Source organism: Bifidobacterium pseudolongum subsp. globosum (genome assembly GCF_004155535.1).
Taxonomy (GTDB): Bacteria; Actinomycetota; Actinomycetes; order Actinomycetales; family Bifidobacteriaceae; genus Bifidobacterium; species Bifidobacterium pseudolongum_C.
The window spans coordinates 1-338,329 of record NZ_RYUH01000009.1; the positions used below are offsets into that span (position 1 = coordinate 1).

At 63.6% G+C, this 338,329-nt stretch carries 282 protein-coding genes, 8 tRNA genes, 8 pseudogenes and 5 riboswitches; of the genes and pseudogenes, 208 read left to right on the top strand and 90 right to left on the bottom strand.

The features are described from left to right. Positions 1 to 19 precede the first annotated feature (19 nt). From PG2093B_RS02695 to PG2093B_RS02710, 3 genes are all read right to left on the bottom strand, one after another. Positions 20 to 580, bottom strand: coding sequence for an IS1/IS1595 family N-terminal zinc-binding domain-containing protein (locus PG2093B_RS02695; RefSeq protein ID WP_129897085.1), 561 nt, complete (start codon positions 578 to 580; stop codon positions 20 to 22). Positions 581 to 790: 210 nt separating this feature from the next. After that, positions 791 to 2,710: a tetracycline resistance ribosomal protection protein Tet(W) gene (tet(W), locus tag PG2093B_RS02700; RefSeq protein ID WP_129897087.1), complete on the bottom strand. Its 1,920-nt coding sequence runs from the start codon at positions 2,708 to 2,710 to the stop codon at positions 791 to 793. A gap of 821 nt (positions 2,711 to 3,531) precedes the next feature. Next, a complete protein-coding gene (locus PG2093B_RS02710; RefSeq protein ID WP_129867570.1) occupies positions 3,532 to 4,698 on the bottom strand; it encodes an IS1249 family transposase in 1,167 nt (388 codons plus the stop codon). 215 nt (positions 4,699 to 4,913) lie between these two features. Between PG2093B_RS02710 and PG2093B_RS02715 the strand changes: the two genes are divergently transcribed. Beyond that, positions 4,914 to 5,711, top strand: coding sequence for a MerR family transcriptional regulator (locus PG2093B_RS02715; protein WP_165369685.1), 798 nt, complete (start codon positions 4,914 to 4,916; stop codon positions 5,709 to 5,711). A 6-nt stretch (positions 5,712 to 5,717) separates the two neighbouring features. Here PG2093B_RS02715 and PG2093B_RS02720 read toward each other — a convergent pair whose 3' ends face one another. After that, positions 5,718 to 6,752, bottom strand: coding sequence for a glycosyltransferase (locus PG2093B_RS02720; protein ID WP_129897091.1), 1,035 nt, complete (start codon positions 6,750 to 6,752; stop codon positions 5,718 to 5,720). Between the two features lie 151 nt (positions 6,753 to 6,903). On the opposite strand from PG2093B_RS02720, the gene PG2093B_RS02725 reads away from it, so the two are divergent. The 10 genes from PG2093B_RS02725 to PG2093B_RS02770 all read left to right on the top strand — a co-directional run bounded on the left by PG2093B_RS02725 (position 6,904) and on the right by PG2093B_RS02770 (position 19,102). Further along, entirely contained in the window at positions 6,904 to 8,433 is a 1,530-nt protein-coding gene (locus PG2093B_RS02725; protein WP_129897092.1) for an AI-2E family transporter, read from the top strand. Beyond that, the gene (locus tag PG2093B_RS02730; RefSeq protein WP_129897094.1) at positions 8,433 to 9,716 is read left to right on the top strand and encodes a glycosyltransferase family 2 protein; all 1,284 of its coding nucleotides are present in this window, start codon (positions 8,433 to 8,435) and stop codon (positions 9,714 to 9,716) included. Before PG2093B_RS02725 ends, PG2093B_RS02730 begins: the two co-directional genes overlap by 1 nt. Before the next feature lie 109 nt (positions 9,717 to 9,825). Continuing rightward, positions 9,826 to 10,731 (top strand): ABC transporter ATP-binding protein, encoded by a 906-nt coding sequence (locus tag PG2093B_RS02735; RefSeq protein ID WP_431520209.1) that lies wholly within the window; start codon positions 9,826 to 9,828, stop codon positions 10,729 to 10,731. Then, the gene (locus tag PG2093B_RS02740; RefSeq protein ID WP_129897096.1) at positions 10,728 to 12,377 is read left to right on the top strand and encodes an ABC transporter permease; all 1,650 of its coding nucleotides are present in this window, start codon (positions 10,728 to 10,730) and stop codon (positions 12,375 to 12,377) included. The genes PG2093B_RS02735 and PG2093B_RS02740 overlap by 4 nt, the downstream gene beginning before the upstream one ends. 60 nt (positions 12,378 to 12,437) lie before the next feature. Continuing rightward, positions 12,438 to 13,892: a D-alanyl-D-alanine carboxypeptidase/D-alanyl-D-alanine endopeptidase gene (gene dacB / locus PG2093B_RS02745; RefSeq protein WP_242502796.1), complete on the top strand. Its 1,455-nt coding sequence runs from the start codon at positions 12,438 to 12,440 to the stop codon at positions 13,890 to 13,892. Between the two features lie 7 nt (positions 13,893 to 13,899). After that, the gene (gene tilS, locus PG2093B_RS02750; protein WP_101430086.1) at positions 13,900 to 15,018 is read left to right on the top strand and encodes a tRNA lysidine(34) synthetase TilS; all 1,119 of its coding nucleotides are present in this window, start codon (positions 13,900 to 13,902) and stop codon (positions 15,016 to 15,018) included. Continuing rightward, on the top strand, positions 14,987 to 15,550 hold the full coding sequence (gene hpt, locus PG2093B_RS02755; protein WP_022858494.1) for a hypoxanthine phosphoribosyltransferase: 564 nt from the start codon (positions 14,987 to 14,989) through the stop codon (positions 15,548 to 15,550). The genes tilS and hpt overlap by 32 nt, the downstream gene beginning before the upstream one ends. After that, entirely contained in the window at positions 15,547 to 17,631 is a 2,085-nt protein-coding gene (gene ftsH / locus PG2093B_RS02760; protein WP_101398440.1) for an ATP-dependent zinc metalloprotease FtsH, read from the top strand. Before hpt ends, ftsH begins: the two co-directional genes overlap by 4 nt. Before the next feature lie 121 nt (positions 17,632 to 17,752). After that, a complete protein-coding gene (locus PG2093B_RS02765) occupies positions 17,753 to 18,586 on the top strand; it encodes a diguanylate cyclase (protein WP_129897098.1) in 834 nt (277 codons plus the stop codon). Further along, positions 18,587 to 19,102, top strand: a complete 516-nt coding sequence (locus PG2093B_RS02770) for a DUF3180 domain-containing protein (protein WP_095507539.1) — start codon at positions 18,587 to 18,589, stop codon at positions 19,100 to 19,102. It abuts the gene before it with no gap. A 31-nt stretch (positions 19,103 to 19,133) separates the two neighbouring features. Here PG2093B_RS02770 and PG2093B_RS02775 read toward each other — a convergent pair whose 3' ends face one another. Continuing rightward, complete coding sequence (locus tag PG2093B_RS02775; RefSeq protein ID WP_129897100.1) at positions 19,134 to 20,051, bottom strand: acyl-CoA thioesterase; 918 nt, start codon at positions 20,049 to 20,051, stop codon at positions 19,134 to 19,136. 182 nt (positions 20,052 to 20,233) lie between these two features. Further along, positions 20,234 to 21,910 carry an energy-dependent translational throttle protein EttA gene (gene ettA, locus PG2093B_RS02780; RefSeq protein WP_129897102.1) on the bottom strand — a complete coding sequence of 559 codons (1,677 nt, stop codon included), beginning with the start codon at positions 21,908 to 21,910 and terminating at the stop codon, positions 20,234 to 20,236. A 480-nt stretch (positions 21,911 to 22,390) separates the two neighbouring features. Here ettA and PG2093B_RS02785 point away from each other — a divergent pair, with 480 nt between their 5' ends. Then, positions 22,391 to 22,945 carry a hypothetical protein gene (locus tag PG2093B_RS02785; protein ID WP_129897104.1) on the top strand — a complete coding sequence of 185 codons (555 nt, stop codon included), beginning with the start codon at positions 22,391 to 22,393 and terminating at the stop codon, positions 22,943 to 22,945. A 67-nt stretch (positions 22,946 to 23,012) separates the two neighbouring features. Here PG2093B_RS02785 and PG2093B_RS02790 read toward each other — a convergent pair whose 3' ends face one another. Both PG2093B_RS02790 and PG2093B_RS02795 read right to left on the bottom strand, forming a co-directional pair. Continuing rightward, a complete protein-coding gene (locus tag PG2093B_RS02790) occupies positions 23,013 to 24,305 on the bottom strand; it encodes an O-acetylhomoserine aminocarboxypropyltransferase/cysteine synthase family protein (RefSeq protein ID WP_129897105.1) in 1,293 nt (430 codons plus the stop codon). A gap of 115 nt (positions 24,306 to 24,420) precedes the next feature. Then, entirely contained in the window at positions 24,421 to 25,704 is a 1,284-nt protein-coding gene (locus PG2093B_RS02795) for a hypothetical protein (protein WP_129897107.1), read from the bottom strand. Positions 25,705 to 26,162: 458 nt separating this feature from the next. Between PG2093B_RS02795 and PG2093B_RS02800 the strand changes: the two genes are divergently transcribed. The 3 genes from PG2093B_RS02800 to PG2093B_RS02810 all read left to right on the top strand — a co-directional run bounded on the left by PG2093B_RS02800 (position 26,163) and on the right by PG2093B_RS02810 (position 30,341). Next, positions 26,163 to 26,687, top strand: coding sequence for an NAD(P)H-dependent oxidoreductase (locus tag PG2093B_RS02800; protein WP_101398448.1), 525 nt, complete (start codon positions 26,163 to 26,165; stop codon positions 26,685 to 26,687). A 198-nt stretch (positions 26,688 to 26,885) separates the two neighbouring features. Next, positions 26,886 to 28,235: a xylose isomerase gene (xylA, locus tag PG2093B_RS02805; protein ID WP_101398449.1), complete on the top strand. Its 1,350-nt coding sequence runs from the start codon at positions 26,886 to 26,888 to the stop codon at positions 28,233 to 28,235. A 423-nt stretch (positions 28,236 to 28,658) separates the two neighbouring features. Then, positions 28,659 to 30,341, top strand: a complete 1,683-nt coding sequence (locus PG2093B_RS02810; protein ID WP_129897109.1) for a glycoside hydrolase family 43 protein — start codon at positions 28,659 to 28,661, stop codon at positions 30,339 to 30,341. Between the two features lie 11 nt (positions 30,342 to 30,352). On the opposite strand, the gene PG2093B_RS08940 is transcribed toward PG2093B_RS02810, so the two are convergent. After that, on the bottom strand, positions 30,353 to 30,505 hold the full coding sequence (locus PG2093B_RS08940) for a hypothetical protein (RefSeq protein ID WP_165369686.1): 153 nt from the start codon (positions 30,503 to 30,505) through the stop codon (positions 30,353 to 30,355). Next, complete coding sequence (locus tag PG2093B_RS02815; protein ID WP_129897111.1) at positions 30,505 to 31,521, bottom strand: LacI family DNA-binding transcriptional regulator; 1,017 nt, start codon at positions 31,519 to 31,521, stop codon at positions 30,505 to 30,507. The genes PG2093B_RS08940 and PG2093B_RS02815 overlap by 1 nt, the downstream gene beginning before the upstream one ends. 273 nt (positions 31,522 to 31,794) lie before the next feature. Here PG2093B_RS02815 and PG2093B_RS02820 point away from each other — a divergent pair, with 273 nt between their 5' ends. From PG2093B_RS02820 to PG2093B_RS02835, 4 genes are all read left to right on the top strand, one after another. Beyond that, on the top strand, positions 31,795 to 33,078 hold the full coding sequence (locus tag PG2093B_RS02820) for an ABC transporter substrate-binding protein (RefSeq protein ID WP_129897113.1): 1,284 nt from the start codon (positions 31,795 to 31,797) through the stop codon (positions 33,076 to 33,078). Positions 33,079 to 33,154: 76 nt separating this feature from the next. After that, positions 33,155 to 34,219 (top strand): carbohydrate ABC transporter permease, encoded by a 1,065-nt coding sequence (locus PG2093B_RS02825; protein ID WP_129897115.1) that lies wholly within the window; start codon positions 33,155 to 33,157, stop codon positions 34,217 to 34,219. Then, complete coding sequence (locus PG2093B_RS02830; RefSeq protein WP_129897117.1) at positions 34,216 to 35,124, top strand: carbohydrate ABC transporter permease; 909 nt, start codon at positions 34,216 to 34,218, stop codon at positions 35,122 to 35,124. Before PG2093B_RS02825 ends, PG2093B_RS02830 begins: the two co-directional genes overlap by 4 nt. Before the next feature lie 79 nt (positions 35,125 to 35,203). Beyond that, positions 35,204 to 36,835, top strand: a complete 1,632-nt coding sequence (locus tag PG2093B_RS02835) for a glycoside hydrolase family 43 protein (RefSeq protein WP_129897119.1) — start codon at positions 35,204 to 35,206, stop codon at positions 36,833 to 36,835. A 219-nt stretch (positions 36,836 to 37,054) separates the two neighbouring features. Here the strand turns inward: PG2093B_RS02835 and PG2093B_RS02840 are convergent, their stop codons facing one another. Then, positions 37,055 to 38,584 carry a xylulokinase gene (locus PG2093B_RS02840; RefSeq protein ID WP_129897121.1) on the bottom strand — a complete coding sequence of 510 codons (1,530 nt, stop codon included), beginning with the start codon at positions 38,582 to 38,584 and terminating at the stop codon, positions 37,055 to 37,057. A gap of 189 nt (positions 38,585 to 38,773) precedes the next feature. On the opposite strand from PG2093B_RS02840, the gene PG2093B_RS02845 reads away from it, so the two are divergent. The 23 genes from PG2093B_RS02845 (at position 38,774) to PG2093B_RS02955 (ending at position 68,346) form a co-directional block, all read left to right on the top strand. Next, positions 38,774 to 39,994, top strand: coding sequence for an ROK family transcriptional regulator (locus PG2093B_RS02845; RefSeq protein ID WP_129897123.1), 1,221 nt, complete (start codon positions 38,774 to 38,776; stop codon positions 39,992 to 39,994). A gap of 162 nt (positions 39,995 to 40,156) precedes the next feature. Beyond that, positions 40,157 to 40,816 carry an ECF transporter S component gene (locus PG2093B_RS02850; protein ID WP_022858515.1) on the top strand — a complete coding sequence of 220 codons (660 nt, stop codon included), beginning with the start codon at positions 40,157 to 40,159 and terminating at the stop codon, positions 40,814 to 40,816. 193 nt (positions 40,817 to 41,009) lie between these two features. Next, positions 41,010 to 41,924, top strand: a complete 915-nt coding sequence (locus PG2093B_RS02855) for a hypothetical protein (RefSeq protein ID WP_129897125.1) — start codon at positions 41,010 to 41,012, stop codon at positions 41,922 to 41,924. Between the two features lie 230 nt (positions 41,925 to 42,154). Next, positions 42,155 to 42,367 carry a 50S ribosomal protein L31 gene (gene rpmE / locus PG2093B_RS02860; protein WP_026643476.1) on the top strand — a complete coding sequence of 71 codons (213 nt, stop codon included), beginning with the start codon at positions 42,155 to 42,157 and terminating at the stop codon, positions 42,365 to 42,367. A gap of 338 nt (positions 42,368 to 42,705) precedes the next feature. After that, positions 42,706 to 42,779, top strand: a tRNA-Ile gene (locus tag PG2093B_RS02865). 158 nt (positions 42,780 to 42,937) lie between these two features. Further along, entirely contained in the window at positions 42,938 to 44,032 is a 1,095-nt protein-coding gene (gene prfA / locus PG2093B_RS02870; RefSeq protein WP_129897127.1) for a peptide chain release factor 1, read from the top strand. Between the two features lie 49 nt (positions 44,033 to 44,081). Beyond that, on the top strand, positions 44,082 to 45,014 hold the full coding sequence (gene prmC, locus PG2093B_RS02875) for a peptide chain release factor N(5)-glutamine methyltransferase (protein WP_431520210.1): 933 nt from the start codon (positions 44,082 to 44,084) through the stop codon (positions 45,012 to 45,014). An 81-nt stretch (positions 45,015 to 45,095) separates the two neighbouring features. Further along, positions 45,096 to 45,755, top strand: a complete 660-nt coding sequence (locus tag PG2093B_RS02880) for an L-threonylcarbamoyladenylate synthase (RefSeq protein WP_129897129.1) — start codon at positions 45,096 to 45,098, stop codon at positions 45,753 to 45,755. Further along, positions 45,752 to 46,933: an MraY family glycosyltransferase gene (locus tag PG2093B_RS02885; RefSeq protein ID WP_129897131.1), complete on the top strand. Its 1,182-nt coding sequence runs from the start codon at positions 45,752 to 45,754 to the stop codon at positions 46,931 to 46,933. Before PG2093B_RS02880 ends, PG2093B_RS02885 begins: the two co-directional genes overlap by 4 nt. A gap of 46 nt (positions 46,934 to 46,979) precedes the next feature. Further along, positions 46,980 to 48,521, top strand: a complete 1,542-nt coding sequence (gene guaB, locus PG2093B_RS02890) for an IMP dehydrogenase (protein ID WP_129897133.1) — start codon at positions 46,980 to 46,982, stop codon at positions 48,519 to 48,521. A 126-nt stretch (positions 48,522 to 48,647) separates the two neighbouring features. Then, positions 48,648 to 49,490 carry a hypothetical protein gene (locus tag PG2093B_RS02895; protein WP_129897135.1) on the top strand — a complete coding sequence of 281 codons (843 nt, stop codon included), beginning with the start codon at positions 48,648 to 48,650 and terminating at the stop codon, positions 49,488 to 49,490. Positions 49,491 to 49,667: 177 nt separating this feature from the next. Further along, on the top strand, positions 49,668 to 52,028 hold the full coding sequence (locus tag PG2093B_RS02900; RefSeq protein WP_129897137.1) for a vWA domain-containing protein: 2,361 nt from the start codon (positions 49,668 to 49,670) through the stop codon (positions 52,026 to 52,028). A gap of 199 nt (positions 52,029 to 52,227) precedes the next feature. Next, positions 52,228 to 52,875: an oligoribonuclease gene (gene orn / locus PG2093B_RS02905; RefSeq protein ID WP_129897139.1), complete on the top strand. Its 648-nt coding sequence runs from the start codon at positions 52,228 to 52,230 to the stop codon at positions 52,873 to 52,875. A gap of 18 nt (positions 52,876 to 52,893) precedes the next feature. Next, positions 52,894 to 53,736 carry a Cof-type HAD-IIB family hydrolase gene (locus PG2093B_RS02910; RefSeq protein ID WP_129897141.1) on the top strand — a complete coding sequence of 281 codons (843 nt, stop codon included), beginning with the start codon at positions 52,894 to 52,896 and terminating at the stop codon, positions 53,734 to 53,736. A gap of 1 nt (position 53,737) precedes the next feature. Then, on the top strand, positions 53,738 to 55,144 hold the full coding sequence (locus PG2093B_RS02915) for a PIF1 family DEAD/DEAH box helicase (RefSeq protein WP_129897143.1): 1,407 nt from the start codon (positions 53,738 to 53,740) through the stop codon (positions 55,142 to 55,144). 149 nt (positions 55,145 to 55,293) lie between these two features. Next, positions 55,294 to 55,719, top strand: coding sequence for a permease (locus tag PG2093B_RS02920; protein WP_129897145.1), 426 nt, complete (start codon positions 55,294 to 55,296; stop codon positions 55,717 to 55,719). Between the two features lie 223 nt (positions 55,720 to 55,942). Further along, positions 55,943 to 58,096, top strand: a complete 2,154-nt coding sequence (locus PG2093B_RS02925; protein WP_129897147.1) for a hypothetical protein — start codon at positions 55,943 to 55,945, stop codon at positions 58,094 to 58,096. A gap of 170 nt (positions 58,097 to 58,266) precedes the next feature. Further along, the gene (locus PG2093B_RS02930) at positions 58,267 to 59,850 is read left to right on the top strand and encodes an S-layer homology domain-containing protein (RefSeq protein WP_242502798.1); all 1,584 of its coding nucleotides are present in this window, start codon (positions 58,267 to 58,269) and stop codon (positions 59,848 to 59,850) included. A 274-nt stretch (positions 59,851 to 60,124) separates the two neighbouring features. Beyond that, entirely contained in the window at positions 60,125 to 62,167 is a 2,043-nt protein-coding gene (locus PG2093B_RS02935; protein WP_129897151.1) for a DUF4234 domain-containing protein, read from the top strand. A 20-nt stretch (positions 62,168 to 62,187) separates the two neighbouring features. Beyond that, the gene (locus tag PG2093B_RS02940) at positions 62,188 to 63,732 is read left to right on the top strand and encodes a TIR domain-containing protein (protein WP_129897153.1); all 1,545 of its coding nucleotides are present in this window, start codon (positions 62,188 to 62,190) and stop codon (positions 63,730 to 63,732) included. A 269-nt stretch (positions 63,733 to 64,001) separates the two neighbouring features. Beyond that, positions 64,002 to 65,555, top strand: coding sequence for an S-layer homology domain-containing protein (locus PG2093B_RS09040; protein ID WP_242502799.1), 1,554 nt, complete (start codon positions 64,002 to 64,004; stop codon positions 65,553 to 65,555). A 189-nt stretch (positions 65,556 to 65,744) separates the two neighbouring features. Beyond that, complete coding sequence (locus PG2093B_RS02950) at positions 65,745 to 67,550, top strand: proline--tRNA ligase (protein WP_165369687.1); 1,806 nt, start codon at positions 65,745 to 65,747, stop codon at positions 67,548 to 67,550. Between the two features lie 196 nt (positions 67,551 to 67,746). Then, positions 67,747 to 68,346, top strand: coding sequence for a single-stranded DNA-binding protein (locus tag PG2093B_RS02955; RefSeq protein WP_129897155.1), 600 nt, complete (start codon positions 67,747 to 67,749; stop codon positions 68,344 to 68,346). A 14-nt stretch (positions 68,347 to 68,360) separates the two neighbouring features. On the opposite strand, the gene PG2093B_RS02960 is transcribed toward PG2093B_RS02955, so the two are convergent. Continuing rightward, positions 68,361 to 70,460, bottom strand: coding sequence for a M13 family metallopeptidase (locus tag PG2093B_RS02960; protein ID WP_129897157.1), 2,100 nt, complete (start codon positions 70,458 to 70,460; stop codon positions 68,361 to 68,363). 295 nt (positions 70,461 to 70,755) lie between these two features. Here PG2093B_RS02960 and PG2093B_RS02965 point away from each other — a divergent pair, with 295 nt between their 5' ends. The 9 genes from PG2093B_RS02965 to PG2093B_RS03000 all read left to right on the top strand — a co-directional run bounded on the left by PG2093B_RS02965 (position 70,756) and on the right by PG2093B_RS03000 (position 78,917). Beyond that, positions 70,756 to 71,379 carry an HdeD family acid-resistance protein gene (locus PG2093B_RS02965; protein WP_129897159.1) on the top strand — a complete coding sequence of 208 codons (624 nt, stop codon included), beginning with the start codon at positions 70,756 to 70,758 and terminating at the stop codon, positions 71,377 to 71,379. 165 nt (positions 71,380 to 71,544) lie between these two features. Next, on the top strand, positions 71,545 to 72,351 hold the full coding sequence (map, locus tag PG2093B_RS02970; protein ID WP_129897161.1) for a type I methionyl aminopeptidase: 807 nt from the start codon (positions 71,545 to 71,547) through the stop codon (positions 72,349 to 72,351). Between the two features lie 238 nt (positions 72,352 to 72,589). Beyond that, positions 72,590 to 73,882, top strand: a complete 1,293-nt coding sequence (locus PG2093B_RS02975; RefSeq protein WP_129897163.1) for a citrate synthase — start codon at positions 72,590 to 72,592, stop codon at positions 73,880 to 73,882. Next, a complete protein-coding gene (locus tag PG2093B_RS02980; RefSeq protein WP_129897165.1) occupies positions 73,879 to 74,523 on the top strand; it encodes a LuxR C-terminal-related transcriptional regulator in 645 nt (214 codons plus the stop codon). Before PG2093B_RS02975 ends, PG2093B_RS02980 begins: the two co-directional genes overlap by 4 nt. 31 nt (positions 74,524 to 74,554) lie before the next feature. Then, the gene (locus tag PG2093B_RS02985) at positions 74,555 to 75,670 is read left to right on the top strand and encodes a hypothetical protein (RefSeq protein ID WP_129897167.1); all 1,116 of its coding nucleotides are present in this window, start codon (positions 74,555 to 74,557) and stop codon (positions 75,668 to 75,670) included. Positions 75,671 to 75,687: 17 nt separating this feature from the next. After that, positions 75,688 to 75,930, top strand: a complete 243-nt coding sequence (locus PG2093B_RS09045; protein WP_242502801.1) for a hypothetical protein — start codon at positions 75,688 to 75,690, stop codon at positions 75,928 to 75,930. After that, positions 75,890 to 76,141, top strand: coding sequence for a lactococcin 972 family bacteriocin (locus PG2093B_RS09125; protein ID WP_431520211.1), 252 nt, complete (start codon positions 75,890 to 75,892; stop codon positions 76,139 to 76,141). The genes PG2093B_RS09045 and PG2093B_RS09125 overlap by 41 nt, the downstream gene beginning before the upstream one ends. A 40-nt stretch (positions 76,142 to 76,181) precedes the next feature. Beyond that, positions 76,182 to 78,176, top strand: a complete 1,995-nt coding sequence (locus PG2093B_RS02995; RefSeq protein ID WP_129897171.1) for a hypothetical protein — start codon at positions 76,182 to 76,184, stop codon at positions 78,174 to 78,176. Positions 78,177 to 78,260: 84 nt separating this feature from the next. Next, positions 78,261 to 78,917 carry an ATP-binding cassette domain-containing protein gene (locus PG2093B_RS03000; protein ID WP_129897173.1) on the top strand — a complete coding sequence of 219 codons (657 nt, stop codon included), beginning with the start codon at positions 78,261 to 78,263 and terminating at the stop codon, positions 78,915 to 78,917. A gap of 24 nt (positions 78,918 to 78,941) precedes the next feature. Here the strand turns inward: PG2093B_RS03000 and rlmH are convergent, their stop codons facing one another. Both rlmH and dapD read right to left on the bottom strand, forming a co-directional pair. Next, complete coding sequence (gene rlmH, locus PG2093B_RS03005) at positions 78,942 to 79,421, bottom strand: 23S rRNA (pseudouridine(1915)-N(3))-methyltransferase RlmH (RefSeq protein ID WP_129897175.1); 480 nt, start codon at positions 79,419 to 79,421, stop codon at positions 78,942 to 78,944. A 109-nt stretch (positions 79,422 to 79,530) separates the two neighbouring features. After that, on the bottom strand, positions 79,531 to 80,520 hold the full coding sequence (gene dapD, locus PG2093B_RS03010) for a 2,3,4,5-tetrahydropyridine-2,6-dicarboxylate N-succinyltransferase (RefSeq protein WP_129897177.1): 990 nt from the start codon (positions 80,518 to 80,520) through the stop codon (positions 79,531 to 79,533). Between the two features lie 154 nt (positions 80,521 to 80,674). On the opposite strand from dapD, the gene PG2093B_RS09095 reads away from it, so the two are divergent. From PG2093B_RS09095 to smpB, 6 genes are all read left to right on the top strand, one after another. Continuing rightward, a complete protein-coding gene (locus PG2093B_RS09095) occupies positions 80,675 to 80,809 on the top strand; it encodes a hypothetical protein (RefSeq protein ID WP_022858536.1) in 135 nt (44 codons plus the stop codon). A 142-nt stretch (positions 80,810 to 80,951) separates the two neighbouring features. Beyond that, the gene (gene prfB, locus PG2093B_RS03015; protein WP_022858537.1) at positions 80,952 to 82,082 is read left to right on the top strand and encodes a peptide chain release factor 2; all 1,131 of its coding nucleotides are present in this window, start codon (positions 80,952 to 80,954) and stop codon (positions 82,080 to 82,082) included. A 42-nt stretch (positions 82,083 to 82,124) separates the two neighbouring features. Next, positions 82,125 to 83,342 carry a cell division ATP-binding protein FtsE gene (gene ftsE / locus PG2093B_RS03020; RefSeq protein ID WP_129897178.1) on the top strand — a complete coding sequence of 406 codons (1,218 nt, stop codon included), beginning with the start codon at positions 82,125 to 82,127 and terminating at the stop codon, positions 83,340 to 83,342. Then, positions 83,339 to 84,262 carry a permease-like cell division protein FtsX gene (ftsX, locus tag PG2093B_RS03025; RefSeq protein ID WP_129897180.1) on the top strand — a complete coding sequence of 308 codons (924 nt, stop codon included), beginning with the start codon at positions 83,339 to 83,341 and terminating at the stop codon, positions 84,260 to 84,262. The genes ftsE and ftsX overlap by 4 nt, the downstream gene beginning before the upstream one ends. Before the next feature lie 232 nt (positions 84,263 to 84,494). Next, on the top strand, positions 84,495 to 85,835 hold the full coding sequence (locus tag PG2093B_RS03030; RefSeq protein ID WP_242502819.1) for a CHAP domain-containing protein: 1,341 nt from the start codon (positions 84,495 to 84,497) through the stop codon (positions 85,833 to 85,835). Positions 85,836 to 85,868: 33 nt separating this feature from the next. Continuing rightward, entirely contained in the window at positions 85,869 to 86,363 is a 495-nt protein-coding gene (smpB, locus tag PG2093B_RS03035) for an SsrA-binding protein SmpB (protein ID WP_022858541.1), read from the top strand. A 68-nt stretch (positions 86,364 to 86,431) separates the two neighbouring features. Here the strand turns inward: smpB and PG2093B_RS03040 are convergent, their stop codons facing one another. Continuing rightward, the gene (locus PG2093B_RS03040; RefSeq protein ID WP_129897184.1) at positions 86,432 to 86,992 is read right to left on the bottom strand and encodes a GNAT family N-acetyltransferase; all 561 of its coding nucleotides are present in this window, start codon (positions 86,990 to 86,992) and stop codon (positions 86,432 to 86,434) included. Between the two features lie 231 nt (positions 86,993 to 87,223). Here PG2093B_RS03040 and PG2093B_RS09100 point away from each other — a divergent pair, with 231 nt between their 5' ends. Then, on the top strand, positions 87,224 to 87,346 hold the full coding sequence (locus PG2093B_RS09100; RefSeq protein WP_022858543.1) for a hypothetical protein: 123 nt from the start codon (positions 87,224 to 87,226) through the stop codon (positions 87,344 to 87,346). Between the two features lie 156 nt (positions 87,347 to 87,502). Further along, complete coding sequence (locus PG2093B_RS03045) at positions 87,503 to 88,219, top strand: DNA alkylation repair protein (protein WP_129897186.1); 717 nt, start codon at positions 87,503 to 87,505, stop codon at positions 88,217 to 88,219. A gap of 395 nt (positions 88,220 to 88,614) precedes the next feature. Here PG2093B_RS03045 and PG2093B_RS03050 read toward each other — a convergent pair whose 3' ends face one another. Further along, positions 88,615 to 89,193: a manganese efflux pump MntP gene (locus tag PG2093B_RS03050; protein ID WP_165369689.1), complete on the bottom strand. Its 579-nt coding sequence runs from the start codon at positions 89,191 to 89,193 to the stop codon at positions 88,615 to 88,617. A 203-nt stretch (positions 89,194 to 89,396) separates the two neighbouring features. Here PG2093B_RS03050 and PG2093B_RS03055 point away from each other — a divergent pair, with 203 nt between their 5' ends. After that, the gene (locus tag PG2093B_RS03055) at positions 89,397 to 89,747 is read left to right on the top strand and encodes a hypothetical protein (RefSeq protein WP_129897190.1); all 351 of its coding nucleotides are present in this window, start codon (positions 89,397 to 89,399) and stop codon (positions 89,745 to 89,747) included. Here the strand turns inward: PG2093B_RS03055 and PG2093B_RS03060 are convergent. Continuing rightward, complete coding sequence (locus tag PG2093B_RS03060; RefSeq protein ID WP_242502282.1) at positions 89,738 to 90,166, bottom strand: hypothetical protein; 429 nt, start codon at positions 90,164 to 90,166, stop codon at positions 89,738 to 89,740. The genes PG2093B_RS03055 and PG2093B_RS03060 overlap by 10 nt on opposite strands. A 105-nt stretch (positions 90,167 to 90,271) precedes the next feature. Here PG2093B_RS03060 and PG2093B_RS03065 point away from each other — a divergent pair, with 105 nt between their 5' ends. From PG2093B_RS03065 to PG2093B_RS03090, 6 genes are all read left to right on the top strand, one after another. Further along, positions 90,272 to 90,685 (top strand): (deoxy)nucleoside triphosphate pyrophosphohydrolase, encoded by a 414-nt coding sequence (locus PG2093B_RS03065; RefSeq protein ID WP_039171469.1) that lies wholly within the window; start codon positions 90,272 to 90,274, stop codon positions 90,683 to 90,685. An 87-nt stretch (positions 90,686 to 90,772) separates the two neighbouring features. Beyond that, positions 90,773 to 93,853, top strand: coding sequence for a DUF3427 domain-containing protein (locus tag PG2093B_RS03070; RefSeq protein ID WP_242502820.1), 3,081 nt, complete (start codon positions 90,773 to 90,775; stop codon positions 93,851 to 93,853). Between the two features lie 61 nt (positions 93,854 to 93,914). Continuing rightward, the gene (locus PG2093B_RS03075; RefSeq protein WP_129897194.1) at positions 93,915 to 94,535 is read left to right on the top strand and encodes a GNAT family N-acetyltransferase; all 621 of its coding nucleotides are present in this window, start codon (positions 93,915 to 93,917) and stop codon (positions 94,533 to 94,535) included. 9 nt (positions 94,536 to 94,544) lie between these two features. Next, positions 94,545 to 95,228, top strand: coding sequence for a pentapeptide repeat-containing protein (locus tag PG2093B_RS03080; protein ID WP_129897195.1), 684 nt, complete (start codon positions 94,545 to 94,547; stop codon positions 95,226 to 95,228). 57 nt (positions 95,229 to 95,285) lie between these two features. Further along, positions 95,286 to 95,798 (top strand): Panacea domain-containing protein, encoded by a 513-nt coding sequence (locus tag PG2093B_RS03085; protein ID WP_129897197.1) that lies wholly within the window; start codon positions 95,286 to 95,288, stop codon positions 95,796 to 95,798. A 17-nt stretch (positions 95,799 to 95,815) separates the two neighbouring features. Then, positions 95,816 to 96,310 (top strand): Fic family protein, encoded by a 495-nt coding sequence (locus PG2093B_RS03090; protein WP_242502803.1) that lies wholly within the window; start codon positions 95,816 to 95,818, stop codon positions 96,308 to 96,310. Here PG2093B_RS03090 and PG2093B_RS03095 read toward each other — a convergent pair. The 5 genes from PG2093B_RS03095 to PG2093B_RS03115 form a co-directional block, all read right to left on the bottom strand. Then, positions 96,307 to 96,570, bottom strand: a complete 264-nt coding sequence (locus tag PG2093B_RS03095) for a Txe/YoeB family addiction module toxin (protein WP_129897201.1) — start codon at positions 96,568 to 96,570, stop codon at positions 96,307 to 96,309. The two genes, PG2093B_RS03090 and PG2093B_RS03095, sit on opposite strands and share 4 nt — an antisense overlap. Positions 96,571 to 96,575: 5 nt before the next feature. Then, a complete protein-coding gene (locus tag PG2093B_RS03100; RefSeq protein WP_095507583.1) occupies positions 96,576 to 96,836 on the bottom strand; it encodes a type II toxin-antitoxin system Phd/YefM family antitoxin in 261 nt (86 codons plus the stop codon). A gap of 157 nt (positions 96,837 to 96,993) precedes the next feature. Further along, positions 96,994 to 97,473, bottom strand: coding sequence for a GNAT family N-acetyltransferase (locus PG2093B_RS03105; protein WP_129897203.1), 480 nt, complete (start codon positions 97,471 to 97,473; stop codon positions 96,994 to 96,996). A 46-nt stretch (positions 97,474 to 97,519) separates the two neighbouring features. Continuing rightward, a complete protein-coding gene (locus tag PG2093B_RS03110; RefSeq protein WP_129897205.1) occupies positions 97,520 to 98,317 on the bottom strand; it encodes a DUF1295 domain-containing protein in 798 nt (265 codons plus the stop codon). A gap of 241 nt (positions 98,318 to 98,558) precedes the next feature. Continuing rightward, positions 98,559 to 99,542 (bottom strand): hypothetical protein, encoded by a 984-nt coding sequence (locus PG2093B_RS03115; RefSeq protein ID WP_129897207.1) that lies wholly within the window; start codon positions 99,540 to 99,542, stop codon positions 98,559 to 98,561. Between the two features lie 496 nt (positions 99,543 to 100,038). Between PG2093B_RS03115 and PG2093B_RS03120 the strand changes: the two genes are divergently transcribed. The 4 genes from PG2093B_RS03120 to PG2093B_RS03135 all read left to right on the top strand — a co-directional run bounded on the left by PG2093B_RS03120 (position 100,039) and on the right by PG2093B_RS03135 (position 104,007). Continuing rightward, positions 100,039 to 100,977 carry an ABC transporter substrate-binding protein gene (locus tag PG2093B_RS03120; protein ID WP_129897209.1) on the top strand — a complete coding sequence of 313 codons (939 nt, stop codon included), beginning with the start codon at positions 100,039 to 100,041 and terminating at the stop codon, positions 100,975 to 100,977. A 216-nt stretch (positions 100,978 to 101,193) separates the two neighbouring features. Beyond that, entirely contained in the window at positions 101,194 to 102,117 is a 924-nt protein-coding gene (locus PG2093B_RS03125) for an ABC transporter substrate-binding protein (RefSeq protein WP_129897211.1), read from the top strand. 74 nt (positions 102,118 to 102,191) lie between these two features. Beyond that, positions 102,192 to 103,178: an amino acid ABC transporter permease gene (locus PG2093B_RS03130; protein WP_129897212.1), complete on the top strand. Its 987-nt coding sequence runs from the start codon at positions 102,192 to 102,194 to the stop codon at positions 103,176 to 103,178. Positions 103,179 to 103,200: 22 nt separating this feature from the next. Continuing rightward, positions 103,201 to 104,007: an amino acid ABC transporter ATP-binding protein gene (locus PG2093B_RS03135; protein ID WP_129897214.1), complete on the top strand. Its 807-nt coding sequence runs from the start codon at positions 103,201 to 103,203 to the stop codon at positions 104,005 to 104,007. Between the two features lie 258 nt (positions 104,008 to 104,265). Here the strand turns inward: PG2093B_RS03135 and PG2093B_RS03140 are convergent, their stop codons facing one another. Continuing rightward, positions 104,266 to 104,991, bottom strand: coding sequence for a response regulator transcription factor (locus PG2093B_RS03140; protein ID WP_165369690.1), 726 nt, complete (start codon positions 104,989 to 104,991; stop codon positions 104,266 to 104,268). Positions 104,992 to 105,160: 169 nt separating this feature from the next. Between PG2093B_RS03140 and glmS the strand changes: the two genes are divergently transcribed. The 4 genes from glmS to PG2093B_RS03160 all read left to right on the top strand — a co-directional run bounded on the left by glmS (position 105,161) and on the right by PG2093B_RS03160 (position 109,737). Then, positions 105,161 to 107,053: a glutamine--fructose-6-phosphate transaminase (isomerizing) gene (gene glmS, locus PG2093B_RS03145; RefSeq protein WP_101398502.1), complete on the top strand. Its 1,893-nt coding sequence runs from the start codon at positions 105,161 to 105,163 to the stop codon at positions 107,051 to 107,053. Positions 107,054 to 107,073: 20 nt separating this feature from the next. Further along, positions 107,074 to 107,817 carry a pseudouridine synthase gene (locus PG2093B_RS03150; RefSeq protein ID WP_129897420.1) on the top strand — a complete coding sequence of 248 codons (744 nt, stop codon included), beginning with the start codon at positions 107,074 to 107,076 and terminating at the stop codon, positions 107,815 to 107,817. Positions 107,818 to 107,889: 72 nt separating this feature from the next. Next, complete coding sequence (locus tag PG2093B_RS03155) at positions 107,890 to 108,288, top strand: hypothetical protein (protein ID WP_129897218.1); 399 nt, start codon at positions 107,890 to 107,892, stop codon at positions 108,286 to 108,288. A gap of 78 nt (positions 108,289 to 108,366) precedes the next feature. Then, positions 108,367 to 109,737 carry an ABC transporter substrate-binding protein gene (locus tag PG2093B_RS03160; RefSeq protein ID WP_129897421.1) on the top strand — a complete coding sequence of 457 codons (1,371 nt, stop codon included), beginning with the start codon at positions 108,367 to 108,369 and terminating at the stop codon, positions 109,735 to 109,737. Here PG2093B_RS03160 and PG2093B_RS03165 read toward each other — a convergent pair. Then, the gene (locus tag PG2093B_RS03165) at positions 109,734 to 110,492 is read right to left on the bottom strand and encodes a type III pantothenate kinase (protein ID WP_129897219.1); all 759 of its coding nucleotides are present in this window, start codon (positions 110,490 to 110,492) and stop codon (positions 109,734 to 109,736) included. The two genes, PG2093B_RS03160 and PG2093B_RS03165, sit on opposite strands and share 4 nt — an antisense overlap. 164 nt (positions 110,493 to 110,656) lie before the next feature. On the opposite strand from PG2093B_RS03165, the gene PG2093B_RS03170 reads away from it, so the two are divergent. The 7 genes from PG2093B_RS03170 to PG2093B_RS03200 all read left to right on the top strand — a co-directional run bounded on the left by PG2093B_RS03170 (position 110,657) and on the right by PG2093B_RS03200 (position 118,591). After that, positions 110,657 to 112,321, top strand: a complete 1,665-nt coding sequence (locus tag PG2093B_RS03170; RefSeq protein ID WP_129897221.1) for an ABC transporter substrate-binding protein — start codon at positions 110,657 to 110,659, stop codon at positions 112,319 to 112,321. A gap of 100 nt (positions 112,322 to 112,421) precedes the next feature. Further along, positions 112,422 to 113,372, top strand: coding sequence for an ABC transporter permease (locus tag PG2093B_RS03175; protein ID WP_129897223.1), 951 nt, complete (start codon positions 112,422 to 112,424; stop codon positions 113,370 to 113,372). 91 nt (positions 113,373 to 113,463) lie between these two features. Then, on the top strand, positions 113,464 to 114,288 hold the full coding sequence (locus PG2093B_RS03180; RefSeq protein ID WP_242502821.1) for an ABC transporter permease: 825 nt from the start codon (positions 113,464 to 113,466) through the stop codon (positions 114,286 to 114,288). Further along, positions 114,288 to 115,100: an ABC transporter ATP-binding protein gene (locus tag PG2093B_RS03185; protein WP_129897422.1), complete on the top strand. Its 813-nt coding sequence runs from the start codon at positions 114,288 to 114,290 to the stop codon at positions 115,098 to 115,100. The genes PG2093B_RS03180 and PG2093B_RS03185 overlap by 1 nt, the downstream gene beginning before the upstream one ends. After that, entirely contained in the window at positions 115,097 to 115,912 is an 816-nt protein-coding gene (locus PG2093B_RS03190; RefSeq protein ID WP_129897227.1) for an ABC transporter ATP-binding protein, read from the top strand. Before PG2093B_RS03185 ends, PG2093B_RS03190 begins: the two co-directional genes overlap by 4 nt. A gap of 408 nt (positions 115,913 to 116,320) precedes the next feature. Next, entirely contained in the window at positions 116,321 to 117,346 is a 1,026-nt protein-coding gene (locus tag PG2093B_RS03195) for a pyridoxal-phosphate dependent enzyme (RefSeq protein ID WP_026643420.1), read from the top strand. Positions 117,347 to 117,400: 54 nt separating this feature from the next. After that, positions 117,401 to 118,591 (top strand): cystathionine gamma-synthase, encoded by a 1,191-nt coding sequence (locus tag PG2093B_RS03200; RefSeq protein ID WP_129897229.1) that lies wholly within the window; start codon positions 117,401 to 117,403, stop codon positions 118,589 to 118,591. Here the strand turns inward: PG2093B_RS03200 and PG2093B_RS03205 are convergent. The 4 genes from PG2093B_RS03205 to PG2093B_RS03220 all read right to left on the bottom strand — a co-directional run bounded on the left by PG2093B_RS03205 (position 118,588) and on the right by PG2093B_RS03220 (position 124,449). Then, positions 118,588 to 120,015 carry a glycoside hydrolase family 30 protein gene (locus PG2093B_RS03205; RefSeq protein WP_129897231.1) on the bottom strand — a complete coding sequence of 476 codons (1,428 nt, stop codon included), beginning with the start codon at positions 120,013 to 120,015 and terminating at the stop codon, positions 118,588 to 118,590. The two genes, PG2093B_RS03200 and PG2093B_RS03205, sit on opposite strands and share 4 nt — an antisense overlap. A 71-nt stretch (positions 120,016 to 120,086) precedes the next feature. Continuing rightward, positions 120,087 to 122,057 (bottom strand): DNA helicase RecQ, encoded by a 1,971-nt coding sequence (gene recQ / locus PG2093B_RS03210; RefSeq protein ID WP_129897233.1) that lies wholly within the window; start codon positions 122,055 to 122,057, stop codon positions 120,087 to 120,089. A 64-nt stretch (positions 122,058 to 122,121) separates the two neighbouring features. Further along, positions 122,122 to 123,216 (bottom strand): iron-containing alcohol dehydrogenase family protein, encoded by a 1,095-nt coding sequence (locus PG2093B_RS03215; protein WP_129897235.1) that lies wholly within the window; start codon positions 123,214 to 123,216, stop codon positions 122,122 to 122,124. A 150-nt stretch (positions 123,217 to 123,366) separates the two neighbouring features. Continuing rightward, positions 123,367 to 124,449, bottom strand: coding sequence for an iron-containing alcohol dehydrogenase family protein (locus tag PG2093B_RS03220; protein WP_129897237.1), 1,083 nt, complete (start codon positions 124,447 to 124,449; stop codon positions 123,367 to 123,369). Positions 124,450 to 124,757: 308 nt separating this feature from the next. Here PG2093B_RS03220 and PG2093B_RS03225 point away from each other — a divergent pair, with 308 nt between their 5' ends. The 6 genes from PG2093B_RS03225 to PG2093B_RS03250 all read left to right on the top strand — a co-directional run bounded on the left by PG2093B_RS03225 (position 124,758) and on the right by PG2093B_RS03250 (position 132,099). Beyond that, complete coding sequence (locus PG2093B_RS03225) at positions 124,758 to 125,252, top strand: S-ribosylhomocysteine lyase (RefSeq protein WP_026643414.1); 495 nt, start codon at positions 124,758 to 124,760, stop codon at positions 125,250 to 125,252. Between the two features lie 90 nt (positions 125,253 to 125,342). Continuing rightward, positions 125,343 to 125,867, top strand: coding sequence for a GNAT family N-acetyltransferase (locus PG2093B_RS03230; protein WP_129897239.1), 525 nt, complete (start codon positions 125,343 to 125,345; stop codon positions 125,865 to 125,867). Between the two features lie 68 nt (positions 125,868 to 125,935). Beyond that, on the top strand, positions 125,936 to 127,294 hold the full coding sequence (gene alr, locus PG2093B_RS03235; RefSeq protein ID WP_129897241.1) for an alanine racemase: 1,359 nt from the start codon (positions 125,936 to 125,938) through the stop codon (positions 127,292 to 127,294). A gap of 55 nt (positions 127,295 to 127,349) precedes the next feature. Next, a complete protein-coding gene (locus tag PG2093B_RS03240) occupies positions 127,350 to 128,627 on the top strand; it encodes a deoxyguanosinetriphosphate triphosphohydrolase (RefSeq protein WP_129897243.1) in 1,278 nt (425 codons plus the stop codon). A 64-nt stretch (positions 128,628 to 128,691) separates the two neighbouring features. Continuing rightward, the gene (gene dnaG / locus PG2093B_RS03245; protein ID WP_129897244.1) at positions 128,692 to 130,743 is read left to right on the top strand and encodes a DNA primase; all 2,052 of its coding nucleotides are present in this window, start codon (positions 128,692 to 128,694) and stop codon (positions 130,741 to 130,743) included. A gap of 162 nt (positions 130,744 to 130,905) precedes the next feature. After that, positions 130,906 to 132,099 carry an SLC13 family permease gene (locus PG2093B_RS03250; RefSeq protein ID WP_129897246.1) on the top strand — a complete coding sequence of 398 codons (1,194 nt, stop codon included), beginning with the start codon at positions 130,906 to 130,908 and terminating at the stop codon, positions 132,097 to 132,099. 62 nt (positions 132,100 to 132,161) lie between these two features. On the opposite strand, the gene PG2093B_RS03255 is transcribed toward PG2093B_RS03250, so the two are convergent. The 4 genes from PG2093B_RS03255 to PG2093B_RS03270 form a co-directional block, all read right to left on the bottom strand. Next, positions 132,162 to 132,234 (bottom strand) — tRNA-Arg (locus PG2093B_RS03255). A gap of 46 nt (positions 132,235 to 132,280) precedes the next feature. Next, a complete protein-coding gene (locus PG2093B_RS03260; protein WP_129897248.1) occupies positions 132,281 to 132,727 on the bottom strand; it encodes a DUF3021 family protein in 447 nt (148 codons plus the stop codon). A gap of 41 nt (positions 132,728 to 132,768) precedes the next feature. After that, positions 132,769 to 133,251 carry a LytTR family DNA-binding domain-containing protein gene (locus tag PG2093B_RS03265; RefSeq protein WP_129897250.1) on the bottom strand — a complete coding sequence of 161 codons (483 nt, stop codon included), beginning with the start codon at positions 133,249 to 133,251 and terminating at the stop codon, positions 132,769 to 132,771. A gap of 141 nt (positions 133,252 to 133,392) precedes the next feature. Then, a complete protein-coding gene (locus PG2093B_RS03270; protein WP_129897252.1) occupies positions 133,393 to 135,243 on the bottom strand; it encodes a 1-deoxy-D-xylulose-5-phosphate synthase in 1,851 nt (616 codons plus the stop codon). A 188-nt stretch (positions 135,244 to 135,431) separates the two neighbouring features. On the opposite strand from PG2093B_RS03270, the gene PG2093B_RS03275 reads away from it, so the two are divergent. The 4 genes and pseudogenes from PG2093B_RS03275 to PG2093B_RS09050 all read left to right on the top strand — a co-directional run. Then, positions 135,432 to 136,433 carry a zinc-binding dehydrogenase gene (locus tag PG2093B_RS03275; RefSeq protein WP_129897254.1) on the top strand — a complete coding sequence of 334 codons (1,002 nt, stop codon included), beginning with the start codon at positions 135,432 to 135,434 and terminating at the stop codon, positions 136,431 to 136,433. A gap of 105 nt (positions 136,434 to 136,538) precedes the next feature. Then, complete coding sequence (gene purE / locus PG2093B_RS03280) at positions 136,539 to 137,036, top strand: 5-(carboxyamino)imidazole ribonucleotide mutase (RefSeq protein ID WP_129897256.1); 498 nt, start codon at positions 136,539 to 136,541, stop codon at positions 137,034 to 137,036. Continuing rightward, positions 137,020 to 138,183: a 5-(carboxyamino)imidazole ribonucleotide synthase gene (gene purK, locus PG2093B_RS03285; protein WP_129897258.1), complete on the top strand. Its 1,164-nt coding sequence runs from the start codon at positions 137,020 to 137,022 to the stop codon at positions 138,181 to 138,183. The genes purE and purK overlap by 17 nt, the downstream gene beginning before the upstream one ends. A 29-nt stretch (positions 138,184 to 138,212) precedes the next feature. Next, positions 138,213 to 138,596 (top strand): annotated as a pseudogene (locus PG2093B_RS09050) (Fur family transcriptional regulator); the annotation flags it as partial. 11 nt (positions 138,597 to 138,607) lie between these two features. Here the strand turns inward: PG2093B_RS09050 and PG2093B_RS03295 are convergent. Then, positions 138,608 to 141,268, bottom strand: a complete 2,661-nt coding sequence (locus PG2093B_RS03295; RefSeq protein WP_129897262.1) for a bifunctional lysylphosphatidylglycerol flippase/synthetase MprF — start codon at positions 141,266 to 141,268, stop codon at positions 138,608 to 138,610. Then, on the bottom strand, positions 141,265 to 142,650 hold the full coding sequence (locus PG2093B_RS03300; RefSeq protein WP_129897264.1) for an alpha/beta hydrolase: 1,386 nt from the start codon (positions 142,648 to 142,650) through the stop codon (positions 141,265 to 141,267). The genes PG2093B_RS03295 and PG2093B_RS03300 overlap by 4 nt, the downstream gene beginning before the upstream one ends. A 302-nt stretch (positions 142,651 to 142,952) precedes the next feature. Between PG2093B_RS03300 and PG2093B_RS03305 the strand changes: the two genes are divergently transcribed. Next, positions 142,953 to 145,022: an LTA synthase family protein gene (locus PG2093B_RS03305; RefSeq protein WP_129897265.1), complete on the top strand. Its 2,070-nt coding sequence runs from the start codon at positions 142,953 to 142,955 to the stop codon at positions 145,020 to 145,022. Between the two features lie 100 nt (positions 145,023 to 145,122). On the opposite strand, the gene purD is transcribed toward PG2093B_RS03305, so the two are convergent. The 3 genes from purD to purF all read right to left on the bottom strand — a co-directional run bounded on the left by purD (position 145,123) and on the right by purF (position 149,140). Next, positions 145,123 to 146,388, bottom strand: a complete 1,266-nt coding sequence (gene purD, locus PG2093B_RS03310) for a phosphoribosylamine--glycine ligase (RefSeq protein WP_129897267.1) — start codon at positions 146,386 to 146,388, stop codon at positions 145,123 to 145,125. Positions 146,389 to 146,443: 55 nt separating this feature from the next. Beyond that, positions 146,444 to 147,478, bottom strand: coding sequence for a phosphoribosylformylglycinamidine cyclo-ligase (purM, locus tag PG2093B_RS03315; RefSeq protein WP_129897269.1), 1,035 nt, complete (start codon positions 147,476 to 147,478; stop codon positions 146,444 to 146,446). A gap of 111 nt (positions 147,479 to 147,589) precedes the next feature. Next, positions 147,590 to 149,140, bottom strand: a complete 1,551-nt coding sequence (purF, locus tag PG2093B_RS03320; RefSeq protein ID WP_129897271.1) for an amidophosphoribosyltransferase — start codon at positions 149,138 to 149,140, stop codon at positions 147,590 to 147,592. 242 nt (positions 149,141 to 149,382) lie between these two features. On the opposite strand from purF, the gene PG2093B_RS03325 reads away from it, so the two are divergent. From PG2093B_RS03325 to PG2093B_RS03345, 5 genes and pseudogenes are all read left to right on the top strand, one after another. After that, complete coding sequence (locus tag PG2093B_RS03325) at positions 149,383 to 150,924, top strand: type VI secretion protein ImpB (protein WP_129897273.1); 1,542 nt, start codon at positions 149,383 to 149,385, stop codon at positions 150,922 to 150,924. Next, positions 150,921 to 151,109 (top strand): annotated as a pseudogene (locus PG2093B_RS09130) (hypothetical protein); the annotation flags it as partial. The gene PG2093B_RS03325 and the pseudogene PG2093B_RS09130, both read left to right, overlap by 4 nt. A 372-nt stretch (positions 151,110 to 151,481) precedes the next feature. After that, entirely contained in the window at positions 151,482 to 152,066 is a 585-nt protein-coding gene (locus PG2093B_RS03335) for a DUF6591 domain-containing protein (protein ID WP_129897277.1), read from the top strand. Between the two features lie 89 nt (positions 152,067 to 152,155). Beyond that, the gene (locus tag PG2093B_RS03340) at positions 152,156 to 153,379 is read left to right on the top strand and encodes a GTP-binding DUF697 domain-containing protein (protein ID WP_129897279.1); all 1,224 of its coding nucleotides are present in this window, start codon (positions 152,156 to 152,158) and stop codon (positions 153,377 to 153,379) included. Positions 153,380 to 153,594: 215 nt separating this feature from the next. Beyond that, positions 153,595 to 154,314: a hypothetical protein gene (locus PG2093B_RS03345; protein ID WP_242502804.1), complete on the top strand. Its 720-nt coding sequence runs from the start codon at positions 153,595 to 153,597 to the stop codon at positions 154,312 to 154,314. Positions 154,315 to 154,457: 143 nt separating this feature from the next. Here the strand turns inward: PG2093B_RS03345 and PG2093B_RS03350 are convergent, their stop codons facing one another. Both PG2093B_RS03350 and PG2093B_RS03355 read right to left on the bottom strand, forming a co-directional pair. After that, positions 154,458 to 155,774: a hypothetical protein gene (locus PG2093B_RS03350; protein WP_129897281.1), complete on the bottom strand. Its 1,317-nt coding sequence runs from the start codon at positions 155,772 to 155,774 to the stop codon at positions 154,458 to 154,460. 108 nt (positions 155,775 to 155,882) lie between these two features. After that, positions 155,883 to 156,593 (bottom strand): helix-turn-helix domain-containing protein, encoded by a 711-nt coding sequence (locus PG2093B_RS03355; RefSeq protein ID WP_242502805.1) that lies wholly within the window; start codon positions 156,591 to 156,593, stop codon positions 155,883 to 155,885. Positions 156,594 to 156,843: 250 nt separating this feature from the next. On the opposite strand from PG2093B_RS03355, the gene PG2093B_RS08945 reads away from it, so the two are divergent. The 5 genes from PG2093B_RS08945 (at position 156,844) to PG2093B_RS03375 (ending at position 161,258) form a co-directional block, all read left to right on the top strand. Next, complete coding sequence (locus PG2093B_RS08945) at positions 156,844 to 156,987, top strand: hypothetical protein (protein ID WP_165369693.1); 144 nt, start codon at positions 156,844 to 156,846, stop codon at positions 156,985 to 156,987. A 174-nt stretch (positions 156,988 to 157,161) separates the two neighbouring features. Next, entirely contained in the window at positions 157,162 to 158,664 is a 1,503-nt protein-coding gene (locus tag PG2093B_RS03360) for a DUF308 domain-containing protein (protein WP_242502806.1), read from the top strand. Between the two features lie 33 nt (positions 158,665 to 158,697). Then, positions 158,698 to 159,405 (top strand): hypothetical protein, encoded by a 708-nt coding sequence (locus tag PG2093B_RS03365; protein ID WP_129897285.1) that lies wholly within the window; start codon positions 158,698 to 158,700, stop codon positions 159,403 to 159,405. Positions 159,406 to 159,429: 24 nt separating this feature from the next. Beyond that, a complete protein-coding gene (locus PG2093B_RS03370; protein ID WP_129897287.1) occupies positions 159,430 to 160,008 on the top strand; it encodes a hypothetical protein in 579 nt (192 codons plus the stop codon). Positions 160,009 to 160,049: 41 nt separating this feature from the next. Next, positions 160,050 to 161,258, top strand: coding sequence for an SPFH domain-containing protein (locus tag PG2093B_RS03375; RefSeq protein WP_129897289.1), 1,209 nt, complete (start codon positions 160,050 to 160,052; stop codon positions 161,256 to 161,258). A 337-nt stretch (positions 161,259 to 161,595) separates the two neighbouring features. Here PG2093B_RS03375 and PG2093B_RS03380 read toward each other — a convergent pair whose 3' ends face one another. From PG2093B_RS03380 to purT, 3 genes are all read right to left on the bottom strand, one after another. Further along, positions 161,596 to 165,327 carry a phosphoribosylformylglycinamidine synthase gene (locus PG2093B_RS03380; protein ID WP_129897291.1) on the bottom strand — a complete coding sequence of 1,244 codons (3,732 nt, stop codon included), beginning with the start codon at positions 165,325 to 165,327 and terminating at the stop codon, positions 161,596 to 161,598. A gap of 69 nt (positions 165,328 to 165,396) precedes the next feature. Continuing rightward, positions 165,397 to 166,149: a phosphoribosylaminoimidazolesuccinocarboxamide synthase gene (purC, locus tag PG2093B_RS03385; protein WP_026643386.1), complete on the bottom strand. Its 753-nt coding sequence runs from the start codon at positions 166,147 to 166,149 to the stop codon at positions 165,397 to 165,399. Positions 166,150 to 166,251: 102 nt separating this feature from the next. Continuing rightward, positions 166,252 to 167,499 (bottom strand): formate-dependent phosphoribosylglycinamide formyltransferase, encoded by a 1,248-nt coding sequence (gene purT, locus PG2093B_RS03390; protein WP_129897293.1) that lies wholly within the window; start codon positions 167,497 to 167,499, stop codon positions 166,252 to 166,254. A gap of 91 nt (positions 167,500 to 167,590) precedes the next feature. Between purT and PG2093B_RS03395 the strand changes: the two genes are divergently transcribed. After that, positions 167,591 to 168,778 (top strand): glycosyltransferase, encoded by a 1,188-nt coding sequence (locus PG2093B_RS03395; RefSeq protein ID WP_129897295.1) that lies wholly within the window; start codon positions 167,591 to 167,593, stop codon positions 168,776 to 168,778. A 15-nt stretch (positions 168,779 to 168,793) separates the two neighbouring features. On the opposite strand, the gene PG2093B_RS03400 is transcribed toward PG2093B_RS03395, so the two are convergent. Then, entirely contained in the window at positions 168,794 to 169,819 is a 1,026-nt protein-coding gene (locus tag PG2093B_RS03400; protein WP_129897297.1) for a threonine aldolase family protein, read from the bottom strand. Between the two features lie 186 nt (positions 169,820 to 170,005). After that, positions 170,006 to 170,081 (bottom strand) — tRNA-His (locus PG2093B_RS03405). Between the two features lie 691 nt (positions 170,082 to 170,772). Between PG2093B_RS03405 and rpsL the strand changes: the two genes are divergently transcribed. From rpsL to tuf, 4 genes are all read left to right on the top strand, one after another. Beyond that, positions 170,773 to 171,144 (top strand): 30S ribosomal protein S12, encoded by a 372-nt coding sequence (rpsL, locus tag PG2093B_RS03410; RefSeq protein WP_004269067.1) that lies wholly within the window; start codon positions 170,773 to 170,775, stop codon positions 171,142 to 171,144. A gap of 5 nt (positions 171,145 to 171,149) precedes the next feature. Further along, positions 171,150 to 171,620 carry a 30S ribosomal protein S7 gene (gene rpsG, locus PG2093B_RS03415; RefSeq protein WP_003813834.1) on the top strand — a complete coding sequence of 157 codons (471 nt, stop codon included), beginning with the start codon at positions 171,150 to 171,152 and terminating at the stop codon, positions 171,618 to 171,620. A gap of 33 nt (positions 171,621 to 171,653) precedes the next feature. Beyond that, entirely contained in the window at positions 171,654 to 173,783 is a 2,130-nt protein-coding gene (gene fusA, locus PG2093B_RS03420) for an elongation factor G (RefSeq protein WP_101398542.1), read from the top strand. 168 nt (positions 173,784 to 173,951) lie between these two features. After that, entirely contained in the window at positions 173,952 to 175,151 is a 1,200-nt protein-coding gene (tuf, locus tag PG2093B_RS03425; protein ID WP_022857769.1) for an elongation factor Tu, read from the top strand. An 86-nt stretch (positions 175,152 to 175,237) separates the two neighbouring features. Here tuf and PG2093B_RS03430 read toward each other — a convergent pair whose 3' ends face one another. Both PG2093B_RS03430 and PG2093B_RS03435 read right to left on the bottom strand, forming a co-directional pair. Further along, on the bottom strand, positions 175,238 to 175,918 hold the full coding sequence (locus PG2093B_RS03430) for a Pr6Pr family membrane protein (RefSeq protein WP_129897299.1): 681 nt from the start codon (positions 175,916 to 175,918) through the stop codon (positions 175,238 to 175,240). Between the two features lie 185 nt (positions 175,919 to 176,103). Further along, positions 176,104 to 176,655 (bottom strand): hypothetical protein, encoded by a 552-nt coding sequence (locus tag PG2093B_RS03435; protein ID WP_129897301.1) that lies wholly within the window; start codon positions 176,653 to 176,655, stop codon positions 176,104 to 176,106. Between the two features lie 266 nt (positions 176,656 to 176,921). Between PG2093B_RS03435 and efp the strand changes: the two genes are divergently transcribed. From efp to gmk, 6 genes are all read left to right on the top strand, one after another. Then, positions 176,922 to 177,485, top strand: coding sequence for an elongation factor P (gene efp / locus PG2093B_RS03440; protein WP_022857767.1), 564 nt, complete (start codon positions 176,922 to 176,924; stop codon positions 177,483 to 177,485). Positions 177,486 to 177,511: 26 nt separating this feature from the next. Next, on the top strand, positions 177,512 to 177,940 hold the full coding sequence (gene nusB, locus PG2093B_RS03445) for a transcription antitermination factor NusB (protein ID WP_129897302.1): 429 nt from the start codon (positions 177,512 to 177,514) through the stop codon (positions 177,938 to 177,940). An 81-nt stretch (positions 177,941 to 178,021) separates the two neighbouring features. After that, on the top strand, positions 178,022 to 179,260 hold the full coding sequence (gene carA / locus PG2093B_RS03450) for a glutamine-hydrolyzing carbamoyl-phosphate synthase small subunit (protein ID WP_129897304.1): 1,239 nt from the start codon (positions 178,022 to 178,024) through the stop codon (positions 179,258 to 179,260). Then, a complete protein-coding gene (gene carB / locus PG2093B_RS03455; RefSeq protein ID WP_129897306.1) occupies positions 179,247 to 182,630 on the top strand; it encodes a carbamoyl-phosphate synthase large subunit in 3,384 nt (1,127 codons plus the stop codon). Before carA ends, carB begins: the two co-directional genes overlap by 14 nt. A 15-nt stretch (positions 182,631 to 182,645) precedes the next feature. Then, a complete protein-coding gene (pyrF, locus tag PG2093B_RS03460) occupies positions 182,646 to 183,563 on the top strand; it encodes an orotidine-5'-phosphate decarboxylase (protein ID WP_129897308.1) in 918 nt (305 codons plus the stop codon). A gap of 32 nt (positions 183,564 to 183,595) precedes the next feature. Further along, positions 183,596 to 184,159 carry a guanylate kinase gene (gmk, locus tag PG2093B_RS03465; protein WP_051125540.1) on the top strand — a complete coding sequence of 188 codons (564 nt, stop codon included), beginning with the start codon at positions 183,596 to 183,598 and terminating at the stop codon, positions 184,157 to 184,159. A 115-nt stretch (positions 184,160 to 184,274) separates the two neighbouring features. Here the strand turns inward: gmk and ilvD are convergent, their stop codons facing one another. Further along, complete coding sequence (gene ilvD / locus PG2093B_RS03470; RefSeq protein WP_026643376.1) at positions 184,275 to 186,134, bottom strand: dihydroxy-acid dehydratase; 1,860 nt, start codon at positions 186,132 to 186,134, stop codon at positions 184,275 to 184,277. Positions 186,135 to 186,314: 180 nt separating this feature from the next. Between ilvD and rpoZ the strand changes: the two genes are divergently transcribed. The 5 genes from rpoZ (at position 186,315) to fmt (ending at position 192,616) form a co-directional block, all read left to right on the top strand. Further along, on the top strand, positions 186,315 to 186,599 hold the full coding sequence (rpoZ, locus tag PG2093B_RS03475; RefSeq protein WP_022857762.1) for a DNA-directed RNA polymerase subunit omega: 285 nt from the start codon (positions 186,315 to 186,317) through the stop codon (positions 186,597 to 186,599). A 162-nt stretch (positions 186,600 to 186,761) separates the two neighbouring features. Next, entirely contained in the window at positions 186,762 to 187,988 is a 1,227-nt protein-coding gene (gene metK, locus PG2093B_RS03480) for a methionine adenosyltransferase (protein ID WP_129897310.1), read from the top strand. A 57-nt stretch (positions 187,989 to 188,045) separates the two neighbouring features. Further along, entirely contained in the window at positions 188,046 to 189,329 is a 1,284-nt protein-coding gene (locus PG2093B_RS03485) for a class I SAM-dependent methyltransferase (protein ID WP_129897312.1), read from the top strand. Positions 189,330 to 189,348: 19 nt separating this feature from the next. Beyond that, entirely contained in the window at positions 189,349 to 191,556 is a 2,208-nt protein-coding gene (locus tag PG2093B_RS03490; protein ID WP_129897314.1) for a primosomal protein N', read from the top strand. A gap of 91 nt (positions 191,557 to 191,647) precedes the next feature. Then, complete coding sequence (fmt, locus tag PG2093B_RS03495; protein ID WP_129897316.1) at positions 191,648 to 192,616, top strand: methionyl-tRNA formyltransferase; 969 nt, start codon at positions 191,648 to 191,650, stop codon at positions 192,614 to 192,616. A 20-nt stretch (positions 192,617 to 192,636) separates the two neighbouring features. On the opposite strand, the gene serB is transcribed toward fmt, so the two are convergent. After that, on the bottom strand, positions 192,637 to 193,320 hold the full coding sequence (gene serB / locus PG2093B_RS03500) for a phosphoserine phosphatase SerB (protein WP_242502807.1): 684 nt from the start codon (positions 193,318 to 193,320) through the stop codon (positions 192,637 to 192,639). 37 nt (positions 193,321 to 193,357) lie between these two features. Here serB and PG2093B_RS03505 point away from each other — a divergent pair, with 37 nt between their 5' ends. From PG2093B_RS03505 to PG2093B_RS03530, 6 genes are all read left to right on the top strand, one after another. Next, entirely contained in the window at positions 193,358 to 194,065 is a 708-nt protein-coding gene (locus PG2093B_RS03505) for a DedA family protein (RefSeq protein WP_242502808.1), read from the top strand. Between the two features lie 103 nt (positions 194,066 to 194,168). Continuing rightward, positions 194,169 to 195,740 (top strand): proteasome ATPase, encoded by a 1,572-nt coding sequence (gene arc, locus PG2093B_RS03510; RefSeq protein WP_129897320.1) that lies wholly within the window; start codon positions 194,169 to 194,171, stop codon positions 195,738 to 195,740. Continuing rightward, positions 195,737 to 197,317, top strand: a complete 1,581-nt coding sequence (dop, locus tag PG2093B_RS03515; RefSeq protein ID WP_165369694.1) for a depupylase/deamidase Dop — start codon at positions 195,737 to 195,739, stop codon at positions 197,315 to 197,317. The genes arc and dop overlap by 4 nt, the downstream gene beginning before the upstream one ends. 145 nt (positions 197,318 to 197,462) lie before the next feature. Next, positions 197,463 to 198,335 (top strand): inositol monophosphatase family protein, encoded by an 873-nt coding sequence (locus PG2093B_RS03520; RefSeq protein ID WP_129897322.1) that lies wholly within the window; start codon positions 197,463 to 197,465, stop codon positions 198,333 to 198,335. Between the two features lie 36 nt (positions 198,336 to 198,371). Further along, positions 198,372 to 198,557 (top strand): ubiquitin-like protein Pup, encoded by a 186-nt coding sequence (locus tag PG2093B_RS03525; RefSeq protein WP_129897324.1) that lies wholly within the window; start codon positions 198,372 to 198,374, stop codon positions 198,555 to 198,557. Then, entirely contained in the window at positions 198,557 to 200,011 is a 1,455-nt protein-coding gene (locus PG2093B_RS03530; protein ID WP_129897326.1) for a proteasome accessory factor PafA2 family protein, read from the top strand. The genes PG2093B_RS03525 and PG2093B_RS03530 overlap by 1 nt, the downstream gene beginning before the upstream one ends. Positions 200,012 to 200,101: 90 nt before the next feature. Here PG2093B_RS03530 and PG2093B_RS03535 read toward each other — a convergent pair whose 3' ends face one another. From PG2093B_RS03535 to PG2093B_RS03590, 12 genes are all read right to left on the bottom strand, one after another. After that, entirely contained in the window at positions 200,102 to 200,383 is a 282-nt protein-coding gene (locus tag PG2093B_RS03535) for an HU family DNA-binding protein (protein ID WP_022857750.1), read from the bottom strand. A gap of 158 nt (positions 200,384 to 200,541) precedes the next feature. After that, positions 200,542 to 203,019 carry a lysylphosphatidylglycerol synthase transmembrane domain-containing protein gene (locus tag PG2093B_RS03540; protein WP_129897329.1) on the bottom strand — a complete coding sequence of 826 codons (2,478 nt, stop codon included), beginning with the start codon at positions 203,017 to 203,019 and terminating at the stop codon, positions 200,542 to 200,544. A gap of 163 nt (positions 203,020 to 203,182) precedes the next feature. Next, positions 203,183 to 204,622: an adenylosuccinate lyase gene (purB, locus tag PG2093B_RS03545; RefSeq protein WP_129897331.1), complete on the bottom strand. Its 1,440-nt coding sequence runs from the start codon at positions 204,620 to 204,622 to the stop codon at positions 203,183 to 203,185. 72 nt (positions 204,623 to 204,694) lie between these two features. Continuing rightward, positions 204,695 to 206,188: an alpha/beta hydrolase gene (locus PG2093B_RS03550; protein ID WP_129897333.1), complete on the bottom strand. Its 1,494-nt coding sequence runs from the start codon at positions 206,186 to 206,188 to the stop codon at positions 204,695 to 204,697. Then, positions 206,185 to 206,550, bottom strand: coding sequence for a hypothetical protein (locus tag PG2093B_RS03555; protein ID WP_129897335.1), 366 nt, complete (start codon positions 206,548 to 206,550; stop codon positions 206,185 to 206,187). Before PG2093B_RS03555 ends, PG2093B_RS03550 begins: the two co-directional genes overlap by 4 nt. Positions 206,551 to 206,721: 171 nt before the next feature. Beyond that, positions 206,722 to 207,276, bottom strand: coding sequence for a DUF6466 family protein (locus PG2093B_RS03560; RefSeq protein ID WP_129897337.1), 555 nt, complete (start codon positions 207,274 to 207,276; stop codon positions 206,722 to 206,724). Then, a complete protein-coding gene (locus tag PG2093B_RS03565; protein ID WP_129897338.1) occupies positions 207,273 to 208,298 on the bottom strand; it encodes a vWA domain-containing protein in 1,026 nt (341 codons plus the stop codon). The genes PG2093B_RS03560 and PG2093B_RS03565 overlap by 4 nt, the downstream gene beginning before the upstream one ends. After that, positions 208,295 to 209,347 (bottom strand): VWA domain-containing protein, encoded by a 1,053-nt coding sequence (locus tag PG2093B_RS03570; RefSeq protein ID WP_129897339.1) that lies wholly within the window; start codon positions 209,345 to 209,347, stop codon positions 208,295 to 208,297. The genes PG2093B_RS03565 and PG2093B_RS03570 overlap by 4 nt, the downstream gene beginning before the upstream one ends. Before the next feature lies 1 nt (position 209,348). Then, positions 209,349 to 209,873 carry a hypothetical protein gene (locus PG2093B_RS03575; RefSeq protein ID WP_129897340.1) on the bottom strand — a complete coding sequence of 175 codons (525 nt, stop codon included), beginning with the start codon at positions 209,871 to 209,873 and terminating at the stop codon, positions 209,349 to 209,351. After that, positions 209,870 to 210,841, bottom strand: a complete 972-nt coding sequence (locus PG2093B_RS03580) for a DUF58 domain-containing protein (RefSeq protein ID WP_129897341.1) — start codon at positions 210,839 to 210,841, stop codon at positions 209,870 to 209,872. The genes PG2093B_RS03575 and PG2093B_RS03580 overlap by 4 nt, the downstream gene beginning before the upstream one ends. Beyond that, complete coding sequence (locus tag PG2093B_RS03585) at positions 210,838 to 211,902, bottom strand: AAA family ATPase (protein ID WP_129897342.1); 1,065 nt, start codon at positions 211,900 to 211,902, stop codon at positions 210,838 to 210,840. The genes PG2093B_RS03580 and PG2093B_RS03585 overlap by 4 nt, the downstream gene beginning before the upstream one ends. Before the next feature lie 83 nt (positions 211,903 to 211,985). Beyond that, entirely contained in the window at positions 211,986 to 212,687 is a 702-nt protein-coding gene (locus PG2093B_RS03590) for a uracil-DNA glycosylase (RefSeq protein ID WP_129897343.1), read from the bottom strand. Positions 212,688 to 212,826: 139 nt separating this feature from the next. Here PG2093B_RS03590 and PG2093B_RS03595 point away from each other — a divergent pair, with 139 nt between their 5' ends. The 3 genes from PG2093B_RS03595 (at position 212,827) to groL (ending at position 215,830) form a co-directional block, all read left to right on the top strand. Continuing rightward, a complete protein-coding gene (locus PG2093B_RS03595; protein ID WP_129897344.1) occupies positions 212,827 to 213,504 on the top strand; it encodes a LytR C-terminal domain-containing protein in 678 nt (225 codons plus the stop codon). Between the two features lie 259 nt (positions 213,505 to 213,763). Further along, on the top strand, positions 213,764 to 213,970 hold the full coding sequence (locus PG2093B_RS03600; protein WP_101398568.1) for a cold-shock protein: 207 nt from the start codon (positions 213,764 to 213,766) through the stop codon (positions 213,968 to 213,970). Between the two features lie 246 nt (positions 213,971 to 214,216). Beyond that, on the top strand, positions 214,217 to 215,830 hold the full coding sequence (gene groL / locus PG2093B_RS03605; RefSeq protein ID WP_101398569.1) for a chaperonin GroEL: 1,614 nt from the start codon (positions 214,217 to 214,219) through the stop codon (positions 215,828 to 215,830). Positions 215,831 to 215,938: 108 nt separating this feature from the next. On the opposite strand, the gene PG2093B_RS03610 is transcribed toward groL, so the two are convergent. Continuing rightward, positions 215,939 to 216,232: a WXG100 family type VII secretion target gene (locus PG2093B_RS03610; protein WP_026643350.1), complete on the bottom strand. Its 294-nt coding sequence runs from the start codon at positions 216,230 to 216,232 to the stop codon at positions 215,939 to 215,941. An 80-nt stretch (positions 216,233 to 216,312) separates the two neighbouring features. Between PG2093B_RS03610 and PG2093B_RS03615 the strand changes: the two genes are divergently transcribed. The 5 genes and pseudogenes from PG2093B_RS03615 to PG2093B_RS03635 all read left to right on the top strand — a co-directional run. Further along, positions 216,313 to 217,173, top strand: coding sequence for a TPM domain-containing protein (locus PG2093B_RS03615; RefSeq protein WP_129897345.1), 861 nt, complete (start codon positions 216,313 to 216,315; stop codon positions 217,171 to 217,173). Positions 217,174 to 217,225: 52 nt separating this feature from the next. Next, entirely contained in the window at positions 217,226 to 217,951 is a 726-nt protein-coding gene (locus PG2093B_RS03620; RefSeq protein ID WP_095507643.1) for a response regulator transcription factor, read from the top strand. A gap of 13 nt (positions 217,952 to 217,964) precedes the next feature. Next, positions 217,965 to 219,755 carry a sensor histidine kinase gene (locus PG2093B_RS03625; RefSeq protein WP_129897346.1) on the top strand — a complete coding sequence of 597 codons (1,791 nt, stop codon included), beginning with the start codon at positions 217,965 to 217,967 and terminating at the stop codon, positions 219,753 to 219,755. 155 nt (positions 219,756 to 219,910) lie between these two features. Then, positions 219,911 to 220,300 (top strand): cold-shock protein, encoded by a 390-nt coding sequence (locus PG2093B_RS03630; RefSeq protein ID WP_101398572.1) that lies wholly within the window; start codon positions 219,911 to 219,913, stop codon positions 220,298 to 220,300. 3 nt (positions 220,301 to 220,303) lie between these two features. Further along, positions 220,304 to 221,203, top strand: a pseudogene (locus PG2093B_RS03635) (DUF3027 domain-containing protein); the annotation flags it as partial. Between the two features lie 14 nt (positions 221,204 to 221,217). Here the strand turns inward: PG2093B_RS03635 and PG2093B_RS03640 are convergent. After that, on the bottom strand, positions 221,218 to 222,150 hold the full coding sequence (locus tag PG2093B_RS03640; protein ID WP_129897348.1) for a hypothetical protein: 933 nt from the start codon (positions 222,148 to 222,150) through the stop codon (positions 221,218 to 221,220). 109 nt (positions 222,151 to 222,259) lie between these two features. Then, entirely contained in the window at positions 222,260 to 223,237 is a 978-nt protein-coding gene (locus tag PG2093B_RS03645; RefSeq protein ID WP_129897349.1) for a universal stress protein, read from the bottom strand. Between the two features lie 140 nt (positions 223,238 to 223,377). Between PG2093B_RS03645 and PG2093B_RS03650 the strand changes: the two genes are divergently transcribed. Next, positions 223,378 to 225,924: an ATP-dependent Clp protease ATP-binding subunit gene (locus PG2093B_RS03650; RefSeq protein ID WP_129897350.1), complete on the top strand. Its 2,547-nt coding sequence runs from the start codon at positions 223,378 to 223,380 to the stop codon at positions 225,922 to 225,924. A gap of 134 nt (positions 225,925 to 226,058) precedes the next feature. Here the strand turns inward: PG2093B_RS03650 and PG2093B_RS03655 are convergent, their stop codons facing one another. Continuing rightward, positions 226,059 to 227,489 (bottom strand): DUF349 domain-containing protein, encoded by a 1,431-nt coding sequence (locus tag PG2093B_RS03655; RefSeq protein WP_129897351.1) that lies wholly within the window; start codon positions 227,487 to 227,489, stop codon positions 226,059 to 226,061. A gap of 121 nt (positions 227,490 to 227,610) precedes the next feature. On the opposite strand from PG2093B_RS03655, the gene hisS reads away from it, so the two are divergent. From hisS to PG2093B_RS03695, 8 genes are all read left to right on the top strand, one after another. Further along, positions 227,611 to 229,014 carry a histidine--tRNA ligase gene (gene hisS, locus PG2093B_RS03660; protein ID WP_101429454.1) on the top strand — a complete coding sequence of 468 codons (1,404 nt, stop codon included), beginning with the start codon at positions 227,611 to 227,613 and terminating at the stop codon, positions 229,012 to 229,014. Positions 229,015 to 229,102: 88 nt separating this feature from the next. Continuing rightward, on the top strand, positions 229,103 to 230,899 hold the full coding sequence (gene aspS / locus PG2093B_RS03665) for an aspartate--tRNA ligase (RefSeq protein ID WP_095507649.1): 1,797 nt from the start codon (positions 229,103 to 229,105) through the stop codon (positions 230,897 to 230,899). A gap of 163 nt (positions 230,900 to 231,062) precedes the next feature. Then, a complete protein-coding gene (locus PG2093B_RS03670; protein WP_129897352.1) occupies positions 231,063 to 231,845 on the top strand; it encodes an alpha/beta hydrolase family protein in 783 nt (260 codons plus the stop codon). Between the two features lie 99 nt (positions 231,846 to 231,944). After that, the gene (locus tag PG2093B_RS03675) at positions 231,945 to 232,730 is read left to right on the top strand and encodes an amino acid ABC transporter ATP-binding protein (RefSeq protein WP_129897353.1); all 786 of its coding nucleotides are present in this window, start codon (positions 231,945 to 231,947) and stop codon (positions 232,728 to 232,730) included. A gap of 38 nt (positions 232,731 to 232,768) precedes the next feature. Then, entirely contained in the window at positions 232,769 to 233,617 is an 849-nt protein-coding gene (locus PG2093B_RS03680; RefSeq protein WP_033488283.1) for a glutamate ABC transporter substrate-binding protein, read from the top strand. A 4-nt stretch (positions 233,618 to 233,621) separates the two neighbouring features. Then, on the top strand, positions 233,622 to 234,299 hold the full coding sequence (locus PG2093B_RS03685; RefSeq protein ID WP_129897354.1) for an amino acid ABC transporter permease: 678 nt from the start codon (positions 233,622 to 233,624) through the stop codon (positions 234,297 to 234,299). A gap of 3 nt (positions 234,300 to 234,302) precedes the next feature. Further along, entirely contained in the window at positions 234,303 to 235,433 is a 1,131-nt protein-coding gene (locus PG2093B_RS03690) for an amino acid ABC transporter permease (protein WP_129897355.1), read from the top strand. A 113-nt stretch (positions 235,434 to 235,546) separates the two neighbouring features. Continuing rightward, complete coding sequence (locus PG2093B_RS03695; RefSeq protein WP_129897356.1) at positions 235,547 to 236,524, top strand: PPK2 family polyphosphate kinase; 978 nt, start codon at positions 235,547 to 235,549, stop codon at positions 236,522 to 236,524. Between the two features lie 2 nt (positions 236,525 to 236,526). Here the strand turns inward: PG2093B_RS03695 and PG2093B_RS03700 are convergent, their stop codons facing one another. Beyond that, a complete protein-coding gene (locus PG2093B_RS03700; RefSeq protein ID WP_129897357.1) occupies positions 236,527 to 239,097 on the bottom strand; it encodes a DEAD/DEAH box helicase in 2,571 nt (856 codons plus the stop codon). A 90-nt stretch (positions 239,098 to 239,187) separates the two neighbouring features. On the opposite strand from PG2093B_RS03700, the gene PG2093B_RS03705 reads away from it, so the two are divergent. Both PG2093B_RS03705 and PG2093B_RS03710 read left to right on the top strand, forming a co-directional pair. Continuing rightward, complete coding sequence (locus tag PG2093B_RS03705) at positions 239,188 to 240,552, top strand: replication-associated recombination protein A (RefSeq protein ID WP_129897358.1); 1,365 nt, start codon at positions 239,188 to 239,190, stop codon at positions 240,550 to 240,552. After that, a complete protein-coding gene (locus PG2093B_RS03710) occupies positions 240,518 to 242,095 on the top strand; it encodes an MFS transporter (protein ID WP_129897426.1) in 1,578 nt (525 codons plus the stop codon). The genes PG2093B_RS03705 and PG2093B_RS03710 overlap by 35 nt, the downstream gene beginning before the upstream one ends. An 86-nt stretch (positions 242,096 to 242,181) precedes the next feature. Here the strand turns inward: PG2093B_RS03710 and PG2093B_RS03715 are convergent, their stop codons facing one another. Beyond that, entirely contained in the window at positions 242,182 to 244,062 is a 1,881-nt protein-coding gene (locus PG2093B_RS03715; protein ID WP_129897359.1) for an AMP-dependent synthetase/ligase, read from the bottom strand. A 354-nt stretch (positions 244,063 to 244,416) separates the two neighbouring features. Between PG2093B_RS03715 and PG2093B_RS03720 the strand changes: the two genes are divergently transcribed. The 4 genes from PG2093B_RS03720 (at position 244,417) to PG2093B_RS03735 (ending at position 247,833) form a co-directional block, all read left to right on the top strand. Further along, on the top strand, positions 244,417 to 245,925 hold the full coding sequence (locus PG2093B_RS03720; RefSeq protein WP_242502810.1) for a DUF6508 domain-containing protein: 1,509 nt from the start codon (positions 244,417 to 244,419) through the stop codon (positions 245,923 to 245,925). Positions 245,926 to 245,991: 66 nt separating this feature from the next. Then, on the top strand, positions 245,992 to 246,705 hold the full coding sequence (locus tag PG2093B_RS03725) for a GNAT family N-acetyltransferase (protein WP_129897360.1): 714 nt from the start codon (positions 245,992 to 245,994) through the stop codon (positions 246,703 to 246,705). An 11-nt stretch (positions 246,706 to 246,716) separates the two neighbouring features. Further along, a complete protein-coding gene (locus PG2093B_RS03730; protein ID WP_129897361.1) occupies positions 246,717 to 247,478 on the top strand; it encodes a MazG family protein in 762 nt (253 codons plus the stop codon). Then, positions 247,465 to 247,833: a metallopeptidase family protein gene (locus PG2093B_RS03735; protein ID WP_101398779.1), complete on the top strand. Its 369-nt coding sequence runs from the start codon at positions 247,465 to 247,467 to the stop codon at positions 247,831 to 247,833. The genes PG2093B_RS03730 and PG2093B_RS03735 overlap by 14 nt, the downstream gene beginning before the upstream one ends. A 13-nt stretch (positions 247,834 to 247,846) precedes the next feature. Here the strand turns inward: PG2093B_RS03735 and PG2093B_RS03740 are convergent, their stop codons facing one another. Then, positions 247,847 to 248,206, bottom strand: a complete 360-nt coding sequence (locus PG2093B_RS03740; RefSeq protein WP_129897362.1) for a YccF domain-containing protein — start codon at positions 248,204 to 248,206, stop codon at positions 247,847 to 247,849. A gap of 106 nt (positions 248,207 to 248,312) precedes the next feature. Beyond that, a riboswitch (TPP riboswitch) is annotated at positions 248,313 to 248,418 on the top strand. Between PG2093B_RS03740 and tenA the strand changes: the two genes are divergently transcribed. After that, positions 248,412 to 249,149: a thiaminase II gene (gene tenA, locus PG2093B_RS03745; RefSeq protein WP_129897363.1), complete on the top strand. Its 738-nt coding sequence runs from the start codon at positions 248,412 to 248,414 to the stop codon at positions 249,147 to 249,149. It overlaps the preceding riboswitch by 7 nt. 82 nt (positions 249,150 to 249,231) lie before the next feature. Here the strand turns inward: tenA and PG2093B_RS03750 are convergent, their stop codons facing one another. From PG2093B_RS03750 to PG2093B_RS03765, 5 genes and pseudogenes are all read right to left on the bottom strand, one after another. After that, positions 249,232 to 249,537: a YhbY family RNA-binding protein gene (locus tag PG2093B_RS03750; RefSeq protein WP_022857707.1), complete on the bottom strand. Its 306-nt coding sequence runs from the start codon at positions 249,535 to 249,537 to the stop codon at positions 249,232 to 249,234. Positions 249,538 to 249,627: 90 nt separating this feature from the next. After that, positions 249,628 to 250,458, bottom strand: a complete 831-nt coding sequence (locus PG2093B_RS03755; RefSeq protein ID WP_129897364.1) for an aldo/keto reductase — start codon at positions 250,456 to 250,458, stop codon at positions 249,628 to 249,630. Between the two features lie 349 nt (positions 250,459 to 250,807). After that, positions 250,808 to 252,448 carry a CbiQ family ECF transporter T component gene (locus tag PG2093B_RS03760; RefSeq protein WP_431520212.1) on the bottom strand — a complete coding sequence of 547 codons (1,641 nt, stop codon included), beginning with the start codon at positions 252,446 to 252,448 and terminating at the stop codon, positions 250,808 to 250,810. After that, positions 252,437 to 253,066, bottom strand: a pseudogene (locus tag PG2093B_RS09135) (energy-coupling factor ABC transporter ATP-binding protein); the annotation flags it as partial. The gene PG2093B_RS03760 and the pseudogene PG2093B_RS09135, both read right to left, overlap by 12 nt. Further along, positions 253,063 to 253,662: an ECF transporter S component gene (locus tag PG2093B_RS03765; RefSeq protein WP_129897366.1), complete on the bottom strand. Its 600-nt coding sequence runs from the start codon at positions 253,660 to 253,662 to the stop codon at positions 253,063 to 253,065. The gene PG2093B_RS03765 and the pseudogene PG2093B_RS09135, both read right to left, overlap by 4 nt. Before the next feature lie 8 nt (positions 253,663 to 253,670). Continuing rightward, positions 253,671 to 253,820: riboswitch (FMN riboswitch) on the bottom strand. 257 nt (positions 253,821 to 254,077) lie between these two features. On the opposite strand from PG2093B_RS03765, the gene ppgK reads away from it, so the two are divergent. After that, complete coding sequence (gene ppgK, locus PG2093B_RS03770; RefSeq protein WP_101398594.1) at positions 254,078 to 254,848, top strand: polyphosphate--glucose phosphotransferase; 771 nt, start codon at positions 254,078 to 254,080, stop codon at positions 254,846 to 254,848. 101 nt (positions 254,849 to 254,949) lie between these two features. After that, positions 254,950 to 256,113: a pyridoxal phosphate-dependent aminotransferase gene (locus PG2093B_RS03775; RefSeq protein ID WP_129897367.1), complete on the top strand. Its 1,164-nt coding sequence runs from the start codon at positions 254,950 to 254,952 to the stop codon at positions 256,111 to 256,113. Here the strand turns inward: PG2093B_RS03775 and PG2093B_RS03780 are convergent. Beyond that, positions 256,014 to 256,895: an ATP-binding cassette domain-containing protein gene (locus tag PG2093B_RS03780; RefSeq protein WP_129897368.1), complete on the bottom strand. Its 882-nt coding sequence runs from the start codon at positions 256,893 to 256,895 to the stop codon at positions 256,014 to 256,016. The two genes, PG2093B_RS03775 and PG2093B_RS03780, sit on opposite strands and share 100 nt — an antisense overlap. A 21-nt stretch (positions 256,896 to 256,916) precedes the next feature. Beyond that, a complete protein-coding gene (locus PG2093B_RS03785) occupies positions 256,917 to 259,010 on the bottom strand; it encodes a hypothetical protein (protein ID WP_207214995.1) in 2,094 nt (697 codons plus the stop codon). Positions 259,011 to 261,397: 2,387 nt separating this feature from the next. Here PG2093B_RS03785 and PG2093B_RS09140 point away from each other — a divergent pair. The 3 genes and pseudogenes from PG2093B_RS09140 to PG2093B_RS03800 all read left to right on the top strand — a co-directional run. After that, positions 261,398 to 262,249: pseudogene (locus PG2093B_RS09140) on the top strand (tetratricopeptide repeat protein); the annotation flags it as partial. A gap of 44 nt (positions 262,250 to 262,293) precedes the next feature. Further along, positions 262,294 to 264,849, top strand: a complete 2,556-nt coding sequence (gene ligA / locus PG2093B_RS03795; RefSeq protein ID WP_242502812.1) for an NAD-dependent DNA ligase LigA — start codon at positions 262,294 to 262,296, stop codon at positions 264,847 to 264,849. A 170-nt stretch (positions 264,850 to 265,019) separates the two neighbouring features. Continuing rightward, positions 265,020 to 266,381, top strand: a complete 1,362-nt coding sequence (locus tag PG2093B_RS03800) for a hypothetical protein (RefSeq protein WP_129897371.1) — start codon at positions 265,020 to 265,022, stop codon at positions 266,379 to 266,381. On the opposite strand, the gene PG2093B_RS03805 is transcribed toward PG2093B_RS03800, so the two are convergent. Beyond that, positions 266,342 to 267,499, bottom strand: a complete 1,158-nt coding sequence (locus PG2093B_RS03805; protein ID WP_129897372.1) for an Mrp/NBP35 family ATP-binding protein — start codon at positions 267,497 to 267,499, stop codon at positions 266,342 to 266,344. The genes PG2093B_RS03800 and PG2093B_RS03805 overlap by 40 nt on opposite strands. Positions 267,500 to 267,649: 150 nt before the next feature. Beyond that, positions 267,650 to 267,758, top strand: a riboswitch (TPP riboswitch). A gap of 6 nt (positions 267,759 to 267,764) precedes the next feature. Here PG2093B_RS03805 and PG2093B_RS03810 point away from each other — a divergent pair. After that, positions 267,765 to 268,357 (top strand): annotated as a pseudogene (locus tag PG2093B_RS03810) (ECF transporter S component). 418 nt (positions 268,358 to 268,775) lie between these two features. Continuing rightward, on the top strand, positions 268,776 to 269,378 hold the full coding sequence (locus PG2093B_RS03815) for an alpha/beta hydrolase (protein WP_101398601.1): 603 nt from the start codon (positions 268,776 to 268,778) through the stop codon (positions 269,376 to 269,378). A gap of 427 nt (positions 269,379 to 269,805) precedes the next feature. Here the strand turns inward: PG2093B_RS03815 and PG2093B_RS03820 are convergent. The 6 genes and pseudogenes from PG2093B_RS03820 to PG2093B_RS03845 all read right to left on the bottom strand — a co-directional run. Next, positions 269,806 to 270,356 (bottom strand): annotated as a pseudogene (locus PG2093B_RS03820) (iron-sulfur cluster assembly protein); the annotation flags it as partial. A gap of 181 nt (positions 270,357 to 270,537) precedes the next feature. Next, the gene (locus PG2093B_RS03825; protein WP_022857693.1) at positions 270,538 to 271,143 is read right to left on the bottom strand and encodes an ECF transporter S component; all 606 of its coding nucleotides are present in this window, start codon (positions 271,141 to 271,143) and stop codon (positions 270,538 to 270,540) included. Positions 271,144 to 271,183: 40 nt separating this feature from the next. Continuing rightward, positions 271,184 to 271,291, bottom strand: a riboswitch (TPP riboswitch). Between the two features lie 270 nt (positions 271,292 to 271,561). Continuing rightward, the gene (glnA, locus tag PG2093B_RS03830; protein WP_022857692.1) at positions 271,562 to 272,998 is read right to left on the bottom strand and encodes a type I glutamate--ammonia ligase; all 1,437 of its coding nucleotides are present in this window, start codon (positions 272,996 to 272,998) and stop codon (positions 271,562 to 271,564) included. 254 nt (positions 272,999 to 273,252) lie between these two features. Then, positions 273,253 to 274,041 (bottom strand): DUF4191 domain-containing protein, encoded by a 789-nt coding sequence (locus PG2093B_RS03835; RefSeq protein ID WP_129897373.1) that lies wholly within the window; start codon positions 274,039 to 274,041, stop codon positions 273,253 to 273,255. Between the two features lie 88 nt (positions 274,042 to 274,129). After that, positions 274,130 to 275,605 carry a dihydrolipoyl dehydrogenase gene (lpdA, locus tag PG2093B_RS03840; protein WP_129897374.1) on the bottom strand — a complete coding sequence of 492 codons (1,476 nt, stop codon included), beginning with the start codon at positions 275,603 to 275,605 and terminating at the stop codon, positions 274,130 to 274,132. A gap of 136 nt (positions 275,606 to 275,741) precedes the next feature. Then, positions 275,742 to 276,347, bottom strand: a complete 606-nt coding sequence (locus tag PG2093B_RS03845; RefSeq protein WP_129897375.1) for a DUF3043 domain-containing protein — start codon at positions 276,345 to 276,347, stop codon at positions 275,742 to 275,744. 100 nt (positions 276,348 to 276,447) lie between these two features. On the opposite strand from PG2093B_RS03845, the gene PG2093B_RS03850 reads away from it, so the two are divergent. From PG2093B_RS03850 to PG2093B_RS03855, 3 genes are all read left to right on the top strand, one after another. Then, complete coding sequence (locus PG2093B_RS03850) at positions 276,448 to 277,815, top strand: dipeptidase (RefSeq protein ID WP_129897376.1); 1,368 nt, start codon at positions 276,448 to 276,450, stop codon at positions 277,813 to 277,815. Positions 277,816 to 277,865: 50 nt separating this feature from the next. Continuing rightward, positions 277,866 to 278,027: a hypothetical protein gene (locus tag PG2093B_RS08950; protein WP_165369696.1), complete on the top strand. Its 162-nt coding sequence runs from the start codon at positions 277,866 to 277,868 to the stop codon at positions 278,025 to 278,027. 93 nt (positions 278,028 to 278,120) lie between these two features. Continuing rightward, entirely contained in the window at positions 278,121 to 279,263 is a 1,143-nt protein-coding gene (locus PG2093B_RS03855; RefSeq protein ID WP_129897377.1) for a sensor histidine kinase, read from the top strand. A gap of 9 nt (positions 279,264 to 279,272) precedes the next feature. Here PG2093B_RS03855 and PG2093B_RS09055 read toward each other — a convergent pair whose 3' ends face one another. Together PG2093B_RS09055 and PG2093B_RS03865 are read right to left on the bottom strand one after the other, a co-directional pair. Continuing rightward, positions 279,273 to 279,980 carry a hypothetical protein gene (locus tag PG2093B_RS09055; protein ID WP_242502813.1) on the bottom strand — a complete coding sequence of 236 codons (708 nt, stop codon included), beginning with the start codon at positions 279,978 to 279,980 and terminating at the stop codon, positions 279,273 to 279,275. Between the two features lie 116 nt (positions 279,981 to 280,096). Further along, entirely contained in the window at positions 280,097 to 280,732 is a 636-nt protein-coding gene (locus tag PG2093B_RS03865; protein ID WP_165369697.1) for a response regulator transcription factor, read from the bottom strand. 361 nt (positions 280,733 to 281,093) lie between these two features. On the opposite strand from PG2093B_RS03865, the gene PG2093B_RS03870 reads away from it, so the two are divergent. The 5 genes from PG2093B_RS03870 to PG2093B_RS03890 all read left to right on the top strand — a co-directional run bounded on the left by PG2093B_RS03870 (position 281,094) and on the right by PG2093B_RS03890 (position 287,340). Further along, on the top strand, positions 281,094 to 282,182 hold the full coding sequence (locus tag PG2093B_RS03870; protein ID WP_242502814.1) for a hypothetical protein: 1,089 nt from the start codon (positions 281,094 to 281,096) through the stop codon (positions 282,180 to 282,182). 5 nt (positions 282,183 to 282,187) lie between these two features. After that, a complete protein-coding gene (locus PG2093B_RS03875) occupies positions 282,188 to 282,799 on the top strand; it encodes an ATP-binding cassette domain-containing protein (RefSeq protein ID WP_129897379.1) in 612 nt (203 codons plus the stop codon). A gap of 14 nt (positions 282,800 to 282,813) precedes the next feature. Next, positions 282,814 to 283,899: a hypothetical protein gene (locus PG2093B_RS03880; RefSeq protein WP_129897380.1), complete on the top strand. Its 1,086-nt coding sequence runs from the start codon at positions 282,814 to 282,816 to the stop codon at positions 283,897 to 283,899. A 52-nt stretch (positions 283,900 to 283,951) separates the two neighbouring features. Next, positions 283,952 to 284,066: riboswitch (TPP riboswitch) on the top strand. Positions 284,067 to 284,125: 59 nt separating this feature from the next. Beyond that, positions 284,126 to 284,746 carry an ECF transporter S component gene (locus tag PG2093B_RS03885; RefSeq protein ID WP_129897381.1) on the top strand — a complete coding sequence of 207 codons (621 nt, stop codon included), beginning with the start codon at positions 284,126 to 284,128 and terminating at the stop codon, positions 284,744 to 284,746. A gap of 74 nt (positions 284,747 to 284,820) precedes the next feature. After that, on the top strand, positions 284,821 to 287,340 hold the full coding sequence (locus tag PG2093B_RS03890; RefSeq protein WP_129897382.1) for an ATP-binding cassette domain-containing protein: 2,520 nt from the start codon (positions 284,821 to 284,823) through the stop codon (positions 287,338 to 287,340). A gap of 1 nt (position 287,341) precedes the next feature. Here the strand turns inward: PG2093B_RS03890 and PG2093B_RS03895 are convergent. From PG2093B_RS03895 to PG2093B_RS09060, 3 genes and pseudogenes are all read right to left on the bottom strand, one after another. Then, a pseudogene (locus PG2093B_RS03895) lies at positions 287,342 to 287,797 on the bottom strand (ABC transporter ATP-binding protein); the annotation flags it as partial. Next, entirely contained in the window at positions 287,746 to 288,345 is a 600-nt protein-coding gene (locus tag PG2093B_RS03900) for an FtsX-like permease family protein (protein WP_129897383.1), read from the bottom strand. The pseudogene PG2093B_RS03895 and the gene PG2093B_RS03900, both read right to left, overlap by 52 nt. Next, complete coding sequence (locus tag PG2093B_RS09060) at positions 288,342 to 288,875, bottom strand: hypothetical protein (RefSeq protein ID WP_242502815.1); 534 nt, start codon at positions 288,873 to 288,875, stop codon at positions 288,342 to 288,344. Before PG2093B_RS09060 ends, PG2093B_RS03900 begins: the two co-directional genes overlap by 4 nt. Before the next feature lie 252 nt (positions 288,876 to 289,127). Between PG2093B_RS09060 and PG2093B_RS03910 the strand changes: the two genes are divergently transcribed. The 17 genes from PG2093B_RS03910 to PG2093B_RS03990 all read left to right on the top strand — a co-directional run bounded on the left by PG2093B_RS03910 (position 289,128) and on the right by PG2093B_RS03990 (position 309,042). Next, the gene (locus PG2093B_RS03910) at positions 289,128 to 289,997 is read left to right on the top strand and encodes a TrmH family RNA methyltransferase (RefSeq protein WP_129897384.1); all 870 of its coding nucleotides are present in this window, start codon (positions 289,128 to 289,130) and stop codon (positions 289,995 to 289,997) included. Between the two features lie 40 nt (positions 289,998 to 290,037). Next, complete coding sequence (gene pheS / locus PG2093B_RS03915; RefSeq protein WP_022857676.1) at positions 290,038 to 291,129, top strand: phenylalanine--tRNA ligase subunit alpha; 1,092 nt, start codon at positions 290,038 to 290,040, stop codon at positions 291,127 to 291,129. A 6-nt stretch (positions 291,130 to 291,135) separates the two neighbouring features. Next, positions 291,136 to 293,745 (top strand): phenylalanine--tRNA ligase subunit beta, encoded by a 2,610-nt coding sequence (gene pheT / locus PG2093B_RS03920; protein ID WP_129897385.1) that lies wholly within the window; start codon positions 291,136 to 291,138, stop codon positions 293,743 to 293,745. A gap of 29 nt (positions 293,746 to 293,774) precedes the next feature. Next, on the top strand, positions 293,775 to 294,467 hold the full coding sequence (locus tag PG2093B_RS03925) for a DUF4190 domain-containing protein (protein WP_242502816.1): 693 nt from the start codon (positions 293,775 to 293,777) through the stop codon (positions 294,465 to 294,467). Positions 294,468 to 294,573: 106 nt separating this feature from the next. After that, positions 294,574 to 295,668 (top strand): N-acetyl-gamma-glutamyl-phosphate reductase, encoded by a 1,095-nt coding sequence (argC, locus tag PG2093B_RS03930; RefSeq protein WP_129859314.1) that lies wholly within the window; start codon positions 294,574 to 294,576, stop codon positions 295,666 to 295,668. Further along, positions 295,665 to 296,837, top strand: coding sequence for a bifunctional glutamate N-acetyltransferase/amino-acid acetyltransferase ArgJ (gene argJ / locus PG2093B_RS03935; RefSeq protein WP_129897386.1), 1,173 nt, complete (start codon positions 295,665 to 295,667; stop codon positions 296,835 to 296,837). The genes argC and argJ overlap by 4 nt, the downstream gene beginning before the upstream one ends. 4 nt (positions 296,838 to 296,841) lie before the next feature. After that, positions 296,842 to 297,798, top strand: coding sequence for an acetylglutamate kinase (argB, locus tag PG2093B_RS03940; protein WP_022857671.1), 957 nt, complete (start codon positions 296,842 to 296,844; stop codon positions 297,796 to 297,798). After that, complete coding sequence (locus tag PG2093B_RS03945; protein ID WP_129897387.1) at positions 297,788 to 299,050, top strand: acetylornithine transaminase; 1,263 nt, start codon at positions 297,788 to 297,790, stop codon at positions 299,048 to 299,050. The genes argB and PG2093B_RS03945 overlap by 11 nt, the downstream gene beginning before the upstream one ends. A 42-nt stretch (positions 299,051 to 299,092) precedes the next feature. Continuing rightward, positions 299,093 to 300,058: an ornithine carbamoyltransferase gene (gene argF, locus PG2093B_RS03950; protein WP_129897388.1), complete on the top strand. Its 966-nt coding sequence runs from the start codon at positions 299,093 to 299,095 to the stop codon at positions 300,056 to 300,058. After that, on the top strand, positions 300,058 to 300,579 hold the full coding sequence (gene argR, locus PG2093B_RS03955; protein WP_129897389.1) for an arginine repressor: 522 nt from the start codon (positions 300,058 to 300,060) through the stop codon (positions 300,577 to 300,579). The genes argF and argR overlap by 1 nt, the downstream gene beginning before the upstream one ends. A gap of 93 nt (positions 300,580 to 300,672) precedes the next feature. Continuing rightward, the gene (locus PG2093B_RS03960) at positions 300,673 to 301,911 is read left to right on the top strand and encodes an argininosuccinate synthase (RefSeq protein ID WP_033488250.1); all 1,239 of its coding nucleotides are present in this window, start codon (positions 300,673 to 300,675) and stop codon (positions 301,909 to 301,911) included. 117 nt (positions 301,912 to 302,028) lie between these two features. After that, entirely contained in the window at positions 302,029 to 303,540 is a 1,512-nt protein-coding gene (gene argH / locus PG2093B_RS03965; RefSeq protein WP_120358998.1) for an argininosuccinate lyase, read from the top strand. Between the two features lie 75 nt (positions 303,541 to 303,615). After that, the gene (locus tag PG2093B_RS03970) at positions 303,616 to 304,110 is read left to right on the top strand and encodes an HD domain-containing protein (RefSeq protein ID WP_242502817.1); all 495 of its coding nucleotides are present in this window, start codon (positions 303,616 to 303,618) and stop codon (positions 304,108 to 304,110) included. Positions 304,111 to 304,204: 94 nt separating this feature from the next. Continuing rightward, complete coding sequence (tyrS, locus tag PG2093B_RS03975; RefSeq protein WP_129897390.1) at positions 304,205 to 305,527, top strand: tyrosine--tRNA ligase; 1,323 nt, start codon at positions 304,205 to 304,207, stop codon at positions 305,525 to 305,527. A gap of 113 nt (positions 305,528 to 305,640) precedes the next feature. Next, a complete protein-coding gene (locus tag PG2093B_RS03980) occupies positions 305,641 to 307,245 on the top strand; it encodes a tetratricopeptide repeat protein (RefSeq protein ID WP_129897391.1) in 1,605 nt (534 codons plus the stop codon). Positions 307,246 to 307,251: 6 nt separating this feature from the next. Further along, entirely contained in the window at positions 307,252 to 308,283 is a 1,032-nt protein-coding gene (locus tag PG2093B_RS03985; RefSeq protein WP_129897392.1) for an HAD-IIA family hydrolase, read from the top strand. An 18-nt stretch (positions 308,284 to 308,301) separates the two neighbouring features. After that, complete coding sequence (locus PG2093B_RS03990) at positions 308,302 to 309,042, top strand: TlyA family RNA methyltransferase (RefSeq protein WP_129897393.1); 741 nt, start codon at positions 308,302 to 308,304, stop codon at positions 309,040 to 309,042. An 11-nt stretch (positions 309,043 to 309,053) separates the two neighbouring features. Here PG2093B_RS03990 and PG2093B_RS03995 read toward each other — a convergent pair whose 3' ends face one another. Then, entirely contained in the window at positions 309,054 to 309,704 is a 651-nt protein-coding gene (locus PG2093B_RS03995; protein WP_129897394.1) for a potassium channel family protein, read from the bottom strand. 78 nt (positions 309,705 to 309,782) lie between these two features. Continuing rightward, the gene (locus PG2093B_RS04000) at positions 309,783 to 311,246 is read right to left on the bottom strand and encodes a TrkH family potassium uptake protein (protein ID WP_129897395.1); all 1,464 of its coding nucleotides are present in this window, start codon (positions 311,244 to 311,246) and stop codon (positions 309,783 to 309,785) included. Positions 311,247 to 311,417: 171 nt separating this feature from the next. On the opposite strand from PG2093B_RS04000, the gene PG2093B_RS04005 reads away from it, so the two are divergent. The 3 genes from PG2093B_RS04005 (at position 311,418) to PG2093B_RS04015 (ending at position 314,834) form a co-directional block, all read left to right on the top strand. After that, a complete protein-coding gene (locus tag PG2093B_RS04005) occupies positions 311,418 to 312,359 on the top strand; it encodes an NAD kinase (protein WP_129897396.1) in 942 nt (313 codons plus the stop codon). A 62-nt stretch (positions 312,360 to 312,421) separates the two neighbouring features. Further along, the gene (recN, locus tag PG2093B_RS04010; protein WP_129897397.1) at positions 312,422 to 314,179 is read left to right on the top strand and encodes a DNA repair protein RecN; all 1,758 of its coding nucleotides are present in this window, start codon (positions 312,422 to 312,424) and stop codon (positions 314,177 to 314,179) included. Then, positions 314,169 to 314,834 (top strand): HAD family hydrolase, encoded by a 666-nt coding sequence (locus PG2093B_RS04015; RefSeq protein ID WP_129897398.1) that lies wholly within the window; start codon positions 314,169 to 314,171, stop codon positions 314,832 to 314,834. The genes recN and PG2093B_RS04015 overlap by 11 nt, the downstream gene beginning before the upstream one ends. A gap of 63 nt (positions 314,835 to 314,897) precedes the next feature. Here PG2093B_RS04015 and thrC read toward each other — a convergent pair whose 3' ends face one another. Continuing rightward, entirely contained in the window at positions 314,898 to 316,385 is a 1,488-nt protein-coding gene (gene thrC / locus PG2093B_RS04020) for a threonine synthase (protein WP_129897399.1), read from the bottom strand. Positions 316,386 to 316,561: 176 nt separating this feature from the next. Here thrC and PG2093B_RS04025 point away from each other — a divergent pair, with 176 nt between their 5' ends. The 25 genes from PG2093B_RS04025 to PG2093B_RS04145 all read left to right on the top strand — a co-directional run bounded on the left by PG2093B_RS04025 (position 316,562) and on the right by PG2093B_RS04145 (position 337,927). Then, on the top strand, positions 316,562 to 317,878 hold the full coding sequence (locus PG2093B_RS04025; RefSeq protein WP_129897400.1) for a glutamate-5-semialdehyde dehydrogenase: 1,317 nt from the start codon (positions 316,562 to 316,564) through the stop codon (positions 317,876 to 317,878). Further along, positions 317,875 to 318,465, top strand: a complete 591-nt coding sequence (locus tag PG2093B_RS04030) for a hypothetical protein (protein ID WP_022857653.1) — start codon at positions 317,875 to 317,877, stop codon at positions 318,463 to 318,465. Before PG2093B_RS04025 ends, PG2093B_RS04030 begins: the two co-directional genes overlap by 4 nt. A 19-nt stretch (positions 318,466 to 318,484) precedes the next feature. Further along, on the top strand, positions 318,485 to 319,153 hold the full coding sequence (nadD, locus tag PG2093B_RS04035) for a nicotinate-nucleotide adenylyltransferase (RefSeq protein ID WP_026643270.1): 669 nt from the start codon (positions 318,485 to 318,487) through the stop codon (positions 319,151 to 319,153). A 51-nt stretch (positions 319,154 to 319,204) separates the two neighbouring features. After that, positions 319,205 to 320,263 carry a ribose-phosphate diphosphokinase gene (locus PG2093B_RS04040; protein WP_051591946.1) on the top strand — a complete coding sequence of 353 codons (1,059 nt, stop codon included), beginning with the start codon at positions 319,205 to 319,207 and terminating at the stop codon, positions 320,261 to 320,263. A gap of 89 nt (positions 320,264 to 320,352) precedes the next feature. After that, positions 320,353 to 320,423: transfer RNA gene (locus PG2093B_RS04045), tRNA-Gln, on the top strand. A gap of 75 nt (positions 320,424 to 320,498) precedes the next feature. After that, positions 320,499 to 321,890 (top strand): bifunctional UDP-N-acetylglucosamine diphosphorylase/glucosamine-1-phosphate N-acetyltransferase GlmU, encoded by a 1,392-nt coding sequence (gene glmU / locus PG2093B_RS04050; protein ID WP_129897401.1) that lies wholly within the window; start codon positions 320,499 to 320,501, stop codon positions 321,888 to 321,890. Then, positions 321,887 to 322,282, top strand: coding sequence for a ribosome silencing factor (rsfS, locus tag PG2093B_RS04055; protein WP_022857649.1), 396 nt, complete (start codon positions 321,887 to 321,889; stop codon positions 322,280 to 322,282). The genes glmU and rsfS overlap by 4 nt, the downstream gene beginning before the upstream one ends. A 2-nt stretch (positions 322,283 to 322,284) precedes the next feature. Continuing rightward, on the top strand, positions 322,285 to 322,989 hold the full coding sequence (locus PG2093B_RS04060) for a histidine phosphatase family protein (RefSeq protein ID WP_129897402.1): 705 nt from the start codon (positions 322,285 to 322,287) through the stop codon (positions 322,987 to 322,989). 16 nt (positions 322,990 to 323,005) lie between these two features. After that, positions 323,006 to 323,905, top strand: coding sequence for a hypothetical protein (locus PG2093B_RS04065; RefSeq protein WP_129897403.1), 900 nt, complete (start codon positions 323,006 to 323,008; stop codon positions 323,903 to 323,905). 124 nt (positions 323,906 to 324,029) lie between these two features. After that, positions 324,030 to 324,102, top strand: a tRNA-Ala gene (locus PG2093B_RS04070). Positions 324,103 to 324,136: 34 nt separating this feature from the next. After that, a tRNA-Ala gene (locus PG2093B_RS04075) sits at positions 324,137 to 324,209 on the top strand. Positions 324,210 to 324,342: 133 nt separating this feature from the next. Then, on the top strand, positions 324,343 to 324,747 hold the full coding sequence (locus PG2093B_RS04080; protein ID WP_129897404.1) for a pyridoxamine 5'-phosphate oxidase family protein: 405 nt from the start codon (positions 324,343 to 324,345) through the stop codon (positions 324,745 to 324,747). A gap of 128 nt (positions 324,748 to 324,875) precedes the next feature. Beyond that, positions 324,876 to 325,712, top strand: coding sequence for a histidine phosphatase family protein (locus PG2093B_RS04085; RefSeq protein WP_129897405.1), 837 nt, complete (start codon positions 324,876 to 324,878; stop codon positions 325,710 to 325,712). A 137-nt stretch (positions 325,713 to 325,849) separates the two neighbouring features. After that, positions 325,850 to 326,800: a magnesium transporter CorA family protein gene (locus PG2093B_RS04090; protein ID WP_026647779.1), complete on the top strand. Its 951-nt coding sequence runs from the start codon at positions 325,850 to 325,852 to the stop codon at positions 326,798 to 326,800. A 7-nt stretch (positions 326,801 to 326,807) separates the two neighbouring features. After that, positions 326,808 to 327,656 carry a transporter substrate-binding domain-containing protein gene (locus PG2093B_RS04095; protein WP_242502818.1) on the top strand — a complete coding sequence of 283 codons (849 nt, stop codon included), beginning with the start codon at positions 326,808 to 326,810 and terminating at the stop codon, positions 327,654 to 327,656. Positions 327,657 to 327,695: 39 nt separating this feature from the next. Then, positions 327,696 to 330,668 (top strand): leucine--tRNA ligase, encoded by a 2,973-nt coding sequence (leuS, locus tag PG2093B_RS04100; RefSeq protein WP_129897407.1) that lies wholly within the window; start codon positions 327,696 to 327,698, stop codon positions 330,666 to 330,668. 108 nt (positions 330,669 to 330,776) lie between these two features. Then, positions 330,777 to 331,550 carry a ComEA family DNA-binding protein gene (locus PG2093B_RS04105; RefSeq protein WP_165369700.1) on the top strand — a complete coding sequence of 258 codons (774 nt, stop codon included), beginning with the start codon at positions 330,777 to 330,779 and terminating at the stop codon, positions 331,548 to 331,550. A 43-nt stretch (positions 331,551 to 331,593) separates the two neighbouring features. Beyond that, positions 331,594 to 333,246 carry a ComEC/Rec2 family competence protein gene (locus tag PG2093B_RS04110; RefSeq protein WP_165369701.1) on the top strand — a complete coding sequence of 551 codons (1,653 nt, stop codon included), beginning with the start codon at positions 331,594 to 331,596 and terminating at the stop codon, positions 333,244 to 333,246. A 42-nt stretch (positions 333,247 to 333,288) separates the two neighbouring features. Beyond that, on the top strand, positions 333,289 to 334,257 hold the full coding sequence (gene holA / locus PG2093B_RS04115) for a DNA polymerase III subunit delta (protein ID WP_129897410.1): 969 nt from the start codon (positions 333,289 to 333,291) through the stop codon (positions 334,255 to 334,257). 9 nt (positions 334,258 to 334,266) lie between these two features. Continuing rightward, on the top strand, positions 334,267 to 334,872 hold the full coding sequence (tsaE, locus tag PG2093B_RS04120; RefSeq protein ID WP_129897411.1) for a tRNA (adenosine(37)-N6)-threonylcarbamoyltransferase complex ATPase subunit type 1 TsaE: 606 nt from the start codon (positions 334,267 to 334,269) through the stop codon (positions 334,870 to 334,872). A gap of 58 nt (positions 334,873 to 334,930) precedes the next feature. Then, positions 334,931 to 335,746 carry a tRNA (adenosine(37)-N6)-threonylcarbamoyltransferase complex dimerization subunit type 1 TsaB gene (gene tsaB, locus PG2093B_RS04125; protein ID WP_129897412.1) on the top strand — a complete coding sequence of 272 codons (816 nt, stop codon included), beginning with the start codon at positions 334,931 to 334,933 and terminating at the stop codon, positions 335,744 to 335,746. Continuing rightward, complete coding sequence (gene rimI, locus PG2093B_RS04130) at positions 335,743 to 336,243, top strand: ribosomal protein S18-alanine N-acetyltransferase (protein WP_129897413.1); 501 nt, start codon at positions 335,743 to 335,745, stop codon at positions 336,241 to 336,243. The genes tsaB and rimI overlap by 4 nt, the downstream gene beginning before the upstream one ends. An 18-nt stretch (positions 336,244 to 336,261) precedes the next feature. Then, positions 336,262 to 337,305 carry a tRNA (adenosine(37)-N6)-threonylcarbamoyltransferase complex transferase subunit TsaD gene (gene tsaD, locus PG2093B_RS04135; protein ID WP_129897414.1) on the top strand — a complete coding sequence of 348 codons (1,044 nt, stop codon included), beginning with the start codon at positions 336,262 to 336,264 and terminating at the stop codon, positions 337,303 to 337,305. 87 nt (positions 337,306 to 337,392) lie between these two features. Next, positions 337,393 to 337,468, top strand: a tRNA-Asn gene (locus PG2093B_RS04140). Positions 337,469 to 337,851: 383 nt separating this feature from the next. After that, a tRNA-Asn gene (locus PG2093B_RS04145) sits at positions 337,852 to 337,927 on the top strand. A 42-nt stretch (positions 337,928 to 337,969) separates the two neighbouring features. Here PG2093B_RS04145 and PG2093B_RS04150 read toward each other — a convergent pair. Continuing rightward, positions 337,970 to 338,158: a hypothetical protein gene (locus PG2093B_RS04150; RefSeq protein ID WP_207214996.1), complete on the bottom strand. Its 189-nt coding sequence runs from the start codon at positions 338,156 to 338,158 to the stop codon at positions 337,970 to 337,972. Between the last annotated feature and the right edge of the window lie 171 nt (positions 338,159 to 338,329).

Below are 338,329 nucleotides of genomic sequence, written 5' to 3' on the forward strand. Positions count from 1 at the left end.
CGACGCATGAGCGAAGCCCTCATGTTCGACCACACCAACAACCAATCAACCACGACCAGCATGCCCCAATGACCAAAACCGAAAAAACTACATGACCAAAACCAAAACACCGACTTGACAAAATACATACGAGCACGTCGGGCGGGGCCAACTGCGCGAACAGCGCCTTGTAGGCGGCCGTGCTCTCCCGGGCGCACCACTGCCAGGCGAGCACCTCGCCGTCCTCGCCGTCGACCGCCGTCAGCAGGCACCAGCCGTTCACGTAGGTGCCGTCGGCCATGACCACGCGGTGCACCACGCCATCAGGTTCGATGCGCGGCTCGAGCCGCCAGCACCAGTCCACGCGTTTGCGGAAGTTGCGCGCGCTCTCCGGGCGTTTGCGCTGCGGCGCGGCCTCGAGCAGCCAGTCCAGGAACTCCGCCAACTGGGTGCGGCGCCGTTTGGTGTTGTTCCTGGTGCCGGCGGTCAGCCTGCATTCATCGCACTGCCAACGCTGCCGGCCCATGCGGTCGTGTCCGTTCTTGCGCATCGGCGACTGGCAGACCGGGCATTTCTTCGCTTGCTTCGAACGTGTCCTCATGACACACATTGCACACGAAACCACGCAAGCAGATGGACACCGCCATCCGCAACAGGGCGACACGCTTACTGCCACAAAGGCAAACCGGAGTCTAAATCAATAACTTTAGTTCCTATATGCCCTTTTTTGCTTCCATTAAATCTTCCTTACTATATTCCATTGTTACCCTCCATAACTTCTGATTGTTGCCGTCTTGACGATTATGTATCTTTACATTACCTTCTGAAACATATGGCGCACCTTGTCCAGGCGGCTGTTTGGACGGCGGGGCTGGATGACCGGCTGACCGACAGCGGCCTGATATCCTTTCAGCTCTGTAAGGCATACGCTCCGCCCGTTGGTGTAAAAGGCCAGATCAGTACGGTATGCCTGTATACAGCGGGCGGGAATCTCGCCAGTAAAGACAACTTCATCCTTTTTTACCTGGACCGTTTCGATGGTGGCACAGTATTTCGGTGCATCATGATAAGCCCTGGAAAGATATTCCCGGGGCGCATAGAGGGTGAAGGAGAGATAAGGTTCCAGCAGCTGCGTCCCCGATTCCTTCAATGCCTGTTCCAATACAATCGGGGCCAATGAGCGGAAGTCCGCCGGCGTGCTGACCGGACTGTAATAAAGCCCGTATTCAAAGCAAATCTTACAGTCCGTTACGTTCCAGCCGAACAAGCCCTGCTCCAGCCCGTAACGGATACCATCCCTGACAGCGTTTTGAAAACTCTGGTTCAAGTATCCCAGCGAAACCCGGCTCTCGTATTGTACACCGGAGCCAAGCGGGAGTGGTGTAACAGACAGTCCGATGGATGCCCAAAACGGGTTGGGCGGCACCTCGATATGGATGGTGTGGCTGGCTGCTTTGAGCGGCCGCTCCATATAAATGACGGAGGGTTCCTTTACCACTGTTTCAAGCTTGTATTTTTCCGACAGCAAAGCGGAAACAACCTCCAACTGCACCCGGCCCAAAAAAGAAAGAATGATCTCATGGGTGATGGAATCCACCTCGCAACGCAAAAGCGGGTCAGTATCCGCAAGTTGCGTAAGAGCGTCCAGCAGCCGTTCTCTTTGCGCTGCCGTTTTCGGCGCAATCGACGTCCGCAGCATGGGGAGGGGGTCCTCACGCCACCTTTTACGAGGGAGCCGGGTTGGGTCCCCTAATACATCGTTTAACCTCACGCTGTCGCTGGGAAGGATAACAATTTCACCCGGATAAGCGGTGTCTGTCCGAACAATTTCCCCTTTGGATGGAATACGCATCTCTGTGATTTTCAGCTTTTCTCTCCCGGCCAGGGCCACCGTATCCCGCAGGCGCAGCGTTCCGCTGTATAACCGTAGATAGACACGCCGCTGGCCGCAATCGGTGTACTCAACCTTGAAAACGCTGCCGCATAGGGCGGCGCCCCCCTGTTCCCCAATCGGTTGGAACAGCCCTGTCACCGCATCCATCAACGGTTGAATGCCAAGGCCATTTTTGGCGCTGCCATAATAGACCGGGAACAGGGAGGCGTCTTGAACCCGCTGCTGTTCCTCCCGCGCAAGTTTTTCCCGGCTGATTGGTTCTCCTGCGATATACTTTTCCAATAATTCATCGTTATTTTCGATGACCGCATCCCATGCTTCTATGTCGGTATTTTCCTCCAGGACTATTTCCGGGGACAGCGACACCGTCTGCTTGATGATAATATCGGCGGAGAGCTTATCCCGAACAGACTGAACCACGCTCTGCAAATCAACGCCAGCCTGGTCGATCTTGTTGATAAAGATAACGGTGGGAATGTTCATTTTCCGCAGGGCATGGAACAGAATACGGGTCTGGGCCTGCACGCCATCTTTAGCGGAGATCACCAAGATGGCCCCATCTAAAACAGCCAAAGAGCGGTACACCTCCGCCAAAAAATCCATGTGGCCGGGCGTATCCACAATGTTAACTTTACATCTGTGCCACTGGAAGGAAGTGACTGCCGCTTGAATGGTAATCCCACGCTGCCGCTCCAAAAACATGGTGTCCGTCCTCGTTGTCCCTTTTTCGACGCTCCCCGGTTCTGAAATGGCTCCGCTGGCATATAGCAGGCTCTCCGTCAAGGTCGTCTTTCCAGCGTCTACATGGGCAAGAATTCCAATATTGATTATTTTCATGTGATTGTCCTCCCTTTACAGCCCCAAAGGGCATAAAAATCCCCAGCAGTAAAATACTTTTACCACTGGGGATTATAAGTTGCTGACATACACATATACAGCATACACCTGTTTGTGATTGCTGTTTTTGGGGATATGTCAAAATTGATAAGGCAAAAGTATTCTTAAATTGGGTACAAAAAACTAAGCCCCTACAAAAGGAGCTATCATAATCCTTTGTTCCCACTATTTGATTATAGTTTTATTTAAGAATACCTTGCCGCATATTTTTTACTCCTTTTCTGGATTAAATCATTGTATCACATCAGTTTTAGGAAAGCAAGTACCTAAAAGAAATTTTTCTTCCCCTTATATGTAACAATCATACCGGCTTCCTAGCGTTCAGAATGTTTTCTGCTGTCTGCTGTGGTGTTTGGTTGGAATTGTCCAACCAAAAGCCGATCCGTGGTGTTGTCTGCATTTTACTAAATACAAATTCAATGTATACAGAAAGATATAAGGAGTGGGAGGGATTCCGCCGTAGTTGGCATTGTAGGAAAATCCAAAAGTTTAGATTTTCCCACAATGCTTATCTTTTGGTCTTTGGTTCGGAATAGTGTAGTGCTGGCGGTCTATCTCTTGTTTTCGGTTGCTTGCTTCCTTACCGTACATGAGCATTCGCATATGGCGGGAAGCATGTCGTGGTTACGTTCGCGTAGCCGGTCGCGCACATGGGGCAACCGCGTTCCATGCGCAGCGCGGCCAGCTCGACGGCGCGTTCCGCTTTCTTGACGGCCTGCTGTTTTTCGGCATATAGGAACTAAAGTTATTGATTTAGACTCCTAGTCGGTGGTGTTTGGGTAGCGGGCGGCGGTGTGGAATTCGTTCCAGTCGATGCCAGTGCCGAGGATGGGTTGGCTCATGGGTTCGTCATCGTTGTTGTCGTGGTTGGTGCCGGTCTTGGCGTCCTGGCCGTGTTGTTTGAGGATGAGGGCGGGATCGGGTTTGGCGCTATGCATATAGCAGTGCCATTCGCAGGCGCGGCGCATGTGTGCCTCGGGCAGGCCGCGGTGGTTGACGAGCATGCGCTTGAGGGCGGCGTTGAGCCCTCCTTCGAGACGGTTGCCGTCGCGCGGCACGGAACCGGGGGCGGTCAGTGCGGGATCGAGGAAACAGAAAAGCGTGCCGTCCTTGAACAGGCGTTCGAGCCGTAGGTAGGCGCGGCGCAATGGCAAATGGGTCCACCACCATCCGCCCTTGCTTGTGGCTGCCCTGGGGTCGTCCGGGTTGTCCTTGGCGTACGTGCGTTCGGCGAGCATGTGCCTCCAGCGTTCGTGCCACGCGTTGAGTGCTTCGCCCCATCTGACGGCGGCTTCGGGATCGTGGATGCGGGTGAGCGCGTCGGCGAGTCTCTTGAGCTCCCGGCCGGCCTGCAGTCTGGGTCTGGAGGTCAGGTCGGCCCTGGTGTCGCGTTGCACGTGCACCAGACATCGTTGGACCCGCGTGTGCGGCCAGATTTGCGCGCGCGCCTTGAGAATGCCTTTCATGCCGTCGCATACGAGCACGTCGGGCGGGGCCAACTGCGCGAACAGCGCCTTGTAGGCGGCCGTGCTCTCCCGGGCGCACCACTGCCAGGCGAGCACCTCGCCGTCCTCGCCGTCGACCGCCGTCAGCAGGCACCAGCCGTTCACGTAGGTGCCGTCGGCCATGACCACGCGGTGCACCACGCCATCAGGTTCGATGCGCGGCTCGAGCCGCCAGCACCAGTCCACGCGTTTGCGGAAGTTGCGCGCGCTCTCCGGGCGTTTGCGCTGCGGCGCGGCCTCGAGCAGCCAGTCCAGGAACTCCGCCAACTGGGTGCGGCGCCGTTTGGTGTTGTTCCTGGTGCCGGCGGTCAGCCTGCATTCATCGCACTGCCAACGCTGCCGGCCCATGCGGTCGTGTCCGTTCTTGCGCATCGGCGACTGGCAGACCGGGCATTTCTTCGCTTGCTTCGAACGTGTCCTCATGACACACATTGCACACGAAACCACGCAAGCAGATGGACACCGCCATCCGCAACAGGGCGACACGCTTACTGCCACAAAGGCAAACCGGAGTCTAAATCAATAACTTTAGTTCCTATATGCCCATATTCGGGGCCATGTGGGCCGGCAGGGCAGTCGAATCGGCATCTCCGCCCGCACGTCAACCCGAATCAACACAGCATGGATGGAGCAACACCATGACCGAATCGACAACCGAATACACTTCCACCCAATACACCACCGGCGAATTGGCGAAACGGTGCGGTGTCTCGGTGCGCACCGTACAGTATTACGACAATCGCGGCGTGCTCGTGCCGAGCGAGGTGAGCAGCGGCGGCCGGCGCCTGTACGACGAACAGGACGTGCGCCGTCTTTCCGTGATCACGTTCCTGCGCGGACTGGGATTCTCAATCAGTCAGATCACCGAGCTGCTCGCCGACGACCAATCGGCGGCGTGCATCGATTCGCTGATTGTGGCGCAGCGCCTGCAGCTGAGCAAACAGATTGAACTGGACCAACGCCGCCTGCAGACGCTTGACGCCCTGCGCAGGATGCTTGGGCGGGTCGACGACGCCGACGGCCTGGACGTGCACGCGTTCTCCGACGCGGCGTATGTGACGCGCAGAACCCCCGGATTGCGCCGCATCCACGGTGTGATGCTCGCGCTGGGCGTGGTGTGCGACGTGGTGCAGATCGGCTTGCTCGTGGCGGCGTTGCGCTCCGGCAACTGGGTCCCGTTCTGCATTGGATTGGTGCTGGTCGTGGTCGTGTGCGCGGGCATCTCCGTGTACTACTCCAAGTCGGTGGCATACCTGTGCCCCAACTGCCATACGGTGTTCCGCCCGAAGTTCGCGAAGGCGTTCAGGGCCGCGCACACCACCTATTCACGCAAGCTCACCTGCCCGCATTGCGGGTACAACGGCTGGTGTCTGGAAGTGCCCGCCTCGTACACCGGCACGGATGTGGAGACAGGTGAGCCGATGGTGATCGTGTGACTGAGGTCAGCGCGCGCCGCCCTTGGCGGCGGTGCCTTCCGCGTTGGCGACCTTGGTGGCGTCTTCGTCGGTCTCATCGGTCGGAATGTCCTCGTTGACCTCGCTGATGCCGTCGATGTCGGTGGGGACTTCGTTGATGAATTCCTCGATGCCTGGCAGATCCTCCAGATTGTCGCCTTCTCGGCGGGCGAGATTCACCTGCTCGCGGAACCACATGCGCACGGCCGGATTGATGTCCTTCGCCTTCAGGTATTGCTGGTAGACAGGGAACAGCGCGTGCAGCCACGGGTACATCAAATACAGCGTGCGCTCGGACTTGTGGCTGCGCCAATGCTGCGGGTGGGCCTCGAAGGTGTTCTTGAACCGCTTCATGTAGTTGCGGAACGACTTGAACGAGGTATCCATGCGGCGCGCCGAGATGCCGCAGATCATGCGCTCCGAATACACCGTCTTGAGCCCGCGGCCAAGCAGGTGCAACGAGACGTCGATGTCCTCGTGCATCACATCCTCTTTGTCGAGGCACACCTCGTTCGCGATGAGTTTCCACGCGGAGGCGCGCAACGCCATGTTGGAGCCGAACAGCAGCACTTCGCCGCCGTCCGCGCGGTAGGTGTGGCGGCGCACGGAATCATCGCCGCGTAATGCCATGCGGCGCGCGGGCATATCGTAATACGTCACGGGGCCGGTGGCGCCCATCGCCTCGGGATCCTCGGTGAAGATGCCCGCCACCACTTCGACCCAATCGGGTTTGAGCATGCAGTCCGCGTCCACACGGCCCAGCACGTCACCGGTCGCATGGTTCAGCCCGTAGTTGCGTGTGGGGATCAGTCCCTGCTCCTCGTCCTGATGGAGCAGGCGAATCGGCGCCTCGGGGTGCTCCTGCATGTACTGCTGCACAATCGCCACGGTGTTGTCGGTGGATCGGTTGTCTACCACGATGACCTCGTGCGGCATGACCGTCTGTCTGAGCGCGTTGTCGAGACAGTCGGTGATGCGGTCCTGTTCATTCCACGTGGGGATGATAATCGATACATTCAACATACGCTCTAGAATATGTGTGCGCCCGTACACGGCATCATATATATAGTCTTGCGGCGCGCTTGTTCACTGTGCGCGTGCAATACGGCCCGCAGGCCGCCCAAATGGCTCAATGCCGGCTTTTCCAGTGACGGTTTGTGGTTAAATAAGGGGCATGAACGAGCAGAGCGCGAGCAATCAGAGGAAACTGGACGTCAATTCGCTGTTCCCGTCGAAGGGCGATCCGCGCAGGCCACCCGAATGGTATGGGCGGGCGCTGTTCTATGCCGTGATCGCCGTGTATCTGGGGTGGTTCGCCTTCACATCGTGGAGCAAGATCACCTACATCGTGTTCGACATCATCATCGCGCTCTTCCTCGCGCTTGCGGTCGAACCGCTCGTCATACGCCTGATCAAGCATGGATGGAAGCGCGCGGTGGCATCGGTCACCTGCCTCGTGGGACTCCTCGTCATCGTGGTTGTGTTGCTCGGCCTGTTCGGCAATATGTTCGTGCAACAGCTGATTTCGATGGTCAAGGGGTTGCCCGACCTCTACAATCAGTTCGCCGCGCTCGTCGCCGAGAAAACACAGTTCAAACTGCCTGAGATGACCGATCTGGGCGGCGAAATCATGAAGAACGTGAAGGGTTCGTGGGTCACTGATTTCGCCGGTCAGGCCGTGAGCACCACCATGGGCGTGCTGGGACAGATCCTCAACTTCACCACGGCGATCATGGTCGCGTTCTACATCTCGATCGCCGGCCCCAAGCTGCGCCGCAGCCTGTGCCAGTGGATCGCGCCGCGCTCACAGCGGCGGTTCCTGATGGTGTGGACCGTGGTTCAGGGCCAGATTTCCGGCTTCCTGTTCTCCCGCTCGATCCTCGCCGCGATCAACGCCGCGTGCACGTCGGTGTTCCTCATGATCATCAAAGTGCCGTATTGGCTGCCGCTTGCGCTGTTCTGCGGCGTTGTCTCCCAGTTCGTGCCCACGCTCGGCACCTATATCGGTGGTGCGCTGCCCGTCATGTTCGCGTGGGGCGAGCGCGGCTTGGGCTACGGCATTGGCGTCGTCGTGTTCATCACCGTCTACCAGCAGATCGAGAACCTGCTGCTTTCCCCGAAGATCTCCGAACGCACCATGGATCTCAACCCGTGCATCGCGTTCCTCACCGTGCTGCTCTTCGGCTCGTTGTTCGGCGCGTTGGGCGCGTTCCTGGCATTGCCGATCACCGCGAGCATCCAGGTGCTGCTCAAGGTCTCGATGAAGCGTTACCCGCTTGTGGACATGCCGTTGATGAACGACCCGCAGTCCAAGAAGAAGTCGAAGATGGTCGAGGCGGCGGATGCGATCAATGAGCATGTGATCAAGCCGGTGAGCGACCGCATCCCGCGCCAGGCCAAGGGGTCGAGCGGGCATGTGACCTTCGACGACCAGATCAAGGAACTGCAGCATCAGGTCTACGATTACCCCGACGACACCACACAGCCTGTGAGCGAGGATTCGCCGACTGTGGCGATTCCGAAGAACGTGTTCGACGCGCAGCACGCACCGCACGGCAGTGGTCTGGACGCACTGCGCGCGCAGTCCGCAGACGCAGCGGGCGCCGCCCATGACGAAGACGGGCACCCCGGCGCGTCGGGTGAGGATTCCGCCGGTGCAGGCAAAGACAGTGCGACGGACAACCCAAGGAGCCGCTGGCGCTGATGCTGTTACTGACGATTCTTGACATCCTGCTCATCGTCGTGGGCGGCGTGGGCATGCTCTATCAGGCCCTGTGCATCCTCATCTCACTGTTCGCCAAACCGGTCGTCTTCCCGGCGGCCCCGATGGACAAACGCTACGCCGTGCTGATCTCGGCGCGCAACGAGGAGGCGGTGATCGGCAATCTGATCCGCGACATTCAGCTGCAGTCCTACCCGACCCACCTCATCGACATCTGGGTCGTGGCGGACAACTGTACCGACTCCACCGCGCAAGTAGTGCGCGACTTGGGCGGCAACGTGGTCGAGCGGTTCGACACGACGCAGATCGGCAAAGGCTACGCGCTCACCTACCTGCTCAACACGATGATCGAATCACGCGCGGCCGACGCCTACGACGCGTTCTTTGTGTTCGACGCCGACAACCGGCTCGACGAGCATTACTTCGAAGAGATGAACAAGGGCTTCCAGTCCGGCTTCCGCATCCTCACAAGCTACCGCAATTCGGTGAACCTTTCCGAAAACTGGGTGTCGTCGGGTTCCGCGCTGTGGTTCATCCGCGAATCGCGCTTCCTGAGCGCCTCGCGCATGTGGCTCGGCAACAGTTGCCATGTGGGCGGCACGGGGTTCATGTTCTCGCAGAGTGTGATGCGCCGCAACAAGGGCTGGAAGTTCCACCTGCTCACCGAAGACCTCGAGTTCACGATGGATTCGCTGCTGCACGGCGACCGCATTGGGTATGTGGGCACGGCGATCCTCTACGACGAGCAGCCGGTCACGTTCGCGCAGAGCTGGCGGCAGCGCCTGCGCTGGAGCAAGGGGTTCCTGCAGGTGTTCCGCTACTATGGCCCCGCCTTGGTGCGCCGCGCGATCAAGGAACGCGATTTCGCGGCCATCGACTTCACGTTGCTGCTGTGCCCGTTCACGTTGCTGACGATGATCCGCATCGCGCTGGGCGCCATCTACGCCGCGTTCGGATTCGTGACGTGGCAGAGCCAGCTCGGTTCGCTGTTCAACTGGGTCAATGGCATTGTCTATTCGATCATCTTCATGATGGCGCTGGCGGCGCTCACGATCGTGGTGGAACGCAAGCAGATCGGCGCCACCAACAAGGAGCTGTTCGCCTATGTGCTGAGCTTCCCGATCTACATGCTCAGCTATGTGCCGATTTCGTTCCAGGCGGTGTTCGCCAAGGCGGAATGGAAGCCGATCGAGCACAAGGGTGGTTCTGCGGAGCCGGCGGTGGAATCGTCGGCGGAGCACGCGGTGGAATCCGCTGCGCAGTAAACCGCCCGTGCGTCGTTCCATCTCGTGAACCCAAACTGGTGTGCCCGTGGGTGCTTTGCTAAGGTGCCATATGACCTTGAAGCCGGACGAACCGGAAGAAACGGACAGTATGAGCACTCCAACCCCTACCGCAGCACCCACTCCAGCACCCATGGCGCCGGTCCAGGCGCCGATGCCCCCGGCCATGCAGCCCAACCCCGCCATGGCCGTTTCAATCCGGGGCCTGTTCAAACGCTTCGGCAACAAAGTGGCCGTGAACGGCCTGTCGCTTGACATCCCCACCGGCTCGTTCTACGGCCTGGTTGGCCCCAACGGTGCCGGCAAGACCACCACGATCAACATGCTCACCGGTCTGCTTGTACCGGACGGCGGTGTGGCGATGATCCTGGGGCACAACGTATGGCAGGACGTGAACGCCGCCAAACGCCTGATCGGCCTCATGCCGCAGCCCGAACAGATCTTCCCCACACTCACCGGCATGCAGCTGGTGGTCTACGCAGGAATGCTGCGTGGCATGCCGCGTGCCGAGGCCGCGGCCCGCGCGAAGGACCTGATCGCCGCGTTCGACCTGACGGCCGCCGCGAACATCATGGTGCGCGACTATTCCGCCGGCATGACCAAGAAGATCTGCTTGGCCACGGCGATGATCCACAGCCCGCGCATCCTTGTGCTCGACGAGCCTTTCGAATCGGTCGACCCGGTGTCGAGCGCGAACATCAAAGACATCCTCGTCGATTACGTGCACACCGGCGGCACCGTGGTCATCTCCTCGCATGTGATGGCGCTCGTGGAACGCATGTGCACCCATGTGGCCGTGGTCAACCAAGGCCAGGTTGTGGCCGCCGGCACGGTGGCGCAGGTCGCCGCCGGCGAGGACCTCGAAGAGCGCTTCCTGCAGCTTGTGGGCGGCCGCCATGGCGCCGCGCACATCGCATGGCTCGACGGCGGCGCGGACGCTCAGGCCGCGTCCCAGCCGGGCGTGCCGCAGACGCCGGCGGGGGAGGTGCGGCGATGAGCACACCGGCAACGCAACCGGCCACCGCCTCCGCCACGCCGTGGACGCTCGTGCGTCTGCGCTGGGCCCTCACGAACGCCGCGCTCAAGACATCACCGTGGCAGATTGTGGCCTATGTGCTGGCCTATCTGCTCGCGGCCGGCACCGTGGTGGGCACAGGCGTACTCGCCTTCGCCATGGGTCACGGCATGGCGCACGACGTGTGGCCGTACCTGCCGGTGATCATGCCGCTCGCGGGCACCGCCGGCATCCTGTTCGTGGCGCTGCTGCAGGCCATGTTCATCGGCGAGAACTCCACGATGAGCATGGACAAGTTCGCCCCCTACGGCATTCCGGACCGCACGCTGCAACTTGGCCTGCTGCTCGCAGGGCTCACCGGCATCCCGGCCATCACCGCGCTCGTGAGCTTCATGCTGTGGGCGATGGTGTACCGCGGGTTCGGTGCCGCGGCTGTGGCCAGCCAGCTGGTGGCCGCCCCGCTGATCGTGCTCACCGCGATGTGCGTCTCGAAGGCGCTGTTGGCGCTTGCGGACATCATCACGGATTCGCAGACCGGCAAGAACATCTTCTACATCGTGGTCATCATGCTGTTCGTGGTGTTGGCGCAGATGCCGAACATCCTCATGATCAACGAGGTCTCGGTCGATACGCATGCGCTCGCTCCCGCGGCCCGCGTATTCGGGTGGCTGCCGTTGGGTGCGCCGTTCATGCTGCCGTTCGACGCCGCCAATGGCCAATGGCTCTCCTGGGTGCTGCATGCGCTGTGCGCGTTGGCGCTGTGCGCCGTGTGCTTCCTCGTGTCGCAGTGGTGCCTGCACTGGCAGCGCACGCATAGCAGCGATGCCGTGCGTTCCAAGGCCGCCAAAGGCCTGGGCCTGTTCTCCCATATGCCCGACAGCCCCTCCGGCGCCGTCTCCGCGCGCTTGGGCAGCCTGTTGCGCCGCGACGCCCGGCAATCGATGATGTTCATCATGCCGCTGTTCTTTGTGGTGATCTTCGCGCTCGAAAACAAAGACATCGGAACATGGTTCGTGTGGATGGGGGTGCTCATGGGCGGCATGTTCATGTCGCTCACCGAATCGAACGGCCTCGCGTACGACGGCCAGGGGTTCGTCATGGAGGTCATCGCCGGCACGCGCGCGATCGACGACCGCACGGGGCGTGTGCGCATCTACCTGATCATCGACACGGTGTACATCGCGCTGCTTTCCGTGATCACCTTCATCATCACGGGCGACTGGTCGAGCCCAAGCGGACTGGCGACCGCCTTTACGTTCATCGCCGCCAGTTGGGGCTGGGCCGTGGCGTCGCTCGGCGTGGCCGAGATGTTCAACTGCTCGGTCCTCTACCCGGTGCCGTCAATGGCCAAGCCGTTCACGAACCCGCAGGGGCGCGGCGCCGCGCAGGCGTTCCTGCCGTTCCTGTACATGCTCGCGTCGCTCGCGAGCATCCTGCCCACGGCCGTCGCCGCGATCGTCATCTTCGCGACCGGCAATGGCGCGGCCTACCCGTGGATCATCCCCGTGGCGCTCGCCAATGGCGTAGTCTTCCTGTGCCTTGGTACATGGCTGGGCGCTAAGCTGTTGCGTACCCGCATGCTCAAAGTGGTCCAGACGCTGGACTCCTTTGCGGCATTGCAGCAATAAGCAGGCCTTGGGGCGCACGCCCGGGCCTGGCAGACGGATGTGTGGAAGGAAGGGCGCGCGGTGGAGCAGTTGACGGACGACGAGCGGCGCCAGTGGAAGCGCGCACGCGCACGCCGAGCCCTCACCGTGGCGCTCGCCGCGCTCGTCTCGCTCGCCCTGGCCGCCGGTGCCGTGGCCGGCGACCTGACCGATGTGATACCGGGCCCGCTCACCTTGCGGGAAGTCGCACAATCCGAAGTTCGCACAAGCGCCACCGTGCTCGAAGGCGGCACGATCACCCCGGCCGCCGACCTGACGCGCACTGTGGACGCCAAACGCGCCGCCGCGCTCGTCGACGCGCTGCGGCGCGCGCCCGGCGTGGGCAAGGACATCTCCGCCGCCGTGATCGACACGAACGGCACCGTGGTGGCCGCACATGGCGAATCGATGCCTCGCGAGCCCGCGTCTACACTCAAAACGCTGACCGCGCTCGCCGCCGCCTCCGTGCTCGACATGGGCGCCACGTTCACCACGCAGACGTTGTTCGTGCAACAGGCCAACGGCGCCGACACGGTGATCCTCAAAGGCGACGGCGACATGCTGCTCGGCGCCGGCGAAAGCGACCCACACCACGTCAACGGCCGCGCCGGGCTGGCCACACTCGCCAACGAGACGGCCCGCGCGCTCGAACAGCGTGGCATCTCGTCGATCACGCTCGCCTACGACGACACGCTGTTCGGCACCGACCGCACGCCGCCGGACATCGCGCAGAACAACCCCGGCAACCTCTATTACACGCCCGTCTCGTCGATGGCGATCGACGGTGGCCGCCTGCGCGCCACAACCGTGGACCCCGACCGGTTCGCGGACTACCCCGAACTGTCGCAGACGACCGCGCAAGACGTGGCGGCGCGCTTCGCCGCGTTGCTCGCCGAGCACGGCATCATCGTCACGAACACGACGCCGAAGGCCATGCAGGCGCCGGCCGACCGCACCGCGCTCGCCGCCGTGCACTCCGCGCCGCTGAGCGCGGTCATGGGCTTCATGCTGCAGCACTCCGACAACACGCTCGCCGAGGAATTCGGCCGTCTGCTCGCGTTGCGCACACACGCGCAGAACTCGCCGCAGGGCGCGGTCGATGCGGTCACCGCCGAACTGCGCGAGCTCGGCGTGCCGACCGAGGGCCTGCACATGGCCGATTGCTCGGGGCTTTCACCCGGTTCGCGCGTCACCGTGACGACGCTTGTGGATGTGCAGCAGCGCAACTTCACCGCCGGCGGGGCGGTGGCCGCCGCCGAGGGCCTCTCCGTGCCCGGGCTTGTCGGCACCGCCGTCGGGCGTCTCGCCAAAGACGACGCCGCCGGCCTGATGCGCGTCAAAACAGGCTCGCTCGGCGAAGTCACCTCCATGGCCGGCAACATCTCGCGCATCGACGGCGGTGCGCTCGCGTTCGCCGTCATCGTCAACAACCCCACCGACATCGGCAAGGCGCGCGAGGCGATCGACACGTTCATCGCCGGGCTCGCCGCATTGTGAGGCGCCGATGGCGTATTCCGCAGCGATGAAACAGGCGATCGGCGCCGTGCGCGAACAGCTCGCGGGCACCGGGTTCGGCTTGGCGGACAGCCGGTTCGCTCACCACGGCGTGCACAGCGTGGACCCGCACGCCCCGCTTGTGCTCGTGGCGTGCTCCGGCGGCCGCGATTCGCTTGCGCTCGCCGCCGTGGCGCATACCGTGGCTTCGGCATGGGGCATGCGGTGCGGCGCGGTCATCGTCGATCACGGCATGCAACCCGGTTCTGCGGTTGTGGCACAGCGCGCGGCCGCACAATGCGACCAGCTGGGCCTCGCGCCGGTGCTCGTGCGCACAGTGCATGTGCGCGTCGGCGGTGAGGGGGCGGAAGCGGCGGCACGTGACGCGCGCTATGAGGCGCTCGCCACAGCCGCCCGCGAGCTCGACGCGGCGGCCGTACTGCTCGCACACACGCGCGACGACCAAGCCGAAGGCGTGCTGATCGGACTGATCCGCACCGGTGGCGTCGACGCCGTCGCCGGCATGCCGGCACGGCAGACCGTGCATGGTGTGCGGTTCGTGCGCCCGTTGCTCGCGGTCTCGCGCGCACAGACGACCGCGATCTGCATGGATTTGGGCCTCGAGTGGTGGGACGACCCGACGAACGGCGATGCGTTCGCGCCCGACGAGCCACTGCCGGCAGACTATCCGCTTCGCTCGCGTGTGCGGCACACACTGCTGCCGTTCCTCAACAAATTCGCTGGGCGCGATATGGCGGAGCGCCTCGCGCAAGGCGCGCGCGTCGCCCGTCGTGACGTGGAGTGGCTCGACGAGTGCACAAGCCGTGTATTCGACGAATGCGTGCGGCTCGAGCGGCGGGGCGTCTCATGCGAGGCACGCATTGACGCCACGCGCCTCGCCACACAACCGCAGGCCTTGCGCTTTCGGGTGATCGCGCGCGTGCTCGCGATCTGCGCGCCCGGCAGCGGCACCGCGCATGTGGATGCGGTTGAGGCGCTCATCTCGCAATGGCACGGCCAAGGGCCGGTGCAGCTTCCCAGTAAACATTCAGCAAACCGCAAGAAACACGTCATTCGGGTGTGCGAAGATGTAACGCATGCGAATCGTCGACATTCAAGACAAGATTGACCATGAGCTGCTGAGCCATGATCAGATTATGGAGAAGATCAGCGAGGCGGCACAGCAGGCAAGTGAGGATTATGCGGGCCGGGTGCCCCTGCTCGTCTGCGTGCTCAAAGGTGCGGTGAACACCCTCACCGCATTCTCGCAGGCCATGTCCATCCCGCTCGAGATGGACTTCATGAGCTTGTCGAGCTACGGTTCCGGAACCTCCACGAGCGGCAAGGTCACCGTGCGGCAGGACCTGTCGACCGACGTGCGTGGCCGCGATGTGCTCATCGTCGAAGACATCGTCGATTCAGGTGTCACGTTGTCGTGGCTCGTCAACGAATTGAAGCGCCGCGGTGCGGCCTCTGTGGAGATTTTCGCGCTGCTGGAGAAACCCGCTCGCCATCAGGTGCAATTGGATGTGAAGTATAAGGGATTTGTGATTCCCGACGAGTTTGTAGTGGGATTCGGACTCGATTTTGACGAGGAATACCGGAACTTGGATTCCATCGCAGTCCTCAAACCCGAAGTGTATGAAGGAGAGCTTGCATGAGCGTTCCGCAAGGACCACAAAGCCCGCGCGGCAATGGGGGCAACCCATTCAGTCCGCGCGGCAACGGGAACAACCCCGACCAGAACAACCGGCGCAACCAGAACGCCGGCCCCGGCGGCCCCAAGGGCGTGATGCGCTCGCCGTGGCTGTGGGGCATCATCATCGTGCTGATGGTCGTGCTGCTGTTCCAGATGCTCAGCGGCAGGGGCCCACAGACGATCGACACCAAAGACGGCATGGACATCCTGACGAGTCAGGCTTCCGACGTGAAGTTCGCCAACATCGTCGACAACACGCGCCAGGTGCAGCTTGAGCTGAACAGCGACTACAAGAAGACCGACCCCGAGACCGGCAAGGAACGCAACTACGGCAAGGACGTGCAGTTCTACTACACGTACGCCCAAAGCGCGCAGGTGGTCAAGGCCGTGGAGAAGGCGAACCCGAAGAACGGGTGGACCGCCTCGATGAAAGAGACGAGCATGTGGACCTACATGCTCACCTCGATCCTGCCGTTCATCATCATCCTCGCGCTCTTCTGGTTCCTCATGAGCCGCATGGGCAGCGGCAGCGGCATGCTGGGCATGGGCGGCAAGAAGAACGCCGGCAAGCTGTCCGACGGCCAGATCCCCAAGACGAAGTTCTCCGACGTGGCCGGTGAGGAAGCCGCCGTGCAGGAGGTCGAGGAGATCAAGGACTTCCTGCAGGATCCGTCGAAGTACAAGGCGCTCGGCGCGCGCATCCCGCGCGGCGTGCTGCTCTATGGCCCTCCCGGCACCGGCAAGACGCTGCTCGCGCGCGCCATCGCCGGCGAGGCGGGCGTGCCGTTCTACTCGATGGCCGGCTCCGACTTCGTCGAGATGTTCGTCGGCCTCGGTGCCTCGCGTGTGCGTGACCTGTTCGACGAGGCGAAGAAGAACGCGCCGGCGATCATCTTCATCGACGAAATCGACGCCGTGGGCCGCAAGCGCGGCTCCGGCATGGGCGGCGGCCACGACGAACGCGAGCAGACGCTCAACCAGCTGCTCGTGGAGATGGACGGCTTCAACAACGACACGAACCTGATCATCATCGCCGCCACAAACCGCCCCGACGTGCTCGACCCCGCGCTGCTGCGCCCGGGCCGTTTCGACCGCCAGGTGGCTGTGGAAGCGCCTGATCTGGAAGGCCGTGAGGAGATTCTCAAGGTGCATGCCAAGGGCAAGCCGTTCGTGCCCGACATCGACCTGCACGCCATCGCCGTGCGCACGCCGGGCTTCACGGGCGCCGATCTGGCGAATGTGCTCAACGAAGCGGCGTTGCTGTGCGCCCGCGTTGGCGCCCAGCTCATCGACAACCGCGCGATCGACGAGGCGATCGACCGCGTGATGTCCGGCCCGCGCCGCCGTTCGAAGGGCATGGCGCTCGACGAGCTGCGCAACACCGCGTACCACGAAGGCGGCCATGCGCTTGTGGCCGCGGCGCTCAACAACACCGACCCGGTGACGAAGGTCACGATCCTGCCGCGCGGCCGCGCACTCGGCTACACGGCGGTCATGCCCACCGAGGACCGCTATTCGCAGTCCCGCAACGAGCTGCTCGACCAGATGGCCTACGCTATGGGCGGCCGCACCGCCGAGGAGATCGTGTTCCACGACCCGTCCACCGGCGCTTCGAACGACATCGAGAAGGCCACCAAGATTGCGCGCCGCATGGTCGGCGAGTTCGGATTCACCGACCAGCTGGGTGCGATCAAGTGGATCGACAGCGACGACGAGCAGGGCCTCGACGGCCTGCGCCCGCGCGAATACTCCGATGCCACGGCCCAGATGATCGACGAGCAGGTGATGAGCTTCGTGGAGACTGCGCACACCGAGGCGTGGCAGATCATCATGGACAACCGCGAGATCCTCGACGAGCTGGTGCGCCAGCTGCTCGTGAAGCAGACGCTCAACGAAAAGGAGCTCAAGGAGATCTTCGCGAACATCAAGAAGGCCCCGCAGCGCGAGGTCTGGCTGAGCAATCCGAACCGCCCCGATTCGGACAAGCCGCCGGTGCCGATCCCCGAGTCGCTCAAGCGGTCGGCGGGTCTGCCGCAGCAGTAGTGGGCACGCAGAGCCGCAACCGTATCGCAACGGGCCCGGCCGCATCACGCGGCCGGGCCCGTTGCAATACGGTGCGGGATCGGGGTGGTCCCAGACATACAGGTGTACACAGGGAGTGAGTATGGAGACGAATTCGGTGGCATTGCGCGGCGTGCGCGTAGAGCATGCACGCGTGGCGCAGATGCCGGGGGAACGGGCGGTGCATGTGGACGTGTGCTGCGCGCAGCCGCAGCGTAGTGCCCCAATCGATGAGCTGCTCGGCGCCGTTGTGGCGTACGTGCAGCAGGAGTCGGGTGAACCCGCCGCGCGCATCGCACACGCCGTGGCGGTGCGCATGGCGCAGCTTACCGAAAGTGCGGATGTGCAGGTGACGCTGCGTGTGGCGGGGGAAGGTGAAACGCCCGCATATGCCGGCGCGGAGTGGAACGTGCACGTGACCGACGCCGACGTGCAGCCGACCGACGACGCCACGCTCCCGGTGCGCACGGCGTGCCATGCGGCCGTCATCTCGCTCGAGAGCCGCGTGCCGAACGCCGCCGACGTGTTCCGCACAATGATCGTGGCGCTCGACGGCATACCGGGCAACCAGGTCGAAGGCATCTCGCCGCTCTACGCTGTGACCAACGCCGACGGGAGCGCCGGCCGTAGCGCCGTCGTCGCGTTGCAGACCACGATGAGCGCGGCCCAGCTTGAACGCGCGCTCACCGCGCTGCACGCCGCGCACGAGGGCGCCGTCACATGCCACGTCGTGCAGATGAGCGGCATCGGCGACGAGGAGCGCGCGGCGCTCGACACGGGCGACGCACAGCACCGCGCCGCCGTGCTCGCCCCGTGGATGGACATGGACCCGCAGGCCACGCTGCAAGGCGATCCGCTCGCGTTCCTGCTGGCTTCGGCGCCCGATGCCCCATTCGTCGGTATGGAGTCCGACCATTGGATTATCGGAGGCGAATAAATGAACGCACAACGTACACGCTGGTGGGAATACGCACTGGCGATCATTCTGGGCCTGCTCGCCGGCATCGGCATCGCCGTCATCGAATCGCACATGACCGTCTCACTGACCGGGGCGCCGTGGCCCGTGCCGGTCATCATGGTCATCATCGCGTTCATCGTGCTGTATTGCGCGTGGCAAGTGCACCGTTACGCCACGACCGAACCGCGCAAACGCGTGGGCATGAAGCGCATCGACCCGCAGCGGGCCGTCTATACGCTCGTCTTCGCGAAGACATTGGCGATCGCCGGCGCGCTGCTGCTCGGCTGGTATGGCGGTGAGATCATCATGACGCTCGGGCACCTCGACGCCACCTACTACCGTTCAATCGCCATCCAATGCGCGTTCGCGGCGGCGGCGAGCCTGTTCGACATGATCATCGGCATTGTGAGCGAAGGCCTGTGCCAGTTGCCGCCCACCGAAGGGCCGGAACACCCCAAGATGAAGGAACGGCGCCAACAGCAGGGAATCGCATAGCCGGCGCCGCGGGTACCGCGGTCAGGTCCGCTCAGTCCTGGTTGGGGGCAGGCTGCGGCACGCGCACCATCGCCTCCTGCACAATCGCGGCCACAAGCGTGCCGTCCTGCCGGTAGACCTTGGCGGTCGAAAGCCCGCGGCCATGACCCGCGGTCGGCGTGTCCTGCACATACAGATGCCATTGCGTCACATCCACGTCGCGGTACCACCACATGGAGTGGTCGATCGAGGCGAACGAGATGCCCGGCGTCATCACCGTCAACCCCGTGCGGCGCAGGATCGGTTCGAGCATGATCTGGTCACAGCCGAGCGCGAGCATGGCGCGGTGCATCGTCTGCGAGACGTCGCAGGAGCCGTCGGCGCGCATCCACACAAGCTGTTTGCCACTGTCCTCCTCGTGGCTGAGCTTGTCCGGACCGAGCAGGATCGGCTGCGAGATATAGCGGATGTCGAACGGTGAGTTGTATGCGTAGTACTTGGCGAAGCTTGATTTGTCCGCGAACGGCTCCATGAGTTCCTTGGAGCTCTTGAGTGATTCGGGATCGGGCACATCCGTGGGCATGGGGTCGGCATACTCCACGCCTTCCTGCCCCTTGGTCTGGAAACTCGCGATGGCGGTGAGGATCGACCCCTGCGATTGCGTCACATTCACGCGGCGCGAGGAGAACGAATGGCCGTCGCGCAGCGTCTCCACGTCGAACAGCAGGTCCTGATGGATGTCTCCCGGCGCGATGAAATACCCGTGGATCGAATGAGGCTCACGGTCGGGGGTCACCGTCTTCGACGCGGCGATGAGGGATTGCGCGATCACCTGCCCGCCGTAGACACGGCCGGTGGGGAAGTACATGCTTTCGCCGTTGATGTAGGTGTGGTCGCGGTATACGGAAGGCGAACCAAGGCTCAGCACGCTGATCAGGCGCTGCAGCGGGGTTCCGTTCTCGGTTGTCATGGCGGGCAGGTCCTTTCGAATCCAAAACAGCTGTGGTTGGGTTATGCTGTTGGCAGTCTATCGGGTCGGCGTTAAGAACAATGCGCGGAATGTTACGCTCGGCTGAAACACGGCACAACGCGATGTGGCGCACCACTGTGCAGTGGTGCGCCACATCAAGCCGTCGGTGTGTCCGCGCGCGGTCAGCGCGTGAGCTTGCGGTGCAGGCGGTGCGGACGGGCCGCGTCCTCGCCCAGACGCGCGATCTTGTTCTCCTGGTACGACTGGAAGTTGCCTTCGAACCAGTACCAGCGCGCCGGGTTCTCGTCGTCGCCCTCCCACGCGAGGATGTGTGTGGCGATGCGGTCGAGGAACCAACGGTCGTGCGAGATCACCACGGCGCAGCCGGGGAACTCGATCAGTGCGTTCTCGAGCGATTCGAGCGTCTCCACGTCCAGATCGTTCGTCGGCTCGTCGAGCAGCAGCAGGTTGCCACCCTGCTTCAGGGTCAACGCCAGGTTGAGGCGGTTGCGCTCGCCACCGGAAAGCACACCCGTGAGCTTCTGCTGGTCGGAGCCCTTGAACCCGAAACTCGCCACATAGGCGCGCGTCGGCACCTCCACGCCGCCGACCTCGATGAAGTCATTGCCGTCGGAGACCGCCTCCCACAGGTTCTTGTTGGGGTCAAGGCCGGCGCGGTTCTGGTCCACGTAGCTGATCTTGACCGTCTCGCCGATCTTGAGGTCGCCGCTCGTGAGCGGTTCGAGGCCCACGATCGTCTTGAACAGCGTGGACTTGCCCACGCCGTTGGGGCCGATCACGCCCACGATGCCGTTGCGCGGCAGCGTGAAGCTCAGGTCGTCGATGAGCACGCGGTCGCCGAAGGCCTTGTGGATATGTTCGGCCTCGAGCACCGTGGAGCCCAGGCGCGGTCCCGGCGGGATCTGGATCTCGGAGAAGTCGAGCTTCTTGGAGTTGCGTGCCTCCTGCTCCATCTGGTCGTAGCGTTCCAGACGGGCCTTGTTCTTGGCTTGGCGGGCCTTCGGTGACGAGCGCACCCAGTCGAGTTCGTTCTTGAGGCGCTTGGCGAGTTTGGCGTCCTTGGCGCCCTGGATCTCCATACGCTTCGCCTTCGTCTCCAAGTATGTGGTGTAGTTGCCCTTGTACGGGTAGAGCTGGCCGCGATCCACCTCGCAGATCCACTCCGCCACATTGTCCATGAAGTAACGGTCGTGGGTCACGGCGATCACGGCGCCGGGGTACTGGTGCAGGAACTTCTCGAGCCACAGGATCGATTCGGCGTCCAAGTGGTTGGTGGGCTCGTCGAGCAGCAGCAGATCGGGGGCCTCAAGCAGCAGCTTGCACAACGCCACGCGGCGGCGTTCGCCACCGGAGCACACGGAGACCGGGGTGTCGGGGTCGGGGCACTGCAGTGCGTCCATCGCCTGTTCGAGCTGCGAGTCGAGGTCCCAGCCGTTGGCTGCGTCGATCTCGGTCTGCAGCTTGCCCATCTCTTCCATGAGCGAGTCGAAGTCGGCGTCCGGGTTCGCCATCTCCTCGCCGATCTCGTTGAAGCGCGCGACCTTCTGCGCGACGTCGCCGAACGCCATCTTGATGTTCTCGCCCACGGTCTTGTCGTCGTCGAGCGGCGGCTCCTGCTGCAGGATGCCCACGGAGAAGCCCGGGGTCAGCGTCGCCTCGCCGTTGCTGACGGTGTCGAGGCCCGCCATGATTTTGAGCAGTGTGGACTTGCCCATGCCGTTGGGGCCGACCACACCGATTTTCGCGCCCGGCAGGAAGCTCAGCGTGACGTTGTCGAGAATCACGCGGTCTCCGTAAGCCTTACGGGCGTTGATCATCTGATAGATAAACTCAGCCAAAGTTGGTTCCGTTCTCTGTTGGATTGCTTCCTACATGGAAGCGGGCATACATACATCGCCCATTATTCCAAAAGAGGTCTACAGCGTCCACCATCGCACTCAAAGACGTATCCCGGACATAAGCGCAGTCTGACGTCGAGTCGAATCAGCGCGCCGCTGTGGCCCGATGGCGTTGTTTATGCCAATGTCTCAGCGGTAACATGGATATGCTTCAGATTCGGAATACTTACGATGATTATCGGAGCACGGAAGGTGTGGGATTGGCTCGTGTATTTCTTGCTCGGTTAGGCGCAATAGGCATGGTTGTTTGTCTTGCCTGCGGACTGCTTGCTGAGTGTGCTCCAGTGGGATGGATTCGGACAACGGCGTGGAAGGACAGCGCATTGCATCGTCCATGTCGGACCATGTGCAGTTGTTACTGGACCTGAATCAGAAGAACCTTGACGGACAGATAGGCGGTACGCCCATGGTGAGCATCAGGTGGCCATCCTGAAACGAGCACTGGCGGCCGGGGGAAGGGTTAGCCGGGCCGACTACGAGCAGGCATGGGTGAGCTACCGTCAATGCATCGTCAACAAAGGGTATGCTGCGCCGCCGATTATGAAGGTCGGTGAGTTCTACCAAGCACAATGGTCAATGGTATCTGTTGAAGGGCAGGAGGCGCGGGAGGAAAAACTGCGTGAGGATGACATGGCATGCGGCATAGCGGAGATGCTGAACGTGAACGAGGTATATCAACGCCAGAATTCGAACCCGAACCTATATCGGAATCCATCGGAGGGTGTGGTGGATTGCCTGCACCGCAACAATCTGGTGAAGACCTCGTACACTGCGAAGGAATACGATGAGGAGAACCGCAGATTCGACAAATACTGGAATGATCGCCGTATGGGACGTGCTCCTACTATCGCCGAGACGCACGGGCGTTTCAGTTTTGATTACAGCGATGTTGAAGCGGCCACGTGTCTGGCGAACAATCATGAGGCCATGGATGTTCAGGAATACAAACCGCCGGAATGGAAGCCATTCGGATAGGGGGGCGGAGATGGATGGCTCTCGCGATGGGGACCATCACAGAGACCATCCATCATCCGGATAGGAGCTAGTTGTTGGAGGGGAGCACGGCATCGAGCGCCTGTTTGACGTCCGCGATGATGTCCGCAGCGTTTTCGATGCCGCAGCTCAGACGCACCAGGTCGATGCCGACGCCCGCCTCTTCGAGCTGCTGTTCGGTCAGCTGGCGGTGCGTCGTGCCCGCCGGGTACAGCACACAGCTGCGCGCGTCGGCCACGTGCGTGGCGATCGAGATCATCTTGAGGTGGTCGAGGAACGCCGAGACCGTCTCACGGCCGCCGGGCACGCCGAACGCGATCACACCGCACGTGCCGTTGGGCATGTACTTCTCGGCGAGCGCATGGTAGCGGTCATCCGGCAGGCCAGGGAAGCTGACCCACGAGATGCGCGGATCGGCCTCGAGGAACTCGGCCACGGCCAGTGCGTTCGCGCAGTGGCGCTCCATGCGCACGCCCAGGGATTCAAGGTGCATGCCCATGATCCACGAGTTGATCGGCGCCGGGGTGGAGCCGAAGTCGCGCATGAGCTGCGCGGTGGCCTTGGTGATGAACGCGGCCTTGCCGAAGTCCTTGGCGTACACCACGCCGTGGTACGAATCGTCGGGGGTCGTCAGTCCCGGGAATTTCTCGGCGTGCGCCAGCCAATCGAAATTGCCGGAGTCCACAATCGCGCCGCCGACGCATGAGCCGTGGCCGTCCATGTATTTGGTCGTCGCGTGCGTCACGATGTCCACGCCGAATTCGATCGGGCGACAGTTGATCGGCGTGGGGAACGTGTTGTCGACGATGAGCGGCACGCCGTGGCGGTGCGCAGCCTCGGCGAACTTCTCGAAGTCGAGCACGATGAGCGCGGGATTGGCGATCGACTCGCCGAACACGGCCTTCGTGTTCGACTGGAACGCCGCTTCGAGTTCCTCTTCGGAACAGTCTGGGCTCACGAAGGTGCAGGTGATGCCCATTTTGCGCATCGTCACGTTGATGAGGTTGAACGTGCCGCCGTAGATGGCGCTCGAGGCGACGATGTGGTCGCCTTCGTTGCAGATGTTGAACAGCGCGAAGAAGTTGGCCGCCTGGCCGGACGAGGTGAGCATGGCCGCGACGCCGCCTTCCATCTCGCAGATCTTGGCGGCCACGGTGTCGTTCGTGGGGTTCTGCAGGCGCGTGTAGAAGTAACCGCTTTCGGAAAGGTCGAAGAGTCGGCTCATCTGCTCGCTCGAGGTGTATTTGAACGTCGTCGCCTGGATGATCGGCGGCGTGCGCGATTCGCCGTTGCCCGGCTGGTAGCCGCCCTGCACGCAGATGGTGTCAACATGTTCGCTCATGGATTCGTCTCCTCAACGGTCGGCCGCCCATGCGCGGGCGGCGTGGATGCCTGTGTGTGGTATTACACCACACACAGGCATGCCGCCGGCGTGCATGTCCGCATAGTGCGGCGGGTCAGTCCGCCGAGATGCTGCAGTGGCCGTCGTGCACGAGCTGCGCGGCGGTGTCGGAGGCGTCGGTCATCGTATACCATGGCGCGTTTTGCGCGCCCGAGTTCAGCACGTCGCGTTCCGCGCCGAAGTACAGGGTGGCGTAGCTGTTGGTGAGCGCCTCGTGATCCACGCGTAGTGCAGGGGCCGTGGTGCCGCAGATGCGGTAGATCATCGCGTGCGCCAGCTCGTGTTTCACGGCGTTCGGGTAGTACGATCCCGTCACGTCGTACGTCCAGTTGCGGGAGTTCTGGTTGATGTAGATGAGGTTCGGGGTGGCGGAGCAGAACGCGCCCAATGTGGTCTCGTCGGCAAGGCGCGTGGAGCCGGAGCAGTGGTCGTAGACCGACTTGAAGTCGTAGGTCGGGCTCAGCCCCACCGAGGCGATGAGCTGTTCGCCGGCGGCGAGGTAAGTGCCATCGGATCCCATCGCAATCGGTATGGCCTTGATCTTCTGCTCCCAGTCCGCGGTGAGCGTGGGGATGTCCGGCTGGGAAGACTTGAGGTCGAAGGCCCCCGTGTACAGGTCGCGCACATTGCCCTCGGAATCCCGCAGCGTGGCGTGGATGCCAAGGTCTTCGCCGTGCAGGAACTTCTGTTCCAATTCGTTGAGTGCGGTGGTCTGTGCGTTGTAATAGATGTCGATCTCGTTGGGGTCGGTCGTGGTGCGCTCGCCGGAGGCTTCGAGCTCCTGTTCGGCAGTGAGGAGGTATTTGAGCCATGCGCCGTAATACTCCACGCCCCGGTCGCTCAGTTCGGGCAGCAGCTTGATCGCGTCGTCGGGGGATTTGCTGTTGTATTCGCTGGATTTGCCCTCGAGCAGCTGCTTGTATTGCGTATAGCTGTCGGCTTCGGAGAACCGGTAGACCTTCTGGTCCTTCACCGTGCCGTCGTCGTTGAGGTAGTCCTCCGGCTCGTAGCCGCGTGCGCGCAGGTCCTCGAGCGCGCTCTGGGCGTAGTCGTCCGTGTCCATCGTCTGGTGCGCCGCGCGCCCGGCCGAGGAGACGACCGTGCCGATGCCGAAGAAGACAAGGAGCAGCAGCACCATAACGCCGGCGATGACGCCGATCACCACGGCGCCGGTGTGCTTGCGCGCCACGGTCGGCGCACCGGCGGCGCGGGGATCCATGGTGCTGGGCCCCATGGGGTAGCCCGGCCTGCTGTTCGCTCCCCATGTGGGGTACGGCGTGGTCTGGTATGGGGTGCCGGAGGTGAACGGATTGTGTGCGCTGGGATGCGCGCCTGGCATCGTGCCGGTGGCTGGCGCGGGGTAGACCGGCGTGTGGGGAGAGTGTGGTGAACTTTGTGGTGGGGCCCCGTACGGCGTTGTGGCGGGTGTTTGCGCGGCGGGTGTCTGCGCAGTGGGGCCTGTGGGGAAGGAGATCGGCGTCGGGCCGGGATGCGGCTGCTGCATCGGTTGGGGTGCCTGTGGTCGTGCATGCTGCTGGTACTGGTGTGGTGAGTTGGTGTTTGGCCCGCTCATCAATCCCCCTTGCTTGTGGTCGGCCGTTCGGCCATGGGCGTGCTCGGCGATGTGCGCCACATCGTAACAAAACCGGACTGCGGGGTTGTGCGCTTGTTCACGTTTTCCACCGCTTTCAGCGATGCGCGTAGCGCCGCCGGACGCGGCGCGGAGGACGGGCGGTAGTGTGAACAGTAGCGGTGCAGGCCATCCACGCCTCGCACCAGTCTGAACAGGAGTGATTCATGAAGACATCGGTGATGGTGTTCCATCCGAACATCGCGCGCTCGCGCATCAACGCGGCGCTCATGGAGCGCGCGCAGAACGAACCGGAGCTCGACCTGGTGGTGCGTGACATGTATGCGCTGTACCCGGATTTCCATATCAATGTGGAAGAGGAGCAACGTGTGGCCGATGGCGCGGACCGCCTGGTGTTCCAGTTCCCGTTCTACTGGTACAGCGCGCCCGCGCTGATGAAGCAGTGGGAGGATGAGGTGCTCAGCTCCGGTTGGGCATATGGGCCGGACGCGCGCATCGCCGGCAAGCGCATGATGCTCGCGGTCAGTACCGGCGGTCTGCAAGACACCTATTCGGTCGAGGGCAAGCACCACGCCGCCATGAGCGAACTGCTGCTGCCGTACCGCATCATGGCGCAGTATCTGGGTCTGGAGTTCGAGGAACCGTTCATTGTGCACGGCGCCTATGCGCCCGACCTCGACGACGGCGCGCTCGCCGCCGTATCACGGGAGTATGTTGCCCGTCTGCGCTGATTGATGCGTTTCCCCGGTATTGTTTTCTGCGCCCGGCGCGTCGTGGCGCAGTGAAAACCCAATGATTGCAAGGCGACACGCCATCTTCGGTTTTATAGTTAGACGATTTGACAAAGCGCCCGGACTTCGTTTACACTCTCTTTGTAAGACGAATGAACAATAGTTCGTCACAACGCACGATCAACAAAGGAGTGATCCATGGGACTGTGGGATATCGACAAGATCGAGTACGTCGGCCGCGGCAACGGCCCGGTCGAGGGACTCGGCTTCCAGTATTATGACGCCGACAAAGTGGTTGCCGGCAAGAAGATGAAGGACTGGCTGCGTTTCGGCGTCGCATGGTGGCACACCTTCGACGCGCCGCTCACCGACCCCTTCGGTGACGGCACCGCCCAGCGCCCGTGGGACGGCAAGTACTCCGACCCGATGGACAACGCGCTCGCCAAGGTGGACTACGCGTTCGAGTTCTTCACCAAGCTCGGCGCCGAGTACTTCTGCTTCCATGACCGCGACATTGCCCCGGAAGGCGATACGCTCCGCGAGACGAACGCCAACCTCGACCGCGTGGTCGACAAGATCGAGGAGAACATGCAGTCCACTGGCGTGAAGCTGCTGTGGAACACCTCGTCGCTCTTCACCAACCCGCGTTTCGTCGCCGGCGCATCCACCTCGCCGTTCGCTGACGTCTACGCCTATGCCGCCGCTCAGCTCAAGCACTCGCTCGAAATCGGCAAGCGTCTGGGCGCTGAGAACTATGTGTTCTGGGGTGGCCGCGAAGGCTACGAGAACCTGTGGATCACCGACATGAAGCGCGAGCAGGAGCACATGGCGAAGTTCTTCCACATGTGCGCCGACTACGCCAAGCAGATCGGCATGGACGCCCAGTTCCTCATCGAGCCGAAGGCCAAGGAACCGACGACGCACCAGTACGACTTCGACGCGGCCACGGCATGCAACTTCCTGCGCGCCTATGACCTGATCGACGTCTTCAAGCTTAACCTCGAAGGCAACCACGCGAACCTCGCCGGCCACACCTACCAGCACGAGATCCGTGTCGCGCGTGACAACGGCGTGCTCGGTTCGCTCGACGCCAACCAGGGCGACATGCTGCTTGGCTGGGATCTCGACGAGTTCCCGACCAACCTGTACGAGACCACCTCCGTGATGTGGGAAGTGCTCGACGAAGGCCAGATCGGCCCTCACGGCGGCCTCAACTTCGACGCCAAGCCGCGCCGCACCTCGTTCAGCGCCGAAGACCTGTTCCGCGCGCACATCGCCGGCATGGACACGTTCGCCGCCGGCCTGCTCGTGGCGGACAAGATGCATCAGGACAAGTACATCGAGGACCTCGTGGCCAACCGTTACGGCTCCTACGATTCGGGCATCGGCAAGTCGATCGACGATGGCACCGCGACCCTCGAATCGCTCAACGACTACGCCATCGACATGCCGCAGTCCGAGATCATCGCATCCACGCACCCCGATCACCTCGAGGACGTGAAGGCGACCATCAACAACTACATCATCGACGCCCTGGCCAACGCCTGACGTCACGCGGTCCGGCTGTCTGCCGCATGGACGGCCGGACCGTCCATCCAACCTCTGCGGTGCGCGGCATATGCAATGCACGCCGTATGGCATATGCCGCCAGTATTCTTCCTTTCCTTCCTTCCAATGAATCGCCGCCTGTTCTTTCCTTTCCTCTGCAGGCGCGATGCAGGCCCAGGGCCATCGGGCCACACCGTGCACCCATACGCTCCGCGCGCATCCTTCCCATCAAACACACCGCGGGGGGCACGGCGGTTCCCGGCGGCCCATGGGCTTTTTCCATACGGGCGGCACGACGGTGTGTTCGCCCTTTTGCTTGCGCAAGGCGCATGGCGCACCGCCGAACCGCCCTTATACCCTCCGGCCATGCTGCCGAACCGAATGTACTGATATGACCGACCACTACCGATATGGAGGACCGCGATGACCGCAACGACCGCGACCATGGACATCACCAATCCCGTACTGCGGGGCATGTACCCCGACCCAAGCTGGATGTGGGACGAGCGCGAGGAGCGCGTGGCCCTGGTGAATTCCTCATTCGAACTGGTGCCGGGACTGCCGATCCATGTCTCGGACGATATCGCGAACTGGGAGCTTGCTGTGAACGCCGTCGACGAGGCGATGGCGCAACGGCTGCTGATCCCCTTCGTGCTTGATTCTGGGGGATTGTATGCGCCGACATTGCGCATGATCCGCGGGAAGTACGTGATCGCATGCACCGTCGCCCGCATCGATCTGGACGCGGCCGCCGCAGCTGGGGTCGCCCCGGAGTCGATCGAGGCGGCCCGCGCGAGCCAGGGCAACTTCATCATCGAAGCCGATGCGCTTGGGGGGCCATGGCGCGGCCCGTACTGGATCGAGGGCGCCGAGGGGATCGATCCAGACATCTTCGAGGACCTTGACGGCTCCGTGTACTGGACGCAGACAAGGCCGGCCGTACGCCCGCGCTGGGAGGGGCAGACCGAGGTGTGGACCCAGCGGATCGACCCGGAGACGTGGCGGCTGTGCGCGTCGCATGACGCAGACGGTGACTATGGCAAGACGGTTCTCTGGACGGGATATGGCGTGGAGGCGGTGTGGGCCGAAGGACCGCACCTGTACCGCATCGGCGATTGGGTGTATCTGATGACCGCAGAAGGCGGCACAAGCTTCGACCACAGCGAGATGACCATGCGCACGTGGGCCCCCGACGGGCTCGGACCGGCGATCGAATCCCTGCAGGGCCAAGCGCACGCGGACGGGACCGAGCCGCGCGCGCCGCGTACCGACGAACGGTCGGTTGTGGGGCGGTATGCGCGACTGTTCCATCCGTGCAAGAAGAATCCGTTCCTGACACACAGGCATCTGGGTTTGGAGGAGCGCGTGCAGTGTGTGGGCCATGCCGATCTGCTGCATCATCCACGGCTTGGCTGGTGGGTCGCGTGCCTGGGTTCGCGCGAGACCCCCACCGCGGACCATGGGGCGCTCAGTTTCCTGGGCAGGGAGACCTTTGTGGCACCTGTCGACTGGCAGCACGATCCGGCGCAATGGTCGCTGGAATCCAATGGGCCCGCGCAAAGGCGGACCGATGACCCGGGCTGGCCGATACTCGCCGGGGGAGCGGGGCGTCTGGCGCAGACATTGCGCATCGATGCAGCGGACGGAACCCTGCTCGATATGTGCATCGGTCCTTGCGAATCGCAGGCTGTCGTCGATGCGCGCATGCCTTTTGCCGTCGGCGAGGGCGAAGCCGCTGCCGTGCGCGCGGATGGCGTGGTATACCGGCGTATGCCTGAAGACAGATGCGTCGTGCTGTGCCCACAGCGTGGTACGGTGCGCATCCGGCAGGACGGTCGCCATACACTGAGTTTGGCGACCGATGGGGCGTCGGTGCAGTGGGCGCTCGGCGAGGGGACGGAGCGCAGGGAGGGCATGGTGCCGATCCCCGAGGGGGAGCCGGGATCGGTTATGCTCGTCTTCGACAAAGGCATGGCACGTGTGGTCGTGGCGCAGTCCGCGGAACAGGCATGGACGGCGCCGGCCGTCGAGGTGATCGACGTGGCGCCGCTGAGCACCGAATGGTCCGGCGGCTTTGTGGGGTGCCTCGTCGGTTGTGAGGCGTAGGCGGCGGCGACTTAAGTGGATGGCTGGGCCGCTGTTGCGGCGGCCTTGGCCGGCTTGCCGTGCACCAGCCGCTGCCGTTTGCGCAGCAGCATCGCGAAATTGCCGAGCACCGGTATGAGCAGTCCGCATACCATGCCGATGTCGGAGGCGTGCTGGGCCGCCATCAGCGCGCCTCCGACGCCAAGCGGGCCGTGCTGCCGCGCACGACGAGCGTCGTCGGGAGGATCACATGGTGTTGCGTGGGGCGTCCCTCCGCCGTGTCGATGAGCATGCGCGTCGAGACCGCCGCCATGTCGTGCAATGGCTGGCGCACCGTGGTGAGCGCCGGACCCAGGAACGCGGAAGTCTGCACGTCGTCGAACCCGACCACCGAAAGGTCTTCGGGGATGCGCAGCCGGTTCTGCCGAGCGGCCTCATAGACGCCCATCGCCTGCAGGTCGCTGCCGGCGAAGATCGCGGTGGGGCGGTTCGGGTTCTCCAGCAACGCCATCGCCTGCGCATAGCCGCCTTCGGTCGTGAAATCGCCTTCCGTCACCAGTTCGGGGTCCAGTGCGATGCCCTGCTCGGCGAGCGCCGACGTGTAGCCGTCGAGCCTTGCGCGCGAACACATCATCTCTTCGGGGCCAGTGATGATGCCGATGCGCGTGTGGCCCAGCGCGAGCAAGTGACGCGTCGCGAGCACGCCGCCGGCCCAGTTGTCCGCTTGCACGGAGAAGTCGTCGTTCGACGGCTCGCCCGAAGGGTCGAAGATGACGTAGGGGATGCCATTGGCCTGTAATTTGGCTTTTTCGCTTTCAGTGAGATTGGCGAAGATGAAGATGACGCCGAATGGCCTGCGCCGCAACATCCCGGTGATCCAGTCGTCGTCGGGGTGTTGGCGTGTGCCACTTTCCGTTGTAATGACGCTGATGTCGGGGGAGCGCCTTGTCTCACGCAGCACGCCGCGCAGCACTTCGAGAGCCCAGATTGTGTCGAGGTCCTGGAAGACCACTTCGATGTACCGTTGGCCGGCGGTTTTCTGTCCGCGGCGCTGGTAGCCCGAGGCTTTGAGCGCCCGGTCGATGGCTGTGCGGGCTTCGGCCGATATGTCGGAGCGGCCATTGAGCGCCTTGGAGACAGTCGCCAATGAGTAGCCGGTGTTCTTCGCGATGTCCGCCAATCTGACTTTGGATTCCGACATATGGAGCTCCTTTGCCGCCAATGAATGGGTGTGATACTATCTGCCATAATAGCGAAAGTTTCGAACCTTTGCAAACGAAATGAGACGTTTGCTGTGAAAACGGCGGGCGAATGTATACAGAATTACGCGAAACGCCGAAAACACACTTTGTTTGACTATTTGACAAAGTAGGTTTACGATAGTTTCTAACGAAAACAACGTAAGTTTTCGGAACCATCATCAGCCGCATGGCACCCGGTCCAACGATGGAACGGGCGATCTAGGAGGAATAACATGAAGGTCAAGTCAGTATTCGCCGCAGTGGTCGCGGCTGCGACCATCGTTGGTGTGTCCGCGTGCGGAGGTGGCTCCGGCACCAACGCAGACGGCAAGACCGAAGTCGTGGTGTGGATGAACTCCACCACGGGCGACGGCAAGAAGTTCTGGGAGGACGCCGCCAAGGCGTTCGAGGACAAGAACCCGAACGTGGACATCAAGGTCGAGGCCATCCAGAACGAAGACATGGACGGCAAGCTCCAGACAGCGCTGCAGGATCCGTCGTCCGCGCCGGACGTGTTCCTGGCGCGAGGTGGCCAGAAGTTGCGCGATGTGGTGGAGGCCGGCCAGGTCATGGATCTGACCGACAAGATCTCCGATCAGGTTAAGACGCAGATGAAGACAGCGCTCGACACCACCACGATCGACGGCAAGGTCTATGGCGTGCCCCAAGCGGTGCTGCCTGGCGGCATCTGGTATTCGAAGGATCTGTTCAAGAAGGCCGGCATCGCCGAGACCCCCAAGACATGGGACGAATTCGCCACCGCCGTCAAGAAGCTCAAGGATGCCGGCATCACGCCGATCGCTCTGGGCGGCAAGGACGCTTGGCCGGCGGCGCACTGGTACTACTGGTTCGCGTTGCGCGAATGCTCGCAGGCGGCGTTTGACGAGGCCTCGAGCGACATGAAGTTCACGAACGAATGCTGGGTCAAGGCCGGTGACGACGTCAAGAGCCTGCTCGACCTCGATGGCTTCAACGAGGGCTTCCTGACCACATCCGCGCAGCAGGGCGCAAGCTCGTCGGCGGGCCTGCTCGCCAACCACATGGCCGCGATGGAGCTTATGGGCGGCTGGGAGCCTGGCGTTGTGCGTGACCTGACCCCTGACAAGAAGGACATGGCCGACCTTGGCTACTTCACATTCCCTGAGATGGAGGGTGGCGAAGGCGACCCGACGGCCATGCTCGCCGGTGCCGATGGCATGTCGGTCGGCGCATGGGCCCCGCAGGAGGCCGTGGACTTCCTCAACTTCATTTCCGAAAAGGAATGGCAGGAAAAGTACGCTGAGGCGTTCGTCACGATTCCCGCGGCGAAGAACGCGCAGTCCGTCGTCACGAACGAAGCCCTCAAGCAGGTGCTCAAGGTCTATGATGAGGCCTCCTCGGTCTCGCTGTGGCTCGACACGGTCTTCGGGCAGAACGTCGGCAACGCGCTCAACGAAGGCGTGGTCAACATGATGGCCGGCAAGGGCAATGCCGAAGACATCGTCAAGGGCATCGAGGCGGCCGCCAGCAAGGGCTGACGACGCTTCCCGGGGCCGGGCCTGAAAGGCCCGGCCCCTGTTTCACCAACGCAGTCATCATCTAGAGGAGTAAGCCATGTCAGTCGCAACCAGCATGCGGGCCAAGCGCGCCGGCCGCTCGCACAGCGACAAATTCCGCCAGCGCTTTGAAATGGGCGTCCTGTCCGTGCCCGCGCTCATCATGTTCGTCGGATTCGTGATCCTGCCCGTGTTCATGGCGGCCTATTACGGGTTCTACAAGTGGAAAGGCTTCGGCAAGCCCAATGTCAACGGCCAGTTCGTGGGGCTCGACAACTACCGCATCATTCTCACCGACCCCAACTTCCAGCAGGCGCTTGGCCACACGCTGTTCATCGCGGTCATGTCGCTCATCATCCAGGGGCCGCTCGCTATCCTGTTCGCCCTGCTGCTCAACCAGAAATTCAAAGGGCGCGGCCTCATCCGCACGCTCATCTTCGTGCCGTACGTGGTCTCCGAAGTCATCATCGGCACCGGTTGGAGCCTCATGCTGCAGCCGAACGGCGCGGTCAACGCGGTCATGAAGAACCTCGGGTTGAAAGGCGTGGACTGGATCGCCAACCCCAAGATCGCCATCTGGACCCTCATGTTCATCATCTCGTGGAAGTACATCGGTTTCGCCGTCATCCTCATGATCGCCGGCATGCAGGCCATCCCCGAAGAGCTCTATGAGGCGGCGCGCGTGGATGGTGCCGGCTTCTGGCGCCAGCAGTGGAGCATCACGCTGCCGCTTCTGGCCCCCACGATCCGCATGTGGGCCTTCATGTCGATCATCGGCTCGCTGCAGCTGTTCGACCTCGTCTACATCATCTGGGGCCAGTACGTCTCGTCCACGGCCGGCACCTCCACCATGGCCACCTACATGGTCAGGGAAGGCCGCCTGGCCAACAACTACGGTTATGGCTCCGCTGTCGCCGTCGTCATCTTCATCATCTCGCTCGTCATCGCCCTGCTGTACCAGCGCTTCGTACTCAACCGCGACCTCGCCGGTGCGGTGGAGAAGCGCGAACGCAAGCAGCTCGAACGCCGCATGAAGAAGCGCGAGCGCGAGCAGATGGGTCACGACGAGATCGAAAACGCAATCGCCCCGAAGAACGCTTCCATGGAGGTGGCACTATCATGACGTACACAGGTGAACGCATCGAACGCACCCTGCTGTTCGGCAAGCGCAAGCGCAAGAACGATCCATACGCATATCACAAGTCGGCGAAGACGCCGTGGGGCAATCCGATTGTCTACATCCTCTCGCTGCTCCTTGTGCTGATCTGCGTCGTGCCGGTCCTGTACATCATCCTCGGTGGCTTCCGCACGAACTCGCAGATCACGCGCGACCCTGCCGGCATGCCGAATCCTTGGAACTTCGGCAACTACGCGACCGTCGTCAGCTCGAGCACCTTCTGGGTCGAGCTCGTCAACTCGCTGATTGTCTCCGTGGGCACCATGGTCGGCGTCGTCGTGCTCGCGCTCATGGTGAGCTTCGTGATCGCGCGCTACCGCTTCCGCTTCAGCCGCATGCTCTACACGCTGTTCTCTGCGGGCATGATGTTCCCGATCACCGTAGCGATTACGCCGTTGTACCTGCTGCTGCGCAACCTGCACCTGATCAACAGCCAGCTCGGCATCATCCTGCCGCAGATCGCGTTCGGCCTGCCGCAGGCGATCATCATCCTCGTGCCGTTCCTGCAGTCGATCCCGATGGAGCTCGAAGAGGCGGCGCAGCTCGACGGCTGTTCGAGGCTCGGCTTCTTCGCCCGTATGGTGCTGCCGTTGAGCGGCCCCGGCGTGGCCACCATCGCGATCCTTTCGTTCGTGGCCAGCTGGAACGCCTACATGCTCCCGCTGTTCCTGCTCAACGACTCCACGAAGTACACGCTGCCGCTGGGCGTGCAGATGTTCAGCTCGCAGCATTCGGTCGACACCGCGCAGGTGCTTGCCTTCACATCGCTTTCGATGATCCCGGCGCTCATCTGCTTCACGATCTTCCAGAAGAAGATCGTCGGTGGCCTCGCCGGCGCGGTCAAGGGCTGAGTTAAGACACCGCGCGCACAACACGAAGCACGGCGGCCCGATCAACCATTGGGCCGCCGTTTCCCTTAAGGAGATCGTTATGAAGATCGAAAACCCGGTACTGCCCGGATTCAACGCCGATCCGTCGATGATCAGGGTCGGAGACACCTACTACATTGCGAATTCCACATTCGAATGGTGGCCTGGCGTACGTCTGCATGAGTCGAAGGACATGGTGCACTGGCGTCTGTTGCCAAGCCCGCTGAACCGTCGTTCGCAGATCGATATGCGCGGCAACCCGTCCTCCGGCGGCGTGTGGGCTCCCGACCTGTCCTATGCGGACGGCAAGTTCTGGCTTGTCTATGCGGATGTCAAGGTGGTCAACGGCGCGTTCAAGGACTGCACGAACTACCTCGTGACCGCCGAAGACATCCACGGGCCGTGGAGCGAACCCGTGCGGCTCAATGGCGTGGGGTTCGACGCGAGCCTGTTCCACGACGACGACGGGCGCAAATACCTTGTGCAGCAGACATGGGACTTCCGCGAATACCACAACCCGTTCAACGGCATCACGCTCACCGAATTCGATGTGCCCACGATGCGCCTCAAGCCCGAAACGGCGTGCACCATCTGGGGCGGCACCGACGTGAAGCTCGTCGAGGGCCCGCATCTGTACAAGATCGATGGCCTGTACTACCTGTTCTGCGCGGAAGGCGGCACCGTCTGGACCCACCAGGAGGTCGTGGCCCGCTCGGCCACACTCGAGGCCCATTCGTTCGAAGGCAGCCCGCTCAACCCGTTCCTCACGAATTTCGACACCCCACGCAACTATCTGCAGAAGCAGGGGCATGGCGCGCTCGTGAGCACGCCCGGCGGCGAATGGTATTACGCGTCGCTGTGCGCACGGCCCTGGCACCATGAGAACGAGTCGTTCACCGACCCGCGCGGCTGGTGCACGCTGGGGCGCGAGACCTCGATCCAAAAGGTGGAGTGGAACGCAGACGGCTGGCCCTACATCGTCGGCGGCCATGGCGGCGAACGGTTCGTCGACGCCCCCGCCGACGCGGTGGAGGACACCGGTGCCCCCACGTCGCGGGACCAGCACGACGATTTCACCGCGCCCACGCTCGGCGGCGACTGGAACACGCTGCGTGTGCCATTCGATGAGCGCATGGGGTCGGTCGGCGGCGGCGCGCTCACCTTGCGCGGCCAAGGGTCGTTGTGCAACCTGTTCGACCTTTCGCTTGTGGCACGCCGTTGGCAGGCCTTCGCGTTCGACGCCTCGGTGGGGGCGCGCTTCGACCCGCGCAACTACAACCAGATGGCCGGCCTGACGAACTACTACAACGACCTGTGCTGGTCGTGGGCCTTCGTGACGTGGGATGAGCGGCGCGCATGCCGGGTGATCGAAGTGGCGCAGAACGACTTCAACGCCTACACCTCGTTCCTGCGTGACAACGCCGTGCCGGTGCCGGACGACGTGCAGACGGTGTGGCTGCGCACGCGCTTGCGCACGCAGACCTACACCTATGACTACTCGTTCGACGGCGAGCATTGGCGGAACCTCGGTGTGGAGCTTGACGCCAAGATCCTTTCGGACGACTACGTGAACCAGCGCTACGGCGGCTTCTTCACCGGCGCGTTCGTGGGGCTTGCGGCGGTTGACCTTTCCGGATACAGCGCCGAAGCCGATTTCGTCGACTTCGAGTACCGCGAACTGCCGGCCGCATAGGGCTGCCGGGCGTGAGGACCCATACGGGGCGCCACCTGTTTGCATGCAGGTGGCGCCCCTGTTTTTTGTATTTCGGCTGAGGAGGAGCGTTTTCCTTGCGGGCAGCGGGTATCGCCCGCGGTATCAGGCCCCTCGCGGCCCCTGATACCTGCCCGTTCCAAAGAAAATGCTCCCTCCCAGCCGAATTCTGCTGGGAGGGAGCATTATGGCGCTTGTAGGTCAGCCGCGGGCCTGCACGTAGGCCTCGTAGACCTGCGGGGTGGGGGTACCGGTCTGCACCGCGTCGATCGAAATCGGCCAGTCGGGCGCGTCATCTACGCCGCTGAGCACCCAGGCAGCCTGCCTTGCCGCGCCGATCGCCACATATTCGTCGGTCGCCGGGCACGAGACATCCATGCCCAGGATGCACGGCGCAAGCGTGCGGATGGCCAAGGACTTGGCACCGCCGCCGATCAGCAGGATCCGGTCGATCTGCGCGCCGAGCGAGCGGATCAGTTCCATGCAGTCGCGCTGCGAGCACAGCAGGCCTTCCACGAAGGCGCGCGCCACGTTGCGGCGTTCGGTGTTGCGCAGCGTCATGCCACTCAGCGTGGCCGTGGCGTCGGGGCGGTTCGGCGTGCGTTCGCCGTCGAAATACGGCACGAGGGTCATGCCGCCGGCGCCGGGGTGCGAGTCGAGGGCGAGCTTGGTCAGCTCGTCGTAATCCACGTCGAGCATCGCGCGCGCGGCATCCAGGATGCGCGAGGCGTTGATCGTGCACGCGAGGGGCAGGAAGTGCCCGGTGCAGTCGGCGAATCCGGAGACCGAACCGCTCAGGTCGTAGACGAGCTGCTCGCTGATCGCAGCGGCCACGCCCGAGGTGCCAAGCGAGACGGATACATCGCCCACGGCCATGCCCAGGCCCAGCGAGGCCATCGCGTTGTCGCCGCCACCGGGCGCGATGATGCATCCGCCGGGCACTTGCGCGCCGGCGATGGATGGGTCCGCGTTGACCGGCGCCACTTGGTTCGGCCCAAGCACGCGGGGCAGCACGATGCGTTCGGCATGTTCGGTGGCGGCGGCGCCCGGTGTGGTGGCGTCGTCGGACTGCAGGCCCAGCGCGAGCAGGTCGCGGCGGTAGGTGTTGGATGCGGCGTCGAAGTACAGGGTGCCCGAAGCGTCGGAACGGTCGGTGAACAGGGCGTCGAGATGCGCGTTTTCGCCCGGCTGCACGGGGCCGAAGCCGGCGATGCGCCAGCTCAGCCAGTCGTGCGGCAGGCAGACGGCGGCGATGCGCGCCGCGTTCGCCGGCTCATGCTGCGCCACCCACTTGATCTTGGTGAGTGTGTACGAGGCGACAGGGGAGGAGCCGACGGCCTTCACCCAGCGTTCGACACCACGCGTGTGCGGATCTTCCGGTTCGCCCTCGGCGGCAGGGGTTGCGCCGAGCTCGTTGATGAGCGCTTCGGCCTGCGGTGCCGAGCTTGTGTCGTTCCACAGCATCGCGTCGCGGATCACGCGGCCCTGTTCGTCGAGCGCCACCATGCCGTGCTGCTGTCCGCCGACGGCGATCGCCGCCACGTCATCGAGGCCGCCGGCCTGCGAGGCGGCCTCCTGGAACGCGCGCCACCAGTGTTCGGGGTTGACGGTGGATCCGTCGGGGTGCTTGGCCTGGCCGAAGCGCACCAGTTCGCCGGTCGCGGCATCGGTGACGCGCACCTTGCATGATTGGGTCGAAGTGTCGACGCCGGCCACGAGAACTCTGTCCATGAGATGACTCCTTTACTCGCCCACCCGATGGCTGCGGCGCACTGCGGCGTGCGTGGCGCGACATGCGGGTGGCCTATATAGTTAGATGAATAAACTATAATGGGTAGTGTAGCATAACATATGTTGGCGTAGCAATATCCACGCGGGGTGGGGCGTGGCGCAACGATCAGGCAGAGCAAAGGAGTGTCCATGGCGGCTTTGAAGCGCATCAACCAGGATGACCTACGCAACCACAACCTCTCCGTGGTGCTCAACACGATGCTCCGTTCCACAAGCGCGTTCAGCCGCGCCGATCTGGCCAAGGAGACGGGGCTCACGAAGGCCACGATGTCGCTGCTTATCTCCATGCTCATCGAGCACCGCATCGTCAAGGAGGGCGCGCCGCTCGTCCAGTCGGTGTACGGCCGGCCCAGCACGCCGTTGAGCATCGCGGGCGGCAGTGTGTGCGGCATCGGCATCCAGATCAACACCGACGGCTACGGCTACGTGGTGCTCGACCTCGACGGCAGCGTGGTGGCAGAACGCTGGATCGCGCGCGACCTGCATGACGCCGACGCCGACGCGCTGTTCGGAGAACTTGACGCGATGCTCTCCGAACAGGAGAGGACGCTGCACGCGCAAAACTACATGATCGCCGGCGTGGGCCTTGCCCTGCCCGGTCTGGTGACCGAGGACGGCCACCTGCTGATGGCGCGCAACCTGGGATGGGAAGACCTCGACCTGAGCCGCTTCGACCTGATCCGCCATTTCGACGTGACCGTAGCGAACGAGTCCAACATGGCCGCTGTGGCGCAGCTGCCCGGGTACGCCACACAGCGCACCGACGAGGGGATCGTGGGGCCCAACGGGTCGTTCCTGTATGTCTCGACCGACATCGGCATCGGCGGCGCAATCGTGCGCGCCGGCCGCGTGGTGACCGGCGACCACGGCTTCGCCGGCGAGATTGGCCATCTTTCGGTGCAGATGGACGGCCCCGTCTGCCGTTGCGGGCGCCGCGGCTGCGTTGAGGCGTACGCGGGCCGGCGTTCGATGGTCGAGGCCGCCGGCGTGGCCACCGGCAACGACGCCGCGTCCCTTGAGGCGATCGACGAATTCACCCGGCGTGTGGAGGCGGGCGATCCGGTCGCCACCGCGGTGTTCGCCGACGCCGGCCATGCCATGACGTCGATGCTCACATCGGTCATCAACCTCGCCGACCTCGACACTGTGATCATCGGCGGCAATTGGGCCCGCGTGCCCGCAGACATGCTTGCGCGCATGGCGGCGCGCATCCAGGACCGCATCCTCGCGCGCGGCACGCTCAACGTGCGCCTGCTGCGCGCCTCGGGCGTCTCTCGCCCGGCGTTGTTCGGCGCCGCGCAGACCGGCCTGCGTGACTTCATCGACAACCCGCTGCGCTACCTCAACTGAACGCGTCCGCGCGTATCTCAGTATGCAGTCCGTATAGTGGCCGTCTCGCGGTGCGGTGCTACGCTGTCTTGCGGCGTCCCCGCCCGAGCTGCGCAGGTCAAGGGACGCCGGCAGATCGCCAAAGTCATGCTGTGCGCAGTGCCGTGAGGAAGAGGGACTTCCATGGTCGACCATACCCAACAACCAACCCCTGTCCGTTCCCGCGCCCGCCTGCGCTGGACGCCCGCCGACATCGCCGTGGCCGCCGCGCTCGGCGTGGCCGCCGGCATCATCTTCTGGGGATTCAATTTCGCATACAGTTCGATTTCGCCGGTCCTGGGAGGCCTGCTGCCGGGATTCGCGAGCATCCTGCACGGCGTCTGGTATTTCTCCGGCACGCTCGCCGTGCTCATCCTGCGCAAGCCCGGATCCGCGATCTTCGTCAACCTGGTGGGCTGCGCGGCCGAGATGGTGCTCGGCAACAGCTTCTCGTTCGGGTTCATCTTCCTTTCGGCGGCGCTGCAGGGCCTGTTCGCCGAATTGCCGTTCGCCGTCACGCGCTACCGCGTGTTCAATCTGCCGATGGCCATGCTTTCGGGCCTGTGCACGGGCATCGAATACGGCGTGTACCTGATGCTGTTCCGCTATCAGGGCGTGGCGTGGTTCAGCCCGCGCGGCATCATCCACATGATCAGCGAAGTGGTGGGCGGTGTGTTGATCGCCGGCGTGTTCTCGTGGTTCCTGTATATCGCCATCGCCAAGACGGGCGTGCTCGACCGCTTCGCCTCGGGGCGCGCGGTTCGCTTCGCCGACCGCCAGAAGGCCGTGCAACCGCTCGACTGAGCTGCGTTCCGTTCCATATTGTGCATGTATGACGCCCGCCCCCCGAGGTGGGCGTCATGCTTATGCGCGTATCACTACGCAAGATGGATTGTGCGCGGAAAGTACGCTCACGGCATACACTGGAATTGATCGTGCCCATCGCAGTGTCTGGGCGCGCGCCTGAGAGTGAGCGGAGAAGAAGTAAGGAAGGCTCATGCTTGACGATCGCACAATCCTGTACGCATCGCCCGAACCGGGTACGCAGACCGAGCTGATCAATCCCAACGAGATCGCGGCCATGGCGAAGAAGCCGGCCCCACGCAAGCCCGACCACGACGACGACCATCCGATGTACGTGCGCATGGTCCTCGGGTCGCTCGCTGTGCTCGCGGTATTCGCGCTGATCATGGTCGGCATCATGGTCGCCAACCAGCGCCGCGAACAGCAGGTCGCGCTCTACCGCACGCAATGCGAACACGCGATGAGCGGACTCGAAAGCAAGCGCACCGCCTACACCCAGCTGCGTGAAGGCGACGGCGCGCAGGCAGGCACCATTTCCGACATCCAGGTGGACGACACCGCCACCATCCGCGCGCTTGACGAACAGCTCAGCGCCACGATGCCCGAGCGGATCACCTGCGATGTGGCCAGCGCCGCGCAATACAACGACCGCCTGCGGCTCATCGACGAGCACAGCGAATGGTTCGACGCGCACACCGCATCGCTGCAGTCCGCGGTGGATGGCGTCACCGCGTCGAAGCAGAGCAAGGATCTGGCGGACCGCCGTGAGACATTCAGCGCGACGCTGCGCGAAGTGCAGACGACGCTCGACCTGACGCGCGGCAACGTGGCCGACAATGCGACGTGGGACGACCTGTCGAAGCTGCTCGCCTCGGCGCAGCAGGCGCATGACGCGGGGGACATGGGGCGCATGGAGGCGCTTGAAAGCGAACTGAGCGCCGCCGTCGAACGCGTGAACGCCTCGCGCGACCAGAAAATCGCCGACGACGAACGGAAGGCCGCCGAACAGCAGCGCCGCGCCGCCGAGGAGAAGACGAAGCAGGAGCAGCAACGCGCCGAACAGGACAAGCAGAAGCAAGACAAGCAGAACCAGCAGAAGAAGGACTGAGCCGCCGCGCCGTGTATCGCGCCTCGCCGGTTCGCAACGGTCCGGGAATACCACGGCCGCCGTGCTGTTGGGTAGTAATGGCGAGGCTGACCGGCATGCCCGACAGGGCGTGTGGGGAGGCTTTGGCCTGCGGCCCCCGTCCAACGGGGTCGTACAATGGCATGTATCCGGTTCACGCCTGCCATTGGGGCATGGCGACCCGGGTCCCCCGTATCTTTAGGAGACAAATTATGCAGCAGGGTATCCATCCTGATTATCACGCAGTGCAGGTCACTTGCTCGTGCGGTAACACCTTCGTCACCAAGTCGACCGCCAAGGGCGATCACATGACTGTTGACGTGTGCTCGAAGTGCCACCCGTTCTACACCGGCAAGCAGAAGATTCTCGACACCGGTGGCCGCGTGGCTCGCTTCGAGAAGCGCTACGGCAAGAAGAGCAACTGATTCTTCCGCGTGGTATGAACAACGCCAGCCTTCGGGCTGGCGTTGTTCATATCTGGTGGCATATGCCCCTATGCCGCATGCCCCATGGGCCCTATGCGGTCGCGCCGCCAATTGTCGCAAAAATCTTGCGCCCTACGTGTTTTCGGTCGGTTGGCGTCCGTTTGCGACCGAAATCACGTATGTGCTCCGTGATTTGAGACAGTTACGGGCTGCAACTGTCCGAAAACACGGAACGCCACCGTTTTTTCGGACGGACAGGGCCGGTTGTCGGTCGTGCTGCTAGACTTATGCCGTTGGTCGCATCGGCCGCGGGACCTCCGCACGGCGCGGCACAGCGTGGGGCCTTAGCTCAGTCGGTTAGAGCATCGGACTCATAATCCGCCGGTCCAGGGTTCAAGCCCCTGAGGCCCCACTTTCCTTTCGCCACCGGTGCAAACGGTGCAAACGGCACAGACTACCCAATTGGATAGGATGAAGCAGTTTGGTTATGAACGCACCGCGCACACGCATGACGAATGCGGGCATAAGGCCGATTCGCACGGCGCACAGAGAAAAGGCACACAAGACCATATGGCAGACGAACAATTCCCCGCCGCACTCACCGCGCTCGAGGAGTACCGCAACATCGAACAGCAGATGGCACAGCCCGAGGCCGCGTCGAACCCAGACATCATGCGCAAGCTCGGCCGCCGCCACGCGCAGCTCGCCGGCATCGTGACCGCCTACCAGCAGTACCGCGCGCTCACGGACGACCTTGAGGCGGCGCGCGAGATGGCGGAGGACGACGCCGACTTCGCCGCCGAGGCGAAACGCCTCGAAGACGAGCTGCCCGCCGCGCAGGAACGCCTGCGCACGGCGCTGATCCCGCGCGACCCGGACGATGCGCGCGACGTGATCATGGAGATCAAGGCCGGCACCGGCGGCGAAGAGGCCGCGCTGTTCGCTGGCGACCTGCTGCGCATGTACACGCGCTACGCCGAAAAGCGCGGGTGGAGCGTGACCGTGCAAAGCGAGAACGCGACCGAGCTCGGCGGCGTCAAAGACGTACAGCTCGCGATCCGCGCCAAAGGCACGCCTGCACCGGAAGACGGCGTGTGGGCGTCGCTCAAATACGAAGGCGGCGTGCACCGCGTGCAGCGCATCCCCGTGACCGAATCGCAGGGGCGCATCCAGACGTCCGCGGCCGGCGTGCTCGTGTTCCCCGAGGCCGACGAGGACGACGACGAGATCGAGATCGACCCCAAGGACCTCAAGGTCGACATCTTCATGAGCTCCGGTCCGGGCGGCCAGTCCGTGAACACCACGTATTCCGCCGTGCGCATGACGCACATCCCCACCGGCATCGTGGTGAGCATGCAGGACGAGAAGTCGCAGATCCAGAACCGCGCGGCCGCGCTGCGCGTGCTCAAGAGCCGCCTGCTCGCCATGAAGCACGAGCAGGAGGCCGCCGAAGCCGCCGACATGCGCCATTCACAGGTGCGCTCGCTGGACCGTTCCGAGCGCATCCGCACCTACAACTTCCCCGAGAACCGCATTGTGGACCACCGCACCAACTACAAGGCCTACAATCTCGACGCCGTGCTCGACGGCGACCTGCAGGCGGTCATCGACAGCGATGTGCAGGCCGACGAACAGCAGCGCCTGAAGCAGCAGAGCGAGCAGTGACGCGCCGCGCGCACGACCGCACCAACCACCTGTGAGGAGACGGACCCCGATGAACGAACAGACGCGACCCATCGAATCCGACGCCCCCCGTATGGGCGCGGTCCTCGACGCCGCCGCCGCGCGTTTGGCGCGCGCGGGCGTCGACACCGCGCGCCACGACGCGAAGCTGCTGCTCGCCGCATCCGCCGGCCGTTCGCTGTCCGACGTGGACAAGGCCGTGCTCATGGACGACGCGTTCAGCCAATTCGCGCCGTCGCCCGAGGCACGCGATGCGTTCGAGTCCATGCTCGGCCGGCGCGAGTCGCGCGAACCGCTGCAGCACATCGTGGGCCATGCGCCGTTCCGCTACCTCGACCTCGACGTGGGCCCCGGTGTGTTCGTGCCGCGCCCCGAAACCGAGCTCGTGGTGCAGGAGGCGATCGACTGGATCACCGCGCACGGCCTCTACTCGCCGCGCGTCGTCGATCTGTGCGCGGGAAGCGGCGCGATCGGATTGGCGATCGCCACCGAAGTGCCCGGCGCGCAGGTGTGGGCCGTCGAGCTCGACACGCAGGCCGCGCAGTGGACGCGCCGCAACATGCACAAGGTGGGCGAGCGCTTCCCCGACCTTGTGGCGAACTATCACCTTGAAGTGGCCGACGCGACGTGCCCGGTCACGCTCGCCACGCTCGACGGCACCGCCGACGTGGTGATCAGCAATCCGCCGTACATTCCGCTGACGAATGTGCCGCAACAGCCCGAAGTGCGTGACTTCGACCCCGAAACCGCGCTCTACGGCGGTTCCGCCGACGGCATGATGATTCCCGAGCGCATCATCGTGCGCGCCGCCGCGCTTGTGCGCAAAGGCGGCCTGTTCGTCATGGAGCACGACATCACGCAGGGCGACCGCACCGTCGCGTTCGCGCGCGCGAACGGATTCGCCGAAGCGCGCACGCACGCCGACCTGACCGGACGCCCGCGCTATCTGGTGGCCACCCGGTAGCGCGCGGCGGCTGGCGCGTTGGCCGATTGCCGTACTAGGTTGGAATGCAGCGCGCGAACATGGTGCAATGGAGGAGGCAGTATGAGCCAGGTACGCAAAGCGGATGGGGAGTCGTTCGCACAGGCGAAGCAGATCATGGCGCGCGGCGGACTCGTGGTGATGCCCACCGACACCGTGTACGGCATTGTGTGCGACCCGTGCAACCCGGAGGCGATCGCGCGCGTCTATGAAGCGAAGGGGCGCCCGCAATACAAGGCGCTGCAGGTGATCATGGCCTCGGTCGACGACCTCGACGCACTCGGGCTCGAATTGCCCGCGCCGCTCAACCGGCTCGCCGCGCAATTCCTGCCCGGCGCGTTCTCGCCGATCGCCGTGGCGCGCGAGGGCAGTCCGCTCGCCACTGTGCGCGTGGCGGCGAACGGCGCACGCACGCAGGGCATCCGCGTGCCGAACAGCGCCACCGCGCTCGCCATGCTGCGCGTGACCGGCCCGGTCGCCGCGTCGAGCGCGAACCGTTCGGGCGAGCAGAGCGCGCATTGCGTGCAGGAGGCGGTCGATGCGCTGGGCGATGCGATCGATCTGTATATCGACGGCGGCGCGACGGCCGGGCATGTGGCAAGCACCGTTGTGGCGGCCGACCCGCACGGGCGCGACGGCATCGAGATCCTGCGCGAAGGCGTGATCCCGGCCGCGGTGATCCGCCGCGCGATCCACCTCAACGGCGGTGGTCTGGGCGCATGAGGGTCTATCTGTTCATCGCGTTGGTGGCGGCGTGCGCGACCTACCTGTTCACGCCGATTGTGCGCCACCTGGCGATCCGTTTGGGCGCGGTGGGGGAGGTGCGCAAACGCGACGTGCACACCATACCGACCCCGCGCATGGGTGGCCTGGCGATGCTGTGCGGATTCCTCACGGCCATGCTGTTCGCGTCCCGACTGGACTTTCTGCAAGGCGTGTTCCGGCAGAACCATCAGGCGTGGATCGTGATGGTGGGGGCCATACTGATCTGCCTGCTGGGCATCGCTGACGATGTGTGGGATCTGGATTGGATGCTCAAACTCGCCGGACAGCTGCTCATCGCCGTGTTCGTGGCATGGGGCGGCCTGCAGATCATCGCATTGCCGATCGGTTCGCTCGTCACGGCGTCGCCGACGATCTCGATCGCCATCACGGCGCTGCTGATCGTCGTGTCGATCAACGCCGTCAATTTCGTGGACGGCCTTGACGGCCTCGCCGCAGGCATCGTGGCCATCGGCGGCATCGCATTCGGCATCTACTCGTACATCCTCGCCCGCACCTCGCCGTCGTACGCGTCGATGGCCACGCTGCTCGACATCGCCATGGTCGGCATCTGCGTGGGCTTCCTGCTGCACAACTGGCACCCGGCGAAGCTGTTCATGGGCGACTCGGGGTCGATGTTGCTCGGCTACCTGATCACCTGCGCGTCGATCGTCATGACCGGCCGCCTCGACCCGGCCACGGTGAGCACGTCGATCTACCTGCCGGCGTTCATGCCGATCCTGCTGCCGATCCTGGTGCTGTTCCTGCCGGTGCTCGACATGATGATGGCGATTGTGCGGCGCCTACGCAAGGGGCAGTCGCCGATGCACCCGGACCGTATGCACCTGCACCACCGCATGCTGCGCATCGGGCACAGTGTGCGCGGGGCCGTGCTGATCCTGTGGGGGTGGGCGGCGCTGATCGCGTTCGGCTCGATCATGCTGCTGTTCTTCACGCCATGGCATGTGTTCATCGTGTTCGCCGTGGCCGCGGTCATCCTCACCATCGCCACGATGTCGCCCTACCTCAACCGGCTCATGCATGGCACCGTGGAGGAGATTCCACATGACGGGCAAGGGGAGACGGGCAGTGGGGAGCGCCGGCGCAACGGGCGCGCCAAGCATATCCGTAACGCATAGCGGACAGCGGGTGGCGTTCGTCGCCTCGAATTCATATAGTTGCTCTATGGCTACAAATCCTGATATGAATGCAGAATCCCCGTACGCTCCTCTCCCTCCGATTTTCGCCCAGCTGGGCCTCGCCTATGACGATGTGCTGCTGCTGCCGAACGAAACGGATGTGATCCCCTCCGAAGTGGATACCTCCACGCATCTGACCCGCAACATCACGATGAAGGTGCCGGCGATTTCCGCCGCCATGGACACCGTGACCGAAGCCGAAATGGCCATCGCCATGGCCCGCAACGGCGGCATCGGCGTGCTGCACCGCAACCTGTCGATCGACGACCAGGCGGCGCAGGTCGACGTGGTGAAGCGCTCGGAGTCCGGCATGATCACCGACCCGCTCACGGTGAACCCCGATGTGACGCTCGCCGACCTCGACAAGCTGTGCGGCAAGTTCCACATCTCCGGCCTGCCGGTCGTGGACCGCGAGAACAAGCTCGTGGGCATCATCACCAACCGCGACATGCGCTTCATCCCCTCCGAGGACTACGACCACCTGCGCGTGCGCGACGTGATGACGAAGGAGAACCTCATCACCGGCCCCGCCAACATCTCGAAGGCGGACGCGCACGACCTGCTCGCCAAGTTCAAGATCGAAAAGCTGCCGCTCGTCGATGCCGAAGGCCACCTGACCGGCCTGATCACGGTGAAGGACTTCGTGAAGACCGAGCAGTACCCGGACGCCACGAAGGACGAGCAGGGCCGTCTGCGCGTAGCCGCCGGCATCGGCTACCTCGGCGACGCTTGGCAGCGCGCCTCGGCGCTCATGGAAGCCGGCGTGGACGTGCTCGTGGTCGACACCGCCAACGGTGAGGCGAAGATCGCGCTCGACATGATCCGCCGCATCAAGAGCGATTCCGCGTTCAAGGGCGTCGACATCATCGGCGGCAACATCGCCACGCGCCAAGGCGCGCAGGCGATGATCGACGCCGGCGTGGACGCCGTCAAGGTGGGCGTGGGCCCCGGCTCGATCTGCACGACGCGCGTTGTGGCGGGCGTCGGTGTGCCGCAGCTGACCGCGGTCTATGAGGCCGCACGCGCCTGCCGCGCGGCTGGCGTGCCGTGCATCGCGGACGGCGGCATCCACTATTCCGGCGACATCGCCAAGGCCCTCGTGGCCGGCGCGAGCTCGGTCATGCTTGGCGGCGTGCTCGCCGGCTGCGAGGAGGCCCCGGGCGAAAAGGTGCTGCTGCACGGCAAGCAGTACAAGCTGTACCGCGGCATGGGCTCGATGGGCGCCATGGCGCCGCGCGGCAAGAAGTCGTATTCGAAGGACCGCTACTTCCAGTCCGACGTGACGAGCACCGACAAGATCGTGCCCGAAGGCGTGGAGGGCGAAGTGCCGTACCGCGGACCGCTCAACGCCGTGCTCTACCAGATGATCGGCGGCCTGCACCAGTCGATGTTCTACATCGGCGCGCACAACATCCCCGAGATGAGCGAGAAGGGCCGCTTCATCCGCATCACCGACGCGGGTCTGCGTGAATCCCACCCGCACGACATTGTGATGACGGCCGAGGCGCCGAACTACTCGGGCCGCTGACGGCACAGAGAGACCAATGGATAGGGGCCGCGCACATGCATGCCATGCAAGTGCGCGGCCCCTGCCATATGCCATGTCCGGCATGCACATATAACAACAAATAAAAACAAGAGAAGGGAAACGACAATGACACAGCATCATGTGGTTGGGAACAAGGCCGTTGCGGCGTTGCTGGCCGTGGGCCTCGCCGTCTCCATGGGGGCGTGCGGCGGCAACGGCGCGCAGGACCAGCCGTCCGGCGCGGGCTCGGCGAGCACGGCGGGGGAGTCCCGCGTGTCCAAGGCCACGGCGACGTTCTTCGATTCGAAGACGGAGATCCCGGCGGAACAGGCGTTCGTCACGAAGAGCGTGTGGTTCGACAAGGGGAGCGGGGAAGATCTGGGCGAAGACGCGGCGGTCGACTACATCTATGTGTTCGACGGCAGCGGCGGGGTCACGGCATACCAGACCGGGTATGAGCCGACGGACACGGGCATTGGCGCGGTCACGACCACCTACGGTGATCTGCTCGGGCTTTCCGAGGACGGTCTCATCCGGCTCGCGAAGGACCGCGACAAGGACTGCTTCGACAACGCGCGCGAAAACTACCTGTCCACGAGCGCGAAGTTCTTCGCGGACAAGGCCGAACAGGACACTGCCAAAGCCGAGGAGATCACCAAGAAGGGCGAGGAGTTCCAGAAGACCCTCAGCAAGATGGAGTACGAGGAACCGGCGGCCAAGCCGTTCTATCTGAAAGCCAACAGCTCCGAGGAGATGTTGAGCTTCCAGATCCGCCGCTTCAACGAGCAGAGTGCGGCCCACTACCTGGAGGGCAGCGGTGATGCGGAGACGTTTGCAACGGTGAACACGGACCTGGACCTGGAGCCGACCGACGCCGTGCAGCTCGATGGCATGCGTCTGCAGGGCTACAGCCGCATCGTCACGTCGGTGGGGCCGGACAACAAGGGATTCACTGGCATGGAGAAGTGATGCTTTCCGGCACGTGGACGCCGTTTGTTGGGTTTAGGATTGTCATCTGCTACTGTGGGCGCCAACGTATTCGTTCACTATGGGAGAACATCTCCGACAACGGAGAATACGCAAAAGTCTAATAAAACCGCGTAATTGCAGCGGTTTGCAACAGTAGAGGCAGTGAAGGAACTGTTCATGGACATCAAATCCACCCAACAACACGGCGCCCGCGGTGCCATCGTTCGCATCGCCGCGGTCGTCGTTGCGGTAGCGATGCTCATCGCGACCGCCATGTTCGGCGTCGGCCGTGCGCAGGCCGCCGAGCTGACGGCCAGCGCTGACCCGACGACGTTCACGCAGTGGACCGAAGGCGTCGGCAACCCGGTCGACCCGCGTTCCACCGGCCGCGTCTGGACCGACAAATCGGTCACGACCGGCGACGTGACGCTCGACGCCGGTGACGGCAAGCAGGTCGTCATCGCCAAGGACCAGGCCAGCGACTTCCTCGTCGGCCTGTCCGCCATGTCGAGCGCACAGCAGATCACCGGCATGAGCAGCGGCAGCAAGCCGCTCGACGTGACGCTCGTGCTTGACGTCTCCGGCTCGATGGCCGGCACGATGGGCCGCGGCTACCGCCCGGCGTATGGCAACGACCTCGACTACACCGCGTACATCAAGACCGATGACGGCAGCTACAAGGCCGTGTCGTACGATTACACGCTGAGCGTCGACGGCAATGTCGCCTACAAGGACGGCGACACGGTCATTTATGCCAAGACAAGCGCCGAAGACACGAACCCGGACCATGTGCAGCTGTACAACTCGTACCGCATCACCTATCTGGACGCGCTCAAGACGGCCGTCAATGGCTTCCTCGGCCAGATGGCGAGCCGCAACGCGTCCATCGCCGACGCGGCCGCGAAGAACCGTGCCGCCATCGTCACGTTCGAGTCCAACGCGAAGATCGAATCCCGCTACACCAGCGACACGGCCGCGCTCGAAGGCATCGTCAACGGCCTGACCGACCTCGGCGGCACGAATTCCGCGAAGGGCTTCCAGCTCGCCCACACGCTGATCGACGAGGACAAGCGCGCGAACGCCGATTCCGTCGTCATCTTCTTCACTGACGGCGATCCGTGGGACGGCAACGAAGCGGTCCTCGAGGCGAAGTCGATCAAGGACGCCGGCACGCGCATCTATGCGGTCGGCACGTTCGAGACCGACGACGTCAATGAGCTGGGCTCGTACTCCAACCGCTATATGAACGCCGTGTCGAGCAACTACCCGAACGCGACCGGAACCGTGAGCGGCGACCTCGGTGAGCGCGCGCCGGATTCCGACTACTACATGAACGCCGCGGACGCCGACCAGCTCAAGAACATCTTCAACGACATCTGGACCGCGATCTCGAGCAAGCCGAGCTCGCCGATCACCACCACGACCGAGTCGGGCATGGAGCGCGGCACCGTCACCTTCACCGACGAACTCGGTGAATACATGACGGTCAAGGACTTCACCAGCGTCGTGTTCGCGGGTGAGCAGTTCACGAAGAAGACCGCCGAGATGAGCGAGGACGGCAAGACCACGGCCTACACGTTCGAAGGCGAAGTCGCCGGCAACCCGATCTACGGCACCGCGAACCTCGCCGACCTGGCCATCACCGTCACACACGGTGAGCAGACCGACACGGTGAGCGTGCAGGTGCCCGAGCAGCTGCTCCCACTGCGCCTGTACTCGGCGACGGTCGACCAGAACGGCGCCGTGTCCACCACGATCAACGACACGTTCCCGATCCGCGTGTTCTACTCCGTGGCGCTCAAGGACGGCGTCGAGGAGGCGCTGGCGAACCCGGACGAGGCGCTCGCCGCATACATCGCCGCGAACGGCGAGACGTTCACCTCGAACAAGTACGAAGCCAACGCGGAGCTCGGCTCCACGACCGCCGCGTTCACACCGGCCGCGTCGAACGACTTCTACTACTTCGTCAACGACACGCCGCTGTACAACACGCAGAACACCAACGACCCGGCCAAGTCGGTCGACGCGAACGGCACCTACCACTACATGCGCACGTATTACGCGGACAACGCGAAGCACGAGCAGTGGATCACCGTCAGCGGCGCAGACGCGAACGGCAAGACGCAGACCGGCGCGAACGGCAACGTCTACGTGCCGGCCGGCACCGTGCGCATGGGCCTCGCGAACTACACCGTCGCGAAGAAGTCCAATGTGACGAACACGGCCACGGCCGCGATCGCCCCGCGTTGGGACGGCACCGCCGTCAACGTGGCGCTCGGCAACAACGGCCGCCTCGCCTTCGCCGAGGAGCCGGCCGTGCCGACCCCGGAACCGAGCGAACCGGCCGCGAGCGCGCAGCCTGAGGCGCCGGCCACGGACGCGGCACCGCAGGCGCCGGCGTCCGAATCGCCGGCGAACACCGGCTCGAACGTCGCATTGATCGTGTGCATCGCCGCGGCACTGCTGTGCGCGGGCCTCGGCACGCTCAAGCTGGCACGTCGTGATTCGAACGACCGCAGCACTCGGCGAAAGCACTGAAACAGCTGAACACGCCCCCGCGGGGCCGCATCCGGGCAGCCGGGTGCGGCCCCGCGCGCGTATAGTGGACAATTGTTTTGCGGTCAGGGTAGAACGTGGCGCACTGCGGCAGCGTGAGGTAATCTCGAATGTTCACAAACGCAATGCATGCGCAGCACGGAACGCACCTGCCGTACCCAACGAGGAAAAGAGGAACCACATGGTGGACGCACACGACGACGAAGTGTATTCGGCAACGAACTCACGGCTCATCTGGATTGACTGCGAGATGACCGGGCTCGACATCTTCCACGACGAACTGTGCGAGATCTCCGTGGTCCCCACGGACTTCGAACTCAACGTGCTCGACGAGGGCATCGACTTCGTGATCAAACCGTCCGACGCGGCCGTGGCGCATATGAACGACTTCGTGCGCGCCATGCACACCCGTTCCGGCCTCATCGACGAATGGGACGACGGCCTTGACGTAGCCGAGGCCGAGCGCCGCGTCATCGAATACGTGAAGCGGTTCACGCCGGAAGGTGTCAAGCCGTTGCTCGCCGGCAACTCCGTGGGCTCCGACAAGAAGTTCCTCGACCGGTACATGCCCGGCCTCATGGAACACCTGCACTACCGTGTGATCGACGTGAGCACAATCAAGGAGCTCGCCCGCCGCTGGTACCCGGCCGTCTACCGCAACCGCCCCGCCAAGAACGGCGGCCACCGCGCGCTCGCCGACATCATCGAATCGCTCGACGAACTGCGCTACTACCGTGCCGCGGTCATGGCACCCGAACCGGGGCCCAGCGATGCCCAGGCGCAGCAGATCGCCGCGGCGGTGGAACAGTCAAGCATCCTGGACAAGTGACCGAAAGCTGGCGTGGATATGACCGATGAACTGAAGGATTGGGCCTCGATCGACACACCGCAGGACATTCGCCTCGTGGTGGCGGACATGGACGGCACGCTGCTCGACGCGGACAGCGAATTGCCGTTGGGGTTCTGGCCCATGCTGGACCGCCTCGAACAGCGCGGCATCGCATTCGTGCCCGCGAGCGGCCGCCAATACCAGACGCTGCAGCAGATGTTCGCGCGTGCGGGCCGGCCGATGTCGTTCATCGCCGAAAACGGCAACGTGGTGGCGGTCGATGGCCAGATTGTGGAGACGCACGGTGTGAACCACGAGATCACCGATCAGGTGATCAGCATGGTCGACGCCACGAGCGAAGACCTGGGGCTGGTGGTGTGCGGGCTCAACAGCGCGTATATCCAGCGCACCGACGCACCATTTGTGGCCGAGGCGAGCAAATACTACAAGGCGCTCACTGAGGTCAAGGACCTGCGCGAAGTGCTGCGCTATGACGACGAGAAGATCCTCAAACTCGCCATCTTCGACTTCGGCGACGCCGAATCCATGGCGCGCAACGAGCTCGGATTTGTGAGCGACCCTTACGAATACGTGGTTTCGGGCGCCCATTGGGTGGACATCATGGACAAGCATGTCGACAAGGGCGAAGGCGTCAAGGCCATCCAGCGCGCCCTTGGCGTGACCCGCGCCCAGACGGCCGCGTTCGGCGATTACCTCAACGACATCGGCATGCTCAACGAAGCGGAGTTCTCGTTCGCCATGGCCAATGCGCACGAAGGCGTCAAGAAGGCGGCGCATTACCTTGCGCCGGCGAACACCGAAGAAGGTGTGATCCGCGTCGTGGACCGGTTGGTCGGGTAACATGCGGCAGTCCGAAGCGCTGAGCATCATGGAGGCCGGCGCCAACGTGTTCCTCACCGGCGCGCCGGGCGCGGGCAAGACCTATACGCTCAACGAGTTCATCCACCATGCGCGCACACATGGCACGTCGGTCGCCGTCACGGCGAGCACCGGCATCGCCGCCACGCATATCAACGGGCAGACGATCCACGCATGGAGCGGCGCGGGCGTGGCGACCGCGCTCACCGACCAGCTCATCAAACTCATCCGCAGCCGCCGGCGCACCAAACTCAACGCGGCGGACGTGCTCGTGATCGACGAGGTCTCGATGATGCACGCGTGGCTGTTCGACATGGTCGACCAGATCTGCCGCATCGTACGGCGCGACAGCCGGCCGTTCGGCGGCCTGCAGGTGGTGTGTTCGGGTGATTTCTTCCAACTGCCGCCGGTCAGCGTCTCGTCGCGCAACCACGACGTGATCACACCAAGCCCGGAATATCTGGCCTCGCGCGAGCGCTATGCGCGCGCGGGCCGCAACCCGGAGGGGTTCATCACCGAATCGTTCGCGTGGAGCGAGCTCGACCCGGTGATCTGCTATCTCGACGAACAACACCGCCAGGACGACGGCCAGCTGCTGCGCGTCCTCACCGACATCCGCCAAGGCTGCGTGAGCCAACAGGACCGCGACGTGCTCGTCACGCGCCTCGGCGCCCAACCGCCGCAAGGCAAGCAGGCCGTGCACCTCTTTCCCAGCAACCAGCAGGCGGACCGCCTCAACAGCGACCGCCTGCAGCGCATCGACGCCGAGGAACACAGTTTTGAGGCGCAGACAGCCGGGCCGGCGAACCTCGTGGAGCGGCTCGAACGCAACATGCTCGCGCCGAAGCACCTCGTGCTCAAAGCCGGCGCCGAAGTGATGGCCGTGCGCAACGACCCCGACCACCAGTACGTCAACGGGTCGCTCGGCACCGTGCGTGGATTCGCGAATGAGAACAAGGGCGGCTGGCCGATCGTGGAGTTTGAGAACGGCAACATCGTGACGATGGGCCCGGCCTCGTGGCAGATGATGGACGGCGAGACCGTGCTCGCCGAAGTCGCGCAGGTGCCGTTGCGGTGCGCGTGGGCCATCACCATCCACAAATCGCAGGGCATGACGCTCGATTCGGCGGTGATGGACCTCAAGCGCACGTTCGCGCCCGGCATGGGCTATGTGGCGCTGTCGCGTGTGGAGCGGCTCGACGGCCTGTATCTGACCGGCGTGAACGAACGCATGTTCCTCATGAGCGACGACGCGATTCGGCTCGACGGCGATTTGCGCGCCAAGTCGGCCGCCGCGGTGCGGCAGCTGCAGCGCGACGGCGCCGAGTCGTTCGTGCGGCAACAGCGCGCCCGCGAAGAGGACGAGTTCGTGCAGGACGAGCTGTTCTGAGCGGGCGGTCTGCAGGGTGCGGTGCGCGTGAATACGCTCTGCGAAGTGCCGGCGCGTGTGCGGGGCGGCCATAACTACAATGGGTTGCTGTGAACCAGTGCGCGGGTACGATGCCCGCGCCAGCAGCAACCAGAAAGAGGAGAGCCGCCATGAAGCACAGGAACGCATATGTTATTTCGGGGATTGGTGCGATTGTGCTGTTCGTGGCGTTCATCATGTACAGCTCGGCGCCGGTGCCGCTGTGGAACTGGATCAAGCTGTCCGACCTGCTCACCATTGTGGGCGGGCTCATGTTCATTGTGCCCTTCTATCAGCTGTCGGTGCGCGCCAAGACGCGCGAGCACGCGCCGAACCCGTGGGTGTGGCAGGTGCTGCCGGTCGTGGGCATGGTGCTCATGATCATCGGCCTGCTCATTCCCAACGACTTCGTCTCGTTCGGTGCCGTGGCACTGTGCGACGTGCTGTACTTCCTGGGCTGCGTGGGCATGCTCATGATCTTCGTCTACCCGCTGCACACGGTGAACGACGAGATGCTCGAAGATGATGTGGAGAGCCGCGCGGCTGGCGACAAGTAGTCACCGTTCAGGTTCCTGCATTCTGTGATTGCCGTGCCTACGGGCACGGCTTTTTTGATGGAAATGACTGTCTGCCGCTACCCGGGATGTATGTTCAAATATTCATGACACGCGTGAAAGCATATAGGAAAGGTGGAATACTGTATGCAGTACGTTTGCTGGTGAGGGATTCGCGGCACAAGGTGTGAGCCCGGTCATTCATTGGTGGGAGTGGGAGAGAACCATGGGTTGGGTATATGCGCTCGAAGCAGCTGTGACGGTGGCGCTGATGGTCTTGATATTCCGTCGCCGGCGAGACCATCCGGGCATCATGTTGATTGTTATGTATGTGATCTGTGTGCTGACCAGCTTGATGGCCGTCTACACGGTATGGGGAGCGGAGTATGGGCACAATGTCGCGGCTTGGATGCACGCCGTGCCTTGGGCGGTGGTGAATGCGATCACGATTTTCATGGGAGGCGGTGATTTTGATTTTGCCCCGGCGTTTGCCAACAATCCATATGTGGGGCCAGTGAGCATGGCGTATGAATGCTCCAGACTGTGTGCATTGTTCACCCTTGGAACCGTGATTGTCTCACTGTTCACAGGGGCGATGATGGACAGGCTCCGTGTGATGTTCCGGATCGGCAGGTGTCGTTCGGTCATTCGCGTGCACTTCCCTGAACATACTGATGTTTCCCAAATCAACGACTTTGTGAAGACACTCGAAGGCAAAACAGATGATGACACCCTCGTGTCGATCAACAGGCCCAGTTACTACCAAGAGGAGGACTTGGGGCGCAAGGTCAAGAACCTGGTATTTCAGGAATCGATTGTGCATCGAGCCGCCCGCAAAGCGCAGGAGGTTGTGGATATTCGCTTCGGGGAAACCGGCGTGAGTGTGGACACCAGATTGCGTGTGGAAGCTGACTCGAAAGTGGTGCCGCGTCATGGTGGGGAACAGCGGGACACCGGGGTGAAACACGATGTGATCATGATGGATTATGATGACATGGTTGCGCGTGACTACATCGCGCGGGTGTTCATCCCGGAGGAGACGCGCCGAATCAAGGGCTATTCACTGGATGAGATTGGAGATCTGCGTGCCATAAAGCCCACGAAGGTATTGATTATCGGTGACCTTGCCGGTTTGGGAGGACAGATACTTCGACGCGTCGTCATGAACAGTCAGCGGCCTTCCGAAGCTGAATCGCATGCCACATTCCGTCTCGGGCAATCCGCGGACAATCCTTCCGACGTCTTCCCTGACATCACATTCTGCACGTTCCGTAAGGATGAGACGCTGGGCGCCTATAGGGGCCGATACCCGATGCTTGACGAATTCGCCAGCATTAAGTACTTGGATTGTGGAGCCGAGTCGGAGGAACTGTACACCGTACTGAAGGAATCGTTGGAGGACGGCAATCCATTCGATTATGTAGTGGTCGCTGGCAGTGACACGATTGAGAATTCACACGTTGCCAGGGATATCCGTTTCTATCTTGTCAGTCATATGAAGGCTTCAGATGCAGAAAAGCAATGTGGATGGCCCAATATTGCGGCATATGCGGAGGAAGAATCATTATTGGCGGCTGTACAGGGGGCGGATGTCCATAACGCCAAACCGGCTCCATCCGCTTCAAGGGGAAAGGCCGGGGCCGCTGGGCAAAGCGAGAGTGCTGGAATTCAGACCGCCGACATCAAGTATTTTGGCTCGCGTTCGCAACTGTACGCTCTCGATGGGCTGAAGAATGGCGACATGGATCATGATGCAAGATTGATCAACGCTTTCTATTGTGTGGAAGGCGGAAAGTATGGCAAAGAAGAGCAATGGGATGACTTGATTGAGGAAGTCAAGGGAAAGGAGTGCGAGCAGTGGAATGGAGTCTCGCAGTTCGATCGCAACTCCAGTCGTGCCAGTGCTGAATTCATCGAGGTGCAGAACGCTTGGCGCGAACGCCTGCTTGATATAGAGGGGAAGAAAAACGTGGATTTGCGTATCATGCAGCTTGAGCATTTGCGGTGGTGCGCCTTCCTCGCCGCCATGGGGTTCACCCCCATGTCCGATGACACGTGTGAAAAGCGTTTCAACATGGCTCATGAAGGCAACGCGTACTGGAGGAATTCATTCGGAACTCCCGAAAAGGTCAGAAAAGACTCTGTAAAGGATTGTATGAAGTTCGCCCGAGCGGATACCCCCGATTGCCTGAATTCCTCATATGAGCATATATGTCTGACTCCGTGGGATAACTTGGATCATGCCTCCACAATATGCAACAAGTTGGATGGTAAAAAAACATGCACATACGATTTTAAAAAGAATGATTACGTTGTGCTATCTCTGCTCGAATTCATCAAACACGCTCAAACTCAGGGTGTCACTGCGAAAGATGTCTGATTCGGATTTTGAGATGTCGGTAAGACTGATTTGACGATGCAATTGAAGAGTGGAAGCATGGGAATATCGATGTATATCGATACATATTATTCAGTGGCTCGCCTTGTTCCGTCACGGTGATGTGTGGAGTGGCTTCGGGGTTGGTGGGCCATGCGAGAGAAGGAATTACCATGAGGGTATTCAAGAGATTTGCTGCAGGTATGGTGGCCGCGGGCATGGCGTTGGCCATGCTGCCGGTCGCTGCCGCGCAGGCGGATGACGGGTATGACTGGTCGCATCCGATAACCATCTCGGATGTTCAGGTCACTGCTGTTACTGACACGACCGCAGATGTTACTTTCAAATACGCATTCGATGAGGCTAAATTCAAGAAACTTCTGCCGGATGCCAAGATTACGCGTGTGTGCTTCATTGTCAATGTCGATAAGATTCTGACAATGAAGCCTGAGCAACGGTTCTATGAGTCTTCGTGGGCAACTGGGCGGGACCCCTACGATGACGATCCCAAACTATGTGCCGACATGGTTGGGGATGACGTGGCCACTCCCGAACAAGAACAGGAGTTTTATAGTCTGAAGACCGTACCTCTCACCATGACGATGGGTAACAAGGCATATACAGAAGCAACCCTCACGGCATACAGTTTTCTGCGTGGTGATTCTCTTACGGGGAATGAACTCAAGAAAGCGGGCACCGCATCAGTGCATCTGAAGGGGCTGCAACCAAATATGTGGTATGGCAATAAGAATGTGCCCCAGAAGAATGAGGATGAATACATCTATCCCATGTCCAGTGGTTCGCTGGCTCGTTGGCTCCTGTTCCGTGAGAAGTTAAGGGAAATCGCGCAACCCGGGGCGTTCGACCAGGTTATGGAATATGACGATACATGTTGGACTTCTAACGATACGAAAGAGCCATGCAAACAGAAGAGGAAGTATGCACTGAACAAGAATTATGGACAGCCAATCAACATTGATATGAATCAGCTATTCATCGGTGCTCATATTGATTATGATGAGTATTATGATGGAGTAAAATATGGCGATTATTTCAGTGTGTATGGCGATGCCGTGCAGGTTCCGTCATTCACTACGAAACCGAAGGCCTCGGGGAGCACGGTTGCGTTCACAGATGTGAATTCGAAGACGCCGCATGCCGATGATATCCGTTGGCTGGCTGAGAACAAGATCTCGGAAGGGTACAAGAACGCGAATGGCACGTACCGGTTCGAGGGCATGACGCCGGTGTACCGTCAGGACATGGCCGCGTTCCTGCGCCGCGAGGCCGCCAATCGTGACATCGCGGACGCGGCGTCGTGGAAGCCGTCGGCCGCGGATCGCACCCGATTCCGTGACGTCACGTGCACGGCCGACAACAAGGGCAACCGCAATACGCCACATTGCGAGGACATCCTGTGGCTGGCGCACGCGGGCATCTCCGAGGGCTGGAAAGAGAAGGATGGTTCGAGCACGTTCCGTGGCATGGACACGGTCAAGAGGCAGGACATGGCCGCGTTCCTGAAGCGTCTGGCCGCCAAGGCGGGCAAGGGCGGCAATGTCAAGCCGAAGACCGATTTCACCGATGTGTTCGCCGACACGCCCCATAAGGCCGAAATCCAGTGGCTGGGCGGTTCGGGCATCAGCGAGGGTTATAGGAACGCGAACGGCACTTGGCGTTTCGAGGGCATGACGAGTGTGTACCGTCAGGACATGGCCGCGTTCATCCACCGCCTCGACAACCTGATCGCAAAATGAGGTTGCCATAGCCGCAATGGCATGAGGAGTGTGTCTTTGCGCGCGTCTTCGGACGTATGCGTACGAAGGCATACTCCTCATTTGTGTATGGTCCGCGAATTGCGTACAGTCCTATGGGGCGCACTTGGAGTTCGGGCACTGGAGCGGCAGATGGTGCTGCCGCCTCATGCGCGTCAGGAAGGCGCATCACGCGTGTCGGACGGTATTTATTGCTATTGTTTGGTAATGCTTGGTACAGCGAGCAAGGCAGCACAGGGGAGTGGGGAAATCAATAATGGTGAGTTCCATCATCTATCTGATCATGGCATTGGTGACTGTTGGACTGTTGTATTGGATATACAAGCTGGGGCGTAAGCGCGAACAAGGCATAACGTTGTTGGTTATGTTCGTGCTGTGCTTCATCACCAGCATGACCGGCATTACGATGGCGCAGGCGAGTAATGGCGTTCCGCGGAACCTGTTTTGGTCGTTGATCAACTCGCTGACGATGTTCACCGGCGGCGGTGGCTCCTCATTTGGCGGTGATGATCCGCTTGTCTCGCCGCAGGTGATGGACTACATGAATACGTGGTACCAGTGCACTAGGCTCTGCACGTTGTTCGCCTCGCTTGTGGCCATCATCTCGCTGTTTACTGGCAATCTGTGGGACAGATTGCGTAACATCTTGCGCATTCGCCCATACAAGAAGGTGGTGCGTGTCTTCTTCGACGATAAGAGCAATACAGCGCTTATTCGCAGTTTCGTGAACAGTGTGCAGGCGGACGAATTGAAGCAAACCGATACTCTTGTGTCTGTTGATAAAACGGATTACTACGCTTCCGAAGAGTCAGGACTGCAGAATCCGAATCTCATCTTCCAAGACAGCATCGCCGCACGCGAAGCAAAGAAAGCTAATCAGATGGTGACGATTCGTTTCAAGGACGACTCTGTGTCCGTGGACACTGACTTGATCGAACCCGACACGGGGAAAGGCGGCAAGGGGGACGTCGATATGATCGCCACGCATGATGTGGTCAGGATGGATTACGACACATTGGTTGCGCGAAACTATATCAACACGGTGTTTGTTCCCGTTCAATGCCGTCGGGTCGAAGCATATCCGCTCAAGACGGTAGCTGACTTGCAGATGTTGCAGCCGATGCGTGTGCTCATCATTGGTGATTTGGATGGGCTGGGAGGTCAAATACTCCGCCGTGTCATCATGAACAGCCAAATGCCCTACGACGCCATTCCCGATATCGACTTCTGTTCGCCAAGGCTTGACTCCACCCTGGGTGCATTCTCCAACCGGTATCCCACGCTGCTGGACTATGCGAACGTGGAGTACCATGGCATGGATCTTGGGGGCAGCGAGTTTTACGCGCTGCTCGATGCTTCCGCGCAAACCGGTAGTCACTACGATTATGTGGTGGTGGCCACAGCTGACAAAACCGTCAATCTCAACATCGCCAATGAGGTGCATTTCCATCTGACCATGCTGATGGGGCCGGCTCAGGTCGGTGGCATTGAACCGATGGTGCGCATCGCCGCTTTCGCGGATGACCCACAGAAGACCGCTCCCGAAAAGAGCGAAAACACTGTTGATGTTGAGGATATGAAGAGGATCTCCTTCTTCGGTCAGGATGCGCAACTGTATTCGTTGGATGCCCTGCAGAACAGCCAGATAGACCGGTGTGCGCGCCTGATCAACGCGTTCTACTGTGGTGTGAACATCGACTCATCCACTGGTGATGCGGATGCATCGCCGCAGGTGCGCAAAACCTGGCGTGAGTGCAAGCAGTTCGACCGCAATTCCAGCAGGGCCAGCGCTGAATTCATCAATGTGGAGCAGCATTGGAAGAACAGGTTTGAAGAGCTCGGGCTTTCCGCTGACGATGTCAAGACGCGCATTGTGCAGCTGGAACATAAGCGTTGGTGTGCATTCTTTGCCGCCGAGGGGTTCAGACCCATGTCTTACGAAACACTGCATGCCCGTTATGCCTATGCGTATGAGGGCAATGCTGAGGAAATCGATGTGGAGGGCGACATCAAGGATGTCACCGTTACACCGAAGAACTGCATGAAGTTCGCGCGCGCGGATACGCCGAACTACCGTTTCTCCCATTACGAGCACATCTGCTTGGTGCCATGGGATGAGCTGCCGGAAAAGGACGAGGAATGCGCGAAGGTGCAGGCTGAGTTCAAACCAAGATTCTTCAAGGATCATGCCGGCGAAGTGAAGGAATCTGATTTTCAGACCTTTGACTTCCAGAAACTGGATGAAATCGTGCTCAGCCTTATGGCGGAGTTGGGAAAAGCTGAAAATAGCGATAAATAATCGATAAGGAGAGTCCGACTATGAGCGGTAATGACAATCCAACCCATGAATATGAGATTTTTGTGAGCTATTCGCATGATGATGGTAGGTATACCATTCCATCATTTGTACAAAAGATTCTTGGGGCTGCCACTGAAGGGGGCTTTCGATTCAAGAGTTTTATCGATCAGCATATTACTGGCGCTTGGAAAGATAAAATTATAGAGCATTTGGAATCGGCGAACATTTTCATGCCATTCATTTCCCCGACATATCTCGAAAGTGATTACTGTATAAGGGAACTGAGTAGCTTTGTAGATTATGCGCGCAGGTCCGAGGAGGTGAAGGTAATTATCCCAGTTTTTTGGGTGGATGTGAATGAAGACGCGTTACCGAACAATGGATTTAGTGAGTCGGCTTATAGATACTTCGAAAGGATACAGGGCATTACCTTCGAAGGTAAGAAGAATCTCAGGTTGCAGGATCCGGAAACCATCGACTATTTCGGCATTTTTTGTTTTCTGAAACGATACCTTGATGATGCGGCTGCGACATTGCGAATCAGGAATCAAATTACTGAGAATATCATTCCTGAACTTCCCGATCCACTTAAGGGACGTGTTTTGGAGGGGATGGGTGTGACCGCATCTCCGGGTGATGATACCCAAGCATCGGAACCAGTGCACGCTGAACTGAATGCGGTACAAACTGAGTCACCCATCGTTGCGAATAAACCCGCTGCATCGCCTGTGTCCTCTGATAAAGAATCGCAAGCTGTAAAGATGCGGAAGAAGGGATCACAGAACCATAAAGGCTATGCGCCGGCGCATGAGCTGATGGTGAAGATTTACAACACTGTTGCCGAAACACCGTTTGTCGAAGGCAGCAAAGACCGTTCCAGTGCTCTCAAGCCCGAGTTCCGGGTGCCAGGGGTGTTGGAGACAGTCAGCTTGACCAAGGACGGAGCGCACCTCACGCAAGGCATGAACTTCAATCTGGATTCCAATATCGCGTCGGTGTACATCTCCGCGAACTGGCAAGGTGTGCCTAATGATGGCAGTGGCCGTGCCTATGAACGGGGCAATGACGAGCTTGGCGGGTTTTGGATTCTACCGAGGACCCACAAGTTGGAAAGCTATGAGCCGTGGGAGCATGATTTCGACAACACCTTGGCCAACTACTTGTACCGCATCAAGATGAGCCAGCCGTATGCCGAGGATTACATCGCGCATAGGGATGAATGGCAAGCTCGATATGAGCGGTTTGCCGCCATGCCTGACGTGTCTTCGACGTATGCCAAGGAATTGTTCAATGGGAACAGGTTTGTGAGTGCGAATTCCCGACTGGAATTCGTACGGGATGGCCGTCTACTGCCTGTCGAGCAGATCGATAACGAGGTATTGAACCGTACGATCATCGCGATCACCGATCCCGCGCAGGTCGATGAGGTCATTGCGTGCATCAACAACATGCACAAGGATGGCATTCGGTATTACCGCGTGGGTGCGCTGCTCGACACGAAGTCCGACGCCACGAATTTCGTGAATGCGCTCAAGAAGTACCGTGCATTCCTTGAACAGCAGTGATTGCGCGTACCACGCATAGCGTTGAATTTATGTCCGCGCCTCGTGATGAGGTGCGGACATTTTTTATATCATTGGATGATATAGCGAAGGGTATCTGATTCGGATTTTGAGATGTCGACAGGGTTGATTTGACGATGCAATGGAAGAGTGGAAGCATAGAGAAATCGATATATATATCGATGCATATTATTCAGTGGCTCGCCTTATTCCGTCATGGTGATGTGTGGAGTGGCTTCGGGGTTGGGCGCGCTGTGAGAGAAGGAACAAGCATGAAGAGATTCAAGAAGCTTGCCGCGGGTATGGTGGCCGCTGGCATGGCGTTGGCCATGCTACCGGTCGCTGCGGCGCAGGCGGATGAAGAGTATGACTGGTCGAATCCGATTACTATCTCAGATGTTCAGGTTGCTGATGTAACTGACATGACTGCGGACGTGACTTTCAAATATACATTCGATGAGGCCAGGTTCAAGAAATTTCAGCCGGATGCCAAGATTACACGGGTGTGTTTCATTGTCAATGTCGACAAGATTCTGACGATGACACCTGAACAACGTTTCTATGAGCCCATGTGGGCTGCACGCGAGGTCTGGGATGACGATCCCGGACTGTGCACCGACATGGTTGGGGATGACGTGGTCACGCCCGAACAGGAGCAGGAGTTTTATAGTCTCAAAGCGGTACCGCTTTCCACAAGGTTGGGGAGTAAGGATTATCGGGAAGCAACTCTTTCGATGTATAGCTTCCGGCGTGGTGATATTCTTGCGGGGAATGAACTCAAGAAAGCGGGTACCGTCTCAGTGCGTCTGAAGGGCCTGCAACCAAATATGTGGTATGGCAATAAGAATGTTCCCCAGAAGAATGAGGAAAACTATATTTATCCTATGTCTACTGGTCCGTTGGCTCGTTGGCTTTTGTTCCGAGAGAAACTGAAAGAAGTGGCGCAGCCGGGGGCATTCGACCAAGTCATGGAATATGAATATGACGGTACATGTTGGACGTCAGATGGTCAGACGAAGCCTTGCAAAGGGGAGAGGAAGTATGCACTGAACAAAAATTATGGAAAACCAATTAATATAGACATGAATCAGCTATTTGTCGGTGCTCATGTTGATTATGAAAAGAATTACGAGGGTAAAAAGTATACCGACTATTTCAGTGTGTACGACGGCGCTGTGCAGGTTCCGTCATTCACTACCAAGCCGAAGGGCTCGGGGAGCACGGTTGCGTTTACGGATGTGCATTCGAGTACGCCTCATGCGGATGATATTCGTTGGCTTGCGGCCAACAAGATCTCGGAAGGCTACAAGAACGCGAATGGCACGTACCGGTTTGAGGGCATGACGAGTGTGTACCGTCAGGATATGGCGGCGTTCCTGCGTCGTGAGGCGGTCAAGCGGGGTATCTCGGACGCGGCCTCTTGGAAGCCGTCGGCCGCGGATTGGAAGCGTTTTGTCGATGTGAATGCCAAGACGCCCCACGCTGAGGATATTCTGTGGCTGGCGCATGCGGGCATCTCGGAAGGGTGGAAGACGAACCGAGGTGCGGAGTTTCGTGGCATGGACACGGTCAAACGTCAGGATATGGCCGCGTTTCTCAAGCGTTTGGCGAATAAAGCCAGCAAAGGTGGCAATGTGACACCCAAGTCATTTGTGGACGTGACCGACACGACCCCGCATGTCGCAGAGGTCCGCTGGCTTGGCGGCTCTGGTATCTCGAAGGGATGGCAGACGCCTCGTGGCCCGGAGTTCCGTGGTATGAGCTCGGTGGTGCGTCAGGACATGGCCGCGTTCATCCACCGCCTCGACAACCTACTCGCAAAGTGACATCGCTGTAGTCAGCGGAGCGTGCGGATTGTACGCGGTTGAGAACCGCTGCGTACAATTCGCGCGCTTTTTGGCTTCTTTGCGTATGAATTGTACGCAGTCAACCCAGAACCGCGTACAATTCATACGCTACGGGAAGTGTCACCACACCGCCTCCAGATGTCTGGGAATGCGCATAATTTGAGGGGTATGACTACTGCACTTCGAATGTCCACGTTGTTCCTGCGTACCCTGCGCGAAGACCCCGCAGACGCAGATGTCGATTCCGCAAAACTGCTCCAGCGCGCCGGCTACATCCGCAAGGCCGCGCCCGGCATCTGGACATGGCTGCCGCTCGGTCTGAGCGTGCTCAACAAGATCGAAGAGATCATCCGCGAGGAGATCAATGGCATCGGCGCGCAGGAAGTGCATTTCCCCGCGCTGCTGCCGCGCGAGCCGTACGAGGCGACCCACCGCTGGGAAGAGTACGGCGACAACATCTTCCGCTTGAAGGACCGCCATGAGTCCGACTATCTGCTGGCGCCCACGCACGAAGAGATGTTCACGCTGCTCGTGAAGGACATGTATTCGTCGTACAAGGACCTGCCCGTCACGCTGTACCAGATCCAGACGAAGTACCGCGACGAGTTCCGCCCGCGCGCCGGTCTGATCCGCGGCCGCGAGTTCATCATGAAGGACGCCTATTCGTTCACTGTGGACGAAGAGGGCATGCGCCAGGCGTACATGGACGAGCGCGGCGCGTATGAGCGCATCTTCCAGCGCCTCGACCTGAAGTATGTGCCGGTGTTCGCCATGAGCGGCCCGATGGGCGGCTCGGCGTCCGAGGAGTTCCTCGCGCCGATGCCGATCGGCGAAGACACATTCGCACTTGCGCCGAGCGGCAAGGCGTGGAATGTGGAGGCGCTGCACACGCCCGAGGTGGAGGATATCGACGCTTCCGCCACGCCTGCCGCCACGAAGCGCGCCACGCCGAACGCGCGCACGATCGACGAGATGGTGGCGTTCGCGAACGCCGAATACCCGCGTGAAGACGGCCGTGACTGGGCCGCCACGGACATTCTGAAGAACGTCGTGGTGGCGGTGAAGCACGTCGAAGACGACGAGCATGACGAACCGTGGCGTGAACTTGTGGTCGTGGGCATTCCGGGCGACCGCACGATTGACATGAAGCGGCTCGAGGCGCAGTTTGCGCCGGCCGAGCTCGAGGAGGCGACTGAAGAGGACTTCAAGGCGCACCCCGAACTCGTGCAGGGCTACATCGGGCCGATGGCGTTTGGCCCGCAGAACGACGATGATGACGCGCTGCGCTACCTGATCGACGCGCACGTGGCCCGTGGGTCGGCATGGTTCACCGGCGCCGACGAAGTGGACGTGGACTACTACGAGCTGGTGTATGGCCGTGACTTCGAGGCCGACGGCGTGGTAGAGGCCGTCGAGGTGCGTGACGGCGACATGAGCCCGGACGGCTCGGGCCCGCTCAGCTTCGAGCGCGGCGTGGAGATCGGCCAGGTGTTCCAGCTCGGCCTCAAGTACTCCGAGGCACTCGGCCTCAAGGTGCTCGACCAGAACGGCAAGACGGTGCCGGTATGGATGGGCTGCTACGGCATCGGCGTGAGCCGTGTGCTCGCATGCATCGCCGAGACGCACCACGACGACCGTGGCCTGGCATGGCCGGCGAATATCGCACCCGCCCAGGTGCACATCGTGGCCACCGGCAAGGACGCACAGGCGTTCGAAGCCGCCGAAACACTCGTGGCCGAACTCGAGGGCCGCGGCATCGAGGTCATCTTCGACGACCGCAAGAAGGTCTCGCCGGGCGTCAAGTTCAAGGACGCCGAACTCATCGGTGTGCCGATCATCGCCGTCGCGGGCCGCGACACCGTCAACAACGGCACGATCGAAGTGCGTGACCGCAATGGCGAGAACAACCAGGCGGTGCCGGTGGAAGCCGCCGCGCAGGTGATCGCCGACCGCCTTGAGGCCATGCTCAAGTAACGCCGGGCTACCCTAGGGCATTCAGCCAACAGAGTGTGGGCGGGGTGTGGATGGAGCTGACTCCATCCACACCCCGCCTTCGCTATGGGGCGTCCGACCACAGGGGCTTGTGTGGTTTGCCCCGGGCCCGGGCGGTGGGTGACAGTGGATGCAGACACCATGCACGGACGCATGGTTCTGCACGAAAGGACCCATCATGGCACTGCAACAGGCTCTCGTCACCATCACCGGCAATGTGGGCAACGACCCCACGCTCTATGGCAAAGACCCCGCCAAACCGGCGTGCGTCTTCAGAATGGGGTGCACGCGCCGGTATCTCGACAAAACCGGCACATGGCAACAGCTGCCCACCACATGGATCGCCGTCAAAGCGTTCCGTTCGCTCGCGCTCAACATCATGGGCTCCATCCGCAAAGGCAATCCGGTCATCGTCTGCGGTGTGCTCGGCACCGAGGAATGGGCGGGCGAGGACGGCGAGATGCATTCGCGGCTCGTCCTCGAAGCGAGCAATGTGGGGCACGACCTCAATTACGTCACCACGATCTGCCGCAGGATGGTGAAGGAGTCCACAGGTGAGGGCAACGACGAACGCGCGCAGTCGCCCACCGCGCAGACCACGCCGCCGTCGCCCTCAGATACAGAAGCGGCCGCACCGGTCGAATTGGTCGGTGCGGCCGCCATGCCGTCAAGCCAGGGTGGGGGCGCCCCGGAAACCGCACCGCCTGCGCAATCCACGGCAGGAGGTGAGTCGGCCCAGCAACAGGTGGAATTCACCGATGAGAAGCCGTCGTTCTAAGGGTGCGAGTCAGATCACCAGATGTGTACGCGCTCTTCGGGCTTGAGCCACATGCGGTCTTCGGGCGTCACGCCGAAGGCCTTGTAGAACAGGTCCACATTGCGCGCGATGCCGTTGGTGCGGTTCTCGGCCGGGGAGTGCGGGTCGATCTGCAGGTACTGTTCGGCCAGTTCGTCGCGGTTCTTGGTGCGCCAGATGGCCGCATAGCCTAGGAAGAAGCGCTGCAGACCGGTGAAGCCGTCGAGCACCGGGGCCTCGTCGAGCGCGGCCTCGATGCCGGCGGGCGATCCGTCGATCGGGCGTCCGGCCGCTTCGTCCAACGCGAAGGCGTAGGCCTTGAGCGCGATGTTGACGCCGCTCAGATCGCCGATGTTCTCACCGATCGTCAGCGCGCCGTTCACATGCGGAGCTTGCTCGGGGGAGTCCGAGTACTTTTCCTGCAGCTGCACCGGCACGAACTGGTCGTACTGTTCGATGAGCGTCTTCGTGAGCTCCTGGAACCGCTGCTTGTCTTCGGCGGTCCACCAGTCCTCGAGCTTGCCTTCGCCGTTGAACTGCGCGCCTTGGTCGTCGAAGCCATGGCCGATCTCGTGGCCGATCACCGAGCCGATGCCGCCGTAGTTGACGGCGTCCTCAGCCTCAGGGTTGAAGAACGGCGGCTGCAGGATCGCTGCGGGGAACACGATGATGTTGAGCGTCGGCTCGTAATACGCGTTCACTGTCTGCGGGTTCATGAGCCACTCGTCCTTGTCCACCGGCTTGCCGCACTTGGCCATCTGGTAGCCGAATTCGTACACGGCGGCGGCGCGCATGTTCTCGACGAGACCGGAGTCGGCATGCACGTCGAGCGCCGTGTAGTCGCGCCAGTGGTTCGTGTAGCCGATCTTCGCCTCGAAGTGGTCGAGCTTATCGAGCGCCTTGCGCTTCGTCTCGTCGCCGAGCCAGTCGCTGTTGAGGATTGAGACGTGGTAGGCCTCGATCAGATTGTGCACGAGCTCTTCCATGCGCGTCTTCGACGATTCGGGGAAGTGCTTGCGCACGTAGATGCGGCCCACGTCCTCACCGCAGATGCCGTTGATGAGCGAGACGCCGCGCTTCCAACGCACGCGCTGCTCCTTGGTGCCCGAAAGCGTCTTGCCGTAGAACTCGAAATTCGCGGAATCGAAGTCGCGGCTCAGCATGCTCGCGCGGCCCACGATCGTGTGCACACGCGCCCACAGCTTCAGGTCGTCGAGCTGAGCGTCGCGCCAGAACTCGTTGAGACCGGTGAAGAACGACGGCTCCATCACATTCACATGCGCGAGCGCGCCGAGCACATCCACCGCATAGGTGCCGGCCGTGGCGGACGCGTCGTAGGCGCGCTGCACGGCCTGCGCCCACGCCTCGATGCCGAAGTCGGCGAGCATCGCCTTGAGCTCGGCGAATTCGGTGGGGTTGTTCGTCTTCTGCGAGTCGCGCGTAGACACGTTGTCCCAGTGGTGCGCGGCGATCGCCGTTTCCACGTCGAGCAGCCGCTGGGCCTGCTCGCGCGCCTCGTCGTCGGCGTGCGCGTAGCCGGCATTGGTGAGCTGGCGCGCCACCATGCGCACATAGGCGTCACGGATCGGCGCGTAATGGTCCTCGCGGTAATACGCCTCGTCGGGCAGACCGAGTCCGCCCTGGCTCATGTGCATGATGTTCACGTCGGGGTTGTTGAAGTCGCCGAAGACGTCGAACCCGAACAGGTCGGGGCCGCCGTACGGGCTCATCGCGCCGAGCACCTCGGTCAGCTCCGCTTTTGATTTGGCGGCGTCGATCGCGTTCAGATCGTCTCGAATCGGCTCCACGCCGGCCTTTTCCACAGCATCGGTATCGAGGAACGAAGCATACAGCGCCTTCGATTTGGCGGCTTCGTCGCCGCTGGATTCGAGGATGTCTCGGATTTGATGCTCGGCGTTTTCGGCGAGGCGGTCGAACGAGCCGAAGCGCGAACGGTCGTCGGGCAGGATATAGGTGTCGATCCACGGGCCGTTCACGTAGCGGAACAGATCGTCCGCCGGCCTGATCACCGAAGAGAAAGAAGAGGGGTCAATGCCCGAAGAGAGCAGGGCATGCGCAGTGGTTGTGCTAGTCATGGCTCCACACTATAGAGCTTTCCTGACATACCGCCGTTATGCCCAAGGCATGTGCGGGCCTGCGGAAACCGGCTCCTCAAGGGTGGGAGGGCATAGCTCCGCGGAATTGTCAAAGAGGGTACGCTGACCGTAAAAAATGCGGAAAAGGGGCAGTCTGCCGCAGAAATAAGCGAGACTTGAAGAAGGTTCGGCTGGTCGTTGGAACATGCGGACAGCCGGGAATCCTCACCAAGCGTGCATCCCAGTTGCGGCCGGCGTTGTGCGCACAACAGAAAAGGAAGGAAGGGAACATATCATGTCCACTCCATACCAAGACCCAAACAACAGCTTGTGGGACAGTCCGTTCAAGCTTGTCCAGGAGGCGCTGCCCACCGGCGCCAAGAACGCCGTGCGCATCGCCTACGCCATCATCGGCATCGCAGCGCTCGCGCTGGGCATCTGCCTGTTGGTGTGGCCGGGCGCCACACTCAAGGTGGCCTGCATTGTGCTCGGCATCTACTTCCTGGTCTCCGGCATTGTGCGCATTGTGAGCTCGATCGTTGAGGTCGGCCTGCCGGGTGGCTGGCGTGTGCTTGGCATCCTCATCGGCCTCATCCTCGTGGTGGGCGGCGTCGTCGTGCTCAAGAACGTCACCATCTCCACGGCCATGCTCGCGGTCATGTTCACCCTCATCGTGGGCATCGGCTGGATCATGGAAGGCGTGATGTCGCTCGTGGAATCCTGGCAGGTCCAGGGCTCCGGCTGGGCGATCGCCTACGGCATCATTTCGATCATCGCCGGCTTCGTGCTGCTGTGCATGCCGATCGCATCCACGGTGTGGCTCATCATCTTCGGTGGCTGCGCCATGATCGTCATGGGCATCTTCGCGATCATCCGCGCGTTCACGTTCGGCCGTGCGTCGAAGAACGCCGCCAACTGATTGACGCGCAGACGCGTTCCGTATTGCACAGGCCCGCTGGCTCAACCGCCGGCGGGCCTTTGCTATGCACGCGCTGCGCGCCCGGTTGTAAGGCGCGGGGGATAGGCTGAAAGCGGTTGTGCACATAGGCATACACAAGTCATAAGTACAAAGGTGGCACATTTCATGATTGAACTGAAAACCAACACCGAGATCGAGGAGATGAAACCGGCAGGCCGATTCGTGGGTGGCATTCTGCGCGACCTGCAGGAGTTCACCAAGGTGGGCACCAACCTGCTGGAAATCGACGAATTCGTACACCAGCGCATCGTGGACCGTCCGGGCGCGGAATCCTGCTACGTGGACTACGCGCCGGACTTCGGCACCGGCCCCTTCGCCCACTACATCTGCACGTCGGTGAACGACGCCGTGCTGCATGGCGTGCCGTACGACTACAACCTCAAAGACGGCGACCTGGTGAGCCTCGACCTGGCGATCAACGTGGACGGCTGGGTCGCCGACTCCGCCGTGAGCTTCGTGGTGGGCAAAGACAAGGACCCGGAAGACCTGCGCCTCATCAAGAGCACCCAGGAAGCACTCGCCGCCGGTATCGCCGCCGCACAGCCAGGCAACCGCCTCGGTGACATCTCGCATGCCATCGGCGACGTGGCGCGTGCCTATGGCTATCCGATCAACCTCGAGTTCGGCGGCCATGGCGTTGGCCGCATCATGCATGGCGACCCGCACGTGCCGAACGACGGCCGTGCACATCACGGCTACAAGCTGCGCCCGGGCCTGGTGATCGCCATCGAGCCGTGGTTCCTCAAGACGACCGACGAAATCTATCAGGACCCGAAGGACGGCTGGACGCTGCGTAGCGAGGACGGCTCCCGCGGCGCCCACAGCGAGCATACGATCGCAATCACCGAAAGCGGACCGATTGTGCTCACACAGCGCGAAGACGATCCGATTTCGGCTGATTTCCAGGGCTGAACCTATCCAGACCGTGCGGTCGTTGCACACAGATGTGTGAACTGGCCGCACGGTCGCGGCGTCCGCGTCCCCGCGATGGGGAAGACTCTGAGGCGCACGCGCTTTTGAGACACGGGAACGCCTCGAAACGCGAATACCCTATAGTGGTCGGCAGTGCCCGGAGCCGGATGGCGTGCGGACCGTACCCGGTCCCGCCACGGAACCGGGCGGAAGGAAGCATGAGCATACAGGAGGCGGCATGGGTGTAGCGCAGTTGCATGTGGAATCCAATCAGTTCGAATTGCCGGTCGTACAGGCGAGCGCGGGCCCTGACGGTATCGTCATGTCGTCGTTGCGCAACGACAATTGGGTTTCGCTGGACCCCGGATTCCTGACGACCGCGCAGTGCGAGTCGAAGATCACCTACATCGATGGTGAGCATTCAATCCTGCGGTACCGCGGTTATCCGATTGAACAGCTGTGCGAGCGTTCCGACTTCCTTGAGGTCTCATGGCTGCTGCGCAACGGCGAGCTGCCGACGCAAGCGCAGTACGAGAAGTTCGTTGACGACATCAACCACCATACGATGGTCGGCGAGGACTTCCGCACTTTCATGGCCTCGTTCCCGCGTGAGGCGCAGCCGATGAGCGTCATGGCCTCCGCCATCAACGCGCTCGCCACCTTCAACCCCGACACGACCGACATCACCGATCCGGATCAACTTGACGAAGCGGCCACGATCATCATGGCGAAAGCGCGCACGGTTGTCAGCTACATCCTGCGTCGCCGGCGTGACGAGCCGATGCTCTACCCGGATTACGCGCGCGGCTATGTCGATGATTTCATCCGCATGTGCTTCGCTGTGCCGTATGAGCAGTTCGAATCCGACCCGTTGTACGTGCATGCGCTCGGCCGTCTGCTCATCATCCATGCTGACCATGAGCAGAACTGTTCGACGTCCGTCGTGCGCATTGCCGGCTCTGCGCACGCGAACCTGTATTCTGCCGTGGCCGCCGGCATCAACGCGCTGTCTGGCCCGCTGCACGGCGGTGCGAACGAAGCAGCCCTGCGTCAACTCATGGCGATTCGTGATTCCGGCATGAGTGTGCGCGAATTCGTCGACCGCGCCAAGCGCAACGGCGACCGCATCTCCGGGCTGGGGCACCGCGTCTACAAGTCCTACGACCCGCGCGCGGCAATCGCGAAGCACTATCTGGGCAAGATCATGGAGCGGACGGACACGCTCAAACTGCTGCCGGGGGACGAGGAGCTGTTCGATGTGGCGCTGGAGCTTGAGGACATCGCGCTGCACGACGACTATTTCATCTCGCGCCACCTGTACCCGAATGTCGACTTCTACACCGGCCTGATCTACCGAGCGATCGGTTTCGGCCCCTCGATGTTCACGCCGCTGTTCGCGCTTGGCCGCATACCTGGCTGGATCGCCCAGTACCGCGAGATGCTCGCCGACCCGATGACGAAGATCGGCCGCCCGCGCCAGGTGTACACCGGCGAAGTGCTGCGTGACTATGTGCCGATGGACGAAAGATGAGCAAACATGCCGGGGAAGCGGTGCGCGTCGGTATTCTCGACAATGACGCATGCGCCCTCGAATTCATCACCGGTCTCGTGCAACGGCACTATGCGCGATTATCGATGCAGGTGACCATACGTGCGAGCATGTTTCCCACCGAGATGCTGCGAGCATGCACATATACGGAATCTGTTCCCAACGTGCTGCTGCTTGACATGTCGTTGAACGGAGTCGGTGGGCTGGATATCGCGCAACAGTTGCGTGTACGTGCACCACACATGCGCATCATCGGCATGACCGCGTATGATGTGGAACTCTACCGTCGGGATCCAGACAGCGCGGTACTCGACGAACTGCTTGACAAAAGCACGCTGCGCGCGACGTTGCCGGCACTGTTGCCTCGCATTATTCCCTCCATCTCCGAAGATGCACTCACTCAGACTGACTGCTGTGCACAGACCGAACGGGAGCGCCGATTCGCCGCGCTCTCGCACAAAGAACTTGAAGTCGTCATGATGAGCGCAAACCGCGTTGGTAACCGACAGATCGCACGCAGACTCGGTATCGAGGAGGCGACGGTATTCTCATACCGCCGTAATATCAAGCGTAAACTCAATTGCGAAGATTGGTACGATGTGCTTGATCTGTACCGTTCATAAACAGATGAGTACAGGGGGCGATATGGGGGATATGAACGATGTGCCGGATGTGATGAGACGGTACGTTCGACTGACGGTCATACTTATCTGCATCTGCGTGATTGGTTACGAACTTGTACTCACCAACTATGGATACCATGCCGGAGTCTGTGTGTTCCTGTCGCTGTGCATTGCGGCATGCGGCACGGTGATGGTGCTCGCTCCCGTCATCGGCTCTGCAATAACACTGGCTGTGTTCGTGCTCGCCTCGATTATGCAGGCGCCATTGCCATTGCCTCTCGTGGGGCTGCTGATGGTCGCATGCATGATGGTCACGTATTGGCAGGTGGCCATCGGAATCTTTGCGACCACCGCGATGTGTGTTGTGGGAGTGTGCAATATACAGACTGTTTCGTTTGGTATGCCGGATGTCAAGCGAGCCTATGTGTATGCGGCTGCGGCGTTGATCGCCATTGGCGCAGGTTTGGCATTGCGCGTCTGGAGGCGCCAGCATGAATTGCTCGAGCATGCGCGCGAAGCGGCGTCTCGGCGACGGGTGGCGCGCACATTGCATGATCGGGTGGCCAACGACATCAACGACATCATCATGATGGTCGAACACCAGTTGGAATCCCAAGAGGAGAGCATGAGCGATGCCCGTTTGGAGCTGCTGAACAGTAGGGCGCGTCATGCACTGGCGGGCGTACGCCGGGCGATTGTCGAGCTTGAGGCGAGCGAAGCAGATATGAATCTGGTTGCAGACGCCCCCCGTGAACGGGGGCAAGCCGAACACGATCTGTGCGTGCAGGCGACCCGGTACCATGAAGGACTTCTTGATTCGGGATTTCAGGGAGAACTGCTGATTCTGAATAAGAATGCGCTGCGGAATGTGCGGTCGCAACTTGCCGACGATCTGTTGCGGGAATTGTTTGGGAATATCACAAGATATGCCGATAAGCATCATGACTACTGCGTGATTCTGTCGTGCACGCAGACCCATCTGGGGGTGGGCGTCACCGACGTCATTCGCGACCCCGAGACCTGTGAGCATGGATTGGGCACTGGTCTGCGTGCTCTGCACAACCGTGTGGAGGAGCGTGGCGGGACTCTTGATGTCGAGTTGGACGGCGCATATTGGAATTGCCAAGTCAGTGTTCCGCTGACGTGAGTTCCGGTATATCGGCCATGTTTTGCAGGTTTCTGCAAAACCGCGAAAATAAGCCAGATTCTTTTTATGGTGGATTTGTCAATGAAAACACCCACGAAAGGTGGCACCATGAAGAGGAAGATCACGGCAGTCTTGTTGTCAGCGGCATGGGGATTGACGGCCTGCGGCATGCCATTGGCCGCTTCGGCAGCAGAAATCTCAACGGCACCCCAGCAGAGGATGTCCGGGAATTCGGATTCGGGAGTCATGCCGCTGGCTGAGGCGTTTCCTGTGGAAGGCGGCACTTGGCAGTATGGGAGGAACCTCGTCAAGGCCTGGTCCAACTACTATCATCCGACAAAGCCGCATGCATCCACCGTGACATCTGGGAATAAGCGGTCTGTCTCTGCCAATACACGTGCAGGGTATTGGTCGTATGCGACGTTGAATGGTTTCTATTCAAGCGCGAATTACTACTACCGGGTTCTGTAGCTCACCGAAGAGCATCGGCTGATTTTACGGAGGATGACGCATGCGAGGTACACGCCGTGTAATACAGGCAATTATCGCCGTTATGGTGGCAGTGATGGGGTGGATGGCTGCATCTCAGATTGTTGAAGATGAAACCATGTACCCTGCGGATACACGCTATCAGACATGGGCTGATTTTGCCGATGTGCATGTGCCGAAGAGCCAGCTGATGCGTGAAATGGCAGAGATCGGCAATCGCAGTGGTGCGCGTATCGTGCTACTTCGTGCTGGTTCCGATTCTCATACGATCGACCTTGTCGCCATAGCGCATGGGGAACCGGCGGGCGATGCTATTGATTGGTATTCCAGCTCACGCAAGGGTGTATGGCTTCCAGCCGATACACTCTTGGAGACTTCGCTCACCGGCTCCTACGCGTTCTCGAGCAGTGCGGCTGCCGACGATTTCTCACGATGGCTTGCCGGACACGGAGGCAGAACCGGCATGATACAGCGATTGCCGTTCGGTGTGTCTGTGGATTACATGCTGCATAACTCCGGTACATCATATGCGGTTGCTGCGTTGATTGTGCTGCTCATCGCAATCGTATGGGCATACTCATGCCAGCAATATCGTTCACGCGCGGTTCGCATCATGTCGGGTGTGCTGCCGCGTCAGGTGATCTTGCAGGATTTCTGCACGCAGTTGTGGCATATGATTTCCGCTGCATTGGTATCTGGATGCGTAGTGGTGCTCGTGGTGTGTTGCATTCATGGTTGGCGTGATACCGGAAGATTCCTGACGGTATTCGCACAGTACGCACTGATTTTTGTACTGATTGCAATGTTCGCGATTATGATGGCGTTGCTGGTACTGCGTCCGCGTGTGCGCATCATAGCTGAACGAAGCATGCCTTTTTCTCGCATGCATGGAGGCAATGTGGTGTTGTGCTCCGTGACGGCCATATTGACCATGCTGTCGCTCGCGGTCGGAATTGGTGCCATTGCGCAGCATCGGGCGACAATGCGTGATCTGCATTTGTGGCAGCCCTTGGGGGGTGTGGTGTCGGCAGACCTAAGCCTCTTCGCCGATGAGGACTATTGGCAGGCGCATCAGGATCAGTTACGGGAGGCCTTTGTGCAGCTTGAAGACAAGCATGACCTGGCGCTTTCGGAATCCGTGGCACTGTTCTTTACTCCGTCGCAAGGCGATATGCCGACGACTGAGCAGATACGTCAGGCTGTTGCGCCTTACGACGATGTGGTGGTATGCAATTCGACGTTCCTGACAATGTTTCAGGTACCCAATGATGAGCTCTCTCGGGTGTCGATCAGCGAGTTGACGCCACAACTGCGGGACAACGTCATCGAGTACAGCAAACTTTGGACGGTCGATGGTGGTGCATCGATGGGAGAGCGTCTCTACCGTTGGACAGGCGACAGTGCATTCCCGTCCCTGACCTACGGACAGGCAACTGGTGCCATGAGGCAATCACGCAATCCCCTTATCATCCTCATCGATGAACCGGCGCGGACCCTGAGCCTCAGTGGTTTCCTCCTGCCGGCGCTATCCAATGGCAATCTCGTATTCACCAGCGCCGATTCATTGAGAAACACATTGCAGCAATATGGTGTGGAAGAACTGATCTCATCTACAAGCACCATCGCCAATGCGGTGTATACCCGCACGGTTTGGCTGCAAACCACCATTGTCGGATGTGCGACAGCGGTTGTCATCTGCATAATCGCCATGCTGTCATTGCTGTGGTTCTCAGCGCAGACGTGGAGTGTGGAGCATTCGCATTTGATCTTCGTGCGGCACACGGCAGGCCAGCGCTTCAGTAGAATCGCCTTGCATCGGGTGATGATGGTCGCGGCTGCATTGGTGCTCATTATGCCGTTGGTCATGGCTATATTGCCCCAGCTATCGGTTGTGGAACTTGCTGATAATACGTCCATGTGGCTATCCGTGTATGTGCTAACAGCCATAGGCTTCAATGCGATTCTGACCGTGCTCGCGACACGACGGCGATACTTCGCCATGGCGCATCGGGAATAGGCACACACACATGAATTCGTGGAAATATCGGTAACAACAACCTTGGAACAGGAAACGGCAACATAAGGTAGTCAGGAGGCTTGCATGAGCGGCATAACTGTTTCATCACTCGGGTATTCGATTCGTGGACATCAGATACTCCATAATGTGAATTTGGCATGCCATTCGGGTACTGTAACCGCACTCAGGGGCCGGTCGGGATGTGGGAAAACCACGTTGTTGGATCTGCTCGGTATGCTGCTGATTCCCACCACTGGTTCCATTGGTGTGAACGGCATGGCTACGGAACATTGGAAGGACGGGCAGCGTTGCCGATTCTGGCACGACCATGCAGCGTTCGTCTTCCAGGATTATGGCATGATTCCCCATGAAAACGTGCTGTATAACATCACCTTGAATAGACGCGAGGCAAGACACGCCGCGAAGCATCTTCCAAGGAAAATGGCCGCTATTCTCTCATATCTCAGGTTAGAAGACAGATATCTTGAGCCGATAGACGCATTGTCTGGCGGCGAGCGCCAGCGGGTGAGCGTGGCCCGTGCGTTATGGAAAGATGCTGATTACGTGTTCGCTGACGAACCGACGGCATCCTTGGACGCAGAGAACAAGCGGATTGTGACGAATCTGCTGTTCGATCTGGCAGCCAAGGGGGTATGCGTGGTGATTGCCACTCACGATGATGACCTTGTTGCGAAGTCCCACCAGTCGATTGACGTCGAGCGCTTCTCGCCGACCCGATGATGGGGATTCGGCTCCCGCGTCGTTCTATTTGTGGTACGGCTCGTGCGCGTTGATCTTGAAACCGCGGTAGACCTGCTCAAGCAGGATCACGCGCATGAGCTGGTGCGGGAACGTCATCTTCGAGAAGCTCAGCAGCATGTTGGCGCGTGTGAGCACGCGCGGGTCAAGGCCGAGTGAGCCGCCGATCACGAATTGCACATGGCTCACGCCATGTAGGCCCCATTGCGCGATGTGCGCCGCGAGCTGTTCGCTCGTCAGTTGCTTGCCTTCGATGGCCAGCGCGACCACGGTGGCGTTGTCGCGCAGGTGCTTGAGGATGCGGTCGCCCTCTTTCGCCTTGATCTGTTCGTTCACCGCGTCCGAGGCGTGTTCCGGCGTCTTTTCGTCGGCCACTTCGATGACGCTTATTTTGGCGAAGCGGGACAGCCGCTTGCTGTATTCGGCGATGGCGTCTTTGAGATAACGTTCCTTGATCTTGCCCACGCAGACGATGTCGATGTTCATAGGGGAGCCTTCCACGGAAAAGGCACGCTACTAAGCGAGATAGGTTTTGCATAATGGCGGAATTTCAACCTTTCGTAAAACCTATCTCGCTTAGCAGGGTGCCCTATCCTCAGTTCTTGTGCAACGCGTCGTTGAGCTCGATGCCGCTCTTGCGCGGGCGGGCCTGGATTGCGCCCGTGAGCGAGTTGCGGATGAACAGGATGTTGTTCTTGCCGCTCAGGTCGGCGCCCTTGACCACGTCGAGGTCCACGCCGGCCGCGGCCTTCTCCTTGTCGAACACCTCGATCTTGGTGCCCGCGGTCACATAGAGGCCGGCCTCCACCACGCAGTTGTCACCGAGCGAGATGCCGATGCCGGCGTTGGCGCCCAGCAGCGAATGCTCTCCGATCGAGTTGCGCAGCTTGCCGCCGCCCGAAAGGGTGCCCATGATCGAGGCGCCGCCACCGACGTCGGAGCCGTCGCCGACGACCACGCCTTGCGACACGCGGCCTTCGATCATACACGTGCCCAGTGTGCCGGCGTTGAAGTTCACAAAGCCGGCGTGCATCACCGTGGTGCCTTCGCTCAGATAGGCGCCCAGGCGCACGCGGTCGCCATCGCCGATGCGTACGCCGCTGGGCACCACGTAGTCGAGCATGCGCGGGAACTTGTCGATTGAGAGCACGTTCACGTCGGCGCGCATGCCCGGCATGCCGGATTCCGCGCCCGCCGCCATCACGTCGAGGCGGCGCTGCGTGAAGTCCTCCACGGCGAACGGGCCGTAATTGGTCCACACCACGTTGTTGAGCTTGGCGAAGATGCCGTCGAGGTTGAGGGTGTTGGGCTTGGCCAGGCGCATGCTCATCAGGTGCAGGCGCAGATAGGCGTCGGCCGTGCTCTCGATCGGCTCGTCCAGATTGGATTCGGTGAACACCGGCAGGCGGCGCACGCCGCGCAGGTCCGGGCCCTCGTGCACGAGCGCGCCGAACCCGTGGTTCGGGCGGTCGGCTTCGGCGGGTGCCTCACCCAGTTGCGCCTTCGGGTACCATACATCCAGTGTGTTGCCGGCGGCGTCGATGCTCGCCAGACCCCAGCCCCACGCCTTGCGCTGTTCGGCCATAGTGTCTCCTTTATGCTCAGCAGTGCCGCGGCCATTCCGCGCACTCCCACGGCCCCACGATACAACGCGGCCCGCGCAACCACGCCGCACGGTCTTACCGCCGCGAGCATAGAACCCTTGGCTCGGGTAGCGGATGCAGTATACTCAGTGAGCTGTGAGCGCCAATAAGAACTTTCAAGACCAGCACCGTGAGGGGCACAGCCATGATGCCACGCGCATCGTGGCCATTGTTGTTGCCGTCGCGCTGATGCTGAGCTTCGCCGCGCCGTTCGTATTCGCCGGTCTTTGACCACGCGGGCCACTGTGACGCGTTGCGCGCCAGTCGCCACATTCACCGTCGATCCGCGCCCCGCCGGGGCCGCGACACAGGCCGCAAACGGCCATACCACAGCTGAACAACACGAACGAATCATCATAGAAGCGAGAACATCATGGCAGAATTCGATTACACCCAGGCCATCGCCGACGCGCGCGCGAAGTATGAATCCATCGCGCTCGCGCTCGACATCGACCGCATGAAGCAGCAGGAACAGGACCTTGAGGTGGAGGCGAGCGCCCCCGGCCTGTGGGACGACCCGGAGAACGCGCAGAAGATCACGTCCAAGCTCTCCGCCGTGCAGTCGCAGCTCAAGCGCCTTGCGAGCGCGCAGCAGCGCATCGAGGACGTGGAGACGCTCGTGGAGCTCGGCCAGGAGGAAAACGACGCCGACACGCTCAGCGAGGCGCAGAACGAGGTCGAGGGCATCCAGAAGGACCTCGACGACATGGAGATCCAGACGCTGATGGACGGCGAATACGACGAACGCTCCGCCGTTGTGACGATCCGTTCGGGCGCTGGCGGTGTGGACGCCGCGGACTTCGCGCAGATGCTGCTGCGCATGTACCTGCGTTGGGCCGAGCGCAACGGCTACAAGGCGAAGGTGATGGACACGTCGTACGCCGAGGAGGCAGGCATCAAATCCGCCACGTTCCAGGTGGATGCGCCGTACGCGTACGGCCGTCTTTCGGTGGAGGGCGGCACGCACCGCCTGGTGCGCATCTCGCCGTTCGACAACCAGGGGCGCCGCCAGACGAGCTTCGCCGCGGTGGAAGTGGTGCCGCTCGTGGAGGCAACCGACCACATCGATGTGCCGGAAAGCGAGATCCGCGTCGATACCTACTGCGCTTCGGGCCCCGGCGGCCAGGGCGTGAACACCACGTATTCCGCGGTGCGCATCACGCACATCCCCACGGGCATTGTGGTGACGATGCAGGATGAGCGTTCGCAGATCCAGAACCGCGCCGCCGCGATGGCCGTGCTGCAGTCGCGACTGCTGGTGCTGCGCCACGAGGAGGAAGCGAAGAAGAAGAAGGAGCTCGCCGGCGACATCAAGGCCAGCTGGGGCGACCAGATGCGCTCGTACGTGCTGCATCCGTACCAGATGGTCAAGGACCTGCGCACCGGCTATGAGACTTCGCAGACCCAAGCCGTGTTCGATGGCGACATTGACGAGTTCATTCAGGAAGGCATCCGTTGGCGCCACGAACAGCGCCGCGAGGCCGCTGAGGAAGCCGACGAGTAACATTGGCATAAGAGCCTCGGACCACCCGCGAATGGAGATGTCATGGCGTTGATTTCGTTAGACCACGTAGACAAGATCTACCCCAATTCCACACGGCCTGCGCTCAAAGACATAGACCTGCACATTGACCGCGGCGATTTTGTGTTCCTCGTGGGCGCGTCCGGATCGGGCAAGACGTCGCTGCTGCGCCTGCTGCTGCGCGAGGAGGAGGCGACCGCTGGCGAGATCCGCGTGGCCGGCTACGACCTGCGGCGTCTGCCCAACCGGCAGGTGCCGCAGTACCGGCGCTCGATCGGCATGATCTTCCAGGACTACAAGCTGCTGCCCAACAAAACGGTGTGGGAGAACGTGGCGTTCGCGCTTGAGGTGATCGGCACGCCGCGCTCCGCCATCAAGTCGCTGGTGCCGAAGGTCCTCAAGACCGTGGGCCTCACCGGCAAGGAGCACAACAAGCCGCAGGAGCTTTCCGGTGGCGAGCAGCAGCGCGTCACCATCGCACGTGCCTACGTGAACCATCCGCAGATCCTGCTGGCCGACGAGCCCACCGGCAACTTGGATCCGACGACCTCGCTCGGCATCATGGAGGTGCTCGACGCGATCAACCGCACCGGCACCACGATTGTGATGGCCACGCACAACGAGGAGATCGTCAACTCGATGCGCAAACGCGTGGTGGAACTCCATAACGGAGACATCGTGCGCGACCAGGCGCAGGGCGTGTACGATTCCGCCGAATACTTCCCGGACTCGCAGGTGGAGGCCAAGGCGCAGCAGGCGCGCGCCGAAGCGCATATCGCCCCCGCCGAGTCCATCACTGTGCTCAGCGAAGCCAAGGACCGCAAGGAACGGCTCGCCAACGCGCAGTCGGTCGTGGACACCGTGAACCAGCTGCTGGCCAGCGATGTGAGCGACGCCGGCATTGAACGGCTCGCCAAGAACGTGCACACCGGCAGGACCGGCCGCTACGGCGAGGCGTTCACCCCGGTCGAAGAGACCCTCACGTGGGGCAGTGGCCTCACACTGGAGGAGCTGGCCCAGCAGGAAGGCGACCAGAAGAAGGCGGAAGGAAAGCCCCCGGAGGCCACCGAAGCCACCGAGGTGTCTGTGGTCGCAACGGCTTCCGAGATCGCTCCAGCCACACCGCCGGTGCCGCCGACCCCACCGCAGCCGAAGCACAAGGTCGCCCATGCGGCCCCGCCGGCACCGCCCCAACCGCCGAGGACCAACCACACGCCTGACCCTCAGGAGACGCAGCAATGAGATTCCGGTTCATACTCACCGAAACATGGACAAGCCTGCGGCGCAATGTGCCGATGCTGCTTTCGGTCATGCTCGTCACGTTCATCTCGTTCCTGTTCATCGGCGCCTCGCTGCTCACGCAGGCGCAGATCACCAAGGCGAAGGGCGATTGGTACGACAAAGTGGAAGTGGTGGTGTGGCTGTGCCCCGACGGCACGAGCCAATCCGCCAACTGCGCCACGGGCAAGGCCGCGACCACGCAGCAGATCAACGACCTGCAGAAAGTGATCCAGGACGAGCTCGGCGACGACGTCTCCGAAACGCGCTTCCTGAGCCGTGAGGACTTCTACAAGGATTCGTTCACCAAGCAGTACCCGAAGGGCGAATACCAAGGGCGTACACTCACCGCGGCCGACATGCAGGATTCGCTGTGGCTGCGGCTCAAGAACCCCGAGAAATACAAGGTGGTCTCCGAAGTGCTGTCCGGGCGTGACGGCGTGGAGGAGGTCGTGGACCAACGCCAGATCTTCGAGCCGGTGTTCGCCGTGCTCAACCGCGCGACCGCCGCCACGGCCATTCTGGCCGGCGTGATGGTCATCGTGGCGATCCTGCTCACCAGCACCACCATCCGCATGTCGGCGGCCTCACGCAGCGAGGAAACCGAGATCATGCGCCTTGTGGGTGCGTCGAACTGGACGATCCGCCTGCCGTTCGTATTGGAAGGCGTGGTGGCCGCGCTCGCCGGCTCGATCCTGTCGTGCGTGTCGCTCGGCGTGCTCGTCAAGGTGTTCATCACCGATTGGCTCGCCAAATCGGTCACATGGATTCCATACATCAACCAGGCCACTGTCTGGATGATCACGCCGGTGCTCATTGTGGGCGCCGTGCTGCTGTCGGTGATCGCCTCGTCGGTCGCGCTGCGCCGTTATCTTAAGGCGTAACGTGCACGGCGCGCCTCGCTGTACTGCAGCCGGCGCGCCGCGTATTTTGGAGATTGTGTAAAAGCCTCGGCACGGCTGGCGCAAACCCGGGTGTTGCGCGATGGTGGGTGTTAGGGTGTTGACTATTGCAAACGAAAGGGTATGGATGCTTCACGGTACCAAGAAAGCCTCTGTGATCACCTCTGCTCTCTTGAGCATCACGTGCGCGGCGTCGCTCGCCGTGGCGCCGCTCATGCCGGTGCAGGTCGCACACGCGGACACATACAGCGACCTCGTCAACGCGCAGAACTCGCAGCAGGCGAGCGCACAGCGCGAAAGCGAGCTGCGTTCCCAGCTCGCAGGTGTGAGCAGTGACTTGGCTGACACGATTGTACAGCTCGACGATCTGACGAACAACAAGATCCCGGCCGCACAGCAGAAGGTGTCGCAGGCCAACGCCGCCGCCGCGGCCGCCAAGAGCGAGGCGGACAACGCCGCTGAGCGCCTCAAGGCCGCGCAGAAAGACAAGTCGGACCTCGAGGCGAAGATCAAGCAGACCGGCGAGGACTACGACGACGCCCATGCCGCGGTGGCGCAGATGGCGCGCGAATCGATGCACGGTTCCGACACGTCCGATGTGATGAGCGTGATGACCGGGGCGACCGACACGAAGGAATTCATCCAGTCGATGCAGTCGCGTGACGCGCTGTCGCGCAACGAGGCGAACGCCGCATCCGACGCCGCCGATGACCTGAGCACTTCGATGAACCGTGGCGAGCGTCTCAAGGCGATCGAGCAGAAGATCGCCAAGCTCAAAGCCGACGCCGACACCAAGTCCGCGGCCGCCCAGAGCGCCGCCGAGTCCGCACAGCAGGAGCGCGACGCGCTCAACAAGCTGCGCACCGACGGCGAAAACCAGCGCACTGCGTTGGAAGGCCGCAAGAGCGAACTGTCCGACGCCGCGGCACAGGAAGCCGCCCAGCAGGTGATCCTGCAATCCCAGCTTGATTCGCTCAACGAGCAGTGGGCCGCCGAGCAGGAGGCCGCCGCCCAGCAGGTGCAGCAGGTGACCCCACAGGGCACCACGCGCCCTGCCGGAACGACCACCACGACGCCGGCGCAGCCATCCACGCCATCGCAACCCGCACAGCCGGTGACACCGTCGCAACCGGCGCAGCCGTCCACGCCATCGCAGCCTTCGCGCCCCGTCACGCCTTCCGGCGGCTCATCAGGCGGTCAAGGCACGTCGAACGGCGACTACGGCAACGCTTACGCAGCCGGCCAGTGCACATGGTGGGCGTATGAGCGCCGCAAGCAGATGGGCATCGGCACGCCGTCGTACTTGGGCAATGGTGGTGATTGGTGGCGCAACGCGCCGTCGTACGGCCTGCGTACGGACCACACGCCGCAGGTGGGTGCCGCGCTTTCGTTCCTACCCGGTCAGGAAGGCGCATCCTCCCCGTGGGGCCATGTGGCTGTTGTGGAGAGCGTGGGCAGCAATTCCATCACGATTTCCGAATCGAATGTGGCCGGTCTCTATACCATCACGTACCGTACACTGTATAACCCAGGGAGGTTCTGGTACGTGCACTAAAGGCTCGGTGCACGATTGTGTGAGGAGTAGACAGTGGCGAAGCAGAACAAACAAGACGACAGTATCCAACTGATCGCGCAGAACAAGCGCGCGCGGCACGACTATGCCATCGAAGACACGTATGAGGCAGGTCTGGTCTTGACCGGCACCGAGGTCAAATCGTTGCGCGAAGGCCGCGCCTCGCTCGCCGAGTCGTTCATCGCGATCGACAAGCGTGGCGAGATCTGGCTCGAGGGCGCCAACATCCCTGAATACCTCAACGGCACGTGGAACAACCATGCGCCCAAGCGCAAGCGCAAGCTGCTGCTGCACGCCCACCAGATCGAGAAGCTCGCGCGCCAGACGCAGGCGAAGGGGTACACGATTGTGCCGTTGAGCCTGTATTTCAAGGACGGGCGTGTCAAGGCGCAGATCGCACTGGCCCGAGGCAAGAAGGAATTCGACAAGCGCCAAGCGCTGCGTGAGGAGCAGGACAAGCGCGAAGCCCAGCGCGTCATGCGCTACAAGAACATGCACGCGCGCGGCTGAGCCGACTATCTGATTATGCAAAACCCCGTCCAATTCGGCGGGGTTTTGCATAAGGTGTTGGCGGGCGCCTACTTGGCGTTGAGCTGCTCCCACTGTGCGCGTGTCATCCTGTTCTCGTGGCCTGTGCGCACCTCATGCAGCAGCGGCACCGGTACATTCGGCGTGACGCTCACCGGCTCGAAGCCGAGCTTCTGCTGTACGCGCGCCGACTTGGTATTGCCTTCGTAATAGGCGCACCAGACGGTGGCGAGGCCCAGGTCCTCGAACGCATGGCGCAGCAGTTCATGCGCCGCTTCGGGGATGTATCCATGGCCCCAGAACGGTTCGCCGATCCAGAACCCGAGTTCCGCCTGCGTTGTGTCGTCTTCGGGGAACAGCGTCGAGCCGCCCGCGAGTGTGAGCGCAATCGCACCAATGGCGGTGTCGGAATCGCTGGCGAGCGCGATGGCATAATCCTCCGGCCCGTTGAACACGTTGCGGATCACACCAAGGCTGTCTTCGACGTCTTTGTGCGGCGGCCACCCCGCCGGCGGCCCGATGTTCGGATTCTTCGCGTACTCGTACAGCGCTTCGGCGTCTGATTCGCGCCAAGGCCGCAACACAAGCCGTTCGGTCTGCAATGTGGTCATGATTGCCCCTTCGCATGGTGTTCTATGGTCGGTTTTCCCAATCGTACCGACAGGTCGTGCCGTCACCATCTGACTCTCATCCCTGCGTATCATCCTCAAGGTTGAGGGTGGCTTCGTGCAGGGTGCAGATTCATTCTCCAGCCCGATGTGACGCACTGTTCCAAGCCCGTATCTTGTAATCATCAAGCAATACGGACAGCGCGCCAAGCGCACGGATGAAAGGACAGGACAATGGGCTTCCTCAACATGATCTTCGGCTTCGACCACACGACCACCGGCATTCCGGCCACGTCGATGAATTCGGCGGCGACCGTCTCCATCATGACCGAACTGGCCGAGCGCCAGGCGAAGTGAGCTACACGCAAACCACAACCAACCACACAACGATACAGCCGCCATGCCCACCGCAATACTCAACGATGAGCCTGTGGGCATGGTCCGGCTGATTGGCGACGGGCATGTTCAAGATGGTGCGTGCATAGTACGCGTGCTGAGGGATACACTCCTCCCATGGAATATGCATCTAACGCCGCGATCCGCGCCCGGCTGCAGTCGCTTGCCGACCCGGCGTACAAGGCATTCAATGCGAAACTCATCCCGAACGTCGACCCAAGCACGATGATCGGCATTCGTGTTCCCGTGTTGCGTGCAGTCGCGAAAGATCTGCGCCGCGGCGACGGGGCGGCAGTGGAGTGTTTCTTCGCAGACCTTCCCCACAAATACTTCGAAGAGAATATGCTGCACGCGATCCTGCTTGGCGACGTATGCGGGTCGGTGGGGGAGGCACTTGAAGAGTTGGCACGATTCCTGCCGTATGCGGACAATTGGGCCGTGACCGACACCATCCGCATCCGCGTATTGCGCCGTGCGGGCGCAGATGCGGATGCGCGGTTGATGCTCAACCAGCTGGAACGCTGGATGCAAACTGACGCCACCTATACCGTGCGGTATGCCGTGGTCGAGTTGATGACCGATTTCCTCGACGCCCGTTTCGAGGAGAGACATCTGCGCCTTGTCGGCGGTATATCTTCCAGTGAGTATTACGTGAACATGGCCCGGGCTTGGTATTTCGCGACGGCGCTCGCCAAGCAGTGGGAGAGTGCGTTGCCGGTGCTGCAGAAGCGCATCCTTGACCCGTGGACCCACAACAAAACCATCCAGAAGGCCTGTGAATCCTACCGGGTCACTCCGGAACACAAGGCGCTGCTGCGTTCGTTGCGTGTGTAATGGCGGAAAAGGGCACATTCAAGGCAGTGCCGCCATTCATCTGCGCTGGGGAGGAGCATTTTCTTGGCAGTGTCACGGTATAAGCCTTGAAAACACACCGATCTACAGGCGTGATACTTGCCCCTGCCCAAGAAATTGCTCCTCCCCAGCACAGATACAGTTGTCCACCTAGAAAACGCATTGACAAGAAGGCGCCACAAACCCATCACGAGACCGGTAAACACCAGCGTGGCTGAACATCGAGGTCGTTTATGTTCAGAATCAGGTGCCGTTCTGAACATACGTTCCTTCCAAGTTCAACCAGCGACCCTATTTTGATGACGTTCGAAGTCACGTACTTATTAGTGTTTTGCTCAATTGGTATTGAAAGAGTGGGGCACACTTAACAAGAACGGTCAGAACACCTTGTAGTACTGCAGCAGTTCGTAGAGGCCGAGCAGAATCAGGATCGCGCCACCAAACGTGCCGCCCTTGGCGCCGACCTTATGCCCGAGCTTGTGCCCAATGAACATCGCGGGAACAGTGATGGCCAACGACACAAGCGCCGCGGAAAGCGAAGCCCACCAGATATCCAGCCTATGGCCGAGGGCGAGCGAAACGCCCACCGCGAGCGCATCCAGGCTCATCGTCAGCGAAAGAACCGACATGGATTTGACGTCCATCTTCGAGAGCAGATCCTGCTGCTTGGCGTCGTCACCGCTCTTGCTGAACGCCTCGCGCACCATGTTGGCGCCGATGAGCATGAGCAACCCGTCGGCAATCCATTCGGTGACGGCGCTCGATCCCTTGGAAAACAGGCTTGCGCCATAGAATCCAATGATGAGCATGACGCCTTGGAACACGGCGAAATACAGTCCGGTGATCCACGGGTCCACACGCCGCATGTATTTGACCTGCACGCCTTTGATGGTGCCCACTGCGAGTTCATCGAGCGAGACACTGACGCCGATGAGCAGGTATTTCACGAATTCCACGGTCGCCTCCAAGCTGGTATCGCTTACATACGTCAGCCTAGTGATTTCACGGTGTTGGGTGGCAATGTGCGCTCGCCGCGTATCGGCAGGTTGTGAGCAGAGCGGTTCCATGCACCAAGACGCCTAGTGAACACAGAGGCGTTCCCCATTAGAGTGTGAGAGGCGGAGCCGTCCATTCCGCCGAAGAGAGATGAGGAGCCCTGATGACGCAGAGCATGGAAACCCAGACGATGCTGCCTGCACAACACGAGGATGTCGAAGACAAGTGCAAGGCCTGTCCGGCCAGGACATGGGCTGAGCAGCACAAGACGCTGCTCATCGTGTGCTTCGGCGTGCTGGGAGTGCTTCTGCTGCTGATGCTCGGCAACCGCAAGACCGTGCTGAACATTGCGAACCAGCCATCGCAGGCAGGTGGCAACACGGCGAAAGTGATGGTCATCGACAACCATGGATTCTCGATGTTCCAGTGGATCACCATTGGCAACGGTTCGAACAACCACCCGACGAACAGCGGCAATACGTCGCTTACGCGCGGTACCGCCACTCAGGACTGACTTGCAAACAGGCCCGCAACCCGTTGCGCAAGGGCTTCCGGCGTCATAAGCGCATACAGGTCGCCGGAGAGCTCGTCGTTGATCGACGGCGCAAGCGCATCCGTCAGCGCCCGACCATTCCCATTGAATCGCTGGAACAGCGCGCGGTAGAGCGGTGAGTCATGTCGTATGCGCGTGACTGCGTATGCGCCGTCTTCGAGTACCCATGCCACTTCGGTGTGTTCGTCGTCGTCCAATTTGTCTTTGTGTGGGTACAGTTGGCGTTCCATGAGTTCATACAGCACGTCAAGCAGTTCGATGTGCTCGGTGCCCGCGCCTTCATCAAGCGTGCGCGCGATGATCTGTGGGTCGATTTGCTCGATTGATTGCATGTAATCAGCGGGTAGATGCGGTCCTTGCGCGCGTGTGAACGATGCCATGCCCCACATCGTAGGGGAGGAGCCTGGCATCTGTGGTGCAGATCGTGTCGGCGAGGATGTGCGTTGTATCCTGGATCCAACTATTGCCTGCGAATAAGGGGAACTATGACCGGTGGACCTGAAGAACCAAAACTGATCCGTGTCGTCGGCGCTGCGATTGTCAAGGATGGCAAAGTGCTGTGCGCGCAACGCGGGTCGGGAAAGACGCTGTCAGGATATTGGGAGTTTCCCGGTGGCAAGATCGAAGAGGGGGAGACGCCGCAGCAGGCTCTTCAACGGGAGATCGAAGAGGAGCTCCTTTGCGAAATCAACGTTGATAAGGAAGTATGTACGAGCGATTATCTCTATGATTTCGGGCATGTGGAGCTCACCACATTCCTATGCCATCTCATTGAGGGCTCGCCCAAGCTGACGGAACATGCACGCATGGTTTGGGTAGAGCCTGCGGATATGCCGCAATTGAACTGGGCGCCAGTGGATCACGATGCTGTCGAACACATTTCGAAAATGACGATCTGACCGATCAACAAACCATACAATCAGAGTTCATATGCGGAGGGGATTATGAATAGTTGGGCGTCTGAGGTGATTGCCGAACCGCGCGACATGCAGAAGACCGTCGATGAGAGCATCATCGACGGTGTGATGAGCGGGTTGATAAGGCAAAACGACACTGCTGAGGAACGGTTTGTGCCCAAGCTGATTTCCAATCAGCCCGGAAGCACGATGGGGGATGCCATCCGTGAGGAATTGAAGGGCAGCGAATCTTTTGACATTTCGGTGGCATTCGTCAGTGAAAACGCATTGAAATCGATGTATCAGGCATTCGTTGATCATGCGAAGAAAAGCGGGAAACGTAACCGGATCATTACCTCCACCAAAAACTATTTCAACAGTCCCAAGGCATTCAAGGAACTGATGAAACTCCAACGCGACGCCAATGTGGAGGTTCTGATTTGGGAACACGGCGACAGTGGGGAATCAGGGGGGACGATTGCTCAAGATCAACCATTTCATCCCAAAGGGTATCTCTTCACCAGATGCATGGAAGAGGGAAGAGCTTATTACAATCTGTATGTCGGCAGTTCGAACCTCACGTCCTTTGCGTTGCAGAATCAGCGTGAATGGAATCTTCGTGTGTCTTCGACCAGTGAGGCGCAGCTGATTCAGCAGGTCAAAGAGGAATTGGCGGATCAAGTCAGGCAATCGGTCCCGTTGACTGATGAATGGTTAGCGCAGTACGAGGAGGAGTTCAAGAACTACGCACCTCCGCGCACGCAAATCCTCCAGCAGGCACGTGCGGCGAAAATCGAACCAAATGCAATGCAGCGCGACGCATTAGCAAGCATTCGACAGTTGCGTGACGAGGGACAGCGTCGTGCCATCGTCATCTCCGCAACTGGTACGGGCAAAACCTACCTTTCTGCATTCGACGTACGCGAGTTCCACCCCAAACGCATGCTGTATGTAGCCAACCGTGACACGATCCTCAAGGCCGCACGCGAATCATACCAGCGGGTGCTCGGCTGTGATGAGGCCGAACTCGGCTTGCTCACTGGCAGCAGTAAACAACACGATGCCAAGTATGTGTTCGCATCGGTAGACACACTTCGCCGTCATATGGAGGAATGGTACGAGCCCGACGACTTCGATTACGTGCTTATTGATGAAGCACATCATTCTGGTGCGAACAATTACCGTTCTGTCATCGAGTATTTCTCGGAAGCCGGATTCATGCTCGGTATGACAGCGACACCGGAGCGAACCGACAGTTTCGACATCTTCGCATTGTTCGACCACAACATCGCGTATGAGATTCGCCTGCAAAAGGCGCTTGACGAGAACATGCTGTGCCCCTTCCATTACTATGGCGTACACGAATTTTTGGGGGAGAATGGTTCGCGTGTCAATTCAAACGAAGGCATTTCGAAGAACGACAAGCAGCAGATCCAATATTCGCTTGAAGAATTGACCGAGCCGAGCCGCGTGCGGTACATCATCCGCAAGCTCGAGCAATATGGCTCTTACGGCCAACAGGTGACTGGGCTGGTGTTCTGCTCCAGGATTGACGAGGCAGAACAGTTGTCCCATCTGTTCAATCAGGAAACCAATCAACAGGCTGAACGCCCGTATCGAACAGTTGCCATCAGCGGCAAAACCTCGCCGAAAGATGTAGAGAACGCAGTGAACCGGCTTGAAGCGGGCGAACTCGACTATATCTTCACTGTCGATAAATTCAATGAAGGTATTGATATCCCTGCAATCAACCAGATTGTGATGTTGCGCAACACCGAATCCAGCATCGTGTTCACGCAGCAGTTGGGCCGAGGTCTGCGCAAGTTCCCGCACAAGACCTGCGTCACCGTCATCGATTTCATCGGCAACTATGCGAATAACTATCTCATTCCTGTTGCCTTGTACGGAAATGCAGGCGACAGCGATATCGTCCGTAAGAATTTGCAACGCGAAGCTGTGGGGCTGTCTTCAATCAGTTTCGATGAGATCTCACGCAAGCAGGTATTGAAATCATTGGATACAGCGTCGTGGTCGGATAAGAAGATGCTTCGCGAACAGTATTCCGTGATGCGCAATGAGCTTGGTCGCATTCCGATGTTGACAGATGTATACCGGCATGATCCGTCGATGGTGATGACGATGGCGCAGAAAAACAGCAGCTACTTCGACTTTGCACGCGAGGCGGAGACTGTGTTGTCCGATGAGGAGCAGGGCAGTGGGTTCGCGCATACATTGTTGCCTGTTGACGCACAGGGCAAACAATGGCTCAAAATGGCCACTGAGATTCTTTTGGTTGCCATCCGCCCGCAGGAATTGGTGGTTCTCGATGAATTGCTCACATCATGTAATAAGGGCGTCTATTCGCCGATATCAGTGTTACGTCTGAAAGAAGCGATTGCAACCCGATTCCCAGCCTCGTACCATACGGACGCCCAGCTTGAATCGGCGCTCAGGGTATTGGATTGGTCATTCTTCGACACGGCTGCCAAGAAGTCCTATGGGGAATGTGCGGTTATCGAGCGTAGTGCTGGAGGGATCAGCCTCGCTCCTGAGTTTGCTGCGAGGCTCGTGAACAATGACACGTTCCGCCGCTTCTTCGTGGACAATGTACGCACGGGGTTGAAACGGTTTGCGGATCTTCTCGAGGAATCCGCTAAAACTGGGCATTCGCTGCAGGATGACCGAGGATTCGTCTATGAACACCGATACAAGATGTTCGAAGTGGAACGCCTGCTTGCATGGCCCAAGCAGATCAACGGCAGTAGTGTCGGCGGCTATCTGCTCCCCAAAGAGGGCGGCAACATGCCCGTGTTCGTCAAATACGCGAACAGCCAGTACGCCGACCGCTTCCTCAATCCTCAGGAGATGCATTGGTTCAGCAAGGACAAACGCAGTTTCAAATCACGTGAGATCGAATGGATGTCACAAGGGCAGGGAGATGTGGATTGGGGTGCGACGCATTTCATTCCATTGTTCGTCATGCGCAAGGCGGACGCCGAGAAACTCAAGATGTACTACTACGTCGGCCGCGTCGGCTCATGTGCGAACATGCGTGAGACGACACGCGACAACAGCGGCGAAACGGTCAGGCTCGTGGAGATGGATCTGCGTCTCACAAAGCCGTTGAGCGCGGAGCTGTATCAACACCTGACCGCCGACGATGACGAATGAGCTCTTCCCGGTAGTCATCCACGCGTGACGTTGTACGAACCTGCACCGATGATGAAATCTTATGAAATACTGCCATTATGTCACTCTCAAAGACGGACACCGATGTGTCATCCGCAACGCCGAACCAACTGATGCGCAGGAAGTGCTCGACGTCATGCAGCGTGCGCATGTACAGACTGACTTTCTGCGTTCGTATCCGAATGAGATGGCCATTGACGTGGAGCAGGAGCGGAGTTGGCTTTCAGAGAGGCTTGAGTCTGAGCGCGAAATCGAACTCGTCGGTGTCGTCGATGGTGTCATCGTTGGATCTGCGGGTGTCGAGGAGGTGGGAACGACGAGCAAAGTATGGCATCGAGCTGAGCTGGGCATCAGTGTGATACGTCAATATTGGGGAATCGGTATTGGTGGTGCGCTGATCGATGCCTGCATTGCATGCGCGACGGCTGCGGAATATTCGCAGCTTGAGCTGCAGGTCGTTGCTGACAATGCCCGTGCGCTCGCGCTGTATATCAAGCGCGGGTTTGTTGAATACGGACGTAATCCGCGAGGATTCCTGTCTTGTGTGTCGGGGTATCAGGAGCTGGTGTACATGCGCAGGGAACTGGATGCCCCGGCGGCGCGCGTGGACACTGTGATTGTGGAAGAATTGGAGTGTGTGAGCCATGGCTATAGAACGCTATAGGCTGTCGGCATGAGCACACCAGCACAGCGCGCACAATCCGCAGCCGAGCCCAAAGCGCCAAACATCGCGCGTTTTGCGCCCGCGGAACATCTGCATGAAGCGCGGCTGCAGCTGTTGGAACGGGAGGGCTCCTACGATTCTACGCGCTTCTTCGACCAGCGGGCGGATAAGCTCGACGCGCTGCTCGCCATGTTTCTGGACTGTGTGTTCGAACAATCCCAAGCGGTGGCGCTGACGCTCGACCGTGCGCACATCAGCCGCACCATGTTCGCGGAATGCGGCATCGCGCAGCTGCATGCGGTCGGCGCGGGGTTCGTGGACTGCCTGTTCACGGGCTGTCGGTTCGGCTCATTCGCCGCCATGGAATCGTCAATGCATTCGGTGGAGATGCGCGACTGCCGCATCGGCTACCTCAATCTGCGCGATGCCACATGGCGCGACGTGCGGTTCGTCGACTGCGTGATCGACGAATTCGACGCCGTCGGCGCGCAGTTGACGCGCGTGGCGTTTCCGGGCACGCGCATCGAGTCGATCAATCTGCAGCATGCCACGGTAGGCGACGTCGATCTGCGCGGCGCGCGCCTGCACCGCATAGAGAATGTGGAGTATCTGCGCGGAACCACGATGTCGCTCGAGCAGATCGCCGACCTTGCCGCTGCGTTCGCCGCGAGCCTCGGCATCCGCGTGGCGTAAGGGAATAAACATATACAACGGTACAGTGGGAACGCGGAACAACTGATTGGCGGAAAGATGGAATCACTACAGATCGCACGGCGCATCGTCGCGGCATACGGCGGCACGTGTTTCCTGACGAACCTCAAACTCAACCTGCTCGTGTACTGGTGCCAGGTCGAGGCTCTGCGGCAGTCGGGTGAGCCTCTGTTCGATGACGAGATCAGCGTGGGGCAGTGCGGGCCGGTCGAGCCGCTTGTATGGGCGGAATACGCCACGTTCGGCTCGCGCATGATCCGTCAACGCGATGAATGGCAGGAAGCCGACTTCGATGAGCGCGCGGAAGGCGTCATCGCGCGCGTGCTCGCGTCGCTCGGTGATCTGACCGCCGACGACCTGCTCCGCATGTCGAGCGCGCGTGGCGGCGCATGGTGGAACGCGCGTGGACGGGGCGATGCGCGCATCACCGTCGAGTGCATTGTGCGCTCCGCGGACATGCACGCCGCCGCCCCCACGAGCACACTCGCGCGCAGTGTGGGCGAAGTGGCGCGGGAATACCCGAACGCGCTGCTGCTGTTGGAGCGTTCATGATGAGGGGGGAGCGGCCTATGCATACGGCAGAGCCAAACGCGGAGCCAATCGAACTCGACGGCGAGCAGATGCGCATGGACGCGCTCGCCGAATCGGTGTTCGAAGTCTATTTGGGCACCATCCGCGGCACGGGGCTCGACATCACGCCAACCGCACCGGCGGCGGTGGACGAGGCGATCCTGGGACGTGTGCAGTCGGTGCTTGGCGCGACGTTCCTCACGTTCTTCGGCATTGCGCCCGTACAACGGTATGCGGACGTGTTCGCGCAGATCGCGGACTTCGCCACGCGGTTCGCGAAAGACCACATCTTCCCGGACGGCAACAAACGGACGGCGGTCAAGATGTCGCTCGCGATCCTCAAGATGCGCGGATGGGATGTGCGTGCGTGTGATGCGAGCGAGCCGGAGCGCAACGAGCTGTACCAGTGGGTGCAGGACATCGTCACCGGGCGCGGCAGTGCGGAGGAACTTGCGGCGTTCCTGCGTGAGCACGCGGTGTGGGTGAAAGATTAGGAATCTTTGTAGTGCTCTCGGCAGGAGAGAACCACAATGCTGTCTGCTTTGGGCACGTAGATGATGCGGTGTTTTTCGCTGATGCGGCGTGACCACGCTCCAGCGAAATCCCATTGCAGCGGTTCGGGTTTGCCGATGCCTTCGAATGGATTGCGCATGATGTCTTTGATAAGCACATTGATGCGCTTGAGCGTCTTCTTGTCTTGGGTCTGCCAGTAGAGGTAGTCGTCCCACGCGTCAGCGGTCCACGTCAACTTCATGGGCTTCAGTCCTCGGGCAGAAGGCTGTGCTCGGCGACATCTCCGTCGGCGGCCTGCTGCATGCCACGGCGGATGCGCTCGTACATCACCGGATTGCGGTAGATACGCAGCGTCTCCATGAGGCTGTCGTAATCGGATTGGTTCATGACGATGATGTTGTCTTCCGCATCTTTGTTCGTGACTAGCAGTGGTTCCGCGTCCTCGCGAATCTGCCGGATGTTCTCTTTGAGGTTATTACGGAATGAACTGTAGGTTATTGCGCGCATAGGGGGCTCCTTCGGTCGGTCGGAATCATTCTCGTGACAAGTACTTGGCATACACAATATTGTACAAGATACTGTACAAGATACTGCATAAGATACTGTGGGACACGATACGAAGGATCAGAAGTCGACACGAACGAACACAATCGCGACGGAAGCGTTACAGAACCTGCTCCATGCCGTATTTGTAGGCGCTCATGCCAAGGTGCTCGTAGAACTTGACGGCGGCCGGGTTCGCGGCCCACGCGTTGAGTGTCACGTTGTGGTAGCCGTGCGCGCGGGCGTGGTCGAGCACGTGGTTGTACAGCGTGGTGCCCACATGCTTGCCGCGAGCGGCTTCGTCCACGCAGATGTCGTCTATGTACAGCGTGCGGATCGGCTGCAGATTGTTGCTGCCGGTGTGGTCCTCATCCACGCAGAACGCGTAGCCGAGCAACGTGCCATCGGTATCGATCGCCACGAAGATCGGGCGCGAATCATCGGCGATGATCCGCGCGAGTTCGTCGGGCGTGTACTTCGTCTTGCCTTCGATGAACAGATCGGGGCGGCCGTGTGCGTGCACATCGTTGACCTGCCGCAGCATGTCCATGATGGCGTTGATGTCGGTGGCTTGCGCGCGGCGGATGGTGAGGCCTGTCATGCTTCAAGTATTGCGTGTGGAAAGACAAGCGGTGTCGAGCGTGAGCTCAGCCGATGAGCCACTTGGCGTTCGCGACGCTGTACAGCGGGATGAAGGGGATGAGGATCGGGGTGTGCTTGGTGTAGTGATGGTACTCCGGGTCGCTGCCATACTCCTTGTTCTGGCGCAGTTCAAGGCGGCGGGCGCCGCCGAACATGATCCAGCAGATGCACAGGTACCCGCCGATGGCGGCGATCCACTGCCATGCGCCGCTGAGGATGGAGACACCGGAGACGAAGACGCCGGTCCACGTGACGATTTCACCGAGATAATTGGGGCAACGCACCAGGCGGAACAGTCCCACGTCGCAGAAACGGTGCGGATGTTGCTGCTTGAATCGGTTCTTGGTCAGGTCGGCTGCGGATTCAAGCAAGATGCCGGCGCCCATGATCGCCGCACCCACAATGGCCACGGCGTCGGTGCCCGCATGGTTCTGCAAGCGGAATGCGATTGGGGAGGCCTCACATGCATAGAGCAGCGCGCAACCCACCCAAGTGAGGAGCTTGAGGGGGAGCTTGACGTTGTTGCCGTTGTCGATTGCCTGCTGCATGACCTGATGGTAGGAGGAGCTGCGGTATTCGCGCGCGAGCAGGTAGCCGCCAAGCCGCAGGCCATAGACAATGAGGAGCGCCGCCATGACGGCCGAAACCGTTGTGAGGCCACCACGGATTCCGAAGTAAATAAGCAGGGCCGAACCGATGCCGGCGATCGAGAAGCCGTAGCCAATTGAGATGAACCAGATGTACCGGTGGAAGCCGACGGCGCTGATTGCGAGCGCCACGAGGAAGATAACCAAAAATGCCATAGTCCAAGCGTATCGGAGCATGCCGGGGTTCTTGGGGTTTGCGGCCAATAGCGCTGTGGGCACATTCCAAGGCGTGTTGGGGTGGTTGGAGTGCGTGACTAAAACGTATCTCGGCTGGGGAGGAGCATTTTTCGGCCAGCCCCTATGTATGAAGGGCGAAAAATGGTGTAATCAAGGGGTTGATACATGGATGCCAGCGGGAAAATGCTCCTCCCCAGCCGAGATACGTTGCTGCGGGAGCTTAGCGGGCGACCACAAGCCCCGAGGGACGCGCCTTCCATGCTTCGCGTCGCCTGTCCGGCACTCGCTCGAGGGGGAGCGGGGTGCTCAAAAGATAGTTCTTGCCGGTGCGCTCGCTGATGAGCCTTCCGACCAGTTCCGCCACGTGCCGCTTATCCGAGTCGGTGATGAACCCAAGACCGATGACTTGCACATAGGCCCAGCCAGATGCCTCTATTGCGAAGCGCCGGAGCGAGTCCTGCTCCCATTGCTCGCTATGGTGCCTGCCATCATATTCGACGGCCACCATGGGTTCGGGGAACGCAAGGTCCAAAAAGATGAGGCGCCCGTCCGGCAACCTCACGGGAAGATTGACCACTGGTCGAGGAAGGCCATAACATTCGAGCGTGAGACGCAGCACGGTCTCCATGACGGAATCAGTGTGCTCTTCCATCAATTCCAAGGCTTTGCGGCATTGCGTGATTCCCTTGGGTGGCCGTATGCCATTGCAGTGCGCACGGCGCTCGACGCGCGTGATGAGGTCAGCGAAACAGTCCAGTGTCAGTGGCTCATGAAGGGTGTTCCTGCGCATCATCGCATCGCCTAGGATGACGAGGTCCTTAAGTGCAAGAAAACGTGAGAACATGAACCACGTGAATTCGGGTGTTGTGCAGGTGACACCCTCTGCGATTTCGATGGTCTCTATTGGTATGCCACTGACAAACAGTGCGGTTGGAGCGATCCGTGTGGGGCCGGGGCGTGTGAGGGCGCGCCGATCCCGACCTTTGTTGTTGCGGTGATTCACAACCATCTGGAGCACGTCGGCATGAAGTCTGGGCATCGAGACGACAGACGCCTCTGAATCCCAGTCCACGCCAAGCAGCCGTAGCGCCGTGGTCAACGTGAATATGCATGCCGTAGCGCGCCGGCAATATCGCTCAAATCGAAGGCAGGTCTCCAATTGGTGTTCTTGCCGCTGCTCTGGCGTCTCGAAGTGTCCGGGCATGTCCTGTTCCTCGCTATGAGTCCGAATGTTGTGCCGACTCTAACGGATGCAACCTCGGTTGTCAGCCATCGTGGCGATGCTTGTGGAAACGGTGGATAACGGATGAAAAGCAATAACAGAATGTGGAAAGAGCGGTGGATGCCGCCGACTGCCAGTGGCGTTCGGTTGTGGTGCGGTTTTCAAGCCGAAACCAGTCCGCAGCCAGTGAGAACAAGTAAGAGAGGCATTCGGCGAAAGTATTTTGACTGGGGAGGAGCATTTTCCGGCCATCACCCATGTATGCAGGGCGAAAACTGGCTCCAGCACGAGGCCGGTATCTGGGTTCTGCCCGGAAAATGCTCCTCCCCAGCCTGAAAACAAGGCGGCTGCACACATGGGTCGCGTACAGCAGGCATCGTTTCATGTTTTCGTGCCAGTAACCTGTTCGTAGCATCGGATTTTTACGCTGCACACATGCATCACGCATGGAGCGTGGTCACGAACAGCGAGGGAAACCATGAGCAAGCAGTCTTTCCGGTCCATCGCCGCGTGTTTTCTTGGCGCGGCGCTGTGTGTGAGCGCCGCCGCATGCGGCACGTCCGACGAAGCGTCGTCGTCCGGCAGTGAAACCAGCACCGCATCGCCGCAGGCATACGATGTGTCCAAAATCGAGACGGACGAGGAGATCGCCGCGCTGCTGCCGGATTCGGTGAAGCAGGACGGCGTGCTCACCGTGGGTATGGACACCTCGTACGCCCCGGCCGAGTTCCTGGCCGAAGACGGCAAGACGCCGGTGGGCTACGATGTCGACATGTCGAATGCGCTCGCCAAGGTGCTGGGCCTCAAGGCCGACCAGCAGGTCTCCAAGTTCGACCTGATCATTCCCGCGGTCGGCTCCAAGTACGACGTGGGTATCTCGTCGTTCACGATCACGCCCGAACGCATGGACGCCGTCGATTTTGTGAGCTTCTACAAGGCCGGCTCCACATGGGTCACCAAGAAGGGCAACCCCACGAATGTCGACACCGCGGACCTGTGCGGCGTGCGCGTGGCGGTGCAGACCGGCACCACGCAGGAAGAGGAAGTCACGCAGATGAGCGAGGACTGCACCAAGAACGGCAAGGATGCGATCGATATCCTGTCGAACGCGTTGCAGACCGACGTGACGACCAATGTGACCACCGGCAAGGCCGACGTGTTCTATGCCGATTCGCCCGTGGCCGGCTATGCGATCACGCAGACCGGCGGCCAGCTTGAGGCGCTCGGCGAGGATGTTGGTGTGACGAAGCAGGGCATTGTGGTCAAGAAGGGCGACAAGCAGACCGCCGAGGCGCTGCAGAAGGCCATGCAGAAACTCATGGACAGCGGCGTCTACGAAGAGATCCTCGAGCAGTGGGGCGCACAGTCCGGCGCGATTGACAAGGCCGAGGTCAACCCCACCGACGTCTCCCAGTGACCGGCGCGCGCTTGGCCCGCGCACACGGTAGGATATAGCTGCATGTGTGTGGCGCGCTCGCCCCGGCGAACGCGCCACACACATTGAGCAGCGGTGGTGTTCGCGTTGAGCACATTTGTATTTTATGCAGTGTATGACATAAATATACAAACCAATCGACGGCGCCGAACCCTGCGGCATAGCGACGCGCATATGAGACCGGAGGAACAAGAAAGAATGGCAGTGCAGAGCCTCAAGAAGATCATGGCGGGCGTACTGGGAGCGGCGATGCTGTTTACGGCAGTGGCTTGCGGCACGACCGACGAAAGCACGGACGCGAAGGCGGAGGCGAAGGCCGGTTTCGACGTTTCCACGGTGAAGAAGGACGACGCGATCGCGGCGATGCTGCCCAAGAGCGTCGCGGACAGCGGCGAGCTGACGGTGGGCATGGAGCTTTCGTACGCCCCGGCCGAATTCGTGGGCGACGACGGCAAGACGCCGGAAGGCTACGACGTGGACCTGGCGAAGGCGCTGGGCAAGGTGTTCGGCTTGGACACGAAGATCGTTTCGTCCACATTCGACACGATCGTGCCGTCGGTGGGCAGCAAATACGATCTGGGCATCACGGCGATGACGATCACGCAGGAGCGCATGGACGCCGTCGACTTTGTGAGCTACTACAAGGCCGGCTCGAGCTGGGCCGTCAAGAAGGGCAACCCGGAGCACATCGACGTCAACGATCTGTGCGGCAAGAAGATCGCCGTGCAGGTGGGCACCACGCAAGAGGAGGAAGCCAACGAGATCAAGCAGCAGTGCGCGGCGGACGGCAAAGCGGCCGTGGAAGTGATGCCGAGCAAGCTGCAGACCGACGCGGCGACCGCGGTGGCGACCGGCAAGGCCGACGTCTTCTACGCCGATTCGCCGGTGGCCGGCTATGCGATTTCGCAGACCGGCGACGCCCTGGAGGATCTGGGCAGCGTGGAAGGCGTGGTCAAGCAGGGCATCGCCATCAAGAAGGGGGACGCCGAGCTGGCCAAGGCGGTGCAGGCGGCCATGCAGCACCTGATGGACGACGGCACCTACATGAAGATCCTGGAGGCCTGGGGTGTGGAATCCGGCGCCATCAAGACCGCCGAGATCAACCCGAAAGACCTGGACTGAACGTAACCATGTGCGCGCGGTGAACCCCACCAGCGCGCACATGCATTGTTGTGGGGAAGAAAGCGAGGAGACCGATGCCCCATCATGTTGAACGCGACGGCGAGGGACTGCCGATCCCGCACCGCATCGAAGCCAAGCCGGTCAAGCGAACCGGCCAGATCGTGGCGGCGGTCATCGTGGCGCTGCTGGCGGCGATGCTCATCCATGGACTGGTCACCAACCCGCGGTTCGAATGGAACGTGGTGTGGAAGTACCTGTTCAACGAGCGCGTGCTCGAAGGCGTGGGCTACACGCTCATCCTCACGTTCCTTTCCATGATCATCGCCATCATCCTTGCGGTCATCCTGGCGATCATGCGCAAATCAGCCAACCCGGTGCTGCGCGGGGTGAGCTGGTTCTACATCTGGTTCTTCCGCGGCACGCCTGTGTACACGCAGCTCGTGTTCTGGGGCCTGTTCTCGGTGCTGATCCCACGCCTGTCACTGGGCATTCCCTTCACCTCGATCGAGTTCTGGAGCGTGGATTCACAGACCGTGGTGACCGCGTTCAATGCCGCCGTGATCGGCCTGGCGCTCAACGAGGCCGCCTATCTCGCCGAAATCGTGCGTGCCGGCCTCGAAGCGGTGGACCCGGGCCAGGAGGAGGCGGCCAAGGCCCTCGGCATGAAGCGTTCGATGATCATGCGCCGCGTGATCCTGCCCCAGGCCATGCGCATCATCATTCCGCCCACCGGCAACGAGACGATCAGCATGCTCAAGACCACGTCGCTGGTGCTCGCCGTGCCGTTCACGCTGGAACTCCAGTACGCCACGAACGCGATCGCGAACCGCATCTACAAGCCGATCCCGTTGCTCATTGTGGCCAGCATCTGGTACCTGCTCATCACCTCGATCTTCATGGTGATCCAGTCGATGCTCGAAAAGCACTTCGGCAAGGGGTTCGAAGCGCGGCCGGTGGGCACGAAGGGCAAGCAGGCGCCGCTGCCGGGCAAGACCGAAGGCGAACCGCAAGACGATGTGAACAAGACGAACGAGGCGGCGTTCCTCGGCTACAACGCCTAACGGACAGGAAGGGCATACTCTCATGACCTCACAGACAACGCACGCCGCAACCACCGGGGCGCAGGCCCCGAAGCCTGTTGTGGAGGCGAAAGACGTGCACAAGGCCTTCGGCGACCTGCATGTGCTCAAAGGCATCAACCTCGAAGTGGAACCGGGCACCGTCACCGTGATCCTGGGGCCCTCGGGCTCGGGCAAATCCACGTTCCTGCGCCTGATCAACCAGTTGGAGACGCTCACCGGCGGCGAGATCGACGTGAACGGCGAGATGATCGGCTACAAGCGGCTGGCTGACGGCACGCTGCAGACGCTCAACGAGAAAGAGATCGCGCAGCAGCGCTCCAAGCTCGGCATGGTGTTCCAAAAATTCAACCTCTTCCCACACATGACCGTGCTCGAAAACGTGATGGAAGCGCCGGTGCATGTCAAGCACATGCCCAAGGCCGAGGCACGCGAACTCGCCATCGCCGAACTCAAGCGCGTGGGGTTGGGCGACCGCATGGACTACTACCCGGGCCAACTTTCGGGCGGCCAGCAGCAGCGCGTCGCCATTGCGCGCGCGCTCGCGATGAAACCCGAGATCATGCTGTTCGACGAGCCGACGAGCGCGCTCGACCCCGAACTCGTGGGTGAAGTGCTCAATGTGATGCGTTCGCTCGCCGATGAGGGCATGACGATGATCGTGGTGACACACGAGATCGGATTCGCGCGCGAGGTCGCCGACCAGATCGTGTTCATGGACGGCGGCGTTGTGGTGGAACAAGGCGGACCAGAGATCATCGACCACCCCAAAGAGGCGCGGTTCCGCGACTTCCTGCAGCATGTGCTGTAGTGGAGCCATGGTGTGAGGGCGGTGTTTGGCCGGTTGCCGATTATCTCGGCGGCCGGCCGACTTCGTTGATGCGGCGACTCCGGCATGCGCCCGTGTGGCGTCCCCTCCTCAGTGCGCTCCGTAGGCGCATGCCGAGCCGGCGCAAGACCTTCTCTCCCGCCGGTTCAGCATTGTAGGGGTTCTTTTCGCGAAATCCCAGCGCTTGTAGTCCTCAGGACTACAAGCGCCCAATATGTGGTCGTGCCATGCGCCGTGCCGCTATTGGTTGGTGATGCGCGACCATTCGGCGACCGCCTCGCGCCGGTTGTTAACGCCCAGTTTGCGCATCGCGCGGCTGACGTAGGTCTTGACGGTGGAGGGTCTGACGTCCATGAGCATGGCGATGTCTGTGGTGAGCATGCCTTGTGCTAGATAATCCATGACGGTGCGTTCGTTCTCCGAGAGATTGAGCAGCACCGGTTTGCCCTCGGCCTGCAGCCGTGCGTACGCCTGTTGCGGGGAATTGAAGAAGACGCCGTTGCGCATCGGCAGCCGGCCGCCATCGAGCAGCGTCGTGATGGACCCGAGCAGGCCTTCGAGGTCGTCCTTCATCACCATACCCTGCATGCCGGCGGCCATCGCATCGGCGGCATACGCCTGCGGGTCGTACGATGTGGCGCCGAGGATGGGGGTGTGGTCGTCTTCGAACCGGATCATGGAGCACATTTCGAGTCCGGACATGCCATGCATGGCGATGTCGGTCACTATCAGGTCGGCGGCCGGGTCCGTGCCAGATAGACTGCGGTGGTAGGCGTCGATGCCGCCCTGCCCGCTTTGCGCGGTCCAGTCGATGGCGAGGTGTGGTTGCTTGGCGAGGAACGACGCCAGCAACCCGAGTACAAGACGGTCGTTGTCCACGATGGCGATGCGGAACGGCGTCTGCCGGCCGGAAGATGGTGTGGATTGGCTCGCGCCCTCTGTTCCGTTGTTGGTGGTTGTGTTCACGTGCATCATCATAGAATACAGCGCCATACGCAGGTGGCGGTGTTTCACGGGTGGGGGCGGGCGCGTTCGGCTACGGCGAAACCGTCGCCGCCCAAGCAAAAGCGTGGGAACCGTGGAAGTGCGACGGATTGCCGTGCATTGCGCGCCGCCGTCGGTTATGCTGGTGCCTATGTGTGGAATTGTAGGTTACGCAGGTGATGTGAATTGTCCTTCGATGCGCCCCCTTGAGGTGTGCTTGCAGGGATTGGAACGTTTGGAATACCGTGGGTATGATTCGGCCGGTGTGGCGCTGACCGCCCCCGGCATGGACCGCGTGGCGGTGCGCAAGAAGGCCGGCCGCCTGTCGAATCTGGTGGAAGACATCGAGGCACGGCCGCTGCCGGACGCCACGGTGGCGATCGGCCACACGCGTTGGGCCACGAACGGCGTGCCCAACGACGTGAACGCGCACCCTCATGCGAGCCGTGACGGCAAGGTGGCGATCATCCACAACGGCATCATCGAGAACGCTTCGCAGTTGCGCCTGGACCTGCAGGCGGAAGGCTACCGCTTTGTTTCGGGCACCGACACCGAGGTGGCGGCCAAGCTGCTGGGCAAGATCGTGGACACGGTGATCGCGGAGACGGGCGAACCGGACTTGTTCGAGGCGATGCGCCGCTTGGGCCGCATGCTCGAAGGCGCGTTCACGATTCTGGCCGTGGATTGCCGCCAGCCGGGCATCGTGGTGGGCGCGCGCCATGATTCGCCGCTTGTCGTGGGCTTGGGCGAGGGCGAGAACTTCCTGGGTTCCGATGTGGCCGCGTTCGTGGCATACACGAAGACCGCGATGGAGATCGGCCAGGACCAAGCCGTGATGATCGACGCGCACGGCGTGGCCGTGACCGATTTCGACGGCAACGACGTGCCCGAGCCTGTGGTGTACGAGATCGATTGGGACGCGTCGGCCGCCGAAAAGGGCGGTTGGGATTCGTTCATGGACAAGGAGATCCACGAGGAGCCGGCCGCCGTGCAGCGCACGCTCATCGGGCGTCTGGACGACGAAGGCCGCCTCAACCTCGACGAAGTGCACATCGACGAGCATGATTTCAAGGCCGTCGACAAGATCATCGTGATTGGCTGCGGTACGGCGAGCTATGCGGGCATGGTGGCCAAATACGCGATCGAGCACTGGGTGCGCATCCCGGTGGAGGTCGAGCTGGCGCATGAGTTCCGCTACCGCGACCCGATCCTCACACCGCGCACGCTCGTGGTGGCGATCTCGCAGTCGGGCGAGACGATGGACACGCTCATGGCGTTGCGCCACGCGCGCGAACAGGGGTCCAAGGTGCTCGCGATCTGCAACACGCAGGGCGCGTCGATTCCGCGTGAATCCGACGCGGTGCTGTACACGCACGCCGGCCCCGAAGTGGCCGTGGCCTCCACGAAGGCGTTCGTGGCGCAGATCACCGCCGCCTATGTGCTCGGCCTCTATCTGGCCCAGCTCAAGGGCACCGTGTTCCGTGACGAGATCGCGCAGACGCTCGATTCGCTCAAGGACATGCCACGCAAGATCCAGTGGGTACTCGACACGCAGCCATCCAAGGTGGCCGCCGCGGCCCGCCAGTTGCGTGACGCGAACTCGTTCCTGTTCCTGGGCCGGCACGTGGGCTACCCGGTCGCGCTTGAAGGCGCGCTCAAGCTCAAGGAGATCGCCTACACGTTCACGGAGGGCTTCGCGGCCGGCGAGCTCAAGCACGGGCCGATCGCGCTTGTGGACGAAGGTGAGCCGGTCGTGTTCATCGTGCCGCCGGCGCGCGGCCGCAATGTGCTGCACGCCAAGGTGATTTCGGGCATCGAAGAGGTCAAGGCCCGTGGCGCCACGATCATCGCGGTCGCGGAGGAAGGCGACGCCGACGTGGAACGCTACGCCGACGTGGTCTTCTGGCGCCCCGAATGCCCCACGTTGATGAGCCCGCTCGTCGACGTGGTGCCGTTGCAGCTGCTCGCCATGGACATGGCCAAGCAGAAGGGCTACGACGTGGACAAGCCGCGCAATCTGGCCAAGTCCGTCACGGTGGAGTAGTGGCGGGCCATCACCGTTGGGTGTTCAATGAACCCGACATCCCCTTCGATCTGCCGGTGCTGTATGAGGACGAGGCGATCATCGTCGTGGACAAACCGCATTTCCTCGCCACGATGCCGCGCGGCATGTGGTACCGCCAGACTGCGCTCATGCGGCTGCGCGAACGCTACAACGACCCGCGCATCGTGCCGGCGCACCGCCTCGACCGGCCGACCGCCGGCGTGCTCGTGTTCGTGCGCGACCCGGCTGCGCGTGGGGCATACCAGCTCGTGTTCCAGGACCGCCGTGCGCGCAAGGTCTACGAGTGCCTCGCGCCGGTGCGCGTGCCGTGGCGGCCGCCGACCGGCACCGTCACGCGGCTCGCCGCGCCGCGCCCGTTCCCGTTGGTGCGCCGCTCGCACATCGTCAAAACGCGCGGTGTGCTGTGCGCGCAGGAGATTCCCGGTGTGGTCAACGCGGTCACCCGCATCGAGCGCGCGGAGCTCGACCGCGCCGCCTCGACGCACGCCGGCGAGCCGATCGCGCGCTACGTGCTGCACCCGCAGACCGGCAAAACACACCAATTGCGCGTGCACATGAACGCGCTCGGCCTGCCGATCCTCGGCGACGACTTCTATCCGCGCATCGAGCGGCGCGCCTACGACGATTTCTCTCAGCCGCTCGAACTCGTGGCGCGCGTGCTCGAATTCCGCGACCCGCTCACCGGCGTGCCGCGCCGTTTCGTCTCTCGCATGCCACTCGGCGCGGCGATTTCACGCATGTAGCGCAATCCGCGCCGGCCCGCATGCAGGCTGCTAAAACTGGAGGAAGCAGATGTATTCGGTAAGGAGCGGATCATGGGTTACGTCATTGCACTGTGCATAGTGGTGCTTGCTGCGTTCGTGTGCACGGCGGTTGTGCTGGGCAGGGACGGCGGGGAGCGTGAGGCCCGTGCGTTCACCGAGCTCGAACCCGAGCAGCAGCAGGTGCTGTACAACACGCCGATCGAGTACGAAGACGAATCGCATCGGGCGTGGCATCAGAGGGGCATTGTGCGCAATGTGACCCCGCGCGACGACGATACGGCCGATGTGGAAGTGATGTGGTACAACGCGAAGCCCGACGAGACGACGCGCAAGAAGGAAACGAACATCGAGCACATCACCGCCAGGAAGAAGGACGTGCAGGTGCATAAGGGCAGCGTCGTCACGATCCGCGTGCAGCCCGGCCAGGGCGTCACGGTCGTCGCCGCGTAACACGCCCCGCCCGCTATGCTGGAGTGCGTACAGGTCAACACACGGTGAGGAGTCGATGTGCGTGCATGGGCGAAGCGGATGGTGGCGGCGGTATGCGCGGCGGGCGTGATGTTCGCCGTGGCGGGCTGCGGTGAGCACGACAGCCGCACGCAGATCAGCGTGTGGTCGTGGGAGCCGAGCATGGCCGCGCTGATCGCCGATTTCGAGGCGCGCAACCCCGACATCCACGTGACGCAGATCGGCACGGCCGACTACAGCAAACTCAACTCGGCGATCCAGGACGGCTACGGCACGCCGGACGTGGTGCAGCTGGAGTATTTCGCCCTGCCGCAATATGCGGTCAGCGGCCAGTTGCGCGACCTGACGAGCCGCACCGCGAACTACGGCTCGTTCTATACGCCCGGCTCATGGTCGTCGGTGCAGCTCGACGGGCGCGTGTATGGTGTGCCGATGGATTCGGGCCCCATGGCCTTCTTCTACAACCAAGACGTATTCGAGCAGGCGGGCGTGGACGCCACGAAGATCCGCACATGGGACGACTATCACCGTGCGGCGAAGAAGCTCAAGGAGAACGGCGTCTACATCGCGGCCGACGACGGCGACGCGAGTTTCTACAACGCGATGGTCTGGCTCTCCGGCGGCCGGCCCTACAACACCTCGCACGACGGCAAAGAGGTCTCGATCACGCTCGACACCGACACCGGCACGCAGGAGTTCACGCGGTTCTGGCAGCAGATGATCGACGAAGACCTCGTGAACACGCGGCTGGCCACATGGTCGGACGACTGGAAGCAGGCGCTCGGATCGGGCACCGTGGCGTCGCTGTTCGCCGGCGCATGGATGCCGTCGCTGCTGCTGGCCGATGTGCCCGGCACCGCCGGCCTGTGGCGCGTGGCGCAGATGCCCACGGCGCACGGCAACCTGACGAACGCCGAAAACGGTGGGTCGGCGCTCGGCGTGCTCAGTTCAAGCCGGCGCCCGGAGGCCTCGTGGCGGTTCATCGAATATGTGTGCCACGAGACGGCGGGCATCATGACGCGTGTGGACGGCGGGGCGTTCCCGGCCGACAACGCCACGCTCAACAGCGCCAACTTCCTGAACAAGACCACGGTGCGCGACGCGCGTGGCATCGAGGTGCCGTATTTCGGCGGCCAGAAATTCAACGCGGTGCTTGCGCAGGCCGCAAGCCACGTCAGCACCGGTTACCAGTACCTGCCGTTCGAGGTGTATGCGCGCAGCGATTTCCGCGCCACCGTCGGCGCCGCATACACGTGGGTGAACAACGAGCACACGTATTACGACGCGGTGCGGCGCGAACGCGAGGGGCTCATCCAACGCAAGGACATGCCGCAAAGCCCCGGCCCGCAGGTCACCCTGCGTGAGGGGATCGAACGCTGGCAGAGCGACCTCAAGGAGTACGGCACCAACCAGGGCTTCACCATGCGCTAGATGTTCTTGCGGTAGATCCAGAGCATGCCCTTGAAGATGAGGTCGGGGTCGATCACGTCGATCAACGGCGTGTCGAGTATGCGCGCAAGACCGCCGGTGGCCACCACCTGGAAGTCCTCGGGGATCTCGCGGTGGAATTGCGTGATGATGCGTTCGATGCCGCCGAGGAAGTCGTAATACAGTCCGGCTTGGATCGCGTTCTGCGTGTCTTTCGCCAGAATCGACGTGGGGCGCCGGATCTCCACTTCGGGCAACTGCGCCGTCATCGAGGTGAGCGCCTCCGCCGCGGTGCGGATGCCGGTCGTGATCAGGCCGCATGTGATGGTGGCGTGCCCGTCCACATAGTTGTAGGTGGTGGCCGTGCCCATGTCGATCACGAGCGTGCGGCCGCCGTACGTGGCGTACGCGCCGGCGCAGTCGGCGAGGCAGTCGGCGCCGAGCGAGCGCGGGTCGTCGATGTGGATGTTCATGCCGGTGCGGATGCCCGGGCCGACCACCATCGGTGTGATGCCGAGGAACTTGACGATCGCCGCGGTGAACGAATGCATCACCTTCGGCACGACCGACGTGATGATCACGTCGTGCACATCGCGCGGCGCAAAGCCTTTGAGCTGCAGGAACTGCAGCAGCATGATGCCGAACTCGTCGGAGGTGTGGTTCGATCTGGTGGTGATGCGGTAGGTGGCGGCCACCTGCTCGTCTTCGATGAACCCGAGCACAATGTTCGTGTTTCCAATGTCCACGGCAATCAGCATGGTGTCTCCTTCGTGCCCGGCGTGGCGTGCGCGGCGAAATATGCACGCCCCTCTACAATAGCGGGAGGTGGCCGACCCCGGCTGGGGCGGTCAACCATGTACAACAAGCAGAAGTCAAGAAGCGCGGGCGGGAAGCCCGCATGCAACCAACCATTGAGGAATCCATGACAGCAACGAATGGAGCCAATGGCGCGCACGGCGAGTCCGGCGCGACCGGAGGGCACACCAACCAGCAAGACACCGCATTCAGCACCGACGCCTCGCTCCAGGCGCACGCCAAACGACCGGCCGGCGGCCCACGCCGTTCCATCTGGGCCATTGTGGCCGTGATCGTGATCGCCGTGGCGCTCATCGTGGGCCTGTGGCACCCGTGGACCCGCAAGGCGGACCAGACGCAGGCCAGCGGCGCCGCGGACACCGTGACGATCGGGCTCAAACTCGCGCCCACCAACCTCGACATTCGCAACACGGCCGGCTCCGCGCTCGACCAGGTGCTCATCGGCAACGTGTACGAAGGCCTTGTGGCCCGCGACAGCGGGAACAAGGTGGTGCCGGCGCTCGCGACAAGCTGGGACGTGAGCCCTGACGGCCTGAAGTACACGTTCCATCTCAATACAGGCCTCACGTTCTCGAACGGCGACCCGTTGACCGCCGAAGACGTGGTGTGGTCGATCAACGAGCTCGAAAGCAAGCAATACCATGACGCCGACGCGCTGAAGAACTTCAAGTCGGTGAGTGCGCCGAACGATGACACCGTGGTGATCGAACTGACCAAGCCCTACGCCAACCTGCTGTGGGCGCTGACGGGCCGTGCCGGACTCGTGTTCGACAAGGACGCGAAGTATGTGGCGAAGACGCAGGCGGTGGGCTCGGGGCCGTATGTGGTGGAACAGTTCACCCCGAACAGCTCGATCACGTTGAAGGCCAACCCGGAGTACTGGGGCGCCCAGCCCAAGACGCCCACGGTCGTGGTGAAGTACTTCGCCGACGACAACGCCGCCGTGAACGCGCTCAAATCCAACGAGGTGCAGGTGCTCGCCCCGATCACCGCGTCGCTCGCCAAGCCGTTCGAAGACGACCCGGAGCACTACACGGTGGAGGCCGGCGACGGCACCGACAAATACGTGCTGGGCATGAACAACGCCGCAGGCAAGCCCACGGGCGACAAACGCGTGCGTGAGGCGATCCGCTACGCGATCGACCACGACCAGCTCATCGCCGCGCGCGGTAGCACCGACAAGGCGCTCGGCGGCCCGATCCCGTCGCTCGACCCAGGCTATGAGGACCTCACGGGCCTGTACCCGCACGACGTGGAGAAGGCGAAGGCGCTGCTCAAAGAGGCCGGCTACACCAAGGAGCACCCGCTCAAGCTCACGCTCACCTACGCCAACACCTACGGCACCGACATCGGCGACCAGCTGCGCAGCCAGCTCAAGGCCGTGAACATCGACCTCAAGGTGAACGTCGTCGAGTTCTCCACATGGCTGCAGGACGTGTACACCGACAAGGACTACGACCTTTCGCTCGTCGACCACAACGAAAGCCACGACTTCACGCAATGGTCGAACGCGGACTACTACTACAACTACGACAACCCCAAGGTGGTGGAACTCACCGATGAGGCGCTCGGCTCGACCGACGACGCCAAGCGCGACGAGCTGCTCGCGCAGGCCGCGCGCATCGTCTCGCAGGACGCCGCCGCCGACTGGCTGTTCAACTACCGCGTGACCACGGCGATGGACAAGGGTGTGAGCGGGTTCCCCGTGAACATGAACCAGACGCTGATGCCGCTGGCTGAACTCAGCTATACGCCGGCCACCACCAAGTAACATCACAACCAATACGCGAACCGCCCGGACGAACCGAGCCGGGCCCCGCGGTCAGGGCGGCACAGCGCATGTGCCGCCCGTCCACAACCCTAAGGGGACTATGAAATACCTTGCACGCCGGCTGCTGCTGTTTGCCGTGGCGCTCTTCGCCATCTCCGTGGTGATCTTCCTGGCGTTGCGCGTGCTGCCTGGCGACATCGCCACCATCATGGCCGGCCTCAACTCGCCGCCCGAACGCGTGGAGGCGCTGCGCGCGCAGATGGGCCTCGACCGCCCGCTGATCGTGCAGTACGGCGCGTGGATCGCCGGTCTGGTGCGCGGCGACTTCGGCACTGCCATGCTCACCGGCCAACCCGTGGCCGCCCTCGTCGGCACCCGTGCCGCCATCACCTTCCCGCTCATCATCCTGGGCCTCATCATCGCGCTTGCGATCGGCATCCCCACCGGGTGCGCCGCCGTGCTCGCGCGTTCCCCGCGCGCCCGCGCCGTCTACCAGGGCGTGGCCATTGTCGGTGGCGCCGTGCCGGCCCTGTGGGGCGGCCTGATCCTCATCCTGCTGTTCGCGCGAGGATCGGGATTGATCCCCATCCTGCCCGCGTCGGGCTTCCCGCAGGCGGGCTGGGCCGACCCCGGCCGTGCGTTCGCCTCGCTCATCCTGCCCGCGTTGACCGTAGGCGTGATCGTGGGCGCGTCGATGATGCGCTACACGCGCTCCGCCCTGCAATCCGTGGCGTCCACCGGCACGATCGAGATGGCCATGGCATGCGGCATGACACGCACGCAGGCGTTGACGCGCGTGGGATTGCGGCTCGCCATGCCGCAGCTCGTCTCGGTGATCGGCCTGACCTTCGCCGAGATGGTCACCGGCGTGATGGTGATCGAGAACCTGTTCGCGTTGCCCGGCATCGGCAGCGGGCTCGTCGACGACCTGGGGCACCGCGACCTCATCGCCGTGCAGAGCGAACTGTTCATGCTCGCCGCGTTCTTCCTCGTCATCGGCCTGCTCGTCGACATCGCGCACCGCGCACTCGACCCGCGGTTGGGAGATTGATATGCCAGATTCACCCACACCCACCCCACGCGTGCGCACCGACGCGCGCGGCGTGCACGGCTGGCGCCGTGTGCGCATTGTGCTCGGCACGATGTGGAGCCACGGCACCGGCCGGTTCGCGCTCATCGTGCTCGGACTTTGGATGCTCATCTCGGTGGTCTCGCTGTTCTGGACCCCGCAGTCACTGTGGAAGACCGACGGCTACCACGTCTGGTCCGCGCCCTCGCGCGCGCATTGGCTCGGCACCGACGGCACCGGCGCCGACCTGTTCAGCTGGCTCATGGCCGGCTCGCGCACCAATCTGCTCATCGTGCTGCTCACCGTGGCCTTCGCCGCGGCGTTCGGCCTGCTGCTCGTCGCGATGATGGTCTCGCGCCATTCCGCGCTCGCGCACGGTTCGGTCGTGGCGATCGACGCGCTGATCTCGATACCCACCGTGCTGATCGCGCTCATGCTCGCCGTGCCGATGGGCGCGTCCGTGGCGGTGATCGTGCTCGCGTGCGGCTTCGGCTACGGCCTCAACCTGGCGCGCGTGGCACGCCCGCAGGCGCTGCTCGCCGCGCACAGCATGTACGTGGAGTCGGCGTTCGCCAACGGCGCCTCCGCGCCGCGCGTGTTCTTCACGCACATCGTGCCGAATATCATGCCTGTGCTCATCGTGCAGTGCTCGCTCTCGGCAGGCACGGCCGTGCTCGCCGAAGCCGGGCTGACATATCTGGGCGTCGGCGTGCCGTCCGGCGTGCCGAGCTGGGGGCATTCGCTGAGCACGTCGGTGCGGTTCATCAACATCTACCCGCTCACCGTGCTGTGGCCGGGCCTGCTCGTCACCATTGTGGTGGTGGCGCTCAATCTGTTCGGCGACGCGCTGCGCGACGCCTCCGACCCACTCATCAATCCACGATTGCGAGGTGCATGATGGGCGTTTCGGTCAACTACCTCACCATCCGCATCGGCGGCGCGCCAATCGTCTCCGATGTGCATATCGACGTGCGCGACGGCCAGCGCGTCGGCCTGATCGGCTCGTCGGGCTCGGGCAAATCGATGATCGCGCGCGCGATGATGGGCCTGCTGCCCGTTGAAGCCACGGTCAGCGGCTTGATCGATGTGAACGGCGAGCAGATCGTCGGCATGCAGGACCGCGACCTGGCGGCCCTGCGCGGCGCGGCGATCGGCATGGTGTTCCAGAATCCCGGCGCCTCGCTCAACCCGCTGCTCACGGTGGGCAAGCAGATCGCGCTGCCACTCGAGCTGCACTACGACCTGACCGCCGAAGACCGCCATGCGCGTGTGCTGGCGATGATGCGCAAAGTGGGGCTCGACGAGTCTCTGATCGGGCGGCACCCGCATGAGCTGTCCGGTGGGCAGCAGCAGCGCGTCGGCATCGCCACCGCGCTGATCACGTCGCCGCGCCTGATCATCGCCGACGAGCCGACGACGGCGCTCGACTCGATGACGCAGCGGCAGATTGTGGAACTGCTCGTCTCGCTCGTGGACGAGGCCGGCGCGGCGATGCTGTTCATCACACACGACTTTTCGGTGCTCGCGCACGCCACGCAGTACTGCTATGTGCTCGACCACGGCACGATTGTGGAGCAGGGGCGCACGCGGCGTGTGCTCGCCGAGCCGAGCACACCGCAGGGCGCGCGCCTCGTGATGGCCGCGCGCGAACTGACGCTGCACGGAGCGGAAGGCGAAGACGGCGGCACACGAGGGGAGCGGGCGCAATGACAGACGCAGCGACAGGCGCACTGACACAGGCGGAACAGACGGACGTGCTGCTCCAGGGCGAGCGCGTATGCAAGTATTTCGGCCCGGCGCGCGCCCGGCACCAAGTGCTGTTCGACGTCGACATCAGCGTGCCGGCGGGGCAGTGCGTGGCGATCATCGGCGCCTCGGGGTCGGGCAAATCGACGCTCACGCGCATTCTGCTGGGCTTGGAGACGCCGGACGGCGGCGATGTGCGCTACCGAGGCGCGTCGATCGAGGGGCGTGCCGGCGCGCCGCAACTGCGCATGCTGCGCGACGAATCGGGCATCGTGTACCAGAACCCCTTCGAATCGCTCGACCCGCGGTGGACGGCGTTCCGTTCGGTCGCCGAACCGCTGCGCCTGCGTGACCGGCGCATCGACGACGAGACGTGCGAACGCCGGGTGCGTGAGGCGCTCGCGCTCGTGTCGCTCGACCCGGACGAGATCATGTGGCGCTATCCGATGGACCTTTCCGGCGGTCAGGCGCAGCGCGTGGCGATCGCGCGCGCGATTGTGACCGGGCCGAGCGTGCTGCTCGCCGACGAGGCGATGAGCGCGATCGACGTGGCCGCACGCGTGCAGATCCTCGACGCGTTCGCGGCGATCCGCGCGCGCAACCCGCGCATGGCCATGCTGTTCGTCTCGCACGACCTTGGCGTGGTGCAGCACATCGCCGACCGCGTGCTCGTGCTGCACGAGGGGCGTGTGGTGGAGCGCGGCACGGTGCGGCAGATCCTGGAAACGCCGCAGGAGGACTATACGAAGGCGCTCATCGAGGCGGCCACGCTGTGACGGCCTCAATGGCCGGCTCGCGATAACGGCATGTCCACTATGTGGACCTGCCGCCGTGGTTGTCGGGGCGCCGTGGGTACGGTATGGCACATGACGTATCTCTCATGTTGTTGTTGTCGCTAACCACACGCCCCACAGCGCGCGGTCTTCGACGCATAACTTGAGATGGTGCCGGTCTGATTCCTCAGGGCCCCGACGCCGCCCACACCAGTGAACTGCATGTGTGGCCACGGGCGCGCCCGATTTCCACCCCACACCGGATTACCGGAACGCCACGGTGATATACCGTCTGGCAGCCGCACCCCCCCATCTCAACGCCATGGTTTGAACGCGCGATTCACGCGGGGCCGTCTTACACACAACCCCCGTACGAACCAACCGACCACCAACCACGCAAGGAACAGACCCATGGCAATCCACAACTCGCTTTCCGAACTCATCGGCAACACCCCGCTCATCAAGCTCAACCATGTGACCGACGGCGTCAAAGCCACCATCGCCGTCAAGGTGGAGTACTTCAACCCCGGCGGATCGTCCAAGGACCGCATCGCCGCACGCATCATCGACGCCGCCGAACGCGAAGGCAAACTCAAGCCCGGCGGGGTGATCGTAGAGCCGACGTCCGGCAACACCGGCGTGGGTCTCGCCATGGTGGCCCAGCAGCGCGGCTACCGTACGGTCTTCGTGGTGCCCGACAAGGTGAACGAGACCAAGCGCGCCGTGCTGCGCGCCTACGGAGCGGAGGTCGTGGTGACCCCCACCGACGTGGAACCCGATGACCCGCGCTCGTACTACCGCGTGTCCGACCGCTTGGCCGAGACGATCCCCGGCGCCTTCAAGCCCAACCAATACAGCAACCCGAACGGCCCGCTGAGCCATTACGAGACGACCGGCCCGGAGATCTGGGAAGCGACCGCGGGCCAGATCACGCATTTCGTGGCCGGCATAGGCACCGGCGGCACCATCTCGGGCACCGGCCGCTACCTCAAGGAAGCGTCCAACGGCGCCGTGACGGTCGTGGGCGCCGATCCGGAAGGCTCGATCTACTCCGACCCGACCAACGTGCACGGCTACAGCATCGAAGGCGTGGGCGAGGACTTCTACCCGGCCGCCTACGACCAGACGATCGCCGATGCGATCGAGCAGGTGACCGACGCCGAAGCCTACCTGATGACGCGCAGGCTCGCCGGCGAAGAGGGCCTGCTCGTGGGCGGCTCGAGCGGCATGGCGGTGGCCGCCGCCGTGGCCTACGCGAAGAAGCACGACCTCGATGCATCACAGACGGTCGTGGTGCTGCTGCCGGATTCGGGCCGCAGCTATCTTGAGAAGATCTTCAACGACGACTGGATGATCGACAACGGCTTCGCCGACGTGGTGGCCGCCACAAGCCGCCCCTCGATCCTCGACGCGGCGCTCGCCGAAGCCATGGCCTGAGCACAACCACCCAACCCCAACCAAGTACACTCAACCACGCACGGAGACACACCAATGAGCACAAACACACACGAGACCCTGCAGAACACCACCCTGGGCGTGGCCACCCGCGCCATCCACGCCGGCCAGACGCCCGACCCCACCACAGGCGCCGTCGTCACCCCGATCTTCATGACATCCACGTTCAAGCAGGACGGTGTGGGTGAGATGCGCAACGGCTACGACTACAGCCGTTCGGTCAACCCCACACGCACCGCGTTCGACGAGCAGCTCGCGGCCGTCGAAGGCGGCGCGTACGCGATGAGCTTCGCCTCCGGCCTTGCGGCGATCGACGTGCTGCTGCGCTCCACCCTGCGCCCCGGCGACAATGTGCTCATCGGCAACGACGTGTACGGCGGCACCTACCGCCTGCTCGCCAAAGTGTTCGTGCCATGGGGCATCGGGCTCGACGTGGTGGACATCACCGACCCGGCCCAGGTGAGCGCCGCGCTCGCCGCCAAGCACTACACGTACCTGTGGGTGGAAACGCCGTCGAATCCGCTGCTCAACATCACCGACATCGCCGCCACGTCCGCCCTCGCGCACCAATACGGCACCAAAGTGGTGGTGGACAACACCTTCGCCTCGCCTATCCTGCAGCATCCGCTCGCCGACGGCGCCGACGCCGTGGTCTATTCGACGACGAAGTACATCGGCGGACACTCCGACGTGGTCGGCGGCGCCGTGGTGGTCAACGACGAAACCATGCGCGACCAGATCGCGTTTGTGCAGAACTCCGCGGGCGCGGTGCCCTCGCCGTTCGACGCATGGCTCGACATGCGCGGCCTGAAGACGCTCGAATTGCGCGTGCTGCGCCACAGCGAGAACGCGATGACGATCGCCCAGTGGCTCGAAGGCCACAGCGGTGTGGAACGCGTCTGGTACCCGGGCCTCGAATCACACCCGGGCCACGAGATCGCCGCACGCCAGATGCATGGCGGGTTCGGCGGCATGATCTCGGTGCAGCTGAGTGGGGGAGCCGAGGCTGCGCGCCGGTTCGCCGCCTCCACCGAGATCTTCACACTGGCGGAATCGTTGGGCGGCGTCGAGTCGCTGATCGAAGTGCCCGCGGCGATGACGCACATGTCGGTCGCCGGCACCACGCTCGAAGTGCCCGCCAATCTGGTGCGCCTCTCGGTCGGCGTCGAAGATGTGGACGACCTCATCGGCGACCTCGAGCAGGCCTTCGCCGCAGTGGGCGACTAGTCGAACACGACCGTCGTCAACGAGCGCGCCGGCAGTGCGAGCGTCTGCGACTCCCGGCCGCGCACGTCAATGCGCAGCGTGGCCGGGTCCACGCGCTCATTGCACAGCACCGCGGCGACCGCGCCGTCCGGCGTGGCGAACGCGGCGGCATGCAGCCGTTGCGCCTTACGCAGCTCACTGGTGATGCAGTGCGAGCCGATGGGCACGAATTTGGAGAAGTGGCCGAGCGCGTAATAGTCGGCGTTGCGCGTGCATTCGCCGGTGCGCCGGTCCACGGTGAGCAGGCCGCGGTTGCTCGAATGCGTGTGGTCGTTGCGCAGATAGTAGTAATCGGGGCCCCCGCGCGTGTCGAGCGCGATGTTCCACAGCACGGCGGACTGCGCCCAGTTGTTCATCATCGAGATGACGCGCGCGCCCATCGTGACCAACGCGTCGTCCCAGTTGCGTGGCCCCCAGTCGCCGCCGGAAGCCTCGGTGACCCAGATGCCTTTCGTGGGCCAGCGGCGGTGGATGTCGCTCATCGTACGCGCGGCCCCGCCGTAGTAGTGCCATGCCGAGCCGGCCGTGGCGGCGAACGCGCGCGGGTCCATATACAGTTCGCGCACAAAACGCCCGTCGGGGTAGTGGTCGGTGGAGTAGTTGTGGTCCCAGCACATGATGCGCACATCGCCGAGCCCATGCGCGCGCAGGCACGGCGTCAGGAACCGCGCGATGAACCGCGCCTGCTGGCTTGGGCTCATCGCCATCGACGGCCAGCGTGACTGCGGGTAGTCGGGTTCGTTCGTGGGCGTGACGCCGAAGACATGCAAGCCGTGGCGCCGGTAGGTCTCGATGAACCGCGCCAGGTATTCGGCGTACACGGGGTAGGCGGCGGGGCGCAGCCAGCCGGTCAGGCGCGTCAACGGGCGTTTGCCGAGCGCGCTGAAGTTCGTCTTCATCCACCACGGCGCGCTCCACGGGCTGACGATGATGTTGAGGTCTGGGTCGGAGGCGGCCGGCCCCATGGATTGCGCGCGCATCGCCTGCGCGGCCTTGACCATCGGCAGGATCGTGTATTCCTCGGGCCTGAAGTCGAGGGTGCGCAGATGCCGGTCGGGGCGCCGGCGCGTGAAGCGGTACGGGCGCGTCACATGGTCGGAGGGGCCGACCGGCTGGCGTAGCATCGAGATGCCGATGCCCTCGGTCACGCTGAACAGGTCGCGCAACGCGCGGTGCGGATGGCGCATGGCGTTGTGCCACAGGTAGCTCGTGGCCTGCGTGATCGACGCGCCGAACCCGTCGATGCGCTGGCGGGGGTGCGCCGGGTCGAGAACCAGTGTGGCGGCGGCCGTCTCCGCGCCCGGCGCGACCCGGAGGTCCACAGGGCGCAGCGCGGCCTCAAGCATCGTGTCATGGGCGTTCGCATACGTGGTAAACATGCGCATGGGGCCACTGTAGCGCGCCGGCGCCACGCGCGCGTGCGGATTGCGCCAAGCGCCCAGCTGTGTGCATGCGGTCAGTCGGAGAACTCGTTGATCGCCGCAAGGAAGCGCGCGCCGTAGCGTTCGAGCTTGTTGGCGCCCACGCCGTTGACCTCGAGGAACTCCTCGGTGGTGTGCGGGCGGCGCTGCGCCATGTCGCGCAACGCCTTGTCGGAAAACACGATGTACGGCGGTTTGCCGATGTCGCGTGCGATCTCCAGTCGCAGTGCGCGCAGGCGTTCGAACAGCGCCTCGCCGTCGCCGCTCGGCGTGAACGAGCCGATCGGCCCGCCCGCGCCGTTCGCGGCATGTTGCGTGCGCGGGGCCGTGCGCGCCGCTTTGCGCTCCGTCTTCTTGATCTCGTAATGGAACGTGGGGCTAGCGGTCTCTGCGGCGCGCGGGCCGAACTGCACAAGCGGCAGCCGTCCTTCGCCGATATACAGGAACCCATCCGCCACCATCTGGTTGAGCACGTCGCGGATCTGCGCCTCCGACGTGCCTTCGAGCGTGGCGTAGGTGGGCAGCCTGTCGAAGCCGCGTGCCAGCACGTCCTGCGCCTTCGAGCCGCGCAGCACCGCCACGATCTTGCCCATGCCGAAATGCTGTCCCAGGTCGTGCACGCACATGCTGATCGCGCGCGCGACCGGCGTCACGTCCACGGTGGCGAAGGTGCTTTCGCAGTTCACGCAGCCGCCGGCGCAATGGCCCGTGCCCGGGGTGTCGTGTTCGCCGAAATAGCGCGTCATGTAGCGGTGCAGGCATTCGGTGGTGCGGCAGTAGCCGATCATGCCGTCGAGCAGTTGCCGTTTGGACCGGCGCACCAGGTCCTGTTCGTCGGCGGTGAGGCGTTCGTTGGGGCCGCCCATGTCGAGCAGCCGGCGCCGCGTGACGATGTCCGATTCGTTCCACAGCAGCGTGCAGCGGCTCGGCTCGCCGTCGCGGCCCGCGCGGCCGGCCTCCTGATAGTACGATTCGATGCTTTCGGGCATGTTGTGATGGATCACAAAGCGCACATTCGACTTGTCGATGCCCATGCCGAACGCGTTCGTGGCCACCACGACCGGCGTGCGGTCGGTCACGAAGTCACGTTGCGCCTGTTCGCGTGTGGGCGCGGGCATGCCGCCATGGTAGGCCACCGCCACGTCGCCCGGCGCATTGCCCGCGCCGCGCGCCGCGCGCAATTGCGGCACGAGCGTGTTGAGCGTCTGCGCGAGCGCCTCGGTCTCTTTGCGCGTGGCGCAGTACACGATGCCGGATTCGTCCGCATGTTCGGCCACGTAGTTCGCGATCCAGTTTGCCTTCTCACGCGTGTTGAGTTTGAGCATGTCGAAATACAGGTTCGTGCGGTCGAAGCCGGTCACAAGCACGAGCGGGTCGCGCAGGCCCAGCAGTTGCACGATGTCGCGGCGCACGCGTTCGGTCGCGGTGGCGGTGAACGCGGCCACGGTGGGGCGGTCGGGAAGGGCTGCGATGAATTCGCCGATGCCCAGATACGACGAGCGGAAGTCCTGGCCCCATTGCGACACGCAGTGCGCCTCGTCCACCGCGATCAACGCGATGTCGGCGCGGGCCGCGAAACTGCGAAAGCGCGGCGTTTCCAGACGTTCGGGCGCCACATAAAGCAGTTTCACCTTGCCGGCATAGGCGGCGTCGAGCACCTGCTCCTGCTCGTCCATGGTCTGCGTGGTGTTGATGAAGGCGGCGGGGATGCCGATCTCGTTCGCGCCGTCCACCTGGTCGCGCATCAAGGAGATGAGCGGGGAGATGACGATTGTGATGCCGTGGAGCAGCAGCGCGGGAATCTGGTAGCACACGGATTTGCCCGAGCCCGTGGGCATGACACCCAGCACGTCGCGGTTGGAGGCGATCGCCTCGATGAGTTCGGCTTGGCCGGGGCGGAATGATTCGTAGCCGAAGTGCTCGCGCAGCGCCGCCAGCGCGGCCTGCGATCCGTAGTGGGCGGCATCGGGCTGGCTGGCGTGTGCGTGTGCTTCGAATCCTGTCATAGCCGCCCAGTGTACCAACGCCGCCCCATTGGCGGTAGGGGCGGCGTTGGGGCGTGTTTGGGCGTCAGGCGGCCTCCACCGGGAACTCTTCCACGACGCGCATGGCGTCGACGATCATCTGCGGGGTGGCATCCGGCACGGCGGCCAGGAATGTCGAATCCGGCTGTGCGGTGTATTCGGCCACCGTCTGCAGGTTCGCGTCGGTGAACTCGAGGTTCATCTGCTTCCAGGAGTGGGGCAGGCCAACGCTGTCGTAGTACGCGAGCAGCTGGCGCGCTTCGGCTTCCTTGCCCTCGGCCACGAGCTGCACGAGCACGCCGTAGGCCACCTTGTCGCCGTGCATCGTGGCGGCGGAACCCGGCACTTGCGTCAGGCCGTTGTGCAGGGCGTGGGCACCCGACACGCGGGCGCGCTCGCAGCCAAGGCCACCCACGGTGCCGGCCAGGCCGATGATCGTGTCGATGAGCAGGCGCACCTGTTCGTTGTCGTAGTCGCCGGCGTGCAGGGCCTTGAGGGCGTCCTCGCTGTGCTCGAGCAGGATGTCGTGGATCAGGCGCGCGGACTGGTAGGCGAGCTGGTCGAAGGCGGTCAGGTCGTTGGCGCGTTCGAGCACCGGCGCGCACTCGTACCATTTGGCGATCGTGTCGCCGATGCCGCCCACCATCTTCTCGGCGGGCGCGCGCGAGATCAGCGCGGAATCCACGATCATCGCCACGCTGTTGCGGCCGTGCAGCGGCGAGCCCACATAGCGGTGCTCGTCGTCGTAGTTCACCGAGAACGGCGTGTATGCGGCGCACGCGCACGCGAGCGTCGGCACCATGATCAGGTCCACGTCGAGCAGCTCGGCCACGTTCTTGGCGGTGTCGGCGAGCTTGCCCGCGCCGATCGCCACGATCGCGTCGGCGTCGAGCGCGCGCGCCTGTTCGGCGAGTTCGCGCGCGTTGCGTTCCGTTGCCGAGCGGTCGTAGCGCAGCGCCGGCGCGAAGAACTCGCTTGAGCCGGTGTAGTCGAGGAACGCCTGGGCGGATAGTTCGCCGGTCACGATGACCGGGTGCGCGTAATCCTCGAGGTAGCGTTCGATGTTCTTGGCGGACCCGGGCTCGCTGATATAGCGGTTGGGGCCGGGGTGGACGTCGGTGACGCGGTTGAACGTTGCCATACCGTGAAGCTCCTTTGATAGACATTGCAGGCGACTGGTGTGGGCCAGCCGCCTGCGGATCGCCTCAAAGGAACATGCGCGCGGCTGGTCACATTGCCGGCCAGTGTACTATCGCTTCACTGTTGGCGAACCCGCTGTCTCACTGGGCAGTCACGCGAGCGTCTCGAGCGTGCGCATCGCCTCGATGATCTGCGTGGGCGTCACGCCGGGCACGGCGGCATGGAACGGCGAGTCGGGGCCGGCCGCGAAATCGGCCACCGTCTGCAGGTTCCCATCGGTGAACTCGAGGTTCATCTGCTTCCACGAATGCGGCAGCCCGATGGTGGCGTAGAAGGGGAGCAACGCCTGCACTTCGCCATCCTTGCCTTCCACGAGCAGCTGCACGAGCACGCCGTACGCCACTTTCTCGCCGTGCATCGTGGCGGCGGATCCGGCCACGCGCGTCAGGCCGTCGTGCACGGAGTGCGCCCCGGATTCACGCGCGCGCACGCCACCGAACCCGCCGACCGTGCCGGCCAGACCGATGATCGTGTTGATGAGCGTGCGCACATGCTCGTTGTCGTAGTCGCCCGCCCGCACGGCCTCGAGCGCCGGTTCGCTCTCCTCGAGCAGCATGTCGTGGATCAGGTGTGCGGAATGGTAGGCGAGCCGGTCGAAGACGGTCAGGTCGCTCGCCTGGTCGAACACAGGCGCGGATTCGTACCATTTCGCGATCGTGTCGCCGATGCCGCCAACGAGTTTGTCGGCGCCGGCGCGCGCGATCAGTGACGAATCGACGAGCAGTGCGATGCTGTTGCGAGGGTGCACCGGTACGCCGAGGAAGCGGTGCTCGTCGTCGTAGTCCACCGAATACGGCGAATAGGCGGCGCACGCGCACGCGAGCGTCGGCACGATGATCAGGTCGAGGTCCAGGATCTCGGCCACGTTCTTGGCGGTGTCGGAAAGCTTGCCCGCGCCGATCGCCACGATCGCGTCGGCGTCGAGCGCGCGCGCCTGTTCGGCAAGTTCGCGCGCGTTGCGTTCGCTCGACGATCCGTCGTAGCGCAGCGCCGGCGCGAAGAACTCGCTCGAGCCGGTGTAGTCGAGGAACGCCTGGGCGGACAGTTCGCCGGTCACGATGACCGGGTGCGCGTAATCCTCGAGGTAGCTGGGCACGATGGAGGCCACGCCGGGGGTGCTGATGTAGCGGTTGGGGCCGGGACGGACGTCGGAATCTTGAACATTGGTTGCCATGGGAAAGCTGTCCTTACAACAAAAGGGTCAAATGCGAAAGAGGGCTCAGGGCCGTGCCGCACCAAGGGCCGTGGGTTGTGGCCGGTGTGCGGGGCTCCTCACCGTTGCGCGTGCGACGGTGAGCTTGTGGCCGGGTCGGCAACGTTGGGGCCGATTGTAGGACGACCGTTTGTATTTCGTGCACGCCATGTTCACTTCGAGAGGAAGGGCACCGGGCCGCGCGGCCCGTGGTCGGGGTCGCCGGGGACGGCGGAGTAGAGTGGGAAGCCGGCGGAACATGCGCCCCGAACACCAGCAAAGGATGAGCCATGACTGAAGAACAGACCAGCAAGCCGCGCCCGGAAAGCTTCGAACTCGACCACACCAAGGTCAAGGCCCCGTATGTGCGGTTCATCGACACGCAGACCGGCCCCAACGGCGATGTGATCTCGAACTACGACCTGCGCCTTGTGCAGCCGAACGAGAACGCGATCCCCACCGCGGGCCTGCACACGATCGAGCACACGATCGCCGTGCTGCTGCGTGAGCGCATCCCCGGCTACATCGACTGCTCGCCGTTCGGATGCCGCACCGGTTTCCACCTGCTCACGTGGGGCGAGCATTCGCCCGAGGACGTGGCGAAGGCGCTGAAGGAATCGCTCGAGTTCATCGCGTATGAGGCCGAGTGGAGCGATGTGCCCGCCACCACCATCGAAAGCTGCGGCAACTACCGCGATCACAGCCTGTTCACCGCCAAGGAATGGGCCAAGGACATCCTGGACAAGGGCATCAGCTCCGACGCCTTCGAACGCAAGGTCGTCTGAGCGCGCCGACAGTATTGTACGTATATATGCGTATATATGTATAAATACACAATGGTTTGACCGCCACCCACCATCGTCGAGGAGTTACCGATGCCGAATGCCTCATCGCGCCGCTTCCGCCACGCCACCATGCAGGACTACCCGCAGATGGAGCGCATCTACGCCCATGCCCGCGAGCTCATGGCGCGCAACGGCAACCCGACGCAATGGGGCAACACCTTCCCGCGCCCCGAAGTGGTGCGCGACGACATCGCCAACCACCGCACGATCCTGCTCGTGGACACTGTGGGCGGCCATGAGCGCATCCTCGCGCAATTCGCCGTGTGCCCCGGCCTCGACCCCACCTACGCTACCATCGAGGGCGCGTGGCTCGACAACGACTCCTATGTGACCATCCACCGCATCTCCTCATCCGGCCTGGTGCGCCACGCCGCGCGCGACTGCATCGAATGGGCGCTCAAACACTACGGCAACGTGCGCGTGGACACGCACCCCAACAACAAGGCCATGCAGCATGTGCTCGAATCATGCGGTTTCGCCCGTTGCGGACTGATCCAGCTCATCGACCGCGACGAAGACCTCACGCGCATCGCCTACCAGCGCCACGAATGGTGAATGTTCGTGCGCCCCACGGCCCCGCCCGCGTATCGCATTCGTCACACGGCTGAGGCACAATACCGCCTATGAGCGCACCCAATGCTGAAAAATGGCCGTTTTCCGGCCTCCAAGGCGAAGAGAACTACCACGCCGCCCGCCGCGCCTACCCCGCACAGGCCATCGTGGACCTCGCCGCGATCCGCGACAACATGCGGCATCTGGTGGGCGTCGTCGGCGAATCCAGCGGCACGACCGAAGTCATGGGCGTGGTCAAGGCCGACGCCTACGGGCACGGGCTGGTTCCGGTCGCGCTCGCCGCGCTCGCGGGCGGCGCCACATGGCTTGGCACGGCGCAGGCGCGCGAGGCGCTGTTGCTGCGCCGTGCCGGCATCGGGCCCGACCGCGCGCACATCCTCACTTGGGTCAACAATCCGCTGTGCGCGCCGTACGGTGAGCTGATCGCCAACAGCATCGACCTGTCCGTGGCCACCCTGACCGCCGCCGAACGCATCGCCGACGCGGCCCGCGCCACCGGCCTCACCGCCCGCGTGCACATCAAAGTGGACACCGGCTTCGGGCGCAACGGCTTCACCCTCGAACAACTGCCCGAGGCCATCGCCGCACTGCGCCCGCTCATCGACGAAGGCGTGCTCGACGTGGTGGGGCAGTGGAGCCACCTCGCCGTGGCCGACGCGCCGCAGGATGCCGGGTTCGTGCACGAGACCGACATGCAGATCGAACGGTTCGAACGGTTCACGAGCGAACTGCGCGCCGGCGGCATCGACCCGCGCGTGCGCCACCTGGCGAACACCGCGGCCACGCTCACGCGCCCGCAGATCCACTACGACCTGGTGCGCCCGGGCATCGCGCTGTACGGGTACGAGGCGGACCCGGCGATGGGCACGCCGGGCGACTTTGGGCTCACCCCGGCCATGACGTTGCAGGCGCAGCTGAGCTCGGTCAAAGACGTGCCCGCAGGCAGCGGCCTGTCGTACGGCCGTGCCTACCTGACCGGCGAGCGCACGTCGGTCGCGATCGTGCCGGTCGGGTACGCCGACGGCATCCACCGCTCCGCCTCCGGATTCGACGAGGCGGGCGCGCGCCACGAATACAAACCCGGTGGCCCGCTGCGCGTCGACACCGCGTACGGCCCCAAACTCATGCGCGTCAGCGGGCGCGTGTGCATGGACCAGTTCATCATCGACCTGCACGGCTCCGCGCAGGAACTCGGCGTGCACATCGGCGACACCGTGCGTTTGTTCGGCCCCGGCGCCGGCGAAGCGGCCGCCGAACCGACCGCCGACGACTGGGCGCGCGCGGCCGACACGATCAGCTACGAGATCTTCACATGCCTGCGCAACCGCGTGCCGCGCCTGTACCTGCACGCGCGCAGTGTGCTGCCTCCAGAAGACGTGGCGCGCCTCGACCCGCAGTCGCTGCTCTAGCGCGCCGCTGTAGGCATACCACAGCGCGCCGCGCTACGCTGTGCACAAGGAGGCGATGCTCATGACCGGGTACGACACGCGCCGCGACTACAGCGTGCACGATGAGGAACGGTGGGCGCCGGAAGACCCCAAATCCGGCGATCGCACCGCGTTCGAACGCGACCGCGCGCGGCTGATCCACTCGTCGGCGTTGCGCCGGCTCGGCGCGAAAAGCCAGATTCTCATGGCGGGCACCGACGACTTCGCGCGCACACGCCTGACCCACACGCTCGAAGTGGCGCAGATCGGCAGGCAGATCGCGCAGATGTTCGGCTGCGACCCCGACGTGGTGGATTGCGCGTGTCTGGCGCACGACCTGGGGCACCCGCCGTTCGGGCATAACGGCGAACATGCGCTCGCGCGCATCGCCGAGCCGATCGGGGGATTCGAAGGCAACGCGCAGACCTTGCGCATCCTGACGCGCTTGGAGCCGAAGGTGTTCTTCCATGACGGCCGCTCGGCGGGCGTCAACCTGACGCGCGCGTGCCTTGACGCCTCGGTCAAATACCCGTGGGACTACGCGCACGCCGACGACCATCCGAAAGGCGAACGGAGCCGCAAATTCGGCGTGTACCCGAGTGATGAGCCCGTGTTCCGCTGGCTGCGGCGGGGCGCACCGGGCACCGCGACGCCGATGGAATGCCAGATCATGGACCTGAGCGACGACATCGCCTACAGCGTGCACGACGTGGAGGATGCGATCGCGACCGGCGCGTGCGACCCGGCGCAGCTGCGTGACGCGCGCGTGCTCGACGCGGTCGTGGAGCAGATCCTGGCATGGTACGGCAGCCAATGGGACCCGGATGAGCTGCTCGCCGCGTTTGGACGCCTGCAGCGCCGCCACACGTTCCCCGAACGCTTCGATGGATCTCGGCACGCGCTGGCGCAGCTCAAGAACGTGACGAGCGCGCTGATCGGCACCTTCGCGCACAGCGTGGAGAACGCCACACGCGACGCGTACGGCGCCGGGTCGCTCGTGCGCTACCGTGCGAACGTGGTGGTGCCGCCGCACACGCGCTACGAGATCCTGGCGCTCAAAGGCATCGCCGTGCACTTCCTGATGGAGCCGCGTGAGCATTCGCCGTTGCATGGCGAAGAGCAGCGGATCGTCACCGATCTGGTCGACGTGCTGATGGCGGACGCGCCGGAGCCGTCGCTCGCGCTCGAACCGGTGTTCTGGGAGGATTGGGCGAACTCCGCAAACGACGGCGAACGGCTGCGCGTGGCGGTCGACCAGGTGGCGAGCCTGACCGACGGATCGGCCATGACACTGCACGAACTGCTGTGCTCATAGCGGGTCACGGCGGCCGCTTCCAGGGGCATTGTGCCGTGTGGGGGCGCCTGATATGCTGTGCACCATGGCGGGCATGATTCACAAAGAAGACATTGAGAAAGTACGCAACGCGGCCGATCTGTACGAGATCGTCTCCGCCACCGTGGCGTTGAAGCCCTCCGGCATCGGGTCGTATGTGGGCCTGTGCCCGTTCCACGACGAAAAGACCCCGAGCTTCAGCGTGCGCCCGGCGATGGGCGTGTGGCACTGCTTCGGCTGCGGCCGCAGCGGCGACGTGTTCAAATACGTCGAAGAGCAGGAGAACATCGATTTCCGCGAGGCGGTGGAGCTGCTCGCCGACCGCTACCACATCGAGCTGCATTACGACAAGACCGGCAATGCGCCCGAAACCAAAGGCTCCAAGCGTACGCGCCTGCTCGAGGCGAACGAGGAGGCCCAGCGGTTCTTTGTGGCACAGCTGGTGACCGACGAGGCGCTGCCCGCCCGCAAACTGCTCGCCGGCCGTGATTTTTCGCAGGCCGACTGCGCGCGGTTCGGCTGCGGCTATGCGCCGCGCGGATGGGACAATCTGGTGCGCCATCTGGCCGACAAGGGGTTCACCCAGCAGGAGATGCTCGACGCCGGTCTGGCCCGCCAAGGCCAGCGGGGCGTGTACGACTATTTCCGCGGGCGCGTGACGTGGCCGATCCGCGACTCCACCGGCCGCACCTTGGGATTCGGCGCGCGCAAGCTGTATGACGACGACCAGATCAACGCGAAATACATCAATACGCCGGACACGCAGCTCTACCACAAGAACCAGGTGCTCTACGGCATCGACCTGGCCAAGAAGCAGATCGTGGACAAACGCCAAGTGGTGATCGTGGAAGGCTACACCGACGTGATGGCCATGCACTTGGCGGGCGTCGACACCGCGATCGCCACATGCGGCACCGCGTTCGGCGACGAGCACGCCAAGATCGTGCGCCGTCTGATCGCCGACGATTCGCTCGGCGCGGTGCAGTTGCGCGGCCCGCTCAATGTGGAAGGCCAGCAGCTGAGCTCGCGCATCGTTTTCACTTTCGACGGTGACGCGGCCGGCCAGAAGGCCGCGCTGCACGCCTTCGGCCTCGACTCGTCGTTCCTCACGCAGACCTTCGTGGCCGTGGCGCCGGACAACCTCGACCCGTGCGACCTGCGCATCGAACGCGGCGACGACGCGCTGCGCGCGCTCATCGCCAACGCGAAACCGCTGTTCGACTTTGTGATCGACACGGCGATCGACCGTTTCGCCACCGCCTACACCACCGGCCAGATGGGCGCCGTCAAGGCGGTCGCGCCGCTCATCGCGCAGATCCGCGACGAATCATTGTGGGACCTCTACGCGCGCAAGGTGGCGCGGCGCATCGGCGTGGAGCTCGACGTGCTGCGCAACGAGGTGCGCGCGGCGCGCCGGCAGCTGCGTGTGCGCGGCGACGACGCATACGCGCCGAAACGCCGCTACGAACAGAGCGAACGCGAGCAGCGTGCGCCCGCACCCGAACAGGCGCGCCGCATGGAGGCGGCGAACGCGCAACGGCAGTCGTTCTACCGCATCCAGGACCCCGTGTTCATCTGCGAGCAACAGTTCATGGCCACGCTGATCCAGATTCCGCGAGCGATCAACCCCGAGCTGTTCCGCGCGCTGACGGTGCACTGCTTCCAGACGCCCGTGTTCCAGACCCTGTTCCAGGCGGTCGAAGTGGCGGGCGGCCTGCCGGTCGAATCGATCTCGCAAGGACTGTGGCTGCACAACCTCACCAAGGCCGGCGGCCCCATGCTCTCGTCCGCGATCACCGAACTCGCGGTGATGCCGCTGCCGCTGCTGATGCCGGCCAACGCCGCGCACAACGACGAGCACGGCGCGCCGGCCGCGCAGCCGCTGCGCGAGGCGAGCGCCGAAGAGCGGCAGTACGCGAACCAACTGCTCGCCAAACTGCTCGACGTGGGGTACATGCGCCGCATCGACGCCACCAAACACCGCATGGCGCGCACGGCGGACACGCAGGAGCAGATCAGGTTGCTCTCGGTGATCACCGCGACCGAAAAGGAACGCAAGGACCTGCAATCGCGGATCTTCGGCGGCAACATCGGCTAGAGGCGTGCATCGGGCAAACGGTCGGGAACCAACCGCAATGATTCCAAGAGCTCACGAGGTGCATCGGGTGCGCGCGGTCGGCCCGGTGACCACGCCGAACCGTTGCAACGGCGGCTTTTCATGTAGGATGGTACCGTTTTACACATTCTTCCTGGAGGCTGAATGCGGCAACGGGTGCTGACCTTCCTGCGGAGCGAGACCATTCTGATCGTCGCGACGCTTCTGGCAATAATATCCTGTTTCATTGTGCCGCCCGACGGGCAGTACGGTGGTTACGTGCACGTCAGCACGATTGCGCAGCTCGTGTGCCTCATGCTCGTGGTGGCCGGGTTCCAGCGCATTGGCGTGTTCCGCATCATCGGGTCGAGCCTGCTCCACCGCGTGCACACGGCGCGCGGCGTGGTGCTCACGTTCATCTCGCTCACGTTCATCTCGGCCATGTTCATCACGAACGACGTGGCGTTGCTCACCTTCGTGCCGTTCGCACTCGCCGTGCTGGTGATGGCGCATATGGAAGACAAGGCGATCATCGTGTGCGCGCTCATGACAGTCGCCGCCAACACCGGCAGCATGCTCACGCCGGTCGGCAACGCGCACAACCTGTATTTCAAGGCGCTCACCGGCATGTCCACCGGGCACTTCCTGCGCATCATGGCGCCGTATTCCATTCTTGCGGCCGTGCTGCTCGTCATCGTCACCTGCGTGGTGTTCCACGGCCGGCGCATCACCGAATTCGAGGGCATGGACAGCAAGGGGTTCGAACGCGGCGTGCTCGCCCCGGACCCGACACGCCACCAGCCCGACGAGATCAAGGTGACCGGCTACGGCGCCGGCTATGGAGGCTGGCGGGCGATCGTGTACACGGGCGTGTTCCTGGTGTGCGTGCTCGCGGTGAGCGACCTGGTGCCGCTGTGGGTCATGTGCGTGGTCACGTTCGTGGCGATGGCCATCTGCGACCGCGGGTCGTTCCGCCATGCCGATTGGGCGCTGCCGCTCACCTTCATCATGTTCTTCGTCTTCATCGGCAACATGAAGCGTGTGCCGGAGTTTGCGGGTATCGCGCAGGCGTTCGTGGGCCAGCATCCGCTCGAAGTCTCCATCATCTCGAGCCAGATCATCAGCAACGTGCCGGCGAGCCTGCTGCTCTCCGGTTTCTGCGACCAGTGGGTGCCGCTGATCATCGGCACCAACATCGGCGGCATGGGCACGCTGATCGCCTCGATGGCCTCGCTGATCACCTACAAGAACTACACGCGCCAATACCCGCGGCAGAAGGGGCGCTACCTTGGCGTGTACACGGCGGTCAGCGTGATGTTCCTGCTGTTGATGTACGGCTTGGCCATCATCATCGAATAGCCGGCAACGCCAGCACGCGCGGCCCGCACCGGATGCGGGTGCTGGCCGCGCGTGGCCACGGGTGCCCCCAGCCGGACTCGAACCGGCAACCTGCGGATTAGAAGGCCGACGCTCTATCCATTGAGCTATGGAGGCAACGTATAGCTACGCTACTAGGCTCGTTGGACGCGCCGCGCCCGGTTCAGCGGCCGTCGCGGCGCGCCTGCCGGCGTTTGAGCTGCACGTTCATCTTGCGCACATTGCCGCGGAACACAAACCCACAGATCGCGCTGATGACGGCGGTGCAGGCGAGCATGGCCACGATGGACCATGCCACGGCGGCCGCGCCGTATTGCCGTGGAATCCAGCCCATCCACCATGCCGCCGCCGTGTACAGCAGCGTGCCGGGCACCAGTGCGATCAGCGCCTTGGCCCATGTGGCGAGCCGGTCGTTGGTCCAGACCACCGCAGGCGCACCGTAGCCGATGCCGCACAACAGCACGACGCCGAACTGCTTGACGAGCATCGCGCCCGTCTCACCGCCCATCGCCAGACCGGCCACAGCGGAGAACGCCATGGCGAGGAACGCCGCGATACCGATGCCTGTGGCCGTGTAGACGGCCATCGTCTTGCCAATGGTGTGATTCATGATGACTCCTTAGATGCAGTGGGGAAGGCGGTGCGCGCCCGTCATGCGCGCCCCATGCCGATCGCCTGTTTGAACGCTCCCAGAAAACGCCGTGAGATCCATTCCGCCGACCCGTCGACCATCTGCACGCTGAGCGCGCCGCCGAACCCCGGTTCGATGCGGTCGATCGCGTCGATGTTCACGATCGCGGATTTGCTGATGCGCACGAACCCCTCGCCGAGCGTGGATTCCAATTCGTAGAGCCGGCTGTTCGACCGTAGTTCGCCTTTGGCTGTGATGAGCTGCACGTGACCGCCGTCCATGTGCGCGATGTACACGTCGGCCACCGGCACCACGACGATGCTGCGGCCGCGCGTGCCAACAACGGCGTTGCACGGGCCCGGCTGCAGTTCCACGACGGTCGAATCGCCGCCGATGCCGGCGAGCGCGTCGACCGCCTGCTGCAGTTCCTCGGTGAGCGCGCGGGCGCTGATGCGCGCGTGGTCGGCCTCAATCGTGGGCCTGATCGACAGTTCGACTCGCACGATTCCTCCTCTCTTGCGGGCTATGCCTCGGCAAGAGCCAATCTACCGCCGTGGCGCGTTGCGACCCGCGCGCGTGCCGGCAAGCGGTCGGTTTGGCGCGGTAAGCGGTAGGGGAGTGCACTTGAAGTGCGGGTATGCGGTTCAGCGCAGCACGCTGCGGATGCGCGCGGTGACCGCTTCGCACGTCAGCCCATACCGGCTGTTGAGTGTGGCGAGCGGCGTGCGGTCGGTGAACGCCTTGTCCGCGCCGAAATTGAGCGTGCGCATGCCCGATTCGGGCATCATGTTCGCGTAGAACGCGGTGATTTTCTCACCCCAGCCGCCTTCCAGCTGCGCGTCTTCGAGCGTGACCACAAGCGTGTGGTCGCTCGCGAGCGCGCGCAGAGTGGTCTCGTCGAGCGTGGAGAACTGCAGCGGGTCGATGAGTGTGGCGTGCACAGGGTCGGTGTCGTCGCTCGCGAGCACGTGCACCACATCGCGCGCGAGGGGATAGGCGTTGCCCAAGCCAAGCACCGCCACCGTGTCGCCCGCTTCGGCCACGTGGTAGCCGCACCACGGGTTGTTCGCATCGGTGGCCTGCGGTTCGACCGTGGCGTCGGGGTCGAGGGTGCCGGAGCGCTCGCCGCCCAAGATCTGGTTGCCGGGCACGCGGATCAGCACCGGATGGCTGTTGCGTTCGCTCGTGGACCAAGCGAGCATGTCAAGGAACATCTGCCGTGAGGTGGGCGCCAGGCACAGCAGACCGGGGATGTTGCCGAAGAACGGCACGTCGAATGCGCCGGAATGGGTGTTGTCGGCGTCGCTCAGGCCGGCGCCGAACGAGAGGAGCGTCACCGGGGTACCGTTGAGCGCCACCTCCTGCTGCACTTGGTCGAACGTGCGCTGGAAGAACGTGGCGGATGTGGCCACCACGGGCCGGCCGCCGGCTTTGGCGATGCCGGAGGCGAACGCCACCGCGTGCTCTTCGGTGATGCCGGTGTCTACATAATGCGGACCCGCCTGTGCGCGGAACGCGTGGGTGATGCCGTTCGATCCCGGCGTGGCCGGCGAGATGACGACGAGCCCGGGTTCGTGCTCGAAGCGCGCGGCGAGTGCATCCATGGCGAGCGCACCGTAGTATTTGCGTGCGCCGAGCGGGGTGCCTTCCTGCGCGAGCGGGTTCTGCCAATGGTTCTCTTCGCACCGGCCCGCGCGCACGCCGTGGCGCGCGTCCTCGGCGTCGAGCCCTAGGCCCTTGGTGGTGTGCACATGCAGCACGACCGGGTGGTCGATGTCTTTGACCTCGCGCAATGCCTCGATCATGGTGTGCACGTCGTTGCCATGCTCCACATAGCGGTAGTCGAGGCCGAACACGGTGAACAGGTTGCGGTCGCTGCGGCCGTGGGACGCGCGCATCTCGGCGAGCGTCGCATACATACCGCCATGGTTCTCGGCGATCGACATCTCGTTGTCATTGACGATGATGATGAGGTTGCCGCCCTGCTCGGCGGCGTTGTTGAGCCCCTCGAACGCGATGGCTGAGCTGAGCGCGCCGTCGCCGATCACGGCGATCACGTTGCGTGTCTGCGGCACGGCGCCGGTGGCGGCCACCATGTCGCGTTCCTTGGCAAGGCCGCATGCCAGCGAGATGGATGTGCCGGTGTGGCCGAGCACGAAATGGTCGTGTTCGGATTCGGCCGGATTGGTGAAGCCGGTGACCGAGCCGAACAGTTCGGCGTTGAGGAACGCTTCGGCGCGGCCGGTGAGCATCTTGTGCACGTAGCTTTGGTGCGAGACATCGAAGACGATCTTGTCGAGCGGGGAGTCGAACACCACATGCAGCGCCACGCTTGTCTCCACCAGACCGAGATTGGAACCGATATGGCCACCCGCCCGCTTGCCGAACTCCACAAGCGTTTCGCGGATCTGTGCGCAACATTCGTCAAGCTGGCGGTCGTCGAGCCGTTGCACGTCCGCGGGGGAATGCAGGGTAGCCAAAATGTCGCAGGTCATCGCCTTATCCACGTCCTTCCCGGTTCCCGCGTGGGGCCCTTTGCGTGTCCATATTATAGTGTGATGAGCGATTATGCTCACAAAGGTGTAAAACAAGGGCACCCGCGTAAGCGAGATGGAGTGCTGGACACAGGCTTTTCGGCGCGCATCACGCTTACGCGGGTGCCCATGCAAGATAGGGGACCATCATGCAAGCCGTATATGCCGCATCCGTCAATGCCTCCGACCCGCTCGCCGCACTCGAAGTCGGCGATGTGCCGCCAATGGAGCTGCCCGCAGGCTGGGCGCGTATCGCCGTGCACGCGACCACGGTGAACCACCACGACATATGGTCGCTCAAGGGCGTGGGGCTTTCTGCCGCGCAGACGCCGATGATCCTCGGCACCGACGTGTGCGGTGTGCTGCCCGAAGAGCCGGTGGGGGCCACCGGGCTGCATGCCGGCAGCGAGGTCGTGGCCTACACCGTCGTCGGTTCCGACGGCGCCGGCGTGCTGCCGAGCGAACGCCGCAGCATCCTGTCGGAACGCTACCCGGGCACAATGGCCGAAACCACACAGGTGCCCGCGGCGAACCTGTTCGCCAAACCGGCCAACCTGAGCGCCGAAGAGGCGGCCGCGCTCGGCACCAGTTGGCTCACGGCCTACTCGATGCTGTTCTCGCGCGAGCACGGCGCACAGGTGCAACCCGGCGACAGCGTGCTGATCCAAGGCGCCGGTGGCGGTGTCTCCACCGCGGCGACGATGCTGGCGCGCGCCGCGGGCCTCGAGGTGTTCGTCACCTCGCGCAGCGCCGCCAAACGCAGCCGCGCGGCCGCGCTTGGCGCGCACGCCACGTTCGAACCCGGCGCGCGTCTGCCGCACAAAGTGGACGCCGTGCTCGATTCGGTCGGTTCGGCCACATGGAGCCATTCGATCAAATCGGTGCGCCCCGGTGGCACCGTCGTCACATGCGGCGCCACAAGCGGCGACCAGCCGGGCGCGGAGCTCACGCGCGTGTTCTTCCAGGACATCCGCATCCAAGGCAACACGATGGGCTCACGTGAAGATTTCGCACGCCTGCTGCGCTTCGTGGAACACGCCGACCTGCATCCGCCGATCGACGCCGTCTACGCCGCGGCCGACGCGCGTGCCGCCTTCGGACGCGTGATCGCCGGCGACGTGTTCGGCAAGGTGGCGCTCACCTTCGCCTGACGCCGCGCCAATATCTGAGATAGGCCGCCATGCGCGCCCATCTGCGCCCGCCGCGTGGCGTACAGTAGTGGCGTACACACCACACCTTCTCGCGTAAGGAAGCAAATGACAGCCAGTACTCCGCAAGTGGCCGTGATCATGGGATCGGCCAGCGATTGGGACACGATGAAGCACGCATGCGCCATGCTCGACCAGTTCACGGTGCCGTACATGAAGCAGGTCATCTCGGCGCACCGCACCCCGGAGCTCATGGGCGAATTCGCGCACAGCGCGCGCGCCAACGGCATCAAGGTCATCATTGCCGGCGCCGGCGGGGCCGCGCACCTGCCCGGCATGGTCGCCGCGCAGACCACGCTGCCCGTCATCGGCGTGCCGGTGCAGTCCCACGCGCTGTCGGGCTGGGATTCGCTGCTGTCGATCGTGCAGATGCCCGGCGGCATCCCCGTGGCCACCACGGCGATCGGCAAATCCGGCGCCACGAACGCGGGCCTGCTCGCCATCAGCATGCTGAGCATGACCGACGAGTGCCTCGCGAACGAACTGCAGGAGTACCGCGACGACCTCAAGCAGAAGGTGGATGAATCCAATGCCAAGCTTGTCTGACGAAACCAACGGCGCGCTCGCCGCCCTCGAGCCGGGCATGACGATCGGCATCGTGGGCGGCGGCCAGCTTGGCCGCATGATGGCGCTGAGCGCCAAGTACATGGGGTTCCGCGTGGGCGTGCTCGACCCGACCGACGATTGCCCCACCGCGCAGGTGGCGGACTTCCAGATCGTGGCCGATTACGACGACACCGCGGCGATCCGCGCGCTCGCCGACCACAGCGACGTGTTGACCTATGAATTCGAGAATGTCGACGCCGATGCGCTTGACGCGGTGCGCGACCGTGTGGCGATCCCGCAGGGCACCGACCTGCTGCGCGTGACGCAGAACCGCATCGCTGAAAAGACGTTCATCAACGACCATGGCATCGGCACCGCGCCATGGCGCGCCGTGCAGTCGCGCGATGAGCTCGACGCGGCGCTCGCCGAGATCGGCTACCCGGCCGTGCTCAAGACGAGCGAAGGCGGCTATGACGGCCACGGGCAGATCGTGCTGCGCAGCGAGGCCGACCTTGCGCAGGTGTGGTCCGCCGACGAATTCCCACAGGCGATTCTCGAAGGGTTCGTCGATTTCGCGTACGAGGCGTCGATTCTGGTGTCGGGCGACGGCGAGCACTACGTCACGTTCCCGGTGGTGCGCAACATCCACCGCAACAACATCCTGCACATGACACTCGCGCCGGCCGAGGTCGGCACGGCGCTCGAGGAATCCGCACGCGCGCTCGCCATCGAACTGGCGCGCGGGTTCAAGCTCGCCGGCACGCTCGCGATCGAGCTGTTCGTGACGAACGACGGCGGCGTGCTGGTGAACGAGCTGGCGCCGCGCTCGCACAATTCGGGGCACTACACGATCGAGGCGTGCTCGTCCGACCAGTTCGACACGCATATCCGCGGCATCGCCGGCTGGCCGCTTGAGCAGCCGCGCCTGCTGAGCCCGGCCGTCATGGTCAATGTGCTCGGGCAGCATGTGGCGCCCACGCGCGCCGCACGCGCCAACCACCCCGAGTGGCATATGCACGATTATGGCAAGGCACAGGTCAAACACAACCGTAAGATGGGGCACATCACCGTGCTGACCGACGACCCCGCACGCACGGCAGCCGACCTTGAGGCCACCGGCTGCTGGAGCGGCGAAAGCGGTCAGTAGCGGCGCCAACACAACGGAAAGGGAGCACCGTGGCCGCACAGAGTGGGCGCAACACACGCCAGAAAGACGTCATCCGTGAGGCGTTGGGGGCGTGCGACGTGTTCATTTCGGCGCAAGCGCTCCACCAACGGCTTGTGGACGGTGGCGAGCATATCTCACTCGCCACCGTCTACCGCCGTCTCAATGCGATGGCCGACAGCGGTCAGGCGGACACCGTACGTATGAACGGCCAGCAGATGTTCCGCCTATGCGGCGATGAGCGCCACCATCACCATCTGGTCTGCGTCGCGTGCGGCAGGACCGTGCAGATCGACCCGCCGAGCGAGACGTGGTTGCGTTCGATCGCCGAGGAGCACGGGTTCACGGTCGAATCGCACACGCTCGAAGTGTTCGGGCTGTGCGCGCAGTGCCGCGCCGCCCGCGCTCAGTCGGACGGCGTGGACGCAGGCGCCGGCGTGGAGGAAGGCGCAGCAGCCGATGTGGAAGCGTCGTCCTTCGGCTTGAACGACGAAAGCATGCCGAGCGCCTCGCGGAAGGTGAGCGACGGCAGGTAGGCGCGGATGATCGCGATCGCCAGGTTCGGCAGCAACGCCGAATCGCGGTAGCAGATGTACACCGGCCGTTGGATCGGCTGGAACTTGAGCTTGAACCGGTACAGCGACTTGAACCCGTACGCCGGCTCCAGCAGGCCGGCCACAAGCGCGAGCGAATGCTGCAGCACCGTGGTGCCGTCGATGTTCGACGTGTCGTCGCTCGTGGCGTCCGACGAATGCTGCAGGCCGCTGAGCGGCGCCGCCGAGAGGCTGACGAACCGCACCTGCTCGTCCGGGTGCGCTTCGCCCCAATCGTGCATGCGCTGGGCCATGCGCGCGATGAGGAACTCCATGATGCCGTTGTAGCTGCCATGGTTGTAGCGCATGAAGTCGAGCGTCCAACCGACCACATGGCCACCGCGCCACGTGGGCAGCCAGCTCGTGACGGCCTGCACCACGCCATCGCCGTCGATCGCGTAGAGGATCTTGACACGGGGGTCCTTCAATTCCTCCACGCCGCCGAGCGTGAACTTCATCTCAGGCAGCGCCTTGCCCTGCGACCACTGTTCGGAAATGCCCTCGATCTGCGACTGCACGTCGGCAGGCGCCTCGTCGAACGTGGTCATCACATCGACGATGCCTTCGCGTTTCGCCTTGTTGATGGCGGTGCGCACATCCTGCCACTTCTTGCCGGTCGTCTTCCACGCCTGCGGGTCGATGAGCATTTCTTCGCCCACCATGATCGAATGCCAGCCCTGCTCCTGCAGGTAGTCCTTCTGTTCTTCATGCACCGCGTAGAACACCGGCGCCCACGTATGGTCGCTGCAGAAGCGCGAGAAATCATCCAGATCGCTGAACCATTCCTCCGGATCGCCGAACGGGCCGGTCGTGGTGAGCGCGATGTGGTTGAGCACACGGTAGGCGACCGCCGAACGGCCGGTGGAGGAGAGCCAGTATTCGTTGCCTTCCCACGTGGTCATGAAACTCATCGATTCGCCGCCATGTTCCACAAGCGTCTCGGCCTGTTCGTGCGCCTCATGGTCATAGTCGATCGACGAGCGCAACCATGCCAATGCCACCACAAGCAGCACCAGCCAGAACACGATGCCCACACCCTGGTAGACCACCGTCGCAAGCGTGGTGGTCGGCACAAAGGTCAGCGAGGTGTCGGCGAGGTAGCCGGCGGGCAGCAAGCGTGCGGGCAGATCCTCGAACAGCATGCGCGCGTTCGGCACCGGCAGAAAATCATGGGCGTGCGTGAACCCGAACACCAGGTAGACGATTTGGCACACCAGCAGCGTCACGATGAGCACCGCGATGCTCAGGCTCAGCGTACGGCGGTGGGTGCGCACCGAGAAATTGCGCAACGCCACGCCAATCGCGATGGCGTAGATGAGCGGCACCAGCACATTCACCGCACAGGTGAGCAGCGTGCTCGCGGACATCGCGTCTGCTGTGACGCCCGAGTCGGTCACGAAGAAACTCTGGACCGGGGCCACCAGATAATAGACGAGTGCGGTGAGCGCGGTCAGGGAATAGAAGACGATGCTCGCGACCGCAGCGGCGCGCCTGCCCAGCATCACGCCCCATGCGAGGGTGAGCATGACGAGTATGCACAGCACCGAACGCACCACATCGCCGGGGAACAGTCCGGCGGTGAAGGAGTTCTGCTGGAAGCAGTCGAGTGAGGCCTCCCCGCTGATGCATTCGGCGAGACGGGTCGAGTGCACCGAGCCGGGCCCCATGATCCACGCGAGCGACGTCAACGGGCCGGCATGGATGCGCGACGTGGCCGTGACCACCGGCCCCAAGGCCAGCACAAAGCCGATCGCACCCAGGATGCGCCGTTTTTCACGCGACGAACTGTACTGCCAATGCCAACGTTCGGATTCGTGCGGGCGCCCGGCGATTGCGGTGCCGACCAGCTGGCCCACAATCGCGGCGATGAGCGTGCAGTAGTCGCCGGGGTTGCCACCGTACAGGATCACCACAAGCACCGCGGTATAGCCGATGAGGCGTACGCGGTGGCGCCACAGCTGGTAGGCGAATGCGGTGGAGGCCATGAGCGCGCCGATGACCAACGTCACCGGGCTCAGTGAAAACACCATCTGCGCGGTGAGCGCGCTGTCTCCGAACAGCGCACTGATGCCGGCGCACAACAACAGGCCGCCCACGATGCCGATGGCGGCGCTGCCCAGCGAGACGAGCGTCGTGCGCATGGCGCCCATGAGCGGCTCGGCCACACACAGCACGCACAGGATGAGCACCGCCTCGACGATGAGTTGGAACACACCGCGCGTCAATACGAGCGAAGGGAGCAGACGCGCCAGATCGAACGCGCCCAGCGTGGTGGTCAGCTCCGCATAGGGCAGGCCCTTGTGCTGCACCGCGTAGAACAACCACCAGCACAGGTTGATGGCCACGAACCCGGCGGTGACCCAGAGCGCGAAGCGTTGCTCATGCACCCATTGGCGCAGGTCGGCGATCAGCTGCGACCCCACGCCGCCCGCACGGCGTGGGGACCGCGCGGCTGACGATTGATTGTCACTCATGTGAGCACCTCTACTTTCTCTTCATGATCATGTGCGTACTGCTCGAATGACGTGTGTGCGGGCCCCAACCCCATGCGGTCGCACAACCAGGGGAGCGCCACGGTGAACGTGGCGTTGACCGCGCGCCAGTCATGCCCGCTGTTGTGGGCCTTGACCACGTGGACCTCCCAGCCGGCGGCGCGTGCGGCCGCCCCGATGGTGGACACATTCGCCAGTGATGTGCGGTCACGCTCACCCGCGCCAAGGACCATGACCTGGTTCGATGGGGCATGGGCCTTGATCGCATTCACCGGGACCTGGCTGTCGTAGGCGGCCGCGTTGCCGCCGAAATACTGGTCGATCATGGATTGGCGGCTGCCGGCGTTGGGGGCGAGCTCGCCGTCCACCGCAAGCACATTGCCGTAGAGCTCGGGATGGTTCGGCGCCAATTGGGTGGCGCACGTGGCGCCTTGCGAGAATCCGCCGATCACCCAGTCGGCCGCGTCGCCGCTCACCGGTAAAGTGGCTCGGATCCAATCGGGCACATCTTGGGTCAGATAGGTCTGCGCCTTGCCCACTTTGGTGGTGTCGGCGCACAGGCTGTTGGTCATCATGCCGGTGTTCTGGTCCGGAGAGACCACGATCGGCGCCAGCCCGTTGTGCTCGCGCGCATACTGCGTCAGCACGGCGACTGTATTGCTCGCGCCGAAGAACCGTGTTGGACTGCCGGGCTGGCCCGAAAGCATGACGAGCACGGGCAGCACGGGTGGATGTGCCGCGAGGGCCGCCGGCGGCAGCCAGACGACGGCGTGGCGCGCCTGGAACCCTGAGCGCGTGGCGGGAATCGTGGCGTTGAACAGCTTGCCTTCCGCCGCCGGGCGCACGGATCCGGAGCGCACCTGCGCGTCCCATTGCGCCACGCTGACCGTGGCATGTGAGACATGCGCCGCCTCGAGCGGCGGGTACGGGGAATAATCCACAAGACTGCCCATGGTCTGGAATTCGCCGTAGATCGCATTGATGCGCAACCCCGCGCCAACCACCGTGAGCGGCACCATCGCGATGGAGAGCGCGCGTTTCCACCCGTGCGTCATCACCGCGGCGGAGATGAACGCGCCGGCCAGGAAGAACCCGCCTGCGGCAGCCACGATCACCTCCCAGCCGAGCTCCACGCCGAACAGCACAATGCCGTCGGAGATGAACCACGTGATGGCGCCGCCCACACACGCGCAGCCGAGCGCGACCACCGCTTGCTTGACCACGCTGCGGCGCTTGCCGGCGGCGATCTGCGAGATGGTGAGCACCACAAGCCCCACAGCGAGCATCGCCCACACGGCATAGGGGAGCCACCCGTGGGTGATACGGGTCTGGTACACCGCGTCCCAGCCTGTGGACTGCACCATGTTCGCTCCTGCCTTCTTCCCTGCATGCACTTCGATAGTCGCACGAACGGCGCCACCACGGCGCTGGGTACCGCGCAGCGCGAACATGGCCGTGCCAATGGGCCCGCGCCTGTATCTCCATGAGCTCAGCCGATTGTCAGCTTGGTGGAGGAAAATGGAGCGGCAACACACAACATACACATGACCAACGGCACCCGCATACCATTGCCGTTCACGGATTTGGAGCGACTCACATCGTGCACAACGAACCCCATGCGTCGAATGATCCATCACAAGACACCACACCGGCATCCAGCCCGTCCATGCCAGCTGCGGCGGCCACCACGGACGTGGAGGAGCTGCACATCTCCACCGTCGACCCCACGAAGACCCCGAAGCCCAAACACCGCGCCTGGCCCGGCTGGCTGTATGCGATTGTGTTCGTCGTCGTGGACTTCCTCGCGCTCGCGATTGTGCAGTACGGCGTCACCCAGTCCTCCACGCGCGTGCAACTGTCGAGCTCGCTCGACGGACTCGGCACGATGATCGGCAAAATGGGCCAAGGCAACTTCGTGCTCCTGCTCAACATGCTCGCCATCGGGCTGGTGTACCTGATCCTGCTCATGGCGTGCAACCGGTTCTGGGTCGCGACACCCATACTGCTCTGCCTCGCCGCGGTCATCGCCGCCATCGAGAAGCTCAAGATCAGCGCGCGGTATGAGGTGATCCTGCCCTCCGACCTGAACTTCCTCAAAGGCAACACAGGGAACGTGATGAGCTTCCTGCCGCCGGAGGCGCCCATGGTCATCGGCATGGCGGTGGGCGTGTGCGCGGCGGCCATCATATTGTCCGTCGTGTGCGCGCATTTCGACGGCAGGCACGGCTCCATGATCCGCGGCGGCAACAAGCCGCTTGGCGCCGGCCTGCGCGTGCTGTTCACCGTGCTGCCGGCGCTCGCGATCGCCCTGTATGTGGGCAGTGTGGGCACCGTGGATTCGTGGGGCTACCGTGTGTCACGCGGCATGGGCGACAAGCCGTCGATGTGGGATTCGGTCTACGACGCGCAGCGCAATGGCCCCTTGGTTTCGTTCCTGCGCCAGATCGACCCCAAGGTCATGGACCAGCCCACCACCTACAGCGAGGCCACGATGCGGCAGATCGCGGAACGCTACCGCAAGAGCGCGGCGACCATCAACAAGACGCGTGAGCGTTCGCTCACCGACAGCACGGTCGTCTATGTGCTGTCTGAATCGTTCTCCGACCCCACGCGCGTGCCCGGTGTGCAGCTCAACAAAGATCCCATGCCCGCCATCCGGCAGGTGAAAGGCGAGACCACATCCGGCCTCATGCTCAGCTCCGGCTACGGCGGTGGCACGGCGAACATGGAATACATGGGGCTCACAGGCTTGAGCATGGCCAACTTCGACTCCTCGCTCACGAGCCCGTACCAGCAGTTGCTGCCCGGGGCGTGCTGGGCGCCGAGCGTGAACCAGATGTGGGGCGCGCCCGAATACTCGATCGGCCTGCACCCGTATGAGCCGAGCATGTACTCGCGCGAGACGAACTACAAGAAGCTCGGTTTCTCGCACTTCTACGCGCTCAAGGGCGACGACATCATCGCGCATCAGGACAAGATCGACGATTCGCCGTACGTCTCCGACGAAGCGACCTACCAGAGCACGGTCGAGGAGATCAAGAAGACCGACGACAACCAGTTCCTGCAGGTCATCACCATGCAGAACCACATGCCATACAACGACTGGTACAAGAACAACGAGTTCACGGTGAGCGACTCCGCCGACGCCGAGCACCCGCTCACCGACAAGGAGAAGGAGTCGATCCGCACCTACGCCAAGGGCATGGAGCTGACCGACGAAGCCACCAAGAAGTTCCTCGAAGAGCTCGATGCGATCGACAAGCCGATCACCGTCGTGTTCTACGGCGACCACCTGCCCGGCATCTACAAGACCGCCGGCGCCGACGAGAAGAACTCGATCGCACTGCACCTGACCGACTACTTCATCTGGTCGAACCAGGCGAGCGAAGTGCAGGGCACCAAGCTCGACGACAGCGCCTACACCTCACCGAACTTCTTCATCGCGCAGGCTGCCGAACAGATGGACGCGAGAGTGAGCCCCTATCTGGCGTTCCTGACCGACATGCACGGTCATATCGCCGCCATGGAGCCACCGGTCGTCAACACCATACAAGGTTGGGACCGCATCCCCGAAGGGCAGGCGATCTACCTGAACCAACAGGGCGAGCCGATGAGCGTGGCCGACATGGATGCGGCGACGAAGCAGCTGCTCGAGGATTACAAGCTGATCCAATACGACATCACGGCCGGCAACAACTACCTCAAAGACATGGAGTTCATGGAACTGCCGAAGTAAGGCGCCACACGGCGTGGTGCATGTCTGCGCCGACCCGCTCGGTACGAAGGCGGCCGGCACCTGCAAGGGTGCCGGCCGCCTTCGCATCAGTCAGGGCGCATCAGGCCTTGAGTGCCTTGGCTCCGATGTCGTGGCGGTAGAACATGCCTTCGGTGTTCACCGCGTCGAGGATCCCATACACCTTGCGCTGTGCGGCGGCCAGGTCCGGGGCGCTCGCCTCGACGAGCAGCACGCGGCCGGAGTTGGCCACAAGCCCGTCGTCGCCGCGGGCCACGCCGGCATAGTACACGTGGGAATCGGCGTCGGTCGCGATCTGCGGGATGTGCGCGCCCTTGACGATCTCCCCGGGGTAGCCGTCGGAGGCGAGCACGACGCCCAAGGTGGCGTTGTCTTCGTCCCACGTGAACTCGGGGGTCTCGCCGTTGAGGATCGCCGTGATGCCCGCACCCAGATCACTCGTGAGCTTCGGCAGCACGATCTCGGTCTCCGGGTCGCCGAAGCGCGCGTTGAACTCGATGACCTTCGGGCCGTCCTGCGTGGCGATGAGACCCGCGTAGAGGATGCCGGTGAACGGCGTGCCCTCGGCGGCCATCGCTTCGACGGTCGGCTTCACGATCGTCTCGATGGCCTGCTGCACCACGTCGTCACCGATCTGCGGCACGGGGCTGTAGGCGCCCATGCCGCCGGTGTTCGGGCCCTTGTCGTCGTCGTACGCGCGCTTGTGGTCCTGGCTGATCGGCATGGGCCAGAACTCGGTGCCGTTCACAAAGCTCATGAGCGAGAACTCCTGGCCGTCGAGGAAGTCCTCGATGACCACCTTCGCGCCGGCCGAGCCGAAGCGGTGGTCGACGAAGATGTCGTTGAGCGCGGCGATCGCGGTGTCCTCATCCATCGCCACGGTCACGCCCTTGCCAGCGGCCAGGCCGTCGGCCTTGATCACGATCGGTGCGCCATGCTCCTGCACATACAGCATCGCCGAGGCGAGGTCGTCGAATGTGCGGTAGGCGGCGGTCGGAATGCCGTGGCGTTCCATGAGCTGCTTGGCGAAGTCCTTGGAGCCTTCGATCTGCGCGGCGGCCTTGCTGGGGCCGAACGCCTTGATGCCGGCTTCCCTGAACGCGTCCACAATGCCTTCGATGAGCGGCACTTCGGGGCCCACGAACACCCAGTCATAGTCGTTGTTGCGCACAAAGTCGATGAGCGCGGCCTGGTTGGAGGGATTGAGCTGCAGTGTGCGGATGCCTTCGTCGAGCTCCATGCCCGGATTGCCCGGGGCCACGGTCACCTCGTCGACGCTCGCGCCACGCAGCAGCGTGTGCGCGATGGCGTGTTCACGTGCGCCCGAACCGATTACCAAAACCTTCATAATGCTTCTTTCTTCAGGAATCGTTGGAATCAATCAACAGTCGGTCAGTGCCGTGTCAGGCGAGCTCCACACCGTCGCCGCCGCGCGCGACCACGGATCCGATGCGGTAGCCCTGTTCGCCGGCGTTCGCGAGCAGGTTCATCACCTCGTCCTCGCGCTCGGCGGGCACGGCCACGACCATGCCGATGCCCATGTTGAAGATGTTGAACATCTCCATGTGGTCCACGTCGCCCGCGCGTTCGATCACGTCGAAGATCGGCGGCACGGGCCACGAGCCGAGTTCGATGCGCGCGGCGAGGCCTTCGGGCAGCATGCGCGGCACGTTCTCGATGAAGCCGCCGCCGGTGATGTGCGCCACGCCGTGCACCAGATCGGCTTCGAACAGCGGCATGAGCGCCTTCACGTAGATCTTCGTGGGCGTGAGCAGCACGTCGCCGAGCGTGTGGTCGCCGAGCTCGGGCAGGCGCGTCTCCACGGTGTAGCCGGCCTGTTCGAACAGCGCCTTGCGCACGAGCGAGAACCCGTTCGAATGCACGCCGGTGGACGGCAGCCCGATGAGCACATCGCCTTCGGCGATCGCGGAGCCGTCCACGATCTTCGAGCGTTCCACACAGCCGACGGTGAAGCCCGCGAGATCGTACTCGTCCTCGTCGTACATGCCCGGCATCTCGGCGGTCTCGCCGCCGATGAGCGCGGCGCCGGCCTGTACACAGCCGTCGGCCACGCCGGAGACGACCTGCTCGAGCACGGCCGGATCGTTCTTGCCGCACGCGATGTAGTCGAGGAAGAACAGCGGCTGCGCGCCCTGCGCCACCACGTCGTTGACGCACATCGCCACGCAGTCCACGCCGATCGTGTCATGCTTGCCCATGAGTTTGGCGATCACGAGTTTGGTGCCCACGCCGTCGGTGCCGGAGATGAGCACCGGCTCCTTGTAGTTGAGCGACGCGAGATCGAAGAGTCCTCCGAACCCGCCGATGCCCGAAACGACGCCGAGGCGGTCGGTGCGCGCGACATGCGACTTGATGCGCTTGACGACCTCGTATCCCGCTTCAACGCTGACGCCAGCGTTTTCATATGCTTGTGGCATGTTCGACCTTTCTTGAACTTGGTATGCCGTTGACAATGCTTGGTGGACCAGCGCATCGCGCACGAACAAGACATGGGACCGACTGTGCGTGTGCCAGTCAGTCCCATGGGTCTATTCGTTGGCGATGCAGTAGTCGGTCGGATCGACCGAAGCGTGCCGTCCGTTCACTTTGTGCGTGTATTCGGTGCCCTCGTACATCGTCTTCTGGTGGTCGTAGCCCGGCAGGCGCACCAGATCGTCGGGGGAGAGCGAATCGAGGAAGTCCTGCTCGTAATCGTCGAGCGCGGTGGGGTAGTCGCCGTTGAAGTACGCGACGCACAGGCCGCCGTACGGGGCGTCGGCGTGCAGGCCGATCGACTCGATCAGGCCGTCCACGGAGAGGAACGCGAGCGAATCCGCGCCGATGAACTCGCGGATCTCCTCGACCGATTTCTTCGCGGCGATGAGCTCCTGCGTCGTTGAGATGTCGATGCCGTAGAAGCACGGGTATTTCAGCGGCGGCGAGCTGATGCGCATGTGCACTTCGGCTGCGCCAGCCTCTTTGAGGATCTGCACGATGCGCCGTGACGTGGTGCCACGCACGATCGAATCGTCGATGACGATGATGCGCTTGCCCTTGACGACCGATTTGACGGCGGAGAGCTTCATGCGCACACCCTGCTCGCGCAACGCCTGCGTGGGCTGGATGAATGTGCGCGCCACGTACTGGTTCTTGATCAGGCCCATCTCATTGGGCAGTCCGGAAGCCTCCGCATAGCCCGAGGCCGCGGACAACGAGGAGTTCGGCACGCCGATCACCATGTCGGCGTCCACCGGGGCCTCCTGGGCCAGGCGCGCGCCCATGCGCTTGCGTGCCGAATGCACGTTCACGCCGTAGATGTCCGAGTCGGGGCGTGCGAAGTAGATGAACTCCATCGAGCAGATCGAAAGCTGCGTGTTGCTTGTATAGGTGATGATGCGGTAGCCCTCGTCGTTGATCACGATCATCTCGCCGGGCTGGATGTCGCGGATGCGCTCGGCGCCCACAACGTCGAGCGCGCAGGTCTCGGAGGCGAGCACATAGGCGCCGTTCGACATGCGGCCCAGGGAGAGCGGGCGGAACCCGTTGGGGTCGAGCGCGCCGATCATCTCGTTCTCCGTCATGATCAGGTACGCGAATCCGCCGTGCACGGTGTTGAGTGCCTCCTGCAGCTTGTCGATGACCGTGCTGCGCACCGAGCGGCGAATCAGGTGCATCAGCACCTCGGTGTCGGAATTCGAATGGAAGATGGCGCCTTCGTTCTCGAGCGCGCGGCGCAGCGAGAAGCAGTTGGTCAGATTGCCGTTGTGGCACAGCGCCATGTCGCCGTCATGGAACCTGAAGATGAAGGGCTGGATGTTGTCGATGCCGCCGGAGCCGGCGGTCGCGTAGCGGACATGGCCGATCGCATGTTCGCCCTTGAGTTTTTCGATGTCTTTTTCGTTCTGAAACACCTGTGTGAGCAGGCCGAGCCCACGATGCCCGGAAAGATGGCCGTGGTCGTTGGCCACGATGCCGGCGCCCTCCTGCCCGCGGTGCTGCAGCGCATGCAGACCGAAATAGGTGAGTCGAGCCGCATCAGGATGACCCCAGACGCCAAAAATACCGCATTCTTCGTGGATCTCTTCGAGTTCAGCTGACAAGCTGGAGCTCCTTCCGGAAAAGTATGGAGAAAGGGATTCGCTACGAGATAAACCCTAGCAAGCGCGCGCTACATTGCCAACCGGAGCAATGCGCAAAATGGCGGAGTTCCAACAAAAAACCAGAGGCGGTGAGTTCGTATCGTGGACGTGCAGTGGCGCGGGGCATCGGGATGCCTCGAGGGCCGTCCACCCCGACGCGCCGATGATTCGACATTTTCGAACAGGTGTTCGAAAATGCTGCCATGACAGACCGCACGTACCTCGCCATAGACCTCAAATCGTTCTATGCCTCGGCGGAGTGCGTGGCGATGGGGCTCAATCCGCTGGACACGAACCTGGTGGTGGCCGATACAAGCCGGACGAGCAAGACCATCTGCCTTGCGGTCTCGCCATCGCTCAAGGCCATCGGCGTCGGTGGGCGCCCGCGCCTGTTCGAGGTCGAGCAACGTGTGGCGCAGGTCAACGAGGAACGGCGGTTGCATGCTCCCGGGCACCGCCTTTCAGGGTCCTCCGCGCATGCCGCGGAACTTGCGGCCTCGCCTGGCTTGGCGCTTGCATACGTCACCGCCAAACCGCGCATGGCGTACTACCTTGACGTGAGTGCGCGCATCTATGGCATCTATCTACGGTTCGCCGCGCAAGAGGACATTCATGTGTATTCGATCGACGAGGTGTTCATCGACGCCACGCGGTACTTGCGGTTCGCGGGCGGCAGCGCCCATGAGCTTGCACGGCGCATCGTGGCCTGCATCTACGCGGAGACGGGCATCACCGCCACCGCAGGCATAGGCACCAATCTTTATCTGGCCAAAGTGGCGATGGACATCGTGGCGAAGCACACCGCGGCCGGGGCGGACGGCGCGCGCATCGCGCAGCTCGACGAAGCATCGTACCGGCAGCTGTTGTGGGCGCACCGGCCCCTCACCGATTTCTGGCGTGTGGGTCCGGGTATCGCGCGGCAGCTGGAGCGCCATGGTCTGTTGGCGATGGGCGATGTGGCGCGGTGCTCGGTGGGTGGTGCTGATTCCTATTACAACGAAGACCTGCTGTACCGGTTGTTCGGCGTGAACGCCGAGCTGCTCATCGACCACGCGTGGGGTTGGGAACTGTGCACGATTGCCGACATCAAAGCCTACCGGCCGGAGCATTCCAGCATGAGCTCGGGGCAGGTGCTCCACGAGCCCTACGATTGGGATCATGCGCGCATCATTGCCTGTGAGATGGCGGATCAACTGGCGTTGGACATGGTCAAACGTGGGGTCGTGACCAGTCAGGTGGCCTTGTCGGTGGGGTATGATGTGACGAGCCTGGAGCGGTCGGGCGCGGAAGCGTACACCGGCCCGGTGTCGCGGGACAGATACGGCCGGCGGCGGCCCAAAAGCGCGCATGGATCGTTGAATCTGGGGCGGCGCACGGCCGCGTCATCGGCATTGCGTGAGGCGATTGGCTCGCTGTACGACCGTATCGTCGACCGCTCGCTGCTCGTGCGGCGACTCAATGTGGAGGCGTCACAGGTGCATGCCGCGCAGGGTGCAGGTGAGGTGAGTGGAGTTGGCGCCGCCGAGGCGGAGCAGCCCGACCTGTTCTCGTTCCTTGCGCAGGATGAAGATGGCCACGGTGACGAGAAGCACACGCGGAACGAGGAGCGTGAGATGAAAATGCAGGAGGCGCTGCTGCATGTCAAAGAGCGGTTCGGCGGCAATGCGGTGATCAAAGGGCTCAACCTCGAAGAAGGCGCCACGGGTGTGGAACGCAACCGGCAGATAGGGGGTCATGCGGCATGAGCATGGAACCCACCCACCGGTACGACGACATCATCGACATGCCACATCACCAATCCAAACGGCACCGGCCCATGGCCGTGGAGCAGCGTGCCGCCCAATTCATGCCGTTTGCGGCCTTGGCCGGGTATGAGGACCTGCTTCAGGAGACGGCCAAGGTGCGCCAGCGGCAAGTTGAACTGGGGGAGGATGCGCAGGAGGCGCTCAATGCGCGACTCGCGGCGGTGTTGGCGCATCTGGGTGAGCACCCGCGCGTGGATATGACCTTTTTCCGTATGGACGGCGAAGGCGGCAGTGGGGAATACCTGCGCATTGAAGGCGGTGTGGTGGCGAAATACCTTGCAGAAGCCAATGCACTCGAGATGACGGACGGTAGGGTGGTTCCCGTGGTTGACATCGTGCGCATTGAGCTGAATGAAGTGTAACGGGCAACACGAGACGTGAATATCGTGTGTATTTTGGTGGATTTTCTGCGTTGTATGGTGGTGGTGGGCGTTGTTCGTTGCTACCATGGAATCACGTGATCGTACTAGTTTTGCAAACGATGTCAGGGAGTTGAGATGCAGCGAGCGCAATCCAGGAAAACGGCGTGGATCATCGGCATCATTGGTGTTGTCGTGGCTGTCGTGGCGGCATGTGTGGCGGTGTTCGTGTTCTATCTGCCGCAGCGTGGCGCTGAGCCGCAGGCTTCGGCCGAGACGGTCGCAGCGGCGGAGGCGTCGCCGTCTCCTTCGGCATCCACCACGGTCACGCCGTCCACGACCGATCCGATGGAGGTGATCCGCAATTACGAGGACTTCATGATGAAGTACGCCGATTTCGCGGAGATGCTCAACAGCCAGGACGGCATGCCGGCGTCGAAGGCCGAGGAATACACCGACTGGCTCGCGAGCTTCGACGACATGATGGCGCAGTTCGACGCCGTGAGCAACACGGAACTCACCCCTGAGCAGGAGAAGTACTTCGACGAGGTCATCGACAAGGTCGACAAGCGCATGAAGGAAGCCACAGGCTCCGAACTCGCCGGCATTCCGCGCACCGCCGAGGAGGCGGAGAAGCAGGCGGAGGAGCGTCAGAAAGAAGCCGACCGCACCGCTGGCCGAACCGGTTCGAACGACAGCTCGGAGTCTTCGCAAGACAAGTGACCGACGGGCCACCGCTGTGGCTGGATGCTGCGCTCTTGGTGTGAAAATGCCAAGGGCGCAGCCGCATGTGATGTGCCTATGATGGCGGCATGACATACGACAACGGCCATGTAATCGACGTGCAGCCCGCCCCTGCGGCCCAGCAGCCTGTGCGTAAGGGCAATGTACTTGTCTTGGGCAACTCCGGGGTGGGCAAGTCCACGCTGATCAATGCAGTGATCGGCGACGACATCGCCAAAACGAGCTTCGGCACGCGCGGCACGACCGAAGAGCTTGCCGTGTACGAAAGCCCGATGGTGCCGTTCCGTGTCATCGACTCAATCGGTTTCGAACCCTCGCCGATCAAGAGCCTGCGCGCAATCCACGCCGTACGCAAATGGTCGCGGTTGAGTGCGCAAGAAGGCAATGAGAACAGCCGCATCAACGAGATCTGGTTCTGTGTGGACGGCACGGCGGCGAAGCTGTTCCCGGAGACGATCCGCAACTTCTCCAACTCGATCGCGATGTGGAAGTCTGTGCCTATCATCGCCGTCATCACCAAGTCGTATTCGCAGGCCGATCGCGCGCGCAACATCGAGATGGTGCGGCAGGCGTTCCACGGGCAGCGTGTGGAACGCAACTTGCGCGCGATCGTGCCGGTCGTCGCGCAGACATTCGTGATCAACGAGACAGCGTTTGCGCCGCCGGAGGGCATCACCGACCTGATCGACGCGACGATGCGCGCGATGCCCGAGGGCATGCAGGGCGGCGCGCACGACCTGATGCAATTCAAACTCACCCGCAAGCGCGTACTGGCACAGGGATTGATCGGTGCGAGTGTAGCGGCGGGCGCGACCGTGGGCGCAGTGCCGATTCCCATCGCGGATTCGCTTGTGCTCTCGCCACTCGAGCTCGCCGAGCTCAACGGATTGGCGCGCCTGTATGGAATCGACAAGCAGGAGGACTCCAAGCAGTTCCTCGATTCGATTGTGCAGGTGGGTACGGCGAGTGTCGTCGCGCATTCCGCGATCAGCGCGATCAAGGCGATTCCGGGCATCAACATCGCGGTCAGTGTGCTCAACGCGATTGTGGCGGCGAGCATCATCGCGGCGCTCGGCGAAGGGGCGGTGCTCGCGTTCGAGCAGGTGTATACAGGCCAGCGCAGTGTGCGCGACATCGGCTGGGTGCAGCATCTTATGGCGGAGCAGTTCGGTGAAGGGTTCCTTGGCAAGGTCAGCGGCATCGCGCAAGCATCTCAGGCCGCCGGCGGCAAAGACATGCGGCAGATGATCATCGAACTCGTCAAAGCCGCGTTCCTCAACCGCAAGCGGTAAATGAATCGCTGATCAAACATCGATTCCGTATAGTGCAGCCGTAGATTCGGTGTTGGGCGAGGGCGCCGTTGAATATGCTTGCGTGCATTGTCTCGCCAATCTCTTTACGGGGCCTGCAGCTAAGCGAAGTCTGCTACCATCGCAATCAATGGCGATGGGGCAGGTGAAGAGACGCCTCCATCATGCTCAGAGAGAAGAGGGGATGAAGCGGACGAGTGAACCCTGCCGCGGATGGATACGGCGCAACAGATGCGGGTATTCATGATGCGTGGCGGGTGATGCCGCGTCATTCCATATTGGATGGGAGGTCCATGCATATGGGTGTGATAAAGAAGATCACGGCATGTATTGGCGCTGTTGTAGTAGGTGCGGCCATTGTCGCCGTCCTATATGGGGCGGTTCCGGGCATTCCGGCGGTCCTTTCAAGCAGCTCCAAATCCACTGACACGCAGGTGATTCATGCGATGGAACAGACCAAAGAGGTGTCTTTGCTTCGTCTCGGCATCACTGGAATAAAGTCAAAAGAGAACAAAAGCCATTTCTTCAATATGGAGATTCCAGGTACCGAGCGCGCGCAGTTCATTCAGTATTCGTTTGATGCCAAACTTGGATTCGACGGCAAAGACGTTGTTATCGAACCAGCCGGTGATAATACATACGACATCACGATTCCCGAATTCAAGTTCATCGGGTATGACCACCCCGAATACCGTACTGTGGTCGATCAGAATGGTGCATTGAGTTTTGGCACCCCTCAGATTGATACGGCCAATATGATCAACGAGATTCTGTCCGACAAGGCGAAGAGCGAGTACGTCGAGAAGAACCGCGACATACTTGAGGATCAAGCGAAATCATTCTATACATCCATCGTACGGAGCGTCAGCCCGGATACGAAGCTCAACTTCACGTTCCAACAGGCTGAAAGTGACTGAGGACGGTGATTGACCGTGCATGTCATGGCCTTTCGCGGATTCCATTGACGATGTGATGGATTCCACAAAAGGCCATGACATGCGCCTGTGTGAACTGGGCTGCACCTGCACCAGCATCGGAAAGGAGACAAGACGAGCGTCTATCACCACAATTTCGGAAAATTCCCGAATACTTTTTTGATCTGATCTCCAGCTTCGTTGGCGACATTCCCAATCTGCTTGGTGCCCTCACTGAAAATGCCCTCAGCTTGGTGCATGAGTTGTCCCGTGCTGTCTGCAATGGCCTGTCCAACCTCACCCATTGCCTGGTCCCACTGTTTTTCGTTGAAGCGCGGAACCGCATATTCCTTTCCCAGCGCCTTATCGAATCGAGCGAGGGCGCTTGCGATCGCATTGCCTTCACGCACCACAACAGGTGCATCCATTGGCAGAAGAATGACACGCATGGTATCATCCTTGCCTTGCACGACGTTTTTGACGGCTTGTTGCAAGTTGTCAGTAGTGTCGGTTAACGATCGATAGCGTGTACGACGGTTTTCTGTGATAACGAACCGATGCTTGCTCAAGAGATCTGGTTTGATGCCCATATCGATAAACCGCTGCACCTTGAGCATGTCTATTCGATCCCGCATGCGAAGGCAATCCGCGGCGACGGCAAGCCATTCCCCGATGCGCGGACGAACTGTTGTCAATACGTCCTTTGCGGATCGCGTATCTGCTGCAGAAGTAATCTTCTCTGTGATGTCCTTGAGTTGAAGCAGCGAATACTGCTGCACCTCATTCACCGTTTGGGCACTGTTGCTCAACTGATCCCAAGTTGCGTCCGAAAGGCTGCCTATGTGCTGCAATTCGTTTTCGGCCTCCGTGACCAATCCTGCGACACTGAGGAATTTTGCCAGCTCGGCGTTCTTCTGCTGTCGCAGTACCTGATCGACTTTGGCGTCAATCTGCTTGAGGTAGTCAGTCATCTCCTTCATGGCCTGCTCGAGGGCAAGCGTCAGCATGAGCATCTCGATATTCGCTACCTTGTCGGGTGTGACTACCCCTGCCAGTGTTGCAAACTGTACGTTGCCCTTGATGCCGCCTTTGCCCGCTTGGCCTATTACTCCCATGAAATTGCCAGTCGATTTGTTGCGCAGCAAGCCGTATTTCTGAGCTTTTTCCGCAGATTCCTTGGTGAGTTTCACCCAGCGTCCGGAATGTTTTTGCATTTTCCCGAACAACTTCACAGCACGATGTGCATTTTTCAATATCGCGGCTTTGCCGATATCGATAGTGTGATTCTCTTCAATCTGAAGTTCGGCTAAAGCCTGGCGAATATCTGCGGAATCGCCAAGAAGCATGAATCCGTCATCATCGCCGTAAACTTCGATCTCATGCGCCATGGCACGGTCCTCTCTTTCTGAATCGGCCTGTTTCCCATTGCCGAGAATTCGATAGGCCACCTGATGTATCGACATGGTATCGCAAGCCAAGGCTGGAATGACGCATGTTTCCGTGAGTGTTCGTAGGAGATTGTGTGTGAGCGGGGCTCCGCCTCATACTGATGTGATGGCGCTCATGTCCGGTCAGGAATCATGTTCGATGATGAGTTGTTCGAACTGCTGTTCGTTTGGAATTGGGTAAGCACTTCTTAGAAGCGCGGAGAATGACTCGCTCGCCATGCCATAGAACGCGCCGAGAATGAGTTGAAATGTCAGGTCGTCGGGAAGTTCGCTGTCTGAAGCGAGCGAGGTCATAAGCGAACTGAACCGTTCGGGATTGGTTTGCCAGATTGCGGACATTTCATGCAAGGTGAGCAGTTTTGCTGCCATGGTTCCAAATTCGGGGGAAGAGAAAAGTTCGTTAAGTGTGTCCGCGCGGTAGCTGCGCATAGTGGGGTTTTTACCGTCATCTGTGGTGCTGCCTGTGCCTTTGCGAATCCATTTGCGCAGTGCGCTGATTGCAGATCCATCAAGACTCAGGTAATCGCATGCATGCTGCAGGTTAAAACTACACTCGTCGGTTTCGCCGGTCAAATACCCCACGTCCACACCGAAGAAATCCGCGAGAATGGACATCGTTTCGTACTTGGGGAAGCCGATGACACCGCTCGTGGTGCGATTGCCGGTGTTGAGCCAGCGGCTCACGTCTTTTTGATGGTATTTCGTGAGGTACTGGCGGTTGAGCGCACTGACCAATCCCAACTGGGTGAGTCCCCGTTCGTCCATACATGCCCGCAGGCGTGTTCTCCACGCCTGCGCACTCGCTTCGTTTATAGTATCCATGGTATAAAACATAGCACATTTATTCCAGATTTATATCATGTTATGTCATTGACACTATAAATCAAAGATTCGAGAATGGTTCTAGCGTGAAACGCTCGTCATTACAACTGTTTCGCACTGGATCGCGTAGGGGAAGGAGTGCTGATTCGCGAATAAAACATGCCCCTTAATGACGAGTTCCTGTGAGCGGTACCAGCCGTTCGCTGTGCGGCCGAAGGTCGGTTGCATACAAGGGAATGTCTCGTCAGAAAGGAGTGCAGTCATGTTTACGCAATTGGCAGGCATGATACTGCGCGGTGTGCGAGCGTTTGAGGATGCGGTGCAAGAACCGGAGCAACAAGGCGAGGTGCACCGCGTCGACGACCACGAAGGAGGCCCCGCCGGGTCTTCCACGCAGGCCGACTGACAGGCATTACAGGGTGATGCGGCGATGTGTTGCTGTATCACCCTGTATGTTTTCGTGGCCGAACATGAAGGAAGTATGAAGAGAAGAAGGGAACATAGGATGTCCACTCCAAACCCAACCCCACAGCCGGGGCGGCAGACATATATGGCTCCGGTCGCAGATGTATATGCGGCCATGGTGCAGATGCTCGGATTCAACGCGTCGTTCGATCTTGTCCATCAGGATGAACAATCGCATGCGGTCACGTTCAGTGCGCCGAATCTCAATGGCCTGTTCACCGCGAAAGTGGTGTCGGGCGAAAACGCCGCATCAAGCGCAGTCGAGATGACCGCACCGATCGACGCCGGCGAGACCGCCCAACAGCTCGTCATGAAGTTCTACAAAGATCTGGGCGATCAGTTGATGGCGCAGACCGCAGTGCAGGCGACATCCGCGCAGACGACGGTGATGAGTGCGCCGACCCAGCAGACCGAAGTGGTGCCACCGGTTCCTGCGGCGAATACCGCGCATGACGCTTCTCATGATGGGCAGAACACCCCTGCTGGGCCGGGGAACCACCGTGCGTCGAAGAATACATTTATGGCGATGCTGACCGACAACAATCCGGGCAAGACCTCAACGATGGCGGTTGCGGCACTTGTTGTGGCTGTGTTGTTCTTGATCTTCGGATTTGTGGCGCTCGGTACACGTCCACCGATTTCCCTGTGCATCATTTTCGCGGTTATTGCCGCGGTGTTGTGCGTGGTAGCGTATCTGAAGACCCAGCCGGGCAAGAAGCATGGGCGTATGCTCACGGTGATCGCTGTGGTGTCCACTGTGGTCGGCCTTGTGTTGTCACTGGTTGGAGGTTTGACAGGGGGCTCTGTCTCAAGCAGCACCGTACTAAACGAAAAGTGCGAGGACATAGCTTTCCCACGTGATGGAATCTCTGCAAAATTACCGGAAATGAAGAAGATTACCGGCCGGATCAGCTACGAATATGCAGATCATATGAGCATGAAAGTATGTGGTGCGTCAGAGGACACCTTTGATGGCTATCTGGCAGATATTAAAAAGGCCGGTTTCACTGTTGATTATGAGAAGAACAGCCACTCCTACCAAGCATTGAATGATGAAGGAGACAAGGTGCGGCTGTATTTCGATGATGATGATTCGGAACTGAGCATTGAAATCGAGTCTGCATCATACATTGACGAACGCGAAAAGGAAAATGCCGAGTACGAGAAGAAACGAGCGGAGGAGGAAGCTCAGAAGAAGGCTAAAGAAGAAGCCGAGAAACAAGCCGAAGAACAGAAGAAGGCCGAAGAGGCTCAGAAGCAGGCCGAAGAAGAGCGCAAGCGCCAGGAAGAAGAGCAGAAGCGCATCCAGGAGGAAGAGGCCAAGAAACAGCAGGAGGCACAGAGCCAAGCCCAGTCCGGTGGCGTCACGCCTGCCGTCAAGGAAGCCATGGACTCGTATGAGTCGTTCATGAACAAGTATTGCGATTTCATGGAGAAATACACGGCTGATGGCGCCCCGACCAGCATGCTGGCCGATTATCTCAAGATGATGAACGAATACAGCGAGACGACGAAGAAGCTGGACGACATGGATCAGTCCACATGGACCGACGCCGACATGCAGTATTACCTCGAAGTCATGAACCGCGTCAACCAGCGTCTCGCTTCGGTCAGCTGAATCATCCCTTCCCCCGCATAGAAAAGAACCATCATGACGACCACATCGAATCCCGCCTCCAACCGCGTGTCCGTGGCGCGGCAGACGTACCAATCATCTGCCGTGCAGACCTATGCCGCGCTGCTGCAGACATTGCGGTTCAGTGCGGGATTCGATGTGGTCGGCAACAATGACACAGCCCAGTCGGTGACGTTCCGCCTGCCCAGTGGTGATGACGAATATGAGGCACACGTGGTGTCTGACGGCGTGCAGAGTGCAGTGGTCATCGATGCCCCACTCGGTGTGAATGATAAGAGCGCCGCATACAGCCGCCTCTACCGCGAGCTCTCCGAACAATTGGCGGCGCAGACCACTGTGGCGAATCCCGATGTGGTGGCCAGCCACCAATTCTGGCAGTCGGTCTTGGCGGATAATCATGGGCCGCGTTCCAAATGGGCGATTGGCGCTGTGGTATTGTCCTGTTTTTCGTTGATAGGCGGAATCTCCATATTCAGCGAACGGCGCCCTGATTGGCAGGTGACCATATTGCTCATCATTGCCATGTTCGTGGTATGCGGCATCGCTTTCGCCTGCACAGGACGAGGGGGCAAGGTGTCTGGCAGACGGCTGGTGTTGATAGCGGTCGCTATCGCTTGTGTCGCCACGGTGCTGTTGTTGATCGCGACCACTGTGGTCCAGATCAGGTATTCCACCAGTTCGGCGCCTGCATTTTCCGTGGCGGTTCCGACCAACACCAGATAGTGAATAGACAATAGAGGAGAGGACATGCGAAGCATTGACTTGCTGCCGAATGAAGGCGTCATCGCGCAATTTGACAATGTCGGATGCGAGAGCCCGGATTTCAAAGGTTTCGAGCGTGGCGAACTGACCTTGACCAATATGAGTCTCGTATTCACCTATACCCAGATCAAGATGTTCGGCAAAGACATCGACCACACGTTCTCGTGGGCGCTTCGTGACATCAAAGTGGTGAACGGCAAGCCGCAGCTCATCGTCGACAAAGGCGACAGCCACCAATGCGATGTTCTGCTGCGCAAAGGAAAGATAGAACTGCGCATGGGATCCCATGCGGATCTGTCGAAGCTGGTGAACGGCATCAACAAGGAAATCACCGGTAGTGACGAAGATGTCGTGGGAGCGCCAAAGACCTTCATCAGTGGCATCGCAAGCATGCTGACCGGTGCGACCAAGGAAATGGCGGAGGCCTTCACCATGAGTGGTCTGGCCAAGCCGGCCGGTGCGAAAAAGGTGTCGAGGGCATGCCTCGGTTGCGGGGCCACGCTGCATGGTTCCGAAGGCACGTCGGTCGTCTGCGAATACTGTGGCCGAACCGAACAGCTGTAATACAAATCGGGAAACTCGGGAGCATAGGGAAGTAGGCAACCATGGCATTGATCAAAGCATTCGCAGGCGCATTGGGCGGCACCTTCGCCGATCAGTGGCTCGATATCATCACGGTCGGCCAATTCGGCGAGCACGTGGCGCTCATGCCGGGCGTCTACCAGGAAACGAATCAAGGGCGCGGATCGAACACCAAGCATTCCGCCGCTGTCATCTCCAACGGATCGCGCATCTATGTGCCTGAGAACACGGCCGCGTTCATCTTCGACCAGTCGGGCATCGAAAGCATCATCACTGAGTCCGGCGGGTACGAATACCGCACCGGCGGCACCGAAAGCGTGTTCGCGGGCGACGGCATCGGCAAATCCATCTTCGGGCAGATCGGCGAACGCTTCAAGTACGGCGGCGAACCGGTGGCGAACAAGCGTGTCGCCTTCGTGAATCTCCGCGAGATCCGCGGCCTCAAGTTCGGCACGCCGGCTCCGCTCATGTACCACGATAAGTTCTACGACACGGATTTGGATATTCGCGCCCGCGGCATGATGTCGCTGCGCATCACGAACCCGACCGCGTTCATACGGCAATTCGTACCGCCGAACGTGGAGTACATCAGTTTCGACGACCCCAAAACAAAGTCGCAGCTGCTCAGCGAATTCATGCAGTCGTTCTCGGTCGCGCTCAACTCGTTGAGCAACGAATACCGCATCTCCGCGCTGCCGAGCCAAGCGAACGCCATCGCGCTCGCCATCAGCGAGGACCCCACCAACGCGGGTACATGGGAGTCGCGATTCGGCATCCACTTGGCGGGCATCGGCATTGAAAGCATTGAGTTCACGCCGGAATCGCGCGAACTCGTCAAGCAGTACTCGTCGAACCGCATGAATGTGACGGCATACGAGAACATCTCCCAGCAGGCGTCGAACATCGCCGCCCAGCAGAAGATCGCCCAAGGCGTGCAAGACAACGGGTTCGGCGATATGGGCGGCATGATGCTCGGTCTCGGCTTCGCTCAGGGTATCAACCCGATGACCGGCGCGATGCCGGGCCAGCAGGCGAATACGGCGAACGCGATGGCCGCCGCGGCGGACGCTCAGCCGACCGTCGCCCAAGCCGCGGCGCAGTCCGCCCCGGCTCCCGCGATGTCCGTGGCGGAACAGATGGAGACGCTGAAGAGCCTCAAGGAGCTGCTTGACGCTGGAATCCTCACCCAGGATGAGTTCGACCTCAAGAAGAAGCAGGTTCTGGGACTGTAGTACGCCTCACCATAGGCCGCTGCGCTCTTGTTGCAGTCGTAGGCGCAACCTGGATAGGAAGCAGTGACTCAACAAGAACGCGCAAATGGGGTCCGCTCATCCGGAAAAGACGTGTGAGTTCCCCGTTTCGTCAACATGAGAACCAATGTTGGGCCTATCTTCGATTGTGGGGTGGAGCCTATGGCGTACAAAGGCGTATTACATCGCTGTTTTCAATTCTTCCTTGCGAATTACAGGTTTTTGTGGCTTGTGATCGACAGGTGACCCACCCCACAATCGAAGATGCGGCCGGCTCGTGCTTAGAGCCGGCCGCATCTTGTATCGGGTCATACCGCCGTTACGCGAAGTATTCCACGCCCGCCTCGAAGATCGGCTGGTAGGTGTTGCCCGGAACATTCACATACAGGCCATTGCCCGAACGCTCGGAGTGGCCCATCTTGCCGAACACGTGGCCGTCGGGGCTCGTGATGCCCTCGACCGCCATCATGGAACCGTTCGGGTTCACCGAAAGATCCATGCTCGGCACACCATCTTCGCTCACGTACTGCGTGGCGATCTGGCCATTGATGGCGAGCTGCGTGAGCAGGTCGGGACGCGCCACGAACCGGCCCTCGCCATGCGAGATCGCCACGGTGTGCACATCGCCCACCTGGGTCTTGGCGAGCCAAGGGGAGAGGTTCGACGCGATGCGCGTGCGCACAAGGCGGCTCTGGTGGCGTCCGATCTCGTTGAACGTGAGCGTGGGGCACTCGTCGGTCATCGGCACGATGTCGCCGTACGGCACAAGGCCCAGCTTGATGAGGGCCTGGAAGCCGTTGCAGATGCCGAGCATGAGGCCATCGCGGTTCTTGAGCAGATCGCGCACGGCCTCGGTGACCGCGGGCGCGCGGAAGAACGCGGTGATGAACTTCGCCGAACCATCCGGTTCGTCGCCGCCTGAGAAACCGCCGGGGATCATGACGATCTGGCTGCGGCCGATCTGCTCGACGAGCGCCTGCGTCGATTCGGTGACGGCCTGCGGGGTGAGGTTGTTGACGATGAGCGTCGTGACCTCCGCGCCGGCACGCTCAAACGCGGCAGCGGTGTCGTATTCGCAGTTGTTGCCCGGGAACACCGGGATCACCACGCGCGGCTTGGCGATCTTCGGACCGGTGTATGGCGCGCGCCGGCCCGCGTCGAAGACCACGGTCTCCACGAGTTCGTTGGTGGCGTGCTCGGTGTGGCGATAGGGGAACACGTCTTCAAGCGCGCTCTCCCATGTCTCCTGAAGCGGAGCCAATGCGAAATCCTCACCAGCGGCGTGGAAGGTGTAGTCCTCGGTCGTCTCGCCGATCTCGCTGATCTCCACGAGGTTCGACGTGGCGGGGATCTTCGCGTCGTCGGCGAGCTCGACGATGAACGAACCATATGCCGGGGCGAACAGGTCGTCGACACTGATGGCATCATCCAAGCTCACACCGATGTGGTTGCCGAGCGCCATGCGGAACAGCGCTTCGGCGGTGCCGCCATAGCCCGGGGTGGAGATGGCCACCGCGTCATGGAAGTCCACAAGCTGTTCGACCGTGGAGAAGGCCTCGAGCAGGCCGTCTTTGTCCGGTGTCAGGCCATCGGCATGGTAGACGGGGGCGATGCGGACCACACGGTGACCCGGCGCCTTGAACTCGGGGGAGGTGGCGCGGCGCATGTCGCCCACCGCCACGGCGAACGAGATCAGCGTGGGCGGCACATCCAGATCCTCGAACGAGCCGGACATGGAATCCTTGCCGCCGATCGCACCCGCACCCAGGTCGACCTGGGCCATGAGCGCGCCCAGCACGGCGGCGACCGGCTTGCCCCAACGGTCGGGCTCGTCGCGCAGTTTCTCGAAGTATTCCTGGAAGCTCAGATACGCCTTTTCATGCTCAAAGCCGGCGGCCACAAGCTTGGCGAGCGATTCCACGACAGAAAGGTATGCGCCGGTGAACTGGTTGCGCTCCATGATGTAGGGGTTGAAGCCCCATGCCATGGCAGATGCCGTCGTCGTCTCGCCGAACACCGGCAGCTTGGCCACCATGGCCATCGGCGCGGTGAGCTGTTCGCGGCCACCGAACGGCATGAGCACCGTACCGGCGCCGATCGTGGAATCGAAGCGCTCGGCAAGGCCCTTGTTGGAAGCCACATTGAGGTCGTTGAGCATCGCGTCCAACCGCTCGGCGAGGGTGCCTTCGTTGAACGGCGTCACATACGTGCCCTGTTGCGCAACGTGGGCGTCCTGGTGCTTGTCGGCGCCGTTGGACGAGAGGAACTCGCGGGAGAGGTTGACGATTTCGTCGCCGTTCCAACGCATCACCATGCGTGGGTCCTCGGTCACGGTCGCGATCACCACGGCTTCGAGGTTCTCTTCCTGGGCGTAGCGCAGGAACTCGTCCACATCTTCGGCGGCCACATCGACGGCCATGCGTTCCTGGGATTCGGAGATCGCCAGTTCGGTGCCGTCGAGGCCCTCGTATTTCTTCGGCACCTTGTTCAGGTCCACGTCCAGGCCGTCGGCGATCTCGCCCACGGCCACGGAGACGCCGCCCGCACCGAAATCATTGCAACGCTTGATCAGGCGTGTGGCGTCGCCACGGCGGAACAGGCGCTGCAGCTTGCGCTCCACGGGAGCGTTGCCCTTCTGCACCTCGGCGCCGTCGAGCTCGAGCGATTCGACATTGTGCGCCTTCGACGAACCGGTGGCGCCACCGATGCCGTCGCGGCCCGTGCGGCCGCCCAGCAGGATGATCTTGTCGCCCGGGGCCGGGGTCTCGCGGCGCACATGGTCGGCGGGCGTGGCCGCGACGACCGCACCTACCTCCATGCGCTTGGCCACATAGCCGGGGTGGTAGATCTCATTGACCTGGCCGGTGGCCAGACCGATCTGGTTGCCGTACGACGAATAACCGTGGGCCGCCGTGGTGACGAGCTTGCGCTGGGGGAGCTTGCCCTCAAGCGTCTCGTCGACCGGCGTATGCGGATCGGCGGCGCCCGTGACGCGCATCGCCTGATACACGTAGGCGCGGCCCGAGAGCGGGTCGCGGATGCAGCCGCCGATGCAGGTGGCCGCACCACCGAACGGTTCGATCTCGGTGGGGTGGTTGTGCGTCTCGTTCTTGAAGAGGAACAGCCAGTCCTCGTCTTCGCCGTTCACGTCGACCTTCACCTTGACGGTGCACGCGTTGATCTCCTCGGACTCGTCGAGGCCGGTCATCACGCCATTGGCCTTGAGCCATTTGGCGCCGAGCGTGCCCATGTCCATCAGGGTGACCGGGCGGTCGGAGCGGCCCAGCTCGTCACGCATCGCCAGATAGCGCTCGAACGCGGCCTGCACCACGGCGTCGTCGATCGTCACCGAGTCGAGCTGTGTGCCGAACGTGGTGTGGCGGCAGTGGTCGGACCAATAGGTGTCGATCACACGGATCTCGGTGATGGTCGGGTCACGGCCCTCCTCCTCGAAATACCGGCGGCAGAACTCAAGGTCGGCCACATCCATCGCCAGACCGCGGTCCGCGATGAAACGCTCCATCTGCTCGGCCTCCATCGAGCGGAACCCGTCGATCACCTCGACCGGGCCCGGGGTGGGCACCTGCGCGGTGAGCGTGTCTTTCGTCTCGAGGCCCGCCTCGCGCGCTTCGACCGGATTGATCACGTAATGCTTCACCGCGTCCACGTCGGGCGTGTTCAACGCGCCGTCGAGCGCATAGATGGTCGCGGTGCGCACGGTCGGGCGTTCGCCCTGGCTGATGAGCTGGATGCACTCGCTCGCCGAATCGGCGCGCTGGTCGAACTGGCCGGGCAGGTACTCCACGGCGAACACGGCGTTCTCACCGAAATCCGGCAGGTCAAAGCTCGCATTGTCTGACTGCGGTTCGCTGAACACGGTGGGCACGACCTGCTCGAACAGCTGTTCGTCAATGCCCTCGACGTCGTAACGGTTGACGAGTCGAACGCCCTTGAGGGTGCGGATTCCAAGGATGGTGCGCAGCTCGTTCGTCAGCTGCTGGGCCTCGACATCGAATCCGGGTTTCTTCTCTACATAGACGCGGAAAACCACGATTGTTCCTTCGCTTCTTGTGTGGTGGCTCGGGTGATGGACGGACGGGATGGGTGCGTTATGCCAAGGTCACTCGGCGCGCGCGACGCCCTCGGCGTCGGCGAGCGCCTCAAGACGGTCGAGGATCTCTTCGTAGGCGGGGATGATGTTGCCCAGGTCACGGCGGAAGAGGTCCTTGTCGAGGTGCTCGATCTGGCCGGAGCCGTCACGCAGGTCCCACAGGCGGCAGGTGTCGGGGGTGATCTCGTCGGCGAGCAGGATCGTGCCGTCGGAGGTCTTGCCCTCCTCGATCTTGAAGTCCACGAGCTGCACGTCGATCTTGGAGAAGATGTCGCGCAACGCGTCGTTCACCGCGCGCGCCTGGCGCGAGATCTCATCGAGTTCCTCTTTGCTGGCCAGGCCGAGCGCCACAATGCCGTCGTCGTTGATGAAGGGGTCGCCCAGATCGTCGGACTTGTAGCAGAATTCGAGGATCGGCTGCTTGAGTTCGGTGCCTTCCTCGACGCCGTAGCGCTTGGCGAACGATCCGGCGGCGGTGTTGCGCATGATGATCTCGAGCGGGTACATGTCCATGGCGCGCACGAGCTGTTCGGTGTCGGAGATGCGGCGCACGAAATGCGAGTCGACGCCGCGCGCGGCCAGCAGGTCGAACAGGACCGAGGTGATGCGGTTGTTCAGGCTTCCCTTGCCTTCGATCTGTGCTTTTTTGGCACCGTTGCCGGCGGTTGCCTGGTTCATGTATTCGACCCACAGCACGTCGGGGTCGTCGGTTGCGTACAGTTTTTTGGCCTTGCCCTCGTAGAGCTTGTCCAGTTTCTGCATAGTGTTGCTTCACCCTTCTGGTTACCCAAGATTGGAGCGCTGATGAACTGACGCAATCAGGGTACCAACCATTCGTAACATCTCTTCGGCGTTTCTCACATTTCACACAATCTCGGTGTGCAGCGCCTGCGTGACCTGCGTGGCGGCGATGCGCGCCTCCTGCACATCCTGGCCGAGCGCGAGCGCCACACCCATGCGGCGGTGCCCGGCGACACGCGGTTTGGCGAAGATGCGCACGTCGGTGCCGGGGCTCGCGAGCGCGGCGTCGAGGTCCGAGAACTCGACTTCGCCCTCGCCGCTGACCACGATCGCGTGGCTCGCCGCCGCGGTGTGCGCGGGCATGGCGAGCGCCACATGGCCTTCGGTGACCGGCACGCCGAGGATCGCGCGCGCGTGCAGGTCGAATTCGCTGAGGCGCTGGCTGATCATCGTGACCATGCCGGTGTCGTGCGGGCGCGGTGAGACCTCGTTGAACAGCACGCTGCCGTCGGTCAGCACGAACAGTTCGACGCCGAACACGCCCCACGCGGTATCGGTCTTCGCACGCTGCACGAGACCGCGCACCGCTTCGCGCGCGATGCGGCCGGCCTCTTGCAGCACGTCCGCCGGCACGTCCGCCGGCTGCCAGGATTCGCGGTAGTCGCCGTCCTGCTGGCGTTGGCCGATCGGCGTGCACACCACGATGCCCGCGCTCGAGCTGACGGTGAGCATCGTGAGCTCATAGTCGAGGTCGACGAGCTGCTCGACGATCACGCGCGAGACGTCGCCGTCGTGGTGCGCACGGCGGCCCTGCTGCGCCTCCTGCCACGCGGCGTCGATGCCGCTGGCATCGCGCACGACCGACTGGCCATGGCCCGAGGAGCTCATGACCGGCTTGACGACGCACGGGAACCCGACCGCTTGGGCGCCGGCACGCAGTTCCTCGAGCGAGCCGGCGAACCGGTGGGGAGAGGTGGGCAGGCCCAGGTCGTCGCTCGCCAAACGGCGCAGCGCTTCGCGGTCCATGCAGATCGAGGCGATGGTGGCGCTCGGCACCACATGGATGCCTGCGCGCTCGGCGTCAAAGAGCACCTGCGTGGCGATCGCCTCGATTTCGGGGATGATGATGTCGGGCTGGGCACTCGCGATGAGTTCGGTCAGCGCCTGCGCGTCGCTCATGTCGAGCACATGCGCCTCATGCGCCACTTGCTGCGCCGGCGCGCCTTCGTATGAGTCGGCGGCGATGACGCGCACGCCGAGCCGGGTGAGCGCGATGGCGACCTCTTTGCCGAGTTCGCCGGAGCCGAGGAGCAGTGCGCGGGTGGGATGTTTGCCGTACGGTGTGCCGAAAGCATGATCTTGATTTGCCATGTCTCCCATCTTGCCACCGGCGGCGCCCAGCGCACGCGCGCCGTCCACATGCGCCGCGCTTTGGCATACGTCATGGTTAGACTGAACTTCCATGTGCGCAGCAAAGAACAGCGAAAGCCCGCAGCAGGCCACCGAACGGCCGTTGACGATCGCCATGGTGGTGGACACCTTCGGCAACCGCGGCAACGGAACGTCGAACTCCGCGTTGCAATGGGCCCAGGAGCTGGAACGGCAGGGGCACCATGTGCGACTCGTGGGCATCAATGCACCCGAATACCCGGCCAAGGTCAACCGGGTGCCGCTCGTCAGTTGGGTGGCGGCGAAACAGCAGATGCAGTTCGCGCAGCCGAGCGCCACGTTGTTTGACCGCGCGTTCGACGGCGTGGACATCGTGCACATCTACACGCCGTTCAAATTCGGGCGGCACGCGCTCGCCGCGGCGCGAGCCAAGGGCCTGCCCGTCACGGCCGGCTACCATGTGCAGCCGGAGAACGTGACGTATTCCGCGGGGCCGCTCAAATATGTGCCCGGCGCCGATTCGTTCATCTACTGGCTGTTCAAGCACTGGTTGTACCGCAACGTCGACGCGATCCATGTGCCGACGGAATTGGGGGCCCGGTTGTTGCACGAGCACCATTACACGGCGCCGATCCATGTGATCTCAAACGGCTACCAGGCGCGGTTCACGCCCAAGCGGCAGCGTCCGGGCGACGAGGCGGCGGGCGTGCCGTTCAAGATCGTGGCCTCGGGGCGCCTGTCGAACGAAAAAAACCATGTGGAGCTCATCGAGGCGATCGCACGCAGCGCGCACGCCGAAGACATCCATCTGACAATCGCCGGCACCGGGCCGATCAAACGCAAACTCGAACGGCTCGCCCGTCAGAAACTCGCGCGCCCCGCGTCCATCGGCTTCCACCGCAACAGCGACATGCCCGCATTGCTGCAGTCGTGCGACCTGCTGTGCCATCCATCCATCGCCGACCTCGAATCGGTCAGTGTGATCGAAGGCATGGCGTGCGGGCTCGTGCCGGTCATCGCGAAGTCGCCGCAGAGCGCGGCGAGCCAGTTCGCGCTCTGCCCGGAATCGCTCTATGAGGTCGGGCACCCCGAACAGCTCGCCGCGCACATCGACTGGTGGATCGAACACCCGCGCGAACTCAACGAGTGGGGGCAGACCTATGCCGACCACACGAAGGAGCATTACTCCGTCGAATCGTCGGTCCACCAGTTCGTGCAGATGGAACGCGAGACGATCGCGGCGCACAGCCCCACGCACTGAACCGCGCGAAAGCGTCTACAGCAGCGCGATGAGCGCCGCCACCTGATCGTCGGTCGTGGCCCAGCTCGTGCAGATGCGCAGCATCACATGGTCGGCGTCCACGGCCTCCATGAACCCCAGCTTCACCTGCTGCTGCAGCTCCTGGGCGCGGCTGTGGGTCACCGTGATGAAGATCTGGTTCGTCTGCGACACAAACGCGATGTCATACCCCTTGTCGAGCAGCGCCTGACGGATCTTGTCCGCCTGCGCGTTCGCGTGCTTCGACAACTGGAAATACAGGTCGTCGGTGAACAGCGTGTCGAACTGCAGGCCGAGCAGCCAGCCCTTGGCGAGCAGCGCGCCGTGCAGTTTGACGAGCGCGGTGAAATTCTCGGGCGTGTTGCCGCGCGTGAACACGACCGCCTCGCCGAACATGGCGCCGACCTTCGTGCCGCCGATCGTGAAGACGTCGGCGATGCGCGCAAGGTCGTCGAGATTCGCGTCGTTCGCGTCACATGTGAGCGCATAGCCCAGGCGCGCGCCGTCGATGAACAGCGGCATGCCGTGGTCGTGCGCCACCTGCGCGAGCGCGGCGAGCTCGTCGCGCGTATACACCGTGCCGTATTCGGTCGGCTGCGAGACATACACGCAGCCAGGGCGCACCATGTGCGCATGGTTCGCGTCCGCGTTGAAGCGCTCGCAATAGTCGTCGAGCTGCGGCGCGCTGATCTTGCCGTCCTGCTGCGGCAGTGCGAGCACCTTGTGTCCGGTCGCCTCGATCGCGCCGGCTTCGTGCGTGTTGATGTGCGCACTGTCCGTGCAGACGACTCCCGCATATTGCGCGGTGATCGAGTCGATGACCACCTGGTTCGTCTGCGTGCCGCCGGTCAGGAACCAGATGTCGCTTTCCGGGCTGTCGCACAGGGCGCGGATCTTGCCGGCGGCCGCCTTGCAGTAGTCGTCGGTGCCGTAGCCGGGGTGGGTCTCGTTCTGGATCTGCTGCATGCGCGCGATGATCTGCGGGCAGGCGGTGGCGGAATAGTCGTTTTCAAAAGACAGCATGGCGGGCTCCTTAGTGCTCGTAGGCGGGCAGCGTGTACTGCTTGAGTAGTCTACCTGCTGGGCCTTGGAACGGCGCGGATTGCCGCGCACGGTGAACGTGGCGCGCGTCAGGGCGGCTGAGCGGCGGGGGAGAATGGGAAAACCCCGCCCTCAGCGCATCTGCGATGCAAAGAAGACGGGGTTTGATGGGGTGGCTAACGCGGCTCGAACGCGCGACCTTCTGAACCACAATCAGATGCTCTACCAACTGAGCTATAGCCACCATTGCAGCGGTTCCGTTGGGAACCGGACAACAGGTGAACACTATACACGAATGCCGGGCCAATGTGTACGCACGGCGTGTCGGGCAGTGATGGGGTCGTGTCGCGCGCGGTCGTGGACTATACTTGTAAGTGCAACGGCACAAGGGCTACAAACACCTAGACGGCGCAAGGTGGCGCCGGACGATTGCAACATTGCACACTGAGACAACAGGCAGCATGAACGGATGAGTCATTCGGCACATGGCATGATCGCGCGCAAAGGATGCGCGCCGTGGGTGATGGCATACGCGATGGATGCGATGGGTATGGCAGACGCCACCGCGGCGATTGGCGGGAAATGGAAGGCAATCGCGGTGGCGTCGAGGCAATGGCACGAACAATGGGTATAGAGAAGCGAGGCGACCCCCGGAGGTACCTAGACACTCCGGGGGGTTGCCTTTTTTCTGTGCCTGTGGTATCTTGGCCCCTTGTGTGTGCCAGCCGTGCACCTTATGTAACAGGAGCGCGGGCTGGGATATCCCCGAGTTCGTTTGGATCACGCGCAGCAATGCGGCGGTGAGAGAACGGAGGGTCATCGGGCCGGTGAACAGTGGCTGTCTTTTCCGATTCGTAACGGGTCAGGGGGAGTGGGGCTGCGGTGAGGCGGCTTCACGAGTGAAGAACAGATACCACTGAATCGGAGAATTCAAGTTGCCTACTATTGAACAGCTTGTCCGTAAGGGACGTAAGGCAAAGCCGAAGAAGTCCAAGACTTTGGCTCTCAAGGGAAGCCCGCTGCGCCGCGGCGTGTGCACCCGTGTGTACACCACCACGCCGAAGAAGCCGAACTCGGCTCTGCGTAAGGTTGCCCGTGTGCGTCTGAGCTCCGGCATCGAAGTCACCGCTTACATTCCGGGTGAGGGCCACAACCTGCAGGAGCACTCCATCGTGCTCGTGCGCGGCGGCCGTGTTAAGGATCTGCCGGGTGTGCGTTACCACATCGTGCGCGGTGCACTCGATACCCAGGGCGTCAAGGATCGTAAGCAGGGCCGTTCCCTGTACGGAGCAAAGAAGGCGAAGTAAGAGATATGTCACGTAAAGGACCCGCCAAGAAACACCAGCTGCTGCCGGACCCGATCTACGGCTCGACCGTAGTCGCGCAGCTCATCAACAAGATTCTTCTCGACGGCAAGAAGTCGATCGCCGAGGACATCGTCTACTCGGCACTTGACATGGTCAAGGAGAAGACCGACCAGGAGCCGGTCGCCGTGCTCAAGCGCGCGCTCGACAACATCCGCCCGTCCCTCGAGGTGCGCTCCCGCCGCGTCGGCGGCGCCACCTACCAGGTGCCGGTCGAGGTCAAGCCCGCCCGTGCGAACACGCTGTCGCTGCGCTGGCTGACCGACTTCTCCCGTGCTCGTCGTGAGAAGACGATGGCCGAGCGTCTCGCCAACGAGATCCTCGACGCCTCCAACGGTCTCGGCGCTTCCGTGAAGCGTCGCGAAGACACCCACAAGATGGCAGAGGCCAACAAGGCCTTCGCTCATTACCGCTGGTAATCACACCAGACCAGAAAGGGCCAGGGAACACTTATGGCACAGGACGTGCTTAGCAACCTGAATCAGGTTCGCAACATCGGCATCATGGCGCACATCGATGCCGGCAAGACCACCACCACCGAGCGTATTCTGTACTACACCGGTAAGAACTACAAGATCGGCGAGACGCACGATGGCGCTTCGACGATGGACTTCATGGCGCAGGAGCAGGAGCGTGGCATCACGATCCAGTCCGCTGCGACCACCTGCTTCTGGAACCGTCAGACCCACGACACGGGCGAGCAGTTCCAGATCAACATCATCGACACCCCGGGCCACGTCGACTTCACCGCCGAGGTGGAGCGTTCGCTGCGCGTGCTTGATGGCGCCGTGGCTGTCTTCGACGGCAAGGAAGGTGTTGAGCCGCAGTCCGAGACCGTGTGGCGTCAGGCCGACAAGTACGGCGTTCCGCGCATCTGCTTCATCAACAAGATGGACAAGCTGGGCGCTGACTTCTACTACTCGGTCGACACCATCAAGGAGAAGCTGGGCGCCACCCCGCTCGTCGTGCAGCTGCCGATCGGCGCTGAGAACGACTTCTCCGGCGTTGTGGACCTGATCCGCATGAAGGCCTACGTCTGGAACGACGTCAAGGACGACATGGGCGCCCACTACGACACCGTGGACATCCCGGACGATCTCAAGGACCGCGCCGAGCAGTACCGTTCCGAACTGCTCGACCAGGTCGCCGAATCCGACGAAGAGCTGCTCGAGAAGTTCCTCGAGAGCGGCGAGCTTTCGGAAGAGGAGATCCGCAAGGGCATCCGTACGCTGACCATCAGCCGTCAGGCCTACCCGGTCCTGTGCGGTTCGGCGTTCAAGGACAAGGGTGTGCAGCCGATGCTGGACGCCGTCGTCGACTACCTGCCGAGCCCTGAGGACGTTCCTTCGATCGTTGGCTTCGATCCGTCCGACGAATCCGTCGAGATCGACCGCAAGCCCACCTTCGACGATCCGTTCTCGGCCCTCGTCTTCAAGATCTCGACCCACCCGTTCTACGGCAAGCTCGTGTTCGTGCGCGTCTACTCCGGTGTTGTCAAGCCGGGCGACAACGTGCTCGATTCCACGAAGGGCAAGAAGGAACGCGTCGGCAAGATCTTCCAGATGCACGCCGACAAGGAAAACCCGGTGGATTCCGCCGAGGCCGGCAACATCTACACCTTCGTGGGCCTCAAGAACGTCACGACCGGCGACACCCTGTGCGATGAAAAGCACCCGATCTCGCTCGAGTCGATGACCTTCCCGGACCCGGTCATCGAAGTGGCCGTGGAGCCGAAGACCAAGGCCGACCAGGAGAAGATGAGCATCGCCCTCGCGAAGCTCTCCGACGAGGATCCGACCTTCCAGGTCAAGACCGACGAGGAATCCGGCCAGACGCTGATTTCGGGCATGGGCGAGCTCCAGCTCGACATCATCGTCGACCGTATGCGCCGCGAATTCAAGGTCGAGTGCAACGTCGGCAAGCCGCAGGTCGCCTACCGTGAGACGATCCGCAAGGCCGTCATGAACCAGGAATACACGCACAAGAAGCAGACCGGTGGTTCCGGCCAGTTCGCAAAGGTGCTCATGAACTTCGAGCCGCTCGACACCGAGAACGGCGAAGTCTACGAGTTCGCGAACGAGGTCACCGGCGGCCACATCACGAAGGAATTCATCCCTTCGATCGATGCTGGTGTGCAGGAGGCCATGGAATCCGGCATCCTCGCAGGCTTCCCGGTCGTGGGCGTCAAGGCAACGGTCGTCGACGGCCAGGTGCACGACGTCGATTCCTCGGAAATGGCCTTCAAGATCGCAGGCTCCATGTGCTTCAAGGAGGCCGCGCCGAAGGCGAAGCCGGTCATCCTCGAGCCGATCATGGCCGTCGAAGTCCGTACTCCGGAAGAGTACATGGGCGACGTCATGGGCGACCTCAACGCACGCCGTGGCCAGATCCAGTCGATGAACGACGCCACCGGCGTCAAGGTCATCGACGCGAAGGTGCCGCTGAGCGAGATGTTCGGCTACATCGGCGACCTGCGTTCCAAGACGCAGGGCCGCGCGATGTTCACCATGCAGATGGATTCGTACGCGGAGGTCCCGAAGGCTGTCGCGGACGAGATCATCAAGGCCCAGCGCGGCGAGTGACACGCGCCGCCACCGGACTTGAACCTGTCTCCAGTCAGCGCTAGTATTTTGTAGCGCTGACTGGGTTCGGGCTCGATAAGTGGCGACAACCCAGAAACCCAGTAAAATGTAGCAAGTGCCTTGATTGCTCAAGGCTTACTACGAGAAACGTCCAGGAGGACAACACACATGGCAAAGGAAAAGTACGAGCGTACTAAGCCGCACGTTAACATTGGTACCATCGGTCACGTCGATCACGGCAAGACGACCCTGACCGCAGCCATCTCCAAGGTGCTGCACGATGAGTTCCCGGATCTCAACCCGGAGTATGACTTCAACCAGATCGATGCCGCTCCGGAAGAGCAGCAGCGTGGTATCACCATCAACATCGCCCACATCGAGTACCAGACCGAGAAGCGTCACTACGCTCACGTCGACTGCCCGGGCCACGCCGACTTCGTGAAGAACATGATCACCGGCGCTGCTCAGATGGACGGCGCCATCCTGGTTGTGGCCGCGACCGACGGCCCGATGGCTCAGACCCGCGAGCACGTGCTGCTCGCCCGTCAGGTGGGCGTCCCGAAGATCCTCGTCGCCCTGAACAAGTGCGATATGGTCGACGATGAAGAGCTCATCGAGCTCGTCGAAGAAGAGGTCCGCGACCTCCTCGACGAGAACGGCTTCGACCGTGACTGCCCGGTCGTGCACACCTCCGCCTACGGCGCGCTGCACGACGACGCTCCGGACCACGAGAAGTGGGTCGAGACCGTCAAGGAACTCATGAACGATGTCGACGACTATATCCCGACCCCGGTTCACGACCTCGACAAGCCGTTCCTGATGCCGATCGAGGACGTCTTCACGATCTCCGGCCGCGGCACCGTCGTCACCGGTCGTGTCGAGCGCGGCAAGCTGCCGATCAACACCAACGTCGAGATCGTCGGCATCCGCCCGACCCAGACCACCACCGTCACCTCCATCGAGACCTTCCACAAGCAGATGGATGAGTGCGAGGCTGGCGACAACACCGGTCTGCTGCTCCGTGGCCTCGGCCGCACCGACGTGGAGCGTGGCCAGGTTGTGGCTGCTCCGGGCTCCGTGACCCCGCACACCAAGTTCGAGGGCGAAGTCTACGTTCTGACCAAGGACGAGGGTGGCCGCCACTCGCCGTTCTTCTCGAACTACCGTCCGCAGTTCTACTTCCGCACCACCGACGTCACCGGCGTCATCACGCTGCCGGAAGGCGTCGAGATGGTCCAGCCTGGCGATCACGCGACCTTCACGGTCGAGCTGATCCAGCCGATCGCTATGGAAGAAGGCCTCACCTTCGCAGTGCGCGAAGGCGGCCACACCGTCGGCTCGGGCCGTGTCACCAAGATCCTCGCCTGATTGCATCAGACGCGATCTGACACGCTGAACTAGCGTAGAGGGGGCTTCCCAGATGGGAAGCCCCCTCTTGGTGTATGCGGGGAGAATCAGACGTTGGCCGTGACATCAATGCCGCCGTTGCGCTTGGACGAGCCGAGCGCGCGGTCGATGCCCATCAACACATAGCCGAGCACGATGAACGCGACGAGCAGGATGACCACCCAGCGCACAACGCCCGCCACGCCCTGCTCATCGAGGTTGATGAAGAAATAGGGGTAGAGCTTGGGCACGTTGAGGTCGAATCCCACCATCCAAGCGCGGATGTAGATGAACGCCAGATACACGAGCGGGAAGATCGTCGAATACAGCGGATACGTCCACTTGACACGGCCGTGTTCGTAGAACAGGATCCAGTCGAAGACGAACAGCAGCGGCAGCACCACATGGAATGAGATGCTCGTGATCGTGAAATTCTGCGCGGGGTCGCGGTCTGGCGCGCCGGCAAGCAGGATGTTGAACACGAAGAATGTCAGCAGGATCGCTGTGACGCTGATGAATTTGACCGCTGGGCTGAGCGTGACGAACCCGTCGGCTTTGCGTTGCGCTGTCTGGATCAGCTCAAGCAGCATGACCGCGATGCACAGGTAGTTGGAGAGGTTCGTGAAATACACATAGAAGACATCGTCGAACGAATGCTCGTAGAAACCGAGGCTGCCGACGATGCCGACGATGCCGATCGCCACATAGAACGATTGGAATATGAGTTGGGCTGTTCTGCTGCGTACCATAATCACCTTTCGTGGGCAGACGATAAGGCCCGTTGCCGCCGCTGGGCGGCAACGGGCCGCAAGCGCCAGTCTACGGCAATGGCATGTGGTGCGCGCCATGTGCATGTCGAAGAAATCAATGGCCCGGACTTGTGGAACGCCACAAATCCAGGCCATCGCCAAGTGCCGCGTAGAGCGGACGCCCGTCACTGCATCGGCATCGCCACAATGCCTTCGGCATGCTTGTCGACGGTTATGAGCGACTCCACATTGCCGTTGCGGTCCAGCGTCACCACAACCGGGTCCATGGCCTTGATTGCGGCATCGGAGAACTCGGTATGCCCCGACGGCGAGGATTTGAGCAGCAGCATCGGCAGGTCACCGCGCAGGGTCTGCACCGCGTCGGACATGCCCTCGTTGAGCATCAGCACCTGTCCGTTCTCCTGACCGGCGTAATCCATGAGCATGCGCACAATGTCGCCGCGGCGCATCGTGGGGAACGCGACGGCGGTGATGTCGTCCTCGCGGATGGTGCGGTGAATCGCGTCGACGCCCTTGCCGTCGGCATCGATGACCGTCGCGGACGGTGGCACGGGCGGCAGCACATGGTGCTCGTCGATCACGCCGAGCCTGCGTTCGTCCGCCAAGGCGTCGACGAGCGACTGGAATGCGGTGACCTTGCTGGCGAGCGGGGCGTGGCCCACGACGATGATGGAACGGCCGTCGAGCAGCGCGTCGGTGATCATTGGATTGTTCATGGTTTCCTCCTATGCAATCCATGCGGTCTGGGCGGTTGGGCGCAACATGCGCCGACCGCGATCACTTTCCGATATACCGCAAAACATGGGGGAGTGGCGGGGCCTGGGCGCAAATGAGGTCAAGAGCGAACAGGCTTGCATGGCGGCAGCCGCGCACGATATGACGGTGTGGTTGCAGCTGTAGGGGGCTTCTGGCATAATGTCGTAGGCTCTATATGGCTTTCAACACAATAGCTTTCCAACGAGCGAACGAATAGGTGAGTATTTTGGCACAGACTACCAACGACATCAAGAACGGATCCATCCTCAACCTGGACGGCCAGCTGTGGCAGGTCATCAAGTTCCAGCACGTCAAGCCGGGCAAGGGCCCCGCCTTCGTGCGCACGACGATCAAGAACGTGCTGTCCGGCAAGATCGTGGACAAGACCTTCAACGCCGGCATGAAGATGGACTTCGAGACTGTCGACAACCGCACGCTGCAGTACTCCTATGACGATGGTGACAACTTCGTCTTCATGGACATGACGACCTACGACCAGATCATGATTCCGAAGAGCCTCGTGGGCGACAAGGCGAAGTACCTGCTCGAAGGCACCGATTGCATCGTCTCCTTCCACGACGGCACCCCGCTCTCCGTCGAACTGCCGGCATCCGTTGTGCTGACCGTGACCCACACCGAGCCCGGCCTGCAGGGCAACCGCTCCAACGCCGGCACCAAGCCCGCGACCGTGGAGACCGGCGCCGAGATCCAGGTGCCGCTGTTCATCGGCGAAGGCGAGAAGGTCAAGGTCAACACCGAAGACGGTTCCTATCTGGGCCGCGAGAACTGACGCGCAGATAAAGGACCCACTGTTCCATGGCACGTTCCACCGCTCGCAAACGGGCTCTGAACACACTGTATGAAGCTGACGAGAAAGGGCAGGGCATCCTGTCCCTTCTCGATGAGCGCATCGCCGAACCCGGCGCACAGACACCCCTCCCCGAATACGCCATCGAAATCGTGCGTGGGGTGGCGGACAACCGTCGGGACATCGACGGCCTGCTCAATGAGCATTCCACAGGTTGGAAAGTCAAACGCATGCACGTGGTCGACCGTAATATTCTACGTATTGCGGTATGGGAGATCGTCTACAACGACGATGTGCCCGACAAGGTGGCCATCGATGAGGCGCTGAATCTCGCCAAGCAATTGTGCGACGACGACGCACCCGCCTTCATCCATGGTTTGCTCAGCGCCATCTGCGCAAGCAAACCGCATGGGGCACCTACCGATCAGACCAACTGAATTCAAGCGCGTTAGGCCGGGTCGCGAGTCTCAACCGGCCGCTATCCACGGTACAACTACCTTGATGAATTGGGGGTTTGGGTGAACCAGCTCGACTCGGCAACCGACAACTACACCGCGCAGGATGCTGTGCTCGTCCTCGAAGATGGGCAGGTCTACATCGGTGAACCATACGGCGCCGTTGGGGCCACCCGTGGAGAGATCGTGTTCTCCACGGCCATGACCGGCTACCAGGAGACGCTTACCGATCCGAGCTACGACCGCCAGATCGTGGTGCAGACCTTCCCGCACATCGGCGACACCGGTGTGAACCCCAGCGACCCAGAGTCCTCGCGCATCTGGGTCGCTGGCTATGTGGTGCGCGACCCCAGCGTCAATGTGAGCAACTGGCGCGCCACAGGCAGCCTCGATGACGCGCTCGTCGACAACGGCATCGTGGGCATCAGCCACATCGACACCCGCAAGCTTGTACGCCATCTGCGCACGGCCGGCGTGATGCGCGCGGGCATCTTCTCGGGCGACGCCCTGCTCGACGGACAAGGCGAGCTGCGCAGCATCGACACGCTGCTCGACGACGTGCGCCAGACCCCCCAGATGAAGGGCATGAGCCTCTACGACGAGGTGAGCACCAAGGAACGCTACGTGGTCGAGCCCGCCGGCGCGTTCGAAGGCAAGGAACCAGTGGCCACGGTGGCCGCGGTCGATCTGGGCATCAAGGCGATGACCCCGCAGCGCCTGGCCGAGCGCGGCTGCCGCGTGGTCGTGCTGCCGTCGACGACCACGTTCGAGGAAATCGAGCAGATCAATCCAGACGGCGTCTTCTTCTCGAACGGTCCGGGAGACCCGGAACAGGCCGATGACATGGTCGCCATGCTGCGTGAGGTACTTTCCGCCGGCTACCCGTTCTTCGGCATCTGCTTCGGCAACCAGCTGCTCGGCCGGGCCCTTGGCTTCGGCACCTACAAGCTCAAGTTCGGCCACCGTGGCATCAACCAGCCGGTCAAGGACGTGACGACCGGCAAGGTGGAGGTCACCGCCCACAACCACGGGTTCGCCGTGGACGCCCCGCTCGGCCAGACCGTGGACGCCCCCTACCAGGATGGCAAATTCGGCAAGGTGTTCGTGAGCCATGTCGACCTCAACGACGACGTTGTGGAAGGCCTGCAGTGCGTCGACATCCCCGCGTTCTCGGTGCAGTACCACCCCGAGGCCGCGGCCGGCCCGCACGATGCCGCATATCTGTTCGACCGCTTCGTCGCGATGATGAACGACGCCAATGCAAAGAATGCCAAGGAGGAATCCACGAATGCCCAAGCGTAACGACATCAAGTCGGTCATGGTCATCGGCTCGGGCCCGATCGTCATCGGTCAGGCCGCCGAGTTCGATTACTCGGGAACCCAGGCGTGCCGCGTGCTGCGCGAAGAAGGCATCCGTGTCATCCTCGTGAATTCCAACCCGGCCACGATCATGACCGACCCGGAGATGGCGGATGCCACCTACATCGAGCCGATCGCCACGCCGATCCTCGAGCGCATCATCGCCAAGGAACGCCCCGACGCACTGCTGCCCACGCTCGGTGGCCAGACCGCGCTCAACGCCGCGGTGGCCCTCGGTGAGGCGGGCGTGCTGAAGAAGTACAACGTGGAGCTCATCGGCGCTTCGCTCGAAGCCATCGACCGCGGCGAGGACCGTGAGTCGTTCAAGGAGGTCGTCGAGGCGGCCGGCGCCGAATCCGCACGCTCCGACATCGCGCACACGCTCGAGGAAGTGGACGCGATCGCCGAACGCTTCGGCTTCCCGCTCGTGGTGCGCCCCAGCTTCACGATGGGCGGCCTCGGTTCGGGCATTGCGCACAACACCGAGGAACTGCACCGCATCGCCGGCGCCGGCATCCATTATTCCCCGACCGACGAGGTGCTGATCGAAGAGGGCATCGAAGGCTGGAAGGAATACGAGCTCGAGCTCATGCGCGACCGCAACGACAACGTGGTGGTCGTGTGCCCGATCGAAAACGTCGACCCGGTCGGCGTGCACACCGGTGACTCGATCACCGTGGCGCCGGTCTTCACACTGACCGACCGCGAATACCAGAAGCTGCGCGACATCGGCATCGCGATCATCCGCGGTGTGGGCGTCGACACCGGCGGCTGCAACATCCAGTTCGCGATCCACCCCGACACGGGCCGCATCATCGTCATCGAGATGAACCCGCGCGTCTCGCGCTCGTCCGCGCTGGCGTCGAAGGCCACGGGCTTCCCGATCGCGAAGATCGCGACGAAGCTCGCGCTCGGCTACACGCTCGACGAGATCCAGAACGACATCACCAAGTCCACCCCGGCGAGTTTCGAACCGACGATCGACTACGTGGTCACGAAGGTGCCGCGTTTCGCGTTCGAGAAGTTCCCGGGCGCCGACCCGACACTGACGACCTCGATGAAGTCGGTGGGCGAGGCGATGGCCCTCGCCGGCAATTTCCAGGAATCGCTCGGCAAGGCCATGCGTTCCATCGACAAGCGCGACATGGGCTTCTCATGGAGCGGCGAGAAGCCGGGCGAGCAGGAGGTCGCCGAGCTGCTCGAAGCGATGAAAGTGCCGACCGAGCACCGTTACCTGCAGCTCATGCGCGCCATCTGGGGCGGCGCGACCGAAGAGCAGATCTTCGCCGCCACCAAGATCGACCCGTGGTTCGTCAAGCAGTTCATGCTCATCAACGACACCGCGATGCAGGTGCGCGACGCCGAAACGCTGTCGCCGCGCCTGCTCAAGAAGGCGAAGCTCGCCGGTCTGTCCGACCTGCAGATCGCGCGTCTGCGCGGCTTGGGTGACGCCGGTGAAAACACCGTGCGCGAACTGCGCTGGAACTACGGGCTGCACCCGGTCTACAAGACGGTCGACACGTGCGCCGCGGAATTCGACGCGGTCACGCCGTACTACTACTCGTGCTACGCCGACGAGACCGAACTGCGCAAGCGCGACCGCGCGGCCGTGATCATCCTCGGCTCCGGCCCGAACCGCATCGGCCAGGGCATCGAGTTCGACTACACGTGTGTGCACGCCGTGCAGGAACTCGGCAAGGACTACGACACAATCATGGTCAACTGCAACCCCGAGACCGTCTCGACCGACTACGACATGTCGGACCGCCTCTACTTCGAGCCGCTCACGTTCGAAGACGTGATCGAGATCTACGAAGCCGAGAAGAAGATGGGTCCGATCAAGGGCGTGATCGTGCAGCTCGGCGGACAGACGCCGCTTTCGCTCGCCGCGCGACTCAAGGCCGCCGGCGTGCCGATCCTGGGCACGACCCCCGAATCGATCGACCTGGCCGAAAACCGCGAACTGTTCGGCGAAGTGCTGCGCGCAGAGAAACTCAACGCCCCGCGCTTCGGCACGGCGCTCAGCCTCGAGGAGGCCCTCGACGCCGCGCACTCCATCGGCTATCCAGTGCTCGTGCGCCCGAGCTACGTGCTCGGCGGCCGCGGCATGGAGATCGTCTACGACGACGCCCAGCTCGAGAAGTACGTGAACCGCGCGCTCAACGAAGCCAAGGCCGACACGGTGGTGTCCGGGCGCCTGCCTTCGCCGCTGCTCATCGACAAGTTCCTGCAGGACGCGATCGAGATCGACGTCGACGCGCTGTTCGACGGCGACGAGCTGTACATCGGCGGCATCATGGAACACATCGAAGAGGCCGGTGTGCACTCCGGCGACGCCGCGTGCACGCTGCCGCCGAGCACGCTGAGCGACGACCAGATCCGCCGCCTGCGTGAAGCCACCCACGCGATCGCCAAGGGGTGCGGCGTGTGCGGCCTGATCAACGTGCAGTACGCGTTCATGGCCAACACGCTCTATGTGATCGAAGCGAACCCGCGCGCCTCGCGCACGGTGCCGTTCGCGTCGAAGGCCACCGGCGTGGCCCTCGCGAAGGCCGCCGCGCGCATCATGGCGGGCGAGACGATCCAGCGGCAGCGCGACAACGGCCTGCTGCTGCCGCACGGCGACGGTGGCGATGTTCGCTTGGGCCAGCAGGTGGCCATCAAGGAATCCGTACTGCCGTTCAAACGCTTCCGCACGCCCGTGGGCAAGACCGTCGACATCCTGCTCGGGCCCGAGATGCGCTCGACCGGCGAGGTCATGGGCTTCGACCGCGACTTCCCGCACGCCTTCGCGAAGAGCCAGCTTTCCGCATACGAAGGCGGCCTGCCCACAAGCGGCAACGTGTTCATCTCGGTGAACGACACCGACAAGCGCCAGCTGCCGCTGTTCGCGGTACGTCTTGTGGAGCTCGGCTTCCAGATCTGGGCCACCGAAGGCACGGCGTCGGTGCTGCGCCGCTACGGCATCGAATCGAAGATCGTCGACAAGATCACGGCGCGCGTGGATTCCGACCCGGACGCCCCGGTCCAGATCGACAAGGCCGAAGGCAGCGTGGGCAAGAACGTGGTGGAGCTCATCGAGGAAGGCGCGATCGACCTGATCCTCAACACGCCGAACTCGCGCGGCTCGCGTTCCGACGGATACTCGATCCGCGCCGCGGCCATCGCCGCCGATGTGCCCCAGTTCACCACGATGACCGAGTTCTCTGCGGTACTATTGGCTATCGAAGCAGTCAAGGCCAATGACTATCAGGTCATGAGCATTCAGGAACATGCCCGTGAACTGTTCGCATTGGAGAGCAAGCAGGCATAGCAAGGCGGTGAAGAGATGAGTTCCGGGCTCACTCCAGAGGAGCAATTTGCGTTGCGGTCCGATTTCGGTCTGCGGCTGAGCAACTCGATGAAGCAGAACGGCCCACTGTGCGTGGGCATCGATCCGCATCGCAAGGTGCTCTCCGAGTGGGGTTACCAGGTGAACGCGGAAGGCGCGGAGCTGTATGCCATGCGCATGCTGCAGGCGGCCAGCGGCCGCGCCGCCGCCGTCAAATTCCAGTCGTCGATGTTCGAACGCTACGGGGCCAAGGGGTACGCGGCCCTTGAGCGTGTGCTCTATGCCGCACGGCAGATGGACATCATCACCATCGTCGACTGCCTGCACGGCGGCCTGTCCACCACGATCTCCGCGATCGCCGACGCCTATTTCAAGCAGGGCGCGCCGATGCTCGCGGATGCGATCACCCTGCTGCCGTATTATGGCGCGCGTTCGCTCGGCGGCGTGATCAACGACGCGCTCGACCACGGCCGCGGCGTGTTCATCGCATCGCTCACCTCGAACCCGGAAGGCGCGAGCCTGCAGACGGCGATCCGCCAGACCGGCGAATACAAAGGCAAGACCGTGGCCTACGGCATCGCCAACACCGCGCAAAAATACAACCAGGACGTCAAAGGCCTCGGTTCGGTGGGCCTGATCATCGGCGCCACCATCGGCCAATGGCTGCAGGAAAGCGGTGTGGCGCCCGCCAGCTTCACCGGACCGATCCTGTCGCCGGGCTACGGCTGGCAGGGAGCCGAAGCGGACGATCTGCGCACGGTGTTCCGCGGTACACACGGCAACGTGCTCGTGACCGTGTCGCGCGCGATCTCGGAACACGGCCCGGGAATCCAGGACCTCATCCAAGCCACCGAAAGCATCTCGCTCGACATTCGGCGCGCATTGATGGAAACGCTCGAAGGAGACGAATCGTGACGAATCAGCAGGAACGCACAGGCGGCCGTCTCATGGTGTTGACCGGCCCCACCGCGGTCGGCAAAGGCACTGTTGAGGCGGCGTTGCGCAAGCAGCATCCCGAGGTGTGGGTCTCGGTCTCCGCCACGACGCGCGCGCCCCGGCCCGGCGAAGTGGATGGCGTGACCTACTGGTTCATGAGCGAAGACGAGTTCGAAGCCAAGGAGCGCGCCGGCGAGTTCCTCGAGACGGCACTCGTGCACGGCATGGCGCACTACGGCACGCCGCTTGTGCCAGTGGAGGAGCATCTGGCGGCGAATGTGCCCACCGTGCTCGAAATCGACCTGCAGGGCGCGCGCCGTGTCAAGGAACGCGCGCGCGAACTCGGCCTCGACGTGGTCTACGTGTTCTTGGCGCCGCCGAGCTTTGACGAACTGAAGAAGCGGCTGATCGGCCGTGGCACCGAGACGCCCGAACAACAGGCGAAGCGCTTGGAGACCGCGAAGGTGGAGCTCGCCGCCGAACCGGAGTTCGACGTGACGATTGTGAACAACACCGTCGAACAGGCCGCCGAAGACCTGTGGAACGTCATCGCCGCCGAATACGGCCTCGACTGATTGCCGCGTGGTCGCGTCCGGCCACACCCACTAGACATGGTAAAAGGCTGTGGGGCTGGTCCAGAATCCATTCTGGACCAGCCCCACAGCCTTTTGCCTATATGGGAGCGTGATGTCAGGCGAGGCCGGAGAGCTTGTTGATGAGCTCCGGGTCACGCGTGGCGCCCTTGTCCGCCGAGCGGGCGAACGCGGCGAAGGCCTTGAGTGCCTGGCTCACCTGGCGGTCGCGGTGCGCCACATAGCCGTCACCGGCCTCGAGCTTGGCACGGCGCTCGGCGAGTTCCTCGTCGCTCAGCTCCACGTTGATCGTGCGGTTCGGAATGTCGATCACGATCATGTCGCCGTTTTCGACGAGGGCGATCGGACCGCCGCTCGCCGCCTCCGGCGCCACATGGCCGATCGACAGGCCGGAGGAACCACCGGAATAGCGGCCGTCGGTGATGAGCGCGACCTCTTTGCCGATGCCCTTGCCCTTGACGAACGAGGTGGGGTAGAGCATCTCCTGCATGCCCGGGCCGCCCTTCGGGCCCTCATAGCGGATGATCAGCGCCTGGCCTGGCTTGAGCGTGTCGTTGAGGATCACTTCGATCGCCTGTTCCTGTGATTCGACGACGAGTGCCGGCCCGCGGAACGTCCAGATCTCCTTCGGCACGCCCGCGGTCTTCACCACGCAGCCGTCCGGCGCGAGGTTGCCGCGCAGCACGGCGAGGCCGCCTTCGGTCACCGCCGGGTGGTCGATGTCGTGGATCGCGCCGTTGACGCGGTCGGTGTCAAGCGACTCGAACGTCGTCTCATGCGTCCATGGCTCGGGCGAGACGATGTGGCCGGGCGCTGCCTTGAAGAAGTCGCGCGCCTCCTCGGTGCAGGTGTCGCGCATGATGTCCCAGTCCGCGAGCTTGGCTTCGAGCGAGGGGTAGTCCACCGAATGCACGTCGCGGTGCAGCTTGCCCGCGCGGTCGAGCTCGCCGAGGATGCCGGTGATGCCGCCGGCGCGGTGCACATCGGAGATCTCCCATTCGCCCGACGGCGACGCCTTGCAGATGCACGGCACGGTGTGGCTGATGCGCTCGATGTCGTCGAGCGTGAAGTCGACGTCGGCGCTCTGCGCCATCGCGAGGATGTGCAGCACCGTGTTCGTGGAGCCGCCCATCGCCACGTCCATCGTCATCGCGTTCTCGAACGCGTGCTTGGTGGCGATCGAACGCGGCAGCACCGACTCGTCGTCGTGCTGGTAATAGCGGTTCGCGATGTCGACCACGGTCTGCGCGGCACGCTCGAACAGCTGCTTGCGGTAGCCGTGCGACGCGAGCACGGTGCCGTTGCCGGGCAGCGCGAGGCCGATCGCCTCGTTGAGGCAGTTCATCGAATTGGCGGTGAACATGCCGGCGCACGAGCCGCACGTGGGGCACACGGTGCGTTCGTAGGCGAGCAGGTCCTCGTCGGTCATGTTGTCGTCGGCCGAGGCGTACATCACGTCGATCAGATCGGTGTTCTCCTTGACGGTGCCGTCGGGCAGCACCGTTGTGCCGGCCTCCATCGGACCGCCGGAGACGAACACGGTGGGAATGTTGAGGCGCAGCGCGGCCATGAGCATGCCCGGTGTGATCTTGTCGCAGTTCGAGATGCAGATGAGCGCGTCGGCGCAGTGCGCGTTGACCTGGTATTCCACGGTGTCGGCGATGATCTCGCGGCTCGGCAGCGAATACAGCATGCCGGTGTGGCCCATGGCGATGCCGTCGTCGACGGCCATCGTGTTGAATTCGCGCGGGATGCCACCCGCCTGCTTGACCGCTTCGGAGACGAGGCGGCCCACCTTGTTCAGATGCACGTGCCCGGGCACAAATTCGTCGAACGAGTTGGCGATGGCGACGATCGGCTTGCCGAAGTCCTTGCCGTCCACACCGGCCGCGCGGTAGAGCGCACGAGCACCGGCGAAGATTCTTCCATTCATGATTTTTGCAGATCGCATTTCCATAAGGCACCATTCAACCGGAATCCCGCTGAAAAGTCAGCACCTTGGGCCACATGGTGGGCAATATTTGACAAATCTTGACAATTGCGTGCGCGTTGTTGGTCATGGTGGCGCAAATCAATGGCTTGCGGTAGAGTGGACTCTTTGAGACAAGCATTTGCGAGTGATTTGGAGATCTCTACTATGGCATTCGGCACCGAGCCTACACCAACCGGACTTGCAGATCCACCGATTGACGATCTTATGGAGCACGCCGATTCGAAGTACGCGCTGGCGATCTTCGCGGCGAAGCGCGCACGTCAGATCAACTCCTACTTCACGCAGCTCAACGAAGGCCTGCTGCAGAACGTGGGCCCGCTCGTGGAGTACGAGAGCCAGGAAAAGCCGCTCTCCATCGCGTTCCGCGAGATCAATGAGGGCCTGCTCGAAGAGACCCTCGGCGAAGACGACCTGAGCGAAGGCAACTGACCGGACGCATCCATCGGCAATGCCCCGGCACGCGAGGCGCCTGCCTGCGCGCGCCGGGGCATTGCCGCACTTATGCGCACTTGGGTGCGTGGGCCCCGGCCATTTTGCGCGCCTGCACACAATGCACACATGTGACTGATTGAGTACCAAGGGGAGACACACATGGCAGAGCTCAAATTGATTTCCGCGGAATCGGTGACCGAAGGCCATCCGGACAAGGTCTGCGACCAGATTTCCGACGCGATCCTCGACGACATGCTGCGGCAGGACCCGCATTCGCATGTGGCGGTGGAGACTTCGGCCACAACCGGCCAGTTCTTTGTCTTCGGCGAAGTGACGAGCGAAGGCTACAGCGACATCCAGCACATCGTGCGTTCCGTGGTGCGCGACATTGGCTATACGAGCTCCGAAGTCGGCCTTGACGCCGACTCGTGCGGCGTGCTTGTGGCGATCACCGAGCAGAGCCCGGAGATCAACCAGGGCGTGTCGCGCCTTTCGCGTGACGAGGAGACCGCGGCTTCGCGCGAGGAACGGTATGAGGCGCAGGGCGCCGGCGATCAGGGCGTGATGTTCGGCTATGCCAGTGACGAGACCGACGTGCTCATGCCCCTGCCGATCCATTTGGCGCACAAACTCGCCCGGCGGCTGACCGAAGTGCGCAAGAGCGGCGAGGTGCCTTCGCTGCGCCCAGACGGCAAGACGCAGGTGACGATCGAATACGACGAGCATGATGTGCCCCGGCGTGTGGACACCGTGCTCGTGTCGACCCAACACGACCCCGCCGTGCGCCAGGACTGGCTGCGTGAACAGCTCAACGAGCATGTCATCACGCCTGTGCTCGACGAGGTGCTGGGCGACCGCGTGCGCCACGACGACTACCGTGTGCTCGTGAACCCGACCGGATCGTTCATCATGGGCGGTCCGGCCGCCGACGCCGGCCTGACCGGCCGCAAGATCATCGTCGACACCTACGGCGGCGCCGCGCACCATGGCGGCGGCGCGTTCTCCGGCAAGGACCCGAGCAAGGTGGACCGTTCGGCCGCCTACGCCGCGCGGTGGGTGGCCAAGAACATCGTGGCCGCCGGACTTGCACACAAAGTTGAAGTGCAGGTTGCGTACGCAATCGGCGTAGCCGAACCGGTGAGCATTAATGTGGAGACGTATGGCACCGAGATGGACGGTGTGACGCGCGACCAGATCCAGCGTGCGGTGCGCCGGGTGTTCGACCTGCGCCCTGCGGCGATTGTGGACGAACTCGACCTGCTGCGCCCGATCTACGCCAAGACGGCTGCCTACGGCCATTTCGGCCGTGAGGAAGACGGCTTCACTTGGGAGCGCACCAACAAAGTCGCACAGCTCAAGGCCGCGATTGCCGAAGACCAGGCCTGAGCTTGACCGGCCGGCCATGATTCATGGCCGGCCGGACCGCAATGGAAAGGGGCAGATATGGCGGCTATGAGTGTGGGGCAGATGGTGGAGCTGTTTGTGAAGCCGGGAGCCCCGATATATGTCAAGGCCTTTGACGGCTCCACCTATGGCAGCGAAGACGCGCCGGTGACCTTGGTCATCAGGAATTCGCGGGCGATCTATTATCTCGTCAACGCGCCGGGCGAACTCGGTCTGGCCCGCGCCTACCTGCAGGGGGACATCGATTCGCCTCAACTCGACCCGGGCGATCCATACGCGTTGTTCGGCAAGCTCGTGGACGTCAAGCCGTATCTGCGCACGCCGAACCCGGCGCAATTGGCGAAGGCGCTCGCATCGGTCGCCTCACATGGCATCCGCAGGCCCGAACCGCCGGCGATCGAAGGCCCGGGGCGCATGCGCCGCATGAGCGAAGGCCTGCTGCCGCATACGCGCAAAGGCGACGCGGCCACGGTCAGCTACCACTACGACCAATCGAACGATTTCTACGCGCTGTTCCTTGGGCCTTCCATGACCTACACATGCGCCGTGTTCGATTCGCCCGACACCTCGCTCGAAGCCGCGCAGAAAGCGAAGCTCGACCTGGTGCTGGACAAGCTCGCGCTCAAACCGGGCGACCGTCTGCTTGACATCGGGTGCGGTTGGGGGTCGATGGCCATCGAGGCGGCGAAGCGCGGCATCCATACGCTCGGCGTCACGCTGTCCGAAGAGCAGGTGGAGTGGGCCCAGCGTTGGATCCGCCAAGAGGGCCTGGAAGACCTCGCCGAAGTGCGTCTCATGGATTACCGTGATGTGCCGGAAGGCGATTTCGACGGCATCTGCTCGCTCGGCATGATGGAGCATGTGGGCTACAAGCATTACCCGGCCTATTTCCAGGAGATCTACAACAAGCTCAAGCCCGGCGCCATGCTGCTCAACCACCAGATCACGAGGTGCGACTCGCATCAGGGCAAGAAGGCGGGCGAGTTCATCGACCGCTACATCTTCCCCGACGGCGAGCTGTCGAGCCCGGCCGAAATCGAGATGACGATCCAGGACACCGGCTTCGAGGTCATCAACCAAGAGAACCTGCGGCAGCATTACGCGCTCACACTGCACCGGTGGAACGAGAACCTTTCCGCCCACTGGAGCCAGGCCACCGCGATGGTCGGCGAGCCGAAGGCGCGCCTGTGGGGTCTGTACATGGCCGGCTGCGCATACAACTTCGAGCACAACAACATCCAGATCCACCAGTTCCTGTGCGTGAGGCCGGACAGGAACGGGACCGACGTGTACCCGCTGCGCCCGTGGTGGCCGCGCCACTGAGCGTGTACGCTCATACAGCATGACGACCGATGCACAACAACCCGCGTTCGAAGGGCTCGAACCCCGGCGCCGCCGGCGCCGCCAGACGGAACGCACGGCCGCGTCGCATCTGCCCGTCGCCCATGTGGTGCTCGACATCCAGGCGGCGCATCTGGGCCAGCCCTTCGACTACCTGATCGACGAGAAGCAGTCCGAGGCCGCGCAACCCGGCTGCCTGGTGCGCGTGCGCTTCGGCGGCCAACGCGTGTCGGGCGTCATCTGGTCGCGCAGTGAGACGAGCGAGACCGATGCATCCGCGCTGCGGTTCATCGAACGCGTGCTCTCGCCGCACCCCATCGTGTCCGCATCCATGCGCGGCGACATCACGGCGATCGCGGACGCCTACGGCGGCACACGCGCGAACATCGTGCGCGTGGCGGTGCCCACGCGCGTCGCCGCCGTGGACCGCGAATCATTCACACCGGCGGACGGCGCCGAGCTGCGCGAACGCTGTGCGCAGTCCGCCGCTCACGCTTACAAGGCGTTCGCGCGCGGATACGAGCAGGCGCGTCTCGTCGACGAGGCGCTCGCCGCGGACGGATTCGCTTCGTTCGTCATCGACGGGCTGCCGGGGGAGGGCCGGTGGCGCGAGGACTTCGCATGGATGGCGCTGCGCGCGCTCGCCTCGGGCAAATCCGCGGTGCTCGTCGTGCCGACGATGCGTGAGGTGTGGGCGCTCATGCACACGTTGAACGCCGTGGGATTGCGCGCGTGGGCGCCCGACGAATCCGGCGGCTCGAGCGGCGACGTGGCCGTGTTGAGCGCATCGCTCAGCCCGGCGGAACGCTACCGCGCGTACCGGGCCGTGCTGGCCGGTCAGGTGCGGTGCGTGGTCGGCCTGCGCGCGGCGATGTATGCGCCGGTCGACGGTCCCGCGCTGTTCGCGGTGCTCGACGACGCCGCGTACCAGTACGCCGACGGGTTGGCGCCATATGCGAACGCGCGCGGCGTGTGCCGTCTGCGCGCGGGGCTGCATGACGGCGTGTTCGTGGCCTACGCGCAGGCGCGCAGTGTGCTCAGCCAATGGGAGTGCGAGCGCGCGGAGTCGGTGGGGTTGGGCGTGTGCGGCCCGAGCGCCGCGGTCCACGGTTACCGTGATGCGCTTGCGGCGAGTGCGCCGCCGGTCCGTTGGCTCAACCGCGACGAATTGATGCGTCTTGCGGATGCGAGCGTCGGCGCGCGCGTGCCGCACACCGCGGTGCGCGTGTTGTCGAAGGCGCTTGAGCAGGGACCGGTTCTGCTGTCGATCCCGGGCGATGGGGTGAGCGAGTCGTTGAGTTGCGCGCAGTGTCTGGCGCTTGCGCGGTGCGTGCGCTGCACGGGCCCGCTCGAGCGTGTGGGCGTGAACCAGACGCCACGGTGCCGGTGGTGCGGGGCCGCGGCGGTGCATTGGCACTGTGCGCGGTGCGGTGGCGAGCGGTTGCGCGTGATCCGCGTGGGCGCCGCCGGCACCGCGCGCGAATTGCGTGGATTGTTCCGCGAGATGCCGATGGTGCTGTCGAGCCCGCATCAGGCCGAAGGCGTGATCGAGCAGGTCGCGGACGCGCCGGTCATCGTGATCGCGACGCCCGGCGCGGAGCCGCGCGTGCGCCCGGGCGGCGCGTCCGGCGGCCGTTACCGGGCCGTGGCGATCCTGGACGCGTGGACGAGCCTGTACTCGCAGCGCATGGATGCGCGCGTCGATGTATTGCGCACGTGGATGCACACGATGTCGTATTGCAATGCGCGCGTGGATGGCGGGGTCGGCCTGTTGCTCGGCGAGACCGATCCGCTTATCGCGCAGGCGCTGATGACGTGGGATCCGCGCGTGCTGGCCGGCCGGGAGTTGCGCGAACGTGAGGAGACCGCGTTGCCGCCGGCGTTGAGCGCGGCGTGCGTGTGGGGCCGCAATGACGCCGTGACGTGGCTGTTGCGTGAAATCGGCGTGCGCTGCGGCGATTGGTCGACGCTGCAGTGGCAGGGCCAGCAGATCGACAGTGTGCTGGGGCCGGTGCCGATTCCACAGGCGCGCACGGTGGATGCGCGCGAGATCGAGGAGATGGGCGACCGCGTGAAGGCCGTGGTGCGCGTACCGCACTCCCGGCGCGCCGAATTGGCGAGACGGGTGCGCGTGGCGCTTGCCCGGCATGTCGCGTCACGTGCTGGCGGCGAATTGCGCTGCCGGTTGGACCCCAAAGATTTGCTGTGACCTGAACGGGCTGGCACGGCAGGGCGGTGGACTACGATGGTAGACCGTCGGCCGTGGCAACGGCCAGGAAACCGAACGAGGAGGAACTGGTATGGTACGAGTGCTGTTTGCGGGAACGCCTGAGGTGGCAGTGCCTTCGTTGCGCAAGCTGGCGCATGACACGGAGCATTTCGACGTGGTGGCGGTGCTGACCCGCCCCGATGCCCCCACCGGGCGCGGACGCAAGCTCATGCCGAGCCCGGTCAAGCAGGCCGCGTTGGAACTGGGGCTGCCGGTCATGGAATGCGACCCGAGCGAGGAGACGTTCCTCGCGGCGCTCAAGGCCACCGGTGCCGAAGCCGGCGCGGTCGTGGCATACGGGCGTCTGCTCAAGGAGCCGGTGCTCGACGCATTGCCATTGGGATGGTACAACCTGCATTTCTCGCTGCTGCCGCAATGGCGTGGCGCGGCGCCGGTGCAGCGTGCGATCTGGGCCGGTGAATCGTTGACGGGCGCTTCGGTGTTCCGCATCACCAAGGGCATGGACGAAGGCCCGGTGCTCGCGCAGTCCACCGTGGAGATCGGTGCGCACGAGAACGCCGGCGAACTGCTCGAGCGTCTGGCGCAAGATGGCGCGAACCTGCTGGCGGCCTCGCTGCAGGGCATGGCCGAAGGGCAGATCCACCCTGTCGAACAGCCGCAGGGCGCCTACGAGGTGGCGGCGAAGATCACGCACGACGACGCGCGCATGCACTTCAACGTGCCGGCCTTCGCGCTCGACCGACAGATCCGCGCATGCACGCCGAACCCCGGCACATGGTGCCAGCTGCACGAGGCGGCCGACGCGCTGGAACCGATTCAACTGCACGTGTCGAAGGCTGTTGTGGCAGGCGCCGACGACGAGTCGGCGCCGCACGGGCTCAAGCCCGGCGAACTCAAGGTGACCAAGCGCCATGTGTGGGTCGGCACCGCCACCGATGCGCTCGAGCTGCTTGTGGTCAAGGCGCAGGGCAAGAAGGAGATGGGTGCCGCCGAATGGGCGCGTGGCGCGCACCTGACCGAGGGCGCGTTCTGCGACTGAGATCGGCCTTCCGCGTTCGGTCAGTGCGCGAGGAAATCGAGCACGCGCGTCAGGTCGCGGGTGTCGATTGTGTGCGGTGCGGCCGCCCGCACCTTCGGCTTGGCGCAGAACGCGATACCGAGTCCGGCGGCGCCGATCATCGGCAGGTCATTGGCGCCGTCGCCCACCGCGACGGTCTGGCGCATGTCGATCGCGTTGCGCTGCGCCCAATCGTGCAGCGCCCGCAGTTTGACGTCTTTCGTGACGATCGGCCCGGTGACGGTGCCGTCGAGCGTGCCGGTCGCGTCATTCAGGCCGAGTCGGTTGGCGATCCAATAATCCAGGCCTGCTTCGCGGGCGAGCCGGTCCACGATCTCGTGGAAGCCGCCCGAGACGACGCCCACCTTCCAACCATGCGCATGCAGGCGTTCGATGAGCGGCAGCGCGCCATTGGTGAAATGCAGGCGCGCATACACGTCGTCGAGCCTCGAGGCGGGGAGTCCTTCCAGGAGGGCCACACGCGCATGGAGCGCCTCGGCGAAATCGAGTTCGCCGTTCATCGCGCGCGCAGTCACGTCGGCGATGCGCTCGCCGACGCCGGCCGCGGCGCCGAGCTCGTCGATGACCTCCTCGTCGATGAGCGTGGAATCCACATCCATCACGAGCAGTCCGGGTGTGCAAAGTGTGGGCATATTGTCAAGGACTTGCAAAGGTTGTACGCTCATGCGTTCGATTGTCGAAAAACGTTGGGACAATCGAACCATGCACTTTTCCGTTATCCTTGCACAGACACCTGTCGACCAACAACTCGTGTGCGCGACCGGTTCGGACGGCCTGATCGGCTCGATGACCGCATGGCTCGTCTCACTGATGGAAAGCGTCGGCGGCGTGGGGGTGGCGCTCGCCATCGCCCTCGAATCGATCTTCCCGCCGATCCCCAGCGAGATCATCCTGCCGCTGGCCGGGTTCACGGCGGCGCGCGGCAGCATGGGGCTCATCGCCGCGATCATCTGGGCCACGATGGGCTCGCTGCTCGGCGCATGGACGCTCTACGGCATCGCGCGCTGGTTCGGCCTGCACCGCATCCATGCGGCGGCCGACCGCATCCCCGGCGTGCAGCGCGCCGATGTGGACAAGGCGAACCGCTGGTTCACCAAATACGGCACGTGGTCGGTGCTGCTGGGGCGTGTGATCCCTGTGGTCCGTTCGCTCATCTCGATCCCCGCCGGATTCAACCGCATGAACTTCATGCAGTTCTCGCTGTGGACCTTTGTGGGCTCGGCGGTCTGGAACACGATCCTCGTGACCGCCGGCTACATGCTCGGCGACCAATGGTGCTCGATCCTTGGTGTGCTCAACGTCTTCGAAGACGTGATCATCGTGGTCTTCGTGGCGGTGCTCGCGTTCTTCGGCGTGCGTTGGATTCGCAATCTGATACGCGAGCGGCGAAGTAAAGGCGACCATGCGTAGTATGAACCTACGCGTACAGCGTTGAAGTCATGGCCGGATGGGGCCGTCCCCAGTACACTGGAGGCGGGAACCATCCGGCTTTTTCCATGGAAATCGGGGTGCAATGGACGAACAGGAGAACCTGGCGCAATTGAACGACCGCCTGCAGGCGAAGAACCACGCGTTGGCGCAGGCGTTGACACGCGCCGGCGAAGAGCTCGCTAAAGCCAAGGCGCAGCTCGAACAGTTCGCCCAGCCGCCGCTCACGTTCGCCGCGATGCTGCGGCTGGACCGTTGTTCGACCGATTCGCATGGGGTGCAGCACGCGTGTGCCGAGGTGTTGCACGGCAACCGCCGCGTGGTGCTGCCGGTCGCGCCCACCGCCAACGCCGCACGGCTCGCGCCAGGCATGACACTGCTCGTCAACGAGAACATGGTCGTCGTCGGCACGGCGGCGGCCGACCGCTGCGGCGCGGTGCGCCAGGTCGACGAACTGCTCGACGACGGCCGCCTCATCGTCTCCGACGCTTCGGGCGCCCGCATGGTCGTCGAACGTGCGCAGGACCTGCACCATGCGCGCATCGGCGGCGCCGACCGCGTGATGCTCGACGCGTCGGCGCGCTTCGCGGTGCAGGTGCTGCCGCGTGAACACACCGACACCCTCGTGCTCGAAGAGACCCCTGACGTCACCTTCCACGACATCGGCGGTCTCGACGAGCAGATCGCCACGATCAAAGACGCGGTGGAGCTGCCGTTCACGCACCGCGACCTGTTCGCGCGCTTCGCGCTGAAGCCGCCGAAAGGCGTGCTGCTGTACGGGCCTCCCGGCAACGGCAAGACGCTGATCGCGAAGGCCGTGGCGCACTCGCTGGCGCAGGGCGCGGGCGGCAGCGGCGTGTTCCTTTCGGTCAAAGGCCCGGAACTGCTCAACAAATACGTGGGCGAATCCGAACGGCTGATCCGCCTCATCTTCGACCGTGCGCGCGAACGTGCGCACGACGGCCGCCCGGTGATCGTGTTCATCGACGAGATGGACGCCCTGCTGCGCACACGCGGCTCCGGCGTATCCTCGGACGTGGAGACGACGATTGTGCCGCAGTTCCTCGCGGAACTCGACGGCGTGGAGCGGCTCGACAATGTGATTGTGATCGGCGCCTCGAACCGCATCGACATGATCGACCCGGCGGTGCTGCGCCCGGGCCGGCTCGACGTGAAGATCAAGGTCGACCGTCCTGGCCCCGAACAGGCGCGCCGGATCGTGGCCCGGTACATCACCGATGCGCTGCCGCTCGCGCCCTCCACAAGCGCCGCGCAGCTCGTTGATGCACTCGTCGACGATGTCGTCTCGCCGTGCCGTGCAGTCGCCCGTGTGCGCGACGAACACGGCGACTGGAGCACGCTGCTGCTCGCCGATGTGATGTCGGGCGCGATGCTCAAGAACATCGTCGACCGCGTCAAGACGAAGGCGGTCAAGGAGTCGGTGCGCCAAGGGCACGATGTGCCGGTCGGCCTGGCGCTCGTGCACGCGGCGGTCGACGAGGAATGCGATTCGGCGCGTGCCACGCTCGCCGAGGTCAATCTCGAGCAGTGGGTGCGCACCAACGGCTTCGACGCGCGGCGCATCACCGACCTGCGCGTGCTGCCGGCGCAGGCGGTGGATGAAGCGGAAGACATCTACGGAATGGAGCAGGCATGAGTGTACGGCGCATCATGGGCACGGAGACCGAGTACGCGGTCAGCGGCGCGCCAGGCGGCAACCCGGTGCAGTGGTCGTTCGACGTGGTGGCCGGGGCGTCCAGCCCGCGCACACGGCACATCCGCTGGGACTACCGGCAGGAGGACCCGGTCAATGACATGCGCGGCATGCGCCTAGACCGTGCGAGCGCGCGCGCCGACATGCTCACGGACGAACCGCAGCCGCATGTGACGAATGTGATCGCGCCGAACGGCGGCCGCATCTACGTCGACCACGCGCACCCCGAATATTCGGCGCCCGAAACGGACGACCCGTTCACAGCGGTCATTTACGACACGGCGGGCGATGTGCTGCTGGAGCGTGCCGCGCGGCAAGCGGGCGGCCTGCAGCTGCACCGCAACAACGTGGACGGCAAAGGCGCGAGCTGGGGCACGCACGAAAACTACATGCTGAGCCGGTCGGTGCCATTCGGGCAGGTGGCCGCGCTGATGACCGCGCATCTGGTGACGCGGCAGATCTACACCGGTTCGGGGCGCGTGGGCATCGGCGAGCGCAGTGAGACGGCCGGCTACCAGTTGAGCCAACGCGCCGATTATGTGCATATGAAGGTGGCGTTGCAGACCACATTCGACAGGCCCATCATCAACACGCGCGACGAACCGCACGCCGACGCGGGCCTCTTCCGGCGTTTGCATGTGATCGTCGGTGACGCGAACCGCATGGATGTGCCGCGCGTGCTCAAACTCGGCACGACGAGCATGCTGCTGTGGGTGTGCGAGCACGCCGAGCAGGCGGGCATTGATTTGGCTGGCGAACTGGAGGCACTGACGTTCGCGGACCCGGTGGATGCGATGCACCGCGTCTCGCACGACCTGACCTTGGCGCAGCCGCTGCCGATGGCCGGCGGCGGCGCGATGACCGCGTGGCAGGTGCAGGTGGCGCTGCAGGCGCTCGCCTATGAGACGGCCGCGGCCGTGTACGGCACCGACACACGTGGCGAGCCGATGTGGCCCGACCGCTCCACGCGGTCGGTGATGGCCATGTGGAAGCAGGCGCTGCTCGATGTGGCGCGGATTCGGCACGCCGACGAAAGCGAACGTTTGCAGCTCGAGGCTGAGGCTGCGCGCATCGAATGGCTGAGCAAATGGCAGATCATCGAACGTCTGCGCCTGCGGCTGCACCCCAACGAATCGTTCGACGAGAGCCTGCATGACGCGCGGCTCGCCTCAGTCGACCTGCGATGGGCGAGCTTGGACCCGCAGACCTCGATCTTCGACCGGCTGCGCGGGCGCACCGAGCGCACATGCACCGACGACGATGTGCGTGAGGCGTGCAATGAGCCGCCGGCGGACACGCGCGCGTGGCTGCGCGGCATGGTGGTGGACCGCTACCCGGAGCAGATCCGTGCCGTGTCGTGGACGCGCATCACCACAACCGACGACCACGAAGGACGGCAGTGGACGCTCGATATGAGCGATCCGCACGCCTATACCCGAACGCAATGCGCCGATGCCGTGGCGCAGGCGCCCAACGCGTGGCAGCTCATCGCCGCGCTGTGTCAACAGGATGCGGCATGATTGCAAACGTTGTCTCAATAATGGGAGCCAGATCTCGGTTCCGTGTGCAAACCGGTATAGTGGTGCCCGATGCGGCGATGTCCCCAGTGACCGCGCTGCATCGCTGCGCGTGTGTGCATACCAAATCAGAAAACGGGAGGCTGCGATGACGCAGGGATTACGCGATCTTGCCATGCAAGCCGCTGCCATTGCGCAGGACGCCGGCGAACATGCGCTCACCAACCAAGTGACGCCGAAGGACCTGTCGTCGTTGTATTCGTTGACGCGCGACTATTCGCGCGGGCTGACCCTCGACACCCAATTGGCGCAGTTCATCTACAACCGCCTCACCTACATCGACGCCTTCCAGGGAAAGTGGAGCGACCGGCCGGAACATGGCGCGTCCGGCGACCGTTACTGGTGCGTCGGCGGCATCGACGGCGTGATCAACTACACGCGCAACATGGCGGAATGGGCGATCACGATCTCGCTGTTCGAATTCAACGAGCATGATGTGGCGCAGCCTATCCTCGGCGTTGTGCATGCGCCGGCCCTGAACCTCACCTACATCGCGGCGCGCGGCGAGGGCGCCATACGCATCCGGCGCACGCCGTTGGGCGACAAGCGCGAGAAGATCATGCCCTCAACCACGCCGCACCTCGAAGGCTCGGTTGTCAGCTTCGGCATGTCGTTCAAATCCAACGAATCCAAATACGCGCTCGACGTGGTGTCGGACATCGCCGGCAAACCCGCCGACATCAAACGCATCGGCCCCGTCTCGCTCGACCTGTGCAAGGTAGCGGACGGTACCTACGACGCCTACTTCGAGCCGTTCCTGCATCAATGGGACGTCCCCGCGGTGTCTGCTGGCGCCGTGGTGCTGTGGGAAGCCCAAGGGTTGCTGAGCACATGGTCGGGCGATCTGGTGCATTGGCGCAGCGAAAACAATGTGGTGGCCTCGAACGGCCTGATCATCGACGACCTGCGTCCATATCTGATGCGTGAATTGAATCAGGAACCAAGCGCGCCGGACGCATGAGCGCCGGCGCCCAACCCCTCACGAAAGTGAACAGCAATGCCTCAGGAACATGCTAACGCACAGGAATCCGCCCAGCACCACGAGCACGATGAGGCCACCCGGCGTGTGGCCTCCGAAGCCAATGTGGACAGTCTGGACGCTGTGCTCGACGACATCGAATCGGTGCTGGAAAGCAACGCCGAAGCGTATGTGAACGGGTTCGTGCAGAAAGGCGGCGAGTGATGCCCCAGCTGCATGACAGCCGCAGCCGCCACTCCACCTCAACGCAGCCATCGGCCACGGCCGGTGGCTGCGACCGTATTTTCGGGCTCGAAACCGAATACGGGTTGAGTGTGGGCGGCGCCGACCGGCCGTTGGACATCAGCCAGGTGGCCATGACGATGTTCCAGCCGGTCGTGCAGCGCGAACGCTCCACCAACACGTACCTCGACAACGGGTCGCGTCTGTATCTCGACGTCGGCTCGCACCCCGAGTACGCCACCGCCGAGGCGCGCACGCCGTTCGACGCGATGCTCGCCGACGCCGCCGGCGAATCGATCATGCGCACGATGGCGCTCGAGACGCAGGCCCGTCTGCGTGCGCAGGCGGGGGAGCGCGCCACGATTCACCTGTTCAAGAACAACGCCGACAGCGCCGGCCACTCCTACGGCTGCCATGAGAACTATCTGGTGCGCCGATACGTCGACCTGCGCGCGATCCAGACCCAGTTGCTGCCGTTCCTCATCACACGGCAGATCTACACCGGCGCCGGCAGGTTCGACGGCGACCACTGGACGTACACGCAGCGCGCGCGGTTCGTGGACGAGACCGTGTCTTCGGCGACGACGCGTTCGCGGCCGATGATCAACACACGCGACGAACCCCACGCCGACCCCGAATCATTCCGGCGCCTGCATGTGATCATCGGCGACTCGAACCGGTCGCAGTGGGCCACCATGGTCAAATGCGCGACGACGCACTTGGTGCTCAGTGCCATGGAGCACGCCGCTCGCACCGGCGTGCCCAGCGGTCTGGAACGCCTCGAGATGACCGACCCCGTGCAGGCGAATCTCGAGGTCAACGAACTCGGGCCGGACGCCATGATCGATCTGGCGGACGGCACGCGCATGAGCGCGCTCGAGATGCAACGCCTCGCATGGCGGGTCATCGAACGGTTCACACACAGCCATGCGCACGAGCTCGACGCGTCGCTGCAAGGTGACCCGGTGTGGACGCCGCGCAGCGTGCTCGACGCATGGCGGTGGGTGCTCGACCGGCTGGAGGCGCGCGACATTGACGCGCTCGCGCAGGTCGTGGATTGGGCATGCAAACGCCGGTTCTTTGCACGGCTGGAGGAGCGCGGACCGGTCGACCCGATGCGCGTTGCGCAGCTCGACCTGGACTACCATGACGTGGCCAACGGCACGCTGTACGAAGCGATGGTGCGCCATGGGCTCATGCGCGTGTATGCGGACCCGCAACAGGTGGCGCACGCCGTGCACACGCCACCCGAGCGCACGCGCGCGGTGCTGCGCGGACGCTTCGTGCAGCGCGCGCAGCAGGCCGGTGTGCGGCATGTGTGCGATTGGACCCAGGTGCAGGTGCTGGAGCCGGAGAAACGCACTGTGCAGCTGCTCGACCCCTTCGACAGCGAAGGCACGCCGGAATACCACGATCTGATGGCGTCGCTTGCGTAACGCGGCGCCATCAAGGCACAAAAAAAGACCCTGACCGTCGGTGGTCAGGGTCTGCACGCAAGATGCGTGGGTTCGCCTAGGCGAACATCGTCACTCGGTGACGGCCTTCTTGAGCAGGGAGCCAGCGGAGATACGCACGCCGTAGGTGGCCGGGATCTCGATGGTCTCGCCGGTGCGCGGGTTGCGGCCGGTGCGGGCGGCGCGCTTGACGCGCTCAGCGGAGAACAGACCGGTCAGCTTCAGGCCTTCGCCGGACTTCATGGCCTCGACGAACACATCCTGGAATGCGTTGACGGCGGCCTCAGCCTGAGCCTTGGTCAGGTGGGACTTCTGAGCGATCTTGGTGACGAGATCAGACTTGTTGTATGCCATGTGAGCATCCTTCTTGGTTCAGGGGCCGCCCTATTGCTCGGGCGGCCACAGGTTCAGTTATGAATCTTAGCGCATAAATGTGGTGAAACCCGCGATTTGATGGGGTTTTGAGAACTTTTTTCGCGTTTGGCCTCTTTTTGTGGGCCGATCGGGGCAAATCAGATCAGATTATGCCGGTCGAGCCACTTCATGGCAAGCGCGCCAACGGGTATGCGCAGCCAGTAGAACGCGATGCGGTAGACGAGCGTGGCCGAGATCGCGATCGTGGACGGCACGCCGACGGCGGTGAACGCCACCGAAAGCGCCGCCTCCACCGCGCCCAGGCCACCGGGGGTCGGCACCGCCGAACCGAGTGTGTTGGCCAGCAGGAAGATGAAGGTCGTCTCGATCGGGTTGGTGTGGTAGCCGAACGCAAGCAGCGCCGCCCAGAATCCGAAGCCCGTGGCCAAGTTGAGCAGCAGGCCGCCGGCGGCGCAGATGGCCACTTCCTTGGGCTGTGTGAGCGTCTCGAGCAGGCTGCGGGCATATGCCTTGGCGATCGGCAGGTATTTGTCGGTCACCTTCTTGCGCACCGGCGGGATCGCCATGGCCACCGAGACGATCAACGCCACGCCGGCCACCACGAAGATGAGCATGTTCGTGGGGATCATGCCCGAAAGCGTACTGCGCCCGTTGACGATGCCGATCACGAGCAGCAGCACGATGGTCACCGCCGCCTGCACCGCCCACACGGCGCTCATGATCGCCGTCGCCACGGTGCTCCGGTAGCCGCTTTTGCGCAGGAACTGGAGGTTCACGAACGCGGGGCCGATGCCGGCGGGCATCGACACGGCCGTGAATCCGGCGGCCATCTGTGAGCACAGCAGGCCGAGCGGATTGCGTCGGTCCGCATTCATGAAGCCGCCGAGCGAGACTGCGGACCCCACCCAGGCCAGGAAGCTGAAGCCCATGACCAGCAGCATCATCCAGATGTTCGCGTCACGGGCCGCCTTGATCATCTCGTTCGGCTTCATCTGCGTGAGCACCACGCCGACGGCGATCACGAGCAGGGTGATCGCGAAGAACGAGCGCGCGTTGAAACGCGAGAGCGTGACCTGCTCAAGCGATTCCGAGACCTCTTCCGGGGCGAGCGCGCTCATCGTCTTGCGCAGCTGTTCGAGCAGCGTCTTGTCCCAACCGGGCAGTGCGCGCGTGGCGGCCGGCACCGCGGCCTTCTGCACGAACGGGATGAGGTTGATGAGCGTGGCGTCGCCCCACGCCTCGCGCGCCGCGGCCACCGTGCGTTCGACGCCGAACACCGTGGCGAACAGCGAGAGCAACTCCACTTTGTCAAGCGCCACGTTCGTGGAGCCGCTCGCGTAATCGCCGTTCTGCCAGCCGCACAGGAACAGTGTCCCGTCGTCGAGGCGTGCCAGGGCGTTCTGCGTGATGTTGCGGTGGGTGAAGCCGCGGCGGTGCGCGGTGTTGATGTAGCGCATCAGATGGCGCATGTCGGCGTCGGTCATCGCCTGCACGTCGCACGGCGTGGCCTGCGGGGACTCATGCAGCACGAGCACCGAGGATTCGCCGGAGTCGGCGACACCGTAGGGGCGCAGGGTGGTGAGCCCCAGGTCGTGCACGCCCAGCATCATCGCGTAATGGTGGTGGTTCGCGCTGATTGCGGAACGGTCGTGGCGCACCGCCACGCCGCTCAGACGGATGAGCTGCCAGATCTGGTTGAGGTAGCCGGCGAAATGCCGTTGGTTGTCGAGCACCGAGACCACGTATGGGGTGCCGTCTTCGTCACGCAGTTCGTAGATGCGGGAATTCTCCACCATGTCGTCTTCGAGCGTGGCATACAGCACATGGTCGGCGGCCTCGTCGAGGTGGCGGCGGCGCAGTTCGCGCGGGTGCAGGCCGATCGACTGCAGTGCGTGCACGACCTGCATGCCCCAGATGCCGGTGCTTTGCGTGCCGATTGCGAAGCGCGCGCACAGGCCGACCACACGGCCGATGCAGATCGAGACGATGACGCCGGTCACGGAGTTCCACGAGCTGATGATCAGGAGCACGGCGCCGATGATCAGGATGTTCCAGCCCCATTTGATCGAGGAGCGTGTGCGGCGTGGTCCGGCCGTCGTGAGGAACGCGGCTATGGCCGCATAGAAATCCGGCAGGAGCCACGGACCAGATTCGGTGCCGGCGGATTGCACGGAACTGATGAGCATGGGGCTGCCGTATTGGCTGATCAACGCCGAGGCGCCCCACACCGCCGCGAAGCCAAGGAGGAGGGAACCCACGGAACAGGCTGATTGCAGCCATTCACGGTTCACAATGAGCTGAATGAGCACCATGCCGACCACGATGAGCACGACGAGTTGCTGCAGCAACGACGCCGGAAGGTCAAGCAGCCATTCCACGGCCTTCGCGGCCGTGTGCGCATCCGATTCCACGCCGGTTGTGATGCCCCGCAGGTACAGGGCGAACACGAGCACGAGCGCACCGGCGAGCAACGCGAACGCGGCATGGAGCAGGTCGGCGGTCACATGCGTGCGTTTCGGGGCGTTGTCTGCGATCAGGACATCGGATGCCGTGCCGGGCGCCCCGCCTTGGGCTGCGGGCTGTGTGGCATCCGGATTCGCCACGGGTCTACTCATCTGGTTCCTTTGGTATACGTCCACTCGGTGGCTGGCGGTGGTCGCCGGCCGTGCCTCTTCATTCTAAGTGACGAACCGCCAACAAAGAACGCGGGCCGGCCCCGCCCGCCCCACACGTCGGTGAGGGGCAGTAGGGGCCGGCCCGCGTCCAGACCGGTGTGCGTCAGCGGTCGAAGTCCACGAGCTGTGCCGCGACACCCACATAGGTGGCGGGGGTCAGCGCCTTGAGCCGTGCCGCGGTCTCGCTGTCGAAGTCGAGGGAGTCGATGAACCGCTCCACGTCCTCTTGCGCGATCTGGTGGCCGCGCATGAGCTCCTTGACCTTCTCGTACGGGCGCTCCATGCCCGGGCGGCCGGCGAGCTCGCTCGCGCGCATCGCGGTCTGGATGGGCTCGCCAAGCACCTCCCAGTTCTCATCGAGCTCGCGCTCCATGACCTGCGTGTTCGGGTGGATCGACTTGAGGCCGCCGAGCAGGTTGTTCAGGGCGAGCACCGAATAGCCGAGCGCGGAACCGATGTTGCGCTGCGTCGTGGAATCGGTCAGGTCGCGCTGCCAGCGGGATTCGACGAGCGTGGCCGCGAGCGTGTCGAGCAGCGAGCAGGAGATCTCGAGGTTCGCCTCGGCGTTCTCGAAGCGGATCGGGTTGACCTTGTGCGGCATCGTCGACGAGCCGGTGGCGCCTTTGACCGGCACCTGCGCGAACACGCCGCGCGAGATGTACATCCACGTGTCCACGCACAGGTTGTGCATGATGCGGTTCGCATGGCTGATCGTGCCGTAGAGCTCGGCCTGCCAGTCATGCGATTCGATCTGCGTCGTCAGCGGATTCCACGTGAGGCCCATGCGGTCCTCGACGAAGAAGCGCGAGACCTCGACCCAATCCACGCCGTCGACGGCGGCCAGATGCGCGCCGAACGTGCCGGTGGCGCCGTTGATCTTGCCCAGGTACTGCTGGGCGCGCACGTGCGCGATCTGGCGGCGCAGGCGGTACACGTACACGGCGAGCTCCTTGCCGAGCGTGGTGGGGGTGGCCGGCTGGCCGTGCGTCAGTGACAGCAGCGGCGTGTCGCGGTATTCGTCGGCGCGCGCGGCGAGCAGGTCCACGATCGCGTCGATGCCGGGCAGCCACACGTGCTCGATGGCGTTCTTGACGCAGCGCGCGGTCGACAGGTTGTTGATGTCCTCGCTCGTGCAGGCGAAGTGCACGAGGGTCTTGAGGCCGGTCAGCTGCGTGGGGGCGCCGAGCACGTCGGCGGCGTCGAGCTGGTCGTCGATGTAGTATTCCACGGCCTTCACGTCGTGGTGTGTCACCGCTTCATGCGCCGCGTGGCGCGCGATGCCTTCGGCGCCGAACTCCTCGGGGATGGCGCGCAGGAACGCCTGCTCCTGCTCGGTGAGCGGCTTGACGCCCGGCACGATCGGCTGCCAGTCATTGCCGGCGTAGCCGTTGGCGAGCATGATCATCCATTCGACTTCGACGCGCATGCGCTCGCGGTTGAGCGCGGGCTCGCTCAGGTATTCGACGAGCGGGGCGGTCTGGCTGCGGTATCGGCCATCGAGTGGGGTGAGGGCGATGGCGGGGGAGATATCGGTTAGGTTCATAGCTCCTCACCCTACTAAACACCGTAAACGCCACGCGCGCGCCGTCTCACAGTCGGAAACGGCGCGCCAGTCTCAATCCTCGCCCGGTGTGCGATGCACCATGCGGCCCTGCCAATAGGTGGTACCCACGTAGTCGCCCGCTATCGTTTTACGGAAGTGCTCGTTGTGCTGTTGGACGGCCGGCGACCCTAGGTCCATCGCATGCCCCAAAGCGGCCTCGTGGTATTTCAGGTCATGGGTCAGCCGGTACGGTCCGTCGCTGTCTTCGATGATCCTGCCGGTGCACAGACCGTCGCCACTGCCGTCGGTCACGGTGCCACGGATCGTGACCCAGTGGTCGTTCGCCGGATTGGTGGCGCCGTCGAGCGCCGCCACCAGTTCGTCGTCCATCTCCACGCTGGTCACCCAAGTCCCGGAGCCGATCGGATGGTTGGCGATCGGGGAACCGGCCGTGACCACGTGTTCGATGCGGTAGGAGTCGGCGTAATCCGAGGCGAGCGCGGCGGCCACGATGCCGCCTTGCGAGTGTCCGATCAGCGCCACGGAATCCTCGGGCTGTACCCCCGCCTGCCGCATGGCCTGCACCACAAGGCGCGCGCTGTCGGCGTCGCGCCGCTGGGCGGCGCTGGCACTCATCAGTTCGGCGTTCTGGATCCAACCGAACGGCGAATCCTTCTGGCCGTCGGTGCCAGGGATCGTCACGAGCCACGCCTGCGAACCGTCTTGCCTGCGGTATTGCGAGATGGCGATCGTGCCGTAGGCGAGCCCGTCGTCGCCGGCGTCGTTGGCCTGTCCGAGTCTGCGCAGGTCGTGCAGCGCATCCTGGATGCCGTTTGCCCCACCCACGGCCATGTCGGCGCTGTCCACTTGCCGCATGCGCAACGACGTGCCCTGCACCACGCCGCCCACATGGCTCAGGAACGGTGAGACCACGGCCGCCGTGTCGTTGATCGACTGCCCCGGAAGGTCGGTGAGGGGCGCCAGGCGTCCGCCCGGCCCGCTACATGCGGCGCCGATGCCGGAGACGACCCCCTCCTGCGCCCACGCGGTGGCTTTGGACGCATACGCCCAATTGAACGATCCCTCGGTGGCCCAGCCATAGACGCCTCCGGCCACCGCAAGCGTGCCGACCGCGATGCCGGCGGCCACGGGGTGGTGCACCGCGAACGCGCTCACAGCCCGGTTGACGATGCGTGTGTTACGCATTTCCGCTTCGGCGTAGAGGCTGTGGGCGCGCGCCACCAGATCGGCGAGCTGCGTGCAGTCGTCGGCGAGGGCACGGCACCGCCGCGCCATCACATCGCTCGCGTCGCGCGCCGCGTCGATGCGCGCACGCTGATCGGTATGCACGGGCGCGGACGGTTCGGCGGTCTGCGCGGCGGCGGGGCACCAGACGAGGCGTTCTCGTTGTGCCGCAAGTGTGCAGGCGGCCTGCGTCCAGCGGCTTGCCGACGACGCCATCGCCGCGCTTTGCGCGTTGAGGGCGTCGTGCAGGCGCTGGTATTCCGCCTGATCGGCCACGGTGACGGCACCGCCGTATATCGAGGAGCGAACCTGACGGGTCATGGCAACCCCGCTTTCAGCATGGCGCCCGTCGTGGCGCAGCAATCCAGATGGCCCGCGATCGCGGTGTCGAATTGCCGCATGCGCGCATGGAACATGTCGGCGGCCTTGCCGCTCCATGTGAGCTGCCGGCTCGATACGCTCACGCGGGCAAGGTCGTCCAATGCGCCGGTCGTGGCGGTGGCCGCTGTGTGCATGGTTTGCGCGCATTCGGCCACGATGCCGGTGCAGATGCAGGGTTGGTGGGCGAAGGGGGCCTGCGGCTGCAGGCCGCCACCGAGGGGGAATGATGTGAATGTGCATAGGGGGCGCGTGGCGTGGGGATGGGCGCCGTACGCCCGCCAGGGAACCGTTGTGTGAATCATGCGTCCATTGAACGCGTGCCGTCGCCGTGGCGCCAGCCGGACGGGCCGATGTGGTCGGACGGCCGGAGCATCCCCGCCATGTGGATGGGCGCCTGTGTGGATGCACGCATGCGTGCATCCACACAGGCGCCCATCCGGCAGTCGCCGGTCCACATGCCGTGTGCGGCGGGCTCACCACGGTTTGGCGTCGCCACCGCTCGTGTCGGTGTCGCTGTGGCGCTCGCCGTCGTGTTGCACGGCCTGGTCTTGGGATTCCTGCGTCTGCTCGTTGTTGCGCAGCATCTGCTCGATCTGTTCGCGTTGCTCGTCGGTCAGCGCAGGCTCGCCGCCTTGGCTGTTCGTGGTCGAATCGCCGGTCGTGGCCTGTGGCGTGCTTTGGGTTGTGGCGTCCACCTGCTGCTGCAGGCGTTCGGTCAATGCGCCGCTCACCTGGCTGTTGTGTGCGATCGCGGTGCGGACCGACGGCAGCAGCAGCATGGAGGCCTGCTGCGCTTCGGCCAGCTGCGCGTCGGTCTGCTGTTGTTGGGCGAGCAGCTGTTTGATGTCGCTGTCCGGGGCTGCGGCGTCGCGCAGCGTGGCCGTCAGCGTCGCGGTCGCTTGGTCGTACAGGCCGGCCGCCCGCAGGTTCCATCCGGCGAGCGCGGCGCAGGCCAGCAACGCCACCGCGCACACGCCGAGCACGATGCGCACAACGCGCGTGCGCCGTGGTTGTGGTTGCGATGTCATTGCAGCAGCCTCCTCGATTGCATGTGCCACGCCGCGAACTCCCATGCCGCCACGGCAAGCAGCGCGATGGCGAACGGCCACGTGATGGGCGAGATGCGTGTGCGCTGCTTTTCCGTGGTGCTTTGCCGCCACGAGTTCGCTTCGCCGGTGATCTGCTGCTGGACCACGGTGCCACCGGATGCGGTGAGCAATGCGGTGCCGCTGAGTTCGTCGGCGAGCGACGTGATCTGCGCCTCGTCCATGATCGACACGCCCGGCTGGCCGGTCGACGGGTCGGTGACCCAGGCGCCGGCCTCACTTGTGCCGTCCGCATGCACCTGCGGCACCCGTCCGCCGGCCGTGGACCCCACGCCGATCACGCATGCGTCGTTGATGTAGCGGCGCAATGACGAGAACGTGCGGCGTGCCTTCGGTGTGGTCTGCTCGCCGTCGGTGATCAGGTACAGCACAATCGCGTCGTCGGGGTGGGCGTCGCGCACCGATTTGAGTGTCAGCAGCAGTGTGTCGATCGCGGCGTCCGGCGACGAGCCGGCAGACGTGTCGGTGGGCTCCACACGCAGCGAATCCGCCCAGTTGCCGATCGCGCGCGCGTCCGGCGTCAACGGCACGTCCTGCGTGCCCGAGGCACCGAACGAGACCGCGGCGAAGCTCGAATGCGCATAGGCGGCCGTAATGTCGTCGATCGCCGCCTTCGCCGCGTCCAGACGGCTGATCTGCGTGCGGTCTCCATACGTGGCATCGGCCACGCCCATCGAACCGGTCACGTCGGCCGCGATCACGACGTCGGTCGTGCTCACCGCGCGGCTCGTGGTCGTCGTCGCGATGCTCGGCGTGAGCGCGAGCACCGCGACAAGCACACACATGACGCAGCGGCGCACGCATGCGGCCACGGTCTCGTCGGTGCCTTGCGCGCGCCGTCGCACATGGAACACGACGACGAGCACCGCACACACGAGCATCACCGCGGCCAGCGCCGAACCGGCGACCCATCCCAAGGCGGGCGCCAAGGTGAATCCGCTCATCGCTTCAACCTCCAAGCAACAATCAGCCAGCCGGCGAGCAGCACGGCGATGGCGAGCGTCCACCAGCCCGGTGCGTCCGTCCAATCGGCTTGGCTCGCCTCATCGACCGCGCGGATCTGCCGCCGGTCGATCGCGCGCACCAGATCCGCCACGGAGTCGCCGTCGGACTGCAGCAGGAACGTGCCGTGATGCTGTTCGATGAGGGTGCGCATCTGTTCGGTGGCCTCATCATGGTCGCTCTGCGAGGGGCCTGAAAACAGGCCGTCCACGGTGATGCCGGCCTTGCTCGTCAGGTCGAGCGCCTGCGCGAGCGTATAGGTCTGCGTGCCCGAAACCACGTTGTCGGTGGCCAGCACAATCGACGCGTCGCGCGCCTGGTCGGCCTGCGTGCCGCCGTAGGTGAACCCCGGCAGCATGGCGGCGCAGCTGACAAGGCCATCGCCGATGAGCGACGTGGCGTTCTTGCGGTTCTGCGTGCCGGCGAGCCAGTCGGAGACCTGCTGGTACTGCTGGGCGCTCATCTTGTCGATGTCGTCCTGCGTCTCCACGCCACGCAACAGGTCATCGGCGTGCTCAAGCTGCCGTGCGGCCATCGCGTAATCGTCGGTCAGCGGGAACACGGTGCGCGACGTCGAGTTGAAGATGCTCAGGCCGATGCGCTCGCCCTTGAAATGCGAGATCAGCGTGCGGTAGGTGGCGATCACCTGCTGGTCGTAGGGCAGGGTGGACCCTGAGACGTCGAGGCACAGCACGATGTCGCGGTTCGCGCTGTGCTCGTCTTCGGCCGCCACGCGCGCCGGGCGGCCCACAAGCGCCGCCATCGTGATCAGCGCAAGCACGGCGAGCACCGCGGCCGCACGGTTCCACCGCCGCCACAGCCGCAGCATGCGCGCGCCTTCGTCGGTCCTGAGGTCATCGTCGATGTCGAAGACGGTGGCCTGGGGCAGTGCGCCGTGTCGGTGTGCGTCGAGCGCGCGCACCACGAGCCCGATGAGCGCGCAGGCCGCCACCGCGATCAGAATGGCCCATGGCCATCGCCAATGCAGCATGTCAGCGCCACCTTTCCATGAAATCCCCAACCCAGCCGGCCGCGGTGTGCACGCTGGCGTCGCGCGCCTCGGCGTTCGTCGCGGCGTCGGCGAACTCAGGCGGGTACAGCGCCGCGATCGTCAGACGCAAGGCGTCCCAGTTCGCCGCCGTGCCACCCGTAGGGCGCCGTTCGAGTTCGCGCAGTGTGCTCGTCGAAAGCACGCGACCGCTGTGCGCGGCGGCGAACTCGCGTGTCAACGCGGCAAGACGCGCGTACGCCTCATCGGCTGTGGCCGCACCGGCGTCGTATTGACGCACCACATCGTCCACGCGCGCGAGCCACTGTTGCGTGGATCCGGCCTGCGCGTGCGCGCCTGCCGAAGCGGCGGGCGCACGGCGGGCGCGGCGCCGGCCATACAACGCCATCGCCACGGCACACGCGGCCGCCGCGGCCGCGGCCACGGCGAGCACTGTCCACAGCATGGGCATATCGCCGAGCGTGGCGGACGGGTGCAGGTCGGAGACATCAAGCGCAATCGCGTTCACGCGCGCTCCTTTCCTTGGCGCGCCGGCGTGCGCAACGCGGTGGGGGCGCCTGGCGCGCCGAAACGACTGAGTGAGACCAGACGCACGAAACCCGCGAACATGCGCGCGCTCGACGACGCGTGCATGAGCCGCGCGCCGCATCGGGCGAGCTCCTGCGTGAGGCTCGTGACCTCGAACGCGCGGTGGCGTTCGGTCTCCTGGGCGAGCGCCGCGTTGCGCAACAGCGCCGGCACGCGCCTGCCGCTCGTGCCGTCCACGACGTGCGCGCGCGGCACTCCGTCGAGCGGTTGCGCGGCGAACGGATTGACCGTACCCACATCGATCACGACGAGCGGATGCGTGCGCGCGATGCGACGGATGAGCGGCAGATGGTCGCGGGTGAGCGCCTGCTCGCAGCTCGCGATGACCACGAGTGCGTCACGGTCGCGCAGATGCACGGCGTAATCGAGCAGCGCGTCGAGATTGCGCGCGTGGTCCCATGCGCGGTCGAGCGCGCCGTCGAGCGTGCGCTCGAACTGCGCGAGGCCGCCATGGAACGGCACGCGGGTGATGCTCGCGGCGTCGCCGAGCACAAGCGAGACGTCGTCGCTGCGGCGCAGGCTGAGCGCGGCGAACATGCACAGCGCGTTGGCCGCGACCGCATAGGCCGTCTCGCCCGAAGGGCAGCTTGCCGTCATCTCGCGGCCGGCGTCCATGAGCAGATACACGCGGCCCGAGGCGAGACGCTCGCGCTGCACGACCATGGCGCGGCCGGAGCGTGCGCTGATCTTCCAGTCGATCGCGCGCGCCTCGTCACCGGGCTCATACGGCCGGATGTCGAGCAGGTCGTCGTTGCCGCCGCGCCGGTTCGACCGGTGCTCGCCTTCCAGCACACCCAACGCCTTGGCCACGGTGGGCAGCGACATGGAGGTGCCGAGCGCCTCGATCTTGCGCCGGACGGGGTCTGCCGTGTGCGCGCGGTCGATCATGGGACGGGGACCGCCTTGACGATCGAGTCGATCACCTGGTCGCACGTGACGCCGTCGGCGAGCGCCTCGAACGTGAGCAGGATGCGGTGGCGCAGCACTTCGTGCACATATTGTTTGATGTCTTCGGGCACCACGTAGTTGCGGCCGGCCATGAGCGCGGCGGCCTGCCCGATGCGCACAAGCGCGATCGACGCGCGCGGAGAGGCGCCGAGGCGCACGAGCGACGACAGGCCCTGCACGGGCTTGCTGCCGGCGCCGCGCGAGGTTTCGGACAGGTCCACCGCGTACTTCATGATCGCGTCGGACACATGCACCTGACGTGCGGCACGGCACAGGAAGTCCACGTCTTGGATGCTGATGACGTCGTGGGTCAGCGCCGTGGGGTCGATCGTGTCCGATCCGCGGCGGGTGAGCAGCGCGAGCATGGCGACTTCCTGCTCGGCCGTGGGGTAGGTCATGACGGCTTTCATCATGAAACGGTCCATCTGCGCTTCGGGCAGGTTGAACGTGCCCTCTTCCTCGATGGGGTTCTGGGTGGCGATCACCATGAACGGCTTCGGCAGCGGGATGCGCTGGCCGCCGATTGTGGTGGCGCCTTCGGCCATGGCCTCGAGCATCGCCGATTGGGTCTTGGCGTTGGAACGGTTGATCTCGTCGAGCAGCACGAAGTTGGCGTGGATCGGGCCGATCTGCGTGGTGAAGCGCTGCGTGGAGAAGTCGAAGACCTGTGTGCCCACCAGGTCGGACGGCATGAGGTCCGGTGTGCACTGCACACGCTTGAACGACCCGGAGACGGCGGTGGCCAGGGTCTGTGCCGCGGTCGTCTTGGCGAGGCCCGGCACGGATTCGATGAGGATGTGGCCACCGGCCACCATCGTGGTGATGAGGGACTCGCGCAGGTTCTCCTGGCCCACGAGCGTCTGGGAGAAGCGGTTGCGGATCCGGCCCACGAGCTGCTGGGCGCGGGCCGTGTCGTCGGCGCCCAACGCGGTGGCGGGAGTGGTTGCCGTGGGCGGCGGGGCCATGGGCTGCGGGGCTGGTGGTTGATGGAATAGGGCCATGGAATGCGCTCCATCGGTAGGTCGGATGTTGTGTCGTGTCGTCATTGTAGCGGCAATGGTTGAGCGTGGGGCCGCCACGGGGTTTACAGGCTCCAGTCGATCGGGGTGGCGCCCATGCGCTCGAGGGCTTCGTTGGCACGCGAGAACGGGCGGGACCCGAAGAACCCGCGCGAGGCGGAAAGCGGGCTGGGATGAGGTGAGGCGATGATCGTGGCGTTCGTCAGCAGTGGGGCGAGCGATTGGGCTTTACGCCCCCAGAGAATGGCCACGAGCGGCAGCGGGCGGCCTTGTGCATCCTTGCGGTCGTTCAACGCGCGGATCGCCGCGTCGGTGATCTGCTCCCATCCTTTGTTCTCATGGCTGTTGGGCCGTCCGGCCTCCACGGTCAGGCACCTGTTGAGCAGCATCACCCCTTGCCTCGTCCATGGGGTCAGGTCGCCGCTCGTCGGCGGCGGCACATGCAGGTCGCTTTGCAGCTCCTTGTATATGTTGATGAGGCTCTTGGGCAACGGCTTGACGCCCGGCGCCACCGAGAAGCTCAATCCGACCGGGTCTCCGGGCGTGGGGTAAGGGTCCTGCCCCACGATCAGCACCTTGACGGAGTCGAATGGGATGGTGAAGGCGCGCAGGATGTTGCCGCTCGCCGGCAGGATGCGCTTGCCCTGCGCCTGCTGTTGGCGGATGAAATCGCCCATCGCGTGGATCTGGGGCTCGACGCCTGCCAGTGCATGCGCCCAGCCCGGGTCGATCAGCTCGCTGAGGGGTTTGGTATGTGCAGTGCTCATGGGTTCCACTGTAGCGGGCGGCCCGCAGATCGCCCGCCGTTTCGTGCCCGTTGGTATAGTGGTGGGAGCCCATCGTCTGTTCGGCTAGGAATGGTTGTGCGGGCGCGTACTGGTTGCATGTATAGCGGAAGGATTATCCATGGCTCGTAAGGACACCGAACAGTACCAGTCCTATGAGAGGGACGCCTTTGACAATCCCCCCGAGGGCCCCGTTGGCGTGCACCGCGGCAATCGGCCGATGATCGTGCGCGTCACCCCGTTCATCATCGTGCTCGTGGCCGCCGTGGCCGCGGGCGTGCTGTTCTGGAGCATCTTCTCGGGTGAGGCGGCGAACATGTTCAACCGCCGCTCCGAACAGACGCAGACGACGGCGCAGACCTCGCAGGGCTCATCGTCCTCGTCGGCGGACGAGAGCGCGTCGGGCACCGCCTCGCAGTCGTCGCAAAGCGCCACGGCGGGCGAGTCGACGTCGGCCGAGGGGACGCCGAGCCAGACGCCTTCCGAAAGCGAATCCGCGCAGAGCACGCCAGAGGAGTCGCAGCAGGTCAACACGAACGCGCAGATCACGGTGATCAACGGCACGGGCGTGTCCGGCTATGCGAACGACCGCGCGGGCGTGCTGCAGAACCAGGGATTCACCAATGTGAGCGCGGCCAACCCTGACGCGACGACCGTGCTGCCCGCGCAGACCGTGGTGTATTACCAGAACGAGGCCGATCTGGCGACCGCGCAGCAGGTGGCCAACGCCTTGGGTATCGCCACCGTGGAACAATCCACCTCGATCGGCACGCCGATCCAGGTTGTACTGATGCAGTGAACGTACCACCGCTTCCCCTATGGCACCGCCCGGTTCTTCACCGGGCGGTTTTTGTATATTTCAGGCAAAAATGCCCATGGGCTGGGCCGTTGAGTGCACAGAACCATCTCAAATGACAGATTTCGAGCGTTTTGCGGGCGTGCGCGCGTTAGAATAACATGCGGCCGCCCATTATGGACGCCTGTGATTGGGGAAGTTTGTAAGATCATGGTGATCCGGGGGACGACATGATTGCAATACATAGAAGGAAAACAGGCAGATGGCACAAGGAACAGTCAAGTTCTTCAGCGCCGGCAGGGGGTATGGCTTCATCAACCCTGCACAGGGTGGTGAGGATGTCTTCGTCCATTATTCAACGATCCAGGCTGAAGGGTTCAGGACGTTGAAGGAAGGTGACCGTGTGGAGTACAGCGTCGTCAAGACGCCCAAGGGGTATCAGGCAAAAGACGTTGTTGTGCTGAACTGACGGTGGGGGTGTGCGCAGACGCGCCCCGAAAGCAATGCCCGGAGGCCGGTTTGCGGCCGTCCGGGCATTTGCGTCTCTTGCCGAGAGCGCAAATTCCTGCATGTCGAGTTGGCACTCGAGCATCGAGAGTGCTACTCTCCCGTAGTAGCACTCGGACCGTGGGAGTGATACCCGAAAGCTGACGGTCGGATAGCACGCCGCGTCCCGAGTGGTGTCGTACAACATCAATCCCATAGTGGAGGAACAATGGCAAAGATCATTGAATATGATGAGGAAGCACGCCAGGGCATGCTGGCCGGTCTCGACAAGCTCGCCGATACCGTCAAGGTGACGCTGGGACCGAAGGGCCGCAACGTGGTGCTCGACAAGACCTATGGCGCGCCGACCATCACCAACGATGGTGTGTCGATCGCCAAGGAAATCGATCTTGAAGACCCGTTCGAGCGCATCGGCGCCGAGCTTGTCAAGGAAGTCGCCAAGAAGACCGACGACGTGGCCGGCGATGGCACCACCACCGCGACCGTGCTGGCCCAGTCCCTCGTGCACGAAGGCCTCAAGAACGTTGTGGCCGGTTCGAACCCGATCGCGCTGCGCCGCGGCATCGAGAAGGCCTCCGACGCGATCGTCAAGGAACTCGTGGCCTCCGCCAAGCCGGTGGAGACCAAGGAGCAGATCGCCGCGACCGCGACGATCTCCGCCGCCGACCCCGAGGTCGGCGAGAAGATCGCCGAGGCGCTCGACAAGGTCGGTCAGGATGGCGTGGTGACCGTCGAGGACAACAACCGCTTTGGCCTCGACCTTGAGTTCACCGAGGGCATGCGCTTCGACAAAGGCTACATCTCCCCGTACTTCGTGACCAACGTCGACGACCAGACCGCCGTGCTCGACGACCCGTACATCCTGCTCACGAGCGGCAAGGTCTCGTCGCAGCAGGATGTGGTCCATATCGCCGAACTCGTGATGAAGACCGGCAAGCCGCTGCTGATCATCGCCGAGGACGTGGACGGCGAAGCACTGCCGACCCTGATCCTCAACAACATCCGTGGCACCTTCAAGTCCTGCGCCGTCAAGGCCCCGGGCTTCGGCGACCGCCGCAAGGCGATGCTGCAGGACATGGCGATCCTGACCGGCGGCCAGGTGGTCTCCGAGGAGATCGGCCTCAAGCTCGACTCGATCGACCTGTCCGTGTTCGGCACCGCCAAGAAGGTCATCGTCTCCAAGGATGAGACGACGATCGTCTCCGGTGGCGGCTCGAAGGAAGACGTCGAGGCCCGCGTGGCCCAGATCCGCGCCGAGATCGAGAACACCGACTCCGATTACGACCGCGAGAAGCTGCAGGAGCGCCTCGCCAAGCTCGCCGGCGGCGTTGCCGTCATCAAGGTGGGCGCCGCGACCGAGGTCGAGGCCAAGGAGCGCAAGCACCGCATCGAGGACGCCGTGCGCAACGCCAAGGCCGCCATCGAAGAGGGCCTGGTGCCCGGCGGTGGTGTGGCTCTCGTGCAGGCCGCTGCCAAGGCGGAGAAGGACGTCAACCTCGAGGGCGACGAGGCCACTGGCGCCGCGATCGTCTTCGGTGGCATCGAAGCCCCGCTCAAGCAGATCGCCGACAACGCCGGTCTCTCGGGCGACGTGGTGCTCGACAAGGTGCTCTCGCTGCCTGAGGGCGAAGGCTTCAACGCGGCCACCGACACCTACGAGAACCTCATGGCCGCCGGCGTGACCGACCCGGTGAAGGTGACCCGTTCCGCCCTGCAGAACGCCGCGTCCATCGCCGGCCTGTTCCTGACGACCGAGGCGGTTGTGGCCAACAAGCCGGAACCGGCTCCGGCCGCCCCGGCCGCGCCTGACATGGGCTACTGATAGAACTGTGTCATAGCGGCGCCAACGGCATTGCCGTCGCGCTGCGGTGAATCAGCAGCCGAGGGCCCCATCCGCATACCGCGGGTGGGGCCCTCGCCATATGTGGGCTCACCCTGCGCTGAACAGGCGCGCCGCCTGCGATTCCGCGTCGGCGTAGACGCTCGAGGCCTGGGTGAGGGCCTGCTGGATGGATTCAAGGGATTGCTCCATCTGCTGCTGCGCCGCCCTCCATTGCGCGGCGAGCGCGTTGAACTGCGTGGCGGCGCCGCCACGCCACGCGTCCTGCAGCGCATTGAGGTTGCCGTACATCTGGTCGACCGATTGGCGGATCGCCGTGATCGACGTGCACACCGCGGCGCTCGAGGCCTGGATGCGTTCCGAATCCACTTGGTACTGTGGCATGATGGTTCCTCCTTGGGTGGTGTATTCAGTTGTCTGCTAATACCTGCCGGCCGGGCATGACGGCCGGTACTGTGGAATCTATGACATCTCAATGTGCAAGCAAAGCCGGTTCCGCCCCTGTGGTCGGACGCCCGGGTTATCCACAATCGTCCCGACCGGTTGCTCGTGCCGTCGGCATGCTCATGCTCGTCATCGCCATGGCGTTGACCGGCGTCATCGCCACGCCGTCCTATGCGGACGAGGCCACGCCGTCGCCGGCCGCCGCGGCCACGACGCCAAGCACCGAGGACGTGTCGGCCAACATCGTCGACACCCAGAACCTGCTGGGGGACAACCTTGGCGCGGTCACGGACGCCATCAAAGAGACCTACGAACACACCGGTGTGACGGTGCGCCTGATCTATGTCAATTCGTTCAACACCGACAAGCAGCCCGACGCATGGGCGGCGCAGACCCTCAAGTCGCTCGACCCGCCGCCGAACACCGTGCTGTTGGCCGTCGCGTCGAACGACGGCAACCTGGCGGTTGTGGTCTCGCCGAATTCCGCCGAATGGCTGCGCAACCGCAAGACGGTGGACAAGCTTTCCGAGGCGGCCTCGGCGCCGCTCACGGATGATGCGAACGCCAACGGGCCGAATTGGGCGAAGTCGGCGATCGACATGATGCAAGCCATCCAGACCGCGAAAAGCACATCCACCTCATCGACCGCGGCCTCGGTCGGCATCATCGTCATGATCGGCGCCGTGGCTGTGCTGCTGATCGGCGCCGTGGCCGTGATCGTGGTGCGTCGCCGTCGTGAGACCGAGCGTGACGCCGAACGCGTCGTCGAGGACGAGGACGCGCAGGATGATGACGCCCGCAAGGGCACCGCAAAGACCGCCCCGGCCTCGGACGCCGATCCGCCCCTCGGGGCCGCTTCCACCGCCGCAGACGAGCGTTAGATTTCAGCTGACGTTCAGGAAACGTCCAGAGTTCGTCGTCATCATATGCAGTATGAGCAACGAAACATCCATCGTCGTCGTCGACGACGAACCGTCCATCCGTGAACTGCTTGTGGCCTCGCTCCACTTCGCCGGCTACGAGGTGGAGACCGCCGCGTCCGGGTCCGAGGCGATCGAGGTCATCGAGAAGACCCAGCCCGACCTGATCATCCTCGACGTCATGCTGCCGGACATCGATGGATTCACCGTCACACGCCGCATCCGCCAGGAAGGCATCGACGCGCCGGTGCTCTTCCTCACGGCGCGCGACGACACCCAAGACAAGGTCATGGGCCTGACCGTCGGCGGCGACGACTATGTGACCAAGCCGTTCAGCCTCGAGGAAGTGGTCGCGCGCATCCGCGCGATCCTGCGCCGCACACGCGAACAGGAGCAGGACGACCCGATCATCCGCGTCGGCGACCTCGAGATCAACGAGGATTCGCACGACGTGACGCGCGCCGGCAAGCCGATCGACCTGAGCCCCACCGAATACAAGCTGTTGCGCTACCTCATGGACAACAAGGGCCGTGTGCTGTCGAAGGCGCAGATCCTCGACCATGTGTGGCAATACGACTGGGGAGGCGACGCCGCCATCGTCGAATCGTACATCTCGTATCTGCGCAAGAAGGTCGACGACCTCGAGGTGGAGGACGAGGACGGCACGACGCACAAGGTGCAGCCGTTGATCGAGACGAAACGTGGCATCGGCTACATGATCAGGGTGCCGAAGAACTGAAGGTCGACGCCAGATGAAGTCTCCAGCCGACCCGAAACCAACGAAGCGGGCCGATGCCGGCGGCGCGCCCACAACCACACCCCGCACAGGGGGCGCGCCACGGGCCAAGGACGGCGGGACGCCATATGCCGCGCGCTTCAGCAGCATCCAGAAAATCCCGTTGGGCGTCAAGCTCGTCATCTCGATCATCGTGCTGCTCAGCGTGGGCACGGTCAGCATCTCGCTGTCGATCCGCCAACTCGTCAACAGCTACATGCTGCAGCGCACCGACAGCCAGCTGCTGCAGCAGGCCGAACTCGTGTTCAAGAACACGACGCTGCTCAACGACACCAAATCCACCGCCGACAGCAACTCGTTCGTCAGCTACTATGTGCAGGCCTACGACAGCCAGACGGGGCGCACCTACCAGCTGCTGCAGCCGATGTACCGCGACGGTGTCATCTCACGGCCCGTGTTGCCCCATGACGGCGGCCTTGACGGACATGAGATCGCCGTGCCGTACACGACCCCGGCCGTGGTGGACCTCGAGAACGTGAAAGGCCAGCCGGACCACGAGACGATGGTCATGGCGCAGGCCCCGTGGCGCGTCGTGGCGTTGCGCTGGGTCAGCGACTCCGCGAACGGCACGATCGAACCGCGCGGCGTGATCTACATCGGCCTGTCGCTGGGCAACCAGATCGACATGATCGACAACCTGACCCGGTTCTGCGTCATCGTCGGCGCCGCGGTCGTGCTGCTCGGCGGGGTGCTCAGCGCGATCACCGTGCAGCGCACGTTGAGTCCGCTCAAACGCATCGAGAAGACGGCGGCGAAGATCGCGGCGGGCGACCTGTCGCAACGCGTGCCGGACGCGCCGGAAGGCACCGAGGTGGGCACGCTCGCGAAATCGCTCAACACGATGCTCGCGCAGATCGAACGCAGTTTCCGCCAGCAACAGACCACGACCGAGAAGATGAAACGGTTCGTCTCCGACGCGAGCCACGAGCTGCGCACACCGCTTGCCGCCATCCACGGATACGCCGAGCTCTACCGCATGCAGCGCAATGCGCCGGGCCAGCTCGAGCGCGCCGACGATTCGATCGCGCACATCGAGGCGTCGAGCGCGCGCATGACGCTGCTCGTCGAGGACCTGCTGTCGCTGGCGCGCCTCGACGAAGGCCATGGCATCTCGATCACCGATCACATCGACTTGGGCTCGGTCATCCGCGACTCGGCGGACGACCTGCATGCGCTCGACCCGGAACGCGACATCACGACCGGCGTGCTCGGCCTCGACGTCAGCGAACCGGACCATCTGCGGCTGAGCATGACACCCGGTGAGCTGCCGAGCGTCATGATGGTGGCCGACGGCACACGACTGCATCAGGTGGTCACGAACATCGTCGGCAACATCCACCGCTACACGCCCGCGGATTCGCCGGTCGAACTCTCGCTCGGCGTGCTCGGCCTCGACATGCCGCTCGACGAACTGACGTCGCTCGCCTCGGGGGAGGAGTCGTTGCAGGCCATTGTGGGCGCGGCCGCGCGCTTCACCGTGACGCAGCACGGCATGATGGTCGCCGTGGCGCGTTTCACCGACCACGGGCCGGGCGTGCCGCCGGACGGTCTGGCCCGGATCTTCGAACGGTTCTACACCGCCGACCCGTCCCGCGCGCGCCAGAAGGGCGGTACGGGACTCGGCATGGCGATCGCGCAATCGGTGATCAACGCGCACCGCGGGTTCATCTGCGCCACCGAAAGCCCCGGCGGCGGCCTCACCTTCACGATCGTCATGCCGCTTGCCCCCGACGAAGCGGAGGCCTGAACGGGCGCGCGGACCGGCTGCGGCGGGCATTATGCTCACCGCGGCCGGTTTGTGCTGTATGCGGGGGCTGCGGTAAGATGGGACGTTGGATTATCGCGCGGGCCCGGAGCCCGCGCATTGGTATGAACGATTTGTTGACTGGGTGAGAGGTGACCATGCCGAGCGGACGTGTACGTTGGTTCGATGCGAAGAAGGGTTTTGGATTCATCGAGAGCGATGACGGCCATGATGTGTTTCTGCCCCAGACCGCCCTGCCGAAGGACACGCGTGATGTGCGCAAGGGCGCGAAGGTGGAATATTCGGTGATCGACGGCAGCAAGGGGCCCGTGGCCATGGACGTGACATTCGTCAAATCCGCGCCGTCGCTCGTCAAGGCCACACGGCCGAAGCCGGACGACATGGCGGCCATTGTGGAGGACCTGATCAAACTGCTCGACTCCGCGGGCAACCAGCTGCGCCGCCACCGGTATCCTTCGGCCTCGGACAGCAAGAAACTCGCCACGCTGCTGCGCGCCGTGGCGGACAATTTCGATGTACAGGAATGATTGATGACAGACAATGCTTTGGACCCGGTGGCGCTCGCCCGCGCCGTGGCGATCGACGCCGCCGAGAACCCGGACGCCGTCGGCGACTATGTGACGCAACAGGCCATGGAAGGCGGGGTCACTGATTTCCGCTTCGCCGCGCTGATGGTGGGCTACGAGGGCTGGCAGTGGTCGGTCACGCTGTACCACGATGCGGAACTGGACCACTGGACCGTCGACGAGTCCACGCTGATCCCCTCGGACCAGGCATTGCTGCCGCCGCCGTGGGTGCCGTGGAAGGACCGGCTGGAGCCGTCCGACCTGACCGTTACCGACTCCATCGGCACCGAACAGGACGACCCGCGCCTCGAGCCGGGCATCACCGAAGAGGGCATGGCGCAGGTCGAGGCCACCGTGGCCGAAGACGGCGCCACGAACAGCGCCGAAGACGTGCATGACGCGGTCGAGGAATACGACCTGTCCCGCCGGCGGGTCATGTCCGAACTCGGGCGCTCGCAGACGGCCAAACGGTGGTATGACGGTCCGCACGGGCCCAAGTCGCTGTCCACGAAGACCGCGGATGGCAACCTGTGCTCGACGTGTGGGTTCCTCATCCCACTGCGCGGCGACCTGGGCACGATGTTCGGCGTGTGCGCGAACCGTTGGAGTCCTGATGATGGGCGCGTCGTCTCACTCGACCACGGGTGCGGCGAACATTCGCAGATCGAACCGCCGGAGCCGAGCAACCTGTGGATCCAGACGAAGCCCGCGTACGACGATATGCACATCGACATCGTCGCGCAGAGCACCCGTGAGGAACGCGGGGAAGTGGAACTGCTCGAAGAGGCCAACGAGGCCGGTGAGGCCGACGAGCAGGAAGCCGCCACATCCCCGGAATCCGCGGAAACAACCGAATCCGCAGAGTAAGGCGCGCCGCCTTACTGCTTGTCGGCGTTTTGCTTCGCCGACGGCGAGGCTGTGGCCGTTGCACTGGGCGACGGGCTTGCCGACGCACTCGGTGAGGCGCTGCCGGAAGGCTTCGTTGCCGGGTGTGCGGTGGACGACGCCGAATCCTTCGGCGAACTGGACGGCGACGTGGAAGGCTGTGCGCTTGCCGTCGCGGATGCGCTCGGCGTGGCCGTGGCGGTCTGCTCGGGTTGCGTCGAGGCGGACTGCGTGGGCAGGCCGCTGCTTGTTGCGTCTGGTGTGGCGTCGGCGTCATCGCCGGTCACTCCCGAGGTGATGCGCACCAGTTCCTTGGTGATCGTCATATAGACGTCCTTGAGTTGTTTCGCCGTCTCGGTGTGGTCGTTGAGCCGCGCATTGTCCATCGTGATCGAGCATGACGGCACGGCGGGCTCTTTCTCGGCGTCGTCGATCAGCACGGTCATACGGCGCAGTGCGTCGGCATCAATCGTCTTGCTCGTGTCGTCGCGGTATTTCTTCGCGTCGTCGATCGCGGTCTGTGCGAGCCTGTGCGCATCCTGCGCCTGCGCGGTGGCGGTGCGGCACGCGCTCATCGCCTGCGCACGCGGTGTGCCCCAGATGGTGCCGTTCGCATACAGGGCGGCCACCACCGCGCACACCACGAATACCACAAGCACGATGATCTGCCACCACGGGCGGTGGCGCTTGGCCGTGCCCGTGCGGGACGCCGTCGTGTGTGCGCCTTGTGCGGGCAGACGTGTGCGCGTGCTGTCCTTGGGGGTGAACGACGGCGGGTTGCCGTCCTGTTCGGACGCATGCTCCGCGCGGGTCTGGCTGGTGTTCCCCTCTGTGCCCGTGTGTTGGGTTGTGTCGTCCTGACCGCCCACCGTGGTGGTTTCGTCGTCTGTGTATGCGTTGTTGCTGTGCTGTTCGTCTGCTGTCATAAGTCCTTATGTCCCTGTGTCCACGCACATCATATGCGGACTGCCTGTGACCGGCGCCTGAACTGAGCCGACGGTGAACCGGCGTGCGCCCAGCTCGGGCGAAACGCGGTCAGTGCACGATCGACAGGTTGCACTCGGCGGAATTGAGCAGCTGCTTGGAGACCGATCCGAGGAAATGCGCGTCCAAACCGCTCAGGCCACGCGAGCCGACCACGATGTGGCGCGCATAGCGTGACGCGCTGACGAGGCCTTTGCCCGCGCTGATGTGGAATGCGTTCGGCGTCACCGAAAGACCGGCAGACATGGGGGAGCCGTCCACCATCTTCGTCACGATCGACTCGGCGTAGCGCTGGGCTACCTCCATCGGCGCCACACTCGACTCATAGCCGGGAACGGTGCCCAGGTCGCGCAGCTGCCAGCAGAACATCACGTGCAGCGGCGCGCTGTTGAGCTTGGCGAGGCGCGCCGCGAACTCCAGCGCGCGCTGCGACGTGGGCGAGCCGTCCACGCCCACCACGATCGGGCGCACGACGCGCGGCGTCGGTACGACAGGCGTCACGAAATGCACTTGGTCGTCGCCCGGGCTCAGCGCGTTTGCAATCTGGTCCTGCACGTCGATGTCCTCATCGCTCGCCGTGCGGATCACCGTGACCGGCACCGTCGACTCCTCGGCGAGCGAAGCGGAAAGCGAGCCGGCGAACCAGCGCGCCACACGCCCCATCGACCGGCGTCCCACCACGATCTGCTGCGCGTTGGCGCCGATCTCGAGCAGGGCGGAAGCGCCCGAAGCGCGGAACGACGTGAGCTTGATGTGCTCGTTGTCTATGTCGATGTCCTGCGTGGCGGCATCGACCCAGGTGCGCAGTTTGTCGGCCAGTTTCTGGCGCAGCTCGGCCACCTCCTGCTCGGTCTGCGGTTCGGGACCCATGTCCCACGAATACGACCAGCCGTACACGGCGTTCACCGACTGCCCCGAGAGCACGGCCTGATTGAGCGCCCAGCGCAGCGCGGCGAACGATTCGACGGTTCCGTCGACGCCTACGACAAGGTCACCTTGCGGATTGAGCGCATTGTTCTGCTCGCTCATGGCATACTCCTAACATTTCCATGCGATACTCCTCGTTCAAGCATAACGTAACGGTTCTTGAGAAAAACAGGCGGAACGGAAATAAACGTCACTGTAAATCTGTAGAGTGATGTGGAATTACCAACCATGGAAGGACTAGCATGTTCGAACGGTTTACCGACCGTGCGCGGCGCGTGATCGTGCTGGCGCAGGAAGAGGCTCGTGCCCTCCAGCACAATTACATTGGCACGGAGCATCTGTTGCTCGGCCTGATTCGTGAGGGAGAAGGCGTAGCGGCCAAGGCTTTGGAGGCCAAGGGCGTGACCCTCGAAGACACCCGCAAGCAGGTCGAGGAAATGATCGGCAAAGGCAACGCCGCTCCGAATGGGCACATCCCATTTACTCCGCACGCCAAGCAGGTGTTGGAGCTTTCGCTGCGCGAAGCGCTGCAGCTGGGGCACAGCTACATCGGCACCGAACACATTCTGCTCGGCCTGATTCGCGAAGGCGAAGGCGTGGGCACACAGGTCCTCATCAAGATGGATGTGGATCTGGGCGAATTGCGCAGCACCACGATCGACATGATCCGTGGCAACGCTGGCGGCACCGACGACAAGGGCGATCTGGCGAACGCCGGCGGCGTGCAGGACAAGCATGCGCAGAGCGGATCGGCCATCCTCGACCAGTTCGGCCGCAACCTGACCGCCGAAGCGGCGGATGGCAAGCTTGACCCGGTCATCGGGCGCAGCACCGAGATCGAACGCGTCATGGTCGTGCTGTCACGGCGCACCAAGAACAACCCGGTGCTGATCGGCGAGCCCGGCGTGGGCAAGACCGCCGTCGTCGAAGGCCTGGCGCAGAAGATCGTGGCCGGCGATGTGCCCGAAACGCTGCGCGGCAAGCAGGTGTACTCGCTTGACCTGGGTTCGATGGTGGCAGGTTCGCGCTACCGTGGCGACTTCGAGGAACGCCTCAAGAAGGTGCTCAAGGAGATCAAGACGCGTGGCGACATCGTGCTCTTCATCGACGAGATCCACACCATCGTCGGCGCGGGCTCCGCGGACGGCGCGCTGGGCGCCTCCGATATGCTCAAGCCGATGCTCGCGCGTGGCGAGCTGCAGACGATCGGCGCCACGACGACCGACGAATACCGCAAGTACATCGAAAAGGACGCGGCGCTCGAACGCCGTTTCCAGCCGATTCAGGTCGCGGAGCCGTCGATCGCGGAGACGATCGAGATCCTCAAGGGCCTGCGTGCCCGCTACGAGAACCACCATCACGTGACGATCACCGACGGCGCGCTCCAGTCCGCCGCCGAGCTCTCGTCGCGCTACATCCAGGACCGCAACCTGCCCGACAAGGCGATCGACCTGATCGACGAAGCCGGTGCGCGACTGCGCATCAAGCGTCTCACCGCGCCGCCGGAGCTCAAGGAGCTCGACGCCCGCGTGGAACGCATCGCCAGGGAAAAGGACCAGGCGATCAAGGACCAGGAGTTCGAAAAGGCCGCCGAATTGCGCGACAGCCAGGAGAAACTCGAAGCCGAGCGCAAAGAGAAAGAAAAGGCGTGGCGCGAAGGCGAGTCCGACGTGCGCATGGTGGTGGATGAGGACGTCATCGCCCAGGTCATCTCGCAGAGCACCGGCATCCCGGTGTTCAAGCTGACCCAGGCGGAGTCGAAGAAGCTGCTGGGCATGGAAGCGGAGCTGCACAAGCGCATCATCGGCCAGGACGAGGCCGTGTCCGCGCTGTCGCGCTCGATCCGCCGTACGCGTGTGGGCCTCAAGGACCCCAAGCGCCCGGCCGGCTCGTTCATCTTCGCCGGTCCGACCGGTGTGGGCAAGACCGAGCTCGCCAAGACGCTCGCGCAGTTCCTGTTCGATGACGAAGACGCGCTGATCCGCGTCGACATGTCGGAGTTCTCCGAGAAGTACGCGGCTTCGCGCCTGTTCGGAGCGCCTCCGGGATACGTTGGGTACGAAGAGGGCGGCGAGCTCACCGAGAAGGTGCGCCGCAAGCCGTTCTCGGTCGTGTTGTTCGACGAGATCGAAAAGGCGCACCCCGACATCTTCAACACGCTGCTTCAGGTGCTTGACGATGGCCACTTGACCGACGGTCAGGGACGCAAGGTCGATTTCAAGAACACGATCATCATCCTCACGACCAACCTCGGCACGCGTGACATCGCCAAGGCCGCCAACACCGGCTTCAACCTGGGCAACAACACGGAGACGAGCTACCAGCGCATGAAGGACCAGGTCTCGAACGAGCTCAAGCAGCAGTTCCGCCCCGAGTTCCTCAACCGCTTGGACGACATCATCGTGTTCCGCCAGCTCACGGAGCCGCAGGTGCGCCAGATCGTGGACCTGGACGTGCAGCAGCTCAACGACCGCCTGTTCGAGCGCCACATGGAGCTCGACCTGACCGACAAGGCGAAGGACTTGCTCGCGCAGAAGGGCTTCGACCCGCTGCTCGGCGCACGTCCGCTGCGTCGCGTGATCCAGCGCGACATCGAAGACGCCGTGTCGGAGAAGATCCTCATGGGCGAGCTCAACGACAACGAGCGCGTGATCGTGGACGCGGACGGTGAAGGCATCCTCGGCGAGTTCACATTCCGCAGCGAGCCGTTCGAGCTTCCCGCCGCGGGTGAGGGCGATCCAAGCAAGGACGTCGTGGAGGAGAGCGCCACACCGCAGCCCGTGCAGTGATGCGGTAAGTGGATATGATGCCTGAGGGCCTCGGCGACAACAGTCGCCGAGGCCCTCGCTTTTTCTTTCTGCACAATGGCCCTCATGGCAGCGGTGCTGCCATGAGGGCCATTGTGCAACGGGCGTCCCAGAACTTACATGATGGCGTTGAGCCACTGCTCCTTCGTCGCCTTCTCGGCTTCGAGGCTGGCCTTCTTCTTCGGGTCGCTCTCCTTGGCGATGCGCTCGTCGAGCTCGTCGAGCTGGGCCTTGAGCTGGCCTTCGAAGCTGGACTTGCGGGCGTCGGCCTCAGGGTCGGCCTGCTTCCACGCGGCGTCTTCGACGGCCTTGATCTGCTTGTCCACGTCGTCGAGGCGGCCTTCGATGCGGCGCATGTCCTCGCGCGGCACATAGCCGATCTGGTCCCATGCCTCCTGGATCTCGGCGAGCTGCTGGCGGGCCTTCTTGGCCTGCGCGGCGTCCTTGACCGGCACGAGCGCCTCGGCCTTGACGAGCAGCTCCTCCTTCTTGGCCAGGTTCTCCTTTTCGGCGGTGTTCATCTGGTCGCGGTCTGCCTGGCGTGCGTTGAAGAACGTGTCGGCCGCCTCGCGGAACTGCGCCCACAGCGTGTCATCCTCGCTGCGGCCTGCGCGGCCCGCCTGCTTCCAGCGGTCCATCAGCTCGTTGAAGCGGCGCGAGGTCTGCGCCCATGCCGTCGACTCCTTGAGCTCGTTGGCTTCGGCGATGATCTCTTCCTTGACCTTCTTGGCCTGGCTGCGCTCGTTGTCACGCGCCTGGGCCCACTTGCGGCGTGCCTGGTTGAACGTGGTGCGCGCCGCGGAGAAACGCTTCCACAGCGCATCGGCGTCGGCCTTGTCGATGCGGATTGTGGTGCGCTGGTGGTTCTGCCACTGTTCGAACAGCGAACGGAACTTGTCGGCGGTCGAACGCCAGTTCGTGTTGTCGCCCAGATTGGCGGCGAGCTGCTCGGCCTTCTCCACGATCTTCGTGCGCTCGGCCACGGCCTTGGCCATCGCTTCCTTGCGGGCCTGCACGATGCTTTCCTTCTTGGCCTGGGCTTCGGTCTTGAGTTCGTCGAGCTGGGTGTGCAGCGCGGCGATGTCGCCCACCACATCCGGGTTCTCGGTTTCCGCGGTGAGCGTCTTCAGCGTCTCATCGATCTCGCGCGGCTTGATCGAGTTCGACTTCAGGCGCGTGGCGAACAGGTCCAGCTTCGCCTTGAGGTCGAGGTAACGGCGAGCATACAGTGCGAGCGCCTCGTCGTGCGAGGCGTCCGGGTACTGGCCCACTTCACGCTCGGTGTCGCCTTCCTTGACATACACCACGCCGTTGTCGTCCACGCGGCCGAAGCTTTCGGCCTTGGCGATGTCCGCCTGGGCGAATCCGCTCGACTTCGCGACCGGCGTATGCGTTGCGGTCTTGGCCAATGCAGCCGGTGAAGGAGCATGCGCATGGACCGCTGCAGGCGTTGGCGCGGCCTGGGCAGCCGTCTGCGCGGCAGGCTGGTCCGGCCGCTGGGTCGTGGTATCGGTGGTCTGGGATTCGGTCACATTGTTGTCGGCCATAGTCAGCTCCTTAAGGCTTGGTGGTGCGGCGGGCTGCCGGCGCGGGCCGGCGCTCTCCCTAGACCAGTGTAGGCAATCCCGTCGATAGTTTTTTCCGCGACACCGCTTATTATGGTGAGACGTGGCAAAAGGTGCATCAATTTCAGGTTTTCCAGAGTGGCTCCCCGCGGAACGCGTGGTGGAGCAGCGTGTCATCGACACGCTTCGTTCGGTCTTCGAACTCAATGGGTTTGTGGGTATAGAGACCCGCGCCATCGAGCCCGGCTCGAGCTTGCTGAAGAAAGGCGAGACGAGCAAGGAGATCTATCTGCTGTCGCGGTTGCAGGAGGTGGGGCATGAGTCCGAGACGCCGGTCGAGCGCAGGCTCGGCCTGCATTTCGACCTGACCGTGCCGCTGAGCCGCTATGTGGTGGAGCATTCCGGCGAACTGCCGTTCCCGTTCAAGCGCTGGCAGATCCAGAAGGTGTGGCGTGGCGAACGGCCGCAGGAAGGCCGTTTCCGTGAATTCGTGCAGGCCGACATCGACGTGGTGGGCGAAGGCACGCTGCCTGAGCACTACGAGGTCGAACTGCCGCTCGTCATGGTGGGCGCGCTCGAGGAACTGCGCCAGTACGGGCTTCCCAAGGCCACTGTGCACGCCAACAACCGCAAGCTTTCCGAAGGCTTCTACCGGGGCCTGGGCCTGACCGACATCGAAGGCGTGCTGCGCGAGATCGACAAGCTCGACAAGGTGGGCGCCGACGAGGTCGTGCGTCTGCTCGTCACCACGTGCGGCGCGAGCGAGGATCAGGCGCGTGCGTGCCTCGAGCTCGCCGGCATCACGGCGGCCGACGGCGGCGAGCTCATCGACCGGTTCAATGGCCTGTGCGAGATCCACCACATCGACATGGACGGCGAGGACTACGCGATGGCCAAGGAAGGCCTCGACACCTTGACGATGATCGTCGACGAGGCGGCGCATATCCGCCCCGGCTCGGTCATCGCCGACCTCAAGATCGCGCGCGGCCTCGATTACTACACGGGCTCCGTGTATGAGACGTTCCTTGACGGCGCGGATTCGCTCGGCTCGATCTGCTCGGGCGGCCGCTACGACAACCTCGCGTCGCAGGGCAACCGCACATACCCGGGCGTGGGCCTGTCCATCGGCCTGTCGCGCCTCGTGTCGTACATGTTGCACAGCGCAGGCGCCACCGCGAGCCGCGTCTCGCCTGCCTGCGTGCTCGTGGCCGTGTGGAACGAAGAGAACCGTGGGGATTCGAACGCGATCGCCCGTGCGCTGCGTGCGCGTGGCATCGCCGCCGACGTGGCGCCGACCGCCGCCAAACTGGGCAAGCAGATCAAGTATGCCGACAAGCTCGGCATCCCGTATGTGTGGTTCCCGAACGAGGACCCCACGAACGACGGCCCGGACGAGGTCAAGAACATCGTCACGGGCGAGCAGGTGGGCGCCGACGCGCAGTCGTGGGAGCCCGATACTGTGTATGCCCAGCAAACGGTGGCCGTGGCCGGTTCGGCGCGATCCTGACAGCAGGGGCGCCGGTGACTGGTTCGCCGCGTTCCCAACCAATACGACCAATCCAATACGGAATAACAGAATCAGGAATAGAGGAAGTATGAGCCAGACGGCTTATCGCACACACCATGCCACCGACGTGACGGAAGCCCTTGTCGGCGAGCACGTCACCCTCGCCGGATGGGTGGACCGTCGCCGTGACCACGGTGGCGTGGCGTTCATCGACCTGCGAGACAACACCGGTTTGGTGCAGGTGGTCATCAATGATGAGGAGATGGCCCGCCCGCTGCGCAGCGAGTATGTGATCCAGGTGGAGGGCACGGTCCGTCTGCGCCCGGAAGGCAACGAGAACACGCATCTGGCCACCGGCAAGGTCGAGGTCGTGGCGGAGCACATCGAAGTGCTCGCCAAGTCCGACGCACTGCCGTTCCAGGTGTCCACGGCCCTCGAGAACGAGTCCGAGACGAAGCTGCCGGGTGAGGATGTGCGCCTCAAGTACCGTTACCTCGACCTGCGCCGCCCGGCGATGAGCCGCAACATCACGCTGCGTTCCGACATGATGCGCGCCGCGCGCACCGAACTCGACAAGCTCGGGTTCACCGAGGTCGAAACCCCCACGATGATCAAGTCCACGCCGGAAGGCGCGCGCGATTTCGTGGTGCCTGCGCGTCTCGTTCCGGGTTCGTGGTATGCCCTGCCGCAGTCGCCGCAGCTGCTCAAGCAGCTGCTCATGGTGGCCGGCGTGGAGCGCTACTACCAGTTCGCGCGCTGCTACCGTGACGAGGACTTCCGCGCCGACCGCCAGCCTGAGTTCACGCAGCTCGACATGGAGATGGCGTTCGTGGACCAGGAAGACGTGATGGCCATGGCCGAGCAGGTCATCGCCGCGATCTGGAAGGCCGACGGCTATGAGGTCTCGCTGCCGATCCAGCGCATCACATGGCAGGACGCCATGGACAAGTACGGTTCCGACAAGCCCGACCTGCGGTTCGGCAACGAGCTTGTGGAACTCACCGACTACTTCAAGGACACGCCGTTCCGCGTGTTCCAAGCGCCGTACGTGGGCGCGGTGCTGTTCAAGGGCGGCGCCGACACGCCTCGCCGCCAGTTCGACGCATGGCAGGATTGGGCCAAGCAGCGCGGCGCCAAGGGCCTTGCGTATGTGGTCTTCGCCGAGGGCGGGGAGCTCAAGGGCCCTGTGGCCAAGAACCTTTCGGAAGCGGAGCGTGCCGGCCTCATGGAGGCTGTGGGCGCCGAGGAAGGCGACGCCGTGTTCTTCGCGGCGGGCGCCCGTGAATCGTCGCAGTTGCTGCTCGGCGCCGTGCGCGTCGAGCTCGCCGAGCGCGCCGGCCTGCTCAAGCCGGACGACTTCGCGTTCACGTGGGTCGTGGACTTCCCGCTGTTCAAGCGCACCGACGACCCGGATGACGACGACGTGGCCGTCGGCCATTCCAAGTGGACGTCGATGCACCATCCATTCACGATGCCGTCGAAGGATTGGATCGACACGTTCGACGAGGATCCCGAGCACGCGATGAGCGATTCCTACGACATCGTGTGCAACGGCAACGAGATGGGCGGCGGCTCGGTGCGTATCCACCGCGACGACATCCAGGACCGTGTGCTCAAGGTGCTCGGCATCACGCCTGAAGAGGCCAATGACAAGTTCGGCTTCCTGCTCGAGGCGTTCAAGTACGGTGCGCCGCCGCACGCGGGCATCGCGCTGGGCTGGGACCGCACGGTGGCGCTGCTCGCCGGCGCCGATTCGATCCGCGACGTGATCGCCTTCCCGAAGGCCGGCGGCGGCCGCGACCCGCTCACCGGGGCGCCGGCGCCGATCAGCGACGAACAGCGCGCCGAGACCGGCGTGGATTACGATCCGGACGACGAGGACTGATCGCCGCTGACTGAACATTGTGGGAGGGCCCCATCACGCAGATGCGTGATGGGGCCCTCCCACAATGTTCAGGGCCGCTGTGAGCTGAGAGCTTGAATCCGTGCGGGGCCCCGAGGGGCGTCGTTACGATGGGACTGGTTTTGCAGGCAGTCGAGGAGGCAGTATGGCACAGGTCGTCAGCGAAGATTTCACCGTGGCGCGTGACGGACTCACGTTGCAAGGTCATGTGGAGTATCCGCAGGGCTCCACGCATGACCGCGTGGTGATCTGCATGCACGGGTTCCTGCGCGACATGGGTGTCAAGCCAGGCGACCTCTATCAGGACATCAGCGATGCCCTCACCGCGCATGGCATGACATGCGTGCGATTCGACTTCAACGGCCGCGGCCGCAGCGAAGGCGCGTTCGAGGATTCCGATGTATTCAACCAGATCGAAGACGCCATCGCGGTCCTGAACCATGTGCGCGACGCCTACGACCCGCTGGAGATATCGCTGCTCGGCCATTCGCAGGGCGGTGTGGTGGCCGGCATGACCGCCGGCATGTTCTCCGACGTCATCCACACGCTCGTCATGCTCGCGCCGGCCGCGTCGCTCAAAGACGACGCGCTGCGCGGCGAACTGCTCGGCACACCGTTCGACGTGAACCGCGTGCCACGGCGGATCACGCTCGCCGGAGGCCAGACAATCGCCGGCAAATCCGTGCGCATCGCCCAGATGCTGCCGATCTACGAGACGACCGCGATGTTCCACGGCCCGGCGCTCGTGATCCAAGGCAAGGACGACGCCGTGATCGGGCCGCACGTCGCTGCCAACTACAGCGAGGCGATGCCGAACTGCGAGGCGAGCCTCTACACCGACTTGGGCCACACGTTCACCGGCGAGGACCGCGTGACGGCGCTCACCGAGGCCACGCAGTTCCTGGTGAACGAAGAAGAGGCGGTCTGAGCGCGCGTCGAGGGGGCAAGGCGCGACAAAAATTAGTGGTGAGCGAACAAAGCGGATTTGTGCGCCGCCTGTTACATGCGCGCCATACACTATGCCTCTATGACAATACTCAATGAAACACAACAGAACGCTGCCCGGGAAGACGACGGCAAGTACCTCGTCGAACTCGAGCACGTCGAAAAGCACTATGGCAACCTGCATGTGCTGCGCGACATCAACCTCAAAGTCAAGAAGGGCGAGGTCCTCGTGATCGTCGGCCCCTCGGGGTCCGGCAAATCCACGATGTGCCGCACCATCAACCGCCTCGAGACGATCGATTCGGGCGTCATCCGCATCGACGGCCAGCCGTTGCCGCAGGAAGGCAAGGCCCTGGCGCAGCTGCGCGCCGAAGTGGGCATGGTCTTCCAGTCCTTCAACCTCTTCGCCAACAAGACGATCCTCGAGAACGTGACGCTCGCGCCGATCAAGGTGCGCCATATGGACAAGACCCAGGCCGAGCGCGAAGCGATGGACCTGCTGGCCCGTGTGGGCGTCGATTCGCAGGCCAACAAGATGCCGTCGCAGCTTTCGGGCGGCCAGCAGCAGCGCGTCGCGATCGCACGTGCGCTCGCCATGCACCCCAAGGTCATGCTGTTCGACGAGCCCACTTCGGCGCTCGACCCTGAAATGGTCAACGAGGTGCTCGACGTGATGGTGGAGCTCGCGCACGAGGGCATGACCATGTTGTGCGTGACGCACGAGATGGGCTTTGCGCGCAAGGCCGCCGACAAGATCATCTTCATGGCCGACGGCCAGATCCTGGAACGCGGCACACCCGACGAGTTCTTCGAGCATCCGCAGACGGCACGAGCCCAGGAGTTCCTGTCGAAGATTCTCACGCACTGACCGCTCGACCGGTCAGCCTGAAGGAAGATGGAAGACACATGGTAAGAACAACAACATTGCGCCGCGTATGCCGCGGGGTGGTCGCGGCGTTGTGCGCAACGGCCTGTGTGGCGTCCGTGGCCGCCTGCGGCTCGGCGTCGGGCAGCAGTGACCACACGATCAAGGTCGGCATCAAATTCGACCAGCCGGGCCTTGGATTCAAGAAATCCGGCACCTATGAGGGCTTCGATGTGGATGTGGCGCGTTACATCGCGAACCAGCTCGGCTACACCGACGCCGAAATCGAGTTCAAGGAGGCGCCGAGCAAGCAGCGTGAGGCCATGCTGCAGAACGGTGACGTCGACATGATCCTCGCGTCGTACTCGATCACCGACGAACGCAAGAAGGCCGTGGACTTCGCGGGCCCGTATTTCGTGGCCGGCCAGGACCTGCTCATCCGGTCCAACGAAAAGGGCATCACCGGCCCGCAGGACCTCAACGGCAAGCGCCTGTGCTCGGTGACCGGCTCCACTTCGGCCAAAGTGGTCAAGGAGAAGTTCGCCAAGGAAGTGCAGCTGATGGAGCAGCCGGGCTATGCCGAATGCGCCACCGCGTTGCTTTCGGGCATCGTGGACGCCGTGACGACCGACGACATCATCCTCGCCGGTCTGGCCGCGGCCTCGCGCGGCAAGCTCAAGGTGGTCGGCAAGCCGTTCACGCAGGAATACTACGGCGTCGGCATCAAGAAGGACGCCGACAGCAAGGAATTCGCCACGAAGATCAACGACGCGATCGAAGAGATGATCAAGACAGGCGAATGGGAACGCGCGATCGAGACGAACACGAAGGGCACCGGATACAGGCCGGACCCGAAGTACAACCCGCCGACACCGGACGAAGGGGAGTGATCACATGGACGGATTCCTGTCACTGTTCCAGTCGTACAATGTGCCGGCCGCGTTCCTCGTCAACCTCGAACTGACGTTCTGGTCGGCGATCTTCTCGGCCATCCTGGGCATCATCCTCGTGGTGATGCGCATCTCGCCGATCTCGTCGATGCGCCGCGTGGCCGCCGGCTACGTGGAGCTGTTCAAGAACATGCCGCTGACGATCATCATGGTGTTCATGGTGCTCGGCGTGTTCGCCCAGCTCAAGATCAGCTTCTCGGACAATTTCGACACGAACTTCTTCTGGCTTGCCGTGGTGGGCCTGAGCCTGTACACGGCGGCGTTCGTGTGCGAGTCGCTGCGTTCGGGCATCAACACCGTGCCGCTCGGCCAGGCCGAGGCGGCCCGTGCGATGGGACTCAACTTCATGCAGTCCGCCACGCTGATCATCATGCCACAGGCGTTGCGCGGCTCGGTCGCCCCGTTGGGCAACACGCTGATCGCGTTGCTCAAGAACTCGACCGTCGCCGCGGCGGCCTCGGTGGCCACTGAAACGTCGTCGCTGATGAGCGAGATGATCGAGTTCCGCCCCGACGTGATCGTGCAGATCTTCCTCATCTTCGCGTTCGGCTACGTGATCCTGATCATCCCGATCGGCGTGCTGACCACATTCCTGTCCAACAAGCTCGCGGTACGGAGGTGACCCATGGCTGCATCCAATGAAAGCGCGCTGCTCTTCGACCAGCCCGGCCCGCGCATGCGCAAACGCATCCGCGTCATCAACTGGATCGCCGCGATCGTGTTCTTCGCGGTGCTCGTGCTCATTCTGGTCCGTCTGTACAATCCACCGGACGGCGAGAACCAGCTCAGCTGGGAGCTGTGGAAGCCGGCGCTTGACGGCGAGGCCTGGAGCGATTTCTATCTGCCCGGCCTGTGGGCCACTCTGCGCGCCACGTTCCTCGCGGTCATCGGCGCCGTCGTGTTCGGCCTGCTGTTCGGCATCGGCCGACTCATCCCCAATGTGGTCCTGCGTACTGTGTGCGCGGTCGTCATCGAGTTCTGCCGCGCCGTGCCGGTGCTGATCATGATGATCTTCTTCTGGCGTGCGTTCGCGTTCCTCGACCTGCCGAGCCCGGCGTATTGGTCCGTGGTGATTTCGCTTGTGCTCTACAACGGCTCCGTGGTCGCCGAGCTCGTGCGCTCCGGCGTCGGCAACCTGCCCAACGGCCAGCATGAGGCGGCTGTGGCGCTCGGCCTGACGCGCACGCAGTCGCTCATGAGCGTCGAGGTGCCGCAGGCGATCTATGCTATGCTGCCGGCCGCCGTGACGCAGCTCGTCGTGGTGCTCAAGGACACGGCGCTCGGCTCGATCATCATGTACACCGACCTGCTGCAGGAATCGCGCCGACTTGGCTCGATGTACTTCGACATCCTGCAGACGCTCGTGGTGGCCGCGGTGATCTACTTCATCGTCTGCTGGCTGCTCTCGCGCCTGGCCGAATGGCTGCCGTCGCACATGCAGAAGCGCACGCTCGCCCCAACGGAGGCGGAGCCGGTCGCGCCTATCGCGATCATGGACCCGTCGAACGCCAACCAGATCGCCGTGGCGCGCGAGGAACGCCCGTTCGGTGGCGCGCAGCGCACCTACCACGTGCATCACCGTGGCTCGAACGCCTCGATCCACAACTGGCGCCGCACCCGCTACGCGCAGGGATTCGACGAGACCCAGCCGGAAAGCCAGATCCAAGTGCACCACAGGGGATCGGGGCACACCGATCAGGATGCCGGGCACTCCCGCTTCCCGTACCCGCGCAAGGGGAAGGGCAAGCGCAAGTAGCCCACACGCCCGCATGGCATATATTGGTCGAGGCCGTCTCCTGTGTCGCGGGAGACGGCCTCGACCGTTGGGTCCGGCCGCGTGCGAGCCATGAGCAGGACTACACTGGTGCCATGGCGAAAGACAAACGAAGCAAGGCGATCAGAAAGACGATCCGCAAGGCCCAGGACAGCACGAGCGCGGCCAACCGCAGCACGCAGGTCGCCGAGCGTCTGGCCTTGGCGGCCAAATCCAGTGAGATGCTCAGCTCGGTGTGGACGCTGCCGCCCGCGCAGTTGCTGCGTTTCCACAGCGGCATGCGCCTGACGGAACTCGATGCCGGGGCCACGCCGGGGTTCGAGGGGGACCAGGACGACGGCGAACGCTTCAACCAGCTCAGCGCCGGCGAAATCGCACGCTACCAGCGGTTGATGTACGCCAATGGGGTGCGTGGCGACCACCGGCGGCTGCTGATCATCCTGCAAGGCATGGACGCCTCAGGCAAAGGCGGCATCGTACGCCATGTGTTCAGCCAAGTGGATCCGATGGGCATCCACTACCACGGGTTCGGCGCCCCGGACGCCGAGGAGCAGAAGCACCATTACCTGTGGCGCATCCGCCGTGAACTGCCGTCGCACGGGTGGATCTCGATCTTCGACCGCTCGCAGTACGAAGACATCGTGATGCCGCACGTCTACGGCACATTCCCCGAGGAGGTGTGGCAGGCCCGCTACGCGGAGGTCAACGAATTCGAACGCAACCTCGTGGCGAGCGGCTGCTCGATCATCAAGATCTTCCTCGTCTCGAGCAAAGAGGAGCAGCGCCGGCATTTCATCGACCGGCTCGACGACCCGCGCAAATACTGGAAGTTCGATGCGAGCGACCTTGACGCGCGCGACCGGTGGGGCGACTACATGCAGGCGTGGCAGGACGTGTTCGAACGCACGAGCACACCGTACGCGCCATGGTTCCTTGTGCCGGCTGACAAACGATGGTATTCGCGCATCGTCGTCTCCGAACTGCTGCGCACCACGATGAAGAACATGAACATGACGTGGCCCGCGCTCGATGTGGACCGCGCCGAGACGCTGCGTCGGCTCGAATCGGCCTGACCTCACGCCGATTCGAGCATGTTGCGCACCGCGTAGTCCAGGAAGACCACTTCGCCGCGCTCCTGCGAGGCGTCCAAGTCGATGACGCCGGTGATGGCCCAATTGTGGTCGCCATCGGAATCGTCGAGCACCTGACGCACGGTCCACGTGTGCTCGTCTTTCTCATGCCGGTCGTCAATCGTCACGAACTCGCCGCTGCGCGCTTTCATGTCGGTGTTGACGTATTCGTGGTCGTCGTAGAAGGCGTCGAGCGTGTCCTCCCATTCGTGCACGCCGTAATGCCATTCCTTGTCGAGCTCGCCAAGCTCGTCGGGCTTGTCGAGGTCGATGAGCTGCACACGGCGGAACAGCGCGTTGCGTACGAGCACGGTGAACCCGCGGCGGTCCTCGATCACGGCTTCGGCGCCCGCCGGCGCCGCGAGCGTGGCCGCCTCGGCGCTCGCCTCGAGCGCGCCGGCGTTCTCCCATTCGTCGACGAGGCTCGAATCGATCGAGCGCACGACCACGCGCAGCCATGCGATGATGTCGTCGAGCCGGTCGTCGCGTTTTTCCGGCGGCACCGTACGGGCGAGCACCCGGTAGGCGTCCGAAAGATAGCGCAGCAATGTGCCCTCGGAGCGGGCGATGTTGTAGCGGGCGATGTAGCTCGTGAAGTCCGAGGCGGTCTCGACCATGTCGCGCACCACGGATTTGGGGCTCAGCCAGTAGTCGTTGGCCCACGGCACATCGTGGCGGTATTCGTCGAACGCGGCGTCGAGCATGTCGGCCAACGGCTTGGGGTAGGTGATCTCCTGCAACCGTTCCATGCGCTCGTCATAGTCCACGCCATCGGCCTTCATCTCCGCCATGGCGGCGTCACGCGCCTGGCGCTCCTGCGCGCGCAGCACCTGTTTGGGGTCTTCGAGCGTGCTTTCGACCATCGAGATGACGTCGAGCGCATAGGTCTCGCTTTCCGGGTCGAGCAGTTCCAACGCCGCGAGCAGGAACGGGCTCAACGGCTGGTCGAGCGCGAAATCGCTCGGCAGGTCCACGGTGGTCATATAGTCCTTGGAGCCGTCCGGGTTCTCCACGACCTCGATCACGTCGGTGTCGAACAGCGTCTGGAAGATCTCATCGGCGCGGGTGTGCAGCTTGTCTTTCTGCTCCTCGGTCTGTTGGGAGTCGTCGATGAGCCGCGCCACGCGCGCCCGCGCGTCACCGCCCTGCGCCACCTCGTTGAGCACCATCGAATGCGTCACCTTCATATGCGGCACCAAGGTCTCAGGGGCGGCGTCGATGAGTTTGTCGAACGTCGTCTCGTTCCAGGTTACAAACCCTTCGGGCGCCTTCTTGCGCTTGATCTTGCGTAACTTCTTCGGGTCGTCGCCGGCCTTGGCCACCGCCTTCGCGTTCTCGATCTCGTATTCGGGCGCTTCGGCGATCACAAGGCCCTCGGTGTCGAATCCCATGCGCCCGGCACGCCCGGCGATCTGGTGGAATTCGCGGGCGCGCAGCTTGCGCATGCGCGTGCCGTCGAATTTGGTGAGCTGGGTGAGCACGACCGAATGGATCGGCACATTGATGCCGACGCCAAGGGTGTCGGTGCCGCAGATCACCGGCAGCAGGCCCTGCTGCGCGAGTTGTTCGACGAGACGGCGGTAGCGCGGCAGCATGCCGGCGTGATGGATTCCCACGCCGTTGCGCAGCAGGCGTTGCAGGATCTTGCCGAATGCGGTGGTGAACCGTGTGCCGGCGATCGCGTCGGCGATCGCCTTGCGTTGCTCCTTGCTTGACACGCCCGCACTCGCGAGCGACTGTGCGGTGTCGAGCGCGGCGTCCTGCGAGAAATGGACCACATAGATTGGCGTCTCGCCGTTGGCGAACGCGTGTTCCACCGTGCGTTCGAGCGGCTGGAGCGTGTATTCGTAGGTCAGTGGCACCGGGCGCGGCGCATCGGCGATGATGTCGACGTCGGCGTCCGTCATGCGCTCGAGTTTGCGTGCGATCGCGTCCACATCGCCGAGTGTGGCGCTCATGAGCAAAAACTGGGTCTGGGGCAGGGTGAGCAGCGGCACCTGCCATGCCCAGCCGCGCTCGGGGTCGCCGTAGAAATGGAATTCGTCCATCGCCACACAGCCGATGTCCGCGTGTGTCCCCTCACGCAGGGCCTGGTTCGCCAGGATTTCGGCGGTGCAGCAGATGATCGGCGCGTCCGGGTTGATGTGCGAGTCGCCGGTGATCATGCCCACATTGTCGCGGCCGAACACCTCGACGAGGTCGAAGAACTTCTCGGAGACGAGGGCCTTGATCGGTGCGGTGTAATAGGAGCGCCGCGATGTGCACAGCGCGGCGAAATGCATGCCGAGGGCTACAAGCGATTTGCCTGAGCCGGTGGGGGTGTTGAGGATCACATGGTCGCCGGCGAGCAGGTCCATGATCGCCTCTTCCTGATGCGGCCACGGGTCGATGCCTTTCGTGTCGCGCACCCACGCGAAGAAGCGCTCATAGATCGCGTCGCCGCCCAGCACCTCATCGCTGCCCCATGCCGGGGCCAGGCGCCCCAGCGAACCGTACATCGTCTCGTCATCTGCCATGGTCTCCAGTGTAATCAGAGGCGTGCGCGCATACGCCCACCGCGTGTCGAACATTTGTTCGATTGTGTGCCGGGCGCTACACTTGGCCCCATGACCGAAGATTTGTTTTCCGCGACAGAGGCCGGCGGCGACGTGGTGCGCCCGCTGGCCGTGCGCATGCGCCCCGACACGCTCGACGACGTGATCGGGCAGTCCCGCGTGCTGCGTCCGGGCTCCCCGCTGCGCCGGCTGGCGGACCCGGCGTCGACCGGCTCGCTCACCGCCCCCAGCTCGGTCATCCTCTTCGGACCCCCTGGGGTGGGCAAGACGACGCTCGCGTACATTGTGGCCCACCAATCCGGGCGTGCGTTCGAGGAGCTGTCCGCTGTCACGTCGGGTGTCAAAGACGTGCGCGAGGTGCTTGCGCGCGCCCATGAACGCCTTGTCTCACAGGGCCGCGAGACGGTGCTGTTCATCGACGAGGTGCACCGGTTCTCGAAATCGCAGCAGGACGCATTGCTGCCGAGCGTGGAGAACCGTGACGTCACCTTCATCGCCGCCACCACGGAGAACCCGAGTTTCTCGGTGATCAAACCGCTGCTGAGCCGGTCGGTCGTCGTCAAGCTCGAATCGCTCACCGACGCCGAACTGCGCGAGGTCCTCACCCGGGCCGTACCCGACCCCCGGGGGCTCAACGGCACCGTGCGGCTTGACGGGGATGCGCTCGACGACATCGTGCGCATGGCCGGCGGCGACGCGCGCAAGTCGTTGACGATCCTCGAAGCGGCCGCCGGCGCGCTCGGTGGTGGCGACGGGCGTGTGATCACCGCCCGGACCGTGGCCCAGGTCATGGACGTGGCGACCGTGCGGTACGACAAAGACGGCGACGACCACTACGACGTGATCTCGGCCTTCATCAAATCGATGCGGGGATCCGACGTGGACGCCACGCTCCACTATCTCGCCCGCATGCTGAGGGCGGGTGAGGACCCCCGATTCATCGCCCGGCGCATCATGATCGCCGCATCCGAGGAAGTGGGCATGGCGGCGCCGCAGGTGCTGCAGGTCACGGTCGCCGCAGCCCAGGCGGTGGCGATGATCGGCATGCCCGAAGCACGCATCATCCTTTCGGAAGCGGCAATCGCCGTGGCCACCGCGCCCAAGTCGAACGCGAGCTACATGGCGATCAACGAGGCGCTCGCGGACGTCGATGCCGGCAGGATCGGCCAGGTGCCGTTGCATCTGCGCAATGCGCCCACGGCGTTGATGAAGAGCTGGGGCAACCACGAAGGGTACCAGTACGCCCATGACGCCCCCGGTGCGGTGGCACCGCAGCAATACATGCCCGACGAATTGGTTGGGCGGGAATACTACCATCCCAATGGGCGCGGGTACGAACGCGAAGTGGGGCAGCGGCTGGAAGGCATCCGCCGCATCCTGCATGAAGCGGATCCGCCAGCCGAACACGAACCGTAGTGGCCGCACCATAGGCGGCGAAGAAAGGAGCTCATGCGTGAACGGGCAACAGCCTCAAGGGACACAGGTGCATCGGAATGGGGAAGCGGTGGCCACCGCCCCTGAGCGCATCCCCAAACGCCTCATCGGATCGATCGTATCGGTGGGGTCGCTCGCCTTCATCGGCATCCTCACCGAAACGGTCATGACGGTGCTGTTCCCTGAGCTCATGGCTGAATTCCACGTGGACACGGCCACCGTGCAGTGGATCACCACCATCTACCTGCTCGTGGTGGGGGTGACGATGCCGATTTCGTCATATCTCAACCGCCGGTTCACCATGAAGTCCACCTTCATCGCGGCGGTCATCCTCGCCGTGCTCGGATCATGCCTCATGATCGTGGGGCATTCGTTCCCGGTGATCCTGTGCGCCCGCGTGGTCCAAGGCGTTGGTTCCGGCATCGCCACACCGTTGATGATCAACATCATCCTCGAGCAGTCCCCGCACTCGAAGGTCGGTCGCCTGATGGGCGTCGGCTCGCTCGTCATCACCGTGGCCCCCGCAATCGGGCCGACCGTCGGCGGTGCCGTGGCGAGCGTGCTGCCGTGGCGCAGCATCTTCGTGATTGTCATCCCCGTCGTGCTGCTCGTGTCGCTGCCCATCGGACTGATCTGCATCCATCAGACACGCCCCACGCAGCCCACGAAGCTCAATCCACTCCAATTCGCCGCGATTGTGATCGGGCTTTCGGGCCTCATCCTTGCGCTCAACCAGACCGGTGTCGCCGTCAGCACGGCGGTCGCGGGCGGTGCGTGGGAATCCGCCGCCGTCATCGCGGCGGTGAGCCTCGTGGCCGGCGTGGGCGCGCTCGTGTTCTTCGCCTGGTCGTCGCGCCGCTCCTTCTCGCCGCTCATCCGCTTGGGCTGGCTGCGTGACCCGGTCGTGCTGCTGCATCTGCTGCCGTACACGATGCTGCCGATGGTGGGCATCGGATTCGGCTACGTGATCACGAACCTCGCCCAGCTTTCGCTGCACACCACCGCGCTTGTGGCGGGCATGCTTGTCTTGCCCGGCGCCCTCATCGGCGCGTTCTTCGCCCCGGTGGGCGGCATGCTGTACGACAAGCATGGCCCCACACGGCCGATCCTCATCGCGTTCGCATGCTGCATCGTGGCGATCGCGCTCATGCTCGTGTTCTCGATGCGTCTGACGCCGGTGCTGCTCGCGTTGTTCTACTTCGTGTTCGGTGTAGGGTATGCGCTTGGCTTCTCGAACATCATGACGGACGCGATCAACGGCATCCACCGCGAGTTCACACCGGACGGCAATGCCGTGTTCAATACGGCGCTCCAGTTCGGCGGCGCCGCGGGCACCACGCTGTTCTCGACCGTGTTCGCCATCGCGCAGGCCGGCGCCGGCGCCGAGCACAGTCCGGCGTTCGCCCATGCGACCGCGGTCGGTGGCGCATGGACGTTCGCGGCCATGCTCACCATCGTCTGCGTGGCATGGGTCTGCCTCTTCGCGGCGTTCCGCATGTCCGCGCGCCGGGCCGTATGCGCCTGAAACACGGCCCGCATATGGTTCGGGTCCCACACCATCATGATGGTGTGGGACCCGAACCATATGCGTCGGCCGCCGTTATGCGCGCGTCACTTCTTGCGCGGCACGTAGATCACGGTGTCGATGAGCTTGCGGTAGTGGTCCACGATCTGCGCGCGGCGCGACTTGAGGCTCGCCGTGAGCATGCCGTTCGCCTGGGTGAACTCGTCGGGCAGGATCTCGAACTTGCGGATCGACTCCGCGCGGGAGACGCCCTCGTTCGCCTTGTTGACGATGCGTTCGACCTCGGCGTGCACGATCGGGTTCTTCGAGAGTTCCTCGAGCGAGTCCGCGGTCGCGGCGCCCTGCGAGGCGAGCCACGCGTTGGCGTCGTCCAGGTCGAGCGTGATGAGCGCCGCGATGAACGGCTTGCGGTCGCCGATCACGAGGCACTGCGCCACGACGGGCGACGTCATGACGGTCGTCTCGAGCTGGCCGGGGGAGACGTTCTTGCCGCCGGCGGTGATGATGAGGTCCTTCTTGCGGCCGGTGAGGGTGATGAAGCCCTCGTCGTCCACGTCACCAAGGTCGCCGGTATGCAGCCAGCCGTCCACGATCTGCTGGTTGGTGACCTCGGGTTGGTTGTGGTAGCCCATGCATACGCTGTCGCCCTTGAAGCACAGTTCGCCGTCTTCGGCGATGCCGACCGTCGTGCCGCACAGCGGCTGTCCGATCGTGCCGATGTGGTTGTTTTCCGGCAGGCTCACGCACACCGGTCCGCTCGTTTCGGTCATGCCATAGCCTTCGAGCAGCGGCATGCCGATGCCGTTGTAGAAATGCGCGAGGTCGGGGTCCATCGGCGCGCCGCCGGTGATGGCGAAGTCGGCGTTCGGGCCGAACACGGTGCGGATCTTGCTGTACACGACCTTGTCGTAGAACGCGTGGCGCATCTTCACCGACATGGGCATCTTCTCGCCGGACTGCTCGTACTTCGACCATTCCTGTGCGGCGGCCACGCCACGCAGGAACATCTTGCCGGCGAAGCCGCTGCCCGCGCGCTGCGACGCCGCGTTGTACACCTTTTCGAACACGCGCGGCACGGCGAGCAGCAGGGTGGGACCGAATTCCTCGAAGTCCTTGATAATCGTCTTCATGTTGCTCGACAGGCCGAGCGTGAGGGTGCCGGCGAACGCCACCGTGGCCATGAAGCGCGCGAAGACGTGGCTCAACGGCAGGAAGAGCAGCAGTCGGCGGTCCGGGATGTCGATCGCGCGTGGCATGTACTGCAACGCGTGCATGCATTCGGCGGCCATGTTGCGGTGGCTGATCTCGACGCCCTTCGGGGTGCCGGTCGAGCCGGACGTGTAGATGATCGTGGCAAGCGTGTCGCCGTGTGCGGCGTTCTTGCGCTTGGTGAACTCCTCGTCGTTCACATGCGCGCCGAACGCGATGATCGCGTCCACCGCGTCGGAGTCGATGACGAACGACGCGCGCACGGACGGCGATTCGTTCGACACCGATTCCACCTTGTCGCGCTGCGTGTCGTCCTCCGCGAACACGAGCACCACTTCGGCGTCGTTGAACACGGTGTGCATCTGCGCGGCGGAATTGGTCTCATACACGGGGATCGTCACACAGCCGATCGCCATGATCGCCATGTCGAGGGCCACCCATTCCCAACGGGTGTGCGCGATGATCGCGATGGATTCGCCGGGGCGTGCGCCCCAGCCGATCAGGCCCTTGGCGATCGCGATGACCTTGTCGCGGAACTCCACCGCCGTGAACGATTGCCAGACGCCGTCGGCGTCCTTGTACCCGACCATCGAACCGTCGGGGTTGCGCTCGGCGCGCCCCTGAAGAAAGTCGAACAGGTTGATGTCCGGGTCGATTGGCTTGTGCAGTGGGGTTTCATACTGCTTGACGATGCCGGCGTTGCGCGTGCCGTCTTCGGCGCGGGCCGGCGTGCCCTGTGTGGAACGGTCTTCACTCATATCTATACGAATTACACGATTGGCGCTACAACACGCCGGGCTGCGCCGACATGACCGCAGGCATTGCGCTGACGACGTTCGGTCTGGTTACGCTTACGTAGGCGTATCGAGTGTTTTGCTCACAACGAACATAGGCGTATACTGAAATTAGTTACGGGAGCATTCGTGTGACTGAAATGTAGTGAAGTTCGCTTGCAGTGAACACAGGGAGCTGCAGCGGCGCAGAATTCGGGGTTGGCAGAGATAATGAAATCTTCGCCATGACCGAACAGTCTGACAAGGAGGCGCCCGGTGGTCAGGAGGCAATGCGTGTGCGGTGGACCGCTCAAAGGGCTGCGCCACACAGGTCCCGAGATGTTCGGTTTCATTCCATCGTCGTCGTTGGCGCATTATAACTACGATTGCGGTTTTGAAATGGGGGTCACGCTGCCTGGGGGGCGCGTGCTCGAGCAATGCCCGAACTGCGGCGCGCTGGTGCTGTGCGAATACCCGACACCTGACGGGTCGCTGCGCGGGGACGACCCGCTCATCACCTACGGCCCCGGCACCGTGTATGAGCAGTGCGACATCGACGCCGTGCCGGTGACCTACCGGTCGTTCCGTGCGCTCATGTCGTCCGGCGTGACCGGCGGCATCATGTACTCGGGGGCGTTCCGCACCAACCTCGCCGAGGTGTTCGGCACGACCGAAGACAAGCTGCCCAGCTGGAAGGTCGTCAAGGACGCGGTGCGCGACCCGATGCACAACACGATGGACGAATGGTGGTATGCGTCGATCGGCCGCAATTTCATTGTGTTGTACGAAAACTCGAAGGTGCTGCTGCCGGTGAGCGCATGGCACCGCATCCCCGGCACGGAGATCAAGAACGCGAACATCGTGCGCATCAACGAGCTGAACACCGACCCACTGCGTGTGCACGCGCTCGACACCGTCGAAATGACGATATCCGAACAGGCGCTCGACATTCCCGACGACCGCCGGCGCGCGCTCGCGCTCGGCAACAGCGCACGTGCACGCATGCTCGAGGGTGCGATCCACGTGGGCCGCGAATTGCGCGACCTGCCGCAATGGGCGTCGCCCGAGTCGCTCGAGCGCGGCGCCGCGCTGATTCGCGACGGCCATGTGGACAGCCTGATCGAAACGGCGTTCGGCATCCGCCACATCGAGGTGCACGACGGCGAACACACCGAACAGGTGGACATCCTGATGCGCCACGACGTGCTCGCCAAGGCCGTGTGCACGTGCGCCGATGCCCAAGCCAAGCGCATCTGCCCGCATATCGTGGCCGCCGTGCTGGAGATGGCGCGCTATTACAGCTTCCGCATCCTCATTCCGCAGGACCGCCTGCCCGAGCGTGCGCACCGCTCGTCCGATGTTGTCGCGGTGGAGGACCAAGGCGACAACTACAACCACTACGTGGATGTGGTGGCCATGGTGCGCGAGGAGCGCAACGCGCGTCCGGACTACCGCTGGCTGTCGTCGTTCATCGAACCGTTCACGATGGGTGGCGAGCCGCTCTACCATGTGGAGTTCATGGATTCCGCCGTGATGGGCCTGCCGAGCGTGGGCTATTGCGTCTACAGCAAGACGGTGCTCGGGTTCATCGACCTCGTCATCAACCGCGGCGACGAGGATTACCTGGACACCATGCGCGACTACGGGCTCGACAAAGACGTGCGCTTCGACATCCTCAACGTCGATTCGATGGACGCGCGCCTGCTGTGCGCACTGATCACGATGGCGGTGTACCGCGAACGCCGCAATGAGGGATTCCTGGCGGAATGCCTGGAAAACGGCCAACTCGTGCGCATGCTCATGCGTCTGCGCGCATTGGATGGGGAAGCGCCGCAAGGAGGCCAGTGAACCGCCGGCCACGCCAATCGGTGAAATATGTGCGGCGGGCAACGCCGGCCGCGTACCATGGGGTGTATGAGCGAAACAATCACCTATAGGACGCTGCGCCGCGAGGACTACCCGGCGCTCACTGAACTGCTGTGCAACACGTGGTACCTCAAGCCCGACACCGACCGCGATCTGGCGATGAAACTCGCCGAAGCCGATCTGGAATACTGCTTGGCCCGTGCGACGACCGCGCATGTGGCGGTGCAGGGCGAGACCGTGGTCGGTGTGGTGCTGGGCCGCATCGACGCCGCGGAGACGCGCAAGGGCGTGAACAGGCACCACCGTGCCAGCATGAAGATCCTCGCCTCGCTGCTGTTCAACAAGCAAGGGCGCGCCGCGCTGCAGAAACTCAAGAAGAACGAGGAAGCGAACCGGAACATGCTCGCCGAGGCGAAGAAGGAAGGGCATGCGTACGACGCCGAAGTCGTGTTGCTGCTCGTCGACCCCTCGGTGCGCGGCCAAGGTGTGGGCAAGCACCTGTTCGATTGGCTGCTCGGCCAGTTCAAGGCCAATGGCGTGACCCGCTACTTCCTGTACACCGACACCGGATGCGACTACCGGTTCTATGACCGTGCAGGCCTGACGCGCCGCAAGGTGCTCGACATGGAGCCGCACACCGTGCAGGAGGACGCCGAAGTGCAGCAGGAGGCCTCCGACCTCGATGAGCACCTGCACGCGTTCCTGTATGACAACGAGGTAGCGCCGGCGAACGAAGGCGTCAACCCGCTCGGCCGCGACTGAACAGGGGCGGCATGGCACAACCTGAGACTACCAACGCGGGCGGCGCGTACGAGCTGCCCGCGGGGTTCGCACACTGCTCGAAACTGCGCCCCGTGCTCGAGGCCCCTACAGCCCTGGACCGCGTGCGCGCGCTTGTGGCGATCCTGCAGGGGCCCGACGGCTGCCCGTGGGACGGCGCCCAGACCAACAGGTCGCTCCTCAAACCGCTGCTCGAGGAGACCTACGAATACATCGACGCCGTGGAATGCGGCGACCGTGACAACATGCGCGAAGAACTCGGCGACATGCTGCTCCAATCGGTGTTCCAGGCGCAGATCTGCGCGCAGGACCCGCACGACCCCTTCGGCATCGACGAGGTATGCGACCGGCTCGTCACCAAACTGATCACACGCCATCCGCTCGTGTTCCCGCCGGATGGGGCCGCAGGCGACGAACTGGACGCCGAAGACACGCTCGCCGTGTGGGAGCGGATGAAGCAGCGCGAAAAAGGGCGCCGGTCCGTGCTCGACGGCATCTCACACGCACAAGGCGCCCTGCCACGCACCGCGAAAGTGGTCTCGCGGGTGGGGAAATCCGCACGCCACGAGCGGCTCGAACAGGCGTTTGACGCACCGAGCGCGCTTGCGGACGACTACGCCGACCAGATTGTGCGCATCGTGCGGCAGGCGCAGGCCGCCGGCGTGGACATCGAAGCCGATTTGCGCAACCGCCTGCGTGAAATCGAACAGGACATCACACGATTGGAGCAATCCGGCGATGATGAAGATCAGTGAACATGAATTCGAGCAGGCGGTCACCGAAGCGCTTGCATCGGTGCCGCAACGGTTCAAGGATGTGCTGCACAACATCGCGATCACGGTGGCCGATGAACCCACGCCCGAACAGCTGCACACGATGACGCACGGGCACGGCGAGCTGCTGGGCCTCTATCAAGGCATTCCGATCACCCAGCGCGGCACCGGGTACGCCGGGGTGATGCCGGATGTCATCACCATCTTCCGTGGCCCGCATGAACGCGTGTGCTCCACCCACCGTGAGCTTGTGGAGCAGATCCAAAAAACCGTGCTCCACGAGATCGGGCATTATTTCGGGTTCGACGACGCCTATCTGCACTCGCACGGCTACTGACGGGCGCCGTGCGTCACACGATCTGTGTGCCGAAGGGGAACAGCGCCAGCTTGGCCATTTTGAATGCCTGCAGGCCGAACGGGATGCCGATGATCGTGATGCAGTTGGCCACGCCTGCTACAACATAGCCGATGGCGAACCACAGGCCCACGAAGATGACCCAGATGAAGTTGAGGATCGCCGAGCCGGCACCCCCGCCGTACACCACCTGTGTGCCAAAGGGGGTCAGGGTGAGCTGGGCCATCTTGAACGCCTGCTTGCCCACCGGGATGCCGATGATCGTGATGCATAGGATGACGCCGACCACAGCCCAGCCGAACGCTAGCGCAAGGCCGCCGAGCACAAGCCACAGAATGTTTCCGATAAGTCTCATGCCCCACCAGTGTAATGTCGGCGGGCATGGTTGTCACGCGGTGTCCGCGGTCCGGTGACATTGGCCGCACGCCATGGCATACTGGCCTATGGCGCCAACCGGCGCCCACGGTACGCAGGGGGACTCGCATACGAGTTGAGAGGGCCATCACATGGCCCGACCCTTTGAACCTGTTGGTTAACACCATCGTAGGGAGGCGACGACCATGGCATTCGAGCCACAAGAACCCATCACCCTGACCAATCTTCCACCATTCGCGCAGCGCATGCGCGACGCGGCGGACGTGGTATGGGAGGAAGGCTACCGGCAGCCGTTCATCCGCGAACTGGGCGCGGGCACACTGCCCAGCGACACCTTCGCGTTCTATTTGATCCAGGACGAGCTCTACCTCAACGACTACGCGAAGGTGCATGCGCTCGCCGTCACCAAAACCGACGACAACGAGGTCATGGCGTTCATGGCGCAGGTGCAGCATGCGATCTTCCATGTGGAAAAGACGCTGCACAACGAGTACCTCGCCTCGTTCGGCGTCACGGCACAGGACATGCGCGATGCGCGCCAATCCGCGTTCGCCCGGGCCTATACCGCGAACATGCTTGCCACCGCCTATGGCGAGGACCTGATCGACATCCTCGTGGCCGTGCTGCCGTGCGCATGGGTGTACGCCGACTATGGGCAGCGCCTTGCCCGCGAGTTCGCCGGCACCTTGGACTCCAACCCGTACCGCAGCTGGATCGACACGTACTGCACCGACGAGTTCTGGCAGTCCTCCGTGTGGCTCATCGAACACATCGAGACCATGGTCCAAACGCTCGACGAACCGCGCAGGCGCAGGCTCGTCGAGCACTTCGTGCGCGGTGTGGAGTACGAATACATGTTCTGGGCGAGCGCCTACGACCATCAGATGAGCTGGCGCCCGGAGTGGAACGGGCTCGCCGACTGAGCCACACACTTCTCATCGTATGGGAAGAGGCCCCTGATGTTGTTGTGCATCAGGGGCCTCTTCCCATATGCTCTGTGCCGCTCTACTCGCGCACGAGGCGGATGTGCTCCACGTCGTCGCGCTTGGAGCGGCGGTAAAGCACGCAACGGTTGCCGATCACCTGCACGACCTCGGCGCCGAGGCGTTCGGCGAGCATGTCGGCCGCCTCGTGGGAGTCGAGGCCGGAGCCGTCCTGCACCTGCACCTTGATCAGTTCGCGCTTCTCGATCGTCTCGTCGGCCTGGTTGACAGCGGTCTCGCTCAGGTCGTTCTTGCCGATGTACACGAGCGGCTTGATCTGGTTCGCCGCGGCGCGCAGCTGCTTGATCTGCTTCTTCGTCAATGCCATGTGTTCGTTCCTTTAAGTCCTGCGTATGCACATGCGTGTTGCCGCTCCATCGTAACGGAACGGCACGATGGAGCGGCAACACGGCAACGGTCAGAAGTCGAAGTCGTTCGGGTCGGGGCCGTTGCGCTTGCCGGTGTCGAGCGAGCTGATGAGCTGCATCTCCGATTCGTCGAGCTCGAAGTCGAACACGTGGATGTTCTGCATGATACGGGTGCTGTGCACCGACTTCGGCAGCGGGATGACGCCGCGCTGCAAGTCCCAGCGCAGCACGACCTGTGCGGACGACTTGCCGTATTTCTCGCCGATGTCGAGCAGGCGCTGGTCGGTGAGCAGGTTGCCGCCGGTGCCGCCGAGCGGGCTCCATGCCTCGACGGCGATGTCCTTGCCATGGCAGAAGTCGATGAGGTCCTGATTGGGGAATGTGGGGGAGGACTCGACCTGATCCACCGCGGGCAGCACGTCGGTCTGCTCGAGCAGGTCGGTCAGGTGGTTCCGTTCGAAGTTGCTCACGCCGATCGCGCGCATGCGTCCTTGCGCATAGAGCTCCTGCATGGCGGCCCACGCATCCTGCCAGCCTTCGGCCGGCCAGTGGATCAGATACAGGTCCACATAGTCCAGACCGAGCCGGTCCAGGCTCTCCTGGAACGCGTCCTTGGTGCGGTGTTTGCGAATGTCGTCGTTCCACAGTTTCGTGGTGACGAACAGGTCGGCACGGTCCACATCGCTTTCGGCGATGGCCTTGCCCACCGAAGCCTCGTTGCCGTATACGCTCGCCGTGTCGATATGGCGGTACCCGTCCTCGATGGCGGTGCGCACGGCGTCCACGGTCTGTGGGCCGTCCTCGACCTGGAACACACCGAAGCCGATCTGTGGGATCATCACGTCGTTGTTGAGCGCGGTGCAATGGTTCTCTTGTGCCATGATTCCTCGATTCATGCAGGGAAGACGGCGAAGGCCGTCACTGCCCTCCATCGTAATCGAGTGGCACCGCGTGCCGTGGGCGTCGTGCTCTGCGAGAACAGGCGCGGGGCGGTGGCGGAACAAAGAAATGTGCACCCGGCAGTTGGCCGGATGCACATTCAGTCACGACTCGGCGGTTCGCGCCCTGCCATGGTCGCGTCCTTGTGGGACCCATGCGAGAGCCTGATACAAACCGTTGACGTTGAACCCGTCTTCTCTCAACGGACCGCCCGGTGATTGTGTCATCGCGCGATCCGATGGTCGCTATATATCAATATGTCGTATTGTGCCGGTGTGGCGCCACTTCGGCTCATATTGTGAACACGGCGCTGAGTGCGAGCGCGCACAGCACAGCGGCCACTCCGGAGAGGAACCACCAGTCGCGCGCACGCATGCGCAATGCATGCCAATGGGAACGCGGCTCGCCCTCCTGATAGCAGCGGGCGTCGAGCGCGAGCGCGAGGTCGTCCGCGTGGCGGATCACCCCCGCGAAGATCGGCACGATGATCGCGCACATGGCGCGCACCCGCTGGGTGGGCGAGCCGGTCTCGATCGAGCCGCCGCGGGCCGCCTGCGCGTCGCGGATCGACACCGTTTCGTCGGCGATCGTCGGCAGGAACCGCAGGGCGAGCGACATGACGAGCGCGATCTCCTGCACATGCAGGACCTTGCGGAACACCGACATCATCGATTCGAACGCGTCGGTGAGCGCGGTGGGCGTGGTGGTGAGCATGATGACCGCGCCGAGCACGATCACGAGCATGAAGCGGATGGTGTAGAGCGCGGCGACGGTGAGGCCTCCCGTCGTCAACGCCCAGTCGCCGATATGCAGCAGTGGCGTGCCGCTGCGCACCACGAGCATGTTGAACAGGCCCATGATCAACAGCACGACCGCGAACATGCGCGTCGAACGCCACAACACACGCACGCCGAGCCTGCTCGCGGACGCGATCGCCAAGGTCGCCGCGCACCCCACGGCCAACTGCGTCCACGATGTCATCGTGAACGCGGAGAACATCAGCGCGAGGAATCCGATGACCTTCGCGCGCGGGTCGAGCCGGGAGATGACCGAATAACGCGCGTCCGACGGCGCGATGCGCGGTTCGGGCGCCTCTTCGCGCGCCGTCGTGCGCCCGCCGAACACGAGCATCGCATCGGCGAGCTGTTGCGCGGCGTGCATGTCGTGCGTGATGAGCAGGATCGTGACGCCTTGACTGTGCAAGGTGCGCATGATGGCGTGCACACGCTCCACAGCCGCCTCGTCGAGCGACGCCGTCGGCTCGTCCATGACGAGCACGCGCGGGCGGCAGGCGAGCACGCCGGCGATCGCGGCGAGCCGCTGCTGGCCTCCGCTGAGCGAGAACGGGTCCCTATCGGCGAGGTCGGCGATGCCGACGAGGTCGAGCGCCTCCTGCACGCGCGCACGCACGGCGGCGTCATCGAGCCCCTGGTTGCGTGGGCCATAGGCCACGTCGTCGCGCACGGTGGCGGCGAACAGCTGCCGTTCGGGGCGTTGCATGATCAGGCCGAGCGAACGGCGCAACGCCTTGCGTTGGCGCCGTTTGGCATGGTGCCAACGCAAGGCCTCGACGCATATGGCGCCTTCGTCGGGGGCGATCAGCGCGCACAGCAGACGCGCGAACGTCGTTTTGCCCGATCCGTTGGGGCCGATGAGCGCCACGGTGGAACCGCGTTCGATGCCCACGGTCAGATCGTCGATCACCGGCGCGCCGTGGGCGTAGGCGAACGAGACATGGTCGAACACGACCGCCGGGTCGTGTGCGGCACGCCCCACGCGCGGCAGGTCGGGCAACGCGGCGCCGGGGCTGTGCACTTGGCTTGGTGTGCCGTGCGCGTGCGCATACCGTGCGGTCACGTCGCGCACCACGCCGTGCTCGACGGCGAGGATGCGGTCGGCGTGGGCCACTTCATCGGGGTGGTGCGTGACCATCACGATCGCGGTGCCGCGTTGGTGCACGCGTTCGATGATCGCGAGCACGTCGGCGCGCGCCTGCGGGTCGAGCATCGCCGTCGGTTCGTCGAGCACGAGCACGCGGCTGTCCATGGCGAGCATGCCGGCGATCGCGACACGCTGCTGCTGGCCGCCGCTCATGGCGGTGGGGTCGGCGTCGCGCAGGCCGTCCATGCCCACCGCGCTGAGCGCATCGTGCACACGGTCGCCGATCAGTGCCGGCGCCACGTTGAGGTTCTCCGGGCCGAACGCCACATCCGCGGCCACGGTCGTGGTCACGATCTGGTCTTCGGGATTCTGGAATACGACGCCGATCGAGCGGCGCGCCTTGCGGTATGCGTCGGCGTCGGCGCCATGCGCGTCATCGAACACGGTGTGGCCCATCAGTCTCACCGTGCCGTGGTCGGGGGCGGCCAACCCGGCGATCAGGCGCGCGAGCGTGGATTTGCCCGCGCCGTTGGGGCCCACGAGCGCGATGCGCTCACCGGGCCCGACGCGCAAATCCACGCCGTCGAGCACCCAAGTGGCGCCGCCGTCGTAGCTGAACCGCACGCCGTCGAGTTCGATCGGCGCGCGCGTGCCTGCGCCTCCCGTCATCGGTTGAGCAGATTCGAGATCGGCTTGTAGATGAGGAAGGTGATGACGCCGTGCAGCGTGAACTTGATCAGGTTGAACGGCAGCAGGATCGGCACGATCATCTTGGCCACCGCGGCCATCGACATGTGCGCGTAGAGCGGCGTGATGAACAGGTTGCCGATGATCGCGGCCACGATCGCGCACAGTGCGCCGACCACGATGCCGGCGAGGGCGCCCTTGCGCGAGGTGTGGCGCCGGTAGACCAACGCGGCCGGCACCGAAAGCGCCAATGCGACGCCGATCGCCATGATCGAGCCCCACGGATTGGTGAAGATGTGCGGCAGGAACCCGAGCACGCTCACGATCGCAGCCGCGGAGGGGCCGTACGCGAAGCCGGCCACAAGGCAGACGATGCCGGACGGGTCGTATTTGAGCCACGGCGCCGCCGGCATGAGCGGGAACTCGAGGAAGCTGACAGCCATCGCGAGCGCCACGAACAGCGCATACATGGCGATGCGTTTGGTGGACCAGCGGCCTTGGTCGCCGGCTCCGGTCGTGTGCGCGTCGTCTGGGCGGCGGCTGCGAGGGGTGGATGAGGATATGGTGGACTTGCCCATAGGGGGTTCTCCTGTTTCTTCCATCCGGACTATGACCGTTGGCTCTGGATTCCGACCAGATCCACCGCTGCACGCGGGTTGCGGGCTCCGCCTTGGTCCGCCCTTGGGGCGTATGGCGCTACCGCCAGTAAGGAATTGCACCTTCCCTGAAACTTGGCAGCACCATCTATACGCCATCCACACGATAATCGGACGGTTTGATGGCGGCCGTCTGTGGAAAACGACATCAAACCGGGAGTATCATGGAGTGTGTTACACGGCAGTACGAGTGGGAACAATCGTTTCCAGAGAAATGCGTCCATTATGTGAACACTCGCACTGGGGTGCAATATTTAACCATTGAACTAATATATGATGGGAATGACGGCTTGAAGACGTGCCGTTGTGACGCGCACATACCATAGGAGAGGTTGCGATGATTGAGACCGCACAGGCATTCGGCGTAGACATCGGGGGATCCGGCATCAAGGCTGCCCCGGTCAATCTGGAGAAGGGCGAGTTTGCACAGCCGCGCCTGAAGATCCTCACCCCGGAGCATTCCACCCCCAAGGCCGTGGGCGACATTGTGCGCCAGCAGCTCGAGCATTTCGAGGTGCCCGAGGACGCGCCGGTCGGCATCGCGTTCCCCGCGCCGATCCACCCGGGCAAGAAGCTCGACTTCATGGCCAACCTCGACCAGTCGTGGATCGGCGTGGACGTGACCGAGGTCTTCTCCGAGGCGTGCGGGCGCCCGGTGACCGTGGTGAACGACGCCGACGCCGCGGGCCTCGCCGAACAGCAGTTCGGCGCGGCCAAGGGTCAGGAGGGCCTTGTCATCGCCACCACGCTCGGCACCGGCATCGGCACCGCGCTCATCTACGACGGCGTGCTAATCCCGAACACTGAACTCGGCCACATCCAGCTGCCGAAGGGCAAGGGCGACGCCGAGAAGTACGCGGCCTCGTCGGTGCGTGAGAAGCTCGACATGGGCTACAAGAAATGGGCCAAGCGCCTGACCAAGTACTACAGCCTCATGGAGCTCTACTTCAGCCCGGAGCTGTTCGTGGTCGGCGGCGGTGTGAGCCGTGTGTCCGAGAAGTTCCTGCCGTACGTCGACATCAAGACCCCGATGGTGGCGGCCACGCTGCACAACGAGGCGGGCATCATCGGCGCCGCCTACTACGCGAGCGTGCAGCAGCACGACTGATCGCGGCCGGTCGGGCCTGGGCGTATCCAAGCCAAGCGAAGGGGCGTTGCGTGCATTGGCATGCAACGCCCCTTCGCCATGCCTGGCGTACAATCACACCCATGCGTTTTTCCCACCGAGTCGACATCAGCGAACCCAATCCGATCGCCCTCGCGGAGCGTGCGATGCGCGCGCGTGGCGCCACGCCCATCGCGCTCAATGATTCGAACCCCACCCACCATGGGTTGGCGCCCCACCTGCTGCCCGAACCGTATGCGGCGGAACCGCGCGGCCAGTGGTATGCGCGCGAGGCGCTCGCCGCGTATCTGGGCGGCGGCGCGGGCGCGGACGACCTCTATCTGCTCAGCTCGACGTCGCAGGCCTACGCGTGGCTCATGAAACTGCTGTGCGACGCGGGGGACGCCGTGCTCGCGCCGAAGCCCGGCTATCCGCTCATCGAATCGATCGCGCGCCTCGAATGCGTGGAACCGCGGTTCTACCAGCTGCGGTTCGACGGATCGTGGACGATCGACACCGCGCAGATCGAGCAGTTGCTGCGTGACGACACCGGGCACCGCATCCGCGCGCTCATTGTGATCAACCCGAACAACCCCACCGGCTCGTACGTCAAACCAGGCGAACGCGAACAGCTCGTCGCCCTGTGCCGTGCGTACGACGTGGCGATCATCGCCGACGAGGTCTTCTTCGACTACGCCCTCGAACCGTTCGAAGGCAACCGCAGGTTCGCCGGTGAAAGCGGCGTGCTGACCTTCGCGCTCGACGGCTTCTCCAAGACCCTGGCCGCGCCGCACGCCAAAGTCGGGTGGATCCGCGTCTCCGGCCCTGATGACGATGTGCGCGAGGCGACGCGCCGGCTCGACGTGATCGCCGACGACTTCCTGCCGATGAGCGAACTCGTGGCACGCGCCGTGCCGCCGATGCTCGCCGCGGCGCCCGATCAGCTGCAGCGGGTGCGCGCACGCACGCAGGGCAATCTGCGCCACCTGCATGAACTCCTGCGCGCTGACGCGCTTGGCGTGGTCGATGTGCTGCGCGCCGAAGGCGGCTGGAACGTGCTGCTGCGGTTCCCGAGCGTGATCGATGAGAACGAGCTCGTGCTGTCGTTGATCGAGTGTGCCGGCGCGAGTGGTCAGCCCGGGTATTTCTTCGATATGCCGGCGAACGGCTACCTCGCGCTTTCGCTGCTCGCCGAACCGGAGCGGTTCGCGTCGAATGTGCGGCTTGTGCTCGACGCAGTGTCGCGTGCGCTCGATGTGAGCGACTGATATTTGCTGCGGATGAGCTGCGTGTAGAACGAGGCGGCACGTTGCGGTTCGCCGTCGAACACGAGATGCGTCTCGTCCATGACGATCGTACGGGTGATGCCATACGACTCGTGGGTGATCAACCCCACGTCGTGCGTCGAGAAGATGACCGGTGTGCCGCAGCTGAGCAGTCGGCGCGCCACATGCGCGGAACTGATCTCATCCAGACCCCGCGTGGGCTCGTCGGCCACGAGGATGGCGGGGGATGTGGCGCTCGCCACAGCCCCCGCGAGCAGGTGCAGGCGTTCGCCGTCCAGTTCCTCGTACGGCACATGCCTGACCTCAAGCAGGTCAAAGCGTTCGAGCAGTGCGCCCACGCGTGCGATGCGCTCGTCGAGCGACACACCATGGCGTTTGAGGTATTCGAGCAGCGCGGCCTCCACACTCGATGCGCGCCGGAAATGCGATTCGACATGCGCAAGGTCCACGATCCCCACGGCCGCCTCGATCCTGCGGCGGCCCGCATGGTGCGTGGGTTCGCAGTCTGTGCCGTCCAGATTGAAGGCGATCGATCCGCCTGTGGGAATGGCCGCGGCGCCCAACAGCCTGACGAGGGTGCTTTTGCCGGCGCCGTTGAGTCCGATGATGGCCACGTTGCCTTCACCGGGGGCGAATGTGCAGCTCGTGGGGGCCAGTCCCACGGTGCCGTCCGCGTAATGGTATGACGCATCGGTGAGCGTGATGCCCACATGGCTGGGCGTGTGGGGCGGATCGCGATGCAGCAGGGTCGAAAGAAAGTTCATAAGTGCCCATTGTAGGCATGCCTACGGCAGCAGCGTGAACCACGAGCGCACCGCATGGTAGAGCCCCGGCTCGTTGACCACAAGCATGTCGTCGCGCCCCACCACGAAGCACGACAGCACCCACACCGCGATGGCATAGGCCACCACGATCGCCACGATCGCGCGCACCCACCGACTGCCTTGCATGGCGCGTGCCGCCACGGGCAGCGCGCACAACATGAACAGCCACCCGAAATCGGCCATGTAGCGCCATCCGAACCCACCCACAATGGAGTCGAACACCAGCAGCACAACAGCCAAGGCGAGCATCGTGACCAACGTGGGCCACAATGTTCCCAGGCGCCGCCGCAGGAACGGTACCGCGAACGCGAGCGCGGCGAGCGGCATGAGCACGCACAGTCCGCCGATGGACGGTTCGGTGAACGACCATGCGGGCAACGGGGTGGGGGATATCTCGAGGAACGGGAACGTGCCGGTCGGGCGCAACGGCAGGAACAGATAGTACAAGATGGTGCCCGGCACATTGCACCATGGCGTGCTGAAGCTCGTCATGTCGGTCACGGTGATCTGGTAGGCGTTGCCGAAATCGAACGGCGAACCGAACCGCAACTGGTTGTATGCCAGGACCGGGGCCGCCACCACGGCGGCCGGTACGAGCATCCACATGCACCAAGCCCCCAATCCATGCCAGTCACGGGCATGGAACCATACGCACAGATGACGCCAGAACAACGGCAACGCCAGCACCGCGGTGAGTGCGAATGTGGGCCGGCACCCGAGTGTGGCGGCGATGCATGCGGCGCCCGCGGCCACGTGAGGCCACGAGAGCGTGCCGTCGCCGCGTTCGGCGCCCAGCCACAGCCACAACCCCCATGCCACCAGCAACAGCGAGGCCGCGAATGGAATCGAATAGAAATTGGTGCGGAACCACAGGTACGGCGCGGTGGCGCCAATCAGATACGCCACACAGGCAAGCACCACAGTGGCGAGCGGTACGGCGCCGACGATGCGCTTGAGCACGCGGATCACCAACAGGCACGAACACACCGCCATGCCGAACATGAGCAGCAGTTCGGCGCAGCGTGCGGGCAGCATCACGCCGCCGGGCACGAACCACGACGAGACCACACGGAACGGCGCGAACAGCAGCAGCGACGGCAGCACACCGAAATACGAGTACCAGTGGCCGTCGCGGAACGCGTAATCCCAGTAGACCGGCGAGACCCCCTCGTCGAACAGATGGTCGCGTTGGGCCACGTCGTACGGGTTGGCTGCCTGCGTCAACTCCTGCGGCACCGGCAGATCGAGCCACAGCCGGCCATGCAACAGCGCATCGGCGACATGCCCATACTGGTCGAAGTCGTAGGTGTAGCCGCCGTCGGTATGGAACCGCAACGGTGCGGCAAACCGGATGCCCCACACCACATGCCAGACCGTATACAACGCCAGGGGAGCGAGCGCAAGCGCGAACAGCCACCGCTGCCGCTTGCTCGCCGTGTCCAGCCGGGTGCGCCACAGCCATGAGCCGGGCAGGAACGCGATCACCACAAGCGCCATGGCCATCATCGTACCCACGCGGACCCAATCGAAATCGAATGGCACACGCACATTGGCGCGCACGTTCTCGATCGGCACGAGTGCGCCACGGGTCTCTTCGATCCAGATCGTGGTGGTGCCCGTCGCGTTGTCGCGGATGTACAGCGACCGCGGGGCGTACGGGCTCACCGATTGCTCGGCCCCGCTCACGCCATGCGCCTCGAGGCGCAGGTGCACGGTCGTGACGACGTCATCGGACCACGGTCCGGCGAGCGTCGCGTCGATCCTCCGCATAGGCGTCGGATCCACGCGCCAATACGCCGACGAGCCGTCCGACTGCGTACGCAGCCACGCCGTGGTCGGGTCGGTCACCTTGAGCATTCCCTCAGCGGTGCGCTGCAGTCCAGGGCCGAGCTCGTTGCGCACGGAGACGGAATCGCCGCTCGCGCCGATCGACAGCACGTAGGGCAGGTTGAACCACGCGCATTCCACGAACACGACGAGGAAAACGGCGATGAGTACGCGGCGCGTCAGGCGGAGCAGACGCGCGCGGCGGGGCAGCGGTGAAGTCACGTGCATTATTCTATCGGCACCATCGGCATGGAGCGCGTTGTACATTAGAGAGCATGGTTCACACGTCTGATCGCTCCCCGCACACCCCACACGCGCACCCCCGCGGCGTCACCCCGGCGGCGCTGCTCACGGCGGCGCGGCAGTGGCTTGCGCACGGTTGGGCCGGGTCGGGCGTGGGGAAGCCGGTTGTGCTCGCCCCGTGGACGCGCCGCCACGCGTTCACCGGATTCCCGGACGTGCCCGGGCCGATCCGCCCCGGCTGGGTGCAGCTGCCCGGCGCGCGCGTCTTCGCCATCGGATTCTTCCTGCCATCGCGCCGGTTCATGCAGATCGCGCTCGCCGACGACCGCGGGCGCGTCTATGCGACCGATGAGCCGAACCCGGACCTGCACGGGCGCGAACCGGAGTTCTTCCTGTTCAAGGAAGGCGAATGGACGATTCCCGACGGCCCGCGCGTGGGGCACGCCGCCGCAACGGGCGGGCGCACGATCCATGTGGCCCACGGCGGCGTGGTGTGCGCCGAAGCGAACGGTGCCAACCGGTGGCTCGCCTCGTGGATCGAGGCAGGCCGCCGGTACACGCTCGAACAATTGCGCGTGACCCTGCCCGACGAACTGCGTGTGGGGCTCGAATACCGCGACGCGGTGACGGTCGCGTTCTTCGCGGCCTATCTGCTGCCCAGGATGCGCGGACTGCTGCTCAGCTTCGGGTCGGGCAACATCTTCCGCAGGCTCGAACAGCAGGCGCCGTTGAGCGCGATCCGCGACAGCGCGCGCGACGCCGCCGAAGCGCGCGCCCACGGCCTGCGCACATCCGGGCTCGAGGACCACGCCGTCATGCTCATGCGCGAAATCGGCGCATTGGGCGACCTGCCCGCCTTGCAACCGGACCACGGCGCCGAGCCGATGCACCTGATCACCTCCGAGCTCTCCGGCAACTACTTCCTGACATGGGACACATCGCTGCCATTCGACGCGGCCCTCACCTCGATGCGCATCGAAGGCAACCTCAACCGCTTCGCCCAAGTCAGCTCGTGGCTTGAAACCAACGCGAGCCACGGCATCGAACCCACCGAAGACACCGTCTCGCAAGCCCAGGCCGCCCTCATCGACCAGGCCCTGCTGACCAACCCGGCGCTCATCGCGTTCCCGCGCACCGAACCGATCGATGTGCTGCACGGACCGGCGTTCGGCGAAGTCAACCGGCTCGTCTCCATCGCCGCGGACACGGCGCAGCGCATCGCGCAGGCCAACCCGGCGCCGCAGGCGGACCAGCCGCACGGCGAATGGGTGTTGCGCCAGACCCTCGCCTCACTGCTGCGCCGCCTGCGCCTGCCCTACCGGTTCGACACCGACTTCCGCGACGACCTCGAAGCCGGCAGGCTGGCCATCGCCTTCACCGCGGCCGGCCCTGCGCTCATGCCGGCGAGCGAATACATCGCGGCCACCCACGACTGGATCGACCTCGATGACGCCGCACGGGCGCAGCTCAGCGCACGCTACAACCTGCGCGTGGGATTGATGATGGCGGCGCTCGCGTTCGGGGCGAGCCCGCACATCCATGAAGTGAGCGTCATCATCGACTCGATCGGGCTCGAAGAGGCGATCAAGGAACAGGACAGCGCGATCAAGGCGATGATGAGCGACGCGCTGAGCACTTTTGAACAATGGCACGACCGCCCGCTCGACTTCGCCGGCGGCAAGGCGAACCCCAAAGACGGCGACCAGCACGGCAACCCGATGGCGATCGGCACCGCGAACGGCCCCGAACCACAGGGCGCGCAGGCCGACGACGAATTCGAACAGCTGATGCGCGGCGGTGGCATCGACGAAGTGACGTTCGCGTTCGACGAGCGCGACGGCCAGGACGGTGCACAGGGCGACCATGCCGCCGGCACCGCGATCGACGAGCAGTTCGAACGGCTGCGCACCGGCCCGGCCCTCACCACGCTGGCCACCGTCACCTTCACGCGCGAGGCATTCCTGCGCCGGCTGCGCGACGACGGGCTGGAGCATCCGGACGAGACCTTCGCGATGTTCCATGCGGCCATGACGATCGACGCCGAACACGGGTTGGCGCCGACGCCCACCGACCTGACGATCCATGACGCACAGTTCGAACCGCGCAACGCCCAGACGGCGCCCGAATCGCAGGACCATGCGCTCACGCCGGCCGAGGCGCGCGCCATGGGCGTCACCGACACCTTCGGGCTGGCGATCCAACGTGACGACCTGCTCGCATATGCGGTCGCGCGCTTCCACGAACTCGCCGCCGACGACGCGATGCCGTCGGTGGACAAGGCGCAGCAGGCAATGCGGCTCGTCGACCGCATAGGCGACCCGGAACTGACCGATGCGGCGCCTCAAGTCACCGCTGCACTGATCGACGGGCGCGACACACCCGACCCGGCGTTCGAAGCCTCCGCCCGGCTCGACGACGCACGCGTCAAGGCGCGTGACATGCTGTTCTCCGGGCAGGTGGACCAGGCCATCGAGCACATCGAATCCGTGGTGGCGGCGCTCGACGAACAGTTCGCTGCGGGCGACGGCGTGCCGCGCTACTTCAACTCGTATGCCGACCGCGTGATCTACAACCACCTGTTCGCGATCCGGGACGAACGCACGGTGCTCATTCCGGACAACCTCTTCTACGCGCATATGGAACTCGCCGATGCGCTCGCGCAGATCAAGGGGGCCAAGGAGGCGCTGCCGCACTTGAACCGGCTCGTGGCGTACGCGCCGTCATACGCGCTTTCACACCTCAAGCTCGCCGTGCAGCTCGCCCGCGAGGAGGATTGGGATTCGGTGCGCGCCGCGTGCCTGAACGCGTTGCGTGTCTCGATCGACCGCGCGGACGCGGGCTACGCATACTACCGTCTTGCCCAGGCCGCATGGATGCGCGACGAGTTCGCCGTGGCCGTGGCCGCATACATGATGAGCGATGCGGTCGCGCCCAACCAAGTGCCCTCGCTCGGCGAGGAGCTCGGCGAAGTGCGTGGGCGCGCCACATCGCAGAACATTCCCATCCCCAACGGCATGGCGCAGGCGCAACGCACGCTCGCCGAACACGACATTCCCGTATGGCCGGGCACCGAGGTCGCGCCGATCATGCTGCGCGCGGCGCGGGTGGGGGTGGACCAAGGCATGTTCGTGCCCGCACGCACGCTCGCGGTGGCGGCGGCGCGCATGGGCGAACAGGGCATTGACGCGGTGCAGCTGCAGTTCCTGCGCTCGCTCAATGCATAATGGGAGTGGCCGGACCACGGCGCACACAGACGAAAGGTGAAGACATGAGCGAGCGCGACCATGCCGTTGACGCACGCGCGGGCATCGGCTCCGACGCGTGGATCGACGCGCTGCGGTACAACGACAACGACGCGATGGACCTTGACGACCTCGACGTGCAACGGCTGACCGCCGAGCAGGCGGCACGCCTGTGGGCGCGGCTCGCCGCATGGGTCGAGACCGACCAGATGGCCTATTACGTGGACGACGCCCCCGTGTCGTCCGACGCGGCGTACGACGCGCGCCTGCGCTGCCTGCAGCGGCTGGAATCCGCGTTCCCACAGCTCGACACGCCACAGTCGCCGACGCACCGTGTGGGCGGTACGTTCTCGAACGAATTCGCGTCGGTGCGGCACCCGTCGCGCATGATGAGCCTCGACGACGTGTTCTCATACGACGAGCTGCGCGCATGGTACAACAGCGTGCTGCGCGATCTGGATTGGCCGGAGGGCAAGCCGCTGCCGATGACATGCGAGATCAAGATCGACGGCTTGGCGCTCAACCTCATCTACCGCAACGGCGTGCTCGTGCAGGGCCTGACGCGCGGCGACGGTGTGACGGGCGAGGATATCACGATGAACGTGCGCACGTTCCAGTCGATTCCCGCCACGCTGCACGGACCGGAAGGCGACATTCCCGAACTCGTGGAGATCCGTGGCGAGGTGTTCATGCGCTGGGACGACTTCAGGGCGCTCAACGCGCGCAACGAGGACGAAGGCAAACCGCCGTTCGCCAACCCGCGCAACGCGGCCGCCGGATCGTTGCGCCAGAAGGACCCGCGCATCACCGCGAGCCGGCACCTGAGCTTCTACGCGCACGGCATCGGCGAATTGCAGTGGGGCGAAGGCAGGCCGGTGGACGTGGCCGATGAGGTGCACGACCAATCGGAGGCGTATGCGCTCTATGAACGGTGGGGCATCCCCGTCTCGCCGCATACGCGCGAGGTGACGAACTTCGACGAGATCATTGAGATGATCGAGTATTACGAGCAGCACCGCTACGACATCGAGCACGCCCTCGACGGCATTGTGGTGAAGGTGGACGACCTGGCGTTGCAGCGTCGTCTGGGCGCCACGTCGCGCGCGCCACGGTGGGCGATCGCCTACAAGTACCCGCCGGAGGAGGTGAACACCGAACTGCTCAACATCATCGTGCAGGTGGGCCGCACCGGCCGTGTGACGCCCGTGGCGATCCTCAAACCGGTGTATGTGGCCGGTTCGACCGTCTCGCGCACCACATTGCACAACGCCTACGAGGTCAAGCGCAAGGGCATCCTCATCGGCGACACGGTGGTGGTGCGCAAGGCCGGCGATGTGATCCCGGAGCTCGTGGGGCCGGTGACGGCGCGGCGCAAAGGGCGCGAAGGCGAACTGCGCGAGTTCGTGATGCCCACGCATTGCCCGTCGTGTGGCACACTGCTGCGCCCGATGAAGGAGGGTGACAAGGATCTGCGTTGCCCGAACGCCGAATCCTGTCCGGCGCAGCTCACCGAACGCATCATCAACCTCGCTTCACGCAAGGCGTTCGACATCGAGCATCTGGGGGAGGCGAGCGCGGTGGCGCTCACGAACCCGGAAGAGAACCGGCCGGATTCCGTCGAGGCATATGCCCCCGGCATCCGCGAACTCGTCGTGGCGCCCGGCGACGAGCCTGAGCCGTATGTGGCGCCCGAAGGGCTGGGGCTGCCTGCACCGCAGCAGCCGGTGCTGTCGAGCGAAGCGAGTGTGTTCGCACTGACGGCGCACGACCTCAAAGACGTGCAGGTGTGGCGTGAGGCGCCGATCATCGAAGTGCGCGAGCAGGTGGACGAGGCGGGCAAGACGCATAGGACGCGCCGGCGCATCGGCGGGTCGGGCCTGTGGCATCAGGTGCCGGCGTTCTGGACGAACCCGGTCAAACAAGGCAAGGACAAGCCGGTGCCGAGCGACGCCGTGGTCGTGGGCGTGCAGGAGCGCAATGGACGCGCCATCTATGTGGGGCCGTCGGAGAACACGCGCAAGATGCTCGCCGAAATCGACAAGGCGAAGCACACCGACCTCGACCGTGTGCTCGTGGCGTTGTCGATCCGCCGGCTGGGGCCGCCCACGGCGCGCCTGATCGCCCAACGGTTCGGCACGCTCGACGCCGTGGCGCACGCGAGCGTCGAGGACCTCACGCAGATCAGCGGCATCGGCGTCGAGATCGCCGAATCAGTCGTCGATTGGTTTATCAAGGCGCGCGAACCCGGCGACTTCCGCGGCCGTGTGCTCGAGGCATGGCGGCAGGCGGGTGTGCGCATGGAAGTCGAGCACAGCGACCTGCCGCAGACGCTCGCCGGCACCACGGTCGTGGTGACCGGGTCATTGGAAGGGTATTCGCGTGATTCCGCCAAAGAGGCGATTGTGGAGCGCGGAGGCAAGGCGTCGGGCACGGTGAGCGGCAAGACCGACTGGGTCGTCGTGGGCGCCAATCCGGGGTCCAAGGCCGCGAAGGCGGAGGCGCTCGGCGTGCCGATGATCGACGAACGCCAGTTCGGCGAACTGCTGGAGACCGGCACGGTGCAAGGCGTGGCCAAAGACTGAGCGCGGGCAGTCGTACTGCCGGCCGACTGTGGTGTGGAACAATGTGGATAGCGGCGTGTCGCCCACTTATCCACATTATTCGCTCCAACGATTGCCCACCTGCGCGTGGTGTGCCAAGCTGCTCACGGGGCGCCACCCGGCGTGCCCGGCCCGCAGTGGAAAGGAACACCATGCCCAGCGCATTCGCCACACACCCACCCATCCTGTTCAACACCCACGGTTTTCTGCGTGATGTGCGCGCAGTGCAATGCCGGTTCGAGACGCTTGTCAGCGAACACCACCACAGGCCGTTCACCCTGACCGACGATCTTGACTACACCGACGCCGAGCTGACGCCGCTCGCCGAACGCCTGTTCGGTGGCACGGCATGGCCCGACACGCTGCACTTGGCGATTGTGACCGGCGAACCGGCGATCGTGGAGCAATGCCGCGGATTCCTCGACGCCATCGTCGGCGAGACCGAGGACCGTGGTTGGCAATGCTGGCTCATGCGCATCGTCGTCGACGGCATCATGGCCATGTGCGCGAACCGTACACTCGACGGCCTACCAATGGCGTTGCGCGTACGCCGCAGGAAGGCGTTGCGCAAAACGCTGCGTTCGCGCCGTCCCTACCGGTCGGACGACGGGCGCAAATGCTACGAGGACCATATGGCATACGCTCGGCAGAACCAATGGCTGTGCGCCACGACACTGCTGCGCTGGGGCACGCCGGGGCAGACGACGGTGCGCGCCGCCCGCCAGTTCATGATGTGCCACGAGAGCGCGCTGATGCTCATCGACGACGGCGAATGCTTCACGCACGGCGAGACCGTGCGCATCGGTGGTGATGACGCATGCCCCGGCACGGCGGCACCAGGCACATCGCCGATCGACGACTACCTGCAGCGTCTGCGCAGCCAGGCCGACGCCGCATACCGCGCGTCGACGCGCCGCCAGCAGATCGCGCAGGAACTCCACACCAGCCGTGGCATGCAACCGTCCGACTCCGATGTACGGTACGTGTACGACGCCGAACGGCTCATCGACGCCTACCAGCGCCTGCAGTACGACGATATGCCCACCCACACGGAGCTCCTGACGCAGGTGCTGCTGTACGACGAGCCGACGGGCATGGACCTGTGGGAGAACCCGGTGTATCTGTTCGACATGGCCTGTTCGCTGCTCGGTTGCACGGAGGGCTTCCGTACAGCACGGTTCTTCGAAACGCACTGCCAAAGCCAACACGCCGTCAGCCTCGACCTGTTGGAAGACCATGTGCGCGTGGTGCGCGACGAAGGATTGGCCCAGCTGCCATTGCGGATCGTCGGCGAGACGCAGGAACTGTACTCCCAAGTGGACGAGGTGAGCCCCTCGTACCGCACGTCATTGCACCACTACCACCGGCGCAACCGCGCCGACGCGTTCTCCATCATCCTCGACCGGCTCCCGGCCCGCAATCCCGCGCGCGTGCGCGACATCGCCCTGTGCTTCGCGGATGAACGGTACGACGACTATGCGCGCATGGTCGAACCGTTCGTGGCGGCAGCCTGATCACGGCGCATGAGCGTGCGCGCCAGGTCGGCGAAGGTGCGGCCGAACGCGTCGTCACGCAGCGAACCATCGGCGTTGAGCACGGCGGGGCGGCCGCCCTCGCCGGTCTCGCGCACCTCCGGGTCGAGCGGCAATTGCGCCAGCAGCGGCACATCGTAGCCGAGCGCGCGGGTCAACTGCGCACTCACGCGCTCGCCGCCGCCCGCGCCGAACAATGCGAGGCGCTCGCCGGCGTGGTCGAAGTAGCTCATATTCTCGATCACCCCACGCACATGCATCGGCACCTGCAGGGCGACGAGCCCGGACCGCACGGCGATGTCGGAAGCGGACGGCTGCGGGGTCGTGACGACGACGAGTTCGGCGTTCGGCAGCGCCTGCGCCACCGAGATCGCCATATCGCCGGTGCCGGGGGCCAGGTCGAGGATCAGCACGTCCGGCTCGCCCCACCATACGTCGGCGAGGAACTGTTCGAGCGAGCGCTGCAGGCGGGGGCCTCGCCACAGGATCGCGCGGTCGGAGCCGGCGAACATGCCGATCGACATGAGCTTGACACCCCACGCGGTGACCGGCATGAGCATGCCGTTGAGATTCGTCGGCTGGCTGTGTGTGCCAAACAGGCGGGGCAGCGAGAAGCCGTAGATGTCGGCGTCGATCGCGGCCGTGTCGTAGCCGAGCGCGGCGAAGGTGGCCGCGAGGTTCGCCGAGATCGACGATTTGCCGACGCCGCCCTTGCCGGATGCGATCGCGAAGACGCGGGTCTTCGTATCTGGTTTGTTGAACGGGTTCTCACGGCGGGCCGCCTTCAGACCGTTCACCAGCGACTTGAGTTTCTCCTCATCCATCGCGCCGACGACAAGGTGTGCGTTCAATTCTGCATCGGGATAACTGTGCACTGCATCTTCGATTTGTTGACTGATCTGCTCCGATAACGGGCAACCGGGAACGGTGAGTTCGACGTCGATGTTGACGTCGTAGCGATTGTCTCCTACCTCATGTACGTCGATGCCGGCAATCATGCCCAGATCGGTGATGGAGCGCCCTAGCTCGGGGTCGATCACATGACTGAGTCTATCCCTCACCATTGTGGCGATACGCTCGATGCGGTTCTGATTAGTCATGCCTTCCTCCTGCTGTAATGCTGAACTGCAGAAACTACCGCACCCAATATATTGCATGTGCGTATGACGCGCTAGAACCTGTGAATTCATGGGTATGGCCTCTCATCGAAGCCTTTGGCCTACAGGTATGTCATGAATTGCGGCTACATTCAGCACAGACACGGGGGCTTGGTATAACAGGCTGAGATGGGGCGAACGCTCCGACCGCATGAACGTATACCGGGTAATGCCGGCGCACGGATGTCTTGGGAACCCGTGTCTTTCCATGAATAGAAAGGCACAACAAATGAACGGCAAACGATGGAGAGTCGTTGATATCACCGTGGCTTCGGTCATCGGTGTGACATCGGGACTCGTTTTCTGGCTCTGGGATTTCATCTGTGATCCCCTCTGTGAGATGGTCGGCGCCCTGACGCCGGGATTCAATGGGCTTCTCAATGGTTTCTGGTTGTTTGCGGGTCCCCTGGCCGCGGTCATCGTACGAAAGCCGGGAGCGGCTTTGTACGGTGAGATGTTGGCGTCGCTAGTGGAGCTCACCCTTGGCAACTCCTCGGGTATACGAGGTTTTGCATTGGGTTTCTTTCAAGGGCTCGGTGCCGAACTCGCTTTTGCCATCTTCGCCTATAAGTTGTGGAATGTCATGACCGCAATGCTGTCTGGAGCCCTTGCCGGTGTGGGATGCGGTGTGTTCCACTGGGTCATCAATCCCGGTTGGGGGTGTTACGGTCATTGACATACGTGGGCACATCTATCGCAGGCGGTGCTGTATGCGGGCTGGTGTGCTGGCTGCTTGACAGGGCCATTGCGCGGACCGGGGTGCTGAGCCAGTTCGCATATATGCGGGTCGAACGAGATTAATGCAATATGCCCTCTTCCATTTCCATTGGCTCGGCATGGCCGTCCAGAGGATGAACGTATATGGAAGGGTGTGCGCAATGGATGAGCTGCGCCTCAAAAGTCGGATGCTGTTTATCATGATGGCGTCCTAGACCATCAGGGTCATATTCCGGTACTCGACCGGGGTATGACCCTGATCTGCACCACCCATATCTGTTGCTTCCTTGCTGAGTCCAGCGCTACCGACAAGGTAATCGGTAGGAAACTTAGGGAATGCCTTCGAGAAAGTAGTCAAGGCAAAGCCCTTGCGGTTAATTCCTCTCCATTTTGACATAAATTGGGCTTTGTGGATTTAAGCATTGAATGAGAATCTGGCAGTCTGGAATACACGCCTATAGTATGGGAGCGTTGGATTAAGATTTTATGTAGAGGTTATGCTATGAAGAAAGCAGTTTTATATATTCATGGAAAAGATGGAAATCATTTGGAGGCCGAACGGTACAAGAAAAATTGTTTGGGCTTTGATTTGATTGGTGTAGAGTACGATGACTATCTTCCGTGGATTGTGCAAAAGAAATTTAAATCTGTTTATGAAACAGTTTTCGAAAGATACGACAGTGTTTATTTGATTGCTAATAGTATAGGTGCTTATCTTGCAATGTACGCATTGCAAGATTTTGATATTGCAAAGGCTTTGTTTATATCACCTGTGCTTGACATGGAACGTCTTATACTTGACATGATGAGTTGGGCAAATGTATCGGAGGGGGATTTGCGCGAGAAGGGAGAGATTCCTACGGAGTTCGGGGAAACATTATCGTGGAAATATTTATGTTTCGCTAGGGAAAATCATATAACATGGAATGTTTATACAGAAATTTTATATGCAGAGAACGATAATCTTGTGTCGCGCCAAACGATAAATCAGTTTATTGGCGCACATAATGCAAATCTAACAGTAATGGAAAATGGGGAGCATTGGTTCCATACAGACGAACAGCTTGCGTTTTTAGATAGTTGGATGGAAAAAGCAATACGATAACTTTCGGTTCATCAAGAAATAAGGAAGTGGCGGAGAATGGAACAGGCACGCCGGACGATGAAACGATACGTGCCACCGGCATTGAAAAACTGGTGAAGGGGGCTGACAAGTGAGTTCGTTGAAGATCCGTTGTTCTCTATGTTTCACATCATGTGGTTGAGCGAGATGCCATTTGCGGAACGGCTTCCCTATACACAGAAGTTGATCGGATACATCGATCAGAATGTTGCGACGGAAGAAGGCTTTTCCTGTCTGGGCGGACTGAAGGAGATTATTCCTTGCTATAACGCGATGCTTCTTGAAGCATATGGTCGATTGTCTTTGACGGAGAGCAGGCAAGCACAGGCGGCTCCGCGTTGGATCAAGCAGTACAGGCTCTGGGGCCGGGGGTAGTGGCATCCCCGGTCGCAGTAGATGACCGGACGCTCGCCGCCGTGTCGTAGCCGAGGGCTGCGAAGATGGGCGCGAGATGCGTCGAGATGGAAGACTCTCCCGCACCGCCCTGCCGGAGGCGACCGCAAAAATGCGGGTCCTAATGCCGGGCTTGTCGAACGGGTTCTCTCGGCGCGCGGCCTTGAGGTCGCTGACGAGCGCGTGCAGTTTCGCGTCGGCCATCGTGCCGACGTTGATATGAGGCGTGAGCCTCGCGTACGGGTAGCTCGCCACCGCCTGCTCGATCTGCGCGGCGATCTGCTCGGACAAGGGGCATCCCGGCACCGTCAGCTCGACGTCGACGACGACGTCATGGGCACCGCCGGTCAGGTCGTATGCATCGCTACGGGCGGCATCGCTGGGGTCGTCGCCAGTAAGCGTGGCGGAGACGCTGCCGATAACGGCGGAGGAAGGGGCGTCGGATGTTGGAATGATGGTGACGTTGGCGATCATTCCCAGTTGCGTCACGGAACGACCCAATCCGGGGTCTATGACGTGATCCAGACGTTCCAGCATGGCGTGCTCAATGATCGTCGTCTCCTGTATTGCAAGCGTGTTGGACGCGCCAGAGGCGAACGGAACGGAAACGGGCGGCGTGGTCCGGGAAGGATGGACCGCACCGCCCGCAGGATCGGATGTGAAAGAGGTCATGTTGGCCGGATGCCGCCCGTAAGCGCGGTATGCGTATGCGTCGGCGGCTACGGGCGGTCCGGCCGGGAAACGGACGTCATTGGCGTCCGGATGCGAAATGGTCGAGCGCGCCGGTTTTCATTAGCATCCGGTAGAGCACCCAGCTCAGACCGCCTGCGATGAGCGCGCCGGAGACCACCGACGTGGCCAGATAGACGCTTGCGCGCAGCACGCCCCAGCCGGGATTCGTGATCCAGTAGTAGATGCCGCAGCCGAGTCCCGCCAATGCTCCTGAAAGCATCGTGCTCGCCAGATTCCACACCCGGTAGGCGAGCAGTGCGAAGCCGAGCTCGGCGCCGACCCCCTGCATGATGCCGACGACAAGCGAACCGCCGGCGCCCCATTGGTTGCCCAGCAGCAGTTCGAGCATCGCCGCGACGGTTTCCGCATACAACGCCGCGCCGGGTTTGCGAATGATGATGGCCGCAAGCGGGCCTGCGAACAACCAGAACGCGTTGAGGATGCCCTCGAATCCGGGGGTGACGGCGCCGAACAGCGTCAGCGGCGCGGTGCAGATGAAATCCCACATCCAGAAGACAAGCCCGGAGGCGGCAGCGATGGCGGTGGCGGTCACCAGATCGACGACGCGCCATCGGCGCGATGTGTACGGGATGCGGGCGGCATCGATTTCAGTATTGGTCATGGAAGTGCCTTTCCTTGTCATATGCATATATATGGTGGAAGGCACGGGGAAAGAGACGTCCGTGCGCCGGCATTATCCGATTCACGTTCATGCGGTCGAAGCTCGCGCTTCCTCTCAGCCTGCTTGGCAAGCCCCCGTGTCCGCATCCAGTAAAGCAGAGACCATGCACTTTCGTCGTTCGAACGGATTACAGGGCGTCGGCGGCGCGGAAGATCGACGGAAGAAAGATATCCCAATGAGAAGGGCGCTACCCGTAACGAAAGCGCCGCCCGTACAGGGCATACTGGCCGCAGGGAGAGTGAGGATTCCTCTTACGGGCAGTCGAGAGAGGGGATGGCGGCACTCAGGGCGATGATGATGAAAAACGGGCGGCACCGGAAGGGTGCCGCCCGTTGTGGCTCATCGGATCCGGGAAGGATCAGATATGGAAGTAGAGCTCGTACTCGAGCGGCGTCGGCTGCAGGCGGGCCTGGTCGATCTCACCGCGCTTGAGGTCGATCCACGTCTCGATCAGGTCGTCGGTGAACACGTCGCCGGCGGTCAGGAAGTCGTGGTCCTCCTCGAGGGCGTCCATCGCCTCGGCGAGCGAGCTCGGCACCTGCTTGATGCCGGCATGCTCCTCCGGAGGAAGCTCATAGAGATCCTTGTCGACCGGCTCCGGCGGCTCGATGTGGTTGAGGATGCCGTCGAGGCCCGCCATGAGCTGTGCGGAGAACGCCAGGAACGGGTTGCACGACGGATCGGGGGCGCGGAACTCGATGCGCTTGGCGGCCGGCGAGGTGCCCGCGAGCGGGATGCGGATCGCAGCGGAACGGTTGCGGGCCGAGTAGACGAGGTTGACCGGCGCTTCGAAGCCCGGGACCAGACGGTGGTACGAGTTGAGCGACGGGTTGGTGAACGCGAGCACGGCGGAGGAGTGCTTGATCAGGCCGCCGATGTACCAGCGGGCCAGATCGGACAGGCCACCGTAGTTCTTCTCGTCGTAGAACAGCGGCTTGCCGTCCTTCCACAGCGACTGGTGGCAGTGCATGCCGGTGCCGTTGTCGCCGGCGAGCGGCTTGGGCATGAACGTCGCGGCCTTGCCGGCGAGCGCGGCGGTCTCGTGGATCACGTACTTGTACTTCATCAGGTCGTCGCCGGCGTGCTGCAGCGAGTTGAAGCGGTAGTTGATCTCCTGCTGGCCTGCACCGCCGACCTCGTGGTGGGCACGTTCGAGGATCAGGCCGACCTTCTGCAGGTTGGCGACCATGTCGTCGCGCAGGTCCTGCGTGTGGTCCATTGGCGGGACCGGGAAGTATCCGCGCTTGACGCGGTTCTTGAAGCCGATGTTCGGGGTGCCGTCGGCCTCGACGTCCAGACCGGAGTTCCACGGGGCCTCGATCGAATCGATCTCGTAGAAGGAGCCGCGCATGTCGTTGCCGAAGCGCACCTTGTCGAAGATGAAGAACTCGGCTTCGGGGGCGAACGACGCGGTGTCGGCGATGCCGGTGGACTTGAGGTAGGATTCGGCCTTGGCCGCCACCTGGCGCGGATCGCGCGAATACGGCTCATCGGTCAGCGGGTCGACGATGGAGAATGCCACGTCGAGCGTCTTGTGCTTGCGGAACGGGTCCACGAACGCCGTTTCGATATCCGGGACGAGCTTCATGTCGGATTCGTTGATCGCCTGGAAGCCCTCGATGGAGGAGCCGTCGAACGGCATGCCCTCGTCGAACGCATCCTTGAGGAACTCGCTGGCAGGGACCGTGAAGTGCTGCTGAACACCAATCAGATCAGTGAAGCGAACGGAGACATATTCGATGCCTTCCTTGTTGATGAGGGCCTCGGCGTCTGCCTTGGTTTCGAGTGTGGTCACGGGACCGCTCCTTTCGTAAGTTGGTTACGAGTACTCAGCATAGGGCCGCGAGTTTCGCCCACTCGAAGGTTGGGTTACGAATATGTTTCGTCTGTCTGGATATGATCGCGTGAATGCCGCAAAACCTTGGTATTGCAAGTTTTCTTCAGTATTGGACAGCCGGTTTGGATGGCTTACGGGCCCATTGCGCAATATGGACGAGGTCCCGATCCGGTGGGGGGATCGGGACCTCGTGGACGTTTGGTGTGCGCCTGTCAGCGGCCACGCATGGCACGGCGGCTGACCTTCTGCGTGCGCATCGGGTCCATGCCCTTGGGGATGCCCATGCCGTTCTTGCGCTGCAGGGTGTGCAGACGCTCGTTGAGCGTGGTCAGCTGGTCCTTGCTCATCATGAACCGTGTGCGCGGGCGCAGTTTGCGCATGAGCGCGTTCTTGTGCGTGCCAGGGAGGTACGTGCGCTTCTTGATGATGGTCTGGCGCAGGTCCTTGAGGCGTACCTGCTTGGGTCCGGTGCCGACGCAGATGCGGTAGACCGGGATGTCCGAGCCTGCGGTCACGCCTTTGATCTGCTTTTCGAGGCGGTCCATGGCGCGCATGACGCGGCCGTACTCGCCTTCGCCGACCAGATAGATGCCTTGGTAGCCAGTTCCACGCCACACGGCGTCCTTGGAACGGGGGTCGACCCACACCGGTTCCTGCGGGAAATCGAATCCGGCGCGCTTCATGTTGCCGAGCACGCTGATCGCGGCGCCCGGATGGCCCTCGAGCTGCTTGAACCCCACCGCGTCGGCGCGGCGTGTGAGCACGATCGTGAACAGCAGCAGGCCGATCATGAGCGCGAGGATGATGGATGTGATCCATGCGAACCAACCCCAATGGAACACAAGACCCAGCACCACGCACAGGATGACCGGCGCGATGAACGCGCCGCCGCACAGCCACGGCAACGCCTTGTCTTCTTTGTAGGTGAACGCGAAGATCTGCTTCAACTGGCTGAACATGCCGCGCTTCTTCTGCGCCGGCTGTGCTTCCTTCGATGCCATGGGCTGCCTCTCTATGTGCTCTACTGTGATGTCACGACGAACATACTGTATCAGTTGACGTGCCCGCCGCACGGCACGGCGGTGCGGTTCAGCGCATATGCAACGGGCGGCCGTCCGCCTTGAGCAGCGTCTCGCCGATCATCTCACTGAACGTGGGGTGCGGGTGGATCGCATTGGCGGCCTCGTGCAGCGGGATGTGGTTCGCCACGATCTGCTGCGCCTCGGCGATCAGGTCGCTCGCGTCCGGCGCCACCACATGCACGCCGAGCACGATCTGCGTGCCGTCGCCGTCGCGCAATGCACCGGTGACGATGGAGAACGAGCCGCCCATGCCGCTCATGACCATGCGCGCGTTCGCCATGACCGGGAATATCGTCTCATGCACGTTGGCGTACCGCTCGTCCGCCTGCGCCTCACGCAACGTCAGGCCGACAGTCGCGAATTCCGGCGTGGAGAAGATCACGCTCGGCACCGTGTGCTCGTCGACCGGCTGCGGGTCGAGGCCGCCGATCGATTCCGCAATCACCAATCCTTGGGCGAAGGCGCGGTGCGCGAGCAGTTGCCCGCGCGTCACATCGCCCACCGCCCACACATGGTCGAGATTGGTGCGCCCATACGCGTCGGTGGGGATCATGCCGTCGTCGTCCACCTGCAGCCCGCTGCTCGCGAACCACGGCGCCTGCGTGTTCGGCGTGCGGCCGATCGCGACGAGCGTGAGCTCGGAGGCGAACGTCTGCTCGCCGCCGTCGGCCGTGGTGTAGTGCACGACCGCGCCCAGGTTCTCGCCGGTGTCCACATGCGTGACCTGCGCGTTGGCGACAATCGTGATGCCGAGCCGCTTGAGTTCGCGGTTCAGTGCGAGCGCGGCGCGGCGGTCGCTGTGTGAGAGGACGTTGCCGTGGCGGATGAACAGCGTGACGTCGCAGCCCGCCGACCGCCACATCGACGCGAATTCGAGCGCGACGGCCCCTGAGCCGATGATCGCGGCGCTGTGTGGGAACGTGTTGAGTTCAAGCGCGTGCGTCGAATCGATGACCGCGGCGCTGAACGGCGTGCCGGGCAGCGGGCGGGGCGAGGAACCGGTGGCGATCACGACGTCGGTGGCCTGGATCTCCAAGTGCTCGTCGACGTCTTCGAAACCGCCGTCCTCCGCATACCGCCGCACATGCGCGTTGCCGTCCGAGGGTGCGACATGCACCGTGTGGTCCGCGTCGAGCGATGCCTCGCCTTGGTACACGGTGATGCCGCGGAACGCGACCAGGCCGCGCAGGCCCTGCGTCATCGTCGAGACGGTGTGTTCACGGTAGTCGCGCAACTGGCCGAAGTCGATCTCGTCAAGCGAGGCCACAATGCCCATCTGCCTGCCATGCCGCATCGTGTCCAAGGTGCGCGTGGCGGTGATGAGCGCCTTCGAGGGGATGCAGCCGCGGTTGAGGCATGTGCCGCCGAGCGTGGCGTCACGCTCGACCATGACGACGCGCTTGCCCAGTTGCGCCGCCCGCAATGCGGTGGCGTACCCGCCGGGACCCGCGCCGATGATCGCGATATCGAACTGTTGTGCCATCGTGCTCCTTTGTGGGATCGACCCGGACCCGAAAAACGGCCGGCTGCCCCCGATTGTAGTCGTAGTACAGGGTTCAAGAAAGGGCGGTCCGATCGCACACGATCGGACCGCCCTGAAGCGAATGGGTGCACAGGCTTTACTTCGGCCAGTGCCCGCGCTTCTTGTAGCGCGGCTTGGGAAGACGCCAGCGGCGCAGCTGGATCGCGCGGCTCCACGCATAGGAGCCGGTGCGCATGCCCTTGGCCACGGACTGTTCGCCGTACTTGGCGATCAGGAGCTTCTTGAGCTTGCGCCACATCACCACCACGTCGATGACGATCGCGAACAGGTACACGTACAGGACCGTCATCAGGATCAGTGTGATGACCGGGTCGGGGTAGACGGCGGTGAGGATCACCGACGCGATCAGGATGACGAGGGCGACGGGGATGAAGAACTCGCCGATGTTGAACCGCGCGTCGATGTAATCGCGCGTGTAGACGCGCCACGGCAGGCGCTCGGCCTTGGGCATGTGCTGCAGGTCGCCGGTGCGCATGGCCTCGTATTCGATGTTCTCGCGCTCGCGAATGCGGGCCTTGGCGCGCTTGCGCTGCTCCTTGCTGTCTTTGGGCACGAGCGGGCGGAGTTTCTGCGCCTGGGCCTCTTTGCGCTTGGGGGTGGGGCGGCCTTTGCCCGTCTGTTCGCTCTGCGCTTCAACCTTCTGTTCGGAAGCGGAATCCTTGTCTTGCTTCAACACTGCCATGGTTCGCAAGCGTACGGGAATCCGTAGACGCGCCCCAAGTCATTACAATGTCTCACGGACACAGATTCGAGACCCTTATGACTATACGAAGGAAGCAAGCATGATCCTGACCGCCAAAGAGATACGCAACCGTGTGGATGACGATTGGAACGGCATCCTCGACGTGGTGAAGCGCCGCATCGCGCTCAAGGCCATTTCCTCGCAAGGCATCGCCGGCGAGCACATGCGTCGCTCCGCCGAATATGTGGCTTCGCTGCTGCAGGAGGCGGGTGTGGATGCGCGGGTCGCGCAGGCGACGGGCGCCGATGGCCAACCGGGCGCATGGGAGGTCATCGGTTCGCTCACCGTGGACCCCGAGGCGCCGACCGTGCTGTTGTATGCGCACCATGACGTGCAGCCGGTGCCCGACGCGGGCGAATGGGACACGGACCCCTTCACCGGCACGCAGGTGGGTGACCGCCTGTACGGCCGCGGGGCATGCGACGACGCCGGTGGCATCGCCATCCACTACGGCGCGCTCAAAGCGCTGGGCGACGATCTGGGTGTGAACATCAAGGTGTTCATCGAAGGCGAGGAGGAGATGGGCAGCCCCAGCTTCATCCCGTTCATCCAGGAGCATCGTGACGAGTTCGCGGCCGACGTGATCATCGTGGCCGATTCGGGCAACTGGGCCCCGGACGTGCCGTCGCTCACCACGAGCCTGCGCGGCAACGCCACATGCGATGTGCACGTGAAGGTGCTGGACCATCCGGTGCATTCGGGCCAGTACGGAGGCCCGGTGCTGGACGCCAACACACTTGCCGCAATGCTCATCGCCTCCATGTACAACAAGCATGGCGAACTCGCCATCCCCGGTCTGGAAGGCGGCGAACCCATCGGCGGCCTGGACCGCGATATCGAGGAAGTGGACATGCGCGCCGACAGCGGTGTGGTCGATTCCTACCAGCTCGCCGGCACCGGCTCGCTCGCCTCGCGCCTGTGGACCAAGCCGAGCGCCACGGTCATCGGCTTCGACGCGCACCCCGTGGACGGGTCGTTCAATGTGATCAGCCCCGAAACGCGGTTCCGCATCAGCCTGCGCGTGGCTCCCACCCAGGAGCCGCACGCCGCGATGCAGGCAATGGTGACGTTCCTTGAATCACATGCGCCCTTCGGTGCCGAAGTCCATGTTGCGCCGCTCGACGAGGGCATGGGCTGGGCCATGGACCCGCAGTGCGAGGCCACCCGCGATGCCGAGGAGGCGTTGCGTGAGGCCTTTGGCGTCGATCCGGTGAACAAGGGCGAAGGCGGCTCCATCCCGTTCATCCCTGAATTGCAGCGCATCTTCCCCCATGCGCAAGTGCTCGTGACGGGCCCCGAAGACCCCCAGTCCAACGCGCACAGCCCCAACGAATCTGTGAGTGTTCCCGGTCTGCGCAACGACGTGGTGGCGGAGGCGCTGCTGCTCGACAAACTCAGCAACCGCTAAGATGGGATGATGCATCCAATGACCATGTGAATAACAGGAGGACATGCATCATGGGCATCTCATCATTCATTGCGACCATCGCATTTGTGGCGACCACCGCCGTCGCGCCGGCCGCGCCGGCCGACATGCGTTCGATGGAACTGGGGGAGGGCAGGAATCCGTCCACGATGGAATATTGCCCTCCCTGGGCCCATGCGCTCGGGCTGTGCTGACCGTTACCCGAACCAGCCAGGAGTAAGGGCCTCCTTCCAGTCAACGGGCTGGCCCCTTACCATGACGGCATGTTTGTTTTTAGGTAATACATCATGAAGCAAAAACTCATCGACATCCTCGGCCACATCCGGCATCCCTATCTTTTCCTGGTCATTGCGATGTTCTCGTGCATGCTGCAATTCGATATATGGAACTTCGGCAAAGCCAACGGCGCCGCGATCATCACCGCCCTCGTCATCGTGCAGGCCCTGGCGGTCACATGCTACTGGTTCCCTGTCCAGGCCGCGCTCGCCATCCTCGTGTTCAATGGCATAGGCGAATACGCCATTGCCGGGTATGGGTTGTTCACGTCGTATATGATGCTCATGGCGTTGCTCATCCTGAGCTATAAACTGGGCAACCGCGGCGCCATCGCCGTGTATGTGGCCGTGATCTGCTACACCATCCTCGAAGGTGTGCTGCGCCCTGAGTTCATGCCTGCGCAAACGGTGACGTCATTCTGCGCTGCTTACACGCTCATCGTCGTTCTCGGACGCTTCTTCCGGTGGAACAGCGAACGCAACCGCAAGTACCGCCAACTGCTGCGCGCACAATCCGAACTGCGCATCCTGCGCCGCGACCAGATGCTCGCCGCGCACATCCACGACACCTTGTCTCAGAAACTCTCCGCCATCTCGATGATTGCCCAGTTCCAACACACTGCTGATGGCGAGGATGCGGATGTCTGGCGGCGGATCGTGGAATACAGCAGCGCCGCCCAGCTGGACATGCGCACACTGATCCGCCAATTGCACGACAGCGGCGAAAGCGAGGAACTTCAGTTCGATGCGTTCACGCGGGACCTGCGTGCGGAAATCGACGAAGACGAACAATACCTGCGCGACAACGGCTTCCAAGGGCATACCGATGTGCGCATCGATGAACACGCGGCCACAACGCGCGTCCTCCAGACCTCGTCGGTCGCCTTGATGGTGGTGCATGAGATCTATACGAACATCTTCAAACACGCCGATCCCGCGCAGCCATATGCGGTGTCCATCGGCATCAGTGCAGACGGCATCCGCATGGATGCGCGCAACACCATCGCCGCCGAGGGCCAAGTGGTGGACTACGGCGGCAGTGGGTTGCAGTCCCTCACCACCGTGGTCCGTGAACTCGGTGGCACACTGGTTGGGTCAGCGGATGGGGTCCAATGGCATACACGGGCGTTCATTCCTTTGCAGGAGGCTGAATAGGCCGCCCTGTCAGCCTAGTGGTTTCCATATCTCCAACCGGGGTTGGAGAAGTGTTGGTGCGGTTGTGGCCATGCAGGTGAGCGTGTCACTGTCGTTGATGTCGAAGCTGAACCGGTCGAATGCGTGTTCGCTCGTATCATTCATATACAGGTCGGACTCCTTCCGGTATTGGTCCATCGTGTAGTTCTGTGGCACCAGGTTCTTGCGGTGCAGGCAATCGACCAAAGCTACCTCAGGATCGCCATAGAACTCAGGATTGCCGAGCCGTGTCCGGTATGCCAAATCGATGGCAGCAACCCGTGATGTTCGGCATTCACCGATGTCGTCATTCAGTTTGCGGTCTTGCTCTTCCGTTAGACCCTCAGACGATACGTATGGCGGTGCGAAGTAAATGCCGTTGGTGAGATTCTGCGGTGGTTTGGTGTACCCCTTATCTACCAAGCACTGCCTATAGGACTCCCATGCTGCACTGTAGGAAGCATACGAAATCTCCCCATCGTGTTGCAGCGCAGCCCGTAGGACTTCTTTCTGTGACTCATCGTATTGGTCATCATCAAGCAACGAATCGATAAGGTCGGTCATTCCGCTTGCAAATTTTCCGGTATCAACTCCTGTCATGGCATTGTTGGATTCGGCTTCGCTCTTCGAGCAGGACGACAGGCTGGCAACACAAGCGATGATTGTGACTACTGACAATATCTTGTGAATGCTTCTCATGATACCCCTCAAATGGTGACTTCTCCGTCGAGTACAGTCCAAATATTTTATTATAGCCGTTTCGGGGAAAGCTCGTGGCAAACCGTGCGGTGTTGTCGGCAAAAGACTACATGGCATTATTCGCCCCGTCTGTCGCGCCATGCGATGATCGCCTCGACCTTTGTGCGCACACCCAGTTTCGCGTAGATGCGCTGCGCATAGGTTTTGATGGTGGACTCGGAGGTGTTGAGCCGTCTGGCGATCCACGAGGTTGTTTTGCCCAGATCGATCCACGTCATGACTTCTTCTTCGCGCGGAGACAGCATGACCATGCGAAGAGGGGCCACCTGCTGTTCCTCGCTGAGACGGCGGTGGGCCTCGGCAGCGCTTTCCGTGGAGAAACGCCCGTCGGCGGGTATCCGGCATTCGCAGAGAGCCATGACGGCTTGGCAGATGGCCTGCGGCCTGTCCTTGGGCAGCAGGCATTGCGCCCCACCGTCCAGCATTGCGTCATGGAAGCGGGCAAGGATGAACGAAGTCACTCCCACGAGTATGATCTCGGCATCGTTGGCGCGGATGCGCCGGCAGACCTCACTTCCGGTCATGCCTTCCAAGGAGGCGTCAATGATGAGCGCGTCCGGCTTGGTGGCGGGTGCCGAGCAGAGGGACACCGCCCTGTTCCCGTCGGTCTCTTTCCAGATCACCTCGCTCTGCGGCAGATAGGTACGGACCACATACTGCAAGGCCTCCAAGGCAAGGGCGTCGTTGTCCACGATCCCGATTCTGATGTGTTTTCCCGGATAGCGCATTATTCCCCCTTCTGAACATGTCCCATCATACTAATGGAGACGGTGCATGCAGCGGCACATCAATGCGGAGCATCAGAGTCGCCTTCGCTGTTGGTCTGAAAATAACCGCCATACGACTTAATAAGGCTTAATAAGGCGCACAAGTGACTATATCTGCTGTCATCCAAAGACGACAACAACACCCGTGGTGCGGAAAATCCCGTGAGGCTCTCTATGCTTTGGGAGGTGTTGGACATACACATAACGCGCATGCCGGTTGCGCTCGCAGGAAGTGTGCGCGAGACTGGATATGCACTGTGGCATACCGCGAGGCAGGGGAGGGGTCATGACGAGGAAGCAGCAACACAATGGCAAGCGCAGAGCCGCACCCGCGTTGACTTGGGTGTTGCTTGCGGCGGCCACCGCCGCCGCGCTTACGGTGGGGGCGTGCGCATTGTGGTTGCCGGACCGCGCGCCGTCGGTGCTTGGCGCCCCAAGCATGGTGGAATCGGCGCCGGCCAGTGTGCAGGAATACTCCGGCACACAACAGGTGAACGTGGTGCCCACGGTCTCCGGCAACCGCGACCTGCTGGGCAACGCCAGCGGCACCGTGACCGAGAACTGGACGGTGGGAGAGCTGCGTTCCGGTACACGCGCCTACCAGGTCAACGATAGGACCGTTGTCGCCCTGCACACCGCAACACCCTTGTACCGCGACCTCAAGGTGGGTGACAAGGGCGAGGATGTCCGCTCGTTGAACGACGAGCTTGGCCGGCTGGGCTACGACAGTGTGCCGCAATCCGCGGAATACAACTGGAACACCGGCAACGGCTGGCGCCAGCTCATGGTGGACTCAGGCAATTCGGACGGCGTTGCGCCAGAGGACATGGACATGCGTCTGTCAGACACCATGTGGATTCCCGAGGATGTGGTGAACGTGCGGGACTGGACGGCAGCCCAGGGCAGCGCCGTGCAGGCGGGCGCCCCGTTGGGTACGGTGCCGGGCGGCTTGGTGAAGCTCGCGATCCGCAACGGATCGCCTTCCGACAAGGAGCGCACACTGACGGTGTTCGGTGTTGCGGCACCACTGCCCGCAGGCTCCACGGAGATCACCGATGCCGGCCTGCTCGCACAGATCGCCGCCACGGAAGGCTACCAAGGCAAGACACCGGAAGAACGGGCGGCAGGCATGGACGCCCAGCTCACGCTGAACCAGACCATCCAAACGCTGCGGGTACCCGCCGGCGCCGTGTTCGGTACCGATGGGGCCTCGGCTTGCATCGCCACGGGCACGACGCAAGCGCCCGAGACGGTACCGGTGCGCATCATCACAAGCGAATTGGGCGCATCGCTTGTACAGCCCGAACACATGGATGCCAACGACGTGCATGATGTGCTGATCGGCCCCACGCTGGCCACCTTGCGGTGCGGGTGAGCGGCATGCGGTTGGTAGTGCATGACCTGGCCCACCGGTTCCCCGGAACCGATCTGCTGTTCGAACATCTTGACATGACCGTTGAGCCGGGAATGACCGTGGCGATCTGTGGCCCGTCCGGTTGCGGGAAGTCCACGCTGCTGTCGATTCTCGCCGGTTGGGAAAAGCCGTATGCGGGCAGTGTGGAACGCGAGGGCATCGCCCGGACCGGCTGGGTGTTCCAGAATCCGGTGGGTGTGGCGCAACGAAGCGCATTGGACCATGTGGTGTTCCCGCTGCTTGCCAAGGGATTCAGCCGTGAGGAAGCGGAACCGCAGGCCTTGGAGGCGATGGGGCTGTTCGATCTGGACCATGCGGCCGACCGGCGGTTCAGCGAGCTGTCTGGCGGCGAGGCGCAACGGCTCATGTTGGCGCGCGCCGTGTGCTCACGGCCCGACATGCTGCTCGTGGACGAGCCCACGGCACAACTGGACACACGGACCGCGCATTCGGTGAGCCATGTGCTCGGCAATCTTGCGAACCAAGGCATGATCGTGCTGGTGGCCACGCATGATCCCGATACCAGGGACGCCTGCGACCATGTGGTCGATCTTGCACAGTACGCACCCGAGGCGTGAACAGGGGGAAGGCCATGAGACTCAAGTCGATACTCTCTGAGGCGATGCGCAATGTGGGCAGTGGCACTGCGCACGCCATAGCACTGTTCCTCGCCGTGCTGCTCGGTGGCGTGCTGCTGGGCGGTTACGAAGCCTATACGGTCGTGGCCATGGAACATGAGGCCATGACGCGCGTGGAGGCCATGGCCGACGTGGACACAGTGGTCGGCGGCACGGTGGACGGCAACGCATGCGACCGGCTCGCCCATGTGCCAGACGCCCCCGTCGCGCAATCGGGCGCCATGCGCACCGGTGAGGAGGTCACGCCGTTGTCCACACCGAACAACGCCCTGCAATCATTCGAGGTCACGCAGGGCATGCTGGCGCTCATCGCGTCGAATGGCGCCGTCGCCTCACCAATTGACACGTCGGGGATCTGGGTGTCGACCGACGTGGCGCATGACTTCGGGCTCACGGTCGGCTCCATATTGGCCACGGACCATGGCAACGCCACCGTGGCGGGCGTCTACCCCTGGCCCAACGACGGCCGGGACACACGGTTCGCCTACGCGTTCCTTGTGCCACGCGCCGCCTCCTTGGGCGACTACAACGAATGCTGGATACGCCAATGGCCGCGTTCGGAACCGACGAGCAACCTCTTGTACGCCACGCTGCGTGTGGGCAATGGGCAGAACCAGGCCGGTGTGGTCGCGCTCAACAAGGGTTTCGACGCGCACTACGACCCGTATGCCACGTACATGGCGCGCACCACCCGTTTGATCCCGTTCCTCGCGGCGTTTCTGGGCCTTGCCATCGGTGTGATCGCCGTGCGCATGCGCAGACTCGAATACGCCGCCGCGCTGCATTCAGGGGAGTCAAAACCGGCGCAATTGCTCGGCATATGCGTGGAGACGCTCGTATGGGCTGGATTGGCCACGGCGGGCTCATGCGCGCTCATCGCCGCCTACGGTGTGCGCATGGCCGTCGGGGACACCGCGTTGGTCATCGCGACCGCATGCCGTGCCCCAGTGGCGTTGCTGTGCGCCGTGGTGCTTACGGCGCTCGCCAGTGGCCTGGCTGTGCGGCAGTCGCAATTGTTCCGCCTTTTCAAAGGCCGGTGAGCCGGACATGTGGCCCGGGTTGTGAGGCCGGTCCCCGGCCTGCCTTAGACTCGGAACTCGACACGGGGGCTGATGCGCGCGGCGCATCGGCTGAGAGAGGCCAAGCCTCGACCGATTGAACGTGAATCCGGACAATGCCGGCGCACGGACGTCGAATTTCCCGTGCCTTATCGCCATGGGCGCCACACCGGCGTCCATATGGACAGGAAAGAGAAAGGCACTCATTATGTCTGCTTCGGTTGTGGAAGCAAAACCCGTTTTGAAATGGCGTGTGGTCGACATCGCCGTGGCTTCGGTCATCGGCGTGGCATCCGCCCTCATCTATTGGGCTGTGGCGATCTTCAGCGCCGCCCCTTGGTCCGTGCTCGAGGCCGTGGTGCCCGGGCTCGCGGGCGTCTTCAATGGCCTATGGCTGTTCGCCGGGCCGCTGGCCGCCGTCATCGTGCGCAAACCGGGGGCTGCGCTCTATGCGGAAGTTGTCGCCGGCGTGCTCGAAGCACTCATGGGCAACATGTGGGGTGGGGTCGAAACATTCCTGATCGCGTTCGTGCAGGGCCTGTGCGCTGAAATCGCATTCGCCGTGTTCGCATACCGCAAATGGAACTTGCCGGTCATGATGTTCTCCGGTGCGCTCAGTGGCTTGGGATGCTGGGCGTATTCGTTCTTCACCCACCTGCAGGCCATCGACATCAGCGGCTCCTACGGCATCGTCTATCTGGTCACGACCGTGCTGTCGGGGCTCGTCTTCGCCGGCGTCGCCATGTGGTACCTCTACATCGGCATCGCCAAGACCGGCGCGCTCGACAACTTCGCATCCGGCCGCATGGTGCGCAACCGCACTCGCTGAACCAATCCCGATGCCCCGGCCAAACGCGCCGGGGCATCGGCATATCCACCACCGCAAAGGAACCAGCAGAAACCATGACCACTCCAGCATCTGCACCACAGGCCGCCTCGATACAGTTCCGCGACTGGGGCTACCGGCATGCCTCACGCAACCATTTCGCCGTGCGCAAGCTCAACCTCACGATCAACGCCGGCGAGCGCGTCCTGCTGTTGGGCGCTTCCGGCATCGGCAAATCCACGATCCTCGAAGGTGTGGCCGGTCTGCTCGGCGACGAATCCGCCGCACAGACCGCGGCGCAAGACACCGGCGTGCAGGTCGAAGACGCGGACGGTGGTGTCACCGAAGGCGAGATCCTGGTCGGCGGCGTCGAAACGCATGCCGCGCGCGGCGCCGTGGGACTCGTACTGCAGGACCCGGAGGCGCAGGCCGTCTTCCAGCGCCTCGGCGACAATGTGGCGTTCGGCCCGGAAAACCTCGACGTGCCTCGTGAGCGGATCTGGCCGCGCGTCGACGCCGCGCTCGCCGCGGTCGGCATGGGCGGCCTGCAGCTCGACCGTTCGGTCATGCATCTGAGCGGCGGCCAGATGCAGCGGCTCGCCCTCGCCGGTGCGCTCGCGATGCAGCCGCGTGTGCTGCTGCTCGACGAGCCGACCGCCAATCTCGACCCCGACGGTGTGGCGCAGATCGTCGGCTCCGTGGGCGATGTACTCACGCGAACCGGGGCGACGATGGTGCTCGTCGAGCACCGCGCCGACCGGTGGGTCGACATGATCGACCGCGTCGTCGTGCTCGGTCTGGAAACCGAACACGACGCGCGCCAAGTGGAGCAGCGCGGGTTCGAGGAGGAGATCGACCGCAGCACATTCCGCAACACCGTGGTCGTGGCCGACGGCACGCCCGAAGCAGTGTTCACCGACCCCACACTTGACTTCGCGCAACTCGGCATCTGGGTGCCCGAACGGTTCCGCCGCGCCGAAGACGAGATCACGCGCATCCGTACCGAGGATGAGCCCGCATACGAGCCGGCCGATGGCATAGGCGAACCGGTGCTCACGACCGACGACCTGGCGATTGGGCGGGGCGGCGATGCCATCGCCGAGCATATCGACCTCGCGTTCCGCCCGGGCCAGATCACCGCGCTCGTCGGTGCGAACGGCGCGGGCAAATCCACCCTGTCGCTCACCCTCGCTGGACTCCTCGAACCCATCACCGGCCGCGTCGTCGCCGGAGCGGCGCTCGCCCCCGACGCACAGCACTCGTGGCCGGTCGACTGGACGTCACGCCAGCTCGCCTCGCGGATCTCCTACGTCTTCCAGAACCCCGAGCACCAGTTCGCCTGCTCAAGCGTGCTCGGCGAAGTCATGCTCGGACCCACACGCACCGGCGTGGACGAACAGACGGCCTGCGAGCGCGGCATGGAACTGCTGCGCCGGTTCCACCTCGACCAATACGCGCGGATGAACCCCTACACACTGTCCGGCGGCGAAAAGCGGCGTCTGACCGTGGCCGCCGCGCTCGCCGCCGCACCGCGCGTGCTGATCCTCGACGAGCCGACCTTCGGGCAGGACCGGCGCACATGGATGCAGATCGTGCGCCTCATCCACTCCCTGCGCTCCGACGGTGTCAGCATCATCGTCGTTACGCACGACCGCGAGCTCGTCACCGCGCTTGGCGCGCGCGTCGTCGAACTCGTGCCGCATGACGCACACGGTGAATGGGTTGCGGATCCGCAGTCCGCGCATGAGCCGGACCTGCATGCCGCGCCCGCCGCGCACGCCACCGACATCGCGGTCAGCGCGGTCAACGATCGCGAAGACACGATCAAACCGGCGAGCAGGTCGCCCCTGCTCGCCTCAATCAACCCCGTCTGCCGGTTGTGCGGCGCATTCTTGGCCTCACTGCCACTGCTGTTGAGCCTCGACTGGGTCTCCGCGAGCGTGGCGCTCGGACTCGAGGTGCTCATCCTCATGGCCATTGGCTTCACGCCGTGGCGCATCGTGCGCTCCACGTGGCCGATTTTCATCGGCGCGCCCGGCTCCGCCCTGGCGGTGCTGCTGTACGGCAAATCGGGCGGCAGCACATGGTGGCACTGGGGATGGATCACCGTGACCGACCGGTCCGCCGAGCTGGCGCTCGCCACGGCGTTGCGCATCCTCGCGATCGGCATTCCCGCGATCATCGCCGTGCTCGGCATCGACGCGACCGATCTGGCGGACGGGTTCAGCCAGCTGCTGCACCTGCCCGACCGGTTCGTGTACGGCGGGCTCGCCGGCATGCGCCTGTTCTCCGTGCTGCAGGACGACTGGGCCGCACTCACCGCGTCACGCCGGTCGCGCGGACTGGGCGACGACAACAAATTCAAGTCGTTCTTCCCGCAGGCCTTCGCGCTGCTCGTGCTGTCGATACGCCGTTCCACCACGCTCGCCGTGGCCATGCAGGCGCGCGGGTTCGGCTCCGACGAGCCGCGCAGCCACGCGCGCGTCAGCGTGGTGCGCGCGCGTGACCGCTGGTTCCTCGTGGTCTGCCTGCTCATCCCGGTGGCCGCGCTCACAGCCGCCCTATGCGCAGGCACGTTCTCGTTCCTCGGCAACTGACCTACCGTTGCGCCGGGGCCAGCCGCAGCACCGCGTCGGACATCTCGGCGATCTGCGGGCTGTGCGTCACGATGATCACGCAACGGCCCTGCTGGTGCGCAAGGTCGAGGAAGATGCGCATGATGTCGTCCTGCGTGGCCGGGTCGAGATTGCCGGTCGGCTCGTCGGCGATGATCACCCGCGGGTCGTCGCTCAACGCGCGGGCGATCGCCACGCGCTGCTGTTCGCCGCCCGACAGGTGCAGGATGCGCTCGTCCGCATACCGCTCGGGCAGATGCACCTGCTTGAGCAAGTCGAGCGCGATCTCGCGTTTGGGACGGTCGAACCGTTTGCCCGAGGCGTCCATCGTGAGCATGATGTTCTCCAGCACGGTCAATCTGGGCAGCAGGTTGTAGCTTTGGAGGATCACACCGATGTCGCGGCTGCGGTACCGGTAGCGGTCGATTGACGCCAGATCGCGGTGAGCACACCGATCTCGTATTTGCGTTCGCGGATGTTGAAGACCGTGAGCACGACGAGGACCACCGCGCCGACGTACAGCACGACGACGAGCAGGGTCTTCGCGAATTTCGCCAGGTTGTTCAACGGCACGAGGCTCGCTTCGTATGGTTGGACGTCAGCGGACGAGACGGTGTATGCGTCGGCCGTCCGGACGTCCTTGACGAACCGGTCGTACTGTGCCTTGCCGTCGAAGACATAGGTGTAGCTCAATTGCGCCACCTGCATCTCGCGGGTGTCGCCACGCGCGTCGGTGACCTCGATCGTCTTGCCACTCGTCAGGCCCAGCGCATCGAGTGGGGACACCGAGGTGTAGATCGCGTTCGCGGGGTCGTTTGCGGTGGAGGCCATGGGTCCGCCCATCGGCATCGTGTTCTCGGCGCTGTTGCTGTAGATGCCGACGATGGTGAACGTGTAGGTCGTGGTGTCATCGGTGATGTCGGCGACCTTGAACGTGTCGCCGACCGACAGGTCATTGGCTTCGGCGAGTGTCTTCGAGATGATCACATCGCCATCATCATGCCGCCTTTGCCGCCACCGGCGCCCGGCATGACGCCCGCGCCCTCGTCACCAGCCGCCTGGGGCCGCTCGGCGGACTGGTTCTCGTCCATGGCTGGCTGGCCCTTCTGGCTTGTCACGGTGCCGTTGGAATCCACCGGCTCGACGCCGCCGTCCACGGCGGCGGCCGAAGCCGTCTCGGTGTAATACGATGAGGCGACGCCATACTCCGTTTTGTCGTATTTCTGGTAATCGGCGAGGGTGAGTTGCTTGCTGGCCATCGCCTCGCGCATCGACTGCATGTCCACGCCGCCGGACTGCGTGTCGCGGGCCTTGCCGATCATCGCACTGCGGTCGATCGAGATCTGCACGCTAATCGTGGTGTCATCCAAGGCTGAAGCGCGTGCGCGTTCCGCCGCCTGCACGATTGCGAGCGCCACGGTCGCGACCGCGGTGATGATGGCGACGATGATGATCATCAGCGCGTTGCGGCCTTTGTTGCGCACCACATTGTGCAGTGCGTTCCTGACTATGAACAAGGTTGGTTCCTTTTGCGGATCAATCGATGGGTGGGGTGGGCCTGCGGCCGTCCGGTGCATGGCGCAGTGCAGGGCATATGCCCGGAGCATAATCAGCGTTGGTGTGATTGCGCTTTGACGCCACTGCGATTCGACTCGGTACTTCGTGGCCGCGTGCTGAACGCTCGCTGGGAGTTTTTCTGAAAACAGGTGGTTGATGGGTGAGATGACGGAAGGCCGGCGCTTGCCCCGCGCTGGCGGTAGGGTGGGCATATGCCGATTGATGCAACTGTGATGACCAATGTGAAGGCGGAACGTGTACGACGCGCCGCCGACCTTGCCTCCCGCAAACACCGTGAACGCAGCGGAAGGTTCCTGATCGAAGGCCCCCAGGCGGTGCGCGAGGCACTCACCTGGCAGCCTGGCGTGGTGCGCGATCTCTATGTGGCCGTGGACGGCACCGAACCCGACGCCGGATTCGCCAACCCCACCGTCGCCTCGCTCGCGGGATTGGCCATGGGGGAGGGCATCTACGTGCACAAGGCCACGGCCGATGTGGTGGCGCATATCAGCCGTGACGCGCAAGGCGTGGTGGCCGTGGGCGACCTCGAGGCGTGCCGTACGCAGCTCACCCAGTCGCCGTCCACGCCGCATCCGTTCATCGCGGCGTTCTGGCAGGTGCGCGACCCCGGTAACGCGGGCACCGTCATCCGCAGCGCCGACGCCGCAGGCTGCGATGCCGTGGTCATGGTCGGCTCATGCGTGGACGTGTTCAATCCGAAGGTCATTCGCGCCACGACCGGCTCGCTGTTCCATCTGCCGGTGCTCGCGATGGACGAAGATGGGTTCTTCGCATTCTGCGCCAACCATGCCACCACCGTCATGGCCGCCGACGTCTACGGCACGGAAGGCCGGCCGCCGGAAAGCCTGCCCGACGTGGTGCGCGAAGGCGACGCGCTCGACGGCTCGATCGCCGTGCTGTTCGGCAACGAAGCCCGCGGTCTCGAGCCCGGCCTGCTCGACCGGGCGGACATCATCACCTCGATTCCGATCTACGGCAAGGCCGAATCGCTCAACCTCGGCACAAGCGCCGCGGTGATGCTCATGACCTTGGCTATGTCGAGTCGTATTGAAAGAATGTGAAGTCGGTAAATCGTTGGAATGACGCGTTTTCGCGTCTCCGATGCATGTGACGGAAAGGTATCTCGTGGCACAAGGCACACAATTTGATGCCGATGCGGTGGCCAAAGCGGTTGCCGAAGGCATCGCCGCAATAGCACAGGCCTCCAGCATGGAGGAGCTCAAGGCGATCAAGACGCAATACGCCGGCGCCCAGTCCGCAATGACGATGGCCAGCAAGGCCATCGGCTCGCTCGATAAGGACCAGAAGAAAGAGGCCGGCAAGCTCATGGGCAAGCTGCGCGCCGACTTCGGCCGCGCCTACGGCACGAAGGAAGCCGAGGTGAAGGCCCAAGAGGAAGCCCGCGAACTGGCCGCCGAAACCGTGGACATGACGCTGCCTGTGCGCCGCAATCCGCTCGGCGCGCGCCACCCGCTGCCCAAGCTCATGGAAGACGTCGAGGACTTCTTCGTCGGCATGGGCTGGCAGATCTCCGACGGCCCCGAGGTGGAAACCGAATGGTTCGACTTCGACGCGCTGAACTTCGGCCCCGACCACCCGGCACGTCAGATGCAGGACACGTTCTATGTCAAGGGCAACCAGGCCAAGGACGCAGCCGGGTTCGTGGGCTCCAACATGGTGCTGCGCACGCAGACCTCATCGGACCAGGTCCGCGGGCTCATCGCCCATGGTGTGCCGCTGTACATCGCGTGCCCCGGCCGTGTGTTCCGCACGGACGAGCTCGACGCGACCCACACGCCGGTCTTCCATCAGGTCGAGGCGCTCGCCGTGGACAAGGGCCTGACGATGGCCGATCTCAAGGGTGTGCTCGACAAGCTCGCCGTTGCCATGTTCGGCCCCGAGGCCAAGAGCCGCCTGCGCCCCAGCTACTTCCCGTTCACCGAGCCGAGCGCCGAACTCGACCTGTGGTTCCCCGACAAGAAGGGCGGCCCCGGTTGGATCGAATGGGGCGGCTGCGGCATGGTCAACCCGAATGTGCTGCGTTCCGCCGGCATCGACCCGGATGTGTACACCGGCTTCGCGTTCGGCGTGGGCGTCGAGCGCACGCTGCTGCTGCGCCACGATATCAACGACATGCACGACCTGGTCGAAGGCGACGTGCGATTCAGCGAACAGTTTGTGATGGGGGAGTGATTCGAGATGCCCATGGTAGATATTGATTGGCTGCGCGACCACGTGGAGGTGCCCGAGGGGCTCACGTACGAGCAGCTCGCGAAGGACCTCGTGCGCGTGGGCCTCGAAGAGGAGGAGATCCACCAGTCGCAGGTCACCGGCCCGATCGTGGTGGGCTATGTCGTCGACGCCACGCCCGAACCGCAGAAGAACGGCAAGGTCATCAACTGGTGCCATGTGGACGTGGGCGACCGGTACAACGACGTCGACGATCAGGGCAACAAGGTGCCGCGCGGCATCATCTGCGGCGCGCCGAACATGAAGGCCGGCGAGAAGGTCGTCGTCACCCTGCCCGGCGCCGTGCTGCCCGGCGACTTCCGCATCGAGCCGCGCAAGACCTACGGCCACATCTCCGACGGCATGTGCGCCTCGGAGCGTGAGCTCGGCCTCGGCGACAGCCACGACGGCATCATCCTGCTGCGTGACTACGGCTTCACCCCCGAGGAATACGAGGCGCTCAAGCCCGGCGACGACGCGATGCACCTGCTGCACCTCGACCAGCCGATCCTCGAGATCAATGTGACGCCGGACCGTGGTTATGCGTTCTCCTACCGCGGCATCGCGCGCGAATTCCACAATTCCACAGGCGCCGAGTTCACCGACCCGGTCGGCGAACTCAATGCGCATGTGCCGCAGATCGAAGAACAGGCCGCGGACACGACGCATGACATCGACGTGATCATCGACGACGAGAACCCGATCCACGGTGTCGTCGGCTGCGACCGGTTCTATGCGCGCGCCGTGCATGGCTACGATGCCGCGAGCAAGACGCCGAACTGGATGCGCCGCCGCCTGACGCGCGCCGGCATGCGTTCGCTGACGCTGCCTGTCGACGTGACGAACTACGTCATGCTCGACTTGGGCCAGCCGATGCACGCCTACGACCTCGACAAGATCGAAGGGCCGATTGTCGTGCGCCGTGCGCGCGCTGGCGAAACGCTCACCACGCTCGACGGCAAGGACCACGACCTCGACCCCGAGGACCTGCTCATCACCGATTCGCCCAACGGCGAGCAGGGATCGCGCATCCTCGGCATCGCCGGCGTCATGGGCGGCGAATACGGCGAGGTCACGAGCGAGACGACGAACATCCTGCTCGAAGCCGCGCACTTCGACCCCATCTCCGTGGCACGCTCCTCGCGCCGCCACAAGATCCCCTCGGAAGCCGCACGCCGTTTCGAACGCGGTGTGGACGACCAGATCCAGCCGGCCGCCGCGCAGATGGCGTGCGACCTGCTCGAGGCATACGGGTCGGCGACCGCCTCGCAATCGCCGCGCGACGTGAACAACACCAAGCGCCGCCAGCCGATCGTGTTCAAGGCGAGCGAGGTCAAGCGCATCGCGGGCCTTGATCTGGACCTCAACGACATCAGCGCGATCCTGACCGACATCGGCTGCACCGCCGCTGGTGGCGGCAACGGCGAATTCTCCGTCGTGCCGCCGTCGTGGCGCCCGGACCTGAACGAGCCATGCGACCTGGTCGAAGAGGTCGCGCGCATCTACGGCTACGACAAGATCCCCGTGCATGTGCCGCACGCGCCGGTGGAAGGCCATGTGGGCCTCACCTCCGACCAGCTGCACAAGCGCCAGGTGGCCGACGAGCTCGCCGAGTACGGCATGGTGGAAACACTGAGCTACCCGTTTGTGGGGCCTGCCGACTACAAGGCGTTCATGATCGATCCCGATGCGGTGGAGCCGGTGAGCGTGGCGATCGTCAACCCGCTCGCCGACGACCGTCCGTATCTGCGCCGTCAGATCCTGCTTACGCTGGCACAGACGGTGCAGCGTAACATCCGCCGCGGTCTTGACAACGTGGCCTGCTACGAGCTCGGCCACGTGTATCTCGCCTCACCGGACGCGCCTGCGATCCCGGCGCTGCCCGGCGGCGTGCGCCCCACGCCCGAACAGCTTGCCGCGCTTGACGCCGGCCTGCCTGACCAGCCGCTGCATGTGGCCGGCATGATGACCGGTCTGGCCGAAGACGACGGCTGGCTTGGCGACCGCCGCGCCGTCGACTGGAGCGACGCCGTCGAAGCGGTGCGCCGCATCGCCGCGCGCCTCGGCGCCGATGTGACCTTTGACCAGCCCGCCGCGCAGGATGTGCCCGCGCAATGGCACCCCGGCCGTGGCGCCCATGTGGTGGCCGGCGGCAAGCGCGTCGGCTTCGTCGGAGAGTTGCACCCCAAGGTCGACGACGCGCTCGGCATGCCGCACCACACCGCCGCCTTCGAACTCGACCTGACCGCGCTGTTCGGCACCCTGAGCAACAAGCCGGTGCAGGCCAAGCCGATCTCCACGTTCCCGCCGGTCAAGCAGGACCTCGCGTTCACGGTGCCCGACACGGTGAGTGCGCATGATCTCGGTGAAGCGATCCGTGACGCCGCCGGCGACATGCTCGAGTCCATCGAACTGTTCGACGTGTATACGGGCGACCAGGTGGGCGAAGGCAAGAAGTCGCTCGCGTATGCGGTCACGTTCCGCGCGCCGGACCGCACCCTCACTTCCGAAGACAGCGAGGAGATCCGCCAGCGCATCGTCGACAAGGCATCCGAACTCGGTGCGCAACTGCGCGCCTAGTGCACACCAACCACCAAACGAACAGGACCATGATGAGCCAACCGGACCAGTATCCATCGTCGCAGCCGCAGCAGGCGCCGAACGGGGCCAATGCTGCTCCGGTCGACTCATCCGGCCCTGCAGCCGGCACACAAGGGGCCAACCAGCCGAGCTACGGGCAATATCTGCGCCCGGCGTACGGCGCGATGGACAACCAGTTCCCACAGGATTACGACCCCTACATCTTCGGGCGTCCCGACCCCGAGCCCCAGCCGGCGGAAGCAACGCAAGCGGGGCCGACGCCGGCAGTGCCGCAGCCGAACCAGACGCCCACACAACCGTGGGTCGGGCAGCAGGCGCAGGCGCCGCAAGCACCTGGCGCCACCCAGCAGGGCGGCAAATACCCGCGCTACGTCAACGGCATTGACATGGAGGACCCCAACCAGAACATCTTCTACGGGCGGTGGGACGCCGGCGCGATCATCGCGTTCGTGTTCGCGTTGTTCCTGCCCGTGCCGATCATGCCCGCGATCCTGGGCGCACTGAGCATGCGCCGCACGCGCATCATGCGCATGAAAGGGTATGGGCTCGCCCTGGCCGCGGTCATCATCAACGTGCTCTACACAATCGCGTTCGTGTGGCTCATGATCAACGGCGTCTCGATGGACGACGTGATGAACCAGATGCTCCAGTCGCTCAACTCCTCCACGTCCAGCGGCTCTGGCGACTCCGTGCAGGCGTGAGCGGCGCTCGGCGACACGCACAGACGGCTCCCCAAGAACGTATAGTTATGCATTGTTCTGCATAAAGTGTATACTCGGCAGCTAACCAAGCACAGAGGAGCTGACCATGGGCAAACATACCGTCGCCGTCGCAGGCGCCACCGGCTATGCCGGCGGTGAGATGCTGCGTATTCTGGCTGCGCATCCGGACTTCGAGGTCACCACGGTGGCCGGGCATTCGTCGGTGGGGCAGCCACTGGGCGCCTTCCAGCCGCATATTCCCCAATTGGCCCACCTGATCGTCGAAGACACCACACCCGAGGCATTGAACGGGCACGATGTGATTGTGCTCGCCCTGCCCCATGGCGCATCTGGAGCCCTCGCCGCGCAGCTCGACGACGACGCGGTGATCGTGGACCTGGGCGCCGACCACCGCCTCGAACAGCAGCAGGCGTGGGACGACTATTATGGTGGCGCGTTCTACGAGCATTGGGTGTACGGCATGCCCGAACTCATCCTCGGCAAGGACGCCAATGGCGCATACCGGCGCCAGCGCGAGCGGCTCTTGGGGGCCAAGCGCATCGCCGGTCCCGGTTGCAACGTCACCGCCGTCACCTTGGCCATGCAGCCCGGTATCGCGAACAACCTCGTCGTGCCACACACGATCGTCGCCGACCTGGCCGTCGGGTATTCCGGGGCCGGCAAGAACCTCAAGCGCACCAACCTGCTCGCCTCCGAGGCGCTCAATTCGGCGGTGCCGTATGCGGTGGGCGGCACCCACCGCCACATTCCCGAAATCCTGCAGAACTTCGCCCACGCTGCCGGTCTGGACGCCGCGGCGGCCGGCGAGTTCACCCTCGCGTTCACCCCGATGCTCGTGCCGATGTCGCGTGGCATCCTCGCCTCGGTGAGCGCGAAACTCACCGACGCCGCCATGGACCTGACCGACGAGCAGATCCATGCCATATGGACCGGCGCATACGAGGGCCAAGGGTTCATCAGCGTGCTCGCCCCCGGCGCCATGCCGGCCACGCAGAACGTGCTCGGATCGAACGCCGCGCATGTGCAAGTGGCCGTGGACCGGCGCAGCCGAACCCTGCACGCGTTCGCCGCGATCGACAACCTCAACCGCGGCACGGCCGGCCAGGCGGTCGAATCCCTCAACCTGGCCTTCGGACTCAATGAGGAAAACGGTTTGACGAAGATTGGAGTCGCACCATGAGCGTGACATTCGCGCAAGGATTCTCAGCGGCCGGTGTCGAAGCCGGCATCTCGGCCACACCGGGCAAGAAAGACGTGGCGCTCGTCGTGAACGAGGGGCCGCTCACGGCCGCCGCCGGCGTGTTCACCACCAACCGGTTCTGCGCCGCGCCCGTGCAATGGTCGCGCAAGGCCGTGGCCGACGGTTCGCTCAAGGCCGTCATCCTCAACTCCGGCGGCGCCAACGCATGCACCGGCGAAGCGGGGTATGCGCAATCCGCGGCAACCGCACATGAGGTTGCCGGGCTGCTCGGCACCGAAGACGGCGAAGTGGCCGTATGCTCCACCGGCCTCATCGGCGAACTGCTGCCGCTCGACAAGGTGCTCGACGGCGCCGCGCGCGCCTTCGCCGCGCTCGAGCCGACGATGCCCGCCGGCGAGGACGCCTCGCACGCCATCATGACGACCGACACCAAGCCCAAGACGGTCACGCGCATGGGATCGAATGGGTTCCGTGTGGGCGGCATGGTCAAGGGCTCGGGCATGATCGCCCCGCAGCTCGCCACGATGCTGTGCGTGATCACGACTGACGCCGTGGTGAGCGCAGGCCAGCTCCAGGCGGCGCTGGGCGCGGCGGCCGACACCTCGTTCAACCGCATCGACGTGGACGGCTGCATGTCCACGAACGACACCGTGCTGCTGCTCGCCTCGGGCGCCTCGGGCATCGAACCCGACCCGGACGAGTTCAACGACCTCATCGCGAACTGCTGCGCGAGTCTGGCACGCCAGATCATCGGCGACGGCGAAGGCGCGAGCCACGACATCCGCATCACCGTGGCCGGTGCCACAAGCGAGGACGCCGCGCTGGCGTGCGGGCGCGCGATCGCCGCGTCGAACCTGCTCAAATGCGCGATCAGCGGCAACGACCCCAACTGGGGGCGCATCGTGAGCTCCTTGGGCACCGTGCCGGCGGACGTGGCGCCCTACGACCCCGACGAGGTGACTGTCGACGTCAACGGCGTGCGCATCTGCGACGGCGGCAAGCCGGGCCACGACCGCAGCGAGGTCGACATGACGCCACGCCAGATCGACATCGACGTGGACCTGCATGCGGGCACGGAAGCCGCCACTGTGTGGACCGACGACCTGACCCACGAATATGTGCATATCAACGCGGACTACGAGAGCTGAGGACATGGCAAAAGAACTGAAGGGACCGGGATTCCACCTCGACGTGCACACCGACCTGCGCGCCGACCAGAAGGCGGAGGTGCTCATCGAGGCGCTGCCGTGGCTTGAGGAATTCTATGGCAAGACGATCGTCATCAAATACGGCGGCAACGCGATGGTCGACGACCATCTCAAGGAATGCTTCGCCGAAGACATGGTGTTCCTGCGTCAGGTGGGCCTGCACCCGGTGATCGTGCACGGCGGCGGCCCGCAGATCTCGCACATGCTCAAGGCCTTGGGCATCCACTCCGAGTTCAAGGGCGGCCTGCGCGTCACGACGCCCGAGGCGATGGACGTGGTGCGCATGGTGCTCACCGGCAAGGTCTCCCGCGAGCTCGTCGGCCTGATCAACGCGCACGGGCCCCTCGCCGTTGGTCTGTCGGGTGAGGATGCCGCGCTGTTCTCCGCGATCCAACGCAAGCCGCTCATCGACGGCAAGCCCACCGACATCGGCCTGGTGGGCGACGTCGTCGGCGTCGACGCCTCGGCCGTGATCGATTTGATCAACGCCGGGCGCATCCCCGTCGTCTCGTCGGTCGCCCCGAACGAGGACGACGCCACCGAGGTGCTCAACGTCAACGCCGATTCCGCCGCGGCCGCGCTTGCCACCGCGCTCGGCGCGCACAAGCTCGTCATCCTCACGGATGTGGACGGCCTGTACGCGGACTGGCCCGACCGCAATTCGCTCATCGGCCGCATCGGCGTCGAGGACCTGCGCGACCTGCTGCCCGACCTCGAATCGGGCATGCGCCCCAAGATGGAGGCGTGCATCCGCGCCATCGACGGCGGCGTGCGCCAGGCGCACATCATCGACGGACGCAAACCACACTCCATACTCAACGAGATATTCACCTCGGCGGGCATCGGCACGATGGTCGAACCGGGTGAGGGACTGGAAATGAGGAGCTCATATGGCAACTGAGACACAGCCACTGGGGCAGGACACCGCTTGGCTCGGCAAATACGACGACGTGCACATGCACGTGTTCGGCACGCCGCTGCGCGTGCTCGACCACGGGCAGGGCATGCGCGTGTGGGACGTCGACGGCAACGAATACCTCGACTTCCTCGCGGGAATCGCGGTGAACGCGCTCGGCTACGCACACCCGGACTGGTGCGAGGCCGTCGCGCAACAGGCACAGCGCGCCGCGCACGTGAGCAACTATTTCGCGACCAAGCCGCAGATCGAACTGGCCACCAAGCTCATCGAACTCGCGGGCGCCCCGCAGGGCTCGCACGTCTACTTCGGCAATTCAGGGGCCGAGGCCAACGAGGCCGCGCTCAAGATGGCCAAGCTGTACGGCGCCACCCTGCAGACCGACGATGCGCGCCCCTACCGCATCCTCGCGCTGACCCACGGATTCCACGGGCGCACGATGGGCGCGCTTTCGGCCACCTGGAAGCCGGCGATCCGCACGTCGTTCGAGCCTCTTGTGCCGAATATCGAGTTCGTCGAGGCCAACGACCTCGACGCGATGGGCGCCGCGTTCGCCATCGATGACGGCAAAGGCCCGGTGGCCGCGGTCATCATGGAACTGATTCAGGGCGAGGCGGGCGTGCTGCCACTCGACGCCGGGTACATCCGCGGCGTGCGGGCGCTGTGCGACGAGCACAACGCCCTGATGATCGTCGACGAGGTGCAGACCGGCATGGGCCGCACCGGCGCATGGTTCGCGTTCCAGCGCGATGACCTGGGCGGCATCACCCCCGACATCGTGACCTTTGCCAAGGGCGTGGCCGGCGGATTCCCGATGGGCGGCATGATCTCGTTCGGCGAGGAGCTCTCGGCGTTGTTCTCGCCCGGCACCCATGGTTCGACGTTCGCCGGCAACCCGCTTGGCGCCGCGGCGGCCCTCGCCACCATCGGCGTGATCGAACGCGAAGGGCTTGTGGCGCAGGCGAACGAGCGCGGCGAGCAACTGCGCACGGGCATCATGGCCACCGACAACCCGCTGTTCGCGTCGGTGCGCGGCCGCGGCCTGCTCAATGCGATCGTGCTGACGCGGCCGTGTGCGCATGCCGCCGTGGGATGGGCGCTCGACCACGGTCTGATCATCAACGCGCCGTCGCCGACCGTGCTGCGTCTGGCACCGCCGTTGATCGCGGGCGAACAGGACATCAACGAGGCCATCGGCATCCTCGCCCTCATGCCGAACGATCTGGCGACCGAATAGGCGCGGGAACCGAAAAACCACCCACCATACAGCAAGGAGGCCATTATGGCGCAGCTTCGGCACATGCTTCGCGATGACGACGTCAATCACGAGGAGCAAAAGCAGATTCTGGAACTGGGCATGAAGTTCCGCGAGAACCGTTTTCACCACCGACCTTTCGAGGGGCCGCAGGGCGTGGCCGTGCTCTTCGATAAGCCGAGCACGCGCACGCGCTCGAGCTTCTCGATCGGCGTGGCCGAATTGGGCGGTTACCCGCTCGTCATCGACAAGTCCGGGTCCCAGTTGGGCCGTGGCGAGCCAATCAGCGACACGACCGAAGTGCTCACGCGCATGGCGTATGCAATCGTCTGGCGCACGTTCGAACAGTCGCGCATCGAGGAGATGGCCTCGGTGGCCACAGTGCCGGTAGTCAACGCGCTCACCGACGAATTCCACCCCTGCCAGGTGCTCGCCGACTTCCTGACCCTGGCCCAGTTCAAGGGCGGCGTCGATGCGCTCGAAGGCATGTCGATCGCGTACTTGGGCGATGCGGCGAACAACATGGCGAACTCGTACCTGCTCGCGGGCGCCGTGGCCGGCATGCATGTGGCCGTGGCCGGCCCGAACGGCTACCTGCCCGATGAGGCGATTGTGCAGGACGCCGAGGCGATCGCCGCCACGACCGGCGGCTCGATCCGCGTGACGACCAATCCGCTCGAAGCCGTGGCCGGCGCGGACTGCGTGTTCACTGACACTTGGGTCTCGATGGGCGAGGAATCGCAGTACGCCGTGCGTTCCAAGCCGTTCTGGCCCTATCAGGTCAACGAGGAGCTCATGGGGTATGCCAAGCCCGATGCGCTGTTCCAGCACTGTCTGCCCGCCTACCGCGGCAAGGAGGTGACCGCCGAGGTCATCGACGGCCCGCAGTCGGTCGTGTGGGATGAGGCCGAGAACCGGTTGCACGCGCAGAAGGCGCTGCTCACCTGGCTCATCGGCAAGCAGCGTGGCGACGAAAGCCTGCTGGTCTGATGCCGCAGGACTCCCAGCCGATGCAACGACCGGCGAGCCGCATCGCGCGCCTGAACGCGATCGAGCAGGCGCTCGAGAACAATGTGGTCACGTCGCAGGCGGAGCTCTCCGAAATCCTCAGCAGCCAGGGCATCGAGGTGACCCAAGCCACATTGAGCCGCGATCTCGACGAGATCAACGCCACGAAGACACGCCTGCCAGACGGCGTGCTCGCCTACACCGTCGGCGAGCACGCGCCGGCGGAGGCGGAGGGCCACGAGCCCGACGAGCGTGCCCAGCAGCAGATGTCGAAGGTGCTGTCGGGCATCGTCACCTCGGTGGCCCATGCGCGCAACTTCATCGTGGTGCATACCTCGTCGGGCGCCGCCCAATACGTGGCGAGCGTCATCGACCGCCACGCCGTCTCGGGCATCCTCGGCACGATCGCCGGCGACGACACCGTGCTGGTGATCTGCCAGGACGACCAGTCGGCCCTGCGGCGCAGCGCATGGCTGCTCGATATCGCGTCCAAACGCGGCTGAGCATTCGCATTGTGGGCACATCGTGTCCACAATGCATATTTATACACACTTTTGTATATACTGGCGCGTATCGCACCTGAAGAAAGGCAAGACATGAGCGATAAGAACCGTATTGTGCTCGCGTACTCCGGCGGCCTCGACACCTCCGTCGCCATCCCGTACCTCAAGGACCGCACCGGCAAAGACGTGGTGGCCGTCTCGCTCGACGTCGGCCAGGGCGGCGAAAGCCTCGAGACGATCAAGGAACGCGCGCTCGCGTGCGGCGCCGTCGAAGCGTACATCGTGGACGCACGCGACGAGTTCGCGAACGAATACTGCATGCAGGCCCTCAAGGCGAACGCCATGTACGAAGGCGTGTACCCGCTCGTCTCCGCGATCTCGCGTCCGCTGATCACCAAGCACCTGGTGCGCGCCGCACACCAGTTCGGCGCCGACACGATCGCGCACGGCTGCACCGGCAAGGGCAACGACCAGGTGCGCTTCGAGGTCTCCATCCAGTCGATCGACCCCGAGCTCAAGGCGATCAGCCCGATCCGCGACCTGTCGCTGACGCGCGACGTGGAGATCGCCTACGCCAACGACCACGACCTGCCGATCGTGCAGACCGAGAAGAGCCCGTTCTCCATCGACCAGAACGTGTGGGGCCGCGCCATTGAGACCGGCTTCCTCGAGGACCCGTGGAACGCGCCCACCAAGGACTGCTACTCGTACACCGACGACCCGGACTTCCCGCCGGTCGAAGACGAGGTCGTCATCGAATTCAAGCAGGGCGTGCCGGTCAAGATCGACGGCCGCGACGTGACCCCGCTGCAGGCGATCGAGGAGATGAACCGCCGCGCGGGCGCCCAAGGCATCGGCCGCGTCGACCTCATCGAGGACCGCCTTGTCGGCATCAAGTCCCGCGAACTCTACGAGGCGCCCGGCGCGATCGCGTTGATCACCGCGCACGAAGAGCTCGAGAACATGTGCCTCGAACGCGAACAGCACCGCATCAAGCGCGACATCGACAAGCGCTGGGCCGAGCTCGTCTACGACGCGCAGTGGTTCTCCCCGGCCGTCAAGTCGCTCAACGCGTTCATCAACGACACCCAGCAGTACGTCAACGGCGAGATCCGCATGGTGCTGCACGGCGGCCGCGCAGTCGTGGTGGGACGCCGTTCCGACAGCTCGCTGTACGACTACAACCTCGCCACCTACGATTCGGGCGACACCTTCGACCAGAACGCGTCGAACGGCTTCATCGAGATCTACGGCCTGCCCACCAAGGTGGCCGCGGCGCGCGACGTGAAGTTCGGCAACGGCATCGAAGTTCCGGACAACGACGTAGAGTAGGGCACATCACCAGGCGGTTGCATCCGCTGCACGAACAGACGGGCGGCGCGCCCGCGGCACGAGCCGCGCGCGGCCGCCCTTTTTCGGCCGGCAAGGCACCGGGAAAGAGAGGAAACCATGACCGAGGGCACCACGCACGAAGGGGAGCATCTGGCATTGTGGGGCGGGCGGTTCTCGTCCGGCCCGTCGCCCGAGCTCGCCGCGCTGAGCAAATCCACGCAGTTCGACTGGCGTCTGGCCGACGACGACATCGCGGGTTCGCGCGCACACGCCCGTGCCTTGGCCCGCGCGGGACTGCTCACCTCCGACGAGCTGCAGCGCATGGAAGCGGCGCTCAACGAGCTGCAATACCGCGTGGACACCGGCGCGTTCGCACCGGTCGAGGACGACGAGGACGAAGCGACCGCGCTCGAACGCGGCCTGCTGGAGATCGCCGGCGACGAGCTGGGCGGCAAACTGCGCGCCGGCCGTTCGCGCAACGACCAGATCGCCGCGCTGATCCGCATGTGGCTGCGCCGCCAGTCGCGCGTCATCGCCAACCAACTGCTCGACCTGTGCATGGCGCTCATCGACCAGTCCCTCAAAGCCGGCCGCACCGTGATGCCCGGCCGCACCCACATGCAGCACGCCCAGCCTGTGCTGCTCGCGCACCAGCTCATGGCGCACGTGTGGCCGCTGCTGCGCGACGTGGACCGCCTGCGCGACTGGGACCGGCGCATTGATGCGAGTCCCTACGGCTCCGGTGCGCTCGCCGGCAACACGCTCGGCCTCGAACCGGTGGCCGTGGCACGCGAACTGGGGTTCACGACCGTCACCGAAAACTCCATCGACGGCACCGCAAGCCGCGACCTCGTGGCGGAGTTCTCGTTCGTCGCGGCTATGGCCGGCGTCGACATCAGCCGCCTGTCCGAGGAGATCATCATCTGGAACACGCAGGAGTTCGCCTTCGTGCGGCTCGACGACGCGTACTCGACCGGCTCCTCGATCATGCCGCAGAAGAAGAACCCCGACATCGCCGAACTCGCGCGCGGCAAGGCCGGACGCCTCATCGGCGACCTGACCGGCCTGCTCGCCACGCTCAAAGGCCTGCCCACCGCGTACGCGCGCGATCTGCAGGAAGACAAAGAGGCCGTGTTCGACCAGGTCGACACACTCGAAGTGCTGCTGCCCGCGTTCACCGGCATGGTGGCCACGATGACCTTCGACGCCGCCCGCCTGGAGGCCGAAGCGCCGACCGGTTTCGCGCTCGCCACCGACATCGCCGAGTGGCTCGTCAAGCAGGGCGTGCCGTTCCGCCACGCCCATGAGCTTTCCGGCGCATGCGTCAAGATCGCCGAAGGCCGCGGCGAAGAGCTGTGGGACCTGACCGACGACGATTTCATCGAGGTGTTCCGCGAATTCCTGCCCGCCGAACAGGCCGTGGGCGTGCGCGAAGTGCTTTCCACCGAAGGCTCGGTCGCCGCGCGCGCCGGCAAGGGCGGCACCGCGCCGACCCGTGTGCGCGAGCAGATCGTCTCCGCCAAATCCGCTGTCGAACAGCTGCGCACGTATTTCCACGCGAGCAGCGACGGCACAGCGTATGTCTCGCCCGAGGCAATCGTCAAACTGCACGACGCCGACCAGGCGTGACGCGTCCGGTGTGGCGGCAGCCGCGCATACCGCCGCCACACCGGCTGCAATCCGTGTGCGCAGGCAGGGGGAGTTGTGCTCAGCAGACGCGCGATCGACCGCATCGTGCGCCATTACGGCGCCGACATCCTGACGCATGAGCATATGGAGGTGGAGCGCCGCGCGTACCAGCACGGCAACGTGACGACCTACGAGCATTCGGTGCGCGTCGCGCGTCTGGCTGTGTGGCTCGCCGACCGCCTGCGCCTGTGGCGGCGCGTGGACCTGCGCTCACTGGTGCGCGCCGCCCTGCTCCACGACTATTTCCTGTACGATTGGCATGAGCACGACGACGGCACACACCGCTGGCATGGGTTCAGGCACCCGGCCACGGCCGAACGCAATGCGCGCACCGATTTCGCCATCGACGACGTGGTGGCCAACAGCATCCGCACACACATGTTCCCGCTCACGCCGGTTCCACCGCGCCATGTGGAAGGCTGGCTCGTCTCCGCCGCCGACAAAATCAGCGCGACCGCCGAGACGTTCTCGCCCGACCGCTTCGCAAAACCCCGCGGCAAAGGCCGGTGAGTGTCTGCGAGCCGTGCGACACTGGGAACCGGCCGGGGCCGTGCTATGCACGCGCCCCGCGTAGACATACGTCAGATTCAGGAGAACATTAGGCATGGCTCACGTCATCGATTACAAGGAAGCCGGATTCGATTCGGTACTGGATGAATTGGAATGGCGCGGGTTGATTTCCCAGTCGACCGACCGGGAACGACTCGCAGAGACGCTCGATGGAGATCCGATCACCTATTACTGCGGGTTCGACCCCACCGCGCCGTCACTGCACATCGGCAACCTCGTGCAGCTCATCATCATGCGCCACCTGCAGGCGGCCGGGCACCACCCGATCGCGCTCGTGGGCGGCGCCACCGGCCTGATCGGCGACCCGCGCCAGTCAGGTGAGCGCGTGCTCAACTCCAAGGACATCGTGGCCGGCTGGTGCGACCGCCTGCGCGCGCAGATCGGCGAAGTGCTCGTGCAGGACGGCGCCAACCCGGTGCGCTTTGTCTCAAACTACGACTGGACGGCGTCGATGAACGTCATCGACTTCCTGCGCGACGTGGGCAAGAACTTCCGTCTGGGCACGATGCTCTCCAAGGACATCGTGGCACGCCGCCTCAATTCGGAGGAAGGCATCTCATTCACCGAGTTCAGCTACCAGGTGCTCCAAGGCAACGACTACCTGCACCTGTACGACAATTTCGACTGCGAGCTCGAGCTCGGCGGATCCGACCAGTGGGGCAACCTCACGTCGGGCCTCGACCTGATCCACAAGGTGCGTGGTGTCAATGTGAACGTCATGGCCAGTCCGATCATCACCGACGCCAATGGCAAGAAATTCGGCAAGTCCGAAGGCAACGCCGTGTGGCTCGACCCCACGATGCTCAGCCCGTACCGGTTCTACCAGTTCTGGATCAACCGCCCGGACGCTGAGATGGAAAGCCTGCTCAAGGCCTTCACGTTCCTGCCGAAGCAGGAGATCGAACGCCTCATGGAGAGCACCGCCACGAACCCGGGCGCCCGCGAGGCCCAGCGTGTGCTCGCATGGGAGGTCACGAGCCTCGTGCACGGCGAGGACGCCACACGGCAGGCCATCGAGGCGTCCGCGGCGCTTTTCGGACGTGGCGGCGACCTGGCGGCCATCGGAGTGGACACGCTTGAAGCGGCACTCGACGGCCTCAAGGTCGAGAACGAAGATGGAGCCAAGGTCTTCGCCACGGCCACGGCCGGCGAGCGTGTGAGCGAGGCCGGCGTGCGTGCCGGGTTGTTCAAGTCGATCTCCGAAGCACGCAAGACAATCGCCTCGGGCGGCGTATACCTCAACAATGCGCGCGTGGAGGACCAGGAGCGCCTGCTGGGCGCCGACGACTTCCTGCAGGGGCGGTTCGCGCTCATCCGCCGCGGCAAGAAGGCGCTCGGCGTGGTGGAGCTCGGCTGAGTTTACGCTATCGCCCCAATGCGCCGCGTCGACGCTGGCGAGCGATTACACTGAAGACACAAGAACGGATGAGGCGGGCGCACGGCCCGCCTCTCGAATGCAAAGGGCATAGAATGGCAGACGAACGCGGATCCCAGCATCAATCACACGGGTCGAACCGCCGGTACGGGTCGAACAATTCCGGCAAGCGCAAGGGCTACGGCCAGCGCAAGGGCCAAGGCGGCGGATCGTTCCACCGCGGCGGCTCCCAGCACCGCAACCGCGACTTCCACCGTGACGGCGAACGCGGTGAGTTCCGCCAGGACGGCGAACGCCGCCAGCGTTTCCACCGCGACGGCGAGTCGGGCGGTTCGCGCGGCTACCGTTCGGGCGACCGCAGGGACCGCAACAACCACGGCAACGGCCAGCGCCGTGATTTCCATCGTGGCGACCGCAGGGATTTCCGCCGTGACGACCGCCGTGACGGTGAGCGCCGTGACTTCCACCACGACGGCGACCGCAGGGATTTCCGCCGTGATGACCGCCGTGATGGCGACCGCAGGGACTTCCGTCGCGATGACCGCCGCAACAACCATCATGACGACCGTCGTGGGGACCGCAGGGATTTCCGCCGTGACGACCGTCGTGGGGACCGCTTCAACCACCATGACGACAAGCGCCGTGAATACATGTCGAAGTCGCGCAAGAACTCCGATGGCACGGTCAGCTTCCCCTCGCAGAACCCTTACACCGACCGTCGTCCGGGGGAGCCGGTCATGCCCAAGGGGCTGGAATGGAACATGCTGAGCAAGGACGAGCGCGAACGTCTGCGCGGCCTGTCGAAGGAGCATGCCGAGAACATCGGCCTGCACATCCTGGCCGCGTACACGCTTGAGGCCGACGACCCGAAGGCGGCGCTCGAGCACGCCAAGTGGGTGGCCAAGCAGGCGTCGCGCATCGATTTCGCCCGCGAGACGCTCGCGATGGTGGCCTACCGCAACGGCGACTACAAGCTCGCGTTGCGCGAGTTCCGCACGGCGTTCCGCATGAACGGCTACTTGGATTACCTGCCGTTCATGGCGGATTGCGAGCGTGGGCTCGAACAGCCCAAGAAGGCGATCGACATCGCGCTGTCCGACGACGCCAAGCACCTGACCGGCGAACCGAAGGCCGAGATGTTCCTCGTGTACGCCGGCGCGCTCGCCGATCTGGGCATGTGGGACCAGGCGATCGAGGTCGTGTCGAAGCTGGTGCACGCCAAGGGTCTGGCGGGGGAGTACCGCATGCGCGCCGCACAGGCCGAACAATACTTCCTCGAGCAGTCCGGCCGCTCCGACGAGGCTGTGGCGATGGATGAGCTCATCGACGACCTGGAGGCGAAGTACGCCGACGTCGAAGAGGATGAGACGAGCGACGACTTCGTGGTCGACTACGACGTGGAGGACCTGCCCGAAGACCTGCAAGCCAAGCTCGGCGTGACCGAGGACGACGCGCAGTACGCGCCGTTCGACGACGAGGATGGTGTGAACATGGACGACGAGACGCGCCTGCCGGAAGAGGAGCAGCGCGAAGGCGCCGCGATGGACATTGAACCCGCCGAGATGGAGGAACGCAACGAACGCCGTGACGAGGAAGGCGTGATGGCCGACCCCGACCTGACCGACGTCGCTGAGGACTTCAACGAGGAGGACGCCCAGATCGGCGATGACGAAGAGCAGATCGACAGCGAAACGGAGTGACCCCACGTGCTGAAAGCCACCACGACCGCGCTCAGTGAGACCTACCGTCTGGCGCTGCTGGACCTTGACGGCGTCGTCTATTACGGCAAGCAGCCGGTGCCGCACGCCAGTGCGAGCATCACCGAAGCCCAGCGGCTCGGCATGACAATCGAGTACACCACGAACAACTCCTCGCGCATGCAGGGCGTGGTGGCCGGTCAACTCCATGGGTTCGGGCTGGATGTGCAGCCGTGGCAGGTGATCACCTCGTCGGTCGTCGCCGCGCGCATGGTGGCGCGCCATGTGCCCGCGGGGGCACGCGTACTCGTGGTGGGCGCCGACCATCTGCGTGACGAAGTGGCCAAGCAGGGCCTCGTCATCGTCGACAATGCCAAGGACGACCCCGCTGCGGTCATCCAAGGCTGGTACCCGCAGATGACATGGCAGCAGATGGCCGAAGCCGCGTATGCGGTCGAGGCGGGCGCCCAGTATTTCGTGACGAATCGTGACCTCACGATTCCCCGTGAACAGGGCATTGCACCGGGCTGCGGCTCGATGATCCAGGCCGTCGTCAACGCCACCGGCGTCGAACCGTTGGCCTCGGCGGGCAAACCCGAGTCGGCGATGTACGACGAGGCGCGCATGCTCGCCGCCCATGATGGTGAGACGATGGTGTCGGTCGCGCAGAGCTTGGCCATCGGCGACCGCTTGGACACCGACATCGAGGCCGGCAACCGCGGCGGTTATGATTCGTTGCTCGTGCTCACCGGCGTGACCGACGAACGGCTGCTCATGTGTGCCCCGGCCGCATTGCGCCCCACGTACATCGCCCGTGACCTGCGCGGACTGAATGTGCCCCACCCGGGCGTCGAACGGCTCGCGGACGGCGACTGGCGTTGTGGCGGCATGACCGCCACATGGCGCGACGGCGCCGTCGCCGTCAGCGACACGACGAGCATCGACGCGTTGCGCGCCGCATGCGCCCTGATCTGGGACCGCATGGACAACGGCGTCGACGTCGAGGGCGCCTCCCTGCCGCAGTTCCATCTCGACGACTGACCGGCGGGCATGGCGGGGATGGAACGGCTTGACGCATACATGGCACGGTGTGCGCTGGCGCCGTCGCGCGCCAAGGCGCAACGCCTCATCCGAGACGGCTCCGTGTTCGTTGACGGCGTGTGCGTGCGCAAGCCGTCGGCACCTGTGCCCGGCGGAGCGCATGTCGATGTACGCGGCGCCGACGATTACGTCTCCCGTGGAGCCTACAAACTGCTCGGCGCGTTCAGTGCGTTCGCATCCCACGGTCTACAGCCGCCCGAGGGCCTCGATTGCCTCGACATCGGCGCGTCCACCGGCGGGTTCTGCGACGTGCTGCTGCGCGGCGGCGCCCGGCGCGTCATCGCGCTCGACGTGGGCCATGGGCAGCTCGATGCGCGCATCGCCGCCGACCCGCGCATCACGGAGATGAGCGGCGTCAATATCCGCGACGTCGAACCGGAGGACCTGCCGTTCGCGCCGCAGATGGTCGTGTCGGACGTCTCGTTCATCTCACTGACGTATGTGCTGCCGGTCGTCGCGCGCATCACCGCACCAGGCGCGGCGGTGGTCATGCTGGTCAAACCGCAGTTCGAAGTCGGCAGGCAGGGGCTCGGCAAACACGGCATCGTCACCGACCCGCAGCTGCGCACACGCGCGTTGGGCGGTGTGGTGCACTGCGCGCGCGAATGCGGGCTGGATGTTGTGGCGACCGCCGTCTCGCCGATCGAAGGCACACACGGCAACGTCGAATACCTCATGTACGCGCGTGCCCGCTCCTGAAACCGTCTGCGTCAGCCGCGGATGAAGTGGTCGATCTGGTCCTGCTTGCCCATGATGATCAGTTCGTCGTTGCGGTGCAGTTCCAGATTGTTCGACGCGTACTGGAACTCATGGCCGGGGGATTTGACGCCGACGATCGTCACACCGTAGCGGTCGTGGATCTTCGCGTCGCCGATCGTATAGCCCACGAACTGCGCGGGCGTGTGGATCTTGACGACGTTGTACGCGCCTTCGAGCTCGATGTAGTCGAGGTAGTTGCCCGATACAAGATGCCCCACACGCTTCCCCGCGTCGGTTTCGGCGTTGATGATGTGGCGTGCGCCGATGCGCTGCAGGATGCGCGCGTGCTCCTTCGACACCGATTTGGCCCAGATGTCGGAGATGCCGGCGTCGAGCAGGTTGCCCGCGGTGATCACAGACGCCTCGACGCTGTCGCCGATCGCCACGACCGCGGTGTCGAAGTCCGCGGCGTTGAGCTGTTCGAGCGCCAGCACGTCGGTCATGTCGGCCTGCACAGTGGGGATCTGCGATGACCAGCGGTTCACGAGCTCGGGGTCGCGGTCCACGGCCAGCACGTCCTGGCCCATCGCGTCGAGCGTGGTGGCCACCGCGCTGCCAAAACGGCCGAGTCCCACCACGAGTACACTGCGGTTGTCCGCCATGGTTACCTCCTGCAAGTTGTGGGTGGATGATGATGAAGAACGATCGGTTGGTATTGGTGTGTGGTGTGTGGCCGCTTGTCAGCCCACCACGATCTGGTCGGTGGGGTAGCGCACCACGTCAAGCTGTTTGGGCCGGCTCACCGCGTAGGCGAGCGTCATCGGGCCCAGCCGGCCTACGACCATCGTCACGGCGAGCACGTAGAGCGCCGCATCGCTGCCTTCCTGTGCCACACCCACCGAATAGCCTCCCAGGCCGAATGCCGAGCATGCGTCGAACAGCGCATGGCTGAACGAGGCGTCGGTGATGAGCATGAGCGACATCGAGGCCACGAGCACGAGTGCGAAGCATGCGGTGGTGATGCTGACGGCCGTCATGATCACATGCGTGTGGATACGCCGGTGGAACGCGTTCACGTCGTTGTGCCCGGTGAACGCGGCCTTGCACACCAGCAGGATCACGGCGAAGGTCGTGACGCGGATGCCGCCGGCCGTGGAGGTGCTGCCGCCGCCGATGAACATGACGAAGCTCATGAACACCTTCGTCGCCTCGCTCACCTGCGGCACCCACGAGAGGTCGAAGCCGCTGCTGCGGGGCATCACCGCGGCCACCATGGCGCGGCGCATGCGCGTCTCCACATCGGCGTGTTTGAACAGCGCTGGATTGTCCCATTCCACGGCCAGGAACCAGATGAGCGACAGCAGCACGATCGCGAACGTGGTGATGAGGGTGACCTTGGTGTGCAGGTTCCAGCGTTTGGGCGGCTGATGGCGGCGTGTACAGCGGAAGATGTTGAGGATGACGGGGAAGCCGAGCGTACCGCAGAACGCGGAGAGCATGATCGGCATGCCCACGGCCCAGTTGTTCACATACAGCCCCGCGCCGTCGGGGGTGAACCCCGCGTTGTTGTACGCCATGACGGCGAAGAACAACGATTCCCACAGGGTGTGCCCCACCGATCCCTTGTTCACATGGAGCAGGCCGGGGAACAGTGCGATGAACGTGATGATCTCGATGACGAATGTGGTGGTGAGCACGACCGTCAGAACGCCTTTGATCTCGCTGAGCTTGTCGGTGCCGAGCTCGGAGGCGGTCAGCAGGCGTTGCATGGCCTTGAGATGGTGGTTGACGGCGAGCGCGATGAGCGAGGCGAAGGTCATGACGCCCAAGCCGCCCATCTGCACGGAGATGATCAGCACAGCCTGGCCGAACATGGACCAGTGGCTCGTGGTGTTCACGATGGAGATGCCACATGTCGACAGCGCGCTGACCGCGGTGAAGAACGCAGTGGAGAACGACGTGGACTGGCCCTCCTGTGTGGAGATGGGCAAGAGCAGCAGCGACGTGGACAGGCACACCAGCACGACGAAGTAGATGATCGTCAGCCGGCCGGGGTGTGAGTTGATCCGGTAGGTCAATGAGCGCCGGATCGGTCTGCGTTCCTCGGCGGCGGCTTTCTCGAACGTGTCGCCCGAGAACCACCAGGCATAGCCTTGTGAAGCGTCGCTGTTCGACGCAGATTCGTCGAACAGGAGATTCGCCATGCTGCCTCCCCGTCAATGCCGTGTACACGATGTGTTCCTACGTAGCCATTGTAGAGCCACGAGCGACTTCACGGCGCCTGTTCGCGCATCGCTGGGCGATTGGCATGGGATGGCCGATACGAGGCGTCGACTACCATGGTGGCGTACACCCACGCGAGAAACGGAGCGGCCATGACCAAGACGCGGCATGCCATTGTCGTCACACACGAGCGTCTCATGCACCGGGGGGTTGTGGTGCAGGGCGCGGTCGGGCAATTGCAGGAGGCCGGGTTCGACGTGCAGGTCATCGACCGGCTCGACGTGCCCGAATTCGGCCATCCGTGCGAACGGGTGCCCGAAGACACCGAGATCGTCGTCGTTCTGGGAGGCGACGGCACGATCCTGCGCGCCGCCGAGCTTGTGCACTGCACGGGCGTGCCGATCATCGGCATCAACATGGGTCATGTGGGTTTTTTGGCCGAATTCGAAAGCTTCCAGATCCACGATGCGATCCGGCGCATCGTCGGACGCGACTACAACATCGACGAACGCATGATCGCGCATGTGGATGTCTGGCTGCCCGGCGCGCCCGAACCGTTGCGCGACTGGGCGCTCAACGACATCACGATCGAACGCGCCGACCGCGGCAAGATGGTCGAGCTGTCGATCGGCGTGGACGGTGTGGAGATGAGCTCGTTCGGCTGTGACGGCATCATCTTCTCGACACCCACCGGTTCGACCGCCTACGCGTTCTCCGCCGGCGGCCCGGTGATCTGGCCCGACGTGCAGGCCCTGCTCATGGTGCCGCTCGCCGCGCATGCGCTGTTCGCCCGCCCGATCGTCATCGGCTCCGACTCCTCGTTCTCGCTGCGCATCGACGATGATTCCACATCCGAAGGGTGGATCTGCTGCGATGGCCGTCGCCAGCGCGCGCTGCCCAAAGGCACGCGCGTCTCGATCCGCCAATCGGCCGCGCGCCTGCGTTTGGCACGCTTGTCGGACGCGCCGTTCACCAACCGGCTCGTCACGAAATTCAACCTGCCGGTCGTCGGGTGGCGCGACCGCCACGCCCCCGAGGCCAACACGTCGTTGCGCGGCCAGGGCGACGCCGACGACCCGGACTACGATGCCTGACGCCGCACACTGCCGCACATCCTGCACACCCGACACCCACACAAGGAACCGGTGACCCCACTTTGCTTGAAGAACTCGAACTACGAGACCTAGGGCCCATCCACACCGCAACCATCAACCCCCACGCCGGCATGACGGCGATCACCGGTGAGACCGGCGCCGGCAAATCCATGCTCCTATCCGCGCTCAACATGGTCTGCGGCGCCCCGGCCGACCCCACGCGCGTCGCTACCGGCACGACGGCCGCATGGGCGCAGGCGATCTTCACGCTGCCCGCCGATTCGCCGGCCGTGCCACTGCTCGACGACGCCGGCATCAGCATCGTCGACAACGAGGTGTTCCTTGCACGCACGGTGCCGGCGCATGGCCGTTCACGTGCCGTCATCTGCGGCAAAACGGTGCCGCGCTCACTGTTGGGCGCTGTGTGTGCCGAACTCATCACCGTCCATGGGCAGGCCGACCAGCTGCGGTTCGCCACCGCGGCCCGGCAGCGCGCGTTCCTGGACCGGTTCGCCGCCGACGGTGACCTGCTCCATGCTTACGCGCGCGCCTACGCCGCCTACCGTGAGGCGGAGGACCATCTGCACCGCATCGAATCGCAGGAGGCGTCGATGCGCCAGCAGGCGGACTACCTGCGCGAATCGATTGCGCGCATAGACCGCATCGACCCGCAGGCCGGCGAACTCGACGAGCTCAAGGCGCGCCGCACCCGCATCGAAAACGCGGCGCGCGTCAATGCCGGCGTCGCCCAGGCGCTTGGCGCACTCGACGCGGCCCAGAACGGCGAAGGCATGGAACTGCCGGGCGCGTGCGACCTCGTGCAGCGCGCCGCCGACGCCCTGCGAGCGCTCGGATTCGACGACGGTCTGCGCCAGTGCGCCGACCGCCTGGACGCCGTGGGCACCGAACTCGCCGACGTGGTGTTCACACTCACGCGGCAGCTCGACAGCGAAGGCGGCCCCGAAGAACTCGACGCGCTCAACGGGCGCATCCACGAGCTCGACGAACTGACACGCCGGTGGGGGCCGACGCTCGCCGACGTGCTCGCCTGGCGCGAACGGTCGCGGTTCGAACTCGAGGACCTCGACGATTCACCCGAACGGCTCGCCCAATTGCGCGCCGAACGCGACGCGCTCGCCGAGGCGGCGCTGCATGCGGCGAAACGGCTCACCAAGGCGCGGCGCACAGCCGCAGACGCATTGTGCCAAGCGGTCGCGGGCGAACTCGGGCAGCTGGCGATGGATGGCGCGGTGCTCTCGATCCGCGTGCAGCCGCGCAGTGGCGACGGCGCGCTCGACGCGCACGGCATCGACGACATCGTGTTCCTGTTCACACCGTTCCCGGGCGCCGAGCCGATGCCGATGGGCGCAAGCGCGTCGGGCGGCGAACTGAGCCGGCTCATGCTCGCGCTCGAACTGTCCGCGGCGGGCCATGGCGCGTCGGGGGAGCAGGGCGCGCCGATGACGTTCATCTTCGACGAGGTCGACGCCGGCGTGGGCGGGCGCACCGCGGTGGAACTCGGGCGGCGCTTGGCGCGCCTCGCCCGGCACGCGCAGGTCATCGTCGTCACGCATCTGCCGCAGGTGGCCTCGTGGGCCCAACGCCAGTATGTGGTGAGCAAGGGCACCGATGGCGAGGGGCGCACAGGCACGAGCGTGCGCGAAGTGCAGGGGAGCGCACGCGTCGAGGAGATCGCGCGCATGCTCGCCGGCGACACGACGCGCACATCGCTCGACCATGCGCGTGAGCTGCTCGATGCCTCGCGCTTGGACAACGACAACACCGATGCGGTAGCAGGAGGCAGGGCACATGACGACTGACGAAAACCTCGGCAAGGCCGCGATCTTCGACCTGGACGGCACCTTGCTCGATTCGATGGGCGTCTGGGACCAGATCGATGCCGCGTTCCTGGCGAAACGCGGCATCACCGTGCCCGACGACTACATGGAGACCGTCACGGCGATGCAGTTCCGTGAGATCGCGCGCTATACGATCGACCGGTTCAGCTTGGACGACACCGAGGACGGACTGATGGCCGAATGGGACCGCATGGCGCATGACGCGTATACGAGCGTCGTGCAGCCCAAGGCGCATGCGCTCGACTATCTGCGCTACCTCAAAGACACCGGCGCCAGACTTGCGGTGGCCACGACGATGCCCGCCGGACTGCGCGCGCCGGCGCTTGGGCACGCCGGCATGCTCGACCTGTTCGACGCCATCGTCGGCGTCGACGATGTGGGGCGCGGCAAGGAGCACCCCGACATCTATCTGGAGGCCGCCGCGCGTGTCGGTGTGCCGGCCCATGCGGCCACCGTATTCGAGGACCTGCTTGCGGGCGTGCAATCGGCGGCCGGGGCCGGCATGCATGTGTGGGGTGTCTACGACGAGTCGTCCGCACAATCCTGGCCGGCGATCCAATCCATTGCGCAAGGCGTCCTCAACGACTTCGCGCAGGCGCCACGTCCGCTCGCCTGAACAATGTGTTGGCCCCCATCGCCATATGGCGATGGGGGCCAACACATGCTGGTGCGCGTTATGTTACAGACGGTCGGCGCACTGCTCCACGTAGTGGGCCATGTCGCTGACCTCCACGCAGTCACGGAACCGCACGTCGGCGCTTTCCAGGCCGCGCAGCATGGCGGGCACCTCGGTGCCGGTGGCGGCCGCGAGCTCGTCCATGCATTCGAAATCGGTGCCGTCGGCCTTGAGCCCCAGCGCCTCGTTGACCACGCGCGGGAACTTGTAGGGGCTCGCGGTGCTCAGCAGCACACGCGGCGTGCCCGGGTCGGCCGGCATCTGCCGCATCACGAAATAGCCGCATGCGGTGTGCGGGTCGATCACATAATGGTTGTCGCGCCAGCATTCGGCGATCATCTGGCGCACCTGGTCCTCGTCGGCCCAGCCGGTGGCGAACAGTCGGCGGATCTGCGCGAGCAGCTGCGGCGGCACCTCATAGGCGCCGTACTGCGCCAGGTCGTTCATCAGGTAGGTGATCAGGCGCGGATCCTTCTCCGCCATGTAATACAGCATGCGTTCGAGGTTCGAGGAGATGAGGATGTCCATCGACGGCGAGATCGTCTCGTAGAACGGGCGGTTGCGGTTGTAGGTGCCGGTCGTCAGGAAGTCGAACAGCACGTTGTTCTTGTCGGAGGCCACGACGAGTTGGCGCACCGGCAGGCCAAGCATCTTCGCGTAGTAGCCGGCGAGCACATCGCCGAAATTGCCGGTCGGCACCACGAAGTCGACCTCGTCGCCCACATTGATCACCTGCTGTTCGAGCAGCTGCGCGTACGCCGAGAAATAGTAGACGACCTGCGGCACCAAGCGGCCCACGTTGATCGAGTTCGCCGACGAGAGCGCCACATGGTCGTCCGCGGCGAGGCGTTCGGCGAGCTCCTGGTCGCCGAAGATCTCCTTGACCGTGGACTGCGCATCGTCGAAATTGCCGTTGACGGCGCACACATGCACATTGGAGCCGGTCTGCGTGGTCATCTGCAGCTCCTGCACGCGGCTCACCCGGCCCTGCGGGTAGAACACGGTGATGCCGGTGCCCGCGGCGTCGGCAAACCCGGCCAGCGCGGCCTTGCCCGTGTCGCCCGAAGTGGCGGTCACGATCATGATCTTCTCGTCCACGTCGCCGTCGGCCGGCGTGGTGCGGGCCATGAAGCGCGGCAGGATCTGCAGCGCCACATCCTTGAACGCGCATGTGGGGCCGTTGAACAGTTCCATCACATAGTCGTCGCCGAGCGGCTTGACCGGGGTGATGCGCGCATCGGACCACTGGCTGCCGTACGCCTCGGCGATGCACTGCCTCAACTCGTCCTCGCCGAAGTCGGGCAGCAGCACGCTGAGCACGTCGAACGCGATCTGCTGGTACGACTTGCCGGCGAGCGCGGAGATGTCGACCGTGGTCTCGCCGAGTTGATCGGTCACAAAAAGGCCGCCGTCGTCGGCGATGCCCTTGCGGATGGCCTGCTTGGAGGTGAGCGCGTCGGTGCTGCTGCGCGTGCTGTGGAAAGTAGTCACTTTGCGAATGGTCCTTACCGAACTAGAAGTGTGCCGGATTGCTTGCGCAGCCCAGTCTAGCCGCATCAGTGGGCAGCGCGGGCCTGCACGTCCGTGCTGTGGGACGCGCCCGGCAAGCGTTCCACGTTCTGCGACGCCATATGCGACTGTATGGCTCATCCACTATCCTCGCAGATATGACGACTACAGCGATGGAAGAGACGAATCAGGTGTCCGGCGGCGTGTTCGACGCGGTGTGCGCGATGGCTGACCGCGCCGCCGAGGCGCAACGCGCCCTGGCGAAATCCACGACCGACGTGAAGAACGGCCTGCTCGCGGCGATCGCCGATGCGCTCGACGCGCGTGCCGACGAGATCGCCGCGGCGAACGCGCTCGACATGAGCCAGGCCTTCGACGAAGGCATGGACGCGGGCAAGCTCGACCGGCTCAAATTCAACGTGCCGCGCATCGCGGCCTCGGCCCAGGACATGCGCCATGTGGCCACGCTGCCTGACCCGGTGGGACAGGTCGTGCGCGGCTTCGAGGCCCCCAACGGTCTGCGCCTGCAGCAGGTGCGCGTGCCGATGGGTGTGATCGGCATGATCTACGAGGCGCGTCCCAATGTCACCGTGGACGTGGTGTCGTTGTGCATCAAATCCGGCAACGCGGCCCTGCTGCGCGGCGGCCACGCGGCCGAGCGCACCAACGCGGCCACGCTCGCGATCGTCAAGGACGTGCTCGCCGAGCTGCATTTCGACGCGGCCCTCGTCGACACCGTGGACCCGTACGGGCGCGAAGGCGCCACCGCGCTCATGGAGGCGCGAGGGCATGTCGACCTGCTCGTGCCCCGCGGCAGCGCGCGCCTCATCCAGGCCGTGGTGCGCAACTCCAAGGTGCCCGTCATCGAGACCGGTGCCGGCAACGTGCACATCTACGTGGACCGTTCCGCCGACCTGACCAAGGCCATCCCGATCCTGCTCAACGCCAAGACGCAGCGTGTCGGCGTGTGCAACGCGGCCGAAAAGCTCATCGTGCACCGCGACGTGGCCGAGGCGTTCCTGCCGATGGCGGCGCAGGCGCTCGCCAACGCGCATGTGGCGATCCACGCCGACGAGGTCTCGTACCGCATCATCGGTGAGGCGAACATCCGCGACATCGAACTGCTCGAGGCCGACGCGTCCGATTGGGGCACCGAATACCTCGCCCTCGAGATCGGCGTGCGCGTCGTCGACTCGATCGACGACGCGATCGCACACATCAACACGTATTCGACCCACCACACCGAGTCGATCCTCGCCGAGGACTACGGCGCGGTCGAACGCTTCACGAAAGACATCGACTCCGCCGTCGTCATGGTCAACGCCTCGACCCGCTTCACCGACGGCGGCGTGTTCGGCTTCGGCGCCGAACTGGGCATCTCGACGCAGAAGATGCACGCGCGCGGGCCCATGGGGCTGCAGGAGATGACCACGACCAAGTGGATCGGCTACGGCACCGGGCAGGTGCGCGCATGAGCGGCGCAGGGCAGTCGGGTCCGTCGCCCGTCGTGCGTGTCAACGACCATGTGCTCCCCAACCCGTGGGGCGTCGACCTGGCGCAGCGCACGAGCGTGCTCAAGATCGTCTCCGAACGGCTCAGCCTCGTGCGCTACGTGTTCCTTGTGCAGATCGAGGACGGCATCGCCACCGCCACCCAGCGCGCGTCGCTCGAATACGCGGACGCGGTGCTGATCGGCTGGCCCGAGGAGGATGCGCCGGACCTCATCGCCGTCACCGACGAGCAATATCAGGAGGCGCTCGGCCAAGTCACCCTCATGGAGGAGTACATCGACCGCTTCCGCACGATGGAACAGCACGCCGACATCGATGGCATGACCGACACCCTCATCCGTATCACGGAACGCGTGGCGCACGTGCGGCGCACGTTCCAGCCGAAGTTCCTGCTGCCGACCTTCGCGGAGATCCGCCGCGTCGTGCAGGACGAATGGGACGAGGACATGGGGCGCATCGACTCCGAAGGCGAATCGGACGCCGACACGATTCGCTCGCTGCAGGGAGAATTCGACGCGCTCGGCGACGAATCCGGGGCCTCCGGTGAGTGAGCAGGGCCAGCCGCGGCGTATGGCGGAACTGTCGGCGGCACAGACTGCTACCGCGCACATCATTTCGGCGCCAGGCAAGCGTTCCGCCCGCGGCAATTGGCATGAGCGTTCACGCATCGGCATCATGGGCGGCACGTTCGATCCGATCCACAACGGCCATCTTGTGGCCGCGTCGGAAGTGGCGTGGGTCTATGACCTCGACGAGGTCATCTTCGTGCCGACGGGCCGGCCGGTGTTCAAGCTCGACAAACATGTGACGAACGCCGAGGACCGGTACCTGATGACGGTCATCGCCACCGCGTCGAACCCGAAATTCACCGTGTCGCGTGTCGATATCGACCGTCCCGGCGTCACGTACACGATCGACACGTTGCGTGACCTGAGGGCGCTGTACCCGGACGCGGACCTGTTCTTCATCACCGGCGCCGACGCCGTGGCCGAGATCATGCAATGGAAGGATGTCGAACAGATGTTCGACATCGCGCATTTCGTGGCGGTCACGCGTCCTGGCTATGCGGCGTCGAGCCCCCTGCCTGAAGGCAAGGTCGACATGCTCGAAATCCCCGCGTTGGCCATTTCGAGCACCGATGTGCGCCGGCGCGCCACCCATGGCGAACCGGTGTGGTACCTCGTGCCCGACGGCGTGGTGCAATACATCGGCAAGCATGGCCTCTACCACGCCTCGTAGTGGGTTTTCGACGCGCGTAAGCGCCCGCGCCGGTCAGCTGGCGCCATTACTATGGGACACGTCCACAACGAACTGACGTTTGGAGATACGGTGAGCGCAATCCTCGAAGGCAAACCTGATAAGAACCTCATTCTCGTTACCGGCAGGGCCCATCCCAAGCTCGCCACGGATGTGGCGCAGCAGCTCGGCATCGATGTCCTGGAGACCACGGCGTACGATTTTGCCAATGGCGAGATGTATGTGCGGTACACCGAATCCGTGCGTGGCGCGGACGTGTTCGTCCTGCAAAGCCACAGCGACCCCGTCAACGACGCGATCATGGAACAGCTCATCATGATCGACGCGCTCAAGCGCGCGTCCGCGCGTTCCATCACCGCGGTGAGCCCACTGCTGGGCTATTCGCGCCAGGACAAGAAGCACCGCGGCCGTGAGCCCATCTCGTGCCGCCTGGTGTTCGACCTGCTCAAGACGGCAGGCGCCGACCGCATCATGAGCGTCGACCTGCATGCCGCACAATCCCAGGGCTTTTTCGACGGCCCCGTCGACCATCTCATCGCCATGCCGGTGCTCGTCGACTACATCCGCGATCGCTTCGCGAACAATCTGGACAACGTCACGGTCGTCTCCCCGGACGCCGGCCGCATCCGCGTGGCCGAGCAGTGGGCGCAGCGCCTCGGCGGCGGCCCGCTCGCGTTCGTGCACAAGACACGCGACATCACCCGTCCCAACCAGGCCGTGGCCAACCGCGTCGTCGGCGACGTCAAGGGCAAGGACTGCGTGCTCGTCGACGACCTGATCGACACCGCCGGCACGATCGCCGGCGCCTGCAAGGTGCTGCAGGAGTCCGGCGCCAAGTCGGTGACCGTCGTCGCCACGCACGGCGTGCTCTCAGGCCCCGCCGTCGAACGCCTCAAGAACTGCGGCGCCCGCGAAGTGGTGCTGACCGACACCGTGCCGATTCCCGAAGAGAAGCGCTGGGACGGCCTGACCGTGCTGTCGATCGCGCCGTTGCTGGCGAGCGCCATCAAGGCCGTGTTCGAAGACGGGTCCGTCGCCGAACTGTTCGACACCTACCCCGAACACCATGGCAAGGGGTTCCTGTTCGCCTGACGCCGTGCAGGCTCGCGCCCGGCCTTGCCGTGTCGCGGGAAAGTCCGGGCGTATGGCATAATAAACACTTGGCGGGTTCGCCCCGCCGTTCCCCCATGGTGTAATGGCAGCACACGGGTCTTTGGAACCCTTTGTCTTGGTTCGAGTCCAGGTGGGGGAGCGAGCCTAGCGCCCGCATTCCACGGTTCTTCCACCGTGGGAGCGGGCGCTTTTTCTATCATGTTTGGAGGATTCCATGACAGTCACCGCCGCGATTGTGCTGGCTGCGGGCGAAGGCACGCGCATGCGTTCGGCCACGCCCAAGGTGCTGCACCCCTTTGCCGGCAAGACGTTCCTCGCACGCGTCATGGCGTCGGTCGCCGCGCTCGACCCGGCCACCCTCGCCGTGGTCGTGCGCTACCAGGCCGAACGCGTGGCGCAGGCCGCGCGGGACTATGATCCGTGCGTGCGCATCGTGCAGCAGGATGAGATTCCCGGCACCGGCCGCGCCGTGCAATGCGCGATGGACCAGTTGCAGCACGACGGCCCGCTGGAGGGGCCGGTGCTCATCGCGGCGTCCGACATGCCGTTGCTCGACACCGCCACACTCAGCGCATTGCTCGACTACCATGTGGCGAGCGGTGACGGCGCGACCGTGCTCACGACCGAACTCGACGACCCGACCGGGTACGGGCGCATCATCCGCGGCCCCAACGGCGACGTGCTCAAGATCGTGGAGCAGAAGGACGCCAACAAGAGCGAACTGGCCGTGCACGAGGTGAACACGTCGGTCTATGTGTTCGACGCGCAGGTGCTGACCCGGGCGATCGCGCACTTGGACGCGAACAACGCGCAGGGCGAGTTCTATCTGACCGACGCGTTGAAGGAGGCGAAGGCATTCGGCAAGGTCGGCGCGTTCGCCGCCCCCGACCCGTTGAGCGTCGAAGGCGTGAACGATCGCGTGCAGCTCGCCGCGCTCGCCAAGGCGCACAACACGCGCGTCTGCGAGCATTGGATGCGCGAAGGGGTAACGATCCTCGACCCGCAGACCACATGGATCGAGGACGATGTACGCATCGAAGCGGACGCGGTGATCCTGCCCGGCTGCTTCCTGCAGGGGAACACGTCGATCGGCGCCGAAGCACAGATAGGTCCGTACACGACGCTCATCGATGCCACCGTGGACGTGCAGGCGCATGTGGAGCGCTCGCGCGTGCAAGGCACGCACATCGGCCGCGCCGCCATGATCGGCCCGTGGACCTATCTGCGGCCGGGCAACGAGATTGGTGAGGAAGCCAAAGCCGGCGCATTCGTCGAGATGAAGAAGGCGCACATCGGCCGTGGCACCAAGGTGCCGCATCTGAGCTATGTGGGCGACGCTGACCTCGGCGAACACACCAACATCGGCGGCGGCACGATCACCGCCAACTACGACGGCGTGCACAAACACCACACCACGATCGGCTCCGACGTGCACATCGGCGCGGGCAACCTCTTTGTGGCCCCCGTCACCGTGGGCGACCACGTCACGAGCGGCGCCGGATCGGTCATCCGCCATGAGGTGCCAGACGACACCATGGTGTATTCAGAGAACACACAACACAATGTGGAGCATTGGAAACCAGCTTGGGAGCGTGAAACAGCATGACAGCATTGGAATCGTCCATCGCATCGATCCGCATCGCGGCCGCGGCCGCCGACCGCATGAAGGCGCATGACATCGTGGCCTATGACGTCAGTGACGCGCTCGGCATCTGCGACGGCATGCTCATCGCGTCAGCGCCGAACGAACGTCAGGTGCTCGCCATCGCCGAAGAGGTCGAAAAGGACCTGTTCCTCAACGACGGCAAACGCCAGCCGCGCTCGCGCGAAGGTGTGCAGGAGGCCCAGTGGATCCTGCTCGACTACGGTGACTTCATCGTGCACATCATGCATGACGAGGCGCGTGACTTCTACCATCTGGAACGCCTGTGGCGCGACTGCCCGCAGATCGAGCTGCCCCTCGAACATCCCGAGGAACCGCAGTCCACGGAGCGCTGAGCATGCAGGTCCGTTCGATCACACTCGTGCGGCACGGGCGCACCGCATACAACAAGGCCGGCCGCATCCAAGGATGGGTCGACATCCCCCTCGACGCGACTGGCCAATGGCAGGTGGAGCAGACCGGTCGGGCGTTGCGCGACCTGTACGTCACGTCCGAACCCGCCGCACGCCAGCTCGTCGTCGCCTCCGACCTTACGCGCGCACAGCAGAGCGCGCACGCGTTCGCCGACCCGCTCGGACTCGACGTGCACGTCGACGGACGCCTGCGTGAACGGCACTTCGGTGACTGGGAAGGCATGTCGATGGACGAACTGCACGCCGCGTTTCCTGACGACTTCGACCTGTGGATGCGCGGCCTGGGTGGCGAAATGCGCCACCGGGCCGAATCCCACGCCCACGCCGGCGCACGCGGCTGGGACGCGCTGCGTGACTGGTCGCACCGCGCGGGGTCCGACACCGACTTGTTCGTCTTTTCGCATGGCGCGCTGATCGAGAACACGATCCAGGAGATGTACGGCATCGGCGAGCGCTTCCCCGACTTCGTGTCGATCACCTCAATGCGCAACGCGCACTGGGCGCGCCTCGTCGACGCGCGCATCGACGAGGACGACCGGTGGATCCTCGTCGACTACAACCATGGCCCGGCGCTCGCCGACACCCCTGCATGGGACGACCCCGGCGAGGCCCGGGGCCGGGACGAGTGAATCGGGGCGACGCGCAGTGAAGAACTTTTTCAAAGGACTGTCCTTCTCCCAACTGTTCGCGGGCGCGCTCGCGGCGATCACGTCGTTTCTGCTGTCGTCGAAGATCGGCATCGCCGGTTCGGTCATCGGTGTCGCCGTGGCGTCGATCGTCTCCACGGCCGCCTCGCAGATCTATAAGAACGTCATCGACGCGTCGAGCAAGAAACTGCAGGATGCCGCGCAGAACCAGCTCGGGCTCGCCCCCGCGGACCCGCAGGCCGGCGATGTGGTGGACGGCACGGATGATGCGGGGGAGCCGACCGACAGCACCCAGCGGATCCCCGTGGTGCAGGACGACGGTGAGGGCGAGCGCATCGGGCGCACGGTCTCCTCGTCGCACGGTTCGGCGGCGCATGACTCAGGCACCCGGCCGCCGATGAACGCGCGCGACAAACGCGTGGCCATCATCGTGGCGGTCGTCTCCGCACTGGTGGCCGTTGGCGCCACCGCGGGCATCATCCTGGCGCTGACCGACGGGCAGGGCACCGATTCCGTGGTGCGCGACATCGTGCACCCCACTGAGACGACCGACGACACGCGGCACAAGGAACCGGTGATTACGCCCAGCCCGACCGGCACGCCGACACAACCCTCGTCGCAATCGCCCACGACTCCCACGCCCACACCGCAGGCCACCACCGAGCAACCCGATGCCACATCCGGCAACGGGCAGAGCGCCGGCGCCGATGACCCGAACGGTGGGGCGGGCACTGGCGGCAGCGATACGGATACGGGCAATGGCGCGGACTCCGGGGGCGACAATGAATCCGATACGGGGCACAGTGGCGACTCCGGTGCCGCTGACGGCACCCAAGGCGGTGACAACGCGGATTCCGGCACCACCCAACACAAGGATGGCAGCCAAACAGGGCAGTGAACCATTGGGGCTCCATGCCTGGAACCGGATGTGGACGGCGTGTCGACACAGTGCGACACGCCGTCTTTTGCGTCCTGGGAGCAAATGATGTAACCTGTCTCAGGTTCGATTGAGCAAGTCGAATGGGGCTATGGCGCAGCTGGTAGCGCATCTCCATGGCATGGAGAGGGTCAGGGGTTCGAATCCCCTTAGCTCCACAAAGCGGCTGGTGGCACACCGGTCGTCCCATTCGGGGCTATGGCGCAGCTGGTAGCGCATCTCCATGGCATGGAGAGGGTCAGGGGTTCGAATCCCCTTAGCTCCACGACTTGAGGCCTTCGCATGATTGCGGAGGCCTTTTTGCATAGATGTGGCACTATGTCCTTGAGAGCGTAAACAGTGCCGGCGGTGGCGCCGTTCGCGTACAGTGGGCACTACACCCCTGTGAAAGGATTCCCATGGCAACACTTACCGAAGACATGAAGAAGTTCATCAACGACAACCTGGCGTTCGTCGCCACTGTCAGCGCCGATGGCGTGCCGGACCTCGGCCCCAAGATGTCGATGTTTGCGCTCGACGACAACCATCTGGCCTATCACGAACGCACCGGCGGCCAGACCTACCGCAATCTCGAAAACGGCAGCCCGCTCGTCGTGGCCTTCGTCAATTTCGAGCAGAAGAAGGGCTACCGCTTCCGCGGCGAGGTCGTGCTGCACACCGACGACGCAATCTACGACGAGCAGGTCAAGCTCGCCGAACAGCGCGGCACGAAGAAGCCCGCCTGCGTGCCGGTCATGGAGATCGACCAGATCGAGGACCTGTCCGCCGGCGCCCATGCCGGCACCACGATCGCCAAGGACTGACCACACCGGCAGGTTGGCGCATGGGCCGGCCGGTCGCCTTCGACCGGCCGGCCCATGCCTATGTCATGGTGGCGCGGAGCCACCACTTCCATGCACGGTAACCACAGCAACAAGGAGCTGCACAACCCATGATCGACGAAGTCATCTTCCTGCGCCATGGGCGCACTGGATTCAACCTCCAACGGCGATTGCAAGGGCAGATCGACATCCCGCTCGATATCGTCGGCCAATGGCAGGTGGACCAGAGCGCCTACAGCCTGGCGCAACGCTTCTACTGGGCCAAGGTGAGCAACATCGCCACCCACCCCGACTTGTTGCCGCACAGCGCCGACCCATCCGTGCGCCGCATGGATGTGGACGAATACCGCAAAGCTCCCGCTTCGGGGCGTACGATGCGTGTGGTCAGCTCCGACCTGTTCCGCGCCCAGCAGACGGCGCACGCGTTCGCCGACATCCTGGGCCTCGACGTGCACCTCGACGCACGCCTGCGCGAGCGCAGCTTCGGCCAGTGGGAAGGCATGACCCGCGAAGAGATCCGCGAACGCTTCCCCGAAGGGTTCCGTTCGTGGACCGCACACACCGGCGGCGAACTTGACTACGGCGTCGAAAGCCGCACCGACCTCGGGGCGCGCGGCGCCACGACGATCGCCGACTACGTGCGCACCCATGCCCAGGACCCCACGCCCACAACCCTGTTCGTCGTCTCCCACGGCTCATGGATCGCCGCCACCATCGGCACGCTGCTCGACATGGACATGGACAACCTCAACACACTCGACGGCATCCGCAACGCGTTCTGGTCCACGATGGGCGTCAGCGCCGACGCGACAGGCACGCATTGGGTGCTCACCGAATTCAACCAAGGCCCCGCCATCGCCGCAGTCGGCGACTGGGAAAACGGACCCGCGGCATTGCGCAACCCCGACATGGGGGTATGGAAGCCGGTCAAAGGCGCCAAAGCGTAACACGGGCGCCCCCTGTCGCACCGTTGCGACTAAGCTGGGTGAGGTTTTTCGCGCGCGAACCGGCACCATGCCGCCGTCCGTGACGCACACGCCCGTCATGCGCCGCACGGCGTCGACCGAGAGGCAGGTGAAATCCCATGTTACGCATGTTCAGCACGGTAAACGGCCAGATCGAACAGATCGACAAACCCGAAAGCGGATCGTGGCTCGCACTGTCCGACCCCACTGACGTGGAACTCACGACCGTCTCACAGGAGACCGGCGTCGACCTCGCCGACCTGCGTGCCCCGCTCGACGACGAGGAACGCTCGCGCGTCGACGTTGAAGACGACTACACGATGATCATCGTCGACATCCCCACCGTGGGTGAGCGCGCCGGCCGCAACTGGTACGAGACGATCCCATTGTCGATCATCGTCACCAAGACACTCATCATCACCGTCTGCATGCAGGACACCCCCGTGCTCCACCCCTTCATGGAGGGCACCATCCGCGGATTCAACACGTTCATGCGCTCGCGGTTCATCCTGCAGATCCTCTACCGCAACGCCACCATGTACCTGCGCTACCTGCGCATCATCGACGGCGAGACCGACAAGCTCGAACTGCGCCTGCGCCATTCGATGCAGAACCGCGAGATCCTCATGCTGCTCGAACTGAGCAAGACGCTCGTCTATTTCAACACATCGCTCAAGTCCAACGAAATCGTGATGGAGAAACTCACCACGCTGTCGCGCATCAAGCAATACCCCGAGGACGAGGACCTGCTCGACGACGTCATCACCGAAAACAAGCAGGCCATCGAAATGGCCAACATCTACAGTGGCGTCCTCGCGAACATGACCGACGCGTTCTCGTCGGTCGTGTCGAACAACCTGAGCAACGTGATGCGTATCTTCACGATCATCTCGATCACGCTGTCCATCCCCACACTCATCTTCTCGATGTATGGCATGAACTTCCAACAGGGGATGCTCGGCATGCCATTCACCGATTCACGATGGGGGTTCCTCGTCATCATCGTGTTGGCCATCGCGCTGTCGCTGGCCGTACTGTGGTTCCTGACCCGTTCTCGACTATTCAAGTGAGGCCATGATGAGCACACGACACACTATCGGCGCGGCCCTGTGCACGCTGGCGCTCGCCGGCGTGGCGGGCTGCGGCACATCCATCGAGGTGAGCGTGCCCGGTCAGGCCGACGGCCCTGTGCTGTCGATCGGTGTGGCCCTCGACGAACCGGGCATGAGCTGGTACCACAACGGTGCCTATTCGGGCTTCAGCGTGCAGGTGGCGCAGTATGTGGCCAAGGTGCTCGGCTATGCCAACAAGCAGATCGTGTTCCGCAACGTGCCGCTCGACGAGCGCGCGCAACGGCTCGCCGACGGCACTGTGGACCTCGTCGTGGGCTCATACGGCGGCCAGGAAGCCGACGGCACGCAGATCGACTATGCCGGCCCGTACCTCAACACGTCACAAGGCCTGCTGGTGCGCTACCACGATGACAGCGAGCGCGAGGTCGCCGGCACCGGCGACCTCGCGGGGCGCACCGCATGCATCGTGCAGGGCAGCGATTCCGGACAGGCATTGCGCGCGCAGGTGGGCTCGGTCAGCGTCGAGGAACGCGACACCTACCAGCAGTGCGTCTCATCGTTGCTCGCAGGCCAATCCGACGCGGTGGCCGGCCCCGAACCGATCCTGTACGGATTGCGCGACCAAGGCGGCAGCGCTTACCTCGATGTGCTCGGCGACTCGTACGGCAGCGCGCGGTTCGGCGTGGGCGTGCGCTCGGGCCAACCAAAGCTGGTCGCGCAGATCGACGCGGCATTGCGCCAGATGGTCGCGGACGGCTCGTGGCGGCAGGCGGCCGACGGCCTGCAATCGAGCGTGGGGTACCGCGTGGACACGGGCTCCAACCCTCCCCGGCTCGTCGAAGCCAAGCAATGACGCACGCCGTGTCCAGTTACATGGTGATAATCGTTGCCTATGAGTGACAACCAGTCGGGCGCGCACAGCCCAGTCAATGAGCCGGAAACCGCACAGTTCCGCTATAACGCCGCCATGGCGCAGCAGATCGAAGAGAAATGGCAGGACACCTGGGAGGGCCAGGGCACGTTCTGGGCCGCGAATGTCAGCGGCAGCCTCACCGACGGCGAGGGCCGCCATGCGGACGGACGCACGTCGTTCTTCGCGATGGACATGTTCCCGTACCCGTCGGGCAAAGGCTTGCACGTGGGGCATCCGCTCGGCTATCTGGCCACCGATGTGGTGAGCCGCTACCACCGCATGAAGGGTGAGAACGTGCTGCATGCGATGGGCTATGACGCGTTCGGCCTGCCTGCCGAGCAGTTCGCCGTGCAGACCGGCCAGCATCCGCGCGTCACGACCGAACAGAACATCGCCAACATGCGCCGCCAGTTGCGCCGCATGGGCCTGAGCTTCGATGACCGCCGTTCGTTCGCCACGATCGAACCGGGGTATGTGCGCTGGACGCAGTGGATCTTCTCGCGCATCTTCGACTCGTGGTACGACACGGATAAACGCAATCCGAGCGGTTCGATGGGGTGCGCCCGGCCGATCGGCGAACTCGTGGAGCAGTTCCGTTCGGGCGAACGCCCGATCGACGGCCATGAGGGTCAGGCGTGGGACGCGCTCAGTGAGGCCGAGCGTTCGGACGTGCTCAACGAGTACCGCCTCGCCTACATCTCCAAGTCGCCGGTCAACTGGTGCCCCGGTCTGGGCACGGTGCTCGCCAACGAGGAGGTCACGGCCGAAGGCCGTTCCGAACGTGGCAATTTCCCGGTGTTCCAGCGCGAGCTGCGGCAATGGTCGATGCGCATCACCGCATACGGCCATCGTCTGATCGAAGACCTCGACGCAATCGACTGGCCGGAGAAGGTCAAGCTCATGCAGCGCAACTGGATCGGCGAATCGCACGGCGCGTCGGTGGACTTCACGGTGGCCACGCCGCAGGGCGAGCGCACGATGGAGATCTACACGACGCGCCCCGACACGCTGTTCGGCACGACGTTCTGCGTCGTGTCCCCGGAACACCCGCTGCTCGCCGATGTGCCGGAGCAGTGGCCCGATGGCACACCTGAAGCATGGACGGGTGGCTATGGTTCGCCGCGCGAGGCCGTCGCCGACTACCGTGCGGCCGCGGCCGCCAAGACGGCGAAGGACCGTGTGGACGACGCCGGTGAGAAGACGGGCCTGTTCACCGGCCTGTATGCCACCAATCCGATCACGGGCGTGCAGCTGCCGGTGTTCACCGCGGACTATGTGCTGATGGATTACGGCACCGGCGCGATCATGGCGGTGCCGGGCGGCGACCAGCGTGATTATGATTTCGCCGTCAAGTTCGGCCTGCCGGTCATCTACACCGTGCAGCCGCTGCCGGACAGCGGCGAGACACTGGCCGACTATGAGGGCAAGGCGCCGTTCGTCTCGCATGACGGCGTGGTGATCAACTCGTCGGTGGACGCCACATGGAAGCGTGGCGACGCGTTGAGCATCGATGGCATGCGTGTGGACGACGCGGTGCGTGCGGTCACCGCGTGGCTTGAAGAGGCTCAGGTGGGCCACGGCACCACGAGCTACCGTCTGCGTGACTGGCTGTTCAGCCGCCAACGCTACTGGGGCGAACCGTTCCCGGTAGTGTATGACGATGAGGGTGTGCCGCATCTGGTGCCTGACAGCATGCTGCCGATCAACCTGCCCGACGTGCCCGATTACAGCCCCAAGACCTTCGACCCCGACGATGCGCAGTCGAACCCGGAGGCGCCGTTGAGTCGCAACGCGGAATGGGTGGATGTGACGCTTGACCTGGGCGACGGTCCGAAGACCTACCACCGTGACACGAACACGATGCCGAACTGGGCCGGTTCGTGCTGGTATTACATGCGCTATCTCGACCCGCATGACGAGCGGCACATGGTGGAACGCGACGAATACGATTACTGGATGGGCCCCAAGCACAATGCCACGGCCGGTGAGGCCGGCGGTGTGGACCTGTATATCGGCGGCGTGGAGCATGCCGTGCTGCACCTGCTGTATTCGCGCTTCTGGCACAAGGTGCTGTTCGACCTCGGGTATGTGGATTCGTTCGAGCCGTTCCACAAGCTGTTCAACCAGGGCATGATCCAGGCGTATGCGTACACCGACGACCGCGGCCAATATGTGCCGGCCGACGAGGTCGAGGAAGGGGAGCCGGACGCGTCCGGCGAACCGACGTTCACATGGCATGGCCAGCGGGTCAACCGTGAGTTCGGCAAGATGGGCAAGAGCCTGAAGAACATCGTGACGCCGGATTACATGTACGACCATTATGGCGCCGACACGTTCCGCCTCTATGAGATGAGCATGGGCCCGCTCGACGAGTCACGCCCGTGGAACACGCGCAACGTGGTGGGCGGCATGCGGTTCCTGCAGCGCCTGTGGCGCAATGTGGTCGACGAGCACACCGGCCAGACCGTGGTGAGCGACGAGGCGTTGGATGAGAAGACCCTCAAGCTGCTCAACAACACGATCGCCGACGTGACGGCTGAGATGGAGGGGATGCGCCCCAATACGGCCATCGCCAAGCTCATCGTGCTCAACAACCACCTGACCGGCATGGAGCGTGCGCCCCGCGCCGCCGTGGAGCCGCTTGTGCTCATGCTCGCCCCGATCGCCCCGCACATCGCGGAGGAACTGTGGAGCCGGCTTGGCCATGACACGTCCCTCGCGCACCATCCGTGGCCGCAGGCCGATGAGCGCTACGTGGGCCAAGACAGCGTGACCGCCGTGGTGCAGATCAAGGGCAAGGTGCGCGCCAAGCTCGAGGTAAGCCCGGACATCGACCCCGATGAGCTCGAACGCATGGCATTGGAAGCGGTTGCCCCGCGTCTGGGCGGTGTGCCGCCGCGCAAGGTGATCGTGAAGGCCCCCAAGATCGTGTCGATCGTGCCAGGGCAGTGATCGCCTGCGGCGAATGTTCGCTCCGGGCCGGTGTGGATGGAAGGATCGTCCGACCACACCGGCCCGTCGTATTGGACAGGTGCCCATGGAACCACGCACAGTGGATCCATGGGCATCCGTCATATCGCATCATCGAAACCGTCCCGCGGCGGCCGGTTGGCTTCCACGCGCTTCGACACCCGCGAGCGCGAACGGCCATCGTGGATGGACGTGCCCTTGCCTCCCCGGCCGAGCGGCTGTGCACAGCCGCATGGTCAGCCGCACGGGGAAGGCGGCGCCATGCCACCGCAGGCCAGCCCCCTGCCCGGCACGCCACCGTCTCATGAGGACACCCAGCAGACGGCCACCGCGTGCACATTGCGCGCATTGACGGCCGTGCGCCCCCAAGAGGCGGCCGAACAGGAAGCGGAACGTGACCGGCCGCGGGTGAGTGTCGAACCAGTGCATGCGCTCATCATCATCGGCGTGCTCGTCATCGCCCTCGCCACTTCATTGACGCTGCTTATCCAGCAGTCGATGAGCCTCGCCCACGAGCAGAACGGCACCCCGGCGGTCAGCGCGGCAACGGGCGCACCTGCCGCCCAGGCGCCGCAATCCTCCCCAGCCGCGTCCGAACCCGCGGGAACCATGCCGGACGCCTCGTCCCAACCCACCGCGTCCGAACCCGCCACTATCGAATCCACGTTCACACCGGTCGACCTCAACACCGCCAGCCAGGCGCAGCTCGAAAGCGTCAAAGGCATCGGCCCGGTCACCGCCGCCAACATCATCGCATACCGCGCCAGTGCAGGCCGGTTCACGAGCGTCGACGAATTGCTCAACGTACAGGGCATCGGCGCGAAAACCCTCGAGAAGATCCGGCCCTACGTGGGGGTGCGGTAAGATGCGCGCACCATGGACGGATCGGGAACACGGCGGCCGTGACATGCGTCTGCTGCCAGCGGCCGCAGGTATGTGGACGGCCGCGCTCGCCGCCGCACCGCTCATGCAGCCCCACAACACGCGCCCCCTGATCACGGTGGCGGCCGTTCTCGTGTGCTCGGTGGGTGGCATGGCGCTCGCGGCATGGATGGCGCATGTGACCCGCAACCATGCCGCCTTCGCACGCCGCGCCGCGACCGTCCTGATGCTCGCACTCGCAGGCCTGCTGCTCGGCGCCATGGCCGCTGTGACCCACACGGCCATGCGCGCCGCTGACCCGGTGTATGCGGCGAGCGCACAGGGAGCGGCCCTGGGCATCTACCGTGTGCGCACCACCGCACCCGCCCTGCGCGCCAATGGCCGCGAGGCCGACTGCGCCGTCGACGTGACGGTCGAACAAGCGGTGTTGGACGGCGTGCAACAATCCGCGCACGCATCAGCGACACTGCAGGCGAACGGGCGCGTGTGCGCCATGATCGAACAAGGCGCGCGCTACACCGTGCGTGGCGCCGCACAGCGCGCCGCCTGGGACACGACCCGCATCATCCTCACCGCGCACACGGCCACCATGCATGAGGCGGCGCCGCCATGGTGGCATGGCGTCGAAACACTCCGCACACGCTTCTTCGCCGTCACCGCCCGCTTGGACGACCAGGGCCGTGTGCTCGTGCCTGGCGTCACCCTCGGCCTGCTCGGACAGGACATTCCCACCGGCGCCAGCGTCGACGAGACCTACGCACGCCAACTGGAAGAGCGTTGCAAGCGAGCGGGCATCATGCACGTCATGGCCGTGTCGGGCGGCCACTACGCGCTCATCGCACGTCTGTGCACCATCATCGGCGCCTTGGCGCGCCTGCCGCGTGGGGTGCTCGCCATGCTACGCCTCGCCACCGCCGGAATATTGACGATGCTGCTCGTGCCCGGGCAGTCGGTCACGCGCGCACTGGCCATGAGCGTGTTCGCCGTCGGCTATGCACTGTGCAAACGCCCGTGCCAGACGATGCACGCGCTGTGCTGGACCACCATGTTCGCGTTGTTGACCGACCCCACGCGCGCCGCGAACTTCGGCTTCGCCCTGTCATGCTCCGCTGTGTGCGGCATTGCCATGATGATGCCACGCATCCAGGCATGGTGTGCACGGTGGATGCCACGTGGCGCCGCGCAGGCGCTCGCGATGACGGTGAGCGCGCAGGTGTTCACCCTGCCGGTACAGATCCTCATCAGCCCGCAGGTGCCCCTCTGGTCCATCCCGGCGAACCTCATGGTGGCGCCGTTCACCGATCTGGCCACCATCACCGGTCTGCTCGCCTGCCTCTGCGTCACAGTGTGCCCGCCAGTCGCCCCCATGTTCGCCACGGTCGCCTCATGGTGCACACGTCCAATCGCTTTGGCGGCCGGCCTGTTCGGCACGGCGGACGATGGATGCATCCCGTGGGCGCAAGGGGCCCCGGGTATGCTGCTCATGCTCGGCGCGCTCACCGTCGGCACTGCCCTGCTCATCGCACTGCACCACCTGCACGCCATCATCCTCCTGGTCCGCCGCCGGGGCCGGCGCGGGAGGCTGTACGCCATGCATCCAGTGGACGCTGCACGCCGGTGGTGGCGGCAGACGGCCACCATGCTCATGGACATACCATGGAGCCACAGCAAGGAGTGAACACGCATGCGGATTGTCCAACGATACGGCGACATTGAACATATGGCAGCACACCACACACCCCGCTGCGTCATCATCCGCGGCGGCGACGAATACCTCAACCGCCTCGCCGCACGGCGCCACGCCCGTCAATGGCTTGACGCCCACCCGGACAGCGAATTGATCGAACTGGAAGCCAAAGACAGCAGCCGATACGATTTCGAGGAAGCCACAAGCCCCTCGCTGCTCAGCCCCAGCGCCGCCGTCATCGTCAACCACGCCGAAGACTGCGACGAACCACTCGCGCAAGCCATCATCGACCATTGCCGCAACCCCCACGGCGAAACCGACGGCTCCCTCGTCATCGTCAGCCACAACGGGTCAGCCAAAGGCAAACGGCTGATCGACAGCCTCACCCGCCTGCATGCCGTCCTCGAAGACATCCCCAAACTCGACAAACCACAGGCACGCCTCAACTTCACCCTCCAAGGCTTCGAACAACGCGGCCGCACCGTGGAACCACAAGCAGCCCAACAACTCGCCAGCGTGCTCGGCGAACGCCCGGGCGAACTCGCCGCCATGATCGAACAGCTCTGCTTCGACTTCGACACCAACCCCATCACCCTGAGCCAAGTCAACCAATACCTGATATCCGACCCTCAGGTCACCGGATTCGCCATGGCCGACCAGGCGCTCGCCGGCCATGGCGCCCAAGCCGTCATCATGATGCGCTCCGCCATCAGCCAAGGCACCGAACCCATCGCGCTCATCGGCGCGCTCGCGATGAAACTGCGCTCCATGGCCAAAGCCTCGGCCGTGCGCGCCGGAACCATCACACAAGCCGAATCGAACATGGCGCCATGGATGCTGCGCAACGCGTCCAAACAACTGCCCGGATGGACATCCGCGGGCATGGCGCAATGCTTCAGCCAGCTCGCATGGGCGGACGAACAATGCAAAACCAACGGTTCGGACCCCATCTACGCACTCGAACACGTCATCGAACTCATCAGCCGAAAAGGCATCGCATAAGGACACCGCATGCACACCACCATCACCGCTGCAACCGCCACCGACATGCGCGCATTGGGCGCACACCTCGCCAACCACATGCACGGGGGAGAGGTCATCCTCCTGTCGGGGCCATTGGGCGCCGGCAAAACCACCTTCGCCCAGGGATTCGGCGCCGGGCTGGGCATTGACGAGCCAATCGTCTCGCCCACCTTCACCATCGCCCGCGAACTCGACGGCCACTTCGCCGATGGCACGCCCGCACGCCTGATCCATGTGGACGCCTACCGGCTCGGCGGCACCGACTACGCGCCCGGGCAAGACAGCGTGAACCGCCTCCTCGACGAACTCGAAAGCCTCGGCCTCGATGAGGAACTCGAAGAACCCGGCACCCATACCGTCATCCTCATGGAATGGGGCGAGCAAATGGCCGCGGCGCTCGCCGACGAACGACTCGAAGTGCATATCGACCGGCCCTTCCACGCAACGGCGCCAGATGCCACGGCGGCGGACATCGCCGTGGAACCCACAAGCGCGGGCGAACGCATCGTCACGCTCACGCCCATCGGCCCCTACTGGGACCGGTTCATGCACGATCTTCCCGACATGCCAACCACGGGGGAGCGGCAGGCGTAACGCCCCACCCACCACCAGCAACCAACCACACCAGTTACACAACCGCAGGAAACCCACCATGCACACACTCGTCATCGACACCGCATACGGATCCACGGTCGGCATCGTCGGCCACGAACCCATCCAGGAACAGAACTCACGCACCCACGTCGAACGCCTCCAAGTGGACATCGCCGCCGCCTGCGCGCAAGCCGGCATCACCCCGCAGGATCTGGACCGCATCGTCGTCGGCACCGGTCCGGCGCCCTTCACCGGCCTGCGCGCCGGAATCGTCACCGCACGGGCCATCGCCTTCGCCACCGGAGCCGAACTGCTCGGCCAAGACGACCTCGAACCCTGCGCCGCGGCCATGGACGCCGCACGCCGCCACAACCCCCGAATCACCACGCTGTTGCCAGCGGAGGCCACGGCAGCCATCGACGCGACCGCCACATGCACACCTCTCACCCTCGCCGTCAACGACGCGCGCCGCAAACAGCTCTACTTCGCGCTCTACAGCCACACCAGCGGCGCACCAACCGCAGTGATCCCCATGGACATCGACTACCCCGAGCACATCGCCATACGCGTCAACCACGCCATACGCGACCTCCAACAGCACCACCCTGGCACCCAATACACCATCGACATCATGGGCCACGGCGCCCACACCTACACACAACACTGGGCCGCCCTGCACAACCCCGGCGCCATCCTTGACCTCACCGCGCTCGACCTCGGCGCCACCGGGCTCGCTCTCTTCGCTCACCTCGCCGAGAACCGCACCACCGCGCAACCCGTCGAGCCCCTCTACCTGCGCCGCCCAGACGTCAGCGTACCCAACCCACTCAAACACGTCCTCAACCACGCGCCAGCCACCAAGGACGCCGCATGATCGTCAACCTCGCCACCCTCGACCAAGACCAGGCCATCACGCAGATCAGCCAACTCGAATCCCAACTCTTCGGCCCCAGCGCATGGAGCCCCAACGCCATCCGTCAGGAACTCAACGCGCCGGCCCGCGCCTACTGGGCCGACATCGACCCCGCAACCACCACCGGCATTCCCGCCATACGCGGATACGCCGGCACTTGGTTCGACGGCTACGACACCCAGATCATGACCATAGGGGTGGCGCCGCAACACCAACACCACGGCATCGGGCGGGCACTCCTCCGGCAGATCATCGACCAGGCCAACGCCGACCACGCCGAACGCATCCTCCTTGAAGTGCGCGTCGACAACACGCCGGCACTCGCCCTCTACGCCAACAACGGATTCACGCGCCTCGGCCTGCGCAAACGCTACTACCAGCCCGAAGGCATAGACGCGTACACCATGAGCCTCGACCTCAACCCCCGTACCATCGGATTCCAACCCACCCACGCCTGACCACCACACGGAGCCACCATGAGCCAACCAACCATTCTCGGCATCGAATCAACATGCGACGAAACCGCAGCCGCCGTCGTCACCGGACACACCCTGCGATCCAACGTCGTCGCCTCATCCATGGACGAACACGCACGCTACGGCGGCGTCATCCCCGAAATCGCCTCACGCGCCCACGCCCAGGCCTTCACCCCGGTCGTCAGCAAAGCACTCTCCGACGCCGGTCTCGATCTGGCCGGCATCGACGCCATTGCGGTCTCCGCCGGACCAGGGCTGGCCGGATGCCTCGCCGTCGGCGTCTCCGGCGCCAAGGCGCTCGCATGGGCGGCCGGCAAACCCATCTACGGCGTCAACCACGTCATCGGTCATGTGGCTGTCACACAGTTGCAGTTCGGTGCGCTACCCGCCAACACGATGGCGCTCATCGTCTCCGGCGGCCATACGTCATTGCTGCATGTCGATGACATCGCACGGCATATCGACGTGGTGGGCACCACGCTCGACGATGCTGCGGGCGAATGCTTCGACAAGGTGGCACGACTGCTTGGTTTCCCCTATCCGGGCGGCCCGCACATCGATGAGCACGCACGTCGGGGCGACCCCCATGCGATCCGTGTGCCGCAGGGGCTGACCCAAGGCAACGCCGGCAAACGCCACCCCTATGATTTCAGTTTCTCGGGCGTCAAGACAGCCGTGGCGCGGTGGATCGAACAACGTCAAGCCGCGGGTGAAGCGGTGCCGGTCGACGACGTGTGCGCCTCGCTCGCCGCATCGGTGGCCGATGTGCTCGCCACGAAGGCGATGCGGGGGTGCGAACAGTACGGTTCGGACACGCTCATCGTCGGCGGCGGGTTCTCCGCGAACTCGCAATTGCGTGCGGCGCTGCTCGAGCAAGGGGAGCGGCACGGTGTGGATGTGCGCTTGCCCGAGCGCGCGCTGTGCACCGACAACGGCGCCATGGTCGCCATGCTCGGTGTGAACCTTGTGGAAGCCGGTGTGCACCCGTCACCGTTGGATTTCCCGATTGATTCGGCGATGCCTCTTACCCGAATCTCCATGTAAGGCGCGGTGGGACACGCCGAGTTGCAATCAATGGATTTGCGTGTATACTATTTTTCTTGTGCGCTGAAGTGATTCGGCGTGCAGTATTCCTGCGTAGCTCAGTTGGCAGAGCATCCGACTGTTAATCGGACGGTCACTGGTTCAAGCCCAGTCGCAGGAGCCATCAAGCCGCCTCCGGGCGGCTTTTTTGCATATCGCGATATGAGTGAACATGCGTGGATGGTGTGGATATTCGAAGGAATTGTATGGGTTTGCGATTCCGTGGCCGCCTGTGGATGCACAGGCGGTAGAGTGGGATCCATCGACCGGACCTGTGGAGCATCGGCTGGTATCACAGCGATCGAGAGGCACAGCCAGACCTGAGGGAATGTAGTGGAGGAGCCTCATCCACCCCAATGGGGACGGGTCGTCAAGGTCGACAGGAAGAGAGGAGCAGTCGGCGTGCCGTACGCGCATGGAGCCCGTTGCGACACGCCGATTTGCTTTGTATGTATGAAGCATGTATATTGTCTTTTCGTTGCGCTGAAGTGATTCGGCGTGCAGTATTCCTGCGTAGCTCAGTTGGCAGAGCATCCGACTGTTAATCGGACGGTCACTGGTTCAAGCCCAGTCGCAGGAGCCATCAAGCCGCCTCCGGGCGGCTTTTTTGTATGCCTGTCCAGCTTTACGAGGCTGCCTGTTCCACGCAACGGGACAGATTGCGCGCCAGCTGTGCGATGGTGCTGTCGAGCTTCGCGGTGTCGGTGAACATCGATGCGAACAGTGTGTCGAAACCGGAACGGAAATCCTCCGGCAACACGCGGCAATCGCGTTCGGCGATGCCCAGCTGCCGCTTTTCGCCCGGATGCGTCATGCCATTGATCGCGAATAGCACGTCGAAATACGAAGCGAGGAATGGGGTTATACGCCAAAATGTGTGTCCTTTTGACTAGTTGCTGTCTTGCCATGGCGTGCTCCTGTGGAAGTCGTTCCATTCGATGCCGGTGCCGTATCGCTGCGGCATGCCGGTCTGGTCGTGCATGGT

Bases quoted from the DNA above. Each gene is read 5' to 3' on its own strand.
- PG2093B_RS03190 (WP_129897227.1), top strand. From the start codon at position 115,097: ATGACAGACGCAGCGACAGGCGCACTGACACAGGCGGAACAGACGGAC.
- PG2093B_RS03060 (WP_242502282.1), bottom strand. From the start codon at position 90,166: ATGGCATCGTTCACACGCGCGCAAGGACCGCATCTACCCGCTGATTAC.
- PG2093B_RS03165 (WP_129897219.1), bottom strand. From the start codon at position 110,492: ATGCTGATTGCCGTGGACATTGGAAACACGAACATTGTGCTCGGGTTC.
- tyrS (WP_129897390.1), top strand. From the start codon at position 304,205: ATGGCTCACGTCATCGATTACAAGGAAGCCGGATTCGATTCGGTACTG.
- prfA (WP_129897127.1), top strand. From the start codon at position 42,938: ATGGCAGACGAACAATTCCCCGCCGCACTCACCGCGCTCGAGGAGTAC.
- PG2093B_RS03630 (WP_101398572.1), top strand. From the start codon at position 219,911: ATGCCGAGCGGACGTGTACGTTGGTTCGATGCGAAGAAGGGTTTTGGA.
- PG2093B_RS04090 (WP_026647779.1), top strand. From the start codon at position 325,850: ATGTTACGCATGTTCAGCACGGTAAACGGCCAGATCGAACAGATCGAC.
- PG2093B_RS03100 (WP_095507583.1), bottom strand. From the start codon at position 96,836: ATGCGCGCAATAACCTACAGTTCATTCCGTAATAACCTCAAAGAGAAC.
- dnaG (WP_129897244.1), top strand. From the start codon at position 128,692: ATGGCGGGCATGATTCACAAAGAAGACATTGAGAAAGTACGCAACGCG.
- PG2093B_RS03105 (WP_129897203.1), bottom strand. From the start codon at position 97,473: ATGACAGGCCTCACCATCCGCCGCGCGCAAGCCACCGACATCAACGCC.
- PG2093B_RS03705 (WP_129897358.1), top strand. From the start codon at position 239,188: ATGACCGAAGATTTGTTTTCCGCGACAGAGGCCGGCGGCGACGTGGTG.
- PG2093B_RS03780 (WP_129897368.1), bottom strand. From the start codon at position 256,895: ATGAACTTTCTTTCGACCCTGCTGCATCGCGATCCGCCCCACACGCCC.
- PG2093B_RS03505 (WP_242502808.1), top strand. From the start codon at position 193,358: ATGCACTTTTCCGTTATCCTTGCACAGACACCTGTCGACCAACAACTC.
- PG2093B_RS03270 (WP_129897252.1), bottom strand. From the start codon at position 135,243: ATGACCTGCGACATTTTGGCTACCCTGCATTCCCCCGCGGACGTGCAA.
- PG2093B_RS02965 (WP_129897159.1), top strand. From the start codon at position 70,756: ATGTCCACTCCATACCAAGACCCAAACAACAGCTTGTGGGACAGTCCG.
- PG2093B_RS03700 (WP_129897357.1), bottom strand. From the start codon at position 239,097: ATGGCAGATGACGAGACGATGTACGGTTCGCTGGGGCGCCTGGCCCCG.
- PG2093B_RS02910 (WP_129897141.1), top strand. From the start codon at position 52,894: ATGACCGATGAACTGAAGGATTGGGCCTCGATCGACACACCGCAGGAC.
- PG2093B_RS03680 (WP_033488283.1), top strand. From the start codon at position 232,769: ATGGTAAGAACAACAACATTGCGCCGCGTATGCCGCGGGGTGGTCGCG.
- PG2093B_RS02895 (WP_129897135.1), top strand. From the start codon at position 48,648: ATGACACAGCATCATGTGGTTGGGAACAAGGCCGTTGCGGCGTTGCTG.
- arc (WP_129897320.1), top strand. From the start codon at position 194,169: ATGGACGAACAGGAGAACCTGGCGCAATTGAACGACCGCCTGCAGGCG.
- PG2093B_RS03170 (WP_129897221.1), top strand. From the start codon at position 110,657: ATGACAGCAACGAATGGAGCCAATGGCGCGCACGGCGAGTCCGGCGCG.
- PG2093B_RS03230 (WP_129897239.1), top strand. From the start codon at position 125,343: ATGCCGAATGCCTCATCGCGCCGCTTCCGCCACGCCACCATGCAGGAC.
- ftsH (WP_101398440.1), top strand. From the start codon at position 15,547: ATGAGCGTTCCGCAAGGACCACAAAGCCCGCGCGGCAATGGGGGCAAC.
- PG2093B_RS03135 (WP_129897214.1), top strand. From the start codon at position 103,201: ATGACCTCACAGACAACGCACGCCGCAACCACCGGGGCGCAGGCCCCG.
- PG2093B_RS02815 (WP_129897111.1), bottom strand. From the start codon at position 31,521: ATGTCGGAATCCAAAGTCAGATTGGCGGACATCGCGAAGAACACCGGC.
- purD (WP_129897267.1), bottom strand. From the start codon at position 146,388: ATGAAGGTTTTGGTAATCGGTTCGGGCGCACGTGAACACGCCATCGCG.
- PG2093B_RS04025 (WP_129897400.1), top strand. From the start codon at position 316,562: ATGACGACTACAGCGATGGAAGAGACGAATCAGGTGTCCGGCGGCGTG.
- PG2093B_RS03435 (WP_129897301.1), bottom strand. From the start codon at position 176,655: ATGAACAATCCAATGATCACCGACGCGCTGCTCGACGGCCGTTCCATC.
- PG2093B_RS03555 (WP_129897335.1), bottom strand. From the start codon at position 206,550: ATGATTCACACAACGGTTCCCTGGCGGGCGTACGGCGCCCATCCCCAC.
- PG2093B_RS03185 (WP_129897422.1), top strand. From the start codon at position 114,288: ATGGGCGTTTCGGTCAACTACCTCACCATCCGCATCGGCGGCGCGCCA.
- tsaE (WP_129897411.1), top strand. From the start codon at position 334,267: ATGCACACCACCATCACCGCTGCAACCGCCACCGACATGCGCGCATTG.
- PG2093B_RS03115 (WP_129897207.1), bottom strand. From the start codon at position 99,542: ATGCCCGGACACTTCGAGACGCCAGAGCAGCGGCAAGAACACCAATTG.
- PG2093B_RS02985 (WP_129897167.1), top strand. From the start codon at position 74,555: ATGAACGATGTGCCGGATGTGATGAGACGGTACGTTCGACTGACGGTC.
- PG2093B_RS04150 (WP_207214996.1), bottom strand. From the start codon at position 338,158: ATGACGCATCCGGGCGAAAAGCGGCAGCTGGGCATCGCCGAACGCGAT.
- PG2093B_RS03030 (WP_242502819.1), top strand. From the start codon at position 84,495: ATGCCGGTGCAGGTCGCACACGCGGACACATACAGCGACCTCGTCAAC.
- PG2093B_RS03995 (WP_129897394.1), bottom strand. From the start codon at position 309,704: ATGGCGGACAACCGCAGTGTACTCGTGGTGGGACTCGGCCGTTTTGGC.
- PG2093B_RS03845 (WP_129897375.1), bottom strand. From the start codon at position 276,347: ATGGCAGTGTTGAAGCAAGACAAGGATTCCGCTTCCGAACAGAAGGTT.
- PG2093B_RS03090 (WP_242502803.1), top strand. From the start codon at position 95,816: ATGCATACGGCAGAGCCAAACGCGGAGCCAATCGAACTCGACGGCGAG.
- PG2093B_RS03715 (WP_129897359.1), bottom strand. From the start codon at position 244,062: ATGAGTGAAGACCGTTCCACACAGGGCACGCCGGCCCGCGCCGAAGAC.
- aspS (WP_095507649.1), top strand. From the start codon at position 229,103: ATGAGCCAGACGGCTTATCGCACACACCATGCCACCGACGTGACGGAA.
- purK (WP_129897258.1), top strand. From the start codon at position 137,020: ATGCCAAGCTTGTCTGACGAAACCAACGGCGCGCTCGCCGCCCTCGAG.
- PG2093B_RS03395 (WP_129897295.1), top strand. From the start codon at position 167,591: ATGTGCGCAGCAAAGAACAGCGAAAGCCCGCAGCAGGCCACCGAACGG.
- fmt (WP_129897316.1), top strand. From the start codon at position 191,648: ATGGTACGAGTGCTGTTTGCGGGAACGCCTGAGGTGGCAGTGCCTTCG.
- serB (WP_242502807.1), bottom strand. From the start codon at position 193,320: ATGAGCGTACAACCTTTGCAAGTCCTTGACAATATGCCCACACTTTGC.
- PG2093B_RS02935 (WP_129897151.1), top strand. From the start codon at position 60,125: ATGGTGAGTTCCATCATCTATCTGATCATGGCATTGGTGACTGTTGGA.
- PG2093B_RS03490 (WP_129897314.1), top strand. From the start codon at position 189,349: ATGACGACCGATGCACAACAACCCGCGTTCGAAGGGCTCGAACCCCGG.
- holA (WP_129897410.1), top strand. From the start codon at position 333,289: ATGGCAGCACACCACACACCCCGCTGCGTCATCATCCGCGGCGGCGAC.
- PG2093B_RS03160 (WP_129897421.1), top strand. From the start codon at position 108,367: ATGGTGGCGGCGGTATGCGCGGCGGGCGTGATGTTCGCCGTGGCGGGC.
- PG2093B_RS03585 (WP_129897342.1), bottom strand. From the start codon at position 211,902: ATGGCCCTATTCCATCAACCACCAGCCCCGCAGCCCATGGCCCCGCCG.
- PG2093B_RS03775 (WP_129897367.1), top strand. From the start codon at position 254,950: ATGCGTTTTTCCCACCGAGTCGACATCAGCGAACCCAATCCGATCGCC.
- PG2093B_RS03180 (WP_242502821.1), top strand. From the start codon at position 113,464: ATGTGGAGCCACGGCACCGGCCGGTTCGCGCTCATCGTGCTCGGACTT.
- PG2093B_RS03570 (WP_129897339.1), bottom strand. From the start codon at position 209,347: ATGCTGCATTGGCGATGGCCATGGGCCATTCTGATCGCGGTGGCGGCC.
- PG2093B_RS03110 (WP_129897205.1), bottom strand. From the start codon at position 98,317: ATGGCATTTTTGGTTATCTTCCTCGTGGCGCTCGCAATCAGCGCCGTC.
- PG2093B_RS03800 (WP_129897371.1), top strand. From the start codon at position 265,020: ATGCCCAGCGCATTCGCCACACACCCACCCATCCTGTTCAACACCCAC.
- PG2093B_RS03215 (WP_129897235.1), bottom strand. From the start codon at position 123,216: ATGGCAACGTTCAACCGCGTCACCGACGTCCACCCCGGCCCCAACCGC.
- PG2093B_RS03130 (WP_129897212.1), top strand. From the start codon at position 102,192: ATGCCCCATCATGTTGAACGCGACGGCGAGGGACTGCCGATCCCGCAC.
- PG2093B_RS03730 (WP_129897361.1), top strand. From the start codon at position 246,717: ATGGCACAACCTGAGACTACCAACGCGGGCGGCGCGTACGAGCTGCCC.
- PG2093B_RS02740 (WP_129897096.1), top strand. From the start codon at position 10,728: ATGAGCACACCGGCAACGCAACCGGCCACCGCCTCCGCCACGCCGTGG.
- PG2093B_RS03725 (WP_129897360.1), top strand. From the start codon at position 245,992: ATGAGCGAAACAATCACCTATAGGACGCTGCGCCGCGAGGACTACCCG.
- PG2093B_RS03045 (WP_129897186.1), top strand. From the start codon at position 87,503: ATGGAATATGCATCTAACGCCGCGATCCGCGCCCGGCTGCAGTCGCTT.
- PG2093B_RS08940 (WP_165369686.1), bottom strand. From the start codon at position 30,505: ATGGCGGCCCAGCACGCCTCCGACATCGGCATGGTATGCGGACTGCTC.
- PG2093B_RS03375 (WP_129897289.1), top strand. From the start codon at position 160,050: ATGGCATTGATCAAAGCATTCGCAGGCGCATTGGGCGGCACCTTCGCC.
- PG2093B_RS03640 (WP_129897348.1), bottom strand. From the start codon at position 222,150: ATGACAGCAGACGAACAGCACAGCAACAACGCATACACAGACGACGAA.
- PG2093B_RS03075 (WP_129897194.1), top strand. From the start codon at position 93,915: ATGAAATACTGCCATTATGTCACTCTCAAAGACGGACACCGATGTGTC.
- PG2093B_RS02730 (WP_129897094.1), top strand. From the start codon at position 8,433: ATGCTGTTACTGACGATTCTTGACATCCTGCTCATCGTCGTGGGCGGC.
- PG2093B_RS02995 (WP_129897171.1), top strand. From the start codon at position 76,182: ATGCGAGGTACACGCCGTGTAATACAGGCAATTATCGCCGTTATGGTG.
- purT (WP_129897293.1), bottom strand. From the start codon at position 167,499: ATGGCAAATCAAGATCATGCTTTCGGCACACCGTACGGCAAACATCCC.
- PG2093B_RS02955 (WP_129897155.1), top strand. From the start codon at position 67,747: ATGGCACTGCAACAGGCTCTCGTCACCATCACCGGCAATGTGGGCAAC.
- PG2093B_RS02720 (WP_129897091.1), bottom strand. From the start codon at position 6,752: ATGTTGAATGTATCGATTATCATCCCCACGTGGAATGAACAGGACCGC.
- PG2093B_RS03785 (WP_207214995.1), bottom strand. From the start codon at position 259,010: ATGCACGTGACTTCACCGCTGCCCCGCCGCGCGCGTCTGCTCCGCCTG.
- PG2093B_RS03595 (WP_129897344.1), top strand. From the start codon at position 212,827: ATGGCTCGTAAGGACACCGAACAGTACCAGTCCTATGAGAGGGACGCC.
- PG2093B_RS03990 (WP_129897393.1), top strand. From the start codon at position 308,302: ATGGAACGGCTTGACGCATACATGGCACGGTGTGCGCTGGCGCCGTCG.
- PG2093B_RS04040 (WP_051591946.1), top strand. From the start codon at position 319,205: ATGGGACACGTCCACAACGAACTGACGTTTGGAGATACGGTGAGCGCA.
- PG2093B_RS03400 (WP_129897297.1), bottom strand. From the start codon at position 169,819: ATGCTGTCTTTTGAAAACGACTATTCCGCCACCGCCTGCCCGCAGATC.
- PG2093B_RS03625 (WP_129897346.1), top strand. From the start codon at position 217,965: ATGAAGTCTCCAGCCGACCCGAAACCAACGAAGCGGGCCGATGCCGGC.
- PG2093B_RS03550 (WP_129897333.1), bottom strand. From the start codon at position 206,188: ATGACCCGTCAGGTTCGCTCCTCGATATACGGCGGTGCCGTCACCGTG.
- PG2093B_RS03300 (WP_129897264.1), bottom strand. From the start codon at position 142,650: ATGGTGCAGTCCACAGGCTGGGACGCGGTGTACCAGACCCGTATCACC.
- rimI (WP_129897413.1), top strand. From the start codon at position 335,743: ATGATCGTCAACCTCGCCACCCTCGACCAAGACCAGGCCATCACGCAG.
- PG2093B_RS04085 (WP_129897405.1), top strand. From the start codon at position 324,876: ATGATCGACGAAGTCATCTTCCTGCGCCATGGGCGCACTGGATTCAAC.
- PG2093B_RS03960 (WP_033488250.1), top strand. From the start codon at position 300,673: ATGAGCGATAAGAACCGTATTGTGCTCGCGTACTCCGGCGGCCTCGAC.
- PG2093B_RS03805 (WP_129897372.1), bottom strand. From the start codon at position 267,499: ATGACTAATCAGAACCGCATCGAGCGTATCGCCACAATGGTGAGGGAT.
- PG2093B_RS02940 (WP_129897153.1), top strand. From the start codon at position 62,188: ATGAGCGGTAATGACAATCCAACCCATGAATATGAGATTTTTGTGAGC.
- PG2093B_RS03580 (WP_129897341.1), bottom strand. From the start codon at position 210,841: ATGATCGACCGCGCGCACACGGCAGACCCCGTCCGGCGCAAGATCGAG.
- PG2093B_RS03855 (WP_129897377.1), top strand. From the start codon at position 278,121: ATGAAGCAAAAACTCATCGACATCCTCGGCCACATCCGGCATCCCTAT.
- guaB (WP_129897133.1), top strand. From the start codon at position 46,980: ATGGCTACAAATCCTGATATGAATGCAGAATCCCCGTACGCTCCTCTC.
- argC (WP_129859314.1), top strand. From the start codon at position 294,574: ATGGGCAAACATACCGTCGCCGTCGCAGGCGCCACCGGCTATGCCGGC.
- PG2093B_RS03740 (WP_129897362.1), bottom strand. From the start codon at position 248,206: ATGAGACTTATCGGAAACATTCTGTGGCTTGTGCTCGGCGGCCTTGCG.
- rpsG (WP_003813834.1), top strand. From the start codon at position 171,150: ATGTCACGTAAAGGACCCGCCAAGAAACACCAGCTGCTGCCGGACCCG.
- PG2093B_RS09055 (WP_242502813.1), bottom strand. From the start codon at position 279,980: ATGAGAAGCATTCACAAGATATTGTCAGTAGTCACAATCATCGCTTGT.
- PG2093B_RS03095 (WP_129897201.1), bottom strand. From the start codon at position 96,570: ATGAAGTTGACGTGGACCGCTGACGCGTGGGACGACTACCTCTACTGG.
- orn (WP_129897139.1), top strand. From the start codon at position 52,228: ATGGTGGACGCACACGACGACGAAGTGTATTCGGCAACGAACTCACGG.
- lpdA (WP_129897374.1), bottom strand. From the start codon at position 275,605: ATGGCACAACAGTTCGATATCGCGATCATCGGCGCGGGTCCCGGCGGG.
- hpt (WP_022858494.1), top strand. From the start codon at position 14,987: ATGCGAATCGTCGACATTCAAGACAAGATTGACCATGAGCTGCTGAGC.
- PG2093B_RS03205 (WP_129897231.1), bottom strand. From the start codon at position 120,015: ATGCGCATGTTTACCACGTATGCGAACGCCCATGACACGATGCTTGAG.
- PG2093B_RS03600 (WP_101398568.1), top strand. From the start codon at position 213,764: ATGGCACAAGGAACAGTCAAGTTCTTCAGCGCCGGCAGGGGGTATGGC.
- PG2093B_RS02925 (WP_129897147.1), top strand. From the start codon at position 55,943: ATGGGTTGGGTATATGCGCTCGAAGCAGCTGTGACGGTGGCGCTGATG.
- PG2093B_RS03610 (WP_026643350.1), bottom strand. From the start codon at position 216,232: ATGCCACAGTACCAAGTGGATTCGGAACGCATCCAGGCCTCGAGCGCC.
- tilS (WP_101430086.1), top strand. From the start codon at position 13,900: ATGGCGTATTCCGCAGCGATGAAACAGGCGATCGGCGCCGTGCGCGAA.
- tenA (WP_129897363.1), top strand. From the start codon at position 248,412: ATGGCATTCGAGCCACAAGAACCCATCACCCTGACCAATCTTCCACCA.
- PG2093B_RS02800 (WP_101398448.1), top strand. From the start codon at position 26,163: ATGAAGACATCGGTGATGGTGTTCCATCCGAACATCGCGCGCTCGCGC.
- xylA (WP_101398449.1), top strand. From the start codon at position 26,886: ATGGGACTGTGGGATATCGACAAGATCGAGTACGTCGGCCGCGGCAAC.
- tuf (WP_022857769.1), top strand. From the start codon at position 173,952: ATGGCAAAGGAAAAGTACGAGCGTACTAAGCCGCACGTTAACATTGGT.
- PG2093B_RS03560 (WP_129897337.1), bottom strand. From the start codon at position 207,276: ATGACATCGCAACCACAACCACGGCGCACGCGCGTTGTGCGCATCGTG.
- argB (WP_022857671.1), top strand. From the start codon at position 296,842: ATGGCAAAAGAACTGAAGGGACCGGGATTCCACCTCGACGTGCACACC.
- PG2093B_RS02930 (WP_242502798.1), top strand. From the start codon at position 58,267: ATGAGGGTATTCAAGAGATTTGCTGCAGGTATGGTGGCCGCGGGCATG.
- PG2093B_RS03225 (WP_026643414.1), top strand. From the start codon at position 124,758: ATGACTGAAGAACAGACCAGCAAGCCGCGCCCGGAAAGCTTCGAACTC.
- PG2093B_RS03880 (WP_129897380.1), top strand. From the start codon at position 282,814: ATGAGACTCAAGTCGATACTCTCTGAGGCGATGCGCAATGTGGGCAGT.
- PG2093B_RS02980 (WP_129897165.1), top strand. From the start codon at position 73,879: ATGAGCAAACATGCCGGGGAAGCGGTGCGCGTCGGTATTCTCGACAAT.
- PG2093B_RS03565 (WP_129897338.1), bottom strand. From the start codon at position 208,298: ATGAGCGGATTCACCTTGGCGCCCGCCTTGGGATGGGTCGCCGGTTCG.
- tsaD (WP_129897414.1), top strand. From the start codon at position 336,262: ATGAGCCAACCAACCATTCTCGGCATCGAATCAACATGCGACGAAACC.
- PG2093B_RS04000 (WP_129897395.1), bottom strand. From the start codon at position 311,246: ATGGCGAATCTCCTGTTCGACGAATCTGCGTCGAACAGCGACGCTTCA.
- PG2093B_RS03825 (WP_022857693.1), bottom strand. From the start codon at position 271,143: ATGACCAATACTGAAATCGATGCCGCCCGCATCCCGTACACATCGCGC.
- PG2093B_RS03685 (WP_129897354.1), top strand. From the start codon at position 233,622: ATGGACGGATTCCTGTCACTGTTCCAGTCGTACAATGTGCCGGCCGCG.
- rsfS (WP_022857649.1), top strand. From the start codon at position 321,887: ATGACAGCATTGGAATCGTCCATCGCATCGATCCGCATCGCGGCCGCG.
- PG2093B_RS03430 (WP_129897299.1), bottom strand. From the start codon at position 175,918: ATGGTACGCAGCAGAACAGCCCAACTCATATTCCAATCGTTCTATGTG.
- pheS (WP_022857676.1), top strand. From the start codon at position 290,038: ATGCATGTGACGGAAAGGTATCTCGTGGCACAAGGCACACAATTTGAT.
- PG2093B_RS04110 (WP_165369701.1), top strand. From the start codon at position 331,594: ATGCGTCTGCTGCCAGCGGCCGCAGGTATGTGGACGGCCGCGCTCGCC.
- PG2093B_RS09100 (WP_022858543.1), top strand. From the start codon at position 87,224: ATGGGCTTCCTCAACATGATCTTCGGCTTCGACCACACGACCACCGGC.
- ftsE (WP_129897178.1), top strand. From the start codon at position 82,125: ATGGCGTTGATTTCGTTAGACCACGTAGACAAGATCTACCCCAATTCC.
- PG2093B_RS03690 (WP_129897355.1), top strand. From the start codon at position 234,303: ATGGCTGCATCCAATGAAAGCGCGCTGCTCTTCGACCAGCCCGGCCCG.
- PG2093B_RS08950 (WP_165369696.1), top strand. From the start codon at position 277,866: ATGGGCATCTCATCATTCATTGCGACCATCGCATTTGTGGCGACCACC.
- PG2093B_RS02885 (WP_129897131.1), top strand. From the start codon at position 45,752: ATGAGGGTCTATCTGTTCATCGCGTTGGTGGCGGCGTGCGCGACCTAC.
- PG2093B_RS02975 (WP_129897163.1), top strand. From the start codon at position 72,590: ATGGGTGTAGCGCAGTTGCATGTGGAATCCAATCAGTTCGAATTGCCG.
- PG2093B_RS03175 (WP_129897223.1), top strand. From the start codon at position 112,422: ATGAAATACCTTGCACGCCGGCTGCTGCTGTTTGCCGTGGCGCTCTTC.
- PG2093B_RS03655 (WP_129897351.1), bottom strand. From the start codon at position 227,489: ATGGCCGACAACAATGTGACCGAATCCCAGACCACCGATACCACGACC.
- PG2093B_RS03350 (WP_129897281.1), bottom strand. From the start codon at position 155,774: ATGTCGATACATCAGGTGGCCTATCGAATTCTCGGCAATGGGAAACAG.
- prfB (WP_022858537.1), top strand. From the start codon at position 80,952: ATGGCAGAATTCGATTACACCCAGGCCATCGCCGACGCGCGCGCGAAG.
- PG2093B_RS03870 (WP_242502814.1), top strand. From the start codon at position 281,094: ATGACGAGGAAGCAGCAACACAATGGCAAGCGCAGAGCCGCACCCGCG.
- nadD (WP_026643270.1), top strand. From the start codon at position 318,485: ATGGCGGAACTGTCGGCGGCACAGACTGCTACCGCGCACATCATTTCG.
- PG2093B_RS02845 (WP_129897123.1), top strand. From the start codon at position 38,774: ATGGCGGCTTTGAAGCGCATCAACCAGGATGACCTACGCAACCACAAC.
- PG2093B_RS02725 (WP_129897092.1), top strand. From the start codon at position 6,904: ATGAACGAGCAGAGCGCGAGCAATCAGAGGAAACTGGACGTCAATTCG.
- PG2093B_RS08945 (WP_165369693.1), top strand. From the start codon at position 156,844: ATGTTTACGCAATTGGCAGGCATGATACTGCGCGGTGTGCGAGCGTTT.
- ligA (WP_242502812.1), top strand. From the start codon at position 262,294: ATGAGCGAGCGCGACCATGCCGTTGACGCACGCGCGGGCATCGGCTCC.
- purB (WP_129897331.1), bottom strand. From the start codon at position 204,622: ATGAACCTAACCGATATCTCCCCCGCCATCGCCCTCACCCCACTCGAT.
- PG2093B_RS02795 (WP_129897107.1), bottom strand. From the start codon at position 25,704: ATGCCAGGCGCGCATCCCAGCGCACACAATCCGTTCACCTCCGGCACC.
- pyrF (WP_129897308.1), top strand. From the start codon at position 182,646: ATGAGTTCCGGGCTCACTCCAGAGGAGCAATTTGCGTTGCGGTCCGAT.
- PG2093B_RS02840 (WP_129897121.1), bottom strand. From the start codon at position 38,584: ATGGACAGAGTTCTCGTGGCCGGCGTCGACACTTCGACCCAATCATGC.
- PG2093B_RS03675 (WP_129897353.1), top strand. From the start codon at position 231,945: ATGACAATACTCAATGAAACACAACAGAACGCTGCCCGGGAAGACGAC.
- PG2093B_RS03220 (WP_129897237.1), bottom strand. From the start codon at position 124,449: ATGGCAACCAATGTTCAAGATTCCGACGTCCGTCCCGGCCCCAACCGC.
- PG2093B_RS03925 (WP_242502816.1), top strand. From the start codon at position 293,775: ATGATGAGCCAACCGGACCAGTATCCATCGTCGCAGCCGCAGCAGGCG.
- PG2093B_RS03260 (WP_129897248.1), bottom strand. From the start codon at position 132,727: ATGAATCACACCATTGGCAAGACGATGGCCGTCTACACGGCCACAGGC.
- PG2093B_RS02825 (WP_129897115.1), top strand. From the start codon at position 33,155: ATGTCAGTCGCAACCAGCATGCGGGCCAAGCGCGCCGGCCGCTCGCAC.
- purE (WP_129897256.1), top strand. From the start codon at position 136,539: ATGACAGCCAGTACTCCGCAAGTGGCCGTGATCATGGGATCGGCCAGC.
- PG2093B_RS03875 (WP_129897379.1), top strand. From the start codon at position 282,188: ATGCGGTTGGTAGTGCATGACCTGGCCCACCGGTTCCCCGGAACCGAT.
- PG2093B_RS03530 (WP_129897326.1), top strand. From the start codon at position 198,557: ATGCCCCAGCTGCATGACAGCCGCAGCCGCCACTCCACCTCAACGCAG.
- PG2093B_RS03485 (WP_129897312.1), top strand. From the start codon at position 188,046: ATGGCGGCTATGAGTGTGGGGCAGATGGTGGAGCTGTTTGTGAAGCCG.
- PG2093B_RS03365 (WP_129897285.1), top strand. From the start codon at position 158,698: ATGACGACCACATCGAATCCCGCCTCCAACCGCGTGTCCGTGGCGCGG.
- PG2093B_RS02835 (WP_129897119.1), top strand. From the start codon at position 35,204: ATGAAGATCGAAAACCCGGTACTGCCCGGATTCAACGCCGATCCGTCG.
- PG2093B_RS03250 (WP_129897246.1), top strand. From the start codon at position 130,906: ATGCGGCAACGGGTGCTGACCTTCCTGCGGAGCGAGACCATTCTGATC.
- gmk (WP_051125540.1), top strand. From the start codon at position 183,596: ATGGTGTTGACCGGCCCCACCGCGGTCGGCAAAGGCACTGTTGAGGCG.
- purC (WP_026643386.1), bottom strand. From the start codon at position 166,149: ATGCAGAAACTGGACAAGCTCTACGAGGGCAAGGCCAAAAAACTGTAC.
- PG2093B_RS03815 (WP_101398601.1), top strand. From the start codon at position 268,776: ATGAAGAAAGCAGTTTTATATATTCATGGAAAAGATGGAAATCATTTG.
- PG2093B_RS02820 (WP_129897113.1), top strand. From the start codon at position 31,795: ATGAAGGTCAAGTCAGTATTCGCCGCAGTGGTCGCGGCTGCGACCATC.
- PG2093B_RS09045 (WP_242502801.1), top strand. From the start codon at position 75,688: ATGTTTTGCAGGTTTCTGCAAAACCGCGAAAATAAGCCAGATTCTTTT.
- PG2093B_RS03755 (WP_129897364.1), bottom strand. From the start codon at position 250,458: ATGGCACAAGAGAACCATTGCACCGCGCTCAACAACGACGTGATGATC.
- purM (WP_129897269.1), bottom strand. From the start codon at position 147,478: ATGCCACAAGCATATGAAAACGCTGGCGTCAGCGTTGAAGCGGGATAC.
- PG2093B_RS02900 (WP_129897137.1), top strand. From the start codon at position 49,668: ATGGACATCAAATCCACCCAACAACACGGCGCCCGCGGTGCCATCGTT.
- PG2093B_RS03295 (WP_129897262.1), bottom strand. From the start codon at position 141,268: ATGAGTGACAATCAATCGTCAGCCGCGCGGTCCCCACGCCGTGCGGGC.
- PG2093B_RS02880 (WP_129897129.1), top strand. From the start codon at position 45,096: ATGAGCCAGGTACGCAAAGCGGATGGGGAGTCGTTCGCACAGGCGAAG.
- prmC (WP_431520210.1), top strand. From the start codon at position 44,082: ATGAACGAACAGACGCGACCCATCGAATCCGACGCCCCCCGTATGGGC.
- PG2093B_RS02735 (WP_431520209.1), top strand. From the start codon at position 9,826: ATGAGCACTCCAACCCCTACCGCAGCACCCACTCCAGCACCCATGGCG.
- PG2093B_RS03275 (WP_129897254.1), top strand. From the start codon at position 135,432: ATGCAAGCCGTATATGCCGCATCCGTCAATGCCTCCGACCCGCTCGCC.
- PG2093B_RS03695 (WP_129897356.1), top strand. From the start codon at position 235,547: ATGGCGAAAGACAAACGAAGCAAGGCGATCAGAAAGACGATCCGCAAG.
- PG2093B_RS02765 (WP_129897098.1), top strand. From the start codon at position 17,753: ATGGAGACGAATTCGGTGGCATTGCGCGGCGTGCGCGTAGAGCATGCA.
- PG2093B_RS02775 (WP_129897100.1), bottom strand. From the start codon at position 20,051: ATGACAACCGAGAACGGAACCCCGCTGCAGCGCCTGATCAGCGTGCTG.
- PG2093B_RS03055 (WP_129897190.1), top strand. From the start codon at position 89,397: ATGACGCAGAGCATGGAAACCCAGACGATGCTGCCTGCACAACACGAG.
- rpmE (WP_026643476.1), top strand. From the start codon at position 42,155: ATGCAGCAGGGTATCCATCCTGATTATCACGCAGTGCAGGTCACTTGC.
- PG2093B_RS03085 (WP_129897197.1), top strand. From the start codon at position 95,286: ATGGAATCACTACAGATCGCACGGCGCATCGTCGCGGCATACGGCGGC.
- PG2093B_RS03340 (WP_129897279.1), top strand. From the start codon at position 152,156: ATGACATACGACAACGGCCATGTAATCGACGTGCAGCCCGCCCCTGCG.
- PG2093B_RS03335 (WP_129897277.1), top strand. From the start codon at position 151,482: ATGCAGCGAGCGCAATCCAGGAAAACGGCGTGGATCATCGGCATCATT.
- PG2093B_RS03355 (WP_242502805.1), bottom strand. From the start codon at position 156,593: ATGTTTTATACCATGGATACTATAAACGAAGCGAGTGCGCAGGCGTGG.
- PG2093B_RS03535 (WP_022857750.1), bottom strand. From the start codon at position 200,383: ATGGCATACAACAAGTCTGATCTCGTCACCAAGATCGCTCAGAAGTCC.
- dop (WP_165369694.1), top strand. From the start codon at position 195,737: ATGAGTGTACGGCGCATCATGGGCACGGAGACCGAGTACGCGGTCAGC.
- nusB (WP_129897302.1), top strand. From the start codon at position 177,512: ATGGCACGTTCCACCGCTCGCAAACGGGCTCTGAACACACTGTATGAA.
- PG2093B_RS02855 (WP_129897125.1), top strand. From the start codon at position 41,010: ATGCTTGACGATCGCACAATCCTGTACGCATCGCCCGAACCGGGTACG.
- pheT (WP_129897385.1), top strand. From the start codon at position 291,136: ATGCCCATGGTAGATATTGATTGGCTGCGCGACCACGTGGAGGTGCCC.
- PG2093B_RS04105 (WP_165369700.1), top strand. From the start codon at position 330,777: ATGGGCATCCGTCATATCGCATCATCGAAACCGTCCCGCGGCGGCCGG.
- PG2093B_RS04005 (WP_129897396.1), top strand. From the start codon at position 311,418: ATGACCAAGACGCGGCATGCCATTGTCGTCACACACGAGCGTCTCATG.
- PG2093B_RS03195 (WP_026643420.1), top strand. From the start codon at position 116,321: ATGGCAATCCACAACTCGCTTTCCGAACTCATCGGCAACACCCCGCTC.
- PG2093B_RS03040 (WP_129897184.1), bottom strand. From the start codon at position 86,992: ATGACCACATTGCAGACCGAACGGCTTGTGTTGCGGCCTTGGCGCGAA.
- PG2093B_RS03305 (WP_129897265.1), top strand. From the start codon at position 142,953: ATGCCAGCTGCGGCGGCCACCACGGACGTGGAGGAGCTGCACATCTCC.
- PG2093B_RS03945 (WP_129897387.1), top strand. From the start codon at position 297,788: ATGGCAACTGAGACACAGCCACTGGGGCAGGACACCGCTTGGCTCGGC.
- groL (WP_101398569.1), top strand. From the start codon at position 214,217: ATGGCAAAGATCATTGAATATGATGAGGAAGCACGCCAGGGCATGCTG.
- argR (WP_129897389.1), top strand. From the start codon at position 300,058: ATGCCGCAGGACTCCCAGCCGATGCAACGACCGGCGAGCCGCATCGCG.
- map (WP_129897161.1), top strand. From the start codon at position 71,545: ATGATTGAACTGAAAACCAACACCGAGATCGAGGAGATGAAACCGGCA.
- PG2093B_RS03360 (WP_242502806.1), top strand. From the start codon at position 157,162: ATGGTGCAGATGCTCGGATTCAACGCGTCGTTCGATCTTGTCCATCAG.
- PG2093B_RS03070 (WP_242502820.1), top strand. From the start codon at position 90,773: ATGCAGAAGACCGTCGATGAGAGCATCATCGACGGTGTGATGAGCGGG.
- PG2093B_RS03240 (WP_129897243.1), top strand. From the start codon at position 127,350: ATGCTCATGACCGGGTACGACACGCGCCGCGACTACAGCGTGCACGAT.
- PG2093B_RS04080 (WP_129897404.1), top strand. From the start codon at position 324,343: ATGGCAACACTTACCGAAGACATGAAGAAGTTCATCAACGACAACCTG.
- PG2093B_RS02715 (WP_165369685.1), top strand. From the start codon at position 4,914: ATGACCGAATCGACAACCGAATACACTTCCACCCAATACACCACCGGC.
- PG2093B_RS02770 (WP_095507539.1), top strand. From the start codon at position 18,587: ATGAACGCACAACGTACACGCTGGTGGGAATACGCACTGGCGATCATT.
- PG2093B_RS02920 (WP_129897145.1), top strand. From the start codon at position 55,294: ATGAAGCACAGGAACGCATATGTTATTTCGGGGATTGGTGCGATTGTG.
- glmU (WP_129897401.1), top strand. From the start codon at position 320,499: ATGACAGTCACCGCCGCGATTGTGCTGGCTGCGGGCGAAGGCACGCGC.
- argJ (WP_129897386.1), top strand. From the start codon at position 295,665: ATGAGCGTGACATTCGCGCAAGGATTCTCAGCGGCCGGTGTCGAAGCC.
- PG2093B_RS03720 (WP_242502810.1), top strand. From the start codon at position 244,417: ATGTTCGGTTTCATTCCATCGTCGTCGTTGGCGCATTATAACTACGAT.
- PG2093B_RS03590 (WP_129897343.1), bottom strand. From the start codon at position 212,687: ATGAGCACTGCACATACCAAACCCCTCAGCGAGCTGATCGACCCGGGC.
- ppgK (WP_101398594.1), top strand. From the start codon at position 254,078: ATGATTGAGACCGCACAGGCATTCGGCGTAGACATCGGGGGATCCGGC.
- PG2093B_RS02950 (WP_165369687.1), top strand. From the start codon at position 65,745: ATGACTACTGCACTTCGAATGTCCACGTTGTTCCTGCGTACCCTGCGC.
- PG2093B_RS03735 (WP_101398779.1), top strand. From the start codon at position 247,465: ATGAAGATCAGTGAACATGAATTCGAGCAGGCGGTCACCGAAGCGCTT.
- recQ (WP_129897233.1), bottom strand. From the start codon at position 122,057: ATGACAGGATTCGAAGCACACGCACACGCCAGCCAGCCCGATGCCGCC.
- PG2093B_RS02915 (WP_129897143.1), top strand. From the start codon at position 53,738: ATGCGGCAGTCCGAAGCGCTGAGCATCATGGAGGCCGGCGCCAACGTG.
- PG2093B_RS03670 (WP_129897352.1), top strand. From the start codon at position 231,063: ATGGCACAGGTCGTCAGCGAAGATTTCACCGTGGCGCGTGACGGACTC.
- fusA (WP_101398542.1), top strand. From the start codon at position 171,654: ATGGCACAGGACGTGCTTAGCAACCTGAATCAGGTTCGCAACATCGGC.
- alr (WP_129897241.1), top strand. From the start codon at position 125,936: ATGAGCGCACCCAATGCTGAAAAATGGCCGTTTTCCGGCCTCCAAGGC.
- PG2093B_RS03885 (WP_129897381.1), top strand. From the start codon at position 284,126: ATGTCTGCTTCGGTTGTGGAAGCAAAACCCGTTTTGAAATGGCGTGTG.
- PG2093B_RS03520 (WP_129897322.1), top strand. From the start codon at position 197,463: ATGACGCAGGGATTACGCGATCTTGCCATGCAAGCCGCTGCCATTGCG.
- PG2093B_RS02830 (WP_129897117.1), top strand. From the start codon at position 34,216: ATGACGTACACAGGTGAACGCATCGAACGCACCCTGCTGTTCGGCAAG.
- rlmH (WP_129897175.1), bottom strand. From the start codon at position 79,421: ATGAACATCGACATCGTCTGCGTGGGCAAGATCAAGGAACGTTATCTC.
- PG2093B_RS03155 (WP_129897218.1), top strand. From the start codon at position 107,890: ATGGGTTACGTCATTGCACTGTGCATAGTGGTGCTTGCTGCGTTCGTG.
- PG2093B_RS02850 (WP_022858515.1), top strand. From the start codon at position 40,157: ATGGTCGACCATACCCAACAACCAACCCCTGTCCGTTCCCGCGCCCGC.
- PG2093B_RS03620 (WP_095507643.1), top strand. From the start codon at position 217,226: ATGAGCAACGAAACATCCATCGTCGTCGTCGACGACGAACCGTCCATC.
- PG2093B_RS03200 (WP_129897229.1), top strand. From the start codon at position 117,401: ATGAGCACAAACACACACGAGACCCTGCAGAACACCACCCTGGGCGTG.
- glmS (WP_101398502.1), top strand. From the start codon at position 105,161: ATGTGTGGAATTGTAGGTTACGCAGGTGATGTGAATTGTCCTTCGATG.
- tsaB (WP_129897412.1), top strand. From the start codon at position 334,931: ATGCACACACTCGTCATCGACACCGCATACGGATCCACGGTCGGCATC.
- PG2093B_RS09125 (WP_431520211.1), top strand. From the start codon at position 75,890: ATGTCCGGGAATTCGGATTCGGGAGTCATGCCGCTGGCTGAGGCGTTT.
- PG2093B_RS03650 (WP_129897350.1), top strand. From the start codon at position 223,378: ATGTTCGAACGGTTTACCGACCGTGCGCGGCGCGTGATCGTGCTGGCG.
- PG2093B_RS03835 (WP_129897373.1), bottom strand. From the start codon at position 274,041: ATGGCATCGAAGGAAGCACAGCCGGCGCAGAAGAAGCGCGGCATGTTC.
- ilvD (WP_026643376.1), bottom strand. From the start codon at position 186,134: ATGGAAATGCGATCTGCAAAAATCATGAATGGAAGAATCTTCGCCGGT.
- metK (WP_129897310.1), top strand. From the start codon at position 186,762: ATGGCAGAGCTCAAATTGATTTCCGCGGAATCGGTGACCGAAGGCCAT.
- PG2093B_RS02710 (WP_129867570.1), bottom strand. From the start codon at position 4,698: ATGAGGACACGTTCGAAGCAAGCGAAGAAATGCCCGGTCTGCCAGTCG.
- PG2093B_RS02960 (WP_129897157.1), bottom strand. From the start codon at position 70,460: ATGACTAGCACAACCACTGCGCATGCCCTGCTCTCTTCGGGCATTGAC.
- PG2093B_RS09040 (WP_242502799.1), top strand. From the start codon at position 64,002: ATGAAGAGATTCAAGAAGCTTGCCGCGGGTATGGTGGCCGCTGGCATG.
- PG2093B_RS02810 (WP_129897109.1), top strand. From the start codon at position 28,659: ATGACCGCAACGACCGCGACCATGGACATCACCAATCCCGTACTGCGG.
- PG2093B_RS03850 (WP_129897376.1), top strand. From the start codon at position 276,448: ATGATCCTGACCGCCAAAGAGATACGCAACCGTGTGGATGACGATTGG.
- PG2093B_RS02695 (WP_129897085.1), bottom strand. From the start codon at position 580: ATGAGGACACGTTCGAAGCAAGCGAAGAAATGCCCGGTCTGCCAGTCG.
- PG2093B_RS03760 (WP_431520212.1), bottom strand. From the start codon at position 252,448: ATGGTCACGCACCACCCCGATGAAGTGGCCCACGCCGACCGCATCCTC.
- rpoZ (WP_022857762.1), top strand. From the start codon at position 186,315: ATGGCATTCGGCACCGAGCCTACACCAACCGGACTTGCAGATCCACCG.
- PG2093B_RS03980 (WP_129897391.1), top strand. From the start codon at position 305,641: ATGGCAGACGAACGCGGATCCCAGCATCAATCACACGGGTCGAACCGC.
- PG2093B_RS03615 (WP_129897345.1), top strand. From the start codon at position 216,313: ATGACATCTCAATGTGCAAGCAAAGCCGGTTCCGCCCCTGTGGTCGGA.
- PG2093B_RS04015 (WP_129897398.1), top strand. From the start codon at position 314,169: ATGACGACTGACGAAAACCTCGGCAAGGCCGCGATCTTCGACCTGGAC.
- carB (WP_129897306.1), top strand. From the start codon at position 179,247: ATGCCCAAGCGTAACGACATCAAGTCGGTCATGGTCATCGGCTCGGGC.
- PG2093B_RS03645 (WP_129897349.1), bottom strand. From the start codon at position 223,237: ATGAGCGAGCAGAACAATGCGCTCAATCCGCAAGGTGACCTTGTCGTA.
- PG2093B_RS03080 (WP_129897195.1), top strand. From the start codon at position 94,545: ATGAGCACACCAGCACAGCGCGCACAATCCGCAGCCGAGCCCAAAGCG.
- PG2093B_RS03120 (WP_129897209.1), top strand. From the start codon at position 100,039: ATGAGCAAGCAGTCTTTCCGGTCCATCGCCGCGTGTTTTCTTGGCGCG.
- PG2093B_RS04095 (WP_242502818.1), top strand. From the start codon at position 326,808: ATGAGCACACGACACACTATCGGCGCGGCCCTGTGCACGCTGGCGCTC.
- dapD (WP_129897177.1), bottom strand. From the start codon at position 80,520: ATGGCCGAACAGCGCAAGGCGTGGGGCTGGGGTCTGGCGAGCATCGAC.
- leuS (WP_129897407.1), top strand. From the start codon at position 327,696: ATGAGTGACAACCAGTCGGGCGCGCACAGCCCAGTCAATGAGCCGGAA.
- PG2093B_RS03370 (WP_129897287.1), top strand. From the start codon at position 159,430: ATGCGAAGCATTGACTTGCTGCCGAATGAAGGCGTCATCGCGCAATTT.
- PG2093B_RS03325 (WP_129897273.1), top strand. From the start codon at position 149,383: ATGACAGACCGCACGTACCTCGCCATAGACCTCAAATCGTTCTATGCC.
- ftsX (WP_129897180.1), top strand. From the start codon at position 83,339: ATGAGATTCCGGTTCATACTCACCGAAACATGGACAAGCCTGCGGCGC.
- PG2093B_RS03910 (WP_129897384.1), top strand. From the start codon at position 289,128: ATGCCGATTGATGCAACTGTGATGACCAATGTGAAGGCGGAACGTGTA.
- PG2093B_RS03525 (WP_129897324.1), top strand. From the start codon at position 198,372: ATGCCTCAGGAACATGCTAACGCACAGGAATCCGCCCAGCACCACGAG.
- PG2093B_RS04030 (WP_022857653.1), top strand. From the start codon at position 317,875: ATGAGCGGCGCAGGGCAGTCGGGTCCGTCGCCCGTCGTGCGTGTCAAC.
- PG2093B_RS03710 (WP_129897426.1), top strand. From the start codon at position 240,518: ATGAAGCGGATCCGCCAGCCGAACACGAACCGTAGTGGCCGCACCATA.
- PG2093B_RS02790 (WP_129897105.1), bottom strand. From the start codon at position 24,305: ATGAGCGAACATGTTGACACCATCTGCGTGCAGGGCGGCTACCAGCCG.
- PG2093B_RS03890 (WP_129897382.1), top strand. From the start codon at position 284,821: ATGACCACTCCAGCATCTGCACCACAGGCCGCCTCGATACAGTTCCGC.
- PG2093B_RS03000 (WP_129897173.1), top strand. From the start codon at position 78,261: ATGAGCGGCATAACTGTTTCATCACTCGGGTATTCGATTCGTGGACAT.
- PG2093B_RS04060 (WP_129897402.1), top strand. From the start codon at position 322,285: ATGCAGGTCCGTTCGATCACACTCGTGCGGCACGGGCGCACCGCATAC.
- PG2093B_RS03765 (WP_129897366.1), bottom strand. From the start codon at position 253,662: ATGGGCAAGTCCACCATATCCTCATCCACCCCTCGCAGCCGCCGCCCA.
- PG2093B_RS03125 (WP_129897211.1), top strand. From the start codon at position 101,194: ATGGCAGTGCAGAGCCTCAAGAAGATCATGGCGGGCGTACTGGGAGCG.
- PG2093B_RS03540 (WP_129897329.1), bottom strand. From the start codon at position 203,019: ATGAGTAGACCCGTGGCGAATCCGGATGCCACACAGCCCGCAGCCCAA.
- PG2093B_RS03065 (WP_039171469.1), top strand. From the start codon at position 90,272: ATGACCGGTGGACCTGAAGAACCAAAACTGATCCGTGTCGTCGGCGCT.
- argH (WP_120358998.1), top strand. From the start codon at position 302,029: ATGACCGAGGGCACCACGCACGAAGGGGAGCATCTGGCATTGTGGGGC.
- PG2093B_RS03750 (WP_022857707.1), bottom strand. From the start codon at position 249,537: ATGGCATTGACGAAGAAGCAGATCAAGCAGCTGCGCGCCGCGGCGAAC.